The 461,373-nt window shown below is 59.7% G+C and carries 419 protein-coding genes, 7 tRNA genes, 1 other RNA gene, 5 pseudogenes and 2 riboswitches (2 of these 434 cut by a window edge); of the genes and pseudogenes, 191 read left to right on the top strand and 241 right to left on the bottom strand.

The annotated features are described in order from the left end of the window. Positions 1-307 carry the 3' end of an adenosylcobalamin-dependent ribonucleoside-diphosphate reductase gene (locus tag RFER_RS15220; protein WP_011465288.1) on the top strand. The gene continues 1,463 nt to the left of window position 1, outside the view, so 307 of the gene's 1,770 nt are visible here — the last part of the coding sequence; its start codon lies beyond the left edge, outside the window; its stop codon occupies positions 305-307. A gap of 492 nt (positions 308-799) precedes the next feature. On the opposite strand, the gene RFER_RS15215 is transcribed toward RFER_RS15220, so the two are convergent. Next, complete coding sequence (locus RFER_RS15215; protein ID WP_011465287.1) at positions 800-1,258, bottom strand: host attachment protein; 459 nt, start codon at positions 1,256-1,258, stop codon at positions 800-802. 24 nt (positions 1,259-1,282) lie between these two features. Then, on the bottom strand, positions 1,283-2,917 hold the full coding sequence (gene groL, locus RFER_RS15210) for a chaperonin GroEL (RefSeq protein ID WP_011465286.1): 1,635 nt from the start codon (positions 2,915-2,917) through the stop codon (positions 1,283-1,285). A gap of 248 nt (positions 2,918-3,165) precedes the next feature. On the opposite strand from groL, the gene RFER_RS15205 reads away from it, so the two are divergent. Next, entirely contained in the window at positions 3,166-3,405 is a 240-nt protein-coding gene (locus RFER_RS15205; RefSeq protein ID WP_166485736.1) for a BON domain-containing protein, read from the top strand. Positions 3,406-3,498: 93 nt separating this feature from the next. On the opposite strand, the gene RFER_RS15200 is transcribed toward RFER_RS15205, so the two are convergent. The 3 genes from RFER_RS15200 to RFER_RS15190 form a co-directional block, all read right to left on the bottom strand. Further along, the gene (locus tag RFER_RS15200; RefSeq protein WP_041790825.1) at positions 3,499-3,693 is read right to left on the bottom strand and encodes a hypothetical protein; all 195 of its coding nucleotides are present in this window, start codon (positions 3,691-3,693) and stop codon (positions 3,499-3,501) included. Between the two features lie 68 nt (positions 3,694-3,761). Continuing rightward, a complete protein-coding gene (lon, locus tag RFER_RS15195; protein ID WP_011465283.1) occupies positions 3,762-6,155 on the bottom strand; it encodes an endopeptidase La in 2,394 nt (797 codons plus the stop codon). Then, positions 6,152-6,556 carry an Hsp20/alpha crystallin family protein gene (locus RFER_RS15190; RefSeq protein ID WP_011465282.1) on the bottom strand — a complete coding sequence of 135 codons (405 nt, stop codon included), beginning with the start codon at positions 6,554-6,556 and terminating at the stop codon, positions 6,152-6,154. Before RFER_RS15190 ends, lon begins: the two co-directional genes overlap by 4 nt. Positions 6,557-6,822: 266 nt before the next feature. Between RFER_RS15190 and RFER_RS24160 the strand changes: the two genes are divergently transcribed. After that, positions 6,823-6,975: a hypothetical protein gene (locus tag RFER_RS24160; protein WP_011465281.1), complete on the top strand. Its 153-nt coding sequence runs from the start codon at positions 6,823-6,825 to the stop codon at positions 6,973-6,975. A gap of 48 nt (positions 6,976-7,023) precedes the next feature. Here RFER_RS24160 and RFER_RS15185 read toward each other — a convergent pair whose 3' ends face one another. The 5 genes from RFER_RS15185 to RFER_RS15170 form a co-directional block, all read right to left on the bottom strand. Next, entirely contained in the window at positions 7,024-7,599 is a 576-nt protein-coding gene (locus RFER_RS15185) for a peroxidase-related enzyme (protein WP_011465280.1), read from the bottom strand. After that, positions 7,596-7,910 carry a hypothetical protein gene (locus tag RFER_RS24155; RefSeq protein ID WP_166485735.1) on the bottom strand — a complete coding sequence of 105 codons (315 nt, stop codon included), beginning with the start codon at positions 7,908-7,910 and terminating at the stop codon, positions 7,596-7,598. The genes RFER_RS15185 and RFER_RS24155 overlap by 4 nt, the downstream gene beginning before the upstream one ends. Before the next feature lie 218 nt (positions 7,911-8,128). Continuing rightward, complete coding sequence (locus tag RFER_RS15180; protein ID WP_011465279.1) at positions 8,129-9,025, bottom strand: DMT family transporter; 897 nt, start codon at positions 9,023-9,025, stop codon at positions 8,129-8,131. Further along, complete coding sequence (locus tag RFER_RS15175; RefSeq protein WP_011465278.1) at positions 9,022-9,555, bottom strand: methylated-DNA--[protein]-cysteine S-methyltransferase; 534 nt, start codon at positions 9,553-9,555, stop codon at positions 9,022-9,024. The genes RFER_RS15180 and RFER_RS15175 overlap by 4 nt, the downstream gene beginning before the upstream one ends. Before the next feature lie 45 nt (positions 9,556-9,600). Continuing rightward, entirely contained in the window at positions 9,601-11,148 is a 1,548-nt protein-coding gene (locus tag RFER_RS15170; RefSeq protein ID WP_011465277.1) for a DNA-3-methyladenine glycosylase 2 family protein, read from the bottom strand. A 121-nt stretch (positions 11,149-11,269) separates the two neighbouring features. Here RFER_RS15170 and RFER_RS15165 point away from each other — a divergent pair, with 121 nt between their 5' ends. The 3 genes from RFER_RS15165 to RFER_RS15155 are packed head-to-tail and all read left to right on the top strand — an operon-like array spanning position 11,270 to position 15,113. Further along, the gene (locus tag RFER_RS15165) at positions 11,270-12,697 is read left to right on the top strand and encodes a phosphomannomutase/phosphoglucomutase (RefSeq protein ID WP_011465276.1); all 1,428 of its coding nucleotides are present in this window, start codon (positions 11,270-11,272) and stop codon (positions 12,695-12,697) included. Continuing rightward, positions 12,694-13,755: a lipopolysaccharide heptosyltransferase I gene (gene waaC, locus RFER_RS15160; protein ID WP_011465275.1), complete on the top strand. Its 1,062-nt coding sequence runs from the start codon at positions 12,694-12,696 to the stop codon at positions 13,753-13,755. The genes RFER_RS15165 and waaC overlap by 4 nt, the downstream gene beginning before the upstream one ends. Next, positions 13,752-15,113, top strand: a complete 1,362-nt coding sequence (locus RFER_RS15155; protein WP_011465274.1) for a 3-deoxy-D-manno-octulosonic acid transferase — start codon at positions 13,752-13,754, stop codon at positions 15,111-15,113. The genes waaC and RFER_RS15155 overlap by 4 nt, the downstream gene beginning before the upstream one ends. 87 nt (positions 15,114-15,200) lie before the next feature. Here RFER_RS15155 and RFER_RS15150 read toward each other — a convergent pair whose 3' ends face one another. From RFER_RS15150 to lexA, 3 genes are all read right to left on the bottom strand, one after another. Continuing rightward, the gene (locus tag RFER_RS15150) at positions 15,201-16,214 is read right to left on the bottom strand and encodes a D-2-hydroxyacid dehydrogenase family protein (RefSeq protein ID WP_011465273.1); all 1,014 of its coding nucleotides are present in this window, start codon (positions 16,212-16,214) and stop codon (positions 15,201-15,203) included. 93 nt (positions 16,215-16,307) lie between these two features. Continuing rightward, positions 16,308-16,667: a hypothetical protein gene (locus tag RFER_RS15145; protein WP_011465272.1), complete on the bottom strand. Its 360-nt coding sequence runs from the start codon at positions 16,665-16,667 to the stop codon at positions 16,308-16,310. Between the two features lie 33 nt (positions 16,668-16,700). Then, positions 16,701-17,375 carry a transcriptional repressor LexA gene (lexA, locus tag RFER_RS15140; RefSeq protein ID WP_011465271.1) on the bottom strand — a complete coding sequence of 225 codons (675 nt, stop codon included), beginning with the start codon at positions 17,373-17,375 and terminating at the stop codon, positions 16,701-16,703. A 102-nt stretch (positions 17,376-17,477) separates the two neighbouring features. Between lexA and RFER_RS15135 the strand changes: the two genes are divergently transcribed. After that, positions 17,478-18,503 (top strand): asparaginase, encoded by a 1,026-nt coding sequence (locus RFER_RS15135; protein ID WP_011465270.1) that lies wholly within the window; start codon positions 17,478-17,480, stop codon positions 18,501-18,503. A gap of 31 nt (positions 18,504-18,534) precedes the next feature. Here the strand turns inward: RFER_RS15135 and RFER_RS15130 are convergent, their stop codons facing one another. Together RFER_RS15130 and RFER_RS15125 are read right to left on the bottom strand one after the other, a co-directional pair. Then, entirely contained in the window at positions 18,535-21,579 is a 3,045-nt protein-coding gene (locus RFER_RS15130; RefSeq protein ID WP_011465269.1) for a transglycosylase domain-containing protein, read from the bottom strand. A gap of 268 nt (positions 21,580-21,847) precedes the next feature. Continuing rightward, positions 21,848-23,098, bottom strand: a complete 1,251-nt coding sequence (locus RFER_RS15125) for a YihY family inner membrane protein (protein WP_011465268.1) — start codon at positions 23,096-23,098, stop codon at positions 21,848-21,850. 33 nt (positions 23,099-23,131) lie between these two features. Here RFER_RS15125 and RFER_RS15120 point away from each other — a divergent pair, with 33 nt between their 5' ends. From RFER_RS15120 to xth, 8 genes are read left to right on the top strand one after another with little or no spacing between them, the layout of a single operon-like run. Continuing rightward, entirely contained in the window at positions 23,132-23,515 is a 384-nt protein-coding gene (locus RFER_RS15120; RefSeq protein ID WP_041790823.1) for a DUF2069 domain-containing protein, read from the top strand. A gap of 4 nt (positions 23,516-23,519) precedes the next feature. Continuing rightward, entirely contained in the window at positions 23,520-24,953 is a 1,434-nt protein-coding gene (locus RFER_RS15115; protein ID WP_011465266.1) for an FAD-binding oxidoreductase, read from the top strand. 59 nt (positions 24,954-25,012) lie between these two features. Continuing rightward, entirely contained in the window at positions 25,013-25,252 is a 240-nt protein-coding gene (locus tag RFER_RS15110) for a type II toxin-antitoxin system CcdA family antitoxin (protein WP_011465265.1), read from the top strand. Positions 25,253-25,263: 11 nt separating this feature from the next. Continuing rightward, the gene (locus RFER_RS15105; RefSeq protein ID WP_011465264.1) at positions 25,264-25,578 is read left to right on the top strand and encodes a CcdB family protein; all 315 of its coding nucleotides are present in this window, start codon (positions 25,264-25,266) and stop codon (positions 25,576-25,578) included. 1 nt (position 25,579) lies between these two features. Further along, entirely contained in the window at positions 25,580-26,413 is an 834-nt protein-coding gene (locus RFER_RS15100) for a thymidylate synthase (RefSeq protein WP_011465263.1), read from the top strand. Beyond that, the gene (locus tag RFER_RS15095) at positions 26,414-26,908 is read left to right on the top strand and encodes a dihydrofolate reductase (RefSeq protein ID WP_011465262.1); all 495 of its coding nucleotides are present in this window, start codon (positions 26,414-26,416) and stop codon (positions 26,906-26,908) included. After that, entirely contained in the window at positions 26,909-27,505 is a 597-nt protein-coding gene (locus RFER_RS15090; RefSeq protein ID WP_011465261.1) for a DUF4337 domain-containing protein, read from the top strand. 60 nt (positions 27,506-27,565) lie between these two features. Continuing rightward, positions 27,566-28,345, top strand: a complete 780-nt coding sequence (xth, locus tag RFER_RS15085; protein ID WP_041790821.1) for an exodeoxyribonuclease III — start codon at positions 27,566-27,568, stop codon at positions 28,343-28,345. A 55-nt stretch (positions 28,346-28,400) separates the two neighbouring features. Here the strand turns inward: xth and ntrC are convergent, their stop codons facing one another. The 20 genes from ntrC to petA form a co-directional block, all read right to left on the bottom strand. After that, positions 28,401-29,963, bottom strand: coding sequence for a nitrogen regulation protein NR(I) (ntrC, locus tag RFER_RS15080; protein WP_011465259.1), 1,563 nt, complete (start codon positions 29,961-29,963; stop codon positions 28,401-28,403). A gap of 34 nt (positions 29,964-29,997) precedes the next feature. Further along, positions 29,998-31,104 (bottom strand): nitrogen regulation protein NR(II), encoded by a 1,107-nt coding sequence (gene glnL, locus RFER_RS15075; protein WP_011465258.1) that lies wholly within the window; start codon positions 31,102-31,104, stop codon positions 29,998-30,000. A gap of 5 nt (positions 31,105-31,109) precedes the next feature. After that, positions 31,110-31,625 carry a hypothetical protein gene (locus tag RFER_RS15070; RefSeq protein ID WP_041792482.1) on the bottom strand — a complete coding sequence of 172 codons (516 nt, stop codon included), beginning with the start codon at positions 31,623-31,625 and terminating at the stop codon, positions 31,110-31,112. Positions 31,626-31,813: 188 nt separating this feature from the next. Next, positions 31,814-33,229 (bottom strand): type I glutamate--ammonia ligase, encoded by a 1,416-nt coding sequence (gene glnA / locus RFER_RS15065; RefSeq protein WP_011465256.1) that lies wholly within the window; start codon positions 33,227-33,229, stop codon positions 31,814-31,816. Positions 33,230-33,441: 212 nt separating this feature from the next. Then, positions 33,442-34,266 carry a competence/damage-inducible protein A gene (locus RFER_RS15060; protein WP_011465255.1) on the bottom strand — a complete coding sequence of 275 codons (825 nt, stop codon included), beginning with the start codon at positions 34,264-34,266 and terminating at the stop codon, positions 33,442-33,444. Next, on the bottom strand, positions 34,247-35,143 hold the full coding sequence (locus RFER_RS15055; RefSeq protein ID WP_011465254.1) for an EI24 domain-containing protein: 897 nt from the start codon (positions 35,141-35,143) through the stop codon (positions 34,247-34,249). The genes RFER_RS15060 and RFER_RS15055 overlap by 20 nt, the downstream gene beginning before the upstream one ends. A gap of 28 nt (positions 35,144-35,171) precedes the next feature. Continuing rightward, positions 35,172-35,915 (bottom strand): 16S rRNA pseudouridine(516) synthase, encoded by a 744-nt coding sequence (locus RFER_RS15050; RefSeq protein WP_011465253.1) that lies wholly within the window; start codon positions 35,913-35,915, stop codon positions 35,172-35,174. Positions 35,916-35,991: 76 nt separating this feature from the next. Beyond that, entirely contained in the window at positions 35,992-37,167 is a 1,176-nt protein-coding gene (locus RFER_RS15045; protein ID WP_011465252.1) for an acetate/propionate family kinase, read from the bottom strand. 10 nt (positions 37,168-37,177) lie between these two features. Beyond that, positions 37,178-38,599: a bifunctional enoyl-CoA hydratase/phosphate acetyltransferase gene (locus RFER_RS15040; protein WP_011465251.1), complete on the bottom strand. Its 1,422-nt coding sequence runs from the start codon at positions 38,597-38,599 to the stop codon at positions 37,178-37,180. Positions 38,600-38,696: 97 nt separating this feature from the next. Further along, entirely contained in the window at positions 38,697-39,134 is a 438-nt protein-coding gene (locus RFER_RS15035; protein WP_011465250.1) for a hypothetical protein, read from the bottom strand. Further along, complete coding sequence (locus RFER_RS15030; protein WP_011465249.1) at positions 39,124-40,962, bottom strand: PHA/PHB synthase family protein; 1,839 nt, start codon at positions 40,960-40,962, stop codon at positions 39,124-39,126. Before RFER_RS15030 ends, RFER_RS15035 begins: the two co-directional genes overlap by 11 nt. Before the next feature lie 256 nt (positions 40,963-41,218). Then, positions 41,219-41,983, bottom strand: a complete 765-nt coding sequence (locus RFER_RS15025) for an amino acid ABC transporter ATP-binding protein (protein ID WP_011465248.1) — start codon at positions 41,981-41,983, stop codon at positions 41,219-41,221. After that, a complete protein-coding gene (locus RFER_RS15020) occupies positions 41,976-42,629 on the bottom strand; it encodes an amino acid ABC transporter permease (protein WP_011465247.1) in 654 nt (217 codons plus the stop codon). Before RFER_RS15020 ends, RFER_RS15025 begins: the two co-directional genes overlap by 8 nt. 102 nt (positions 42,630-42,731) lie before the next feature. Beyond that, on the bottom strand, positions 42,732-43,520 hold the full coding sequence (locus RFER_RS15015; RefSeq protein WP_011465246.1) for an amino acid ABC transporter substrate-binding protein: 789 nt from the start codon (positions 43,518-43,520) through the stop codon (positions 42,732-42,734). A 221-nt stretch (positions 43,521-43,741) separates the two neighbouring features. Beyond that, positions 43,742-43,817 (bottom strand) — tRNA-Thr (locus RFER_RS15010). A 49-nt stretch (positions 43,818-43,866) separates the two neighbouring features. Continuing rightward, positions 43,867-44,394, bottom strand: coding sequence for a ClpXP protease specificity-enhancing factor (locus RFER_RS15005; protein WP_011465245.1), 528 nt, complete (start codon positions 44,392-44,394; stop codon positions 43,867-43,869). Positions 44,395-44,412: 18 nt separating this feature from the next. Next, complete coding sequence (locus RFER_RS15000; protein WP_011465244.1) at positions 44,413-45,024, bottom strand: glutathione S-transferase N-terminal domain-containing protein; 612 nt, start codon at positions 45,022-45,024, stop codon at positions 44,413-44,415. A gap of 155 nt (positions 45,025-45,179) precedes the next feature. After that, the gene (locus RFER_RS14995; protein ID WP_011465243.1) at positions 45,180-45,953 is read right to left on the bottom strand and encodes a cytochrome c1; all 774 of its coding nucleotides are present in this window, start codon (positions 45,951-45,953) and stop codon (positions 45,180-45,182) included. 15 nt (positions 45,954-45,968) lie between these two features. Continuing rightward, positions 45,969-47,369, bottom strand: coding sequence for a cytochrome b (locus tag RFER_RS14990; protein WP_011465242.1), 1,401 nt, complete (start codon positions 47,367-47,369; stop codon positions 45,969-45,971). Between the two features lie 11 nt (positions 47,370-47,380). Then, positions 47,381-47,995 (bottom strand): ubiquinol-cytochrome c reductase iron-sulfur subunit, encoded by a 615-nt coding sequence (gene petA / locus RFER_RS14985; RefSeq protein WP_011465241.1) that lies wholly within the window; start codon positions 47,993-47,995, stop codon positions 47,381-47,383. A gap of 163 nt (positions 47,996-48,158) precedes the next feature. On the opposite strand from petA, the gene mscL reads away from it, so the two are divergent. Continuing rightward, positions 48,159-48,587 carry a large conductance mechanosensitive channel protein MscL gene (mscL, locus tag RFER_RS14980; protein WP_011465240.1) on the top strand — a complete coding sequence of 143 codons (429 nt, stop codon included), beginning with the start codon at positions 48,159-48,161 and terminating at the stop codon, positions 48,585-48,587. Positions 48,588-48,646: 59 nt separating this feature from the next. Here mscL and pdxA read toward each other — a convergent pair whose 3' ends face one another. From pdxA to RFER_RS14965, 3 genes are read right to left on the bottom strand one after another with little or no spacing between them, the layout of a single operon-like run. Continuing rightward, on the bottom strand, positions 48,647-49,696 hold the full coding sequence (gene pdxA / locus RFER_RS14975) for a 4-hydroxythreonine-4-phosphate dehydrogenase PdxA (protein ID WP_011465239.1): 1,050 nt from the start codon (positions 49,694-49,696) through the stop codon (positions 48,647-48,649). Between the two features lie 14 nt (positions 49,697-49,710). Further along, positions 49,711-50,469 carry a Nif3-like dinuclear metal center hexameric protein gene (locus tag RFER_RS14970; protein ID WP_011465238.1) on the bottom strand — a complete coding sequence of 253 codons (759 nt, stop codon included), beginning with the start codon at positions 50,467-50,469 and terminating at the stop codon, positions 49,711-49,713. Positions 50,470-50,525: 56 nt separating this feature from the next. Beyond that, a complete protein-coding gene (locus tag RFER_RS14965) occupies positions 50,526-51,020 on the bottom strand; it encodes a hypothetical protein (RefSeq protein WP_341799096.1) in 495 nt (164 codons plus the stop codon). Positions 51,021-51,067: 47 nt separating this feature from the next. Here RFER_RS14965 and RFER_RS14960 point away from each other — a divergent pair, with 47 nt between their 5' ends. After that, positions 51,068-52,210 (top strand): S1C family serine protease, encoded by a 1,143-nt coding sequence (locus RFER_RS14960; protein WP_011465236.1) that lies wholly within the window; start codon positions 51,068-51,070, stop codon positions 52,208-52,210. Between the two features lie 7 nt (positions 52,211-52,217). Here RFER_RS14960 and tatC read toward each other — a convergent pair whose 3' ends face one another. The 40 genes from tatC to RFER_RS14765 all read right to left on the bottom strand — a co-directional run bounded on the left by tatC (position 52,218) and on the right by RFER_RS14765 (position 88,778). Beyond that, positions 52,218-53,009: a twin-arginine translocase subunit TatC gene (gene tatC, locus RFER_RS14955; protein ID WP_011465235.1), complete on the bottom strand. Its 792-nt coding sequence runs from the start codon at positions 53,007-53,009 to the stop codon at positions 52,218-52,220. Beyond that, positions 53,009-53,473, bottom strand: coding sequence for a Sec-independent protein translocase protein TatB (tatB, locus tag RFER_RS14950; RefSeq protein WP_011465234.1), 465 nt, complete (start codon positions 53,471-53,473; stop codon positions 53,009-53,011). Before tatB ends, tatC begins: the two co-directional genes overlap by 1 nt. A gap of 43 nt (positions 53,474-53,516) precedes the next feature. Continuing rightward, positions 53,517-53,756, bottom strand: coding sequence for a Sec-independent protein translocase subunit TatA (gene tatA, locus RFER_RS14945; RefSeq protein WP_011465233.1), 240 nt, complete (start codon positions 53,754-53,756; stop codon positions 53,517-53,519). Between the two features lie 68 nt (positions 53,757-53,824). Beyond that, a complete protein-coding gene (locus tag RFER_RS14940; RefSeq protein WP_011465232.1) occupies positions 53,825-54,196 on the bottom strand; it encodes a histidine triad nucleotide-binding protein in 372 nt (123 codons plus the stop codon). Then, the gene (locus tag RFER_RS14935; protein WP_011465231.1) at positions 54,196-54,612 is read right to left on the bottom strand and encodes a DUF4870 family protein; all 417 of its coding nucleotides are present in this window, start codon (positions 54,610-54,612) and stop codon (positions 54,196-54,198) included. Before RFER_RS14935 ends, RFER_RS14940 begins: the two co-directional genes overlap by 1 nt. After that, positions 54,609-55,001: a phosphoribosyl-ATP diphosphatase gene (locus RFER_RS14930; RefSeq protein WP_011465230.1), complete on the bottom strand. Its 393-nt coding sequence runs from the start codon at positions 54,999-55,001 to the stop codon at positions 54,609-54,611. The genes RFER_RS14935 and RFER_RS14930 overlap by 4 nt, the downstream gene beginning before the upstream one ends. 6 nt (positions 55,002-55,007) lie before the next feature. Then, positions 55,008-55,397: a phosphoribosyl-AMP cyclohydrolase gene (gene hisI, locus RFER_RS14925; protein ID WP_011465229.1), complete on the bottom strand. Its 390-nt coding sequence runs from the start codon at positions 55,395-55,397 to the stop codon at positions 55,008-55,010. 84 nt (positions 55,398-55,481) lie between these two features. Then, positions 55,482-56,282 carry an imidazole glycerol phosphate synthase subunit HisF gene (hisF, locus tag RFER_RS14920; RefSeq protein WP_011465228.1) on the bottom strand — a complete coding sequence of 267 codons (801 nt, stop codon included), beginning with the start codon at positions 56,280-56,282 and terminating at the stop codon, positions 55,482-55,484. A gap of 15 nt (positions 56,283-56,297) precedes the next feature. Beyond that, a complete protein-coding gene (hisA, locus tag RFER_RS14915) occupies positions 56,298-57,038 on the bottom strand; it encodes a 1-(5-phosphoribosyl)-5-[(5-phosphoribosylamino)methylideneamino]imidazole-4-carboxamide isomerase (protein WP_011465227.1) in 741 nt (246 codons plus the stop codon). Positions 57,039-57,182: 144 nt separating this feature from the next. After that, the gene (gene hisH, locus RFER_RS14910) at positions 57,183-57,866 is read right to left on the bottom strand and encodes an imidazole glycerol phosphate synthase subunit HisH (protein ID WP_011465226.1); all 684 of its coding nucleotides are present in this window, start codon (positions 57,864-57,866) and stop codon (positions 57,183-57,185) included. A 51-nt stretch (positions 57,867-57,917) separates the two neighbouring features. Then, complete coding sequence (hisB, locus tag RFER_RS14905) at positions 57,918-58,532, bottom strand: imidazoleglycerol-phosphate dehydratase HisB (RefSeq protein ID WP_011465225.1); 615 nt, start codon at positions 58,530-58,532, stop codon at positions 57,918-57,920. A 34-nt stretch (positions 58,533-58,566) separates the two neighbouring features. Continuing rightward, positions 58,567-59,676, bottom strand: coding sequence for a histidinol-phosphate transaminase (gene hisC, locus RFER_RS14900; RefSeq protein ID WP_011465224.1), 1,110 nt, complete (start codon positions 59,674-59,676; stop codon positions 58,567-58,569). Further along, positions 59,673-61,016 carry a histidinol dehydrogenase gene (gene hisD, locus RFER_RS14895; RefSeq protein ID WP_011465223.1) on the bottom strand — a complete coding sequence of 448 codons (1,344 nt, stop codon included), beginning with the start codon at positions 61,014-61,016 and terminating at the stop codon, positions 59,673-59,675. The genes hisC and hisD overlap by 4 nt, the downstream gene beginning before the upstream one ends. A gap of 18 nt (positions 61,017-61,034) precedes the next feature. Beyond that, entirely contained in the window at positions 61,035-61,673 is a 639-nt protein-coding gene (gene hisG, locus RFER_RS14890; protein WP_011465222.1) for an ATP phosphoribosyltransferase, read from the bottom strand. Positions 61,674-61,682: 9 nt separating this feature from the next. After that, positions 61,683-62,948: a UDP-N-acetylglucosamine 1-carboxyvinyltransferase gene (murA, locus tag RFER_RS14885; RefSeq protein ID WP_011465221.1), complete on the bottom strand. Its 1,266-nt coding sequence runs from the start codon at positions 62,946-62,948 to the stop codon at positions 61,683-61,685. 60 nt (positions 62,949-63,008) lie between these two features. Then, positions 63,009-63,251 (bottom strand): BolA family protein, encoded by a 243-nt coding sequence (locus RFER_RS14880; protein WP_011465220.1) that lies wholly within the window; start codon positions 63,249-63,251, stop codon positions 63,009-63,011. A 25-nt stretch (positions 63,252-63,276) separates the two neighbouring features. Next, positions 63,277-64,032 (bottom strand): ABC transporter permease, encoded by a 756-nt coding sequence (locus RFER_RS14875; RefSeq protein ID WP_011465219.1) that lies wholly within the window; start codon positions 64,030-64,032, stop codon positions 63,277-63,279. Continuing rightward, positions 64,029-65,006, bottom strand: a complete 978-nt coding sequence (locus RFER_RS14870) for an ABC transporter ATP-binding protein (protein WP_011465218.1) — start codon at positions 65,004-65,006, stop codon at positions 64,029-64,031. The genes RFER_RS14875 and RFER_RS14870 overlap by 4 nt, the downstream gene beginning before the upstream one ends. Positions 65,007-65,015: 9 nt before the next feature. Then, a complete protein-coding gene (locus tag RFER_RS14865; RefSeq protein WP_041792464.1) occupies positions 65,016-65,312 on the bottom strand; it encodes an STAS domain-containing protein in 297 nt (98 codons plus the stop codon). A 2-nt stretch (positions 65,313-65,314) separates the two neighbouring features. Next, positions 65,315-65,953 carry an MlaC/ttg2D family ABC transporter substrate-binding protein gene (locus RFER_RS14860; RefSeq protein ID WP_041790813.1) on the bottom strand — a complete coding sequence of 213 codons (639 nt, stop codon included), beginning with the start codon at positions 65,951-65,953 and terminating at the stop codon, positions 65,315-65,317. After that, positions 65,950-66,783, bottom strand: a complete 834-nt coding sequence (locus RFER_RS14855) for an MlaA family lipoprotein (RefSeq protein ID WP_011465215.1) — start codon at positions 66,781-66,783, stop codon at positions 65,950-65,952. Before RFER_RS14855 ends, RFER_RS14860 begins: the two co-directional genes overlap by 4 nt. Positions 66,784-66,797: 14 nt before the next feature. Further along, on the bottom strand, positions 66,798-67,286 hold the full coding sequence (mlaD, locus tag RFER_RS14850) for an outer membrane lipid asymmetry maintenance protein MlaD (protein ID WP_011465214.1): 489 nt from the start codon (positions 67,284-67,286) through the stop codon (positions 66,798-66,800). A 27-nt stretch (positions 67,287-67,313) separates the two neighbouring features. Next, positions 67,314-68,096: a lipid asymmetry maintenance ABC transporter permease subunit MlaE gene (gene mlaE, locus RFER_RS14845; RefSeq protein ID WP_011465213.1), complete on the bottom strand. Its 783-nt coding sequence runs from the start codon at positions 68,094-68,096 to the stop codon at positions 67,314-67,316. Then, positions 68,093-68,908 (bottom strand): ABC transporter ATP-binding protein, encoded by an 816-nt coding sequence (locus tag RFER_RS14840; RefSeq protein ID WP_011465212.1) that lies wholly within the window; start codon positions 68,906-68,908, stop codon positions 68,093-68,095. Before RFER_RS14840 ends, mlaE begins: the two co-directional genes overlap by 4 nt. A 119-nt stretch (positions 68,909-69,027) precedes the next feature. Further along, positions 69,028-70,494 (bottom strand): glutamate synthase subunit beta, encoded by a 1,467-nt coding sequence (locus tag RFER_RS14835; RefSeq protein WP_011465211.1) that lies wholly within the window; start codon positions 70,492-70,494, stop codon positions 69,028-69,030. An 11-nt stretch (positions 70,495-70,505) separates the two neighbouring features. After that, positions 70,506-75,239 (bottom strand): glutamate synthase-related protein, encoded by a 4,734-nt coding sequence (locus RFER_RS14830; RefSeq protein ID WP_011465210.1) that lies wholly within the window; start codon positions 75,237-75,239, stop codon positions 70,506-70,508. A gap of 171 nt (positions 75,240-75,410) precedes the next feature. Next, the gene (locus tag RFER_RS14825; protein WP_011465209.1) at positions 75,411-76,115 is read right to left on the bottom strand and encodes an REP-associated tyrosine transposase; all 705 of its coding nucleotides are present in this window, start codon (positions 76,113-76,115) and stop codon (positions 75,411-75,413) included. Positions 76,116-76,264: 149 nt separating this feature from the next. Continuing rightward, positions 76,265-76,717 (bottom strand): glycine zipper 2TM domain-containing protein, encoded by a 453-nt coding sequence (locus tag RFER_RS14820; RefSeq protein ID WP_011465208.1) that lies wholly within the window; start codon positions 76,715-76,717, stop codon positions 76,265-76,267. A 21-nt stretch (positions 76,718-76,738) separates the two neighbouring features. Next, positions 76,739-77,599 carry a class I SAM-dependent methyltransferase gene (locus tag RFER_RS14815; protein WP_011465207.1) on the bottom strand — a complete coding sequence of 287 codons (861 nt, stop codon included), beginning with the start codon at positions 77,597-77,599 and terminating at the stop codon, positions 76,739-76,741. Continuing rightward, on the bottom strand, positions 77,596-78,216 hold the full coding sequence (locus RFER_RS14810) for a DUF1415 domain-containing protein (RefSeq protein WP_011465206.1): 621 nt from the start codon (positions 78,214-78,216) through the stop codon (positions 77,596-77,598). The genes RFER_RS14815 and RFER_RS14810 overlap by 4 nt, the downstream gene beginning before the upstream one ends. A 9-nt stretch (positions 78,217-78,225) precedes the next feature. Continuing rightward, positions 78,226-78,879 (bottom strand): hypothetical protein, encoded by a 654-nt coding sequence (locus RFER_RS14805; RefSeq protein WP_011465205.1) that lies wholly within the window; start codon positions 78,877-78,879, stop codon positions 78,226-78,228. A 38-nt stretch (positions 78,880-78,917) separates the two neighbouring features. After that, entirely contained in the window at positions 78,918-80,090 is a 1,173-nt protein-coding gene (locus RFER_RS14800; RefSeq protein ID WP_011465204.1) for a deoxyguanosinetriphosphate triphosphohydrolase, read from the bottom strand. A gap of 67 nt (positions 80,091-80,157) precedes the next feature. Then, entirely contained in the window at positions 80,158-81,264 is a 1,107-nt protein-coding gene (aroB, locus tag RFER_RS14795) for a 3-dehydroquinate synthase (protein ID WP_011465203.1), read from the bottom strand. Continuing rightward, on the bottom strand, positions 81,261-81,800 hold the full coding sequence (locus RFER_RS14790) for a shikimate kinase (RefSeq protein ID WP_011465202.1): 540 nt from the start codon (positions 81,798-81,800) through the stop codon (positions 81,261-81,263). Before RFER_RS14790 ends, aroB begins: the two co-directional genes overlap by 4 nt. Then, positions 81,797-83,677, bottom strand: coding sequence for a beta strand repeat-containing protein (locus RFER_RS23545; protein ID WP_166485732.1), 1,881 nt, complete (start codon positions 83,675-83,677; stop codon positions 81,797-81,799). The genes RFER_RS14790 and RFER_RS23545 overlap by 4 nt, the downstream gene beginning before the upstream one ends. A gap of 37 nt (positions 83,678-83,714) precedes the next feature. Further along, on the bottom strand, positions 83,715-85,847 hold the full coding sequence (pilQ, locus tag RFER_RS14785) for a type IV pilus secretin PilQ (protein ID WP_011465200.1): 2,133 nt from the start codon (positions 85,845-85,847) through the stop codon (positions 83,715-83,717). Beyond that, entirely contained in the window at positions 85,844-86,386 is a 543-nt protein-coding gene (locus RFER_RS14780) for a pilus assembly protein PilP (protein ID WP_011465199.1), read from the bottom strand. Before RFER_RS14780 ends, pilQ begins: the two co-directional genes overlap by 4 nt. Further along, positions 86,383-87,054, bottom strand: coding sequence for a type 4a pilus biogenesis protein PilO (locus RFER_RS14775; protein ID WP_011465198.1), 672 nt, complete (start codon positions 87,052-87,054; stop codon positions 86,383-86,385). The genes RFER_RS14780 and RFER_RS14775 overlap by 4 nt, the downstream gene beginning before the upstream one ends. Before the next feature lie 12 nt (positions 87,055-87,066). Then, positions 87,067-87,702 carry a PilN domain-containing protein gene (locus tag RFER_RS14770; RefSeq protein WP_011465197.1) on the bottom strand — a complete coding sequence of 212 codons (636 nt, stop codon included), beginning with the start codon at positions 87,700-87,702 and terminating at the stop codon, positions 87,067-87,069. Then, positions 87,699-88,778: a pilus assembly protein PilM gene (locus tag RFER_RS14765; protein WP_041790811.1), complete on the bottom strand. Its 1,080-nt coding sequence runs from the start codon at positions 88,776-88,778 to the stop codon at positions 87,699-87,701. Before RFER_RS14765 ends, RFER_RS14770 begins: the two co-directional genes overlap by 4 nt. 270 nt (positions 88,779-89,048) lie before the next feature. Between RFER_RS14765 and RFER_RS14760 the strand changes: the two genes are divergently transcribed. Further along, positions 89,049-91,442 (top strand): penicillin-binding protein 1A, encoded by a 2,394-nt coding sequence (locus RFER_RS14760; RefSeq protein WP_011465195.1) that lies wholly within the window; start codon positions 89,049-89,051, stop codon positions 91,440-91,442. On the opposite strand, the gene cyaY is transcribed toward RFER_RS14760, so the two are convergent. Then, the gene (gene cyaY, locus RFER_RS14755; RefSeq protein WP_011465194.1) at positions 91,432-91,761 is read right to left on the bottom strand and encodes an iron donor protein CyaY; all 330 of its coding nucleotides are present in this window, start codon (positions 91,759-91,761) and stop codon (positions 91,432-91,434) included. The genes RFER_RS14760 and cyaY overlap by 11 nt on opposite strands. A gap of 12 nt (positions 91,762-91,773) precedes the next feature. On the opposite strand from cyaY, the gene lptM reads away from it, so the two are divergent. Continuing rightward, on the top strand, positions 91,774-91,983 hold the full coding sequence (lptM, locus tag RFER_RS25125; protein ID WP_084795515.1) for an LPS translocon maturation chaperone LptM: 210 nt from the start codon (positions 91,774-91,776) through the stop codon (positions 91,981-91,983). Further along, on the top strand, positions 91,980-93,281 hold the full coding sequence (gene lysA / locus RFER_RS14750; RefSeq protein ID WP_011465193.1) for a diaminopimelate decarboxylase: 1,302 nt from the start codon (positions 91,980-91,982) through the stop codon (positions 93,279-93,281). Before lptM ends, lysA begins: the two co-directional genes overlap by 4 nt. A gap of 27 nt (positions 93,282-93,308) precedes the next feature. Here the strand turns inward: lysA and RFER_RS14745 are convergent, their stop codons facing one another. The 3 genes from RFER_RS14745 to RFER_RS14735 form a co-directional block, all read right to left on the bottom strand. Further along, complete coding sequence (locus RFER_RS14745; RefSeq protein ID WP_011465192.1) at positions 93,309-93,950, bottom strand: sulfite oxidase heme-binding subunit YedZ; 642 nt, start codon at positions 93,948-93,950, stop codon at positions 93,309-93,311. Further along, the gene (msrP, locus tag RFER_RS14740) at positions 93,950-94,957 is read right to left on the bottom strand and encodes a protein-methionine-sulfoxide reductase catalytic subunit MsrP (protein ID WP_011465191.1); all 1,008 of its coding nucleotides are present in this window, start codon (positions 94,955-94,957) and stop codon (positions 93,950-93,952) included. Before msrP ends, RFER_RS14745 begins: the two co-directional genes overlap by 1 nt. 103 nt (positions 94,958-95,060) lie before the next feature. Continuing rightward, entirely contained in the window at positions 95,061-95,372 is a 312-nt protein-coding gene (locus tag RFER_RS14735; RefSeq protein WP_011465190.1) for a hypothetical protein, read from the bottom strand. 26 nt (positions 95,373-95,398) lie between these two features. Here RFER_RS14735 and RFER_RS14730 point away from each other — a divergent pair, with 26 nt between their 5' ends. The 5 genes from RFER_RS14730 to RFER_RS14710 all read left to right on the top strand — a co-directional run bounded on the left by RFER_RS14730 (position 95,399) and on the right by RFER_RS14710 (position 101,976). Beyond that, positions 95,399-96,391, top strand: a complete 993-nt coding sequence (locus tag RFER_RS14730) for a M23 family metallopeptidase (protein WP_011465189.1) — start codon at positions 95,399-95,401, stop codon at positions 96,389-96,391. A gap of 141 nt (positions 96,392-96,532) precedes the next feature. Continuing rightward, complete coding sequence (gene secA, locus RFER_RS14725) at positions 96,533-99,298, top strand: preprotein translocase subunit SecA (protein WP_011465188.1); 2,766 nt, start codon at positions 96,533-96,535, stop codon at positions 99,296-99,298. 97 nt (positions 99,299-99,395) lie between these two features. After that, positions 99,396-100,625, top strand: a complete 1,230-nt coding sequence (gene argJ / locus RFER_RS14720) for a bifunctional glutamate N-acetyltransferase/amino-acid acetyltransferase ArgJ (protein WP_011465187.1) — start codon at positions 99,396-99,398, stop codon at positions 100,623-100,625. Continuing rightward, positions 100,622-101,500 carry an ATP-binding protein gene (locus RFER_RS14715; RefSeq protein ID WP_011465186.1) on the top strand — a complete coding sequence of 293 codons (879 nt, stop codon included), beginning with the start codon at positions 100,622-100,624 and terminating at the stop codon, positions 101,498-101,500. The genes argJ and RFER_RS14715 overlap by 4 nt, the downstream gene beginning before the upstream one ends. Beyond that, the gene (locus RFER_RS14710; protein WP_011465185.1) at positions 101,497-101,976 is read left to right on the top strand and encodes an NUDIX domain-containing protein; all 480 of its coding nucleotides are present in this window, start codon (positions 101,497-101,499) and stop codon (positions 101,974-101,976) included. The genes RFER_RS14715 and RFER_RS14710 overlap by 4 nt, the downstream gene beginning before the upstream one ends. Before the next feature lie 39 nt (positions 101,977-102,015). Here the strand turns inward: RFER_RS14710 and RFER_RS14705 are convergent, their stop codons facing one another. The 10 genes from RFER_RS14705 to trxA form a co-directional block, all read right to left on the bottom strand. Then, positions 102,016-102,234, bottom strand: a complete 219-nt coding sequence (locus tag RFER_RS14705; protein WP_011465184.1) for a DNA gyrase inhibitor YacG — start codon at positions 102,232-102,234, stop codon at positions 102,016-102,018. Continuing rightward, the gene (gene zapD / locus RFER_RS14700; protein WP_011465183.1) at positions 102,231-102,989 is read right to left on the bottom strand and encodes a cell division protein ZapD; all 759 of its coding nucleotides are present in this window, start codon (positions 102,987-102,989) and stop codon (positions 102,231-102,233) included. Before zapD ends, RFER_RS14705 begins: the two co-directional genes overlap by 4 nt. A 5-nt stretch (positions 102,990-102,994) precedes the next feature. After that, complete coding sequence (gene coaE, locus RFER_RS14695; protein ID WP_011465182.1) at positions 102,995-103,633, bottom strand: dephospho-CoA kinase; 639 nt, start codon at positions 103,631-103,633, stop codon at positions 102,995-102,997. 3 nt (positions 103,634-103,636) lie between these two features. Beyond that, on the bottom strand, positions 103,637-104,479 hold the full coding sequence (locus RFER_RS14690) for a prepilin peptidase (RefSeq protein ID WP_011465181.1): 843 nt from the start codon (positions 104,477-104,479) through the stop codon (positions 103,637-103,639). Continuing rightward, positions 104,479-105,696 carry a type II secretion system F family protein gene (locus RFER_RS14685; RefSeq protein ID WP_011465180.1) on the bottom strand — a complete coding sequence of 406 codons (1,218 nt, stop codon included), beginning with the start codon at positions 105,694-105,696 and terminating at the stop codon, positions 104,479-104,481. Before RFER_RS14685 ends, RFER_RS14690 begins: the two co-directional genes overlap by 1 nt. A gap of 20 nt (positions 105,697-105,716) precedes the next feature. Continuing rightward, complete coding sequence (gene pilB, locus RFER_RS14680) at positions 105,717-107,450, bottom strand: type IV-A pilus assembly ATPase PilB (RefSeq protein ID WP_011465179.1); 1,734 nt, start codon at positions 107,448-107,450, stop codon at positions 105,717-105,719. A gap of 123 nt (positions 107,451-107,573) precedes the next feature. After that, positions 107,574-109,292 (bottom strand): hypothetical protein, encoded by a 1,719-nt coding sequence (locus RFER_RS14675; protein ID WP_041790809.1) that lies wholly within the window; start codon positions 109,290-109,292, stop codon positions 107,574-107,576. Positions 109,293-109,359: 67 nt separating this feature from the next. Continuing rightward, a complete protein-coding gene (locus RFER_RS14670) occupies positions 109,360-109,635 on the bottom strand; it encodes a type B 50S ribosomal protein L31 (protein WP_041790807.1) in 276 nt (91 codons plus the stop codon). Positions 109,636-109,734: 99 nt separating this feature from the next. Beyond that, entirely contained in the window at positions 109,735-110,997 is a 1,263-nt protein-coding gene (rho, locus tag RFER_RS14665; protein ID WP_011465176.1) for a transcription termination factor Rho, read from the bottom strand. Positions 110,998-111,306: 309 nt separating this feature from the next. Further along, positions 111,307-111,639, bottom strand: a complete 333-nt coding sequence (trxA, locus tag RFER_RS14660) for a thioredoxin TrxA (RefSeq protein WP_041790805.1) — start codon at positions 111,637-111,639, stop codon at positions 111,307-111,309. 85 nt (positions 111,640-111,724) lie between these two features. On the opposite strand from trxA, the gene RFER_RS14655 reads away from it, so the two are divergent. The 6 genes and pseudogenes from RFER_RS14655 (at position 111,725) to RFER_RS24925 (ending at position 123,831) form a co-directional block, all read left to right on the top strand. Continuing rightward, a complete protein-coding gene (locus RFER_RS14655; protein ID WP_011465174.1) occupies positions 111,725-114,265 on the top strand; it encodes a PD-(D/E)XK nuclease family protein in 2,541 nt (846 codons plus the stop codon). 390 nt (positions 114,266-114,655) lie between these two features. Continuing rightward, positions 114,656-118,153 (top strand): UvrD-helicase domain-containing protein, encoded by a 3,498-nt coding sequence (locus RFER_RS14650; RefSeq protein WP_011465173.1) that lies wholly within the window; start codon positions 114,656-114,658, stop codon positions 118,151-118,153. After that, positions 118,150-119,508 carry a TIGR03862 family flavoprotein gene (locus tag RFER_RS14645; RefSeq protein WP_011465172.1) on the top strand — a complete coding sequence of 453 codons (1,359 nt, stop codon included), beginning with the start codon at positions 118,150-118,152 and terminating at the stop codon, positions 119,506-119,508. The genes RFER_RS14650 and RFER_RS14645 overlap by 4 nt, the downstream gene beginning before the upstream one ends. Before the next feature lie 115 nt (positions 119,509-119,623). Beyond that, positions 119,624-120,304 carry a c-type cytochrome gene (locus tag RFER_RS14640; protein WP_011465171.1) on the top strand — a complete coding sequence of 227 codons (681 nt, stop codon included), beginning with the start codon at positions 119,624-119,626 and terminating at the stop codon, positions 120,302-120,304. 182 nt (positions 120,305-120,486) lie between these two features. Continuing rightward, positions 120,487-121,332, top strand: a pseudogene (locus RFER_RS25045) (PAS domain S-box protein); the annotation flags it as partial. Next, on the top strand, positions 121,330-123,831 hold the full coding sequence (locus RFER_RS24925) for a sensor domain-containing protein (RefSeq protein WP_341799121.1): 2,502 nt from the start codon (positions 121,330-121,332) through the stop codon (positions 123,829-123,831). The pseudogene RFER_RS25045 and the gene RFER_RS24925, both read left to right, overlap by 3 nt. A gap of 28 nt (positions 123,832-123,859) precedes the next feature. Here the strand turns inward: RFER_RS24925 and RFER_RS14630 are convergent, their stop codons facing one another. After that, positions 123,860-124,762 (bottom strand): inositol monophosphatase family protein, encoded by a 903-nt coding sequence (locus RFER_RS14630; protein ID WP_011465169.1) that lies wholly within the window; start codon positions 124,760-124,762, stop codon positions 123,860-123,862. Positions 124,763-124,861: 99 nt separating this feature from the next. On the opposite strand from RFER_RS14630, the gene RFER_RS14625 reads away from it, so the two are divergent. Together RFER_RS14625 and cysE are read left to right on the top strand one after the other, a co-directional pair. Further along, complete coding sequence (locus RFER_RS14625) at positions 124,862-125,722, top strand: RNA methyltransferase (protein ID WP_011465168.1); 861 nt, start codon at positions 124,862-124,864, stop codon at positions 125,720-125,722. Positions 125,723-125,731: 9 nt separating this feature from the next. Next, positions 125,732-126,505, top strand: a complete 774-nt coding sequence (cysE, locus tag RFER_RS14620) for a serine O-acetyltransferase (RefSeq protein WP_011465167.1) — start codon at positions 125,732-125,734, stop codon at positions 126,503-126,505. A gap of 65 nt (positions 126,506-126,570) precedes the next feature. Here the strand turns inward: cysE and mog are convergent, their stop codons facing one another. Together mog and yjgA are read right to left on the bottom strand one after the other, a co-directional pair. Then, positions 126,571-127,176, bottom strand: a complete 606-nt coding sequence (gene mog, locus RFER_RS14615) for a molybdopterin adenylyltransferase (protein ID WP_011465166.1) — start codon at positions 127,174-127,176, stop codon at positions 126,571-126,573. Then, complete coding sequence (yjgA, locus tag RFER_RS14610; RefSeq protein ID WP_011465165.1) at positions 127,173-127,787, bottom strand: ribosome biogenesis factor YjgA; 615 nt, start codon at positions 127,785-127,787, stop codon at positions 127,173-127,175. Before yjgA ends, mog begins: the two co-directional genes overlap by 4 nt. A gap of 23 nt (positions 127,788-127,810) precedes the next feature. Here yjgA and pmbA point away from each other — a divergent pair, with 23 nt between their 5' ends. Beyond that, positions 127,811-129,217 (top strand): metalloprotease PmbA, encoded by a 1,407-nt coding sequence (gene pmbA, locus RFER_RS14605; protein ID WP_011465164.1) that lies wholly within the window; start codon positions 127,811-127,813, stop codon positions 129,215-129,217. A gap of 11 nt (positions 129,218-129,228) precedes the next feature. On the opposite strand, the gene RFER_RS14600 is transcribed toward pmbA, so the two are convergent. From RFER_RS14600 to ybiB, 5 genes are all read right to left on the bottom strand, one after another. Then, positions 129,229-129,675, bottom strand: a complete 447-nt coding sequence (locus RFER_RS14600; protein ID WP_011465163.1) for a GatB/YqeY domain-containing protein — start codon at positions 129,673-129,675, stop codon at positions 129,229-129,231. Positions 129,676-129,855: 180 nt separating this feature from the next. Next, positions 129,856-130,068 carry a 30S ribosomal protein S21 gene (gene rpsU / locus RFER_RS14595; protein ID WP_011465162.1) on the bottom strand — a complete coding sequence of 71 codons (213 nt, stop codon included), beginning with the start codon at positions 130,066-130,068 and terminating at the stop codon, positions 129,856-129,858. A gap of 196 nt (positions 130,069-130,264) precedes the next feature. Continuing rightward, entirely contained in the window at positions 130,265-131,518 is a 1,254-nt protein-coding gene (locus tag RFER_RS14590) for an NAD(P)/FAD-dependent oxidoreductase (RefSeq protein ID WP_279587709.1), read from the bottom strand. 56 nt (positions 131,519-131,574) lie between these two features. Further along, positions 131,575-132,441, bottom strand: coding sequence for a uroporphyrinogen-III C-methyltransferase (gene cobA / locus RFER_RS14585; protein ID WP_011465160.1), 867 nt, complete (start codon positions 132,439-132,441; stop codon positions 131,575-131,577). Continuing rightward, positions 132,438-133,352 carry a DNA-binding protein YbiB gene (gene ybiB, locus RFER_RS14580; RefSeq protein WP_011465159.1) on the bottom strand — a complete coding sequence of 305 codons (915 nt, stop codon included), beginning with the start codon at positions 133,350-133,352 and terminating at the stop codon, positions 132,438-132,440. The genes cobA and ybiB overlap by 4 nt, the downstream gene beginning before the upstream one ends. 355 nt (positions 133,353-133,707) lie before the next feature. Between ybiB and RFER_RS14575 the strand changes: the two genes are divergently transcribed. After that, the gene (locus RFER_RS14575) at positions 133,708-135,444 is read left to right on the top strand and encodes a hypothetical protein (RefSeq protein WP_011465158.1); all 1,737 of its coding nucleotides are present in this window, start codon (positions 133,708-133,710) and stop codon (positions 135,442-135,444) included. Between the two features lie 174 nt (positions 135,445-135,618). On the opposite strand, the gene RFER_RS14570 is transcribed toward RFER_RS14575, so the two are convergent. The 3 genes from RFER_RS14570 to RFER_RS14560 all read right to left on the bottom strand — a co-directional run bounded on the left by RFER_RS14570 (position 135,619) and on the right by RFER_RS14560 (position 138,646). Further along, on the bottom strand, positions 135,619-136,488 hold the full coding sequence (locus RFER_RS14570) for a sulfurtransferase (RefSeq protein WP_011465157.1): 870 nt from the start codon (positions 136,486-136,488) through the stop codon (positions 135,619-135,621). Positions 136,489-136,523: 35 nt separating this feature from the next. Beyond that, a complete protein-coding gene (locus RFER_RS14565) occupies positions 136,524-137,411 on the bottom strand; it encodes a DMT family transporter (protein ID WP_011465156.1) in 888 nt (295 codons plus the stop codon). Positions 137,412-137,488: 77 nt separating this feature from the next. Then, a complete protein-coding gene (locus tag RFER_RS14560; protein WP_011465155.1) occupies positions 137,489-138,646 on the bottom strand; it encodes an aromatic ring-hydroxylating oxygenase subunit alpha in 1,158 nt (385 codons plus the stop codon). A gap of 233 nt (positions 138,647-138,879) precedes the next feature. On the opposite strand from RFER_RS14560, the gene xseB reads away from it, so the two are divergent. The 5 genes from xseB to RFER_RS14535 all read left to right on the top strand — a co-directional run bounded on the left by xseB (position 138,880) and on the right by RFER_RS14535 (position 145,047). After that, positions 138,880-139,116 (top strand): exodeoxyribonuclease VII small subunit, encoded by a 237-nt coding sequence (gene xseB / locus RFER_RS14555; protein ID WP_041790800.1) that lies wholly within the window; start codon positions 138,880-138,882, stop codon positions 139,114-139,116. Beyond that, a complete protein-coding gene (locus RFER_RS14550) occupies positions 139,101-140,057 on the top strand; it encodes a polyprenyl synthetase family protein (protein ID WP_041790794.1) in 957 nt (318 codons plus the stop codon). Before xseB ends, RFER_RS14550 begins: the two co-directional genes overlap by 16 nt. A 72-nt stretch (positions 140,058-140,129) precedes the next feature. Continuing rightward, a complete protein-coding gene (gene dxs / locus RFER_RS14545) occupies positions 140,130-142,028 on the top strand; it encodes a 1-deoxy-D-xylulose-5-phosphate synthase (protein WP_011465152.1) in 1,899 nt (632 codons plus the stop codon). A 184-nt stretch (positions 142,029-142,212) separates the two neighbouring features. Then, on the top strand, positions 142,213-143,298 hold the full coding sequence (locus RFER_RS14540; protein ID WP_011465151.1) for a TRAP transporter substrate-binding protein: 1,086 nt from the start codon (positions 142,213-142,215) through the stop codon (positions 143,296-143,298). 669 nt (positions 143,299-143,967) lie between these two features. Continuing rightward, the gene (locus RFER_RS14535) at positions 143,968-145,047 is read left to right on the top strand and encodes a TRAP transporter substrate-binding protein (RefSeq protein WP_011465150.1); all 1,080 of its coding nucleotides are present in this window, start codon (positions 143,968-143,970) and stop codon (positions 145,045-145,047) included. 198 nt (positions 145,048-145,245) lie between these two features. Here the strand turns inward: RFER_RS14535 and RFER_RS14530 are convergent, their stop codons facing one another. The 3 genes from RFER_RS14530 to RFER_RS14520 form a co-directional block, all read right to left on the bottom strand. Continuing rightward, entirely contained in the window at positions 145,246-147,033 is a 1,788-nt protein-coding gene (locus RFER_RS14530) for a TRAP transporter large permease (protein ID WP_011465149.1), read from the bottom strand. Between the two features lie 14 nt (positions 147,034-147,047). Continuing rightward, on the bottom strand, positions 147,048-147,656 hold the full coding sequence (locus tag RFER_RS14525; RefSeq protein WP_011465148.1) for a TRAP transporter small permease subunit: 609 nt from the start codon (positions 147,654-147,656) through the stop codon (positions 147,048-147,050). Positions 147,657-147,799: 143 nt separating this feature from the next. Next, a complete protein-coding gene (locus tag RFER_RS14520) occupies positions 147,800-148,918 on the bottom strand; it encodes a substrate-binding domain-containing protein (RefSeq protein ID WP_011465147.1) in 1,119 nt (372 codons plus the stop codon). A gap of 50 nt (positions 148,919-148,968) precedes the next feature. Here RFER_RS14520 and RFER_RS14515 point away from each other — a divergent pair, with 50 nt between their 5' ends. Genes RFER_RS14515 through RFER_RS14505 form a run of 3 tightly spaced genes read left to right on the top strand, consistent with a single transcriptional unit; the run spans position 148,969 to position 151,342 of the window. After that, complete coding sequence (locus RFER_RS14515) at positions 148,969-149,751, top strand: ABC transporter permease (protein WP_011465146.1); 783 nt, start codon at positions 148,969-148,971, stop codon at positions 149,749-149,751. After that, complete coding sequence (locus RFER_RS14510) at positions 149,748-150,497, top strand: ATP-binding cassette domain-containing protein (RefSeq protein WP_011465145.1); 750 nt, start codon at positions 149,748-149,750, stop codon at positions 150,495-150,497. The genes RFER_RS14515 and RFER_RS14510 overlap by 4 nt, the downstream gene beginning before the upstream one ends. Continuing rightward, complete coding sequence (locus RFER_RS14505) at positions 150,494-151,342, top strand: extracellular solute-binding protein (protein WP_011465144.1); 849 nt, start codon at positions 150,494-150,496, stop codon at positions 151,340-151,342. Before RFER_RS14510 ends, RFER_RS14505 begins: the two co-directional genes overlap by 4 nt. 120 nt (positions 151,343-151,462) lie before the next feature. On the opposite strand, the gene exaC is transcribed toward RFER_RS14505, so the two are convergent. Next, on the bottom strand, positions 151,463-152,983 hold the full coding sequence (gene exaC, locus RFER_RS14500) for an acetaldehyde dehydrogenase ExaC (protein ID WP_011465143.1): 1,521 nt from the start codon (positions 152,981-152,983) through the stop codon (positions 151,463-151,465). Positions 152,984-153,292: 309 nt separating this feature from the next. Further along, complete coding sequence (gene yiaY, locus RFER_RS14495) at positions 153,293-154,501, bottom strand: L-threonine dehydrogenase (protein WP_011465142.1); 1,209 nt, start codon at positions 154,499-154,501, stop codon at positions 153,293-153,295. A gap of 363 nt (positions 154,502-154,864) precedes the next feature. Here yiaY and RFER_RS14490 point away from each other — a divergent pair, with 363 nt between their 5' ends. Beyond that, positions 154,865-156,820 carry a sigma-54-dependent Fis family transcriptional regulator gene (locus RFER_RS14490; RefSeq protein WP_011465141.1) on the top strand — a complete coding sequence of 652 codons (1,956 nt, stop codon included), beginning with the start codon at positions 154,865-154,867 and terminating at the stop codon, positions 156,818-156,820. A 133-nt stretch (positions 156,821-156,953) separates the two neighbouring features. On the opposite strand, the gene RFER_RS14485 is transcribed toward RFER_RS14490, so the two are convergent. Both RFER_RS14485 and RFER_RS14480 read right to left on the bottom strand, forming a co-directional pair. Next, a complete protein-coding gene (locus RFER_RS14485; protein WP_011465140.1) occupies positions 156,954-157,286 on the bottom strand; it encodes a branched-chain amino acid transporter permease in 333 nt (110 codons plus the stop codon). Next, the gene (locus RFER_RS14480) at positions 157,283-157,990 is read right to left on the bottom strand and encodes an AzlC family ABC transporter permease (protein ID WP_049765673.1); all 708 of its coding nucleotides are present in this window, start codon (positions 157,988-157,990) and stop codon (positions 157,283-157,285) included. Before RFER_RS14480 ends, RFER_RS14485 begins: the two co-directional genes overlap by 4 nt. A gap of 135 nt (positions 157,991-158,125) precedes the next feature. Between RFER_RS14480 and elbB the strand changes: the two genes are divergently transcribed. Next, positions 158,126-158,806: an isoprenoid biosynthesis glyoxalase ElbB gene (gene elbB, locus RFER_RS14475; protein WP_011465138.1), complete on the top strand. Its 681-nt coding sequence runs from the start codon at positions 158,126-158,128 to the stop codon at positions 158,804-158,806. Positions 158,807-158,959: 153 nt separating this feature from the next. On the opposite strand, the gene modC is transcribed toward elbB, so the two are convergent. Genes modC through modA form a run of 3 tightly spaced genes read right to left on the bottom strand, consistent with a single transcriptional unit; the run spans position 158,960 to position 161,531 of the window. Then, a complete protein-coding gene (gene modC / locus RFER_RS14470) occupies positions 158,960-160,069 on the bottom strand; it encodes a molybdenum ABC transporter ATP-binding protein (protein ID WP_011465137.1) in 1,110 nt (369 codons plus the stop codon). Further along, positions 160,066-160,755 (bottom strand): molybdate ABC transporter permease subunit, encoded by a 690-nt coding sequence (modB, locus tag RFER_RS14465; RefSeq protein WP_041790791.1) that lies wholly within the window; start codon positions 160,753-160,755, stop codon positions 160,066-160,068. The genes modC and modB overlap by 4 nt, the downstream gene beginning before the upstream one ends. 20 nt (positions 160,756-160,775) lie before the next feature. Then, the gene (modA, locus tag RFER_RS14460) at positions 160,776-161,531 is read right to left on the bottom strand and encodes a molybdate ABC transporter substrate-binding protein (protein WP_011465135.1); all 756 of its coding nucleotides are present in this window, start codon (positions 161,529-161,531) and stop codon (positions 160,776-160,778) included. Between the two features lie 141 nt (positions 161,532-161,672). Here modA and RFER_RS14455 point away from each other — a divergent pair, with 141 nt between their 5' ends. Then, a complete protein-coding gene (locus RFER_RS14455) occupies positions 161,673-162,440 on the top strand; it encodes a TOBE domain-containing protein (RefSeq protein ID WP_011465134.1) in 768 nt (255 codons plus the stop codon). Between the two features lie 21 nt (positions 162,441-162,461). Here RFER_RS14455 and RFER_RS14450 read toward each other — a convergent pair whose 3' ends face one another. Beyond that, the gene (locus tag RFER_RS14450) at positions 162,462-163,604 is read right to left on the bottom strand and encodes a helix-turn-helix domain-containing protein (protein ID WP_011465133.1); all 1,143 of its coding nucleotides are present in this window, start codon (positions 163,602-163,604) and stop codon (positions 162,462-162,464) included. Positions 163,605-163,693: 89 nt separating this feature from the next. Between RFER_RS14450 and RFER_RS14445 the strand changes: the two genes are divergently transcribed. The 17 genes and pseudogenes from RFER_RS14445 (at position 163,694) to RFER_RS23050 (ending at position 181,742) form a co-directional block, all read left to right on the top strand. Next, positions 163,694-165,493, top strand: a complete 1,800-nt coding sequence (locus tag RFER_RS14445) for an ATP-binding protein (protein ID WP_011465132.1) — start codon at positions 163,694-163,696, stop codon at positions 165,491-165,493. Continuing rightward, positions 165,483-166,856: a sigma-54-dependent transcriptional regulator gene (locus RFER_RS14440; protein WP_011465131.1), complete on the top strand. Its 1,374-nt coding sequence runs from the start codon at positions 165,483-165,485 to the stop codon at positions 166,854-166,856. Before RFER_RS14445 ends, RFER_RS14440 begins: the two co-directional genes overlap by 11 nt. A gap of 226 nt (positions 166,857-167,082) precedes the next feature. Further along, positions 167,083-167,583, top strand: a complete 501-nt coding sequence (locus RFER_RS14435; RefSeq protein WP_011465130.1) for a hypothetical protein — start codon at positions 167,083-167,085, stop codon at positions 167,581-167,583. A gap of 180 nt (positions 167,584-167,763) precedes the next feature. Beyond that, on the top strand, positions 167,764-169,077 hold the full coding sequence (locus RFER_RS14430) for an ethylbenzene dehydrogenase-related protein (RefSeq protein ID WP_011465129.1): 1,314 nt from the start codon (positions 167,764-167,766) through the stop codon (positions 169,075-169,077). Between the two features lie 259 nt (positions 169,078-169,336). Then, positions 169,337-169,813 carry a 4Fe-4S dicluster domain-containing protein gene (locus RFER_RS14425; protein ID WP_041790788.1) on the top strand — a complete coding sequence of 159 codons (477 nt, stop codon included), beginning with the start codon at positions 169,337-169,339 and terminating at the stop codon, positions 169,811-169,813. Positions 169,814-169,825: 12 nt separating this feature from the next. Then, positions 169,826-171,679, top strand: coding sequence for an aldehyde ferredoxin oxidoreductase family protein (locus tag RFER_RS14420; RefSeq protein WP_011465127.1), 1,854 nt, complete (start codon positions 169,826-169,828; stop codon positions 171,677-171,679). A gap of 62 nt (positions 171,680-171,741) precedes the next feature. Next, positions 171,742-173,034: an NAD(P)/FAD-dependent oxidoreductase gene (locus RFER_RS14415; RefSeq protein ID WP_011465126.1), complete on the top strand. Its 1,293-nt coding sequence runs from the start codon at positions 171,742-171,744 to the stop codon at positions 173,032-173,034. A gap of 18 nt (positions 173,035-173,052) precedes the next feature. Beyond that, complete coding sequence (locus tag RFER_RS14410; RefSeq protein WP_011465125.1) at positions 173,053-173,307, top strand: MoaD/ThiS family protein; 255 nt, start codon at positions 173,053-173,055, stop codon at positions 173,305-173,307. A gap of 58 nt (positions 173,308-173,365) precedes the next feature. Continuing rightward, positions 173,366-173,665, top strand: coding sequence for a hypothetical protein (locus tag RFER_RS14405; RefSeq protein WP_011465124.1), 300 nt, complete (start codon positions 173,366-173,368; stop codon positions 173,663-173,665). Positions 173,666-173,806: 141 nt separating this feature from the next. Further along, on the top strand, positions 173,807-174,598 hold the full coding sequence (locus tag RFER_RS14400; protein WP_011465123.1) for an alpha/beta fold hydrolase: 792 nt from the start codon (positions 173,807-173,809) through the stop codon (positions 174,596-174,598). A gap of 16 nt (positions 174,599-174,614) precedes the next feature. Then, positions 174,615-176,237: a long-chain-fatty-acid--CoA ligase gene (locus RFER_RS14395; protein WP_011465122.1), complete on the top strand. Its 1,623-nt coding sequence runs from the start codon at positions 174,615-174,617 to the stop codon at positions 176,235-176,237. A gap of 337 nt (positions 176,238-176,574) precedes the next feature. Beyond that, a complete protein-coding gene (gene selD, locus RFER_RS14390; protein WP_041792418.1) occupies positions 176,575-177,660 on the top strand; it encodes a selenide, water dikinase SelD in 1,086 nt (361 codons plus the stop codon). A gap of 62 nt (positions 177,661-177,722) precedes the next feature. Further along, positions 177,723-178,370, top strand: coding sequence for a dihydrofolate reductase family protein (locus RFER_RS14385; RefSeq protein WP_011465120.1), 648 nt, complete (start codon positions 177,723-177,725; stop codon positions 178,368-178,370). Positions 178,371-178,409: 39 nt separating this feature from the next. Beyond that, the gene (gene thpR / locus RFER_RS14380) at positions 178,410-178,952 is read left to right on the top strand and encodes an RNA 2',3'-cyclic phosphodiesterase (protein WP_011465119.1); all 543 of its coding nucleotides are present in this window, start codon (positions 178,410-178,412) and stop codon (positions 178,950-178,952) included. A 434-nt stretch (positions 178,953-179,386) separates the two neighbouring features. Beyond that, positions 179,387-179,623 (top strand): annotated as a pseudogene (locus tag RFER_RS23535) (tyrosine-type recombinase/integrase); the annotation flags it as partial. 17 nt (positions 179,624-179,640) lie between these two features. Next, on the top strand, positions 179,641-180,237 hold the full coding sequence (locus RFER_RS14375) for a hypothetical protein (protein ID WP_011465118.1): 597 nt from the start codon (positions 179,641-179,643) through the stop codon (positions 180,235-180,237). Between the two features lie 689 nt (positions 180,238-180,926). Further along, entirely contained in the window at positions 180,927-181,742 is an 816-nt protein-coding gene (locus RFER_RS23050) for a DUF4145 domain-containing protein (protein ID WP_011465117.1), read from the top strand. A 316-nt stretch (positions 181,743-182,058) separates the two neighbouring features. Here RFER_RS23050 and RFER_RS14365 read toward each other — a convergent pair whose 3' ends face one another. The 12 genes from RFER_RS14365 to ubiG all read right to left on the bottom strand — a co-directional run bounded on the left by RFER_RS14365 (position 182,059) and on the right by ubiG (position 190,695). Then, positions 182,059-182,340, bottom strand: a complete 282-nt coding sequence (locus RFER_RS14365; RefSeq protein WP_011465116.1) for a hypothetical protein — start codon at positions 182,338-182,340, stop codon at positions 182,059-182,061. A 140-nt stretch (positions 182,341-182,480) separates the two neighbouring features. Continuing rightward, positions 182,481-183,539, bottom strand: a complete 1,059-nt coding sequence (locus RFER_RS14360; RefSeq protein ID WP_011465115.1) for a phage major capsid protein — start codon at positions 183,537-183,539, stop codon at positions 182,481-182,483. 215 nt (positions 183,540-183,754) lie between these two features. Next, positions 183,755-184,012 (bottom strand): hypothetical protein, encoded by a 258-nt coding sequence (locus RFER_RS14355; protein WP_041790785.1) that lies wholly within the window; start codon positions 184,010-184,012, stop codon positions 183,755-183,757. Continuing rightward, the gene (locus RFER_RS24150; RefSeq protein WP_011465113.1) at positions 184,009-184,368 is read right to left on the bottom strand and encodes a hypothetical protein; all 360 of its coding nucleotides are present in this window, start codon (positions 184,366-184,368) and stop codon (positions 184,009-184,011) included. Before RFER_RS24150 ends, RFER_RS14355 begins: the two co-directional genes overlap by 4 nt. Then, on the bottom strand, positions 184,365-185,927 hold the full coding sequence (locus RFER_RS14350; protein ID WP_011465112.1) for a YfjI family protein: 1,563 nt from the start codon (positions 185,925-185,927) through the stop codon (positions 184,365-184,367). Before RFER_RS14350 ends, RFER_RS24150 begins: the two co-directional genes overlap by 4 nt. Continuing rightward, positions 185,924-186,388: a CHC2 zinc finger domain-containing protein gene (locus RFER_RS14345; protein WP_011465111.1), complete on the bottom strand. Its 465-nt coding sequence runs from the start codon at positions 186,386-186,388 to the stop codon at positions 185,924-185,926. Before RFER_RS14345 ends, RFER_RS14350 begins: the two co-directional genes overlap by 4 nt. Further along, positions 186,381-186,746: a helix-turn-helix transcriptional regulator gene (locus tag RFER_RS23530; RefSeq protein ID WP_011465110.1), complete on the bottom strand. Its 366-nt coding sequence runs from the start codon at positions 186,744-186,746 to the stop codon at positions 186,381-186,383. The genes RFER_RS14345 and RFER_RS23530 overlap by 8 nt, the downstream gene beginning before the upstream one ends. Positions 186,747-186,858: 112 nt before the next feature. Next, the gene (locus RFER_RS14335; protein WP_166485729.1) at positions 186,859-187,305 is read right to left on the bottom strand and encodes a hypothetical protein; all 447 of its coding nucleotides are present in this window, start codon (positions 187,303-187,305) and stop codon (positions 186,859-186,861) included. A 120-nt stretch (positions 187,306-187,425) separates the two neighbouring features. Then, entirely contained in the window at positions 187,426-188,664 is a 1,239-nt protein-coding gene (locus tag RFER_RS14330) for a tyrosine-type recombinase/integrase (protein ID WP_011465108.1), read from the bottom strand. Between the two features lie 228 nt (positions 188,665-188,892). Further along, positions 188,893-189,280, bottom strand: a transfer-messenger RNA (tmRNA) gene (gene ssrA, locus RFER_RS23525). Positions 189,281-189,292: 12 nt separating this feature from the next. Further along, on the bottom strand, positions 189,293-189,958 hold the full coding sequence (gene gph / locus RFER_RS14325; protein ID WP_011465107.1) for a phosphoglycolate phosphatase: 666 nt from the start codon (positions 189,956-189,958) through the stop codon (positions 189,293-189,295). Positions 189,959-189,972: 14 nt separating this feature from the next. Beyond that, the gene (gene ubiG, locus RFER_RS14320; protein ID WP_041790781.1) at positions 189,973-190,695 is read right to left on the bottom strand and encodes a bifunctional 2-polyprenyl-6-hydroxyphenol methylase/3-demethylubiquinol 3-O-methyltransferase UbiG; all 723 of its coding nucleotides are present in this window, start codon (positions 190,693-190,695) and stop codon (positions 189,973-189,975) included. Between the two features lie 298 nt (positions 190,696-190,993). Between ubiG and RFER_RS14315 the strand changes: the two genes are divergently transcribed. After that, positions 190,994-191,590, top strand: a complete 597-nt coding sequence (locus RFER_RS14315; protein WP_011465105.1) for a 3'-5' exonuclease — start codon at positions 190,994-190,996, stop codon at positions 191,588-191,590. Between the two features lie 61 nt (positions 191,591-191,651). On the opposite strand, the gene RFER_RS14310 is transcribed toward RFER_RS14315, so the two are convergent. From RFER_RS14310 to RFER_RS14295, 4 genes are all read right to left on the bottom strand, one after another. Continuing rightward, positions 191,652-192,089: a universal stress protein gene (locus RFER_RS14310; protein WP_011465104.1), complete on the bottom strand. Its 438-nt coding sequence runs from the start codon at positions 192,087-192,089 to the stop codon at positions 191,652-191,654. A 29-nt stretch (positions 192,090-192,118) separates the two neighbouring features. Then, positions 192,119-192,325 carry a dodecin gene (locus RFER_RS14305; RefSeq protein ID WP_011465103.1) on the bottom strand — a complete coding sequence of 69 codons (207 nt, stop codon included), beginning with the start codon at positions 192,323-192,325 and terminating at the stop codon, positions 192,119-192,121. 145 nt (positions 192,326-192,470) lie between these two features. After that, positions 192,471-193,724: a chromate efflux transporter gene (chrA, locus tag RFER_RS14300; protein ID WP_011465102.1), complete on the bottom strand. Its 1,254-nt coding sequence runs from the start codon at positions 193,722-193,724 to the stop codon at positions 192,471-192,473. A gap of 357 nt (positions 193,725-194,081) precedes the next feature. Next, the gene (locus tag RFER_RS14295) at positions 194,082-194,573 is read right to left on the bottom strand and encodes a hypothetical protein (protein ID WP_011465101.1); all 492 of its coding nucleotides are present in this window, start codon (positions 194,571-194,573) and stop codon (positions 194,082-194,084) included. A 770-nt stretch (positions 194,574-195,343) separates the two neighbouring features. Here RFER_RS14295 and RFER_RS14285 point away from each other — a divergent pair. The 3 genes from RFER_RS14285 to RFER_RS14275 are packed head-to-tail and all read left to right on the top strand — an operon-like array spanning position 195,344 to position 196,407. Continuing rightward, complete coding sequence (locus RFER_RS14285; RefSeq protein WP_244095728.1) at positions 195,344-195,634, top strand: hypothetical protein; 291 nt, start codon at positions 195,344-195,346, stop codon at positions 195,632-195,634. Positions 195,635-195,674: 40 nt separating this feature from the next. Next, positions 195,675-196,184, top strand: coding sequence for a hypothetical protein (locus RFER_RS14280; RefSeq protein WP_011465099.1), 510 nt, complete (start codon positions 195,675-195,677; stop codon positions 196,182-196,184). A 28-nt stretch (positions 196,185-196,212) separates the two neighbouring features. After that, on the top strand, positions 196,213-196,407 hold the full coding sequence (locus RFER_RS14275; RefSeq protein ID WP_166485728.1) for a hypothetical protein: 195 nt from the start codon (positions 196,213-196,215) through the stop codon (positions 196,405-196,407). A gap of 33 nt (positions 196,408-196,440) precedes the next feature. Here the strand turns inward: RFER_RS14275 and RFER_RS14270 are convergent. The 3 genes from RFER_RS14270 to RFER_RS14260 all read right to left on the bottom strand — a co-directional run bounded on the left by RFER_RS14270 (position 196,441) and on the right by RFER_RS14260 (position 197,507). After that, positions 196,441-196,516, bottom strand: a tRNA-Lys gene (locus tag RFER_RS14270). 140 nt (positions 196,517-196,656) lie between these two features. Further along, complete coding sequence (locus RFER_RS14265; RefSeq protein WP_011465098.1) at positions 196,657-197,187, bottom strand: MerR family transcriptional regulator; 531 nt, start codon at positions 197,185-197,187, stop codon at positions 196,657-196,659. A 23-nt stretch (positions 197,188-197,210) separates the two neighbouring features. Further along, positions 197,211-197,507, bottom strand: a complete 297-nt coding sequence (locus RFER_RS14260) for an SCP2 sterol-binding domain-containing protein (RefSeq protein ID WP_011465097.1) — start codon at positions 197,505-197,507, stop codon at positions 197,211-197,213. Between the two features lie 166 nt (positions 197,508-197,673). Between RFER_RS14260 and RFER_RS14255 the strand changes: the two genes are divergently transcribed. The 13 genes from RFER_RS14255 (at position 197,674) to RFER_RS14195 (ending at position 213,542) form a co-directional block, all read left to right on the top strand. Then, on the top strand, positions 197,674-199,284 hold the full coding sequence (locus tag RFER_RS14255) for an acyl-CoA carboxylase subunit beta (protein WP_011465096.1): 1,611 nt from the start codon (positions 197,674-197,676) through the stop codon (positions 199,282-199,284). A 47-nt stretch (positions 199,285-199,331) separates the two neighbouring features. Next, positions 199,332-200,483: an acyl-CoA dehydrogenase family protein gene (locus RFER_RS14250; protein ID WP_011465095.1), complete on the top strand. Its 1,152-nt coding sequence runs from the start codon at positions 199,332-199,334 to the stop codon at positions 200,481-200,483. 11 nt (positions 200,484-200,494) lie between these two features. Further along, complete coding sequence (locus RFER_RS14245; protein WP_041790771.1) at positions 200,495-201,319, top strand: enoyl-CoA hydratase/isomerase family protein; 825 nt, start codon at positions 200,495-200,497, stop codon at positions 201,317-201,319. Next, entirely contained in the window at positions 201,316-203,280 is a 1,965-nt protein-coding gene (locus RFER_RS14240) for a biotin carboxylase N-terminal domain-containing protein (RefSeq protein ID WP_011465093.1), read from the top strand. Before RFER_RS14245 ends, RFER_RS14240 begins: the two co-directional genes overlap by 4 nt. Beyond that, complete coding sequence (locus RFER_RS14235; RefSeq protein WP_041790768.1) at positions 203,277-204,152, top strand: 3-keto-5-aminohexanoate cleavage protein; 876 nt, start codon at positions 203,277-203,279, stop codon at positions 204,150-204,152. The genes RFER_RS14240 and RFER_RS14235 overlap by 4 nt, the downstream gene beginning before the upstream one ends. 184 nt (positions 204,153-204,336) lie before the next feature. Next, positions 204,337-204,413: transfer RNA gene (locus RFER_RS14230), tRNA-Arg, on the top strand. Positions 204,414-204,650: 237 nt separating this feature from the next. Next, complete coding sequence (locus RFER_RS14225) at positions 204,651-205,031, top strand: antitoxin Xre-like helix-turn-helix domain-containing protein (RefSeq protein WP_011465091.1); 381 nt, start codon at positions 204,651-204,653, stop codon at positions 205,029-205,031. Then, positions 204,991-205,704 (top strand): RES family NAD+ phosphorylase, encoded by a 714-nt coding sequence (locus RFER_RS14220; protein ID WP_011465090.1) that lies wholly within the window; start codon positions 204,991-204,993, stop codon positions 205,702-205,704. The genes RFER_RS14225 and RFER_RS14220 overlap by 41 nt, the downstream gene beginning before the upstream one ends. 131 nt (positions 205,705-205,835) lie before the next feature. Further along, positions 205,836-209,921, top strand: a complete 4,086-nt coding sequence (putA, locus tag RFER_RS14215; RefSeq protein ID WP_011465089.1) for a trifunctional transcriptional regulator/proline dehydrogenase/L-glutamate gamma-semialdehyde dehydrogenase — start codon at positions 205,836-205,838, stop codon at positions 209,919-209,921. Between the two features lie 162 nt (positions 209,922-210,083). Further along, the gene (locus RFER_RS14210) at positions 210,084-211,217 is read left to right on the top strand and encodes a branched-chain amino acid ABC transporter substrate-binding protein (protein ID WP_011465088.1); all 1,134 of its coding nucleotides are present in this window, start codon (positions 210,084-210,086) and stop codon (positions 211,215-211,217) included. A gap of 315 nt (positions 211,218-211,532) precedes the next feature. Then, complete coding sequence (locus RFER_RS14205; protein ID WP_011465087.1) at positions 211,533-211,760, top strand: hypothetical protein; 228 nt, start codon at positions 211,533-211,535, stop codon at positions 211,758-211,760. Continuing rightward, positions 211,760-212,257 carry a DUF2844 domain-containing protein gene (locus tag RFER_RS14200; protein WP_049765671.1) on the top strand — a complete coding sequence of 166 codons (498 nt, stop codon included), beginning with the start codon at positions 211,760-211,762 and terminating at the stop codon, positions 212,255-212,257. The genes RFER_RS14205 and RFER_RS14200 overlap by 1 nt, the downstream gene beginning before the upstream one ends. Before the next feature lie 4 nt (positions 212,258-212,261). Further along, positions 212,262-213,542, top strand: a complete 1,281-nt coding sequence (locus RFER_RS14195; RefSeq protein WP_166485727.1) for a DUF3443 domain-containing protein — start codon at positions 212,262-212,264, stop codon at positions 213,540-213,542. A gap of 8 nt (positions 213,543-213,550) precedes the next feature. Here RFER_RS14195 and RFER_RS14190 read toward each other — a convergent pair whose 3' ends face one another. Continuing rightward, entirely contained in the window at positions 213,551-214,198 is a 648-nt protein-coding gene (locus tag RFER_RS14190) for a GntR family transcriptional regulator (protein ID WP_011465084.1), read from the bottom strand. A 154-nt stretch (positions 214,199-214,352) separates the two neighbouring features. Between RFER_RS14190 and scpA the strand changes: the two genes are divergently transcribed. The 9 genes from scpA (at position 214,353) to RFER_RS14145 (ending at position 227,479) form a co-directional block, all read left to right on the top strand. Next, positions 214,353-216,512, top strand: a complete 2,160-nt coding sequence (scpA, locus tag RFER_RS14185) for a methylmalonyl-CoA mutase (RefSeq protein ID WP_011465083.1) — start codon at positions 214,353-214,355, stop codon at positions 216,510-216,512. Between the two features lie 33 nt (positions 216,513-216,545). Continuing rightward, complete coding sequence (gene meaB / locus RFER_RS14180; protein WP_244095879.1) at positions 216,546-217,595, top strand: methylmalonyl Co-A mutase-associated GTPase MeaB; 1,050 nt, start codon at positions 216,546-216,548, stop codon at positions 217,593-217,595. A 62-nt stretch (positions 217,596-217,657) separates the two neighbouring features. Beyond that, entirely contained in the window at positions 217,658-219,190 is a 1,533-nt protein-coding gene (locus RFER_RS14175) for an acyl-CoA carboxylase subunit beta (RefSeq protein WP_011465081.1), read from the top strand. Positions 219,191-219,549: 359 nt separating this feature from the next. After that, positions 219,550-221,604: an acetyl-CoA carboxylase biotin carboxylase subunit gene (locus tag RFER_RS14170; RefSeq protein WP_011465080.1), complete on the top strand. Its 2,055-nt coding sequence runs from the start codon at positions 219,550-219,552 to the stop codon at positions 221,602-221,604. After that, on the top strand, positions 221,601-222,110 hold the full coding sequence (locus RFER_RS14165) for a VOC family protein (protein WP_011465079.1): 510 nt from the start codon (positions 221,601-221,603) through the stop codon (positions 222,108-222,110). The genes RFER_RS14170 and RFER_RS14165 overlap by 4 nt, the downstream gene beginning before the upstream one ends. A 162-nt stretch (positions 222,111-222,272) precedes the next feature. Next, positions 222,273-224,099 carry an FAD-dependent oxidoreductase gene (locus RFER_RS14160; protein ID WP_011465078.1) on the top strand — a complete coding sequence of 609 codons (1,827 nt, stop codon included), beginning with the start codon at positions 222,273-222,275 and terminating at the stop codon, positions 224,097-224,099. Next, positions 224,096-225,940, top strand: coding sequence for a 2-oxoacid:acceptor oxidoreductase subunit alpha (locus tag RFER_RS14155; RefSeq protein WP_011465077.1), 1,845 nt, complete (start codon positions 224,096-224,098; stop codon positions 225,938-225,940). The genes RFER_RS14160 and RFER_RS14155 overlap by 4 nt, the downstream gene beginning before the upstream one ends. Continuing rightward, a complete protein-coding gene (locus tag RFER_RS14150; protein WP_011465076.1) occupies positions 225,937-226,992 on the top strand; it encodes a 2-oxoacid:ferredoxin oxidoreductase subunit beta in 1,056 nt (351 codons plus the stop codon). The genes RFER_RS14155 and RFER_RS14150 overlap by 4 nt, the downstream gene beginning before the upstream one ends. Before the next feature lie 46 nt (positions 226,993-227,038). Continuing rightward, the gene (locus RFER_RS14145; protein ID WP_011465075.1) at positions 227,039-227,479 is read left to right on the top strand and encodes a CBS domain-containing protein; all 441 of its coding nucleotides are present in this window, start codon (positions 227,039-227,041) and stop codon (positions 227,477-227,479) included. Between the two features lie 25 nt (positions 227,480-227,504). Here the strand turns inward: RFER_RS14145 and RFER_RS14140 are convergent, their stop codons facing one another. The 7 genes from RFER_RS14140 to RFER_RS14110 all read right to left on the bottom strand — a co-directional run bounded on the left by RFER_RS14140 (position 227,505) and on the right by RFER_RS14110 (position 238,122). After that, the gene (locus RFER_RS14140; RefSeq protein ID WP_341799095.1) at positions 227,505-228,284 is read right to left on the bottom strand and encodes a peptidylprolyl isomerase; all 780 of its coding nucleotides are present in this window, start codon (positions 228,282-228,284) and stop codon (positions 227,505-227,507) included. 22 nt (positions 228,285-228,306) lie between these two features. Next, positions 228,307-229,041 carry a respiratory nitrate reductase subunit gamma gene (narI, locus tag RFER_RS14135; protein WP_011465073.1) on the bottom strand — a complete coding sequence of 245 codons (735 nt, stop codon included), beginning with the start codon at positions 229,039-229,041 and terminating at the stop codon, positions 228,307-228,309. Next, a complete protein-coding gene (narJ, locus tag RFER_RS14130; protein WP_011465072.1) occupies positions 229,038-229,745 on the bottom strand; it encodes a nitrate reductase molybdenum cofactor assembly chaperone in 708 nt (235 codons plus the stop codon). Before narJ ends, narI begins: the two co-directional genes overlap by 4 nt. Before the next feature lie 2 nt (positions 229,746-229,747). Further along, entirely contained in the window at positions 229,748-231,271 is a 1,524-nt protein-coding gene (gene narH / locus RFER_RS14125; protein ID WP_011465071.1) for a nitrate reductase subunit beta, read from the bottom strand. A gap of 11 nt (positions 231,272-231,282) precedes the next feature. Next, positions 231,283-235,101 carry a nitrate reductase subunit alpha gene (locus RFER_RS14120; protein ID WP_011465070.1) on the bottom strand — a complete coding sequence of 1,273 codons (3,819 nt, stop codon included), beginning with the start codon at positions 235,099-235,101 and terminating at the stop codon, positions 231,283-231,285. A gap of 111 nt (positions 235,102-235,212) precedes the next feature. Continuing rightward, positions 235,213-236,841, bottom strand: coding sequence for an MFS transporter (locus tag RFER_RS14115; protein ID WP_011465069.1), 1,629 nt, complete (start codon positions 236,839-236,841; stop codon positions 235,213-235,215). Between the two features lie 24 nt (positions 236,842-236,865). Further along, positions 236,866-238,122 carry an MFS transporter gene (locus tag RFER_RS14110; protein ID WP_011465068.1) on the bottom strand — a complete coding sequence of 419 codons (1,257 nt, stop codon included), beginning with the start codon at positions 238,120-238,122 and terminating at the stop codon, positions 236,866-236,868. Positions 238,123-238,404: 282 nt separating this feature from the next. Between RFER_RS14110 and RFER_RS14105 the strand changes: the two genes are divergently transcribed. The 6 genes from RFER_RS14105 (at position 238,405) to mdoH (ending at position 247,436) form a co-directional block, all read left to right on the top strand. Continuing rightward, a complete protein-coding gene (locus RFER_RS14105; RefSeq protein ID WP_011465067.1) occupies positions 238,405-239,994 on the top strand; it encodes a methyl-accepting chemotaxis protein in 1,590 nt (529 codons plus the stop codon). A gap of 192 nt (positions 239,995-240,186) precedes the next feature. Further along, positions 240,187-241,608, top strand: a complete 1,422-nt coding sequence (locus RFER_RS14100; protein ID WP_011465066.1) for a sensor histidine kinase — start codon at positions 240,187-240,189, stop codon at positions 241,606-241,608. Beyond that, positions 241,592-242,254, top strand: coding sequence for a hypothetical protein (locus tag RFER_RS14095; protein ID WP_011465065.1), 663 nt, complete (start codon positions 241,592-241,594; stop codon positions 242,252-242,254). The genes RFER_RS14100 and RFER_RS14095 overlap by 17 nt, the downstream gene beginning before the upstream one ends. Then, on the top strand, positions 242,251-243,684 hold the full coding sequence (locus RFER_RS14090) for a sigma 54-interacting transcriptional regulator (RefSeq protein ID WP_011465064.1): 1,434 nt from the start codon (positions 242,251-242,253) through the stop codon (positions 243,682-243,684). The genes RFER_RS14095 and RFER_RS14090 overlap by 4 nt, the downstream gene beginning before the upstream one ends. 204 nt (positions 243,685-243,888) lie before the next feature. Beyond that, complete coding sequence (locus RFER_RS14085) at positions 243,889-245,457, top strand: glucan biosynthesis protein G (RefSeq protein ID WP_011465063.1); 1,569 nt, start codon at positions 243,889-243,891, stop codon at positions 245,455-245,457. Continuing rightward, positions 245,433-247,436, top strand: a complete 2,004-nt coding sequence (gene mdoH / locus RFER_RS14080) for a glucans biosynthesis glucosyltransferase MdoH (RefSeq protein WP_049765669.1) — start codon at positions 245,433-245,435, stop codon at positions 247,434-247,436. The genes RFER_RS14085 and mdoH overlap by 25 nt, the downstream gene beginning before the upstream one ends. Before the next feature lie 209 nt (positions 247,437-247,645). On the opposite strand, the gene RFER_RS14075 is transcribed toward mdoH, so the two are convergent. Beyond that, positions 247,646-248,620 (bottom strand): NADPH:quinone oxidoreductase family protein, encoded by a 975-nt coding sequence (locus RFER_RS14075; RefSeq protein WP_011465061.1) that lies wholly within the window; start codon positions 248,618-248,620, stop codon positions 247,646-247,648. A 124-nt stretch (positions 248,621-248,744) separates the two neighbouring features. Between RFER_RS14075 and surE the strand changes: the two genes are divergently transcribed. From surE to rlmD, 5 genes are all read left to right on the top strand, one after another. Next, on the top strand, positions 248,745-249,506 hold the full coding sequence (gene surE / locus RFER_RS14070) for a 5'/3'-nucleotidase SurE (protein WP_011465060.1): 762 nt from the start codon (positions 248,745-248,747) through the stop codon (positions 249,504-249,506). A 140-nt stretch (positions 249,507-249,646) separates the two neighbouring features. Beyond that, positions 249,647-250,297 carry a protein-L-isoaspartate(D-aspartate) O-methyltransferase gene (locus RFER_RS14065; protein ID WP_425057062.1) on the top strand — a complete coding sequence of 217 codons (651 nt, stop codon included), beginning with the start codon at positions 249,647-249,649 and terminating at the stop codon, positions 250,295-250,297. 11 nt (positions 250,298-250,308) lie between these two features. After that, positions 250,309-251,172, top strand: coding sequence for a peptidoglycan DD-metalloendopeptidase family protein (locus RFER_RS14060; RefSeq protein WP_041790762.1), 864 nt, complete (start codon positions 250,309-250,311; stop codon positions 251,170-251,172). A gap of 18 nt (positions 251,173-251,190) precedes the next feature. Then, positions 251,191-252,243, top strand: a complete 1,053-nt coding sequence (locus RFER_RS14055) for a sigma-70 family RNA polymerase sigma factor (RefSeq protein WP_011465057.1) — start codon at positions 251,191-251,193, stop codon at positions 252,241-252,243. 67 nt (positions 252,244-252,310) lie between these two features. Further along, a complete protein-coding gene (gene rlmD / locus RFER_RS14050; protein WP_011465056.1) occupies positions 252,311-253,744 on the top strand; it encodes a 23S rRNA (uracil(1939)-C(5))-methyltransferase RlmD in 1,434 nt (477 codons plus the stop codon). Positions 253,745-253,767: 23 nt separating this feature from the next. Here the strand turns inward: rlmD and RFER_RS14045 are convergent, their stop codons facing one another. Further along, on the bottom strand, positions 253,768-254,163 hold the full coding sequence (locus RFER_RS14045; protein ID WP_011465055.1) for a hypothetical protein: 396 nt from the start codon (positions 254,161-254,163) through the stop codon (positions 253,768-253,770). 120 nt (positions 254,164-254,283) lie between these two features. Then, positions 254,284-254,979, bottom strand: coding sequence for a Bax inhibitor-1/YccA family protein (locus tag RFER_RS14040; RefSeq protein ID WP_011465054.1), 696 nt, complete (start codon positions 254,977-254,979; stop codon positions 254,284-254,286). Between the two features lie 185 nt (positions 254,980-255,164). Here RFER_RS14040 and RFER_RS14035 point away from each other — a divergent pair, with 185 nt between their 5' ends. Both RFER_RS14035 and RFER_RS14030 read left to right on the top strand, forming a co-directional pair. Continuing rightward, positions 255,165-255,572 (top strand): GlcG/HbpS family heme-binding protein, encoded by a 408-nt coding sequence (locus RFER_RS14035; RefSeq protein ID WP_011465053.1) that lies wholly within the window; start codon positions 255,165-255,167, stop codon positions 255,570-255,572. A gap of 60 nt (positions 255,573-255,632) precedes the next feature. After that, on the top strand, positions 255,633-256,103 hold the full coding sequence (locus tag RFER_RS14030) for an SRPBCC family protein (RefSeq protein ID WP_011465052.1): 471 nt from the start codon (positions 255,633-255,635) through the stop codon (positions 256,101-256,103). Between the two features lie 48 nt (positions 256,104-256,151). Here RFER_RS14030 and RFER_RS14025 read toward each other — a convergent pair whose 3' ends face one another. Continuing rightward, the gene (locus RFER_RS14025; RefSeq protein WP_049765668.1) at positions 256,152-257,318 is read right to left on the bottom strand and encodes an HD-GYP domain-containing protein; all 1,167 of its coding nucleotides are present in this window, start codon (positions 257,316-257,318) and stop codon (positions 256,152-256,154) included. Between the two features lie 143 nt (positions 257,319-257,461). Next, on the bottom strand, positions 257,462-258,397 hold the full coding sequence (locus RFER_RS14020; protein WP_011465050.1) for a DUF808 domain-containing protein: 936 nt from the start codon (positions 258,395-258,397) through the stop codon (positions 257,462-257,464). A 241-nt stretch (positions 258,398-258,638) separates the two neighbouring features. Here RFER_RS14020 and RFER_RS14015 point away from each other — a divergent pair, with 241 nt between their 5' ends. Further along, complete coding sequence (locus RFER_RS14015; protein ID WP_041790758.1) at positions 258,639-259,184, top strand: class I SAM-dependent methyltransferase; 546 nt, start codon at positions 258,639-258,641, stop codon at positions 259,182-259,184. Between the two features lie 153 nt (positions 259,185-259,337). Further along, entirely contained in the window at positions 259,338-260,456 is a 1,119-nt protein-coding gene (locus RFER_RS14010; protein ID WP_011465048.1) for a beta-ketoacyl-ACP synthase III, read from the top strand. A 12-nt stretch (positions 260,457-260,468) separates the two neighbouring features. Here the strand turns inward: RFER_RS14010 and RFER_RS14005 are convergent, their stop codons facing one another. After that, positions 260,469-260,996 carry a GNAT family N-acetyltransferase gene (locus RFER_RS14005; RefSeq protein WP_011465047.1) on the bottom strand — a complete coding sequence of 176 codons (528 nt, stop codon included), beginning with the start codon at positions 260,994-260,996 and terminating at the stop codon, positions 260,469-260,471. A gap of 165 nt (positions 260,997-261,161) precedes the next feature. Here RFER_RS14005 and RFER_RS14000 point away from each other — a divergent pair, with 165 nt between their 5' ends. The 6 genes from RFER_RS14000 (at position 261,162) to RFER_RS13980 (ending at position 266,461) form a co-directional block, all read left to right on the top strand. Further along, entirely contained in the window at positions 261,162-261,743 is a 582-nt protein-coding gene (locus tag RFER_RS14000; RefSeq protein ID WP_011465046.1) for a DJ-1/PfpI family protein, read from the top strand. 62 nt (positions 261,744-261,805) lie between these two features. Further along, positions 261,806-262,171: a ribbon-helix-helix domain-containing protein gene (locus RFER_RS13995; protein ID WP_011465045.1), complete on the top strand. Its 366-nt coding sequence runs from the start codon at positions 261,806-261,808 to the stop codon at positions 262,169-262,171. A gap of 144 nt (positions 262,172-262,315) precedes the next feature. After that, a complete protein-coding gene (locus RFER_RS24145) occupies positions 262,316-262,468 on the top strand; it encodes a hypothetical protein (RefSeq protein WP_166485726.1) in 153 nt (50 codons plus the stop codon). Between the two features lie 83 nt (positions 262,469-262,551). Beyond that, a complete protein-coding gene (locus RFER_RS13990) occupies positions 262,552-264,681 on the top strand; it encodes a PAS domain-containing sensor histidine kinase (RefSeq protein ID WP_166485725.1) in 2,130 nt (709 codons plus the stop codon). Beyond that, positions 264,671-265,318 (top strand): pseudouridine synthase, encoded by a 648-nt coding sequence (locus RFER_RS13985; RefSeq protein ID WP_011465043.1) that lies wholly within the window; start codon positions 264,671-264,673, stop codon positions 265,316-265,318. The genes RFER_RS13990 and RFER_RS13985 overlap by 11 nt, the downstream gene beginning before the upstream one ends. Before the next feature lie 111 nt (positions 265,319-265,429). Further along, the gene (locus RFER_RS13980) at positions 265,430-266,461 is read left to right on the top strand and encodes an adenosine kinase (RefSeq protein ID WP_049765666.1); all 1,032 of its coding nucleotides are present in this window, start codon (positions 265,430-265,432) and stop codon (positions 266,459-266,461) included. A 19-nt stretch (positions 266,462-266,480) separates the two neighbouring features. On the opposite strand, the gene RFER_RS13975 is transcribed toward RFER_RS13980, so the two are convergent. Together RFER_RS13975 and RFER_RS23520 are read right to left on the bottom strand one after the other, a co-directional pair. Next, positions 266,481-266,933: a DUF192 domain-containing protein gene (locus RFER_RS13975; protein ID WP_011465041.1), complete on the bottom strand. Its 453-nt coding sequence runs from the start codon at positions 266,931-266,933 to the stop codon at positions 266,481-266,483. A gap of 79 nt (positions 266,934-267,012) precedes the next feature. After that, positions 267,013-267,414: a hypothetical protein gene (locus RFER_RS23520; protein WP_011465040.1), complete on the bottom strand. Its 402-nt coding sequence runs from the start codon at positions 267,412-267,414 to the stop codon at positions 267,013-267,015. 219 nt (positions 267,415-267,633) lie between these two features. On the opposite strand from RFER_RS23520, the gene icd reads away from it, so the two are divergent. The 3 genes from icd (at position 267,634) to clpA (ending at position 271,890) form a co-directional block, all read left to right on the top strand. Further along, positions 267,634-268,887, top strand: coding sequence for an NADP-dependent isocitrate dehydrogenase (gene icd, locus RFER_RS13965; protein ID WP_011465039.1), 1,254 nt, complete (start codon positions 267,634-267,636; stop codon positions 268,885-268,887). A gap of 167 nt (positions 268,888-269,054) precedes the next feature. Beyond that, on the top strand, positions 269,055-269,417 hold the full coding sequence (clpS, locus tag RFER_RS13960; RefSeq protein WP_011465038.1) for an ATP-dependent Clp protease adapter ClpS: 363 nt from the start codon (positions 269,055-269,057) through the stop codon (positions 269,415-269,417). A 145-nt stretch (positions 269,418-269,562) separates the two neighbouring features. Continuing rightward, the gene (gene clpA / locus RFER_RS13955) at positions 269,563-271,890 is read left to right on the top strand and encodes an ATP-dependent Clp protease ATP-binding subunit ClpA (RefSeq protein ID WP_011465037.1); all 2,328 of its coding nucleotides are present in this window, start codon (positions 269,563-269,565) and stop codon (positions 271,888-271,890) included. A gap of 10 nt (positions 271,891-271,900) precedes the next feature. On the opposite strand, the gene RFER_RS13950 is transcribed toward clpA, so the two are convergent. The 6 genes from RFER_RS13950 to RFER_RS13925 all read right to left on the bottom strand — a co-directional run bounded on the left by RFER_RS13950 (position 271,901) and on the right by RFER_RS13925 (position 279,250). After that, positions 271,901-272,944 carry a Fe(3+) ABC transporter substrate-binding protein gene (locus RFER_RS13950; protein WP_011465036.1) on the bottom strand — a complete coding sequence of 348 codons (1,044 nt, stop codon included), beginning with the start codon at positions 272,942-272,944 and terminating at the stop codon, positions 271,901-271,903. A 67-nt stretch (positions 272,945-273,011) separates the two neighbouring features. Next, positions 273,012-273,620 (bottom strand): chromate transporter, encoded by a 609-nt coding sequence (locus RFER_RS13945; RefSeq protein ID WP_011465035.1) that lies wholly within the window; start codon positions 273,618-273,620, stop codon positions 273,012-273,014. Then, entirely contained in the window at positions 273,617-274,216 is a 600-nt protein-coding gene (locus RFER_RS13940) for a chromate transporter (RefSeq protein ID WP_011465034.1), read from the bottom strand. Before RFER_RS13940 ends, RFER_RS13945 begins: the two co-directional genes overlap by 4 nt. A gap of 3 nt (positions 274,217-274,219) precedes the next feature. Next, entirely contained in the window at positions 274,220-275,536 is a 1,317-nt protein-coding gene (locus tag RFER_RS13935) for an HD-GYP domain-containing protein (RefSeq protein WP_011465033.1), read from the bottom strand. Between the two features lie 222 nt (positions 275,537-275,758). Next, a complete protein-coding gene (locus RFER_RS13930) occupies positions 275,759-277,918 on the bottom strand; it encodes a 3-hydroxyacyl-CoA dehydrogenase NAD-binding domain-containing protein (protein ID WP_011465032.1) in 2,160 nt (719 codons plus the stop codon). Positions 277,919-278,044: 126 nt separating this feature from the next. Continuing rightward, positions 278,045-279,250 carry an acetyl-CoA C-acetyltransferase gene (locus tag RFER_RS13925; RefSeq protein ID WP_011465031.1) on the bottom strand — a complete coding sequence of 402 codons (1,206 nt, stop codon included), beginning with the start codon at positions 279,248-279,250 and terminating at the stop codon, positions 278,045-278,047. Positions 279,251-279,377: 127 nt separating this feature from the next. On the opposite strand from RFER_RS13925, the gene RFER_RS13920 reads away from it, so the two are divergent. Continuing rightward, positions 279,378-280,541, top strand: a complete 1,164-nt coding sequence (locus RFER_RS13920; protein ID WP_011465030.1) for an acyl-CoA dehydrogenase family protein — start codon at positions 279,378-279,380, stop codon at positions 280,539-280,541. Positions 280,542-280,572: 31 nt separating this feature from the next. Here RFER_RS13920 and RFER_RS13915 read toward each other — a convergent pair whose 3' ends face one another. Then, positions 280,573-281,316 (bottom strand): PEP-CTERM sorting domain-containing protein, encoded by a 744-nt coding sequence (locus RFER_RS13915; RefSeq protein ID WP_011465029.1) that lies wholly within the window; start codon positions 281,314-281,316, stop codon positions 280,573-280,575. 316 nt (positions 281,317-281,632) lie between these two features. Between RFER_RS13915 and RFER_RS13910 the strand changes: the two genes are divergently transcribed. From RFER_RS13910 to RFER_RS13890, 5 genes are all read left to right on the top strand, one after another. Further along, on the top strand, positions 281,633-281,905 hold the full coding sequence (locus RFER_RS13910) for an MOSC domain-containing protein (RefSeq protein WP_049765663.1): 273 nt from the start codon (positions 281,633-281,635) through the stop codon (positions 281,903-281,905). A gap of 166 nt (positions 281,906-282,071) precedes the next feature. After that, entirely contained in the window at positions 282,072-283,658 is a 1,587-nt protein-coding gene (locus RFER_RS24920; RefSeq protein WP_279587674.1) for a methyl-accepting chemotaxis protein, read from the top strand. A 307-nt stretch (positions 283,659-283,965) separates the two neighbouring features. Beyond that, positions 283,966-284,988: an ABC transporter substrate-binding protein gene (locus tag RFER_RS13900; RefSeq protein ID WP_011465027.1), complete on the top strand. Its 1,023-nt coding sequence runs from the start codon at positions 283,966-283,968 to the stop codon at positions 284,986-284,988. Then, a complete protein-coding gene (locus RFER_RS13895) occupies positions 284,985-285,794 on the top strand; it encodes an ABC transporter ATP-binding protein (protein WP_011465026.1) in 810 nt (269 codons plus the stop codon). Before RFER_RS13900 ends, RFER_RS13895 begins: the two co-directional genes overlap by 4 nt. Positions 285,795-285,796: 2 nt before the next feature. After that, the gene (locus RFER_RS13890) at positions 285,797-286,648 is read left to right on the top strand and encodes an ABC transporter permease (protein ID WP_011465025.1); all 852 of its coding nucleotides are present in this window, start codon (positions 285,797-285,799) and stop codon (positions 286,646-286,648) included. A gap of 97 nt (positions 286,649-286,745) precedes the next feature. Here RFER_RS13890 and RFER_RS13885 read toward each other — a convergent pair whose 3' ends face one another. Beyond that, the gene (locus RFER_RS13885; protein ID WP_041790754.1) at positions 286,746-287,969 is read right to left on the bottom strand and encodes a CaiB/BaiF CoA transferase family protein; all 1,224 of its coding nucleotides are present in this window, start codon (positions 287,967-287,969) and stop codon (positions 286,746-286,748) included. Between the two features lie 39 nt (positions 287,970-288,008). Further along, on the bottom strand, positions 288,009-288,926 hold the full coding sequence (locus RFER_RS13880) for an acyltransferase (protein WP_011465023.1): 918 nt from the start codon (positions 288,924-288,926) through the stop codon (positions 288,009-288,011). A gap of 134 nt (positions 288,927-289,060) precedes the next feature. On the opposite strand from RFER_RS13880, the gene RFER_RS13875 reads away from it, so the two are divergent. From RFER_RS13875 to RFER_RS13865, 3 genes are all read left to right on the top strand, one after another. Further along, entirely contained in the window at positions 289,061-290,185 is a 1,125-nt protein-coding gene (locus RFER_RS13875) for an oxidoreductase (protein ID WP_011465022.1), read from the top strand. A gap of 161 nt (positions 290,186-290,346) precedes the next feature. Beyond that, positions 290,347-291,981 (top strand): sensor histidine kinase, encoded by a 1,635-nt coding sequence (locus RFER_RS13870; protein WP_011465021.1) that lies wholly within the window; start codon positions 290,347-290,349, stop codon positions 291,979-291,981. Continuing rightward, positions 291,978-293,402, top strand: coding sequence for a sigma-54-dependent transcriptional regulator (locus RFER_RS13865; RefSeq protein WP_011465020.1), 1,425 nt, complete (start codon positions 291,978-291,980; stop codon positions 293,400-293,402). Before RFER_RS13870 ends, RFER_RS13865 begins: the two co-directional genes overlap by 4 nt. A 44-nt stretch (positions 293,403-293,446) precedes the next feature. Here the strand turns inward: RFER_RS13865 and RFER_RS13860 are convergent, their stop codons facing one another. The 4 genes from RFER_RS13860 to RFER_RS13845 all read right to left on the bottom strand — a co-directional run bounded on the left by RFER_RS13860 (position 293,447) and on the right by RFER_RS13845 (position 296,669). Then, complete coding sequence (locus RFER_RS13860) at positions 293,447-294,091, bottom strand: cytochrome b/b6 domain-containing protein (RefSeq protein ID WP_011465019.1); 645 nt, start codon at positions 294,089-294,091, stop codon at positions 293,447-293,449. A 2-nt stretch (positions 294,092-294,093) separates the two neighbouring features. After that, positions 294,094-295,449 carry a cytochrome c3 family protein gene (locus tag RFER_RS13855; protein WP_166485724.1) on the bottom strand — a complete coding sequence of 452 codons (1,356 nt, stop codon included), beginning with the start codon at positions 295,447-295,449 and terminating at the stop codon, positions 294,094-294,096. A 136-nt stretch (positions 295,450-295,585) separates the two neighbouring features. Beyond that, complete coding sequence (locus tag RFER_RS13850; protein ID WP_011465017.1) at positions 295,586-296,170, bottom strand: response regulator; 585 nt, start codon at positions 296,168-296,170, stop codon at positions 295,586-295,588. A 79-nt stretch (positions 296,171-296,249) separates the two neighbouring features. Next, positions 296,250-296,669 carry a response regulator gene (locus RFER_RS13845; RefSeq protein WP_011465016.1) on the bottom strand — a complete coding sequence of 140 codons (420 nt, stop codon included), beginning with the start codon at positions 296,667-296,669 and terminating at the stop codon, positions 296,250-296,252. A gap of 588 nt (positions 296,670-297,257) precedes the next feature. On the opposite strand from RFER_RS13845, the gene RFER_RS13840 reads away from it, so the two are divergent. The 3 genes from RFER_RS13840 to RFER_RS13830 all read left to right on the top strand — a co-directional run bounded on the left by RFER_RS13840 (position 297,258) and on the right by RFER_RS13830 (position 301,421). Further along, a complete protein-coding gene (locus RFER_RS13840) occupies positions 297,258-297,626 on the top strand; it encodes a c-type cytochrome (protein ID WP_011465015.1) in 369 nt (122 codons plus the stop codon). Between the two features lie 506 nt (positions 297,627-298,132). Then, positions 298,133-298,861 (top strand): response regulator, encoded by a 729-nt coding sequence (locus tag RFER_RS13835; protein ID WP_011465014.1) that lies wholly within the window; start codon positions 298,133-298,135, stop codon positions 298,859-298,861. A 163-nt stretch (positions 298,862-299,024) separates the two neighbouring features. Further along, positions 299,025-301,421 carry a YgiQ family radical SAM protein gene (locus tag RFER_RS13830; RefSeq protein WP_011465013.1) on the top strand — a complete coding sequence of 799 codons (2,397 nt, stop codon included), beginning with the start codon at positions 299,025-299,027 and terminating at the stop codon, positions 301,419-301,421. A gap of 23 nt (positions 301,422-301,444) precedes the next feature. Here the strand turns inward: RFER_RS13830 and RFER_RS13825 are convergent, their stop codons facing one another. Together RFER_RS13825 and ompR are read right to left on the bottom strand one after the other, a co-directional pair. Beyond that, positions 301,445-302,818, bottom strand: coding sequence for a sensor histidine kinase (locus RFER_RS13825; RefSeq protein ID WP_049765750.1), 1,374 nt, complete (start codon positions 302,816-302,818; stop codon positions 301,445-301,447). A gap of 47 nt (positions 302,819-302,865) precedes the next feature. Beyond that, on the bottom strand, positions 302,866-303,597 hold the full coding sequence (ompR, locus tag RFER_RS13820) for an osmolarity response regulator transcription factor OmpR (protein WP_011465011.1): 732 nt from the start codon (positions 303,595-303,597) through the stop codon (positions 302,866-302,868). A gap of 167 nt (positions 303,598-303,764) precedes the next feature. On the opposite strand from ompR, the gene RFER_RS13815 reads away from it, so the two are divergent. After that, positions 303,765-304,076, top strand: coding sequence for a hypothetical protein (locus RFER_RS13815; RefSeq protein ID WP_011465010.1), 312 nt, complete (start codon positions 303,765-303,767; stop codon positions 304,074-304,076). 27 nt (positions 304,077-304,103) lie between these two features. Further along, positions 304,104-304,841, top strand: coding sequence for an SIMPL domain-containing protein (locus RFER_RS13810; RefSeq protein ID WP_011465009.1), 738 nt, complete (start codon positions 304,104-304,106; stop codon positions 304,839-304,841). Positions 304,842-304,884: 43 nt separating this feature from the next. Here the strand turns inward: RFER_RS13810 and RFER_RS13805 are convergent, their stop codons facing one another. Further along, a complete protein-coding gene (locus RFER_RS13805) occupies positions 304,885-306,039 on the bottom strand; it encodes an iron-containing alcohol dehydrogenase (protein ID WP_011465008.1) in 1,155 nt (384 codons plus the stop codon). Positions 306,040-306,396: 357 nt separating this feature from the next. On the opposite strand from RFER_RS13805, the gene RFER_RS13800 reads away from it, so the two are divergent. Then, positions 306,397-308,871 carry a serine/threonine protein kinase gene (locus tag RFER_RS13800; RefSeq protein WP_011465007.1) on the top strand — a complete coding sequence of 825 codons (2,475 nt, stop codon included), beginning with the start codon at positions 306,397-306,399 and terminating at the stop codon, positions 308,869-308,871. Between the two features lie 20 nt (positions 308,872-308,891). On the opposite strand, the gene RFER_RS13795 is transcribed toward RFER_RS13800, so the two are convergent. From RFER_RS13795 to RFER_RS13770, 6 genes and pseudogenes are all read right to left on the bottom strand, one after another. Beyond that, positions 308,892-310,208, bottom strand: a complete 1,317-nt coding sequence (locus RFER_RS13795) for a PQQ-dependent sugar dehydrogenase (protein ID WP_011465006.1) — start codon at positions 310,206-310,208, stop codon at positions 308,892-308,894. 28 nt (positions 310,209-310,236) lie between these two features. Further along, positions 310,237-310,394: pseudogene (locus tag RFER_RS23515) on the bottom strand (DUF3309 family protein). Between the two features lie 240 nt (positions 310,395-310,634). Beyond that, entirely contained in the window at positions 310,635-310,790 is a 156-nt protein-coding gene (locus tag RFER_RS24140) for a hypothetical protein (RefSeq protein WP_166485723.1), read from the bottom strand. A 243-nt stretch (positions 310,791-311,033) separates the two neighbouring features. Then, positions 311,034-311,921, bottom strand: coding sequence for a KPN_02809 family neutral zinc metallopeptidase (gene ypfJ, locus RFER_RS13780; protein ID WP_011465004.1), 888 nt, complete (start codon positions 311,919-311,921; stop codon positions 311,034-311,036). 49 nt (positions 311,922-311,970) lie between these two features. Then, positions 311,971-312,234, bottom strand: a complete 264-nt coding sequence (locus RFER_RS13775) for a DUF3144 domain-containing protein (RefSeq protein WP_011465003.1) — start codon at positions 312,232-312,234, stop codon at positions 311,971-311,973. A gap of 15 nt (positions 312,235-312,249) precedes the next feature. Further along, entirely contained in the window at positions 312,250-312,651 is a 402-nt protein-coding gene (locus RFER_RS13770; RefSeq protein ID WP_011465002.1) for a phage holin family protein, read from the bottom strand. A gap of 397 nt (positions 312,652-313,048) precedes the next feature. Here RFER_RS13770 and RFER_RS13765 point away from each other — a divergent pair, with 397 nt between their 5' ends. From RFER_RS13765 to RFER_RS13725, 9 genes are all read left to right on the top strand, one after another. Further along, positions 313,049-315,208 (top strand): peptidase domain-containing ABC transporter, encoded by a 2,160-nt coding sequence (locus RFER_RS13765; protein ID WP_244095726.1) that lies wholly within the window; start codon positions 313,049-313,051, stop codon positions 315,206-315,208. Beyond that, positions 315,205-316,542, top strand: coding sequence for a glycosyltransferase (locus tag RFER_RS13760; RefSeq protein WP_011465000.1), 1,338 nt, complete (start codon positions 315,205-315,207; stop codon positions 316,540-316,542). Before RFER_RS13765 ends, RFER_RS13760 begins: the two co-directional genes overlap by 4 nt. Before the next feature lie 106 nt (positions 316,543-316,648). After that, on the top strand, positions 316,649-316,954 hold the full coding sequence (locus RFER_RS23035; protein WP_049765661.1) for a hypothetical protein: 306 nt from the start codon (positions 316,649-316,651) through the stop codon (positions 316,952-316,954). 422 nt (positions 316,955-317,376) lie between these two features. After that, a complete protein-coding gene (locus RFER_RS13750; RefSeq protein WP_011464999.1) occupies positions 317,377-319,767 on the top strand; it encodes a lipase family protein in 2,391 nt (796 codons plus the stop codon). Beyond that, positions 319,764-320,381 carry a hypothetical protein gene (locus RFER_RS13745; protein WP_011464998.1) on the top strand — a complete coding sequence of 206 codons (618 nt, stop codon included), beginning with the start codon at positions 319,764-319,766 and terminating at the stop codon, positions 320,379-320,381. Before RFER_RS13750 ends, RFER_RS13745 begins: the two co-directional genes overlap by 4 nt. Then, complete coding sequence (locus RFER_RS13740) at positions 320,378-321,874, top strand: lipase family protein (RefSeq protein WP_011464997.1); 1,497 nt, start codon at positions 320,378-320,380, stop codon at positions 321,872-321,874. The genes RFER_RS13745 and RFER_RS13740 overlap by 4 nt, the downstream gene beginning before the upstream one ends. Then, the gene (locus RFER_RS13735) at positions 321,871-322,659 is read left to right on the top strand and encodes a hypothetical protein (RefSeq protein ID WP_041790742.1); all 789 of its coding nucleotides are present in this window, start codon (positions 321,871-321,873) and stop codon (positions 322,657-322,659) included. The genes RFER_RS13740 and RFER_RS13735 overlap by 4 nt, the downstream gene beginning before the upstream one ends. Before the next feature lie 2 nt (positions 322,660-322,661). Beyond that, a complete protein-coding gene (locus RFER_RS13730) occupies positions 322,662-331,742 on the top strand; it encodes a VCBS domain-containing protein (protein WP_011464995.1) in 9,081 nt (3,026 codons plus the stop codon). A 14-nt stretch (positions 331,743-331,756) separates the two neighbouring features. Beyond that, positions 331,757-333,097: an HlyD family type I secretion periplasmic adaptor subunit gene (locus RFER_RS13725; protein WP_244095725.1), complete on the top strand. Its 1,341-nt coding sequence runs from the start codon at positions 331,757-331,759 to the stop codon at positions 333,095-333,097. 243 nt (positions 333,098-333,340) lie between these two features. Here the strand turns inward: RFER_RS13725 and RFER_RS25120 are convergent. From RFER_RS25120 to RFER_RS13700, 6 genes and pseudogenes are all read right to left on the bottom strand, one after another. Next, positions 333,341-333,409: pseudogene (locus RFER_RS25120) on the bottom strand (hypothetical protein); the annotation flags it as partial. A 583-nt stretch (positions 333,410-333,992) separates the two neighbouring features. Beyond that, the gene (locus RFER_RS13720) at positions 333,993-334,262 is read right to left on the bottom strand and encodes a hypothetical protein (protein WP_166485722.1); all 270 of its coding nucleotides are present in this window, start codon (positions 334,260-334,262) and stop codon (positions 333,993-333,995) included. Next, positions 334,259-335,776: an IS66 family transposase gene (gene tnpC / locus RFER_RS13715; protein WP_425057087.1), complete on the bottom strand. Its 1,518-nt coding sequence runs from the start codon at positions 335,774-335,776 to the stop codon at positions 334,259-334,261. Before tnpC ends, RFER_RS13720 begins: the two co-directional genes overlap by 4 nt. An 84-nt stretch (positions 335,777-335,860) precedes the next feature. Beyond that, entirely contained in the window at positions 335,861-336,196 is a 336-nt protein-coding gene (gene tnpB / locus RFER_RS13710) for an IS66 family insertion sequence element accessory protein TnpB (protein ID WP_011464991.1), read from the bottom strand. An 8-nt stretch (positions 336,197-336,204) separates the two neighbouring features. After that, positions 336,205-336,609 (bottom strand): transposase, encoded by a 405-nt coding sequence (locus RFER_RS13705; RefSeq protein WP_011464990.1) that lies wholly within the window; start codon positions 336,607-336,609, stop codon positions 336,205-336,207. Positions 336,610-336,683: 74 nt separating this feature from the next. Further along, positions 336,684-337,529, bottom strand: a pseudogene (locus RFER_RS13700) (transposase); the annotation flags it as partial. 143 nt (positions 337,530-337,672) lie between these two features. Here RFER_RS13700 and RFER_RS25040 point away from each other — a divergent pair. Beyond that, positions 337,673-337,810: a hypothetical protein gene (locus tag RFER_RS25040; RefSeq protein ID WP_166485721.1), complete on the top strand. Its 138-nt coding sequence runs from the start codon at positions 337,673-337,675 to the stop codon at positions 337,808-337,810. Between the two features lie 203 nt (positions 337,811-338,013). Here RFER_RS25040 and RFER_RS13690 read toward each other — a convergent pair whose 3' ends face one another. The 9 genes from RFER_RS13690 to RFER_RS13650 all read right to left on the bottom strand — a co-directional run bounded on the left by RFER_RS13690 (position 338,014) and on the right by RFER_RS13650 (position 349,257). Next, a complete protein-coding gene (locus RFER_RS13690; protein ID WP_011464987.1) occupies positions 338,014-339,216 on the bottom strand; it encodes an OmpP1/FadL family transporter in 1,203 nt (400 codons plus the stop codon). 39 nt (positions 339,217-339,255) lie between these two features. Continuing rightward, positions 339,256-340,545 (bottom strand): SGNH/GDSL hydrolase family protein, encoded by a 1,290-nt coding sequence (locus RFER_RS13685; RefSeq protein WP_011464986.1) that lies wholly within the window; start codon positions 340,543-340,545, stop codon positions 339,256-339,258. A gap of 584 nt (positions 340,546-341,129) precedes the next feature. Next, positions 341,130-341,205: transfer RNA gene (locus RFER_RS13680), tRNA-Thr, on the bottom strand. A 32-nt stretch (positions 341,206-341,237) separates the two neighbouring features. Further along, positions 341,238-342,242, bottom strand: coding sequence for a class 1 fructose-bisphosphatase (locus tag RFER_RS13675; RefSeq protein WP_011464985.1), 1,005 nt, complete (start codon positions 342,240-342,242; stop codon positions 341,238-341,240). A 45-nt stretch (positions 342,243-342,287) separates the two neighbouring features. Then, complete coding sequence (gene pepN / locus RFER_RS13670) at positions 342,288-345,002, bottom strand: aminopeptidase N (RefSeq protein ID WP_011464984.1); 2,715 nt, start codon at positions 345,000-345,002, stop codon at positions 342,288-342,290. Next, positions 344,986-345,684, bottom strand: a complete 699-nt coding sequence (locus RFER_RS13665; protein WP_011464983.1) for an HAD family hydrolase — start codon at positions 345,682-345,684, stop codon at positions 344,986-344,988. The genes pepN and RFER_RS13665 overlap by 17 nt, the downstream gene beginning before the upstream one ends. Further along, a protein-coding gene (gene prfB / locus RFER_RS13660) for a peptide chain release factor 2 (protein WP_166485856.1) occupies positions 345,684-346,788 on the bottom strand; the annotation gives its coding sequence in 2 pieces (ribosomal slippage) (positions 345,684-346,706 and positions 346,708-346,788; 1,104 coding nt in all). Before prfB ends, RFER_RS13665 begins: the two co-directional genes overlap by 1 nt. A gap of 106 nt (positions 346,789-346,894) precedes the next feature. Then, complete coding sequence (locus RFER_RS13655; protein WP_011464982.1) at positions 346,895-348,250, bottom strand: hypothetical protein; 1,356 nt, start codon at positions 348,248-348,250, stop codon at positions 346,895-346,897. Between the two features lie 107 nt (positions 348,251-348,357). Next, positions 348,358-349,257: an alpha/beta fold hydrolase gene (locus tag RFER_RS13650; RefSeq protein WP_011464981.1), complete on the bottom strand. Its 900-nt coding sequence runs from the start codon at positions 349,255-349,257 to the stop codon at positions 348,358-348,360. 25 nt (positions 349,258-349,282) lie between these two features. On the opposite strand from RFER_RS13650, the gene RFER_RS13645 reads away from it, so the two are divergent. From RFER_RS13645 to RFER_RS13625, 5 genes are all read left to right on the top strand, one after another. Continuing rightward, positions 349,283-351,094 carry an acyl-CoA synthetase gene (locus tag RFER_RS13645; protein WP_011464980.1) on the top strand — a complete coding sequence of 604 codons (1,812 nt, stop codon included), beginning with the start codon at positions 349,283-349,285 and terminating at the stop codon, positions 351,092-351,094. A 62-nt stretch (positions 351,095-351,156) separates the two neighbouring features. Next, positions 351,157-352,221 carry an aldo/keto reductase gene (locus RFER_RS13640; RefSeq protein WP_011464979.1) on the top strand — a complete coding sequence of 355 codons (1,065 nt, stop codon included), beginning with the start codon at positions 351,157-351,159 and terminating at the stop codon, positions 352,219-352,221. Between the two features lie 114 nt (positions 352,222-352,335). Further along, positions 352,336-352,821, top strand: a complete 486-nt coding sequence (locus RFER_RS13635) for an aminoacyl-tRNA deacylase (protein WP_011464978.1) — start codon at positions 352,336-352,338, stop codon at positions 352,819-352,821. A gap of 80 nt (positions 352,822-352,901) precedes the next feature. Further along, positions 352,902-353,546, top strand: a complete 645-nt coding sequence (gene plsY, locus RFER_RS13630; RefSeq protein WP_041790729.1) for a glycerol-3-phosphate 1-O-acyltransferase PlsY — start codon at positions 352,902-352,904, stop codon at positions 353,544-353,546. Beyond that, entirely contained in the window at positions 353,543-354,244 is a 702-nt protein-coding gene (locus RFER_RS13625; RefSeq protein WP_011464976.1) for an amidotransferase, read from the top strand. The genes plsY and RFER_RS13625 overlap by 4 nt, the downstream gene beginning before the upstream one ends. Before the next feature lie 65 nt (positions 354,245-354,309). On the opposite strand, the gene RFER_RS13620 is transcribed toward RFER_RS13625, so the two are convergent. Beyond that, the gene (locus RFER_RS13620) at positions 354,310-355,269 is read right to left on the bottom strand and encodes an HD-GYP domain-containing protein (RefSeq protein WP_011464975.1); all 960 of its coding nucleotides are present in this window, start codon (positions 355,267-355,269) and stop codon (positions 354,310-354,312) included. A 21-nt stretch (positions 355,270-355,290) separates the two neighbouring features. Further along, positions 355,291-355,776, bottom strand: a complete 486-nt coding sequence (locus tag RFER_RS13615) for a YajQ family cyclic di-GMP-binding protein (RefSeq protein WP_011464974.1) — start codon at positions 355,774-355,776, stop codon at positions 355,291-355,293. Between the two features lie 127 nt (positions 355,777-355,903). Between RFER_RS13615 and murB the strand changes: the two genes are divergently transcribed. After that, positions 355,904-357,010: a UDP-N-acetylmuramate dehydrogenase gene (gene murB / locus RFER_RS13610; RefSeq protein ID WP_011464973.1), complete on the top strand. Its 1,107-nt coding sequence runs from the start codon at positions 355,904-355,906 to the stop codon at positions 357,008-357,010. Positions 357,011-357,063: 53 nt separating this feature from the next. Further along, on the top strand, positions 357,064-358,023 hold the full coding sequence (locus RFER_RS13605) for a complex I NDUFA9 subunit family protein (protein ID WP_011464972.1): 960 nt from the start codon (positions 357,064-357,066) through the stop codon (positions 358,021-358,023). A 20-nt stretch (positions 358,024-358,043) separates the two neighbouring features. On the opposite strand, the gene argG is transcribed toward RFER_RS13605, so the two are convergent. The 3 genes from argG to RFER_RS13590 all read right to left on the bottom strand — a co-directional run bounded on the left by argG (position 358,044) and on the right by RFER_RS13590 (position 360,232). Further along, positions 358,044-359,387 (bottom strand): argininosuccinate synthase, encoded by a 1,344-nt coding sequence (gene argG / locus RFER_RS13600; RefSeq protein ID WP_011464971.1) that lies wholly within the window; start codon positions 359,385-359,387, stop codon positions 358,044-358,046. 66 nt (positions 359,388-359,453) lie between these two features. Further along, positions 359,454-359,771 carry a pyrimidine/purine nucleoside phosphorylase gene (locus tag RFER_RS13595; RefSeq protein WP_011464970.1) on the bottom strand — a complete coding sequence of 106 codons (318 nt, stop codon included), beginning with the start codon at positions 359,769-359,771 and terminating at the stop codon, positions 359,454-359,456. A gap of 65 nt (positions 359,772-359,836) precedes the next feature. Beyond that, positions 359,837-360,232, bottom strand: a complete 396-nt coding sequence (locus RFER_RS13590) for an ArsC family reductase (protein WP_011464969.1) — start codon at positions 360,230-360,232, stop codon at positions 359,837-359,839. Positions 360,233-360,272: 40 nt separating this feature from the next. Between RFER_RS13590 and folC the strand changes: the two genes are divergently transcribed. From folC to RFER_RS13540, 10 genes are all read left to right on the top strand, one after another. Next, complete coding sequence (folC, locus tag RFER_RS13585; RefSeq protein WP_011464968.1) at positions 360,273-361,598, top strand: bifunctional tetrahydrofolate synthase/dihydrofolate synthase; 1,326 nt, start codon at positions 360,273-360,275, stop codon at positions 361,596-361,598. Positions 361,599-361,618: 20 nt separating this feature from the next. Further along, positions 361,619-362,392, top strand: coding sequence for an SPOR domain-containing protein (locus RFER_RS13580; protein WP_011464967.1), 774 nt, complete (start codon positions 361,619-361,621; stop codon positions 362,390-362,392). 27 nt (positions 362,393-362,419) lie between these two features. Continuing rightward, positions 362,420-362,908 (top strand): CvpA family protein, encoded by a 489-nt coding sequence (locus RFER_RS13575; protein WP_011464966.1) that lies wholly within the window; start codon positions 362,420-362,422, stop codon positions 362,906-362,908. Between the two features lie 66 nt (positions 362,909-362,974). Further along, positions 362,975-364,480, top strand: a complete 1,506-nt coding sequence (gene purF, locus RFER_RS13570) for an amidophosphoribosyltransferase (RefSeq protein ID WP_011464965.1) — start codon at positions 362,975-362,977, stop codon at positions 364,478-364,480. Next, positions 364,477-365,700, top strand: a complete 1,224-nt coding sequence (locus RFER_RS13565) for an O-succinylhomoserine sulfhydrylase (RefSeq protein ID WP_011464964.1) — start codon at positions 364,477-364,479, stop codon at positions 365,698-365,700. The genes purF and RFER_RS13565 overlap by 4 nt, the downstream gene beginning before the upstream one ends. Beyond that, positions 365,697-367,085 (top strand): glutamate--tRNA ligase, encoded by a 1,389-nt coding sequence (gene gltX / locus RFER_RS13560; RefSeq protein ID WP_011464963.1) that lies wholly within the window; start codon positions 365,697-365,699, stop codon positions 367,083-367,085. Before RFER_RS13565 ends, gltX begins: the two co-directional genes overlap by 4 nt. A 63-nt stretch (positions 367,086-367,148) precedes the next feature. Next, positions 367,149-367,224: transfer RNA gene (locus RFER_RS13555), tRNA-Ala, on the top strand. 58 nt (positions 367,225-367,282) lie between these two features. Then, a tRNA-Glu gene (locus RFER_RS13550) sits at positions 367,283-367,358 on the top strand. A 93-nt stretch (positions 367,359-367,451) separates the two neighbouring features. Further along, positions 367,452-367,528 (top strand) — tRNA-Asp (locus tag RFER_RS13545). Between the two features lie 1,046 nt (positions 367,529-368,574). Continuing rightward, positions 368,575-368,802, top strand: a complete 228-nt coding sequence (locus RFER_RS13540; RefSeq protein ID WP_041790723.1) for a hypothetical protein — start codon at positions 368,575-368,577, stop codon at positions 368,800-368,802. An 80-nt stretch (positions 368,803-368,882) separates the two neighbouring features. On the opposite strand, the gene RFER_RS13535 is transcribed toward RFER_RS13540, so the two are convergent. The 24 genes from RFER_RS13535 to RFER_RS13420 form a co-directional block, all read right to left on the bottom strand. Continuing rightward, the gene (locus RFER_RS13535) at positions 368,883-369,188 is read right to left on the bottom strand and encodes a VanZ family protein (protein ID WP_011464962.1); all 306 of its coding nucleotides are present in this window, start codon (positions 369,186-369,188) and stop codon (positions 368,883-368,885) included. A 79-nt stretch (positions 369,189-369,267) separates the two neighbouring features. Further along, entirely contained in the window at positions 369,268-371,211 is a 1,944-nt protein-coding gene (locus RFER_RS13530) for a polysaccharide biosynthesis protein (protein WP_011464961.1), read from the bottom strand. A 128-nt stretch (positions 371,212-371,339) separates the two neighbouring features. Continuing rightward, positions 371,340-371,891 (bottom strand): dTDP-4-dehydrorhamnose 3,5-epimerase, encoded by a 552-nt coding sequence (rfbC, locus tag RFER_RS13525; RefSeq protein WP_011464960.1) that lies wholly within the window; start codon positions 371,889-371,891, stop codon positions 371,340-371,342. Between the two features lie 7 nt (positions 371,892-371,898). Beyond that, positions 371,899-372,777 (bottom strand): glucose-1-phosphate thymidylyltransferase RfbA, encoded by an 879-nt coding sequence (gene rfbA / locus RFER_RS13520; RefSeq protein ID WP_011464959.1) that lies wholly within the window; start codon positions 372,775-372,777, stop codon positions 371,899-371,901. 141 nt (positions 372,778-372,918) lie between these two features. Continuing rightward, positions 372,919-375,468, bottom strand: coding sequence for a polysaccharide biosynthesis/export family protein (locus RFER_RS13515; RefSeq protein WP_011464958.1), 2,550 nt, complete (start codon positions 375,466-375,468; stop codon positions 372,919-372,921). A gap of 260 nt (positions 375,469-375,728) precedes the next feature. Continuing rightward, on the bottom strand, positions 375,729-376,457 hold the full coding sequence (gene uppS / locus RFER_RS13510) for a polyprenyl diphosphate synthase (protein WP_011464957.1): 729 nt from the start codon (positions 376,455-376,457) through the stop codon (positions 375,729-375,731). Positions 376,458-376,554: 97 nt separating this feature from the next. Continuing rightward, complete coding sequence (gene tolA, locus RFER_RS13505) at positions 376,555-377,508, bottom strand: cell envelope integrity protein TolA (protein ID WP_011464956.1); 954 nt, start codon at positions 377,506-377,508, stop codon at positions 376,555-376,557. A 9-nt stretch (positions 377,509-377,517) separates the two neighbouring features. Beyond that, entirely contained in the window at positions 377,518-377,937 is a 420-nt protein-coding gene (locus RFER_RS13500) for an ExbD/TolR family protein (protein WP_011463463.1), read from the bottom strand. 13 nt (positions 377,938-377,950) lie between these two features. Beyond that, on the bottom strand, positions 377,951-378,643 hold the full coding sequence (gene tolQ / locus RFER_RS13495) for a protein TolQ (protein ID WP_011463462.1): 693 nt from the start codon (positions 378,641-378,643) through the stop codon (positions 377,951-377,953). Further along, positions 378,640-379,833 carry a pyridoxal phosphate-dependent aminotransferase gene (locus tag RFER_RS13490; protein WP_011464955.1) on the bottom strand — a complete coding sequence of 398 codons (1,194 nt, stop codon included), beginning with the start codon at positions 379,831-379,833 and terminating at the stop codon, positions 378,640-378,642. The genes tolQ and RFER_RS13490 overlap by 4 nt, the downstream gene beginning before the upstream one ends. Continuing rightward, complete coding sequence (nusB, locus tag RFER_RS13485; RefSeq protein WP_011464954.1) at positions 379,830-380,363, bottom strand: transcription antitermination factor NusB; 534 nt, start codon at positions 380,361-380,363, stop codon at positions 379,830-379,832. The genes RFER_RS13490 and nusB overlap by 4 nt, the downstream gene beginning before the upstream one ends. Then, on the bottom strand, positions 380,363-380,836 hold the full coding sequence (ribH, locus tag RFER_RS13480) for a 6,7-dimethyl-8-ribityllumazine synthase (RefSeq protein WP_011464953.1): 474 nt from the start codon (positions 380,834-380,836) through the stop codon (positions 380,363-380,365). The genes nusB and ribH overlap by 1 nt, the downstream gene beginning before the upstream one ends. Beyond that, positions 380,829-381,953, bottom strand: a complete 1,125-nt coding sequence (ribBA, locus tag RFER_RS13475; protein ID WP_041792291.1) for a bifunctional 3,4-dihydroxy-2-butanone-4-phosphate synthase/GTP cyclohydrolase II — start codon at positions 381,951-381,953, stop codon at positions 380,829-380,831. The genes ribH and ribBA overlap by 8 nt, the downstream gene beginning before the upstream one ends. A 56-nt stretch (positions 381,954-382,009) precedes the next feature. After that, positions 382,010-382,654, bottom strand: a complete 645-nt coding sequence (locus tag RFER_RS13470; RefSeq protein ID WP_011464951.1) for a riboflavin synthase — start codon at positions 382,652-382,654, stop codon at positions 382,010-382,012. A gap of 222 nt (positions 382,655-382,876) precedes the next feature. Further along, on the bottom strand, positions 382,877-383,986 hold the full coding sequence (ribD, locus tag RFER_RS13465) for a bifunctional diaminohydroxyphosphoribosylaminopyrimidine deaminase/5-amino-6-(5-phosphoribosylamino)uracil reductase RibD (protein WP_041792288.1): 1,110 nt from the start codon (positions 383,984-383,986) through the stop codon (positions 382,877-382,879). Between the two features lie 60 nt (positions 383,987-384,046). Next, positions 384,047-384,613 carry a GspH/FimT family pseudopilin gene (locus RFER_RS13460; RefSeq protein WP_244095724.1) on the bottom strand — a complete coding sequence of 189 codons (567 nt, stop codon included), beginning with the start codon at positions 384,611-384,613 and terminating at the stop codon, positions 384,047-384,049. Between the two features lie 13 nt (positions 384,614-384,626). Further along, positions 384,627-385,109 (bottom strand): type IV pilin protein, encoded by a 483-nt coding sequence (locus RFER_RS13455; protein WP_011464948.1) that lies wholly within the window; start codon positions 385,107-385,109, stop codon positions 384,627-384,629. 14 nt (positions 385,110-385,123) lie between these two features. After that, positions 385,124-389,209 carry a pilus assembly protein gene (locus tag RFER_RS13450; protein ID WP_011464947.1) on the bottom strand — a complete coding sequence of 1,362 codons (4,086 nt, stop codon included), beginning with the start codon at positions 389,207-389,209 and terminating at the stop codon, positions 385,124-385,126. Between the two features lie 5 nt (positions 389,210-389,214). Further along, positions 389,215-389,841 (bottom strand): pilus assembly PilX family protein, encoded by a 627-nt coding sequence (locus tag RFER_RS13445; RefSeq protein ID WP_011464946.1) that lies wholly within the window; start codon positions 389,839-389,841, stop codon positions 389,215-389,217. Beyond that, positions 389,838-390,863, bottom strand: coding sequence for a PilW family protein (locus tag RFER_RS13440; protein ID WP_011464945.1), 1,026 nt, complete (start codon positions 390,861-390,863; stop codon positions 389,838-389,840). The genes RFER_RS13445 and RFER_RS13440 overlap by 4 nt, the downstream gene beginning before the upstream one ends. Beyond that, the gene (gene pilV, locus RFER_RS13435; RefSeq protein ID WP_011464944.1) at positions 390,863-391,480 is read right to left on the bottom strand and encodes a type IV pilus modification protein PilV; all 618 of its coding nucleotides are present in this window, start codon (positions 391,478-391,480) and stop codon (positions 390,863-390,865) included. Before pilV ends, RFER_RS13440 begins: the two co-directional genes overlap by 1 nt. A 151-nt stretch (positions 391,481-391,631) precedes the next feature. Next, on the bottom strand, positions 391,632-392,081 hold the full coding sequence (nrdR, locus tag RFER_RS13430) for a transcriptional regulator NrdR (RefSeq protein WP_011464943.1): 450 nt from the start codon (positions 392,079-392,081) through the stop codon (positions 391,632-391,634). Positions 392,082-392,206: 125 nt separating this feature from the next. Then, the gene (gene glyA, locus RFER_RS13425) at positions 392,207-393,451 is read right to left on the bottom strand and encodes a serine hydroxymethyltransferase (RefSeq protein WP_011464942.1); all 1,245 of its coding nucleotides are present in this window, start codon (positions 393,449-393,451) and stop codon (positions 392,207-392,209) included. Between the two features lie 45 nt (positions 393,452-393,496). After that, a riboswitch (ZMP/ZTP riboswitch) is annotated at positions 393,497-393,628 on the bottom strand. Between the two features lie 46 nt (positions 393,629-393,674). Beyond that, positions 393,675-394,478: a lytic transglycosylase domain-containing protein gene (locus tag RFER_RS13420; RefSeq protein ID WP_011464941.1), complete on the bottom strand. Its 804-nt coding sequence runs from the start codon at positions 394,476-394,478 to the stop codon at positions 393,675-393,677. 445 nt (positions 394,479-394,923) lie between these two features. On the opposite strand from RFER_RS13420, the gene RFER_RS13415 reads away from it, so the two are divergent. Beyond that, positions 394,924-397,746: a DUF349 domain-containing protein gene (locus RFER_RS13415; protein WP_011464940.1), complete on the top strand. Its 2,823-nt coding sequence runs from the start codon at positions 394,924-394,926 to the stop codon at positions 397,744-397,746. A gap of 57 nt (positions 397,747-397,803) precedes the next feature. On the opposite strand, the gene RFER_RS13410 is transcribed toward RFER_RS13415, so the two are convergent. Next, on the bottom strand, positions 397,804-398,715 hold the full coding sequence (locus RFER_RS13410; RefSeq protein ID WP_041790716.1) for an AEC family transporter: 912 nt from the start codon (positions 398,713-398,715) through the stop codon (positions 397,804-397,806). A gap of 134 nt (positions 398,716-398,849) precedes the next feature. Between RFER_RS13410 and xerD the strand changes: the two genes are divergently transcribed. From xerD to RFER_RS13395, 3 genes are all read left to right on the top strand, one after another. Next, a complete protein-coding gene (gene xerD, locus RFER_RS13405; RefSeq protein ID WP_011464938.1) occupies positions 398,850-399,770 on the top strand; it encodes a site-specific tyrosine recombinase XerD in 921 nt (306 codons plus the stop codon). A 58-nt stretch (positions 399,771-399,828) separates the two neighbouring features. Continuing rightward, complete coding sequence (locus RFER_RS13400; RefSeq protein ID WP_011464937.1) at positions 399,829-400,353, top strand: gamma carbonic anhydrase family protein; 525 nt, start codon at positions 399,829-399,831, stop codon at positions 400,351-400,353. 70 nt (positions 400,354-400,423) lie between these two features. Next, positions 400,424-401,413: an Hsp33 family molecular chaperone HslO gene (locus RFER_RS13395; RefSeq protein WP_011464936.1), complete on the top strand. Its 990-nt coding sequence runs from the start codon at positions 400,424-400,426 to the stop codon at positions 401,411-401,413. A 16-nt stretch (positions 401,414-401,429) separates the two neighbouring features. Here RFER_RS13395 and RFER_RS13390 read toward each other — a convergent pair whose 3' ends face one another. The 4 genes from RFER_RS13390 to RFER_RS13375 form a co-directional block, all read right to left on the bottom strand. Continuing rightward, entirely contained in the window at positions 401,430-401,729 is a 300-nt protein-coding gene (locus RFER_RS13390) for a septum formation initiator family protein (protein WP_011464935.1), read from the bottom strand. Positions 401,730-401,744: 15 nt separating this feature from the next. Next, positions 401,745-403,028, bottom strand: a complete 1,284-nt coding sequence (gene eno / locus RFER_RS13385; RefSeq protein ID WP_011464934.1) for a phosphopyruvate hydratase — start codon at positions 403,026-403,028, stop codon at positions 401,745-401,747. A 67-nt stretch (positions 403,029-403,095) separates the two neighbouring features. Continuing rightward, complete coding sequence (gene kdsA / locus RFER_RS13380) at positions 403,096-403,953, bottom strand: 3-deoxy-8-phosphooctulonate synthase (protein WP_011464933.1); 858 nt, start codon at positions 403,951-403,953, stop codon at positions 403,096-403,098. Position 403,954: 1 nt separating this feature from the next. Next, positions 403,955-405,622 carry a CTP synthase gene (locus RFER_RS13375; protein WP_011464932.1) on the bottom strand — a complete coding sequence of 556 codons (1,668 nt, stop codon included), beginning with the start codon at positions 405,620-405,622 and terminating at the stop codon, positions 403,955-403,957. 112 nt (positions 405,623-405,734) lie between these two features. On the opposite strand from RFER_RS13375, the gene coaBC reads away from it, so the two are divergent. Then, positions 405,735-406,970, top strand: coding sequence for a bifunctional phosphopantothenoylcysteine decarboxylase/phosphopantothenate--cysteine ligase CoaBC (gene coaBC / locus RFER_RS13370; RefSeq protein WP_011464931.1), 1,236 nt, complete (start codon positions 405,735-405,737; stop codon positions 406,968-406,970). Then, positions 406,960-407,406: a dUTP diphosphatase gene (gene dut, locus RFER_RS13365; RefSeq protein WP_041792263.1), complete on the top strand. Its 447-nt coding sequence runs from the start codon at positions 406,960-406,962 to the stop codon at positions 407,404-407,406. The genes coaBC and dut overlap by 11 nt, the downstream gene beginning before the upstream one ends. Before the next feature lie 90 nt (positions 407,407-407,496). On the opposite strand, the gene RFER_RS13360 is transcribed toward dut, so the two are convergent. Further along, positions 407,497-408,030 carry an FKBP-type peptidyl-prolyl cis-trans isomerase gene (locus RFER_RS13360; protein ID WP_011464929.1) on the bottom strand — a complete coding sequence of 178 codons (534 nt, stop codon included), beginning with the start codon at positions 408,028-408,030 and terminating at the stop codon, positions 407,497-407,499. Between the two features lie 62 nt (positions 408,031-408,092). On the opposite strand from RFER_RS13360, the gene RFER_RS13355 reads away from it, so the two are divergent. The 4 genes from RFER_RS13355 (at position 408,093) to parC (ending at position 414,278) form a co-directional block, all read left to right on the top strand. Continuing rightward, positions 408,093-409,247 carry a cupin domain-containing protein gene (locus RFER_RS13355; protein ID WP_011464928.1) on the top strand — a complete coding sequence of 385 codons (1,155 nt, stop codon included), beginning with the start codon at positions 408,093-408,095 and terminating at the stop codon, positions 409,245-409,247. Further along, a complete protein-coding gene (locus tag RFER_RS13350) occupies positions 409,237-409,737 on the top strand; it encodes a hypothetical protein (RefSeq protein WP_011464927.1) in 501 nt (166 codons plus the stop codon). The genes RFER_RS13355 and RFER_RS13350 overlap by 11 nt, the downstream gene beginning before the upstream one ends. Positions 409,738-409,812: 75 nt before the next feature. After that, entirely contained in the window at positions 409,813-411,783 is a 1,971-nt protein-coding gene (locus RFER_RS13345; protein ID WP_011464926.1) for a DNA topoisomerase IV subunit B, read from the top strand. Positions 411,784-411,887: 104 nt separating this feature from the next. Next, a complete protein-coding gene (gene parC, locus RFER_RS13340; RefSeq protein WP_011464925.1) occupies positions 411,888-414,278 on the top strand; it encodes a DNA topoisomerase IV subunit A in 2,391 nt (796 codons plus the stop codon). A 44-nt stretch (positions 414,279-414,322) separates the two neighbouring features. Here parC and RFER_RS13335 read toward each other — a convergent pair whose 3' ends face one another. The 3 genes from RFER_RS13335 to RFER_RS13325 form a co-directional block, all read right to left on the bottom strand. Then, on the bottom strand, positions 414,323-414,748 hold the full coding sequence (locus tag RFER_RS13335; RefSeq protein WP_011464924.1) for an RNA-binding S4 domain-containing protein: 426 nt from the start codon (positions 414,746-414,748) through the stop codon (positions 414,323-414,325). 49 nt (positions 414,749-414,797) lie between these two features. Then, on the bottom strand, positions 414,798-415,112 hold the full coding sequence (locus tag RFER_RS13330) for a hypothetical protein (RefSeq protein WP_041790712.1): 315 nt from the start codon (positions 415,110-415,112) through the stop codon (positions 414,798-414,800). A gap of 219 nt (positions 415,113-415,331) precedes the next feature. Next, positions 415,332-416,549, bottom strand: coding sequence for a methyltransferase (locus RFER_RS13325; protein ID WP_049765749.1), 1,218 nt, complete (start codon positions 416,547-416,549; stop codon positions 415,332-415,334). Positions 416,550-416,723: 174 nt separating this feature from the next. On the opposite strand from RFER_RS13325, the gene RFER_RS13320 reads away from it, so the two are divergent. Then, a complete protein-coding gene (locus RFER_RS13320; RefSeq protein WP_011464921.1) occupies positions 416,724-418,760 on the top strand; it encodes a sensor domain-containing protein in 2,037 nt (678 codons plus the stop codon). Positions 418,761-418,877: 117 nt separating this feature from the next. Here the strand turns inward: RFER_RS13320 and RFER_RS13315 are convergent, their stop codons facing one another. Next, complete coding sequence (locus RFER_RS13315) at positions 418,878-419,420, bottom strand: PAS and helix-turn-helix domain-containing protein (protein WP_041790709.1); 543 nt, start codon at positions 419,418-419,420, stop codon at positions 418,878-418,880. A gap of 102 nt (positions 419,421-419,522) precedes the next feature. Here RFER_RS13315 and RFER_RS13310 point away from each other — a divergent pair, with 102 nt between their 5' ends. Then, entirely contained in the window at positions 419,523-420,242 is a 720-nt protein-coding gene (locus RFER_RS13310) for a CoA transferase subunit A (RefSeq protein ID WP_011464919.1), read from the top strand. A 2-nt stretch (positions 420,243-420,244) separates the two neighbouring features. Beyond that, a complete protein-coding gene (locus RFER_RS13305) occupies positions 420,245-420,883 on the top strand; it encodes a 3-oxoacid CoA-transferase subunit B (RefSeq protein WP_011464918.1) in 639 nt (212 codons plus the stop codon). An 8-nt stretch (positions 420,884-420,891) separates the two neighbouring features. On the opposite strand, the gene RFER_RS13300 is transcribed toward RFER_RS13305, so the two are convergent. The 3 genes from RFER_RS13300 to RFER_RS13290 are packed head-to-tail and all read right to left on the bottom strand — an operon-like array spanning position 420,892 to position 423,002. After that, positions 420,892-421,659: a spermidine synthase-like protein gene (locus tag RFER_RS13300; protein ID WP_011464917.1), complete on the bottom strand. Its 768-nt coding sequence runs from the start codon at positions 421,657-421,659 to the stop codon at positions 420,892-420,894. Beyond that, positions 421,659-422,270, bottom strand: coding sequence for a 2-hydroxychromene-2-carboxylate isomerase (locus RFER_RS13295; protein WP_011464916.1), 612 nt, complete (start codon positions 422,268-422,270; stop codon positions 421,659-421,661). Before RFER_RS13295 ends, RFER_RS13300 begins: the two co-directional genes overlap by 1 nt. A 12-nt stretch (positions 422,271-422,282) precedes the next feature. Then, positions 422,283-423,002, bottom strand: a complete 720-nt coding sequence (locus tag RFER_RS13290; RefSeq protein ID WP_011464915.1) for a glutathione binding-like protein — start codon at positions 423,000-423,002, stop codon at positions 422,283-422,285. 134 nt (positions 423,003-423,136) lie between these two features. On the opposite strand from RFER_RS13290, the gene RFER_RS13285 reads away from it, so the two are divergent. Next, positions 423,137-424,444 (top strand): HD-GYP domain-containing protein, encoded by a 1,308-nt coding sequence (locus RFER_RS13285; RefSeq protein WP_011464914.1) that lies wholly within the window; start codon positions 423,137-423,139, stop codon positions 424,442-424,444. Next, positions 424,441-426,849, top strand: coding sequence for a sensor domain-containing protein (locus RFER_RS13280; RefSeq protein WP_011464913.1), 2,409 nt, complete (start codon positions 424,441-424,443; stop codon positions 426,847-426,849). The genes RFER_RS13285 and RFER_RS13280 overlap by 4 nt, the downstream gene beginning before the upstream one ends. A 22-nt stretch (positions 426,850-426,871) precedes the next feature. Here RFER_RS13280 and RFER_RS13275 read toward each other — a convergent pair whose 3' ends face one another. From RFER_RS13275 to RFER_RS23030, 3 genes are all read right to left on the bottom strand, one after another. Next, positions 426,872-427,690, bottom strand: coding sequence for a sulfite exporter TauE/SafE family protein (locus RFER_RS13275; RefSeq protein ID WP_011464912.1), 819 nt, complete (start codon positions 427,688-427,690; stop codon positions 426,872-426,874). A 246-nt stretch (positions 427,691-427,936) separates the two neighbouring features. Continuing rightward, complete coding sequence (locus RFER_RS13270) at positions 427,937-428,290, bottom strand: cell division protein ZapA (RefSeq protein WP_011464911.1); 354 nt, start codon at positions 428,288-428,290, stop codon at positions 427,937-427,939. Continuing rightward, positions 428,287-428,517 carry a cell division protein ZapB gene (locus RFER_RS23030; RefSeq protein WP_011464910.1) on the bottom strand — a complete coding sequence of 77 codons (231 nt, stop codon included), beginning with the start codon at positions 428,515-428,517 and terminating at the stop codon, positions 428,287-428,289. Before RFER_RS23030 ends, RFER_RS13270 begins: the two co-directional genes overlap by 4 nt. Positions 428,518-428,552: 35 nt before the next feature. Then, positions 428,553-428,811: riboswitch (cobalamin riboswitch) on the top strand. A 75-nt stretch (positions 428,812-428,886) separates the two neighbouring features. Here RFER_RS23030 and RFER_RS13265 point away from each other — a divergent pair. The 17 genes from RFER_RS13265 to cobC all read left to right on the top strand — a co-directional run bounded on the left by RFER_RS13265 (position 428,887) and on the right by cobC (position 445,389). Continuing rightward, positions 428,887-430,860, top strand: a complete 1,974-nt coding sequence (locus RFER_RS13265) for a TonB-dependent receptor (protein ID WP_011464909.1) — start codon at positions 428,887-428,889, stop codon at positions 430,858-430,860. A gap of 9 nt (positions 430,861-430,869) precedes the next feature. Further along, positions 430,870-432,261, top strand: a complete 1,392-nt coding sequence (locus tag RFER_RS13260) for a cobyrinate a,c-diamide synthase (protein WP_011464908.1) — start codon at positions 430,870-430,872, stop codon at positions 432,259-432,261. 86 nt (positions 432,262-432,347) lie between these two features. Beyond that, on the top strand, positions 432,348-433,136 hold the full coding sequence (locus tag RFER_RS13255; protein ID WP_049765748.1) for an ABC transporter substrate-binding protein: 789 nt from the start codon (positions 432,348-432,350) through the stop codon (positions 433,134-433,136). After that, positions 433,133-433,765: a bifunctional adenosylcobinamide kinase/adenosylcobinamide-phosphate guanylyltransferase gene (locus RFER_RS13250; protein WP_011464906.1), complete on the top strand. Its 633-nt coding sequence runs from the start codon at positions 433,133-433,135 to the stop codon at positions 433,763-433,765. Before RFER_RS13255 ends, RFER_RS13250 begins: the two co-directional genes overlap by 4 nt. Next, the gene (locus tag RFER_RS13245) at positions 433,762-434,661 is read left to right on the top strand and encodes an ABC transporter substrate-binding protein (RefSeq protein ID WP_011464905.1); all 900 of its coding nucleotides are present in this window, start codon (positions 433,762-433,764) and stop codon (positions 434,659-434,661) included. The genes RFER_RS13250 and RFER_RS13245 overlap by 4 nt, the downstream gene beginning before the upstream one ends. Continuing rightward, positions 434,658-435,734: a FecCD family ABC transporter permease gene (locus tag RFER_RS13240; RefSeq protein ID WP_011464904.1), complete on the top strand. Its 1,077-nt coding sequence runs from the start codon at positions 434,658-434,660 to the stop codon at positions 435,732-435,734. Before RFER_RS13245 ends, RFER_RS13240 begins: the two co-directional genes overlap by 4 nt. Next, positions 435,731-436,495 carry an ABC transporter ATP-binding protein gene (locus RFER_RS13235; RefSeq protein WP_011464903.1) on the top strand — a complete coding sequence of 255 codons (765 nt, stop codon included), beginning with the start codon at positions 435,731-435,733 and terminating at the stop codon, positions 436,493-436,495. The genes RFER_RS13240 and RFER_RS13235 overlap by 4 nt, the downstream gene beginning before the upstream one ends. Before the next feature lie 58 nt (positions 436,496-436,553). Continuing rightward, a complete protein-coding gene (gene cobO, locus RFER_RS13230) occupies positions 436,554-437,123 on the top strand; it encodes a cob(I)yrinic acid a,c-diamide adenosyltransferase (protein WP_011464902.1) in 570 nt (189 codons plus the stop codon). Positions 437,124-437,132: 9 nt separating this feature from the next. Then, positions 437,133-437,846, top strand: a complete 714-nt coding sequence (bluB, locus tag RFER_RS13225) for a 5,6-dimethylbenzimidazole synthase (RefSeq protein WP_011464901.1) — start codon at positions 437,133-437,135, stop codon at positions 437,844-437,846. 13 nt (positions 437,847-437,859) lie between these two features. Beyond that, entirely contained in the window at positions 437,860-438,822 is a 963-nt protein-coding gene (gene cbiB / locus RFER_RS13220; protein ID WP_011464900.1) for an adenosylcobinamide-phosphate synthase CbiB, read from the top strand. After that, entirely contained in the window at positions 438,819-439,880 is a 1,062-nt protein-coding gene (locus RFER_RS13215; protein WP_011464899.1) for an aminotransferase class I/II-fold pyridoxal phosphate-dependent enzyme, read from the top strand. The genes cbiB and RFER_RS13215 overlap by 4 nt, the downstream gene beginning before the upstream one ends. Further along, positions 439,877-440,512, top strand: coding sequence for a 7-carboxy-7-deazaguanine synthase (gene queE, locus RFER_RS13210; RefSeq protein ID WP_011464898.1), 636 nt, complete (start codon positions 439,877-439,879; stop codon positions 440,510-440,512). The genes RFER_RS13215 and queE overlap by 4 nt, the downstream gene beginning before the upstream one ends. Positions 440,513-440,543: 31 nt before the next feature. Beyond that, a complete protein-coding gene (queD, locus tag RFER_RS13205) occupies positions 440,544-440,987 on the top strand; it encodes a 6-carboxytetrahydropterin synthase QueD (protein ID WP_011464897.1) in 444 nt (147 codons plus the stop codon). 25 nt (positions 440,988-441,012) lie between these two features. Continuing rightward, a complete protein-coding gene (locus tag RFER_RS13200) occupies positions 441,013-442,497 on the top strand; it encodes a cobyric acid synthase (protein WP_011464896.1) in 1,485 nt (494 codons plus the stop codon). A 50-nt stretch (positions 442,498-442,547) separates the two neighbouring features. Further along, on the top strand, positions 442,548-443,636 hold the full coding sequence (gene cobT / locus RFER_RS13195; RefSeq protein WP_011464895.1) for a nicotinate-nucleotide--dimethylbenzimidazole phosphoribosyltransferase: 1,089 nt from the start codon (positions 442,548-442,550) through the stop codon (positions 443,634-443,636). A gap of 348 nt (positions 443,637-443,984) precedes the next feature. Beyond that, positions 443,985-444,827: an adenosylcobinamide-GDP ribazoletransferase gene (locus tag RFER_RS13185; protein ID WP_011464894.1), complete on the top strand. Its 843-nt coding sequence runs from the start codon at positions 443,985-443,987 to the stop codon at positions 444,825-444,827. A 16-nt stretch (positions 444,828-444,843) separates the two neighbouring features. Next, complete coding sequence (cobC, locus tag RFER_RS13180) at positions 444,844-445,389, top strand: alpha-ribazole phosphatase (protein WP_011464893.1); 546 nt, start codon at positions 444,844-444,846, stop codon at positions 445,387-445,389. Position 445,390: 1 nt separating this feature from the next. On the opposite strand, the gene RFER_RS13175 is transcribed toward cobC, so the two are convergent. Beyond that, the gene (locus RFER_RS13175; protein WP_011464892.1) at positions 445,391-446,533 is read right to left on the bottom strand and encodes a GGDEF domain-containing protein; all 1,143 of its coding nucleotides are present in this window, start codon (positions 446,531-446,533) and stop codon (positions 445,391-445,393) included. 14 nt (positions 446,534-446,547) lie between these two features. Beyond that, positions 446,548-447,201 carry an endonuclease III gene (gene nth, locus RFER_RS13170; protein WP_011464891.1) on the bottom strand — a complete coding sequence of 218 codons (654 nt, stop codon included), beginning with the start codon at positions 447,199-447,201 and terminating at the stop codon, positions 446,548-446,550. Positions 447,202-447,331: 130 nt separating this feature from the next. On the opposite strand from nth, the gene RFER_RS13165 reads away from it, so the two are divergent. Both RFER_RS13165 and RFER_RS23025 read left to right on the top strand, forming a co-directional pair. Further along, positions 447,332-448,519 (top strand): PLP-dependent aminotransferase family protein, encoded by a 1,188-nt coding sequence (locus RFER_RS13165; RefSeq protein WP_011464890.1) that lies wholly within the window; start codon positions 447,332-447,334, stop codon positions 448,517-448,519. Positions 448,520-448,602: 83 nt separating this feature from the next. Continuing rightward, entirely contained in the window at positions 448,603-449,097 is a 495-nt protein-coding gene (locus RFER_RS23025; RefSeq protein ID WP_011464889.1) for a hypothetical protein, read from the top strand. 25 nt (positions 449,098-449,122) lie between these two features. Here RFER_RS23025 and RFER_RS13155 read toward each other — a convergent pair whose 3' ends face one another. The 6 genes from RFER_RS13155 to RFER_RS13130 all read right to left on the bottom strand — a co-directional run bounded on the left by RFER_RS13155 (position 449,123) and on the right by RFER_RS13130 (position 456,609). Then, positions 449,123-450,451 (bottom strand): TolC family outer membrane protein, encoded by a 1,329-nt coding sequence (locus tag RFER_RS13155; protein ID WP_011464888.1) that lies wholly within the window; start codon positions 450,449-450,451, stop codon positions 449,123-449,125. A gap of 67 nt (positions 450,452-450,518) precedes the next feature. Beyond that, positions 450,519-450,860: a rhodanese-like domain-containing protein gene (locus RFER_RS13150; RefSeq protein WP_011464887.1), complete on the bottom strand. Its 342-nt coding sequence runs from the start codon at positions 450,858-450,860 to the stop codon at positions 450,519-450,521. 12 nt (positions 450,861-450,872) lie between these two features. Then, positions 450,873-451,526 carry a protein-L-isoaspartate O-methyltransferase family protein gene (locus RFER_RS13145; RefSeq protein WP_011464886.1) on the bottom strand — a complete coding sequence of 218 codons (654 nt, stop codon included), beginning with the start codon at positions 451,524-451,526 and terminating at the stop codon, positions 450,873-450,875. A 50-nt stretch (positions 451,527-451,576) separates the two neighbouring features. Further along, positions 451,577-454,777 (bottom strand): efflux RND transporter permease subunit, encoded by a 3,201-nt coding sequence (locus RFER_RS13140; protein WP_011464885.1) that lies wholly within the window; start codon positions 454,775-454,777, stop codon positions 451,577-451,579. Between the two features lie 3 nt (positions 454,778-454,780). Then, positions 454,781-455,911 carry an efflux RND transporter periplasmic adaptor subunit gene (locus RFER_RS13135; RefSeq protein WP_011464884.1) on the bottom strand — a complete coding sequence of 377 codons (1,131 nt, stop codon included), beginning with the start codon at positions 455,909-455,911 and terminating at the stop codon, positions 454,781-454,783. Beyond that, positions 455,908-456,609, bottom strand: coding sequence for a TetR/AcrR family transcriptional regulator (locus tag RFER_RS13130; RefSeq protein WP_011464883.1), 702 nt, complete (start codon positions 456,607-456,609; stop codon positions 455,908-455,910). Before RFER_RS13130 ends, RFER_RS13135 begins: the two co-directional genes overlap by 4 nt. Positions 456,610-456,771: 162 nt before the next feature. On the opposite strand from RFER_RS13130, the gene msrA reads away from it, so the two are divergent. Further along, positions 456,772-457,314, top strand: coding sequence for a peptide-methionine (S)-S-oxide reductase MsrA (gene msrA, locus RFER_RS13125; protein ID WP_011464882.1), 543 nt, complete (start codon positions 456,772-456,774; stop codon positions 457,312-457,314). A 21-nt stretch (positions 457,315-457,335) separates the two neighbouring features. Here the strand turns inward: msrA and murI are convergent, their stop codons facing one another. After that, on the bottom strand, positions 457,336-458,151 hold the full coding sequence (murI, locus tag RFER_RS13120) for a glutamate racemase (protein ID WP_011464881.1): 816 nt from the start codon (positions 458,149-458,151) through the stop codon (positions 457,336-457,338). Between the two features lie 134 nt (positions 458,152-458,285). Then, on the bottom strand, positions 458,286-459,092 hold the full coding sequence (locus RFER_RS13115; RefSeq protein WP_011464880.1) for an IclR family transcriptional regulator: 807 nt from the start codon (positions 459,090-459,092) through the stop codon (positions 458,286-458,288). Between the two features lie 333 nt (positions 459,093-459,425). Here RFER_RS13115 and RFER_RS13110 point away from each other — a divergent pair, with 333 nt between their 5' ends. Beyond that, positions 459,426-461,373 carry the 5' portion of a 3-hydroxyacyl-CoA dehydrogenase NAD-binding domain-containing protein gene (locus RFER_RS13110; protein ID WP_011464879.1) on the top strand. 173 nt of this gene lie beyond the right edge of the window, so only the first 1,948 of its 2,121 coding nucleotides appear in the window; the start codon lies at positions 459,426-459,428; the stop codon falls past the right edge of the window.

Below are 461,373 nucleotides of genomic sequence, written 5' to 3'. Positions count from 1 at the left end.
GGCTGAAGGGCAGGCCGTGTTTTTTGACGTTGAGGACGCCGCCTGCCGCCAGTACCAAGCCCTGCACGGACCGGATGCGCCCTGGCCGAAGCACTTTGTGCAAGCCGCGGATGTGAGCGCCGAAGACCAGTTGCAGCTGATGGCAGCGGTGCAGTCGCACGTGGACAACGCGCTGTCCAAAACCGTGTACCTGCCAGCGAGTGCCAGCGTGCAGGATGTGGGACTGGTGTTGCAACAGGCGTGGGAGCTGGGGCTCAAAGGCTGTTCAGTCGAGCGCCAGGGCCATACACCGACCGCCCTGATTTGATTGGTTAGCTGCAGGGTTTCACTGGCTGGTCCGCTGATCCAACAGTCAAGTCATTGGCGGACGATTTCTTTTCTTCTTGCGTTGTATTCCCCCCCTCTCCCCCAGCCCCTCTCCACCCCCGCCGGGGCGGAAAGGGGAGCCAACCGCCACATTTGGCCGCGTGTTTAAAGGTGGGACGTACACGCGCAGCTTGGCGTTGATCCAGTCATTTGTTTGATCGGTCTGTTCATAGGTTGCTGCCGCTTTGAGGCCAGCGCGCAGTCAAGAACTAATTTCCCACCTTTAAAGATGCGGCCACATGAGGCTCCCCTCTTTCGCCCGGCGGGGCGAGGGGCGGGGGGAGTGAGTGGGGGAAAAATCCCTTGAAGCCAAATCCTCCAAGTACCAAATTGGCTGCAAAAATTCCAATTCATTGATAAATGAAATTCATACAGAATCAGCCCGTAGCCCCCGTGAATAAAGCACGACAAGCTACTTTTTAAATAGCAGATATCAATTCGGCAGTTGCAACGCGCGCTCAACGCGGTCCTGCAACTCGGCATGCTGGTAACGCGTCAGGTCGCCCGCGACGGCGCGCTCGAGCGCACTTGCTGCGGCACTGCTCAGCAAGGGTTTTATCTCCCCGAGCATCGGGCTGCTGGCGATCAGCAGCAAGGCCTCGCAACGCCGTTCGGTCACGCCCTGGTTGAGGTAGTCGGCTAACTGGTGGGCAAAGTTGGCTCGGGCTTTGTCTTTGACCTCGATCTGGGGCTCAAACTGCGTGCCCGCATGGCCGGTGCGGCCGTGGCCCTTGCCCGCCGCACCGGTCAAGTCGCCGCCGGCGGCCTCGTCAATCAGGTTCTTGGCGGGATATACAAAGTCAGCCAACTCAATCAGCGTGTGATCTGCGGCCTGACGCTCAAAGACGCGTGCTCGTGAGGCATTGGCGACCAGGATCCAGGTTTTTTTCATGATGCTTCTCGTGTGTTGTGGTTGTCAAAACATGGGCGTTTCGCCACCGGGGCCGTGCGCGCCTTCTTCTGGCAAGGGTTTGGGTGCGGTGGCAATCAGGCAGGCGGTGCCGAGAATCAGACTGGCAATCGAGGCGGCGTTTTGCAAGGCGAGCCGCGTGACCTTGGCCGGGTCGATGACGCCCATCTGCAACAAGTCACCATAAGTGCGGGTCGCCGCGTTGTAGCCAAAAGCGGGGTCCGGTGATTCATCAACCCGGTTCAGGATCACCGACGGTTCATCACCGGCATTGCTGACGATGCAGCGCAGGGGTTCTTCCAGGGAGCGGGCCACCAGGCGAATGCCCGATGTCTCATCGAGCGTGCTGCCGGTCAAGGTGAGCAGGGCGCGCCGGGCGCGCAAAAGTGCCACTCCGCCGCCAGGCACGATGCCTTCTTCAACCGCCGCGCGGGTGGCGTGCAAGGCGTCTTCGACCCGTATCTTGCGCTCCTTCAACTCGGTTTCAGTGGCGGCGCCGACCTTGATCAAGGCCACACCACCGGCCAGCTTGGCCGCGCGCTCGTCGAGCTTGTCACGGTCATAGTCGCTGCTCGCCAACTCGCGTTCTTTGCGGATGGTGGCGATGCGTTCCTTGATCGCCTTGGGCTGGCCGGCGCCGCCAATCAGCGTGGTGGTTTCCTTGGTGATTTCAGCCCGGGTGGCGCGCCCCAAATCCGACAGCTTGACCTTGCCCAGCGTCAGCCCGACTTCGTCGCTCACGACGCTGCCACCGGTGAGCACCGCAATGTCCTGCACCATCGCCTTGCGCCGGTCGCCAAAGCCCGGCGCCTTGACCGCGCAGGTTTTCAGGGTGCCGCGTATCGTGTTGATCACCAGCGCCGCCAGCGAATCGTTGTCCACCTCCTCGGCGATGACCAACAGGGGCCGACCCTCCTTCACGATCTCTTCGAGCAGGGGCAGCAAGTCTTTGAGCGAGCTCAGGCGACCTTCACACAGCAAAATCGCCACATCTTCCAGCACCGCACTTTGGCGCTCGGCATTGTTGATGAAGTAGGGCGACAGAAAACCACGGTCAAACTGCAGGCCCTCCACCACGTCGAGCACGCTGACCAAGCCGGATCCGTCCTCGATCGAGATTGCCCCTTCACGCCCGACCTTGTCGATCGCGCTGGCCAGCAGGTCGCCAATGGAGCGATCGTTGTTGGCCGAGATCGCCGCCACATGCGCAATCTCCTGCGAGCTGGCACAGGGCCTGGACAGCTGTTTGAGCTCAGCCACCACCGCGTCGATGGCGATCTCGATGCCGCGCTTGAGATCCATCGGATTCATGCCGCCGGCCAGATAGCGCAGGCCCTCCAGAATCATGCTGTGCGCCAGCACGGTGGCGGTGGTGGTGCCGTCGCCCGCCATTTCGCTGGTGCGCGCTGCCACCTCGCGCAGCAGTTGCGCCCCCATGTTCTCGAACCGGTCCTCAAGTTCTATCGACTTGGCTACCAGCACGCCGGAGTTGACGATCTGCGGCGAGCCAAAGTCGCGCTCCAGAATGACAGTGCGCCCACGCGGGCCGAGAGTCACTTTGACCGCTTGCGCCAGCGTGTCCACGCCACGGCGAATTTTGTCGCGGGCGTCGTCATGGAAAATTAGCTGCTTGGGATTCATGATTGGTAGACCTGTGCACCAGACGTTCATGCATCCTAGGAGCGAGGCTCCAGCGCGTGCTTGACAATTCGCAAGCGCGCCCGCTGCTCCATTTTTGGGGCGGCCAAGCCGGGTGGCTGCAAGGCCTGGTTCGATGCCAGGTTTGAGAAATCTCAACTCGGCGGCCAGTGGCTTTATCTAAAGTTAATCGGGCTTCATGGTCGACCGTGAAGCCCGATCAACACAGATTTCTACCGCTGGAGAACATGATGAGAACCGATGCCGAACTGAAAGCCGACGTGATGGAGCGGCTGGACGCGATTCCCGCTGTCAACGCGTCTGATATTGAAATCGACGTTGACAGAGGCGTGGTGACCTTGAGTGGGCACGTCGACACGCACCAGACCAGATTTCAGGTGGAGCGAACGGCCCGGCGTGTTCCCGGCATACGCAGTTTGTCCATCAGCCTCAAACCAGGCCAATTGGCTGGCAAGAAACATTACCACTGAGCATGGGCGCAGGCCGCCGCGTGAGCGCTTCCGATTGACGGCAAGGGCAGGCTTGAGCCGGGGCGGGCAGTCCTGCCTTTGAGCAATTGCCGCTCAGTCCGAAGTCACCTTTTTCAGCAGTTGTTGAACCGACAGTTCGGCCGCGCGACGCCGCTCCATATCGGTTTCAAACTGCCAGTCCCGCATCGACATGGACAACTCTACGAGTGCATCGCGCAACTCGAACAGGGCGGCACCGATTTCCTGGAGCGCGCTTTCCACGTTGGCGCTGGGTGGTGAGTCTTTCATTGAGATTCTCCTCATGGGTGACCTGAATCAACCTGAATGGGATCACGCCTGGCGCAGCTTGCGCATGCTCAAGGGGCGTCACGCGCGACGTCAATGGCGGCAAGCACCGCCTCGTCGATGTCGTCAAGGTAGACGAACTCGAGTTGTTGCCGGGCCGGCAGCGGAACCTCCTCCAGGTCTTTGCGATTGCGCGCTGGCAACATGACTTTTTTGATGCCGGCGGCCAGGGCGGCAAGCATTTTTTCCTTGATGCCGCCGACCGGCAACACCAGGCCGCGCAGGCTGATCTCCCCGGTCATCGCCACGTCGCTGCGCACCGGCCGGTTCATGAACAGGGAGGCTAGCGCAATGAACATGGCGACACCGGCACTGGGGCCATCCTTCGGGATGGCACCGGCCGGCACATGGATGTGTACATCGACTTTTTCCAGTGTGGCCGGGTCGAGCCCAAACGTGGCGGCCCTTGATTTCACCAGCGTCAGCGCGGCCTGGGCTGACTCCTTCATCACGTCGCCCAGTTGCCCGGTCAGGATCAGGCGTCCCGTGCCGGCCGTGCGACTGGCTTCGATGAAGAGAATGTCACCGCCCACCGGCGTCCAAGCCAGCCCGGTCGCCACCCCCGGCATGCCCGCGCGCAAGGCGACTTCGTTTTCAAATTTGGCCGGGCCCAGCACCTCGACCAGATCCGGCGCGTCAACCCGCGCAGTTTGGATCTCTCCCTCGGCGATGCGCACGGCGGTGCGGCGGCAGACGGCACCAATTTGCCGCTCCAGGTTGCGCACGCCCGCCTCGCGCGTGTAGTCCCGGATGATGGCTGCGAGCGCATCGTCGGTGATCGCCAGTTGTTCGGGCTTGAGGCCACTGTCCTCAAGCTGGCGCGTCACCAGGTATCGCCGGGCAATCTCGCGCTTTTCTTCCTGCGTATAACCCGCCAGGTGCAAGACTTCCATGCGGTCGCGCAACGGGCCTGGAACGGGGTCGAGCACATTGGCGGTGGTAATGAAAAGTACCTGTGACAAGTCATAAGGCACGGCCAGGTAGTTGTCGCGAAAGCTGTTGTTTTGCTCCGGGTCAAGCACCTCCAGCAGCGCCGCCGACGGGTCGCCCTGAATGCCGCTGCCGAGCTTGTCAATTTCATCGAGCATCATGACGCAGCCGCGGGTGCCGGCTTTTTTCAGCGCCTGGATGATGTTGCCGGGCAGGGCGCCGACGTAGGTGCGCCGGTGGCCGCGGATCTCGGCCTCGTCGTGTACACCACCGAGCGATACGCGCACAAACTTGCGCCCCAGCGCGCGGGCAATGGATTGACCGAGCGAGGTTTTGCCAACGCCGGGCGGGCCCACCAGGCACAGGATCGGGCCGTGGCCGCTGGGCTTGAGCTTGCGCACCGCCAAGAATTCGAGAATGCGTTTTTTCACTTTTTCCAGATCAAAGTGATCGGCGTCTAACACCCGGCGCGCCTGCCCGACGTCAATCGTGTCCGGCTCCGGCGCTTTCCAGGGCACTTCAATCAGCCAGTCGAGGTAGGTGCGCACCATGGAGTATTCCGCTGAGCCGTCGGCCATGCGCTCCAGTCGTTTGAGCTCCTTGGCCGCCTGCTTGGCAACCTCTTCGGGCATGTGGGCCTCCTCGATCAAATTGCGCAGTTCTTCGATTTCAGCGGCGTTGCCGCTGGCGTCTTCACCGAGCTCTTTTTGAATCGACTTCAATTGCTCGCGCAGCAGGAACTCACGCTCACGCTGCCCGAGACTGGCCTTGGTACGCTTATCAATATCACGCGAGAGGTTCAGGACATCTATCCGGTGCACCAGCATGTCCAGCACGCGGTCCAGGCGCCGGCGCAGATCTATTTCCTCCAGAATTTCCTGCTTCTCGGTCGCCTTGATGTCCACGTAGCCTGCCACCAGATCGGCCAGCGTCGCCGGGGTGTCGATGCCCTGCACGGCATGCACCATCTCTGCCGGCACTTGGGGCAGCATTTGCAGCACCTCGACGGCGCGCTCCTTGAGTCGCATGAAGCGCGCCTCGATTTCCGGGTTGTCCGGCGCGGCGGCTTCGGCAATACGTTCAATTCGCGCCACCGTGAAGGCAAAGCCCTCAAGGTAGCCCGTCACGCGAAAGCGTTGCTGGCCCTGGCACACGATGTGATGGGTGCCGTCCGGGGTCGTGACGTAGCGCAGGATGGAGGCAATGGTGCCAACACTTGACAGATCATCGGCACCGGGGGTCTCCACGTCCGGGTTGCGCTGCATCAGGATACCGACTGCCTGGTCGTTCTTGACCGCATATTGGGCGGCGGCGATCGAGCTTGAACGCCCGATGGAGATCGGCACCACCATGCCGGGAAACAACACCATGTTGCGCACCGGAATGATGACCAGGGCATCGCTTGGCAGCGCGGGCACCGTGTCTTTTTCACCCTGGCTGTCGCTTCTGTCGGGTAAGTGGATGACTTGGTTCATATGCGTTGCTCCAGATGAAGTCGCAGGCAGCCGTTTTCGAACTGCATGTCAGCAATTTCATAGCCAACATCGGGCAAGCCAATGCGGCGCTCGAAGCGGCCATAGGGAATTTCCAGTCGGAGAATGGCGCCCTTGCCCAGGCTCGCGCCAAACGTGCGCTCGCCGCGCACCACAATCGCCTGCGCCTCCAGACTCACTTGAAACCGCTCCGGCGCTACGCCAGGTAGCGCGATCAGCAGGCCGAGCTCATGCTCGTTCTCATACATGTCGACCGGGGGCTCCCAGCACGGCGCGTTGTCGACGTGGCCAATCTGGAAAAACTGGCGTTGCAATTGATCGGCGCTGTAAAGCATCTCAACCGCTTCGGCCAGCATCCAGGCTCGGGGATCACGATATCGCATTGATTGTCCTTTGTCCGCTTTTCATTTTGTGTCTCCGTGTGCTTGTACTTGCGCTGGCACTCAGTAACTCAGAACACAATTCAAGAGTAAGAGCAGCGGGCGGGTGCTTGCTTGAGAAAACGCAAGCCTTCGGACGGTCGGTGCTTTGAGGCGCGCCGACTTGCGCCCCGCAGATCCGCGGCGGGCAGGCCTAAGCGCGATAAAAGGCCTGGAATCAAGTGTTAACCGGTATTTACAGGCTGGGTGCGCCGGGTTATCGTTGCAGGATGAAAAAGCAAAGTATCTGGACTGTCGATCTGATCGAGTTGTTCAAACTCTGGCTCAGCGACCTGGTCGCATTTTTTGAGACCGCTTTGATGTTTCTGGTGCTGTCACTGCCGGTGGTGATTTCGGCGCTGGTCCTGTGGTGGCTGCTGTAGCGGGCTGCCTGGCGGCGGTGATGCGAGAGGCTACTTCAAAAAGAGCACTCACTTGGTCTTCGGGGTACGCCCCATGGCATAGAACTCGGGGTTGGGCAGCATGTTGCTGAACGACGCCATGCGGTTGGAGAGACCAAAGAAAGCAGTGATGGCGGCAATATCCCAGGCATCTTCATCACTGAAGCCGTGCGCCTGCAGGGCGGCAAAATCAGCCTCGCCAAGCTCGTCGGAATGCAGGCAGACCTTCATTGCAAAGTCCAGCATGGCGCGCTGGCGCGGCGTGATGTCGGCCTTGCGGTAGTTCACCGCCACCTGGTCGGCCACCAAGGGCTTTTTCTCGTAGATGCGCAGGATGGCACCGTGCGCGACCACGCAATACAGGCACTTGTTGGCGGCGCTGGTGGTGGTGACGATCATCTCGCGGTCGCCCTTGGTGAGGCCCGAGTCTTTGAGCATCAAGGCGTCGTGGTAGGCAAAAAAGGCGCGCCACTCGGCCGGCCGGCGCGCCAGCGCCAGAAAGACGTTGGGCACAAAGCCGGCTTTTTCCTGCACCTCCAGCACTTTGACGCGAATGTCTTCAGGCAGGTCTTTGAGTTCTGGCATGGGGTAGCGTGGTGTGTTCATGGTGCAGTGATTTTGAGTTGGGGGAAGTAGTTGCCGTGACGGGTTGCCTCGCGCGTCAGCAGTTGCAGATTGTGGACCTGGGCGTGGGCATCCGTCCAGAGGTCGGGGAATTGCGCCGCGTTGGCGGACTTGTCGAAATGACGCAGTCTTTTGGTCGTTGGCTTGAGCGGGTTGGGGCTTGGGCTGGGTTGGTGTTTTTGGCGTTCTTGCCCCCACTCACTCCCCCAACCCCTCTCTCGCCCCGCCGGGCGAAAGAGGGGGGCTTCATTTGGCCTTGTCTTAAAAGGTGGGAAATATGCGCTCGTTTGCATGCTGGCCTCCAAGTGGCGGCAACCCACCGAGAAGCCGTTCAGTCGGTTTGTGGCCAACGTGCCACGGCACGTTTATTTCCCACCTTTTAAGACAAGGCCAAATGTGGCTGTTGGCTCCCCTTTCCGCCCCGGCGGGGGTGGAAAGGGGCGGGGGGGATAGGGGGGGAATACAGCGCTTGAAAAATGAACGGGTCGCCCATAACCAGGCCAATGGATTGTCAGCGGCGCAGCTGGAGCAGGCCCGCCGATAGCGCGGTGCCGCAGACGATGATGGCGGCGCACAAGAGCATCCACAGCGAAACCACCTCGCCCAAGAAGATGACGCCGTAAATCACCGCAAACACCGGTATCGCAAAGGTCACCGTCAGCGAGCGCGCCGGCCCCAGGTTCTCGATCAGCCGGAAGTACAGGATGTAGGCGACACCGGTGCACAGCACGCCGACGGCCAGCAGCGCCAGCCAGGCCGTGGTGCCCGGCGCGCGCGTCGGCCACAGCCACAGGGTGGGCAGCGCCAGGCCCAGGGTGGCCCCAAACTGGCTGCCGGTGGCTGTCACCAGCGAGGGCAGGCCGCTCAGATAACGTTTGGTGTAACTTGCCGAGATGCCGTAGCACAGGCACGCGGTCAAGCAGGCCAGCACGGCCCAGCCGGTCGCCAGGCCCGAGGCGCCGGGTTTGAAGCTGGCTTTGTCCCAGGCCAGCAGCGCCACGCCGGCAAAGCCAATCAACAGACCCAGAATGCGCAGGCCGTGCGGCCGGTCCTTGAGCCAGAGCCAGGCGATCATGGCACCAAACAAGGGCACGGTGGCGTTCAGAATGGCGGACAAACCGGTGCTGATGGACAGGAGCGCAAACGAAAAACAGGCAAACGGGATGGCGGAATTGAGCACGCCGACAACAAAGATTTTTTTCCAATGCCTGGCCAGTTGGGGCCAGAGCCCGCGCCACAGCAACAGCGGTCCCAAAAACAGGGCGGCAATGGACACCCGCAGGCCCGCCGTCGGGATGGCGCCAAACTCTTGGGCTCCCAGGCGCATGAACAGAAAGGATGAACCCCAGATGGCAGCGAGCAGAACAAACTCGGTGCGCCAGGGCTTGGTGGGGGGCAGGGATGTCAAGGTGTGGCTTCTTGGGGCTGGTTTGGTTCGGGTTTGAAGCTTGCGCCTTCGAGTTGCAGCAACGCCGTCTTGCGCGGCAAGCCACCGGCGTAACCGGTGAGCGACGCGCCTGCCCCGAGTACGCGGTGGCAGGGGACGATGATACTCAATGGATTGCGGGCCACCGCGCCGGCCACGGCACGCACGGCTGCGGGCTTGCCGATGCTGGCACTCAGGGCACCGTAGCTCAGGGTGGCTCCGAACGGAATTTGCAGCAGGGCGCGCCAGACGGATTGCTGAAAATCAGTGCCAGCCGATAAATCCAGCGCCAGCTCAAAGGCCTGACGCCGACCGGCAAAGTACGCGCTCAACTGGGTTTTGGCCTGTTGCAGCACCGGCAGATCGCGGTCCACAGGCCAGCGCGCGGTGTCCGGCTGATGGCTTTGGCCGTCAAACCACACGCCTGTCAATCTATCGTGGGCGGCGGCCAGAATGATGCGTCCAAGCGGGCTGTCATAGCTGGCTTGAACGGTGGATGGTGCAAACTTCATATCAATTCTCCTTGTGGCCCCCGTGAAATATGGGTAATAAGCTATCTATTTTGTAGCATCTGCGGCAACCGGTGGGGCGGCCCAGGCTCGGATCACGGCGTAGCTGCGCCACGGTTGCCAGGCCAGTGACGCGGCCTGCGCTTCTTTGGCCGGGTTTTTGGCGTCTTGCACGCCCAGTGCCTTGTGCAGGGCGACGTCGCCGGCCGGAAAGGCGTCCGGCCAGCGCAGTGCGCGCATGGCGATGTACTGGGCGGTCCAGTCGCCAATGCCGGGCAAAGCCTTCAGGGCGGCCAGGGTGGAGGGCACGTCCGCCCCGGCGTGCAGTGGCAGGCGCTGCGCCGCCACGGCGCTGGCGATGGCCTGAATGGCCGCTTGCCGCTGCCGGACGATGCCCAGTTGGCCCAGTGCGTCGCCGCTGGCGGCGGCCAGTGCCGCGGCGCTTGGAAAAAGCCGGTTCAGCCCGGCGATCGGGGTTTCGATCGGTTCACCAAACCGTTGTACCAGTCTTGCCGCCAGGGTGCGCGCCGCAGCCACGGTGATCTGTTGGCCCAGGACGGCGCGCACGGCCAGCTCAAAGCCGTCCAGGGTGCCGGGCACGCGCAAACCGTCGCCCCGTGGGAAGCTGGTGCGCAACAGGCTGCTGATGGCGCGGGGATCCGCATCCAGATCGAGCATGGCCCGCACGCGCGCCATTACCCACGGCAGCACCTCGCGCAGCGAATCACTCAAGCGCAGATCCACACGGTTGCCAGCAGCCTCAAAGCGGGCCACCAGCCAGCCGGTGTAGAGCGTCTGGCCGCATTGCACGGCCACGGTTTTGCCGATGCTCTGGTTGCCGGGCTCCAGCGTGACGCATTCAATCCCCGTGACCTGGCGTTTGCCAAAGAACTGCAGCATGGCGTCCACGTCATAGGGCGGGCGGTAGGCCAGCCGGACCTGAAGGCTCTGGCCGGGTGCATCGTGCCCGTGTTTTGCGCCGTTGCGGCGCAACTGCGTCGGGCTGAGGGCGTAGTGCGCGGCAAACACGGCATTGAAGCGCCGCACACTGGTGAAGCCACTCAAGTGCGCGACCTGCGTGACGGCCAGTGCGGTGTCGGTCAGCAACTGTTTGGCGCTCAGCAAGCGCTGTGTTTGCAGGTACTGCAGGGGCGACACGCCGAACTGCGCTTCAAAAATGCGGCGTAGGTGGCGGTCGCTCACGCCCAGGCGCTGGGCCAGCCGCTGCACGCTCGGTGTGCTCTCGGTCCAGGCTTCCGGTGTGTCCAGCAGGCGGGCCGCCTGAGTGGCCAAGATGCTGGAGGCGTCCTGGATGGACCACGGCTTGGTTTCAAACACGTGGCCGAGGGCAGAGGTGCGCGGTGCGAGTTCCGGGCGGCAGCGCAGGCAGGGCCGAAAACCGGCCTGTTCCGCCTGCGCCGCGTGAACAAAAAACCGGCAGTTTTCACGCTTGGGGGTGCGTACCCGGCACACCGGACGGCAATAAATGCCGGTAGATGTAACGCCGGTGTAAAAGCAGCCGTCAAAACGTGCGTCCTTCGCCCTGAGCGCGAGGTAGCAGGCGTCGTCGTCGGGCTGTGCGTGATGGGGTGTCATGCCGGTGATGATACGCGCGCACCGTTGTAAAACCAGCCGTTTCCGGACATGTCCCCGGGTGTGGCCGCCGCCTACAATTCACGGCACGAACCGAGCTCATCCATTTTCAGGGGACCCAGTCATGCAGTTATCAGCTTCTATTTTTAAAGCCTACGACATACGGGGCATCGTGCCTGTCACCGTTGACGAGGCGGTAGTCGAAGCGCTGGGCCGGGCCTTTGGCACGGTGGCACGCCGTGAGGGCGAAACCGCGGTGGCGGTGGGCCGCGACGGGCGCCTCAGTGGCGCCACGCTGAGCGCAGCGCTGATGCGCGGTCTGGTGGCGGCCGGGCTGGAGGTGATCGATATCGGTACGGTGACCACGCCGATGGTGTACTTTGCGGCCAACACCTTGTGCACCAGCGGCATTCAGGTGACCGGCAGCCACAACCCCAAGGACCACAACGGCTTCAAAATGGTGCTGGCCGGACGCGCCATTTATGGCGAAGAAATTCAGGCACTGCGCCGCATGATGGAAGATGAGTCCTGGGAGTTGCTTGGCGGGGGCAAAGTGCGCAGCGTCGATGTGCTGGCGGCCTACCAGGCGCGCATCGTGGGCGACATCAAGTTGGCGCGCCCGATGAAGATCGTGGTCGATTCAGGCAACGGCATTGCCGGGGCCACGGCGCCGGCCATCTTGCGGGCGATTGGCTGCGAGGTGACGGAGCTGTTCAGCGAGGTCGATGGCAACTTCCCGAACCACCATCCCGACCCGAGCAAGCCGGAGAACCTGCGCGACCTGATGGCCGCGCTGAAAACCAGCGATGCCGAAATCGGCCTGGCCTTTGATGGCGACGGCGACCGCCTGGGCATCGTCACCAAAGAGGGCAACAACATATTTCCGGATCGGCAACTGATGCTGTTTGCGCGGGATGTGCTTCAACGCGTACCGGGTGGCACGATTTTGTTTGACGTCAAGTGCACGCAGCGGCTGGCGCCGGCGATCGAGGCGGCGGGCGGCGTGCCGCTGATGTACAAGACCGGGCACTCGCTGATCAAGGCCAAGATGAAAGAAATCAACTCACCGCTCGGAGGCGAGATGAGCGGCCACATTTTCTTCAAGGAGCGCTGGTACGGCTTTGACGACGGCACCTATGCCGCCTGCCGCCTGCTCGAAATCTTGAGCCGCTCGCCCGACGCCAATGCCGTTCTTGACGCCTTGCCGACCAGCTTTTCCACCCCGGAGTTGAACGTCAAGTGTGCCGAGGGCGAACAGCACACGCTGGTCGCGCAACTGCTGGCCGCAGCAAGCGCGGCCATGAGCGCCGGTGCGGGCAGCGGCCCTTTGACGGACGCGATCAGGGCCGGTGCGAAGGTCTCCACCATCGATGGTCTGCGCGTGGACTGGCCCGATGGCTTTGGCCTGATCCGCGCTTCCAACACCACGCCGGTGCTGGTGCTGCGTTTTGAGGGCCAAACGCCCGAGGCGCTGCACCGCATTGAAGCCACCATGCTGGAACTGCTGCGCGAGGTCAAACCCGGCGCGGTGCTGGACCAGGCAGCGCATTGAAGATCCTGATCGTCAAGCTGTCTTCGCTTGGCGATGTGGTGCACGCCATGCCAGCCGTGCAGGACATCCGGCGCGCCTGGCCGCAGGCGCAGATTGACTGGGTGGTGGAGCGCAGCTTTGCGCCCTTGGTGCAGCGCTGTGAAGGGGTGAACCGGGTCATTGCCTGCGAGCTCAGGCGCTGGCGCCACTCACCCTTTTCCAAGCAGACCCGCCAGGCCTGGCGCACGTTCAAAGTCGAGTTGCAGCGCGAGCGTTATGACGCGGTGATCGACCTGCAGGGCTTGACCAAGTCGGCGTTCATTTCATGGCTGGCGCGGCTGGCGCCTCAGGGCAATCGTTATGGCTTGGCCCACCAGACCGAAGGCTCCAGTTTCGAGGCGCCCGCGCGTTGGGTGGCCCATGTGGCGGTGACGCTGGAGCCGCATTGCCATGCGGTGGCCCGCTCCCGTGCCGTGTGCGCCCAGGCCTTGGGCTATGCGGTGCCCGCTTCCATGTCTTTTGGGCTTCTAGCCTCCGTCAACACTGGACAAACAGCTACTGTAAACATAGCATTTGAGGCGGCTTGTCCGAACGGCTGGGTGGCGCTGGTGCATGGCACCTCGCGCGCCGACAAGCAGTGGCCGCTCGAGCACTGGCGCAGTCTGGGGCAGCGTCTCAATGCCAGTGGCTACGCCGTGGCCTTGCCGCACGGCAGTGATACAGAGCAGAAGACGGCGCAGCAAATCGCCCAGGGCCTGGCCTGCGCCGTTGTCTGGCCCCGGCTCGCCCTGGACGCCCTGACCGACGCGCTGGCCACTTGTGCCGGTGTCGTGGGGGTGGACAGCGGTTTGAGTCATATCGCCGTGGCGCTGGACTTGCCCCATGTGCAGCTCTACAACTTCGACACCGCCTGGCGCACCGGGCCGCTCAACCGGACGCACCAGTGCAGCGTGTTTGCCCAGCCAAGTCCCACGGTGGACGCGGTCTGGCAGGCCTGGCTGGCGGTTGCTGCGTCAGCGGGCGCGACCAGCCGAGGATCGGTGGCCAAGTCGGCCCCCACCGGAGTGATGGCGCTGTGACGCGCTTGCTGTACAGCGTGGTCATGTGGCTGGCGCAGCCATTTTTGCGTTTGAAACTGCGTCGGCGCGGCGTGCAGGAGCCGGGTTACCTGCTGGCCATGGAAGAGCACTTTGGGTATTACGCGTCTGCTGCGCCGCCGGCAGATGGCAACACCATTTGGGTCCACGCGGTGTCGCTGGGTGAAACACGCGCCGCCGCTGTGCTGGTGGCAGGCTTGCGAGAGCGTCTGCCCGGCATGCGTTTGTTGCTCACGCACGGCACCGCCACTGGTCGTTTTGAGGGCGTCCAGTTGCTGCGGCCGGGCGACCTGCAGACCTGGCAGCCTTGGGACTCTGCGGGCGCGGTGCAGCGTTTTCTGGCGCACTTCCAGCCGCGTATGGGCATCCTGATGGAAACCGAAATCTGGCCCAATCTGGTGGCCGGGTGTGCGCAACGCGGCGTGCCGCTGGTGCTGGCCAATGCGCGACTGAGTGAGCAGTCGCAACGCAAGACGCGCAAGCTGGCCTGGTTGGCACGGCCGGCCTACCGCGCCCTGACGGCGGTGTGGGCGCAAACGCAGGCTGATGCGTTACGCCTGCGGGCCCTGGGGGCCCCTGTGCAAGGTGTTTTCGGCAACCTCAAGTTCGACGCCACGCCCAACGCCGACCAGTTGACCATTGGCCAGAGATGGCGTCACCAGAGCGGGCGGCCGCTTGTGATGTTGGCCAGCTCGCGCGAGGGGGAAGAAGCGGCTTTGCTTCAGGCTTTGGCGTCATTCAGGCCTCCAGCCTCCGTTGCTACTGAGACTGATGCTACTATTTCTATAGTAGGTGAAGTTCAGTGGCTGATCGTGCCACGCCATCCGCAGCGCTTTGACACGGTGGCCGCGCTGATCGAGCGCCATGGCTTTGCGGTCTCGCGGCGCAGTGCCTGGCACGACGGACCACCTGCGCCGGGTGCGCTGGATGGCGCTGAGTCAGTGCGTCCCACGGTCTGGCTCGGCGACTCCCTGGGCGAAATGGCGCTGTACTACGGCTTGGCCGATGTCGCCTTGTTGGGCGGCAGCTTCGAGCCGCTGGGGGGGCAAAACCTGATCGAAGCCGCTGCCTGTGGCTGCCCGGTGGTGATGGGTCCACACACCTTCAACTTTGCTGAAGCCGCCGAGCAGGCGCAGACAGCGGGCGCGGCGCAGCGTGTGGCGACCATGATGGAAGGGCTGCAAGCGGCCGCCAAGCTGGCCTGCCAGGCCAGCGCGCTACGCGCAGCACAGCACGCCGCCGATGCCTTTGCCCGCACCCACCGAGGTGCCGGCGCGCGACTGACCGAGGCCGTGGTGCAACTGCTGGCCGCGAACCGGATTGAATCAAGCTCTTTTTGACGCCAGGCCGGGCCAGGTGCCCAAGCGATGGGGCATCAGCACCGAAGGCGAAAATGTGCGCCAAATGCCTGCTGTATCCCGGTAAAACTAGCGCCGCCGCTCAACTTGCAAGGCGCCCGGATTGACGATGTTGGTCGGCGTGCCTTTGATGAAGTTGATCACGTTGTCAAACGCTGCGCCAAAGTACAGCTCATAACTGTCCTGCTCGACATAGCCGATGTGCGGTGTACAAATGCAGTTCTCCAGCCGCAACAGGGCGTGCCCCTGCAAAATCGGCTCGGTCTCGAAAACATCGACCGCCGCCATGCCGGGCCGCCCCCGGTTGAGGGCACTGATCAAGGCATCGGGCTCGATCAACTCGGCGCGGGCTGTGTTGACCAGCAGGGCGGTTGGCTTCATGCGCGTCAGATCATCGAGTGTGACAATGCCGCGCGTTTCATCCACCAGGCGCAGGTGCAGCGACAGGACATCGGATTGGGCAAAAAAATCATCCCGGCTCAGGGCCGCTTCAAACCCGTCCAGAATAGCGCGTTCACGCGCCGGTGCCCGCCCCCAGACCAGCACCTTCATGCCAAAGGCCTGGCCGTAGCCCGCCAGCAGCCGGCCGACTTTGCCGTAACCCCAGATACCCAGCGTCTTGCCTTTCAGAACCATCCCCAAGCCGAAGTTGGGTGGCATCGAGCCCGTTTTCAAACCCGATTGCTGCCACGCACCATGCTTGAGATTGCCAATGTACTGGGGCAGGCGGCGCATGGCCGCCAGGATCAAGGCCCAGGTGAGTTCGGCCGGCGCCACCGGCGACCCGGAACCCTCGGCCACCGCAATCCCGAGCTCGGTGCAGGCGTCCAGGTCGATGTGCGAGCCAACCCGCCCGGTTTGCACAATCAATTTGAGCTTGGGCAGTTTCTCGATCAAGGCGCGCGGCAGCTGCGTGCGTTCACGGATGAGCACGATCACACTGGCATCCTTGAGACGCACCGACAACTGCCCAAGCCCCTTGACTGTGTTGGTGTAAACCTTGGCCGGGTAGGGCGCCAGTTTGGCTGCGCATTCGAGTTTTCGAACCGCGTCCTGGTAATCATCAAGAATTACGATATTCATAGGCCCTGATTGTGCCTTGGCACGGCCCGTGGACTTGGCCGCGGCTATTTTTCAAGCGCACAAAAAAGAGACACGAATGGTGGTGAACTGGTTTCAGTACAGCGCCGCTTCGCACGCTGCCAGACGATCGAGTTCGGCACAGACGTCGGCCATGCGGCCGGAAATCACCATGCGACCGACCTGGGCCGGCGTCTGGCCGGCTTCCATCACGCGCACAACTCGCAACGGGCGCCGGGCTGAATCATGGCCGGGCGCGGGCCGCTTGCCCCCCGTGCCATGCAGCTTGCTGGCCATTGAATGCCTGGCAAGTTCGTAGTGACGCGACGGTTGGCCTGAGAGTGTGGAGCGCCCGCGCGAGCTGCCGGGCAGGTTGGGTAGAGCGGGCATGAGCCAGCGCCACAACGATTGCAGCGGCGCCAGAATGGCGGGAACAGCCAGGAGTGCAGAGCTCATTTGAAACCTTTCAATTCAAAACCTGATCACCGCTCACATCAACATGGTGTTGCGGATCAAGCCAACTGCCAGCCCTTCAATCTCGAAGGGCTCGCCGGGTTCGACGACGATGATCTGGTAGTCGGGGTTTTCCGGGCACAGTTCGATCAGGTCCTTGGTGCGCCGAAAGCGCTTGACGGTGACTTCATCACCCAGGCGTGCCACCACAATCTGGCCGTTTTTGGCGTCCCGCGTGGATTGCACGGCCAGCAGGTCGCCGTCCATGATGCCGGCGTCGCGCATCGACATGCCGCGCACCTTGAGCAGGTAGTCGGGTTTGCGCTGGAACAGGCTGCTTTCGACGTAATAGGTTTGGTCGATATGTTCTTGCGCGAGAATCGGCGAGCCCGCTGCCACGCGGCCAATCAGGGGCAGCATCAGTTGTGACAGGCCGGGCAGCGACAGGGGAAATTGTTTGCTGCGGGATTCGTTGATGGAGCGCAGTGCCTCGCTCTTGAGGCGAATACCGCGCGAGGTGCCGCTGACGAGTTCGATGGCGCCTTTGCGCGCCAGCGCCTGCAAGTGTTCCTCGGCGGCGTTGGCAGACCTGAAACCGAGCTCGGTGGCGATCTCGGCCCGGGTCGGTGGCGAGCCAGTGAGGGTAATGGCGTTCTGGATCAGGTCCAGAATTTGTTGCTGGCGGGCAGTGAGTTTAGGGCTTCCAAGCATGGCGACTCCTTTGCGGTACGGTGGGTCTTGCTGTTACTTTATACACACTGTTGTTGTATTCAGTAACTGTATTTTTAATCAGTTTTTGGAGATTGGCAAGTGATGGCTGCAAAATTTATTGAAAAAGTGCTTGTGTTGGCTACCGGTGGCACGATTGCCGGCAGCGCAGCCAGCGCCGCCGACAACATCGGCTACACCGCGGCCCAGGTCGGTGTGAGTCAATTGCTGGCGGCGGTGCCGGGGCTTGATCAGGTGTTGGCCGGGCGCACGCTGGAGGCCGAGCAAGTGGCCCAGATTGACAGCAAGGACATGAGTTTCGCGGTTTGGCAGCAGTTGGCGCAGCGGGTCAGTCACCATTTGGCGCAAGCCGACGTCACCGGCATCGTCATCACCCACGGCACCGACACCTTGGAAGAAACGGCTTATTTTTTACACGCCGTGCTGCCGGCGCGACAGCTCGCAGCCAAGCCGGTGGTCCTGACCTGTGCCATGCGGCCAGCCTCCAGCGTGGCGCCGGATGGGCCGCAAAATATCAGGGATGCCGTTGTCGTGGCCACCACCACCGGCGCTTGTGGCGTGCTGGCCGTGTGTGCGGGTGCGGTGCATGCGGCGGCCGATGTGCAAAAGGTTCACACCTACCGGCTCGATGCCTTCAGTTCGGGTGACGCCGGGGCTGTGGCGTATGTCGAGGAGGGTGCGGTGCGTTTGGTAAAGAATTGGCCTCTAGCCCCCGTCGACCGGGCTCATGTAGCTATCGAAGAGATAGCGTCTGTGAGCCACTGGCCACGGGTGGAAATTGTGATGAACTACGCGGGCGCCAGTGGTGCGTTGGTGGATGCACTGCTGGCTCCGGTGTCTGCGGCTGGCGCGCAGGGTCAGACTGATGCGCAACTCGCGCAGGTGCCGTTGCGTGGCCTGGTGGTGGCCGGCACCGGCAATGGCACCATTCATCAGGATTTGGAGGCAGCACTGCGCCGCGCGCAAGCACTTGGGGTCAGGGTGGTGCGCTCAACCCGCTGCGCCACTGGCCGTGTGCTGGCGACAGAAAGTTCGGAATTTGCGCATTCCAAGGGCCTGTCACCGGTCAAGGCCAGGATTGCGCTGATGCTGGAACTGATGCAAGCCTGACCGGCCGGGCCTGCGCCATCGCTTGGTGACGCTAGAGATGGTCCGCGCTTTCGCCAGCGTGGCCTGGCGCGCAGCCGGCACCGCCAATGATCAGCGGCATCAGTTTGGGTGCCAGCACTTTGAGCAATTGCACCGGCAGGCCGCTGGTGAAATCGAAGGCGGCGGCCTGCGCGCCCGGCACGTAGGCGATCAGCGTGCCGAAGAATCGCTCGTCGATGTTGAAGACGAAGGTCGCCGAGCGGTTCACCACGCGCGAGGCGATCAGGCGCCCGCCCGCACCAAACGTATCGAAGCGCTGATCGCCGGTGCCGGTCTTGCCGCCGACTGCGACAAAGCTGCCGTCAGGCCGCACAAAGGCATGCTTCACACGTTGCGCGGTGCCTTCCTCCACCACCCGCCGGATGGCGCCGCGCACCGCTTGCGCCACTTCGGGCGCCAGCACCTTTTCCGCCTTGGCCGGCTTGTACTGCAGCAGGGTTTCATAAGGCGTGGCGGCCGCGAAGTGCAGCGACTCGATGCGTGTGTTTGGCTTACGCACACCATCATTGACGAGTATTCCCATCAGTTCGGCCAGCGCGGCAGGGCGGTCGGCCGAGGCCCCCAGCGCGCTTGCATAGGAGGGCACCAGGGATTCGAAGGGATAGCCCATCTGCGCCCACTGACGGTGGATTTCCAGAAAGCCTTCGCCTTCGAGCAGGCCCAGAATCCGCTTGTCCTGTGCCTGCTTGCGATGGGTGGACAACAGCCAGGCATAGACCGTCTGGCGCTCGGCCACACTGGCCTGCATCACCTGCGTCTGGCTCGCGCCCGGATGGTTGCGCAGATAGCCGACCAGCCACAACTCCAGCGGATGCACACCCGCCAGGTAGCCGCGATCGGCCAGCGACATCCGCTCTGGCGCGTACTGCTCGTAGAGCTTGGCCAGCTTGGGCTCGGCCGGATTGACGCCGTCGGGCAAATTGTCCTTCACCCAGGCTGTGAACTGGTCCAGCGGCGCCTCTGGGAAAAGGGTGCGGAAGATGGCGGCCAGCCGCGAGGCGGTGGGGCGCACGTTGCCCAGCAGCAGCTCTTGCGCCTCTTGTGCGGTTTTGCCCTGGTACTTGACCAGGAAACGGCGCATGAAGACCTGGCCCTCGCTGTCGGCAAAGCGCGCCAGATAGGCGGCGCGGCGCGGATCGTCGGCATCGCGCAGCAGCTTGGCCGAGGAGCCCGGGGTCAGGAACATGTAGTGGTGCACGACATCACGCATCAGCCGGATGAACACCAGATTGACTGAGTTGCGCAGTCCATCGCGCACCGACATCACACGGCCATCGTCCTCATGCTTGAAGTTATTGAAGTGGTGCAGCCCGCCGCCGGTCATAAACCCTTCTGCCGGACTGGCGGAATAGTGCCGCTCCAGCGCCGCATCCAGCATCGCGCTCAGGCTCTTGTCCTCAGTCGTGGCAAAGTAGTCGGCGGCCCAGCGCGTCAACACGTCCTGCCGGTCGACTTCCAGCGCATGCAATTGGGCCTTGTCCAGTGTTGATAGCCGCTGATGCAGCTTGTCCATGATGTCGAGATAGGTCACCAGCGTGCGCAGTTTGGCGGTCGAGCCGAGATCGAGCTTGGTGCCTTCGTTGATATTGAGCGGGTGATCAAAGTTGTCGGTTTGCACCCGCAAATAGTTGGCCTCGGCCCCGCGCTCATAGAGCGTGAAGCTGTAGACCACCTTGGACGGATCGCCACGGTCGAGCAACTGTTTGGCCGACAGTCCGGCCGCCCGGGCGTTGGCCGGGTCGCGCAACTCGCGCAACAGGTTGGTCGCGGCTGCCTGCACCGGCGCATCCAGCGTGCTGGCGACGCTGAGATCGAGCCGATCCAGATCGTACAGCCGGTTGCCGCCCAGCAAGCCGGTCAGATGGGTGCGCACCGCATTGGCCGCCTTCTGCGTGACGAAAGATACCGCTGGCGCTGGCACCTTGTCGGCGCGCCGGTTCAGCTTCGCCTGGAGCGCGGCATCGCGCAGTGCCGGCGTGATCACACCGGCACTGCCCAGCAGGCGCAGATGGCTGTCCGTCAGCTGCTCCAGCTCGGCTTCATCGGCGTCGAAATAATAGGAAGGGCGGCGCTGCGAGATCAGCAGACTCAAGGCCTGTTTGTAAATTTGCGCCTGCTCGCCGACATCGCCGGTCTGCGCGGGCACATGGTTCAGAATGCGGTTGACGTCCTTGAAATCACGCCCGTACCAGACCCACAGCCCATCGCCCAGGCCGTGCACTTCGCCAAAGCCGGCTTTGGCGGACAGCGGCATCGTGTTCACGTAGCTCAGCACAATCTGGCGCCGCACCGCGCTGGTATCTTCACCCTGCTGGTAGGCGCGCAAGGCGGCCGACACCATTTGTTGCAATTTTTCCTGGACCGATGAGGTGCGCCCCTCGGACGAATGGCGGTATTTTTCGATCTGGGTCGCCAGCGTGCTGCCGCCAGGTGTTCTGGTGTCGCCGGTGAGGGTGCTCTGGGCCTTGATCAGCACCGCATGGGCCAGCCGGTCCCACTCCACGGCCGGGTTGCGTTTGGGGTGCTCTGGATCGAGCAGCTCACGGTTCTCGATGAACAGCAGGCTTTGCACCAGCAAGGGTGCGATGTCGTCAAAGCGTTCGAACACCCGTTTCGGATAGCGCTCCTGAAACAGACTGTCCTTGTGGCAATCGAGGATGCTCAGACCGCCCTGGATCTTTTCCGGATAGGGGGCGAAATAACCTTTGTCGACAATATCGGCCATGTCCGCTGAAATCCGGGCCTGCTGGATGATCTCGAAATCCCGCGTTCGCAATTTGCCGAAAAACACCGGCAGCAGCGAATAACCGAGACGATCGTCATAGGGTGCGCTCTGCGGGAAACGGATGGACGGACTCGGACCGGCACCGAGCGTGTAACTGGCCTTGCCCGCCAGCCCGGCAAAGAAACGCGCCTGATAGTCCGACGTGCGCAGCTCGTGCGCGACCAGCAGGCCCGCGACGACCAGCACCAGCAGCAGCGATGATGCCAACGTCACCTTGAACCAGAAAAAAAACGAAACCCACTTTCCCCGCATACGCATCACCCTGAATTTCTGGTTGGCTGCCTGGTGGGGCAGGCGACGCCGTCCTCCACCCTTTTGAAACTAACGCGGACACGAAATTCAACCGCAGCAAGTGAAGTATCGCACCTTGGACCAGCGCGAAAGCGCCCGTTTCCCGCCCGTGTAGGGTCGTGGGTGAAAAAATCAGCTATGGCTTTGCGTACCCGATAAGTGTCGAATGTTCGCTGCACCTTCCCGGTCTGGCATGACAAGCGCAGCGGCGTCTAATGTGCTACATAATTTATAGCACGTCACGTACGTTCAACAGGGGCCAGCGTCCTTTTTCCCATAAATTTTGGGTGCTTTCCTCCCGTCGCAACAAGAGTGTGTCAAGCAGCGGCGCCAGCGCGGTCGCATCTGGATTGGCCAGCATCACGTAGCGTGCGGCTTCGCCCTTGAACTCCTCATTGAGCAAGCCGATCCAGTCCAGTTCAGACAAGGTTTCCAGCACCGGCTCCAGTTGCAGGGCATCTACCCGCAGCAACTGGGCCAGTTGTTGCATCGTCAAACCCTTGACTGCGTCTGAGCGCACCCGTTCGAGCTGCTGCAGCGTTTCCAGTGCCAACTGAAACTGCAAGCCATGCGAACGGCCCCGGTGTTGTATGCCGGAGGTCAGACTGGGCAAGTAGGCCGCGATGACGGCGCCCAGCAGCACAATGATCCAGGCGACGTAAATCCAGATCAGCAGGATGGGCACCGTGGCAAAGGCGCCATACAGCACAGAGTAGGTTGGCACCTTGCCCAGGTACAGGGCCAGCAACTTCTTGGCGAGCTCAAGGCCGGCCGAGACAAACATGCCACCGGCCCAGGCATGAGACCACTTCACCCAGGTGTTGGGCACAAAGTGGTACATCGCGGCCATGCCCCAAGCCACCATAAAAAACTGCAACACATCGAGCAGAAATTGCACCCCGCCTGGCATCACGCCCACCACGCCTTTGGACGCCGAAATGGCGTACGAGGTGATGCTCAGGCTGACCCCCAGTACCAGCGGTCCCAAGGTCAGGGCGGCCCAATACACCAGCACACGCTGGCCGAGGGAGCGGCGGGTGCGCACCCGCCAGATGCCATTGAGCGTGTGATCGATGGTCAAAATCAGAGCCACCGCCGTGACCAACAACAGGGCGATCCCGGCGCCTCCCAACTTGCTGGCCTGACCGGCAAACTGGGTCAGGTAGCCCAGTACCTGGCGCGCGATATTGTCGGGAATCAGGCTGGTCACCAACCACTTTTGCAGCACGCTCTGGAGCTTGGCAAACATGGGAAAGGCGGTAAAAATGGCCAGTGCCACCGTGACCAAAGGCACCAGCGCCATGGTGGTGGTGAAGGTCAGGCTGCTCGCCGTGAGGCCCAGGCGATCTTCCGAATAGCGCTCACGCAGGGTGCGTGCGGTGCTCTTCCAGGGAAAGTTGGTCAAGTCCTTGAGCAAGGCTTCAAGGCGCTGCGGCCAGCTCAGGGGCGGCGAGGCGGGCAGGTGAGGGGGCATGTGCATGGCCGCTATGATGCCACTCCAATGATGACGTCAATGAACAAAGAACAAAACAGCGCCTCAGCACAGGTGCGCGGCACGCGCGTGCTGGCCGTGGGCAGTCTGCTGGGGCTGATCGTGCTGGGGCTGGCCTGGGAGTTGTGGCTGGCCCCGATTCGTCCGGGCGGCTCCTGGCTGGCGCTCAAAGTGTTGCCACTGTGCCTGCCTTTGGCCGGGCTGCTGAAAAACCGCATGTACACCTACCGCTGGGTCAGCCTGATGGTGTGGCTGTATTTCACCGAAGGGGCGGTGCGCGCCTACAGCGACAAAGCGCCGGGCAACTGTCTGGCCCTGGTCGAAGTGGCACTCTGTCTGAGCCTGTTCGCCGCCTGCGCACTGCACGTTCGCTGGCGCCTCAAAAACCCGATCAAAGAAGGCTGATGCTATGCAAACCCTGCTGGATGAACTTCGCCACATCGTCGGAAACGCCCACGTCTTCACCGATGGCGACCTGACGGCCTGGGAGCAGGACTGGCGCAAGCGCTCTCACGGCAAAGCACTGGCCGTCGTTCGGCCCGCTTGCACCGAGGAGGTGGCACGGGTGGTCAAAACCTGTGCTGACTATGTGAGCGCGAACCCGGCGAGCGGCGTCAGCATCGTGCCCCAGGGCGGCAACACCAGCCTGGCGGTCGGCAGCACACCCGACGAGTCCGGTCGCCAGATTGTGCTGAGCCTGCAACGCATGAACACGGTGCGCGGTCTGGATGCCGACAACTTGACCATGACCGTCGAGGCGGGCTGCATTCTGCAAAACCTGCAGGAGCGCGCCGAGGAAGCGAATTTGCTGTTTCCGCTGAGCCTGGCTGCCGAAGGCACCTGCACCATTGGCGGCAACCTGGGCACCAACGCGGGTGGCACCCAGGTGGTTCGCTACGGCAACACACGCGACCTGTGTCTGGGGCTGGAAGTTGTCACCGCGCAGGGCGAGGTGTGGCATGGCCTCTCGGGCTTGCGCAAAGACAACACCGGCTACGACCTGCGCGACCTTTTCATAGGGTCGGAGGGCACGCTGGGCATCATCACCGCCGCCACCCTGAAGCTGTATCCGCTGCCCGCCGCCCGGCTCACGGCGTGGGCCGCCGTGCCGTCGCTGGAGGCGGCCGTCACCTTGTTGGGGCTGGCACATCGGCACCTGGGCGCGGGCTTGACGGGCTTTGAGGCGATGGGGCAATTCGCCTTGAGTCTGGTCGCCAAACACTTTGCGCAGTTGCGGGTGCCGCTGCATCTGGATGCGCCGTTTTGCGTGTTGCTGGAGAACTCGGATCAGGAGTCCGAGTTGCACGCGCACACGCAGTTCGAGCACCTGCTGGAAACCGCGCTCGACCAGGGCTGCGTCACGGATGCGGTGGTGAGCGAGACCCTGGCGCAGGCGAAACAACTGTGGCATGTACGTGAAAGCATCCCGCTGGCGCAAGCGCTGGAGGGGCTCAACATCAAGCACGACATCTCGGTGCCGGTCTCCAGCATTCCCGACTTTGTGCGCGCCACTGACGCGCTCTTACAGCAAGCCCTTCCTGGTGTGCGACTGGTCAACTTTGGCCATCTGGGTGACGGCAATCTGCACTACAACGTGCAGGCGCCCGAAGGGGCGGATGCGGCAGATTTTTTGCGTGACCATGAGGCGCGGGTCAATACCCTCGTGTTTGACTCGGTGCAAGCTTTTGGCGGCTCCATCTCGGCCGAACATGGCGTAGGCAGCCTGAAAGTCGATCATCTGGCGCATTACAAGTCCCCCGTCGCCTTGGGCCTGATGCGCGCCATCAAGCGGGCGCTGGACCCGCGGAATCTGATGAACCCGGGGCGGGTGGTGCGTGTTTAAGTCATTTATGCGCATGCTATAGTGCGCATAAATAATGCACATTCAGCAAGGAGAGTTCTATGCGCACTGCTGTTCAGGCTCCCAAACGCCCGGTCAATCTGTCCATCACCGCCGACACGATTGACAAGGCCAAAGCACTTGGCATGAACCTGTCCAAAACCGTGGATGCCTTGCTTGGTGAAGAAGTCAATCGCCGCTACTGGGAAAAATGGAATGAAGACAATCAGGTGGCGATCGATCACTACAACGCCCGCATTGATAGTGAAGGCCTGCCGCTGGCCAAGTACCGGTCCTTTTGAAGAAGCACCAGATGGCACGTTTTGACGTTTATCGCCACCCGGACACTGCGCTGCGAAAGCTCACACCCTATTTGCTGGACGTGCAAAACAACTTCATCGACCGGGTTGCGAGCCGCGTGGTGATTCCACTGCGTCATGCAGCCGCTTTTGGCCCGCGCATGCGCGATTTGAATCCGCTCTTTGATATCGCCGGCGAGGACGTGGTGCTGGATAGCGCAGCATTGGCCGCATTCCCGGCAGCGGGTTTGAAACAACCCGTGGCCAGTCTGTTGACTCACCGCGACGACATCGTCGTCGCACTGGACACCCTTTTTGGTTCTTATTGACATGTCAAGCCACCCCATCCGCTCCCAATACGAGGACTTCCTGCGCCACGTGTCCACCCACGGCGTTTTCAAGGCTGACCGCACCGGCACCGGCACCACCAGCGTGTTTGGTTATCAGATGCGGTTTGACCTGAACGAGGGCTTTCCGCTGGTCACCACCAAAAAAGTGTTCCTCAAGGCCATCGTGCTGGAATTGCTGTGGTTTTTGCGCGGCGACTCGAATGTGAAATGGCTGCAAGAGCGCGGTTGCACCATCTGGGACGAATGGGCCCGCCCTGACGGTGATCTGGGCCCGGTCTATGGCGTGCAGTGGCGCAGTTGGCCGACACCCGACGGTGGCCATATCGACCAGATAGCCGAAGCCATCAAGACGCTCAAAACCAACCCCGATTCGCGTCGCATCATCGTCAGCGCCTGGAACGTGGCCGAGCTCGACAAGATGGCACTCATGCCTTGCCACGCCTTTTTCCAGTTTTACGTCGCGCCGGCGCAGACCCCTGGCGGCAAAGGCAAATTGAGCTGCCAGCTTTACCAGCGCAGCGCCGATATCTTTCTGGGTGTGCCGTTCAACATCGCCAGCTACGCGCTTTTGACCCACATGGTGGCGCAGCAGTGCGACCTGGACGTCGGTGACTTCATCTGGACCGGGGGCGACTGCCATGTCTACAGCAACCACGCCGAGCAGGTGGCGCTGCAACTGAGCCGCACGCCCTTTGCCTATCCGACGCTCAGCATCAAGCGCAAACCGGCGTCGATCTTCGACTACGCGTACGAAGACTTCGAGGTGCTCGGCTACGAGTGCCATCCCGCCATCAAGGCGCCGGTGGCGGTCTAAATGAAACTCCACCTGATTTTTGCCCGTTCTGCGAACGGCGTCATTGGTCTCAATGGCAAGCTGCCCTGGCATTTGCCCGAAGACCTGGCTCACTTCAAGCGCACCACACTGGGTTCGCCGGTCATCATGGGGCGCAAGACCTGGGATTCCTTGCCGCCCAAATTCCGGCCGCTGCCCGGTCGCCTGAACGTCGTGGTAACGCGCCAGCCGCACTGGCAGGCAGCAGGTGCCTTAACGGCGCATTCGCTGGCCGAGGCATGCGCCCTGTGTCCTTCAGACAGCCATGCCTGGGTCATCGGTGGCGCCGAGCTGTACCTGCAGGCGCTGCCCATGGCCAGCACGGCGGTGGTCACTGAAATTGACGCCAATTTTGAAGGCGACGCTTTTGCGCCACAATTCGGCCCCCAGTGGAGAGAGACTGCGCGCGAGCGGCTGGTTTCGAGCACCGGATTGAGTTTCAGTTTTGTCACCTATTGCAGAAATACAGGAGTTTGAATGTCTGGACATGGATTTCACGTGCACGGCCCACACGACCACGAGCTGGAGCACGCCCAAGCGGGCGAGCACGGTGGCGAGCATGGCGAGCACAGCGGCATGATCAACCAGATTGCATTGTTCACCGCCATCATCGCCACGATCGGCGCGATTTTTGGTTACATGGGTGGTGCCACGCAAGCCAATGCCGGCCTGTACAAAAACAACGCCGCCATCAGAAAAACCGAAGCCTCCAACCAGTGGAATTTCTTCCAGGCCAAGAGCACCAAGCAGTCACTGGCCGAGTTGGCGCGTGATTTGGCGCCAGAGGATAAAAAGTCCGGCTACCAGGCCAAGATAGACCGCTATGAGAAGGAAAAGAACGACATCAAGGTTGTGGCTGACAAGATGGAGCTTGACGCCATGCACTGGGAGAAGCAGAGCGACGAGCAGATGCACCAGCACCACCGCTGGGCGCAGTCCACCACGGTGCTGCAGATCTGCATAGCACTGGCGGCAATTTCCCTGTTGACCAAGAAAAAATGGCTGGAGTACGCCATGTTTGCTGCGGGCGGCGTCGGCATCATCGTCGGCGTTTTGGCTGCGCTACATATTTAATAGCCCATTAGGCTTATGGGATGGGGGCTGCAGCCCCGTTTGACTCGGAAGATTCTTACGATGAAATTCGCCACCTGGAACGTGAACTCGCTGACCGTGCGCTTGCCGCAGGTGCTGGACTGGCTCCAGGCCAACCCGGTCGATGTGCTGGCGCTGCAAGAACTCAAGCTGACCGACGACAAGTTTCCTGTCGATGCTTTCAGGCAAGCCGGTTACCACGCTGAATGCTTCGGCCAGAAGACCTACAACGGCGTCGCGTTGCTCAGCCGGGAACCGGCACTCAACGTGGTGCGCAACGTCCCCGGCTTTGCCGACGACATGGCGCGCTCAATCAGTGCCGAGGTCAACGGTGTGCGTGTCATCGGTGCCTATTTCCCCAATGGGCAGGAGCCGGGCTCCGACAAGTTTGAATACAAAATGGCCTGGCTCAAGGGCTTGCGCGACTGGGTCCGCGGCGAATTGCTGACGCACCCCAGACTGGTGCTGATGGGTGACTACAACATCACCTTTGACGATGCCGATGTGTGGGACCCGGTGGGCCTGAAAGACACGATTCATTGCACCGAAGAGGAGCGTTACCACCTGCGCGCCCTGATTGCGCTGGGTCTGCATGACAGTTTCCGCCTGTTCGCGCAGCCCGAGAAAAGCTACTCCTGGTGGGACTACCGCGACTTCGCCTTTCGACGTAATCATGGCTTGCGCATCGACCACATTCTGGTCAGTGATGCACTCAAACCGCTGGTGACGGCTTGTGTGATTGACAAGGCGCCGCGCAAGAATGAACGCCCCAGCGACCACGCGCCGGTGGTGGTGACGCTGGCGGACACCAACAAAGTCTAGTTTTCTATTATTTTAATAGCTGCTAGCTAAGGCTGGTCGGGGGCTAGAGCCTGATTTACTCCAAACCCAACTCCTGAATCTTGCGCGTGATGGTGTTGCGCCCGATGCCCAGCTTTTGGGCTGCCTCAATGCGTCGGCCCCGGGTGACGGCCAGTGCGGCCAGAATCAATCGCGCCTCAAAACGGTGCGTCAGGGCGTCCCACACATCATTGCGACCACTTGCCAGCAAGGCAAGGGCCTCGGCTTCAAGCCCCAACTCCCAGGCCGCCCCGACCACTTCACCGGCGCTGCCAGGCTGCGGTGGCGCCGTGGCAGCCGATCCGTAAGAGGGCATTGACTCTGGGCCTGCGGTGGCGGCTACCACCGATGACTCGGGTGGGTGCGGTTGCGGGGCAGACATCATCAGGGTTGCGGGCGAGGGCATGGCGGCCGGCGTCTCACCGGGGCCAGTTGCCATCACCCCCACTTCCGGCGGCAAGTCCTTGGGTTCGATCACCTGTGCTGGCGCCATCACGGTCAACCAGTGGCAGATGTTTTCCAGCTGCCGCACGTTACCCGGAAAGGCAAAGTTGCCGAGCCACACCAGGGCCGCTTCTGAAATCCTCTTGGGCTCGACACCCAGCTGGGCGGCACTTTGCTGCAAAAAGTGGCGCGTCAGTACGGCAATGTCCTCCTTGCGCTCACGCAAGGGCGGCAGGCGCAGGCGGATGACGTTGAGCCGGTGAAACAGATCCTCCCGGAAGGCGCCCTCCTTGACGCGTTGCTCCAGGTTTTGGTGCGTGGCGGCAATCACGCGCACATTGGTCTTGACGGCGCTGTGGCCCCCCACGCGGTAAAAATGGCCGTCGCTCAAGACGCGCAACAAACGGGTTTGCAGGTCAAACGGCATGTCGCCGATTTCATCCAGAAACAGCGTGCCGCCATCGGCCTGCTCAAAGCGGCCCCGGCGCATGGCTTGCGCGCCGGTGAAGGCGCCGCGCTCGTGCCCGAACAGTTCGGATTCCAGCAAATCTTTGGGGATGGCCGCGGTGTTGATCGCCACAAACGGCCCCTTGGCGCGTGGCGAGTGCTTGTGCAGCGCACGCGCCACCAGCTCTTTGCCCGAGCCAGACTCACCGGTGATCATGACCGTGACGTTGCTCTGGCTCAAACGGCCGATGGCGCGAAACACATCCTGCATGGCCGGCGCCTGTCCCAGCATCTCGGGGGCGTCGGAGGTGAGTTCTTGCGCCACTTCTTCGCGCTGGCTTTCTTCTACCGCGCGGCGAATCAGCTCCACCGCCTTGGACAGGTCAAATGGCTTGGGCAGGTATTCAAACGCGCCGCCCTGAAAGGCCGATACCGCGCTGTCCAGATCGGAATACGCGGTCATGATGATCACCGGCAGCGCAGGGTATTTTTCCTTCACTTTTTCCAGTAGATCCAAACCCGAGCCGCCCGGCATGCGAATGTCACTCACCAACACGCGTGGCGCGTTGTCGTCGTTGCAGTCATTGAGCGCGGCCAGCACCTCGCGCGAACTGGTGAAACTGCGCGTGGGCAAATCTTCTCGCAGCAGCGCCTTCTCCAGCACGAAGCGGATGGACTGGTCATCATCTACGATCCAAATCGGCTTCATATGTGGGCTTACCTCAGGTCAATGGCGAGAACGGTTAAGGGAGTGGAATCAATATCTTGAAATCCGTGCAGCCCGGCACACTGTCGCACTCGATCAAGCCGTGGTGTTGCTGGACAAAGGTTTGCGCCAATGTCAGTCCCAGCCCCGAACCGCCTTCACGCCCTGACACCAGCGGATAGAAAATGCGGTCTTTGATCGAGTCTGGTACACCAGGCCCGTTGTCAATCACATGCAATTCCAGTGCCAACCGGTAGCGTTGTTTACCAAAAGTGATCTGGCGCGCAATTCGCGTGCGAAAAGTCAGGCAGGCGCTGCCTTGCGCTATCTGCGCTGCCAGCGCCTGGCAGGCGTTGTGCGCAATGTTGAGTACGGTCTGAATAAGCTGCTCGCGGTCACCGCGAAACTCGGGAATCGAGGTGTCAAAGTCGCGCACCACCTGCAGGCCCTTGGGGAATTCGGCCGACAGGAGCAGCCGCACATGTTCACAGACCTCGTGGATGTTGACATCCCCCACCAGATGCGGGCGCCGGTGCGGTGCCAGCAGCCGGTCCACCAGTGTTTGCAGACGATCCGCCTCATGGATGATGACCTGCGTGTATTCGGTGAGTTCTGCCGAGTCCATTTCGAGCTCCAGCAACTGCGCCGCGCCGCGAATACCGCCCAGCGGGTTCTTGATCTCGTGCGCCAGATTGCGAATCAACTCTTTGTTGGCCTGCGCCTGCTCAGCCAGGCGTTCCTCCCGGTCCTGACGCGCTTGTTGCTCCAGTGGCAGCAACTCGACCACAATTTCATCTTCTGTTTCAGTCCGGGTCACGATCACGTGCACCGGCAGTGGCTCGTGGTTCAAGCGTTTGAGCCAGGTGTCATAGCGCAAGGCGGCAAATTCATTGTCATCCGCGCTTTGCAGGGCCTGTTGGAGGCGGGCGGGTTCCGTAAAGCTGTCGGACAGGCATGAGCCCACAATCGCGCGCCGTGACATGCCGCGCGCATCCTCCAGCGCGGCATTGGCAAAGAGGACGGTGCCATTGCTGTGCACCACTGCCACCAGCGTGGCCAGCAGGTCAAACGACTGGAAGCGCAGCGTCGCCGCGGCGCTGGACGCGACGTCAGGGGCAGTCGGGGTGTGATCGGGCTTGTCCAAGCGACTTACTTAGCCCCAGGTGCCGCCGCCGGAACGCCGAGTCGCCCGAGTTCACGCCGAATGCCGGCCATGTCGCTCTCGTTGCGGGCCAGACTGGCCTTGAGTTCCGCCACCCGGTCCAGGTATTTCTGGTAATTGCGCGCCTCGCTGCCCTGCTTTTCCGGCTCGCCGTTGTTGTATTCCCGCAGCAACTCTTCCTGGCGCGCCTGGGCTTTCTTCAGCTCCAGTTCGAGAATCTGGCGCGCATCCGAGTCACGCGACTTCTGATCTGCGGCGTCGACCCGCTGCCCGGGCGCAGACGCAGCTTGCGGCGCTGCCGCTGCCGGCTTCTGCTGGGCGGCATGGGGACGGGTGCCCTGCACCACGGTCACGTTGCCGCCTTCCATGAGCTTGCAGCCTTTTGTCTGGGCACTGGGCACGGTGTTGGTGTATTCGTTGCCACAGCGGTAAATTCGCTCCTGGGCAAAGCTGTTGCCCACCAACAAGCAAGCCGCCAGGGAAATCAATAAAGCATGGTTCATAAATTTTCCACGCTGGAAAAAATGCATGGATGAAGTTGTCAGTATGCGTCAGTTACACATGATGTGAAGAAAGTTCAATCCACGCAAATGAAAAAGGACGGCAAATGCCGTCCTTTTTTACCACATTCCTTGTCAGTTGAGGACAGAGCTGGCTCGCTGCGCCCTGTCCCGCAAGGTTCTGTCGTGGTTTACAGCGAATAGTACATGTCGAACTCGATCGGGTGGGTGGCCATGCGCAAGCGCGTGACCTCGCCCATCTTGAGTTCAATGTAGGCATCGAGCAGACTGTCGGTGAAGACGCCGCCCTTGGTCAGGAAGCTGCGGTCAGCGTCCAGGCAGTCCAGCGCCTGGTCCAGGCTGTGGCAGACGGTCGGAATCTTCGCGTTTTCTTCTGGTGGCAGGTGGTACAGGTCTTTGGTGGCGGCTTCGCCCGGATGGATTTTGTTTTCCACGCCGTCCAGACCGGCCATCATCAGGGCCGCAAAACCAAGGTACGGATTCATCAGCGGATCGGGGAACCGAGCCTCGATGCGGCGGCCCTTGGGGTTGGCCACGTACGGAATGCGGATCGAGGCCGAGCGGTTCTTGGCCGAATAAGCCAATTTCACCGGGGCCTCAAAACCGGGCACCAGACGCTTGTAGCTGTTGGTGCCGGGGTTGGTGATGGCGTTCAAGGCGCGGGCGTGCTTGATGATACCGCCCACGTAGTACAGCGCAAAGTCGCTCAAACCAGCATAGCCGTCGCCGGCAAACAGGTTTTTGCCGTCTTTCCAGATCGACTGGTGCACGTGCATGCCCGAGCCGTTGTCGCCGACGATCGGTTTGGGCATGAAGGTGGCGGTTTTGCCATAGGCATTGGCCACGTTTTGCACCACGTATTTCAGGACTTGCGTCCAGTCGGCGCGTTGCACCAGCGTGCTGAACTTGGTGCCCAGTTCATTCTGACCGGCGCCTGCCACTTCGTGGTGGAACACTTCAACCGGAATGCCCAGCGATTCGAGGATCAGGGACATCTCGGCGCGCATGTCTTGCGTGCTGTCCACCGGGGGCACTGGAAAGTAGCCGCCCTTGACGGTATTGCGGTGACCGCGATTGCCGCCTTCGATCTTCTTGCCGGAATTCCAGGGCGCTTCGTACTCGTCGATCTTGAAGAAAGTGCCCGACATGTCGGTGTTCCAGCGCACGTCATCAAAGATGAAAAATTCTGGCTCAGGGCCGAAAAAGGCGGTGTCTCCCATGCCGGAGGCCTTGAGGTAGGCTTCAGCACGCTTGCCGACGGAGCGGGGGTCGCGGTCATAGGCTTTGCCGTCATTGGGCTCAACCACGTCGCAGCTCATGAACAACGTCGTTTCTTCAAAGAACGGATCAATGTTGGCGGTGTTGGGGTCGGGCATGAGCTGCATGTCGGAGGCTTCAATGCCTTTCCAGCCGGCGATCGACGAGCCGTCAAAGGCGTGGCCCGAACTGAACTTGTCTTCATCAAAATGAGAAACCGGCACGGTCACGTGCTGTTCCTTGCCCCGGGTATCGGTGAAACGGAAGTCAACAAACTTGACTTCGCTGTCTTTCACCATCTTCATGACGTCTGCGACGGTCTTGGCCATCAAATACTCCTGGTTGAATCGTTGTTGAAAAGGGTATGGTTAGGTGTCATGCAGTTTTTGTGCCAGTTGCGGCGCTGCGACCTAAGTGTCCAATACAACATTTTGCCCTGACTTTCAGTCGTTGCCGACCTCCGTTGCAGAAACATTACATCGCATCAATGAGTTTTAGCACCAATTAAGTGCGCTCACTTGTAGTTGCTGATTTGTCAGGATTATTTCTGCACCAATTCAGGGCCAAGATTGGCGTTAAGACGGTGCAGACCCGCCAGCAGATCAGCATAGGCCGGGGCGACCCGTGCTGGTTCACCCTTGACCCCCAGTTCAATGTGCCGTCCGTACTCGGGATGATCCACGCTGGGCAGGCTGAACACCTTGATGCCGATGTGCCGCCGCTCAATGTCTTGCATCAGCGGCGTCAGTGTGGCTTCCATGGCGCCAAACACAATGACCGACTGCTCGATCCAGGCGGCAGTTTGATGCAACTGCGGGTAATGCGTGTCGAGCACCCATTCGATCATCGGCCAGGCCATGACCGGAAAACCGGGCACAAAGTGCACCGAGCCCCAGCTGAAGCCCGCAATGCGGTTGTACGGGTTGGGAATGATCTCCGCACCGACCGGAAACACGGCCATGTTGAGCCGGTGCTGGTTGTCAGGGTGATCGGCCTCATAGACGCTGCCCTGTTCTTTGGCGAGGTCTTGCATGCGCTGGCGGATCAGTTCGGCGGCCTGGGGGTGCAGCGCCAGTTCAAGTCCGAGGGCATTTGCGGCGCACTGGCGGGTGTGGTCGTCGGGGGTGGCGCCAATGCCGCCGGTTGAAAACACCACATCGCCCGATGCAAAGGCACGCTTCAGTGTGGCCGTGATGCGCTCGGGCGAGTCGCCCACGTACTCGGCGTAGTCAAGCGACAGGCCGCGCGCTTTGAGCAGTTCGATGACTTTGGGCAGGTGCTTGTCAGCGCGCTTGCCTGACAAAATTTCATCCCCAATGATGATCAGGCCGAAACGGGGTGCTGCGTTAGAGGGAGGTGTTGGCATTGGCAGTTGGTTCATCCGGCAATGTTAGCGCCTGCACGTCAATTATTGTGGCGCCAGGCGTGGGCCCGGCTGCGACCGGGTCCGCCTCGGCGCGCAAGGCTTGCAGGGCGGCCAGACTGTAATGCGCAAACCAGAGTGACGACAACGCAAAGATCAGCGTGTAAAGCCAGATCGCCAGTGGCATCAAAATGACAAACGCCGCCGCAAACAAGACGCCTGAGGCCCACAACATGCTGGGTGCGGCGCCCAGGTAGCCGCAAAAAACGCCGATACCCAACAGCCAGCCGCGATGACGGCGAAAAATCTCGCGTCGCTCCTCGACACTGGCGTGTTCGGCCAGTGCATCAAACGCCATCACGCGATAAGTCAGCCAACCCCAGATCAGCGGCGGCAGCACCAGAATCAAGGGCGGAATCAGCCACAGCGGCAGGGAAACCAGCAAGGCGATCAAGGCCAGCCCGGTCGAGCCCAAAGACCACAGCAGACTGCGCACCAAGGAGCCACCGTGCTTGCGCTCGAGTTGCGGAAAACGCCGCGCAGCCACCAGCCGGGTCAGCAGCGGTGTCATCAACAGCGCCACGGTGAGCAAGGACAGCATCACAAGGATGGGTGTCACGGCAAAAATCACGATCAGAGGCGCCAGCGCCAGCTTGAGGCTGCCCGCGCCCACGCTTTGCAGCCAGTCCCAGACGGTGTTGACGAGGGTGGACGCCTCCAGCGCCCCGCGCACCCACTCCAGCGTGTTGTCCCAAAAGTAGTAGCCCAGGCCCCAAGCGAGCGCCACCGTCAGCAGCAGCGGCAACAGCGACAACACGATCACACGCGGATGCAGGCAATAGGCCACTGCGCGCCAGAAGGCATCGAGAAACAGGTTCATGACGCAAGCATACCGCGCGCTCGCAGCATCAGCCCGCGATGCTGGCCAGATCGGCCGCGCTCAACCAGCGCCACTGGCCTGGTGCCAGATCATCGGGCAGGCGCAAACCTCCGATTTGCGAGCGGTGCAAGGCCTCCACCCGGTTGCTGACGGCGGCCACCATGCGCTTGACCTGGTGGTATTTGCCCTCGGTCAGGGTCAGGCGCAGGTGGTGGCTGGATACCGCCTCGGCGGCAGCGGCGCGCACTGGTTTGGGGTCGTCGTCGAGCACCACGCCGGCCAGCAGCCGGGCCACCTGGGTGTCGTCGAGCGGGTGCTTGACCGTGACCTCATAGACCTTGGGCACGTGGTGACGGGGCGAATTCATGCGGTGGATGAACTGGCCGTCGTCGGTGAGCAGCAGCAGCCCGGTGGTGTCCTGATCCAGGCGGCCAACTGCCTGCACGCCTTGCACCGCGCCCTTTTGCGGGCGCAGGCGCAGGGCAGACGGCAGCAGGGTGTAAACGCTGGGGTAGGTGGAGGGCTTCTGGGAGCACTCGGTGGCGCTGGGTTTGTGCAGCATGACGTAGGCCTTTTCATGGTAAGGCCAGTCCACGCCCTGAACCCGCAAGCGCAAACCTTCCGCTATAAATTCAGTAGCTGCTTGCGTATATATGACGGGGGCTAGAGCCTGATTTGACTCATAAACACCGACCAATCCCTGCTGAATCATGCCGGCGCACACGCGCCGGGTACCAAAGCCCTGGGAATAAAGAATGTCTTGTAACTGCATGGACAGAGTATCGCAAAGCCGGCGTTGAAATGTCCTCAGTGCGGACCCACGGCGGCCTTAGAGCACACCGAAATCATCAAATCAGGCGCGCGGCTTCGCGCGCCGCCACCAGCCCTTCGTCGGTTGGCACCACCCACACCTGTACCCGGCTCTGTGGCGCATGGATGGCCATGATCTCGTTGCCGACAGCCTGTTGGTTCAGCAGTGGGTCGATCACGACACCCAGCCAGGCCAGGCGCTGGCCCAACTGTGCCCGCAGCTCAATGTCATGTTCGCCAATGCCGCCGCTGAAGGCCAACACGTCCAGCCCGCCCAGACAAGCGATCAGCGCGCCCGATTCGCGCACCGCCCGATAGGTGAACAATTCAATCGCCGCAAGCGCTGCCGCACTGCTGTCCGCGCGCAGGCGTCGCATGTCGGCGCTGATGCCGGACACGCCAAGCAAGCCGCTTTGCTTGTAGAGCAGGGTTTCCAGCCGGTCGTGGTCCCAGCCTTGCTCCATCAGGTAGAGCAGCACGCCGGGGTCGATGGAGCCGGTGCGGGTGCCCATCATCAAACCATCGAGCGCCGAAAACCCCATGCTGGTGGAGCAGCTGCGCCCGCCGCGCGCCGCACACAGGCTGGCACCGTTGCCCAGATGCGCCATCAGCACGCGACCCTTGGCCTGTTCGCTGCGCTCCAGCAGCACGCTCATGACGTACTGGTACGAGAGGCCATGAAAGCCATAGCGGCGTACGCCTTGCTCTGTCAGCGCCTGTGGCAAGGCATAGGTGTAATCCACTTCAGGCAGGGTGGCATGAAAGGCGGTGTCAAAGCAGGCCACTTGCGGCAGGCTCGGAAAGGCCTTTTGAAAGGCCCGAATGCCTTGCAGATTTTGCGGCTGGTGCAGCGGCGCCAGCGAAATCAAGTCGGTCAGCTCGTTCAAGATGGGGGCCGTGATCCGCACGCTGGCCGAAAATTTTCGTCCGCCATGCACCACCCGGTGGGCAATCGCCTTGATCGTGGGAACGGCAGGATCGCCTTGCAGCAAGTCGCCCAGGCTGCGCAGGGCCTGATCAAACGGATCGGCCGCGCGCTCAAGCTGGCGATGTTGTGCCCGGCCCTGAAAGGTCCAGTCCAGCACCGGCGCGCCACCGGGCTCCAGGCCCTGAATGCTGCCGGTGAGCACGCTGCGCTGCACGTGGCCGTCATACAAGGGATGGATCGAAAACTTGAGGGTGGAAGAACCCGCGTTGACAGAAAGTATGGCCATGTGATTCTCCTTACCAGACCTGGCGCGGCTGGTTGCGCCGTGCGTTATTGGCAGCTAATTGGGCTAGCAGCGCCGACGCTACCCGGTTCATGGGGCCGTCGGCGCGGCTGGTCAGGGCAATGGGCACGCGCGCGCCCAGCACCAGGCCCGAGCCGGAGGCACCGGCCAGATACTCCAACTGTTTGGCCAGCATATTGCCCGATTCCAGATCGGGCACGGCCATGATGTCGGCCTGCCCCGCAACCGGGGAGTCAATGTTCTTGATCTGCGCGGCGTGGGCTGAAATCGCGTTGTCAAAGGCCAGCGGACCGTCCAGTATGCCGCCGGTGATCTGGCCGCGATCGGCCATCTTGCACAGCGCGGCGGCGTCCAGTGTGGACGGGATGTTGGGGCTGACGGTTTCCACCGCCGACAGAATCGCGACCTTGGGGATTGCCACCCCCATGATGCGGGCGAAGTCGATTGCGTTTTGAATGATGTCCATTTTTTCGGGCAGAGTGGGGCGAATGTTGAGCGCGGCGTCGGTGATCAGCAGCGGCTTGGGGTAAAGCGGTATGTCAAAGCGAAAGACGTGCGACATGCGCCGCCCGGTGCGCAACTCGGGCCGGGCCAGCACGGCGTGAATCAGCTCATCGGTGTGCAAACCACCCTTCATCAACACCTCGACTTCGCCCTTGGCGGCCATTTCTGCGGCCTTGTCGGCGCCGGCATGGCTGTGCGGCACCGAGATGATCTCGACACCACCCAAGTCAATGCCCGCCTGCTCGGCCACGCGGCGGATGCGCAGCTCGGGGCCAATCAGCACCGGCACGATCAAGCCATGGCTGGCCGAGTCCATGGCGCCGCTGAGCGAGCCCTCGTCGCACGGATGCACCACGGCGCAGCGCACGGCGGGCATGCCCTTGCCCAAGGCCAACAACTCATTAAAACGGGCTTGCGGGTCATGCAACTGGATTTGTGGCAGATTGACGCGCGGCAGGCGCACCTTTTTGGTTGGCGCCAGCACCCGCGCCGTGCCGTACAGCACCCGCACGCCTTTCTGATTCAGTACCTGGCAATCGAGTTCGACACTCTTATGGAGGTCACTTTTGCTCACCACCTTGACCATCACCGTGAGCGTGTCGCCGACACGAACCGGTTGAACAAAATGCAGTACCTGCTCTTGGTAAATGGTGCCCGGGCCCGGAAACTGTGTTCCCAGCAGAGCTGAAATCAAGGCGCCGCCCCACATGCCGTGAGCAATCACACCGTGGAACAAGGTGTCATTGGCATATTCGGCATTCAGATGGGCCGGGTTGGTGTCGCCTGATACGGCGGCAAAGGCCTGGATGTCGGCCACCGTCAGGGTGCGCAACAGGCGGGCGCTTTGCCCCAGTGTTATTTCGTCAAAAGTGACGTTTTCAATCAAATCAGTGTGCGGTGAAAAATTCATGGTTGGTTTAACGTGGCGGGGAAAAAAGACTTGGGACCGGGCAATAGAAGGGTTGAGTCACGCGACGGCGTGGCGATTGGCGTGGCGGGCGTAGACCTCAGGACTGGCCAAACAGGCGTGCCAGGTTAATGCCGTCCACACCGGGTTTGAAGCCTCTGCGCTCCAACTGCTGCTCGGCCTGGACCATGATCTGGCGAGTGACCGTGACGCCGGTATCGTCGACATAGCGCTTTTCGACACCGTAGCGCATGACCAGCAGGCCGCGCAACTCTTCGCGTTGGTGCGCCGCGCGGTGCTCCGGGCTGGTGCTGGCGTGTGCTGCCTCGGCGTGCCCGGATGTGACTCGCCGCTCGTGCACGGCCGTCGGCGCGTGGTGTTCGCTCATCAAGCCGGCCACGTCGTTATCGTTTGCCAACGATACCCCCAGGGCGATGGCCAAGCGGGCAATGCGTGCATTGAGCGACTCGATGGATGCCTCCATTTGACGCAGACGCTCAAGTTGTGCTTCGTCCGGAGCGAGGGAGTCAGTCGGCATAGCGCGCCATCACGTAGTCCCCAGGCGCGTCGCCCAACACAGTGGCCGGGTTGATGGCGGGCGGCGGCACCGGCTTGCCGGAGCGCTCCTGCAACCAGCGATGCATGGCCTCCCACCATGAACCCTCGAACAAAGGCGCATGCGCCGCCCAGTCATCAGGTTCGGTCCAGGCGTGACCTTTTTCCATGCAGTCCATCTGGTAACTGCGCCCTCGATGTCCGGGCTCGGACACAATGCCCGCGTTGTGGCCTCCTGCCGCCAGAATGAAAGTGGTCTGGGTGTCGGTGAGCAGATGAATCTTGTAAACCGACTGCCAGGGCGACACGTGGTCGCGCTGGGTGCCCACCACCAGCAGCGGCGCACGGATATCCATCAGGGCGACCCCGACCCCGGCCACGCGGTAGTTGCCAGTGGCCAGCGCGTTATTGAGGAATAGCGAGGACAGGTACTCGTTGTGCATGCGCTCGGGCAGACGTGTGACGTCGGCGTTCCAGCTCATCATGTCGTTGCCCACCTCGTCCTGGCCCAACAGGTAGCGCCGCGTATTGCGGGACCAGACCAGATCGCGCGAATTCAAGAACTGGAACGATCCGGCCATCTGCCTGCCCGAGAGGTAACCGGTGCGCGCCATTGACTCGCGCAGGGTCTTGAGCTGATCGTCGTCAATGAAAACGCCCAGCTCGCCCGGCTCGCTGAAGTCGGTTTGCGCCGCCAGCAGCGTCACGCTGGCCAGCTCGGGCATGGTGTCGAGCGCGACCGCATCTTCCCGTCGACGGTGCTGATTTTTGCCTTGCCCGCGCCGGTGCGACTGCGGCTGGCGAGCACCCAGTGCCGCCGCCACAATAGCCAGAAAAGTCCCGCCCAGGCAATAGCCCAAGGCATGAATACGGGGCGCGCCAGTGAGCGACTTCACCGCCGCCATGGCCTCCATCACACCTAGCTGCAGGTAGTCCTGCATACCCAGTTCGCGGTCGGATGCATCCGGGTTGCGCCACGAGATCATGAACACGGTGTGCCCTTGCCCGACCAGATAACGCACCATCGAATTGCCGGGCGACAAGTCCAGGATGTAGTACTTCATGATGCAGGACGGCACAATCAGCAGTGGCTCGGGGTAGACGCCAGCGGTCGTTGGCGTGTACTGGATCAGCTCAATCAGATGATTGCGAAACACCACCTTGCCCGGCGTGACGGCGACGTCCTGGCCGACCTTGAATGGCAACGGTTTGAGCGCGGTGCGGGACGCGCCACCGGTGTGCTGGCTTCGCTCCAGCAGGTCCAGGGCCAAATGCTGGTAGCCCTTGAGCCAGCTCTGTCCCAGTGATTCCTTGCCCTTCTTGATCGCTTCGGGGTTGGTGACGGGCAGGTTGGAGGGCGACAGCGCATCGAGCCCCTGCCGGTTAAAAAAATCAACCACATGGCGGTGATGGCTCGACACCCCCTCGACCTGGCTTGCCTCGTGCCACCAGGAACTGGTGGCTTTGAAGCTTTCTTTGAGCACATTGAAAGGCCAGTGGCGCCAGCCCGGATCACTGAAGCGCGGGTCATCGACTGGCGCTGGCTGGGACGCGTCATCGGACGCGAGTTGCTCCTGCCAAGGGCTGCTGAGTGCTTGTTGCGACAGTGCCAGCGCCCGCTGTGCCAGCAGCATCTGTTGCCCTGGCGACGTGGCCAGATGCATGGCCCAGTCGGCGTAAGCCAGGGCCAGGGAAATCGGTGACAAACCCAGGTTGACCTTGGCCAGTTGTGAGTGAAACGCTTCATCAAGCGCCTGGGCGGCAGCCAGCTGCCGTTCAGTCGGCGGCGGGAGTGGAATCGATTTTTTCATGACAACACCTGACTTCAGTGAAACCTTGTGTCGGATTATGCAGGGTAAACCCTAATCTTGACGGTGGAGCCGGGGAGCAAATTTAGAGACATCAGTGCCAAAGAATGTTTGTATTTTCCATGTGTGATGGGAGCGTGCTGGCAACCGTCGATCCGTGCGTTTTGAACAATACTCCTGAATAAGGAGCTGTCAAGGTATATTACACGGGGTCTACAGCCTGATTTTGTATAAATCTTCAGACATTCCCGGTGCCTGTCTAGAGCATTTTCTCCAGAAAAGCTCGGGTGCGGGGATGCCTTGGTGCCGCAAACAGCTCGCGCGCCGGGCGCGCTTCGACGATGGTCCCGCCGTCCATGAAGACGACGCGGCCGGCAACTTCACGGGCGAATGCCATTTCATGCGTGACGACAATCATCGTCATGTGCTCCTCGGCCAACGCGCGCATGGTGTTCAGCACTTCACCGGTGAGCTCAGGATCCAGCGCCGAGGTTGGCTCATCGAACAGCATGATGTCGGGCTCCATCGCCAGGGCCCGCGCGATGGCCACGCGCTGCTTCTGGCCGCCAGACAGGCGCGAGGGATAACTGTTGCGCTTGTCGAACAGTCCGACCTTGCGTAAGAGCGCCTCGGCCTTGGGCACGATGTCATCCAGGCGCGCCGTCTTCACCGTCAGCGGCGCCTCGATGAGGTTTTGCAGGACGGTCAAATGGGGAAACAAGTTGAAGTGCTGAAAGACCATGCCCATCTTGCGACAGACGCGGCGGATGTCGGCTTCCGGCACGTATTTGCAGTGGCCCTGGGCATCGGTTGCCACCAGCGACTCGCCCTCGATCTCTATGCTGCCGCGGTGGATGGTCTCCAGATGGATCAAGCAGCGCAGGAAGGTGCTCTTGCCCGATCCCGACGGACCGATGACGGCGAGCACCTCGCCCTTGTCGACGTCCAGCGAAACCCCCTTGAGCACTTCCACCGGGCCGAAACGCTTGTGCACATCGACGGCGCGAATCATCGGACTAGTCATCATAAACAGCGTATTTCTTTTCCAGACGCTGGAAGCCGTAGGTCAGCACCAGGGTCATGAACAGATAAAAGGCGGCCGCCACCACAAACGGCATTGTCGTGAAATCGCGCTGAACAATGCCGCGTGCCGCGCGCAGCAGATCATTCATGGCCAGCACATAGATCAGCGAGGTGTCCTTGACCAGCGTGATGGTCTCGTTGCTCATGGGTGGCAAGATACGTTTGAGCACTTGCGGCAGCACGATGCGGCGCATGGTCTGGGGATAGCTCAGTCCCAGTACCTGGGCGCCTTCGTACTGACCCCGGTCAATCGACTGGATGCCGGCGCGGAAGATCTCCGCAAAATAGGCGGAGTAGTTCAGCACAAAGGCGAGGATCGCCGACGGAAAGTCAGGCAGACGCACACCAACGACCGGAATGAAGGGCAGGGCAAAGTAGATGAACAGCATCTGCAGCATCAGCGGCGTGCCGCGCATCAGCCAGATATAGCCGTTGACCAGGCTACTCAGAAAGCGAAAGCGTGAAATTCTGAGCAAGGCCAGGCCCAGACCGAGCGGCACCGCGAGCACCAGCGTGATCAGGAAGACCTGAAGCGTGATGCCACTGCCCTGCAACAGGGGCGGCAAGATGTCGGCTAGGTAGTTCATGGAAAGGTTTCAGAGCCCGGAAACAAGAATCCGGCCGGGCAGACGCACAGCGCGCCTGCCGGATGGCCGGATGACTGGTGGCAGTCCCGGGACTTGACCGGCTTATTTCTTGACGATGTCCTTGCCAAACCATTGGGTCGAAATCTTGGCGGCGGTGCCATCGGCCTTCATGTCGTCCAGCGCCTTGTTCAACCTGGCCGACAGCTCGGTGTCGCTCTTGCGCGTGCCGACGCCGTAGTCTTCGGTGCCGAAATTGTCCTCCAGCACACGGTACTCGCCCGGTTTCTTGCCGGTGTAATAGCGGCCGACGATTTCATCCACCACCAGCGCATCCAGGCGCCCGGCAGAGAGATCCATCAGCGCCGTGACGTTGTCGCCGAACTTCTTGAGTTCCTTGATCGACTTGGCTGTTGCAGCGTCCTTTTGAATGGCTTCAACGGCGCTGCTGCCATCCTGCACACCAACGACCGCGCCGGCCAGTTGCGCCTTGGTCGCGATCGGCGATTTTTCGGTCACCACGATGATCTGGCGGTTTTCGAGGTAGGGCTTGGTAAACAGGATGTTGGCCTTGCGCTCTTCGGTGATCGTCAGGCCGTTCCACAACACGTCGATGCGGTTGCCATTGAGCTCGGCTTCCTTGGCGTTCCAGTCGATGGGCTTGAAATTCACCGCCACACCGAGGCGCTTGCCCGCCTCTTTGGCCAGATCGATGTCAAAGCCAATCAGCTCATTCTTGTCATCCCGAAAACCCATCGGCGGGAAATTGTCATCCAGACCGATAACAATCGCTTTGGCTGGTGCCGGGGCTGCGGGGGCTTCCTTCTTGCCGCAACCAGTCAACACAATCGCACCCATCAGGCCAGCCATCAACCACAAAACGTGTTTTTTCATTTATTTTCCAATTGTGAAAGGTTTGTGCCTTCTCAAGGTGCATCAAGCAGCAGGCCCTGCAGCCGCCCGTCGAGAGTCCGTGCCTCCCCTTGTTCAAGCCGTCTGATTTTAGCTGGAACCCGGGGCCGCTTTTAGCCGCCGGCAGGCCTGCTCATTCAGGCAAGAAAAAACCCGCTCTTCAGTGGAGAAGGCGGGTTTTAGAAGAGTTTCCACCGGTAAAGTGGTGCCGATTGTCGGATTCGAACTGACGACCTACCGCTTACAAGGCGGTTGCTCTACCAACTGAGCTAAATCGGCATTTTTGTATTTTACTGGACTCATCCTGGATTTCAGGAGCGAGCCACCTTTATTTCACCCGTGTCAGTGCCGGTCTGGCGCCGGGGGTCGGGGGTTGGGGTGGATTCGGATTTTTGCCCGTCTCATCGTTTGGCTGCTCCGACTCGACGCTCGCCAATTGAACCGGCGCAAGTGGCCGCTCGCTTGTGTCATCGCGGGCTGGCACAGAAACCAGGCTTTTTGCGGCCGATGCAGCGGCCTTAACCGGTTGAGGGGTGCTCAATGGGAAAGCCATACCTTGCCCGTTCTCCCGCGCGTAAATGGCGCTGACTTGGTGAACCGGCACGACGATTTCACGTGCCGTTCCGCCAAAGCGCGCTTTGAACTCAATGAAGTCATTGCCGAGTTGCAGCGAACTCGTGGCATCAAGGCTGAGGTTAAGCACAATCTGCCCGTCTTTCACGTACTCGCGCGGAACCCGCACACTGTCGTCCACAGCCACGGCAAGATAGGGCGTGAACCCATTGTCGGTACACCACTCGTACAAAGCCCGAATAAGATAGGGACGAGTGGAGGGGGCGTCAGTGGCGTCAATCATGGGGCTTTGGACAGGCGCTTATTTGCGCATGACTTTCTCGGAAGGCGTCAACGCTTCAATATAGGCTGGGCGTGAAAAAATGCGCTCGGCATATTTGAGCAAGGGCGCTGCATTTTTACTGAGATCAATGCCGTAGTAATCCAGACGCCACAGCAGCGGGGCAATGGCGACGTCGAGCATCGAGAAACCGTCACCCAACATGTATTTGTTTTTCAGGAAAACCGGCGCCAGTTGGGTCAATCGATCACGAATGTGAGCCCGCGCTTTTTCCAACATCTTCTCGTTGCTCTTGGCCGCGCGTGACTCCAGCGTGGACACATGGACAAACAACTCCTTCTCGAAATTGAGCAGGAACAGCCGGACCCGAGCCCGATCCACGGGGTCGCCGGGCATCAGCTGCGGGTGCGGAAAGCGCTCATCAATGTACTCATTGATGATGTTCGATTCGTACAAAATCAAATCACGCTCCACCAGGATCGGCACCTGGCCGTAGGGATTCATCACACTGATGTCTTCGGGCTTGTTGTACAGATCAACGTCGCGAATCTCAAAGTCCATGCCTTTTTCAAACAGGACAAAACGGCAACGGTGGGAAAAAGGGCAGGTAGTTCCTGAATACAACACCATCATGATGGAAGCTCCTAAAAATCAAAACATAGTTTCATTGCACGCTGACTTGGGTACAAGTCATGCTGAAACTAAAAGGAGTGGGATGCTCAATGCAACCCCACTCCGCAAAACTCAAGTCGCGCCTTATCAGGTGCGACCCAAGTGTCAAACCCGCACTACTTGATATCTTTCCAGTAGGCAGCGTTGAGTCGCCAAGTTAACACGGAGAATACGCCGAGGAACAACAAAACCCAGATGCCGACACGAACCCGTGTATTTTGAACGGGCTCCCCCATCCATTGCAAATAGCTCACCAGGTCGCCCACGGTCTGGTCGTACTGTTGGGCGGTCATGCTGCCGGGCTTGAGCTGCTCCCAGCCCTTGAACACTTCCACTGCGTTGCCATGTTCTGTGAGCGTTTCAAAGATGGGGCGACGCTCACCCTGCAACTGCCACAAGACGTGCGGCATGGCCACATTGGGAAACAGCATATTGTTCCAGCCGGTCGGTTTTGTTTCGTCCTTGTAGAACGAGCGCATGTAGGTGTACAGGTAGTCGGCACCACTGCCACCGGCACCCGCGCGGGAGCGGGCGATGACGGTGAGGTCGGGCGGGTTGACGCCAAACCAGGCCTTGGCCTGCTGCGGGTCAATGGCCGCCTTCATCGTGTCGCCGATTTTGGTGTTGGTCACGAGCAGGTTGTCTTTGATCTGCTGCTCGGTCAGGCCGATGTCTGTCAGGCGGTTGTAGCGCATGAACGCCGCTGAATGGCAATTCAGGCAATAGTTGACAAAAATCTTGGCGCCATTTTGCAGCGCTCCCATGTCATTGGTCTTGTTGGGCGCCTTGTCCCAGGCTGGACCGCCGACATTGGCTTGAGCCATTGTGGCCAAGCCAAGTGCCAGCAGCAAGCCGAGAATAATTTTTTGAGTGAAACCCATGGTTTTCATAACTTGTTCTTCCCTTCAATGCGCCGTAAAGGTGACACGATCCGGCACCGGCTTGGGCGTTCCCATACGACTCCACCAAGGCATCAGCATGAAAAAGCCGAAGTAAAACAAGGTTCCGGCTTGAGAGATGCGCCCGCCGATGGCCGATGGCGGTTGTGTGCCCAGGTAACCCAGCACGACAAAATTGATGACGAAAATCAGATACAGGTACTTGTGCCAACTGGGCCGGTAGCGGATCGACTTGACTGCGCAGTTGTCGAGCCAAGGCAGGAAGAACAAAATCACAACCCCGCCGCCCATTGAAACCACGCCCCAGAATTTCGCATCAATGGAGAGCATCATGGCCACGACAACCAACGCCCCGCCAGCAATCAAACCCTTGAACAGAGTGGGCATCTTGCCCTTGACCACAGCGAACACGGCACCAACCACCACACAGGCAATCAGCGCATACATCATCTCGCTGGTGACGGCACGCAGCAAAGTGTAATAGGGTGTGAAGTACCAGACCGGTGCGATGTGCAGAGGCGTCTGGAACGGATTAGCCGGGACGAAGTTGTTGTACTCCAGGAAGTAGCCGCCCATCTCCGGCGCGAAAAAGATGATGGCGGTAAACACCATCAAAAACACGCTGACCGCAAAGATGTCATGCACCGTGTAGTAGGGGTGGAACGGGATGCCGTCCAGCGGGATGCCGTCGGCACCTTTGGTGGCCTTGATCTCGACGCCGTCCGGGTTGTTGGAGCCGACCTCATGCAGGGCAATGATGTGTGCCACCACCAGACCCAGCAAAACCAGCGGCACCGCTATCACGTGAAAGCTGAAGAAGCGGTTCAGCGTGGCGTCTCCCACCACGAAGTCACCGCGAATCAGCAGCGCCAGATCGGGGCCAATGAAGGGGATGGCGGAAAACAAATTGACAATCACCTGGGCGCCCCAGTAGCTCATCTGGCCCCAGGGCAAGAGGTAGCCCATGAAGGCTTCGGCCATCAAGGCCAGGAAAATAGCGCAGCCAAACAGCCAGGTCAGCTCGCGAGGTTTGCGGTAGCTGCCGTAAATCAGGCCGCGGTACATGTGCAGATAGACCACCAGAAAGAACGCTGAGGCCCCGGTGGAATGCATGTAGCGAATCAGCCAGCCCCAGGGCACATCGCGCATGATGTATTCGACCGAGCCGAAGGCCAGGGCTGCATCGGGCTTGTAGTGCATGGTCAGGAAAATACCGGTGACAATTTGAATCACCAGCACCAGCAGCGAGAGCACACCAAAAACGTACCAGATGTTGAAATTCTTCGGCGCGTAATACTCGCTCATATGCTCTTTGAAGAGCTTGGACAGCGGGAACCGGTTGTCGATCCAGTTCAGCAGCTTTTCACCGGCGGCGGCATTGGGGGAAATTTCGTGGAATTCAGCCATGATGTGTACCTTTAGGCCTTCTTGTCGTCGCCAATGAGCAACCGGGTGTCAGAGAGATAGACGTGGGGTGGCACTTCGAGGTTGTCCGGCGCCGGCTTGTTCTTGAAGACCCGGCCGGCCAGATCGAATGTTGAGCCGTGGCAGGGGCAGAAAAATCCGCCTTGCCAGTCGTCCGGTAGCGAGGGCTGTGCACCCGCCTGGAATTTGTCAGAGGGCGAGCAGCCCAGGTGGGTGCAAATGCCCACCGCTACAAAATACTCCGGTTTGATCGAGCGGGTGGCGTTGCGCGCGTAGGCGGGGGCCTGCTCGGCGGGCTTGCGTTCGGATTTGGGGTCGGCCAACTGGGGGTCCAGCGTGGACAGTGCCGCCAGTTGTTCCGGGGTGCGACGCAGGATCCACACCGGCTTACCGCGCCACTCCACGGTCATCTTCTCACCCGGTTTTAGCGCAGAGATGTCTGCCTCTACGGCTGCACCCGCTGCTTTGGCTTTTTCAGACGGCTGAAAACTGCTGACAAAAGGAACGACTGCGGCAATGCCGCCGACGGCGCCGGCGCAACTGGTGGCGATCAGCCAAGTACGCTTGCTGTCGTCAACATTGCCGCTATGGGCAAGGGTTTCACTCATGGGAATCCTCAAGAAAAACAACACTAGGGAGGGGGGTATGCAACTTTGGATTGTAGCTGACGGCTTATTGCCGGCTGAACCGGCGGCGCTTGCGTTTGCAGCTTGCGCAAGCAGCCGATTTGATTCAGGATTTGGACTTTTGGTTATCAACAGGAGTTAAAAAATGGCAATGATGCAAGAGTTCAAGGAGTTTGCCGTCAAAGGCAATGTGATGGATCTCGCCGTCGGCGTGATTATTGGTGGCGCTTTCGGCAAGATTGTCGAATCCGTGGTGGGCGATCTGGTGATGCCGGTGGTCGGTGCGATCATCGGAAAACTGGATTTTTCCAATCTTTTCGTGGCACTTCGGCAGGCGCCGGAAGGCACCGCGATGACCCTGGACGCGCTGAAAAAGGCCGGCGTTCCGGTCCTGGCCTACGGCAACTTCATCACGGTGGCGGTTAACTTTGCCATTTTGGCGTTCATCATCTTCCTGATGGTCAAGCAGATCAACCGGCTTAAGAGAAGTGCACCGCCGCCGCCCGCTCCCGCCCCAGCGCCAGCCGAAGATGTTTTGTTGTTGCGTGAAATCCGGGACAGCCTGAGAAAATAGGCCTGCTATTGTATTAATAGCAAATTACGCTTATTGGGCGGGGGCTAGCGGCCAATTTTCTATAAATTTTGCAGCTGACTCAGACGCCGTGCCATGACGATGGCCGCCAGCAGGCTGGATGCGTCCGCCTGACCGGTACCCGCAATGTCGAACGCCGTGCCGTGGTCCGGGCTGGTGCGCACCAGCGGCAACCCGAGCGTCACATTGACGCCCTGCTCGACGCCCAGGTATTTCACCGGGATCAAGCCCTGGTCGTGGTACATCGCCAGCACCGCATCAAATTCACCCGGCTGGCCCGGTTTGGCGCGCGCGCGCATGAACACGGTATCGGGCGCGAACGGGCCGCTGACCTGCAACCCCAAAGCGCTTGCCGCCGCAATGGCGGGCGCGATGATGTCAATTTCTTCACGGCCAAACAGCCCACCTTCACCGGCATGGGGGTTGAGCCCGGCCACCGCGATACGCGGTGCACGGCCCAAACTGGCGCTCAAGGCCGCATGGGCAATGCGCAGCGTCTGCAACACGTTGTCAAACGTGACGGCCTCAAGCGCGTCGCGCAAGGACACATGAATGCTCACCAGCACCACGCGCAACTCATCATTGGCCAGCATCATGCGAACCGGCATCTCCGCCAGCGCCTTGTGCGTATGCGCCGCCGCCAGCGCTTGCAGCATTTCGGTGTGCCCCGGATAGTGGGTGCCGGGCGTGCCCGCGAGCGCCAGTGCTTCCTTGTTCAATGGCGCCGTGACCAGTGCGGCAATTTCACCACGTAAAGCGGCTTGCGCGGCCCAGGTCACGCACTCGGCGGCCAGTTTTCCCGCCTCGGCGCTCAGGCGGCCAAACGGCACCGGCTCGGCCAGAGCCCCGATCTGCAGCACCGGCAGGCAGCGCGGCGGCACGTTGAGGGCCTCGGCTGGGGACTCGATCAGCGCCACGGGTAGCGGGATGGCGCCGGCGTCGATCAACTTGGTCGCGCGCCGCAGGGTCGCGACATCACCCACCACAAAGCAGCCTCGTGTGAGTTCGGGCGCATCCCGGAACGCCTTGGCAATGATTTCAGGGCCAATGCCGGCGCAATCGCCGAGTGTGATGGCAATGGGTTTTTTCATGGGGCAGGGCGCTTTCAAGCCGGGTTGTCAATGTCAATGAATTCGTGCGCCAGGCCGAACTGGGCCGCCACCTGTGCCGCCACGGCGGGCGCACCATAGCGTTCACTGGCGTGGTGGCCGCAGGCCAGATAGGCCACGCCGCACTCGCGTGCCAAGTGCGCCTGCGGCTCAGAGATCTCGCCGGTGATGAAGGCATCGGCGCCAGCGGCAATGGCAGCTTCAAAATAGTTTTGCCCGCCGCCGCTGCACCACGCAACTTTTTTGATAGCGCTATGTGCAGGTCCGACGAGGGCTACAGGTCGATTCAGTACATATTCAATATGCTGGGCCAGCGTTTCGGCAGAGGCAAAACTGGCAGACGCCATCGGTTCGCCCAGAAACCCCAGTTCCTGTTCGCCAAAGCGCGTCAGCGCGCGCAGACCCAGTTTCAGACCCAGTTGCGCGTTGTTGCCCAGCTCCGCGTGCGCGTCCAGCGGCAGGTGGTAGGCGAACAGGTTGATGTCAGCGGCAAGCAGCAGGGCCAGCCGTGCTTTAAGCCAGCCCGTGATGCGCCCGTCCTGAGCGCGCCAGAATAAACCGTGATGGACAAAAATAGTGTCCGCTTGCGCGGCAATGGCCGCTTCGATCAGGGCCCGACTGGCGGTGACGCCGGAGACGATTTTGCGCACCGTGTCCGTGCCCTCGACCTGCAGGCCGTTTGGGCCGTAGTCGCGAAAGCGCTCGGGTTGTAGCAGGGCGTCAAAGGCTTGCAGTAATTGTGTCCGACGGGTCATGTTGAAAAAGGGTGGCGGGGCTCAAAAGTGCCGGGCTGGCATCAGTCGCTGCATTGTCAATGAATTTTTGCGTCGGCCAGCGGCTGCTCCGCTAAAGCTGAATCAAGGCTGCTGTCGCAGCCCTGGCCGACGGCGATCCAGCGTTGCGCCCAGCGGGCCAGGATCGGTGCCAGTCCAGCAGCCAGCCCGGGCGTCAGGCGCTGCAAGCGCGCCGGCAAAACATGCCGCAAAACAGCGACGGGTTCACACAAGGCGCCACAACGGTATTGACGCACATCGTCTTGCCAGCGTACGGCGATACAGGCGCCGTGACGACGCCCCGACAAAATGACGCCCAGGGGGCAGGGCTCCAGCAGGCAGCATATCCCGCAACCATTGCAGGGCGCGCCCCGCGGCGGCTTGGGCGCTGCGTCGAGGTGAACGAGGATGACCTGGCGATTCTTGAGCATGGAATGGCCGGACTGTACAACGTCCACCATGACAAAGCGCAAGCCTTGATAGTCCTCACAGCTGTTTTGGCGCTGCCTGGAGCCTACAATTTGGCGCTTCATCTCCTGGTTCACCTCATTACTGCAAGGGCGTTCAGCCCGTTTTTCTTATGAAACGTTTCTGGTTGTTGTTTTCGCAAGCGGTCACCGTGGTGCTGGCAGCCTATTTTGTGGTTGGCACACTCAAGCCCGATTGGCTGGCAAGCCGGTCAGCGAGTTCTAGCACCGTGGCCTTGACGGAGGCGCCTGCCAGCAGTCCGGGCGTGGTGCCGCCAGGCAGTTTCAGACTGGCGGCGCAAAAATCTTCTGCGGCGGTGGTCAGCATCAACACCAGCAAGGCAGCCCGGAATGACCCGCGCAACCAGGACCCGTGGTTCAGGTTCTTCTTTGGCGAGCAGGGCAATGAGCCGCAGGTGGGTCTGGGCAGTGGCGTGATTGTGAGTGCCAGTGGCTATATCCTGACCAACAACCATGTGGTCGAGAGTGCCGATGAAATTGAGGTCGTCCTGAACGACAGTCGCCGTGCGCGGGCCAAAGTGGTTGGCACCGACCCGGAGACCGACCTGGCGGTCTTGAAGATAGAACTCGACCGCCTGCCCGCGATTGTGCTGGGCAACTCCGATGCGCTTCAGGTGGGAGACCAGGTGCTGGCGATTGGCAACCCTTTTGGTGTTGGGCAAACCGTCACCAGCGGGATCATCAGTGCGCTCGGGCGCAATCAGTTGGGTATCAACACCTTTGAGAACTTCATCCAGACCGATGCTGCCATCAACCCCGGCAACTCGGGGGGTGCGCTGGTGGATACCAGCGGCAATCTGCTGGGCATCAACACGGCGATCTATTCGCGCTCGGGCGGCAGCATGGGCATTGGTTTCGCCATACCCGTGGCGACCGCCAAACTGGTGCTGGAAGGCATTGTGAAGGATGGGCAGGTCACACGCGGCTGGATTGGCGTGGAGCCCAACGATTTGTCGCCCGAACTGGCTGAAACCTTTGGCGTCAAGGCCAAAGAAGGGGTGATCATCACCGGGGTGCTGCAAGATGGACCAGCGGCGCGAGCCGGCATCAAGCCCGGTGATGTGATTACCCAGGTGGCGGGCAAGCCGGTCGGCAATGTGGCAGATTTACTGAGCAGTGTTGCTGCCTTGAAACCCGGGACAGCGTCCAAATTCAGCGTGCTGCGCCGTGACAGCCAGGTTGAGTTGGCCGTGACGCCCAGTGTGCGGCCCAAACAGCGCCGGCCAGCGCCCTAAATCGGAATCAGACGTTTGCGGCATCGGCCGCGTCGTCTGGTGCTGCCGTGTGCTTGATGAAGACTTTGGCCGAGAAAATGCCGACTTCATACAGCAGGACCATCGGAAGCAGCAAGGCAACCATGGAGACTGGATCGGGCGGTGTGACGAGACCGGCCACCGCTGCCGCACCGACGACAAAGTAAGTACGAAATGACTTCAACTGCGCCACCGTCACGATCCCCATCCGGGCCAGAATCACAACGACGATGGGCACTTCAAAAGCGACACCAAACGCGATGAACATGGTGATGACGAAGTCAAGATAAGCCTCAATGTCAGGACTGACCGCCACCGAGATCGGTGCCATGCGCTGGATCGCTGGAAAGGCTTGCCCGAAGACAAAGAAATAGCAGAACGCCGCACCCATGTAAAAAAGAACGGTGCTTGCCGCCACCAGCGGCAGCACAAGCTTCTTCTCGTGCTTGTAAAGGCCCGGGGCCACAAAGGCCCAGATCTGATAAAGAATCCAGGGCAGGGACAAACCAATGGCCGCCAGCACCGACACCTTGATCGGCACCAAAAACGGCGAGACCACGCCCACCGCGATCATGCGCGAGCCTTCAGGCAGCGCCTTGACCAGCGGCATCGCCAGCAAGTCGTAAAGATGGGAGGGGCCAGGGTAGAAAAGCAGCACCGCCAATACCGCGGCAATGCCATACACCGAGCGCAACAGCCGGTCGCGCAACTCAATCAGATGGGCGACAAACGGTTGTTCAGTGCCGGCGAGTTCATCTGTGTTGTTGACGGGATCAGTCATCAGTTAACTTTATGCGGCCGAAACCGGGCGACGCGAGCGGCACCTGACAGCGCTCGGGTGCGGATGCCGGCGCGGGCTTTGTACCAGTTGGGCGTGGCGCCCTGCTTGACCCGCCATTTTTTGTTCGGGTGCCGGTAGGCCGGGGGTGTGGGAGAAAAATCATTGAACGGTGTGTCGGCGGCCTGCGCGGTGGCGTCGGCCCAGTTTTTCTCGAAATCGGCAGCACTGGTCTGGATGGTGTTGTCCACGTCACGCACCGCGCTTTCAACCGTGTCTTTCATTTTCTTGAGCTCGTCGAGATCCATGGACCGGTTGACTTCGTCCTTGACGTCGGCCACATAGCGCCGCGCCCGTCCCAGCAAGGTGCCGATGGTCTTGGCCAGACCCGGCAGCTTTTCCGGGCCAATCACGATCAGGGCGATGCCACCGATGATGGCCAGCTTGGTGATGCCAATATCAATCACTTACAGATGTCCTGCCGACCTGCCAATGCCAACATCTGGCCCATCAGGCCTTGGTCTTGGCTTCGACATCAATCGTTTCTTTGGCCGCGGTGGCGCTGGAGGCCACCTGCTGCGGCGCAGCGGCCGGTGCGTCGGCGGCTTTGTCCGAGCCCTCTTTCATGCCATCTTTGAAACCCTTGACCGCGCCGCCCAGATCCGAGCCGATGTTGCGGAGCTTTTTGGTACCAAAAATCACAATGATGATGACCAAAAAAATAAGCAGATGTGTTGTCGAAAATCCCATGAGTTTCTCCTGTCGAGTTGAGCCAATTTTAGTCGGCGAAGTACGGCCTGCGCGAAATGCTTTGAATATTAACCCTTGAGCCATGGGCGCGCGCCGCCCATCACGTGGATATGCAGGTGTCGCACCTCCTGGCGCCCCTCGTCGCCAGTGTTGCAGAGGATGCGAAACCCCCCCTGTGGGTAAGGATTACAGCCTTGCTGCAAGGCCAGTTGGGGCGCCAGCGCCAGCATGTGCCCGAGCAGCGCTGCCTGTTCGGATCCGACATGTGCCATGGACGGAATGTGCCGCTTGGGGATCATCAAAAAGTGCACCGGCGCCCACGGATGGATGTCATCGAAGACAAAGATTTCATCGTCCTGATACACCACTTTGGATGGAATCTTGCCCGCCACAATGTTGCAGAACAGGCAGTTGGGGTCACTGTCAACGATGTCATTCATCATGCGGGGAACTCCATGGGTAAGCCCTTGTTCATGCGCACCATGCCGGTGACGATGCGGTACAGAAACCAGGCTGAAATGACCAGCCAGGCGATCCAGCCGGGTATATAAAAGAGCAGCCACAAGGGTGCTGTCACCAGATAAAGCAAGGCGGCAATGATGACGGTGCGGATGCGCCAGGAGAAGTGCGAGGCGTGCCAGGTGCCCTCGGCGTCCGAGCGCTTCACCAGGTCAATCACCAGGGCGACGATCAGCAGCACCGGGCCAAACTGGCCGCCCGGAATCAGGGCGCCAATGGCCACGATCAGGTGCAGGATGTAGCTGATGGTTCCGATGGTGTTGAGCGATTGCAGCTCCAGCAGCTTGGCGCGGTCCAGATCAGGGTTGTTGTCGGGGTTGGAATAGTCCTGGGTCATTGCGCGGCTCCGGGTTGTTCGTCTTCACGCGCGGTCACCTTGCGCATGGCTTTCTCTTCGATGCCGCTGGTTCCCGCGCGCCGGTCCAGCTCAACCACCACATCGGCCGGGCTCAGGCCATAGTGCGCCAGCGCAATCATGCAGTGAAACCACAGATCAGCCACTTCGTAGACGACTTTTGTCTTGTCGCCGCCGTTATCCGCGTCTTTGGCGGCCATCACGACCTCGGTCGCTTCCTCGCCGATTTTTTTCAGGAACGCATTAGGCCCTTTGTGCAGCAGGCGTGCGACATAACTGGTGTCCGGGTCACCGCCGTTTTGCGGCAGCCGGCTCTCGATGACCCGTGCCAGATGGGCCAAGGTGTCAGAAGTTGAAGTGTTGGCTGTCATGAACGCCTATTTGTAGATGGTTTGCGGGTCTTTCAAGACCGGATCGGTAACTTTCCACTCGCCATTTTCATACACCCGGTAGAAACAACTGTGGCGCCCGGTGTGGCAGGCAATGCCGGGTGTGTGGCCGGTCTGCGTGACCTTGAGCAAAATCACGTCCTGGTCGCAGTCGATGCGAATTTCATGCACTATTTGCACGTGGCCGGACTCTTCGCCCTTGAACCACAGTTTATTGCGCGAGCGGCTGAAGTACACGGCCCGGCCCAGCTCAGCCGTTTTTTGCAGGGCCTCGCGGTTCATCCAGGCCAGCATCAGCACGTCGTTGCTGCCTTGTTCTTGCGCAATCGCCGGCATCAGGCCTTGCGAGTCCCATTTGAGTTCATCGAGCCAGTTCATGAGGGCCTTGTCCGAGAGTGATTTTTACTATTAAATGAATAGCTGCTCACGCAGCGCTGACGGGGGCTAAAGGCCAAAATGTCTTTATATTCTGACCGGTATGCCGCGCGCGGCCATGTGCGCCTTGGCTTGCGCCACGGTGAACTCGCCGTAATGGAAGATGCTGGCGGCCAGCACCGCGTCAGCCCCCCCGATCTGGATGCCGTCGGCCAGATGGTCCAGCGTGCCGACACCGCCCGAGGCAATCACCGGCACGCTGACCGCGTCGCTCACGGCGCGTGTCAGGGCCAGGTCAAAACCAGCCTTGGTGCCGTCGCGGTCCATGCTGGTGAGCAAAATTTCACCGGCACCGAGCTCGGCCATCAGGCGTGCCCAGATCACGGCGTCCAGACCGGTGTTCTTGCGCCCACCGTGGCTGTAAACGTCCCAACCCTCACCCACTGCCTGACCGTTGGCATCGAGTCGACCGACATCGGTTGCCAGGCGGCGCTTGGCGTCGATGGCCACCACGATGCACTGGGCGCCGTACTTGCGCGAGGCGTCCCGGATCACCTGCGGGTTCGCTATGGCCGCTGAGTTGAAGCTGGTCTTGTCGGCCCCGGCGTTGAGCAGGCGGCGCACATCGTCCACCGTGCGCACGCCACCACCCACCGTCAAGGGAATGAACACCTGGCTGGCGACCGCCTCAATGATGTGCAGAATCAGGTCGCGCCCGTCACTGGTGGCGGTGATGTCCAGGAACGTCAGTTCATCAGCGCCTTGATCGTTGTAGCGCGCCGCGATTTCCACCGGGTCGCCGGCGTCGCGCAGCTCGACAAAATTGACACCTTTGACGACTCGGCCGCCGGTGACATCGAGGCAGGGGATGATGCGTTTGGCGAGCACTATGTAGTCCGCCGTTTAGCCGTTGAGCTCATTGGCCCGCTCCTGCGCGGCTTCAAAATCGAGGTCGCCGCTGTAAATGGCACGGCCGCAGATCACACCCTCAATACCTTCGTTTTCGACCGCACACAGCGCTTCAATGTCGGCCATGCCAGACAGACCGCCGGAGGCAATCACCGGAATGGTCAGCGCCTGTGCCAGACGAACGGTGGCCTCAATGTTGATGCCGCTGAGCATGCCGTCGCGGCTGATGTCGGTGTAGATGATGGATTCGACGCCGTAGTCTTCAAACTTCTTGGCCAGGTCCACCACGTCGTGGCGGGTCAGTTTGCTCCAGCCGTCGGTGGCGATCTTGCCGTCGCGCGCATCCAGGCCAACGATGATGTGGCCGCCAAAGGCGGTGCAGGCGTCCTGCAAAAAGCCAGGATTTTTGACCGCGGCCGTGCCGATGATCACATAGCGCAGGCCGGCATCCAGATAACGCTCGATGGTGTCAAGGTCGCGAATGCCGCCGCCCAACTGCACATCCACCTCGCTGCCCACGTCTTTCAGAATTTTCCGAATCGCCAGCTCGTTCTTGGGATGCCCGGCAAAAGCACCATTCAAATCAACCAGATGCAGGCGGCGGGCGCCTTTATCGACCCAGTTGCGTGCCATGACGAATGGCTCTTCGCTGAAAGTGGTGGATTGATCCATGTCGCCTTGTTTGAGGCGTACACAGTGGCCGTCTTTTAAGTCAATTGCAGGGATTAAAAGCATGATGCTTCGAGTGGGTGGAGGAAAAGGGCTGTGAAAACGCTAATTCCATCGCTAATTCGATGCGAGACTAGGCGCATCGCCGTCGACAGCGCTTTGGCGCGGCAAGGCGGTGCAACGGCGTATCGCATTGAAGTAGTAATGGAATCAAGGGTTCCAGTGAAGGAAATTGCGGTAGAGGGCTAGACCGTGCTCGGCGCTTTTTTCAGGATGAAATTGGGTGGCAAAAATATTATCGCGCGCAATGGCTGAACTGAAGCGTTGCCCATAGTCGGTCTCGCCCACGCTGTGGCGCGCATCTGACGGTTGGGCGTAGTAACTGTGTACAAAGTAGAAGTAGCTGCCGTCCGGCACGTCGCCCCACACCGGGTGCGGCGGGCCACCGTGGTTGTTGCGCCAGACCTGGTTCCAGCCCATTTGCGGCACCTTGTAACGGCTGCCATCGGGCTGTAACCGGTCGGCTAATTCAAATTTGAGCACCTCGCCGTGGATCAAGCCCAAGCCAGGTGTGTCGCCCTCGGCGCTGTGGTCAAGCAGCATTTGCATGCCGACGCAGACGCCAAACAGGGGCTTATGGGCGGCAGCTTCCAGCACCGAGGCTTGCAAACCCGATTCACGCAGCTCACGCATGCAGTCGGGCATGGCGCCCTGGCCGGGTAACACGACGCGTTCGGCTGCGCGCACTTCATCGGGGTGGGCGGTGATGATCACCTGAAACCCGGTGCCAGCCGCCGCTGCTTGCACCGCTTGGGACACCGAACGCAAATTGCCCATGCCGTAGTCGACCACCGCCACGGTCTTGCCAGACACACTTGTAACTACTGAATTCATAGCTGCTTACGCAATAGGGACGGGGGCTAGAGGCCTATTTGGCTTGTAAAACTACAATGTGCCTTTGGTCGAGGGAATTTGCCCCAAGGCGCGCGGATCGAACTCCAGCGCGGCGCGCAGGGCGCGGGCGAAGGCCTTGAACACGGTCTCGGCCTGGTGGTGCGCGTTCTCGCCCTTCAGGTTGTCAATGTGCAGCGTCACAAACGCGTGGTTGACAAAGCCCTGAAAAAACTCATGCGCCAGTTGGGCATCGAAAGTGCCGATCATGCCGCTCTTGAACGGCACGTCCATCACCAAGCCGGGACGGCCGGAAAAATCGATCACCACGCGACTCAAGGCCTCGTCCAGCGGCACATAAGCATGGCCGTAACGGCGTATGCCTTTTTTGTCGCCAACAGCCTGATGGACCGCTTGCCCGAGCGTGATGCCCACGTCTTCGACCGTGTGGTGGCCGTCGATGTGCAGGTCCCCGGTGGCCTGGATGTCGAGGTCGATCAGGCCGTGGCGCGCGATCTGGTCGAGCATGTGGTCAAAAAAACCGATGCCGGTCGATAGATGCGATTGACCGCTGCCGTCGAGGTTGACCTTGACGGTGATGCGGGTCTCGGCAGTGTTGCGAGTGACTTCGGCGGTGCGCGCGGGCACAAGAGCGATGGGCGTGGACATAAGCGTGAATGTTAACGTGAAAGTTGTGGCGCGTTCAGAGGCAGTTTCGCAGCGCCGCCAGCATCTGCTGGTTTTCATCCTTTGTTCCCACCGTCAAACGCAGGCAGTTGGCCAGCAAGGGGTGCAGGGTGGAGACATTCTTGACCAGCACCTTGCGCAATCGCATGCCTTCAAAGGTCTTTTGCGCGTCAGGTACGCGCACCAGCAACATGTTGGCCTCGCTGGGGTAGGCGTGCACGCCGGGCAACTTGGCCAACTCTTCAAAAAGAAGAGCACGTTGGGCCCGCAGATCAAGGGCTTGCGCTGCAAATACTTCCTGGTGTTCGAGCGCAAACAGGGCGCACTCGCAATTCAAAACGCTCACGTTGTAGGGCGGGCGCACCTTGTCGATCTCGGCGATCAACTCGCGCCGGCCCATCAGGTAACCCAGGCGGATACCGGCCAGCCCAAATTTGGAGAGCGTTCGCAGCAGCAGCACGTGGTGATGCCGCGCCAGCCGGTCGATGTAGCTTTTGCTGGAAAACGGCTGGTAGGCTTCGTCGATGACCACCAGGCCGCCTTGCGCACCCGCTGCTTCGATGACGCTCTCGATCACCGCGTCATTCCACAAATTGGCCGTGGGGTTGTTGGGGTAGGCCAGATAGGTGAGGGTGGGTTGGTGTTCCTTGATGGCTGCCAGCATGGCGCCTTCGTCCAGCTCGAAATCTTCGGTCAGTGCCACACCGTGAAAGTCCAGTCCCTGCAACTGCGCGCTCAGGGCGTACATCACAAAGCCCGGCACCGGGGCCAGCACACTGGCCTTTTTGAAACCGTTGGCGCTGCTGGCCGGCACGGCGCAGGCCAGCGCCAGCAGGCTGATGAGCTCGTCGGAGCCGTTGCCCAGCATCAAGTCAAAGCCCTCGGGCATCGTGGCATAGTGGGCCAGTGCCTGGCGTAAATTATTCACCCGCGCATCCGGGTAGCGGTTGAGTGCCAATGCGCCCAGCCGTTGCCCCAGCGCTTGTTGCAGGGCGGGCGGCAGGCGATGCGGGTTCTCCATGGCATCGAGCTTGACCATGCCGGTTGAATCCTGGATGGCATAGGCGTGCATGGACTGCACGTCGGGGCGGATCACTGGTCGTCTACCCGCGTCCAATGCGCTCATGGGTTCATTCGCATGGGCGGCACAGTGGCGAGCCGTAGCTCCGCCGCACGGGCATGTGCCTGCAGCCCTTCGCCATAGGCCAGTTCAGCCGCAATCAGTCCCAGTGTTTGGGCACCGGCTTCGCTGACCTCGATCAGGCTGCTGCGCTTTTGAAAGTCATAGACACCCAGTGGTGATGAAAAACGCGCTGTGCCGCTGGTGGGCAGCACGTGGTTCGGTCCGGCGCAGTAGTCGCCCAAAGATTCGCTGGTGTAGGCGCCCAGAAAAATGGCGCCGGCGTGCTTGAGCAGCGGCTCCCAGCGCTGCGGGTCACGGCTTGACACTTCCAGATGCTCGGGCGCTATGGCGTTGCTGATCGCGCAGGCTTCGTCCATGTCGCGGGTATGAATCAAGGCGCCACGGCCATTGAGTGACTTGGCGATGATCTCGCGCCTTGGCATGTCAGGCAGCAGACGGTTGATGCTCTGTTGCACCAACTCGATATAAGCCAGGTCGGGACACAGCAAAATGCTTTGCGCCAACTCATCGTGCTCGGCCTGGCTGAACAAATCCATCGCCACCCAGTCGGGTGGCGTGCTGCCGTCAGCCAACACCAAAATTTCGCTCGGGCCGGCAATCATGTCGATGCCGACGGTGCCAAAGACACGCCGTTTGGCGGCCGCCACGTAGGCGTTGCCGGGGCCGGTGATTTTGTCGACCTTGGGGATTGTTTGTGTGCCATAGGCCAGCGCCGCCACGGCTTGGGCGCCACCGACCGTAAAGGCACGGGTCACGCCGGCCACATAGGCCGCGGCCAGCACCAGCGCGTTCTTTTCACCTTTGGGCGTGGGCACCACCATGATGATCTCGCCCACGCCCGCCACGTGGGCCGGGATGGCGTTCATCAACACGCTCGATGGATAGGCCGCCTTGCCGCCGGGCACATAGATGCCGACGCGGTCCAGCGGCGTGACCTTTTGGCCCAGCAGCGTGCCGTCGGCGTCAACGTAGCTCCAGCTCTCGCCACAGGCCTTTTTTTGCGCTTCGTGGTAGCTGCGCACGCGCGCGGCGGCGGCTTGCAGGGCTTCGCGCTGAACAGCGGGAATGGCCTCGAAGGCGGCTTTCAGCTCGGCCTGCGTCAGCTCCAGCTCCGCCAGGGTGACGGCATTCAAGGCGTCAAAGCGCTGGGTGTACTCCAGCACCGCCGCGTCGCCGCGATGCTGCACGTCCAACAGGATGTCGGCCACGCGCTGCTCGATGGCGGCATCGGCCGCCGCCGACCAATGCAGTCGCGCTTTGAAATCAGCCTCAAATGTGCTGCTGGCGGTTGATAGACGGACAGCAGTAGCTGTAATGGGCATGGCAATTTCACCCCTAAATTACTGGCTAATGGCGGATGCAAAAGCGTCGATGATCTTGCGAATCGGGGCCTGCTTGAGTTTGAGCGCCGCCTGATTCACCACCAGCCGCGAGCTGATGTCCATGATGTGCTCGACTTCCACCAGATGATTGGCCTTGAGCGTGTTGCCGGTGGAGACCAGATCCACAATCGCGTCCGACAAGCCCACCAGCGGCGCCAACTCCATGCTGCCGTAGAGCTTGATCAGGTCGACATGGACGCCTTTGGCCGCAAAAAATTCGCGCGAGATGGCCACATATTTGGTCGCCACCCGCAGGCGTGAGCCTTGTTTGACCGCCGAGGCGTAGTCGAAATCGGCGCGCACAGCCACACTGATGCGGCACTTGGCAATCTGCAAATCCAGCGGCTGGTACAAACCGTCGCTGCCATGCTCCAGCAGCGTGTCTTTGCCGGTGATGCCCAGATCGGCGCCGCCGTATTGCACGTAGGTCGGCACATCGGAGGCGCGTACCACCAGCACACGCACGTTGGGCTGGTTGGTGGTCAGGATGAGCTTGCGCGATTTTTCGGGGTCTTCCAGGACCTCAATGCCGGCGGCGCGCAGCAGCGGCAAGGTTTCTTCGAAGATGCGGCCTTTGGAGAGTGCGAGTGTGATCATGGTGTTTTTTTATTTGATTCGCTCAATATCAGCGCCCAGGCCACGCAGCTTGGCCTCCATCTGATCGTAGCCTCGGTCCAGGTGGTAGATGCGCTCCACCACCGTTTCACCGTCGGCGACCAGGCCCGCGATGACCAGGCTGGCAGAGGCGCGCAGGTCGGTTGCCATGACGGTGGCGCCGGAGAGTTTTTCAACCCCTTCCACCACCGCTACCTTGCTGTCGATCTGGATATTGGCGCCCAGGCGAACCATCTCGTTCACGTGCATGAACCGGTTCTCAAAAATGGTCTCGGTGACCACTGCCGTGCCGTGCGAGATGCAGTTCAGCGCCATGAACTGCGCCTGCATGTCGGTGGGAAAGCCCGGGTACTCGGTGGTGCGAAAGCTCTGGCTCTTGAGCCGGCCCTGCGACTGGACTCGAATGCCGCCTTCGACCCGGGCGACGGTAGCGCCCGCATCGCGCAGCTTTTCGACCACAGCCTCCAGATGATCAATGCGGCCATGTTTGAGTAACACGTCGCCGCCGGTTGCCGCCACGGCGCACATGAAAGTGCCCGTCTCAATGCGATCCGCCACGACCTGATGGGTGCAGCCATGCAGCGACTCGACGCCTTGAATGCGGATGCGACTGCTGCCATGGCCTTCAATGTTGGCCCCCATCTTGATCAGCATCTCGGCCAAGTCCGTAATTTCTGGTTCCTGCGCTGCGTTTTCCAGGATGGTGACACCCTCGGCCAGGGTGGCTGCCATCAGAAAGTTTTCGGTTCCGGTGACCGTCACCATGTCCGTGGCAATGCGCGCACCTTTCAGGCGCGTCCAGCCCTTTGGTAATTTGGCGATCATGTAACCGTGTTCCACCACAATCTCGGCGCCCATGGCCGTCAAGCCCTTGATGTGCTGGTCCACCGGACGCGAGCCAATGGCACAACCGCCCGGCAGGGAGACGGTCGCCTCGCCAAAACGGGTCAGGAGCGGGCCCAGTGCCAGCACCGAAGCGCGCATGGTCTTGACCAGTTCATAGGGCGCCTCGGGTGAGCTCAGGGCGCTGGCATCGACTGTCACCCTGCCGTCATCGCTGCGCTCGGCCGCCACGCCCATGTTGCGAATCAGCTTGAGCATGGTGGCCACGTCCTGCAATCGTGGCACGTTGGTCAGCGTCACAGGTGCGCTAGTCAGCAGGCAGGCGCACAACTCGGGCAGGGTGGCGTTTTTGGCGCCCGAAATCAGCACTTCGCCCTTCAGTGAGCGGCCACCGCGAATCAGTAATTTGTCCATCGGATCAGTTCATAAAAATTAGGAGGCGCGCGCTGGTGCTGCCACGCCGGGGGTTGGCCCTCATTGAGGTGATGCCGCCCATTCGGCTGGCGTGAACGCCTTGATCGACAAAGCGTGCACCTCGTTGCTGTGTATTTTTTCACCCAAGGTGGCGTAGACCCGCTGGTGGCGTTTGATGGCGCGCAGGCCTTCAAATTCGGGCGACACGATGGTGGTGTACCAATGCTGGCCGTCGCCCGTGAGTTCGATGTGCTCGCAGAGCAGGTTGGCGGCAATGATGTTCTTGATCTCGTCTGCAGTCATGTCAACACCTCAAAAATTAAAAAAGTCAGGAACGAAGTTTGTAGCCGGTGCGCAGCAGCGTGACAGCCACCGTGCTCACCACGGCCAGCGCAACGCCGACCACCCCCAGGCTCAGCCATGGCGACACATCGCTGACACCAAAACAGCCGTAACGAAAGCCATCAATCATGTAGAAAAATGGATTGAGGTTGCTCACGGTCTGCCAGAACGGTGGCAATGAATGAACGGAATAAAAGACGCCGCTCAAAAAGGTCATGGGCATGACCACAAAGTTCTGAAAGGCCGCCAGCTGATCAAATTTGTCGGCCCACAAACCGGCTATCAGCCCCAGCGTGCCCATCAGCGCGGCGCCCAGCACGGCAAAGGTGAGTAGCCACCCCGGCGATACAAAATAGATGTCCGTGAAAAAGGCCGATACGGCAAACACACCCACACCGACGACCAAGCCCCGCACGACGGCCGCGCCGACGTAGGCCACAAACCAGTTCATGTAGGACAGCGGTGTGAGCAGCAAAAACACCAGGTTGCCCATCATTTTGCTCATGATCAAGGACGACGAACTGTTGGCAAATGCGTTTTGCAGCACACTCATCATGGCCAGACCGGGCACCAGAAAAGCGGTGTATTTGATGGTGTCGTAGACCTTGACGTGCGACTCCAGCGCGTGGCCAAAGATCAACAAGTAGAGCATGGCGGTCAATACCGGCCCGGCCACGGTCTGAAACGCCACGCGCCAGAAGCGCAGCACTTCCTTGTAGAAAAGCATCTTCCATCCGGTCATGTTGCCAGTGCCCCCTTGGCCTGGAGGCTGGCGACTGCGCCAGGGCTGCTTGCCTCGTCGCCATTCGCCGCCATCACCGAGAGAAACACATCTTCCAGATCGGCGCGCCGGATTTCCACGTCCAGCGCGGTCAAGCCGGCTTCACGGACCGCCGCCAGGTATTGCTCAATGGCCTGTGCGTCCTGCGCGGGGAACTGCACCACGCGTCCGGTCACGCGGGCTTGGGCTGCCAGCGTCTGGGGTAGCTCGCCGTCAATCTTGAAGCGCAGCAGGTTGCTGGTGCCTGACTTGAGCAAGGCACTGGTACTGTCCAGCGCCACCACCCGGCCAGATTTGAGCATGGCGATGCGGCCGCACAAGGCTTCGGCTTCTTCCAGATAATGCGTGGTCAACAGCACGGTGTGGCCGAGCTTGTTGAGTTTGCTGATGAATTGCCACAGGGTCTGGCGCAGTTCCACATCCACGCCTGCGGTCGGCTCGTCGAGCACGATCACCGGCGGTTTGTGCACCAGGGCTTGCGCCACCAGCACGCGCCGCTTCATACCACCCGAGAGTTGCCGCATATTGGCGTTGGCTTTGTCGGTCAGGCCCAGACTCTCCAGCAACTCATCAATCCAGGCATCGTTGCGGCGGATGCCAAAGTAACCCGACTGGAAGCGCAGCGCCTCGCGCACGTTGAAAAACGGATCAAACACCAGTTCTTGCGGCACCACGCCCAGTTTGCGCCGCGCTTGCGCGTAATCCAGTTGCACATCGTGCCCCAGCACCGTCACGGTGCCTGAATTAGCGCGGGTCAGACCGGCCAGAATGCTGATCAGCGTGGTCTTGCCCGCGCCGTTAGGCCCCAGCAGGCCAAAAAATTCGCCCTCTTCGACATCCAGGCTGACGCGGTCGAGCGCCAGAAAAGTGCTGCCTTGGGGTCCGCGGGGAGAAGGATAGGCTTTGGAGACTGACTGAAAGGAGATGGCGGGCATGACAGACCGCTAGTTTACCGGGGCCGGCGCTGTGGGCGGCGTGGCCGCCAGCAACTCGACCACACCATACAGCGCTGCCAGATCAGCGAGCCGTTTGGGGAGACCCTGCGTCGAGAAGCGCTTGCCTTGAGCCAATGCAGCGCGCCGGAATTCAAGCAACACGGCCAGCGCCGACGAGTCAAATCGGTTCAAAGGGCTGGCATCCACAACCGCCTCTGGGCCCGGGAGCGAAGCCAGGTCTTGCACCAGAGCCCGCAGGCACACGGTGGCCTGGCGCTGGGTCAATTCTTGCGGCAAGACCAGCATGGTCATCCCTTCTTGGCGTTGGTCTTGTTGCGTTCCACCAGGGTGGCAATCAGGCCGTCAATGCCTTTGGCATTGATTTCCTGCGCAAACTGGCTGCGGTAGGTGTCGACCAGCCACACACCCAGTACATTCAGGTTATAAATTTTCCAGCCTGCACCTTCGCCAGGCGTCCTTTCCAGTCGGTAGTCGAGTTGAACCGGGTCGCCCCGACCCTTGATTTCAGTGCGTACGACCACTTCTTTATCGTCAGCGCCCGAGTGCATGGGTTTGACGCTGAAGGTCACGTCGTTGACCTGGGTCAAGGCACCGGCATAGGTGCGCACCAGCAAAATCTTGAACTCTTCCTGCAAGCGCTGTTGCTGTTCGGGCGTGGCCTGGCGCCACTTGGGCCCCACCGCCGAGGCCGTCATGCGTTTGAAATCAACGTTGGGCATCACCAGGGTGTCCACCAAGGCAACGATCCGGGAAACGTCGCCGCTTTGAACTGATTTGTCGGCCTTGATGCTGTTGAGAACCTCGGTGGACAAACGTTTGATGAAAGCATCGGCTGCTTCATCCGCCGCGTGTACTGGCATCGCCAGTACACCCATGGCGCCCACAACAAGCGCCGCAAAAAGATGACTGAATAAACGACGTTTCATGGTTTGGCTTTCTCGTCGCCGGACGGGCCGGACTCTTTTAAAGTTTGAACCCAGGCCCGGGTGCGCTCGCGGGCCTTCGAAAGATCCTGCTTCACAGGAGACTTTTCAACCTCGCCATCATCGGGCGGGTTGCCATCGTAAATGCTGCTGCGACGACGTTGAAGATAGGCGTCGCGGGTAAAAGTGTATTTGTCCAGCGCCACGGCTTCCAGCATGCTGGAGGCTCCCAGCAAGGAGGCCCGTGTGTCCACCAGGCGCAGCAAAATGACGCTGTTGCGGGTTGGAATGTGCTCGATGCCCGAGACCAAGTCGCCTTGTGCATCGACGGGCAGCGCCGCCGTGTCACGCAGCGTGGACGGTCCCAGCAAGGGCAGTACCAGGTAAGGGCCGGGCGCGACACCCCAATAGCCCAGGGTATGCCCAAAATCCTTGGTGTGACGTTCAATCCTCATCTCGGACGCCACATCCAGAATGCCGCCCAGACCGAGGAAGGTATTGACGCCAAAACGCATGAAACTATTGGCCGCTGGCTCGCCCTTGAACTGCAAGGTATTGTTCACACCCGACCAGGCATCCTGCAAGTTGGCAAAGAAGTTGCGGACACCCCGGCGTACCGGTGCGGGCAAGACGTCCTGATAGGTTGTGGCCACCGGCTTGATGACCGCGACATCGACTGCATCATTGAACTGGTAAACCCCGCGATTAAAAGGCTCCAGCGGATCGTGCGGATTGGCATCGGGCCCACTGGCGCAGCCAGTGAGGGCCATCAAAAGCAAAACAAGGCCTGCCCATGGCGTATGGCGCGGCAGATCAAGAACCCTTTGACGCATTTGGCCACTCCCGGTCATTTTTTGACCCCATCGGCAGCAGGCGTGCTGCTATCGGCAGCCTTGCTGAACAAAAATTGACTGATCAGATTTTCCAGCACCACCGCCGACTGCGTGCTGGAGATGGTGTCACCAGCGGCCAGCGTTTTCTCATCGGCACCGGGCTCCAGCCCCAAATATTGCTCACCGAGCAAGCCGCTGGTGAGAATTTTAAGGGAACTGTCCTTGGGGAATACATACTGCTTTTCCAGTGCCAGGGTCACGCGGGCCTGAAATGATTTGTCATCAAACACTATTTTTTCTACCCGGCCGACCACCACGCCCGCACTGCGGATTGCTGCTTTGGGCTTGAGTCCGCCAATGTTGTCAAATTTGGCGCTCACCTGGTAGGTTTTTTCAAAACTCAGGGTCAACAAATTGGCTGCCTGCAAGGCCAGGAACAGAATGGCCGCCGCCCCGATCAGCACAAACAGGCCAACCCAGACATCATTTTTCGAGCGTTGCATATTTTTTCTCTTCGATTTGTTCGGTCTTCACACCGTAAACATCATGGCGGTCAGAATGAAATCAAGTCCCAGCACGGCCAGCGATGCCACGACCACGGTGCGCGTGGTGGCGCTGGCGACGCCTTCGGGGGTGGGTTGCGCCTCAAAACCCTGCAGCAGCGCGATAAAAGTCACGGTAAAACCAAACACAATGCTTTTGACAATGCCGTTGCCCAGGTCTTGCCAGACATCGACACCCTCCTGTATCTGGCTCCAGAATGAACCACCATCGACCCCAATCATCAGCACGCCCACCACCCAACCACCAATGATGCCCATGGCGCTAAACACGGCGGCCAGCAAGGGCATGGTGATCACACCGGCCCAGAAGCGCGGTGCCAGAATGCGCTGTACCGGGTCCACCGCCATCATCTCCATGACGCTGATTTGTTCGCCCGCTTTCATCAGCCCGATCTCCGCGGTGAGCGAGGTACCGGCCCTGCCGGCAAACAACAAGGCGGTCACCACCGGACCCAGTTCGCGCACCAGCGTGAGGGTCACCAGCAGGCCCAGGGCGGAGGATGAGCCGTAGCGCTGCAGCGTGTAGTAGCCCTGCAAGCCAAATACAAAACCGACAAACAAGCCCGACACCGCGATGATGGCCAGCGAGTAGTTGCCCAGAAAGTGAATCTGGTCGCGGATCAGGCCGAAGCGTTTGAAGCTCGGCCCCAAGGTGGTCAGCAGGCGAATGAACAGGCGCGCGCCCAGGCCCAAGTTGGCCAGTTGACCGCGCGCGGCAAAGCCGATATCAGCGGGTTTGTACCAACTCATGGCGTTGCTCCTGCACTGAAATCTTCTTCAATCGACGGACCGGGGTAATGGAAGCGCACCGGGCCGTCTGATAAGGCATTCACATACTGGTAGACCAGCGGATCGGTGCTCTGGCGCACTTGCTCGGGCGTGCCCTGAGCGGCGATTTTGCCGTTGGCCAGAATGATGACGTGGTCCGAAATGGCGAAGGTCTGCTCCAGCTCGTGCGAGACGAAAACGCTGGTCAGGCCCATGGAGTCATTGAGCTGGCGGATCAAACGCGCCGCAATGGCGAGTGAAATGGGGTCCAGGCCGGAAAACGGCTCGTCGTACATCACCAGTTCCGGGTCCAGTGCAATGGCGCGTGCCAGCGCAACGCGCCGCGCCATGCCGCCCGACAGATCGCTGGGCATCAGGTCGCGCGCGCCGCGCAAGCCGACTGCATTGAGTTTCATCAGGACAATGTGGCGAATCAGAGGGTCTGAGAGGTTGGTGTGTTCGCGCAAGGGAAACGCCACGTTCTCAAACACCGACAAATCGGCGAACAGGGCGCCAAACTGAAACAACATGCCCATGCGTCGGCGCGCCGCGTAGAGCTGGGCCTGGTTCATCGGCGTGACATCCTGCCCGTCGAACAGCATCTCACCCGACTTGGCCCGGTTTTGACCACCGATCAGGCGCAGGATGGTGGTTTTTCCGCCCCCCGATGCGCCCATGAGCGCCGTGACCTTGCCACGCGGTACCGACATGGAAATATTGTCCAAAACCACCTGCTCACCGTAGCCAAAGGTGAGATTTCGCAGTTCAACAAGGGATTCGGGATTGGGGGCCATTTGGGGTGTTGAAAAAACAAGGCCGGGTCTTGCCCGGCCCCTGCATCATAAGGGATTACACGGACTCGGGCCTGCGCCCGCCCGCCCCAAGCCCGGCCTGGAATCCCAGGTGGACGATCTCAGCGTGGCAGATTGCTGAATCCCATCAGGAATTCGTCCACCGCTCGCGCTGCCTGGCGACCTTCGCGAATCGCCCACACCACCAGACTCTGGCCGCGGCGCATGTCGCCCGCCGCAAACACCTTGGCCACATTGGTGGCGTAGCCGCCGCTGAACTCGGTGGTCGCCTTGGCGTTGCCGCGTGCGTCCTTGGCGACGCCAAAAGCCTCCAGCACCGTGGCGACCGGATGGACAAAACCCATGGCCAGCAACACCAAATCGGCCTGGTAGGTTTTCTCGGTACCGGCAATCTCTACCATCTGGCCGTCCTTGAACGCAACATGGACGGTCTTGATGCCTGTGAGTTTGCCTTTTTCACCGATGAATTCCTTGGTGGAAACGGCGAACTCACGGGTGCAACCCTCCTCGTGGCTGGAACTGGTGCGCAGTTTCATGGGCCAATTGGGCCAGGTCAGCGGCCGGTTTTCCTCCGCCGGGGGTTGCGGCATCACCTCAAATTGGGTGACGCTGGCCGCGCCATGGCGGTTGCTGGTGCCGACGCAGTCAGAGCCGGTGTCGCCGCCGCCAATCACGATGACGTGTTTGTCCGTGGCACGCAACTGGCCCTTCAGCTTGTCACCGGCGTTGACCTTGTTTTGCTGGGGCAAAAACTCCATGGCGAAATAAATGCCATCCAGATCGCGCCCCGGCACGGGCAGGTCACGCGACTGCTCGGCGCCGCCGGTCAGCAACACGGCGTCAAAGTCTTGTTGCAACTGAGCGGGAGAAATTGTTTCTTTGGCCCAGTTGGTGACCTTGGAGCCCTTGGGCATGGCGCCGACCAGGACTCCGGTGCGAATCGTCACGCCCTCTTGTTGCAGCTGTTCCACACGGCGGTCGATGTGCGACTTTTCCATCTTGAAATCAGGAATGCCATAACGCAGCAAGCCGCCGACGCGGTCGTTTTTCTCGAACAGGGTGACGTCGTGGCCGACCCGCGCCAGCTGCTGCGCTGCCGCCATGCCGGCCGGGCCGGAGCCCACCACCGCCACTGTTTTTCCGGTTTTGTGTTGGGCCGGGCGCGCGGTGACCCAGCCCTCAGACCAGGCGCGGTCGATGATGGCGTGTTCAATCGACTTGATGCCCACGGCACTGTCGTTCACGTTGAGCACACAAGCCGCCTCGCACGGCGCCGGGCAGATGCGGCCGGTGAACTCGGGGAAGTTGTTGGTGCTGTGCAGCACTTCAATCGCATTTTTCCAGTCGCCCCGGTACACCAGGTCGTTGAAATCCGGAATGATGTTGTTGACCGGGCAGCCGCTGCTGCAAAACGGCGTGCCGCAGTCCATGCAGCGCGCCGCCTGCTTGTTGGCCTGCTTGTCATCCAGGCCGAGCACAAACTCTTTGTAATTCTTCAAGCGCTCAGGCACTGGCTTGTAGCCCTCCTCGATGCGTTCAAACTCCATGAAACCCGTTACTTTTCCCATGATTCTTGTCCTTATTTAGCGGGAACTACTTCTTTTTTAGTAGCTGCCTGAGCACGACTGGTGAGGGCCAGAGCCTCTTTTTGTGCATGAATTGTGGCGAGCGCGCGTTTGTATTCATTGGGGAATACCTTGACGAACTTGAGCCGGGCAAGCTCCCAGTTGTCCAGCAATTCGCGGGCGCGCTTGCTGCCGGTCCAGCGGTTGTGCTCTTCCAGCAGTTTCTTCAGCTGCGCCTCATCGCTTTGGCCGCGGTGCCACAAGCTGACCTCGATCGCCTCGCGCTGCTCCTCGGCTGTCAACACCTTGGTCAGCGACACCATGGCGGTGTTGCAGCGCTTGGCGAACTTGCCGTCCTCGTCATAAACGTAAGCGATGCCGCCGCTCATGCCGGCTGCAAAATTGCGTCCGGTGATACCCAGCACGGCCACGGTGCCGCCAGTCATGTACTCGCAGCCATGGTCACCGGTGCCTTCCACCACCGTCGTCGCGCCCGACAGACGCACCGCAAAGCGCTCGCCAGCGACACCGCTGAAATAGGCTTCGCCACTGGTGGCGCCATACATCACCGTGTTGCCGACGATGGTGTTCTTGACCGCGTCACCCCGGAAGTCGATGCTGGGGCGTACCACGACCCGCCCGCCACTGAGTCCTTTGCCGGTGTAGTCGTTGGCGTCCCCAATCAGATAAAGCGTGATGCCGCGCGCCAGGAATGCACCAAAGGACTGGCCGCCGGTGCCCTCCAACTGGATGCGGATGGTGTTGTCGGGCAAGCCTTCAGGGTGGACTTGCGTCACCGCGCCGGAGAGCATGGCGCCGACGGAGCGATTGACGTTGCGCGCCATTTCCATGAAATGCACTTTCTCGCCCTTGTCGATGGCGGCGCGGCTCTTGGCGATCAGGATGTTGTCCAGCGATTTGGCCAGGCCATGGTCTTGCGTTTCGGTCTGGTAGCGCGGTACCTCGGCCGGGGCATTGGGTTGCGCAAACAAACGGCCGAAGTCCAGGCCGCTGGCTTTCCAGTGTTCGATGCCTTGGCGCATGTCGAGCAGGTCAGAGCGACCAATCAGGTCGTCAAACCTGGCGATGCCCAACTGGGCCATGATGTGGCGCACTTCTTCCGCAACGAAAAAGAAATAATTCACCACATGCTCGGGCTTGCCGGAGAATTTTTGACGCAGCGCCGGGTCTTGCGTGGCGACGCCGACCGGGCAGGTGTTGAGGTGGCATTTGCGCATCATGATGCAGCCTTCGACCACCAGCGGGGCGGTGGCAAAGCCAAATTCGTCAGCGCCCAGCAGGGCACCAATCGCCACGTCGCGCCCGGTTTTGATCTGGCCATCGGTCTGCACCCGGATGCGCGAACGCAAGCGGTTGAGCACCAGGGTTTGCTGGGTTTCAGCCAGACCGATTTCCCAGGGGCTGCCCGCGTGTTTGATGGACGACCAGGGCGAGGCACCGGTGCCGCCATCATGGCCTGCGATCACCACATGGTCGGCCTTGCACTTGGCAACGCCAGCCGCGATGGTGCCGACGCCAATCTCACTCACCAGCTTGACGCTGATGCTGGCGTGCGGCGCCACGTTTTTCAGGTCGTGAATCAGTTGCGCCAGATCCTCGATCGAGTAAATATCATGGTGCGGCGGCGGCGAAATCAGCGGCACGCCGGGTATCGAGTGGCGCAGGCGACCGATGTAGTCCGACACCTTGCCGCCCGGCAATTGACCGCCTTCACCCGGCTTGGCACCTTGCGCCATCTTGATCTGGATCTGGTCTGCGCTGGTGAGGTACTCAGCGGTGACGCCAAAGCGACCGGAGGCCACCTGCTTGATGCGTGAACGTAACGAGTCACCGTCCTGCAAAGGCAGATCGACTTCCACGACATCGGCACCAATCACGCTTTTGAGTGTGTCGCCGAGTTTGATCGGGATGCCTTTGAGTTCGTTGCGGTAACGCGCCGGGTCCTCGCCGCCCTCGCCGGTATTGCTCTTGCCGCCCAGGCGGTTCATGGCCACCGACAGCGTGGCGTGTGCTTCGGTTGAAATCGAGCCGAGCGACATGGCGCCGGTGGCAAAGCGTTTGACAATCTCCGCGGCTGACTCCACTTGCTCCACCGGAATGGCTTTGGCGGGGTCAATCTTGAATTCAAACAAGCCGCGCAGCGTCATGTGGCGTTTGCTCTGGTCGTTGACGATCTGCGCGTATTCCTTGTACGTGTGCCAGCTGTTGGCGCGTGTGCTGTGCTGCAGTTTGGCAATCGCGTCGGGCGTCCACATGTGGTCTTCACCGCGGGTGCGCCAGGCGTATTCGCCACCGGCATCGAGCATGCTGGCCAGCACCGGATCCAAGCCAAAAGCCGCCTTGTGCATGCGGATGACCTCTTCAGCAATGTCGAACACGGTGATGCCCTCGACCCGGCTCGGGGTGCCCGTGAAGTACTTGGCCACCACATCGGTGGACAAGCCAATGGCCTCGAACAACTGCGCGCCGCAGTAGCTCATGTAGGTGCTCACGCCCATCTTGGACATGATCTTGGAGAGTCCCTTGCCGACCGCCTTGACGTAGTTGTAGATGGCTTTTTCGGCGCTGAGTTCACCCGGCAGATCCTTGCAGATATCGGCCAGCGTTTCCATCGCCAGGTACGGGTGCACCGCTTCGGCGCCATAGCCGGCGAGTACACCAAAGTGATGCACTTCACGTGCGGTGCCGGTCTCGACCACCAGACCGGCGGTGGTGCGCAAGCCGGCGCGCACCAGGTGTTGGTGAACGGCGGACAGCGCCAGCAGAGCGGGTATGGCGACCTGCGTCGCGCTGATGCCGCGGTCGCTGATGATCAGGATGTTGTTTCCACCCTTGATCGCGTCCACCGCTTCGGCGCAGAGGGACGCCAATTGCGCTTCCACGCCCTCGTGGCCCCAGGCCAGTGGGTAGGTGATGTCGAGCGTGTGGCTGCGGAACTTGCCGCGCGTGTATTTTTCGATGTCGCGCAGCTTGGCCATGTCAGCAAAGTCCAGCACCGGCTGGCTGACTTCGAGGCGCATCGGCGGGTTGACCTGGTTGATGTCGAGCAGGTTTGGCTTGGGGCCGACAAAGGACACCAGACTCATCACAATCGCTTCGCGAATCGGGTCGATGGGCGGGTTGGTCACCTGGGCAAACAACTGCTTGAAGTAGTTGTAGAGCGGCTTGTTTTTGTCGCTCAGGACGGCCAGCGGGCTGTCGTTGCCCATGGAGCCGATGGCTTCTTCACCGGCGGTGGCCATGGGGGCGATCAGAAACTTGATGTCTTCCTGCGTGAAACCAAAGGCCTGCTGGCGGTCGAGCAGACTGACCGCCACTTCAGACGCCGAGGCGGGCTCGCTGCCACCCTCCACATCATCGAGGCGAATGCGCAGGTTCTCGATCCATTGCTGATACGGCTTGCTGTTGACCAGATTGGCCTTGAGCTCGTCGTCGTCGATCATGCGGCCCTGTTCCAGGTCGATCAGGAACATCTTGCCGGGCTGCAGCCGCCATTTGCGCACGATTTTGTTTTCCGGAACGGGCAACACGCCGGACTCGGATGCCATGATGACCAGATCGTCATCGGTGATGCAGTAGCGCGAAGGGCGCAGGCCGTTGCGGTCGAGCGTGGCGCCAATCTGGCGGCCGTCGGTGAACACGATGCTGGCCGGGCCGTCCCACGGCTCCATCATGGCGGCGTGGTACTCATAAAACGCCTTGCGACGCGCCTCCATGGTGGCGTGTTGTTCCCACGGCTCCGGGATCATCATCATCACGGCCTGTGCCAGCGGGTAGCCGGCCATGGTCAGCAGTTCCAGACAGTTGTCAAAGGTGGCGGTGTCGGACTGGTCGGGGAAGCTGATCGGGTACAGCTTTTGCAGATCGGCCCCCAGCACGGGGGAGGACATCACGCCTTCGCGCGCCTTCATCCAGTTGTAGTTGCCCTTGACGGTGTTGATCTCGCCGTTGTGCGCCACATAGCGGTACGGGTGTGCCAGCGGCCACTCGGGGAAGGTGTTGGTGGAAAAGCGCTGATGCACCAGGCCCAGCGCCGAGACGCAGCGCTCATCCTGCAGATCCAGATAGTAGGTGCTCACCTGATCGGCCAGCAACAAGCCTTTGTAAATCACGGTACGGGTCGACATGCTGGGCACGTAATACTCTTTGCTGTGCTTGAGCTGCAGGTTCTGGATGGCGGCGCTGGCGGTCTTGCGGATCACGTACAGCTTGCGCTCCAGCGCGTCCTGCACGATCACATCGTTGCCGCGGCCAATAAACAGTTGTTTGAGAACCGGCTCTTTCAGACGCACGGTGGGCGACATCGGCATGTCGCGGTTCACCGGCACATCGCGCCAGCCCAGCAACACCTGTCCCTCGGCCTTGATGGCGCGCTCCAACTCCTCCTCGCAGGCGAGCCGGCTGGCGTGCTCCTTGGGCAAAAAGATCATGCCCACGCCGTACTCGCCAAACGGGGGCAGGGTGACGCCCTGTGCGGCCATTTCTTCGCGGTACAGCGCGTCGGGCAACTGAATCAAGATGCCCGCACCGTCGCCCATCAGCTTGTCGGCGCCGACGGCACCCCGATGGTCCAGGTTCTCCAGAATCTTCAAGGCGTTTTGAACGATGTCATGCGACTTGACGCCTTTGATGTGCGCCACAAAACCCACACCACACGCATCGTGCTCCTGGGTGGATGAGTACAAACCGTGTTCCTGGAGATGCTTGATCTCGGCAGCCCTTGTCATGGCGCGCTCCTAAAAATTGTGGGAATGGTGAAGAATACCGCAGCGCAACAAAAGTTCCAAGCACAATAATTGGGGTCAGATTCCAATTATTCATTGAATTTATTGCATATAAAATAATTGGGGACACATTAAAATAATAGCAATATATGAAGTATCCACGAGGGATATGGCCTAATTTTGTGTATTTTTTTGAATGGAAACCGGTCGCCCCGCGCTGATCTTGGCAAGCCGGCGCTGCGTTCTTTTTTGTAACTCGGCGACAAAATCGGGTTCACCCAACGCCCAGCCGCGCAAAACGCTGTCAGTTAACGCCGCTTGTTGCACTGGGTTGAGGCCGCCTTGCACCAACTCCGCATAGGCGGCTTCGCGCGCAAACGGCGTGTTGCCCAGCTCCCACACCAGCGGGTGCGGGGTGATCAGCTTGTCACTGCGCAGGCCGGTGTAGTGGCCGTAGCTTGACCACGGATAGTCACCCGCTTGCCCCACCAGCCCGGCGCGCACCGGATTGAGGTCGATGTAGACCATGCAGGCCAGCAAATAGCGCTCGGTCTGGATCAGGGTGGATTTGTAGCGACCTTCCCACAGGGTGCCGCTGCGCTTTTGGCTGTCGTTGAAATAGCGCACATAACGCCGACCCACCGCTTGCATCATCTGCGGCAGGCCGTCCGCGGTGTGTGGTGTGGCCAGCAGATGGAAGTGGTTGCTCATCAACACATAGGCATGAATGGCAACGTCGAACTTCCTGGCGTTTTCCGCCAGCAGGTCGAGCATGGTCTGATAGTCCGCCTTTGTCGCAAAAATCGCCTGCCGGTTGTTGCCACGCTGGATGATGTGATGCGGATAGCCGGGCAGGGTAAGGCGGGGCAGGCGGGCCATGGTTCTCCAGATGGAAGCGTTAAGTCAGGTTAGCCGCGGCCGCATCGTCGAGACGCTATAAAAGGCATAGCTACCTACCTATATTCGACGGGGGCTGGATGGCAAAAAGGCTTGTAAATTTTCGCAAGGTCCGGCCAATCTGGTTGTTGTCATCTCAGTGCCCGGGTGACGCGCACCTTGCCACCGGTGGTGACCAGAACGACCGCATCACCGGGCAGCAAGGTCTGGTTGCCCTTGGCTTGCACGATGGCACGGCGGCTGCCATTCCTGAGTTGCACCAGGATTTCGACCGCTTCTTCCTGCGTGCCCATGCGCTCGATCGCATTGCCCGCCACCGCGCCGACCACGGCTCCCAAGACGCCCACCACGGCATTTTCACGCCGCCCGCCCACACTGGAGCCGGCAATGCCGCCGACCACGCCGCCCGCCACTGCCCCCGCGCCAGACTGACTGCCATCGACCGTGACCGGGCGAACGCTCAATACAGTGGCATCTATCACTTCGGACATGCGCTGGGCATCACCGCGCTGGATGACATCCGGGCTGCTGGTGGCACAGCCCCCCAGCAGAACAAGCAGACTCACGGTCAACAAAACTTTCATTCCTTACCCCTTGCGTTAAAGTCAATTTGACAGCCGAAAGCGCGTTTCGTTCAACTGCGCCAGACCAAATTCTTGCAGAATTGCCTGCAAGCGCTCCGCCGCCGCGCGCTTTTTCTGACCCGTGTAGCGCGCCAGTATGAGCTCGTTTTTCATGCTGTGCTCCCAGCCCACCAACTCGGTTACCGTGACCTGATAGCCCGATGCCTCCAGGTACAGGCAGCGCAGCACGTTGGTGATCTGGCTGCCCAACTCGCGCGTGTGCAGCGGGTGACGCCACAGCTCGGCCAGCGGCGTGCGCGCCAGCGACAGCGCCTTGTGCTGGTTCAGGCAGCGCGCAATTTCTGCCTGGCAGCAAGGCACCAGCACCATGAAGCGAGCGTGCTTTTGCAGCCCAAAGGCAATGGCATCGTCAGTGGCGGTGTCGCAGGCATGCAAGGCGGTCACCATGTCAATGCGCTCGGGCAATTGGTCAGACTGCGCCGACTCGGCCACGCTCAAATTCAAAAAGGACATGCGATCAAAGCCCAGTCGATCGGCGAGCTCACGCGACTTTTGCACCAGCTCAGGGCGGGTTTCGATGCCGTAGATGTGCCCTGTTTTTTGCGCCTTGAAAAACAGGTCGTACAGGATAAAGCCCAGATACGACTTGCCCGCGCCATGGTCGGCGAGCAGGATGCCGCCCGGTTGATCAGCCAGCTCAAGCAGCAGTTTCTCGATAAAGCCAAACAAGTGGTAGACCTGCTTGAGCTTGCGTCGCGAGTCCTGGTTGAGCTTGCCCTCTCGGGTCAGAATGTGCAGCTCTTTGAGCAGCTCCAGTGACTGTCCCGGCCGGATTTCGTCGACCAGCGCTTGCGGGGCTGGCGTTTTGTTTTGCTTCTTCATGCGTTTTTGCTACCGTGTGGCGCCGTCGCCGGCAACTCAATCTCTGGCGAAGCCACCGGGTCGCCGCCTGAGCGACCGACCCCCAACGCGACCCAGCCTTCGACCCCGAGCCGCTCCATGGTTTGCATGTTCACCTCATAAATGCTTTCGGCATCCGGAAAAGCCGCCACGGCGCGGTCGATGCTGTCTTCGCGCAGCAGGTGCAAGGTGGGGTAGGGCGAACGGTTGGTGTAATTGGTGATGTCATCGTCTGACGTTCCAGCGAACTGGAACAGCGGGTGCAAAGGGGCGATCTGCAAAATCCCGTCAAGCGCCAGATCGACCAAAGCCTGATCGGCTTCGGCCAGAAAATCATTGAAGTCCAGAAAATCGGCCAGGCCCTCAGACAGTATCAAAAGTGTAGTGTCCCGCTCAGACGCATCAAGGGCTAGCAGCTGTTTCAGCTCGAATTCAAGGTCGTGCAGAAGGGCTTGGGAGGTGGTGGCGTGACTCACGGCGTAGTGCACTTGCCCCTTGACGTGCACGCCCTTGGCAAACGGGCACAGGTTCAGGCCGATCACGGCGCGCTCAAGCCAGGCGCGGGTGTCATCGATGGCTACTTGTGACGGGGCAGGCATGTCAATTTCTCAATTAAAAACAAAGCGGCTGGCCTGACCCACAATCATTTTGGCCAGTTCGTCCAGCAGCGGGCTTTGAATCTGCGCAGCCGGGTAGGTGGCGGTCAGCACTTCAAAAGCCTGCAGGTTGGCCAGGCGAAACACCAAGTTGGCAGCTTCGTGATCAGGGGTGATGGTGATGCCAGCGCGCGCCTCGGTGCTGTAGTCAAAGCGAATCGCCTGCAAGGTGTTTTTCTCCGGGTGGCGGACGTGGACACGGTCGTGCGGTACGCTACCCGCCGCCAGGCGTGATTCAATGCGCTGCAAGTCCGGTGGAAAATTGGCACTGACGCTGCCCGCCACCGGCACACCGTCAATCGGCACCAGACGCCAGCCCAGGGCAATGTAGTCAAACACCTCCTGGTCGCGTAGCGTTTTCTTGCGCGCGTCCACCTGAAAATCAACCAGCTTCATGGCCGGCCAGGGCGTTTTGCTGCTCAGACTCAGTGACGGGCCGCCGGGGGCAATCACATTGAGCTGTTTGGCCAGTTCGGCGACATATAACCAGACGGTTGTTGTCGCCGCTTCTGTCAGCCGGGTATTGGCCTCACGCTGGAGGAGGTCCACGCTTTGGACCGATTGCAAAGCGCGGGCCTGCGACTTAAGCTGATTGAGAAAACTCACACGGGCTCCCGGATGCTCTTGATGGTTGGCACCAATTATCACAGCAGCTTCACGCCCGTGAGCCGCTTGTGCTCGCGCGCGGCAAAACGGTCGGTCATGCCGGCGATGTAGTCGGCCACCACGCGCGCGCTGGCACTCAGGGGGTCCGGTGCGCCTGCGGCGGCCTCAGCGCGCGCCAGAAAGCCTTCGCCCATTTCCTGCGGCTGTTCCAGATAGGCCTTGAACAGCTCATGCACGATTGTCTGGGCCTGGTTCATGGTCTGCATGACCTGGGGATGACGGTACAACTGGTGCAGCAAAAATGTTTTGAGCGCCTGTGATTTGAGCCGCATGTCCGGGCCAAACTGAACCAAAGGCGCCTGTTGCCGCACCGCCGCCACGCTGGTTGGTGCGGCTGTCTCCACCGCGGCGGTGGTCGCGGCAATGACGTCGTGCACCTGCGCGGTGAGCATGCGCCGGGTCGCTTCGTAGAGCAAGCGCCGGCCATGCGCTGCATCCTGCAACTGCGGGTACTCGGCCAGCGCTTCGCGCCTGAAATCGTCAAACAGGGCCACCGCTTCAAGCTGCTCCAGCGTGATCAGGCCAGAGCGCACACCGTCGTCGATGTCGTGTGCGTTGTAGGCAATCTCGTCGGCCAGGTTGCACAACTGCGCTTCCAGGCTGGGTTGTGTGCCATCCAGGAAACGCAGGCCGACGCCACCGGGCTCCTTCATTTCAAGCACTTGCGCGTTGCTGCGCGAGCAGTGCTTGAGAATGCCTTCGCGCGTCTCGAACGTCAGGTTCAGGCCGTCAAACTGGGGGTAGCGCTCCTCCAGGTGATCGACCACGCGCAGGCTTTGCAGGTTGTGCTCAAAGCCGCCAAAAGCGGTCATGCAGTCGTTGAGCGCGTCCTGCCCGGCGTGGCCAAACGGCGTGTGTCCGAGGTCGTGCGCCAGCGCAATGGCTTCGACCAGGTCTTCATTCAGCCGCAATGACCGGGCCACCGAACGCCCCAGTTGCGCCACCTCCAGCGAGTGCGTCAGGCGGGTGCGAAACAGGTCGCCTTCGTGGTTGACGAACACCTGCGTCTTGTACACCAGCCGCCTGAAAGCGGTGCTGTGCACGATGCGGTCGCGGTCGCGCTGGTACTCGGTGCGCGTCAGGGCCGGGGCTTGGGGGTAATGGCGACCGCGCGATTGGGCGGGATCGCAGGCGTAGCAGGCGAGCGTCATAAATTTATAATAAACCGGGCTCTAGCCCCCGTCGCATATGCCTTATTAGCTACTATTTTTGTAGTATTCAGGTGCAGCAATCATGGATGACTTCACGCACCAGTGCATCCGGTGCGCTGCGCACGCTGGCGTTGCCTGGGCCATCGATCACGACGAATTTGATCTCGCCGCCTTCGGCCTTCTTGTCCAGGCGCATCAGTTCCAGGTAGCGCCCGGCATTGTCGGAGGCTGACAATTGTGGCCCCTTGACGGGTAAGCCGGCCTTTTGAATCAGCGTGGTCAGACGTTGCACCAGCGCTGCATCAATCAGCCCCAGTCTGAGCGACAGATGGGCCGCCATCACCATGCCGCAACCCACAGCCTCGCCATGCAACCACTCGCCGTAGCCCAGCCCGGCCTCAATCGCGTGACCAAAGGTGTGACCAAAGTTGAGGATGGCACGCAGGCCCGCCTCGCGTTCGTCTTGCCCCACCACCCAGGCCTTGATTTCGCAACTGCGTTTGACGGCGTGCGCCAGTGCCTGCGGCTCGCGCGCCATGAGGGCGTCGATATGGGCCTCAATCCAGGCCAGAAATTCCAGGTCGGCAATCGGCCCGTATTTGATGACTTCGGCCAGCCCGGCACTGAGCTCGCGTGCGGGAAGCGTCTTGAGCGTGTCCAGGTCACACACCACTTTGAGCGGCTGGTAAAACGCGCCAATCATGTTCTTGCCCAGCGGATGGTTGATGCCGGTCTTGCCTCCCACCGACGAATCAACCTGCGCCAGCAGTGTCGTGGGCACCTGCACAAACGGAACACCGCGCATGTAGCTGGCGGCCGCAAAACCGGTCATGTCGCCGACCACGCCGCCACCCAGCGCAAACAGAATGGTTTTGCGGTCGCAACCGTGCGACAGCAAGGCATCAAAAATCAGGTTCAGCGTCTGCCAGGTCTTGAACGCCTCGCCGTCGGGCAGCACGACCGTGTGGATGTGTTTGAACTTGCCCAGCAAAGCGCTCTGCAGGCGCTCGGCATAGAGCGGCCCGACCGTGGTGTTGGTCACGATCAGCGCGCTGCTGGCGGCGGGCAATTCGGTGTAGCTCAGGGGGTTGTCAAACAGCGAGCCGCGAATGGCGATGTGGTAGCTGCGGCTTTGCAGGTCAATGGCAACGGTTTGGAGGTCGGTGGCGTTCATGGGGGTGAGTTTAGGGGCTTGAGAGGCACACCCGCCAACTCCAGCTGCATCACGATCATGTTAACCAGGGTGGCGACCGATGGGCGACCGGTCTCGATGATGAAGTGTGCGGTTTCCCGGTAGAGCGGATCGCGCAGCGTGTGCAGGTCACGCAGACGCGCCAGGGGGTCGGCGACTTGCAACAAAGGTCGGTTCACATCATGGCGCAGGCGCCGGAACAGCTCGTCAGGCGAGGAATTGAGGTACACCACCCGGCAACGCTCGCGCAGATGCTGGCGGTTGGCGGGCCGCAAAATCACGCCGCCACCGGTTGATACAACCCCGGTTTGTTTTTGCGTGAGTTCGTCGATGACCGATTCTTCGACATCGCGGAACCGGTCTTCGCCCTCGCGCTCGAAATACTCGCGGATTGAGCAGCCCAGTTGCTGCTCAATCAGATGGTCGGAGTCAAAGAAGGGAAGCTGCAGCCGCCGGGCGAGTTGACGCCCGACGGTGGATTTGCCGGAACCGGGGAGGCCGATGAGGGAGACGATCAATTCGGATTAGTGCACAGACTAGAGGAACCAAAGGGACTCGTTGCGCCAGCAGGGGGAGTCGTCGCCTCGAAGTCAGAAGCCAATCCTGCTAAACCATACAAAATGGACTGGCGTGATTCAGTACCAGCAACCGTTGCTCGTGCGGTAATAGCAATGGTTGCCCAAGGAGCAAATTGTTCACCATACTGTATGGCGAAAGTTGCCCGACCTGACACGTCTGTTGTAACACTACCTGGCGCGGCTACCACAATATTCCCCGGTGTCAATTGTCCGTTTTTGTTTGTATCTTCACCAGCGTTCAGAATGCCGTCTAGGTTAAGGTCTTCATTGGCGCATGTTGTGGGAGTACCTGAATAAACCCAAGTTCCACATTTTGTTGTTGCGACGCCAGCCACTGTTGTAGTCACGCAGTTTGCCAAAGTACCCTTGTAATATTCGATAGGTATTGCCGAAAGCGAGATGACTTGGTTACCCACCGCTACTCCGTTTGCATCTGTGACGTAAACCGAAAACGTCTTGGTGTATGTCGTTTCATCTAGATTACTCATCGTATTGCCAAAGGCAATTGTTATAAACAGTGCCTTTCCGTTTACCGTCAGAGATGTTGTCCCGGTTATCGCAGTGGAAGCGACTGTAGCTTGAATTGTTACACCATCGGCAGGTGTTGAAGAAGCTCCAGGAATAAACTGAACCTGAGCCCGTCCATTGGCATCCGTTGTGGCAGTCCCAGGAGACAGAATACCGTTGCTAAGGTCTTGCACAGCCGTGAAGTTGACTTGTCGATTTGCCACTGCGTTGCCATTGGAATCTCGCACTATCGCTTCAATAGTGCTTTGATTGGTTGTTCCTGATGAATTGGGCAGCACACTTCCAGGATTCGATTGAACCACGATGGTGGCCGGGGTGGTTGCAACAAACTGAACAGGTAAATTAACCGACCCGACACCGACAATTTGCGCGGCTACGACAGCCGGCCCTGCTGTAGTCGATGAAAGGACTGCGGATGCTTGACCATTGGCGTCCGTGGTGGCGGTTGATGTAACGAAGGTTCCACGGGTCGTGCTAAATGCCACTGTTTGGCCAGCCACCCCCGCACCAGAAAGTTTGTACTGGACAGTTATGGTCTGGGATGCGCCAATGGCAATCGCCGTATCGTTGGAAGGGCTAAGCGCAACAAAATCAATGGCGTTGATGATGACAGTAGAACTTGCATTGGTACCCAGACCTGAAACAGTCAATGTATCAGTTCCAGCTTTGTTCGGCGTATAGAGAAACTTTGCAGTACCAGTCGAATCGGTGGACAAGGAGGACGAGCTAACAGCATTGCCCAAAGCCGAACTTACCGCGACTGTGGCTCCGCCGATTGGGTTGCCTGATGAATCGACAGCGCGGATTGTGTACTGAGCGGCTGCCCCACCGGCTTGCAATGAGCCGCTGCCGGCAATTGAAACGCGGGTTCCAGTCACAGGGACGACGACACTGCCGGAAACCGAACCTGCGGTCACTGCCACTGTGATGTCACGAATGGATTTATCACCGCCAGCGATCAATTTGGCTGTTACAGCACCGGTCGAATCCGTCGTGGAAGTCGTGACCTGAAGAGTGCCAGATGAGGCTGAAAACGTGACCGCCTGATTCGCCAGACCTACATTAGAACCATTCTTTACGAATGCGGTAATGACTGCTTCAGAACCTGACGAAAGTAGTGAATTGGCCGATGTCAGCACTTCAATAGTTGCTGCTGTCGCCCCTACTGCGGGTGCGCTAGCAACCGGCAGTGACCCTCCGCTCACCGTTCCCGGATTGCCCCCGCCCCCACCGCACGCCGTCAGTGCCATCGCAACCGTCAACCCGACAACAAATTTCAATAACTTCATATCCATCTTCCTGCAATTCATTATTTATGGAGAAAACTCAGCGCGCTGCCCGGTCCGCCACCACCTTGGGCGTGATGAAGACCAGCATTTCCTGCTTGTTCGATACCCTGCCGCGGGTCTTGAACAGGTTGCCAACGCCGGGCAAATCGCCCAAGAACGGCACCTTGGTTTCATTGTCACTTTCCGTCAATTCGAAAATACCGCCAATCACCACGGTGCCGCCGTTTTCAACCAGCACCTGGGTCTTGATGTGTTTGGTATTGATGGCGAAGCCAGCTGCGGTGGACTGGCCAACGGTGTCTTTGTTCACATCCAGATCCAGGATGATGTTGCCTTCGGGGGTGATTTGCGGCGTGACTTCCAGTTTCAAATTGGCTTTACGAAAGGCAATGGCGGTTGCGCCACTGGAAGAGGCTACCTGATAGGGCAGCTCCGTGCCTTGTTCAATCAGCGCCTTGATCTGATCCGCGGTGACCACGCGCGGGCTTGAGACCACCTTGCCTTTGCCATCGGCTTCCAGTGCCGATAGTTCCAGATTGAGAAAACGGTTGGCTGCCGAACTGAAGATTGACAGTGCAAAAGTCGCCGGGTTATAGCCACCCTGACCGACGGCAGGCAGATTGACAAAATTACTGGTCAGGTCAACGACGCCGCCCGCGCCGCTGCTGGCCACCGCATTGCCATAGCTGGTGCCAAAGGCGACACGATTGTCGCCAGAGAGTTGATAGCCGCCATCGCCGCCTCTTTGTGCCCGCAAATCATTACCACCCAACTTGACACCGAGCGATTTGCCAAAGGTGTCCGACGCCTCCACAATGCGCGCTTCAATCAGCACCTGGCGAACCGGAATGTCGAGTTTGGCGATCAGCTGCTGCACTTGTTCGAGTTTGCTGGGGATGTCGGTCACAAACAACTGGTTCGTGCGGGCCTCCGAAATGGTGCTGCCGCGTGGGCTCAACATGCGCGAGCTGTTGGCGCCGGTGCCACCGCCGGTGGCGGTCAGCTGGGCGGCAACGTCTGCCGCCTTGGTGTAATTCAGCTGGAAAGACTGTGTACGCAAGGGCTCCAGACTTTGCAGCGAGGCGACCGATTCAAGCTCCAGCTTTTCCTTGGCGTTGATTTCATCTTTGGGTGCAATCCAGAGCACGTTGCCGGTTTTGCGCATGCCCAGACCCTTGGCTTGCAGGATGATATCGAGCGCCTGATCCCAGGGTACGTCTTGTAGACGCAGGGTGACGGAACCGTTGACCGAGTCCGAGGTAATGATATTGAAGTTGGTGAAGTCGGCAATCACCTGCAACAGCGAGCGCACTTCAATGTTCTGGAAATTGAGGGACAGCTTTTGTCCGCTGTAGCCGGGTCCCTGCGTCAATTTGGAGGTATCCGCTTTCACTGGCTTGACTTCGACCACAAACTGGTCGTCAGTTTGGTAGGCACTGTGCACCCATTGTCCTTTGGGCTCAATCACCATGCGCACGCGGTCACCGACTGCGAATGTTGTCACAGTTTGTATCGGGGTACCAAAATCAGTCACATCCAGACGCCGTCGCATGCCCTCGGGCAAGGTGGATTTCATGAACTCGACCACCAGCGTTGCCCCTTGCTGGCGAATGTCGACGCCGACCTGGCTGTTGGGCAGCGACACCACAACGCGGCCCGAGCCTTCTTCACCGCGACGGAAATCCAGGTCTTTCAGCGGCAGGGTGTCGCGGCTGCGGTTTTCTGCAAAAACCGGGGTGGCAGACGCTGCCGGTGCCGCGAGCGCCACGGCATCCAGCACCACCAGCAACGATTTGCCCTGCAACTGGGCCTTGTAGGCGGTGGCTTGTTTCAGATTCAGCACCACGCGGGTTCGATCCCCCGCCTGCACCACACTGACCGACCTCAAATTGCCTTGATTGATCTCGACGGTGGAGCGTCCCATTGCGCTGGTAACACCCGGAAAATCAAGCGCAATTCTGGCGGGGGACTGGATCGAAAAACCGGTTGGGACAGCCGCCAATGGCTGCGTCAGGTCGATTCTGACGACCTCCACACCGCCTTGAATCGATCCCGACACCGACTCAATCGCACTCTGGGCCTGCGCGCCAAGTGCCAGCAACATGAGCCAAGCTGCCAGTAAAACCTGTTGCCACATGCGCTTTGCCATCCAGTAGTTTTGATTGTTCATTTTGATTTCTCTTGCAGCTGCAAAGTAGCGGGGCGTTCAATCCATTCGCCCACTGCGTCTTGCACAATTTCACGTAGCGTGACTTCGGTCTCGGTGATTTTGGTTACGCGTCCATAGTTTTGTCCGAGATGATTGCCCGGTTTTACCTGGTACAGCAAATTGTCGACCCTGACCAGTGCGACCGGCTGGCCCGCTTTGGTCAAGCTGCCCACCAAGGCCATGGCATCCAGGGGAAAGGCTTCCAGGGCTTCGTGGCGGCGCGCCAATTCGGGGGCGATCAAGGCGCCGCTGCTGACCGATTGTGTGGACTCGCGCTTGAGGGCCTGGGTCAGCTTCTGGTTGCTGAAAGGTTCAGTCGCCGTGACCTGGGTGTAGCTTTCCGGCTTGAATTGCTTGGGCTCGGAGATGGGGGCGACTTTGGGGTGGGTCTGGCTTTTTTGATCAGTCATCCATTGACGCAATTCATCCTCGCCAGTGGGACCGCAAGCAGCCAGCGTCAGCAGCACGCTCGTGAGGACCAGTTTATGCACATGCATCATTTCTTGGCTCCTTTCGGAGCTGCCTTGCGCTGCGCCGCCACTTCATCGGCATCCAGATAACGGAAAGTCTTGGCCGTGGCGTCCATCGCCAAAGTTCCTTCTTTGCCCGGCAAGATCGTTAAATTGTTGAGTGTCACGATGCGGGAAAGGTTGGCAATGTCTGACGCAAAAGCGCCGATGTCGTGATAGCGACCGGTGACACGCACGGCAATGGGTAACTCGGCATAGTAATCCTTGACAGTCACTTGCCCGGGGCGAAATAGATCGAACTGGAGGCTGCGCCCCAAGCCGGCCTGATTGATGTCGGACAGCAAAGCGTCCATCTCGGCTTTGCTGGGGAGTTGCTTCTCCAGCTGAGTTACATACTGCAGAACCTGCTCGCGTTGCTTTTTCAGCGCCTCGAGGTTGACCGCCTTACCCAGCTTGACCTTGTACTCTTCGCGCAGCTTGACTTCAGTGGCCTGCTCGGTAGCTAATTCTTCTTCAGAGGTGTTGAGCCACAGAAACCAAAGTATCACCACGACCAGGGCGGCAATGGCGGCAAACATCAGATAGCGCGGAAGCGCGGGCCAGTTGGATGGGTCTTTGGGATCGAGGTTGCGAAATTGACGAAATAGCTTTTCCTGCAGGGCCGGAAAATCGAAATTCAATGCGGGTTTGCTTGCCATGATGCCTTGTGCCTATTTCTTGACAGGAGTTGCGGCAACGGGCACCGGGTTTGCAGTAGCTGCCGCAACGCGTGACTTCTCAGCTTCGCTGGCGCGCATCAAACGAACGCGGATGGTGAAATTGGCAACGCGTCGCTGCTCCCGGGGCGCGAGTGTGACAGTGCCTGCCACGATTTCAACCAACTCCGGCTTGGAAAACCAGGGTGTGTTGTTGCCGAGATTACGCAACAGCTCGGACACGCGCTCATTGGACTGCGCAACACCTTGCAGCGTTACCGTCTGGTTGTCCTGGCGCATGCTCACGATGTAGACCCCATCGGGCAGCTGCTTGACCAGTTCGGTCAGCAGATGGACCGGCAAATTTCGGTCGGCCTGCAAGTCTTCAACAGCCTGCTGGCGCGCCCGCAAGGCGGTAATCTCGGATTCGAGACCGGCGATCTCCTTGATTTGGGCGTCAAAACGTTTGATCTCGGTCTGCAACAGCTGATTTCGGCCTTGCTGATCGGAAATCAGGGACTGGAAGGCAAGAAAAATAATGCCAGCCAGTAAGCCGCCCGCAAGGGCGGCCAACCCCAAACTAACATTGAAAACGTCTTTGCGAAGTTTGCGCGCAGCTTCGCGATGCGGCAGTAGATTGATCAATATCACTGCATGAACCTCCGCAGGGCCAGTCCGCATGACGTGAGATAAGACGGGGCTTCTCGCGTCATTTTTTTCAAACGAACCCCTTCACCAATTTCCATGCCGTCAAACGGATTGACCAACATGCAGGCGAATGTGGTGTGCTGCGTGACCGCCGCCGTCAAGCCCGGCAACGCCGCCGAACCGCCCGCCAGCATCACGTAATCAACCTTGTTGTGCGGCGTGCTGGTAAAGAAAAATTGCAGTGCACGACCGATTTCTTGTACCATGCTTTCAACAAATGGACGCAACACGCTGGCTTCGTAGTCGTCGGGCAGTTCACCGCTTCGTTTTTTGCTCTCAGCTTCTTCCAACGAAAAACCATACTGCCGCACGATCAATTGGGTGAGTTGGGCTCCACCAAACGCTTGATCCCGGTCGTACAGGACTTCATCATCGCGAATGACTTGCATGCTGGTGGTTTGCGCCCCCACTTCAAACAGGGCCACGATGCTGCCAACGCCTTTATGGGGAAGGTTTTCTATCAGCCGACTGGTCGCCAGGCGCGAAGCATAAGATTCCACGTCCACGATCACCGGCTTTAAGCCAGCTGCTTCGGCCAGGCCCTGGATATCCTGCACTTTTTCCCGGCGTGAAGCGGCAATGAGAACCTCCACATCGCCGGCAGAAGTGGCACTGGGCCCAACAATGCAAAAATCAAGGCTCACTTCGTCCAGTGGGAACGGGATGTATTGGTTGGCCTCGGTCTCGACCTGCAATTCCAACTCCTGGTCGGACATACCACCCGGCAGCGTAATTTTTTTGGTGATGACCGCTGAGGGCGGCAAGGCCATGGCGACATTTTTGGTCTTGGTCCCGCTTTTTTTTACCAGACGGCGAACGGCATCAGCCACCTCATCGAACTTTTCGATGTTGCCGTCAGTTATCCAACCGCGCTCAAGCGGCACAATCGCACAACGTTCTAGCACCAGGTTGCCAGCTTTGTCGTGACCCAACTCGACCATTTTTACACTGGAAGAACTGATATCCAAACCCAGCATGGGGGCAGGTTGACGGCTAAACAAGGACCCCAATGAGATCAAAACTATCCCCTGAAACAGGCCAATCGAAAATCGGCGAAACTTAAGACTTCACTTCAATGCTAGCAGCAAGCCTATTGTTCCGCAAAGATTTTTCGCCGTTCTAGGGAATACCAGTGTTGCCAAAAGTAGACGCTTTTGGATTGCTCCAGATTCAAATCGATAGGCCAGCAGGCACCTGGAAGCCCGCCGGCAACAATAGCGGATGCTTGCGCGCCAAAGCCACAAGAACATCACTTTTTATAATGACAACGAATATCCACCAAGTTTTCTATGCCCTCCAAATCACCCGCTAGCGAGACCAGCCCATCCCACCAAGCCAACTCTGGCGCAACTGCCGTGCAGTGGCTGCTGCGCATCGTGCTATGGGCCGGTGGTCTGCTATTGGCCGGCATATTGTCAATTCTGATCATCGTTGCCATTGCGATGGCAGTGGCGTTTCCAAATCTACCCGACATTTCGGATTTGTCTGATTACCGCCCCAAATTGCCGTTGCGTGTGTATTCCGTCGAAGGTGTTTTGATTGGGGAGTTTGGCGAGGAGCGCCGACACCTGACACCGATCAAGGAAATCCCCAAGGTCATGACGGATGCGGTGCTGGCCATTGAGGATGCACGTTTTTACGAACACAGCGGCATCGATTACAAGGGCGTATTGCGCGCGGCGCTGGCCAACCTGGGGCGCATCAAGAGCCAGGGCGCCTCCACCATTACCATGCAGGTGGCACGCAACGTTTATCTGTCAACCGAAAAAACCTATACCCGCAAGATTTATGAGATGTTGCTGACCTTCAAGTTGGAGCATTTATTGACCAAGGATCAGATTCTTGAAATCTACATGAATCAGATTTTTCTGGGTAATCGTGCCTATGGCTTTGCCGCTGCGTCTGAGGCCTATTTTGACAAGCCGCTGAAAGACATCTCCATTGCAGAAGCGGCCATGTTGGCCGGATTACCCAAGGCGCCATCGGCCTACAACCCGATCAGCAACCCCAGGCGAGCCAAGGCGCGGCAGTTGCATATCATTGATCGTATGCTGGAAAACGGCTTCATCACGGAAGAACAGGCGCTGACCGCCAGACAGGAAAAGCTCACCGTGAAGTCCAGTGCAGAGCACGCCAAAGTGCACGCCGAGTACGCGGCCGAGACCGTACGTCAGTTGATGTTCGCGCAGTATGGCAATGAGACTTACACCCGTGGCCTGAACGTGTACACCACTTTGCGCGCGGCCGACCAGGAGGCAGCCTACAAGTCTTTGCGGCGGGGCATCATGGATTTTGAGCGGCGCCAGATTTACCGGGGGCCGGAGGAATTCGTCTCGCTGCCGTCCGATCCGCAGGAACTTGAGGACGCCATTGACGAGGCTTTGGGTGAGCACCCTGATGACGGCGACGTGATGTCGGCCCTGGTGCTGGGTGCAGACGCCAAGAAGATCACTGCGGTACGCCTGAACGGAGAAACCGTTGAAATTACCGGCGAAGGCCTCAAGCCGGCTCAATCAGGCCTGTCGGACAAAGCGCCACCCAACATCAAGATTCGGCGCGGCGCCGTGATTCGGGTGACCAAGACGCCAAAAAATACCTGGGAAATCACGCAATTGCCGGAGGTGGAAGGTGCGTTTGTGGCGCTGGATCCGCGCAATGGCGCCATCAAGGCCTTGGTCGGCGGTTTTGATTTCCAGAAGAATAAATTTAACCATGTGACGCAAGCCTGGCGTCAACCGGGTTCCAGTTTCAAGCCTTTTATCTACTCCGCTGCCCTCGAAAAAGGCTTTACCCCGGCGACCATCATCAACGATGCCCCAATCTTTTTTAGCGCCGGTGTGACCGGAGGGCAGCCTTGGGAGCCCAAAAATTATGATGGCAAATTTGAAGGTCCCATGACGATGCGCCGGGGGCTGGCCAAGTCCAAGAACATGATCTCTATCCGCATCCTGCAAGCGGTGGGTGCACAAAATGCGCAGGACTGGATCACGCGCTTTGGTTTCGAAGCCGACAAGCACCCCGCCTACCTCACCATGGCCTTGGGTGCCGGCTCCGTCACGCCCCTGCAAATGGCTTCGGCCTATTCGGTCTTTGCCAACGGCGGCTACCGCATCAATCCGTGGCTGATCAGCAAAGTGACCGAACAGAAAGGAAAAGTCCTGCTGGAAACCAAGTCACCGGTGCTCGACGAGTCGATGCGTGCCATTGATGCGCGCAACGCTTTCATCATGGACAGTCTGTTGCAGGAAGTGACCCGCACCGGCACGGCGGCCTCCGCCCAGGCGATCTTGAAGCGCCCTGACTTGTACGGCAAAACCGGCACCACCAATGATTCGGTGGATGCCTGGTTTGCGGGATTCCAGCCCACGCTGGCTGCCGTCAGCTGGATTGGCTATGACACGCCGCGCAATCTTGGCGCGCGTGAAACGGGTGGCGGCTTGAGCCTGCCGATCTGGATCCGGTTCATGCAGCAGGCGCTCGCCAATGTCCCTGTGACAGAACCGAGCGTTCCGGAGGGCGTTGTTAATTCAGGTGGCGAATGGTTTTACAACGAGTATGCCAACAAGGCGGGTGTCACCAGTGTCGGGCTCGATGAGCCCTCAGGGATGCAAGGTGGCAACCAGGTGATTGAGTTGCCACCCGCCGATGAACGAAAGAAAATTCTGGATTTGTTCAGGAATTAAGCACCAGCGGGCAGCCCGCCTGCTCGCTGGCACAGCGCGACAAATTGGCAAAAAACTCGCCCTGGCCCTTGGTGTCAAGCCACTGCTTGTTATCAAATTTATAGTGATAGCCGCCCGACTTGGCCGCCAGCCAGATTTCATGCAATGGCTTTTGCAGATTGATGACAATCTGGCTCTTGTTTGAAAAAACCAGTGTGACCATGCTCCCGACGCGCTGGCTGTCGATATCGGCCAGCGTCTGGTCATTGATGCGGTCGCAACTGGTTTCAACCGCTTTGAGCAGATTTTCAGCGCGGTCCATGAATTCAAGGTCGTTCATTACAATTTCACCATGTTGAGATTCTTGCAAATTCTAGTCAGTACGGTGGTCCTTGCCAGCGGCGTGGTAAGCCTGTCGGCTTGCGGTCAGCAAGGCCCGCTGTATTTGCCCACAGAACCAGCCGTTGCAAAACGGACCACCTGGCCCGAAACGCAGACTGCCCCGTCACCTGCCAGCTTGCCTGCCCACGCAGCCTCGGCTGCCACCCCCGCGCCCCAATGACACTCCAAAATCCTCCCGGCCAGCCCCATTTTGCCTACCGGGGCAATGAACTTTTTTGTGAAGAAATTCGCTTGAGTGATCTGGTACGAGCCCACGGTACCCCGCTTTTCGTCTATTCGAAAAGCGCCATGCTGGCGGCACTGGCCGCTTACCAGCGTGGCTTCGCCGGGCGCAACGTGCAGATCTGTTACGCCATGAAAGCCAATCCGGCACTCGGCGTGATTCAGGTTTTTGCCGAAGCGGGCTGCGGTTTTGACATTGTCTCGGGCGGTGACATGGACCGTGTGCTGGCCGCGGGTGGTCGGGCTGAAAAAATAATTTTCTCGGGCGTCGGCAAGACCCGTGCGGAAATGCGGCGTGCGTTACGGGCCGGCATTGGCTGTTTCAACGTCGAGAGTGAAGCGGAGCTTGAAGTTCTGAGCGAGGTGGCTTTGTCCATGGGGGTGGCGGCACCGGTGAGCATCCGCGTCAATCCCAATGTGGACCCCAAGACTCACCCCTACATTTCCACCGGTCTCAAGGACAGCAAGTTCGGCGTGGCGCATGAACGCGTGCTGCCGACTTACCAGCGGGCCGTGAAGCTGGCCGGCGTTCGGGTGGTCGGTATCGATTGCCACATCGGCTCACAGATCACGCAGGAGGGACCTTATCTGGATGCAGTGGACCGTATGCTGGATCTGGTGGAAGCGATTGAGGCGGCGGGCATTCCCCTTCATCACATCGATTTTGGCGGTGGCCTGGGCATTGATTACCACGGCGAGACACCGCCCGATGCCGGGCTTCTCTGGCAAAAGCTGTTGGCTCGTCTCGATGCGCGCGGCTTTGGCCAGCGGCATTTGATGATCGAGCCGGGGCGCTCGCTGGTGGGCAATGCCGGGGTGTGCCTGTCGGAGGTGCTGTATCTCAAACCCGGCGAGCAAAAAAACTTCTGCATCATCGACGCCGCCATGAACGACTTGCCGCGCCCGGCCATGTACCAGGCGTTCCACCAGATCGTGCCGTTGAACCGGCGCCCGGGTGCCCCGGACACTTACGACGTGGTGGGCCCCATCTGTGAGAGCGGCGACTGGATCGGGCATGACCGCTCCCTGGCGGTGCAGCCGGGCGACCTGCTGGCGGTGCTGTCAGCAGGGGCCTACTGCATGAGCATGGCCAGCAACTACAACTCGCGCGGACGTGCTGCAGAAATTCTGGTGGACGGTGCCCAAGCCTACGTTATTCGGCAACGTGAAACGATTGCGGATCAGATGCAAGGTGAAAGTCTGGTCGGTCAGATGCCAACTACGCTATTTATTTGATAGTGGTATACGCATATTCCACGGGGGCTAGCGCCGAGTTTTACTTATAAAATTGACCAATCGCCAGCCCAGCAGCAAGCCCAGAATCAGGGCGTACACCAACACCTCGGCAAAATCATTTTTGCCCGCGCGCATCCAGAAGAAGTGCAGCAGCGCGAGCCCGGCAACGATATAAACCAGCCGGTGCAAAAGCTGCCAGCGTTTGGCGCCAAGGGTTTTGATGGCCCGATTGAAGGATGTCAAAGCCAATGCGGTGAGCAGAACAAAAGCCGAGAAACCCACCAGAATGAACGGGCGCTTGGCAATGTCTCGCCCGATCTCGGTCATGTCAAACCCCATGTCAAACCAGCTGTAGCTCAGCAAATGCATGGCGACGTAGAAATACACGAACAAACCCAGCATGCGTCGAAAACTCGCCAGCGCCGGTGTGTTGGAGATGACCCGCAGTGGCGTGACCGTCAGCACCAGGCACAGGAAGCGCAGCGTCCAGTCCCCGGTGGCCCGAACCAGCGCTTCGGCCGGATTGGCACCCAACTGATCAAAGATCGCCCCATAAAGCAGCCAGCAAAACGGCAGCAGCGACAAGCCAAAGACGAGCGGTTTGGCCAGGCGGTGGCGCAGAAGCGGCCTCAACCACGCTGCTGGCCGCCGCGCGGCGAGCGCCGACATCAGAAAAACTTCTTGAGGTCCATGCCCGCGTAGAGTTGCCCGACCTGTGCCTCATAGCCATTGAACATCAGGGTCTTGCGCTTCTTGGCAAACAAGCCATCCTCACCGATCCGCCGCTCGGTCGCCTGGCTCCAGCGCGGGTGGTCCACGTTGGGGTTCACGTTGGAGTAGAAACCATATTCATTGGCAGCGGCCTTGTTCCAGGCGGTGGCGGGCGGCTTGTCGGTGAAGCGGATTTTGACCAGACTTTTGCCGCTCTTGAAGCCATATTTCCAGGGCACCACCAGGCGCACCGGCGCCCCGTTTTGATTGGGCAGCAGCTCGCCGTACATGCCGAAGCTCAGCAGGGTCAGCGGGTGCATGGCCTCGTCCAGGCGCAAAGCTTCGACATAGGGCCAATCAAGAACCCGGGAGCCGACGCCCGGCATCGTCTTGGGATCGGCCAGCGTGACAAACTCCACGTACTTGGCGCTGCCCAGCGGCTCCACTTTTTTGATCAACTCACTGAGCGAATAACCGATCCACGGAATCACCATGGACCAGCCTTCAACACAGCGCAGCCGATAAACGCGCTCTTGCTGGGCACTGAGTTTCAGCAAATCCTCCAGTGTGTATTGGGCCGGCTTTTTGACCAGTCCTTCGATTTCCACCGTCCAGGGGCTGGTCTTGAGGGTATGGGCATGGCGTGCAGGGTCTGCCTTGTCGGTGCCAAATTCGTAAAAATTGTTGTAGCTGCTGGCGTCCTTGTAAGGTGTCAGCTTTTCCATGGTGATGGCACCCGCCAAGCTCGACTTCACACTGGGTAGCGCAGGCTGCTTGCCGGGTCGGGGCGTCAGGCTGGCTTCTTGTGCATGGGCAGCGCGCGAAGCCCAGGCAGACAGTGCTGCACCTGCCACACCGCTGGCCATCAGCTTGACAAGGGTGCGCCGTTGCTCATAAACGCGCTGGGACGTGATCTCGCTGGCGAGCGGCTGGCAAAAGCCGTCGCGATTGGTTTTGATCAGCATGGTGGTGTCCTCGTTTCAGGGTGGTCGCGGGAAAACGTGCTTATCTATCGTCAAACATTAGCAGATTATTCAAGCTGACGGGCGATGATGCTGGCGTGGGGAATTAGCGCGGGCGAGCCACTTGGACCTTGAGCCGAATTGAGTTAACCTCCCACCCCTTGACCCGCAAGTGAGATTGCAGCGCGGGTAACAACTGGCGAATTTTTGCTGCGGCTGCGTTGTTGTCCAACAGCAGACACCAAACCGGGCCTTCAATGGGGCCGGCTTTGACGGCTGAAAACAAGGCTGCAGGAATGAGCGATTCAACCGCCTTGAGTCGCGCCGCCGAGTCACGTGTGAGTTCGGTCAGTCGCGCCAGCGTTGGCGAGTCCTGGCTGGCTTGCAGCAGCGAGACGGCATGATGGCGGCGGTTCATGGATGGCTTACTGAGGAACTATTGGAATGCAATTGATTATCACGGATGCGTGGCTCGCCAAGAGTCGTGCGATACACCTCAGTGGTACCAAGCTGGTTCTGGCTGCGTTGCTGGCCTCATTGACCTTGATATTGCTGGCGGCGGGTGTCTACCACTATGTGTTTTTGAAGGGTGCCAGGGAGGGGTGGCCCGTGGTCGGCAACTTGCTGCGCGTGGTCGTGAAGGATGAGTTTGCCCAACGGGACCGGTTTATGCGTGAAAACCTGGATGCATTGGCGCGCAAGTTGGGCGAAATGCAGGCAAAACTGAGGCAATTGGAGTCTTTGGGTGAGCGGGTCTCGGGCTTGGCAGGGGTTAACCCGCTCGAGATCAAGGCCCAGACGGGTCAAGGCGGCGCGCTCGTGTCGGGGCATTCATTGTCGATGGACGAGCTGCAGACGACGCTGGACGACCTGGCGCGCCTGACCGATCAACGGACCGATTTGCTGACGGTGCTGGAGTCGCGTTTGTTTGAGCAGAAAATTCGCAACATGATGGTGCCGACACAGCCGCCGGTCATCACAGCGACGGTAGGTTCTGCCTTTGGCTGGCGTCTGGACCCGCTGACCGGCCGTACGGCGCTGCACACCGGGCTGGATTTCCCGGCCATTTCTGGAACACCCATCGTCGCTGCTGCCGGTGGCGTGGTGGTAACGCAGGAGTTTCATCCCGAATACGGCAACATGATTGAAATTGATCACGGCAATGACCTCATCAGCCGTTATGCCCATGCCTCCAAAGTACTGGTCAAGAAGGGCGACTTGATCAGGCGCGGGCAAAAGATTGCCGAGGTGGGTACCACCGGCCGCTCCACGGGCGCGCATTTGCATTTTGAGGTGTTGGTGATGGGCATTCCGCAGGACCCCCAGAAGTTTCTGGCGGCCGGGCAAAACCTGGCAACACCTCAATTGGCCAAGCTGATGGCTGCTGCGCCAGCCCGGCCAAGCCGCCCAGAAAATCGGTTGGCCGGTCAAAGGTAAAATCGCGTCTTGGTTATCTCAGCGCTGCGTATTTCGTTCAAACGCTTGCACTTCGCGACGATGACCCCATTTCATCCAGATTAATAAAAGGATTGCGCTGTTCTGTTGGCCCCGGTGGGCTGGCGGATCGGTCTTGCATTCATGGCCACTAACATTCTCACCAAAATTTTCGGCAGTCGCAATGACCGCCAGCTCAAACAGTACCGCAAGAGTGTGGTGCGCATCAACGCCATGGAAGCCGAGCTTGAGAAGCTCTCTGATGAGGCGTTGCGCGGCAAGACCCAGGAGTTCAAGGATCGCATCGCCAAGGGGGAGTCCCTGGATGCCCTGTTGCCCGAGGCGTTTGCCGTGGTGCGTGAGGGTTCCAAGCGTGTGATGAAGATGCGCCATTTCGACGTGCAGTTGCTCGGCGGCATGTCCCTGCACAACGGCAAGATTTCCGAAATGGGCACCGGCGAAGGCAAGACACTTACCGCCACCATGCCGGTGTACCTCAATGCGTTAACGGGCAAAGGGGTTCACGTCGTCACGGTTAATGATTACCTGGCCAATCGGGATGCGCAGTGGATGGGCAAGCTCTACAACTTTTTGGGTTTGAGCGTCGGCATCAATCTGCCCAACATGGCGCGCGAGGAAAAGCAGGCGGCGTACCGCGCCGATATCACCTACGGCACCAACAACGAATACGGCTTTGATTACCTGCGCGACAACATGGTCTACGAGGGGGCCGACCGGGTGCAACGCGGCCTCAATTACGCCATTGTTGATGAGGTCGATTCAATCCTGATCGACGAGGCACGCACACCGCTCATCATCAGCGGCCAGGCCGAAGACCAGACTGACCTTTACATTGCCATCAATAAAGTGGTGCCCTTGCTGCAACGCCAGGAAGGTGAAGAAGACATTCGCACCGGCGAAGGTGTCACCAAGCCGGGTGACTTCACCGTGGATGAGAAGAGTCATCAGGTTTTCTTGACCGAGCAGGGGCACGAGAGCGCCGAGCGCATTCTCTCCGAGCTGGGGCTGATTCCTGAAGGCGCCACACTGTACGACCCGGCCAATATCACGCTGATGCATCACCTGTATGCCGCGTTGCGCGCCAACCATCTGTATCACCGTGACCAGCACTATGTGGTGCAAAACGGCGAAATTGTGATCGTGGACGAATTCACGGGCCGACTGATGTCGGGGCGGCGCTGGAGCGAGGGCTTGCATCAGGCCGTGGAGGCCAAGGAGGGTGTCGCCATTCAGCCTGAAAACCAGACCATGGCGTCGATCACGTTCCAGAACTACTTCCGCCTGTACGGCAAGCTGGCGGGCATGACAGGCACGGCCGACACCGAAGCCTACGAGTTCCAGGAAATCTACGGTCTTGAAACGCTGGTGATGCCACCGAACCGTCCCAGCCGACGTGACGACCAGTTGGACCGGGTCTACAAGACCACGCGTGAAAAATACGAGGCGGCGATCAAGGATATCCGGGAGTGTTATGAGCGCGGTCAGCCGGTGCTGGTGGGCACGACCTCCATCGAGAACTCGGAAATCATTGCCGCATTGTTGGACAAGGAAAAATTGCCGCATCAGGTGCTCAACGCCAAGCAGCATGCGCGCGAGGCGGAGATCATTGCCCAGGCCGGGCGCTCAAAGGTCATCACCATCGCCACCAATATGGCGGGTCGGGGTACGGACATTGTGTTGGGCGGCAACGTCAGCAAGGAGTTGGAAGCGGTGGAAGCGGATGAAACGCTGACGGCCGAACAGAAACAACAGCAGATTGACGCGATACAAGCGCAGTGGGTGCAGGAGCACGAAAAAGTCAAGGCCTTGGGGGGCTTGCGCATCATTGCAACTGAACGCCACGAGTCGCGCCGTATCGACAACCAGCTGCGTGGCCGCTCCGGTCGCCAAGGCGATCCCGGCTCGTCGCGCTTCTACCTGAGTTTGGACGACTCGCTGATGCGCATTTTTGCCGGGGACCGGGTCAAGGCGATCATGGACCGGCTCAAGATGCCCGATGGCGAGGCGATCGAAGCCGGCATCGTGACGCGCTCAATCGAGAGCGCCCAGCGCAAGGTGGAGTCGCGCAATTTCGACATGCGCAAGCAGTTGTTGGAGTACGACGACGTGGCCAACGACCAGCGCAAGGTGATTTACCAGCAGCGCAATGAAATTCTGGACGCCGGCGACCTGAGCGCCCAGATTGCCTCCTTGCGTGCGGGTTGTTTCGATGATCTGGTGCGTCAATATGTGCCGGTGGAGTCGGTTGAAGAGCAGTGGGATATTGCGACACTGGAAAAGGTTCTGGCTGACGATTGGCAGCTGAATCTGGCATTGCAGCAGCAGGTCAGCGCAGCGAGCGCAATTACCGATCATGATCTGCTGACCAGCGTGCAACAGGAGGCCGATCGGGTCTTTGCCGCCAAGGTGGAGCAGGTGGGCGGTGAAAACTTTACCCAGTTCGAGCGCATGGTGTTGCTGCAAAGCATTGACACCCATTGGCGTGAACACTTAAGTTCGCTGGACTATCTGCGCCAGGGCATTCATTTGCGTGGCTATGCCCAGAAGCAACCGAAACAGGAATACAAGCGCGAAGCATTCGAGCTCTTCAGCCAGTTGCTTGACGCCGTTAAGAATGATGTCACCAAAGTGCTCATGACCGTCAAGGTGCAATCCAGCGAACAACTGGAACAGGCCGCTGAGGACATGGAGAGTCGGGGTGAAAGCATCGCCAATGTGACCTATATGGCACCTACTGAAACCGGCGAGGTTGAAACCATTACCGACGACGAAACTTTCAGGAAAAAATCGACCATTCCGGGCGGAAACGTTCCCCGTGTCGGTCGCAACGAGCTGTGTCCTTGCGGCAGTGGCAAAAAGTACAAACACTGCCACGGCAAGCTGGCCTGAGGCAAATTCGCGCCAAATCGATGGGCCCTGGTTGATTGCCACGGCCCATTTTTTGGGATGAGTTTTGGATCATCTGATCCTGATTTGAAAGAAAAGCATGTCTGTCAATTTGCCTGCCCCCAACCCTGACGAGCTTTACCCGATCGCCGGCGTGCGCATCGGTGTGACTGAAGCCGGCATTCGCAAAGCCCAGCGCAAGGATTTGACCGTGGTGCTGATCGATCCGGGCGCGTCGGTGTCGGGTGTCTTCACGCAGAACCGGTTTTGTGCAGCGCCGGTGCAACTGTGCCGGCAACATCTTGCCAGCGGTGCCGGCATTCGGGCCTTGCTGATCAATACCGGCAATGCCAATGCAGGCACGGGTGAAGATGGGCGCGCCCGAGCCCTGGGCACGTGTCTGACGTTGGCGCGCAAGCTCGGCATCTCCGCGGCGCAAGTGCTGCCCTTTTCCACCGGTGTCATCATGGAAACCCTGCCGGTTGAGCGGATTGAGGCCGGGCTGGACGGCGCGCTGGCAGACGTGCGCGAAGACAATTGGCTGCGCGGCGCCGAGGGCATCATGACCACCGACACCGTGGCCAAAGCATTTGGAACGCAGGTGCTGGTTGGTGGCGCCTTGGTGAGCATCACCGGCATCAGCAAAGGCGCGGGCATGATTCGGCCCAATATGGCCACCATGCTGGGCTTTATGGCGACCGACGCCTGTGTCAGCCAGGCTTTGATGCAGCAGCTGGCGACAGAACTGGCTGAGGCTTCATTCAACCGGGTGACGGTCGATGGTGACACTTCCACCAATGACTCCTTTGTGGTGATCGCCACCAACAAAGCCATGCATGTGCCAATTGAATCGCTGGACAGCCCTGACGGGCGAGCGCTCCGGTCCGCCATGCTGGGCGTGGCAAAAAAACTGGCGCAAGCCATCGTGCGCGATGGCGAAGGCGCGACAAAATTTATCACCCTCAAGGTGGAAGGCGGCAAGACCCCGTTTGAGTGTCGCCAGGTGGCCTATGCCGTTGCCCATTCGCCGCTGGTGAAGACGGCTTTTTTTGCCAGCGATCCCAACCTGGGGCGTATTCTGGCTGCGGTCGGCTACGCGGGGATCAGCGATCTGGATCAGACGCGCATCGACCTGTACCTGGACGAGGTGCATGTGGTCACGCAGGGTGGCCGCCATCCGGCCTACCGGGAAGAAGAGGGCCAGCGCGTCATGAAGCAGAGTGAAATCACCGTGCGGGTGCTGTTGGGGCGAGGCGATGCGGCAGATACGGTCTGGACTTGTGACCTGAGTCACGACTATGTCACGATCAACGCTGACTACCGTTCATGAACGAGCAATTTGAGCACCTGCTGGCGCGTGCCGAGCAGCTGATCGGCCGGATTGAATCGGTGTTGCCACACGCGCTGACGCCGCCCGATTGGACCGCAGGCTTTGCCTATCGCTACCGCAAGCGCAGCGCTGGCCACGGTGTGCTGGAACCCGTGCGGCATGTGGGCGCCATGCGGCTGTCCGACTTGAAAGAAGTTGAGCCGCAAAAGGAAAAGATTCGCCGCAACACCCTGCAGTTCGTCAATGGCCAGCCGGCCAACAATGTGCTCCTGACGGGGGCCCGCGGCACGGGCAAGTCGTCTTTGATCAAAGCCTGTCTGAACGAATATGCGCAGCGCGGCTTGCGCCTGATTGAGGTCGACAAAGCAGATTTGGTTGATCTGCCCGATATCGTGGACGTGGTGTCGGATCGGCCCGAGAAATTCATCGTGTTTTGCGACGATCTCAGTTTTGAAGACGGTGAGCCGGGTTACAAAGCGCTCAAGTCGATCCTGGACGGCTCGGTGGCCGCCACGACCGCCAATATTCTGATTTATGCCACCAGCAATCGGCGCCATCTGTTGCCGGAATACATGCGCGAAAACCTGAGCTACAGCCATACGGATGACGGCGAAGTGCATCCGGGTGAAGGCGTGGAAGAAAAAATTTCGCTCTCCGAGCGGTTTGGCTTGTGGGTCAGCTTCTACCCCTTTAACCAGGATGAGTATCTGGCCATCGTGGCGCAGTGGTTGAGCTCGTTCGGTGTCGCTGCACCGGCGATTGAGGCCGCCCGGCCAGACGCCCTGGTCTGGGCCCTGGAGCGAGGTTCACGCAGCGGCCGGGTGGCCTACCAGTTTGCGCGTGACTATGCAGGCACCCATGTCGCTGATGCATGAGTAGCGCGATGCTGGTCGCTGACGCCGCGCTGCCGCGCGAAGGTGGCGCCAATCGCCCGGTTGTTGATGTCGCGGTTGGTGTTCTGATCCGCCCGGATGGCGGCTTTTTGCTCACTTCCCGGCCAGTGGGCAAAGTCTATGCCGGTTATTGGGAGTTTCCGGGTGGCAAGCTGGAAGCGGGTGAAGGCGTGGCCCAAGCCTTGCACCGCGAGTTGCATGAAGAACTCGGCATCACCATCGGCCCGGTAATGCCTTGGCGCGTTGAAATGGTGGACTACCCCCACGCCCTGGTGCGTTTGAACTTCTGCAAGGTTTTCAACTGGATGGGCGACTTGCAGATGCGCGAAGCGCAATTGTTCGCGTGGCAACAGTTGCCGGTGCAGGTGGCACCCGTACTGCCCGGCACGGTGCCGGTGCTGCAATGGCTGGCCGATGAGCGTGGCTTCAAGAATGCTACTTATTTAGTAGCTACTTAAGTATATTACACGGGGGCTACAGCCCTATTTCTTATAAATCTATTGAAGTGGTTCAGCGCCGTCGGCTTGATCTTCTGGCAGGCCGCTGGCTGGCACCCGAAAGCTTTCACTGGCCCACGCGCCAAAATCAACATTTTTGCAACGCTCGCTGCAAAAAGGCCGGAACGGATTGGACGCGGCATAGACACTCTCACCGCCGCAGCTTGGGCACACGACGATTTTGGGCCGAACTGGCGGCGTTTCATTGGCAGGTTTCATGATGAGCACAAGGCGAGTTCAAAAGTGGCATCTTCGCTGCTTGCATGCAGCCGGTCATCGTCTCCCTGGCGCATTAGCCGGATCGACACCATCAGACGATTGCCACTGATTTCCGGTATCAAACCAAGCGTCGGGTCCAGGGCCAGTCGCAGAAGCTGAAAAGTGCGTCCCTGGGGCAAGCTCTGCTGAAATTGTCCGCCATTGGTGATCACTTTTTGCGGCGTACCCGAGTCACGCAGGAGCTTGAGCAGCAATTGAATCGAGTCGGCCAGCGGCGTTAACGTGGTAATCCACCGCGCCAGATCCTGCTGGCGCTGGCCTCCTGTTTTGTGTTGCCAGGCATAGTAGGCCGGCAGGTCGAACTCACAGGTTCCACCCGGAATCCCGACGCGGCTGCGGATGCTCATGAGCCAGTCGTTGTCGTTGAGCGATTGCCCGCATTTGCCGGGCAGGTTATTTATGGCCTGGAAACTGGTTTCCAACTGCGCAACGATCTCGTTGAGCACATCTTCGGCAATGGCAGGGTTGCCCCGGTAAGCATCGAGCGTGTGTTTTTGTTTGTCCAGGTCTTTGAGCACGTCGGACTTGAGGTCAGCGCGGGCGCCGACATCCATGATCTCGAACAGGGTCGAGAGCGCAAAGTGGTGATCCAGCGCTGACTCGCGCGAGACCAGCTCCCTGAGCCGAAGAAACAGATGTTCGAGCCGTAAATAGGTGCGGATGCGCTCGTTAAATGGGTATTCGTAAAGGATCACGCTGATTATTTTTGGTTAGGGCTTAACGGTTGGCATGATAGCCCGAAGTGACGTGCGACTTCATCAACCTCCAAGGCCAAAGCCCCAAGTGACAGACTGTCATTGAAGATAACCGCATCTGCAGCATTCAGGCGGTGGCGGCGGCTGGCTTGTGAGGCGATGATTTTCTCCACTTCGTCGCGGGTCAAGGCATTGCGGGCCATGACCCGGCTGATCTGGGTGGCAGGCGTGCAATCCACCACCAGCACCCAATCGAGTTTTTCGCGCCAGGTGGTGGATTCAACCAGCAGCGGAACATCAAAGACGATGCAGGGGTGGCCTTGATTTGCCGCCAGCAGCGTTTGTCGCTGTGTCTCCTGTCGAACCAGCGGGTGGATGATGGCTTCGAGGCGTTGCCGCGCCGTGATGTCGGCGTAGGCCAGTGCGCGCATTTTCTCCCGATCCATGGCACCCGTCGAGGTGATGAAATCCGGACCAAAAGTTGCGGCAATCGAGGCGATGGCCGGTCCGTTCGGCGCGGTCAGATGACGTGCAATTGCATCGGCATCCACCACGGCGGCACCCAGTTCAGCCAGCAGGCCGGCCACGGTGCTTTTGCCGCTGCCAATGCCACCGGTCAGCCCGAGCCGGACAAGCCCCCGCATGGTCTAGAGCCCAAACGCGCGAAGAATCGAGCCGGGGCCAAAAATCATCGCAGTCAGGCCGGCGCCGACCAGAAAAGGCCCGAAAGGAATGTAGCCACCTTCACGCAACCCGCTGGAGAATTTCATGGCAATGCCAATCACCGCGCCAATCACCGAAGCCATCAAAATGATGGGCACCAGCGCCTGCCAGCCGAACCAGGCACCCAGTGCAGCAAACAGCTTGAAGTCGCCAAAACCCATGCCTTCCTTGCCGGTCACGAGCTTGAAGGCCCAATAAACCAGCCACAGTGACACATAGCCCGCCACAGCGCCCCAAAGCGCCTCTGGCAGCGCGACGGGTGTCCATTGCAGCGCGGCGGCAATCAAGCCCGCCCAGAGCAGCGGCAGGGTGATGTCATCCGGCAACAGCGTGGTGTCCCAGTCGATGCAGCCCAACGCCAGCATGGTGGCACCGAAACCGCACCAGACCAGAGCAGTGGGTGTGGCGCCCCATTTCCAGCCGCAATAAACAAACAGGGCAGCCGTTGCCAGCTCCACCAAGGGGTAACGCAAGCTGATGGGAGCCTTGCAGTTTGAACATTTTCCCCGTAAAAAGAGATAGCTGAACACCGGAATGTTTTCATACCACTGGATTTGATGGTCGCACTTCAGGCAGCGCGAGCGAGGTACGGCCAGATTGAACTTCTCTGCCGACGTCGTTTCTTTACCGGTCATTTCGGCGCACTCGGCTTTCCACTGCGCTTCCAGCATGACCGGTAACCGGTAAATCACCACGTTGAGAAAGCTGCCAATCAACAAGCCCAGAACGCCCAGCACGGTGGCGTCAAACCATGTTGCCACCAGCATCAGACCACCTGACCCAGTTTGAAAATGGGCAGGTACATGGCCACCACAATGCCGCCAATCACGACACCCAGAATCACAATGATGATGGGCTCCATGAGGCTTGAGATGCCTGCCACCATGTCATCGACCTCGGCCTCGTAAAAATCTGCCGCCTTGCCGAGCATGTGATCAATCGAGCCCGATTCTTCACCAATAGAACACATCTGCAAGACCATGGACGGAAAGAGATTGGTATTGGTCATGGCCACCGTGAGTGCCGTGCCGGTTGAGACTTCTTGCTGGATTTTTTTGGTGGCAATCTCGTACACCGAATTGCCGGCGGCGCCGCCCACGGAATCGAGTGCTTCGACCAGCGGTACACCGGCGGCGAACATGGTCGACAGGGTGCGTGTCCAGCGGGCAATGCATGATTTGTCGACCAGCACGCCAAAAATGGGCATCTTGAGCATGATGCGGTCCATCACGTGTTGCATCTTTTCGTTGCGCCGCCAGGCTTGCATGAAAAAGTAAAAGCCGCCGCCAATGGCACCAAAAATAAGCCACCAATACTTGACGAAAATTTCGCTGATGGCAATCACGACCAGCGTGGGCGCCGGCAGGTCGGCGCCAAAATTCGAGAACACCTCCTTGAAGGCCGGCACGACAAAAATCATGATCACAGCCGTGACCACAAAAGCGACGATCAGGACCGAAATCGGATACATCAAGGCCGACTTGATTTTGGACTTGATGGCTTCGGTCTTCTCCATGTAAACCGCCAGCCGGTCGAGCAGCTGGTCGAGAATACCGGCGGACTCCCCGGCCTCGATCAGATTGCAATAGAGGTTGTCGAAATACAGCGGGAACTTGCGAAAGGCAACACTCAATGAAGTTCCGGTTTCAACATCGGTACGAATATCGTTGAGCAGTTTGGTGACGCTGGGATTGGGGTTGCCGCGCCCGACGATGTCAAACGCTTGCAGCAGCGGCACGCCGGCCTTCATCATGGTGGCGAGTTGGCGCGTGAAGATGGCGAGGTCTTTGGGCTTGATGGATTTCCCGGCGCGCATCCGGCGTTTCTTGATCTTGGTTGACATGACGCCCTGGCGACGCAGCATGGACTGAACCTGGTGCTCGCCAACCGCTCGGGTTTCCCCGCGTACCTGCTTGCCATTGCGGTCCTTGCCTTCCCACTCAAAGACAAATTCCTTGATTTTTTTTGACTTTTCAGTTGCCATAGGTCTTTTCAATTAAGGGATCATTCGTTGGTCACGGCGAGCACTTCTTCGAGTGAAGTCAGGCCCAACTTGGCTTTGTGCAGCCCGGCCTGCCGCAGCGATCGCACACCTTCGCGTTTGGCTTGCTCGGCGATTTCCAGCGCGCTGCCATCACGCAGGATGATGCGTTGAATCTCCTCGCTGACCGGCATCACTTGATAAATACCTACGCGTCCTTTGTAGCCGTTGTTGCACATGGAGCAACCCACCGCTCGGTAGCTGATCCAGGGCGCCTGGAATTCATCGTCCTGGTAGCCGGCATCAATCAAGGCCTTGCGGGGAATCTCGATCGGGGTTTTGCAATTCGGGCACAGGCGCCGCGCGAGCCGCTGCGCCGTAATCAGGATCACGCTGGACGCAATGTTGAAAGGGGCAATACCCATGTTGCGCATGCGCGTCAGCGTGGTGGGTGCGTCGTTGGTGTGGAGTGTGGAGAGCACCAGGTGACCGGTCTGGGCGGCCTTGATCGAGATGTCAGCCGTTTCAAGATCGCGAATTTCGCCGACCATGATGATGTCGGGGTCTTGCCTCAGAAATGATTTGAGCGCGACCGCAAAGGTGAGTCCGGCTTTGTCGTTGACGTTAACCTGGTTAACGCCCGGCAAATTGATTTCGCAAGGGTCTTCGGCCGTCGCGATGTTGACCCCCGGCTTGTTCAGCATGTTCAGGCAGGTGTACAGAGAGACTGTCTTGCCTGAGCCGGTTGGCCCGGTGACCAGGATCATGCCGTACGGTCGCCCAATGGCCTGCAGCAGCCTTTCTTTTTCCTCGGGCTCGTAACCCAGTGCTTCAATGCCCAGCTTGGCGCTGCCGGGGTCCAGTATGCGGATCACAATTTTCTCGCCGAACAGCGTGGGCAAGGTGCTGACCCGGAAGTCGATCACCCTTTCCGGGCCAATCTTGAGCTTCATCTTGCCGTCTTGCGGGACGCGTTTTTCAGAGATGTCCATTCTGGAAATCACTTTGATGCGCGACGCCAGCTTGTCCTTGATGGCAATCGGAGGCGAGGCGATCTCTCTCAGTTCCCCGTCAATACGGAAGCGGACACGGTAGTTGTGCTCATACGGTTCAAAGTGCAGATCGGACGCACGCATGCTGAAGGCGTCCAGCAGCATCTTGTGTAAAAACTTGACAACTGGCGCGTCCTCAACTTCGGAGCTTGACGTGTCCGAGCTTTCCGTCAAGGCCTCTGTCGAAGCCTCATCGAACTCGAAGTCGTCCCCAATGATGTGCTCCATCGTTTCCGACGCGGTGATGGCGTTGGCGGTGACCAGTTGCAGCAGCTTGTCGTATTCGGCAACGACCCAGTCAACGCCCAACTGGGTGGCAAACTTGATTTTTTCGGCCGCCTGGCTGTCGGAGGGGTCAGCGGTCGCAACGATCAGCCTGTTATTTCGTTTGCTCAAGACCACCACGCGGTAGTCATGGCAGATTTTTACATCCAGCAAGCCCTTGGGCAGGCGTTGCGGGTCAATGGCGGCCATGTCCACCAACGGTGCTGCATAGGCTGTCGACATGGTGTGCGCCAGGTCAGAGGCCGACACAGCGCCCGAGCCGGTGAGCTCGGCAATAAAGCTGGTGCGGGCGCTCTGGGCTTTGCGGTAGATTTCTTCTGCTGATTTTTGCCCCAGTTTCCCCGCCAGGATGAGGGCGCGGCCCAAGCCCGGAAGGGCCGTGGCGGGGGATTCTCGAGACGAGGTGTCGACAGCAGTCATAGATCGAGAATGTACTACGACAGGAAGTGATTTATGGAGTCGGTGCCGAATGATTGTTCGATGCAATCAAAAGGCAGCCAAGTCAGACCGCGACTTTGGCGCAGCTTCAGGAATGAATCCTGGCTATGACCCCGGTTCGGCTGCTCGTTTGTAGATGAGCACGTCTTCGTACCGGTCTGCCGGGTGGCGCATGGTGCTGAGAAAGTTCCAGCGTGTCAGGTCAACGACTGAGGACAGAGTCGGCGCGGCATCCTTGTCCACGATCAGCCAGGGGCAGCGGCTGTCCGATCCGGCCGGTCGCAGTGCCAGATGGCCATGAAATTGAAAAGCCGCGATCTGGCTGCGGCTCAGTCCGTAGATTTCAACGCAGCGCGGTTGATGCTGAAAGATGACCAGGGTGCGACGCACCAGCGGGGCGTAGCTGCGGGCAAAGTCGAGCAAGGGCAGCCATAAGGTCATCAGGAGCAGCCAGCACAGCGCCGCGCCACCGGCTGGCAAAACCAGGCTTTTCCAGATGGCAGCCCGGTGCCGGCCAACTCGCCACTTCACCAGCCAGGCCCACGCCAATGTTGCGCTGGCAGCTAGCAGAAAAGGAACAAAGGAAAAGCTGTGTTCAAAGCCGGGCAGAAGTCGCGCGACGTTGGCGGCGGGTTGCCTGGGCACGCCGGTTTGCAGGGCGATCCACACGACCCAGATGGTCAAGGCGCAGCCTGAGAAAAATAACAGGGTGAACCAATCAACCAAGGACGCCACGCTACGGCGCAAGGTGGGCAGGGCAAACGCAGCCAGCGCAGCCAGTGCGGGCAGTGCCAGTAACAAGGACCGATCGGCAGAGCCGGTGGTCAGTGTGGCGCCGATGGCAACGCCTGCAAACCACAGCGGCAGCGCCAGATGGCGGCTGGGCATGCCCATGCGAATCAGTTGATGGCGCCAGCGCCACAAGGTCCACAAGGCCAGCGGCCAGGCGGGCCAGGTGAACCAAAGCAGCAGGCGCCCAAGGTTGCGCCACGTTGTCCAGTTGGCATGGGGCAGCTCAATGCGCCAGCGCCACAAGTCCAGCCCGGTGGCCAGCAGAGCGACCAGCAGCGTGACGATTGCGATCGCCCCGGCGGCCAACATGGCCGCGCGCCGCGTCACGCTTTGTTCATTGGAGCGATCCAGCAGTTGAATCAGGGCGCCGCCGCCGCCCAACAGCACGGCCATGCTGGGAGCCCCCGACAGGGTCAGACCTGCCAGACCGAGCACGCCAGCGATGGCGGGCGTTAACGTGCGGTAGGGGAGCGCCGCCAGCGCGTACAGCGCGAGCGCCGTAAAACAGAGTTGTGCCAGCGCAGGCGTGGTTTCATGGGACAACTGGGCCAGGCCCAGGCAAGCGATGAAAGCCAGCAAGCCGCCGTCGGCCATGGCTCTCGCATAGTCCGTCGGCCTGGCCTCTCCGCCAAATGCAAAAGCAACCGGTTGGGCCTCAGGGTTGCGTGCCAGATAGTAAGTGCCGTACCAAGTGGCGACCAGGGCCAGCGTCAGTAACAAGCCAAACGGGATGCGCGCCGCAAAATCCGGTGCGAACCAGGCTGGCGCGAGTTGCATGGCCCAGGCGCCAAGCCAATAAGGCAGCAGCGCATCGACCTCGGGTGACAGGCCCATCAACTGCGGCGACAGCCATGCGGTGCCGCCGCGTGCCAATTCGGCCATATAGCCAAAGGCGGATATGTCGGCCGTTTTCCAGGGGCCGCGGCCCAGCAAGCCCGGCAATACATAGGCGATGCAAAACAAAAACAAGGCAACGCGCGGCAAACGCTGCACGGCGCCTTGGGCGACGATGGCGGGGGTGGTTTGATTCACGCGGGTTTGATGAAAAAAAGGCAGCGCGGGTAACCCGGGCTGCCTTTTGGACGAAGCGTTTGCCAGTTTATTCGGCGACAGCGGCAACTGCGGTTTTGGTCTTGCCAAAACGGTTGCGGAAGCGCTCGACACGGCCACCCATGTTGTCCACGGATTTTTGTGTGCCGGTGTAGAAAGGATGCGATTCGCTGGATGTGTCGATCTTGTACAGCGGCAGTTCGCGACCGTCTTCCATCTTGATCATCTCTTTGGCGTTAGCGCAAGAGCGGGTGACGAATTTGAAGCCGTTGGACGTGTCCAGGAAACAAATTTCGCGGTAATTCGGGTGAATGTCTGCTTTCATGTTTTCTCCATCAGTTGCGTTAGCCGCGTCAGCCCTTGTGCAAACCATTGCGCAATTAAAAGCCCGTCGTACTTGTCGCGTAGAACCGCAAATTATAGCCTAGCCGCCGCGGCGCATCATGTCAAAAAATTCGCTGTTGTTCTTGGTGGCGCGCATTTGCTTGAGCACCATTTCCATCGACTCGATTTCATCCATGTTGTAGAGAAACTGGCGCAGGATGCGGGTTTTTTGCAAAATCTCGGGGGCCAGCAACAGCTCTTCGCGACGGGTGCCGCTGCGGTTGAGCTGGATCGACGGGAACACGCGTTTTTCGTACAGGCGGCGGTCCAGGTGGATTTCACTGTTGCCGGTGCCCTTGAATTCTTCAAAAATCACTTCGTCCATGCGGCTGCCGGTGTCGATCAGGGCGGTGGCGATGATGGTCAGCGAGCCGCCTTCCTCCACATTGCGCGCCGCGCCCAGGAAGCGCTTGGGGCGTTGCAGTGCGTTGGAGTCGACGCCACCGGTCAATACCTTGCCGGAGGATGGCACGACATTGTTGTAGGCGCGCGCCAGGCGCGTGATGGAATCCAGCAGGATAACGACGTCTTTTTTCAGCTCGACCAGGCGTTTGGCGCGCTCGATCACCATCTCGGCCACGTGCACGTGGCGGGCGGCGGGCTCGTCAAAGGTGGAGGCGATCACCTCGCCCTTGACGGTGCGCTGCATCTCGGTCACTTCTTCGGGCCGCTCGTCGACCAGCAGCACCATCATGTGAATTTCCGGATAGTTGGCGGCAATCGCGTGGGCGATGTGCTGCATCATCACCGTCTTGCCGCTTTTGGGCGGCGCCACCAGCAGGGCGCGCTGCCCTTTGCCAATCGGCGCGATGATGTCGATGATGCGGCCGGTGATGTTTTCGTCGGTCTTGATGTCCTGTTCGAGCCGCATTTGCTTGTTGGGAAACAGCGGCGTCAGGTTCTCAAACATCACCTTGTGTTTGTTTTCTTCAGGCCCGCCGCCGTTGACTTTTTCAAGCTTGTTCAGGGCAAAGTAGCGCTCGCCGTCTTTGGGCGTGCGCACCTCGCCTTCAATCATGTCGCCGGTGTGCAGGTTGAAGCGGCGCACCTGGCTCGGGCTGATGTAAATGTCGTCCGTGGAGGCGGTGTAGCTGGTGTCGGGGCTGCGCAAAAAACCAAAACCATCGGGCAGGATTTCCAGCACGCCATCGGCAAAGATCTGCTCACCGGCGCGGGCGCGCTTCTTGATGATGGCAAACATCAGCTCTTGCTTGCGCATGCGTCCGGTGTTTTCAATCTCAAGCTCTTCAGCTTGCTTGAGGACTTCTGACACGTGCAGTGCCTTGAGTTCGTTTAAGTGCATGGAATGGCCAGGTAGGGGAATTGAACGAAATACAGGGGGGGTTTGGGTGAGGCGGACTGCTATCCTCAGCCTCAATGTTCTAAACCGGGAACTCGAACTGACTCAGGATGGGAGTCAGTGAACTGGCTGTAATTATGACAGGAAAAAAATGAAGTCTTCAAGCCCTGTCAAGGCTGATCTGGAAAAGCTTGAATTGTTACGGACAGAGCTTGTTCACTTCATGTAACTGCGGTCTGTCCCGCAAGGTTTCAGTTCAGTTGAGGACAGAGCTTGCCCACTGCGTGTGGCAATGGTCTGTCCCGCAAAAGCTCAGGCGAGTTGCTGATCAATAAAAGCCGTCATCTGCGACTTGCTCATGGCGCCGACTTTGGTCGCGGCGAGCTGCCCATCCTTGAACAGCATCAGGGTGGGAATGCCGCGAATGCCGAATTTGGCCGGAATATCGCGGTTCTCATCAACGTTCATCTTGGCAATTTGCAGTTTGCCTTCGTAACTGGTCGCTATTTCTTCCAAAATGGGCGCGATCATCTTGCACGGGCCACACCACTCGGCCCAGTAGTCCACCAGCACGGGTTGTGTGGATTGCAGCACATCGGCTTCAAAAGACGCGTCGGACACATGTTTGATAAGTTCGCTGGCCATGAGAATTCCTTGGTAGATAGTCGGTACAGGTAAAGTGGAGAAATTGTGACAGAAACCAAGCCCCTGCATCGTTAACCAAAATCCTATGGCTGAAATAGCAAAAAACCATCCTGTTGATCAGGCGTGGGACCGTGTCATGGGTCAAATCCGCGCCGAAATGGCGGCGCGCGGGGTGCACGCGTCACGCACGGTGGTGCTGTTGCCGTACGCCCAACTGATGCAGCAAGCGCGCAGCGCCTGGCTGCGTGCTCTGGAGGGCGCTACACCCGGCGTCAATTCTCCCGCCCATTTTCTGCCCCGTTTCGAGACCAGCATGAACTGGACCCGCAGCCTGGGTGGCTTTGAGCCCGGCCCGGACGATCTGCAGCTCGATTGCGCGCGCGACGTGCTGACGGCGGCTTCTTTGCTGGCACGCGCGGGATTGGCCCCGTATCAAAACCTGTTGGCGGCGCGCCTGATGGAAGCCGCCTGGAGTCTGGCCCGGCTTGCCGCCTCTGTTGCGCCCACTGCGCGCGCGCAGTGGGGCCTGCGCCTGGACAGTCTGCTGGTGAGCGGCCTGGACGCGCCGGTGCTGGCGTTGGAAGCCGCGCTGGCACGGGTCGCGCTGGCTTGGGTGGCCAGCTCAAGTTATCCGTCCGATCGGCTGTTTGCGGCCCGCCCTGACTTGCTGGTGGTGCTGCAAGGTTTCCAGAGCGAACCGCTGGCGCTGGCTTTGCAGCACGGCCTGGGCGAGCGGGTCGTCGTGCTGGCGCTGCAGCAGGAAGACACCCCAACAGGCGCCGCCGCAGGTGCGGACACGGTGGCGCTGCACGCGGCCCAGGATGCCGAAGACGAAGCGCAGCGCGCGGCTGCCTGCGTGCTGGCGCACCTGGCGGCGGGGCGCTCGCCGGTGGCGCTGGTGGCGCAGGATCGGGTGCTGACGCGCCGGGTCCGCGCCATGCTGGAAGAGCGCGGCGTGGCCGTGCGCGACGAAACCGGCTGGACGCTGTCGACCACCCGCGCCGCCGCCGCACTGATGAGTCTGCTGCGCGCTAGCGCGTGGGACGCCAGCACCGACGGGGTGCTTGACTGGCTGAAGAACGCGCCGGCGTTTGACCCGCAGCTGGTGACGCAGGCCGAGGCCAGTTGGCGCCGCGGCGCGGTGCGCGAGTGGCGCGCGGTGCCGCTCGGTGACGCCTTGCAGCGCCCGGTACAGGCGCTGCGCGACAGTCTGCAATCCGGACGGCCGCTGGCGCGCTGGCTGGTCGATTTGCGCGCCGTGCTGCAAAGCGCGGGCCAATGGACGGGCTTGATGCAAGACGCTGCCGGGCAAGCGGTGCTGCAGGCCCTGCGCTTGCATGAGGGGGCCCATACCGAGTTTGCGGATGTGGCCGTGTCCATGAGTCAGAGCGAGTTCACGGCGTGGGTCAGCCAGTCGTTGGAGGCTGCCAGTTTTTTGCCGGAACATCCGGAGAACTCAGCGCCGGGTCAGGTCGTGATCCTGCCCTTGAGCCAGCTGCTGGGTCGCCCGCTGGCGGCGGTGGTGCTGCCCGGCTGCGACGACGTGCGCCTGCCGATGTCACCCGAACCCACCGGCCCGTGGACCCCTGCCCAACGTGAATTGCTCGGTCTGCCCGCGCGCGCGCAACTGGCCGCAGCCAGCCGCGCGGCCTGGCAGTACGCCTTGCAGTTTCCCCATGTGGATGTGTTGTGGCGCCAGAGCGAAGGCGGCGAGCACCTGATGGCCAGCGGCTTTGTGCAGGAACTGCAGCTCGGCCAGATCGGTGCCATGGCGGCGGATCCGCGGCCGCTGCGCGCGCTCACGGCCAAGCCTGGCGCCATGCCGAGTCCGAGGGGCGATGCGCTGGCTTTGACCCGGCTCTCCAGCACGGCGTATGAAGACCTGCGCCGCTGCCCGTACCGGTTCTTTGCCTTGCGCCAGCTCAAGCTGCAGGAGTCGGATGAACTCGACACCGAGCTTGGCAAACGCGACTTCGGCAACTGGCTGCACACCGTGCTCAAGCTCTTTCATGAAGCATTAAATGAATCTCCAGCCCCCGATTTTGTTGGGCGATTAGCTATGATTAACGCAGCAGCAGAGCAGGCAACGCTGGCGCTGGGTTTGTCCAGCAGCGAATTCTTGCCGTTCGCCGCCGCCTGGCCGCGGGTGCGCGCGGGCTACCTGGAGTGGCTGGCCGGGCACGAGGCCAGCGGCGCCAGCTTTGTTGCCGCCGAGCGCTGGCGGGAAACTGCGCTCGGCCACCTGACCCTGGTTGGCAAGATTGACCGTATCGATCGCCTGCAGGACGGCAGCGCCCTGGTGATCGACTACAAAACCGAGCCGCGTGCCAGCACCGCCCAGCGCATCAAGGATGCGCCGGAAGACACCCAACTCGCGTTTTATGCGGCGTTGCTGGGTGATGACACCTTGGCGGCGGCTTATGTGAATGTGGGTGAAAAAGACGGCACCAAAACGTACGAGCAGTCCGACGTGGTGGCTTTGCGTGACCTGCTGCTGGCGGGGATTGCCACGGACATGGCGCGGATCGCCGATGGTGCGGCTATGGCGGCGATGGGGGAGGGCAAGGCGTGCGAGTTTTGTGCTGCGCGGGGACTGTGTCGGAAAGATTTTTGGGATGTGGCGTGACTGTGTTTTTTTGTGATTTTTCCCCCACTCACTCCCCCAACCCCTCTCTCGCCCCGCCGGGCGAAAGAGGGGGGCTTCATTTGGCCGCGTTTTTAAAGGTGGGAAATATGCGCTCGTTTGCATGCTGGCCTCCAAGTGGCGGCAACCTACCGAGAAGCCGTTCAGCCGGTTTGTGGCCAACGTGCCACGGCACGTTTATTTCCCACCTTTTAAGACAAGGCCAAATGTGGCTGTTGGCTCCCCTTTCCGCCCCGGCGGGGGTGGAAAGGGGCGGGGGGGATAGGGGGGGGATACAACGCCTAAAAAACAAGAACGCCGCCGATAACCGGGTTGACGGATCAAGCCATGCAGACCGAATTGCATCGGAACCATGCAGTAAGGACCCCAAAAATGCCTGACTCTCAACCCGCCCCAGCCTACGAGCACAACGGCCAGCTCATCAGCGCCGAGGCTTTCTACGCCATCGCCTGCGACCCGCGCCGCAGTGTCGCGGTGGAGGCTTGCGCCGGTGCCGGCAAGACCTGGATGCTGGTGTCGCGCATCGTGCGCGCTTTGCTTGATGGGGTGGATGCATCGAGTGGCGAGTTGCGGGTGCAGCCGCACGAGATTCTGGCCATCACCTTCACCAAGCGGGCGGCCAGCGAGATGCGCGAGCGGCTGTATCAATGGCTGGCAGAGTTTGCCGTGGCCGATCGCGCCACCCTGCTCAAGGAGCTGACGCTGCGTGGCGTTTTGGATAAAAATGAGCTCCATCCCCCGTCCGTGCTGCCTGAGCAGCTATCAAAGTTGTATCAGAATATCTTGCGCAGCGGGCGCCAGGTGCAGGTGCGCACTTTCCACAGCTGGTTTGCTGCCTTGCTGCGCAGTGCGCCGCTGGCGGTTTTGCAGCAGATGGAGCTGCCTGCCAACTACCAGTTGCTGGAGGACGATACCCCGGCCAAAGCCCTGGTCTGGCGGCGTTTTTATGCCGCGCTGCTGCGGCCAAAGCCAGCGCAGGTCGGCGGCGCCGAGTTGCGTGGTGACGCGCCTGATGAATCATGTGGTTTCACCCTGCAGTTTGATTACGAGGCGGTGGTGTTTGACTACGGCCGCGCGCAGACCGACAAAGCCCTGCAAACCGCGCTCGACAAGCGCACCGAATTTACCCTGGCCGATGCGCAAGGCGTGGTGCTGCGCTCGGTGTTGCCGTTTGGCACGCAATTCCCCGAGTTTGCCGGCTTGGGCACGCCCGATGATTTTTTGCGCGACCAGCCGCAGCGCTGGCAAATCCTGCTCGACGCCGCCGCCGCCTTGGGCCGTGCCAGTGCCAAGACGTTTGCTGCCAAAGGGGTGGAGCTTGAAATGGCGCTCTCAAGCGGTGACCTGTCGGCCGCGTTTGCCGCCTTGCTGACCGACAAGGACGCGCCGCGCAAGTTCAGCGAGAAGATCGCCGGTATTGAGGCCGTGCGTGAGGCCCAGGACCTGGTGCTGCGCGTGGTGGCGGCCCGCTTGCAACACGCGGCCTGGACTTACCAGCAACGCATGGCGCGCCTGACCCGGGCGCTGCTCAAGGAGTTCGCGGCCCTCAAACGGGAGCACGGCTGGGTTGACATGAACGATGTGGAGCGCGCCGCGCTGGTGATGCTCAGTGACCCGGTGCTCTGCGGCTGGGTGCAGGAGCGGCTCGATGCGCGCATCAAACACCTGCTGATCGACGAGTTTCAGGACACCAACCCGCTGCAGTGGCAGGCGCTCAAGTCCTGGCTCAGTGGCTACGCGGGCACGGGCGGGGGCGCAAGCGGTGGCGCTGGCGCCACGGCGCCCCGAGTGTTCATCGTGGGTGACCCCAAGCAGAGCATTTACCGCTTTCGCCGGGCCGAGCCGCAAGTGTTCAAGGCGGCCAAAGCCTTTGTGCGCGACGGTTTGAACGGCGATCTGCTCAGTTGCGACCACACCCGGCGCAACGCCACCGGGGTCATCGCCGTCGTGAACGCCGTCATGACGCAGGCGGTGCAGGCCGATGGCTACGAGGGGTTCAGAGCGCATACCACCAGCGCCTCCGAGCTGGGACTGGTTTGCAAGCTGCCGCCGATTGCCAGGCCAGAGCGTCTGGCGGGGGCCGCATCCAGCGGCGATGAGACCGAAGGGGGCGGGACGGCCAGCGCCGGCTGGCGCGACAGCCTGGATACGCCGCGCGAGCTGCCGGAGGAAACCCTGCGCACCCTGGAGGCGCGCCAAGCGGCGCACTGGATTGCGCAGCAGTTGGCCAGCGCCGAGACGCCCGATACCGAGGGGCGCGGCCTGCAGGCCGCTGACGTGATGGTGCTGTCACGCAAGCGCGCGGGCTTGCTGCCCTTGCAGTTGGAGTTGCGCAAGTTGCACATCGCGGCCCAGATTGGCGAAAAAACCAATCTCATTGACTGCTGCGAAGTGCAGGACCTGGTGGCCCTGCTGGACGTGCTGGTGTCGCCCCGGCATGACCTGTCGCTGGCGCGGGTGCTCAAGTCGCCTTTGTTTGACATGACCGACGCTGCGCTGGTGCAGCTGGCGCAAGCGGTGCGGGCGCAGTCGCAGCCGCCCGCCGATGGGTCATGGTTTGACGTGCTGCAAAAATCAGAGCTGTCGACGCAGGACGGACGGGGGCTAGCGGCTTGTTTGATGCGATGGAAAGGCTGGCTGGATCAATGGCCGCCGCACGATGCGCTGCAGGCCATTTACTTTGACGGCGACGTGCTGGCCCGCTTTGCGGCGGCAGCACCGGCCAGCCAGCGCGACGCCGTACTGGCCAACCTGACAGCCTTGCTGGGGATGTCGCTGCAGCTCGACGGCGGACGTTTTTCGACCCCTTATGCGTTTGTGCGCGCCCTTAAAGGTGGTGGCGTGCTGGCGCCTGCCGCCGTCAACCCGCAGGCGGTTCGCCTGCTCACTGTGCACGGCGCCAAAGGGCTGGAGGCGCAGGTCGTGCTCTTGCTTGACACCGACACGCCCGAGCGCAACGCCGACACCATGGGTGTGCTGATTGACTGGCCGGGGGAGGCCGCGTGGCCGAGCAAATTTGTGTTTTTGGCCAGTGAGAGCCAACCGCCCGCCTGCGCCGTGCCCACGCTGGAGGCCGAGCGGCTGGAGCGCCAGCGCGAAGAACTTAATGCCCTGTACGTCGCGCTGACGCGGGCGCGCCGCACGCTGGCTATTTCCAGCATCGCACCCTACCGCAGCGCGGAGCGCAGCTGGTGGCAGCGCCTGAGCGACCTGGCCCAGCCGGCGGTGCCCGCAGGTGCAGCCGCCTTGGCGGCGCCGCTTCCCGATGCGGTGACCGTGGCGGATGCTGTGTTTTATATCAAAGAACTGCCTTTAGCCCCCGTAGAATATAGGCAAGTAGCTATAAAAAGTGAAGCAAATTTGGGCGGAAGTCGCGGTGGTGATGACGCTAACGCTGACGCTGACGCGCTCAGCGCCCGCCTGGGCAAGGCCATGCACCGGCTGCTGGAATGGGGCGACGCGACGCCAGCCAATACGGCCGCCTGTGCGCGTGAATTTGCACTCACGCCCGAGCAGGGCGCACAAGCCGCCGCCATGGCCGCGCGTATCCTGCAAGGCGAGGGCGCCTGGGCCTGGGACAATACAAGGCTGGCTTGGCAGGGCAATGAGATTGAGTTGCTGTACCAGGGCCAATGCCTGCGCCTGGATCGCCTGGTGCAGCGCACGGACGCACAGCACGCGGGCCATTGGTGGGTGCTGGACTACAAGTCGGCCCCGGCGCCCCACGAACAAGCGGAGCTGCTGGCGCAGCTGCGCGACTACCGGGCGGCCGTGCAGGCCATTTATCCGGATGCGGTGGTCAAGGCCGCATTTTTGACCGCGCACGGCGCGTTGATCGAAGTGAATGAAGTGAATTGGAACAGTGCATGAAAAAAGTGATTGTGGTCGGGGGCGGCCCCGCCGGTTTGATGGCCGCTGACGTGTTGTCGGCGGCCGGGATTGAGGTGCATGTGTATGACGCCATGCCGTCGGTGGGGCGCAAGTTTTTGCTCGCGGGTAAGGGCGGCTTGAACCTGACACACGCCGAGCCGGCCGCTATTTTTGCCTCCCGCTATGGCGCGCGGCGCACGCAGATTGAGGCCTTGCTGCGGGGTTTTGATGCCACGCAGGTGCGCGCCTGGGCCAAGGGCCTGGGGGTAGACACTTTTGTCGGCAGCTCGGGGATGGTGTTTCCGGTGGACATGAAGGCCGCCCCGCTGCTGCGCGCCTGGCTGCACCGCCTGCGCCATCCGGTGGCCGGGCCGGGCGTGCAGTTTCACATGCGCCAGCGCTGGACCGGCTGGGCCACTGAGCAGGCGAGCACCACACTCAAATTTGACGGCCCTGGCGGACCGAGCCAAGCGCAAGCCGATGCCGTGGTGCTGGCCCTGGGCGGCGGCAGTTGGGCCAGGCTCGGCTCCAACGGCGCCTGGGTGCCGTGGCTGCAGGCCCGCGGCGTGGCGGTGGCGCCGCTGCTGCCCGCCAATTGCGGCTTTGATGTGGCCGCCAGCCCGGCCCGTCAGGCGCAGCCAGCTGGCGGGGATGTCACCACGCCGGGTGAAACCCGCCGCGAATTTCTGCAGGAACTGATCGGCCAAAGCCCAGTAGCGCCACCCGGCTGGAGCACCTATTTCGCCAGCCGATTCGCCGGTCAGCCGTTCAAGTCGGTGGCGATTGAGTTCACGAACTCGCAGGGTGTCAACTTCCGGCGCAAAGGCGAGTTTGTCGCCACCGCCACCGGGGTCGAGGGCAGCCTGATCTACGCGGCGTCCAGCCTGTTGCGTGACGAGATCATCAAGCAGGGCCACGCGACGTTCTATCTTGATTTGCTGCCCGACCGCACGCCCGAGCAGGTGCTGGCCGAGGTGACTCACCCGCGCGGCTCGCGCTCGCTCTCGAGCCACCTGAAAAGCCGCTTGCACATTGACGGGATCAAGGCCGCCTTGCTACACGAGCGCTTGAGCAAGGAGCAGGTCAATGACCCCGCCGCACTGGCTGGCGCCATCAAGGCCCTGCCCATCACGCTGGCGGCGGCGCGCCCGCTCGACGAAGCCATCAGCAGCGCCGGTGGCGTGCTGTTTGAGGTGATGGATCAACACCTGATGCTCAAGCAACTGCCCGGCGTGTTTTGCGCCGGTGAGATGCTGGACTGGGAGGCCCCGACCGGGGGCTACCTGCTGACCGCCTGCTTTGCCAGCGGGCATCAGGCCGGCGCTGGGGTGCTGGCGTATCTGGGAGTCAAATAGTCTTCTCCTTCTTCTTTCATCTCGCCGACGGACCCGCGCATGCTGTCATCACACGTTCTTCACCGACACCCGCGCGATAAAATTTCACTTTTGATGGCTGATTTGCAAGGAACTCATGCGCTGCACATTTCGATCCGGTCTGGTTGGCTCACTGATGGGCTTGCTCGTGTTTTCCCTGTCACCCGCGGCGTTCGCTGCGCCGCCGGTCGCTGCCGCAACGCCGTCCAAAGCCCAGGCGATTGTTGATGCGGCGACGCACGACGCTTACAAAAAGGCGGCTTTTGTGAAGACGGGTCAGCGTGTGGCGGAAGTTTGTGCCAGTTGCCACGGCCTCAAAGGCACCAGCACGACACCGGATGTGCCCAATATGGCGGCGCAAAATGTGAACTATGTCTATGAGCAGTTGCGCAAGTTCAGCACAGGTGAGCGCAGCGAAGGCTCACATTCCAAATTCATGCGCGGCCTGACCCGGGCGATGAGCGAGGATGAAAAGGCGGCGGTGGCTGACTTCTATGCCCAGCAGAGCTCGATTGCATCGCGCGCCCCAGGGGCGGCGGCGGCAACAGGCAAGGCGATCTATAACACGCGCTGCCTGAAATGCCACGGCGACGATGGAGCCGGTGCCGAATCGCTGCCTCTTATTGCCGGTCAACAACCTGGTTACCTCAGTATGTCTCTGGAGCGTTATCGCAAGCAGACCGGTACCCGCCTGTTTGCGGCGATGACCAAAGTCATGCATGGAATGACTGATCAGGACATGGTGGCGCTGGTTGACTATGTTTCCAGCATGCATTGAGCCAGGATGAACCCGTGTTCACCTTAAGCCGTCATCACCGAAGCAACTGAGTCGGGCGGGGACGGCGAAGCCGGCGTCGGTGGCGTCCCGCAGGCTGCCTGCGCCCGGCTCGATCAACGCGATCCAAAATCTCTGGCGGCGATCGCTGGCGCGCGTTCGGTGTGCAGCTCACTTGCTGCACAATGGAACGCCCTGAAGAAAGCTGGATTGAGTTGAGCCTTGATGACCTGCCTGCCGCAAAAATGAATCCGTCCGAGGAAGTCCGTCGCCTGCAAACGGCATTGTTTGACGCGCAACGCCGTTTGCAGGCCGTGGCCGATGTTGCGGGCGGGTTGATCGGCAAACTTGAGTTCGAACTGCGTGAGGGCGACAGTCTGCTGCTGGTCGGCTTTGATGTCCAGGCCGAACAACTGCTGGGCAAGGCCTGTGCGCCGTTTTTGGGTCAGCCTTTGTTGATGCTGTTGCCGGGCTTGTCCGCCACGGAGCTGCCGGCAGCCTTGTTGGAGGTGGCGCTGCACGGCGGTGTGATCGAGCCGCGCAGCCTGCTCGGCGAGGGTTTGTTGTCGGGGAAATCTTTCACGTTCTTTGCGTTCCAGTTGGCGCCTGCGCGGGCCGTCGTGAAGTTCTGGGACAGCGCGGGCGCGCTCGAAACCCAGGCGCTGCGCATGCGCTCGCAGCAGCAACTCGCCGCCGTGTTCAGCCAGAGCCCGGTGGCCATATCGCTGAGCCGTGAACGCGACGGTGCCTATGTCGACGTCAATGAACAATGGACGCTGCTGACCGGTCTGTCCTTGCAGGAGGTGCTGGGGCGGACCTCGGTCGAGTTGGGTCTTTGGCCCGATGGCACTGCGCATGATGACGCGTTGGCGCAGGCTGGCGAAGGCGCTCGCTTGCGCAATCTGGACCTGCCGTTCGTCCGCCAGGACGGGCGCCAACTCGTCCTGCAAATCAATGCTGCCCGCATCGAGATCGGCCACACCGCCTATTTTTTGAGTTATCTCAAAGACGTGACACCCGAGCGCGCCATGCAGGCCGAGTTGCTGGCCAGTGAGCAGCTTTTGAAATCGACCAATGAGCGGTTGAATCAGCAAATTCATCTGTTTGAGTCGATGGAGAATCTGGCTGCGGTGGGCTACTGGACCTCTGGCGCTGACCCGGCTACTCTGCGCTGGTCCAAGGGCATGTACCGTCTGGCCGGGCTGGCGCCCGGCTCGGTGATGCATCGGTCGGTGGGGCGCAGTCGCATCCGGGCCGAGGACCAGGAGAAATTTGCCCAAGCCAGGCGTGCGGTTGATGGCGCGATCGTGGAGTATCAATGGGAGCATCCGGATGGCCGCATGCATTGGCATCGTTCGCGCATGCAACATGGGTCGGGCGAGGGCGGCGAAGCGATCGTTTTCGGCGTGGTGCAGGACGTCACGCACGAACGGGCCGCGGCCCTGGCGTTGCAGGACCGGCTCGGCTTTATTCAAAACATCACCAGCCGGGTGCCCGGTATGGTGTTTCAGTTGCGGCTCAAGACCGATGGCAGATTTCAGTTTGGCTACGTCAGCGACCTGGTGCGAGAGATTTTCCGGGGGGTGTCGCCAGAACAAATCATGCAGGATGCGGCGGGCATCCTGAAGCTGCACCACCCCGATGACGTGTCAGAATTTATTGCCTCCATCAAGGCTTCTGCGCGGGAGCTTAAGCCCTGGCGCCATGAATATCGCCTGCGCTTTGAGGACGGCGAGGTCCGTTGGTTGCTGGGCCAGGCCACGCCTGAGCGCGAGGCGGATGGCACGGTGCTGTGGAATGGCTTGATCACCGATATCACCGCGCGCAAGCAGTCCGAGGAGCGCTTGCGTGAAAGTGAAGCCCGTTTTCGGGCCTTGACCGAACTCTCGTCGGACTGGTATTGGGAGCAGGACGCACAATTTCGTTTTGTTCGACTCGATGGCAGCTCGCAGACCAGCATGCGCTTGCCTGAGGACAACTATCTTGGCGTCACACGCTGGGAAACCGATGCGCAGGGCGTCAGCCAGGCGCAGTGGGCAGCACACCGGGCGGTGTTGCAGGCGCATGAAACCTTTCACGATTTCGAGATGCTGTGCACCGACGCGGTCGGCTGCCTGACTTGGGTGGCCATCAGTGGCACGCCAATTTTTGATGTGCAGGGCCAGTTCAAGGGCTACCGGGGCATTGGGCGCGACATTTCCGAGCGCAAACGGGCCGAAGAAAAGATTGAGCGGCTGGCGTTTTATGACGTGCTGACCGATCTGCCCAATCGCCGTTTGCTGATGGACCGCCTGCAGCAGGCGCTGGTGAGCAGCGCGCGCGAACACGGCGCCGGCGCGCTGCTGTTTATCGATCTGGACAACTTCAAGGACCTCAACGACACACAGGGCCACGATGTGGGCGACGCGCTCTTGCAGCAGGTGGCAAAACGTTTGCTGGCCAGTGTGCGCGAGACCGATACGGTGGCGCGACTCGGTGGCGACGAGTTTGTGGTGATGTTGCAGGGCCTGGAGCGCACCCAGGCTGATGCCATCACGCAAGTCGAGCAGGTGGGACGCAAAATCATGGCTCAGCTCAACCAGCCTTACCGGCTGGGCAGCGCGGAGCACCACAGCACGCCCAGCATCGGCGTCACCTTGTTTGACAACCAGCAGCAGACCCTGGACGACCTGTTGAAACAGGCCGATCTGGCGATGTACGAGGCCAAGTCTGCGGGGCGCAACACGCTGCGCTTTTTCGACCCGACCATGCAGGCGCTGGTGACGCAGCGCACGGCACTGGAGCTGGAACTGCGCCACGGCCTGGCGCGTGACGAACTGGTGTTGTTCTACCAGCCGGTGGTTGATCAGGATGCGCGCGTGGTCGGCGTTGAGGCGCTGGTGCGCTGGCAGCATCCGCAGCGCGGCCTTGTTGCCCCGCTGGCATTCATCCCGATGGCGGAGCAAACCGGGCTGATCCTGCCGCTGGGGCAGTGGGTGTTGCGGGTGGCCTGCCTACAGCTGGTGAGCTGGTCGGCGCAGGCGGCTACCGAACGCCTGACCATGGCGGTGAATGTGAGTGCGCGCCAGTTCCGCCAGCCGGAGTTTGTGCAGCAGGTGCTGACCATGTTGCGCCAGACCGGCGCCAACCCGAAACGTCTGAAAATGGAACTGACCGAGAGCCTGTTGCTCACCGATACCCAGGACGCCATCGCAAAAATGAGCGAGCTGCGCGACGTCGGTGTGCGCTTCTCGCTCGATGACTTTGGCACCGGTTATTCGTCGCTGTCTTACCTCAAGCTGTTGCCGCTGCAACAACTCAAGATTGATCAGTCGTTTGTGCGCGATGTGCTGACCGACCCGAACGATGCCGCCATCGCGCGCACCGTGCTGGCCCTGGGTCAGAGCCTGGGGCTGGGGGTAGTGGCCGAAGGTGTGGAGACGGTTGGCCAGCGTGATTTTTTATTGCAACACGGCTGCACCCGGTTTCAGGGTTATTTGTTTGGCAAGCCGGTGCCCATAGCTCAATTGAGGCTGGGGGGCGCTGATTAGCACCCCAGTGCCGGGCTACAGCGGTGCGTCAGTCGCCGCCGGGCGTGCCATCGGCATCAACGGCGTTACTCGCGGCTGATGTCAGATTGGACTGGCGCAGCGCTGCTTTTTCGCCCGCGCTGGCAAATTTGCTGTATTTCCCCAGAATGCCGACCAACTGACCATAAACACGCGGGTTGCCGGCCATGCACTCTTTGTGCTCCAGAAATTCAGGCTCACCGGTGAAATTGCCGACCAGGCCACCGGCTTCGGTCACCATCAAGGAGCCCGCTGCTACGTCCCAGGGCTGCAGGCCGGCCTCAAAAAAGCCGTCGGTGTAACCGGCCGCCACATAGGCCAGGTCCAGCGCCGCAGCGCCGGGGCGACGCAGACCGGCGGTCTTTGGCATCAGGTCCGTCATCATGCGCAGGTAGTTTGGGAAATCATCACCGGGGCGGAACGGGAAACCGGTGGAGATCAGGCACTCCTGCAGGCGGATGCGCTTGGACACGCGCAGGCGCCGGTCGTTGAGGTAGGCCCCGCGTCCTTTGGTGGCGGTGAACAGGTCGTTGCGGCTGGGGTCATAAATGACGGCCTGCTCAATCTTGCCCTTGACCGCCAGCGCAATGCTGACGCAATAGACCGGAAAACCGTGGATGAAATTGGTGGTGCCGTCCAGCGGGTCAATGATCCAGACAAATTCGGAGTCTTTGGCACCGTGCTCGCGGCCTGATTCTTCCGCCCAGATGCCATGGCCGGGGTAGGCCGTGAGCAGGGTTTCGATGATGGCTGCTTCGGCCGCCTGATCCACGTCGGTGACGAAATCATTCACCTGCTTTTGCGAGATGCGAACCGCCTCGACGTCAAGCGCCGCGCGGTTGATGATGGACCCCGCAGCGCGGGCGGCCTTGACGGCCACATTGATCATGGGATGCAGATTGGGGGAGGCCATATATATTTATTAAGAACGGGGAGGGGAGCTGTCCGGCGATGCGGGCGGCGACAATAGTGCGATTTTATCCGCCCCGGTGATTTCCAGATTTTCCAGTCCATGCAAACACGTTTCATCCTGATCAACACCAGCCACGCCGGCAATGTCGGGGCTGCTGCCCGTGCCATGAAAACCATGGGTTTCACCGACCTGGTGCTGGTGGCCCCGCGCTGGGCCAATGTGCTCAGGCGCGAAGAAACCATTCAGCGCGCCAGTGGCGCCCTGGACGTGCTCAAAAATGCCCGCATCGTGGACACGCTCGATGAGGCGCTGGAGGGAATCACGCATTTGTGCGCCACGGCCATGACGCCGCGCGACTTTGGGCCGCCCACGGCGACGCCGCGTGAGCATTTTGAGTTGCTCTTAAATAAAGAGCGACTGACGCATATTCCACGGGGGCTAGAGGCTGATCTGGCTTATAAAAATGAAATTTTGCCGGAGACGTCTGAACTCGTGCAGGCAGCTGTTGCAGCGCCCGAGCGCGGCATGGGCTTCCTGTTTGGCTGCGAGCGTTTTGGCATGCGCAATGAAGATGTCTACCGTTGTCACGTGGCGCTGAGTATTCCGAGCGACCCCCAATTCGGCTCGCTGAATCTGGGTGCGGCGGTGCAGGTGATTGCCTATGAATGGCGGCTGGCTTTGGGCGCCTTTCCCGTTCAATCCGCGACCCTTGAGCCGGTGCTGGCCGACGCAGCCCAAGTGGCGGGCATGTTGGGGCATCTGGAGCAGTCGCTGCAGGCGATTGGATTTCTGGACCCGCAAGCGCCCAAAAAATTGATGCCCCGGCTCAATCAGCTGTTCAACCGGGCCGGTGTCACGCAGGAAGAGGTTCACATTCTGCGCGGCATTGCCAAGGCGATGTTGCAGAACGTGGCGCGTCCCGAGGCCCTGACGCCCGCTACGGCTTTGGTCAAAGGCTAGACTTCAGCTATGTTTTCCCGAATCCGCTCCGACATTGAATGCATTCTTGAGCGCGACCCGGCCGCTCGCACGCGCTGGGAAGTGTTGACCTGCTACCCCGGTTTGCACGCCGTGGTGTTGCATCGTCTGGCGCACTGGTGCTGGCAACACGGTTTCAAGTGGCTGGGGCGCTTCACCTCCCACATCGCCCGCTTTTTGACCGGCATTGAAATCCACCCCGGCGCCAAGATCGGCGAACGCGTATTTTTTGACCATGCGATGGGCGTGGTGGTGGGCGAGACGGCCGAGATTGGCGATGGTTGCACCATTTACCAGGGCGTCACGCTGGGCGGCACCTCGCTCTACAAAGGCGTCAAGCGCCACCCCACGCTGGGTCGCAATGTGGTGGTGGGGGCGGGTGCGCAAGTGCTGGGCGGCTTCACGGTCGGCGATGGGGCCAAAGTGGGGTCGAACGCGGTGGTGACCAAGCCGGTACCGGCCGGTGCCACGGCGGTCGGCAACCCGGCGCGCATCATTCAGGCCGAGCTTGATGTCAAGCGTGAAGAAGCCGCCTCCAAGATGGGTTTTTCAGCCTACGGTGTGACGCAAAATGACGACCCGCTGAGCCAGGCCATGCGCGGCCTGATCGACAACGCTTCCACGCAGGAACATCAGATTTCAATGCTGTGGAAGGCGATCGAGCAGCTCAGCGTGCAACGGCATGACGCCAGTGTGGTGCCGGGGGATGCCGCGGTCAGCGAACATTTTGAGGCCGAGAAGCTCAATCAGCTGGTCGGCAAGTAGTACCTATTTGCTATTGATTAAATAGCTGTCTACGCAGTGCGTACGGGGGCTGGAACGCGTTTTTATCAAGAAAACGTGCGGATGGCTGCTTTCGGGCGGAACGCTTTGCACACGGCCTCGTCGGTCTCCAGATACGGTCCACCAATCAGGTCGATGCAATACGGCACGGCCGTAAAAATGCCGGCCATCACAAGCGCGCCATCGCCTCCGCGCAGGCCTTCGAGTGTTTCGGCAATCGCCTTGGGCTGACCCGGCAGGTTGATGATCAGGGTCTGGTTGCGAATCACCGCCACCTGGCGCGACAAAATGGCCGTCGGCACAAACTGCAGGCTGATTCTCCGCATTTGCTCGCCAAATCCCGGCATCTCCTTGTGCGCCACGGCCAGCGTGGCCTCGGGCGTGACGTCGCGCAGGGCCGGGCCGGTGCCACCGGTGGTCAGCACCAGGGCACATCCGGCATCCACCAGTTCAATCAGCGTGGCGCTGATGGTGGCTTGCTCGTCCGGGATCAGGCGCGGCTCAAACTGCAGCGGGTTTTTCAGGGCGCGGGTGAGCCAGGCTTGCAGGGCGGGCAGGCCTTTGTCCACATAGATGCCGCCGGAGGCCCGGTCGCTGACGGAAACGATGCCGATCTTGATGGGGTCGAAGGGGGAAGAAGCTGATGCGCTCATGCCGGCTCCTCAGGGCGACCGAGCTGTTCACGCACCAGTTGAAAAATATCGCGGTAGGCGCGGCCATGGCGCGCCGCCTCACCGGGCTTCTCGGGTTTGGCGTCCTTGCGGGCCTGGCGGGTCAGGGCGCGCAGTTGCTGGCTGTCGGTGTCGGGGTACTGGCTGATCCACTCGCCAAAGGCGTCCTCGTCGGCGACCAGGCGATCACGCCAGGTCTCGGCCAGGTGCAGCACCAGATTTTCCTGTGCGGAGCCGTTGTTTTGTTCATGCAAGGTGGTGCGCACCGCCTCCAGCGTGGCCGGATCCAGCAGCCGCATCATCTTGCCGATGTATTGCATCTGGCGGCGCTTGCCCTCGAAGTTGGTGATGCGTTTGGCCTCCAGCACGGCGTCTTTGAGCTTTTCGGACAAGTTCAGCCGGGCCATCAGGTCGGCGCGCAGCGTCAGCAGGTCTTCACCGAGCTTTTGCAGCTCAAGGCTTTCGCGCTTGAGATCGGTACGGCTTTGCTCGTCGGTGCCCTTGAGCTCGCGCTTGAGCTCCAGGTCGCGTTCGCTGCCTTCGGCAACAAACTCACCGCGAACGAAATAGCCTTTTTTTAGTTTACGTGACATAGCCAAGTATCATAGCCGTCCGTATGAAGAAACCCAACACCACCAAGACAGCCACCCCCGCTCAGCGCGACCCTGACAGGGGCTTCAGTTACAGCCGTTCTTTTTTTGAGGGCTTGGTCGACAGCGCCCTGGCGCACGCCAAAAAACTCGGCGCCAGCGACGCCGGGGCCGAAGCGTCCGAGGGCTGCGGGCTGAGCGTATCGGTGCGCAAGGGGGAGCTGGAAAATGTGGAACGTAACCGCGACAAGTCGCTCGTCGTCACGGTCTATTCGGGTCAGCGCCGGGGTAACGCCAGCACCTCTGACTTTTCCCACGTTGCGATCGAGCAGACCGTGCAGGCTGCGTATGACATTGCACGCTTCACGGCCGAAGACCCGTTTGCGGCCTTGCCCGATGTGCAGGACATTGCCCAGCCCTCAGAGCAGCGCACCGACCTGGATTTGTTCTTCCCGTGGGTGATCAACAGCGAGCAGGCGGCGGCAATCGCCATGGCTTGTGAGGCGGCGGCGGTGCAAACCGACAAGCGCATCACCAACAGCGAGGGCGCGGCCGTGTCAGCGCAGCAATCGCATTTTTTCAGCGCGCACACACATGGCTTTCGGGGTGGTTATGCCAGTTCGCGCCACTCCCTGTCGGTGTCGCCGATCGCGGGCAAGGGCAGCGGCATGCAGCGCGATGCCTGGTACAGCTCTCAGCGCAACGCCGATGAGCTGGCCTCGCCCGAAGCCGTGGGCCGCTACGCCGCCGCGCGCGCCTTGAGTCGTCTGAATTCGCGCAAGATTGCCACCACCGAGTGCCCGGTCTTGTTTGAGTCGCCGCTGGCCGCTGGCCTGCTGGGCAGCTTTGTACAAGCCATCAGTGGCGGCTCCCTGTACCGCAAGAGCTCATTTCTGCTCGACTCGCTGGGCCAGCAGGTGCTGGCCAAACACATTGATATTCTGGAAGACCCGTTTGTCAAACGCGGCAAAGGCAGCTCGCCGTTTGATGACGAGGGTGTCCGGGTCAAAGCGCGCCAGGTGGTGCAAGCCGGGCGGGTGCAGGGCTATTTTCTGGGCAGCTACTCGGCCCGCAAGCTTGGCATGAAGACCACCGGCAATGCCGGGGGTTCGCACAACCTCATCTTGACGTCGCGCCTGACGCGCCCCGGTGATGACCTGAACGCGATGCTCGAAAAACTGGGCACCGGCTTGTTCGTGACCGAGTTGATGGGCAGCGGTGTGAACTACGTTACCGGCGACTACTCCCGCGGTGCCAGTGGCTTCTGGGTTGAGAAAGGCCGCATTGCCTATCCGGTACACGAGATCACCATCGCGGGCAACATGAGAGACATGCTCAAGGGGATCACTGCCGTGGGGGCCGACACCTACAACTACGGCGCCAAGACCATCGGTTCGGTGCTGGTGGACCGGATGAAGGTGGCAGGGAGTTGAGGCGCCGTTGGTCAGGCGGCCAGCGCGGCTTTGACCGCAGCTGACACCTGTCCCATATCGGCTTTGCCGGCCAGTTGCGCTTTGACGGCGCCCATGACCTTGCCCATGTCGCCGGGGCCCTTGGCACCCAGCTGGGCCACGATCGCCTGCACCGCAGCAGTCACTTCTTCGGGCGACAGACGCTTGGGCAGGTAGGCCTCCAGCACCTTGATCTCGGCCGATTCCTTGTCGGCCAGATCCATGCGATTGGCCTGGGTAAAAGCGGCGACCGAGTCCTTGCGTTGCTTGATCAGCTTGTCGACGATGGCCACCATGGCAGTGTCATCGAGTACCACGCGCTCATCGACTTCTTTTTGCTTGGCCGCCGCCAGCAGCAGACGGATGGTGCCCAGGCGTTCGCTGTCGTGCGCGCGCATGGCGGTCTTCATGTCTTCAGTGACCTGGTCTTTGAGTGACATGGGGTGAACTCCTTGAGGTGCTTGGTGAATCGGGATTTGCATTATGGGCTCGCTGCGAGCAGACAAAAAAAAGCCCGCCTGAGCGTCCCCGGCGAGCTTTTTTCTCTAATCAGTTGAGGACAGAGCTTGTTCGCTACGCGTAACTACGGTCTGTCCCGCAAGATTTCAGCTTGTATCTACTTAATACATCTTCTTGGGCAACTGCATGGCGCGAATGCGCTTGTAGTTACGCTTGACGGCGGCGGCCTTCTTGCGCTTGCGCTCGGCGGTGGGCTTTTCGTAGAACTCGCGGGCGCGCAAGTCAGTCAAAAGGCCGAGTTTCTCAATGGTGCGCTTGAAGCGACGCAGCGCCACGTCAAAGGGTTCGTTCTCTTTTACACGGATGGTTGTCATTAAATAATGTTGTCCAAAATATGCAGACGTGCGCCAAAGGAAGATCGGGCCATTTGACGGTTATCGTGCGTTTTTCCCCGCTTTAAAGTTGATCAGGCAGCGGGGGTTTGCCAGCAAAGCCATGGATTATAGCGGGCTTGCCACCGAATTCAAGTCCGGTGCCGCCGTCATCAAGCGCCGGTTGCAGACTCCAACGCTATTTTTTGAGCAGTTTCGCTGCCAGGCCCTGCGCGCAGGCGTAGGCGCTGGCCCAGGCCCACTGGAAGTTGTAGCCGCCCAGCCAACCGGTCACGTCCACCACTTCGCCGATGAAATACAGGCCAGGCTGCTTCGATTCCATCGTCTGCGACGACAAATCCCGGGTGTCCACGCCGCCAGCGGTGACCTCGGCTTTTTTATAGGCTTCGGTGCCGGTCGGGGTGAGTTCCCAGCGTGTCAGGCGCTCGGCCAGGGCCGCCAGCGCCTTGTCGCTGGCCTCGTTGATCGGACGTTGCCAGTCGTGGCCGGCGCTGGCGCCCGCTTGCACCCAGGCGTCGGCCAGACGCGAGGGTACCAGCTGGGCCAGCTCATTGGCGATCAGTTTGCGCGAGCTGGCCTTGGCGCGCATGAGCGCCTGCAGCACCTCGGTGCCGGGCGCCAGGTTGATCCGGATCGGCGTGCCAGCCTGCCAGTAGCTCGAAATCTGAAGCACGGCCGGGCCGCTCAGGCCGCGGTGGGTGAACAACAGGTCTTCCAGGAAACTGATTTTTGCTTTCTTGCTGCCAGTTTCTATTTGTACCGGCAGCGACAGGCCGGCCAGAGCGGCGTAGGGGGCCCAGGCTTCACCGTCAAAAGTCAGTGGCACCAAGGCGGGACGCGGCTCGATCAGGCGCAGACCAAACTGGCGGGCGATGCGGTAGCCCAAATCGGTGGCGCCAATTTTGGGAATCGACAGGCCGCCGGTGGCGATGACAACCGCAGCGCACCGGATGGTGCCCCGGTCACTCTCTATTTCATAGCTGCCTATGCCTTCTGCATGCGGGCTAGAGGCTGAAAAAACTATATTCTTTAAACTGCAGGGCTGCCAGCGCGTGACGCCGCCTGCGTCGCACTCGGCCAGCAACATCTGGATGATGTCCTCGGACGAGCGGTCGCAAAACAGCTGTCCCTTGTGCTTTTCATGGAACGCGATGCCATGGCGCTGCAGCAAGTCGGTGAAGTGGCGTGGCGTATAGCTTGAGAGGGCCGAGCGGCAAAAATTCGGGTTGTTGCCCAAAAAATTGGCTGCGCTGGTATCCAGGTTGGTGAAATTGCAGCGTCCACCGCCGGAGATGCGGATTTTTTCGGCTACCTTGTCACTGTGGTCGATCACCAGCACCTTCAGGCCCAACTGGCCCGCCACGCCAGCACAGAACAGGCCCGCGGCGCCAGCGCCCATCACCACGACGTCAAAATTTTGCATGGGCCGCAGTGTAGGCGCCGCGCGGGGCCGGCTGCGGTGAGCCGCCCGCCCTGGCGCGTCTCGGGTCAAGCCCGCAAAGACTGTTGTGACAGCGGCTGCTGCAGTGCCAGCAGCCCTTTCAGCACGTCGCCCACCACAATCACGCTGGGACTTGCCAGATCTTCCCGCTCAAGGGTGCACTGCAGCTCGCCCAGGGTGCAGACGGCCTGGCGCTGGGTGGGCAAACTGGCGTTCTGGATCACGGCCACGGGTGTGTGGGCGGGCAGGCCGCTGAGCAACTCGTCCTGAATGCGCCGGGCACCGCTGACGCCCATGTAAATGACCAGGGTCAGGCGGGCGCTGTGCGCCGTGGCGGCGAGCGCGCGCCAGTCGGTGCCGGTGTCACCCGGCTTGGCATGTCCCGTGATGAATACCACGCCGTGCGCATGTTCGCGGTGGGTCAGCGGCACGCCCAGTGAGGTCGCGGCGGCCAGGCCGGCCGTGATGCCGTTGACGACGTCAACCCGGATGCCTGCGGCCTGCAGGTGCTCCAACTCTTCGCCGCCTCGGCCAAAGACAAACGGGTCGCCGCCTTTGAGGCGCACCACGGTTTCACCCTCTTGTACCGCCATGATCGCGAGTTTTTCAATAAAGGCCTGCGGCGTGGACTGGCAGCCCCCGCGCTTGCCCACATGCACGATGCGGGCGCCGGGTGTGGCCAGCGCCACAATCGCGTCGCTCACCAGGTCATCCACCAGCAGCAAGGTGGCGGCCTGAATCGCCTTCAAAGCCTTGAGGGTCAGCAACTCGGGGTCGCCCGGGCCAGCGCCGACCAGCGTGCAGCGGCCCGCACCCGACAGGCTGCTGAAGTCGGTTGCCGGCAACTGATGGTCGCTGTGGTTTGGCAAGTCGGGCTTGCCAGGGCTGGGTGGCGGCGTTGGGGTGTGTGTCATGCGGTCGTCCTCGTTGGTTTCGCTAGATGCACGATATGTGCCACCTGCAGGGCGATGGGTGCCGGCACCGGTTGTTCACCGTTCAGCACCGCTTGTATCCATGCGGCAGTGCTGGCCACGTCAGGCGTCGGCAGGCCGGGCACGCTGGCCAGCGTGCCGCCTTGCGCTTCCTGCACTCGCGTGACCTGGCCGTGGGCGATGGCGTCCATGGCGGGTGTGCGCCGGGGGTCGGCGACCGGTTCGCCTTCGGTGCCGCGCAGCAGCAGGGCCTGGCCCTGCATCAGTTGAAAGGTCGCGGTCATGGCCGCTGCGTATTCGGGATGGGTGTAGCTGCTGACGATCAACGCCGGGCTGTCGCAGGGGTTGAGCAGCTTGACCAGACTGTGCGCCGGGTTGCGCAGGCCCACGACGCGGCGCACTTCCAGCAGGCGTTGCAGTCCGGGGCACAAGAGCGCGGTCGGAACAAACTGCAATTCGCCTTCTGCTATTGAATAAATAGCATCTTGTGAAGGCACCGCAAGGGCTGCGAGTATATTTTGTGCTGAAACCCGGGCATTCTCGGTGCTGGCGCCGTGCATCACCACGGGCAGGCCTTCGCGGGCCAGTAAGAGCGCCAGCAAGGGTGTGAGCACCGGCAGTTTGCGTGCACCGTTGTAGCTCGGCAGCACCACGACCGTGCGGCCGTGGCTGGGAATGGGCCGCAGCCGGGCAGCGGTAGCGTCCAGAAAGCCAGCCATTTCCTGCGGCGTTTCGCCCTTGATGCGCATGGCCAGGCAAAACGCGCCAATCTCCAGGTCGGTGACCGTGCCGTCGAGCACCTGGCCAAACAAGTCAGCCGCCTGCTCGCGTGTGAGTGCGCGCGCGCCGTCCTTGCCACGCCCGATGATCTTGATGTAGTTGCCAATGCCCATGGGGCGATTGTCCGTTAGCGCTGATTACTTTGGGCAATAAGCATATGCGCCTGATTTTTGGCTCGGCAGCGTCGCCAGTGGCACGTGGACAGGACCGCGTGATTTCTTAAGCCTGTAAGTTTCCAGTGCGCAAACTTGCAATATGTTACTTGATGATTAAGTAATTACATAATTAAGTAAAGATATTATGAATCCGAGTCAAACAAGCCCCCAATCGGGTTCTGATCCTGGATCGTGCCTCCATCAAGCCTTGTCGCCATGCCGACGACCCCAGAGACAGTAGGGCCATGTGACTCAAGTGGCTACAGCGGTCGCTGTGGACCAGCGTGCTTTGTACAACCGATGAGGAAATGTGATGAATCAACGAATAAATCGTGCCATGCGCATAGGTTTGAGTTCAGTGGCGGCCGCGCTGTTGGTGGCCTGCGGCGGGGGTGGCGCAGGCAGTGATGCCGGCAGCGCGAATGTCACTGCTCAAATGGACCAGAGTCGACGTACGTCTTCCGACAGCGGCAGCACGTCATCAACGCCTACGGCAAACGGAAATTTCACCCTGCTGGCCTGGAATGATCTGGGCATGCATTGCGTCGATGGCAAGGACTATTCGGTTTTTTCCATCTTGCCGCCCTATAACAACCTGCATGCGCAACTGGTCAGCACGGCCGGTGGCCTGGTCACCAGTGGCGTGACCTTGACCTACGAAGCGATGGCGGACGCCACCGGCTCCATCAACACGTCCAGCGTGGGCAAGACCAATTTCTGGACCTGGGTCAAGTCCTTGTTTGGCGTGACGCTGGCAGACAACGTGGGCCTCAAGGGCAATGCCACGACTTCCATGACGCCACGTCCGATGACCTTCAACAAGACCAACAAGTGGTTCGAGGCCGAGGGCATTCCGATCACGCCCTATGACGACAAGGGTGTCAAGAATTTCTACCCGATGGTCAAAGTTGTGGCCAAAGACGCGTCCGGCAAGGTGATGGCCACGGCGCGAACCGTGTTGCCGGTGAGCGATGAAATGAGCTGCAAATCGTGTCACGCTTCTTCCACCGTCAGCAGCGATGCCAGACCAACAGCGGGCTGGGTTAATGACGGCGACCCCGAGAAAGACTGGAAGCGAAACGTCTTGCGCCTGCACGATGAGAAGAAAATGACCAATTCAGCGTTCACGGCGGCTCTCAACCAGCTCGGCTACAGCGCCGCTGGCTTGGCGGCTACCGCTCAAGCCGGCAAACCGGTGCTGTGCGCCGCGTGCCACAGTTCCAACGCGCTGCCCGGCACCGGCATCGCTGGTATTTCGCCGCTCACACAAGCCCTGCACACCCTGCATGCCAGCGTGAAGGATCCGATCACACAGCTGACACTCAACAGCAGCAACAACCGTACCTCCTGCTACATGTGCCACCCGGGTTCCGTGACGCAATGCCTGCGGGGGCCGATGGGCAACGCGCTTGATGCCAGCGGCAAACCGGCGATGAATTGCCAGAGTTGCCACGGCAGCATGCTGGCTGTGGGCAGCAAGGCCCGCACCGGTTGGCTCAGCCAGCCCACCTGCCAGTCGTGTCACCATGACGGCAAGCGAGAACTCAGCGGCGTCAACGCAGCAGGCCTGCCCCTTGTCTGGGCGGATCAGCGCTTTGCCTCCAATACCAATGCCCCGGCGGCGGGTTTCAATCTGTACCGCTTCAGCACCGGCCATGGCGGGCTGCAATGTGAATCCTGCCACGGCGCAACACACGCCGAATTTCCGAGTTCGCAGGTCAATGACAACGTCCTGAGCAAAGACCTGCAGGGTCATGCCGGCACGATTGCCGAATGCACGGCTTGCCACGCCACGGTACCCAACACCATCACGGGCGGGCCGCACGGCATGCACACCACCGGCAACGCCTGGATTTCGAGCCATAAGAACGTGGCCGAGAGTGGCGGCGCTACCGCCTGTGCTTATTGCCATGGCGGCGACTACCGTGGCACGGCGCTCAGCCAGGTCAAGATGAGCAAGACCTTCACCCTGGAAAATCGGACCAAGACTTATTCGGCCGGTCAGACCGTGGGTTGCTACGACTGCCACAACGGCCCGAACGGCGAGTGATGAACACGGGGTGAGTTCGCCAGGGGTTCATTGGGGCAAGGCCTGATCAAGCTCTGGCCTTGTCCATGGACTGATCATGCAAAAGCCGCTTCAGGGCGGCTTTTGTTTTGCGTGTTTTTGACTGTGACATGGAGGATCAGCAGGGCGAACCTGAATCGCCATCCACCGTTGCCGCTAGCCCTGGGCCATCGGTCGCGCCGGGTCGCTGCACCATTCGCTCCAGCTGCCCGCATACAGCGCCGTGCGGCCCAAACCCGCGACTTCCATGGCGATGATGTTGGGCACCGCGCTGACGCCGCTGCCGCAGTGGTGCACCACGGTCGCCGGGTCGCGACCGGCGAGCAGGGCTTCAAACTCGGCGCGCAGCTCAGCAGCGGCTTTGAACTTGCCGCTGGCATCCAGGTTGAGGTTGAAGGCCCGGTTCAGGGCACCGGGGATGTGACCGGCGACCGGGTCGAGTGGCTCGACTTCGCCCCGAAAGCGCGGTGCGCCACGGGCGTCAAGCAGGGTCTGCGTCGGCCGTCCCAATTGCTTTGCTACTGTTTCAGTAGTTACCAGCGCAGTGTTGGCGGGGGCTAGAGCGTAATTTGATTTAGATGTTTTGGCCTTGGTGCGCTCGCAGGGGCCGCCCTGCGTGGCGCCGCCGCCGGCCAACCAGGCCTGCCAGCCGCCATCGAGCACCGCCACGTTTTCATGCCCGACCCATTTCAGCAGCCACCACAAGCGCCCGCAGTAATTGACGCTCTGGCGGTCGTACACCACGGCCTGCATGCGGTTGTCAAAGCCGATACTGCCCAGCCAGGCTGCGAAGCTTTCGCGTGAGGGCAGCGGATGGCGCCCGCCCGAGGCGGCCTCTAGCGCACCCTTGGCACTCAGGTGCCGGTCCAGATCAGCGCGTACGGCACCCGGGATGTGCGCCTGGCTGTACTGGGCATCGCCCGCTTCAGGCTGCATCAGTTCAAAGCTGCAGTCAAACACCATGACCGGTTGTCCGCTGGCCAGCAGGCTTTGCAGTTGGGGGACGGAAATCAGCGTGCTGTACATGGTTTCTTCCTTGGTTGGGGGTCAGGTTTTTGGCTTCAATGGACTTCGGCCGGCGTGTCGGGCAGGGCGCGGGTGCGCAGCACGGTGGCGAGCAGGCCGCTTGCCACAATCACGCCCATACCCGCCCAGCCCAGCAGCGGTATCTGGTCACCAAACAGCACCAGGCTGTAGAAGGCGCCAAACACAATGCCGGAATATTGCAGATTGGCCACCAGCAGGGTCGAGCCGCGGCTGTAGGCGCGCGTCATGCACCACTGACCCAGGGCGCCCAGCACACCGATCGGTATCAGCCAGATGGAAGTTTGCCAGCTCACTGCCGTCCACGGGGTCAGGCCCGTGAAGGCGATGCCGACCAGACCCACCACGGCCGATCCGAGCGAAAAATAAAACACCGTGCGCCCTTCCGGTTCCCCCACCTTGCCCAGTGCCGTCACTTGCAGGTAGGCCATCGCGGCCCCCAGCCCGGAGAGCAGGCCGATCAAGCCGGCAAACAACTGGTTTTGATCCAGCGTGGGCCGCAGCATCATCACCACACCGGCAAAGCCCATCAGCACGGTTGCCATCAGCGGCCCCTGGCGCTGCGCCTGGCCGTAAAGCAGTGCGCCGCCCACAATGAATGCTGCCACCCAGACCCCGCTCATGTAGTTCAGCGTCATGGCGGTGGCCAGTGGCAAATGCGCAATGGCATAGAACCAGGCGCCCAGTGACAGCACACCAATCAGGGTGCGCCAGGCATGCATCATCGGCACCGGCGTGCGCAGGGGTGTGCCGCGCGCCCGCAACACCAGCGCCATAAAAATCACGCTCACCACACCACGGTAGAACACCAGTTCAAACAGGTTGAACTCACTTGATGCGATCTTGATGCCCACGGCCATGGTGGCAAAAAAGAACGACCCCCAAACCATCCAGAGTGCTTGCATCGCGTGATGTTTTAATCAAATAGGCCTCTAGCCCCCGTGTAACGGGCGTAAGAAGCTATAAAAATAGTAGTAATTTTCTAGTCGGGCCGATCGCTCATGCGACGCCGGTACCAGTCATGAAACTGCTGCATGCCGTCTTCCATCGGGCTCTGGTAGGGGCCGACCTCGTTGTCGCCACGCTGCAGGAGCGCCCTGCGACCGGCGTCCATACGCTCGCCGATCTCGTCGTCCTCCAGACAGGTTTCCATGTAAGCGGCTTGCTGCGCCTCCACAAACTCACGCTCAAAGGCCTGAATCTCTTCCGGGTAATAAAACTCGACCTTGTTCAGGGTCTTGCCGACACCCATCGGGTGCAGGGTCGAGACCGTCAGCACATGCGGATACCACTCGATCATGATGTGCGGGTAATAGGTGAGCCAGATCGCGCCCTGCTTGGGCAAGGCGTCGTTGCGGTAGCTGTTGAGGGCGTCCTGCCAGCGCTGGTACACCGGGCTGCCGGCTTTGCTGCGGGGGCTGGTTACCCCTGTGCCCAGGCCGACGGTTTGCACCGAGTAGTTTTCCTTGAATTCCCAGCGCAGGTCATCACAAGTGACAAAACCGCCCAGACCGGGATGGAACGGGCCGACGTGGTAGTCCTCCAGATAGACCTCAATGAAGGTCTTCCAGTTGTAGTTGCACTCGTGCAACTCCACTTTGTCCAACACAAAGCCGGCAAAATCGAGCTCGGCGCGCGGCCCCATGGCCGCCAGATCGGCCTCGATGTCGCGGCCGTTGTCTTCAAACAGCAGGCCGTTCCATTCTTTGAGCGGGTAGTTGTGCAGGTTCAGGCACGGGTCGTGCGGGAAGTGCGGCGCGCCCAGCAAGGTGCCGGCCGGCTGCGCACCGCTGGCGCTGTAGGTCCAGCGGTGCAAGGGGCACACAATGTTGCCTGCCGCCGCGCCCGCATGCGTCATGTCCACCGAGCCGCGCCCCTGCAGCATCACGGCCTGGCGATGGCGGCAGACGTTGGAGATCAGCTCTATTCCCTGCGGCGTGTGCACCAGGGCGCGCCCGTGACCTTCGTGCGCCAGCGTGGCGTAATCGCCCACATCGGGCACGCTCAGCCGATGCCCAACATAGCGCGGGCCATGCTGGAACAGGGTTTGCAGTTCGCGCTGGTACAGCGCGTCGTCAAAGTAGCTTGAAACTGGTAGTTGGCCGGTGGCCTGCTGCAGTTGAAGACTTAAATCAGACATCAGTCGGACCTAAAGACTCCCCACAGGGAGATGCGCCAAAGCGCGGTAAAAAGAAACCGGCGAGGGCCGGTTGGGAACGCAAATTGTACCTGCCAGGCTGTTTTTGACGGTCAGGCAGGGATTGCCCGGTCCGGTTCCAGCGTCTTGTATCAGAGGTTTTGTGGGCTTTGGGTGCGCCCGCCGTGACCAAAAGCCTAAAATCGCGCTTTTTTCTACGGAATTTCCCAGACTGCATGGCTTCGACTCCCAAAACCGTTTCTACCACCCCGGCCAGTTTTGAGGCTGCTCAGGAAGAACTGGAGCAACTGGTGGCCCGGCTGGAGTCGGGCGATTTGCCGCTGGACCAGCTTTTGAGTCAGTACCAGCGCGGGGCCGAATTGCTTAAATTCTGCCGTGACCGGCTGGAAGCGGTCGAAAGCCAGATCAAGGTACTCGATCAGGGGACGCTTAAAACATGGACACCCGAGTGACTGGCAGCGCTGCATTCAACCTGAGCGCCTGGAGCGCGCTGCATCTGGCGCACGTCGAGAGTGCGCTGGAGCGCTGGGTCAGGCCCGATGCAGCGACGGATGCCGAGGGTGGCGCCCCGGTTGAACTCATGGCTGCCATGCGTTACGCAGTGCTGGACGGTGGCAAGCGCTTGCGTCCCTTGCTGGTGCTGGCGGCGTCGGAAGCGGCCAGCGGCGAGCGGCCAGCGGCTGCCAATACGCCCGAAATTGCGCTGCGCGCCGCCTGTGCGGTGGAATTGATTCATGCTTATTCGCTGGTGCACGACGACCTGCCGTGTATGGACAACGACGTGCTGCGCCGGGGTAAAGCCACCGTGCATGTGAAATTTGGCGAGGCCAGCGCCATGCTCGCCGGTGACGCCCTGCAGGCGATGGCGTTTGAATTGTTGACGCCGGACGATGATGCCATCCCGGCCCGCCAGCAAGCCGCACTGTGCCGTTTGCTGGCCCGCGCGGCGGGCAGCGCCGGTATGGCCGGTGGGCAAGCGATTGATCTGGCCAGTGTCGGCGTGGCACTCACCGAGCGCCAACTGCGCCAGATGCACCGTCTGAAGACGGGTGCCTTGTTGCAGGCCAGCGTGATGATGGGTGCTGCTTGCGGCGATGTTTCAGCCCAGGCTGAGGCCGCGCTGATGTCGTACGGCGCCGCGATCGGGTTGGCGTTTCAGGTGGTGGACGATATGCTCGATGTCACCGCCGACTCGGCGACACTGGGTAAAACGGCGGGCAAAGACGCCGACCAGGACAAACCAACCTTTGTGTCGCTGCTGGGGCTGGAGCGCGCTGGCGTCTATGCCCAGGAATTGCTGGCCGAAGCGCTGGCGGCGCTGGCCCGCAGTGGCTTGCACGATACGCAGGCGCTGCAGGGTTTGGCCAGGCGGCTGGTCAATCGTACTTGTTGAATGGAACACAGGAGAGAAATTAGCCTCCAGCCCTTATCCAATAAGCGTTAGTAGCTACTAATAATATAGCATATGCCACATAATTCGTATCCCCTGCTGCACACCATCAATGATCCCGCTGACCTGCGGCTCGTGCCGCGCGCGCAGTTGGGCGCGCTGGCCGACGAGTTGCGGGCTTATTTGCTCCACAGTGTGGCCAAAACCGGGGGCCACCTGAGCTCCAACCTGGGCACGGTTGAGTTGACCGTGGCTTTGCACTATGTGTTCAACACCCCGCATGACCGCGTGGTGTGGGACGTGGGGCACCAGACCTACCCGCACAAAATTTTGACCGGTCGGCGCGAGCGCATGGCCACGCTGCGCCAGCTCGGCGGTTTGAGCGGTTTCCCGCAACGGGGCGAGAGTGAATACGACGACTTTGGCACCGCACATTCCAGTACCTCCATTTCAGCCGCTTTGGGGATGGCGCTGGCGGCCAAAATCAGGGGTGAGGAGCGGTATGCGATTGCCGTGATTGGCGACGGTGCCCTGACCGCCGGCATGGCGTTTGAAGCGCTCAACAATGCCGGGGTTGCCGACTGCAACCTGCTGGTGATCCTCAATGACAACGACATGAGCATCAGCCCGCCGGTGGGCGCGCTCAATCGGCATCTGGCCAAGCTCATGAGCGGCCAGTTTTATGCCGCTGCCAAAAACGTTGGCAAGACCGTGCTCAAAGGCGCGCCGCCGCTGTTTGAACTGGCCAAGCGGCTGGAAGAAAGCGCCAAAGGCATGGTGGTGCCAGCGACCCTGTTCGAGAAATTCGGCTTCAATTACATCGGCCCGATTGATGGCCATGACCTTGATGCCTTGATCCCCACGCTGGAGAACATCAAGCACCTCAAGGGTCCGCAGTTTTTGCATGTGGTGACCAAAAAAGGGCAGGGCTACAAACTGGCCGAAGCCGACCCGGTGGCCTACCACGGCCCCGGCAAGTTTGACCCGGCAGTTGGCCTGCAGGCGCCCGCCACCAGCCCGAAGCAAACCTTTACCCAGGTGTTTGGTCAGTGGCTGTGCGACATGGCGGCCGTTGACCCGCGGCTGGTGGGCATCACGCCCGCCATGCGCGAGGGTTCCGGCATGGTGGAGTTTGAGCAGCGTTTTCCGCAGCGTTTCTTTGACGTGGGCATCGCCGAGCAGCATGCGGTGACTTTTGCCGCGGGGCTGGCCTGTGAAGGCCTGAAGCCGGTGGTGGCGATCTATTCCACCTTTTTGCAGCGCGGCTACGACCAGTTGATCCACGACGTGGCAATTCAAAACCTGCCGGTGGTCTTTGCGCTCGATCGTGCGGGTCTGGTGGGTGCCGATGGTGCCACGCATGCCGGGGCTTACGACATTCCATTTTTGCGTTGTATTCCCAACGTCAGCGTGGCTTGCCCGGCCGATGAGAACGAGTGCCGGCAGTTGCTCAGCACCGCTTTTGCGCAGAATCACCCGGTGGCCGTGCGTTATCCGCGTGGTGCCGGGGCCGGCACAGTTGTCCAGGCCGGGTTGGAAGCCTTGCCGTTTGGCCAAGGTGAAATCCGGCGCGCGGGCAGCAGTGTCGCCATTCTGGCCTTTGGCACGCTCCTGCACCCGGCATTGCAGGTGGCTGAAAAACTCAACGTCACGGTGGTCAACATGCGCTGGGTCAAGCCGCTGGATGTGGCGCTGCTGCTACAGGTGGCCGCCGACCATGACGCATTGGTGACAGTGGAAGAGGGCGCCATCATGGGTGGCGCTGGCAGCGCGGTGCTGGAAGCCTTGCAAGCGGCAGGCGTGCTCAAGCCCGTGTTGCAACTGGGCTTGCGCGACGAATTCATTGAACATGGTGACCCGGCCAAATTGCTGGCGCTGCAGGGCTTGGATGCCGCCGGAATTCAAGCCTCGATCACCAAGCGCTTTGCGGCGCTGCTGGTGCCCGGACGCCTGGCGCTCAAAGCCGTCGCCTGAACTGCTGGGGCGAAGCCGCCCTGCCTGAATGTCAGTGACCCTTGCGTAAATTCATCGACGCAAGGGGAAACCCCCTCCATAACTGATCCTGCATGTTTCTACAATGGTGAATGACTGTAATGGGTCATTGCTGTGCATACCCGCATCGCGATAAATTCAATCCACAATTTTAGGAGTGAACCAAATGGATCGTCGTTCCGTAATCAAGCACGCAGGCATTGCCGGCGTGCTGGCCGTTGGTGCTGCACCGGCAGTGCATGCACAAGGGGCCAATGTTCGCTGGCGTCTGGCTTCGAGCTTTCCGAAGTCGCTCGACACAATTTTTGGCAGCGCAGAAATGTTTGCCAAGACCGTCAAGGCTCTGTCTGGTGGCAAGTTTGAAGTGTCGGTGCATGCCGCTGGCGAACTGATGCCGGCATTTGGTGTGGTGGATGCGATTCAGAACGGCACGGTCGAGATGGCCCAGACGGCGTCCTATTACTTCACCGGGAAAGATCCTATCTTTGCCTTTGGCTGTGCCGTGCCTTTTGGCCTGACCGCGCGCCAGATGGATGCCTGGATGGAGCATGGCAACGGCCGCAAACTGATGGACGAGTTTTACGCCAAGTACAACATCAAGAGCCGCAGTGCGGGCAACACCGGCACGCAAATGGGCGGCTGGTACCGCAAGGAAATCAAGACCGTCAAGGACCTGAAAGGCCTGAAAATGCGCATGGGCGGTGGGCTTTTTGGCGAGTCCATGCAAAAGCTGGGCGTTGTGCCGCAGAACATGCCGGCCGGCGATGTGTACCAGGCACTTGAAAAAGGCACGCTGGATGCTGTCGAGTTTGTGGGTCCTTACGACGATCAGAAGCTGGGCTTTAACAAAGTGGCGCCTTACTACTACTATCCCGGTTGGTGGGAAGGCGGCGCGGAGCTGGAGTTTTTCATCAATGCCAAAGCCTATGCGGCACTGTCGCCGGAATATCAAGCCATTGTCGACGCGGCAACCACGGTGGCCGCCAGGGACATGACGGCCAAGTACGATGCGTTCAACCCGATTGCCTTGAAGAAACTGGTGGCCGACAAGACGCAGCTCAAGGCATTTCCAAAGGAAATCATGGATGCCGGCTTCAAGACGGCCATGGAAGTGTTTGCGGAGCACGAGGCCAGCTCTGCCGAGTTCAAGAAGATTCACCAGGACATGCGTGCCTTCCAGCGTGACCAGTTGTTGTGGCTGCGTTTTTCCGAGTACCGTTTCGACAGCTACATGACCACAGTCAAGCTGTAAATCCGGATGGCAGGGTCGCGCACGTCGCGGCCCGCTTGGGTAGTTCTTTTTTTGTCCGGTGAGGTGTGCAATACATTTCATCGGACATTTTTGTTTTCAGGTGTTCTTGATTCAGCGACGACAGCTTGTCGTCAGCGATGAGAGGGCTCTGAACCGCCTGGCGGTCAGCCCCGGTGAACTCCAGGTCGACAGCTTGTTGACAGCAATGAGAGGGCTCTGAACCGCTTGGCGGTCAGCCCCAGTGAACTCCAGGTCGACAGCTTGTTGACAGCAATGAGAGGGTTCTGAACCGCTTGGCGGTCAGCCCCGGTGAACTCCAGGTCGACAGCTTGTTGACAGCAATGAGAGGGTTCTGAACCGCTTGGCGGTCAGCCCCGGTGAACTCCAGGTCGACAGCTTGTTGACAGCAATGAGAGGGTTCTGAACCGCTTGGCGGTCAGCCCCGGTGAACTCCAGGTCGACAGCTTGTTGACAGCAATGAGAGGGTTCTGAACCGCTTGGCGGTCAGCCCCGGTGAACTCCAGGTCGACAGCTTGTTGACAGCAATGAGAGGGAAAACCCCCGTGCCGCTTTTCGAGCATGTTTCTACAATTTTTGCTGACTCTCATCAGTCGTCGCTGTGCTTATCCGCACGCTGATATTTTTCTTGCAACTCCAGGAGTGAACCTTATGGATCGTCGTTCTTTAATTAAACACGCCGGCATTGCCGGTGTACTGGCCGCCGGTGTGGCGCCGGCTGTGCACGCGCAGGCCGCCATTCGATGGCGTCTGGCTTCGAGCTTTCCAAAATCACTGGACACTATTTTTGGTGCGGCCGAAGTGTTTTCCAAGGCTGTCAAGGAAATGTCTGGAGGCAAGTTCGAAGTGTCGGTGCATGCGGCCGGGGAGCTGATGCCGGCGTTTGGCGTGGTCGATGGCGTGCAAAACGGTACGGTGGAAATGGCGCACACTGCGCCGTACTACTTCTTCGGCAAGAACGAGGCCTTCGCCATCGGCGGCGCTATTCCCTTCGGCATGAACTCGCGCCAACTCACGGCATGGATTGTGGACGGCAACGGCGGCAAGCTGATGCGCGAGTTTTATGCCAAGTACAGCATTGTCAACTTCCTGGGCGGCAACACGGGCGCGCAAATGGGGGGCTGGTTCCGCAAGGAGATCAAGTCGCCTGCGGACATCAAGGGTCTGAAATTTCGTATTGGCGGCTTTGCCGGCAAGGTGATCGAGCGCATGGGCGGTGTGCCGCAGAACATTCCTGGCGGCGAGATCTATCAGGCGCTGGAAAAGGGCACCATCGATGCGGCCGAATGGATCGGCCCGTACGATGACCAGAAGCTGGGCTTCAACAAGGTGGCGCCGTTTTATTACTACCCCGGCTGGTGGGAGGGTAGCCTGAACCTTGAGTTCTATGTGAATCAAAAAGCCCTCAATGGCCTGTCGGCCGAAAACAAGGCCATTGTGCAGGCCGCGGCCTACGAGGCCCATGTCACTACGCAGGCCCGCTACGATGCGCGCAACCCCGGTGCGCTCAAGCAGCTCGTCGCCGCCAAAACCAAGGTGCTGCCGTTTCCTCAGTCCGTGCTGGATGCATCGTTCCAGGCGTCCATGGATCTGTACGGAGATCTGGAAAAGAGCAACCCGGACTGGAAGAAAATTTACGACGATTACCGCAACTTCCAGCGCGACGAGATTCTCTGGTTCCGTTTTGCCGAGGGGCGCTTCGACAGCTTCATGTCCTCCAAGAAGCTCTGACCGGATGATGGCGCCGCGCGCGCTGTCAATCGGTTCGGCCCGCCAGGTTCGCCCGGCGGGTTTTTTTTCGCCCGTGACTCGCTGATCGGGCCTCGGCGCTGGCCTGCCCAGCGGTCAAGAAAATGCCGCTGCAAATCAGACGTTTGCAGCGGCATTGGATGCTTGCCATTGGGGGCCTGGGTGAAGGACCCAGGAGTTTCAGTTTTTCTTCTCTGGCTTGTTGAGTGAGTCTTGGAGCGCCTTGAGCGGGTCGGCGGCGGGGTCACTGCTATCGGCAGGTGCTGCGCCACCCGCTGCGTCTGGCATGCCGGCGGTCGGGTCTTGCTGTTCCATCGAGTCCGGCATGGTCGCTTCCATTTCTATCCGGACCTTGTCGAGGTCGTACTCCGCCTTCTTGTCGAGGCCGCTTGAGACGATGCCGGGGAACGCAATAATCAGGCCGACCATGATGATCTGGATAATCACAAACGGTATTGCACCCCAGTAAATTTGCATGGTGGTCACTGGCTGGATCAGCTTCTTGGTCAGCTTGTCGGTATAGGCCGTGGCCGGTGCCACGCTGCGCAAGAAGAACAGGGCGAAACCAAATGGCGGGTGCATGAACGAGGTCTGCATGTTGACGCCCAGCAGCACGCCGAACCAGATCAGGTCGATGCCTATTTTTTCGGCCACGGGTGCCAGCAAGGGAACGACGATAAACGAGAGTTCAAAGAAGTCCAGGAAAAATGCCAGGAAGAAAATCAGCAGATTGACCACAATCAGGAAGCCCACCTGCCCGCCGGGAACCGATGTCAACAAGTGCTCCACCCATTTGGAGCCGTCCACACCCTGGAACACCAGACTGAAGACGGTGGAGCCGATCAGGATGAACACCACAAAACTCGACAGTTTGGCGGTCGAATTCAAGGCCTGTTTCAGCAGCTTCATGCTCAAACGGCCCCGGCTCATGGCCATGATCAAAGCGCCCATGGCGCCCATGGCGCCACCTTCGGTTGGTGTGGCTACACCCAGGAAAATCGTTCCCAGCACCAGAAAGATGAGCAGCAGCGGCGGGATCAACACAAAGGTGACGCGCTCGGCCATGCGTGAGAGCAGACCCAGGTGGGTCGCCTTGTTGACCAGCGCGATGACAAAGGCCAGTATGACGCCGGCGCAAAGCGACACCACAATGGTTTCATCGGTGGCCACGCTCAGTACCGCCTCACCTTTCAACCAGCCCAACACCTGTGCGTAGTTTTGTCCCAGAGACACTGCCGCTACGGTCGAGATGATGGTCAGTATCAGAAGCGAGCGCAGACCGCTGCTGCCGTTGTCTTCCCGGATCGTGCGGGCCTCGAGCGGCAAAGCGGGAACCCAGTGCGGGCGGATGAAGGTCAGGATCACGATATAAAGGAAATAGAGGCCGGTCAGGGCAAAGCCGGGGATGAACGCGCCCTTGTACATTTCACCGACACTGCGGCCCAACTGGTCAGCCAGAATGATCAGCACCAGCGACGGCGGAATGATTTGTGCCAGCGTACCGGATGCTGCAATGACGCCCGAGGCGACTCGGCGGTCATAACCATAGCGCAACATGATGGGCAAGGAGATCAAACCCATTGAAATCACGGAGGCAGCGACAACGCCGGTGGTCGCTGCCAGCAAAGCGCCAACAAAGATCACGGCAAAGGCCAGGCCGCCACGTATCGTCCCAAACAGCTGGCCAATGGTGTCGAGCAAATCCTCGGCCATGCCACTGCGCTCCAGGATCAAACCCATCAAGGTGAAGAATGGAATCGCCAGCAGCGTATCGTTTTGCATGATGCCGAAGATGCGCAAGGGCAGGGCCTGCAGCAGGGCTTCGGGCAGCAGTCCCAGCTCGATGCCCACAAAGCCAAAGAACAGGCCGCAGGCGCCCAGGCTGAACGCTACCGGAAAACCCAGCAGCAGGAAGACGATGAGCCCCGCAAACATGATGGGGGCGATGTTTTGTACTAGAAATTGCATGTGTGTTTCCTGATTCAGGCAGCGTTGGCTTTGGCTGCTTTTTCTTCGGCCAGTTTTTGAATTGCCTCGGCCAATTCCTCTTCTGCCGTCTTTTCGATCTGTTTGTGCGTGGGATCGTCAATCAGACCCATCAGGAACGCCAGGCGTTTGATCAGTTCGGAAACACCCTGCAAAAACAACAGGCCAAAGCCCAGCGGGATCATGGCGTACACCGGCCAGCGTATCAGTCCACCGGCGTTCGACGACACCTCGCCCGAGTAAAAGCCCTTGAGGAAGAAAGGCACGCCGAACCACAGGAAGGCACTGCAAAAGGGCAGCAGGAAACAGGTGAATCCGAACACATCGATCCACATTTGTGCCCGTTTCGACCAGTGGCCGTAAAGCACGTCAATCTTGACGTGCTCACCGTTGAGCAGCGTGTAGGCCGAACACAGCAAGAACGTGGCGGCAAACAGATACCATTGCACCTCGAGATACGCGTTGGAACTGACATTGAATGCCTTGCGCACAATGGCGTTGATGGCACTGACGACGGTGGAGGCCAGAATCAGCCAAATAACATATTTGCCCACCTGACGGTTGAGCCAATCGACCGCTTTGGAAAATTTCAAGAGTGCTTGCATGGGGTCTCCGTGGAAAGGGAAAATGTCAACTGAAAGAGAACCTGGATAAAGTATTTCAGATGAACTAATCTTCAGCCTTTGAGCGTAACTTGCAGTGGCTGAGAAATAGCTGACGGATGCGGTTTTTTTACTTAGGGTAAACGCTAGGTAAGGAGCTTGAATTCACTTTTTTTGCGCGCAAATTCCCACCACGGCAAGACCCGGCGCATCGAGAGTACCTCGCCACTTTGGGTGGCTGCGTAGCCTGGAATATGGGCCATGGCGGCCTGCCAGGCAGGTGTCTGCAGCAGCTTGAGCAGGCTCTGGATGCCGGGTTGCGTCAGAGCCGACTTCAGGCACACCAGGTGGTAGCGCTCGTCGGCCAGTGGCACAAAGTCCAGCCCGGCCTGCTGTGCGGCGGCCGCAATGCCCAGCCCCGCGTCACATTGGCCAGACGCCACTGCCTGTGCGACCGCGGCGTGCGAGGGCTCGGTGTGCTCATAGCCCGCGACTTCCCCGGCCGGCAAGCCGGCTTGCGCCAGCAACTCGTCCAACACCACGCGTGTACCACTGCCCAGCGTGCGGTTGGCAAAGCGGGCATGTCGCTCGGCCAGGTCTTGCAGTGAGTGCAGATTCAGGGGATTGCCCTTGGCCACCATCAGGCCCTGGGTGCGCTGTGCAAAACCGATGATCTTGTGCTGGCCCGGTTGCAGCAAGGGTTTGTAGGTGCGCTCAGTGAGTGTTTTTTTGCCAGTGTCGAGCAGGGTGTGAAACCCCGCCATCACGCAGCGGCCTTCGTTCAACGCGCGAATGGCGTCCACGCTGCCGGTGAAACGAATGTCCAGGTGCAGGCGGCCAGGTTCCTGATGTGAGGCGTACTCGCGCAGCGCAGAGATGGCTTCGTCGTGACTGGCGTAAAGCGTCACGACATGCACGCTGTCGTCGAACGCCAGCGCGTAGCTGCGTTCCAGTTCGGCGCGCAGGGCTTCAATTTGCGGCGCCAGCCGCGCCTGCGCCTGGCGCTCGGCCCACATCAGTTTGTTGCCAAAGTCGGTCAGGCGCGCGCTCTGGCCTTTCTCCCACACCACCAGTTCGTTGCCTAATTCGTTTTCCCATCGTTTGAGTTCGCCCCAGACGTGGCGGTAGCTCAAACCAAGCGCGCGCGCACCGGCTGAGATGGAGCCATGGCTGCTGACTGCCTGCAGCAAATCAATCAAAGGGTTGCGCACCAGCGCCGGACTGCTGTCACGCGAGAGGGTGTAGTGGAATTGGAGCCTATGCACGGTGGTTCATATCGTCAGTGATTGGATCGGTGGCTACGATACCGCAAGTTATGTCCTCTTTCTCCGACAGCGCCTCCTCCGCGCTGCAACTCATCACCTCCCTGGACGCGGGCCTGCTCACCATCGTGGGCCGGTCCCTGTCTGTGAGCGCCGCGGCCTGCGCCATTGCGTGCGGCTTGGGGCTGATTTTGGGGGCTTGGCTCGGTGTGACGCGTTTTCCCGGGCGTGGCGCGGTGCTGACGCTTCTGAACACTTTTCTGGCGGTGCCCTCGGTCGTGGTGGGTCTGGTGATTTATTTATTGTTGTCACGCACCGGGCCGTTGGGCTATTTGGGTTGGCTGTTCAGCTTCAAGGCGATGGTGATGGCGCAAGCCGTGCTGGTGTTGCCGGTGGTGACAGCTTTGACACGCCAGGCGGTGCAAGACGCTGAAAACTTGCACGGCGAACAATTGCAGTCGCTTGGCGCGCGGCCCTTGATGCGCAGTCTGCTGCTGGCCTGGGACGAGCGCTACGCGCTGCTCACGGTGGTGATCGCCTCGTTTGGCCGGGCCGTGTCTGAAGTGGGCGCGGTGATGATTGTGGGCGGCAATATTGATGGCTTCACCCGTGTCATGACGACGGCCATCGCGCTGGAAACCAGTAAAGGGGATTTGCCGCTGGCGCTCGGCCTGGGGCTGATTTTGCTCAGCGTTGTGCTGCTGCTGAACGTGTTGATTGCCTTGCTGCGGCGCTGGCGCGAACGCTCGGAGAATGACGCTGCCAGTGTCCGTCAATTGGCAGCCCCGGTGGCGGTCTGTGAAGCGGTAGCTGTCACCCGCGGAGTCTCGCTGTGAGTGGCCGTGTCGGTGAGGTGCGGAGTTTGCAGCCTGTGTTTGAGCTGTCGGGTGCGAGCGTGCATTTTGGCCGTGCCGCGTCGCCGGTACGCGCTTTGTCCGATGTGACCATGACGGTTGCTCCCGGTGAGCGGGTGGCGTTGGTGGGCGCCAACGGCTGCGGCAAGAGCACGCTGTTGCGGCTGTTGCATGGCTTGGCGCTGCCCACATCGGGGCAGCTTGTGTCTGACCCGGCGTGGCGACAAGCCATGTTGTTTCAAAAGCCACACCTGATGCGCCTGACGGTGCAGGCCAACATCGCTCTGGGCCTGTGGCTGCGCGGCACGCCCTGGGGCGAGGCCAAGGTGTTGGCCTTGGCGGCGTTGGCCCGGGTTGGTTTGACTGAATTGGCCCAGCGCAACGCGCGCCAGCTCTCCGGCGGTCAGCAGCAGCGCGTGGCCATGGCAAGGGCCTGGGCTTTGAGGCCGCAGGTGTTGCTGCTCGACGAGCCTACCGCCAGCCTGGACCCGCACGCCAAGCGCGAGGTCGAGGCGCTGATTGAAGAATTTTCCAGTGGACCGGATGCCATGACGCTGATTTTTGCCAGTCACAACCTCGGCCAGGTCAAACGTCTGGCCAGCCGGGTGATTTACCTGGAGCATGGCCGTGTGCTGGCCGACTTGCCGGTAGCTGACTTTTTTGGCGGGTCAATGTTGCAGCAGCAGTACCCGGCGGCCCATTTGTTTGTCAAAGGAGAACTGGTATGAAAGCTGTGAAGTATTTTAGGTATTTTTGGCCTCTAGCCATTATGAAACAAGCGTTAGTAGCTACTGTTTTGGTAGCGTTCATGGGCTTGCCAGTGAGCGCTCAAACGCCATCCATCGTGGTCGCATCCACCACCTCGACCGAGCAGTCCGGTCTGTTTTCCGTGCTGCTGCCCGAGTTCAAAAAGGCCAGCGGCATCGACGTGAAAGTCGTGGCACTGGGCACTGGCCAGGCCATCGACATGGGCCGCCGGGGCGATGCTGACGTGCTGTTCGTGCATGACAAGGTGGCCGAAGAAAAAGTCGTGGCTGAGGGCTTTGCCGTCAAGCGCCTTGAGGTGATGTACAACGACTTTGTGGTCGTTGGCCCTGCCAGCGATCCCGTCAAAGTCAAAGGTAACGATGTGGTCGAAGCGCTCAAAAAGCTCTCGGCTGCCAATGGCCCGTTCATCTCGCGCGGCGACAAGAGCGGCACCCACGCGGCTGAGCTGCGTTTCTGGAAGATGGCCGACCTGGCCGACAAGCAGGGCAGCGGCTACAAGTCGTGCGGCTGCGGCATGGGTCCGGCACTCAATATGGCTTCCAGCAGCAACGCCTACGCGCTGGCCGACCGTGGTACCTGGCTCAACTTCAAAAACCGGGGCGACCTGAAAGTGCTGGTGGAAGGCGATCAACGTTTGTTTAATCAATACGGCGTGATGCTGGTCAACCCCGCCAAGCACCCGCATGTGAAGGCGGTAGACGGGCAGAAGTTTGTGGATTGGGTCATTTCACCCGCTGGTCAGGGCGTGATTGCCAGCTACAAAATTGGCGGCGAGCAACTGTTCTTTCCGAATGCGGTGAAGTGACTTTAAAAATCAGAGCTGCGTGACTCCGCCCAGCTTTTTTGTCAACCCTGTGAATCTCGAAATTGAAAAAGGGGCGGTTGCCCGCCCCTTTGGATTGATTCACGCGCTGTCGCGATCCGATCAGAAGAAGCCCAACTTGCTTTCGCTGTAGCTCACCAAGAGGTTCTTGGTTTGCTGGTAGTGGTCCAGCATCATCTTGTGGGTTTCGCGGCCGATGCCGGACTCTTTGTAGCCACCAAAGGCCGCGTGGGCGGCGTAGTCGTGGTAGCAGTTGGTCCAGACGCGACCGGCCTTGATGGCGCGGCCCATGCGGTAGGCGACGTTGCCGTTGCGGCTCCAGACGCCCGCGCCCAAACCGTACAGCGTGTCATTGGCCAGCGCCAGCGCATCGGCTTCATCCTTGAAGGTGGTCACAGCCAGCACCGGGCCAAAGATTTCTTCCTGGAACACACGCATTTTGTTGTGGCCCTTGAGCAGCGTGGGCTGCACGTAATAGCCACCGGCCAGGTCGCCGCTCAAGTTCGCTTGCGCACCGCCGGTCAGCACTTGCGCACCTTCCTGTTTGCCGATGTCAAGGTAGGACAAAATCTTGTCCAGTTGCACTTTTGAGGCTTGGGCGCCGATCATGGTGTCGGAATCCAGCGGGTTGCCTTGTTTGATAGCCTTGACGCGCGGCAGCACGCGTTCCATGAATTTGTCGTAAATGCTTTCCTGAATCAGCGCGCGCGACGGGCAGGTGCAGACCTCGCCCTGGTTAAAGGCAAACAGCACCAGGCCTTCGATGGCTTTGTCGAGGAAACCGTCGTCCTTGTCCATCACATCGGCAAAGAACACATTGGGGGATTTTCCACCGAGTTCCAGCGAGGCCGGGATCAGGTTGCTGGCAGCGGCTTGGGCAATCACGCGGCCAGTGTTGGTGGAACCCGTGAATGCGATTTTGGCGATGCGCTTGCTGGTGGCCAGCGGCATGCCGGCTTCACGGCCATAGCCGTTGACGATGTTGAGCACGCCTGGAGGCAGCAAGTCGCCAATGACTTCCATCAAAATCAAAATGCTGACCGGGGTTGATTCCGCGGGTTTGAGTACCACGCAGTTGCCGGCAGCCAGGGCCGGTGCCAGTTTCCAGGCAGCCATCAGAATCGGAAAGTTCCAGGGGATGATTTGCCCGACCACGCCGAGCGGTTCGTGGTAGTGGTAGGCCACGGTGGATTCATTGATGTCGCTCAACGCGCCTTCCTGCGCGCGGATGCAGCCGGCAAAGTAGCGGAAGTGGTCGGACGACAGCGGAATGTCGGCGGCCAGTGTTTCGCGAATCGGCTTGCCGTTGTCAACCGTTTCGGCGTAGGCCAGCAGCTCCAGGTTGGCATCGATGCGGTCGGCAATTTTGAGCAGGATGTTGGAGCGGTCGGTGACCGAGGTTTTGCCCCAGGCATCGGCAGCAGCGTGGGCAGCGTCCAGCGCCAGATCAATGTCCTGGGCACCCGAGCGGGCGGCCTGGGTATAGACCTTGCCGCTGATCGGGGTGATCACGTCAAAGTATTCACCCTTGAGTGGGGCCACGTATTTGCCGCCAATGAAGTTGTCGTAGTGGGCCTTGTAAGCGATTTTTGCGCCGGCTTGACCGGGGGCTGCGTAGATCATGGTGTCTCCTGAATTTTTGCAATAAATTGAATGAAATTTCCCTTGCGGGCCTAGTCAGTATTCAAGTTGCGTGCCAGCGCGGGTGCGGCATGCCAACCGTTGATTTCAAACAAATCTTTTTCTACGCCTGTGCCTGCTGGGTCGGCGTCTGGTGTGGCGATGTGCGACACCTGTCAAATTCTGTGACAAGCGCGGTGATCAAGCTCTATGCAAGCCGTTTCATACCGCCAGACTTTGTCAGCAGGGATTTCAAGTGAGAAGTCGCGTCCGTGGGCCGACACGCGTGACGGTGTCGAGCCCGCTTCAGAGTCAGGCCGGCGCGCTTTCGCGAGTAGCCTTGTGCTGGGCCTGACCAGCAGCAACCGGGGCATGCATGGCGCCCCGGAAGATCGCTTCTATTTCGGCCTGGCTGGCTTTGCGCGGGTTGGTCAGGCCGCAGGCATCCTTGAGCGCGTTTTCAGTCAGCAGGGGAATGTCTTTTTCTTTCACGCCCAGTTCGCTCAGGCTGGCGGGAATGCCGATGTCCATCGACAGTTTGCGGATCGCGCTCAGGCAGGCCTGAGCGCCAGCGGCTGCATCCATGCCATCAACTGACACACCCATGGCGCGCGCGACATCGCGCAGACGTTCGGCCGACGTGGCTGCATTAAACGCTTGCACATGCGGCAGCAGCAGTGCATTGCACACACCGTGCGGGAGGTCGTAAAAACCGCCGAGCTGGTGCGACATGGCGTGGACATAGCCCAGCGAGGCGTTGTTGAAGGCCATGCCGGCCAGGAACTGGGCGTAGGCCATTTGCTCGCGCGCCTGCAGGTTGTCGCCATGCGCCACGGCGGTGCGCAGGTTGCGAGAGATGAGCTCGACCGCCTTCAGCGCGCAGGCGTCCGTGATGGGGGTGGCTGCGGTGGAGACATAGGCTTCCACGGCGTGGGTGAGGGCGTCCATACCGGTGGCAGCCGTGAGACCCTTGGGCTTGGCCAACATCAGGTTGGGGTCGTTGACGGACATGAGGGGTGTGACGTTGCGGTCCACAATGGCCATTTTGATGTGCCGCACTTCATCGGTGATGATGCAAAAACGGGTCATTTCGGCGGCTGTACCCGCCGTGGTGTTGATAGACACCAGTGGCAGCTGCGGCTTGGCCGAGCGGTCCACACCTTCATAGTCGGAAATTTCGCCGCCATTGGATGCGCACAGGGCAATGCCCTTGGCGCAATCGTGCGGTGAGCCGCCGCCCAAAGAAATAACGAAGTCGCACTGGTGCTCCTTCAACTGGGTCAGCCCCGCCTTCACGTTGCCAACGGTCGGGTTGGGCTTGGCGCCATCAAACACCACGGACTCAATCTCCTGCGCGGTCAGCAGCGACTGGATTTGCCCGGCAACTCCGAGCTTGTTGAGGACGGTGTCGGTGACGATCAGCGCCTTGTGAAAGCCGTAGCCGCGAATGGCCAGAATGGCTTCCTGCAAACAGCCTGCACCCATGATGTTGACGGCGGGAATGAAAAAAGTTGTGGACATGTTGAAATCTCCTGAAAATGGTTTTGGTGGTTGTCGAAGTCCGCCTTGCGACTTTGGTTTTTTGCGTCGCCGGGATCTGCGTTGATGATCGTGCCTCCGTTCTCAAAAACAACGCATGAACTTGCCTGGCGGGCCTCTATCACGATCAAGTTGCGTGCCAGTCCTGTAACGACTTGTTGGCGCTTTGATTTCAAATGACTTTGTCCCTGGCCGCCGAAATGCCGGGGCCATGCAATCGTTGTACTATGGAACAGGTGTCAAATCTTGCGACACTTGCGGGGACACTATGTAAGCCCCTTCATATCGCTTGCAGTTGCTTCGCCCGATACCATCAGGTTCACCCCTAACGACAAATCACAGACCATGCGCTGTGCAGGAGACAACGTGCAACCCACACTCCATGACGCGGTTTTGCGGCAAGCCCGCATGCGTTTGATTGAGCATGGCGACTGCCCGGCCGATGGCATTGATGCCCGCCTGGCGCGTTCATGGCAGCGCAGTCTGGCGGCGGGTCTGTCTCCCCTGGACCGCGTGGCGGACTCCGAGCATGCCAACGCCATCGACTTGCGCCGGATACTGACGCGCAACCATGAACTGCTGGCGCATTCACGCCCGGTGATGGATTATTTGTTTGACCAGGTGCGCGGCAGCGAAGGCATGGTAATTTTGGCGGACCAGCGCGGCACTTTGATGCGCACTTTGGGCCATCCTGATTTCTTGAACAAGGCCCAGCGAGTGGCCTTGACCAGCGGTGCGTCGTGGCTGGAGCAGCATCGCGGCACCAACGCCATTGGCACTGCGCTGGCCGAGCTTGAGGGCGTTGAAATCCACGGCGCCGAACATTTTTTTGAGCGCAATGCTTTCCTGAGTTGCACTGCCGCCCCCATCGTGTCGGCGCGCGGTGAATTGCTGGGCATTCTGGATATTTCAGGCGACCAGCGCAGCGATCACCCGCACACGCTGGGGCTGGTCAACATGGCCGCGCGCATGATTGAAAACAGCCTGATGCTCGACGCCAGCCGGTGCCAGACGCGCCTGCACCTGCATCCGCAGCGGGAGGGCATTGGCACGGTGGCCGAGGGCATTGTGACGCTGTCGGACGACGGCTGGATCGTTGGGGCCAACCGCAATGGACTGGCTTTTTTGAAACTCGCAACACGCGCCTTGGGTGCGGTGCAATTGACCCATGCGATGGACGTGCGCCTGAGCGACTTGCTCTCGCGCCCCTTGCGCAGCCCCGATCAGCCCAGGCTGGTTCGCCTGTGTGATGGCACTGAACTGTATGTGCTGGTGCAGGTCGCGCAGGGCGCGCTGCAGATTGCCTTGCCAGCGCTCGTCATGCCGAAACTTGACGATGCGCTCACGCAACTCGACACCGGCGATGTGCGCTGGCGCAGTGTCACCGACAAGGTGCGCCGGGTGCTGGACAAGCCGATCCCTTTGTTGATCCAGGGCGAATCAGGGGTTGGTAAAGAGCTCTTTGCCCGCGCCGTGCATGACAGCGGCCCGCGTCGCAGCAAGCCTTTTGTGGCGATCAATTGCGCGGCCGTGCCTGAGAACCTGATTGAGGCCGAGTTGTTTGGTTATGCGCCAGGCGCGTTTACCGGTGCACGGCGCGAGGGCAGCCCTGGCCGCCTGCGTGAAGCCCATGGCGGCACGCTGTTTCTGGATGAGGTTGGCGACATGCCGCTGGCCATGCAGGCACGCCTGCTGCGTGTGTTGCAAGAACGCGAGGTCAGCCCGCTGGGTGGTGGTTCGGCGGTGGCGGTGGACTTCGGCCTGATTTGCGCCACGCACTGCAAACTGCGCGAAGCCACTGAGCTGGGGCGCTTTCGCAGTGACTTGTATTACCGCCTCAATGGATTGACGGTGCAACTGCCGGCCCTGCGTGAGCGCACGGATTTTGCGGCGCTGACCCAGCGGCTGCTGGCCGGCCTGAACCCACAGCGCAACATTCACGTGGCCCCGGCGTTGCTGGCGCGCCTGAGCGCCTACGCCTGGCCCGGCAACGTGCGCCAATACGCCAATGCTTTGCGCACCGCCAGCGCCATGCTGGAGCCACATGAGCTGTGTATCGACTGGGCGCATTTGTCAGATGATTTGCAGGAAGATTTGGCGGTGCAGGCGGCACCGACTGCACCTCAAACGCGGGCCGCCATGTTGTCCACGGCGGCCGAGCCCTCGCAGAACCTGAGCCAACTCTCGCGCACTGCAATCTGTCAGGCGCTGGACGGCAGTGGCGGCAACATGTCGCAGGCGGCGCGGCGTCTGGGCATCAGCCGCCAGACCCTTTATCGCAAGTTGGCGGCCTTGAAATAACATGAAATTCGAGTATCAATTACGCGAATCTCACAACGTTTTCTGCCCGATTTATTTCTGCCGCGGCGGGCTTTGCACCGGTAGGCTTTGAGGCCCGCCCATGTGAGCTGACTGTCGCCAAAAGCGTAGAAATTTACCCCGCCAGGCCCGGATTGCGCAGCAGCACATACAGCGCCGTGCCCGCCAAAATGCTTAAGAGCGCGTGCCGACGCCACCATTGCAAGAGCACCACGGCAGTCACTGCCGCCAGTTCAGCCCACGGGCCCGATGGGTTTTGGCGGGCGCTGCCCACCAGCGTATGCAACAGCAGCAGCGTCATGATGGCCAGCGGCAAAAAGCGCCCCAGGCGTTGCACCAGTGGGTGGCGTTGCAGAAAGCGCGCCGCCAGAAACGGCAAGGCGCGCAGCCCAAAGGTCACCAAAGCCATGGCAGCCAGCACGCCCAGCGCGTAGGGGGTGTCGATCATGGCGCGGTCTCCCGGGGTGATCTTTGGGGCCAGACCAGCCCGGCCAACACGCTCAGACCAATGGCGATCAGCAGCGCCTGTTGCGGGGCCACGGCCTGTGCCACAGCGTAGCTCAGCACCGCCACCCACAGCGGCGCCGGCGTGTCGGCGCTGCGCCATTGCTCCACCGCCAGCACGGCAAACAGAGCCGCCAGGGCAAAGTCCAGTCCAAGCAGTGGCACCTGGGCTTGGGTGCCGATCAGCGCCCCCAGCAGCGTGCCCAGCACCCACCAGCCCTGGTTCAGCAGCGCCACCGTCACCATCTGGCGCGTGCTGGTGCCGGGCGGCAAGGTGGTCAGCACCGAGTAGGTTTCGTCCGTCAAGGCAAACACCAGATACCAGCGCGCCCAGGGTTGAGCGGGCAGTCTGTCCAGCAGCGACAGGCCGTAGAACACATGGCGCAGGTTCACCACCAAGGTGGCCAGCGCGATGCTCGCCACCGGCAAGCCCAGGCCAAGCATCGGGATCATCATGAATTGCGCGGCACCGGCAAAGACAACGATGCTGGCCAGCAGCGCCAGCCACCAGGAGGCCCCCGCCTGCACAAACAAAAATCCAAACACCATGCCCAGTGGTACATAACCCATGGCGACGGGAATGGAGAGCGACAGCACGGAGATGCGGGGGGGCTGTGGGCCGTGTGATGGGACAGAAGCGGTGGGCATGAAAGAGGAGCAATTGAGATGAGTGGCCGAACCGAACATTGTGCCAGCCTGACTCTTGACGACCCGCCTGGCATCTCCCTCTTGTGAAGTGGGGGTTGTGCGCAGGATAATTCGCTGATACTTCAGGAGACTTTCATGGCAAAAACCCGAAAAATCGCTGTTTTACTCGCCGGCTGCGGCCACCTTGATGGCGCTGAGGTACGCGAGGCGGTGCTCACCCTGCTGGCGCTGGATCAGCATGGCGCGGCGTTTCAGTGCATCGCGCCCAACGCGCCGCAATTCCATGTGATCAACCACATCACCGGTGAGCCGGTGGCAGGTGCGCAGCGTAACATTCTGGAAGAGTCCAGCCGCATCGCCCGCCTGGGTCAGTGTCTGGATCTGGCCAAGGCCAAGGTGGCGGACTACGACGCGCTGGTGATGCCGGGTGGCTACGGTGTGGCCAAAAATAATTGCTCGTTTGCCTTCAAGGGCGCAGATGCCGAGGTGCGCCCTGACGTGGCGGCGTTTGTGCGTGGCTTTTTTGACGCCAAGAAGCCGGTGGGTGCCATCTGTATTGCCCCTGCACTGGTGGCGCTGGCCTTGCATCAGGTGGATGACAGCGCAACATTGACTTTGGGGAACGATGCGGGTGTCGCCGCCGCCATGGGTCAGCTCGGCCAACGGCATCAGAACACGCCCAACGCACGCGAGATCGTGATTGATGAGGCGCATAAACTCGTGACCACCCCGGCCTACATGTTTGACGATGCGCGCCTGAGCGACGTGTTTGTCGGCATTGAGCGCTGCGTGGCCGAGGTGCTCAAGCGCATTTGAGGTCCAGTGCATCATGCTCTTGGTCCCAGAGCCTCTTGCAAGAATGCGCGTTACTCGATTCATTTATGGTAAATCGGCCTCTAGTCCCCGTTAAATAAGCGTGTGTAGCTATTAATTTTATAGCAATTTTCTGTCTGCCTGAAGCCGGCCGGGCTAACCCAAAATCGCCACACCTTTGATCTGGGCGTACACCGCCAAGCCGGGCACGAGCCCCAGCGTGTGCGCCGAACGCGCCGTGATGCGTGCCAGCAGGGCGCTGCCGCCCACTTCCAGCGCCACCATCACCTGGCCTGGGCCGTCAGCAGACAGGGCAAGCACCGAGGCGGGCAGGATGTTCAAAATGCTGGTGTCGGTTTGGCGCTGCAAGGTCAGGCTGGCATCACGCGCAGCCACCCGCACGCGCAAGGTTTGGCCGACGGCGGCGTTTTGACGCGGCACCACCAGATCAATACCGGCAAAACGGGTCAGGGTGAGGTGGTCGGCTTCATCATGGGAGACCACGCTGCAGTGCAGCACGGCCCCGGCGCTGTCGCCGTGCGCCAGTGGCAGGTCCAGCCGCGTCAACAGTTCGGCCGTCGGCCCGTGCGCCGTGACCTGGCCGGCCTCCAGCAGCACCAGCTGGTCGGCCAGACGCGCTACTTCATCGATGGCATGGGTGACGTAAATGACCGGGATCTCCAGCCTGCTTTGCAGCCGCTCCAAGTAGGGCAGTATCTCGGCCTTGCGCGGCGCATCCAACGCGGCCATGGGTTCGTCCAGCAGCAGCAGGCGCGGGCTCGCAGCGAGCGCGCGGGCGATGGCCACCCGTTGACGCTCGCCGCCAGAGAGTTCGTGCGGCCAGCGCTTGAGCAGGTGCGCAATGCCCAGCAGGTCCAGGGTGTGATCCCAGTTTCTGAAACGTTCTGATGCAGGCGTGCGCTTGAAGCCGTACTGCAAGTTCTCTTGCACATTGAGGTGGTCAAAGAGGCTGGCCTCCTGAAACACATAGCCCAGGGCGCGCTGGTGTACCGGTTTGAAGACCCCTTGCGCGCTGTCTTGCCACATGTCACCTTGCACGCAGACGCGGCCTTGCGCCGCGGGCTCCAAACCAGCGAGTACCCGCAAAGCGGTGGTTTTGCCTGAGCCGGACGGACCAAACAGGGCCGTGATGCCGTGACCCGCCAGCTCAAGGTCAATCTCCAGGCGAAAGTCCTGGCGTTGCAGTGCCACTTGCAAGGTCAATCCCGATGTGTCTTTGCTCGCCTGCTCCGGTCTGGTGTTCATGCGCCAGCCCCTTTGCGCTGCGCGCCGTTGTAGACATGTAATGCCAGCAACACAACAAAACTGAAGCCCAGCATGACGGCAGCCAAGCGGTGCGCGTCTGAGTACTCCATGGCCTCGACGTGGTCGTAAATCTGCACCGACACCACGCGCGTCACGCCGGGAATGTTGCCGCCCACCATCAGCACCACGCCAAATTCGCCCACGGTGTGAGCAAAACACATGATGGCGCCGGTCACAAAGCCGGGTTTGCACAGCGGCACCACCACGCTAAAAAAAACATCCAACGGTGAGGCGCGCAGGCTGGCCGCAACTTCCAGCGGGCGCGTGCCCATGTTTGCAAAAGCGTTCTGGATCGGCTGCACCATGAACGGCAGTGAGTAAAAGCTCGATGCCACCACCAGCCCGGCGAAGGTGAACGGCAGCAGACCCAGGCCCAGCGACTGCGTCCACTGCCCCACAGTGCCGTTTGGCCCCATGAACACCAGCAGATAAAAGCCCAGCACCGACGGCGGTAGCACGATCGGCATGGCCACCAGTGCGCCCATGGGTTTTTTCAACCATGACCGTGTGCGCGCCAGCCACCAGGCCAGTGGTGTGCCCAGCAGCAGCAAGATGGCAGTGGTGAACGCAGCCACTTGCAGCGTCAAACCAATCGCTTGCAGGTCAGATGAGGTGAGCAGGGCCATGGCGGAGGGTGCGCTGAATGTCAAATGTCGTACCCGTAAGAGCGAATCAGGTCTTTGATGTTGGGGCTTTGCAGCAGTTTCATCAGCGCTTGCGCCGCCGGGTTGTTGGCGCCGTGCTGCAGCAGCACGGCATCTTGCTGGATCGGACTGTACAGGGCTTGCGGAATCAACCACATGGAGCCGCCCTTGAGCTTGCCGCCTTCGAGCACTTGAGACATCGCAACAAAGCCCAGCTCGGCATTGCCGGTGTGCACAAAGTTGAAGGCCTGGCCAATGCTCTCGCCCTGCACCAGCTTCGGGGTCAGGGTCGAGGTCAAGCCCAGTCTGTCCATGACCTGCACCGCCGCTGCGCCATAGGGCGCGGTTTTGGGGTTGGCGTAAGCCACCTTGCGAAAGTTGCCGCTCTTGAGCACGTCGCCCTTGGCATCCACCTTGTTGGCATCGGCTGACCACAGGACCAGCTTGCCGGTGGCGTAACTGAAGCGGCTCCCGGGCGTGCTCAGACCATCACTTTCCAGCGCGGCGGGGGTGGCGGTGTTGGCTGCCAGCAGCACATCAAACGGCGCGCCGTTTTTGATCTGGGCATAGAGCTTGCCCGTGCTCCCCAGCGTGACCTTGAGGGTGTGTCCGGTGGTCTTTTCCAGCACAGCGGCCACTGCTTTGATGGGCTCGGCAAAGTTGGCAGCTACCGCCACCTGGGCCTGGTCGGCCAGGGTGACGGCTGAAAAGGCCAGCGCAACAGCACCAGGCGTCAGATTTTTGATGCGAAGCTTCATCGGAAAACTCCATGTGAAAACGAAAAAAGGCGCCGAAACCGAAGTCGTCAGACGCTGCAAGTGGCACCGCTATTCTAATTAGGAATAGCGAAAGCGTATAGAAATTGCGCGCCGCGACAGACGCCAGACGCTTGCAGCACAATGCCGGGCATGCGCAAAGACGTTTTTTCTATCGAGGCTCTGGGCCACGAGCCGGCCGACAAACGCATGGACATCCTGCGCTTGATAGGGAGCACCGGGTCCATCTCGGAGGCAGCCCGCCAGGCCGGGGTGAGCTACAAAGCGGCCTGGCAGGCGGTTCATACCTTGACCAATCTGGCCGGCGTGGCACTGGTGGATCGGGCGGTGGGCGGGGCGGGTGGCGGCGGAGCCAAATTGACGGCGGCAGGCGAGCAGTTGCTCGATGCTGCGCGACAGATGGACGCGGCGCGGCGCGACGTGCTGGCGCGTTTTAGCGGCGGCGCCGCGCAAGCGCTGCCAGGTGCGGGCTTGCGTACCAGCATGCGCAACAACCTGCCGTGCCGGGTGATGCAATTGACGATGTCAACACCCGGTGACCCGATGGTGCGCGTTGTTTTGGCTTTGCCGCCAAGCGTGCAAATCACCTCATCCATCACCCGTGAAAGTGCCGAGTTGCTCGGCTTGCAGCCAGGTCTGGCGGTGTTGGCGCTGTGCAAGGCGACGGCAGTGCGAATCATGGCAGGCGCTGCGCCCGCGCGTGAACACGTCAACTTGATCGCAGGCAAAGTGACACGTTTATCGCGCGGCAGCGTGCGCGACGAAGTGGTGATGAGCTTGCCGGGTGAACTGCAACTGGTGGGCTTTTCGGATCACCCCAGCCGCCTGCGCGCTGGCAGCGCGGTGACGGCCAGTGTGGAAGAAAACGCGGTGGTGCTGGCGCGGGTTTAAGGACTCGTCAAGCCCGCCCGGTCAGGTGGATTTTTGTCCCAGCTTGCGGTACACCGTGGCGCGGCTGATGCCCAAAGCGCGGGCGGCTTGCCCGACGCTGCCGCGTGCGTCGACAACCGCCTGGCGAATCATGGCGGCCTCGACGTCGCGCAGCGCCAGGGGTGGCGCGCTGGCGGGGCTCGATTGCAGCGGGTGTGTCTCGTCGGCCCGTGCGATGACTTGCGCCTGCAGGCGCAGTCCGCTCCACAGTGGCAGCTCAAGCGCGCTGCCGGGGCGTTTGGCAGCACCGAAAAGTTGCTCATAGGGAATACCAAACATCTCGCTGATATGCACGGCAACCACCCCCGCTATCGCCAGACCGGGCACCATCTGACGCGCCACCGGGTTGGCCCCAGTCACCCAGCCGTCTGCGTCCAGGCACAGGATGCCATCGGCATCCGTGCCCAGGATGTTGCCCGGCCAGTTCAGTCGCAGCAGCAAGGCGTGGGCTTGCGCGGTGACCAATGCATTTTCAATTTTGCTGGCTGACTGCACGACCAGGTGCTTGAGCTCGGGTCGCTCTTGTGCGTCAATGCCGGTCAGATCCAGCATGCCCACGCATGCGCCGTCCGGTCCAAAAAGTGGCGCACCGGCACAACTGTAGACCGAGGTGGTCTCAAAGAAATGTTCACCCCGGTGCAGCCAGACCGGTTGAAGTTCAGTCAGGGCGGTGCCAATGGCGGTGGTGCCAATGCTGCGTTCGGACAGATCGGTGCCCACCCGTGTGATCAGGTGGGCACGTGGGTCCGAGTGGTCAATAGCGCCGCTTGCATCGACCACCACGCCACAAGCGTTGGTCAGAATGGCGAAGTAGCGGGTATTGACAATGGCACGCGCGAGGTGCTCCAAAACCGGCTTGGCAGTCTGCACCAGTTGCTGGCTGGCCTCCAGCGTCCGGCGCATCTGCGGTGTGGACACCTGGCTGAATGTGGCGGCCTCGTGGTGTTGCAGCCCGAGGTCGATGCAGCGTTGCCAGGAGCGTTCAATCCAGGGCGCAATCCAGCCAGCGGGCAGCGTTGCGTGTTCCAGCAGCGCGGTGCGTCGGGCTTGCTCAATGCCTGCCAGGCGCAGGGCCGGGCTGGTGGTGCGGGGGCTGGCGACAGCAGGGTGTGATGAGTGACTCATGGTTTTCGGCAAGTGGCCAAATCTATCGCATTTTCGCGTTCTTGCGGCCTTGTCCAGAAATTGACCCAGATTCGTGCACACTCTCAGCCGTGAAACCAATCGCTCTCAGCGCCAAACCCCGACGGGTCAAGGCCACCTTCATCTGGCCGTTCGCGATCGTGCTCACCTTTATTCTGGCAGCATTCGTGGCGACCGCCTATTACCTGCAGGTGCAGGTTCGCGACCGGGCGCTGGCTGCCCGCGTGGCGGCTGTGGCGAAATTGGTGGACCAAAAGCTCAGCAAGGATACAAGTCTGATGCAGGCTGTGCTGCGCACGATGATGGGCAATCGCGCCATCGAGGCGGCTTTCGCCAGCCGTGACCGCGACGCGCTGGTGCGCGAAGCGGGACCTCTGTTTGAAACCTTGCGCGCTGACCATCGCATCACGCACCTCTACTTCAACGGTCCTGATCTGGTCAACGTGCTGCGCCTGCATAGCCCTGGCCAGTTTGGTGATCTGATTGACCGGGAAACCTCGATCAAGGCGCGGGACCAGGGTATTGCCGTGCATGGCATTGAGCTGGGGCCGCTCGGGACGCTGACCTTGCGGCTGGTCGTGCCATGGCGCAGCCAGGACCGCCTGCTGGGCTACCTCGAGATTGGCGAAGAGGTTGGCTATCTGGTGGACGAAATCCGCGACAGCCTGTCGGTCGACTTGCTGGTGATGGTGGACAAGGATCTGATCCTGCCCCAACAATGGCAGCATGGCTTGGCATTGTTCAATCGCCAAGGGAGTTGGGACCGGTTTGGCGCCCAGGTGCTGGTGGCACAGACAGCCAGTCAAGTGCCTGCCGCCCTGAACGACGGCGTTCTAGCCAGCCTGCGAGCGGGGCGTACCGCGGTGTTCGAAGACGGCCAGCGGATATTGCACCTGGCCATGTTGCCGATGGCGGATGCCGGCGGGCGCCGCATCAGCGACCTGGTGGTGATGCTCGACATTTCCGGGCTGCAGAAGACCTTTCAGATGTCGATCCTGGCGGCGACCTTGTTGAGCTTGGCGGCCGGTGTTGGTGTGTTGGGATCGTTCTACTTTGCCCTGGACCGGGTCGAGCGTGACTACCAGCGCCAGCACGATCTGGAGCACCAGTTGCTGCGCGTGGGCAGCGAACACCAGCGCATGTTGCAAATTGAAAAGCTATCGGCCTTGGGCACGATGGTGGGCGAGATTGCGCACCAACTCAACAACCCGCTGGTGGGAGTGGTCAACTTGGCGCAACTGGCCAAGCGAGAGGCGGATGACCCCCAGCGCACGCGTGAGCTGCTGACCGAGATTCATCGCGCAGGTGCGGACTGCCATGCGCTGATTCAGTCCATGTTGCGCTTTGCCAAGGTGTCAAGTTGTGAGATCCGCCCCACGTCGATGGCGCAGGTGATCGAGGAGACGGTGCTGCTGTTTCGTCAGACTGAGCGCCGACAGTTGCCGGTGGAACTGCGCTTGCCCGCGCAGGCGGTGGTCCTCACGGTGGATCCGATCCTGATCCGGCACGCGCTTTTCAATCTTCTGCTCAATGCGGCTCAAGCCACCGTCGGAGACGGTGCGATTGTCATTGCGCTTGACCGGGCCGTGCATCCGGACAGTGGCGCGCCGGGATGGCGGCTCTCGGTGACCGACCAAGGCCGGGGTATTGCCCCGGACATCCTGGAGAAGATATTTTTGCCTTTCTTTACGACCCGCCGTGACGGCACCGGCTTGGGTCTGCCGGTCGTCCAACACGTGGCGCTGCTGCACGGCGGGTATGTCAGCGCCAGCGGGCAGCCTGGTGGTGGCACGCAATTTGCAATCTGGTTGCCGGAAGACCATAAGTTATGGAAAGACAACACATCGGATCAGCTTGAACATGCTGCCTAAAATATTGGTCGTTGACGACGACCGCTACACCCGCACGCTGATTGAGCAACTGATGCGCAAGAGCGCTGAAGTGCATCTGGCCGAGAGCGGCGAGCTTGCGCGGGAATTATTTGCCGCGATTGACTTCAATCTGGTGCTGATGGATCAGCGCCTGCCCCAAGTCAAAGGGCTCGACCTGCTGCGCGAATTCCGCTTGCAACGTCCCAAACTGGTGGCCATTCTGATCACGGGCCATGCTGACGTGCGCGACGCGGTGGCCGCCGTGCGCGAAGGTTTGTTTGACTACCTGACCAAGCCGTTCGAGGATCTGGAGGCGCTGGAAGCGGTGATCGGCAAGGCGCTTGAGCTCGATCGCGCCTACCGGGAAATTGACAGCTTGCGCACCCGCCTGGCTGTTGAATCGGGTGCGCCCGACATCATCGGCCAGTCGCCGCCCATGGAGCGGCTGCTGGGTCAGGTTCGTGAGGTTGCCGCACTGGACACCACCGTGCTGCTCGAAGGTGAAAGCGGCACCGGCAAGGACGTTATCGCCAAACTGATCCACGCCTGGAGTCTGCGTTCCTCCAAGCCCTATCTCGAAGTCAACTGCGGCGGCCTGCCGGAGTCCTTGTTGGAAAGCCTGCTCTTTGGCTATGAAAAAGGCGCCTTTACCGGCGCGGCCCAGGCCAATCCCGGTTACTTCGAGAAAGCGCATGGTGGCAATCTGTTCCTCGACGAGATTGCTGACATGAGCCCCAAATTGCAGAGCAGCCTGTTGCGCGTGCTGCAGGACCGCAGCTTCTGCCGCATCGGCAGCACCAACCCGCGCAAGACGGATTTTCGCCTGATCTGCGCCACCAATCGTCCGCTCGCCGGCGAGGTCAAGGCAGGACGCTTCCGCGAGGATCTCTACTACCGCATCAACGTGGTCGCGCTCAACCTGCCGCCGCTGCGTGAGCGTGGCGACGACATCGTCCGCCTGGCGGTGCACTTTCTGGATCGCTACAACACCAAGTTTGGCAAGGATTGCGGCCCCTTCACACCGGCAGCAGTCCGCGCTTTGGAGGCCTGCCGCTGGCCCGGCAACGTGCGCGAATTGCAGCATTGCATTGAACGTGTCGTTGCGCTTCAACCCGGCGGCGTCATTGACGCGAGTCACCTCAGTCCGACCTGCGATTTCCTGCCCGAGCTTGACCCGCAGGACAAGACCACAGCCTTGCCAACACTCGCTTACCAGGAGGCACGGACCGAGTTTGAGCGCGACTATATGCGGCGTCTGCTTGAAGCGGCCGGCGGCAATATGTCGGAGGCGGCCCGTTGCAGCGGCATTCCGCGCCAGAATCTTTATGTGCGGATGAAACGCTGGGGTTTTGTCATTGATTAGTGACAGCTGTCAATATTTGGTGACAGTCTGGGGTCGAGTGTTTCTCTCAGATCCACCAAAATCCCTTGTTTCTCGAATCCAATTCACCTTGGCATGACATATGCGTTTGTGAAACCAACTCTACCAATACCCAGTCATTTGGACTCCTCTGTGAAATGGCTTTTTGTTGTAGCGTTAAACGTCCGTGATGGACGGTATTCATCAACACGTACTCAAAAGGAAATGTATGTCGACGAAGAAAAGCAAACTCTTGCTGGCGGGCGTCATGCTCGCGATCACGGGTGGGGCGTTTGCCGCCACCGATGCTGACACGCAAGCGCAACTCGATGCGATCAAGGGTGCAATACCAAAATTCGCCGTTCCCATGCGCGAAGTCGGTGATCGCTTTCAGAACATGTACTTTGCCGCGAAAGACGGCAACTGGGCGCTCGCCGCCTACATGTCGAAGTACATGAACGGCGCCATGAATCCGGCCAAGTTGACAAAGGCAGAGGAATACAAGACATGGAAGAGTTTTTACGAAGGAAAATTTGCGGCGGTGGACAAGACAATTCAGGCGAAGGACTTGAATGGGTTTGAAGCGGCTTACACCAAGGTGATCGACGATTGCAACAGCTGCCACAAGAAGATGGACTACCCCTTTATCAAGGTCGTCAAGATGAAGGCACCGGCTGATATCGGCATCGACTACACGGTCAAGTCAGAACCGGGTGACGTGCCGAAGTAAACGATCACCGGCCGAAGCCCGATTCAAATCGGGCGCTTCAGGCTGCCGTGTGCAGCGGATTGCCCGGTGTGCCAGATCTGGCACAAAAGGAAGAAAGTCAATACAGAGCAACCCCGTGGTCTGCCGCAGGTTTGCTCTGTATTTTTTTGATGATTTAGAGATAAGCAAAAAGGATTTGGAATGAAAAACCTGAAATTAATACCCGTCGCATTCAGCGCAGCCATGCTGTTGACGGTATCAGTACCGGTATCTGCGGCCGATCCGGCCAACATTGACTGGGCCAAGGTCCCGACGGCCAACATCACGCTGTTTTACCCAGGACAGTCTTCCTATGAATGGTTGCGCAGCAAGGCCCATGGTGGCGCTCGAAAAGTCGCGCTCGGTACCGCTTGCGCCTATTGTCATGACGAAGCTGACGCTGAAAAGGACTTGGGTACCAAGCTGGTCAAGGCCGGTCCCTTGGAGCCCGTGCCGGTTGCCGGGAAAAGTGGCTACAAAGACCTGAGTGTGCAAGCCGCCTATGACGCCAAGAATCTTTACCTGCGCTACGAATGGAAGACAGACCAACCCTTTCCAGGCACCGAGCACCAGTACCTGCGTTTTGACGGCAAGGAGTGGAAGGTTTGGGGTTTCCCGAAACTGGACAAAGTGGTGCAGGACGGCAAACAGCCTGGCATCTACGAAGACCGCATGTCGATCATCATTGACGACGGCAAGGTGGCTGGTTTTGCCCAGCAGGGCTGCTGGTTGACCTGCCATGATGGCCAACGTGACATGCCCAAGCAGTTCACCAAGGAAGAAGTCGCCGCCAATCCGATGTTGACTGCCATCAAGAAGGGCGATGTACGCAAATATCTGCCCGATAGCCGCACCGACCCGCTCGACTGGAAAACCGGCAAAACGGTGGAAGAACTTGCCAAGCTCAAGGGCGAAGGCAAATTTGTCGACCTGATCCAGTGGCGTGCCCACCGCAGCCACGCCGTCGGCATGGCCGACGATGGTTATGTGATGGAGTGGCGCTTGAGCGATGCCGGCAAAGACATGTTTGGCGGCAATGCGGACGCCAAAACCCACGAGCCCAAGTTCATGTGGGACGCAAAGAAAGTCGGTTACAAATCGATCACGGCCGACCAGTTGCGCAAGGGTGATCATTTCCTGATCCGCGAGCAAAATGCCGTGCCGTTTGACCCGACTGCTGGTTGGAAAGAGGGCGACATGATTCCTGACTATGTCGTCAGCCGTGAAGACGCCAAGGGCTCGGCGGCCGACAACAACGCCATTGCCTCCTGGAAGGATGGAAAGTGGACTGTGGTGCTGGTGCGCCCGCTGGGCTTGACCAATGCGGATGACAAGTCTTTGAAGGCTGGCAGCGTGTACAACGTGGGCTTTGCCATTCATGACGACAACATCACCACCCGTGGGCATCAGGTTTCGTTTGTCAAAACCTTGGGTATCGGCGCCAAGGCTGACATTGAGGCTGTGAAACTGCCGTAATTTCTTTTCACGTAACTCAAACGCCACCGCGGGGGTCCTCCTTGCGGTGGCGTTTCTTTTTAATTTTCAAAGGGCCGGTCATCGGGTCGCGCGCCTTCGCCGTCTCCCCTGTTGCAATTTGAGAATTTCGTGATATTCAGCATGACGAGTTAGGGTTTTCCCTAGGTATCAAGTGCCCCGGACGCCTAACAATGGCTATGTATTTCATTTCATAGGCAAGGCATTGCATCAGGCGTGCCGTTACCCCAAGGAGACACACATGCAAAAGGTGTTGCACATCAACGCAGACAAGTGCACCGGTTGTCTGCAGTGCGAAATGGCTTGTGCTTTTGACAATTACGGCACTTTCGCCACCGCCAAATCCCGAATCAAGGTTTTTGACTTTCACCACACCGGCAAGAAAGTGCCCTACACCTGCACGCAATGCGATGAGGCGTGGTGCCTGCATGCCTGCCCGGTCGAGGCCATTACGGTGGACAAGCTGACCGGCGCCAAGGTGGTGAACGAGACCACCTGCGTTGGCTGCAAGGTCTGCACCATTGCCTGCCCGTTTGGCACCATCAACTATGTGCAGGAGACCGGCAAAGTGCAGAAATGCGACTTGTGCGGCGGCGAGCCGGCCTGTGCTGACGCTTGCCCTACCGGCGCCATCACCTTCATTGACGCCAACTGGACCGGCTTGGGCAAGATGGCTCAATGGGCCGACAAGCTTGGCAATCAACCCACCGCCGCTTAAGGAGCACGCATCATGTCATGGGCTGGAAAAATCCTCCGCGTTAACTTGACCGCGGGCACCGTCAAGTCTGAACCCCTCAACATGGAATGGGCACAGGCCTACATCGGTTCACGCGGCCTGGGCACCAAGTACCTGGTCGAGGAAGTGGATGCCACGGTTGACCCACTTTCTGCCGACAACAAGATCATCTGGGCCACCGGCCCGCTGACCGGCACCATGGCCTCCACCGGAGGCCGCTACACGGTGATCACCAAAGGTCCGCTGACTGGCGCCATTGCCTGCTCCAACTCGGGCGGCTACTGGGGTGCCGAATTCAAGATGGCTGGCTGGGACATGGTCATTTTTGAAGGCAAGAGCGCCAAACCCGTCTTTTTGTACGTCAATGACGACCTGGCCGAGCTGCGTGATGCCTCCCACCTGTGGGGCAAGAGCGTCTGGGAAACTGAAGAAATCATCAAGAAGGGCCTGCAAGACCCGCTGACTCGCGTGTCCTCCATTGGCAAGGCCGGAGAAAACGGCGTGCTGTTTGCCGCCGTGGTCAACGACTTGCACCGTGCTGCCGGTCGCTCCGGCGTCGGCGCGGTCATGGGCAGCAAAAACCTCAAGGCGATTGCCGTGCGCGGTACCAAAGGCGTGGGCAACATCCGTGACCCGAAAGCTTTCATGGCAGCGACCAAAGCCGCCAAAAAAATCCTGGCCGAAAACGGCGTCACCGGCACCGGCCTGCCCGCCATGGGCACCCAGGTGCTGATGAGTGTGATCAACGAAATTGGTGCTTTGCCTACCCGCAATCACCAGGAAGTGCAGTTCGAAGGTGCCAAGGACATTGGTGCGGAGGCCATGGCAACACCGCGCAAAACGGATGGCAAAAAGCAGTTGGTGACCAACCAGGCCTGTTTTGGCTGCACCATTGCCTGCGGGCGCATCAGCAAGATGGATGAAGGCCACTTCACCATCGAGAACAAGCCTCAATACCGCGGTGCCAACGGTGGTCTGGAATACGAGGCCGCCTGGGCGCTGGGTGCTGCCAATGGTGTGAATGACCTGGAAGCTCTGCAATACGTCAACTTGCTGTGCAACGAAGAAGGCATTGACCCCATCACCTTTGGCGCAACGATTGGTGCGGTGATGGAGCTCTACGGCATGGGGATACTCACCAAAGAACAGCTCGGCATTGAAGCACCCTTTGGCTCCGCCCGTGCGGTGGCCTTCCTGGCCGAAGAAACGGTCAACGGCCGTGGTTTTGGCAAGGAAATTGCCATGGGTTCCAAACGCCTGACGGCCAAGTATGGTCACCCGGAACTCAGCATGAGCAGCAAGGGTCAGGAGTTCCCGGCCTATGACAGCCGTGCCATCCAGGGTATTGGCCTGGCGTATGCCACCAGCAACCGCGGTGGCTGCCACTTGCGCGGCTACACCATCGCATCAGAAGTTCTGGGGATCCCGGTCAAGACCGATCCGCTCGAATCCAAAGGCAAGCCCGAGCTGGTCAAGGCCTTCCAGGATGCCACCGCTGCGTTTGACTCGGCTGGCGTGTGCATCTTCACCACCTTTGCCTGGGGCCTGCAAGACCTGTCACCGCAAATGCAGGGTGCCTGCGGTGAGCAGTACACCATTGAAGAGCTGGCAAAAATTGGTGAACGCATCTGGAACATGGAGCGCGAGTTCAACAACCGTGCCGGCTTCACCAAAGCCGACGACAGCCTGCCACCGCGTTTGACCAGCGTTGAGGGTGCCTGCAAGACCGGTCCGGCGAAAGGCAAGTTCAATGAGTTGGCCACCATGCTGCCGCTTTACTATGAAGCGCGTGGCTGGGATACTGAGGGGCGCCCAACGGCCGCCACACGGGAACGCCTGAGCTTGTAAACGTCGTCCCTGCCACCTAACATGACGGCTCTGCAAAGAGCCGTTTTTTTCTGGAGAATCTCATGACCCATCACGTCATCCTCGGCGCCGGCCCGGCCGGTGTCATTGCCGCTGAAACCATTCGCAAGCTCAGTGCCCAGGACAGCATCACGGTGATCGGTGATGAGCCGGAGCCGTCTTACTCGCGCATGGCCATTCCCTACCTGTTGATGGGCAATATCGACGAACGTGGCACTTATCTGCGCAAAAGTCCGACACATTTTGAAGACTTGAAGATAAAAGTGCTTCAGGCCCGCGTGCAGTCTGTACAGTCAGCTACAAAAACAATAGCGTTTACGAGTGGTGAAACGCTCAGTTATGACACCTTGTTGATCGCCACCGGCTCGCATCCGGTGAGCCCGCCCATTCCTGGCATCCAGTCCGAAGGGGTTCACACCTGCTGGACGCTGGCTGATGCACGTGCTATTTGCCTGCGGGCCAAGCCGGGTGCGCGCGTGCTGCAACTCGGCGCTGGTTTTATCGGCTGCATCATCATGGAAGCGCTGACGGCGCGCGGTGTACACCTGAGCGTGGTTGAAATGGGCGACCGCATGGTGCCGCGCATGATGGGCCCGACGGCGGGCGGCATGATCCGCGACTGGTGCGAGTCCAAGGGAGTTGAGGTCTTTACCGGCACCCGGGTCGAGTCGATTGAACCCGGCACCCCTTTGAACGTGAAGCTGTCCAATGGCACCACCATGCAGGCCGATCTGGTCATCAGCGCCGCAGGGGTGCGCCCGGCGATTGGTTTTCTGGAACATTCCGGCATTACCTGTCTGCTGGGGGTGTTGACCGATGAACACCTGCAAACCAATGTGCCCGGCGTTTTTGCTGCAGGCGACTGCGCCGAGGCCTTTGACAAGGTCAGCGGCAAGACCATGGTCAGCGCCATCCAGCCCAACGCCGCCGAGCAGGCGCGCATCGCTGCCGCCAACATGGTCGCGTTCGCGCAGGGCAGGCCGGCGCAGGCCGACCTCAGTGGCGTGACGCAAATCAACGTGCTCGACACCCTGGGCCTGATCTCGGCCAGCTTTGGCGACTGGCAGGGTACGCCGGGCTGCGACCATGTGGAGCTGACCGACAAGGCCTCCGGCCGCCACCTGAGCCTGCGTTTTCAGGATGATGTGATGGTGGGCTGCAACGCGGTTGGCTGGACCGAGCACATCGGCGTGATGCGCGGCCTGGTTGAAGGCCAGATCAAGCTGGGGGCCTGGAAAGACAAGCTGATGCAAGACCCCACCCGCCTGGTGGAAGCCTACCAAGCCTCGGCGCTGGGGCAGGGCGACTGGTCGGGTGCCGATGCGCGCAAGCGCTAAGCGGACAGGTGACAGGGCATGAAGATTACCCTCAAGTTGTTTGCGTCGCTGACCGACTATCTGCCTGCAGAGGCCAAGTACACCAACTTCGTGGCGCTGGACATTGCGCGGGAGACCACCATTGGCCAGCTGGTCGACCAGTATCAGCTGCCGGCGAAGCAGGTGCACCTGGTGCTGGTCAATGGCACTTACATCGCGCCAGACAAACGCGCGAACCAAACCCTGGCCGAGGGCGATGTGCTGGCCATCTGGCCACCGATTGCCGGTGGCTGATTTTTATATAGAAAATTGGCCTCTAGCCCCCGAACCATGAGCGCAAGTCGCTATCAAAATGCAATCGTTTTACGCCGAAATATTTGAGCGCGAAATGGGCTGTACCGAGGCCGAGTGGCTGATGTGGCTGCCCCGGGCCATTGGCGACCATCACTGGAAACTGCAGGCCAAATCCGCTGGCGTGCGCATCGGTGACGGCGCGCTGGGTCTGAAATGGCAGGTGGCCGCACCGCGTGTGATCGGCCTGGTCAGCATCCCGGTGTTGCAGGTCAGCTTCCGTTTTGCCGGGCTCGATGAGGCCCGGCGTTACACCTTCATGAAGCGCTTCGACCTGTACATGCAGCGCGGCGGCGGCTAGGTTCTTCAGGGCTGGCCGGCCGAATCAATCATGGCGTTGTCTCCCTTTTGTCGCTGACGTTACCGGACCGGGTTGACCGGAAAATCCGGGCGTCATAGGATGCCCGCGGCACCATCTTTGAACAATAAAACAGGAGACTTCATGCCTTACGCCCAGGTCAATGGCCAGAACCTTTACTTCGAGGACAGCGGCGGCGCTGGCCCGGCCCTCATCTTTTCCCATGGCTTGCTGATGGACAGCAGCATGTTTGCACCGCAGGTGGCCGCGCTCAAGTCCCGCTACCGCTGCATCGTGTGGGATGAGCGCGCACACGGCCAAACCGCCACCGGAGCCTGCGCCCCTTTCAGCTACTACGACTCCGCGAATGACCTGGCCGCTTTGCTGGCACATCTGGGTGTCGGGCAGGCCGTGCTGGTCGGCATGTCACAAGGCGGCTACCTGTCGCTGCGCTGCGCGCTGACGCATCCGGAAATCGTGCGTGCGCTGGTCCTGATCGACACGCAGGCCAAGACGGAAGACCCGGCCAAAATGCCCGCCTACCAAGCCATGCTCCAGGACTGGGCCGTCAACGGCCTCTCGGACCAGACCGCCACGACCATCGAAACCGTCATCCTGGGTGAGCAGTGGCCGGGTGCAGCCGTGTGGCGCGAAAAATGGAAAAAGACCGCACCCGCCGATTTGTTGCAGAGTTTTCAGACGCTGGGCACCCGCGATGACATCAGCGATCAGATCGGGCGCATTGCTGTTCCCACGCTGGTACTCCACGGCGGCAGTGACCGTGCGATCGAGCTCCCGCGCGCCAAGGCCATGGCCGATGCCATGCCCAACGCCCGGCTCATCGTGGTGCCGGGAGCCGGACACGCCTCAAACCTCACCCACCCGCAAGCAGTCAATCCGGCGATCGAGTCGTTTTTGGCCACCCTCAAGCTTTAATCAGGAGATATTGACCATGCTTCAACCCGGCCTCATGATGGACCGCCCCCTTCTTATTTCTGATGTCATCGAACATGGCGCGGCCCAGTTTGGCGACGTCGAGGTTGTCTCGCGTGAAACGCACGGACCGCTGTTTCGCTACACCTATGCCCAGTGCGCCGCGCGTTCGCGCAAACTGGCCCATGCCCTCAAGAGTCTGGGACTGGAAGCCGGCAGCGCGGTCGGCTCCATCGCCTGGAACAACCACCGCCATCTGGAGGCCTACTTTGCGGTCTCCGGCAGCGGCATGGTGATGCACACCTGCAACCCGCGCCTGCAGGCCCAGCAGCTCATCTACATCATCAACCACGCCGAAGACGCGGTGATGTTGTTTGACGCCACTTTTGCGCCCCTGGTCAAAGGGATCGCCGCGCACTGCCCCAAAGTCAAAGCCTGGGTTTGCCTGAGCGACGTGGCCAACATGGCAGCGGTTGAGGGGGTGAGCAATGTGCTGTGCTACGAGGAGCTGATTGCCCCGCACAGCGAGCAGTTTGACTGGCCGCAATTTGACGAGCGCACCGGCGCCGCCCTGTGCTACACCTCGGGCACCACCGGCAACCCCAAGGGCGCGTTGTACTCGCACCGCGCGATTGTGCTCAACGCCATGTCGGGCTGCCTGCCCGGCATTCTGTCGCTCTCGCCCCGAGACACGGTGCTGCCGGTGGTGCCCATGTTTCACATCAATGCCTGGTGCATTCCCTACGCCGCGCCGATCGGCGGCTCGCGGCTGGTCTTGCCCGGCCCGCGTCTGGACGGCGCCAGCCTGTATGAACTGATGGAAACCGAGCGCGTGACGGTGAGCGCCGGTGTGCCCACCATCTGGCTCGGTCTGATGCAGCATGTGGAGCAACACGGCCTGCGCTTTTCCAGCATGCGCCGCACGGCGGTGGGCGGCTCGGCCATGCCCGCGTCCTTGATTGCCAAATTTGCCGACGACTACGGCGTCGAGGTGCGCCACGGCTGGGGCATGACCGAGACCACGGCCGCCACCACCATGAGTTGCCTGACACCCAGGGACCTGGAGCTGAGCCCGGCGCAGCAGCACGCGACAATAGCCCGCCAGGGCAAGTCGGTGTTTGGCGCCGAGATCAAGATCGTGGATGAGGCCGGTGCCACCTTGCCGCGCGACGGCGTGTCGCAAGGCGAACTGATGGTGCGCGGACAGTGGATCGTGACCGGCTATTACAAGGGGGATCGCTCACCGCTGGTCGATGGCTGGTTCCCCACTGGCGACATTGCCACCATCGACGCCCACGGCGTCATGCAGATCCGCGACCGCGCCAAAGACGTGATCAAGACCGGTGGCGAGTGGATCAGTTCGATTGATCTGGAAAGCGCCGCGATGGGCCACCCGGCAGTGGCGATGGCGGCCGTCATCGGCGTCAAACACCCCAAGTGGGATGAACGCCCGTTGCTGTTCATCGTGCGCAAGCCGGGCAAGGCGGTGGAACGCGAAGAAATTCTGGCGTTTCTCACCGAGCGCGTGGCCAAGTGGTGGGTGCCGGATGATGTCGTTTTTCTCGACGCACTGCCGGTCGGCGGTACCGGCAAAGTGCAGAAGGGCGATTTGCGCAAGCAGTACGGCGGCGTGTTCAGTTAAACCGCGTTTGTGCCGGAGGGGGCTGTCGCTGTGCTGGTTTATATAAAACTGGCCTGCAGCCCCCGTCAATCATGCATTTATTGCTATAAATAATATAGCTTAAGTCGCGTTTGATTCGCGGCGCCCGTTAGCGGCGCGGTGGAAGGCTGACTCAAACGCCGACGCCTTGTGGCAGGCGTTCTTTGAAATACCCCCATCACCGACAGTTTTTGGTATTTTCTTATGATGCGGCATGAGCCCACAACCGCAAAATAGAGCCCGCGGACCATGGCGTCGCGCCCGGTCCGGGTTGCTGGACTCTGAAACACATGACTTGAAGCTTCAACAGGAAAAAAACTTGACCACCTCACTCACCCCAAGCCCTGCGACCACCCCACCCAAGCAGCCGCGCCTCACCAGCCTGTCCCATGGCGGCGGCTGCGGCTGCAAGATTGCGCCTGGTGTCCTGTCTGAAATCCTCAAGGGCATCACCGCCATGCCGATCCCGAAGGAGCTGATGGTGGGCATCGAGACCGCCGATGACGCAGCTGTCTACCGGCTTAACGACGAGCAGGCCCTGATCGCCACCACCGACTTCTTCATGCCGATCGTCGACGACCCGTTTGACTTTGGCCGCATCGCCGCCACCAACGCCATCTCCGACGTCTATGCCATGGGCGGCAAGCCGATTCTGGCGCTGGCCCTGGTCGGCATGCCGATCAACGTGCTGTCCACCGAGACCATCGCCAAAATCCTCGAAGGCGGCGCCTCGGTCTGTCGTGCCGCCGGTATCCCGATCGCCGGTGGCCACACCATCGACTCGGTCGAGCCTATTTACGGCTTGGTGGCCCTCGGTCTGGTGCACCCCAGCCGCGTGAAGCGCAATGCCGATGCCCAAGTGGGCGACAGGCTGATTTTGGGCAAGCCGCTGGGCGTGGGCATTTTGTCGGCGGCGCTTAAAAAGGAAAAACTGGATGGACCCGGCTACGCCCAGATGATCGCCGTCACGACCCAGTTGAACACCCCCGGCCCCGAACTGGCCGCGCTCAGCGGCGTGCACGCCATGACCGACGTCACCGGTTTTGGCCTGGCCGGCCACGCGTTGGAACTTGCACGCGGAGCACACTGCACGGTGCAAATCGACTGGGCGCGGGTGCCGCTGCTGGCCGGTGTGCGTGAGCTGGCGTTGCAGGGCATTGTCACCGGCGCTTCCGGGCGCAACTGGACCGCTTATGGGCAGGAGATTGCCTTGCCCACCGGCTTTGCCGAGGTTGACCAAGCGCTCCTGAGCGACCCGCAAACCAGCGGAGGCCTGCTGGTGTCGTGCGCCCCTGCGGCGGTGGACGCGGTGCTGGCCATTTTCAGGCAGCATGGGTTTGATGCGGCCTGCGAGATTGGCGAGATCACGGCCGGGGCGGGGACCCCGAAGCTGCAGTTGCGTTGAGGGGCCTGGGGGCGTGTCGCCCCACAGGGAAAGGCAACCCTATTTCTACCAGGGGAACGACCATGTCAAAGCTGCGTGTAGAGAGTTTCACCATTTCCATCGACGGATTTGGTGCAGGACCGAACCAGAATCTTGAGAATCCTCTCGGAGCTGGGGGGCCGGCACTACACCAGTGGGCATGGCCGACCAAGACGTTTCGGACCCTGTTTGGACATGACGGCGGCACAACCGGCACCGACGAAGAATTTGCTGCCCGTGGTTTTCGGAACATAGGCGCGTGGATCATGGGTCGGAACATGTTCGGACCGATTCGCGGGCCATGGCCTGATATGAATTGGAAAGGTTGGTGGGGAGACAATCCACCGTATCACACCCAGGTGTTTGTATTGACCCACCACCCCCGCGAGTCGATCACCATGGATGGCGGTACTACTTTTCACTTTGTCACCGACGGCATTTTCAGCGCATTGGCGCGTGCCAGACAAGCGGCCAACGGGCTCGATGTTCGGCTTGGCGGGGGCGTGGCGACGATTCAGCAATACCTGCGTGCCGGCTTGGTTGACGAAATGCACATTGCAGTCGCGCCCATCCTGCTCGGCTCCGGCGAGCGCCTGTTCGCCGATCTCAACATGCTGTCGCTTGGGTACCAATGTGCCGAACATGCAGCCTCATCCAATGCCACCCATCTGGTGATCAAGAAGAAGATGTAGCCTGATACTGCAGTTTCCTTGGACTATTGGAACGCAAGCATGGACCGTGGCAAACCCCTGATCACCCGAACCCAGCGCCTCTTTCTGGCGCTTTGGCCCGATGAGGATGTTCAAGGGCAACTGGTCGCACATGCCAGGCAATGGACCTGGCCCGCTGGATGTGTGCAATCCGCGCCAGCAAACTGGCATATCACCCTGCATTTCATCGGCAACGTGGATGCCGATCGTGTGGCAGCCATCCTGGCCAGCGCAGATGTGCCGTTCCAGCCATTCGAGTTGGTTCTGGATCAGCCCAGGCTCTGGCCGCACGGATTGGCGGTACTTGGCACGACAGAGGTGCCCATGCCCTTAAGGGCGCTGTACGAGCGGCTTGGGTACGCGCTGCGCGGGCTTGATCTTGCGGTCGAGACCCGACCCTATCAGCCCCATGTCACATTCGCGCGGCGTGCGGGTGCTGCGATCCCGCCGGCGGCACCTGCGCCCGTGGTGTGGTGGGTACGGGGTTTTGTGCTGGTCGTCTCAACGGGGGATAGGGCGCAACCCTACCGCGCGCTTCGCCAGTACGCTGACGGTACCGAATAGTTCAGCTTAATGACTCTCACCGGCATCGTTGTTGTACTGTCAGTGATTGATTTACCAAAGAAAAAAGCCGCTAACTGTATGTCGTTAGCGGCCTTCGTCAGGGGATATGGTGGGCTGGCGTCAATTGAATGATGGCTTGAAACCCGCATGGATACTGACTTCTTGATTTTTAATAAACGATTTGTTCCCCCGGCTGTTCCCCCGACTTGTTATTGCTATCCAAAAAAGTCGAAAGATAACCGGCCGATCTTTTGATCGTCTTCTGAACTGAAAAAGTGCCGTCTTCGTTCTCTTAGCTTGTTGCAGTTTCGCTACGGTGCCCGTCTCTCGGACGCGCCCATCTCTGTCATGGAGGTCGCCCCCACCAGAACGGCCCCTAAGCGCATTTCCCGATGCAGGGCAGGGCAAGGTGCCAGACGGCGCTCGCTGATGGTCGGGCTGGGATTCAAGATTTTCGGTGGCATGACCTGCGGCACACCTTTGCCACTTGGCATCGTGAGGCTGGCACCCGAACGCATGAGTTACAGCGCCTAGGTGGCTGGAAGACGCAGTCGATGGTGGAGCGCTATGCTCCTGTCGCGCCAGAGGGGCTTCAGGTTGCGGCTTCCCGCCTTGACTGGTTGCTTCGAGGTGACCGTTTGACAGCGCAAGGACATAATGCCAGTCAATAAGATTTAGGGAGTGGTTCGTGGAATTTGTCCAGCTATACGCAAAAGAGATCGTTTCGCTGCTTGTGCCGGTCATCACCTGGGCTCTGAACAGGTCGCAACGTGGTGATGCGAAGCTGATTCGGGGGGTCCGTCACGCGCATACGTTTTTGATCAATCAACCTTTGGTTGACGCGGCCGGTGTTCTTATTGCGCCGTCGCAACTTGCGCGGACTGCGTCAGTGGTTGTGCACAACGTTGGGCGAAAGTCTGCGACAAATTTAGAACTAGTCTTTAACTTCAAACCGATGTGTGTGAACTTTTGGCCTTTGCGTAGCAAAACCGAAAAAGTTCAAGAAGATGGTCGTGTTGCCTACGTTTTCGATAGTCTTGCCCCTGGAGAGTTCGTGGGGTTCGAATTGTTATCAGTCAATCAAGATCTACCGGCGCTGGTAAATGCTCGTTGTGATCAAGGCGTGGCCAATGAAGTGGCACTGGTTCAGAACCCAGCACTGGCACTTTGGAAGCGTCAAATACTGATGGGTCTTGTTTTTGTTGGAATTGCGTCGACCGCGTATCTGCTGCTGCTGATCGTGCAATTCTTGGTCTTGAAGACGCCTGCCGTCCTAGGTTCTTGATTTGGAGGTTTGGTTTTCTAGGTTGATAATCAACCCAAGTTACGCGTTAGTTATATGAAAAAGCCCCTAACCATGACAGCTAGGGGCCTTTGCATTTGGTGCCGGAGAGATGAATCGAACGCCCGACCTTCTCATTACGAAGCCAACGTTCAGTGAACCTTGCCCTCAACGCGCAGGCCCTGACCGACAACGGCATCAAGCGCCAAACCGCGAGTCACTATCAAGCCTTAGTGAACGTGACGCCAGGATGTCGGGGCCATCGCCACCCGCATTTCAAATGCGATTGGGCCAATGGTGCTCATAACCTATTCAATCAACAAAAAAACCCAGCCCATCGCTGTGTCATGGTGATGGGGCGCATCAGAACGGCCCACAGGCGCGTTTTGCGATGCTGGGCAAGGCAAGGGTGCCAGACAGCGCTCGCTGATGGTCAAGACATGTTCTGACTGACGGCTGAAGACTGTCAGCGGCTGTAGAGCATTCCGAATTGGTCGCTCCATTCCTGACGTTGACATCGGCAGGTTGGGTGTCGGCAATGTGGCGCCGATTTCGATGATTTCAGCACTCGCACCCGGCCAAAAGTTAACATTGGCGACGCTGGTCCTCGTAATCGGTAGATGTTGCTGAAAAGATGATCGTAAGAACGCATTCGGGCAGTAACATATGCTGCTTCTCAGGAGGAGAAATCAATGGCTCGCGCAGACAAACTCAATCTTAATAAAGATGTCAACAAGGAAATCAATGTCCAGTGCCCCCGGTGTGTTGGCCCGACAGCGCACAAGATACTCGCGAACGCAAACCTGTCAGGTGGCGATGGACACATGGATTGGCAGACCGACTATCAAATCTTGCAGTGCATGGGCTGCAAGACTATTTCCTACCGCTCCGAATCATCCAACTCTGAGGACTTCGATCACTACACCGACGAAGACGGTGAAGAGGAATTGGTCTACACAACCACAGAGAAGCTCTATCCGCCTCGCATTTACGGGTATTCGGGCCTTGGGGAGGACCGTTGGCTCTTGCCCGATACGCTCCGTCGCATATACGACGAAACATCCTCTGCGCTGATAGCCGATCAACCTGTGCTGACTGGAATTGGAGTTCGGGCCATTCTTGAGACTTTGTGCAAGGACAAAGCAGCGAAGGGGAACAATTTGCTCAAGCAGATTGATGACTTAGTCAGCCTGGGCATACTGACCCCTGGGCGTGCAAGTGTGTTACATCAGATCAGGACCCTTGGTAACCTGTCCGCTCACGAAGCTGCCCCACACACGCCGGCCCAACTTGGCCTGGCGATGGCGGTAGTAGATCACCTCTTGGAAGAGGTCTATATCCTTCCAGAGAAAACGCAAAGACTGTTTTCAGGACTTGCGCCGATCGCGATTTCTTCGCCTTCACCCATTGTGACTTCGTCACCTCTTTCGCCTGCCATACCCAATTCGGTCCCGGTTTTACCGGCAGTTACTGTGTCCTCCGTTCCCCCTGCGCCACCTGCTCCCTGAACGTTAGCGGCGGGTACCCGAACGGCAACTTGGGACCCGTTGTTGATCGTCACGAACGACCGTTGACTAGCAAGTCAATCTACAAAATTCAACATCCAGAAAGCTGTCGTTGGCGAATACCCGCAAACGCTGCCAAGCCGACGATCAGTGAACCTGCCCCGGCCCGCAGGCACTTGATCGCTCCAGATTGTTTGCTTGCGCGAGCGCGCGCCTCACGCGCGTGAAAGGGCTGCCGTTTTTTCGAGTTTTTTCATGCACGAGGGTGGTACAGACCGGTCTAGGCCAAAACCGCTTCGACTTTGGACCCGCCCTCCCGTCAATCGGTTTTGTCATGCGGCTTCCGAAAGTCGGACAGTGCATCCTCGCCCGGTTTGAACAGTTCATTCAAATCAAACGGTTTGAAAAGTGCAGCCAGTTCTACATCGGTCAGCGGGCGCATCCCGCACAGACCGTCATCACCAGCCGCTACGCAATCTTGGGAGGCAATGGCTTGTGCGATCAGTTCGGCCTTGATGCGCCGTTCCTGTACCAGGGCAAGCTCATGCGCCTTGCGGTTGATTGCGCGGCGTACCGAAGGCGGGAGGGTTTGCTTGTTCATTGCCTGGCCTCTTGAAAAGGTGCCGGTCACGACGGGGATGACGCCCACCGGCTCTAAGCTGTTGTGCTGCGCTCAGCGTGCAGTGCCTTTCGGCCAGCCTGCCACTCCCGCACCTAAATTTTCGAGCGGCAGGGTCACGATTACGCTTTGGGAGTTATTAACCGGGCCGAGCCGACAGTCCGGAACACCGGTATCACGCGCATCTCGCCCAAAATCGACACGAGATTTTTCGTGAAGTCGTCGTTCTCATATCCGATTTGCACGCTGAAGTTATCGACAACAAGCAGTTCAGAATGGGCCGAGTCCAGCAGCAGCGCCTTGCCCGCGTCAACCGATGGTGACAACACCACACGCAACCCCCTCATTTCGCTAGGCATTGCACCCAAGTAATTGCCGCTCAGATAGTGGTCATTGGCCGTGCCTTTTGCAACAACAACCGCCAACCAATCGGCGGGGGCCACTGCCACCACGTCAGGGTTAAAACCTGCGGCCTGCATGGTTGCCACGCCTTCGGAAATGGCATCCACCAGCGCGGTGTAAACCAGCGATGTGTAAGCCGTTGCAAGCGATTCAAAGCCACCGGCAAAACCAGTGGCCCCGTTCACCAATGCCACATCAAGCGCGGTGCCGACACTGCGACTCAAGGTTATGTCCACCGACCTCTTCAACTCGGCACTGTCGGTCAGGGCTTGGCGACTCATCTTGGAGTAGCCCGCAATCGTCAGGCCGGTTTGCGTAATCAAACTGTGGGTCGGCTTCACCGCATCTTTGGCGTCGCCTTCAGCGGCTTGCTGGGCAGCAGCGCCTTCTTGGCCCGTGTAGCGGCTGTATTCAACCGCCGTCGTCCCACCGGTGGGGCGAGTGGGTAGCGCGTTTTGCAGGCCCAACACGCCACTGCCAGGGGCACCAACGCCACCGCTGATGATGGTACGGCCTGAACTGGTCGTGATGGCATCGCCTGCGGCTTTGAGTTCCAAACGGACAGAGCGAGTCTTATCAAACAACTCACGGTTAGCGTCAAACGATTTAAGGAACAGGTCGCCCAGGCTGGAGCCGTTTTTTGTAACGCCCTCGCCAGTTAACAGGACACCTTTTTGCTCAAGCTGCGTGAGGCGGTCAGCCAGTACGCGCTGCTCTACGTCACAGGAGGTAAGTTTTGATTCGACGCCTTTGAGCGCCAGGAGGATTTGGTCGGACATGGTAGTGCCCCTTTCAGAAAAGGTTGAACTGGTTTGTTCGCCTCTCGTAGTAACTTACATCCCGCGAGCACTAGCATCGAACCCGGTCTTGCCACACCTTCTGCACCGCGCCAACGTCCCGCTGGGGGTGTGTTCAGGGACTAAACCGCTACGGGCGCGTGCCCGCAAAAGCATCTTACATAGTTTTTTACTATGAAACAAGTAAAAACAATAGGTTAATCGCTTGTTGTTCCCAGACTGGCAAACAACGAACGATTGCCTTCCCTTTCCAAAATGACCCATTCCACCCGCCGACAGTCTGGCAACGGGCCAATCTGGATCAGCAGCTTCGCGCCCGCCTTGGTGCAATGTTCAAGAAAATCAAGTTGGTCTGGGTGCTGCGCAGCCAGCATCTTGGTGCTGAGCGTCAGGGCGGCGGCGTGCAGGGTTTTGAAATCTTCGGTGAAGTCGCTTGTCATGATGCTGTCTTTCAAATGAACTTGTCCGGGCGTTTGCCCAGGAAGTGCTGCAACAGATCAGCCTGAAGGTGCGGCGGTAGCTCAATGCATTGCTGGCGCATCTGGGCGCGCGCAGTTTCACCATCACCGTGGCCGTCGCAGACTTTCATGGCGGCTTCGATCAAGTCGGCAGCAAGTGCGCGATTTTGAAAAACGGCCCACCCCCCTACTGACGAAACTGACGAAACTGACGAAAGTCGATCAGGAAAGTGATAAACGGCCCCCGGCGGTACTGCCAAAACTGACAAAAGGGTGGTTTCGTCAGTTATGTCAGCGCCTCCCTGCGCCATTTTTGAAATTGCAACTTTTGCGCGGTTGGTCCAGTTGGTCATGCTGTAGCCCTCCGAACTTGCGGATTGATGTGATACCGGACGGTCGGACGGCCCATCTGAATTATGTGGTCGGAACTTTGAATGTGGCCGTTTTCCTCCAGGATGCCCAGGGCGGCTTCGGCCTGCATGGCGGTGGTGACGCCGGTCCATTGCTTGCGCACCACATCACGGACGGTGAAACCATCATCGAGCTTGCCCTCTGCCAGTCGGCGGCTGACCATACGTGCCGTGGTGATTTTGGCGGCCTCAACCAGTCCATAGACGCGACGGGCGTGGCCGGTGAGATATTTGCACCACGCGGCGGCCCGCAATGCGTTGCGGGCCTGTACGGGGCCAATCAACCCCTCTGCCAAATGCAAAATCAAAGCGATGGAACAGAACAACTTTTCAAACTTTCCAAAGTGCTGCACCATCATCGGGTTTTGCTCATTGGCGATATGCACGGTGTGCAGCTCGGTGCACCACTCGATAAAGATGTCCTGCGCCGCGTCGTCAAAGCAGAAATGCGGCAGCTTCACAAAGTCGTCATTGGGTGCCGCACCGTCCTGCACGGGGTCAAACACGGCCAGCCGGTCGAACAGATCACGCACCGCCTCGCGTGCGCCCTTGACCGGGTAACGGTCGCGCCATTCCCATGCGACGGCGTTGGGGTACACCATCACCTGAAACCGCTGGATGCGGCCATCGTTATCAAGCGATGTTGATATGCCCGCAAGGTAGTGTTCCAGTAACTCAGGTTGGATGCCGCCGAACACCGACAGGCACAAGTTTTCAATACGCAAACTGCCTCGGGCGATGCGGTCAATATTGAAACTGGCAGTACCGTTCCAGCCCTCCAAATAGAAAGCCTTGTCACCCTCGCGGCCTTCTTTTTCCCAGGACGCCAGCAGACCGATCAACTCATCACGGAACACCAATATGCCCTGCGGGTTGTGCACCAGCAAGTCACCCAACTTTTCTACAGTCGAATCATTTGATTTGTAGCGCCGCTCGTGGGGTTCTTCCGGTGGCTGTAACCCTTGATGGTCAGCCATGGCCGCCATCATCTTTTCCTTGTCACCTTTGCCACCTGCGGCACTTTTCATGCTGGCCTTCACCGCCGCTTGATTCGCCTCAAACGCCGCGATCTCGGATGCAAATATCTTCTTGGCATCCGCCAGCTTTTCGGCCTCCTTGGCCTCCAGGCGATCAAGAAAGCGCGTCACAGCCCCCAGGGCGGGAGACTTCTTGGACGACGGATCACCCACAATGCCGCCAAACAGGTTCGGGGTCACGATCCAGTCGTCGCGGCGCTTGGGCTTGATACCGCAGCGCGCACCAATGACCGAGCCCAGGCAGACGATCAGCGCCGCCGCGATGTAGTCCGGCGAACACGGCATCCGGTCGGCCTCGTCCAACACAAAGTCGGCCAGCGTTGGGGGTAACAAGGTCTTCGCGTCAAAGGCTGGCGCAAGGGGCAGGTCGATTTTGATTTCCTGCGGTGCGGGCCAGATGATTTCTTGTGGCTCGATACCGGCTTCTGCATCCAGCTTTTCATTCCAGTTTGCGCGGTCATTCATGCGAACATCTCCTCAACTTGTGAAATGCGCCGGGCGGCGACATACAGTCGGGCGCGGTCCTGGTCAGTGAAAATGACGCCGTGAGCCAGACTGCCAGCGGCGAAGGCGACGAAGTTCGACTCGAAGGCCAGCAGGTGAAGTGCCGCCGTTGCGGGCAGTGGCTTGGGACGGTGTGGTTTGTTTGGCTTGCCGTCGTCTTGCATTGCACCCAAGGCCGACGCTGCGGTCACGAAGTCAAGGCCATGCGTAGCCATGTGATACGCCAACACATCGCCACCACGAGCACCGCAGGCAGCCATGCAGACGAATGCCCCTGTATGTGTGTTGACGCGCATGGAATCACTGCCGCCGTGGAAACTGCACGCAGTGGTGCGCCATATGCCGCGGCCCTGGAGTTTCAGCCCTTCGGATTCAAAATAGCTGATCGGATCGGGCAGGTTTTCGCGTAGGAATTTACCCATGATTTGCTTCGGTCTTGCAAACCCTGGCTGGGGCGGCACGTTTGGTGCGCTTTGTCCGATGTGCGGCCTGTTGCTTTTGCTCTGCGCTTTTTTCCAGCCACGTCGGCTTGAATGGTTCGCCAGTGTTTGCGCACCGTGCCGCGTGGAGTTGATCTACCAGCGCCCGAATATCGGCATCCGACTTGCCTGCAATCCGCGCCGCATTGATGGCCTGCACTTCATCGGACGGCCAACCCACAGAGCGTTCACCGATCTGCACTGGCATGGTGAAAGTACCCGCGTGGACAGCGCTGTAAATGCTGGCGTGGCTGCGGTGGCCGGTTTCCGCCAGGACAGCGCGTAATCTGAGAATTGACATTGAAAGCCCCTATGCTGCATTGGCAGGTATTGCCAATTGGGGGCAGTCTCAGTCTTCCGGAACGCGATGTGAATCCTGTTTGCTGGCTCGCCGTAGGGTGTACTGGCAGGGGTTACGGTGTGCTGGCAGACCGTAATTTTTTCCACTCAGTCATCCAATCGCGCACTGCGCGAAATTTCTCCGGCACAAATGTCTCGGCAATATCCCACGCCGCATCATCCATGGAATCGTGCAGATGCATATTGTCATCACACCAATAGAACACTTTTGCCTTGTTGGCGCGTGATGCGCTATGCCGTTTTCCCGCTTTTATTGACGCTGTAACTGATGTTCCATGTTTAAGAATGAGATTCATAAAGTGGAAGATGGATTCGTGGTCTAGGTTATCTCTTATGACTTTTTGCTCCACTTCATGGACTTTGAGCATGTATTGAGCAACGCTCATTCCTTCATCAACCGGTATGTCGTATGCGTCGTCTAGAAAGCAATTGAATACATTTTGTGCCCTTTTTTTTTGACCATCGTCATCGGTTTCGGTATAGACAAATTTATCCACCATTGAATGTTTCCCCTGGGTCAAGATTGAGATGACTGATAAGAAAGCCAGCACCGCCGGATCAACGGTGTCCCGGTTTTCACCATCGGGGATCAACCGATAGCTAGGCGTGCCTTAAAACTGTTATGCCGCTTTGAATTGGATCACGTCCGCGCCCGCAGCCAGCTTGTCCAGGTAGTCCGCCCATTGCTGGATCATTTCGAACCGTTGTTTCACATACTGCGTGCGGTTGTAGCTGCGTCCATTGGCATCCTTCACCGCGTGGGCTAGGTTGGCTTCAATGACGTTGAAATCAATGTTCAATTCGTCAACCAGCATGGTGCGTGCGCTTGCCCGGAAACCGTGCCAGCTCTGTTCTTTTCCGAAACCCAGCGCATACAAGGCACTACGCACCGAATTATCAGAAAGGGGCCGGTCGTGGCTGCGTTCACCGGGGAACACATAGCGCCCATGCCCCGTGAGTGGGTGAATGCTGCGCAGTAGGGCCACGGCCTGCGTGGGCAATGGCACAACGTGGGCTTCGCCTTGTTCCTTTTCCAGCTTGGTGCGTTTCATTTTCATGCTGGGGATGGTCCACAGTGCTGCCTCTAAATCAAGCTCTGCCCATTCCATCATGCGGAGGTTGCCCGGTCGTTGATACAGGAAGGGGGTTAGCTGCAAGGCCGTGCGCACAATCGGCCCGCCTTTGTATCCTTTGATTGCCCGCATCAAGCCACCCATGCGCACCGGGTCAAGGATGGCCGCAAAGGTTTTGCCCCGGTACGGTGTCAAACGGCCTTTCAGCCCCTCCGTGATGTTGCGTTGCTGCACGGTCGCAGTGGGTAGCCAGTAGTCCCATACCTGCCGCGCCAGCATCAAAACCCGGTCTGCCGTTTCAATCGCGCCGCGTTCCTCTACTTTTTGCAGGGCTGCCAGTAGCTCCATGGGGTGAATTTCTGCCATGGGCCGGGCACCGATATACGGGAACAGGTCACGCTCGAATTGTCGTAAGGAGCGTTCGGCATGGCTTGTGCTCCATTGGGGGGACTGTTTGCCGTACCACTCCAGTGCCACGGCTTTGAATGTGTCGCCGCCGGGTCGCGCGGCTTTCAGCTTTTCAACCCTGCGTGCCTGTACGGGATCAGCGCCGTCTGATTTTTGCGACTTTGCCGCGTCCCGTGCCTCGCGTGCCTTCTTTGGCCCCACGGTGGGATAACTGCCCAGCGCCATGCGGCCCTCTTTGCCGTGCTTGCGGTACTTATAAAACCACCGTTTCGATCCCGCAGGGCTTATTTCAAGATACAGCCCGCCGGAACAGGCCAGCCGCGCCCGCGCCTTATCTGGTGGGCAGGTAGCGTTTTTGCATTCGGCATCGGTCAGCATGGGGGAACAACTCCAGTCAGCGAGTGGGGGAACAGAGGATTTTCATTGGCAAACGGGGGAACATTTACCCAAAAAAGCCAGTTTACCCCCGCCTATTCCCCCTATTGTTCCCCCGCTTTGGTGTAGCTGTCAATGCCAGCCTTTGTACGCCGCTGCATTATAAGTTGTTGATTTCACAATGAAAAAAGCCGCTAACTGTATGTCGTTAGCGGCCTTCGTCAGGGGATATGGTGGAGCTGGCGGGATTTGAACCCGCGTCCGCAAGCCATCTTCGAGCAGATCTACATGTTTAGTGGTCTGATTTGAGTCTCGCCCTTGTGAACGCGCAGCCACACGCTTTCACAGTCGCCAGTACCCTATTGTCTTGCTCCAAACCAAGGTACCCGGTTCAGCGCCAGCCGATGTGAATGACCTTACAGCCTGGAATCCTTAACTTGCGCTAGAGACCCCTTGCCCAGCCCATCGGCCTGCTGTTGTAAGGCTCACTGGTGTTTAAGCAGCGAGTGCGAAACGTTCGTCGTTTGCAGTTAGTTTTTTTTGAATCTGTTTTACGAGCGCATTCAGCTCGACATGCACCACAGCGATTCCGTACCCACGTCGAAACCAGTGCAGCCCCAGGAACGCTATTTTAGGCCTTTTGCAGCAATTGCAAGAGGTCGGCCGGAAAATCGATGATGGCGTGCGCGCCCCACTGGAGCGGATCGGCTTTTTGGCCAAGATAACCGTAGGTGGCGGCGACCGTTCCCATGCCAGCGGCCCGTCCCGCCACAATATCACGTTCATCATCGCCAACATACAGGCAATGCGCCGGCTCAATGGCAAGTTGCCGGGCCGCTGTGAACAGCGGTTCCGGATGGGGCTTTGCATGGGGCGTGGTGTCGCCACTGATCACAACCCTGGCCGATTCAAACAGCGGCATGCTGCGCATCAGGGGATCGGTGAATCGCTTGGATTTATTGGTGACAATCCCCCACGGCAGACCGCGCGCCAGCAAGCAACTGATCAATTCGTGCACGCCGTCAAAGGCATAGGTCTGCTCCGTCATGCATTGTTCGTAATTGGTGAAAAACTCTTCACGCAAAACGTCAAAATTCGCGTGCTCCGGGGTCAGCCCCAATGCAACCTCAATCATTCCCCTGGCACCGGCGCCAGCCATTGGGCGATAGTGCGCCATCGGCAACGAAGGCAGGCCGCGAACGACACGCATTTTGTCGGCAGCAGCACCCAAATCCGGCGCACTGTCAATCAAAGTGCCATCCAGGTCAAACAGTACCGCCTGTATACCGGCAAACATGTCGGGAGTGCCAGTCACAGGATGGCGGCGTTGGATTTCTGGGTGGCAAAAAGATAGTTCACGCTGGTGTCGTCGCTCATCCAGTAGCGCCGGGTCAGCGGGTTGTATTGCATACCCCGCGTGTGGCGCAGGTCAAGTTCCACCGATCGGCAGTAACTTGCCAACTCGCTGGGTCGAATCATCTTGGCGTATTCGTGGGTTCCGCGCGGCAGAAGGTTGAGCACGTACTCGGCACCCACAATGGCCAGAACAAAGGACTTGGGGCTGCGGTTCAGCGTGGAAAAAAAGACCCAGCCACCGGGCTTGACCAGCGTGGCGCAGGCCCGAACCACCGAGGCCGGATCGGGCACATGTTCCAGCATCTCCATGCAAGTGACGACATCAAAGCTGCCGGGTTGCTGTGCTGCCAAGGCTTCAACGCTGATTTCCTGGTACTGCAAGTTGGGGGTTTGCGCTTCAAGGGCGTGCAACTGCGCCACTCTGAGCGCTTTGCTGGCCAGATCAATCCCGGTCACCTGGGCGCCCAGTCGCGCCATCGAGTCTGCCAGGATGCCGCCGCCGCAGCCCACATCAAGAACCTGTTGGCCCGCGACCGGACAAAGATGGTTAATCCACTCCAGGCGCAGGGGATTGATTTGATGCAAGGGGCGAAACTCACCCTCCAAATCCCACCAGCGGTGGGCAAGATCAGAAAACTTGGCCAGTTCGGCCGGATCAGCGTTTAATGTTGAAGTCATGGGGTGATTATCCGCAAAATAGGGTTGATGGCTCATTCAAGTGTATGCAAGCCAGGATGACGCACTGCCGGTGCAAGGTCCCCAGTGCCTTGTGGAGCATGGCGCCCCTATTGTCTTTGGCCTGCTTGAGTAGTCCTCGTGCCCGCTGGCGTCCACGTTGCCGCCGGCTAACAGATTGTTGGCACAAAATTGGCCTCTAGCCCCCGTCAATACTGGATATATAGCTATAAAAAATGTAGTATATTGGTGCGGAAGCGGCAAGGCGTTAAGCTGGCACCCCCGCGCCTTCACATCCCCCATGCACACCCAACACGCCACCCCCAGCAAAGAGCAGATTGCCTTGCTGCCAGAATTCGACCGCCTGGAGCCCAGCCGCATTGCGCTCGTGACCACCGCCGCACAGGCGCACGAGGCGCATGCGGAACTCAGCGCCGCCACGGTCTGGGGCTTCGATACCGAATCCAAACCCACGTTTTTCAAGGACCAGGTGTCCGATGGCCCGCACATCGTGCAGTTGGCCACGCTGGACCAGGCCTGGGTGTTTCAGTTGCACGACCCGGCGTGCCGCGCCGTGGTGGCACACCTGCTGGCCCTGCCGGGTTTCACCAAGGCCGGCTTTGGCCTGGGCGACGATCGCAAGCGTATCCAGTCCAAGCTGGGCGTGGAGGTGGTGGGCATGCTGGAGCTCAACACCGTGTTTCGCCAGCGCGGCTACCGCAAGGACATGGGTGTCAAAGGGGCAGTGGCGGTGCTGTTCAACCAGCGTTTCATCAAGTCGAAGAAGGCGACCACGTCCAACTGGGCCTTGCCTAGCCTGAGCCAGGCCCAACTGGTGTACGCCGCCAACGATGCCTATGCCGCCGTTCGTGTTTTCCACGCGCTGGGGCTCGCCTGACCGCGCCGACACCACGCGATCCTCCCGACACCAGCAAGGGGCGAATGGTGCCAAGGCGCCTTCAATGCGTGATAACCACCAGCACGCTGCAGGGTGCGTGCTCAATCAGTGCCTTGGAGATGGAACCGCGCCACCAGCGCGCTGCCCAGCCCTCCAGATGCTTGTGACCGACAACGATCAGGTTGGCGTCGATCCGACGGGCGCAACGCGCAATCTCAGTCACCGCATCCCCGATCACCACTTCGCCGCGCGCGGTCATCCCGGCATCGGCCAGCTTGCGCACACCGGTGTCGAGAATCGCCTGATAGCGGCCTTTCTCGCCTGCCTGAAGCGACTCGTCGTAGACGCCGCTCTCGGGACCGATGACGGTCAGGGCCAGCGGCATCACGGCAATCAGTGTTAACTCAGAATGGCTCCACTGCGCGATTTCATTGCAATCGAGCAGGGCCTGCTGCCCCGGGGCAGAGCCGTCATAAGCCAGCAAGATTCGTTTGTACATGGCACATCTCCGAGTTGTTGGGTTGGCGCTTATTCGAGCGTGAATCCGATCTTCAGGGAAACCTGCCAGTGCGCCACCTTGCCATCGACCACATGGCCCCGGGTCTCGGTGATGCTGAACCACTGGATGTTTCGCACCGTCTCATGCGCCTTGGCGATGGCGGCGCTCACAGCATCTTCAATACTGACGCTGGAGGAACCGGTCAGTTCAAGCAGCTTGTAGACATGGTTGCTCATCACAATGCTCCTAAGAGTTAATCAATTTAACTCTGCACATGCTACGCGTTTTGCGTTGGAACTACAAACATGCGCAGGCTGGCGCCTTGTGCTGGCATGGCGGCCACGTGAGCCCGCAGCTGCCATAGGTTTGTCAGAAAATCCGTCAAAGGGCGAGTAGCCAGCCTGCTGCCGCAGCAAAGGCCACGACCAGCACAGGTGATTGACGCCCATAGACCAGCAAGCCGAACGCCGCCAACGCGAGCCCAAAATCTCCTCGGGAGTGAATGGCGCTTGTCCATACCGGGTCGTACAGTGCAGCCCCAAGCACACCGACTACAGCGGCGTTGACGCCGGCCATCGCTCGCTGCACGGCGTCGCGTTGACGCAGCGCCTCCCAGAACGGCAAAGCGCCGACGACCAACAAGAACGCGGGAACGAAGATGGCGATGAGTAGGCCCAAGCCACCCAACCAGCCGCCCAGCGGAGGGGTCATCACGGCCCCGAGATAGGCCGCGAAGGTGAACAGCGGCCCTGGAACAGCCTGTGCAGCTCCGTATCCAGCAAGGAACAAGTCGTTGCTGACCAACCCATTGGGCACAACGCCAGCCTGGAGAAGGGGCAGCACGACATGTCCACCACCGAACACCAGTGCGCCCGCCCGGTAGAAGGTTGAAACCGCTGACGTGATGGGAGACTGGACTGTGCCGGCCAGTGCCGGGAGCAAGATCAGCAAGAGACCGAACAGCAGCAGCAGGACAGCCCCCGTGGTCTTGCTGACGCCATAGTCGCGATGACGAGTTGGAGGAAGGTGCCCAAGCTGCAGCGCCCATCGACCTATAACACCACCGGCGACGATGGCCAGGATTTGTCCGACGGCCGACGGGCTCGCAAGAACCAGCAGTGCTGCTCCAACGGCGACTCCCGCTCTGATGCGGTCTGGGCACAGCGACTTGGCCATGCCCCAAACAGCCTGCGCGACCACCGCGACCGCGACCACTTTCAGGCCATGGACTGCCCCTGACTGGGAAAGGCCGGCCCACTGTGTGACACCGAAGGCAAAAAGAATGAGCGCAATGGCCGACGGCAGCGTGAATCCCGCCCATGCGCCAAGGGCGCCAAGCCACCCAGCACGGCCGAGCCCGAGGGCGATTCCGACCTGGCTGCTGGCGGGTCCCGGAAGAAACTGACACAAGGCCACCAAGTCGGAGTAGCTTTTGTCGTCCAGCCACTTTCGCCGGTCGACAAACTCTGTGCGGAAGTAGCCCAGGTGTGCCACCGGACCTCCGAACGAAGTCAGGCCAAGCTTCAGGAAGGCGAGGAACACCTCACTGGCCGAGCCACGGGCCGGCAACACGCTCCCGGGTTCGGTGGCTGTGTTTGGCTCAGGGTCTTGGTGTTGCTGCTGCGGCTGGTTCATAGGATTGGGTTTCCCAACAGACGGAGCCACCCTTGTTCATGGTGCAAGCTTAACGGACAAAAATTAGACGGGTGGCCACACGGTGGCTACACGCAGCAGATAGAGCACAAACAAAAAAGCCTGCTAACAATTAAGTAGCAGGCTTTTCAATGCCCATGCGGGCTAATTGCTGGGATGTGCGGGGGTCGAACCCACGACAAACGAATTAAAAGGGGGTAACACCCTTATTTATCAATGACTTAGGCTCGTCTTCGCTCGTCACGTTTCGCCAAGATTGTCACATTACAACTACGTGTCGAGCCGTTGGCGGTGTTGCGATTGATGCATAACCGAGCCGTCATTAATTCAAAACTGGATTTACTTATTAATGAAGATTGTCTGAACACCCTCGGCTTCATTGATGTCGAAGCGGATGTAGGCGGTGTCGTCAAGAGCATACAGAAAGGCCTGGTTTGCGCCAAACCCCCATGGTGTCTTAATTGGCTTTCCCATGACGGTTCGTACTGTTTTTTCTGAGTCACCCAGTTTTACTCCAGCAATAGAACCAGCATATGGTGCATCAAATCGGATCGATTCAACGATCTCTTTCTTGTTGAAGAAGGCCCAAATTCCTTTTGTTCGTAGGTGAATAAACGTCTTGCCGCTATTCGGATTGGAAATCGAGGTAGGCAGTGAACTCTCCATCGGTTCTGGATCAAGATTTGTATGCAACCCTGTCTTGACGGTGGTGACGTCGTCACCAATCTTGAAAGTTAAGCCCTCCACCTTGACCTGTTGCGCCCAGCCAGATGCAGCTAGTACGGCAGTGCAAACCAGCATTGAAACTTTTACGATGAACGCGATTTTCATAAATTGATCCTATTTTGATTACTGACAGTGAATTTTGTCCCGGGCGATCATATGGGCTAAGTGAGCCTGCGGGGAACACGGGTTGCAGCGCTGCCGACTGAGGCTTTCTCGATTGGCTGCAATCTTCGCGTACTCGCTTCCAAAACACTGAAGTGCCCGTGTTGGTGCCGACGATGTCCCGCAAGTTTGCGGTGTTCTTGTTGGGGGTGTAGCCACTTCATTGACATTCCTCCATGAACTTCTAGGTATGCCGTGACTGTACGCTGCGCCCAGCCCAGCCCAGCCCAGCCCCGGCCTGTCCATTACATCCAGTTCCAAATCGCCACGAAAACTCGACGTCCCGGCAATGCATATGGAAGACTCCAAGGGTGCTTGAAATCTGGTGTTTGGGAATAGGTGGTGTGCTTCACTGCCGCTCACTCCCGATTGGCACAGGAATGCCTTGGCGCAACCATTCGACCACCGCTGTTTCTGGTTCACTCTGTTGCCACCGCTGGTCACTCCAGAGGTCCTTTGCCACTTCATCGCGCTGATCTTTATGCAGTCTCGGCCATTGCGCGTGCAGGCGGGCAGAGCACCTTGCGATCCACTCACTTGTCTCCATTGCAGCTTCTCCAAAAATCAGTTTACTGTTGTTTTGTACAGTATACGAAATCTAGAAAAGAAGTAAACGGTTGCGTCGCGTTTCTACGAACATTTCGGAATGTTCATTTCAACTGCGAATTTCGCCCTGTCTAAACCCCGATGGCGTAAGTGTGGCAACATGAAACATGAGTCAAACTTTTGGCATGGAATCACCGCGAAAGCACAACCACGAGTCGCATCGACAGCCTGCGCGTTTCCTTGTGGTTATCGACTCTGGCGGGTACATGGTTGCGCGAATGTTTCTGGCAACGCGCGAACAGGTGGCCGAATTCGATGCCGCCGTTGAGGAAGTCTCGGCTATGACAAGTGGTCTGGTTCCGGAAGTTGGGGCGCTCGGCGCCGAGTGGGATAGTGCTCTCTTGGGGCACAGTGCCGCTGAAAGGGCCGGGGCAATGGTCTACAAACTTGAAATCTGATTGAACTGACGCCCACTGCCCGTGGCTATTATTCGCCACCATGCGCCTGCCCAACAACTTTTATTTGATGACTGAGACGCTGGCGTCTGCCGTGCTGATCCTGACATGGTTAGTCGTCATACGTTCGACCCGCTATTCAAAGTGGCAGCTTGCATTGATCAGCCTTCCCGGTACGGCTATGCATGAAGCATTGCATGGGATGGTGGGGCTGGTTCTTTTCGCCAAGCCCAAGGCGTTTTCAATCTTCCCCAAGCGAGAACGGAACACTTGGGTGTTGGGTTCGGTTGGCTTTGGCAATCTGAATATTTGGAACGCTGCACCGGTCGCATTTGCTCCACTGTTGATGCTCGGTATCGGTTGGCTGCTCTACGTGAATTGGATGCTACCAACTTTCCATGCGGCCAATTACTTGATTTGGGTTGTGTCTGGATACGTGACCGCTTGTTCTTTTTTTTCCTGTATTCCGTCAACCACCGATATCAAGGTGGGTGCCGTTTCCGGATTGATGTACGGCGGCATCGGTTTTGGGGTGTGGTACTTCGTACATTGATGTCGAACATCGTTGATCAATGCTAATGATGCAGAACGGTACTGAAGATGCCTTGGAAGCAAGCAAATTTGCCAACAAAATTCTCGTTGGCTCAGCTCTGATGAGAGCCACCACCAGCAACTTTCTGGGATACTGGAAAAATGCCTGTTATTCATCGAATAACAAAGCATCGACCCTCAAACTGTCACCAACACCAGAAACAAAAAAGCCTGCTAACAATTAAGTAGCAGGCTTTTCAATGCCCATGCGGGCTAATTGGTGGGATGTGCGGGGGTCGAACCCACGACAAACGGATTAAAAGTCCGCTGCTCTACCAACTGAGCTAACATCCCTTCTTGCTTTGAATCGAAGTTTTCGATACGCTGCAAAGCCGCAAATTATAGCGTCATTTTTTCGACCGTTCCAAGGTCGAATCCTTGCTTGTTAGTTCGAGAGCTGCGCCACTGCGCAATATCGCCATGAGCACAGGGCTTCAAATGGCGACTTTTCGCTGTTTGCCCTCAACCTGTCGACGGTCCTGCAAATGTTTGCGGCAGGTGGCATTGATGAGTTGCAGTTCGGCGAGCGTTTCGTCGATCTGGGCACGCTTTTGCTCCAGTTCATGGATGGCGGTATCGGTGCGGTCGATGACGTAGGTGAGTTGTTGCGCCCGGCCTTCGCCGTGGTCGCCATATAAATCCAGATAGCGTTTGATCTCCGACAGGGGGGAGCCGATGGCTTTGGCCCGCAGGATGAGCGCCAGTCGGGCGCGGTCGCGCCGGGTGTAGACGCGCGCTCCGTTGATGCGCCTGGGAGCCAGCAGCCCCTTGTCCTCATAAAACCGCAGCGCGCGCAAGGTGATGCCGAACTCCTTGCACAACTCGGTAATACCGAACAACTCGGCCGTTCCCTCGTCACGGTGTGAGTCGACAAAAGCCTGCGCGTCACTCGGCGTGGGCGTGACCGCGCGAACACCCTGGGGGCGTGGTCGCGACGACTTGGGCCGAGAAGTGGTTAACGCCACGCCTGGAGTCCGGACTGAGAGAGTCAGATGACGCGCTGCAGACGCATGGCGACGCCCATGTCGCCTGTCACCTTGAGCTTGCCCATCATGAAGCCGGTGGCGGGCTCCAGATCGCCGGCGAGCATGGCGTTCAGGTTTTCAAGCGTGATGCCGACCGTGCAGTCGGTATCCAGGTTGTTGTTGCTGACGGTGTTGGGCGCGGACTTTCCGTCGATGCAAATGACACCATCCTCGCCGCAGTCAAATTTCAGGGTGGCGTCTAGGCCGCTGTCGGTGCCGACTTTGGTGCGAATGGCTTCGGTGCAGGCTTCGAGGTTCATGGTGTTCCTTGTGAAAAAAGTGGGCATCAAATGCAAAGCATTGATCGCGGCTGGATGCTATCAGGGCCGCATGACGCGAAGTATAGGGGAAATACCTATACGCAATTCGGTTGACGTTAACGTCACCATCACGTCTAATGCGGAGCAATCAAGGGGATTACATCCAATGCCTGTCATTCGTTCAAAGATCGATGCCAAATCCGACGCGTTTGGCGTCAACGCGCGGCGCATGCGTGACTTGCTCTCGGAAGTCCAGCGTCTTGAGCAGATGGTGATTGCCGAGTCCGAATCCAAACGTGACAAGTTCGAGGCACGTGGCCAGTTGCTGCCGCGGGAACGGGTGGCTCGCCTGCTCGATCGTGGTTCGCCGTTTCTGGAGCTCAGCCGATTGGCCGGCCTCAATATGCACGATGACGATGGGAAAAAGTCGGTGCTCGGGGGCGGGTCCATCGTGGGCATTGGTGTGGTGGCGGGCAAGCGCTGCCTGATTTCTGCCAGTGACAGCGCGGTCAAGGGGGGCACGGTGGCACCGATGGGCTTGCGCAAGGCCTTGCGTGCGCAGGAGATCGCGCGCGAGAACAAGTTGCCGGTGATCTATCTGGTTGAGAGCGGTGGTGCGAACCTGATGTACCAGAGCGAGATTTTTATTGAGGGTGGGCGCAGCTTTGCCAACCAGGCGCGCATGTCGGCGCAAGGTCTGCCGCAAATAGCCGTCGTGCACGGCTCTTCCACCGCAGGGGGCGCGTACCTGCCCGGCTTGTCGGACTATGTGATTCTGGTGCGCGGGCGCTCCAATATCTTCCTGGCGGGCCCGCCGCTGGTGAAAGCCGCCATTGGTGAAGATTGCACCGAAGACGAGTTGGGCGGCGCCGAAACCCACGCGCAGGTGACGGGCCTGGGTGAGTATCTGTGTGAGGACGATGCCCATGCCATTGGTATGGCGCGTGAAGTGCTGGACAAGTTGAAGTGGGATCTGGCGCCCGTTGAGACAAGCTGGGCCGAACCCCTGTACGACGAGCAGGACTTGATGGGACTGGTGCCTGCCGATGAGCGCGAACCCTACGATGTGCGCGAGGTGATTGCGCGGCTGGTGGATGGCTCCGATTTTCTGGAGTTCAAGGCCGAGTACGCCAGCGAGATGATGTGCGGCCATGCCCGTGTGCAGGGTCGGCTGGTGGGCATTCTGGGTAACAACGGTCCGATTCAGCCCAGTGGTTCTACCAAGGCCGGGCAATTTATCCAGCTGTGTGATCAAACCGGGACGCCGCTGATTTTTCTGCAAAACACGACCGGCTACATGGTGGGTTCGGTGGCCGAGCGCAATGGCGCCATCAAGCATGGTTCCAAGATGATTCAGGCGGTCGCGAACGCGCGGGTGCCCAAGTTCACGGTGGTGCTGGGCGGCTCCTACGGGGCGGGCAACTATGGCATGTGCGGTCGGGGCTTTGATCCGAATTTCATTTTTTCCTGGCCCACGGCCCGCACCGCCGTGATGGGCGGCGCGCAGGCGGCCAAGGTGATGGATATCGTCAATCGCGCCAAGATGGAACGCACCGGCATGGCCGCCAACGAGGAAGCCCTGAAGGCCATGTCAGATGGCTTGCGCCAGCGTCTGGACAAGGAGTCTGCGGCGCTGTTTGGCACCGCACGGCTGTGGGACGACGGCATCATCGATCCGCGCGATACGCGCCGGCTGCTTGGGCTTTGTCTGGCCTTGGCGGATGAGGCGCAGAGCCGCCAGTTGCACGCCAATACCTTTGGCGTGGCGCGACTGTGAAACAACTATTTTCGATTTCAAGTTAGTTATTCAACCGAGAGGTCTTTATGAAATTCACCCCTGAACACGAACAGATTGCCGACACGGTGCGCAAGTTTGTTGCCAAAGAGATCAATCCGCACCTGCCGCAGTGGGAAGCGGCGGGCCAGTTCCCGGCGCATGAATTGTTCAAGAAGATGGGCGACCTGGGGCTGCTGGGCATCAAGTACCCGGTGGAATACGGCGGCATGGGGCTGGACTTCAGCTACTCCATGGTGATGGCCGAAGCGCTCGGTGAATGCAATGCGGGGGGCGTGCCGATGGCGATTGGCGTGCAAACCGATATGTGTACGCCGGCCTTGGCGCGCTTTGGCTCCGATGAGCTCAAACGCGAGTTTTTGGCCCCCAGCATCGCCGGGGACATGGTGGGTTGTATTGGCGTCAGTGAGGTCGGCGGTGGCTCGGATGTGGCGGCGCTCAAGACCACGGCCAAAAAGGACGGTGATGACTACCTGATCAACGGCTCCAAGATGTGGATCACCAACGGCATGCAGGCAGACTGGTGCTGTCTGCTGGCCAATACCTCGGAAGGCTCGGTGCACAAGAACAAGTCGCTGATCATGGTGCGCCTGGACAGTCCCGGTGTCACGCGGCAGAAGATCCACAAGATCGGCATGGACTCATCCGACACGGCGCAATTGTTTTTTGACAATGTGCGCGTGCCGCAACGCAACCTGATCGGGCAGGAGGGTATGGGTTTCATGTTCCAGATGTTGCAGTTCCAGGAGGAGCGGCTGTATGGGGCCGCCGGCTGCCTGCGTTCGCTGGACCGTTTGATTGATCAAACCATTGACTACACCCGTCAACGCCAGACCTTCGGCAAGCCGATTCTGCACAACCAGGTGGTGCACTTCCGGTTGGCCGAGCTGCGCACCGAAGTCGAGGCCTTGCGCGCCTTGACCTATCGCGCGGTCGAGTCCTATATCTCGGGCAAGGACGTGACCCGGCTGGCTTCCATGGCCAAGCTCAAGGCCGGTCGCCTGAGCCGCGAGGTGGCCGACAGTTGCCTGCAGTACTGGGGCGGCATGGGCTACACCAGGGACAACCCGATTTCGCAGGCTTACCGTGACAGTCGTTTGATCTCGATTGGCGGCGGTGCCGATGAGATCATGCTGGGCATCATCTGCAAGTTAGAGGGCACCCTGCCGGGCAAGGGGTAATGACAGGTGCTATGAATTACGAAGCTATACAGGTAGAGAAGACGGGGGCTGTGGCCCATATTACCTTGAACCGCCCCGCCTTGCGCAATGCCATGTCGCTGCAGATGGTGGCCGAATTGCGCGGCGCACTGGCCGCCCTGGAGGTTGATGGTAGCGTGCGCGTCGTCGTGTTGCGTGGCGCGGGTGGGCATTTCTGCGCGGGTGCCGATTTGCAGGACATGGCCGCGGCGCGCATGCGGGCTAGGCAGAACGCGCCCGAGCCAAGTGAAACTGGCGTGGCGCTGGATGCCGTGGCACAGGCCAACGCGCAGTTCGGGGCGCTCTGTGTTGCCTACGCCAAAACGCCGCTGGCGCTGGTGGTGGTGCTGGAAGGCAGCGTGATGGGCGGTGGACTGGGTCTGGCGTGTGTGGCGGATGTGGCACTGGCTTGTGAATCGGCTGCATTTCGTCTGCCCGAGACGGCTTTGGGTCTGGTACCGGCCCAGATTGCACCCTTCCTGGTCGAGCGGCTGGGTTATTCGCAGGCCAAGCGGCTCGCGGTGACGGGCGGGCGTCTGAGTGCGGCCAACGCCTTGGCGATTGGCTTGGTGCATGCCGTGCACGCGCCCGAGCAGATTGACGCCGCACTGGCAGCCGTCCTGATGGATATTCAAGCCTGCGCCCCAGGAGCCGTCGCCGCCACCAAGGCGCTGATGGCCAAAGCACGCTTGAGCGAGCCTGCCAGCCTGGTGCAGGAGGCGGCCCTCATTTTTTCCCGCGCCGCACAAGGCACCGAGGGGCTGGAAGGCAGCACCGCCTTTCTGCAAAAGCGCAAACCAAGCTGGGCTAGTCAATGAGCTTCTCAAAGATTCTGATTGCCAATCGCGGCGAGATCGCTTGTCGCGTGATTCGAACCGCGCGTAACTTGGGTTATCGAACCGTTGCTGTCTACAGTGATGCTGACCAGGCGGCGCCGCACGTCCGTCTGGCCGATGAAGCGGTCCACATCGGGGGCTCTGCGGCAGCCGATTCCTACCTGCGGGTGGAGGTTTTGCTGCAAGCCGCGCGCAAGACCGGTGCCGATGCCATTCATCCCGGTTACGGATTCCTGAGCGAAAACGCGGGCTTTGCCCAGGCCTGCCTGGATGCTGGACTCGTTTTCATTGGGCCGCCTCCGAGTGCCATTGAGGCGATGGGTGACAAGGCGCTGGCCAAGCGTCGCATGATCGCCGCCGGTGTGCCCTGCGCGCCAGGTTATCTGGGTGAAGAGCAGGACGACGCGCGACTGACTGAGGAAGCGTTGAAACTCGGTTTCCCGCTGCTGGTCAAGGCGGTGGCGGGTGGTGGTGGTCGTGGTATGCGCCTGGTGCGTGAGGCTGGCGAAATTAAACAGGCCATTGTGGCTGCCCGGCGTGAGGCGCAAAGTGCCTTTGGCGATGGCACCTTGATGCTGGAACGCTTGATCGACAACGGTCGGCATATTGAAATCCAGGTGTTTGCCGACGCGCACGGCCATGCCGTGTACCTGGGCGAGCGCGACTGCACAGCCCAGCGCAGAAGGCAGAAAGTGATCGAGGAAGCGCCGTCGCCCGTCGTTAATGCGGCGCTGCGCGAGTCCATGGGCAAGGATGCTGTTGCGGCAGCACTGGCCGTGGGTTACCGCGGGGCGGGCACGGTGGAGTTCATCGTTGATGCCGACCTCAAGCACTATTTCCTGGAAATGAACACCCGTTTGCAGGTCGAGCACCCGGTGACCGAGCTGGTGACGGGGTTTGATCTGGTGGAGTGGCAACTGCTGGTGGCAGCCGGTCAGCCCCTGCCGGCAATTCAGGCCGACATCAAACTGACGGGCCATGCGATGGAAGCGCGCCTGTATGTGGAAGACCCGTATGCCGGCTTTGCGCCACAAACCGGAACGGTGCGCTGGTGGCGTCCCCAGCAAGCCCTGTTGGCCGGGGTGCGCATTGACGACGGCATCGAAGAGGGCAGTGAAATTTCTCCCTATTACGACGCCATGGTGGCCAAGGTCATCGTGCATGGGCGTGACCGCAATGAGGCGATCCGCCGCTTGCGCGCCGCCCTGGAGAACGCGCCCCTGCTCGGGCTGCGCAACAACGGTCGTTTTCTGTCTGATCTGGTGAACCATCCGGCATTCCGTGCCGCGGCGATGACCACCACCCTGATCGACCAGTGGCAGGAGGCGGGTGAGGCGCTGCTGCAGCGTCCGCTGCCGGGCGACGAAGCCTGGTGCGTTGTGGCAGCAAGCTTGGCCATGCAAAACGGCGCCAACTGGCGTGCCGACAGTGTGGCGGCCTTTGATATGCCTTTGCGCTGCGATGAGCTCACGCAAACGCTTCGGGTTCACCCGGACCGGTCGGGGCAGGTGGCGGTCACTTTGGGAGGCCAAAAGCATCTGGTGCGGATCATCGACTTCAAGGATGGCAAGCTGCGCTTCGAGATCGATGGCGTGACGCGAACCGCGGTGGCGGTCAAGCATCAGCAGGAATTGCACATCGCGTTGGGAGGCGCCTCTTTTGTCTTCCATGAAGTTTCGCCATTTCCAGGCAAAGACGCGGCGCTGGACGCCACCCGGGCGCTATCCCCTGTGGCCGGCAAGGTCACGCAAATTCAATTTGCGGTCGGTGAGGGCGTCAAAGAGGGGCAGGCCCTGGTCTGCGTTGAAGCCATGAAGATGGAAATGTGGCTGACGGCACAGGCCGCCGGCACGGTGGTGGCCTTGCACGTGAAAGTTGGCGAGCAGGTCGAATCGGGTGCCTTGCTGATCGAAATTGAACTGGAAGACGAAAAGGAAACATGATGGACAAAGCGATTCTGACTTGCGCCTTGACCGGGGTGCTGACCAACCCCAAGCAACACCCGGTGCCGGTGACCCCGGCGCAGATGGCCGCCGAGGCGCGTGACGCCTTCAATGCGGGCGCTTGCATCATGCACGTCCACGTGCGTAGCCAGGAAGAGGGCATGGGTCACATGCCGTCCTGGGAGCCTGACGTCGTTGAGACCGTGGTCAACGCCATCCGCGCGGCCTGTCCCGGTGTCATCATCAACCTGACGACCGGTGTTGTCGGCAAGGATGTCTCGGGGCCCTTGGCCTGCATCCGGCGCGTCAAGCCTGAAATTGCGGCCTGCAATGCCGGCAGTCTGAACTACCTCAAGATCAAGGACGATGGTCAGTGGGCCTGGCCCCCGATGGTGTTTGACAACCCGGTGGCCAAGGTTCAGCAGTTTCTGGATGTCATGCAAGAGTGCAATGTGCACCCCGAATTCGAATGTTTTGACGTTGGCATCGTGCGCTCGGTCGGTATGTATCTGAAGGCCGGGATGCTCAAACCCGCGATGGGGCGGGCCGAGTACAACCTGGTGATGGGTGTGGCGTCGGGCATGCCGTGTGATGCCGACCTGCTGGCGCTCATCCCCCGCTGGATGGCACCGGACAGCATCTGGCAGACCACGCTGATTGGTCGCAGCGAGATCTGGCCGGTGCATCAGAAAACCGCCGACTTGGGCGGCATGCTGCGCACCGGACTGGAAGACACGTTTTACTTGCCCAATGGGGAACGGGCCAGTGGCAATGGTGAGCTGATCACAGCCTTGGCTGCATGCGCAGGCAAGGCCGGCCGATCCGTGGCCAGCCCGGCAGAAGCGCGGCTCCTGCTCGGACTGGCGCACTGATAAGCGCCACTTCCAGCCAGGCCCCCAGCTTGCTGGGCTTACGCCTTGTACTTTGCGTGCAACATTGAATGGGCGCATTGACGGCAACCATGAAGATCAAGCGCAATGCGGTGCTGGAGCGCCACCGCGACGTGGTCGAGAAAATGTAGGCTGGCTGAGTCCGTCGGGTATAGTCCTCGTGCGGCTGCCCGTAGCTCAGTTGGATAGAGCAACAGCCTTCTAAGCTGTGGGTCGGGGGTTCAATCCCCTCCGGGCAGACCATCATAAAAAAGTGCGGCAGTCCCCGGACTTCGTCACTCAGCACACCACTCCCAGATCACCAGGCCATGGAATTGCCAGCCGAGCACCATAAACAGACCGGTGCCGCCGCTGTTGGGGCGTCTTCTTTGCCGAGCACCCAAGCACCGGCCAAATGACCCGCATCCCCTTGTTTTACTTTCTGCAGGAATAATAGTAATATATTATTTCTGCAGAAAGTAAAAAACAGGAGCGACCCTCATGCCTGCCCTCGATCAACAAGTCATCAAGAAACCAGAAGCCGCAGCCGTTCTTAGCAAGGCGGTTGCTCGCGCCGCTGAGCGTCTGGACGTTTCCAAATCCTTGCTGGCGAAGGTGCTGGGCGTGAGCCCGCCCACGATCACCCGTCTCTACAGCGGCAACTACCTGCTTGACCCCAAGCGCAAAGAGTGGGACTTTGCGCTGCTTTTTGTGCGCGTGTTCCGCTCGCTCGACTCCATCGTGGGTGACGAGTCCACTGCGCGCAAATGGCTCACCAGTGACAACCGGGGGCTCAATGCCAAGCCCATCGAACTCATTCGCAACACTGAAGGATTGGTCCGTGTCGTTCAATACCTGGACGCCAGCCGCGCTCTCGTCTGAGGCGCGCCCTTGGGCGGGGGCCGTGTGGCGCATGGTGGAGGCACAGCACATTGCCTCCACCATGAAGATCGTTGACAACCACGACGAGCAAGACCTGCTGGAGTCCCTGCTGGAAGGCAGCAAACCCGCCCACCCCGCCGGCGCCCTGAAGCTCGACTACTTGCTGGCCACTCCGTTTCGCTACAGCCCCTTGCGTGGCGGCTCCCGTTTCAGGGCGATAACCGACCCCGGCGTGTTTTATGGCGCAGAGTCGGTGCGTACCGCCAGCGCGGAGCTGGGCTACTGGCGCTGGAGGTTTCTCAAAGACGCTGTGGACCTGGAAAAGCTCGAGCCGGTCGCGCACACCGCTTTCCGTGCCGATGTGAAAACCCAGGTGGTCGATTTGCGCCAGGCACCGTTCAGTCTAGACGCACCCCATTGGCTGCATCCCACCGACTACACCGCCACCCAGACCATTGCCCAGGTGGCACGCAAAGCCAATCTTGGCGGAATTCAATATCAGTCGGTGCGCGACCCCAACCCTGCCTGGTGCCTCGCACTTCTCACGCCGCAAGCCTTTGCCAAGCTCAAACCGCATCCCCTGATGCAAATCTGGTGGCTTGCCGTGCACCAGGATTCAGTCACGTGGCGGCGCGACAAGGAGTCCATGATATTTGCCGCCGCTGACTGGTGACGGCACAGGCTTTTTATGGCGTTCAGAGGTTCCGAGGGCAGAGCTTTATTTTTATTAGGGTTAACACTTATTAATAGTGGGTTGCACCTAAATTAAGATAGGTGCAACCAATTCTATTAAAAGGTGCAACCATGGCCACAGTCACGCTCGGAATCAAGGTCGATGAAACCCTGCGATCACGCATCAAGGACGCAGCCACATTGCAGGGCCGAACCTCCCACTGGCTGATCAAACAGGCGGTCTTGCAGTATGTGGAGGGCATCGAGCGCGGCCATCGACCGCAAGTTGCAACTGCAGGTGCAACCAGCTCGGTCGAAGCCGTCGAAATTGACGACGCTGACGACTTGACGCTGCCAGCCAGTCCCGCACTCTTTCCGCCACAGCCCTTCCTTGATTGGGCACAAAACGTGTTGCCACAGACCGAGATGCGTGCAGCCATCACGGCCGCCTGGCACCGGCCTGAGCCTGAATGCCTGCCGATGCTGGTGCAACTGGCCCATGTGACCGACCCGGTACAGCGCGTGGCCATTGCGGAAGTCGGCACCCGCCTGGTAGACGGCCTGCGCAGCAACAAGGACAGCGGCGGCGTGGAAGCGCTGGTGCAGGAGTTTTCGCTCTCCAGCCAGGAAGGCGTGGCGCTGATGTGCATGGCCGAGGCGCTGTTGCGCATCCCCGACAACGCCACCCGCGACGCGCTGATTCGCGACAAGATCAGCCACGGCGACTGGCATTCGCATCTGGGCAACTCGCCCTCGATGTTCGTCAACGCCGCCGTCTGGGGCCTGATGCTGACCGGCAAGCTCACCGCCACCGCCAGCGAGAAGAGCATGGCGAGCGCGCTGACGCGGATGATCGGCAAGGGTGGTGAGCCGCTGATTCGCCAGGGCGTGCACCGCGCCATGAAGCTGATGGGCGAGCAGTTTGTCACCGGGCAAACCATCTCCGAGGCGCTGGCCAACAGCCGCGCGCTGGAGAAAAAGGGATTTCGTTACTCCTACGACATGCTGGGCGAGGCCGCCACCACCGAGCTTGACGCCGAGCGCTACGTGGCCTCCTACGAGCAGTCGATCCGGGCCATCGGCATGGCGTCGAACGGCCGCGGCATTTTTGAAGGCCCGGGCATCTCGGTCAAGCTGTCGGCGCTGCACACGCGCTACAGTCGCGCCCAACGCGACCGCGTCATGGGTGAGCTGCTGCCGCGCCTGACCAAACTGGCCTTGCTGGCACGCCAGTACGACATTGGCATCAACATTGATGCCGAAGAGTCTGACCGGCTGGAACTCTCATTGGACCTGCTGGAAAGCCTGTGTTTCGACCCCAGGCTCAAAGGCTGGAACGGCATCGGCTTCGTGGTGCAGGCCTACCTCAAGCGTTGCCCTTATGTGATCGACCATGTGATCGACCTGGCGCGCCGCAGCGGCCGCCGCTTGATGATCCGCCTGGTGAAAGGCGCCTACTGGGACGCCGAGATCAAACGCGCCCAGCTTGATGGTCTGGACGGCTACCCGGTCTATACGCGCAAGGTGCATACCGACGTTTCTTACCTGGCCTGCGCGCGCAAGCTGCTGGCCGCGCCGGATGCGGTTTACCCCCAGTTCGCCACCCACAACGCCCAGACTGTGGCTTCGATCTACCAGATGGCCGGCAACAATTACTACGCGGGCCAGTATGAATTCCAGTGCCTGCACGGCATGGGCGAGCCGCTCTATGAACAGGTGACCGGCACAGTCGCTGACGGCAAGCTGGGGCGCCCGTGCCGCATTTACGCGCCGGTCGGCACGCACGAGACGCTGCTGGCCTACCTGGTTCGGCGTTTGCTTGAGAACGGTTCCAACTCCTCGTTTGTCAACCGCATCGGCGACCCCAAGGTGCGCGTGGAAGACCTGGTGGCCGACCCAGTGCTGGAGGCGCAGGCGATCGAGCTTGAGGCGGGCCAGCTCGGCGCGCCGCACCCGAAGATTGCGCTGCCGCGCCAGCTGTTTGCGGCCCTTGGCGCGCAGTCGCGCCTGAACTCCTCGGGCTTGAACCTGGCCAACGAACAACAGCTGGCCTCGCTCGCCGCAGGTTTGCTGCGCAGCACACAAGGCAACTACGCGGCCGCTGCAACGGTGGCTGGCATGGCGCACGTCAACCCGCAAACGGCAGCCGCCGATGGCTGGCAAGCGGTGTGCAACCCGGCCGACACGCGCGACCAGGTCGGTTGGGTGCGCCCGGCGACAGTGGCAGAGGTGGAATTGGCCGTCAACCGCGCGGCCCGCGCCACGCAGATCTGGCAGGTCACACCGCCGCAGGAGCGCGCTGCCTGCCTCAAGCGCGCGGCTGACCTGCTGGAGCAGCGCACGCAAAGCATCCTGGGCTTGATCGTGCGCGAGGCGGGCAAGTCGCTGCCCAACGCCATTTCAGAAATCCGCGAGGCGGTGGATTTTCTGCGCTATTACGCGGCGCAGGTGGAAGCCACCTTTGACAACCAGACGCAGCGGCCCTTGGGCGTGGTGCTGTGCATCAGCCCGTGGAATTTCCCGTTGGCGATTTTCGCCGGTCAAGTTGCTGCGGCGCTGGCCAGCGGCAACTGTGTGCTGGCCAAACCGGCGGAACAAACGCCGCTGGTGGCCGACCTGATGGTGAAAATTCTGCACGAAGCCGGTGTGCCCATGGATGCCGTGCAACTGGTTCCCGGCACCGGTGAAGTCGTGGGCGCCGCGCTGGTGGCAAACCGCCAGGTGGCGGGTGTCATGTTTACCGGCTCCACCGAGGTGGCGCGCCTGATCGCGCAGACCTTGTCACAGCGCCTGAGCCGGCAGGGCCGCTGCATCCCGCTGATTGCCGAGACCGGCGGCCAGAATGCCATGGTGGTCGATTCGTCGGCACTGGCCGAGCAGGTGGTGGGCGACGTGCTGTCGTCGGCCTTCGACTCGGCGGGCCAGCGCTGCTCGGCCTTGCGTCTGTTGTGCATTCAGGAAGATGTGGCCGAGCGCGTGATCGGCATGATCAAGGACGCCATGCGCGAGTGGGTCATGGGCAATCCAGACCGCATGCACACCGACGTGGGTCCGGTGATCGACGAGGATGCGCGCGCGCAGATTGAGCAGCATATTGAGCGTATGCGCTCAGACGGTCAGCCGGTCACACGCATGGCACGCGATGAGAGCGGGGCCCAAGGTCATTTTGTGATGCCCACCCTGATTGAAATCGACCGCATTGAGCGCTTGCAGCGCGAAGTGTTCGGCCCGGTGCTGCATGTGCTGCGCTACCGACGTGACGACCTCGACGCCGTGCTGGACGCCATCAATGCCACCGGTTACGGCCTGACCTTCGGTGTGCACAGCCGCATCGATGAAACCATTGCCCAGGTCACCCAGAAGGTGCAGGCTGGCAATATTTATGTCAACCGCAATGTGATCGGGGCCGTGGTCGGTGTGCAGCCTTTTGGCGGCATGGGCTTGTCAGGCACGGGGCCCAAAGCCGGTGGACCGCTCTATGTGTACCGATTGCTGCAGGAGGACGATGCGCAGAGCAACCCGGGGTTGGCCGCGCTGGCGGCCTCGCCCGCCAGTCGCGTGCTTGTGCCTGGCAGCTTTGATCGTCAGCTGGCCGCGCATCCCGCGCTGCAGGCCTTGCAGCGTCTGATGGCGAGCTTGCAAGGGCCAACGCTGGCGGCAGCGCAAGGTGCATTGGGCAGCTTTGACGCCGCTCAAGGCGCAGCCGCGTGCGAAGCCTACCGGGCCTGCAGTGTGCTCGGCCAGGCCTTCATGCTGCCGGGACCCACGGGGGAGTCGAACCGTTACCAACTGCTGCCGCGTGGCGCGGTCTGGGCCGTGCCGCAAACGGCGCTTGGGCTTTTACACCAGCTGGCAGCGGCCCTGGCCAGCGGCAACGCGTGCTGGATCGAAACACCTGCCAGCGACAGTGTTGTGGCGCGCATGCTCAACACGCTGCCCCCCGAGGTGCTGCGCTTTGTGCAGCAGCGCAGCTTTGATCAATTGCGCGGCGAGCCGCATTTGAGCGCCATGTTGTTTGAGGGCGATGGTGATGCCCTGCAGGCCTTGTCGCCCCGCGTGGCGCAGCAGCCCGGCGCCATCGTGCGTATTGAAAGCTTGTCACCGGCGCAGTTGGCAGCCGGTGCGTGCTACGACCTGAGTGCACTGATGCATGAGCAAAGCATCAGCACCAACACCGCAGCCGCAGGCGGCAACGCGCAGCTCATGACGATGGACTGACCCCAACAGCATTCTCAGGTGCCGGACAGGCGCCGTTTCTTGATTCACAACAACCCATAACGAGGAGAGATCGATGAAATTCAAGACGCCGCCATGAGGTGGGGATTGAGCGCAGCGCGGATCAAAACCCAACACTAAACCCTTCACTTTCAGGAAACAAACATGAAACTCAAAACCACATTCCTTCCCCTTTTTGGCGCTCTGGCCGTTGCCTTTGCAAGCCACGCTTATGCGCAGGAACAAAAAGTCGTCATTGGCCTTACCGGCCCCTTGTCTGGCGCCAACGCCTTTGCCGGCAAAGACAATGAAAACGGCGTGCGCCTGGCCATTGAGGACCTCAACAGCAAGAAAATCACAGTCGGCGGCAAGATGCTGAAATTTGAACTGCAATCCGAAGACGACCAATGCGACCCCAGAGCCGGCGTCATGGTGGCGCAAAAGCTGGTCGACAGCGGTGTCAAATTTGTCATGGGCCCGTATTGCTCCGGCGTTGCGGTTCCGGCGTCGCGCCTCTACAGCCAGGGCGGCGCCATGCTGTCAACCGTGGGCACCAACCCCAAAGTCACCCAAGGCGGCTACAAGAACCTGTTTCGCATCATTGCCAGCGACAACCAGATTGGCGCCAGCATGGCGGCTTATGCGGCCAAGGTGTTGAAGGTTAAATCGGTTGCCGTGATCGACGATCGCACCGCCTTTGGCCAGGGCGTGGCCGAAGAATTCACCAAAGAAGCCAAGAATCTGGGGCTCAGTGTGGTGGGCCAGGAATTCACGACCGATAAAGCGACCGACTTCACCGCCATCTTGACCACCTTGAAGGCCAAGAAGCCGGAAGCCATTTTCTTCGGCGGCTATGCACCGCAGGCCGGGCCGCTGGCGCGTCAATTGCAGCAACTGGCGATCAAGACCAAGTTGTTGGGCGGCGACACGCTGTGCAGCCCCGAAATGGGAAAACTGGGTGGTGAAGCGGTCAACGATGTCGTGTTTTGTGCCCAAGGGGGTTCGATTCTGGACAAGGCCGCCAATGGTCCTACCTTCAAGGCGAAATTCAAGAAGCGCTTTGGCCTGGACCCCGATGTCTATGCAGCGCCTTTTTATGACCAGACCATGTTCATTGGCGAGTCCATGCAGAAGGCCAACTCCATCGACCCGAACAAAGTCGGCGCAGAAATCTACAAGTCGACTTACAAGGGAATTGCCGGCAACTATGCTTATGACGACAAAGGCAATATGAAGCAGGCGCCGATCACGGTCTACACCTTCAAGAATGCCTTGCCGGTTCCCTTGGCGAGTTATTGAAGTGCAAGGCGGGCGGCGGAAAAAGTTGTAAACGATTATTTCAAATGGCAACGCCAGTGCGGACGTTGCCCCGCCTGCCCCGACAATGCCCAAAGCCCTTGCAATGACAGGGCTTGTTTGCTTCTGTATTAATAGCAATTTATCAAGTATCCACGGGGGATAGAGCCCTCAAACATATAAATGTCTGGTTGACTCGCGTGATGGATGTTCGACCTTGGTAATAATCGAAGCTCATTGGGTCGCCCAATGGCGTCGCCGCCGCAGGGTGACAAGAGCAAGACCTGTTCAGCGCAGGGCCAGAAAGAGGTGTGAAATATGAGAGCAGGTATGGGTATTTTGGGTCTGTTGTTGGCGCTTGTCGTTGTTGGGCTGCTGGCCAAAAAACAGTTGGGCGTGGTGTCGGGCACAGCACCCGCAACCCAGGCCGGCGTTTCTGCGCCCGTGGGTATGCCGCGGCAACAAAGCCAGCAGTTGCAGAACCAGGTCAAGCGCTCGGTTGAAGAGGCGATGCAACAGAAGCGGCCCGAGTCGCCGGATCAATGATGAACATGAACCACTTGCTCAATCAGCTTCGGCTGTTGCTCGGTTTGTTGCTGGCAATCAGCGCGGGTGCGGCGACCGCCACTTTGGGGCAGTCACCCTCGGTAGCCGGGGCTGCTGCAGCGTCGTCTGCGGTGCCAGCCGCAAAAATGCAGGCTACTACACCCGTGGCCCCAAGCAGTCTCTACACGCTTCACGAGGTTCAGCTTGAAAATGGAACCAGCGTTCGCGAATATGCGACGCCTGCCGGAATTGTTTTTGCGGTGTCGTGGCAGGGTCCGGTGTTGCCGGACTTGAGTGCCCTGCTGGGCACTTATTTCAAGACCTTCAAGCTGGAAACTGAACGGGCTCGCGCTGCGGGACGACGCGGTGGACCGGTGAGCATTGAGCATCCCGACCTCGTCATTCAATCGGGCGGGCGGATGCGAAATTTTTATGGACATGCCTATGCGCCGGCCCTGATCCCGGCCGGTCTGAATATCAAAGATGTACTGCAATAAATTTTTGAATCGCGTCCTCGCGTTGGCGTTGGTTGCGACGCTCGTCACGGCTTGCGGCGGCGGTGGCGGCGGGTCAACACCCGCGCCGAGTGCACCTGCGGTGCCGACTGCGCCTGAGGTGCCCAGTGCACCTGTGGTACCGACCGTGCCCGAGGCGGCCAACGTGAGCAAAGTCACGGTGGATGCTGGCCCGTCCGGCACGGGCTACAACGTCAACCGCCTCTACACCACGGTCACGGTCTGCAGTCCCGGCAGCACCACGCAGTGCCAGACCATTGACCATGTGTTGGTGGACACCGGCTCCTTTGGTGTGCGGCTGTTGTCCAGCGCGATGGATACCACCTTGAACCTGAAGCGGTCGACCGGCGCCAGCGGTTTGCCTCTGCTCAATTGTGCGCAGTTTGTTGACCTCAGCTTTGCCTGGGGCCCGGTGGTGAAGGCCGATGTTGTGCTGGGCGGCAAGACGGCCGCCAGTGTGCCGATTCAAGTCATCGCCGACCCGTCGTTCAACAGCCTGGCGGCGGTGTGTTCGTCCGGCACGGCGATCACCAACGCAACGATACTTGGCGCGAACGGCATCCTTGGGATTGGACTGTTCAAGGAAGACTGTGGGGCACGCTGCAACAACATTGTCAACAACGGTTCTTATTACACCTGCACCACCGCTAGCTGCACCGGTGCGAAGGCAAGTCTGGCCCAACAGGTGAAGAACCCGGTGCCCTTGTTTGCATCCGACAACAACGGCGTGCTGATCGACTTGCCAGGCGCAAGTTCAGCCGGTGCACCCAACCTGAGCGGATCGCTGATTTTCGGCATCGGCACGCAGTCCAATAACCAATGGACCTCTGGCGCGGTTCTGACAACCGATGCTGTGGGCTATGTCACCACCTTGCTGGCAGGGCAAAACCTGCCTAACAACTTCACCAACAGCTTTATCGACTCGGGCTCCAATGGCTTGTTTTTTGATTCCACCACGATCACAAAATGTGGGCCCAGCGGCGCCGGTTTTTATTGCCCAACGCCGCCCGTCAATTTGTCGGCCACGCTGCTGGGGGCCAATGGGGTAATCACTCCCGAGATTTTGTTTTCCATTGACAAAGCGACCGACTTGTTTACCGGTGGAGTCAATCACGTGCTTCCGACCTTGGCGGGCGACATTGGTGACATACCTGGCCATCCGTCCACCTTTGACTGGGGTTTGCCCTTCTTTTACGGTCGACGGGTGTTTTTTGGCATCGAGGGGCAGGCATCAACGCTGGGAACCGGCCCGTTCTACGCCTTCTGAACCACGGTTCAGTTGGCGGCTTCCAGCCCGTTCTTGAAGTGTTCCTGCATCCGCCGCACGGACAGTGCCGCGTCCCGGGCCGCAATGGCCGCCATCAGGGCGCGGTGTTCATTCAATGATTCCTCGATGCGCCCTGATTTCAGCAGCGAGTTGTGGCGGTTGAGCTTCATCACCTTGCGCAGATCGGCCACCATCTGGTCGCGCCAGCGGTTGTTGGCAATCTCCAGCAAGCGCATGTGAAAGCGTTCGTTGATCTCAAAAAAGAGTTCCCGGTCTTGCCGGTCCGGGGCGGCAGCTGCTTCCAGTTCAAGGTGCAGCGCCTGCAGCTCTTCGATCTGGGGTGCCGTGGCCGTTGCTGCCACCACGCCAGCACCATCAGACTCCAGCAGGCTGAGCAGGTGGTACACATCTGACAAGTCGCGCTCGGACACCTCGGTCACATAAGCACCACGGCGCACTTTCATGGTGACCAGGCCTTCGGCCGCCAGCACTTTGAGCGCTTCACGCAGCGGCGTGCGGCTGATGCCATAGGCTTCGGCAATCTTCAGCTCGTCAATCCAGCTCCCGGGCGCCAGTTCACGCGCGAAAATGCGCTGACGCAGGAGCTCAGCCACCTCTTCATAGAGTGCGCGGGGAGAAAGCGAAAGTGCTGACATGGGGCGAATTGTAAGCTTGAAATAATTTTTTGAATCAATAATTATAAATAACGTAAACTCTCATCTCCGTATCGAGACAAGCACGGGCCGAAGCGGTCCGTGATCATCCGGTACCCGATTGATTTTGATCAACCCATTGCGAACGGCCTCTGCCATGACCCAAAACAACCCTGAATTTCAGACTGCCAGCCTTGAGGCCTGGGCCAAAGCGGCCGCCAAATCCGCGCCGGGCGGCCATGTGGAGGCACTCAACTGGCACACACCGGACGGCATCACGGTCAAGCCGCTTTACACCGCTGCCGATACCCAAAACCTGCCTTACGCCAACACCTTGCCGGGCTTTGAGCCTTACCTGCGCGGCCCGCAGGCCACCATGTATGCGGTGCGGCCCTGGACGATTCGGCAATACGCCGGTTTCTCCACCGCCGAAGAATCCAACGCGTTTTACCGCAAGGCGCTGGCTGCGGGCGGGCAGGGCGTGAGCGTGGCGTTCGACCTGGCGACCCACCGGGGCTACGACAGCGACCATCCCCGCGTGACAGGGGACGTGGGCAAGGCGGGCGTGGCGATTGATTCGGTCGAAGACATGAAAGTGCTGTTCGACCAGATTCCGCTGGACAAGGTGAGCGTGTCCATGACCATGAACGGTGCCGTGCTGCCGGTGCTGGCAGGTTACGTGGTGGCGGCAGAAGAGCAGGGCGTGAGCCAGGATAAGTTGAGCGGCACCATTCAGAACGACATTCTGAAAGAGTTCATGGTGCGCAACACCTACATCTACCCGCCTGCACCTTCCATGCGCATCATTGGCGACATCATCGAGTACACGGCCAAGAACATGCCGAAGTTCAACTCGATCTCCATTAGCGGCTACCACATGCAGGAAGCCGGGGCCAATCAGGCGCTGGAGCTGGCCTTCACGCTGGCCGACGGCAAGGAGTATGTAAAGACCGCCATTGCCAAGGGCATGGATGTGGACGAGTTCGCCGGGCGGCTCTCTTTCTTCTGGGCCATCGGCATGAACTTCTATCTGGAAGTGGCCAAGATGCGGGCCGCGCGTCTGCTGTGGTGCCGCATCATGAAAGGCTTCAACGCCAAGTCGCCCAAGTCGCTGATGCTGCGCACCCACTGCCAGACCAGTGGCTGGAGCCTGACCGAGCAGGACCCCTACAACAACGTGGTGCGCACCACCATCGAAGCGATGGCGGCCGTGTTTGGCGGCACGCAAAGTCTGCACACCAACAGCTTTGACGAAGCCATTGCGCTGCCCACCGAATTCAGCTCGCGTATTGCCCGCAACACCCAGCTCATCATCCAGGAAGAAACCCATATTCCGAACGTGATCGACCCCTGGGCCGGCAGCTACATGATGGAAAAGCTGACGCAAGACATGGCAGACGCGGCCTGGGCCATCATTGAAGAAGTCGAGGCCATGGGTGGCATGACCCAGGCCGTTGACAGCGGCTGGGCGAAGCTGAAAATTGAAGCCGCTGCGGCCGAAAAGCAGGCCCGCATTGACAGCGGTAAAGACGTGATCGTCGGTGTCAACAAGTACAAGCTCAAGCTAGAGGATGTGATTGAATCGCGCGATATTGACAACGTGGCGGTGCGCGACGGGCAGATCGAGCGTCTCAAAAGTATCAAGCAAAAACGGGACCCAGCCCTCGTGAATGCTGCGTTGACAGCTATTACTTTTGCAGCGGAAACGGGTGAAGGCAATTTGCTGGATCTGGTGATCAAAGCGATGCGCCTGCGCGCTACCGTGGGTGAGGTGAGTGATGCCATGGAAAAAATTTATGGGCGCCACCGCGCCGACACACAAAAGGTGACCGGCGTGTATGCAGCTGCTTATGACTCCGCCGAAGGCTGGGAAGCCCTCAAGACTGAAATCAACGCATTTGCCGAGGCTCAGGGCCGCCGCCCGCGTGTCATGATTTCCAAACTCGGTCAGGACGGCCACGACCGCGGCGCCAAAGTGGTGGCCACGGCGTTTGCTGACTTGGGTTTTGACGTGGACATGGGCCCGCTGTTCCAGACCCCGGAAGAATGCGCCCGCCAGGCGATTGAAAACGACGTGCATGCCGTCGGCGTGAGCACCTTGGCGGCAGGCCACAAAACCCTGGTGCCCGCCATCATTGCCGAACTCAAGAAGCAGGGCGCTGACGACATCATCGTGTTCGTCGGCGGCGTGATTCCGCGCCAGGATTACGAGATGCTGTATGAGGCTGGCGTCAAGGGAATTTATGGCCCCGGCACGCCGATACCGGCCAGCGCGAAAGATGTGCTGGAGCAGATCAAGAAGGCACAGGCCAAGTAGGAATGCTGGGCCGGATCGCAGTTCATGACAACGATGCCAATGCAGACACATCAACCGCAACGAAACTGGGCACTGACGTCGGTTTCCGCCGACGCTGTCGTTCAGGCCACGGGTGCCCAACAGCGCCGCGCCATCGCCAAGTCCATCACTTTGCTGGAATCGACCCGCGCCGACCATCGGGTGCAGGCTGACGAGCTTTTGACCGCCTTGCTGCCTCACACCGGCAAATCCTTCCGTCTCGGCATCAGCGGCGTGCCGGGCGTTGGCAAATCCACCTTCATCGAGGTGCTGGGCCTGTACCTGATCGGTCAGGGCCACCGCGTGGCGGTGCTCACCATTGACCCGTCTTCCACCGTCTCGGGGGGCTCCATCCTGGGCGACAAGACGCGCATGGAAAAGCTCTCGGTGCATGAGCACGCCTACATCCGCCCCAGCCCCAGCAGCGGCACGCTTGGCGGCGTGGCCGAAAAAACGCGTGAGGCGATGCTGGTGTGTGAGGCCGCGAGTTATGACGTGGTGATTGTCGAAACCGTGGGCGTGGGGCAGTCCGAGACTGCCGTGGCCAACATGACCGACATGTTTGTGCTGATGCAACTGCCCAACGCGGGGGACGATCTGCAGGCGATCAAAAAAGGCGTGATGGAACTGGCCGATCTGGTGGTGATCAACAAGGCTGATATTGACCCCCATGCCGCCACACGGGCGCAAGCGCAGATCACCTCGTCACTGCGCCTGCTGGGCTTGCATGGCAACCCGGAACATGCGCATCACAATGAAGCAATCTGGCATCCGAAAGTGATTCAAATCAGTGCTCTGAAAGGGCAGGGCGTGGAAACCTTCTGGGCTTCGGTGCAGCATTTCAAGGCACTGCAAACACAAAGTGGCAACTTCGCTGCACGCCGCCAGCAGCAATCACTGGCCTGGATGTGGGAGCGTATTGACGCCGGTTTGAAGCAGGCGTTTCGCCAGCACCCGCAAGTGCAGGCGCTGCTGCCCCAGCTGACCCAGGCGGTGCTGGAGGGCCGCATGGCGGCCTCCACTGCAGCACGAAATTTGCTATCTGCCCAGATAAATAGGGCGTAGTTAGCTATAAAAATAGTAGTAGACATCGACCGAGACGATCACACCTTAAGAAAGAGAAAACCATGCACGACATCCTTGAACAACTTGAAGCCAAACGCGAGCTTGCGCGCCTGGGTGGTGGCCAAAAGCGCATTGACGCGCAACACAAGAAAGGCAAGCTGACCGCCCGCGAACGCCTGGAATTGCTGCTCGACGAGGGCACGTTTGAAGAGTGGGATATGTTCGTCGAGCACCGGTGTGTTGATTTCGGCATGCAAGACCAGAAGATTCCGGGCGATGGCGTGGTCACCGGCTACGGCATGATCAACGGTCGCCTGGTGTTTGTGTTCAGCCAGGACTTCACGGTGTTTGGTGGTGCCTTGAGTGAGGCGCACGCGGAAAAAATTTGCAAGGTGATGGACCAGGCCATGAAGGTCGGTGCACCCGTGATCGGCCTGAACGACTCGGGCGGCGCCCGTATTCAGGAGGGCGTGGCGTCTCTGGGCGGTTACGCTGATGTGTTCCAGCGCAACGTGATGGCCAGCGGCGTGGTGCCGCAGATCAGCATGATCATGGGCCCCTGTGCCGGGGGGGCGGTGTACTCACCCGCCATGACCGACTTCATCTTCATGGTCAAGGACAGTTCCTACATGTTCGTCACCGGCCCCGAGGTGGTGAAGACCGTCACGCACGAAGAGGTGACGGCCGAAGAGCTGGGCGGCGCCATCAGCCACACCACCCGGAGCGGCGTGGCCGATCTGGCGTTTGAGAACGATGTGGAAGCGTTGTTGATGTTGCGTCGCCTCTACAACTACCTGCCGCTCAACAACCGCGAGAAAGCACCGGTGCGCCGCAGTGGCGACCCGGCCGACCGCATGGACCTGAGCCTGGACTCGCTGGTGCCCGACAACGCCAACAAGCCCTACGACATGAAGGAGCTGATCGTCAAGACGGTGGACGATGGCGACTTTTTTGAGCTGCAGCCCGAGTACGCCAAGAACATCCTGATTGGCTTTGGCCGCATGGAAGGTCAGACCGTGGGCATCGTGGCCAATCAGCCGCTGGTGTTGGCCGGTTGTCTGGACATCAAGAGCTCGATCAAAGCGGCGCGCTTTGTGCGCTTTTGCGATGCCTTCAACATTCCGGTCATCACCTTTGTCGACGTGCCCGGCTTCATGCCCGGCACGGCGCAGGAGTACGGCGGCATCATCAAGCACGGTGCCAAGTTGCTGTACGCCTTTGCCGAGTGCACGGTGCCCAAGATTACCGTCATTACCCGCAAAGCCTACGGTGGCGCTTACGACGTGATGAGCTCCAAGCACCTGCGCGGCGATGTGAACTTTGCCTGGCCCAACGCTGAAATTGCGGTGATGGGCGCCAAGGGCGCGGTGGAAATCATCTTCCGCGAAGACAAGGGCGACCCCGCCAAGCTGGCCGCCAAAGAGGCGGAGTACAAGGCCCGCTTTGCCAACCCTTTTGTGGCGGGCGCGCGCGGCTTCATCGATGATGTCATCCTGCCGCACGAAACGCGCAAGCGAATCTGCCGCTCGCTGGTGATGCTGCGCGACAAAAAGATTGAAAACCCGTGGCGCAAGCACGGCAATATTCCGCTGTAAGTCCGATTGGAATGCACCATGGATCACTATCGCGCTGGATCGGGTTACCTGGACGTTTTGCTCCGTGTCCCCCGGCCTTCGGCCTCCTCCTTTACCTGCGCAAAACGCCCAGGCAACCCAATCCCGGGGGCTTGGTATTCGAGTGCGAAAGACAAATTCAGCACTTCGCAGCAGCAGGGTGGGGGTGCGCGCCAAAGTGAGGTCAAGGAGGAGGCCGAAGGCCGGGGGACACGAACGGCGGCGCGCGCACCTACCCGGCTGCGGGTTTGGAAGAAGACCTTGGCGCACTGTCAACAAAACAGACCCAATACCACAACGAATTTCAACATTCGCTGACCGAATAACGTTAGGAGAGCACCATGTTTACAAAAATACTGATCGCCAACCGCGGCGAGATCGCTTGCCGGGTCATCAAGACCGCCCAAAAAATGGGTATCAAAACGGTGGCGGTGTATTCCGATGCCGACAAGGACGCACGCCATGTGTTGTTGGCCGACGAGGCTGTCAACATTGGCCCGGCGCCGAGCCGCGACAGCTATTTACAAGCCGACAAGATCATCGCCGCCTGCAAACAGACCGGCGCCCAGGCCTTGCACCCCGGCTATGGTTTTTTGAGCGAGAACGCGGCATTTGCAAAAAAAGTGGAGGAAGAAGGCATTGTCTTCATCGGCCCCAAGCATTACTCGATGGCCGCCATGGGCGACAAGATTGAATCGAAAAAACTCGCTGGCGCCGCGGGCGTCAATTGCATTCCCGGCGTCAACAGCGCGATTGAAACGGCTGAAAAGGCGGTGGAAATTGCCCAAGGCATTGGCTACCCCGTCATGATCAAAGCCAGCGCGGGCGGCGGCGGCAAAGGCCTGCGCGTCGCCTACAACGACAAGGAAGCGTTTGAGGGCTATACCAGTTGCCGTAACGAAGCCCGCAGCAGCTTTGGCGACGACCGCGTGTTCGTCGAGAAGTTTGTCGAGGAGCCGCGCCACATTGAAATTCAGTTGATCGGCGACAGCTTTGGCAATGTGGTGTATTTGAATGAGCGTGAGTGTTCCCTCCAGCGCCGTCATCAAAAAGTGCTGGAAGAAGCTCCTTCATCATTCATCAGCGAAGCCACCCGCAAGGCGATGGGCGAGCAGGCCGTGGCCTTGGCCAAGGCAGTGAACTACCAAAGCGCCGGCACGGTGGAGTTTGTGGTTGGCAAGGACCAGAGCTTTTACTTTCTGGAGATGAATACCCGCTTGCAGGTCGAGCACCCGGTGACCGAGTGCATCACCGGGCTGGACCTGGTGGAGTTGATGATTCGCGTTGCCGCGGGTGAAAAGCTGCCTTTGGGCCAGGCTGATGTGAAGCGAGATGGCTGGGCGATTGAATGCCGCATCAACGCCGAAGATCCGTTTCGCAACTTTTTGCCATCGACCGGGCGACTGGTGCGCTTTCAGCCGCCCATGGAGACCATGTTTGCCGCCGACACTGACCATTGGTACGGCGTGCGGGTGGACACCGGCGTGCAGGACGGCGGCGAAATTCCGATGTATTACGACTCCATGATCGCCAAGCTGATCGTGCATGGCAAGGACCGCCTTGACGCGATTGCCAAGATGCGCGAAGCGCTCAATGGTTTTGTGATCCGTGGCGTCAGTAGCAGCATCCCGTTTCAGGCCGCACTGCTGGCGCATCCCAAAGTTGTTGCCGGGGACTTCAACACCGGTTTTATTGCTGAAAATTATTCAAAAGGTTTCCGCGCCGAAGATGTCCCGCACGACGACGCCGACCTGCTGATTGCCCTGGCGGCATTTGTTAACCGCATGTACCGCAACCGCGCCACATTCATCAGCGGTCAGATGGAGGGCCATGAGGTGGAGGTGGGTGAAGACTTTGTGGTGGTGACCCTGGGTCAGCAAGGGGCCTCCAGACCGACACCGGTTGTCGTCACGGAATTTGAAGGGAAAACAGGCTGTGGTCTTGTCAGGGTGGGCGCCAGCAGCTACAAAATATGCAGTCATTACCACCTAGGTCAAGTGCGCGTGGAGGGTACTTGCAATGGCGAGCCCTTCACGGCGCAGGTCGAGCGCGGCAGTTTGGCTGGCAAAAATCCGCTGGCGATCCGGGTTTCGCACAACGGCACACAGATTGACACGCTGGTACTCTCCAAGCGTGCCGCCGAGCTCTATGCCCTGATGCCCTACAAGGCGCCGCCCGACATGAGCCGTTATGTGCTGTCCCCGATGCCAGGTTTGCTGGTGGACGTGGCGGTGCAAGCGGGTCAAAAAGTGCTGGCTGGTGAGCGCGTGGCGGTGATCGAGGCCATGAAGATGGAAAACGTGCTCTTTGCGGTGGCCGACGGTGTGGTGGCCAAGGTGCTGGCGGCGAAGGGAGAGAGCCTGACCGTGGATCAGCCGATTGTGGAGTTTGCATGAGTAGCGGCTCTTTTCGACCAGCTTCGGACCGGCCTTTCAAAGTGCTGGGCGTCCAGCAGATTGCGATTGGAGGCAGCGACAAAACCCGGCTGCAAAAGCTCTGGATCGACATGCTGGGCCTGGAACTGACGGGCACTTTCAGGAGCGAGCGTGAAAACGTGGATGAAGACATATGCGCCATGGGCAGCGGTCCGTTCAAGGTCGAAGTCGACCTGATGCAGCCGGTGGACCCTGACAAGAAGCCTGCCGTGCACAGCACGCCGCTCAACCACGTCGGGCTCTGGATCGACGACCTGCCATTGGCCGTGCAATGGCTCACGGCCAATGGCGTGCGTTTTGCGCCGGGTGGCATTCGCAAGGGTGCGGCTGGTTTTGATATCTGTTTTTTGCACCCCAAATCGAATGACGAATTTCCGATCAGTGGCGAGGGGGTTTTGATTGAGTTGGTGCAGGCCCCGGCGGAGGTTGTTGTTGCGTTCGGCAAGCTGTCGGCAGGGGCGGCCTGAAGTCTGTGCGGGTCGACGCCAGATATTTGCGTTGGGTCAATAACTAACGCCTTTGTAGCACCTGGCTACGGGATTGACCCGAGAGTGAATTACAGTCCTATGCGTGTACACTTTTTCAAGCACCTTCGCAGCAGCGGTGTATCAAGGGTATAGGAGACAAAATTGCAAGCTACCAACCTGGGCAATCCGGCTTATTTTCACAAAGTCGTTGATTGTCAATGGGCCTGCCCGGCCCACACCCCCGTTCCTGAATATATTCGTCTGATTGGTCAAGGGCGTTACACCGACGCCTACATGATCAACTGGGTGTCCAACGTATTTCCAGGCATTCTCGGTCGCACCTGCGACCGTCCCTGTGAGCCCGCCTGTCGTCGCGGACGCGTCGAGGAAAACAATGGCGAGAAGCCCGAGCCGGTGGCGATTTGTCGCCTCAAACGCGTGGCCGCCGATAACAAGGACTCTGTCTTGGCGCGTATGCCGCAGGTGGCGCCGTCCAATGGCAAGCGCATCGCCTGTGTTGGTGCCGGGCCAGCGTCATTGACGGTGGCACGTGACCTGGTACCTTTGGGTTACGAAGTGACCGTGTTTGAAGGCGAAGCCAAGGCCGGCGGCTTTATGCGCACCCAGATTCCGCATTTCAGGCTACCCGAATCGGTCATTGATGAAGAGACAGGATACATCCTCGATCTGGGGGTGAAGTTCAAGAACAATCAACGCGTTGACTCGATGAAAGAGTTGATGACGCAGGGCTACGACGCTGTGTTTGTTGGCTGTGGCGCTCCTCGGGGACGTGTGCTGGATTTGCCCGGGCATAAACAAGCCGAGGCCGGTATTCACATTGGCATTGACTGGCTGGCGTCCGTCTCCTTTGGCCACGTCACCAGCGTCGGACCGCGTGTCATTGTGCTGGGTGGCGGCAACACAGCGATGGACTGCTGCCGCTCCGCTCGGCGCCTGGGTGGCTCCGATGTCAAAGTGATCGTGCGCAGCGGCTTCGAAGAGATGAAGGCCTCGCCCTGGGAGAAGGAAGACGCGCAACACGAAGGCATTCCAATCATTAACTTTCATGTCCCGAAGAGTTTCAACCATAAGGACGGCAAGCTCACGGGCATGACCTTTGAGGTGGTGAGCGCGGTGTATGACGACAAGGGTCGGCGTACCTTGGTGCCCACGGGCGAGCCCGATGTGGTTTTTGAGTGCGACACCGTGCTGGTGGCCGTCGGTCAGGAAAACGCTTTTCCCTGGATTGAGCGTGACACTGGCATTGAGTTTGACAAGTGGGGCTTGCCGGTGCTGGGTAAAGATACTTTTCAATCGTCTGTTCCCCGGGTGTTCTTTGGCGGCGACGCCGCGTATGGACCCAAAAACATCATTACGGCCGTGGCGCATGGTCATGAGGCCGCGGTGTCGATTGACCGGTTTCTCAATGGCGAAGCGGTGGAGGTTCGCCCGGCACCACGCACTAACCTGATGTCCCAGAAGATGGGTATTCACGAGTGGAGCTACCACAACGATGTATCGGTCGACAAGCGCTTTGTAGTGCCCTGGGCCAAGGCCGAGGTGGCATTGGCGAGCATCCGCGTCGAAGTGGAACTGGGTTTTGATGCCGCCACCGCCTTCAAGGAAGCCAGCCGCTGCCTGAACTGTGACGTGCAGACCGTGTTCAACCGTGACACCTGCATCGAGTGCGACGCCTGTGTCGATATCTGTCCGATGGATTGCATCACCTTCACCAGCAATGGTGAAGAGGCCGATTTGCGCACCCGGCTGAAAGCCCCGGCGCACCACACGGCGCAAGACCTGTATGTTTCGAGCGAACTCAAGACCGGGCGTGTCATGGTCAAGGATGAAGACGTGTGCTTGCACTGCGGTTTGTGTGCCGAGCGTTGCCCGACGGGCGCTTGGGATATGCAGAAATTCTTGCTGAACACGACCCAGGCTGGGCCCGGGTGTCGTGACAGCCGCAAAGTTCAAACGGAGGCCGCATGAAGCGCATTGAAGCCATTAACGATTTCGTCATTAAATTTGCCAATATCAACGGCTCCGGTTCGGCTTCGGCCAATGAACTGTTTGCCAAGGCTGTGATGCGCATGGGGGTGCCGGTGAGTCCGCGCAACATCTTCCCCAGCAACATTCAAGGCATGCCGACCTGGTACGAGGCGCGGGTTTGCGAAAAGGGTTACCACGGACGCCGCGGTGGCGTTGACATGATGGTCGCCATGAATCCCCAGACCTGGGACGCGGACGTGGCCGAAATCGAGCCCGGTGGTTATCTTTTTTACGATAGCACGCGCCCCATCCCTGAATCCAAGTTTCGCAAGGATGTGCAAGTCATCGGCGTGCCACTGACCGAAATCAGCAACGCGGCGTATACCGATCCCCGGCAACGTCAGTTGTTCAAGAACATCATTTACGTCGGCGCGCTGTCTGTGCTGCTCGATGTTGATGCCAGTGTTTTTGAAAAGCTCTTTGCCGAGCAGTTCAAGGGCAAGGAGCGACTGCTTGAGTCCAATGTGCGCGCGATCCATCTGGGGCGTGACTACGTCAAGCAGCATATTGAAGCCCCATTGGGCATCCGGGTGCGTCGATCCGACAAGGTGGGCGACCAGATATTTACGGATGGCAACAGCGCGCTTGCTTTGGGCTGCGTCTATGGTGGTGCCACGGTGGCAGCCTGGTACCCGATTACACCGTCGTCCTCGGTGCCCGAGGCATTTCAGAAGTATTGCGACAAGTTCCGGGTCGATCCTGAAACCGGTCAACTCAATTACGCCATCGTGCAAGCCGAAGACGAATTGGCCTCTATTGGCATGGCCATTGGCGCTGGCTGGAATGGCGCGCGGTCCTTTACCGCCACCTCCGGCGCTGGCATATCGCTGATGACCGAGTTCCTTGGGCTGGCCTACTTTGCCGAAATTCCGGTCACCTTGATCAATGTGCAGCGCGGCGGGCCGTCCACCGGCATGCCCACGCGCACGCAGCAGTCTGATTTGCTGGCTTGCGCCTACGCTTCACATGGCGACACCAAGCATGTGATGCTTTTCCCGCAAGACCCGCATGAGTGTTTTGAGCATGCGGCGGCGGCGCTGGATCTGGCTGATCGTCTGCAAACGCCGATCTTTGTCATGTCCGATCTGGACATTGGCATGAATCAGCGCTTGTGCAAGCCTTTCGTCTGGGACGATGCGCGTGAATACGATCGCGGCAAGGTCATGACGGCCGAGGAACTCGAAGCCGGCAAGGATTTTGGTCGTTACAAAGATGTGGACGGCGATGGCATTCCCTGGCGCACGCTGCCGGGTACGCATCCGAGCAAGGGTGCTTACTTTACGCGCGGCACCTCCAAGGACGCCTATGCCCGCTACTCCGAGCGCGGGCCAGATTACGTCTACAACATGGAACGTCTGCTCAAGAAGTTCAAAACCGCCGCCGATCTCGTGCCGCAACCGCTGCTGCGCAAGGCCCAGCAAGCCACGCGCTTCGGTGTGATCTATTTTGGCTCAACCAGCCCGGCCATGCGCGAAGCCCTGGATGTGCTCGAAGAGCAGGGCGTGCATCTGGATGCGATGCGGCTCCTGGCGTTCCCGTTCCCGGCGTCGGTTGATCGGTTCATCGCGGAGCATGACAAGGTGTTTGTCGTCGAGCAAAACCGTGATGCGCAAATGCGCTCCCTGCTGGTCAATGAACTGGAGGTTGATCCGAAGCGTCTGGTCAAGGTGCTGCACTACGACGGCACCCCCATCACGGCACGCTTCATCACCCAGGCCATCAGCAAGAATTTGAATGCGCTGGTTTCTTCCACCACTTCCCTGCAAAAGGAGGCCGCATGACCTACATTGCCAAACCCCGGATGCATCATCCAGAGCTGACCAGGAACAAGGTCGGCTACACCCGTCGTGACTACGAAGGCCCAGTATCCACGCTGTGTGCCGGTTGCGGCCACGACTCCATTTCAGCGGCCATCATTCAGGCCTGTTTTGAATTGGATATTGCGCCGCACCGTGTTGCCAAGTTGTCGGGCATCGGTTGCAGTTCCAAGACACCTACTTATTTTCTTGGCGCTTCGCATGGCTTCAATACCGTGCATGGACGCATGCCGTCCGTCTTGACCGGTGCGAATCTGGCGAACCGCGATTTGCTGTACCTGGGCGTGTCAGGTGATGGTGATTCGGCTTCCATTGGCCTGGGGCAGTTCGCCAATGCCATGCGCCGGGGCGTGCGCATGGCCTACATTGTTGAAAACAATGGCGTTTATGGTTTGACCAAGGGGCAGTTTTCGCCCACGGCAGACCGAGGCTCCAAGAGCAAGAAGGGGGCCATCAACCGCGACAGTCCCGTTGATCTGGTCGGACTGGCCCTGCAACTGGGCGCTACCTATGTGGCGCGCAGCTTCTCGGGTGACAAGGCGCAGCTGGTGCCCCTGATCAAGGGTGCCATCGAACACGGTGGAGCGGCGTTTATCGACGTCATCAGCCCCTGCGTGACGTTCAACAATCATGGCGGCAGCACCAAGAGCTACGACTATGTGCGTGCGCACAACGAAGCGGTCAGCCGCATTGATTTCATCCCGCAGCACAGCCCGATTACGACCGAGTACGCGCCGGGCGAAGTGGTGGATGTCGAACAACACGACGGCTCCACTCTGCGTTTGCGCAAGCTGCACACCGATTACGATCCGACTGACCGCTACGCAGCGCTCAGCTATATCAACGCGCACCAGGAACGTGGTGAAGTGGTCACTGGTCTGCTCTACCTCGATCCGCTTGCCGTTGATCTGCATGTGTCACTCAACACCAGCGACACCCCCCTGAACAAGTTTGGTGTCAAGCAGCTTTGCCCAGGGTCTCAGGCGCTCGACAAGATCAACGCAGCCCTGCGCTGATCTTGGCCTGCACTTTTTCATTCATTTTTTGAATAGGACGCAAATCATGCCTGAACGCACCGTGTTTCAATCGATACCACAGCGTCATGTGGTGAGCCTTTTACCGCAGGCCAGCGTTTGGGATGCGGCGTGCATCATGACCAAGGCCAACTGCGGCAGTATTCTGGTCATTGATGCTGCAGGGGTGTTGCAGGGCATCCTGACCGAACGTGACTTGATGACCCGCGTGCTGGCCAAGGCGCTCAACCCGCAAACCACGCTAGCGTCGGATGTGATGACACGCAATCCTCAAAGCGTTGGTCCCGATATGAGAGTTGCGGATGCCGTGGTGATCATGATTGAGCGTGGTTTTCGGCATTTGCCGATCATTAATACGGCGGGCAAGATCCTGGGCGTATTTTCGATTCGCGACGCCATGCCTCGCGAGATTGGCAATGCTGTCAGTCTGGCCGAGTTCAACGACCAAGTGAACGACGCCCTCGGTTAGAGCGTCGCTTCCATTGATGGCGCGGTCACTGAACCAGGGCTGTCTCCGACGCCTCCAGGTCGACCCCAGCGATGTCCGCCTGGCCGGCCAACAGCTGCAAATATTGACGCAAGGCGGTCACGTAAGTTTTTTGCCGCAGTGACATCGCGACAGCTCCTCTGACGGCCTCAAACGGCTGTTCAGCCCCGGGCTCGCGCGCCAGCACTTCAACCACATGTAAACCAAAGCGGCTGTGCACCAGACGCGGCAGTACACCGACCTCAGTGTGGCCAAAGAGCTCCTTGGCGAACTCGGGGGCACAGTCCGCGGCGACCAGCCAGCCCAGGTGGCCACCCTGTGCCCCGCTCGGGCAGTTGGACAGGGTGCTGGCTGCTTTGGCAAATCTGTCCTCAGCACCGGTTCCGTCATGGCAGCGCACGTCGAGCAGGGTGGTCTCGGCGCGATTGCGCAAAGCCACCACATCAACGCCTTGTGTCACGGCGAACAGAATGTGCCGTACTTCGATCCGCTCGCCGGTGCTGTAGAGGGCAATGTGCGCGGCGTGGTGGCGCCTGCACGCCTCCTCTGAGGGCTCCGGAATGGCCAAGCTTTGCTCCAGCAAGGCTTCAATCGCGCTGCTGGCGTCTTCGCTCAATACGCCGTCGGTGGACAAGGTGTCGCTGGCGGGGAGCAAGCATTTGGCAATAGCGGCTTGGCGCAACAGTTCGGAACAGGCACGTTGGCGCAGCTCGTCGGCGGACAGTACTTCGTCTGCCGCGTGCAGTGCCAAACCGTTGATGCGCGCAATTTCTGGTTGAGATGGCATGTTGACTTGCATGGGTGATTCCTTACACGCCCGCGCCGGGTTGGCGGGGTTGGTTCTGACCGGCCGGCACGTTCAAGCGACGGGCGCGTACCACCTGGTAGGGACGCATCAAATACGTGACCGTACCAAAACCGCTCCAGACGTGGACCAGCCGGGTAAACGGAAAGATCAGGAAAATGCTCATGCCCAGAAACATGTGCATCTTGAAAATCCAGCCCGCCTCGGCCAGCAAGTCAACTGCGCCCGGCTGGAACGTCACGATGTACTGTGCCCAGGCTGCCAGCCTCATCATCAGACTGCCGTCCAGATGCTGAGCCGACAAGGGCACGGTCGCCAGGCCGAGCGCGAACTGGAGCCAGAGCAGGATGAGCAGCACGATGTCACTGGTTTTGGAGTTGATGCGAATGCGGGGCTCGGCCAGGCGGCGGTGCAGCAGGATGCTGACACCGGCAAACCCTATCAGCCCTGCGATACCGCCACTGATCATGGCCATCAATTGTTTGTCACCCGCACTGACGAAACGCTCATAGACAAAGTGCGGCGTGAGCAGGCCGGCGAAATGGCCGAAAAACAGAAACAACACACCGATATGAAACAGGTTGCTTCCCCATCGCAGCTGTCCGGCTTTGAGCATCTGCGATGAATCGCTCTTCCAGGTGTACTGATCCCGGTCAAAGCGGATCAGGCTGCCCAGCAAAAAAACGACCAGGCAGATGTAGGGGTAGATGCCGAACAAGAAGTGGTTAAGGGTGTTCATCGTGTGGCTCCAGCAGTTGCGGTAGCTCGCGCGGAGGTTTTCGCCGCATCGGGTTTGACAAAGTGAATGGCTTGGGCCTGGCCGGGTTTGGCTTGCCCTTTGGAGGAGCAGCCATCAAACACCACCGGCTCTTCCCAAGCCGCATCGAGTGCCTCGTCAGGGATGACCTTGACCGGTGATGCTTTCTCGCCGCTGAGTTCCAGCAAGGCACCCAAAACACTGGCATAAGCGCTTTGGCGCTCCTGCAAGGCATTGAAGATGGCGTTGAAAATGTGCGCCATCTCACCCAGAAAAGCGCGGGCTTCTTTGGGCGGTTGGGTGGACACAAATTCAAGCACCACCGGCAAGTAGTCCGGCATTTCATCTGGCCCCAGAAACAAACCCGCTTTTTCGTAGGTCTGCACCAGGTCAATCATGGCCGGGCCGCGCTCGCGCGAGTCGCCATGCACATGCTCGAACAGGTGCAGTGAGGTGGCGTGACCCCGGTCAAACAGTTCGACGAACTCGCCCTCAAGTTCCAGCGTGTCACTGTGCGCCAGGTGCTTGGTGAGTGCGTCGATCTCAGCCAGTCGATCCTTGCCCAGGGCCTGCTCGGCGTGAACAGCGCTCTGCATGTCAGCCAGGTCGCTTTTGAGTGCGGCGTTGGGGTAGGACAGCAGGCGTGCCAGCACGCGCAGGGTGATAGAAGCGCTTTTGAGTGCCATGGTCAGACTCCCGCCTTGATTGGAATGGTGCGGCGCTTGGGGCCGCCAAACAGACTCACTTCGCTGGCGCCATCCGAGCAGCCATTGCCAAACGAGAAGCCGCAGCCGCCGCGCACATCGAAGGTGTTCTCTGCATACTCGCGGTGCGTGCTCGGGATCACAAAACGATCCTCGTAATTGGCAATCGCCATCACGTGGTACATCTCTTCGACCTCGGCCTGGGTCATGTGGACCTGATCCAGAGCCGCCGTATTGATGCGGCCATCGACATGTTTTTCACGCTGGTACGCCCGCATGGCGAGCATGCGCTCCAGTGCGCGCTCGACCGGTTGGGTGTCGCCAGCGGTCAGCAGATTGGCCAAATACTTGACCGGGATGCGCAGTTGTTTCACGTCCGGAATTTCACCGTTGGTGCCGATGTGACCGGCATTGGCGGCGGCACTGATGGGTGACAGCGGTGGCACATACCAGACCATCGGCAGCGTGCGGTACTCGGGATGCAGCGGCAGGGCGACTTTCCAGTCAACGGCCATCTTGTACACCGGGCTCTTGCGTGCCGCAATCATCCAATTGTCGGGAATGCCGTCGGCTCTAGCCTGTTCGATCACCTTGGGGTCGTTGGGATCAAGGAAGATGTCCAACTGGGCCTGGTACAGATCGCGATCATGTTCGACGCTGGCGGCTTCCTGAATCCGGTCGGCATCGTACAGCAGCACGCCAAGGTAACGAATACGGCCGACGCAGGTTTCCGAACACACGGTCGGCTGACCGGCTTCAATACGCGGGTAGCAGAAGATGCACTTCTCTGCCTTGCCACTCTTCCAGTTGTAGTAAATCTTCTTGTAGGGGCAGCCCGAGACGCACATGCGCCAGCCACGGCATTTGTCCTGGTCAATCAGCACAATGCCGTCTTCCTCGCGCTTGTAGATCGAGCCTGAGGGGCAGCTCGCCACGCAGGCCGGATTCAGGCAGTGCTCACACAGCCTTGGCAGGTACATCATGAAGGTGTTTTCAAACTGCCCGTAGATGTCCTTCTGGATATCGTCGAAGTTCTTGTCCTTGCTGCGTTTGGAGAATTCGCCGCCCAGAATTTCTTCCCAGTTCGGGCCCCATTCGATTTTCTCCATCCGCTGGCCGGTGATCAGGCTGCGCGGGCGCGCTGTCGGTACCGCCTTGGATTCAGGTGCCGACTGCAAGTGTTCGTAGTCAAAGGTGAAAGGCTCGTAATAGTCATCGATTTCGGGCAGGTTCGGGTTGGCGAAGATGCGCATCAGCAATTTCCACTTGGCTCCCTGGCGCGGCTCGATCTTGCCACTGGCTAATCGATGCCAGCCCCCATTCCATTTGTCCTGGTTTTCCCACTCCTTGGGGTAGCCAATGCCGGGTTTGGTCTCGACGTTGTTGAACCAGGCGTATTCCATGCCAGGGCGGCTGGTCCAGACGTTTTTGCAGGTGACGGAACAGGTGTGGCAACCGATGCACTTGTCCAGGTTCAGCACCATGCCAATTTGTGCGCGTATTTTCATATTCGTTCTCCTTAGGCGTGGGCTGCGGTCGAGTTGTCGGTTGCACCAGAGTCGTCATCCAGCCAATCCACCTTGTTCATCTTGCGCACCACGACAAACTCATCGCGGTTGGTGCCAATGGTTCCGTAGTAGTTGAAGCCGTAACTGAATTGCGCGTAGCCACCAATCATGTGAGTCGGCTTGAGCACAATGCGGGTCACCGAGTTGTGAATGCCGCCCCGGCCACCGGTGATCTCGGAGCCCGGGATGTTGATGATCTTTTCCTGTGCGTGGTACATCATCACCATGCCGGGCTTGACCCGTTGGCTGACCACCGCGCGCGCCGTTAATGCACCGTTGACGTTGAACAGCTCGATCCAGTCGTTGTCCTCAATGCCCGCGCTCTTGGCGTCGTCTTCGCTAATCCAGACGATGGCACCCCCACGGCTGAGCGTGAGCATCATCAGGTTGTCGCTGTAGGTGGAGTGAATACCCCACTTCTGGTGCGGCGTGATGAAGTTCAGCGCAATCTCCGTGTTGCCGTTGGGCTTGATGCCCTGGATTCCGGCGGTGGTCTTGAGGTCAACCGGTGGGCGGTAGCTGGTGAAGCCTTCGCCAAACGCGGCCATCCACGGATGATCCATGTAGAACTGCTGGCGACCGGTGAGGGTGCGCCATGGAATGTACTCATGCACATTGGTGTAGTTGGCGGTGTAGGAAACGGTTTCGGACTCAATGCCGCTCCAGGTCGGCGAGCTGATGATCTTGCGCGGCTGCGCCTGAATATCGCGAAAGCGTATCTTTTCGTCTTCACGGTGTATCGCCAGGTGGGTGTGGTCCCGCCCGGTCTGTTTGCTCAAAGCCTCCCAGGCTTTGACGGCCACGTGCCCGTTGGTTTCCGGTGCGAGCTGCAGGATCACCTCACAGGCGTCGATGTCGGTTTCAATTTTGGGCATGCCGCAGGTCACCCCCTCAGCCGTTTCCAGTCCGTTGAGCTCACCGAGTTGTCTGACCTCGGTCTGTGTGTTCCAAGCGATGCCCTTGCCAGCGTTGCCGACCTTGTTCATCAGCGGGCCCAGGGCCGTGAAGCGCTTGTACACATTCGGATAATCCCGCTCCACCACCGTCATATTGGGTGCGGTCTTGCCGGGGATCAGGTCAATCTCGCCACGTTTCCAGTCTTGCACGCCAAACGGCTGCGCAAGCTCGGCGGGGGAATCGTGCATCAAGGGCGTCAGCACCATTTCACGCTCAACGCCCAGATGGCCGACACACACTTCGCTGAATTTCTTGGCAAAGCCTTTGTAGATTTCCCAGTCGCTGCGGGACTGCCAGGCCGGGTCCACGGCGGTGGACAGCGGGTGAATGAAGGGGTGCATGTCACTGGTGTTGAGGTCGTTCTTCTCGTACCAGGTGGCGGTCGGCAGCACGATGTCGGAGTACAGGCAGGTGGTGCTCATGCGGAAGTCCAGCGTCACAACCAGGTCCAGCTTGCCTTCAGGGGCATTGTCATGCCAGACCACTTCGGTCGGCCGGGCTTCGTCAGCGCCCAGGTCCTTGCCTTGCACGCCATGCGTGGTGCCCAGCAGATGCTTCAAAAAGTACTCGTGTCCCTTGCCGCTGGAGCCCAAGATGTTGGAGCGCCAGATGAACATGTTGCGCGGCCAGTTGTCAGGATGGTCCGGGTCCTCGCAGCTCATCTGCAGCGAGCCGTCTTTCAGGCTCTTGACGGTGTAGTCTTTGGCGTCCATGCCCGCAGCAAAGGCGTCGCGTACCACCTGGAACGGATTGGTCTTGAGTTGGGGTGCCGACGGCAACCAGCCCATGCGCTCGGCGCGCACGTTGTAGTCAATCATGCTGCCGCCAAATTTGGACTTGTCAGCCAGCGGCGACAGGATTTCATCCACACCCAGTTTTTCATAGCGCCACTGATCGGTGTGGGTGTAAAAGAAGCTGGTGCCATTCATTTGCCGCGGCGGGCGCACCCAGTCCAGCGCAAAGGCGAGTGCGGTCCAGCCGGTCTGGGGCCTGAGTTTTTCCTGGCCCACGTAGTGCGCCCAGCCGCCGCCGCTTTGGCCAATGCAGCCGCACATCATCAACATGTTGATGACACCGCGGTAGTTCATGTCGCAGTGGTACCAGTGGGTCATGGCCGCGCCAATGATCACCATCGACTTGCCCTGCGTCTTGTCGGCGTTTTCGGCAAACTGGCGCGCCACCGTGATGAGCTGCTCGCGCGGCGTGCCGGTGATGCGCTCCTGCCAGGCTGGTGTGTAAGGCGTGTCGTCGTTGAAATCCTTCGCCGCCAGCTCGCCCGGCAGGCCCCGTGCCACACCATAGTTGGCCACTTGCAGGTCGAACACGGTAGCGACCAGGGCGTCGCGCTGGTCGCCTTCTTTTCCGAGCGAAATGCGTTGCACCGGCACCGTGCGCACCAGCACATTGTTGGCACCCGCTCCGGTGGCGTTGTTCGGAAAGTGCTCACTGACGATGCCGCCGAAGTAGGGGAAACCGACCTTGGCCGTCTCGCTGCTTGGGTTCTCACCTTCGAGCACCGAGAGCTTGAGCTTGACCTCAGTGCCGTGGCGGGCTTCCTTGGCTTCAAGATTCCATTGGCCTTCATCGGCGCGGCCGTCTGCGCCCCAGCGGAAACCGATAGCCCCGTTGGGCAAAACCACTTTGCCGTTGTCGTCGAAGGCCACCGTTTTCCATTCGGGGTTGTTGGCGGCGCCGAGCTTGCCATTGAAGTCAGAGGCGCGCACATAACGATCCGGCACCATCACCGTGTCGCCATTGGGCAACTGATGTTCTTTCAGCATCACCAGCATGGGCATGTCGGTGTAACGGCGCACGTAGTTGTCAAAGTACGCGCTGCGCGGTTTGCCGCCATCGGGGAAGTAAAACTCCTTCAGGATGACGTGGCCCATGGCCATCGCCACCGCCGCATCGGTCCCTTGCTTGGGCTTCATCCAGATGTCGGACAGCTTGGCCACTTCTGAATAATCGGGCGTCACCGCCACCGTCTTGGCCCCTTTGTAGCGCACCTCGGTGAAGAAATGGGCGTCCGGCGTGCGTGTCTGCGGCACGTTGGAGCCCCAGGCAATGATGAACGTGGAGTTGTACCAGTCGGCCGACTCCGGCACGTCGGTTTGCTCACCCCAGACTTGCGGGCTGGCCGGTGGCAGGTCGCAGTACCAGTCGTAAAAGCTGATCGGCACGCCACCGATCAGGCTCAGGTAGCGGCTGCCGGCAGCGTACGACACCATGGACATGGCGGGAATGGGCGAAAAGCCGATGATGCGATCCGGGCCGTGTTGCTTGATGGTGTAAACGTTGGCTGCCGCCACCATCTCATTGACTTCCTCCCAGCTGGAACGCACAAAGCCGCCCAGGCCGCGCACGCTCTGGTATTCGCGGCGCTTAGGCTCAGACTGGGCAATCGAGGCCCAGGCATCGACCGGATCATGGGACTGACGGGCTTCGCGCCACAATTTAAGCAGGCGGCCACGCACCATCGGGTATTTGACCCGGTTGGCGCTGTACAAATACCAGCTGTAACTGGCGCCGCGTGCGCACCCCCGCGGTTCGTGGTTGGGCATGTCCCAGCGGGTGCGGGGGTAATCGGTCTGCTGGGTTTCCCAGGTCACGATGCCGCCCTTGACATAGATCTTCCACGAGCAGGAGCCAGTGCAGTTCACCCCGTGGGTGGAGCGCACGATCTTGTCGTGCGCCCAGCGGTCGCGGTAGGCGTCTTCCCAGGTGCGGTCTTCACCTGTGGTGACGCCGTGCTCGCCCGAGAAAGGCTCTTTGGGTTGTGAAAAGTAAGTCAGTCGATCCAGAAAGTGGCTCATGGAGTACCTCGGTAGAGTTTATATAAAAACAGGCTCAAGCCCCCGTGTTATCTGCTTAATTTGCTATTAAATAAATAGCATATTAAGCACATGGGCGTTGGAGCAAATGGCTTATGGGTTCTTGATTTCCGAGCCGGCACGCAGGTAGAACCACCAATTCAGCACCAGGCACAGGGCGTAGAACACCGCAAACCCGTACATCGCCATCTGGGGCGTACCAGCCTTGATCTGGGCACCAATAACCACCGGGGCGATGAACGCGCCGTAAGCGGCCACGGCGGAAGTCCAGCCCAGCACCGGGCCGGCCTGTTGGCGATCAAAGATCACGCCAATGGTGCGGAAGGTGGAGCCGTTGCCGATCCCGCTGGCCGTGAACAGCACCACGAACAGCCACATGAAGGTGGAAAAGTACTGCTCGGGCGTGGCCGATGCATAGGCCTGCATCATGACGTAGCCAACGGCGCCCGAGGCCAGCACCATTACCGCCGAGATCACCTGGGTAATGATCGAGCCGCCGACCTTGTCGGATACCCAGCCGCCGATCGGGCGCACCAGCGCGCCGACGAAGGGACCGATCCACGCATAGGCCAGCACCGCCGGCGCGTTCGGGTTGTTCAGCGTGTGCTGCATGACGCCGGCAGCGTCCGGCACATGGCTGACGCCAAAAATCACCTTCATCGACAGCGGCAGCGCCATCGAGAAGCCGATGAACGAGCCGAAGGTCACGATGTAAAGCACCGTCAGGGACCAGGTGTGCTTGTTCCTGAAGATGGCGAACTGCTTGGCAATGTTGTCTTTCATCGTTCCGAACGCCGCCAGCTTCATCAGAAACAGGGTGCCGACGATGATCAAGGGCATGGCAAGCCACATATTCAGCAGCCCCAGGCCGGTGGGTGCGGGCATGTAGAGGTACAAACCGAGCCCGGCCGGGATGAAAGTCAAGGTGTAGATCCAGGTGACCTTGATGAACGCCATCAAGGTACCGCCGATGTCCGGTGAAATGGGAAGCAGGTTGTTCATGCCGAACCAGCACAGGGCGGACAAGGGGACGAGCGACAAGATCCAGGCAAACCCCGCGTTTTGAATCCAGGTCGGGGTTCCGGCGGCAATCTTCCCGAAGATCCAGCCACTGTCCTTGATCAGCGGCATCGGGTCTCCACCCATGGCTCCAAACATGCCGACTGTCATCACCAGCGGGATGATGATCTGCATGCTGGTGACGCCGAAATTGCCCAAGCCGGCATTGAGCCCGAGCGCGGTGCCCTGCAAGCGCTTGGGAAAGAAGGTCGTGATGTTCGACATCGAGCTGGCGAAGTTGCCGCCGCCCACGCCCGACCACAGCGCCAACATCTGGAATACCCAGAGTGGCCAATCCTTGTGCTGCAAGGCGATGCCAGTGCCCAGGGCCGGTGCCAGCAGCATGGCAGTGGTCAGGAAAATGGTGTTGCGCCCGCCGGCCAGGCGGATGTAGAAAGACGAGGGGATGCGCATAGTCGCCCCGGCGAGCCCGGAGATCGCGGTCAGCGTGAACAGCTCGTCCTGGGTGAACGGGAAGCCCAGGTTGAGCATCTGCACCGTGATGATGCCCCACATGCCCCAGACGGCAAAGCCGCACAGCAGGCAGGGGATGGATATCCACAGGTTGCGGTAGGCGATTCTTTTGCCGGTGCTTTCCCAGAACTGCTCGTCTTCGGGGCGCCAGTCGGCAATGTCAACACCGGTTCTTGCTTGCTTGGTCATTGTGGTCTTTCAAAAAAATTGGCTTCAGTTCTGCGCCACGGGCGCCGGGACGCTCTTGCCCAGAAATTCGCTGCGGCGTATCTCGGTCAGGTACATCCAGATCAGCGACACCCAGACCACGCCGTACATCAGCATGAAGGCGCTGGAGCGGATGCCGGTCAGGTCCATCAGGGCACCGAACATGATGGGCAACAAGAAGCCGCCCATGCCGCCGGCCAGACCCACAATGCCGCTGATGGTGCCGATGTTGTGCGGGTAGTCATCGCTGATGTACTTGAACACGCTGGCCTTGCCAAAACCCCAGGCAATGCCCAGGGTGAACATCAAAGTGGTGAAGAGATAAACGTTCAGGCCGAGGTGGAAAGTCATGGGGCCGTTGAGGGTGGCGATGGTGAGATCGGTCTGCGGATAGCTCAACAAGAAGAGACAGATCCAACTGACCCACAGCACCCACCAGGTCATGGAGTGCGCACCGTATTTGTCCGACAGCCAGCCACCCGCCGCACGCAGGATGCCGCCTGGGAGCGAAAAGCACGCGGCCAGCAGAGCGGCGGTGCGAATATCCAGCCCGAACTCCCCCACGTAGTACTGCACCATCCACAGCGACATGGCCACATAGCCGCCAAACACGATGCTGTAGTACTGGCAGTACTTGAAAACTTTGGGGTCTTTCAGTGACTTGAGTTGATCGATAAATTTGACGTGGCTGGGCACCTGGTGCGTTGGATCGCTGTGGCTGAACAACCAGAACAGAATGACGGTGCCGAGCATGATGCCGGCGTAAACCTTGGGCACCATGGTCCAGCCAAAACCCACCACCAGCGCCGGCGCCACAAACTTGTTCAAGGCGGCTCCGGCGTTGCCCATGCCAAAAATACCCATTGCAAAGCCCTGCTGTTTTCTCGGAAACCAGCGTGCCACGTACGGCGTACCGACTGAAAACGCGCCGCCCGCCATACCGACAAAGAGGCCAATGCTCAGGTAGTGCCAATAGGCGGTGGCGTAGGTCATGAGCCAGATGGCGGGCACCGTGGACGCCATCAGGACGGTCATCACAATGCGGCCGCCAAATTTATCCGTCCAGATGCCCAGTGGCACCCGGATCAGCGAGCCGGTCAACACGGGCATCGCCATCAGAATGCCAAATTGGGTTGAATTGAGATCCAGTGTTTTCTTGATCGGGATGCCGATCACGGCAAACATCATCCAGACCATGAAGCACACGGTGAATGCGAATGTGCTGACCATCAGCACCGAGAGGGCTTGCCCTTTCTTGGTCATGTCAAAAACTCCTTTTGGATTGACATGACTTTAGGTTTGTCGACCCTGCGACGCTATCCCTCTGTGGAACAGGTCTTTCTTGAAAAAAGAACTATGCGCGATGCCGCTTTCCTAGTTCCAAAGAACTAGGCGGGCTGATTGGTGGGCTGCGGCTGGTTGCAGCAATTCAGTCATTTCGCCATCGCCCTCACTGGGGACGAGCGGGGTCACCAGAGAACCGAAAGAGGGGGGGGCTGGCCAGGTCACCCCACGATAAAATCATCGGCTTTTTCATTCGATCCCATGAAGACTCATATTTTGCGCGTGGCTAAATATAAAATTTGGGTACAGCTCTTGGCCACCATCGGAGCCGCCCTGATTGTTGTGTGGTCTGGGGTGATCGTCTGGCAAGGCTATGTTTATCGCGAGGCGGCCCTGGATCAGGCGCGCGAATTTTCCCTCAGCATGCACAACGCCACCATGGCGGGACTCACGGGCATGATGGTGACCGGCACCGTGGCACAGCGCAATGTGTTTCTCGATCAGGTCAAACAGCTTGGCTCCATTCGTGACGTGCGCGTGCTGCGCGGCGAGAGCGTCAGCAAGCTCTTTGGGCCCGGCACCGCCAAGGATGACAGCAATCCGGATGCGCTTGAAAAACAGGTGCTGCAGACGGGCAAGGAAGTCATCCAGGTCGAATCCGACGGCAAGGGTGAATATCTGCGGGCGGTGCGTCCCACCATGGCGATGAAGAACTCCCTGGGCAAGGATTGCACGCTCTGTCACCTGGTGCCTGAGAACACCGTGCTGGGTGCGGTCAGCATGAAAGTCTCGCTCGATCAGGTCAACGCGGGCTTGGCTGATCAGCGTCTGAAGTCGATTCTTGCCGCCTTCATCACCTGCATTCCGGTGCTGATGCTGATCTACCCGTTCATTCGCAAAGTCGTCACCCAGCCGCTGGAGTTCGGGGTGAAGGTGGCACGCAACATTGCGGCTGGCGATCTGACGCAGAAAATCTCGGTTAACTCCAACAACGAAATGGGCGAGCTGCAGCAGGCCTTGCAAGACATGAATGAAAGCCTGGTGCGAGTCGTCGGCCAGGTGCGCGAGGGCACCGACACCATCTTCGGCGCCTCCAGTGAGATTGCCCGCGGCAATCTCGATCTGTCCAGACGGACCGAGTCGCAGGCCGGTTCGTTGGAGAAGACCGCGTCGTCCATGCAAGACCTCACGTCCACGGTCAACCAGAATACCGACAATGCGCGGCGTGCCAATCAGCTTGCCATTTCCGCATCCGAGGTCGCGGTCAAAGGCGGGGCCGTGGTGGCGCAAGTGGTCCATACCATGGAGTCCATCAATGCATCGTCGAAAAAAATTGGCGACATTATTGGCGTCATCGACGGCATCGCATTCCAGACCAACATCCTGGCCTTGAATGCGGCCGTGGAAGCGGCGCGCGCCGGTGAACAGGGGCGCGGTTTTGCGGTCGTCGCCGCAGAAGTACGCGGCCTGGCACAGCGCTCAGCTGCCGCGGCCCATGAGATCAAGACGCTGATCGGCGACTCGGTCGGCAAAGTCGATGCGGGCAGCACTCTGGTCCATCAGGCCGGCACCACCATGACTGAAATCGTCGACAGCATTCGCCACGTCACCGACATCATGGGTGACATTGCCGCCGCCAGCGTTGAACAGACCGCGGGCATCGAGCGGGTCAACGATGCGATTGGCGAAATGAACAATGTCACCCATCAAAATGCGGCACTGGTACAAGAGGCTGCCGCCGCCGCGCAATCCATGCAGGATCAGGCGGGCCATCTGGAGCAAGTCGTCGGTGTCTTCAAGCTGGCCGAGGGACCCCTGCTGAGCCTTGGCCATAGCCGGTCCACCAGTTGAAGCACAAAGGCCATCCTGGCGATGGCCTATATTCGTCTTCCGGGGGCAAGATCATTGATCTACAATGAATTTTTGAGTCATGGTGCCAGCTTCCCTGCCACGCCGTGAAGCGCCAACAACACACAGGTGCCGTCTGAAGCGGCCGCGTTGCACTGGCAACACCTTCGCTACCGCACCCCCTAGCCTTTGAAGATGCTGCAGAAATTTTCGTTCCGGCAACTGCTGGTGATCGCTTTTTTGCTGATTGCCGCTTTGCTGGGTGCGGCCTCGTTGCGCGCCTTGTTCACGCTGGAAGAACTCACGCTGCAAAGCCGCGACGGCGCGTCCCAATCGCTTGAACTCAGCCGGCTCGCCCAGTCACTGAGCGAGCTCAGCGTTTCCATGGAGCGCACATCGCGCCAGTCGGTGGTGCTGGACGACCGCGTCTTGCGCGTGCGCTTTTCCGACCAGGCGCGCGAGGCCGCCACCCTCCTGGCCAGCCTGACAGCACAAGGCCTGCCCAGCGGGCTCAAGCAGCAGTGGCAAGCGCACCTGCAAGCTGCTGGCGACCTGTTGACCGGCGCACCCGATACCGCGCTGGAGCGGGAACGCCAGATAGCGCAGGAGTTTCGCTCACTCGATCATGTCAATTCGGCCATCGCGGTGCAGGTGCAAAAGACCATCCAGCAGCGCAACCAGGCGCTGGAAGCCAAGCTCGAAGACAGCCGAAGTCACCTGGCGCAGCAAGTCACCTGGGCCATCGTGCTGGCGGTCGCCATGGCGCTGGCTTTCGGCATCTGGTTCACGGTGCCCCTGAAGCGCCTGGAACATGCCATCGTCGGTCTGGGCGAAAACCGGCTCGATCAGGTGATTGCCATTCGGGGTCCGGCCGACCTGGCCATGGTGGGGCAGCGGCTGAACTGGCTGCGCCTTCGGCTGGTCGAGCTCGACGCCGACAAATCACGTTTTTTGCGCCATATTTCCCATGAACTCAAGACCCCGCTGGCATCGCTGCGTGAAGGCGTCTCCCTGCTGGAGGACGGCGTGGCCGGCGAACTGAGCCCAGAGCAGCGAGAAATCGCGCAAATCCTGCGCCACAACGCCGGTGTCTTGCAGGGCCAGATTGAAGACCTGCTGCGCTTCAATACCGCGGCGTTTGAGGCCCGCCAGTTGCACCGCCGGACGACCAACCTGCTGGAGCTGGTTGAAGCCCAGGTTGACGCGCAGCGTCTGCAATGGCGTGCCCGTGAGCTGTCGGTCATCGTCGTCGGCAAGCCGATCCTGGTGGAGCTGGACCCCGAAAAAATCGGCACGGTGCTGGCCAACCTCTTGTCCAATGCCATCCGCTACTCACCGCTGAAAGGCGACATCCGCCTGGAGCTGAGTAAACTGCCGGGCCTGGTCCGCATCGACATTCACGACCAGGGTGTGGGCGTCGCCCTGGCTGATCGCGAGCGGATTTTCGAGCCGTTTTACCGTGGCGAGCGCCAACCCAGCGACGTGGTGCGGGGCAGCGGCATTGGCCTGTCCATCGTGCACGAATATATTGCAGCACACGGCGGCCGCATCGAGCTGCTGCCGGACCAAGGCGGCGCCCATTTCAGAATCGAGTTTCCCCATGTTTTCAAATCCTGATTTTCCTGTGAGACAGGCTCATCGCCTGGCCCGTCTCGGTCTGCTGGCATCCATCACCATCGCGATGCTGGCGGCCGGCTGCGCTGGCCGTTTCGGCCCTCGCGGTGATGACGCAACCGGCGCGATGGCGACGCCGGCTGCCACTCCCCAGCGCTGCTTGCCGATATTGCCGGTCGGCCCGGTCGCGCCGCAGGCGACTGACGCCGTCACACGCATGCTGGCCTATGCGGACCGCTTGCGCCGGCTGGCGCCGGCAGAATTGAGCCAGGAAGTAATCCGGCTGGGCGACGCGGCCGGCCCGACCCAACAACTGCAACTGTCCCTGGTACTGAGTCAGCTTCATCAGCTGAGCGAGCTCATACGTGCCCAGGAACTGCTGGCACGCGTGCTGGCCAATGCCGACACCGAGGCGCAGACGCTGCATCCGCTGGCCGGCCTGCTGGCCTCGCGTTACGGCGAGCAGCGCCGCCTGGAAGAGCAGCTTGAGAAACAAACGCAGCAGACGCGCGACGTGCAGCGCCGGCTGGATCAGACCAATGAGCGGCTGGAGGCACTCAAGGCGATCGAACGCAGCCTCACGAGCCGTCCGCCCGCAGCCAACGCCCCGGCGCGGGGCAATCGTGGCACCCGCCCGGCAGCGCCATGAGCGATTTGCCTGACGACCCCGTCACGCCGCCCGCAGCGGCGCTTCGTGCACCCGGGCCCCATTTGCTGGTGGTTGACGATGACGCCGACATGCTGCGCCTGCTGACCATCCGGCTCACGGCGGCGGGCTACCGCGTGACGGCGGTCACCTCGGCCGAGGCCGCCATGACCCAGCTGCATATCGAGCGGCCGCAACTGGTGCTCAGTGACGTGCGCCTGCCGGGCCGCGACGGCCTGGCGCTGTTTGACGACATTCGCGCGCAGCATCCCTCGTTGCCGGTTATTTTGCTGACCGCCCATGGCACGATTCCCGATGCGGTCCAGGCCACCGAGCGCGGCGTCTTCTCCTACCTGACCAAGCCCTTTGATGGCAAGAGCCTGCTCGACAAGATTGCGCAGGCGCTGTCGCTGAGCGCCCCGGCCCATTCAGTCAAGCCCGGCAGCCCGCAGGCGTGGCAAAACCAGATCGTCAGCCGCTCCAGCCGCATGGCCGAGGTGCTCGCGGAAGCGCACATGGTGGCGCAATCGGACGCCAGTGTGCTGCTGCGCGGCGAAAGCGGCACCGGCAAGGAACTGCTGGCCCGGGCGATTCACCAGGCCGGCTCGCGCGCCGGTAAACCGTTCATCGCGGTGAACTGCGGCGCCATTCCGGAGCCCTTGCTGGAGTCGGAACTGTTTGGCCATGTCAAGGGAGCCTTCACCGGCGCCGTGGCGAATCACATCGGGCTGTTTCAGGCGGCCGACGGCGGCACCCTGCTGCTCGACGAGATCGGCGACATGCCGCCCGCGCTGCAGGTCAAGCTGCTGCGGGTGCTGCAGGAGCGCATGGTGCGGCCCTTGGGCTCAAGCCAGTCCATTCCCGTGGATGTGCGCATCATCTCAGCCACGCACCGCGACCTCGACCTGGCGATGGCCGAGGGCCAATTCCGTGCCGACCTGTACTACCGGCTCAATGTTGTCACCTTGAGCTTGCCGCCGCTGTCCGAGCGGCGCGAGGACATCGCGCTGCTGGCCAACTATTTTTTGGTCAAATTGGCCGACAAATACAAAAAACGCCTGAGCGGATTTGCGCCCGAGGCCCTGATTGCCTTGACCACGGCCGCCTGGCCGGGCAATGTGCGCCAGCTCTACAACGTCGTGGAGCAGGTCTGCGCCCTGTCGACCTCGCCGCTGGTGCCGCTGGCCCTGGTTCAGCGCGCCCTGCGCTCGCCCAGCGTGGAGGTGCTGACCCTGGCCGAGGCCCGGCAACGCTTTGAGCGCGACTACCTGGTGGGACTGCTCAAGCTCACTGACGGCAATGTGGCCGACGCCGCCCGTCTGGCCGACCGCAACCGGACCGAGTTTTACCGCCTGATGCAAAAGCACGGCCTGACGCCCGGGCTGTTCAAGGCCGACAGCAACGGGCCGGCCTCGCCCCCTGCTGCGAGCTGAGTCGCTCCCAGGCGACAGCCCTAAGCGCTTGATTTAAAAAGGATTTCAACTTTACAAGCGGGATGTTGTCGCTCTTCGGCGACAAAAACACCGGTTGGCACCGGCTTTCCTGTCACTTTCCGGCTTGTAAATTCAGGACAAGCGTCAAGCCGTTGATTTAAATCGGTTTTTCAGGTCTGGCATAGGGTTTGCACTAGTGTTGGCATGCAGACTATTTGCCTCCCATATTTTCACCGTCGCGGACACACCTTTGCGGCCCGCTTTGTTGCCCTGATAGCTGCCAGCCTGCTGGCCCTGGTTGCCGGCCAGGCGCAGGCGTGGACGCTTGAAGATGTCGCCGGGCTCGCCCGCAAGCAAGCCCAGGCGCCCTTCAAACCGGCAAGCCACGCGATTCCGGCGGAACTCGCCAATCTTGACTATGACGGCTACCGTGATATCCGCTTTAATGCAGACAGCACCTTGTGGCGGGCGGACAAGCTGCCTTTTGAGGCCAATTTTCTCCACGTCGGGAAAAGCGGCGACTCGGTTCGCGTCCATGAGATCACCCCGCAGGGTATCAAGCCGATTCCCTACAACCCGGTCGACTTCAACTTCGGGAAAAACAAGCTGTCACCGCAGACCTGGGGCAATCTCGGCCTCGGTGGCCTGCGCGCCTTCAACAACCTGAACTCGGCGACGTACAAGGACGAACTTGTCGTTTTTTCCGGCGCCAGTTACTTCCGGGCGCTGGGCAGCGGCCAGCGCTACGGCCTGTCCGCACGCGGCCTGGCGGTTGATACGGCGGGCAGCGCCAAGGAAGAGTTCCCGCGCTTCACCGAGTTCTGGCTTGAAAAACCGACCGGCGATGCGAAGAAGCTGGTTGTTTATGCGCTGATGGATTCGCCGCGCATGACGGGCTCCTACCGTTTTGACATCACGCCAGGCGAACAGACCGTGACGGAGGTGCATGCCCGCATCTTCATGCGCCCGACCGACACGCCCGTGGCGACGCTGGGGCTGGCGCCGCTGACCAGCATGTTCCTCTTTGGCGAGAACCAGCCCCGACCAAACGACTTTCGCCCGGAGGTGCATGACTCCGACGGCTTGATGATTGCCACCGGCGAAGGTGAATGGCTGTGGCGACCGCTGCAAAACCCGGCCGCCCCCGTCACGACCTCGTTCAGCATGAAGAGCTTGAAGGGCTTTGGCCTGATGCAGCGCGACCGCGCTTTCAACAGTTATGAGGACACCGAGGCCCGCTATGAACTCCGGCCCAGCGCCTGGGTCACGCCCTTGGGCGACTGGGGCGCCGGCCGGGTCGAGCTGCTGCAATTTGCAACGCCCGACGAAACCCACGACAACGTGGCCGCCTATTGGGTGCCGGCCAAAATGCCCGCGCCCGGTCAATCGATGGATTTCGCCTACACCATTCACTGGCAGGGCAAAAACCAGCAATTGCCGCCCAACGGCTGGGTCACGCAATCGCGCCGCGGCACGGGCTACACCAAGCTCGCAGCCGAGGCCCTGGGTCAACAAATTCAGTTTGTGATTGATTTTGCCGGCCCGGCCCTGGACGCCTTGCCCGAAGACGCGCCGGTCAAGGCCATCGCCACCGCCAATGCCAACGGCCGCGTGGTGGAAAGCCTGGCCTACAAAAACCCGGCCACCGGCGCCTGGCGCATGACATTGCGCGTGCAGCGCCTCAATCCGGCCCAGCCGGTCGAGCTGCGCGCCTTCCTCCAACACAACAACCAAACACTGAGCGAAACATGGACCAACCTGATCACACCTTGATTCCCATCGGCGGGCGCAGCGTCTTGCGCGAAGAACGTCACCCCAACGCCGTCACGGCACCGCCGATCAATCGCGGCTCCATGGTGCCGCGCCAGTGGCGAGGTTTCTGGAACAGCCTCGCCAGTGCGGCTCTGCTTCCCGTGCTCAAGCTGACGGGGCGGGTTCCGGCCCAGGCGCTTCCAGCCGCTTTGATCGCGGACAAGCCTGCACCGTGGCAGCAAGCCGCCAGACGCCGGCGCGCCATATTCTTGCTGCTGACAGTGATCAGTACGGTACTGGCCACCAGTCTCTTCACGGACATACAGCCCGACTACGACAACGCCTTTTTGCAGTACGGCCAGGCGACGCTGTTTGCCTTGCTGTCGGCCTGGGTGGTGACGGGCTTCATGACAGCGATGATGGGCTTTTACGTGATGCTGCGGGGCGACAGCCACAGTTTGTCGGCCAAAAAGGTTCAGCACCATACGCTCGATGCCGCCACGCGCACCGCCATCATCATGCCGATCTGCAATGAAGATGTGCGCACGGTGTTTGCCGGCCTGCGCGCCACCTGTGAATCGGTGGCACTAACAAAGCATGTGCAGTCCTTTGACGTCTTTGTGCTGTCTGACAGCAACGACGCCGCGATTCAGAAAGCCGAACGCGCCGCCTGGGAAGAGTTGCGGACCCAACTCGCCAGCCAGCCCGACCAGCCGCAAATCGAGGTCTATTACCGTCTGCGCAAGCGTCGCACCGACCGCAAGTCCGGCAACGTGGCCGACTTCTGCCGTCGCTGGGGCAAGGACTACCACTACATGGTGGTGCTGGACGCCGACAGCGTGATGAGCGGCGACTGCCTGGTCTCCATGGTCAAGCTGATGGAAGCCAACCCCACCGCCGGCATCATCCAGACCGCCACCCAGGCCATCGGCCATGTCACCCTGCACGCCCGGGCGCAGCAGTTTGCCTCGCGCGTGACCGGTCGCCTGTTCACGTTGGGCATGCAGTTCTGGCAAATGGGTGAGTCGCACTACTGGGGCCACAACGCCATCATCCGCATCAAACCCTTTATGGAACATTGCGCGCTGGCGCGCATTGCGGGCAGCGGCGGCATGTCGGGCAGCATCATGTCGCATGACTTTGTGGAAGCCGCACTGATGCGCCGCGCCGGCTACCACGTCTGGCTGGTGGCTGACCTGGTGGGCAGCTACGAGCAGCAGCCGCCCGACCTGCTGGCCGAATTACAACGCGACCGCCGCTGGTGCCAGGGCAACCTGCAAAACTCGCGCCTGATCGCCGAGCCCGACATTCATCCGGTGCACCGCTCCATGTTTGCCACCGGGGCCATGGCGTATTTGTCGGCACCCCTGTGGCTGGGCTTCATGACGCTGGGCACGGCGCTGTGGCTGTCGGGCTCGCCGATGATTTCCAACTGGATGCTGCTGCCCGGCGAATTGGTGGCGCTCTGGGTCTGGACGCTGTGTATGCTGTTTCTGCCGCGTATTCTGGGTCTCGCCGCCGTGCTGCTCAACCGCCAGCAGCAGGCTTATGGCGGCACGGCCAGCCTGCTGCGCAGCGCCCTGCTGGAAACCCTCATTGCCTTGCTGCAGGCGCCCGTTCGCATGCTGGCGCATTCGCTGTTTGTCGTGGTGGCGCTCACCGGTCTCAAGCTCGAATGGAAATCGCCTCCGCGCGAAGCGGCGGCAGTGCCATGGCGTTATGCGCTGGCGCAACTCGCCCCCATGAGTTTGGTGATTGCGGTACTGGCTGGCGGCGTCGCCGTGATCGACCCCCTTGCCCTGGTCTGGTTGCTGCCGGTCGGCTTGCCGCTGCTGCTGTCCATTCCCATGACTGTCGTGACCAGCCGCGTCGGCTTGGGGACGGCGATGCGGGCGCAACACTACCTGCTGATTCCCGAAGAAACCAAGTCGCCGACCGTGTTGCGCCGTGCCTGGCTGCACGCCAGCCAGCGGACCAAGCCACTGCTGCGAGCTGCCTGAGCCTTTCGGTAGCCAAGAGTCTGGAACTCTTTGCTTTTAAATTAATAGCTGCTTAAGCAGTAGGGACGGGGGCTAGAGGCTGAAAATATATATCCAGCCATCAGTCACGCCCCTCTCACCGTGGCGCTCAAGGCATTTTTGTAAAAACGACGGCGCTGGCGCGACCAGGCTCAAAACCGCTGGCGACGTGGCTTGATTCGATGACCCGGTCAGTTCACCATCACCAGTTTGCCCTTGACGCCGCGTGAGCCCATGTGGGCAAAGGCGGCCTTGAGCTCCGCCATCGGCAGGGTGCTGTCGATGACGGGTTTGATTTTGCCCTGGCCATACCATTGGGCCAATTCCTTCATCATGGCGGCATTGGCCTGGGGTTCGCGTTTGGCAAAGTCGCCCCAGAACACGCCGACGATGGAGGCGCCTTTGAGCAGTGCGAGGTTGAACGGCAAGGCGGGAATCGGCCCGGCCGCGAATCCCACCACCAGATAGCGCCCGCGCCAGGCAATGGAGCGGAAGGCGGGCTCGGCGAAGTCGCCGCCCACCGGGTCGTAAATGACATCCGGGCCCTTGCCCGCAGTGAGTGTCTTGACTGCGTCGCGCAGATTCTCGCGGGTGTAATTGATGGTGGCGTCGGCCCCGATGGACTGGCACAGCGCGCATTTTTCATCGTTCGAGGCGGCTGCGATAACCCTGGCCCCACACGCTTTGGCAATCTGGATCGCTGCCGTGCCCACGCCGCCGGCGGCACCCAAGACCAACACGGTCTCACCCGCTTTCAGTTGCGCCCGGTCCACCAGCGCGTGGTACGAGGTGGCGTAGATCATGATGAAGGCGGCGGCATCCACAAATGGAAAACCATCCGGTAGCGGCAGGCACAGTGCTGCGGGTGCCACCGTGTGCGTGCCAAAGCCGCCGGTACCGGACAGGCAGGCCACGTGCTGGCCGACTTTCAGATGGCTCACGCCATCGCCCACGGCCTGCACCACGCCCGCATACTCGGAGCCCGGCACAAAGGGCAGGGGCGGTTTCATCTGGTACTTGTTCTGCACAATCAGCAGATCGGGAAAATTCAGGCTGGCCGCCTTGATCTCAATCAGTACTTCACCCGCCTTCGGGCTCGGGGTGGGCAATTCTTTCCAGGTCAGGGCATCGACGCCCACGGGGTTTTCACAGAGCCAGGCATGCATGAGGGTAAGTCTCCTAATTGGTTGCGCAGATGATAGTTGGTCGCAACTTCGGAAAATGTCGCTCGTGTGACCTGAGCGCCCAAGCTGCTGCGCCACCTACAATGAATATCAACTCAGTTTGACTATGAAAATTCTTATTTGCAATGACGATGGTTATCAGGCGCCGGGCCTTGTGGCACTGTATGACGCCCTGAAGGACGTGGCGGAGGTCGAGGTGGTTGCACCGGAACAAAATAACAGCGCCAAATCGAACGCCTTGACCCTGCATACCCCGATGTATGTCTGCCGTGCCAGCAATGGCTTTCGCTACATCAATGGCACGCCGGCTGACTGTGTGCATATTGCGCTGACAGGCTTGTTGGGCTATCGACCGGACCTGGTGCTGGCAGGCATCAACAACGGTGCCAATATGGGCGACGACACGATTTATTCGGGCACCGTGGGTGCGGCGATGGAAGGTTATCTGTTTGGCATACCGGCTATTGCATTTTCCCAGGTTGAGAAAAATTGGAGTCATCTGGCGTCGGCGGCGCGTAAAGCCCGCGATCTGGTTCTGCAGATGTCGCAGCAAGACCTGATCGGGAGCAGCCCCTGGCTGCTCAATGTGAATATTCCTAATTTGACTTTTGACGAAATCGCCCATGTGAAGCTGTGTCGGCTTGGGCGGCGCCACGCGGCCGAGGCTGTGATTACCCAGGTCAGTCCGCGCGGCGACACCATGTACTGGATCGGTGCTGCGGGCCCGGCCAAGGACGAGGCTGAGGGTACTGATTTTCACGCCACCAGCCTCGGCCATATTGCGATGACACCGCTGAAGGTGGATTTGACCGACCATGACAGTCTCGGGTATTGGGCTCAGACGGCCGCCAAGTTGACGCTCGCATGAAAGAGCGCCCGCCTTTTCCTGTCCGGCTGGATTTCTCGGCGGGTAAACCCACAGACAGGCGGTCCGTCCCGAGGTTTGCAGGACAGGCCCAGAGCCCGGGCGCCAGGCCGTCAGGCCACCCGCTTTCCCAAGGCGTGGGGATGGACTCCAGCGCGGTGCGCATGAACATGGTGCGCAAGCTCGTCCAGCAAGGTGTCAGCGACCCCATGGTGCTGGCGGCCATGCAGGCCATTGAACGCCACCGTTTTGTCGACACGGCGCTGGTTAATCAGGCCTATGAGGACACGAGTCTGCCGATTGGCCTGGGACAGACCATCTCCAAACCTGGTGTGGTGGCCCGTATGCTGGAACTGCTGCGCAACGGCGCGCCGGGCAAATTGGGACGTGTGCTGGAGATCGGAACGGGCTGCGGCTATCAAGCGGCAGTGTTGAGCCGGTTGGCGAGCGAGGTCTACAGCATCGAACGACTGCGCGGTTTGCATGACAAGGCACGTCACAACCTGCGGCATTTGGCGCTGGCCAACCTGCATCTTTTGTTTGGGGATGGTATGGTGGGCTATGTCAAGGGCGCCCCCTACGCGGCCATCATCGCTGCTGCCGGGGGGGAAGCCGTGCCCCAGGCCTGGATCGATCAACTGGCCATGGGCGGGCGATTGGTGGCGCCGGTGTCCGCCGGCGCTGGGGCGCCAGGGCGGCAAGCGCTGGTGGTGATTGATCGTACGCCGCAAGGTCTGCGGCAAATGATGCTTGAGGCGGTTCACTTTGTCCCTTTAAAATCGGGGATCGCATGAAGGGATTTTGTATGTCTGGTTTGAGTGCTCGCCTGAGCTTGGCTTTTGTTGCTGTTGTTATCGTCGGGATGCTGGGGGGGTGTGGCTCCAGAGCGCTCAATCGGGCGCCGGTGGAAGATCGCGGGGTTGGCATGGGCCAGCCTGCACCAGTGGCAGTGGAACCGGCAAGCCCGGACGTCAAGCAGTTGCCTGGTTTCGAGAATGCAGGCAAGCCCGGTTACTACACCGTCAAACCCGGTGACACCCTGATCCGCATTGGCCTGGAGCACGGGCAAGCCGCCAAGGATATTGCGCGCTGGAGCAATGTTGACAATATGAATCTTATTGAAGTCGGCCAAGTGCTGCGGGTGGTGCCGCCTGCAGCAGCCAGTGCGGCCAGCGGGGTGGTCGCCAAGCCTGTTACCTCGGCCAGTGCCACGCCGGTGCCGACTGCGCCGGCGTCGGCGGCCACTGCGGCCGCTTCGGCCAGCTCGACGCCTGGGCCGACTGTTGCCCCGACAGCGGACGATGATATCGACTGGATCTGGCCGACCAACGGTACGGTGCTGGCCGGATTTGATGAGGTCAAGAACAAAGGCCTCGACATTGGCGGCGTCGCGGGCGACCCGGTCGTCGCCGCCGCCGACGGCCGGGTGGTTTATGTTGGGGCTGGTCTGCGCGGCTATGGCAACCTGATCATTCTCAAGCACAACAACACTTACCTGACCGCCTATGCCCACAACAAGACCTTGTTGATCAAAGAAGATCAGTCGGTGCGCAAGGGGCAAAAAATTGCCGAAATGGGCAGTAGCGACAGCGACCGCGTCAAGTTGCATTTTGAAGTTCGCCGGCAAGGCAAACCGGTCGACCCGGCCAGGTATCTGCCAGCTCGGTGATGGGTACGGGAACGGGCCATGAAAAAAAGCCCCGTGCCTGGCCCTGACAACGCTCCCAGACTGCCGACACGCGGCGTGTCGGATTTTGTGACAAATAGCCATCCAGCCCCCGTTGATGGTGGAGAGTATGCTGCTGATTCAGTAGTAAAACACGGGCTGTCGGAACACGCATCGCCGGCGCTGCCGGGTGCGGGCCTTGAGGCACTTGACGCGGCGGGCGAGTCCGGTGACGCGCTGACCGTTTACCTGCGCCAGGTGCGCCGCACCACCCTGTTCACGCCGCAGGAAGAGTTCGAACTTGCCGGCAGGGCCCGCGCTGGCGACTTTGCCGCCCGCCAAAGCATGATTGAACACAATCTGCGCCTGGTGGTGAGTATTGCCAAGGCCTATATGGGCCGTGGCGTGCCCTTGTTGGACCTGATCGAAGAAGGCAACCTGGGTCTGATGCACGCCATTGATAAATTTGAGCCGGAGCGGGGATTTCGCTTTTCCACCTATGCCACTTGGTGGATTCGCCAATCGGTGGATCGTGCCTTGATGTGCCAAGGACGGGTGGTGCGCCTGCCGGTGAACGTGGTCAGGGAGTTGCAGCAGGTCCTGCGGGCACGCCGGGCGCTGGAGAGTGATGCGGCGTTCGTGGTGAGTCGACCCGATGGCATTCGAGTCGAAGATGTGGCCGCCTTGTTGGGCCGCGACCCGGTCCATGTTGCCGATTTGCTGGGCCTGGCGGAGGCGCCCAGGTCCCTGGACGCCGCCCTGGACCGCTCGGGCGAGACTCAGACATTCGGGGATTCACTGGTCGATGAAATCACGGCGGACCCGTCTGGTGTGACGCAGGTCCACGAGGTGGAGCGTTTGCTGGAGGAGTGGGTTGGTACCTTGTCAGAACGCGAAAAAGAGGTGCTGGAGGGGCGCTTTGGCTTGCATGACCGCGAGCCTGAAACGCTGGATGTGCTCAGCGCGCGTCTGGACCTGACGCGTGAGCGCGTGCGACAGGTCCAGAACGAGGCTTTGGCCAAGCTCAAACGCTATCTGGCGCACCGCGGTATCACACGGGACGCCCTGATTTAGGTTTGCTGATCCGTTCTGCGGTGCTCAAATTGTTTTGGGGTGATCCGGTGCCTGAGACAATAGCGCCATGACCGACGACATGCATAAAACCGAGAATTTTCCGCCCGACTGGCTGCTGGTTGAATCACTTGATCTGGAGGCACAGGGTGTAGCTCACCGTGCCGACGGCAAAGTGGTGTTCATCAAGGGTGCGTTACCGTTTGAGCTGGTGAGCGCCAATGTGCACCGCAAGAAAAACAACTGGGAGCAGGGCGTCGTGACCGCGATTCACCGCGAGTCCTCGCAGCGCGTGCAGCCGGGTTGCCCCCATTTTGGTCTGCATGAAGGTGCTTGCGGCGGCTGCAAGATGCAGCATCTGCACGTTGGCGCCCAGGTGGCGGTCAAGCAGCGCGTGCTGGAGGACAACCTGTGGCACCTGGGCAAAGTGAAGGCGGACACCATTTTGCGGCCGATTGAAGGCCCGGCCTGGGGTTACCGCTACCGGGCCCGGTTGTCGGTGCGTTATGTGCGTAAAAAGGGCGAGCTGCTGATCGGTTTTCACGAGCGCAAAAGCGGCTATGTGGCCGACATGAAAGAGTGCCCGGTGTTGCCGCCGCATGTGAGCGACCTGCTGCTGCCGCTGAGGGCATTGATAAGCGCGATGGAGGCGATGGAGACCTGTCCCCAGATCGAACTCGCCTGTGGCGACAGTGTCACAGCGCTGGTGCTGCGCCACATGGAGCCCTTGACTCATGGCGATTTGGCGCTGCTGCGCGGCTTTGCCGCCCAGCATGCCGGGGTGCAGTGGTGGTTGCAACCCAACGGGCCCGAGACAGCACATCTGCTTGATGAGGGCGGCCAGGCGTTGAGCTATGACCTGCCGGAGTTCGGTATTCACATGCCGTTCAAACCGACCGACTTCACGCAGGTCAATCCGCATATCAACCGGGTGTTGGTGTCGCGCGCGCTGCGACTGCTGGATGCAAAAAGGCATGAACGGGTGATTGACTGGTTCTGTGGCCTGGGCAATTTCACATTGCCGATTGCGACGCAGGCGCGTGAGGTGCTGGGGGTGGAGGGCAGTGAGGCACTGGTCGCGCGATCGCGTCAAAATTTTAAGCTAAATCAGGCTCTAGCCCCCGTCAATAAGTCGCTTGCAGCTACTAACTTTGTAGCGAGAAATTTGTTCGAAATGACGCCTGAATTACTGATCCAGGACGGTGCAGCTGACAAATGGCTGGTGGATCCGCCGCGCGAGGGCGCTGTTTCCCTGGTGCAGGCGCTGGCTGAACTGCATCAACAAAAGCTGGACCCCATCGGTCATCCACCCATCGTCGGAGCCGTGGGTTGGATGCCTCCGAAACGCATTGTCTATGTCAGTTGCAACCCGTCTACGCTGGCGCGCGATGCTGATCTGCTGGTGCATCAGGCGGGTTATCGCTGTTCTTTTGCGGGCGTGGTGAACATGTTTCCTCACACGGCGCATGTGGAGAGCATGGCGGTGTTTGACCTGGAAGTTTGAACGCAAGGGCCAATCGGGAAAAATCAGTGAGCTGCTGCGATTGCAGCTGTTGCCGCCGCCGCGGGCTTATGGGTCAATTTTGGCGGCGCTTCTTTATCGGCGATATCGGTCTTTGCGCTCTTGTTGTCCAGAATGACCTCGACCGGTTCCACCTTCGCGACTGCGGCGCGAATGCCCTCAATTTTGTTCTCACGCATGTACTGGTCCATGTCTTTCCAGCCGTCAAAGATGGCCGCTTTGGACGCTTCTTCATTCAGGCTGTAACAGTCTTCAATGCCGCGCAGCCCATATCGGCAGGCGCCGCCAATCGCCTTTGCCTCCGCTTCGCGCTGGGCGATTCTCGGGTCCGGCTCCATGCCAGGGATGACGCAGCCCGCCAGCAGCAGGGTGACCGTTGTGATGAGCAGGCGTACGTTCATGGTGTGTGACAGAAAGATAGTCTCTTTATCGGTCAATTTTGTGTTGCACTGAAGTTATCTGTTGACGCCATCAAGAAAAAAGACCCGGAAAGGGTCTTTTTTTCTGGAAGCAGAGCGGTCTTAATCTCGCTCACCGCCCGCGATACCCAGCAGGGCGAGTAGCGCCTGGAACACATTGATGATGTCCAGGTACAAGGCCAATGTGGCGCTGATGTAGTTGGTTTCGCCGCCGTCGACGATGCGCTTCAAGTCATACAGCATGTAGGCACTGAAAATACCGATGACTGCCACCGAGATCGCCATCATGGCCGCCGTGGATCCGACAAACACGTTGATGATGCCGCCAACCATCACCGCCATGGCACCTACAAAAAGCCACTTGCCCATGCCGGAAAGGTCACGCTTGATGACGCTGGACAGGCTGGCCATGACAAAAAACACGCCCGCCGTGCCACCAAAGGCGGTCATGATCAGCTCCGGGCCATTCTTGAAACCCAGCACCATGCCAATCATGCGCGACAGCATCAAGCCCATGAAGAAGGTGAAACCCAGCAGCACCGGCACCCCGGCGGCCGAATTCTTGGTTTTCTCAATGGCGTACATGAAGCCAAAGGCGCCGCCCAGAAACACAACCATACCCAGGCCGCCGCTCAGCGAGCGCGTGATGCCGGTGGCCACGCCCAACCAGGCACCCAACACCGTGGGCACCAGGCTCAGGGCCAGTAGCCAGTAGGTGTTGCGCAGCACTTTGTTGCGCTGCTCGGCTGAGGCCGCATAGCCATAGCTGCGGTTAATTGATTGAACACTGTCAGTCATCGTCAAGCTCCTTTGTGGTCTGAACCGTACCTAAACAAGTTCATTTTAGGGTCAGTCAGCGCCGCCGCCCCAATTATTTGGGCCGGGCGCCTACAGCCTGTAAGGATACTTGTCGCTTGGACACCTCCACGCGGTAAGGGGCAGCCGCTATGCTTGAGGCCTGTGCAATCAAAATTCTTTAACCCATGAAAACCAAACTCATTCTCGAACTGGCTGATGTCAAGACCATCGCGGCCGCGGCGGAAGCCGAAGCCCTGAAAAATAGCTGGGCCGTGTCCATTGCCATCGTTGACGATGGCGGTCACTTGTTGTGGTTGCAGCGCCTGGATGGTGCCGCTGCCATTTCCGCCCATATTGCACCCGCCAAGGCGCACACGGCGGCCCTGGGCCGGCGCGAAAGCAAAGTCTATGAAGACATTGTGAATGGTGGACGAGCCTCTTTTTTAAGTGCGCCTGAGGTCAAGGGTTTGCTGGAGGGGGGGGTCCCGGTGATGAAAGACGGTCAGTGCCTGGGGGCGGTCGGTGTCAGTGGTGTGAAATCCAGCGAAGATGCTCAGATCGCCCGGGCGGGCATTGCCGCGCTGGGTCTTTGAAGTCGGACTCTACACATTGCGCTGTCCGCAACTCTCCATCAACCATTGAGCGAGTTTTCCATGACCATTAACGTAAATGTCGATCTTGGCTACGAGTTTGAAGTGAAAGCCGGTATCAAAGAGGTCTTTGACGTGTTGTCTGACATCCCTGTCGCAGCCAGCCACTACCCCAAGGTGGACAAACTGGTGGACCTTGGCAAGGATACTTTTCGCTGGGAATTTGAAAAAATTGGCATCGCGCAGTTCCACCTGCAAACCATTTTTGCCTGCAAATACGCGTCCAACCGAGCCAAAGGCACGATCAACTGGACGCCCGTCAAGGGCGAAGGCAACGGTTTGATCGAGGGCGGCTGGAAATTGACCGACAAGAAAAAGTCAACCAAGATTGTCTTGAGTCTCACGGGCGAACTCACGCTGCCCGTGCCGGGCTTGTTGAAAATGGTGATTACACCGCTCGTCAAGTCGGAATTTGAAAAAATGACCGACCAGTGGGTTGCCAACCTGAGCAAACGTTTTGGTGGCGAGGTCTGATCCGGCGGCTTGCATCCATGGCCGCTCTTGCCATCATGAGCACCTGCGCTAATGCACCGGTTTGGGCCGCACCACCGGCGCCTGCGGTGCCAATGAAAACCCGAATAGCCGCTCGGGCGGCAAACGCATCAGCATGACTTTGTCAGACGCGGTGGCTTTGATCGCGAATTCAGGTTGCGCCGTGTCATGGCGCACGGTATGCGGTACCGGGCGACCGGCCGTGTCGGTGATGGAGGCCACAATGGGCGCTCGCGCGTTGGCCGTGCGTTGCACCACGATGCCGAGTTCCCCGGAGGCAAGTTTCACGAAATCACCGGGCGGATAAATGCCCAACTCCTTGATGACTGCCGTTGACAGAGGACCACCTTTGTCCTCTTGATACAGTTGCCGTACTGCCTCCTGAGGCGACAGCGCCGGACGCATGACACGCGGACTTATTCTTGATGTGAAGGTATCTGCCACGCGCAGTGCGACCGCCATCTCGCAGACCTCGGTAGAGCCCAGCGGGTAGCCGGTTCCATCCGCTCGCTCATGATGTTGCGCAATGGCAGTCAGCCAGTCGGCATCTGTGACCCCGGCTTTTTGAAGCCATTCAACGCATTGGGTCGGATGGGTGTGAATGGCAGCCCGTTGTTTGTCTTTCATGGGGACATCCTGTCCCGCCATTTGCCCCTGTAAATCAAGAATGGGCTGGTTCATGGTGAGCGCCGCCTTCACCAGGCTCATCAAACGGGTCTCGGACCATTTCAAATGGCGGGCCATCAAAATGCACAGCATGGCGGTATAAACGGCATGGGTATAGCCAAAATAGAAATGCTGGGCGTTGTCTTGGCGCACGCATCGATAAATGGCGATGTCCGCGTTGCAGTCAACCAGTTCCAGCAGGTGGCGCGCAAACTGCTCGATGCGGCCAGGGAAGTCGTCCTGGTGTGTCACGCTGACCAGCAGTTTTTTTAAATCATCCGTGGTTTTGTCCCATAAGCCAAAAATATTGGGCGGCGGCACAGGCGTCTTGGGCCGCTGCGGGGCGTCCGCCAGCGCGACTGCTCGGGCTTCTTCGGCATCCACGTAGGCACCGCGCAGGAGCAATTGGTCCAGCAGATGCTCGCTCTCAACCAGATGCCCCTTCGAGAGCAACAATGTGCCCTGCTCATCGCGCACACTCCAGGGCAGGGGTGTGCCGATCTGCACTTTAGAGCGAGGCAGTCGCAACATTTTCAAAATCAATGTCCTCCTGTTGACACCCGGCGTACTCATCAGACGCCCGAGCGAAATCATAAACCTCTGGGCTCAGTGTGTACAGAAAATTCAGTATTATTTTTATAGCTGCCAGTGCTTATTCCATAAGGGCTAGAGGCCTAAATCGTTTTAATAAATCGCTGCTTGAGTCGTTTCACCAGGGACACGCTGCCCAGTACCACCGCCCCAGCCAGAACGCCCCCCAGCGCATTCAGCGTCAAAGCGGCCACGGGTTGCAGTGCCGCGCCCGCGACCAGGCTCCAGTGCTCAATCAAGCTGCCAGCCCCTGGCGTGCCGTGGATCAGGATCCCACCCCCCACCAGAAACATGGCGGCGGTGCCCGCTACCGACAGCCCCTTCATCAAATAGGGCGCCGCGCCAAGAATGCTGCGCCCCAGACTGCGCTGCAGGCGCGCGGCTACGCCGGCACCGGTTTGCTGGCTGAGGTAGAGCCCGCCATCATCGAGTTTCACAATGCCCGCCACCAGACCATAGACGCCGATCGTCATCAGCACGGCGATGCCACTCAGCACGCTGATCTGGGTGAGGAGCGGACTCGATTGCACCGTACCAAGCGTGATGACAATGATCTCGGTCGACAAAATGAAATCGGTACGCACTGCACCCTTGATTTTTTCTTTTTCCAGTACCGCCAGATCAAGCGACGGATCTGCCAGCGCCTGCATCAGCTTGGCATGTTGCGCTGCGGTCTCAGCAGGGCTTTGCAAGAACTTGTGGGCCAGTTTTTCAAACCCTTCAAAGCATAAAAAGGCGCCGCCCAGCATCAGTAGCGGTGTCACCGCCCACGGCGCCAGCGCACTCAAGGCCAGGGCTGCGGGCACCAAGATGGTTTTGTTGATCAATGAGCCTTTGAACACCGCCCAGACCACCGGCAGTTCGCGCTCGGCTTTGACACCGGCGACCTGCTGCGCATTCAGGGCCAGATCATCTCCCAGCACCCCGGCTGTTTTCTTGGCAGCCACCTGGGTCAATGCGGATACGTCATCCAGTAGGCCGGCAATGTCATCAAGCAGTGCGAGCAGGCTAGTTGCCATGGGTTTGATCCTTCTCGGGGCGCGTTGTAATTGGGTGCAGGATTATTGTCGCTGTTGATGGCCGTGCGCTGGCCAGCGCACCTGGCCCACCGGTGAATGACTGGCAGTTGACTATAGTCAACGAACTGAAAGACTGGCTAGATGACTATCGGCGATGAGTTTCCGGCGGATGTCTGAGCATGTTTCTGCCGGTGCGTCTGACCCCTGATTGCGACGAATTCAGCCTGCCTCAAGCCTCACAATGCCCTATTCATTTCTCTTTCGAATGCTGAAGGACCCGCGCACAACGGGCGCGCTGGCTCCCTCTTCCGCTCGTCTTGCGCGAGAGCTTGCCAATTTGGCGAAAAACTCAGAGAACGTTCTGGAGCTTGGCGCGGGCACCGGCGCAGTCACGCAAGCCCTTTCCAGGGTGGTCAATGAAGATAAACTTCAAATAGTCGAGCTGCAAAAAAAGTTGGCGGTTTCTTTAAAGAAGCGATATCCAAATCTGAAAGTCTTGCATTCGACGGCACACCGCGCGCTCGATAATTATCGGCAATCCGGGTCAGTGGCGGTCGTCTCCAGCTTGCCATTTCGGTCCTTGCCGCCTGCTATCAAACACTTGACAGTGCAGAGCCTTCTGGCATTCCTGAAATCATCACCTGGCTCACAGCTTATTCAGTACACCTATGGTCTGAGCGCTCCATTCACAGCGCCTGCGGGCTTCAAGTGGCAGCAGATCAAGTGGGTATTCGCAAATTTTCCCCCCGCGTGCATTTGGGTGCTCACCAAATCACCTGACCAGTAGCCCGCTTTCAAGTCTTCGGACTTTGCGACTTTTCCTGGCTGAGGCCAGTCGGCATGGCGGCTGAATATGAGCGGCGGGTAGGCCAAAAGTGACTCCGCAGATAATCACGGTTTTATTGGACTACTCCAGCCTCGTACTTTCAGGACAAACGTTATGCATCGTGTCGCCATCAGTAGCACCGGACTCTATATTCCACCGCACGTCATTACCAACGAAGAGTTGGTGGCCTCCTTCAATTGTTTTGCAGCGCAGGAAAACAAGGAACATGCTGCTGCCATCGCCGCCGGAACCCGCCAGCCAATTCCCCAGTCCAGCATTGAGTTCATTGAGAAAGCGTCTGGCATCAAGCAACGCTATGTGATGGAAAAATCCGGCATTCTTGACCCGCAGCGCATGCGCCCGCGCTTGCAGGTCCGCCCTGATAGCGAGATTTCGTTAATGGCTGAAATTGGTGTGGCCGCAGCGCGCGACGCGCTGGCCCGCGCCGGTAGACAGCCCGAAGATATTGACGGCGTGATTTGTGCTTGCGCCAATATGCAGCGTGCTTACCCGGCCATGGCGGTGGAAATTCAGACTGCGTTGGGCATTCAGGGCTTCGGCTTCGACATGAATGTGGCTTGTTCATCTGCCACTTTTGCCATTGAGATGGCGGTCAACGCAGTCAAAACTGGCTCGGCCCGGGCCATTTTGGTGGTGGACCCGGAGATTACTTCATCGCATCTGGCCTGGAAGGACCGCGACTGCCATTTCATTTTTGGTGACGTCTGCACCGCCATCCTGATCGAGCGGCTGGAGAATGCCCCTGCGGGTGCCTTTGAAGTGCTGGGCACCCGCTTGCTCACCACGTTTTCCAACAATATCCGCAACAATGCCGGCTATATGTGGCGCAGCGAGGACCGCAACCCCGATGACCGTGATCTGCTTTTCTACCAAGAGGGGCGCAAGGTCTTCAAGGAAGTTTGTCCGATGGCGGTGGAGCACATCACCAGCCACCTGGCGGCACTTGGCCTGGCGCCCGATGCGGTGCGTCGTTTTTGGCTGCATCAGGCCAACCTGGCCATGAACCAGTTGATTAGCCGCAGATTGTTGGGGCGCGATGCGACGCCGGATGACGCGCCGGTGATCCTGAATGAATTTGCCAACACCGCCTCAGCCGGTTCGATCATTGCCTTTCACCGGCACCATGACGACATCCAGGCTGGCGATGTAGGGGTGATCTGCTCTTTTGGAGCCGGCTATTCGATTGGCAGTGTGGTGTTACGCCGCACTTGATCAGGCAACGCCTCAGTTCAGATCGCGTTTCAGGCGAATTTCTTCGACCTTGACCGCCCCCACGGGCACGGTTTTGATGCTGGTCATTTCACGTTTGAAGCCGGCCAGGTCATGGAAGTGCAAGGCGCGCTCGTTACCCAGAGGGATCCATACCGTGACCTTGGTACAGCCTTCTTCCAGCAAACCTTCGCGTGCCGCGTCCCACAGCGCCAGCCCAACGCCCTGTCCCCAGTGCGAAGTGGCGGCAAAAATGGCCCAGATTTCACCGGTAGTCGGCGGTGTGCCCTTGTCACGCGAACGGTCGAAACCGACGAAGCCGACGACTTGGCCCGCATCAAGCGCTACAAAGACTTGGGGTTCGCTGAATTCAATGGCGTCACACCAGTAGGCCTGGCTCTTGTCGATGGCCATGGCGGGCGCCTTTTCGCCCGGGAACAGGGCCTTGAAAGCCGCCTGACTGGCACTGACATGAATTTCGGCAATGGCTTTGGCATCGCGCACGGTGGCGGGCCGGACTTCAAAGTTGGAGGTACTGGACATGGAGAGGGCTTGGGTAAGCAAGCGAGTAATAAAAATTGGAGCTAGATTGTCGCCGCAATCAGCCGGGGCTCATGGGGAAAACGCCTAGTGCCGTAGTAGTGCGCTGTTACCCCGCTGGCGCAGCCGGCAGGCAAACTGTCACTTTCAATTTTTCAGGAGACTGTCATGGCCAAGAAGATTTTGATGTTGTGTGGTGACTATGGTGAAGACTACGAAACCATGGTGCCGTTTCAAACCCTGCTCGCTGTTGGCTGCAGCGTGCACGCGGTTTGCCCGGACAAAAAAGCCGGTGACTACGTGATGACCGCGATCCATGATTTTGAAGGTGCGCAAACCTACAGTGAAAAGCCGGGCCACCGTTTTGCTTTGAATACCAATTTTTCCGATGTCAACACCGCCAACTACGATGCGCTACTGATCCCCGGTGGACGCGGACCCGAGTATTTGCGGCTCAACGCCCGCGTGCTGTCCATAACCAAAGAGTTTGCCGACGCTGGAAAGCCGATCGCCGCTGTGTGCCACGGCGCTCAATTGCTGGCCGCCGTGCCCGGCATCATCAGAGGCAAGCGCATCAGCGCCTACCCGGCCTGCAGACCAGAAGTGGAGTTGGCGGGCGCCCTGTTTGCCGAGATTGCCATCGATGCCGCCGTCACCGATGGTCAATATGTCACTGCGCCGGCCTGGCCGGCACACCCCGCCTGGTTGTCGCAGTTTATGGCTCTGTTGGGTATAAAAGTCTCCCACTAGTCACAAAGTGCGTCGGCGCTTATGCTTACGGGCTGTTCTTTTGAAACGCGAAGGAGACCACTATGTGTCAAATTTTCGTCCGCGCCAACCCGCAGAGCTATGAGGCCACGACGCGCAGTATCCGTTTGCACGGCGTGGTCACCAGCGTTCGACTCGAAAACCTGTTTTGGGACACTCTGGAGGAGATTGGCGCCCGCGACGGCATGACGGTGCCGCAGCTCCTCTCCACGCTCTACGACGAATTGTTGACGCACCGCGGTGACATCCCAAATTATTCAAGCTTTTTACGGGTCTGCGCTCTGCGTTACCTGAGCCTGCAGGTGGCTCAGTGCATACCAAGCGACGTGCGGATACCAATCCGGTCGCTCAATGCCCATGCCGTGCTTAGCGGTGCGCGTTCTGGCTTGGCGCAGGTCAGCGCAAGATAGCTTTTTACTGACCCCGTGCCCGATATGCCGGGCAAAAAATAATCCCGGTTTGATTAAGGAGTCCTGAAATAATCGTCAGCAGGAAGATAATCTAGCGCGCCAGCCTCAATTCGAATGGCCGGACATGTAACTCTGGAGCAAAAAATGGCAAAAGGTCAGCAAAGCAACAAAATGGTAAAAAAACCGAAAAAGGATACCTCGCCACCCAAGCCGGTGTCGCCTGACGCTGTCCGCCCAACGGTCACCACGGTGGTGCCGGTGCGCGGCAAGCTGAAAAATGCACCATCACGGACTTAGTTCCGGGGTTTAGGTCTTCGGCAGAAAGGGCAAGGTATGCGCGGGAAAAGACAGCACCCATGAGGATTTTGTCCAGGCCCAGAATGCCCTCCGTGCTCAAGCCAAAACGCCTTCTGCGCGGTCGCGCAACAGGTCAAAAGCAAACAGTTCTGGCCAGGGGCTATTCCCTGGCAAAGATGGTGGAGGATTTACGCAATTACCAGGCTGAGCTGGAAATTCAAAATAAGGCGCTGCGGTATAGCCAAATCGCTGCCGAAGGCGCTTCGGAGCGGTTTCTTACCCTTTTTTCAAACGTACCGTTGGCGCTGCTGGTGGTGGATGAAAATGGTCTGGTGCTCGAGAGCAATGCCATGGCTTTGCGACTTTTTCGCCCCCTGGAGAGTGATCCGCCACTGAATTTCTTACTGCCGCTGGTGAACAGCGAGTATCTTGACAAGGTCGCACAGGCCTTTGTCAGCGCCAAAATGGTCGGAACCAACGAGACAACAGAAGTCGTTTTTTCGAGCGGCTTCAGCGGTGTTTTCACAGGTGACTTGCATATTGCCCGGATCGAGAATTTTCAGGATGATCTGGCGCAATTCATATGCGCGGTTATTGACCAAAGTCCTTTACTGGCTCAGCGTCAAGCCTTGCAGCTTAGTGCAGCAGAACTGCAGCAGCGCAATGAAGAACTTCAATTGAGCAAAAACAGACTGGCCTCGATCATCAATTCGTCACTCGACGCCATTATTTGTATCGATCAGAATTACCTCATTACCATTTTTAATCCTACTGCGGCAGCGTTGTTTCAGTGCCCGTCGTCGCAAGCCCTCGGCAGCCAACTGACACGCTTTCTGCCGGACGCGGTGCAAACACTCAGCTACAACAAGCTCACCACGCATGCGCAATTAGGTGAAATGACGGGCTTGACGGCAAGCGGCAACAGCGTCTCCATTGAAGTCAGTGTGTCGTTTGAGCTGCACCCGGAGGGTGATACCACGACCATCTTCGCGCGCGACCTTACCAGCCGCAAGAAAATCGAGGCGCACCGCAATGCTTTGGAGTCACAACTGCGGGAGTCGCAAAAAATGCAGGCGGTGGGCACCATGGCGGGCGGGATCGCGCATGATTTCAACAACATCATTGGTGCCATTCTGGGCAATGTGGAACTCGCCAAACAAGATGCTGGCGCAAGGTCGCCAGCGCTCGTCAGTCTTTCCGAGATTGACAAGGCAGGGCGGCGAGCCCGCGATCTGGTGCGACAAATCTTGACATTCAGTCGCAATGAATCACCTCAGCGGATTCCAATTCAATTGGCTGACGTGGTGCAGGAAACCGTGCATTTGCTCAAGGTTACTCTTCCGCCCCTGGTCGACATGCAGGTGCGCATTGACCCCAGCACCCCGTTGGTGCTGGCCGATGCGACCCAAGTGGAACAAGCCCTACTCAATCTGTGCACCAATGCCATTCATGCGATCGGCCCCCGGCGCGGGACGCTCAGTATCGAACTTGGGCACAAGCTGACGGCTGACCTGGGTCGGATAGAGCGTCGAGGCGGCGTACGTGGTCAGCACGTCAAATTGGTGGTTCGTGATACGGGCAGCGGTATCGATGCCCAGACGCTGCAGCGCATTTTTGAACCCTTCTTCACCACCAAACCCGTGGGCCAGGGCACTGGTTTGGGACTGGCGGTTGTTCATGGCATCATGCGCACTCACCAGGGCACTGTGGATGTGAAAAGCACGCCTGACACCGGTAGTGTGTTCACGCTTTATTTCCCGGTCGCCGACCTTGCTGCCTTGCCCGAGACCCCGCATGCTGCAAAATTGTCGGAGCCCCAGTCGGTGCGGGGCGGAGGCAAGCGGGTCATGTACGTTGACGACGATGAAGCGCTGGTCTTTTTGGTCCAACGCGTGCTCAAACGCAAAGGATTTGTGGTCAGCACCTTCACAGATCCCCGTTTGGCTGCTGCAGCCTTGCGAGCCCGCCCGCTGGACTTTGATCTGTTGGTGACGGACTACAACATGCCAGGTTACAGCGGCATAGAACTCTTGCGGGAAACCCGTTTGATTCGACCTGATCTCCCTGTTGCCTTGGCATCGGGCTATGTGACCGCAGAGATCGAGCAAAGTGCCCTCAGTGCAGGCGCGCGGGCACTGATCCACAAACCCAATGATGTGGACGAGTTGTGTGAGACCGTCCAGCGACTTCTCCAAAGTGTCGATGCACGCTGATGAGCTGAAGGTCATTTATGCCGATAAGTCCCTGCTGGTGCTGGACAAACCGACTGGTTTGTTGTCTGTGCCCGGACGGGGCGAGGACAAGCAGGATTGCCTCAGTGCGCGTGCCCAGCGCCTGTACCCGGATGCACTGGTGGTACATCGCCTGGATATGGCTACCTCGGGCTTGATGGTGATGGCCCGTGGCGCGGCTGCACAGCGCGCCCTGAGTCTGGCTTTTGCCAGCCGCAGCGTCAGAAAACGCTACGTCGCTATCGTCGACGGGCAACTGGCGCCATCGCTGCAAGACTGGGGTGTGATTGACCTGCCCATCATCGTGGACTGGCCCGAGCGGCCGCGCCGGATCATTGATCACCAGCGCGGCAAGCCCAGCGTGACGTACTGGCGCGTGCTGGCACACAACACATCTGATGAAACGACCCGGGTCGAGCTGGAACCCGTGACCGGCAGGTCGCACCAGTTGCGTGTGCATTTGCTGGCATTGGGGCACGCCATTGTGGGAGATGCGTTGTACGGCAGTCCGCGCGTGCAAGCCATGGCTGATCGACTGCTCTTGCATGCCTGCTTACTTGAACTGCGCCACCCCGTGAGTGGGCAATCCATGTGCTTTGATAGTACGGAAGATTTTTGAATTATTGCGCCATAAGGGCGCACCAACGCCATGGCGTGTCGGTCATGCCGATACACTTCAAGCCTTCAGCGCGTCACCGCACAACACTGCGAAATCAAGAAATACTTCAGCATGAAAACCTACGACCTTTACGCCATCGGCAACGCACTGGTGGACTCTGAATACGAAGTCTCGGACACGCAACTCCAGGCCATGGGCGTGGACAAGCGGCACATGACCTTGATCGACGCCACCCGGCGCCTTGAGTTACTGGGTCATTTGGACGCAGTCACTGCACGGCGCACCGGGGGCGGTTCGGCGGGCAATACCGTGGTGGCGCTGGCGCAACTGGGGGGCAAGGCGTTTTACTCCTGCCGGGTCGCTGATGATGAGCTGGGCGCGTTTTACACCCAGGACCTGATCGCCAACGGCGTGGCGACCAACCTCACCCGCACGCTGCCCGCGCCGGGCCAGACCGGCAGCTGCATGGTGATGGTGACCCCCGATGCTGAGCGCAGCATGAGCACGTTTCTGGGGGCTACGGCTGAACTTGACCACACCGCCCTGCACGAGTGCGACATTGCCAAGTCAAAAATCTATTACATGGAAGGCTACCTCGCCGCATCCCCAACCGGCCTGCAGGCGGCACTGCAGGGGCGCCAAATGGCCCAAGAGGCTGGCGTGGCCCTGGCCACCACCTTGAGCGATGTCAGCATGATCAACTTTTGCCGCCCCGGCCTGGACGCCATCATCGGCCAAGGGCTGGACTACCTGTTCTGCAACGAGGAAGAAGCCCAGGTCTGGTGCGGCACGCAAGACCTGCAGGTGATCTGCCAGCAGTTCAGCCAACTGGCGCGCACCGTCTGCCTCACGCGTGGTCCCCAAGGCTGCGTGGTGCTGGAAGGCACACAACAAACCACCGTACCCGCCGCCAGCGTGAAAGCGTTGGACACCAATGGTGCGGGCGACATGTTTGCCGGTGCTTTCCTCTATGCCGTCACGCACGGTCACAGCCACGCCCAAGCTGCCTGGCTGGCCAACCAGGCTGCAGGGCAGGTCGTCAGTCAATACGGCAACCGGCTCACATCCGAAATATTGGGTGGCATCAAAAGCCGTGCCGAAAAAATGCGGCTTTCGGACGGCGTTTTATGCGACGGGAACTGAACAGCTGGCTGTTTGATCTTCACTTCGTTTCAAACGGTGGGCCGCCGAGCTTGAAACCCGCCTTGATTCCTTTCTTGCCAAACCAACCCTGATTCATCTCCAGAACATAACGAACCGGCTCTTTTGAGCAGTGGGACTCAGTTGTTCTTGGCTTCATGTCTGCCAGATTGACGATGGTGCCGTCGTTGGCAACGAAGGCAGCCGTCAGTGGCATGAGGGTGTTTTTCATCCAGAAACATTGCACGGCGGCTTGCTCAAATACAAACAACATGCCCTCGGACTGTGGCATGTCCCGTCGGAACATCAGCCCGGTTGAGCGTTGTTCAATGGTTGCTGCCACTTGTGCATCGATCAGGTGCATACCCGCTGACAGCTTGACGCGGGGCAAGTCCATCTGCGGTGCGTCTTGAGCTTGGCTTGAGTTGACGAGAGCGGCTGTCAAGCAGAGAAGTGCAATTGCAATGTGTTTCATGTCTCAATTCTGACGCAACTGAAGGACAGGCAGAAAAATGCCCGCGTCAGCGGGCATTTTCAGTTCAAGTTGTCAAGAATTACTTCTTGGCAGCAGCAGCTTTTTCTTCTTTTGCTTTCTTGGCAGCAGCAGCTTTTTCAGCTTTGGCGGCTTTGGCGGCAGCAGCTTTTTCAGCCTTGGCGGCTTTGGCGGCAGCAGCTTTTTCAGCCTTGGCAGCCTTGGCGGCAGCAGCTTTTTCAGCCTTGGCAGCCTTGGCATCTACTTTAGCGGCTGATGCAGCGGCAGCGGGTGCAGCGGCAGCAGCAGCAGCGGGTGCTGCAGCGGCAGCTGCGGCGGGTGCGGCAGCAGCAGCGGCAGCAGGTGCTGCTGCTTTAGCGGCAGCAGGAGCAGCAGCCTTAGCGGCGGCCGTAGCGGGAGCATCAGCGGCGAATGCGCCAGCAGCGAAGAGACCAGCAACCAAAGCAGCGATAAGTTTGTTCATTTTCAATTTCCTTGAGATAACGTTATGTCAAATGATTTCCTCCCAAACTTTGAGAGGCCTGTCCGTAACGGGGTCGACTTGGATCCGGTTGACAGAAGTCAGTAATTTTTTGGGACTAAAATTCACCGACGCCTTCAAGCTAGCCAGGAAAAGGCAATTTCGGGTGGTTTCGGCTTCAATTTGCTCACAAATTCAACCAACTCATGGAGAAGTAGCTACATGTACCAGCACATCAAGGTTCCCTCAGAAGGCCAAAAGATCACTGTCAATGCCGATATGTCGTTAAACGTTCCCGATCAGCCGATCATTCCTTTTATTGAAGGTGACGGCACCGGGTTGGACATCACACCGGTGATGATTAAAGTGGTGGATGCGGCGGTGACCAGGGCGTACGGTAGCAAGAAGAAGATTCACTGGATGGAAGTTTATGCTGGTGAAAAGGCAACCAAGGTCTATGGTCCCGATGTCTGGTTCCCAACTGAAACGCTGGACGCTTTGCGTGACTATGTGGTGTCCATCAAAGGCCCACTGACAACCCCAATCGGTGGCGGTATTCGCTCGCTCAATGTCTTTATGCGTCAGGAGCTTGACCTGTTTGTCTGCCTGCGTCCGATTCAGTATTTTGAAGGCGTACCCAGCCCCGTCAAAGAGCCGGAAAAAACCAATATGGTGATCTTCCGTGAAAACACCGAAGACATCTACTGCGGCATCGAATTTGAAGCCGAATCGCCCAAGGCAAAAAAACTCATCAAGTTCCTGCAGGATGAGCTGGGTGTCACCAAAATCCGCTTTCCCAATACGTCGGGCATCGGCATCAAACCGGTATCACGTGAGGGTACCGAGCGCTTGGTGCGTAAGGCGATCCGGTACGCCATTGACAATGACAAACCTAATGTCACGCTGGTGCATAAGGGCAACATCATGAAATTTACCGAAGGTGCTTTCCGTGACTGGGGTTATGCCTTGGCGCAGAATGAGTTTGGTGCCGAACTTATTGACGGCGGACCCTGGTGCAAATTCAAGAGCCCCAAAACGGGCAAAGAGATCATCGTGAAAGACTGCATTGCGGATGCCTTCCTGCAACAAATTCTGTTGCGCCCGGCTGAATACAGTGTGATAGCGACCTTGAACCTGAATGGGGACTACATTTCTGACGCATTGGCGGCTCAAGTGGGCGGCATCGGCATTGCGGCCGGGGCCAACCTGTCAGACTCGGTCGCTTGCTTTGAAGCCACCCATGGCACAGCCCCCAAATATGCTGGAAAAGATTATGTGAATCCAGGCTCTGAAATTCTGTCGGCTGAAATGATGCTACGCCACATGGGCTGGTTTGAAGCTGCCGATGCCGTCATCAAGTCGATGGAACGCTCTATCAAGAGCAAGAAAGTCACGTACGATTTCGCTCGTCTGATGGACGGTGCGACCCAGGTCAGTTGCTCTGGATTTGGTCAGGTGATGATCGACAATATGTAGGTACAGTCTGTTGTCTGCCGGTGAGGCTTGACCTCTCCGGTATCCAAACCGCTCTGGCTTGTCGGCTGTGAGCGGTTTTTTTTTGTTTCCTCTGCTTGAATCTAGACAGACTGGCACCAATTCACCTTGACAGCGCAGTGCAGCGGTACGCTCGATAGAATGAAAGCATGGCAACCAAATCACCCGTAAATCCAAAAGTGCCGCTGGTTCAGGAACCTGATCGGGACGAAGGCGGCGCCGTTGTACTTGAGCGGCGAACGCAAAAGACCAAGCCTCCCCACATGTACCAGGTTGTCATGCTCAATGATGACTACACACCGATGGAATTTGTGGTGGTGGTGATTCAGGAATTTTTTGGCAAAGATTTGGAAGCGGCAACGCGGATCATGCTCAAGATTCACCTAGACGGAAAAGGCGTTTGCGGGGTTTACTCGAAGGACGTGGCCGCCACCAAAGTGGATCAGGTGCTTGATGCGGCAAACAAAGCAGGGCATCCGTTAAAGTGCATCAGCGAGCCCGTTGGTTTTTAGATGTTTTTGCGGGACCGCCCTTAGCTGGGCGATATCTGGTCCCGCTCAGCCCCTGATCGATAGGGACATCTTGGCATCTCTTCGGAATTAATATTGAAATCGGATTACAGTTAATCATCAAAGTAAAGGCTATAAAGGAAATCACATGATTGCCCAAGAATTGGAAGTCAGCCTTCACATGGCATTTGTTGAGGCGCGCCAGCAGCGTCATGAATTCATCACGGTTGAGCACTTGTTGCTCGCCTTGCTGGACAACCCCAGCGCAGCTGAGGTGCTAAGGGCCTGCTCGGTCAATATTGATGATTTGCGCAAATCCTTGGCGAACTTCATCAAGGACAACACGCCTCAGGTAGCTGGTTCAGATGACGTCGACACACAACCCACCTTGGGGTTCCAGCGTGTAATTCAGCGTGCCATCATGCATGTGCAATCCACGGGCAGCGGCAAGAAGGAAGTCACCGGCGCCAACGTGTTGGTTGCCATCTTCGGTGAGAAAGATTCTCACGCGGTGTACTACCTGCATCAGCAGGGTGTGACCCGACTTGACGTGGTGAACTTCATCGCGCACGGCATCAAGAAAAGCGATCCGCCGGAGCCAGCAAAGTCGGGTGAGAGTCAAGCTGAAAGCGAGGAGGGTGTCTCTGAGAAAAATGAGAAATCGTCTCCACTGGAGCAGTACACGCAAAACCTCAATCAGTTGGCCAAAGACGGCAAGATCGATCCGTTGATAGGTCGCGAGTATGAAGTCGAGCGTGTCATTCAGATTTTATGCCGCCGCCGCAAGAACAATCCTCTGTTGGTAGGCGAGGCCGGTGTTGGGAAAACTGCCATTGCCGAAGGCTTGGCTTGGCGTATCACGCAAAAAGATGTGCCTGAAATTCTGGCTGAGTCCCTTGTTTATTCACTCGACATGGGTGCTTTGTTGGCTGGCACCAAGTACCGGGGCGACTTTGAGCAGCGGCTCAAAGGGGTGTTGAAGTCCTTGAAGGACAAACCGAATGCCATTTTGTTCATTGATGAGATTCACACCTTGATTGGTGCAGGGGCGGCGTCGGGGGGGACTCTGGATGCGTCCAACCTGCTCAAGCCGGGATTGAGTTCCGGTGCGCTCAAATGCATTGGTGCGACCACCTTTACTGAATATCGCGGTATTTTTGAGAAAGACGCCGCACTGTCTCGCCGTTTCCAGAAAATTGACGTGGTTGAGCCGACCGTTGAACAGACGGTGGAGATTCTCAAGGGCCTCAAATCCCGCTTTGAAGAACATCACAACGTCAAGTACGCCGTGGCGGCATTGCAGGCTGCGGCCGAGTTGAGCGCCAAGTACATTAATGACCGACATTTGCCAGACAAAGCCATCGATGTCATCGACGAGGCAGGTGCAGCCCAGCGCATTTTGCCTCCCTCCAGACGCAAGAAAATCATCGGTAAGGCTGAAGTGGAGGAAATTGTGGCCAAGATTGCCCGGATTCCTCCCGCCAATGTGTCCAATGACGATCGCGGCAAGCTCAAGACGCTGGAACGGGATCTCAAGAATGTGGTCTTTGGGCAAGACAAAGCGCTTGACATGCTGGCGTCGGCCGTGAAGATGGCACGTTCCGGCTTGGGCAAGGGCGACAAGCCAATCGGGTCATTCCTGTTTAGCGGTCCCACGGGCGTAGGCAAAACCGAAGCCGCCAAGCAGCTCGCTTACATCATGGGTATTGACTTGATTCGCTTTGACATGAGCGAATACATGGAGCAACACGCTGTGAGTCGCCTCATTGGCGCGCCGCCCGGCTATGTGGGATTTGATCAGGGTGGGCTGTTGACAGAAGCTATCACCAAGAAGCCACATTGCGTGCTGTTGCTTGATGAGATTGAGAAGGCACACCCGGCAATCTTCAACGTGCTGTTGCAAGTGATGGACCATGGCACTTTGACGGACAACAATGGGCGCAAAGCCGACTTCCGCAACGTGATCATCGTCATGACGACCAACGCTGGTGCAGAGACCATGAACAAGACCGTCATGGGGTTTACCAATGTGCGCGAGGCGGGCGATGAGATGGCCGATATCAAACGGCTGTTTACACCGGAATTCCGTAACCGGCTGGATGCGGTCGTGAGCTTCAAGGCACTCGATGAGATTGTCATCCTGCGGGTGGTCGACAAGTTCCTGCTGCAACTGGAAGCCCAGTTGGCCGACAAGAAGGTTGATGTGACCTTTACCGATAAACTGCGCAAACACCTGGCCAAGAAGGGCTTTGATCCACTCATGGGTGCGCGCCCCATGCAGCGTTTGATTCAGGACACTATTCGCCGCGCGCTGGCGGACGAATTGCTTTTTGGCCGCCTGACCGACGGTGGCAGACTGACAGTCGATCTCGATGACAAGGATGAGAGCAAGACCGATGTCTTGCTGGATATTCAACCCTTGTCGAAGAAGGAAGGCAAATCCAAACCTGAGGCGCAGGAAGCGACGATCGGCTAGGACAATAATTTCATCTGAAACCAACCCGGTCAAGCATTTGCTGAACCTTGACCTGGTTCATCCCCACCACACTGATGGGGATGGTTTCGCTCTTGAAGCTGCCACCGGTCATGGTCTGCAGGGCTGGGTTGCTGATCTTGACGCCTTTGGCCACCGGCCATTCGTTATTGCCGTTGGCAAACTGGTCCTGCGCTGGGGCGCTGGCCAGATACTCCAAAAATTTGACAGCGTTGGCCTGGTTCTTGGCATGTTTGGCCACCGCGCCACCCGCGATGTTGACGTGGGTTCCCCACGACGCCTGGTTTGGGAACACAACACCGACCCGTTCAATGATGGCTTTGTCCTCAGGCTTGTCCGAGCGCATGATGCGAGCCAGGTAGTAGGAGTTGGTCACCGCAATGCCACATTCGCCCGAGGCCACGCCTTTGATCTGGTCCGTGTCACCGCCTTTGGGCGTGCGCGCCATGTTGTCGACCATGCCTTTGAGCCAAGCCTGTGTTTTCTCTTCGCCCAAGTGCTCAAGCACGGCGCCAAATAACGACAGGTTGTACGGGTGAGAGCCGGAGCGGATGCACAATTTTCCCTTGTTTTTGGGGTCGCCCAGTTCTTCGTAGGTATCGACATCCTGTTTCTGAACGTTGTCCTTGTTGTACACGATGACACGGGCGCGGGTTGAAAAACCGAACCACTGGGAAGCGCCGTCCGCAGTAGTTTTTCCGTGCAGTTGAGCGGGAATGGCCTCAGTCAATATTTTGGACTTGATGGGTTGGAAGAGCCCTTCAACTTCACCTTTCCATAACCGCGCGGCATCGACCAACAAAATGACGTCGGCAGGCGATGCGGTTCCTTCTGCCTTCAGGCGCGCGAGAATGCCCGCATCGTCGGCGTCAACCCGATTGATCTTGATGCCCGTGGTCTTGGTGAAGGTGCTGTAAAGCGCCTCGTCCGATGGGTAGTGACGGGCGGAGTAGATGTTGAGGACCTGGTCTTGCGCCGATACAGCAGTGCAGGCGAACAAGATGGCGCATGCTGCAGGGATGTGTTTTTTGATCATGTCGCGTGAACTCCAAAAAATGAAGCATCAATATTATCACAAATGCGAATGATTCTCAATAAAACACCTACACCCAACCAAACCATCCCAATAACCCACCAGCCGCCAGCAACCACAGCAAATGCAGCCGGGTGCGCCAAACCAGCAGGGCGCTCGCTCCGGTGAGCAGCCACACAGGCCAGTTATTCAGCGAGCTGCCGTGGCCGGTCGCCAGAATCCAGCCGGTCGCCAGCAGCAGCGCAATCACGATTGGCGCCATCCCTTGCTTGAAGGCGCGCACCCACTGCAGCTCCCTGTTTTGATGACCCCAGCGGGCGGCCACGAAGGTCAGCGTGGTGCTGGGCAGCATGATGCCCAGCATGGTGAGAACGACTCCGAGCAGGGCGTAGACCCACGACAGCGAGCCTGCGCCCATGCCGCCGCCGGCGTTCAAACCCACGTTCCAGCCCAGCAATGCAACAAACAGCACGTTGGGACCCGGTGCGGCCTGCGCCAACGCGATGGAGGAGTTGAACTGGCTGTCGCTCAGCCAGTGCTGTTCGATCACCAGGTAGCGGTGCATGTCGGGTGCGGTGGTGATGGCGCCCCCGATGGCCAGCAGAGACAGCGACAGGAAATGGCTTAGCAAGGCCAGCCAATCGGTGAGCGTCAGATTCAGTGTCAGGCTCGCACTCATTCTCTGCCCCCCCGAGCCTGAACTTTGCCCAGTTGCCGGTAAGCCCAGACACAGGCTAGCGTCCCTGCACCCAGCAGAACCCACACCAGTGGCACATGCAGCAAGGCAATAGCTATAAAAGTAATAGCTAATAGCGACCAGCAGACGGGGGCTCCCATGATATTTTTCTTTAAGGAGCTGATGAGTTTGAGTCCGGTGCCGGCGATCAGACCTGCCGCCACCGCACCCATGCCCCGCAGCGCGCCTTGAATGCCCGGTGAATCAGCAATGCCAGCAAACAGCGCCGCCAGCGCCAGCACAATCAGCAGCGGAAAGGCCAGCATGCCCGCCACCGCCGTCAAAGCGCCACGCCAGCCAAAGTAGCGGTCACCAATCATCATGGACAGGTTGACGACATTGGGCCCCGGCAAAATCTGCGCCACTGCCCAGTCCTCCATAAACTCCTCGGGTGTGAGCCACTGCTTCTCTTCGACCAACTCGCGTTGCACGATCGCCAGCACGCCGCCAAAGCCCTGCAGGGCCAGTCGTGTGAATGACCAGAACAAGTCAGCCAGGGAGCTTGGACGCGGTGAGGCGCCATCTTGATGCGCCGCCACAGACTACTCCGTGTCGTGCAGTTGCGCGGGCGCAATGCCGTTGATACCGGCCACCACTGTGTCCACCCGGTCCAGCCACGCTGTCAGCTGATCCGGAAAACGGGCATCGGCCTCAATGTGCCAGCGCCGCCTGGTCTGGCGCGCAAGCGATCGCAGTTGCCAGGCGGCTTCCTGTGCCAGCAGTGTCAACTCCAACTGAAGAAAATCGTCCAGCGTATCGTCACCCAATTGTGCCAACTGCTGCGGTGCCACGCCGACGCCGGCCAATGTGCGGCGCAGTTGTGCCGACTGCTCCGTCAGTCCAGCCAGGTTTGCCTGGCGCGGCGCACTCAGGTCCGCGCGCTGGGTCAGTTCGGTCGGCCATTCGGACAGGGTTGCGTCGATTTCCACGAGGCGACTCACAGGATCAGTCATCACTGCCAGACCCTTGCTCTGCAGTTCAGTTTGTGGCTCTATGTTTTGCATCACCTGCTCGACCAGTGCCACGTCATAGCGATGCATGTTCATGCGCAACAGCACCCAAAGCCGCAACTCGGATGCCGCCTCGTTGGACGCCAACATGGATGTGACCAGCTCACCGAGCGAGAGAACGCGACCCAAGGGGCTGATCGCTTCGCCAGCGAGATTGCCAGGATAGCCTGATCCGTCGAGGAACTCATGGTGCACTTTGATGGCTTGCAGCAGGTCGCGCGGATATTCGTGGTGGCGCTCGATCAGCACCTCAGAGACCAGTGGGTGTGAGTAGAGCTGTCGCGTTTGATCGTGACCAATGGCGCTCTGCGGCATGAGCAGGAGCGGGTCGAGATGCAGCATACCGAGGTCATGCAGCAATCCCGCGGCGCTCGCCACGCTGACGTCAAAGCGTGACACCATCAGGCCCTGCGTCATCCAGGCGGCAAAGAGCGCCATAAAGATTGAGTGGCGAAACAGCACCGGGCGCACCTCATAGGCCAGCGTCAATTGAAACGCAATAGGGCTGGGCAATGGCAGCTTCGTCAGCGCGTCCAGCATCAGGCTACGCGTCTTCGTGTTGGCGCCGATACGCTCAAAGAAAGGCACTTCGCGCATCACCTGTTCGGCATGCACGCGTAAAAACTGTCCGGTGACGGTGGGCGTGCTGGCCACGGATTGTTCAATCGGCACCGTCAGCTTGTGTGCCATCAGCCGCTCGTACAGCCCGGCATTGACCTGAACGCCTTTTTCAATGATCTTGACGCCGCGATCATTGAAGATCGCTTGTGTCGTCACCACTGGGCGTTTTTCACCGAGTTCGGTGACCGCCTTGGTAAAGTGTTTGGGGTCAGTGGCGATATCAGTCATGGCAGCATTTTTACAGATATCCGGGTAGTGGCCGATCCAGGTCGATGGCTGTGCGCACTCCGCCAGGAAGTGGCGTGCCCATGGTGACGATCCGGCCGGCGCGGGCGCGGGCGCGGGCGCGGCCACTGTCACGCATCCAGGCGTGACAAGGCAGGAAGGCCCCAGACTTTTTTCTACCCGCGACGACACCGCATGAGGCGATGCGTCTGACGGCGCTGTATGTCAATAAACAGGCTGGTAGCGTGTGATTGCTGCCTTGACTTCGTCCGTCAGCGCAAAACCGGCCCCGAACCGGGCTGCCAGCGCGTCTGCCCGCGTCACAAAGGCGTCCATCCCCATGCCATAGATGAACTGCATGGCACCACCGGTCCAGGCCGGGAACCCAATGCCGAAGATGGAGCCGATGTTGGCGTCATGTACGCTGGTGAGCACGTTTTCGCTCAAACAGCGCGCCGTCTCCACCGCCTGACGATAAAGCAGGCGGTCTTTCAGGTCGGTGATGTCCCACTGAACATCGGCTTTTTCAAACAGCGGTTTGAGTTGCGGCCAGAGGAATTTTTTGACGCCTCTCTCAGCGGGGTATTCGTAGAAGCCGGCGCCCCCCGCGCGGCCGGGCCGCTGGTGCTCCTTCACCAGGTTGACCAGCAGCGCCTCGCCTGGGCTGGCCACATAAGTCTTGCCCTCGGCTTCGAAGTCGGCGCGGGTTTGCTCCATCACATGCAGACTCAGCGTCAGTGAGGTTTCATCCAAAACCGCCAGCGGTCCGACCGGCATGCCACACTGAATGCCCGCATTTTCGATGGCTGCCGCCGGAATGCCTTCACCCAGCATGGCCACGCCTTCCATGACAAAGGTGCCAAACACACGGCTGGTAAAGAAGCCACGCGAATCGTTCACCACAATGGGCATTTTGCCGATGGCCTGCACGTAGTCATAAGCCCGCGCCACTGTGTCTTCACTGGTTTGCCGGCCACGAATGATTTCGACCAGCTTCATCTTGTCCACCGGGCTGAAGAAATGAATGCCGATAAATTTGTCTGCAGCCGCACTGGCCTTGGCCAGGCCGCTGATGGGCAGCGTGGAGGTGTTCGACGCAAAGAAGCCACCGGGCGCCAGCATGGGCTCGGCTTCTTGGGTGACCTTGGCCTTGAGCTCCCGGTTTTCAAACACCGCCTCGATGATCAGGTCACAACCCGCCAGATCCGCCACTTGGTCGGTGGCGTGAATGCGCTCAAGAATGGTTTGCTGGTCGGTTGCGCTCATGCGGCCTTTGTCCACGCGCGCCTGGGTGATCCGGGCGCTGTAAGACTTGCCCAGATCGGCTTTTTCTTGACTCACATCCTTGAGCACGGTGGCGATGCCTTTGCTGGCCTGGGCGAAGGCAATGCCCGCACCCATCATCCCGGCACCCAGCAAACCCACCTTGGCCGGTTTGAAGCGCGGGGACTGAGAAGGTCGCGACTGGCCGCTCTTGATGGCGTTCAGGTTGAAGAAAAAGGTATTGATCATGGCGCGGGCGTTGATGCCGGTCATGAGCTTGGCCAAGTAGCGGCTCTCGATGCGCAGTGCGGTCGGGATATCGACTTGCAGCCCTTCCACCATGCACGCCATGATGGCCTCCGGTGCCGGGTACAGGCCGCGCGTTTGCTGCTTGATCATGGCGGGAGCCACCACCAGCATTTGGGCTACAGCCGGGCTGGAGGGCAGGCCGCCGGGCACCTTGTAGCCTTTGGCTTCCCAGGGGTGCTGGGCGCTGGGGTTGGCGGCAATCCAGGCCAGTGCCTTGGTGCGCATCTCGGTGGCGGCTGTGTCGCCCGGTGCGACCAGCTCATGCACCAGTCCCAGACTTTTTGCTTCCTTGGGCGAGAAAGTCTTGCCTTCCACCAAGTAGGGTTGTGCACCCATCAAACCGAGGTGGCGCGTCATCTTGGTGACGCCACTGGCGCCAGGCAACAAGCCCAGCGTCACTTCGGGCAAGCCGAACTGGGTTTTGCGATCGTCAACGGCAATGCGGTAGTGGCCGACCAGGGCCACTTCCCAGCCGCCGCCCAAGGCCGTGCCGTTGAGGCAGCTCACCACCGGTTTGCCCAAGGTCTCCAGGGTGCGGAAATTCTTCTTGACCAGCTCGATCTCGGTGAAGATGGCGCCCGCGTCGGACGGCCGCAGGCGCATCGCGCCCTTCAGGTCAGCCCCGGCAAAAAAAGTGGATTTGGCCGATGTCAGGATGATGCCTTTGATGGCGTCCTGGTCCTTCAGAACCTGCGCAACGAGGGCCGACATGTCTTGCTGCCATTGCAGGCACATGGTGTTGACGGGGGAATTGGGTTCGTTAAAGGTGATGGTGGCAACGCCGTCTTGTAATTCGTATTGGATGGTTTTCATGGTAATTTTGCTATTAAATAAGTAGCGTACTTCGCAATGAATACGGGGGCTACAGGCCGATTCTTTCTAAATTGTTGAGGACAGAGCTGGCTCGCTTCGCGTAGCTGCGGTCTGTCCCGCAAGATCTCACAATCTTTCCACAATCGTGGCAATCCCCATGCCGCCGCCCACGCACAGCGTGACCATGCCATAGCGCAGCTGGCGCCGTTGCAGCTCGTCAATCACGGTGCTGATGAGCATGGCGCCGGTGGCGCCCAGCGGGTGGCCCATGGCAATGGCGCCGCCATTGACGTTGACCTTGTCATGCGGCACCTTCATTTCTTTCATGAAGCGCATCACCACCGCAGCAAAGGCCTCGTTGATTTCAAACAGGTCAATTTGGTCAATCGTCAGACCGGCTTTGGCCAAGGCCTTGCGCGCGGCCGGCATCGGGCCGGTCAGCATGATGGTCGGGTCAGCGCCGCTCAGGGCGGCTGCCACAATGCGCGCACGGGGTGTGAAGCCGTGGGTTTTGCCAGCGGCCTCTGAGCCAATCAACACCGCTGCGGCGCCGTCCACAATGCCGCTTGAGTTGCCGGCGTGGTGCACATGGTGGATGCGCTCCACCTGCGGGTAGCGGGTGAGGGCGACTTGGTCGAAACCCATGCCGCCCATCTGCTCGAACGCGGGCTTGAGCGAGCCCAGGCCTTCGAGTGTGGTTTGTGGCTTGATGAACTCGTCTTGCGCCAGAATGACCTGGCCCAAAAAGTCTTTCACCGGCACCACTGAACGGTCAAAGTAGCCACTGGCACGCGCCTGGGTGGCGCGCTTTTGTGATTCCAATGCAAACGCATCCACGTCCTGGCGCGAAAAGCCTTCCAGCGTGGCAATCAAATCGGCGCCAATGCCCTGCGGCACAAACCCGGTGACCGAATTGGTTTCGGGGTCCATCGCCCAGGCGCCGCCGTCCGAGCCCAGCGCCACGCGGCTCATGCTCTCGACGCCACCAGCCACCACCAGTTCTTCCCAGCCTGAGCGCACTTTTTGCGCTGCCAGGTTCACCGCTTCCAGGCCCGAGGCGCAAAAACGGTTGATCTGCATACCGGCGCAGGTGAAGTCCCAACCGGCCTTGAGGGCTGCCACTTTGGCAATCACCGCACCCTGGTCGCCCACGGGCGACACCACGCCCATGACCACGTCATCCACCTTGGACGTGTCGAAGTCATTGCGGCGCTGCAAGTCGGTCAGCACACCGGCCAGCAGATTGACGGGCTTGACCTCGTACAGGCTGCCGTCTTTTTTGCCTTTGCCACGCGGCGTGCGGATGGCGTCATACACAAATGCTTCAGTCATGGGGTCTCCAATTGAAAATCAATTTCAAGAAAATGGGGTACTGCGGATTGTCGGAATGCAGTATATTGCTTTTCGCAAAGCGATTGCTTTGTATAAATAGTCTAATTCACGTTAACCAGGTGACGCCATGATCCAGAGAACCCTTTTTACGCCCGACCACGAAGCCTTTCGCGACAGCTTTCGCCGTTTCATCGACAAGGAGATTGCCCCCTTTCATGCGGACTGGGAGGAGCAGGGTTATGTGGATCGCGCGGTTTGGCGCAAGGCCGGTGAGAACGGTTTTTTATGCATGACCATGCCGGAAGAATACGGTGGCGCGGCAGCCGACAAGCTGTACTCGGTCGTGCAACTGGAAGAAATTGGGCGTGCCGGGTTCACAGGTATTGGCTACGGCTTGCATAGTGAAATCGTGGCCCCCTATGTGCTGCACTACGGCACGGAAGAACAAAAGAAAAGATACCTGCGCAAACTGGCGAGCGGAGAAATGATTGGCGCCATCGCCATGAGCGAGCCCGCCGCAGGCTCGGATCTGCAGGGCATCAAGGCCACTGCCATTCGGCAAAGTGACGGCAGCTATTTGCTCAACGGCAGCAAGACCTTCATCACCAACGGCTGGCACGCCGATCTGGTGATTGTGGTGGCCAAGACCAACCCGGCCGCAGGCGCCAAGGGCACCAGTTTGCTGCTGGTGGAGCGTGGCATGGCGGGCTTTTCAGTGGGCAAGCGCTTGAAAAAAATGGGCATGAAAGCGCAGGACACGTCCGAGCTCTTCTTTGACAACGTGCGTGTCCCGGCCGACAACCTGCTGGGTGGCCCGGCGCACGAAAACCGGGGCTTTATTTGCCTGATGGAGCAGTTGCCGTGGGAGCGCCTGCAAATCGCCATCGGCGCCATTGCAGCGTCCCAGGCCGCCATTCACTGGACCGTGGACTACGTCAAGGAGCGCAAAGTGTTCGGCCAGCCGGTGGCGGCCTTCCAGAACACGCGTTTTACCCTGGCGGAATTGCAGACCGAGGTCCAGATCGCGCAGGTGTTCATCGATAAATGCACCGAACTCCTGATGACGAATACGCTGGACACCGCCACGGCCAGCATGGCCAAGTACTGGTGCAGCGATTTGCAGTGCAAAGTGATGGACGAGTGCGTTCAGCTGTTTGGCGGCTATGGCTACATGTGGGAATACCCGATCACGCGCGCCTACGTCGACGCGCGTCCGCAACGCATCTACGGCGGCACCAACGAGATCATGAAAGAGGTGATTACGCGGGCGATGGGGCTGGGTGGCAAATAGGCCGCATCGGGTGATAGAAGTCAGACGCGAGCTAAGGGGACACCTTGCGGCGACGCAAGAGGGCCAGACCGGACAGACCCAAGCCCAATAAGGCCAGTGAGCCCGGTTCGGGAATGACATTGCCGTTGCCATTGGTCAGGACACTCACGCGCAGGTTGTCCATGGCCCATGATTCGTCGGCAAGATCCTGGTTGCCTGGACCAAAAATAAAGAACTCGATGGTTGCGGAAGACGCGGAGTGTGCAAAGTTGGAAAAGAGCGGGTCGGCGCCGAGGTTGTAGGCGCTGTCTGTGTAGAACGAGCCGGGCCCGCTGAAGCCGAGGTCAACGTGACGCGCCAGCTCAACGCCAGCGGGAGGAACGTAGCTCTGGATCTGCGATGGCAGCGCGTTGGCAAATGATTCGCTGAACAGGGTTGTGCCGTCAAACACGATTTTGAAAAAATCTCCGGCCGGGAAAGTACCGGTGCCATCGAGTGAGTCAATCGCTGCAAACAGGAACTCCAGGCTGATCGTGTTGTGCGAGGGCAGGTTGTTCAACTGCAGTGTCACCGTGTTACCCGTTGCGCTGCGCAGAAAATTTCCACCAAATTGATTCCCTGTCGGACCTAATCCGGCATAACCCTGTACACCCGTCAGCGTTGCCGTGCCCGGTGAAATTTCGGCTGGAAGCACCCCATTGAAATCCGTTTGAAAAACGACAGTGGGCGCTGCGATGGTGGCCGTGACACTGGCCGTCAATAAAAGCGCAGCGGCGAGGGCGGGGAGTTTCGACATGGGGAATCCTTTGAAGGGATCGGGTGAACTTCAATCTGGCGTGACACAAGCCGTAGTCAGAGCGTAGTAATGACTTGAGGCATCGCGACACCAGCGCATCGGGAACCATATGCATAACTCATGCCAAAAAATCAGATAGAAGTAATCCCTATTTGTTTCAATGGGTTAACTGTCTCTTGGGGAAGGCTTGGCTCGGCACTTCGCTTGTTTTGAGCGGATACTGTAAAAATTATCGACAGTATTCTCTTGGGGAATTAGCGTGACCCTTATGCCGACACTTCTCCGCATCCAGGTGGCACGAGCGCGCCGCGTTTAGATGGCGGACGTGTGGGTGGGCGATGTGCTCAGGTTTCCCCACTGCGAACTACGGGTAACGCAGCCGCGCGAACCTTGCTACAAGTTCAACGCCGTCATGGGCTTCAGTGGCGCCGCCAAGGCCATGGCACAAAATGGTTGCTGCGGGTTTTATCTGGCGGTGGACCCGCCGGGGCACTTGCTTGCCGGCGAGGCCTTCGACTTGCGGCCTGGTCCGCACCACTGGCGTATCACAGAAATGTTCGATGCCAAGATGTTCAAGCATCTGCGCTGAAACGATTCGGAATTGAATGTGGCGAGCATCCGCATCGTCGGTTCATAAATTCCCATCACTCATGATATGGGTCAAAAAGCGCGAAGCAGGCAGTCCGGGGATCAAGCCTGCAGGAGATACATTTGGTTTCTCTTCTGTTGCCGTAACTATTTCGGAAATCTCAACAATGAATAACATCGCCGGCTGGTGGAGCAAAATTGGTCTGCAACGGAAGTTGCAGCTTCTCATACAGGGATTTTTGATTGTTGTTCTTGTCGGTGCACAGCAATGGCTGTCGAACCAGTTCGAGCAGCGAGCCCTGCGAGCCGCCGAAGATCGGACGGTCGCGGTGGCAGATGGCGTCATCAATGGCTTGAACACATTGATGGTCACCAAGTTGGGTGACAAGGATGTCATCAGCGACCCCGTGAGCCGAGCCCTTTTCATCCAGAAGATGGGTGTTTCCGAGAATCTCAAGGAACTCCGGGTTGTCCGTGGCAAAGGAACCAATGACGAGTTCGGTGTCGGCCTTCCCCAGGAGCTGCCCGTCGACGACATGGACCGCAGCGTCCTCGCCAGTGGGAAAACACAGTTCAAGATGATCGCCACTGGCGACGGCGAAGCGTCACTCAGAGCGGTGCTTCCGTTCATTGCAATGAAAGAATTCCGTTCCAGCAAATGCCTTGGATGCCACGGTGTGGATGAGGGTTCCGTCCTCGGGGTGGCCAGCGTCACCATCGACGTGAAAGACGATTTGGCCGCCATCAAGCTGTTCAACACCTGGATTTGGATCGGTCAGGCCGTGGTGCAGATCGTCCTGTTTTTTGTGATTGGCACCATTGTCCGGCGCTTGCTCAATCAACTCGGCGCCGAGCCAGGTGAGGCTGCCAGCCTGGCGCAGAGTGTGGCCCATGGCGATCTCAGCCAGTCGATTGGCTTGAAGACGGGCGATACCCATAGCATGATGGCCCAATTCAGAATCATGCAGGAAAGCCTGTCCGAGGTCGTGGGTAGCGTGCGTCAGGGCGCCGAAAGCGTGGCCACGGCCAGTGTCCAGATTGCCCAGGGTAACCACGATCTTTCTGCCCGCACCGAAAGCCAGGCCAGTGTGCTCGAAGAAACCGCCGCCTCCATGGAACAGCTGGGCTCGCAAGTAAAACAAAATGCCGACAGCGCACGCCAGGCGAATCAACTTGCCCTCAACGCGAGTACGGTGGCGGTCAAAGGTGGCGAAGTTGTAGGCCAGGTGGTGGAAACGATGAAAGGCATCAACGACGCATCGCACAAAATCTCCGACATCATCAGTGTGATCGACGGCATCGCTTTCCAGACCAACATCCTGGCGCTTAACGCAGCGGTAGAAGCGGCGCGTGCCGGTGAGCAAGGCCGTGGTTTTGCGGTGGTCGCCACGGAAGTGCGTTCCCTGGCCGGACGCTCGGCCGAGGCGGCCAAAGAAATCAAGTCGTTGATCAACGCCAGCGTGGAGCGTGTGGAGCAGGGCACAGTGCTGGTGGATCAGGCCGGCAGCACCATGCAGGAGGTCGTGAGCAGCATCAAACGCGTCACCGATATCATGGGCGAAATCAGTACCGCCAGTGCTGAACAAAGTATTGGGGTTGCGCAAGTGGGGGAGGCCATCTCGCAGATGGACCAGGTCACACAGCAGAACGCGTCGCTGGTGGAGGAGATGGCCGCAGCCGCCGACAGCCTGAAATCTCAGGCACAAGAGCTGGTGCAAACGGTGTCGGTGTTCAAGCTTTCTCATCGGGGATAGCCTCCTTTGCGATCCGACCTGGCGTTGGATGACAGCGCTTCAGGGTTCGCATTGAATCCAATCAGTCGGCTGCGACTTTCGACAGCATCAGGCTGGAATATGCTATGCAATTAGTAGCTTAATACGCTTATTGTACGGGGGCTACAGCTCAATTCGATTTGAAAAAAAGTGCCTCGATCCGGGCATCTCTGTCCAGCCACATCCGCTGCCTCCGGGCGAACGCCATGCGCAAGTCTCAGGTGGGCTGGGGTATGATATTCAAGAGATCACGCCATTCAAGCGCGACGGAATCATTTGAGGAGACAACATGAATTTCAAGAAAATCGCGATCGGCATGGTCATGCTGGCCGCTTGCCTTACTACGTCCGCTTTTGCACAGTCGATCGAGAAATCAAAGGTCTCGATCGCGGTCGGCGGGAAAAATCTTTTCTACTATCTGCCGCTGACCATCGCTGAGCAACTCGGCTATTTCAAGGACGAAGGTCTGGAGGTCGAGATCAGCGATTTCGCCGGCGGTTCGAAAGCTCTGCAGGCGCTCATCGGTGGCAGCGCTGATGTCGTCTCAGGCGCCTTCGAGCATACGATCAACATGCAGGCCAAGGGCCAGATGATCACGGCTTTCGTGTTGCAGGGCCGGGCGCCGCAGATCGTGTTCGGCGTCTCGAACAAGACCCTGCCGAACTACAAAAGCATCGCCGACTTGAAAGGCAAGAAGATCGGCGTCTCCGCACCCGGTTCGTCAACCAACATCATGGCCAATTTCGTCCTGTCCAAGGGCGGCCTGAAGCCGACTGATGTGTCCTTCATCGGTGTGGGTACCTCTGCCGGCGCTTTGTCGGCACTGCGTTCCGGGCAAATCGATGCGATCTCGAACCTGGACCCGGTGATCACCATGCTGCAGCAGAAAAACGAGATCAGGGTGATTGCCGATACCCGCAAGCTCTCCGACACCAATGCCTTCTTCGGCGGACCGATGCCAGCCGGTACCCTGTACGCGACGGAGGCTTTCGTCAAGAAATATCCGAACACGACCCAGGCGCTCACAAATGCCATGGTCCGAGCCCTCAAATGGCTGCAAACCGCAGGACCGTCGGATATCGTCAAGGTGGTGCCGGAAAGTTTTCTGCTCGGTGACCGCGCTCTTTATCTTGATGCCTTCATGAACATACGCGGCGCACTCTCACCGGATGGCAGCTTCCCTGATGCAGGCGCTGCAACGGCCTTGCGCACGCTCACTGCGTTTGAGCCCGAGCTGGCGAACAAGAAAATCGACCTGTCAAAGACCTTCACGAACGAGTTCGTCAAAAAAGCCAACGCGAAATATCGATGACACCAGCGCTTTTGCTTGACCAGATCAGTTGCACCTTCGTCTCGAAGGAGGATCGTAGTCAGCGTTATACCGCGGTGAGCGACACCCGAATCGCGATAGCGCCCGGTGAATTCGTCTCGGTGGTCGGGCCGACGGGTTGCGGAAAATCGACGCTGCTGAATGTTGCCGCCGGGCTTCTGCAACCCTCGTCCGGCAGTGTGCAAATATTCGGTGAACCGCTGAGCGGCATCAACCGGCGAGCCGGCTACATGTTCCAGTCGGATGCCCTGATGCCTTGGCGCAGCGCACTGCAAAACGTGATCGCCGGCCTGCAATTTCGCAAGATGGAAGAAGCAGCGGCAGTCGAGCTGGGTGAAGCGTGGCTGGCGCGTGTGGGCTTGCATGGCTTCGGCGATCGCTACCCTCATCAGCTTTCTGGTGGCATGCGTAAACGGGTCGCATTGGCGCAAACCTTGATACTCGATCCCGACATCATCCTGATGGACGAGCCATTTTCTGCGCTTGATATCCAGACCCGGCAACTGATGGAAAACGAAGTGCTCGAACTCTGGAGTGCGAAGAAAAAAGCGGTTCTTTTCATTACCCATGACCTTGATGAGGCGATCAGCATGTCCGACCGTGTGATCGTCCTGTCTGCCGGACCGGCGACCCATCCGATCGGTGACTTCACCATTGATTTGCCGCGCCCGCGTGATGTGGCCGAGGTGCGCAGCAATCCCCGCTTCGTGGAATTGCATACCCAGATTTGGGACGTGCTGCGGGAAGAAGTCCTGCGTGGCTATGCCCAGCAAAAGAGGCGGGCCTGACCATGTGGCGACGAATTCGACCCACTTCGGGCAACGTTCGCATTTGGCAGGTGCTGGTCTTGTTGCTGTTTTTTCTGCTGTGGCACTGGATCTCGCGCGATATTCAGGTGGCCTTCTTCTTCGGCGAGCCTTTGATTGTCCTGGGGCGCGTGTGGGCCTGGTTTACCTCCGGCAGCGGCAATCTCGAAGTCGGATTGGGTGATTCGACCTGGTTCACCCTGCATTTTCCCGGCGAGATCTATTCCCATCTTCTCATTACCTTGACGGAGACCTTGCTGGCCTTCGGCATTGGTACTGTGATGGGCTTGGGGGTCGGCCTGTGGCTGGCCTTGTCGCCGCTGACCTCCGCTATTTTGGATCCCTACATCAAGGCAGCCAACTCCATGCCGCGCGTGATTCTGGCGCCTATCTTCGGGATGTGGTTTGGCCTGGGGATCTGGTCCAAGGTGGCGCTCGCGATCACACTGGTGTTTTTTATCGTGTTCTTTAACGTCTACCAGGGTGTCAAGGAAGTCAGTCCGGTCGTGCTGGCGAATGCCCGCATGTTGGGCGCCAATGCGCGTCAACTGCTGCGCAGCGTTTACCTGCCGTCGGCTACGTCGTGGGTCTTTTCCAGCCTGCATACGTCGGTCGGCTTGGCGTTCGTCGGTGCCATCGTTGGCGAGTACATGGGTTCGGCGCGCGGCGTCGGTTACCTGATCCTGCAGGCAGAAGGCACATTCGATATCAACACCGTGTTTGCCGGCATATTGGTCCTGACCCTGTTTGCGCTGGTGCTGGATGGCGCAGTCGGCTTGGTGGAAAAGCGTCTGATGAAGTGGCAGCCGAAGTCGGGTGAAACGGAAAAGCTCTAAGTGCTTGGTGGCTATTGCCCTCGTCCCCGCTGCCAAATAGCGGTGGACTCGATCTGGAAGGCGTCGCGCGTCGCGACTTCGTTGCCGTAAATCCGGGTTACGAAATCACTCTTTGGGGTCCAGCGGCCACAATGCCCTTGTCTTTCAGCGCCTGAATTTGCGCCGGCGTGAGACCGATCTCGCGCAGCACGGCATCGCTGTCCTGCCCCACTTGAAGCGGCGCGTGACGTCCATGACTGCCGGGTGTGCGCGAGAGCTTGGGGCAGATGCCGGGCACGGCCAGCGTGCTGCCATCATCCAGCCGTATTTCCTCGATCATGCCGCGTGCCCGGTAATGTGGGTCGCGTGCGATGTCGGCCACGGTGTAGATACGCCCGGCCGGCACGCCGGCGGCGTCGAGCGCTGCCAGCACCTCGTCGACGGTGTGTTGCTGCGCCCATTCACCAATCGCCGCATCAAGCTCGCCCACCCGGGCCACGCGGCCGATATTGTCTGCAAACGCCGGATCATGGCCCAAGTCGTCACGGCCAATGATCTTCATCAGACGTCTGAAAATGCTGTCGCCGTTGCCGGCGATCAAGGCGTAGCCACCGTCCCGGCAGGGATAGGCGTTGCTCGGTGCGATGCCGGGCAGCGCGCTGCCGCCAGGGCCGCGGACTTCGCCAAAGGCGCTGTACTCGGGCAGCAGGCTTTCCATGCAGTTGAATACCGCCTCGTACAGCGCCACATCAATCACCTGGCCTTGGCCCGAGCGCTGGCGTTCCTGCAAAGCCAGCAAGATGCCGATCACGCCGTGCAGCGCCGCCAGCGTGTCACCGATGCTCACGCCAACCCGCACCGGGACCCGTCCCGGCTCGGCCGTCAGGTGGCGCAGCCCGCCCATGGCCTCGGCCACCACGCCAAAGCCCGGCTTGTCGCGGTACGGGCCGCTCTGGCCGTAACCACTGATCCGCAGCATGATCAGGCGCGGATTGAGTGCCAGCAGTTCGTCGGGCCCCAAGCCCCAGGACTCCATCGCGCCAGGCCGGAAATTTTCAATCAATACATCGGCCTCCCGGACCAACTTGCGCACGATGTCTTGTGCCTGAGTTTGCCGGAGGTCCAGCGCCAGCGAACGCTTGCTGCGCGATTGCACTTGCCACCAGACCGAGGTACCGTTCTTGAGCAGACGCCACTTGCGCAAGGGGTCACCCGCGCCCGGAGGCTCGATCTTGACGACGTCGGCGCCAAAGTCCGCCAGCGTTTTTGCTGCAAAAGGGCCCGCAATGAGCTGTCCCAGTTCGATGACCTTGAGGCCCTGGAGTACTGCCGTGTAAGTCATGTGTGTCGGTTGTGAATCAGCCTGTTGAAACATGCTGGATTATGGAGGGCCTACACGCTGATTTGACCTGGAAATGAGCGCCTCAATCTGTGCATCCTTGTCGGCCCACATCTGCTGCGCCCATTGCTGGTACGCCTCGCGCACGGCCGGGTCACCGGCGTAATCCCCTTGCACCAGGTGTTGGGGAATTGGCAAGGAACGTACCCGAACAATGACGCGTTTAAGCTTGCCGGTTAGAAATTGCCAGAAAGCGGGGGCACCGTCCGGGTAAACAATGGTCACATCCAGAATGGCTTGAAACTTGTCACCCATGGCGTTCAGGGCCAGCGCCATGCCGCCGACCTTCGGTTTGAGCAGATGCTTGTAGGGTGACTGTTGCCGCTGGTGTTTGGCCGGTGTGAAGCGCGTGCCTTCCAGAAAATTCATCACGCTGGTGGGAATCAGGGCAAATTTCTCGCAGGCCTTGCGAGTGGTGGCCTGGTCTTTGCCACGCATCTCGGGATGTTTTTTCAGGAACTCCTCACTGTGACGGCGCATGAACGGGAACTCCAGCGCCCACCACGCCAGCCCCATCACCGGCACCCAGATCAGTTGCTGTTTGAGAAAAAACTTGAGCAGCGGGATGCGCCGGTTAAACAAGTGCTGCAACACCAGAATGTCGACCCAGGACTGGTGGTTGCAGTTGACCAGGTACCAGCTACGGTAGTTGAGACCCTCAACACCCTGCACATCCCAACTGGTGCGTTGGGTCAGCCGCATCCAGCCGCTGTTGCCGGCAATCCAGGTTTCGGCGATGTGCAAAAGAAGCGGGTCGATCAACAAACGCACGGCTTTGATCGGGAGGAGCAGCTTCACACAAGAAAAAAGCAGCAGGACTGGGACCCAGAACAGCGCGTTGAGCGCCAGCAACAGGCTGGCGATCAGGCCCACCAAGGGTGCGGGTAAGAAATTAAGCATCAGTTGCTTTCAAGCAAGACATAGCTTGACGATAGCTCATTTTGGGTGCCTTCGGAACGTGGGTGTTTCTGCTGAACGCCCGGCTCGAATGACAGTGAAAGTGCCGTGCGTGTGTTTTCGAGGATGATGACGACATGAATGAATCAACAATTGCCACAAATCCTGCCAGCGCCGTCGCCGCACCGCTGCAAGTTGCCTTGATTGGTTATGGTAACGCGGGCCGAATTTTTCATGCGCCGTTGATCTCGGGTGTACCGGGTTTGCATTTGGCCTGCATCTGCTCCAACAAGCCCGAGGCCGTGCACGCTGACTGGCCACTGGTGCGCGTGGTGGCGACACCCGAGGCGGTGTTTGCTGATCCCGGCATTGACGTGGTCGTGGTTGCCACCCCCAACGCCAGCCACCATGCCCTGGCCAAAGCCGCCTTGCAGGCGGGCAAGCATGTGGTGGTGGACAAACCCTGCTGCGTCACGCTGGCCGAGACAGATGATTTGCTGGCCACCGCCCAAGCCGAAAACCGGATGTTGACCGTGTTTCAGAATCGCCGCTTTGACTCTGATTTTCTGGCGCTGCAACAAGTACTGGCCAGCGGCCAACTGGGACGAGTGGTGCAAGTGGAGTCGCACTTTGACCGCTATCGCCCCACTGTGCCAGCGCGCTGGCGCGAGCAAAGTCTGCCCGGCTCGGGTCTGTGGTTTGACCTCGGGCCGCATCTGGTGGATCAGGCGCTGGCCTTGTGGGGCGTGCCTGATGCGCTGTGCTTGGACCTGGCTTGCCTGCGCGATGGTGCCCAAGTGAACGACTGGTTTCATGCCGTCTTGCACTACGACACGCGCCACGGTGGTTTGCGCGTGATTTTGCACGCCAGCACGCTGGTCGCTGAATTGGGCCCACGCTGGGCGGTGCACGGCACTCAGGGCAGTTTCACCAAATTTGGGCTGGATACTCAAGAAGACGCACTTAAGGCCGGGCGTCACCCGCAAATGGACGCGCTGCACGATTGGGGGCAAGACCCGCAGGCGGGCGAAGTCTTGCGGTTTGACATGATCGCCGGGGTGGCATCTCCGGTCTCGGTGCGTCGTGCAGCACCCAACCCGTGCGGCAACTACCTGGCCTATTACGCGCAGTTGCGCGACCACCTGTGCGGCTTGACCCCCGAGCCACCGGTGACCGCCCGAGACGTGCGCGCCGTCATGCAGCTGCTTACCTTGGGTGAGCAAAGCGCGGCGCAAGGGCGGGTTGTCGCGGTGCCGGTTTGAAGTTGACGCGCCCGTTGCTGCACTTGAGCCGGACGGCGAGCGAAGAAATCTCAAAAATCGCCATAACTTGCCATCGCGGATGAAGTGGAACTTGATTCTGATCACTTTGAGGCCATGAAGGCGATGTCATAATGAATTTGCCGCTTATTCAGATATGGTAAATGCGTTCAATAAGTCTCAGGGTCAAAATCAGCCTGTATCTGTTCATCGTTCTTTCAGCGGTGGCGGTCCTGTTCACACTGGTTTTCGTTGAACACCGGGAGGAAGAACTGCAGAGTGAGATTTCCCGGCATGTCACACAAATTTCCGACGTGATTATCGCGAGTACCCGTAGTTCGATGTTGGTGAACGAGCGTGACATTGCTGGCAAGATCATTGAGGACATTGGCAAGCAAAAAGGCATTGAACGTGTCCGGGTGATCGATAAAGATGGCACGATCATTCATTCAAACCGGACATCAGAGGTTGGCTATTCGGTCGAACAACAGGACGAACCTTGTGTTCAATGCCATAAGACCAGTACACCACTGGAGCAAGTCTCAGACGACAAGCGGTGGAAAGTCATTGAGATGCCGGGGGGGCACCGAGTTCTCGGTACCATGCAAGCAATACGCAACGAGCCTTCGTGTTCATCTGCGTCCTGCCACGAACATTCTGCCAGTCAGTCGGTGCTTGGCATAGTGGATGTTGCCTATTCTCTCGATGAGATCGACCAGTCGAGAAAGACGCATACCATTCACATGATTGGCATGGCAGCTGGGTTCATTCTTATTTTCGCTGTCAGCATCGGCGTTTTGCTGCAGCGCTTTATCTATGTGCCTTTGAAAGACATGGATTCCGGCGCCAAGCAGATCGCCGCTGGCCGCCTTGATCAGAATATTCCGGTGCGCAGCGATGACGAATTCGGCCGCGTCGCGGCATCTTTTAATCATATGACTGAAGCACTGAAAGCATCAAGGTCAGAGATGCAGGACATGTTGCATACCCTGGAATCCAAAGTCACAGAACGAACCCGGGAACTGCTGGCTGCCAAGGCCGAGGTTGCGCAGGGGGAAAAGCTGGCCTCTATCGGTGTGCTGGCGTCTGGCATTGCTCATGAATTGAATAATCCGCTCACCGGCGTGCTGACCTTTACCTCCCTGATGCGCAAAAAAGCGGCCGATGGCAGTGAGGATGCTGCGGACTTGGACCTGGTGATCCGCGAGACCAAACGGTGTGCCAGCATCATCAGGCGGCTTCTCGATTTCGCAAGGGAAAAAGTGCCGGTGAAGGGGTTTTTCAACCTGAATCTGGTGATTGAAGACACCGTGCGTTTTGTTGAACGGCCAGCATCCTTGCAGCAGATCGAGATCACAACTGCTCTTGATCCTGCGTTACCCCAGGTATGGGGTGACGCCGATCTGATCAAGCAGGTTATCTTGAATTTGCTTGTCAATGCCCAGCAAGCCATCGAGGGCAAGGGCAACATTAAGGTCGCAAGTCGCCTCTATCCCGGCATGGCCTCTGACAAACCTGGCGTTGATACCCTTCCGATGGTTGAAATAAGCGTGACGGACACCGGTTGCGGTATTCCGCCAGCCAACCTGGAGCGTATTTTCGATCCATTTTTTACCTCGAAAGAGGTGGGCAAGGGAACGGGGCTGGGCTTGTCCGTCAGTTATGGCATTGTCAAAGCCCATGGAGGCAAGATCAATGTCGAGAGCGTGGTTGGAGAAGGAACTACTTTTTACGTCCTTCTGCCTATAACGTCTCCTTTTGATGAAACCGAATCCCAGGCCGCGGAGATTACCCCATGAGTGCCAGAATATTAGTTGTTGACGACGAAGAGATTGTTATAAGAAGTTGCGTGCGCATACTCAACGATGACCTGTATACCGTGGACTCTGCCCCGGGCGGCTTTGAGGCCTTGAAAAAAGTCGATGAGACAGCCTACGATATTCTCATTCTCGACGTCATGATGCCCAAGATGGACGGTCTTGAGGTCTTGCAACACGTGAAGGAAAGGCATCCGGAGATCGACGTCATCATGATGACCGGGTTGTCCGAGATTCAAACGGCTGTCAAGGCCATGAAGCTGGGTGCATTTGACTACCTGTCAAAGCCCTTCGATCCAGATGAACTCAAGCTTGTTGTCAATCGCGCCCTGGAGCGGCGGCAACTGATGCAAGAGAATCGCAAGCTCAAGACCGAAGTCAGCTCAAAATATCGTTTTGAGAACATCATCGGCTCGAGTCCGCCGATGCAGGCAGTCTTTGGCCTGATCGCCAAGTGTGCGCCGACAAACAGCACCGTGCTGATCACCGGAGAAAGTGGCACCGGCAAGGAAATGATTGCGCGCGCTATTCATTACAACAGCTTGCGCAAGGATCAGCCATTTGTCACCGTTGACTGCAACACGCTGAGTGAGAACCTCCTGGAGAGTGAATTGTTCGGGCACACCAAGGGATCCTTTACCGGGGCCGTGGCCAACAAACGCGGCATGTTCGATGTCGCCAACAATGGCACACTGTTCCTCGACGAATTCGGCAATATCCCGCTGTCAACCCAAGCCAAATTGTTGCGGGTGATTCAGGAGCGTGAGTTCAGGCCGGTTGGCACGACCACCAACCAGAAGACCAATGTCCGGCTCATTACCGCGACCAACAAGGATCTCAAGGCGATGGTGGCTGAAGGAACGTTCCGTGAGGATCTTTACTACCGCATCAACGTCTTCCCAATTCACTCGCCAGCCTTGCGCGAGCGCCGTGACGATATCCCCGCGCTGGCCTTTCACTTCCTGAAGATTTTTTGCAGTGAACTGGGAAAGCCCGTGTCAGAGATTTCGGAAGGAGCGATGAGTCTGCTGATGAACTATGGCTGGCCAGGTAATGTGCGCGAACTTGAAAACACCATGCAGCGGGCAGTGATCCTGTCGTCTGACGGCATCATCCGTCAGGCGCATCTGGCTAGCATAATTGACAATTCTCCCCGGCTCGATCTTGACGTGCCTCGTACCAGCGATGAACTCAAGAGAATTAAAAAAATCGCCAGAGAAAAATCGGTTGAGGAAGTTGAGAAGCTGTTCGTCCAGGAAACACTAAAAAGAAACGCGTCGAACGTGACCCGCAGTGCTGAAGAAACCGGTATGCAGCGCACCAATTTTCAGGCCTTGATGAAGAAGTACAACATTCGGGTCCGGGATACCGAATACGACGACGGCGAACCCGAACCCATTTGATTTGATGCGCCGAGGTGAGGCGCGCAAGGCCTGACTGTCGGTCCTCAGGAAGAGGTGCCGTGTTTCGGTTCTTCTTCAATTTCCTCGTAACCGGTGATCATGGCTTTGAAGTGTGCCGACGGCGTGTGGCCAAGGCTCGCCAAATAGACATGCACAATGATAAATCCGCTAAACAGGATGAATAACAGAACGTGCACGGTATCGACTACCCGCACGCCACCAAACATCTCCACCATGGCAGAAAATCGCGACACATCCCAAAGCAGCACGCCGGTAAAAAACTGCAGGGGTACGAGCAACATCATGATGATCTGGTACATCATGCTCTGCAAAGCATTGAATTTTCGATAGGCGCTAGGGTGATGTGGATTGGGGTCACCCTTGAAGATGCCGTAACCATAGAACTGCATTTGCCGGAAGCTGGCGCGAAAATACTTCATCGGACTTAACTCGGGGTGATAGACCTTGATCTTGTCTGTGAAAAGATAAAAGCCTAGCCACACAAAGAAATTGGCGATCAGCACAAAGCCAATCCAGTTGTGAGCGACCACCGCCGTTCTGAATGACACCAGCTGGATCAAGTCGAGGTACCGGATCTGGAGGCCGGTGGCAATCAACAGGACGAAACCGAAGGCATTGGTCCAGTGCCAGATCCTGACCGGTAGCGGATTGATATAAAGCTTTTGCATGGTTAACTCCTGCTATTTTTTGAGGCGTCATCATCGGTGCGACGATGGTGGGTTGAATCTTGACCATCGGTCTCAGATCGTGCGGCAATCCTCTCGGCTGCCAGTTTCTCCCGCACGCTTTTGAATAGTCGCTTGATGGTCATGTGCCCAATCGGCACACTGACAGCGCCCAGCATGACCATGATCAGCAAAGTGTCCAACAACTTGATCCGCGTGCTGCCGATAGCGTAGAAACCACGCACGGACTCGGTGGCCAGCAATGAGGTCAATACCTCTTGCTGGACCACATGGCGAATCGGTCGACCGTCTGGTCCGGCGATCGTCAGTGTGACGCTCTGAAAAGGTTCCGCCCCTTTTTGATGGCAGGTCTTGCAGTCTCTGATGGCCTTTGATTTCTCGCTCAGCTGATGTGCATCAACACCCGATAGCACCTCCAGGCGGCCGCGTAAGACTGTTTTCCCTTCACCGCCGTCCTGGTTGAATTCCTTCAGCAAGCTCCATAGGGCCCGCTCATTCAAACCCAGATCCTTGGTGTCAGCAGCCTGCGTCCGTTTCTCAAACTGCGGCACCCCTGCTTTTTCAGAGATTTGCTTCATGGCAACATTGTCATAAAGCCTGAGATTTACCCTGCGCTGCGCAGTCGGTGCATGACAAACCGGGCACGAGATCGCCTCAAAGTGGCGCGAGGCATTGGGCAACCAGTCTTTATGCTGGTCGACTGCATTTTCATGGCAGGAAAGACAGGCGTCCTTGACACCGCTGCCCAAGGACGCCGCCTGGACATTGTGGGCTTTGTGGCAATCGGCACAAAGAGGGGCAGTTTTGCCATTGGCAATGCGCGCCAGTCCATGCACGTCCTTGGCATAGGCCTTAAAGATATTCTCGTGGCAGTTCGCACAGGGAGTTGCTGTGATCGGCTCGACGGTCTTTGTGGAGCGAACCGTATGCGGATTGTGGCAATCCGAACAAAGCGGCGCCTCTTTGCTGCCATCTTTGATCAGTGCCGCGTGGACACTGTCTTCATACTGCGTGAAGTTCTTTTTGTGGCACGCCCGGCAAGACTCGCGCATGCTGAGGGTGAAGTCCCGCTTGCTCTTGATGGGTGTTATTTTTTTGCCGTGAGTCTTGGCATCAATGTCCGAGTGGCAGTCCTCGCAACTGGTTTCCTTATGCATCGACTCGACATAGGCTTTGGTGGAAATGGCAAGGGAAAGAATTTCTCCGTTTTCAAGCTTCTTCCCCGGCTCAACTTTGTCATGACAACTCAAGCATGCCAGTTCCTCTTTGGCCAATTCACTTCCTTCGGCGCGAGCCTGCGGCCCAGCAAAAGAAAGCACTACCCCGAACAGGCCAAGCAAGATCAAACTCTTTGCGTGTGACAGCAGATGCCTATTGGTCAATGTGCACAGTGCATTCATGGGAATTTTCCTCTTTTTTTTGAAGTCTATCGCCTGCAACTATCGGCGCAGACGGTCTTCCTTGGTGGTGTTCACTTTACTCCGGACGGGACTTCTTCATCAAGGCCTGCGCTCCCATCCAGACCAGCATGCCGGTGCCAACGAGTGGAAGCATGACTGCATAGGCCAAGCCGATGAACGGCGCCGCCAGAAACAGGGCGATGTTCCTGAAGTTGCTCTTTTCCTCCAGCACTTCGATCTGCGACTGTTCGACCGGGCTCGCTTGCAGCGTTGGAACGACGGTCAGCGCGGGTTGGAGCAGCGCATGTGCGGCGCTTTCTTCAATCATCTCCGGTGACAGCGGCTTGCGCATGAAGTCCGACACGCCCGCTGCCTTGGCTCTCACCTCGTTTTCAGCGGTGCCGTAGCCGGTGATGATGACCACGGGTGTCCAGGGCCGACTGGCCTTGACGTGTTCGGCCAACTCGACGCCGTCCATGCCGGGCATCTTGATGTCCGTGAAAACAAGGTCGTACTCTTGCTCGTGCAGTTTTTCCAGCGCTTCGGCGGCATTCTCGGCGGTGATGACCACATATCCTTTGTCCTGAGAAAGCACCCGGTTGAAGCTCTTGCCAACCACAGGATCGTCATCCACAACCAAAATTTTACGCAGTGCACTCATGATATTTCTCCTTTGAAAAACTGGCCTGGACAGCGAAATTGCTACCAGCCCTGAACTTGAATCCTTGCCTTACTGATCTCTACCGCATTGCCGCACATTGCGCAGGCTGGTCGCAACGCAAGGCCCATCTTTTATGCAACATGGCGCCATTGGCAGCGTTGATGACATCGTCCGGACCAACCGGCTTGGCGAGATAGCCATAGGCGCCCAGCGTTACCGCAGCCTTGGCAGATTCAACGGCTGGATACCCCGTGATGATGATCACCTCACTCTCGGGCCATTTTTGTTTGATGGTCTTGAGAACAGTCATGCCATCCATTCCAGGCATACGCAAATCGAGCAAAACAACATCGAATGGCTGTTGGCTCATCATCTGCAATGCATCTTTGCCGTCTGCTACAACGTCCACTTTGCAGTGTTGTCCTGACAAGGTTCTGAGATAACTGAGCCGCACGACTTCTTCGTCGTCCACCACCAGAATTTTGGTTTTTGCAATCATTTCGACCACCTCTCAGTTCTTGCTTCCTTCCACGAAGCAAATCCTGTGCCAGGTTGGTTCTAATTGATATTTATGTTTAATATCAACAAGTTGGGTTTGCATGCACGTGCTGGAGCGGAAGCTTAAAAGCGCCCTGCCGGCACTCCCAAGTACAAATTCGATATACCTTTGAAGAGGAAAAAAATAACAAATGCGCACTGAATCAACAAGATGCGACGTTTAAGTCGCAATATTTATTTTGTACAGCCATAAGAAATTCGACCCTCTCAGGCCGTTTGGCGGGTGGGTCGGCCCGTGGTCAGGGCCGCATCGGGGGCCGAATTCGGTTTTGTAGCTACCGGCTTGACCCAGATCAGAATCGGTTCATATTCTGCGCAAGTGCGCCATGAATCAGCGCAAGATAACAACGTTTCTGTCTATCAGATTGGTTTGACTTACAGACTTTTTACGGGTCAGGTTATGTGTGGACCGTGCAGCGGATTCCGTTTTTGTCAGGGCGGGTCCGGTGAGGTGGAGTTACCCCGACGGACAGATTCTTGACGATTCCAATAGCAATAATCTTCCGTGAACTGACGTGAGCGGAATTACATGGAAAACATCGCAATGAAACTTTCGATTCCCCAAAAACTAGTTACCCTTTCGGTCCTGGGCGTCGCGGCAGCAGCATTTTCCGGCGCGTCCTACGCCGCAGTCGATGCCGATGCGGCCGTGGCATTGGCCAAGAAAAGTGATTGTCTGAAATGCCACGCCATAGACAAGGACAAGAAAGCGTCCTCTTTCAAGAAGATTGCCGAGAAATGGAAAGGCAAGCCTGACGCCGAAGCCAAGTTGACCGACGCCCTGACCAAGGCGCCAAAGGTCAAACAGAAAGACGGAACAGAAGAGGAGCACAAGATCATCGCGACCAAGGACGCGGGTGAGATCAAAAATGTTATCGGCTGGATTCTTTCTCAGTAAGGGAATCGCAGGCTGATTGTTGGCCAGCGAAGCGTCAGGCCGTAGGCGCCATGCCTACGGCCTGACGCGCTTCAAATCAGCCATGAACTTGCGCAGTGCCAGCGAAATCAGCTCGATGGCGGCCGCGTCGTCAGGGAAGATCCTCGTGTTTTGAGTATCTTTCGTCAACTCGCATTCAGACACTCAAGGGCATGGGTCATGCAGCCCATTCAGTTGGTGTCGCCTCAGCCCTGGCATCCGCTGTACAAAAAAATTTGTGCCCTCCAAAACCCAGCAACCCTTTGATTTGAATCGTTTTTTTGTGCCTTGCCAGGATTGCGAGCAAAGCCACTGCATGAAAACGGTGTACTTGGGCGTCCTGCTGCGACGATCAAATTCCCCCATGGCTTCATTAATCAACAGCTAAGTGATTGATAAGTAATGATTTTTTAAAAAATTCAGCAGTTGGCATGACCTATGCTTAGAGAAAGGCAGACCGTTAACAATTTCACTGAAGGAGAAATATCATGGGTGCACTGCGTAAAGTTCTGGTCGTGGATGACGATGCTGTGGTCGGCAAGAGTTTCAAACGGGTTCTGTCCGACAAAGGCTATATCGTTACCACCGCTGAAAATGCTCATGAAGCGCTAAAGCAAATTCGTGAGCAAGAGTTCGATGTCGTTTTCACCGACATCAAGATGCCCGGCATGGACGGCGTCGAGTTGGCCGAACACGTCAAGGCCAGTCGGCCCTGGACACCCGTGGTCATCATCACCGGCTACGGCACCGCTGAAAACGAAGTGAGAGCCAAGGCAGCGGGCGTGTCGGACTTCATGCGCAAGCCGCTGTCACCGGAGATGATTGAAGAAAGCGCCGCACATGCGCTGCTCCAACCCGCGCTGACCATCGTTCCAACGCTGCAAGCGAGCCCGGTCGAACAGTCGCAGGTCGAAGTGCTGGAGGAAAAGAGCAACTTCAGGAACATCGCCCTGTTTCTGGCGGCGCCGTTCATCGGCTTGGCCTATGCAGTATTTCTGCCTTTGGTCGGTCTGGCGATGCTGGCCTGGATAGGGGGCAAGGCGCTGCTTCAAACACAAGCCGCAAAAAAGACGCCGGCCTATCTGAGAAACGTGGCTCTGTTCGCCTTTGCCCCGTTTATTGGTCTGGCCTACGCGATCATGCTGCCCTTCGTCGGAACGGCCATGCTGGTCTGGGTTGGCGCGAAGGCTTTGATGGAAACAAAGCAAACAGCGTAAACGAGCACTCGGACCCGGTAAGGGTCATTCAAAGCGCCCTGCGTCATGGACTTGGGGCGTTTTTTTGGTGTTCGGCAGGGCACCGGTGCCACAAGTACCCATGCCACCCGCTCTGATGGGCGCCAAACCTTACACTCGGTCCCTTCCCATTGTTTGAGTTTTCATGAACGCCCTCGTTGACGTCTCTTTTTTTCCGCGTGCCGCCAAGCCACTGACCAGTTACCGCAAGTTCTGGGCGGCGCGCTTTGGCGTTGCCAAATTTTTGCCGATGAGCCGCGAGGAGATGAACCAACTGGGTTGGGACAGTTGCGACATCATCCTCGTGACGGGCGATGCCTATGTGGATCATCCCAGCTTTGGCATGGCGGTGATTGGCCGCATGTTGGAAGCCCAGGGTTTCAGGGTCGGCATCATCGCACAGCCCGACTGGCAAAGCGCGGAACCGTTCAAGGCTTTGGGCAAGCCCAATCTGTTTTGGGGTGTGACGGCGGGCAACATGGACTCCATGATCAACCGCTACACGGCGGACCGAAAAATCCGCAGTGATGACGCCTACACGCCCGGCGACGTCGGCGGCAAGCGGCCCGACCGCGCCGCGATTGTCTACAGCCAGCGCTGCCGGGAAGCCTTCAAGGAGGTGCCGATTGTGCTCGGCGGCATTGAAGGCAGTCTGCGCCGCATTGCCCACTACGATTATTGGTCGGACAAGGTGCGCCGCTCGATCGTGGTTGATGCCAAGTGCGACCTGCTGCTGTATGGCAACGCCGAGCGCGCACTGGTCGAGATTGCGCACCGCTTGGCCGCACGTGAGCCGGTCGAGAAAATCACTGACGTGCGCGGCACCGCTTTTGTGCGCCGTTCGGATGACGCCTCAAACACCGGCTGGTTTGAGATTGATTCGACCAGCGTGGACGAGCCGGGACGGGTCGAGTCTCAGGTCAACCCCTACCTGACGACTTCGGAGCAGGCGGCGGGGCAGGGCGGCTCCTGCGCCAAAGAGGATGGAAACAAAGATGCTATTAAAACAATAGCCGTTAGCGATTGTTCCACGGGGGCTACAGGCCAATTAGGCTTAAATAATGAAGCAGGTCCCGTGATCCACCCGTTGACTTTTATGCCCAATCCCAGCTTGTCAACCGGCTTGGGCAAGCTCAAGGTGCCTCCGCGGGACCGCTCGGTGATCCGCCTGCCGAGTTACGAGCAGGTTAAAAGCGACCCGGTGCTGTATGCCCACGCCAACCGCGTGCTGCACCTGGAAACCAACCCCGGCAACGCCCGCGCGCTGGTGCAGGCGCATGGTGTGGGCGCCACTGCGCGCGATGTCTGGATCACCCCGCCGCCGATTCCTTTGAGCACCGCCGAGATGGATTTCGTCTTTGACCTGCCTTACGCGCGCAGCCCGCATCCCAGCTACGCCGATGCGCAGGGCAGCCATGACGGCAGCACCAAAATCCCGGCCTGGGAGATGATTCGCTTCAGCATCAACATCATGCGCGGCTGCTTTGGCGGCTGCACCTTCTGCAGCATTACCGAACACGAAGGCCGCATCATCCAGAGCCGATCGGAAGACTCGGTGATCCGCGAGATTGAGGATGTGCGCGACAAGGTGAAGGGCTTTACCGGCACGATCTCAGACCTGGGCGGCCCCACGGCCAATATGTACCGGCTGGGCTGCAAGAGCCCCGAGATTGAAGCGGCATGCCGCAAACCCAGTTGTGTCTATCCTGGCATTTGCCAAAACCTGAGCACCAGCCACGACCCGCTGATCCAGATTTACCGGCGCGGGCGGGCGCTTAAAGGCATCAAGAAAATCCTGATTGGCTCCGGCGTGCGTTACGACCTGGCGGTGCAAAGCCCGGAGTACGTGAAAGAGCTGGTACAGCACCACGTCGGCGGTTACCTCAAGATTGCCCCCGAGCACACTGAGGCAGGTCCGCTGACCAAGATGATGAAGCCCGGCATTGGCACCTATGACAAGTTCAAGACGCTGTTTGACAAGTTCACCCTGGAAGCCGGCAAGAAACAGTTTTTGATACCGTATTTCATCGCTGCCCATCCCGGCACCAGCGATGAAGACATGATGAACCTGGCGCTGTGGCTGAAGAAAAACGGTTTCCGTGCCGATCAGGTGCAGACCTTCTACCCCAGCCCCATGGCAACCGCCACGGCCATGTACCACACCGGCAGGAACCCGCTGCGCAAGATCACCCACGACAGTGAGACGGTGGACATCGTGCGGGGTGAAAAACGCCGCCGTCTGCACAAAGCGTTTTTGCGCTACCACGACGCCAACAACTGGCCGCTGTTACGCGAAGCGCTCAAGGCCATGGGGCGCGCTGACTTGATTGGCAATGGCAAGCATCACCTGATACCGACGTTTCAGCCGCTGCTGGATGGCAGCTATGCCAGCGCACGGCACAAAAATGCGACCGCTACCGGGGGGGCTGCACTGGCCAGCAAGGTGCAGCCTGGGCGATTGCTGACCCAGCACACCGGCTTGCCCCCGCGCGATACGGGTTCTGGGCGCTTGGGTGGCAATGCAGCAAGAAAAGCACGATAGCGATCTTGCCCGAAGGACCGTGCTCAGGCTTTGGGTGCGCGTTGCAACCTGATGTTGGCCGCCAGTCCACCTGAGGATGCATTACTCAATATAAAAGTGCCGCCCATACGCGAAATCGTTTTCTCGACAATTGCCAGCCCCAGCCCCAGCCCGGCGCCGTTGGCGGCAGTGCGGGCAGTCTCGCCTCTGTAAAACGGTGTGGTCAGGGTGGTCAACTGCTCGTTGGAGACCCCGGTTCCGTGATCGCGCAAGCGCAACAGCACCCATTGATCGCGTGCCTTGGCGACAATGTCCACCACCGCCACGCCGGTCGCCACGGACTTGCCATAGCGGGCGGCGTTTTCCAGCAGATTGGTGAACACGCGGCCCAGTTCCACTTCATCAGCGAGCACAGTCAAGTCTTCAGGCACATCCAGGCTGATGCGCATATCGGTGCGGTGGCGGGTGCTGTACAGACAGGTATCGAAGACTTCGCGCAGTGAGACCGGGCTCAGGTCGACGCTGCCAGGCCGGGCGTAATCAAGGAACTTGCCGATGATCGCGTCAAGTTGCGCGATGTCAGCGGACATATTGGCCTGCGCCTCGACGTCAACCACGCTCAATTCAGTTTCCAGTCGCAGACGCGCCAGCGGCGTGCGCAGGTCGTGTGAGATGCCGGCCAGCATGACGGCGCGATCCTGCTCGATTTTGGCCAGCATCTGCGTCATCCGGTTAAAGCCGATGTTGACGGCCCGGATCTCGCTGGTGGCCACGCCTTCATCCAGCGAACTGGCCTCGAAATCACCCTCGCGTACCCGGCTGGCGGCAAACGACAGTTGTTTGAGTGGTCGGTTGATGAAGCGGGCAATCAGGGCCGCTCCGGCCAGCGACAGGGCGCCCGCCGTCATCAACCAAATCAACCAGGTACGCCCGGTGGTGCGGTTGAATCGGGCCCGGTCGGTCAGCATCCAGTAGCGGTCTTCATCAATGGTGAAACCGACCCATAGCCCCTCTTCCTTGTTGACGCTGTTGGCCACCACCGTGCCGGGTCCGAGCTTGGACTGGAGTTCCTCCGCAATGCGCTGGCTCAGCGCATCGGTGTCAAAAGGTTCGAAAACGTCGCCGGGTTCGCGCGGCACAATGCGCACGCCTTCCTGCTCCTTCATGGTTTTGATCAAGGACACGCGGTTGATGGCGTCGGAGTGAATCAGTGCGGCCCGGCTCAAATTGACCAGCGATGCCATCTGCTGCGCCGTCTGGATGGCGCGTGGCTCGAATTCGAGCGCCCGCAGCGTTTGCAGCCAGGCCAGAATGCTGCCTACGAGCAGCAGGGCCAGCAAAAAGAAAGTGCGCCAGAAGAGGCTCAAGGGCACCCGCGAGCGCGTGCGGCGCTCGGTTGGGCCGGCCTCCAGTGGCATCAGGCCACTGTTGTCCTGGGGCGTGACCGGCGCGTCAGCGAAAGTGTTCAAGCCGCACCATCAGGGACGAAAACGTAGCCCACACCCCAGACGGTCTGGATGTAGCGTGGCGCGGCGGCGTCCACCTCAACCAGTTTGCGCAAGCGCGACACCTGCACGTCCAGACTGCGGTCAAAGGGTTCAAACTCGCGGCCACGCGCCAACTGCGCCAGTTTTTCGCGCGACAGCGGCTGGCGCGGATGGCGCACCAGCGCCTTGAGCATGGCGAATTCGCCGGTGGTCAGAGGCTGGTCCTCGTCGTCTTTGCGCAGTGTGCGAGCCCCCAGGTCAAAGGTAAACGGCCCAAAAGTCACGACCGCGCTGTCACTGGCGGGCGAACCGGGCGCCTCCTGGGTCGGGCGTCGTCGCAGCACAGCGTGGATGCGCGCCAGCAGTTCGCGTGGATTGAATGGCTTGCCCAGGTAGTCGTCGGCGCCAACTTCCAGGCCAACAATACGGTCCACATCCTCACCTTTGGCTGTCAGCATGATGATGGGGGTGCGGTCATTGGCGGCACGCAGGCGTCGGCAGATCGACAGGCCGTCCTCGCCGGGCATCATCAGGTCCAATACGATCAGGTCCACCGGTTCACGCACCAGCAGGCGGGTGAGCGACTTGCCGTCTTCGGCCTGCAACACGTCAAACCCCTCTTGTGTCAGATACCGGCGCAGCAGGTCACGGATGCGGACATCGTCATCACAGATTAATATTTTGTCGTTCCGGCTGGGTACTTGGCTCATCTGGGCCTCCTTGAATTTGTAACAAAGCCGATTTTGGCAGGCTAAGCAACGGGAATGACGGAATTTTCGCGCATCATTGACACGATGTTACAAATGTTGCCTCAGCGGGTGTTGCGACTGTCTAACAGTGTATTCGCGAGCAGCCGATTTGGCGTTATGGTTTGTCCATGAAGCATTCTCATTTCTTTTTCCTGTTTCTGTCTGCCGCTGCGGTGGGCGCCTGGGCGCAGTCTGCTGCGCCCAGGCGGGAAGAGGCCTCCATGCAGTTGCAGCCTGATTTGCGACGCTCCGAGTTGCGCGAGGCGCTGAAGCGGTCACAGACACTTCAGGCGCAGGAGAGTAGCCCCTTGGTCGACGCAGAAGCCCTGGAGCCGCGCGGAATCTATGATCGGCGCTTGTCAGCGCAGGAGCGTGCCGATCTGCGCGAGCAGTTGCGTCAGCAGAGCTTCGATGGCCTGCTCAACGTGACCAGCAAATAATACTGAATCATTGTCTGGGACTGCCAAATGGCGTGTCGATGTCTGGAGGGTATTCGTTTGAAAAAAACTATTAAATTAGTAGCAGCTTGCATAGTATTGACGGGGGCCAGCAGCCTATTTGCTCAACAAAACTTGCCGCCTGCGGTGCAGAACGTGGTGCAGCTCTTGGCCACCGGTTCGGTTGAGGTGCCGCAAGATCTGTTGTCGATTGCCATGAGCACCACCCGCGACGGCAGTGATGCCAGTGCGGTACAAAGCCAGCTCAAGAGCGCGCTTGACGCCGCCCTGGTCGAGGCGAAGAAGACGGCACAGCCGGGCCAGCTTGATGCGCGTACCGGCAACTTCAGCCTTTATCCGCGCTACGGGCGGGACGGCAAGCCGATCGGCTGGCAGGGTACTGCCGAGTTGATTCTGGAGGGGCGCGACTTTGCACGCATCAGCAGTGCCGCCGGCAAGATACAGACCTTGACCGTGAGCAATGTCAGTTTCGGCCTGAGCCGCGAGCAGCGCACCCGGGTCGAGTCCGATGCGCAAGGCATTGCCATTGAACATTTCAAAGCCCGCGCCAGCGACATTGCCCGCGGTTTTGGTTTTACCGGCTACACCCTGCGCGAAGTCAACGTCAGCGCAAATGACCAGGGCTATATCCCGCGCCCCCGGATGATGGCCATGGAGGCCAAGGCGGTGGCGGATGCACCGGTTCCGGTGGAAGCCGGCAAGACCGCGGTGCTGGTGACGGTATCGGGGTCGGTGCAGCTGAAATAGGCCGCTTGGCACGCGTCCTGTCCCCCAGCGCACCACATACCGTTCAGTAGGCGGCCTGGTACATGGCCAGCGCGTCATCAAAGCTCACATCGCGCGGGTTGTTCACCAGCAGGCGCTGGACGTTCATGGCGTCGCGCGCCAGCATCGGCAGGTCATCCTGCTTGACGCCTGCATCACGCAGGCTTTGGGCGTAGGGCATGGCCGCCACGCGCGCGCTGATGGCCGCCACGAAGCTGGCTGCCGCTTCGCTGTCGCCAGCAGCAGCCAGTTCCGGCAGGATGGCGCGGCCCAGCTCGGCATAGAGGCCTTGCGCCGCAGCAAGATTGAACCTCAGCACCGCCACGAAGACCAGGGAATTTGTCAAGCCGTGCGGCAGGCCATAGTGACCACCAAGCGGATAGGCCAGCGCGTGCACGGCACCTACGGGTGCGTTGGCGAAGGCCATGCCGGCGAATAAGGAGCCGAGCAACATGTTCTCGCGCACGGTCGGGTCCTTGCCGTCGTTCACTGCCGCTGGCAGGTTGGCATAGAGCAGTTGCAGCGCCTTGATTGCCAGCGCGTCGGAGAGCGGGTTTTTCTTCAAGCGGGTGGAGAAGGATTCGATTGCATGCACCATGGCATCGACGCCGGTCATGGCCGTCACAGTGGGTGGCAGCCCCAGCGTGAGGCGGCTGTCGAGCAGTGCCACGTCCGGGTAGAGCAGCGGCGAGACCACGCCCTTCTTTTCATGGCTGGGGGTGGTGAGGATGGAAATCGGCGTGACTTCGGAACCGGTGCCTGCAGTGGTCGGCACCTGGATCAGTGGCAGGCGCGGGCCGCGCGCCAGGCCGATGCCGTAGATGTCGGGCAGCGCCTGCGGCGTGCATGCCAGTAGGGCGACGAGTTTTGCCGTATCAAGCGAGCTGCCGCCACCGAAGCCAAGGACGCCGTCGGCGCCCGCGGCACGCGCGGCGTCCACTGCAGCCTGCACACTGAGCTCGGGTGGGTCGGCCAGAACGTCGGAAAAGACGGTTGCCGCGACACCAGCGGCGGTCAATGAGGCCAGGGCACCGTCGATGAGTTTGGCCTTGATCAGACCCGCGTCGGTAACCAGAAAGAGTCGGGAAATGCCCATGCCTTTGGCGATCTCGCCCAGACGATTGGCTCCGCCCTGTTCACAAATGATTCTGGGGGCGGTTTCAAAACTGAATTGCGACATGATGAATCCTGTTAAAAAAGTATTGTTGTAAAACCGCCGTCACCTCACTGTGCACATCCCCTTTTTTTGCAGTTGCAAACCCTGCGACTCCAGGGTGGTTGGTCAAGGGTTCCAGCTGATAGCGCCGCGCGTCAAGGCAAGAGCGTCGACGCGAGCACCGACAGGATCAGGTAGCGTCGAACAATGCTCTTTTTAATGACCATGGTTGTTCTGGGAATGTGCTGCAATGCAGCGGGTTTGCACTTTAACGCAAACGCCTGGTTCATTGTTGTGCCGGAGCAAGACCAGCCGATGGCGTCAGTGTCATACTTGCTGCCACGATTTGATTTTTTGCATATTTTTTCTGTTCATTGATCCATGGTTGATTTTTCACCGTTGAAGACCATCCGCAAGCTGGCGCCTGGCCTGTCTGCGCCAGCTCAGCCCGCCATGCTGGGGCGGTTTGAGCTGCGCTGCATCCTGGGCCGGGGGGCGCAGTCGACGGTCTGGCTGGCGTTTGATCCGCGCCTGGAGCGTGACGTCGCGATCAAGCTCATGAAAATCGGCGCCGGCTCGGATGCGTCGGCCCTTGCCCAGTGGCTGCAGGAGGCGCGCAGTGTGAGCCGCCTGACGCACCCCAACATCGTGCCGGTTTTTGAAGCTGACGTACAGGATCAGCAGCCTTATCTGGTGTTCGAGTATGTGCCGGGGCAAACGCTGGCCGACCGGCTGGCCAAACAGGGTGCCATGCTGCCGACTGAGGCCGTGGCCTTGATGCTGGGCGTGCTGGATGCTCTGGTGGTGGCCCATGCCGCCGGTGTGATACACCGCGATTTGAAGCCGTCCAATATTGTGATCGACCCAACCGGGCGCGCGCGGGTGATGGATTTTGGCATTGCCGCACGCATACAGGAGGAGGGTGGCAACAGCGCCGAGGTGCCAACGGGCGGCACGCCGGGCTATATGTCGCCCGAGGCGGCGCAAAACTTGCCGCCCACGCCGTTGATGGATATTTTTTCGGCCGGCATGGTGCTGGCCGAAATGCTATCGGGTCAGCCGCTCAATGCTGAACGCGATCCCTATCGTGCGATTTACCGGGTGCTGCACGAGCAGTTCACGCTGTCGCCCGACTTGAGTGGCGATGTTGACGATCAGCTGCGTGCGGTGGTCATGCGGGCGCTGGCGCGTGATCCTTTGCAACGTTATTCCAGCGCGCAGGTGTTTCGTGACGAGTTGGCCAACTGGTCGGGTGTGGCAGCGGCCAAAGCCGGACAGAACACCGGGGCGGGCGCTGCCAGCAACAACAGCACGCTGGCGTTTTTGTTGCGGCGCATGCGCCACAAGAGCGATTTTCCGGCGCTGTCGGATGCGGTGCTGCGCATCCAGAACATGGCAAGTTCAGAAAAAGAGAGCATCAACAGTGTCACCAATGAAATCCTGAAGGACGTGGCCCTGACCAACAAACTGCTGCGTTTGGTCAACAGCGCGCATTACGCCCGCGGCAGCAGCATCGGCACGGTGTCACGGGCGGTCAGCCTGGTGGGTTTTAACGGCATTCGCAACATGGCGCTTAGCCTGGTGCTGTTGGAACACATGCAGGACAAAGCCCATGCCCATGTGCTGAGAGAAGAATTTTTGCGTTCCCTGATGGCCGGCTCGATCGCCAGCGAGCTTTGCCCGGGGATGCAGGGCACCGAGGAAGCTTTTCTTGGCGCCATGTTTCATAACCTGGGGCGCTTGCTGGCCGCGTTTTACTTTCCGGAAGAAGCGCGCACCATACGCGGCCTTACCGAAACCAGCCACCAGCCGGTCAGCGAAACCACCGCGTCCGTCAGCGTGCTGGGTTTGAGTTTTGAGGCGCTGGGTGTCGGGGTCGCCAAAGCCTGGGGTTTGCCCGAGGACCTGCAGCGCTGCATGCACAAGCCCAGCGGCGAGCCACCCACGCGCACGCTGCTGGACGGGGTGGAACGTCAGCGTTGGCTGGCCCTGGCCGCCAATGACATGGCCGACGTGATGCTGCACGCCGATCCTCAGGCGGTCGACGGGCAACTGGCGCAGCTCGGCAAGCGCTATGCCCGAGCCCTGGGTGTGAGCAGCAGCGAGGTGCAGGTGGCCACAATCGTGGCACGCAAAAAATTGATCGAGATGGCCAGTGTCATGGACATCAAGGTGCTGCCCGGCTCGGCTGCCGCCAAACTGCTGAAGGCGCCCGCAGAGCCTGACGGCCCGCACCCGAATTCAGGCGACGAAGCGTCCGACTCGCTGTATCCGATGGCCTTGCAAGCCACCCAGGCGGTCCTTGCGCAAGCGAACGAAGTTGAGGCGCGCGATACCCAACAAGTAGCGCAAATTCTGGCGGCGGGCATTCAAGACATCACCAACACGCTGGTGGAGGACTTCCAACTGAGTGATGTCTTGCGCATGATCCTGGAAACCATGTTCCGGGCCATGGGCTTTCAGCGCATCATCTTCTGCATGCGTGATCCAAAAACCGAGATACTGTCTGGTCGCTTTGGTTTGGGACAGGGTGTCGAGCACCTGGTCAAACAATTTAACGTGTCGCTCAAAACGACGCCGCCCGATCTGTTTGCAGTGGTGTGCAGCAAGGGCATTGACACCATGATCCGGGACGCAAGCGAAGCGACCATCACCTCTCGTCTGCCCGCCTGGTATCGTGAACTGTTCAACGCGCCGACCTTCTTGCTGTTGCCGGTGAACATCAAGGGCCGACCCTTTGGCTTGATTTACGCTGACAAAGCAGACAAGGGCGGGCTGGTGCTCGATGAGAAAGAGCTGGCCTTGCTCAGAACGCTGCGCAATCAGGCCATCATGGCGTTCCGCCAGTCCACCTGAAATTTGAGCATTTTTGACGGCTAATGCTCTGCGCTCACACGCCAGACCACATTGCCCACATCATCGGCCACCAGCAGTGCGCCCTGCCTGTCAAGCGCCACACCCACGGGGCGGCCGAAGGCAGTGCCTTGCTCACTGAGGAAGCCCGTCAGCACGTCAATCGGTGCACCGACGGGCTGGCCGCTTTCAAAGGGTACAAATATCACCTTGTAGCCGCTGTGGGGCCGGCGGTTCCATGAGCCGTGCTGGCCGATGAACATGCCTTTGGAAAAGGCTGGCGGCAGCGTGGTACCGACCGAGGACGCCAATCCCAAGGGGGCGGTGTGCGGCCCCAAGGCGTAGTCCGGTGCAATCGCCGTGGCGACCAGATCGGGCCGCTGTGGTGTCACCCGCTCATCGAGGTGTTGGCCGAAGTAGCTGTAAGGCCAACCGTAGAAGGCGCCGTCGCGCACCGAGGTCATGTAGTCGGGAACCAGGTCGCTGCCAAGCTCGTCGCGCTCGTTCACCACCGTCCACAACGCGCCGCTGTGAGGCTCCCATGCCAGTCCATTCGGGTTACGCAGGCCGGATGCAAAGATCCGGTGCGCACCACTCTTGATGTCCACCTCCCAGATGGCGGCGCGCTCCGTCTCTACCGCCATGCCTCGCTCAGCCACGTTGCTGTTCGAGCCCACGGTGACGTAGAGCTTGCTGCCGTCCGGGCTGGCGATGAGGTTCTTGGTCCAGTGGTGGTTGATCGGACCCGCAGGCAAGTCGATCAGCTTGTCGCCAGGCACGCTGATGCGTGTGTCGCCGGCTGTGTATGCAAAGCGCAGCACCGCGTCGGAGGTAGCCACGTAAAGCGCGTTGCCCACCAGCGCCATGCCAAAAGGTGAGTTCAGCCCCTCCAGCAGCGCCGAGCGCTGGTCCGCTACCCCGTCGCCATCGGTATCGCGCAGCAGGGTGATGCGGTTGGCGCTGAGCACAGCCGCTCCGGCCCGCTTCATCACCAAGCCGGTCAGCCAAGCCTTGATGCCCTTGGCGTCTTCGGGCTTGGGCGGGGCATTGGTCTCAGCCACCAGCACATCCCCGTTAGGTAGTACAAAAAGCCAGCGCGGGTGATCAAGGCCGCTGGCGAACGCGTTCACGCGCGTACCCGGTGCCGCCTGTGGCTTCCCGCCAGACGGCCAGCCCTTGGCGGGCGCGATGTTCACCGTTGGAATCAGCGTGTGCCGTGGCGGTGGCAACTTGGGCTCTGGCCCGATGCCGGCCGATAGTGGCAGCGTGGCCACCTCACCGCAGGCGGCGAGTGCCAATACCATCGCGCCAATCAGCGCGGAGCTTGAGCGCGTTCGCATCAACCAGTCCGTCAGGCAAGATGACCTGTCACAGACGCCCCATTAACAGCAGCACAATGATGATGACCACCACCAGACCCAGCGCACCGCTGGGTCCGTAGCCCCACTCCTGCTGTGCGGCCAGGTTGGCATAACCCCAACCAGCATCAGGATCAGAATGATGAGAAGTATGGTTCCGAGGCCCATGGCTTTCTCCTTGATGTGTTGTGAAAGCAATCATGACGCGCTGTACCCGCAAACGATGTCAGACGAACAACTGAGCTGATGTAGGGAAAAGCATATTCTGGTGTCGGTAGTTAGCAGTCAATTTGAGAAAGAACTGGCCTTGCTCAGAACACTGCGCAATCAGGCCATCGCGGCGGCCCGCCAGTCCGCCTGAATCATTGGGGGTGGTACGCGTATCCCATTCCGCAGGATAATCTGCTGTCAAATGTCAAATGTCAAATGTAGTGGAGCAAAGTCAAAGAAGTGAGGGGCGCCCATGTTGAATTTTTTCAGGAATTCAAAAGTTGCAGTGAACAGACCAACGCAGACAGAAGCACTCAACAAGACTTCATCGACAGCCAAGGAGAGGCGACTCATACCGCGGCCTCTCCCACTTCCTGAAGTGGTTGAAGGCAACGAGGAGTCTGATTGGTCCTTGTGGCAGGAATCCGTTGCGTTTCATGACAGTCAGATGCAAGCCGCGTGGCCTGCTACGGTGCCCGACCAGCTGCATGAAGCCACGCCCAGCACAGAGTCAACAGCCATTGACCCTTTTGCTTCGGTTCACAAAAATTCCACATAGCTACTGGCCCCCATGGGCCTCAATGAGCCATTTTGTGTTTACAGACTTCGGGCGCTGAAGGTGTCACAGGCCTGAATGCTGCCGTTCTTGAGCCCCGCATCAAACCAGCGCTGGCGCTGGGCGCTGGTGCCGTGGGTAAAGCTCTCGGGCACCACGGCGCCACCGCCGGAACGCTGCAAAGCGTCGTCGCCAATTTTGGCCGCTGCGTTCATGGCTTCTTCCACGTCGCCCTGCTCCAGAATCTGGCGCGCGCTCTGGGCGTGGTTGGCCCACACGCCAGCAAAGCAGTCGGCCTGCAACTCAAGCTTCACGCTCAAGATGTTGTAGTTGGCCGTGCTAACGCGTCCACGCATCTGGTCCATCCTGGCACTGATGCCGAGCAGGTTTTGCACATGGTGGCCCACCTCGTGGGCAATCACATAGGCTTGGGCAAAATCACCGGGTGCACCAAGCCTGTTTTTCAGAGTTTCGTAAAAACCGAGGTCGATGTACACCCTCTGATCGCCAGGGCAGTAGAAAGGCCCCATTGCCGCCTGTCCCTGACCGCAGGCGGTTTGCGTCGCACCGCGAAACAGCACCAGTCGGGGTTCCTGATAGGTGCCGCCGCTCTTGGCAAAAACGTCTTTCCAGACGTCCTCGGTGTCGGCCAGCACCGTGGACACAAAGGCGGCCATGCGGTCATCGGCCGGTGGCTTTTGTGCGGGTGTCTGTTGCTGTACCTGGGCCGACGGTGAGCCGCCACCCCCGCTCAAAAGGCTCAGGACGGTGAGCGGGTTGATGCCAAAAATCCAGCTGGCCAGCAGCGCCACCACGACGGTGCCAATGCCGATGCTGCGCCCGCCCAGCAGGCCGCCCCCAAAACCACTGCCGCCCTCATTGCGCCGGTCTTCGACGTTGTCAGACTCTCGATTGCCTTCCCATTTCATGATGACTCCGATCGCAACTCAGTTTGTGTGCCGACGTTGTTACTGGTCTCTAGCCTTGTGGTTTGACCACAGGTCCGACGACACCCTCCATGTTTGAGACAAGCGCTTTACGGTACTCCGACACATAAAACTCCACCGCCTTCTCGCGATCCTGTTCCGTACCATTGCGGGACACGAAATTGAAGGCGTTATAACGACCAGCGGCGAACAAAATTGCGGCGCTTACCTCTCCGTCGTTTCCGCCCTCGGCCAATCGGTTGGCAAGATGAATGAACTCGTCAACGAGTTTGAGAAATTCTGGAGGGTAGGCCATGGTGATCTTTCTTTGTCAGAGCCACATGCCGCTGTGGGGCATCTGGATATCGTGCGCCGGACTGTCACTGGGCAAGATGGCGCCAATCGCAAAACTGAGCACGGAAATGAAAATACTGGCAAAAAACGCGGTCCAGAAGCCTGAGACCTTGAAACCCGTGACCAGAGACGAAACCAGCAGAATCATCAAGGCGTTGATCACCAACAGGAACAGGCCGAATGTCAAAAAAGTCAACGGCAAGGTCAGGACAATGAGCAGCGGCTTGACAACGGCGTTCGCAAAGCCCAGCAGCAGTGCCGATACGATCAACGCAGAGGTACTGCTGAACCGAATTCCCTGGAACAGGAGGCTGGTGACCCAGAGCGAGATTGCTGTGATGCCCCAATGCAGCAGAAAAGGTGAAAGACTGTTGAGCATGAAAGTTTCTTTGGGTGTTCATGGGTTGGCAAGCGCTTCATCATACTGCCCATCCAATCTGTTGTACTTCTCTCGTTGAGGCTACGGGGCCGCCCAAACCCGCCCAACAATTCCTGATTCGAACCGAATAATTTGGATAAAAAGTATGTCAAAAATTGGATACCCCCCATTTGGGGGATAGTCGCTGACAGAGTAGCCGGTTACCATTCGTTACATCAGCATCTTCGCTGTTGCAACCCTACAGGATTGCCATTGGCTACTTCAATGATCAAATTCATGGCCTTTGGCCTCGCTTTATCAGATGTTGGATGCGCCACAAGACCAGAAAGCATTTCTGCATTTGCAATAGCAACATAGGGACACCTTGCAACCGGGTTGTGAGGGCGAGGAGCGGTTCTTGCAAGAGATTCAGTTGAGGGAGTTGGTCTGGGCACTAGGTTCTTGCTGCGCATTGCATGGCAAACCGTTTGATCCCGAGCTGCTGCTCAAACAGCATGCGCCGCCGTATTCTGCGGCCACCCTGGTCACAGCCTCTCGCGCCTTGGGCTTTCAAGCTCGCTTGCTCGAAGCAAGTTCTGCTGAGTTGGCGCGCCTCTCAACGACCACCATCTTCCTGCTTACGCCTGCCGAAAACCAGCCCGGCCTAGGCCTGCTGGTCAGCGCCAGCGCTGATGCCGTGACCTGGATCCCAGCTGGCTCGAACAAACCCAACACCCAGCCCTTGGCCGAATTCGAAGCCCGCTACAGCGGCCAAATCCTGTTGCTGCAACCACAGGTCGAAGCGTTCAACGACCCCGATCAGCCCCAACAAGGATCAGCCTCGTTTGGCTTTCGCTGGTTTGTGCCAGAACTGCTCAAACATCGCAAGGTCTGGCGTGATGTGCTGTGGGCTTCACTGGTCTTGCAACTGCTGGCCCTGGGCTTGCCGCTTTTCACCCAGGCCATCATCGACAAAGTCATCGTCCACCAGACCCAGAGCACCTTGATTGCCATTGCCGTCGGCATGGCGATTTTCATGGTGGCCACCGCCGTCCTCACCTGGGTACGCCAGTATCTGGTGCTGCACACCGGCAACCGGGTCGATGCGGTACTGGCGGCTGAGGTGTTTGATCATCTCTTCAAATTGCCACCGCGCTATTTTCAGAACCGCCCCACCGGCGTAGTAGCGGCGCGGCTGCATGGTGTGGAGACGATTCGCGAGTTCGTCAGTTCGGCCGCCGTCACCCTAGTTCTTGACCTGCCCTTCATGCTGATTGCAGTGGCCGTGATGTTTTATTACTCGGTGCCGCTGACGCTGATTGCCTTGGGAATTCTGGCGGTCATTGGCATTTTGTCGGTACTGGTCGCCCCGGTATTTCAGGCCCGGCTGAACGAGCAGTTCATGCTGGGCGCGCGCAACCAGGCGTTTTTGACCGAATACATCGCAGGCTTTGAGACCGTCAAGAGCCTGCAGTTCGAGCCGCAACTGAAGGCCAAGTACTCAGGTTACCTGGCTACGTATTTGCAGTCAGGCTTCCAAACCAAGCAGATAGGCAACACCTACAACGTGATCGCCTCCACGCTGGAGCAACTGATGACCTTGCTCATCCTGCTGGTGGGGGCCTGGATCGTGATGAATCCGTCCGCCGAGGCAGCCACCGGCAAAGCAGCGGTCTTCACCATAGGCATGTTGGTGGCCTTCCAGATGTTTGCCGGCAAGCTGAGCCAGCCGATGATGCGCCTGGTCGGGTTGTGGCAGCAGTTCCAACAGGCAAGTCTGGCCGTGGCACGGCTCGGTGACCTGATGAACGCGCCAGTTGAGCCCTACAGTTTGACGCCGGGCCGTCAGGGCGCGGGGCAAGGCCGCATCGAGATCGACCGCATCGCCTTCCGCTATGCCGATGACCTGCCTTATCTGTATGAGAACCTCAGTCTGGACATCGAGCCGGGTCGCACCATCGCGCTGATGGGACCCAGTGGCTCGGGCAAAAGCACACTGGCCAAACTTCTGCAGGGCTTTTATTGGCCAACCAACGGACAGATCAAACTGGATGGCATCGATATTCGCCACCTCAGCGCCAATGAGCTGCGCACCACTTTTGGCGTGGTCCCGCAAGAAACCGTGCTGTTTAGTGGCACGATTTACGACAACCTGGCGCTGGCCAACCCGCACGCCAGCTTCGAGCAGGTGGTGCAGGCCTGCAAGATGGCAGAGATTCATGCCACCGTCGAAGCGCTGCCGCAGGGCTACCAAACGCCGATTGGAGAGCGCGGTGCCGGCCTTTCAGGCGGTCAAAAGCAGCGCCTGGCGATTGCGCGTGCCTTGCTGAAGCGCCCCAAGGTACTGATTTTTGACGAGGCTACCAGTGCGCTCGATGCGGAAACGGCCGAGCATTTTGCCAGGACTATTAATGGCCTCAAAGGCAAGGTCACGATGCTATTTATTACCCATGCCTTACCCAAGGCTTTGCGGGTCGATGAGGTGATTCATCTGGGCAGGGACGGGGCGAGGCAAATGCGCAGCGTCTCCAATCCTCCAACACCTGCCGCAGGGCACCAAGTTTTGGAGGGCGCTTGAAATCTGCTTCCACGCTGTTGAAAGTATTGGTCGTCTGGGAGCTAGGGACTCATCTCGGGCATCTGCTGCGTCTGCTGCCGGTCGTGACGGAACTCAGGGGCAACGGGCATGAGGTCTTGCTGGCGGTTCCCGATCCTGCCTCTGCCCATGAGTTCTTGCGTGACCCGCAAGTCAAATGTGTCAAATGTCCGACGATTCGCTCCCGGGCGGGGAGCGAACAACGGGAAAGCGACGTCGTTTGCTATGCCGACATCCTGGGCAGATATGCCTATGGCGACGAAGAAGGCCTTGCCGACGCGCTGAGCCTCTGGGCAACATTAATCGGAGATTTCAGACCAGATGTACTCCTGATCGAGTTTGCCCCGCTCGCCATGCTGGCTGCAAGGCTGCAAAAATTGCCGGCTGTGCATCTGGCTATCGGCTGGGAAGCACCGCCCAAATCTAGAACGCTGCCGATCATCCGCCCATCGAAAATGGTAGACGAAGCTTCGGTGTTCGAAATGGAAGCGTCGTTGGTAAAGCGTATCAATCGCCACTGTTCCAGCGCGGGGGTGACTGAGCTTCAATGGTTGAGCGATCTCTACAAGAGCGCCACTCAGTTGATTGCCACCTTGCCAGAAACTGACCACTTTGGGCCACGGCTACAGGGCCGATACATCGGCCCCTTGTTTTCTACAGAATTTGGACCGGTGGCACGGTGGTCTGAACCGTCCACAGAGCACACAACACGCCGGGTGTTTGTGTACCTTCAGCCAGACCGGGCGAATCTGGCTCTCCTGAAAGTGTTGAAGAGCCTGGGTGCACGGGTGATCGCAGTGCTGCCGGGGCTTCAGGCAGGTGCGGCAGAGCGCTTGAGTGACGACCGCATTCAACTCTATCCGCATCCAGTCAGACTCGCTGGGCTCCTCGAACAGGCTGACATCACCATCACCAATGCAGGGCATGGACTGATCGCGGCAAGCTTGCTTGCTGGCACTCCCTTGCTACTGATTCCACGCACCGTCGAGCAGGTCATGCTTGCCAAGCGAATCAAATCCACGGGTGCCGCACAGGTGTTGCCGCTGGAACATGTGGCGACCCATGCGCATGAAGCTATAGAGCAAATTCTGAATGATGCAGATGCGCGTGAAGCGGCGAAGGCCATTGCGTGGAAATATGTACGTTGCACTCAGGGCAGCGTGATTGCGCAGGTGGTTAATGCTATCGAAACAGCTTTTTTGAAACACCAGCAGAACGTTGTCGAAAAAATGACAAGTGGTGGCCCTTTGGCGACAACAATTGGCAGTGATTTTTCAAATCTATGGTCCATGCAACAAGACGGAGTTGGCACATGAAAGTACTGAAACGGTTTTCGATCATCTTGGCCCCGGACCCAGGCAACGACACCTTCCATGCATCAAATGGCAACGCTACGAACGATTCGGACTGGAGTGTTGCAGCATGAGAACCAACCAACTATGGCTGAAGCGAATGATGAAATTTGGGTTGTTTTTAGTGATGGGAGTGAGCATGAATACTAGCGCTGGCTTACTCGGTTTCGGTGGAAACAGCTGGAAAGAAGAGGTATTGCTGCACGAAGGCAGCAAGATCATCGTCGAGCGCACAGTTCAGCGCGGCGGGCGTCGTGAGGTCGGGCAGCCGCCGCCCATCAGGGAGCAGAGCCTAGCCTTCAACATGCCCGGCACCAAGCAGCGAGTAATTTGGGAAGACCCTTTTACTGAAGATATCGGTGGGGCCAATTTCTAACCGATGCTGCTCGAAATACATAACGCTGTGGCATACCTTGTTGTGTATCCCATGGGATGTCTGTCTTACAACAAATGGGGCAGGCCCAACCCGCCTTATGTCGTGTTCAGACACGAGGGTAAACAGTGGAGTCGCATTGCTTTGCAAGAGTTACCGCTAGAGCTAAAAACTCCGAATCTGATTTTTTCATCGCCAGACGATGAGGCAAAAAATGCAGGCCAGTCTGTGGTGTCCGCAGAAACAATCAAAAGACTTTATGCCAGTTACCGACAAACCGAATTCCGGAGCATCTTGAGGGAGGCATTGCCGAAGGAACGGTGCCCCCAGTATTCGAGCGGGCCAAAAGCACCTAATCCAATTGCGTCAAGCCCCAAGTAATTTGTGATCTGAAATCTACTCACAACACTTGAAGGAGAGCAATCATGACAACAACGACTGAATACGCACTGATGGCGGGCCATGTTTATCGCACAACGCGCGACGAAATAAATTGGCTTCCAGCTCCGCAAGGGTGGACGCCATATTTCCCGGTTCCCGATTCCACCACGGCTACAGGTTTTCCGGTCACCTCAGGCTTCGAAGCCATCTCATTCCAAAAAGGCTCGGAAATCGTCATCTCCTACGCCGGCACCTACGACAAAGACTATTCCGGCGACATGGTGGCAAACGCCGGTCTGGCGACTGGCGTCGGGTCGACCCAACTGTTGCAGGCTGTCGAGTACTACCTGCAAGTCAAGGCCGCCAATCCCGGCGCAACGATCACCCTCACGGGTCATAGTTTGGGCGGTGGGCTGGCTGCGCTGGTCGGCGTGTTCCTTGGCGTCCAAGCCCAGACATTCGACCAGGCCCCCTTTGCCAAAACCGCCTGGTTCAAGGCGCCCGACGTCATGGCTTATCTGTCCAGCCAGACGGACCCCAGCGGCAACCGCCTGTACAGCGACGCGGCACTCAAACCGCTGGCGAGCTACATCGAGCAAAAGGAAGCGTTCGGCGCGGCCACCACCTTCATACCCAATGCTGCCTTGATCAGCAATATCAATGTCCAGGGAGAGTTTCTGTCCAGCGCGCCCTGGACCGTGTATGACCGTATCGGAACGACCACCCAAACCATTGCCAACAGCGCGCCGGGCGTGTCAGGCTTTGACCTGCATGCTCAGGCGCTGCTTACTGCCTTTTTACAAAGCCAGCAGACCGCCGCGCCCGGCCAAGCTCTCAATGAACTCACGGCCAAGCTGACCGGTGTGTTGCCGCTGATTTTTGACACCAAGCTGTATGCCTACTCGACCTCAATCAGCAACACAACCAACGTCAACTTCCTCGATCACCTGGTTCGTCACGAAACCGGCGGCATAGGCGGCATGCCTGCAGGCGGCGACGCCATGCTCACCCACTTCGCTTCCGACCTCAACAAACTCGGCACCAACATCGCCGGCCTGAACAAGCAGGCCCAAGACGCCATCATCGCCCAGGGCATCGAGTGGTACTACTGGCAAGGCACCGATTACGCAGGCAAGGAATTCATCACCCAGACGGGCGCCCTGCTGCAATACACCAGCGCCATCGGTGATGGCCTGCAAGACGCGCAAAACAAAGCCGCCGCCTACGCCAAGCTCTGGCTCGACCCCAAGGCCGCAGCCCATGGTGCCTATGGCGTTGGCACCACCTACGAGCAGTGGAATGTCAACACAGGCACCAGCGCGGTGACCGCCACGGCGCGCGATGTCGACAAAAGCCAGATATTCCTCGGCCAGGGTGGCGCAGAAACTTTCACCGGTGGCAACAAGAACGACGTCATGCTGGCCGATGATGGCGATGACACCCTGGACGGCGGCAAAGGCGACGACAAGCTCTATGGTGGCAGCGGCACCGACACCTACACCTACACCTTCACCTCCAGCGACTTGGTCGGCTGGGGGACAGACACCATCGGGGATACCGACGGCATCATCAAGATAGACGCCGACACCCTGGGCGGCGGCAAAAGCATCAGCCCCCGGCTCGGGCGCGCCTGGATCAGCGATGACAAGAAATACCAGTTCCAGTTCAAGCCCGATGCGCTCACCCCCAACGGCACAGCGGCTGACAGCAATGGCACTCTTGTGATTCACCGCACCGGGCGGCTGGCAGACAAGGAGGCCATCGTCCTGAACAACTGGAGCCAGGGCAAGTTTGGCATCACCCTCACCACCGACGCAGCCCTGCCGGTGAGCCCGGCACAAGTCCGTGTCGTGAACGGCGATACCGTGCCGCTGAACACCAGCACCAATGCCGACACCGGCGAAGTGACCTACATCGGCAGCGCCACCGTGGCAGCGCCCGGCAACAGCGATGCGATCACGGCTTACAACACCTCCAGCAGCATCAAGCGGGTAGAGGTCTATGGCCTGGACGGCAACGATGCGCTGATTGGCGACGCGTCGCAAAACCTGATCGACGGCGGTGCAGGCGACGACTTGATTGCCGGTGGCCTGGGTCTGAACACGCTCATTGGCGGGGAAGGCAACGACATCATCCTCACCCACTTCACGCCCGGCATTGCTGGGCGACGAGGTCCTGACGACAGCAAGAACCAGATATTCATCGGCGGTGCGGGCGCAGACACGCTCGATGGCCAGGATGCCATCTACAGCCGACTTCAAGTCTGGCAGGACGGTAATGGGGTGAGCGACATGAACAGAAGGAGCCTGATCGTCGATCCTAAATTAATAGCTACTTGCGAACGTTCCATGCGAGCTAGAGGCCGATTTCGTATGAAACATCTAGTTGTTAGTGGGTTGCCGTGCACCCAGGCAAGAGTTGAGGTCTTGCAATGACCCCCCGCAGCCGACAGGTGCTTGGGGCTCTGGCAATAGTGCTGGTACTGGCAGGAGGCTATGTATTGAAGTTCGGTCTGTATCCGCGTTACTTCGACATCGAGTGGGATGAAGAAGTGCAGTTGCATGATGGTCGAATGATCGTGGTACATGTCAAACGAACATTTGAACGACGCTCACGGACAGATCGGTGGTTGGCGCATGACCGAGATACAGAAGTCACCTTTGATGCGGGACCACCGTGGGGCAAGATCAGTCGAAATTTTGAACGCTATGACGTGAAAATGATTGAGCAACACGACGGTAATTGGTTTTTCGCGCTGAGAGTTACAACTGGAATCCCTCCCAAAAAGCTAGTCGACCCAGCGTACACAGTGCTCATTCTGGAGAAAGATGGCACGGAGCGACCCGCTAAATCTTGGGATGACATTCCAGACTTCCCTCGCCAAAACATCATGCCTGTAACACCGAGTCCGGAAGGAATTTTGCCCTTCGCAAATTCACTTTTGACGTGGAAAACCAAGATGGAGCACTGGAAAAATAATCCCCGCGCAGCGGGAGACAACGGCCTAATCATTCAAAGACACACCAATCAACAGGGAGAAACAAAATGACAATTCAATCAGACATGGCACTTATGGCCGCAGGTTCATATTGGGATGTACGCAACGGCGCAATAGATCCACAAAACAATCAGGACACCGACAACGATGCCCCCACCCCCACCGGCTGGAAAGTCCTGACTCAATACGACATGAGCGACTTTGGCCCGAACGCCAGTACCGGCCTCAGCGCCCGCGTCTACCAAAACACCGCCACAGGCGAAGTTGTCATCAGCTATGGCGGCACCGAGTTCAACACTTCGTCCTACGGCCTCGCGGCTGATTTTCTCAATGGCAATATGCCCCTTGCTATCGGTGATGCCAGTGCACAGGCGCTGGAAGCCGCCAAGCTATACCAGCGCGTCAAGGCAGACGCCACTCTCAGCGACAACATTACATTCACTGGTCACAGCCTGGGTGGAGGACTTGCCAGCGTCATGGCGGTATGGTTTGACCGCCCGGCCTATGTATTTGCGGCCGCACCGTTTCAGAAGTCGGCTGATTCAACGCAAGCAACCACACTCGCCGACATTTTCTCCCTCAATCGCGCGTTGCCTAACGTGCGCTTCCAGCTTGGCAGCACTGCTGACCCTGCGTTGCTGAACTACAACCCCACAACAGACTTTGCTGCGCGCGAAGCCAATGTAAAGGCCTATGCCATAAAAGGCGAATTGCTGGAAGCAAATTTTGGCATGTTCAGTTGGATTGAAGGCAGTACCAACCCGCTGTTTACCAATTCCGCTATTACTCTGAGCGCAGGCGATAAGCACAGCATCGACCTGCATGTGGCTGCGCTTTTGAGCGATACGTTTCAAACCGAAGCGGGCAAGCTACCCACCGCACTGGAGCGGCTGATGGATAGAACCCTTTACGGCGGTGACGTGCTGGGCAACAAACAAGTCATCATTACCAAACTCATCCGCAACGAAGTGGGTGTGCGCAGCGATGATGGAACCCAAGTACTGCTCGCTGCTAACGGCATGCTCACCCACTTCGCTTCCGACTTGAATAAGCTAGGCACCAACATCGCCGGCCTGAACAAGGCAGCCCAAGATGCCCTCATCGCCCAAGGCATCGAGTGGTACTACTGGCAAGGCACCGATTACGCAGGCCAGGAATTCTTCACCCAGTCGGGCGCCCTGCTGCAATACACCAGCGCCATCGGTGATGGCCTGCAAGGCGCGCAAAACAAAGCCGCCGCCTACGCCAAGCTCTGGCTCGACCCCATGGCAGCAGCCCATGGTGCCTATGGCGTGGGCACCACCTACGAGCAGTGGAACGTCAACACAGGCACCAGCGCGGTGACCGCCACGGCGCGGGATGCCGACAAAAGCCAGATCTTCGTCGGCCAGGGTGGCGCCGAAACCTTCACTGGCGGTGACCTGGGTGACGTGATCATAGCCGGGGATTGGGCCGACACCTTGAGCGGCGGCGCAAGCAACGACACCATCTATGCATCAAATGGCAACGCTACGAACGATTCGGACTGGAGGGTTGCAGCATGAGAACCAACCAACTATGGATGAAGCGAATGATGAAATTTTGGTTGTTTTTAGTGATGGGAGTGAGCATGAACACTAGTGCTGGGTTACTCGGTTTCGGTGGAAATAGCTGGAAAGAAGAAGTGCTGCTGCACGACGGACAAAAAATCATCGTCGAGCGCTCGCAAAGCTATGGCGGCCGCAGCGAGCCCGGGCAATCCGGGCCGATCAAGGAGCACAGCATCCGCTTTACGCCACCCGGTTCAAGCAAGGCCATCGCCTGGACCAGCGAATACAGCGAGGACGTGGGCCGCGCCAACTTCAACCTGCTGGCCGTGCATGCGTTGAACGGTACGGCCTACATCGTTGCGTCCCCGAATCTCTGCCTTTCCTACAACAAATGGGGAAGGCCAAACCCGCCCTATGTCATCTTCAAACACGACGGCAGCCAATGGCAGCGCATTGCCATGGAATCCCTTCCCATCGAATTCAAAACGATCAACGTCTTTCTGAGCATTCAAAAGGTTCAGGCCGAAGAATTGAGCGCCGTGGGGCTGACGTCGGCCGAGACTATTTCACAAGCGAACCGCAGGTCGGAGAATCCTGAATTCCGGAGCATCTTGAGGGATGCAAGAGTGAATGCAGGCGGCGAAGGATGCGAGGAGATGGTTAGCAACGGAAAAGGCGGCTGGCTGGGCATCGACTGGTTCAAAAGCCAACCGGACGTTGATGCCTGTTTGAAAGTCTGCGCCCAAAAAGGGATTAGTTCGGAATTTTGCCCGTGCAAAAACTTGTTTAAAGGGAAATGAACATGACAACAACTCTTGAATATGCATTGATGGCTGGACGTGCTTATCAATCCACTCGTAACGCAATAAATTTGTTCCCTACCGCTGAAGGATGGACAACATCACGGCACGAAACCCAACCCTCAGGCTTCGAAGCCATCTCGTACCAACGCGGCTCCGAAATCGTCATCTCCTACGCCGGCACTTACGACAAAGACATCACCGGAGACCAACTGGCCAACGCCGGCCTGGCTACGGGCGTCGGCTCCGCGCAGTTGCTGCAAGCCGTCGAGTACTACCTGCAAGTCAAGGCCGCAAATTCCGGCGCCACCATCACCCTCACGGGCCATAGTTTGGGCGGTGGGCTGGCTGCGCTGGTTGGCGTGTTCCTTGGCGTGCCGGCCCAGACCTTCGATCAGGCTCCCTTTGCCAAAACCGCCTGGTTCAAGGCGCCCGACGTCATGGCTTATCTGTCCAGCCAGACGGACCCCAGCGGCAACCGCCTGTACAGCGACGCGGCACTCAAACCGCTGGCGAGCTACATCGAGCAAAAGGAAGCGTTCGGCGCGGCCACCACCTTCATACCCAATGCTGCCTTGATCAGCAATATCAATGTCCAGGGAGAGTTTCTGTCCAGCGCGCCCTGGACCATTTACGACCGTATCGGAACGACCACCCAAATCATTGCCAACAGCGCGCCGGGCGTGTCAGGCTTCGATCTACATACACAGGCTTTGCTGGCGGCTTATCTGCAAAGCGACTTGACAGCGCCAAGCGGGCAAGCTCTCAACGAAGTGACGGCCACGGTGCCGCAACTGTTGGGGATGATTTTTGACAACAAGCTCTATAGCTTTCGAGCCGATGATGCCAGCAACCGCAACTTCGTGGATCACCTCGTTCGCCACGAAACCGGCGGCATAGGCGGCATACCTGTAGGCGGCGACGCCATGCTCACCCACTTCGCTTCCGACCTCAACAAGCTAGGCACCAACATCGCCGGCCTGAACAAGCAGGCGCAAGATGCGCTGATTGCCCAAGGCATCGAGTGGTACTACTGGCAAGGCACCGATTACGCAGGCCAGGAATTCTTCACCCAGTCGGGCGCCCTGCTGCAATACACCAGCGCCATCGGTGATGGCCTGCAAGGCGCGAAAAACAAAGCCGCCGCCTACGCCGAGTTCTGGCTCGACCCCAAAGCCGCAGCCCATGGTGCCTATGGCGTGGGCACCACCTACGAGCAGTGGAACGTCAACACAGGCACCAGCGCGGTGACCGCCACGGCGCGGGATGCCGACAAAAGCCAGATCTTCGTTGGCAACTTTGCGGCTGAAACCTTCACCGGCGGTGACAAGAACGACGTGATGCTGGCCGATGATGGCGATGACACCCTGGATGGTGGCAAAGGCGACGACAAGCTCTATGGTGGCAGCGGCACCGACACCTACACCTTCAGCTCCAGCGACTTGGTCGGCTGGGGGACAGACACCATCGGGGATACCGACGGCATCATCAAGATAGACGCCGACACCCTGGGCGGCGGCAAAAGCATCAGCCCCCGGCTCGGGCGCGCCTGGATCAGCGATGACAAGAAATACCAGTTCCAGTTCAAGCCCGATGCGCTCACCCCCAACGGCACAGCGGCTGACAGCAATGGCACTCTTGTGATTCACCGCACCGGGCGGCTGGCAGACAAGGAGGCCATCGTCTTGAACAACTGGAGCCAGGGCAAGTTTGGCATCACCCTCACCACCGATGCAGCCCTGCCGGTGAGCCCGGCACAAATCCGCATCGTGAACGGCGATACCGTGCCGCTGAACACCAGCACCAATGCCGACACCGGCGAAGTGACCTACATCGGCAGCGCCACCGTGGCAGCGCCCGGCAACAGCGATGCGATCACGGCTTACAACACCTCCAGCAGCATCAAGCGGGTAGAGGTCTATGGCCTGGACGGCAACGATGCGCTGATTGGCGACGCGTCGCAAAACCTGATCGACGGCGGTGCAGGCGACGACTTGATTGCCGGTGGCCTGGGTCTGAACACGCTCATTGGCGGGGAAGGCAACGACATCATCCTCACCCACTTCACGCCCGGCATTGCTGGGCGACGAGGTCCTGACGACAGTTGGGCGGCGCCGACCGAGGCACGCGCCCTACTGGCCCAAGGCGCGACATGGGGGGTGTACAAGGATGCGCAGGGCGTGATGCACGTCAGCACCAACAACACGCTGTACGACCCACAGGCTCAAGCGGGCACGCCAGAGGCCAGCAAGGCCACTGAGGTCGACTATTTCCTGTACCCGGTGCTCACCAATCCGCTGAATGCCATTGAACAGAGTTGGGTGACGGAAACCGATGCGGGCGCTGGCAACGACATCGTGCTGGGCGGCATCGCCACCGACATCATTGACCTGGGTGACGGCGACGACGTGGCCTTTGGCAACCTGGGGCATGACGACATTCGGGGAGGCGCCGGAGCCGACCGGCTCTATGGTGATGTGGGCAAGGCTGGCATCAGCGCCAGTCTTGCGTACTACCCGATCGGTGATGACTTGCTCGACGGTGGGGCCGGGCAAGACATTCTGGTCGGCGGTTTGGGTGCGGACATTTTGTATGGAGGAAGCGAAGATGACCTGCTGTTCGGTGACTACGTCACTCTCGACGTAGCGCAAACGACAGCAGATGATTGGCTCTTGGGAATTGAGCCGCCTGCCGACGCCTCGATACTCTATTACGACTATGCGGATTACCTGGACGGCGGTGCGGGTGCTGACACCCTGATAGCCGGAGGCGGGAACGACACGCTGCTAGGCGGCATCGGCGCTGACATATTGCAGGGCGAGCAGGGGGACGACTTCCTTGACGGTGGGGGCGACAAGGACATGCTCTATGGTGGGGCAGGTAACGACCAGATGGAAGGGGGTGCGGGCGACGACGTATTGATGGCTGGTAGCGGAGACGACAGTTTGTTCGGCGGGGCTGGCAACGACACACTCTATGCCGACTCTGGCAAGGATTTGATGGATGGCGGAGAGGACGACGACACTTACGTGATTGCCTCCGGGCAAGGTGTCAAGGTAGTACGCGACAGCGGCGGCGTGGACACCCTGAGGCTCGCATCGTGGTTTGGGCTTGACGGATTTCGCTTGGGGCTGGGCTCTCTCAAAATCACGAGCCCCGAGGGGGATGAAATCCACATCGAAGGGTTCGATCCCGAAGACCCGTATGGCAGCGGCGCGATCGAGTACTTCGAGCTTGCTTCGGGGCAGATCATCAGCTACAGCGAGTTGTTGGCTGCTCTGCCTATGTTCATTGATGGAACCGAAGGCGACGATGTCCTTCTTGGGACTGCGTTGGATGACACCCTCTATGGCTCCGCCGGCAACGACACCGTCGATGGCCGGGCGGGCAACGACTGGATCGACGGAGGCACCGGCGCCGACCAGATGACGGGAGGCGCCGGGGACGACAACTACGTGATCGACCAAGCCGGCGATCAGGTCGTCGAGTTGGAGGGCGGAGGGCGCGATACCGTGACGGTGTCGTTTGACTACACCCTCAATGTTGCCCACGTTGAAAGCCTGGTCCTCGCGGGTGCCGCCATTACCGGCATCGGCAACAATCTCGACAACGGGCTTTATGGCAATGAGTTGGCCAACACCCTTATGGGTCTGGCCGGCGACGATACCTTGGCGGGTGGGGATGGCGACGACCTTCTAAACGGGGGCGAGGGTGCAGATACCATGTCGGGCGGCCTGGGCAACGACACCTTCCGTGTCGACAACGCGGGCGATAGGGTTGAAGACGTGGCGGCGACGCGCCAGGCAGGGGTACTTGTATCGGGTGGGCAAGACCATGTCTACAGTACGGTGTCTTATACGCTTGGCTCCGGCATCGAGTCGCTCACCCTGGACGGCGAGGGTTCGATCGATGGGCATGGCAATGTGGAGAGCAACCACATCGTTGGTAATGCGGCCGACAATGTCCTCACAGCCTATTCGGCGAATGGCCTTCTCGACTATTTCAATCATGCCCCGTTCAAGATGGACGGCGATGCCGAGTACGCGCCCTATCTGTCAATGGACGGCGAACGAATGCTGGACCATATGTACTACAGCTCATTTGAGCAAGACAGCGGCAGTGCGGCACCCGCGTATGGCGTGTTGCAGATCGACATATCTTCACCGCAGGGCGACGAGTTACTGGGCGGTGAAGGAGACGACCAGCTCTGGGGCGACATCAATGGCGATTCCCTGGTTGGCGGCGGCGGCAACGACTTGCTGGTCGGTTACTGGGGCGGCGACACCTTGCAAGGCGGCACCGGGGATGACACCTACGTGGTCGACTCGTCAACACAGTGGTGGGACCAGTGGGCCTGGAACGGGCGCTTCTGGATCCACTTTGAGTATCAGAACGGTGATACCGACGAAATCCTCGAAGAGACGGACGAAGGTATCGACACGGTCCTTTCGCTCAATGATTTCGTGCTGGGTGCCAACGTTGAGAATCTCACCTTGGTCGACGGCTTTGCCAACGGCCCTCGCGACGGCGACCTGACACAGGATCTGCTGTCCGGCGACAGCTATAGCTACGGTTACGGGCGGCACGGCGTTGGCAACAGTCTGTCGAACGTCATCATCGGCAATAGCCAGAGCAACCATTTGGAAGGCCTTGGAGGCGCCGACACCTTGATCGGCAAGGCGGGCCACGACCGGCTCGACGGTGGAACCGGCGACGACCTGATGCAGGGCGGTGATGGCTACGACACCTATGTGGTGGACTCGGTGGGCGACACCGTCGTCGAAGAAATCGCCGACGAATGGGTGGGTGGCCGGGACGCGGTGGAGACTACGCTGGACGGCTACCGCCTGGGCGCCCATGTGGAAGACCTGTACCTTAAAGGGGATGCGAATATCGGCGGCATCGGCAATGAACTCGCGAACGATCTTTACGGCAACAGTGGCGCCAATGTGCTTGAGGGCCTGGAGGGTGACGATGAACTCTATGGAAACGGCGGGGACGACAGGCTTATAGCCGGTAGCGGCAACGACCAGTTGAATGGTGGGATCGGCTCCGACTTCATGTCGGGCGGTCAAGGCGATGACCGCTACATTGTGGACGATGCCGGCGACGTCGTGTCGGAGCTCGATGGCGAAGGGCACGACAGAGTTTATTCTGAGGTTTCCTACACGCTGGGAGCAGGCGTGGAAGATCTGCGCCTTTACGATTCCTCAGTAACCGTTGGCCTGTACGGTCGTGGCAATCAGCTGGCAAACACGATCTATGGTGGGTACAGCGCAAACCGACTCGAGGGGCTGGAGGGCGACGATACGCTCGATGGTGGCGGCGGAACCGATACGCTGGTAGGTGGCGTTGGAAACGACGTCTACTACACCGACCGCGCGTCAGACGTGGTGATCGAGTTGGCGAATGAGGGGACCGATGAGGTCCGCAGCTCGTCGTCTTATTCCTTGTCAGACCATGTCGAGAACCTGACATTGCTGGGCGATTTCGTCACCGACAGCTCGGTTGCCTACGGTTCCCATCGGATAGAAGGAAATAGCCTGGCCAACCGCGTCATTGGCAACGATGGCCACGATACCGCATTGGGCCACGGTGGAAACGACGTCATGGACGGTCGAGCTGGCAACGACGTCATGGATGGTGGTGATGACGATGACGTGATGTACGGCGGCGCGGACGCCATTTATGCCTATTTTGAAGTGGCAGAGCAGTACTATGGCGGCGTTTCAAGACACGTTGAATTGCTGGCCCAGAATTCCGACGAGCTTCACGGCGGATCCGGCAATGACCAGATGGACGGAGGGTCGGGCAACGACCAGTTATTTGGTGATCAAGGCGATGATGTGTTGCATGGCGGTGCGGATGGCCTGGTTGCCCGCTCAGAGGCTTACATTCAATATGACGTTGAAGTGACGCCGGCCAGCGAGCAGTTTCACACCAATGACGACACATTGGATGGCGGCGGCGGAAATGATGTGCTGGACGGCGGTTCGGGCAACGATCTTTTGTTGGGTGGCGACGGAGATGACTACCTTTACGGCGGCGATGACGGACCGCTGAACACGAGTAACAACGACGTTCTCGATGGCGGTGCCGGCATTGACACGATGCGGGGCGGAACGGGTGACGACATATTCTTTGTGGATGGTATCGTCGCAATCAATCCGGAAGGCAATCTGAACCAAGTCAATCTGTGCGACGAAGAGCACAGATTCGGCGTGGACCGCACAGCAAGCTATAGCTGGACTTCGGATACCGTTATCGAAGAGGCAGGACAAGGTATGGACGCTGTCTATTCAACGGCCAGTGTCGTAGCCGAGAACGTCGAGACGGTCACCCTTCTGTCGACTGGCTCGATACTCGATATTGATGCCACCACAGGAGCGGGCGACCAAGTCCTGACAGGTAATGCCGGAAGAAACCGACTCGATGGTGGGACGGGTGCGGATCGCATGCTCGGAGGATCTGGCGACGACACCTACGTCGTGGACGATGTGCTTGATCAAGTGATCGAGAATCCGGACGAAGGCTTCGACACCGTCCGTACTGCACTCAATGACTTCACGCTTTCGGCCGAACTAGAGGGGCTGGTTCTGGAAGGGGCTGCGCTGAATGGGTTCGGCAACAGTGCCAACAACGTACTGATTGGCAATGCGCAAAACAACATTCTGGAGGGTTTTGCCGGGAACGACACACTGGCCGGCTGGCGCGGGAATGACGAACTCCGCGGTGGCGCAGGCAACGACACTTATGCCTTCTCTCGTGGCGATGGTGTCGATGCCGTGATTGACTCGGAGGGAAGCGGTCGCCTGCATTTCAGCGGCGACGTCTCCATGTCAGATCTGGTTTTCAGCAGCGTAGGCGACGATCTGGTGATTGATGTCCTTGATGCTGGTGTGTCAAATGGGGACCGCGTCATCCTCAAAAACTGGATGATCTCGCCCGAGCGCGTGGACAGCCTTTCCTTCTGTGGAAATGTGTCGCTCCCACTGGATGAATCCGTGCTGAACCATGCGCCAGAGGCTTTGGCGGACCACGATGAGGTTGTCGAAGACATCACGGTGGCTGTTTCGGGCAGCGTGCTGGGCAACGACAGCGATCCGGATCAGGGCCAAATATTGACCGTCAAAAATCCCGGTACCTTTGCGGGCTTGTATGGTGCATTGACCTTGGCGAAAGACGGGAGTTATCAATACGTTTTGGACAGCGCGCGAACCGATATTCAGGCACTTGGCGTCGGCGAGACCCGAGCGGAAAGCTTCAGCTACATAGTGACTGACGATGCCGCAACCAAGCCGTTGACTGCCAACAGCACCCTGACGATCACCATTCTTGGGGCCAACGACGCTCCTATCGTGCAGGCTGACACGGCCGCAGTGGTTGAGGATGGGCCAGTTGAGGCTATGGGCAATGCCCTGGTCAACGACAGTGATGTTGATGTGGGTGATCAGTTAAGGGTGACGGATACTGGGACTCGGATAGGTCAGTATGGCCAGCTGGTTTTAACATCCGACGGTGAGTACCGCTATACCCTTAACAACGCCGACATGAGGGTTCAAAGCCTTGCCGCTGGCCAGAAAGTGACTGAGGCCTTCAGCTATACAGCGCAGGACGATAGCGCAGAGCCAGGTTCAGCAAGTGGTCAGATTGTCGTTACGGTCACCGGCGTCAACGATGCGCCCGTCCTTAACCTGCCGCTGGCAGATCGAGTTGTCGAAGCCGGGCAGGCTATTTCTTTTGTGCTGCCTCTCTCCACCTTCTCGGACATTGACCAAGGCGATTTGTTGACATATGCCGCGCAGGTAGTCGATGCCAGTGGTAATGTGCAAGCTTTGCCAAGCTGGCTGAGTTTCGACGCAGCGACCCGGACTTTCCGTGGCACAGCTGCGGGTGCGACCGATCTCGATATTCGAGTTATCGCTACCGATCTATCGGGCGCCACCGCGTTTGACGAATTCAACCTTCAAGCCACCGTCTCCGGACACTGCGGAAAGGGCAACGAGGGCGTGGGCAACGGCGAAGACCCGCCGCCGCCGGGCCATGACACGAACTGGAATGATGGTCCCGGCACCTCCCCTGGACACCCGGGACGCCGTGGTGGCGGCAAAAAGCCCTCGACATCTACCGACACGGGTGCCCTGGCCAGCGCTGACTATCAGGCGATCGGGGGCTACGAGGACGGTTGGGATACCGTAATTTCCACCATCAATTATGTGTTGCCAGCGCATATGCAAGCGCTACTCTTGGACGGCTCCGGCGCCATCAACGCGACGGGCAATGCGCTTGACAATTGGCTGGTCGGCAATTCAGGAAGCAATGTTTTGAATGCTGGGTCGGGTAGCGGCACAGACATCCTGCAAGGCGGCCAAGGGAGCGATCAATTGACGGATGGCGCCGGCAGCAATCTGCTCGATGGTGGTGCTGGAGTCGATGTGTTGACAGATGGCGAAGGTGCGAGTTGGCTGTTCGGCGGCAAAGGCAATGACACCATCAACCTTGGTCAGGATAGTGATTTGCTGGGTTTCAACCGAGGAGATGGCGCCGATGTCGTGAATCCGGGGCAGGAAGCTCTGGCCAACGATGTCGTGAGTTTGGGCAAGGGCATTCGCTACGCCGACCTCAGGCTAGCCAAAAAGGGCAACGATCTGGTGCTCGACGTGGGTGCGGGGGACAGCATCACTTTCTCCAAATGGTACGTTGGCAGCGTTAACAAGGGCGTCGGCAAACTCCAGATTGTGACTGTCGAGGGCGACTACGACGCCACGTCCACCGACAAGACCCGCGACCAGCAAGTCGAGGTCTTCGACTTTGCCAAGCTGGTGCAAAAGTTCGACGCCGCTCGTGCGGCCAGTGCGATCAACGCCAGAGGTTGGGCCATGATGAACAGCCTGCTCGACGCCCACTTGCAAGGCAGCAATACCGCAGCATTAGGCGGTGATTTGAGCTACCAGTACGCCACCACTGGCAGCCTGGCCGGCATTGGCCTGGGCGCCGCCCAGTCCAGCCTGGCGGCGGGCACCGACTGGCAAAACCTGAAGAATCGCAGCCAGCTCGAACAGGGCAGCGTGCAGTTGATGTGATGAAAGTTCCCCCAATGAGATTGTTCGCCACCGAGGCGGCCGACTTCACGCCCGATCTGCTGACGATCCAGGAGCAACCGCCCTCGCGGCTGCCCCGTACCGTCGGCTATGTCACGGTGGGCTTGTTTGGCCTATTGCTGGTCTGGGCGACCTTCGGCAAGCTGGACATCATTGCCGGCGCCGAAGGTCGGCTGGTGCCGCGCAACTACAGCCGGGTGCTCCAGCCCGCCGAGGCGGGGATTGTGCGCGAGGTGCTGGTGCGCGATGGCGAAGAAGTCAAGGCCGGCCAGGTGCTGATGCGCATGGATGCCACCACCGCCAGTGCCGACATGGGTACGCTCAAGGCCGATGCCGCGCTGAAAGCCTTGGGCCTGCGTCGCATTGACGCAGAACTGCGCGGCCAGCCGCTGCTGATCGACGTCCGCGACCCACCGGAACTGGCCGTCCAAGTGCTGGCGCAATACCGGGCCAGACGCCAGAGTCACCTGGACGCGCTGGCGCAGGAGCAGGCCACGCTGGAGCGTGCCCAGCACGACCTGATGGCCGCGCGCCAGCAACTGGCCAAGCTGCAGGCCACGGTTCCGTTGTATCAGCAGTCTGCAAACTCCTACGAAAAGCTGGTCAAAGAAGGTTTCGTCTCGGAACTTGGTGCCAACGACAAACTCCGCGAGAGGATCGAAAAGGAGCAGGAGCTCAAGACCCAGGAAGCCAACATGGGCTCAATGACCTCTGCGGTGGAACAGTCGCGCAAGAAACTCGCGCAGATCAAGTCGGGCTATGAAAGCCAACTGCTCAACGAGCGGGTTGAGCTGCAGAGCCAGCAGCAACGCACGGATGGTGAGCTACAAAAACAGGTTTATAAGTCTGGCCTGCTGGCGCTCAAGGCGACGGGCGCCGGCACGATAAAAGATATGGCGACTTATAGCCCGGGCGCAGTGGTGCAACCGGGGGCTGCGCTGCTCAACCTGGTTCCCAAGAATGAACCTCTCTTTGCCGAGGTGGCGATTCACAATGAGGATGTGGGGTTTGTGGCGCCGGGTCAAAGCGTCAAGGTCAAGCTGCAGGCCTATCCGTTCCAGAAGTACGGCATGCTGGACGGAACAGTGGAACTGATCAGTGCCGACTCATCGGCAAACGATCCGCAAAAAGCCACGGCCATGGGACAAAGTCCGCAAAGCTACAAGGCCCTCGTCAAGCTGGCGAGCCAGGAACTGCGGGCATCAAATGGCGAGGTGCTGAAACTGACGCCGGGCATGGTGGTTCAGGCAGAAATCCATCAGGGGCAGCGGACGGTGCTGGAATACTTGTTGTCGCCGGTGCAGAAGGTGGCGCAGGAGGCGGGCCGGGAGAGATAGGCGATTTCCTTGAAAAAGTGCTGTTTGCCCTGCCATGTCGAATGGCGGGTTCCAGGCAGCCTCCCACAGGTGATCGTCTTGGTCCTGAAAGTGGCCCGAATAACCGTCCCAGAAAGCAAGCTGCGCCGGCTTGACGATTGTTGCGCCGGCACGCCTGGGCTGCGCCGTGACGGCATCGACCTCCTCCTGAAAGGTCAGTTGGGCGAAGGCCATCGTAAAGAATTGGTCCAGGCACGAGAAGTCCTTTACCTTGTGTTCGCCCCGGTGCTCGGCCACACAACGGCGAAACGTGCTCAGTGGCAGATAGAGCATGAGTTGCGCAAATACGAGCTTGCCTTGGTGCACGACGATTTTCGGCGGAAACCCGCAAAAGACCGACAGTCTGACGTTCGACGTTCAAATCGAGATCAGACTGAAACACCAAATTCAACAAGTAAATCATTAACTTACGACGTCCTGATGTGCAAATGTTGGGACACTACTGTCCCTACAAATCAACTACTTACTCCACCCTCAACAAATTCAGAATCGGATTTCGAGCCAAATCAGCTCCCTCTCCTCTGAAGAATGTTGGGACACTACTGACTTATTTTTATTTTCTCAAACTCGCCAAGGAGTGCAGCTTGAGGAATATGCCCACGAAATGATTGTTCAAGATGAGTTTCATCTTGATGAAGTGAACAAGATGTTGCGCAGGCCTGGTGCAGTGGAGCCTTTTAAAGAATAATGAGCAGCCGTCCACGCACGAAGTGCAGTAGTGTCTGATGTGAATGGCGAAGTCGTAGGGAGCCAGATGGCAGCGTGATTGGGTATCAGTCCCGGCCCTATCCTGCGATCCACGAATGGATCAGGAAGGGCAGAGAGGATGTACACAAGGTGGACCTATATGCCAAAGTCAGGTGCGCCAGCCATGGGCGGGCACTCTGAGCAGAGTACGCACTGCCCGTTCGCGGGCGCTGGGCGGCGCTACTATGATCTTGGGCAGCAATCGTTGAGCGATCTCGCGCCCTTCGCCATGCCGCACATCAACCTCGCGCACCGCCTGGCCGTTTTCGATCACGAAGGCGATGTCGGCCAGGGCCAGAACGTCGTCGATGTCGTGTGTGATGTAAGCGCCCAGCCAACCCATCTTGACCACAGCGCAGTGGCTGTGTCTGGGAATCAAGTGAATTGAATTTGCGGCTGCCAGCGATGCGGCAACAGTTCATGAATCTGACTTGCCCGCTGCGTAGGCAACCGGGTTAGAACATCCTTGAGGTAGGCAAACGGATCATGCCCATTGAGCCTGGCACTCTGGATCAGACTCATCACAGCTGCACCGCGCTTGCCCGCACGCAGTGAACCCGCAAACAGCCAGTTGTTCCTCCCGATGGCAATCGGACGGATCTGGTTTTCGATGTGGTTGTTGTCCACCGGCAGTTGACCGTCGGAGAGGAAGCGCGTCAGCGCAGACCAGCGCCGCAGGCTGTAATCCAACGCTTTGGCCGTGGCTGAACCATCCGTGATCTTCTGGCGGTTCAGGATCATCCACTGGTGCAAGGCATCCAGCAGTGGTTTTGATTTCTCCTGGCGTATTCGTCGTCGCTCATCGGGAAGCAGTTCTTTGACTTCGCGCTCAATGTCGTAAACCCTGGCGATTTGCTCCAGCGCACTGTGCGCAATCTGGCTCTTGTTGCTGGCATGCAGGTCAAAGAACTTGCGCCGGGCATGGGCCAGACAACCGACTTCGGTCACACCCTGGGCCATCAGTTGCTTGTAACCACTGAAGTCGTCACAGACTAGGCTACCGCGCCAGTCACCCAGAAAGGTCTTGGCATTCTCCCCGGCACGTGATTCGCAGAAGTCATAGACCACCGCCCGGGTGTCCTCGAAGGCACCTGCAGCGTAAGCCCACAGGTAAGAGCGGTGGGTTTTGCCACTTCCCGGCTTGAGCATCTGCACCGGGGTCTCATCGGCGTGCACCACGCTGTGCTGGAGGATGTCGGCCTTCAGTGCATCCACCAAAGGTTGCAACTGCACACCACAGCTGCCCACCCAGGCACCCAGTGTGGAGCGGGCAATGGCCAAACCGGCACGACCAAAGAAGGCCTCCTGGCGGTACAGCGGCAGATGATCGGCAAACTTGGCCACCAGCACCTGGGCCAGCAGACCTGTCGTAGGAATGCCTTTGTCGATGATGTGTACGTCTACTGGGGCCTGGATCAGGGTTTGGCACTTGGCGCAAGCCCATTTGCCGCGCACATGGCGCTCGACACTGAAGACGCCGGGCTGGTAGTCCAGCTTCTCGGCGACATCTTCGCCGATGCGCTTCATTTGGCAGCCGCAAGCGCAGGTGGTGGTGTCGGGTTCGTGGGGGATGTCCACGCGTGGCAGATGAGCCGGTAGCGGCTGGCGTTTGGGTTGTTCCTTGACCCGTACAGGCTTGTCGTCTGAGGCGAGCTGTTCGATCTCGTCGCTCACCGCTTGCAGGTCCTCATCAAGCGTTTCGTCGAGCAGGCTTCTTTGCTCGGCGCTAAAGCGCTCGCTTTGGGCGGCAAACTTCAGGCGTTTGAGGTAAGCATTCTCATGCGTGAGCTTGTCGATGGTGGCTTGTTTGAAGGTCAGTGTCTTGAACAGGGACTGCACCGCTTCGCGCAGTTCGTCTGCACTCATGTGGGGGAGTTGCTCAGAAGCGATCACCATGAAACATAGTGTGCTTCTGGTGAATAAAAAGAACCATTAGTGCTTATCCTTATTGACTTGTTTGCTATGTATTTGGATGATTCAGACCATGGTGATGATGCCTGCATCGCCCAAACGCTGCCAGGGCAGTCCCAGCACCAAAGCATCGAGTTGGGCGCGGTTCAGACTCAATTGTTGCGCTGCACTGCCCAATGGCCAGACAAATTTGCCTTGGTGCAGTCGCCGCGCTGCCAGCCAGATGCCAATGCCGTCATGCACCAGCACTTTCAAACGGTTTGCGCGCTTGTTGGCGAAGAGGTAGGCCGTGTGCGGGTGGGCAGCACCAAACACCCCCACCACGCGGGCCAGCGCTGTGTCCGTGCCAGCTCGCATGTCCATGGGGGTGGTGGCCAGCCAGATGGTCTCGATGCGGATCACTTGAAGGACTACTTGAGAATGGCCCGGGTCCAGCGCGCCAAGTCGGCAGCGGCACTGGCGGGCCAGGTGACGATCATGGAGAGCGCACCCTTGCGAAGTTCTACCTTGATGTCGCAGGCAGTGGGCTCAAGCATGCCGGTGGGTAGCTTCAAGGGGATGAATGCGGGGCCAGGTGAAGTGGGGACAGCGACACCCAACGGATCTGGCCCGATAAGTCGGTGGCGCCCGTCACGCTCATGTTCCTTGAGCCAGCGGTGCAGCACGTTGGCGTTCATGCCGTGTTGCAGGGCTATTGCGGCAATGGAGGCGCCAGGTTGTTGGCAGGCCGCCACCAGTTCGGCCTTGAACTGGCGTGTGTAGGTGCGGTGGGTAGGCCGACTCGAATATCTCGCAAGGTCTGATTCTTTGAGCATGGTGTGCACGATGGGTTGCGTGCACACGATCTTGCAAGATAGAAGAACTCAATTCAAGATGGGTTCACCGCGCGCTTACGATTGAGCTCGAAGACATCTGTCATGGCAAGACGCGCATCAGCATACTTGTCAGGGCCTCGTAGACGGGCCTGGTGATAAAAGTAGGAACTGCGAGCAAGGTCAAGTTCAACAATGAGTACAGACAGCTCATAGGTTTGTCTCAGGGCGTCAACCAATAGCGCCTTCTCCCGGTTGGTCAGGAGCTGTAGGTCGACGCCCAAGTCTTTTTTTAACAGTTCATTGGCTTTCTTTAATAGGTCGTGCTCAAGTTGCAATTGCCGGATGTCTCGTCGAAGCGATTCGACTTGCAACTCCAGCTCCGCACGCTCAGGAGCTGGCGGCGGATCATTGTGGCGTTTCATAGATGTGGGCACCTCGCGACCGAGTAGTTGATTTTTCCACTTGTACAACGTTGGCCGAGTCACGCCAAGCTTTTGAGCAATTGTTTGCGCACTTACCTGCCGAGTGCACAGCTCGATGACTGCCGCTTGCTTTGCCTCTCTTGGGAGCAGCACGGCCTGCGCCTTGCCGACAACTTTTCTCCGTGTTTCGGGGAGCAGCTCGTGGACCCAGGCTGCGAGCGTATCGCGGCACGGATATCCCAGTGCTTTTCGAGTTCCAGCAAGAAAGCGATCGTGGTTTAGGTAATGCTCGACGGCAACTCTTTTCTGTTCGGCTGAGTATTTTGATCTTGACCGCACATGGCCCACCCGCAAATTGCCACCTTGCTCGTATTCTCGATGCCAGCTCTTGAGCGCATTCTTTGTCGGGTAACCCAATTGCCGAATGGTCGCACCTGTGCATTTCCCGAGTTTTGTGTAGAGCCTAACTGCTCGAATGCGATCTTCGTATGAGTACATGAACTACCTTCAAGTAGTCCAAGTTTTCGTCCGCACCGCCCCCTGGTCAAATCTGTATCGGCACCAAAAAATTTGCAAAGAGTGGATTTTTGGCAATGTTTTGAACCGAGGCAATTGACCTCGTTCACTACAGGAGCAGAACCATGGAATCGTCAAGTCAAGCCGTCTCGCCGCGACGTCAACGCATGATCGAGGACATGCGCGTGCACAAGCTTTGCGAAAAGACCCAGATCACCTATATCCGCGCTGTGCGCATATTCGCTGTACATCTCAAGCGCTGACCCGACACCGCCAGCGTTGAAGAACTGCGGCGCTTTCAGTTGCACTTGGTTGATCAGGGCACCTCGCCCACCACGCTCACGGGACTGAAGCTCTTCTTCGACATTACTTTTACTTGTGGCGAGTTGATGGCCGAGATGCAACCGGTGCGGGTTCGCCCTGCAATGGGTGTCTCTGTCCCGATTGCCCTTGCTCAGGTCATTTTTTAAAAGCTATAGGTATATTGCACACTGAGGATATCGACCGCGTTCTTGTATGTTCCAACCAGAGCAGGGGCAGGCGTTGGCGAGTTGATCGAGGAATCTCTCAGGAATAAATGTGAATACCCGACATCAATCGCGCTGGTCACCGACGGCTTGTACTGTCCGCCAAATGACAGCCAAGTGCGGCTGTTGTCCGGAATTCGCGCGGTTCGAAATTCATCCGAAACAGGTGCTTGGTCATAAGCCAGGCCGGCACGGGCCAACCAGTGCTGGTTGTAATGATACGTTGCGCCAACCGCTACCCGTACGGTGTCTTTCCAGTTTTCAGGCGTGTTCGAGATGGTCACACCCGTCCCGTCCACAATCTTCACCTGCTTGAACGAACTCCATCCCGTAAACGTGACATCGGCCATGACATCCCATTTATCACTGTATTGATGGAAGCCGCTGATTGACAAGCTGTCAGGCAGTTTTATATTTAGCGACACCGGCCCGTTTGCGAAGGGCAGCGAAGTGGCCACAGAGCCGCTCAAGGTATAGCTCATCGTGGAACGATAGGCCACTCCGATGCGTGTGGTGGAATCCACCTGATACAACGCGCCCAGGTTGTAACCCCAGGTACTGTCGGAGCCATTGATGACCGCAACGCCGATAGCGCCCCCTTGATCTTGGGACAATTCGCCCTTGATGTGCTGGTAATCCAGTCCTCCACCAATGCTCAGCTTGTCATTAACCTGGTAAGACAGTGACGGATTCACGTTCACGGTTTCGAGCTTTGACTTGATCGCCTGCTGTTTGCCGACCCAGTTCGCGTCATATTCGGTCTGCAACCCGAACGGTGCGTTGACACCCAGGCCGAATCTCAGGGCGGGGTTCACTTCCATCACAAAATAGCCATTCGGGACGATCGCGGTGCCGCCCGCATCGCCCCCGCTGGGAACGCCCGCAGCAGAAGTATATTTAGCCGAGGGTGTGATCGCATGCGCAGTGATCGCAATTTGCTTGCCACTCAAACGCGACATCCCAGCAGGATTGAAGAACACCGTCGAGGCATCATCGGCGATCGCCGCTCCGCCCGCAAAAGCATTGCCCATTCCGCTGGCGCTTTGTTCGATCAATGCGAACCCGGATGCTGCGGCGCTTCCGGACATCACCAACAACGCACCAGCCACTGACAGACTTACCATTGTTTGTTTGAATTTCATGATCTCCACTCCCAATTTGTGTAAGAACGACTAAACAAATCAGTACCAACCCTTGGTGGTCATCTGCTGCAACACATAGGTCGCAAACAGCAGGTAACCGTAAGGTGTCGGATGCTGGTCATCGGCAAACAGGTAATGGGAATCCGCCGTTTGTCCAGCAATCAAAGTGCTTGCATTGCAAAGCAGGGCCCGATTCTGAGGGGTCAGAGCAGGGTCACACGCTTGGGCTTTTGTATTAGTCAAGAGATATTTCGCCGGGTTTGTGATTTCGTCTTTGATGGATGTATATGTATCCAGGTAAATGACATTTGCATTGCCAGGCAAGGCAGTCAGGCCTGCTTTCAATGTTGAATTGAAGGTGATCACCATTGCATCTACAAGGCTCTTTTGTGCAGCCGAATATGCTGCGAGTGCTGGTATATCGGCCAGGTCAGGAATACTCGCAACCAGCACATATTTTGCACCCTTGGCAAGAATCAGCGTATTCACATTGTTCACCAGATCGGAAGCTGCCGTTGCCATAGCCGTCACAGCCGCCGCCACAGCGGGACCGGTTGGTGACAGATAGGTATTCGCTGCGGCGGCACCTACAGTTGGTGTCAATTCGGCAACCGCTGTAGAAACACAATTGCTGGCCTGAGGGTTTGCTGGAATACAAGTTCCAGCCAAGATGTCAGCTTGAATTTGCGCAGGAACCGCTGCAGTTACTGCGGCAGTAGCTGCGGCTTTAGCGCCACCAACCAACAGAGTCAGTTGGAGTGTCACTTCATTTGCGCCAACCACCACAGACACCAATTCGTTGCCGCTGAAACTGCCACCATGGTCAGCAAGATAATTGTTGATTTGCGTAACAACTGGATAAGTCAGCTCAGCGCCCCCTAAACCGGATGCGGCGCCGTAGGTTCCGTAATGTGTGTTGTGAACTCCGTACGGATTAGTTACAAGAGCGCCACCTTGGGCATAGCCATTACATCCCGGATGGGATACCACCGGTACAGACAGTGCTTCAGCGCCAGCTGTATCAATCAAACCCGTCACAGCCGCACACGGTGCAGGCAATCCCAAATTCATGGCGACGACTTCAGTCCAATTGACGATATTGTTGCCATTGGCGGCCTTGCCATTTGCACTGGCACCATTGATGCTGAAGTGCCCGCCACCCGCTGCGGCAACAAACCCAACATTGTAAGTTCCAACATCGCTCAAACTGTCGCCGAACGAAACTTGCGCGGCGAATTTCGGCTTGGCGGGCACATCGCTGTCTCCCCCGCCGCAACCCGCCAGAATAGTGGCCATTAGCAAAATCGAACCGAACTTGATTTGACTCATTTGAAATCTCCCTGGATGATTGATATTCCAAACAAACTGCAAGATGTGTACTGAAATGGGGAAAAACAGTGTACTCCGTTACTGCCGACGACGCGTTGAAAAGTTCGGCTCATTTGTGCCGGTGCAGACGTGATCACTCCTACATGCTTGCTCACTTGCGCCGACCCTGAATAGCGCAGGCACGAATTCTCGTCACCGGTGGTGATCGTGAAGAAGCGCCAGGTTGCGGTGATGCATTAGGCGACATCTTCAACAACCAACCGACGGCCGGGCTATTGAATTGAATGTCGTATGAAGCAGGCAGTTCGGATGGGTGGAAGTCGCCAATGTGTCTTCAGTCGTCAGTCAGAAGCATGCCTTGACCATCAACGAGCGCCGTCTGGCATCTTGCCCTGCCCTGCATCGGGAAATGCGCTTAGGGGCTGTTCTGGTGAGGCCACCACCATGACAGTGACGGGCGCGTGCTGAGTTTGGGGTTGGCTACATGGTGGCTACACGGTACAAACCAAAGTACCGCAGTCTGTAAATGCCCCAAAGAGAAAGGGTTTGCTGCTAAGTTAATAGCAACAAACCCTTGAATCTATTGGTGCCGGAGAGATGAATCGAACACCCGACCTTCTCATTACGAATGAGCTGCTCTACCGACTGAGCTACACCGGCTAATCACCAAGTCGGCAATTATAGCGGGCTGCTTACGCTTCGCCGTGGTAGCGGGCAATGCGTTCCACTTCATTTTTGGAGCCCAAAAACACGCTCACGCGCTCGTGCAGTTTGCCGGGCTGAAGGTCCAGAATGCGCTGTTTGCCGGTGCTGGCGGCGCCGCCGGCTTGTTCTATCAGCCAGGCCATGGGGTTGGCTTCGTACATCAGGCGCAGCTTGCCGGGCTTCTCGGGCTCGCGCTTGTCCCAGGGGTACAGGAAGACGCCGCCACGGGTGAGGATGCGGTGCACGTCGGCCACCATGCTGCCGACCCAGCGCATGTTGAAGTCCTTGCCGCGCGGGCCGTCTTTGCCTTGCAGGCACTCGTCAATGTAGCGTTTTACCGGGGTGTCCCAATGGCGCTGGTTGCTCATGTTGACGGCAAATTCCTGGGTGTCGACAGGCACCCGCATGTTTTCTGCGGTCAGGATGAAGGACCCCTGCTCACGGTCCAGGGTAAACATGGCAACGCCGTCGCCGACCGTCAGTACCAGCGTGGTTTGCGGCCCGAACACGCAGTAACCGGCGGCGACCTGCTGGTTGCCGGGTTGCAAAAAGTCCTGCTCCAGCACCCCCTGGCCGTCCGGCTTGACCAGCACGCTGAATATGGTGCCGATGCTCACGTTCACGTCGATGTTGCTGGAGCCGTCCAGCGGGTCAAACATCAGCAGGTATTCGCCTTGCGGGTAACGGTTGGGCACGATGTAGATGCCGTCCATCTCCTCGCTCGCCATGGCGGCCAGATGACCGCCCCATTCGTTGGCCTCGATCAGCACTTCGTTGGCGATGATGTCGAGCTTTTTTTGCATCTCGCCCTGGATGTTCTCGGTCTCGGCGCTGCCCAGTACGCCACCCAGTGCGCCTTTGTTGACGGTCAGGCTGATGCGTTTGCAGGCGCGTGCCACCACTTCAAGCAGCAGGCGCAACTGGGCGGGAATATGGCCTTCCATGCGTTGCTGCTCGACCAGGTAGCGGGTGAGGGAAATTCTTTTATTCATGGGCACTTTTGGGGCAGGTAAATGGGGTGTGGGCTGGCGCAAGGCTCAGTCGGCCAGCGCGCGGCTGACCACTTCGCGCACGTCGTTGCTCAGCTCAAGCTTGTCGGCGACCCGTTCAATCGCCTGGCGGGCCGAGCTGCGATAGGGCTCCGCCAGTTTTTTCCAGCGGTCCAGTGCACGCGCCAGGCGGGCGGCGACTTGCGGGTTGATGCGGTCGAGCTCCAGCACCCGCTCGCTCCAGAACACATAACCGGCCGCGTCCGCGCGGTGGAAGGCGCCCGGGTTGGCGCTGCAATAACTGAAGATGACGCTGCGCGCCCGGTTCGGGTTGCGCAGATTGAAGTCCGGGTGCTTGAGCAGCTGGCGCACCGCCGGCAGCACCTGGCCGCCCCGGTCGCAGCTGCCCGCTTGCAGCGCAAACCATTTGTCCAGCACCAGTTCTTCGTTTTTGAACAGGGTATGAAATTGAGCCAGCGCCGGCGTGGCGAGTGCGTGGCCGCTGTTGACGAGCGCGGTCAAGGCATTGAAGCGGTCGGTCATGTTGTCGGCGTCCTTGAAGCGCTGGTAGGCCTTGCCCGGCCAGACGCTGTCGCCGCTGTCTCGGGCCGCCAGACACAGTTGCGTCAGCGCCAGCCCCGTCAGGGCACGGCGCCCCGAGGACACGGTGTCGGGGCGGTAGGCACCGTTAGGGGCGTGGGCTTCAAACGCCCACTGCCAATCCGCCGCCAGCGCGCTGGCCAGCTGCGCGCGCATGGCTTCGCGCACCGCGTGGATGCGCTGCGGGTCCGCCACCTCAAGCTGTTCGGCGATGTAGATCTCGGAGGGCAGGGTGAGCACCAGTTCCTTGAAGGCCGCATCCAGCGCGGGGTGGCGCAGCACCGAACGCATGGCTTCAATATAGGCGTCATTTAAGGGTGTAGCCCCCGTCAACAGGGCATCATCAGCTATTAATTGAATAGCACTTCGCAGCGCCAGACGTTGCCCGGCTTCCCAGCGGTTGAAGGGATCGGGGTCAAAGGCCAGCAGGGTCAGCAACTGGGCGTCGCTGTAGTCAAAGTCCAGCAGCACGGGCGCGCTAAAACCGCGCAGGATGGAGGGCACCGGTTCCTCGGCCACGTTGACGAAGGTGATGGACTCATCTGCCTGCGTCATGACCAACAGGCGGCTGCCACGCTCTGACGTGCTGCCGTCCTGCAACTGCAGCGGCAGGTCGGCGCCGCTGCTGCCCACCAGGCCCAGGCTGACCGGAATCACAAACGGTTCCTTCGCCTCTTGCCCGGGCGTGGCGGCGCAGCTTTGACTCAAATTGAGCGTGTAGGTTTGCGCCGCCGCGTCATAGCTGCCCTTGGCCTGCAGGCGCGGTGTGCCGGCCTGGCTGTACCAGCGCTTGAATTGCGGCAGCAGTTTGGACAGGGCGGAGTCGGGGTTGGCGTCGGCAATGGCTTGCGCAAAATCGTCGCAGGTGACCGCGCTGCCGTCATGGCGCGCAAAGTACAGGGAGATGCCTTTGGCAAAACCAGCGCGGCCCACCAGCGTTTGCATCATGCGCACCACTTCAGCACCTTTTTCATAGATGGTGACGGTGTAGAAGTTGTTGATCTCGATATAGCTGTCGGGGCGCACCGGGTGTGCCATCGGGCCGGCGTCTTCCGGGAACTGGGCGGTGCGCAGCACGCGCACGTCCTCGATGCGCTTGACCGCGCGGGCCGATGCGTCAGCGCACAGGTCCATGCTGAACTCCTGGTCGCGGAACACCGTCAGGCCTTCTTTCAAGGAGAGCTGAAACCAGTCGCGGCAGGTGATGCGGTTGCCGGTCCAGTTGTGAAAGTATTCGTGGCCGACCACGCTTTCGATGTTCGAAAAATCGGCATCGGTGGCGGTGGCCTGGTTCGCCAGCACGTACTTGGTGTTGAAGATATTGAGGCCCTTGTTTTCCATGGCGCCCATGTTGAAGTCGCTGGTGGCCACGATCATGAAGCGTTCCAGGTCCAGCGCCAGGCCAAAGCGCGCTTCGTCCCAGACCACGGAGGCCATCAGCGAATGCATGGCGTGTTCGGTTTTGTCCATGTCGCCGGGGCGCACATAGACCTGCAACAAATGCTCTTTGCCGGCGCGGGATGTGATGCGCTGCTCGCGGCAGACCAGTTGGCCTGCCACCAGCGCAAACAGGTAGCACGGTTTTTTGTGCGGATCGACCCAGGTTGCAAAGTGGCGGCCCTCATTGCCCGTGCCTTCCAAAGCGCCGGAATCCATCAGGTTGCCGTTGGACAGCAACACCGGGTATTTTTGTTGGTCGGCGCGCAGCGTCACGGTGTAGTTGGCCATCACATCCGGGCGGTCCAGAAAATAGGTGATGCGCCGGAAACCCTCGGCTTCGCACTGGGTGAAGAACGAGTCGTTGCTGACGTACAGGCCCGACAGGCTGGTGTTTTTCAAAGGCTCGCAGGTGGTGAAGATTTCCAGTTCAAACGCGCCTTCCAAAGGCAGGTTTTCCAGCACCAGCTTGCCGCCGTCGAGCTTGAACGAGGCGCCCTGGCCATTGACCAGCACACGCGCCAGATTCAGCGATTCACCGTCAAGCCTCAAAGGCTGCACGCTCACGTCCGGGTTGCGGCGCAGTGTCATCTTGTTGAGCACGCGGGTCTTGGCCGGGTCCAGGTCAAACGTCAGGTGAACGCTGTCGATCCAGAACGCCGGGGCGCTGTAGTCGGCGCGGCGAATCACCGCGGCCGGGCCGTTTGAGTCACGAAGTTGCAACATGCAGGTTCTCCAGAAATTTCGAGTTCATTAATTCGTTGTAGTCACGCACGCTGGCAACGACGTGGGGTCCAGCCAGTTGCGCTGGCGTGTGGGTGCTACAAATGGCCACTGCGCGCATGCCGGCGCGGTGTGCGGCTTCAATGCCGAATGGCGAATCTTCAAAGACAATACAGGCTCTGGCCCCCGTATTCATTCGCTTTGCAGCTTCTAGAAATATAGCGGGCTCGGGCTTGCCGGGCAAGCCTTCGTCGCCGCCCACGATGGCGTGCGGCGAGCTTGGCAACTGGAGGTGCGACAATACAAAGGCAATGTTGTCCTGATCACCGGCGGTGCCGACAGCCACTTTCAAACCCCGGGCCAGCGCCTGCCCGGAGAAGGTCTTGAAGCCGGCCACCTCGGTGAAGATGGGGCCGAAGAGTTCGCGGTAGAGCCGCTCTTTTTCGGCAATCAGGGTCCATGCCTCAGCGTCGGGAATGTCACGTTGAAACAGCTCGCGCATGCATTCGGCGCCGTTGCGCCCGGTGGTGCGGCGCATCAGGTCATCCAGATCGAACTCCAGGTTGTGCCGCCTGGCAAACACCTGCCAGCTTTGCGCGTGGCTGGGCATGGAGTCGATCATGGTGCCGTCCATGTCGAAGATCAGGGCTTCAACCGCGTGCAGCGGTGCGCTTGCATCCGTCATCAAACGCCCATCTTCAACGAGGCTTGAATGAACGGGTCCAGATCGCCGTCCAGCACCTTCTGCGTGGCCGATGTTTCGTAGTTGGTGCGCAGGTCCTTGATGCGGCTGTTGTCCAGCACGTAAGAGCGGATCTGGTGGCCCCAGCCCACATCGGTCTTGGTGTCTTCAAGCTTTTGCTGTTCCTCCTGCTGCTTGCGCATCTCAAAGTCGTAGAGCTTGGAGCGCAGGCGTTTCCAGGCCACTTCCCGGTTGCCGTGCTGGCTGCGCCCGTCCTGGCACTGCACCACGATGTTGGTGGGGATGTGCGTCAGGCGCACGGCAGAGTCGGTTTTGTTGATGTGCTGACCGCCGGCGCCGCTGGCGCGGTAGGTGTCGACCCGCACGTCGGCGGGGTTGATGTTGATCTCGATGGAGTCGTCAATTTCCGGGTACACAAAGACCGACGCGAACGAGGTGTGGCGCCCCCCGGAAGAGTCAAACGGGCTCTTGCGCACCAAACGGTGCACGCCGGTCTCGGTCCTGAGCAGACCAAAGGCGTATTCGCCTTCAATCTTGATGGTGGCGCCCTTGATGCCCGCCGTGTCACCCGGGGTTTCGTCTTCCAGGGTGGTGGTGAAACCCTTGCGCTCGGCGTAGCGCAGGTACTGGCGCAGCAGCATGCTGGCCCAGTCGCAGGCTTCGGTGCCGCCCGCGCCGGCCTGAATGTCCAAAAAGCAATTCAAGGGATCGGCCGGGTTGTTGAACATGCGACGGAACTCCAGCCCTTCAACCAGGGCGGCCAGGCGCGCGGTGTCGGCCTCGATGGTCAGCAGGCCGGCTTCGTCGCCGTCCTCCTTGCTCATCTCGAACAGCTCGCTGTTGTCAGCCAGTTCACGCGCCAGATCCGTCAGCGTGATCACCACGCCATCGAGCGCTTTTTTCTCGCGGCCCAGTTCCTGGGCGCGTTTGGGGTCGTTCCAGACCGTGGGGTCTTCGAGTGAGGCGTTGACGGTCCTCAGGCGTTCCGCTTTGGCATCGTAGTCAAAGATACCCCCGTAAACTGAGCGCGCGTGCGCTCAGGTCGGAGAGTTGGGTGCCGATGGCGTTGATGCGTTCTGCTTCGATCATGGTGGGGCCTGTGAATTCAATTGAAAATAATCGCGTATTTTCTCACGCCACCCCGCGGCCAGGCCGCGCACAGCCTCAACAGCCTTTCAACGCGATTTCAAACTCACCCGCCGAACAGCCCCTTGAGTGCCCGGCCCACATCAGGCAAGCCGGGAATGGCCGGTGTTTTGGGCTTTTCGGGTTCAGCTCCAGGTTGGGGCGCGCCGGGGTTGTCCTGCGGCTGGCTGGCACTACCCGACCTGCTGGCGCGAGGCTGGCCACGCGCGCCATCCTCCCCCAGAGTCGCCATGGCCATGGATTTGACGCGTATCTTGGCGACCCATTCGGGCTCCCAGGCAATGCGTTTGTCGCTCGGGCGCGGCGGATGCGCCAGATTGAGTTCCTGCCCGTAAGCAATGCCGCGCAGCATGGCACCTTGCGCCTTGGCAAAAATGCCGGCCGGAATGGCGCATTGGGTTTGGCTGGCGGGCAACAGCACTTTTTCTTTCAGCCACTTGTCCACATTGGCGTTGCTGGCGTAGTCCATCAAACCCCAACCGGGCTCGGGCAGCTCGGAAGAACTCCAGATCACCATTTCCGCTTCGCCCGCGTTGTCGCTGCCACTCATCGCGTTCAGAAAGTAGGCGCGCGCTGTGGGCAGGCCCGGCCAACTGACGTTGGTGGCGCTGGCGCCGCCGCCCCGGTTGGCCAGTGCCAGCTTGGGCATGAAATCCTGCGCCTGACCGACGGCAAATTTGAGACTGGCGGGCAGGCCCTCGCCGGACAGGGCATGTTCACCCGTCAGAGACGCATTGGCCGGCACCTTCTGGCGCTGCTTTTCATTCGGCCAGATGGCATGGCCCGGCGTCGCCTTGGCACCGGTGTCACGCACCGCCCGGCCCATCATGAATTTGCCATAGTCCTCCATCCCGGTCTTGGCAAAGTCCAGCACCCGGGGCTGGCCGGCGCGCACGGTTTCGCTGCAACCCCAGTAAAACAGGATCCGGCCCTTGGGGCGCTCCGGCATCTCGTCGGCACTTTCGCGCCCTGTTTTGTGGACGCTGGGTTGCGCCTCAACCGGCAGCAACAGCAGGCTGGGGCCCATGTTCTGGCCCGCCGGAATGGTTTGGGTGGCCTCGGTGCCGGCCGGTTTGCGCTGCGTCACAACCGCCAGATCGAGCCAGCGCCCCGGCATCATGCCGCGCGTGGCGCCAAAGCTGACGCCGCTCATGCCCGGCATCCCGGTCATGCCGCCCATCATGCCGCCCAGTGCACCCATGTCCGGCACGTCGGGCATCTCGTCCATGCCGGCCATGGACAGGGTGGCGACATCCATCCAGTACTGCGCGACCGGCGGCTTGACCACCTGGGTCTGCGCCCAGGCGTTGGCACCTGGCACCAGCGCCGCGCAAGCGAGGGCAAAGGTAAGGGGCGACACGCGCGCGCCGCGCGCCGGCAAAGACAAATGCCTTGTTTTCATGGTCAGACTCCGCAAAGTGGTTGGGGCAGGAGGCAGAAAAACCGCCAGCCTACCACCGGGTGTCTGTGGCCGCTATTGATATTTATCGTGCCCGCGGCGCAAGGGTGTCACAAAAAACGCTCGATCAGTTCGGCCAGCTGCTTCGGCTGGTCATGGTGCAGCATGTGGCCGGCGTCCTCGACGCGGACGATTTCCAGTTGCGGCACCACCCGCAGCCGTTCATGGTGCTCGGCCAGCGTGAATTTACCCTTCCACCACTGGCCCATGCTGTCGCTTGATGCCTCGACCATCAACACCGGCATGCTGATGCGCGCATAAATGGCCTGCACTTCTTCCAGCCGGTAGAGCTGGGCGTGCGACACCTTGTGCGCCGGGTCGCCCAGGATCGCCCACTTGCCTTGCGCGTCTTGCTGCGCCCAGTGTTGCGCCAGCCAGTTGGCCTTGTCCAAGCCCAAACGCGGGTTGGTCTTCATCAGGCGGCGCGCCACGCCGTCCACGGTGTCGTAAGCCTTGAGCGCCAGCTCGCCGCGATGCAGCTTCTTCAAATCATCCATCCAGTGGGCATATCGGCCCGGTGCCTCGTCGGGCGTGGTGGCGGGCAGGCCAAAACCCTCCAGATTGACCAGGCGGCGGATGCGCTGCGGGCGCACCCCCGCGTACAGCATGGCCACATTGCCGCCCATGCTGTGACCGACCAGATTGACCTGGCTGTTTGGCGCGTAATGGTCGAGCAGAAAGTCCAGATCGGCCAGGTAGTCGGGAAACCAGAAGTTGTCCACGCCACCGGAGGGCGTCTGGCCATAACCGCGCCAGTCGGGTGCGATCACGTAATGGTCGTGGCTGAGCGCATCCACCACAAACTGGTAGCTGGCGGCCACATCCATCCAGCCATGCACGATCACCAGCGGTGTCTTGTCAGGGGCAGGCTCGCCCCACACCCGTACGTGGTATTGCAGATTGCGGATCGGGACAAACTCGCTATGAGAAATTCTTTTGACTTGGTACATTCAGCTGATCATAAGGAGACTTGCCATGCGCGTCAGTCAAGCCAGCGACAAATCACCGGCCTCACCACCGCAGGCCTATACCCGGCTGCACAGCCACTTCAGGTGGCAGGTGCCCGAGCAGTTCAACATCGCCCAGGTTTGTTGTGCGCGCTGGGCGGCGCAGCCAGACGCTACCAAAAAAGTAGCTATTTGCGCTTACGAGACGGGGGCTAGCGGCCAGTTTTATACTTATTCTGAACTGCAGGCGCAGGCCAACCGCTTGTCCAACGTGCTCACGGCATTGGGGGTAGGGCGGGGCGACCGGGTCGCGATTGTGATGCCGCAGTGCTTCGAGACCGCCGTGGCCTACGTGGCGGTGCTGCAAATGGGCGCGGTGGCGATGCCGTTGTCGATGCTGTTTGGCCCGCAGGCGCTGGAGTTTCGCCTGCATGACGGCGAAGCCGTGGTGGCCATTGGCGCCGCCAGCGCGCTGGAAGGCTTGCAGGCGGTGCGAGCCAACTGCCCGGTGCTGCACTACGTGCTGGGCGTGGGCGATCTGGAGGCCACCGACCAGCGAGCCGACCTCAATTACGCGCTGGCGCTGGCGCAGGAGGACGCGCACTTCACGCCGGTCGCCACGCTGGCCGAGGAGGCCGCCGTGTTGATCTACACCAGCGGCACCACCGGCAACCCCAAGGGGGCGCTGATCCCCCACCGCGCCCTGATCGGGAACCTGACCGGTTTTGTCTGCAGCCAAAACTGGTTTGGTTTTGATCCCGCCGCCAACCCGGCCAGCGCGGGGCTAGGCGATTTGCCCGTGGGCTCGGACGCCGTCTTCTGGAGCCCGGCCGACTGGGCCTGGACCGGCGGCCTGATGGATGCCCTTTTGCCCACGCTTTACTTTGGCCGCACGATCGTGGCGTACAACGGCCGCTTCAGCCCGCAAACGGCGCTGGAGCTGATGCGCGACTGCCATGTGACGCACACGTTTTTGTTTCCGACCGCACTCAAGGCCATGATGAAGGCTTATCCGGGCAGCGCGCGCCACACCGTGCGCCAGCAGTTCAAGCTACAACTGCAAGCCATCATGAGCGCGGGCGAGGCGGTGGGTGACGCGGTATTTGACTATTGCCAGCAGCAATTGGGTGTGACGGTCAACGAGATGTTTGGCCAGACCGAGATCAACTACATCGTCGGCAATTGTTCTGCCCAATGGCCGCCCAAGCCTGGCAGCATGGGCATGGGCTACCCCGGTCATCGGGTGGCGGTGATAGACGATGCGGGCGCCGAGTGCCCGGTGGGTGTGGCCGGTGACGTGGCTTTGAACCGGTTTGACCGGCACGGTGATGCGGACCCGATTTTCTTTTTGGGCTACTGGAAAAACGAGAGTTCAACCCGTGCCAAATTCACCGGCGACTGGTGCCGCACCGGCGATCTGGCGCTGCGTGACGCCGACGGTTACCTGTGGTACCAGGGCCGTGCCGATGACGTGTTCAAGGCCGCCGGTTACCGCATCGGCCCCGGCGAGATCGAGAACTGCCTGGTCAAGCATCCGGCGGTGGCCAACGCCGCCGTGGTGCCCAAGCCGGACCCGGCACGCGGTTCAGTGGTCAAGGCCTATGTCGTGCTGGCTCCTGATTTTATAGCTGCTCGCCCTTTGGATACGGTGGCTAGGGCCGAGTTTGATCTAAAACTCGTGGCACAGCTGCAAGCCCACGTCAAAGGCATGCTGGCGCCGTACGAGTACCCGAAAGAGATTGAATTCATCGATGCCCTGCCCATGACCAGCACCGGCAAGGTGCAGCGGCGGGTGTTGCGGCTGCAGGAGGAGCAGCGCGCCCAACAACGGGCGGGCTGAAGTGCAGCAGCAGGAGAAACCGTAAACTCATGGCTGAATAAATTACGCACCTTCTCCGCACCATGAAAACCATTCAACTTGGGTCTAGCGACCTTTCCGTCACCCCGATCTGCCTGGGCACCATGACCTTTGGCGAGCAAGTCGACGAGGCCACCGCCTTTGCCATCCTGGACCGCTCGCTGGAGCGCGGGGTCAACTTTCTGGACACGGCCGAGATGTACGCCGTGCCGCCGCGCGCCGCCACCTTCAATGCCACTGAAATCATCCTTGGCAACTGGCTGGCCCGGCGCCCCGGTGCGCGGCAAAAGCTGGTGCTGGCCACCAAAGTGGCCGGCCCGGCGCGCAGCATGCCGTGGATTCGCGGCGGCAGCGCCGACCTGACCGGTGCCGACATCCTCGCTGCCTGCGACGGCAGCTTGAAGCGCCTGCAAACCGATGTGATTGACCTGTACCAGATTCACTGGCCGGTGCGCTCGGTGCCTGCGTTTGGCGGCATTTATTACCAGCCAGCACGCGCAGATGAGGGCACGTCCATGCACGCCCAGCTTGAGGCCCTGCACACGCTGGTGCAGGCGGGCAAGGTGCGCGCGGTGGGCCTGTCCAATGAAACGCCTTATGGCGTGCATGAGTTTGTTCGCCTGGCCGACCAGTATGGTTTGCCGCGCGTGGCCACGGTGCAAAACGCGTATTGCCTGCTGAACCGCAGCGTGGAAAACGCACTGGACGAAACCATGCACCACCTCAAGGTGTCGCTGCTTGCATATTCACCGCTGGCTTTTGGCCTGCTGACCGGCAAGTACGACGACTGCGGCTTGACCGGCCCGGATGCGCCAGCACAGGCCCGTATCACCAGATATGAATCGACCCGCAAGCAGCGCTGGGGCCGACCGGAGGCTTTGATGGCGGCACGGCGCTACAGCGCGCTGGCCCGTGCGCACGGCTTGAGCCCGACGCAGTTGGCGCTGGCTTTTTGCTACACCAAATGGCAGGTGGCCAGCACCATCATTGGGGTCACCTCGGTGGCGCAACTCGATGAAGACCTGGATGCCTGGGGCACCACGCTCAGCCCCGAACTGTTGAAACAGATTGACGCCCTGCGTTGGGAACTGCGCGACCCGGCGCAGTAATTCCACTTCTACTTCAATGCGATACGTCGTTGCCCCGCTTTGCCGTGCTAAAGCACTGTCTACAGCGGTGCGCCTAGTCTCACATCGAATTAGAAATGGAATAAGGTAACCAAGATGGCGAAGCACGTCAGCCTGACGCCCGCCACCCAATTGCTCAAGCGCAGCAAGGTGGCGTTTACCGAGCATCCGTATGAGTACCTGGAGCACGGCGGCGCTTTGCACAGTGCCTCCGAGCTCGGCTGGGATCCCTACACGGTGGTTAAAACGCTCATCATGCAAGACCAGGATGCCCGCCCGCTGGTGGTGTTGATGCACGGCAACCGCAAGGTCTCGACCAAAAATCTGGCGCGTCAGATCGGCGTCAAATCGGTGGAACCCTGTGCGCCCGAGGTGGCGAATCGGCACAGCGGTTATCTGGTGGGCGGCACCTCGCCGTTTGGCACACGCCGCGTCATGCCGGTGTTTATGGAGTCCAGCATTCTGGCCCTGCCAAAAATCCTGATCAATGGCGGGCGCCGGGGCTATCTGGTCGGGTTGGACCCGCAGGTGTGTGTGGATTTGTTGGGCGCCAAGCCGGTGCAGTGCGCACTGGTGGACTGAGTGCACGCGCGGGCTGGCAGAATAGACGCCTCGCACACCAGGCCTGGCGAATGCGACAGCAGGAGAATTTTTTGGAATCCATGCAATCTTTCTTTCCCCTGGCAGCAACGCTGCTGGGCTACCTGATCGGCTCGCTGTCGTTTGCCGTCATTGTCAGCCGCGTGATGGGGCTCAATGATCCGCGTACTTTTGGCAGCAAAAACCCGGGCGCGACCAATGTGCTTCGCTCGGGCTCCAAAACGGCAGCCATCGTCACCTTGTTGCTCGATGCGGCCAAGGGCTGGTTGCCGGTCATGCTGGTCAGGTGGTATGGCAAGCCCTACGGGATGGAAGAGGGCACCATGGCGCTGGTCGGGCTGGCTGCTTTTATCGGTCATCTGTACCCGGTGTTTTTCAACTTTGCCGGTGGCAAGGGCGTGGCCACGGCGCTCGGGGTGCTGCTGGGCCTGAGCCCGATTCTGGCGCTGGCCACCGGGGCCACCTGGCTCATCATGGCTTACTTCTTCCGCTACGTGTCGCTGGCCTCGCTCACGGCGGCGGTGTTTGTGCCGGTCTACTACGTCTTTGGCGATGGCATGGCCTGGTATCTGAGCAAGGGCGTCCTGGCGGCGCTGTGCGCCATGTCGCTGCTGCTCATTTATCGCCACGCCGAGAACATCAGTCGTCTGATCAAGGGGACCGAGTCGCGCCTGGGTAAAAAAGCCAGGACCGAACGTAAATCATGAAGCTGTGTGTTCTGGAAAACGATGTGCTCGACCCCGAGCTGGCGGCCCGTTTCAGTGGCTTTGGTGACATGTTCCGGCGCTTGTTTGCGGCCGCCGGCGCCGACTGGTCGGTTGAGATTTTCAACACGGTGCAGGGGCAGTACCCGGCCTCCTACGACGACTTCGACGCGGTGCTGCTCACTGGCAGCCGGGCTGATTCATTCTCGCAAGAGCCCTGGGTGCTGGCGCTGCGCCAGCAGGTTGAACAACTGTTGCAAGCCAAAAAGAAACTGCTCGGCGTTTGTTTTGGTCACCAACTGATTGCCCTGTGCCTGGGCGCCGAGGTGGGGCGTGCGCCGCAGGGTTGGGGCGCCGGGCGCATGCGCTACCAGTGGCACACGCCGCAGTGGGCGCAGGGCCGCACCGACATTGCGCTGTTGGCCAGCCACCAGGACCAGGTCGTTGCGCTGCCTGCGGGCGCCACGCTGCTGGCCAGTAGCGAGTTTTGCCCGGTGGCCGCCTTTACCGTGGATCAGCAGGTGCTGTGTGTGCAACCGCATCCCGAGTTTGTGGAAGATTTGAGCGCCTACCTGCTGAACAAGCGGCGCGCTCTGCTGGGGGAAGCGCAATACAGCGCCGCCACTGATAGCCTGGCCCTGGGCCATGACGGCTTGCACATGGCCCGCATGATGGTCGCGTTTGTCGAAGGAAATTTGTAACAAATAGGGCTCTAGCCCCCGTAGAATAATGGTGTATAGCTATCAAAAAGATAGTAATAGTACGGCTACGGATGTTGCGCGGCATAGGCGCCGAGTTGCAGGATCAAATGGTGGTTCAAGCGGTCGTGCACGCTTGACGTGGGCACGGCGGCCCGGATGCCAGGGCTGCCGTTGGCGCTGCGGTGCAGGCGCGGCGGGTTCAGCCGCATGCCGGCCGGGTTGGTCACGATTGCCAAAATAGGCAGGTTCGGGGTGTCGCTGCGGCGTACCACCACGGCCACCTCCTGGCTGTCCAGGCGCACATAGGTGCCGGGTGGACACACACCCACCAGACGTACCAGCACATGACCCACTTCATCGTTCTGGGCTATGGATTGGGTGATGATGGCGCGCGCCGAATCGGTGGTACTGCGGCCTTCACGCGATTTACGGGGGCTGATCATGGCGGCGTAGCGGTCCACCATGCGCAGGATGCGGGCCAGTCGGCGCTCGGGCGGCAGGGCGCGCAGCTCGCCCTGGTCCGTGCTGTCGTCATGGTGCAGGGCCAGGGTGTCGAGCCACAGCGCGTCAAGCACGCCCAGGTCGGCCAGCATGGCGGCGCCCTGGGTGGCGTGTGTGCGAATGGTTTCCTGTTGAGCCGGGGTGGGCCGCTCCAACTGGCTGGCCAACTGGTCCTGCAGCGCCGTCATTGCCATGTTCATGGTCAGGGCTGCATGCACCAGGCTGTCGCGCTCGCCCTGCGGGAGCTTGAGCTCCACGGCGATCAGGTGGCACAACACCGCGCTGACCAGCGCGTGCGAGGCGCTGTAACCCACCGGTGAGTTGGTCGCCAACTGGAACAGCAGATACAAACCGACGTCGGTGTCGCGCGCCAGCAGGCCCTGCATCCAGCGGTCGTACTGCCAGACGCGTTTTTCAAACTCCTGAATGCTGGCCGGGCGGCCCAGAATAATGCCCAGGCCCGCCTCCAGATCGGACCAGAGGCCAAGCAGGTCTTCGTATTCGTTTTCGGTCTGGACGGTCACGCGCGGGGTCCTCAATTTCCATCAGTCGCGAAAATTATCGAAGCTCAGGGGCACTTCGGTGATGTCTTTTTTGATCAAGGCCATGGCCGCTTGCAGGTCATCGCGTTTGGCGCCGGTGACGCGCAATTTGCTTTCCTGAATGGCGGCCTGCACCTTGATTTTGCTGTCCTTGATCAGGCGCTGGATTTTCTTGGCCAGCTCGGTCTCGATGCCGTTGCGCACCTTGATGACCTGCTTGACCTTGTCACCGCCGATTTTTTGCACCTCGCCCTTGTCCAGGAAACGCACATCGACGCTGCGTTTGGTGAGCTTGTTGCGCAGAATATCTTCGATCTGGCTGAGTTGAAAATCAGCGTCGCCCGTCAGGGTGATTTCCTTGTCCTTGAGTTCAATGGCCGCGGGCGTGCCCTTGAAGTCGAAGCGGGTGGTGATTTCCTTGGTGGTGTTTTCCACCGCGTGTTTGACGTCCACCATGCTGGCTTCGCAAACTGTGTCAAAAGAGGGCATTTGGTCTACTCAATAAAAATTTGCCCGCCCTGAGCCTGTGCAAGAGCGGCGCGTTGGGTTCCAGAAAGAGCTTCAACAGGCTCAGCCCGAACGGGAGTGCGGACACTCCCAATGCGACAATCCCGCCATGTTAGTCGAGAAAAATGTTCCCCTGCAGGCTTTCAATAGCTTTCACATCGTGGCCAAGGCGCATGCGCTGGTGCGCATTGCCAGCGAGGCGGACTTGCACGCGCTGCTGGCTGACCCCGAGCTGCGTGCCAGTCCCAAATTTGTATTGGGCGGCGGCAGCAATATTGTGCTCACCGGCGATGTCAAAGCACTGGTGCTCAAGGTTGAACTCATGGGTCGACGGCTGCTGATGGAGACCGACAAGGCCTTCATCGTCCAGGCCGGTGCGGGCGAGAGCTGGCACGAACTGGTGGCCTGGACGCTGGCACAAGGTTACCCGGGGCTGGAAAACCTGGCTTTGATTCCCGGCACCGTCGGCGCGGCGCCGGTGCAGAACATCGGCGCTTATGGCGTGGAGTTGCAGGATCGCTTTGATTCGCTCGATGCCATCGACCTGCAGACCGGGCAGGTCTTCACGCTCCATGCGGCGCAGTGCGCGTTTGGCTACCGCGACTCGGTATTCAAGCATGGGGCCGGGGCGGCGGCGGTGCCGGACGGCGCGGTGAGCGCGGGTGCTGTGGCCGGTGGGCATCAGGTGCTGGGCCTGAAGGACCGCGCGCTGATACTGCGGGTGCGCTTTGCCTTGCCCAAAAGCTGGAAGCCGGTGCTGGGTTATGCCGACCTGGACAAGAAAATGGCGGAGCATCAATGCGCCCATCCGACCGCGCAGCAAATCTTTGATTGGGTGTGTGAGATCCGCCGTGCCAAATTGCCGGACCCGCAAGTCATCGGCAACGTCGGCAGCTTCTTCAAGAACCCAACGGTGACGCCTGAACAGTGCGTGGACATCATCGCGCGCGACCCCAAGGTGGTGCATTACCACCTGGCCGACGGCGGCGTCAAGCTGGCGGCGGGCTGGCTGATTGACTCCTGCGGCTGGCGCGGCAAATCGGTCGGCCAGGCCGGTGTCTATGAAAAGCAGGCGCTGGTGCTCGTGAACCGCGGCGGCGTCGACAGTCCCTTTGGTGCCACCGGCGGTGAAGTCATGACGCTGGCGCGCGCCATCCAGACCAGCGTCTATGAGCGTTTTGGCATCCGGCTGGAGCCGGAGCCGGTGGTGGTTTAAGCCTGTTAACCATTCATCAGCGTACGATTCGCGTTCAGCGTTGGATTTATCGTATGAAAAAAGTACTCGTTCTCGGTGGCACCGGCTTTGTCGGCACCCAGGTCTGTCAAAAACTGCTCAGCCAGGGCTGGCACGTCACGGTGCCGACCCGCCAACGCGCCCATGCGCAGCATCTTCAGCCTCTGTCCGGGTTGACCTTGCTGGAATTCGATGTGCACGACGAGGCGGCGCTGACCCAAGCGGTGGCGGGCCATGACGCGGTGGTTAATCTGGTGGCGATCCTGCATGGCGATCAAGCGGCATTTGATAGAGTTCACGTCGCCTTGCCGAAAAAGCTGGCCCGGGCTTGCCGGGCAGCCGGTGTCAAGCGCGTTGTGCATATCAGCGCCTTGGGAGCGGACGCGCAACACCCCCAATCAGCGCCGTCCATGTACCTGCGCAGCAAGGGGCAGGGCGAGGCGGTGTGGCTGCAGGCGGCCGGTGTCGGCCCGCAGGCCGCGTTTGACTTGACAATTTTTCGACCCAGTGTGATGTTTGGCGCCCGGGACAAGTTTCTCAATGTTTTTGCCAGGCTGCAAAAAGTGTTGCCCTTCATGCCGCTGGCGTGTGCTGGAGCGCGCTTTCAGCCGGTGTGGGTGGACGACGTGGCCAGCGCCGTGGTCAAAAGTCTGATGCCAGGAGACGCGGGGGTGATGGCACCTGCCGCCAGCCCCAGAACCATTGAAGCCTGCGGCCCGGAGGTCTTCACCTTGAAGCAACTGGTGCAATTGGCAGCACAACTGAGCGGCGTCTGCGGCGGACGCGGTCGGCCCGTGATTGCGCTGCCGCGCTGGCTCGGTCATGTACAGGCCGCGCTGATGGCGCTCGCGCCCGGCGAGCCCGTCATGAGTCGTGACAATCTGGATTCGATGCAAGTCGACAATGTCGCCAGTGGCACCCTGCCAGGCCTGCAGTCTTTGGGCATCACACCTTCAGCACTGCGACCGATTGCGCAAGACTACTTGAATAAATAGGTGGGGCGAACCCCGATCAACTATTTGTTGGCGTCGTTGGCCAGGCTGAGGAAATCACCGTCAACGCCCAGCGAGAGCAAGCCACTCTTGGCGTAGATCGCCAGTTTGGCGCGGGTGTCCACAATGTCCAGATTGCGCATGGTCAGTTGACCAATGCGGTCCAGCGGCGAGAAAGGCGCGTCTTCCACTTTTTCCATGCTCAGACGCTCGGGGGCGTAGGTCAGGTTGGGCGACTCGGTGTTGAGCAGCGAGTAGTCGTTACCGCGACGCAGTTCCAGCGTCACCTCGCCGGTGATGGCGCGCGCCACCCAGCGCTGCGCGGTCTCGCGCAGCATGATGGCTTGCGAGTCAAACCAGCGGCCCTGGTACAGCAGGCGGCCCAGTTTGCGGCCGTTGTCGCGGTACTGTTCAATGGTGTCTTCGTTGTGGATGCCCGTCACCAGGCGCTCATAGGCGATGAACAGCAGCGCCAGGCCAGGGGCTTCATAGATACCGCGGCTCTTGGCTTCGATGATGCGGTTTTCAATCTGGTCGCTCATGCCCAGGCCGTGGCGGCCGCCGATGCGGTTGGCCTCCAACATCAGAGTCACCAGGTCAGGGTATTGCACGCCGTTCAGGGCGACTGGCCGGCCTTCTTCAAAGCGTACCGACACTTCTTCCGCCTTGACCACGCAGTCGTCTTTCCAGAATGGCACGCCCATGATCGGGTTGACGATGCGGATGCCGCAGCTCAATTGTTCCAGGTCTTTGGCCTCGTGCGTGGCGCCCAGCATGTTGGAGTCGGTCGAGTAGGCCTTTTCCGCACTCATTTTGTAGCCAAAACCGTGCTCGGTCATGAAGGCCGACATTTCCGCGCGGCCACCCAGCTCGTCAATGAAGGCCTGATCGAGCCAGGGTTTGTAGATTTTCAGTGCCGGGTTGGTCAGCAGGCCATAGCGGTAAAAACGTTCGATGTCATTGCCCTTGAAGGTGCTGCCGTCACCCCAGATGTTGACGTCGTCCTGTTTCATGGCGGCCACCAGCATGGTGCCGGTCACGGCGCGGCCCAGCGGCGTGGTGTTGAAGTAGGTCACACCGGCGGTGGAGATGTGAAAGGCGCCACTTTGGAGGGCGGCAATACCTTCAGCCGCGAGCTGTTGGCGGCAGTCGATCAGGCGGGCCTTTTCCGCGCCATATTCCATGGCTTTGCGCGGGATGTCGTCGTAGTTGGTCTCGTCGGGCTGTCCCAGGTTGGCGGTGTAGGCATAGGGCAGGGCGCCCTTGAGCTTCATCCAGTGCAAGGCGGCGCTGGTGTCCAGGCCACCCGAGAAGGCGATGCCCACTTTTTGGCCAACGGGAATGTTTTGAAGAATGGTGTTTGACATGTTGTGGCCTCCGGCCCCCGTGAAATATGCGTGAGCAGCTATAAAAATAAGAGTAAAAGAATCAACTCAACCGAAGTGGCAGATGTAGTGATACGGCTCGGTGACACGAATATCGAATGGGGTGTTGCCTGGGATGCTGAATTTGTCACCCGGCTTGGACTTGAGCCACACCTCGCTGCCCGGCAATTTGTAGTCACAGCTACCGGCGACACATTCCATGACCTCTGGGGCGCCGGTGTTGAAGGTCAGGGTGGCAGGCAGGATCACGCCCACGGATTTTTTTGTGCCATCGGCCAGCGTGACGCCGTGGCTGATGCATTTGCCATCGAAATAAACACTGGCCTGGGTGCTGACGGACACCTGGTCGATGTGGGTAGTGGTCATGGTGTGGGGCTGGTGAAGTTAATTGGGTGCTGATGACGGGGTTCATCAGTCGCTAGTCGGCGATTTTAGGGCAGGTGTGCAGAGAAGCTGGCGGCATCAAAGCCGACCGTTACCCGGCCATCGCGCCACACCACGACCGGCCGTTTGATTACGCTGGGGTGAGCCAGCATCAAGGCGCTGGCGCTGACTGCGCCCACCACCGCGGCGCGGCTGTCCTCGTCGAGCTTGCGCCAGGTCGTGCCCTTGCGGTTCAGCAGCGGCTCCCAGCCAATAGCGGCGATCCAACGCGGCAACTGATCTACCGGGACGCCCAGTTTCTTGAAATCATGAAATTCATGACTGACGCCTTGCCCGGTCAGCCAGGCGCGAGCTTTCTTGACCGTGTCGCAGTTGGGAATGCCGAAAACGGTCACGGGTGCGTTGGATGAGGAAGGCGTGGCAAGGGTGTTCATGCCCCGCATCATGCCACCGGTCTGAAGGTGGGCGACAATCGCCAGTCGTATGAAAACCCCAATCGAAACTCAAAAAACATTGTCCGACTGGCTCGCGCATTGCGAGCAACTGCATCCGGTCACGATCGACCTCGGTCTGGAGCGGGTGCGCCTGGTGGCCGAACGCATGCAAATCCGGTTTGACTGCCCGGTGATTACCGTGGCGGGCACCAACGGCAAAGGTTCGACCTGCGTCATGCTGGAATCCATTTTGCTGCAGGCCGGCTACCGCACCGGGGTCTACACCTCGCCGCATCTGGTGCGTTTTGAAGAGCGCTTGCGGCTACTGGGCGAGCCGGTAGATGCTGCGCAATTAATAGCTGCCTTCGAAAGCGTGGAAAGGGCCAGATGTCAAGATGATGTTGAGGTCTCGCTGACCTATTTTGAGTTTTCCACGCTCGCCATCCTGGACGTGATGAGCCGCAGTGGCCTGGACGTGGTGATCCTGGAGGTGGGTCTGGGCGGGCGGCTCGATGCGGTCAACATCATTGAGCCCGATTGCGCCATCATCACCAGCATCGACCTCGATCACATGGCGCTGCTGGGGCCGGACCGTGAGTCCATTGGCTACGAAAAGGCGGGCATCATGCGCACCGGCCGCCCGGTGGTGGTGAGTGATCCCGTGCCGCCGCAGAGCGTGCTGGATCGGGCGCTCGAAGTCGGTGCCGACCTGTGGCAAGTGGGACGCGACTTCAATGTGTCGGGCGACCGGCAGCAGTGGGCCTGGGCCGGGCGCGGCAGGCGTTACAGCGGCATGGCCTACCCGGCGCTGCTGGGGGCCAACCAACTGGTCAATGCCGCTGGCGTGCTGGCGGCATTGATGGCCCTGCGCGAGCGCCTGCCGGTGACGGCGCAGGCGGTGCGCAATGGCTTTGCCTTTGTCGAGTTGCCGGGGCGCTTTCAGATCGTGCCGGGCCAGCCGGCATTGGTGCTGGACGTGGCGCACAACCCGCATGCCGTGGCGGCGCTGACGGCCAACCTGGACGCGATGGGCTACTTCCCGACCACGCACGCCATTTTTGGCGCGATGGCGGATAAAGACGTGGCGCTGATGCTGGCCCGAATCAATCCCTTGGTTGACAAGTGGTATTTCACCGATTTGCCGACCCCCCGGGCCGAATCCGCCAATGCCTTGTTGCTGCAGTGGCAGGCGCAAAACACGCGCAAAGACGCCAGCGCTGCCGTTTACGCCGACCCGCAGCAAGCCCTGCAGGCCGCCATCAGCGCGGCTGACCCCACTGATAGAATTATTGTCTTTGGGTCGTTTTACACCGTGGGCGGTATTTTGAAGGACGGCGTGCCCCGTCTTGACGCCCAACACCTGCCCAGCCGTTGAACATCTGAACCCTCCACACCATGGCCTTTTTCAAGTTACGCAAGGGCGGCGATGACAAGTCTGCCGCGCCAGCGCCGTCAGAGAGCGTTGAGGTGATGCGCAAGCGCGCCAAGTACCGTCTGTTGGGTGCCGCCGTGTTGGTGTTGCTGGGCGTGATTGGTTTCCCGCTTCTGTTTGACAAGCAGCCGCGCCCAATTTCGGTCGACACGCCGATAGAAATACCCGACAAAAACAAGGTCCTGCCCTTGAGTATTCCCGCGCCTGCGGTGTCCCTCTCCGCTGAGACTGCCGTCGTGCCGCCTGCAGCCGCTGTCGCTGCCTCCGCACGAAGTAGTGAGCAAAAAGTGGCAGCAGCCCCCGTGGAATATGAATCAGAAGCTCCTAAAATAGCAGCAAAAGAAGAGCAGAAGCCGGCCAGCCCGGTGCCCGACCCGGCAGCGATCAAGGCGAATGACAAGCCGCTTGCCAAAGCGCTGGTGAAGGCGGATGACGCGGCCAAGGCTCAGTCGCTGCTCGACGGCAAAAGTTCCAACAGCCCTGCTGGCACCAAGCCCGCCGCCAACGATGCCCGCTTTGTGGTGCAGGTGGGTGCCTTTGCCGACGCAACACGGGCGCGTGAAGTGCGATTGAAACTGGAACACGCCGGTCTCAAGACCTACACCCATGTGGCAAAGACCAAAGACGGGGACAGAATTCGCGTTCGGGTCGGCCCCTTTGGCACCAAGGGTGATGCGGCCAAGGCGGTAGAAAAGATCAAAAAGCTTGATTTGCCCGCCGCCATACTGACCTTGTAACCGTACCGCACGGCTGTATCGAGACCCATGCTTGCGCTGGACTGGTTTTTTTTGGGGGTGTTGCTGGCATCGCTGCTCTTGGGCGCTTGGCGTGGCTTGATTTACGAGGTGTTTTCATTGCTGAGCTGGGTGGCCGCCTTCATGGTGGCGCAGTGGTTGGCGCCGGATCTCGCGCCCAGGCTGCCCATGTCCGGCTCGGGCGAGGCGGTGCGTTACGCCGTGGCTTTTATCGTGGTGTTTGTGCTGTCGGTGCTGGTGGGCAGTCTGTTGGCCAGCCTGGTGCAGAAACTTTTTGCCGCCGTCGGCCTGCGGCCTGCGGATCGGGCGCTGGGTGCTGTGTTTGGCCTGGTGCGCGGTGTGCTGTTGTTGTTGTTGGCCACGGTGGTGATAACCATGACACCTTTAAAATCCGACCCCCGGTGGCAGAAATCGGTGGGTGCCGACCTGGCCCTGGTGACGCTCAAAGGCTTGAAGCCCGTGTTGCCGCAAGAATTTGCAAAGTATTTACCGGCATGATGCATCGGCCAAGAAGGTGTGATGCCGCTGCTGTGAGCCTTGTCCTGAACTGATCGGAAAACTACCATGTGTGGAATCGTTGGTGTTGTCAGCAACGCCCCTGTCAATCAACTTATTTATGATGCCCTGCTGCTGTTACAGCACCGCGGGCAAGATGCCGCTGGCATCGTGACGCAGCAGGAGCGCAAGTTCTTCATGCACAAGGCCAAAGGCATGGTGCGTGATGTGTTTCGCACCCGCAACATGCGCTCACTGCCGGGCAATTGCGGACTCGGTCAGGTGCGCTATCCGACCGCGGGCAATGCGTTCAGCGAAGAAGAGGCGCAGCCGTTCTACGTCAATGCGCCGTTTGGCATTGTGCTGGTGCACAACGGCAACCTGACCAATGCGCACGCCCTCAAAGCCGAGCTGTTCAGCAATGACCACCGCCACATCAACACCGACAGCGACTCCGAGGTGCTGCTCAACGTGCTGGCCCATGAGCTGGGAGAAACCACGCGCGGCTTGCCGCTGCTCCCGCGTGATGTGTTTGCCGCCGTGCGCAAAGTGCATCAGCGCATCAAGGGCTCGTACGCCGTGATCGCCATGATCGCCGGCCATGGCGTGCTGGCTTTTCGTGACCCGTTTGGCATTCGCCCGCTTTGCATCGGGCATGGCGAGGGCACCGTGTTGCTGGCCAGCGAGTCAGTGGCGCTGGAAGGCACATCACACAAATTTGAGCGTGACATTGCCCCCGGCGAGGCGGTGTTTATTGACTTGCAGGGCAAGGTGCATGCACAGCAGTGTGCCGAGCATCCGGTGCTCAGCCCCTGCATTTTTGAATATGTTTATCTGGCGCGGCCGGATTCGGTGATGGATGGCATTTCGGTCTACCAGGCGCGCTTGAACCTGGGTGAAACGCTGGCCAAGCGGGTGATCTCTACCGTGCCGCCGAACGAAATTGATGTCGTGATCCCGATCCCGGAATCGAGCCGCCCGAGTGCGGCGCAGCTGGCGCAGTTGCTGGGCTTGCCGTACCGCGAAGGTTTTGTGAAAAACCGCTATGTCGGGCGCACCTTCATCATGCCGGGGCAGTCGGTTCGCAAAAAATCGGTGCGCCAAAAGCTCAATGTGATCGCCAGCGAATTCAAGGGCCGCAATGTGCTGCTGGTGGACGACTCGATCGTGCGCGGCACCACCAGCCGTGAAATCGTGCAGATGGCGCGCGAAGCTGGCGCGCGCAAGGTTTACATGGCCAGTGCCGCGCCGCCGGTGCGCTACCCCAACGTGTACGGTATCGACATGCCCACGTCAGAGGAGTTGGTGGCGCATAACCGCACGGTGGAACAAATCCGTGCAATCATTGGCTGTGACGCGTTGATTTACCAGGACGTCGATGGCATGAAGAAGGCCATTGGTTCCCTCAACCCCAGCATCAAGGACTTCGACGCCTCCTGCTTTGACGGCGTCTATGTCACTGGGGACATCACCCTGGAAGACATTGCCCGGCTGAACGCCAGCCGGGTCGGCGGCGAGGAAGCGGGCGAGGACAATTCCCGCCTGGCGTTGCCCAATCACGAGGATCAAGCATGACGGATAAAAAATTGCCTGCACAGTTGCACCGCGACACGTTGGCGGTGCGTGCAGGCGTTGAGCGAAGCCAATATGGCGAAAACTCCGAAGCCCTGTACCTGACCAGCAGTTTTGTGCAGCCCGATGCTGAGACCGCCCGCAAGCGTTTCGCCATGGAGGAAGATGGTTACACCTACACCCGGGTCAGCAACCCCACCGTCTCGGGCATGGAGCAGCGCCTGGCCGCGCTGGAAGGAACCGAGGCCGCGATTGCCACCAGCAGTGGCATGGCGGCCGTGTTGCTGCTGGGCATGGGACTGTTACGTGCGGGAGACCATGTGGTGTGTTCGCAGTCGGTTTTTGGCTCTACCCTGCGATTGTTTGCTACTGAGTTTGCCAAATTTGGTGTCACGACGACTTTTGTGTCGCAGACCGACGTGGCGCAATGGCAAGCAGCGTTGCAGCCCAATACCCGTTTGCTGTTTGCCGAAACACCGACCAACCCGTTGACCGACATTTGCGACATCTCCGCGCTGGCCCGTGTGGCGCACGCGGGCGGTGCGCTACTGGCGGTGGACAATTGTTTTTGTACCCCGGCATTGCAAAGACCGATCGAGTATGGGGCCGACTTTGTCATTCATTCCGGCACCAAGTATCTGGACGGCCAGGGCAGGGTGGTGGCGGGCGCCATTTGTTGCTCGCAAAAATATGTCAATGATGTGTTTTGGCCGATTAATCGAACCGTGGGCATGGTGCTCTCGCCCTTCAATGCGTGGGTGGTGACCAAGGGGATGGAGACACTGTCGCTACGGATGAAGGCGCAGTGCGACAGCGCGCTGGATTTGGCCAACTGGCTGCAAGACCAGCCGCAAGTTGCGCGGGTCTATTACCCCGGCCTGGCCTCGCATCCGCAGCATGCCTTGGCCATGCGCCAGCAAAGCGGGCTGGGTGGCGCTGTGGTGTCGTTTGATGTGCGAGCACCAGACGCAACGCAGGCGCGCAGCAATGCTTTTCATGTGATCGACAGCACCCAGGTGTGCTCGATCACCACCAACCTGGGCGACACCAAAACCACCATTGCCCACCCCGCCACCACCTCGCACGGTCGTCTCACCGAAGACCAACGCCAGGCCGCTGGCATCGGTCAGGGCTTGATTCGCATGGCAGTGGGCCTGGACCACATTGACGATCTCAAGGCCGACCTGCTGCGCGGCCTGCAGACCTTAAGTGCACTGAAATGACTCAAAAAACCCGTACCCGTTTTGCGCCGTCTCCCACCGGCTTCATCCACCTCGGCAATATTCGCTCGGCCTTGTATCCGTGGGCATTTGCACGCTCAACCGGCGGCGATTTCATCTTGCGCATTGAAGACACCGATCTGGACCGTTCCACCCAGGCCGCTGTCGATGTGATCATTGAGAGCATGTCCTGGCTTGGGCTCGACTACGACGAAGGTCCGTTCTATCAGATGCAGCGCATGGACCGCTACAAGACCGTGTTGGCCGAGCTGCAGGCGGCCGGCCATGTTTATCCCTGCTACATGAGTGTGGCCGAGCTCGATGCCTTGCGTGATGCCCAGATGGCTGCCAAAGAAAAGCCGCGTTACGACGGCACCTGGCGCCCCGCGCCTGGCAAGACCCTGCCACCCATTCCAGAGGGCGTGAAGCCGGTGTTGCGCTTCAAAAATCCGCTGGGTGGCTCGGTGGTGTGGGACGACAAGGTGAAGGGACGCATCGAGATCAGCAATGATGAACTCGATGATCTGGTGATTGCCCGTCCGGACGGCACGCCCACCTACAACTTCTGCGTGGTGGTGGATGACCTTGACATGGCCATCACGCACGTGATTCGTGGCGATGACCATGTCAATAACACGCCGCGGCAGATTAATATCTTCAAGGCCCTGGGTCAAGAGCCGCCGGTTTATGCCCATTTACCCACCGTGCTCAATGAGCAGGGCGAAAAGATGAGCAAGCGCAACGGTGCCAAACCGGTCACTCAGTACCGTGACGAAGGCTATCTGCCTGATGCCATGGTCAATTACCTGGCGCGCCTGGGCTGGAGCCATGGGGACGACGAAATTTTTAGCCGGGCGCAATTTCTGCAGTGGTTCAACCTGGATCATCTGGGTCGCAGTGCAGCTCAGTTTGACGAGGCCAAGCTGCGTTGGGTCAATGCGCAACACCTCAAGATCATGAGTGATGACGCACTGGCACCTTTGGTGCAAGCGCAGCTGCAAAAACGCGGCATTCAGGCCGATGAGCGCTTGCCCCGCATTTGTGCGTTGTTCAAAGACCGGTGTGACACCACCGTGGTATTGGCGGATTGGGCGGCAGCTTTTTATGCAGATATCACGCTCAACCCGGCTGAGGTGAGCCAGCACGTGACGGATGCGATCAAACCGGCATTGAATTTGCTGAGTGAAAAACTGGCGAGCTGTAGCTGGGACAAGCTGTCAATTGCGGCCGCCATCAAGGAAGTACTGGTCGCTTGTGCCATTAAAATGCCACTGCTCGCCATGCCGGTGCGGGTGTTGGTGATGGGCAGTGCCCATACGCCCTCGCTGGATGCCGTGCTGGAACTGTGTGAAAGAGAAAAAGTGCTGACTCGTCTGCGTTCAGAGTGAATATTCAGGCTATAATTTAAGGCTTGGAAATTAAGAATACTTGAAAAAGTAATCTGTGGTTTAGGGGGTATAGCTCAGCTGGGAGAGCGCTTGCATGGCATGCAAGAGGTCAGCAGTTCGATCCTGCTTACCTCCACCAAAATTTCTGAGGTGAGGCTGAAAAGTCTTGCAAGTTGAGACGGAAGTCCAAAGGTTATGACCCCATCGTCTAGAGGCCTAGGACACTACCCTTTCACGGTAGGTACCGGGGTTCGAATCCCCGTGGGGTCGCCAAATTCATCATGAGATGAACGAAGCACAAGTTGGTAACAGTCAGTTCGCAAGAGCAGACGACTTGACTCGAAAGAGTGAATGTTGCCATTACCAGGAGTGGTAGTTCAGTTGGTTAGAATACCGGCCTGTCACGCCGGGGGTCGCGGGTTCGAGTCCCGTCCGCTCCGCCAGTACATAAGGGTTTGCCGCTATGAAAGTAGTGGCAAGCCCTTTTTTTTTATTCCAGTCTTTGGAATTGAAACTGGACCCGCTTCCCTTCGGCGTCACTGCCACTGATGCTCGGCATTGGCCGGGTTGCGGCGCATTGTCGCAAGGAGCTAGGTGTGAATGGTTCGCAGTGGAACACTGAGCCAGGGTCATCGTTCCAAGCCTTGAGAAACGTCAACAACGTACAAATTGGCACATTGAAAATGCAAATTTGTTTGTAAGAATGGACGTCGATCCGACATCGTGTGGACCAGCTTGAAACATCAAAAGTCTGTTCGGCCTGTCACGCTACGGTTGAACGAAAAAAATGTCATAAGAATCGCTATGGGGAGTACATTTGCCGCAAATGCCTGGCTGGTGGGACAAGGTTTACACGACGGGGGCAGCTGAAGCATTTTGTGAGGCGGGCGCTACCTGTTTTATGGTTGACCATCGCCATAGTTTGCATAGCTATTCTGGCGAGGTGGCCGCATCTCCTGGCTCTTGAGTCGTATCATTTTTCAAGTGGCGCGCGCGACAATCCCAACGTCACTGATGCCTCCGAGGACCCTGTCATTCAGCCCTCCAACTAAAAATGGGTCCACACAAACGGCTTCGCCGGTATGAATGTGTTATCGCGCATCCACGACGTTGCCGCTGCAAATGTCTCCCCTGAAGCCGCTGGCACTGCATCCAAATACGCAGTCTGACTCTTGAGAAGTAGTGTTGGGCTTCCAGACATCCGCTTATTCCCTTGCTCTTTAATGCAACAAGGGCTCGTGTCCATTGTGCTGGGCGTTGAGATGTGTCAACAAAGTGAAGCTTGGAAATTGGAGAATATCTTTTTCATTAAAAGGTGTGGAAACCCGCCCACTGTTCGGACCATCCCGATATGTCGAGAATATGTTCAGCCTGTGGCACCGTCGTTGCGCGCGAAGAATGTCACAAGAATCGATACGGTGAGTACATCTGCCGGGAATGCCAGTCCGCTGGAATTAAGTTCGTGCGGCAGAGGCAACCGGGTAACCCGATGAGGTTGGTAATTCAGGTATTTCTATTTGGCTTTGCTGTTGCAAGCCTGCTCTTTCTCGTGACGTGGCAGTTCTTCCTGGACTCAGGTTCTGTTCCTGCTATCGGTGGCGCATACGATGCAATTATCGACACCAGCGGCGGCACTTCGCTTAACCCACCAGTCAACGCTCAGCGCGTCGAGGATCCCGGTCAAGCTGTTCCCGAAGCCAACAGCCAAATACCGTAACCGATGTCTGCACATCCTCATGACGAGGGCGCATGATTTCTACCTGCTACGTGGCTTACTTCAAGCCTATTGGAGTTGTCTCATCTCTTGTCGCTTGTCACCATCCCCCAGCCCCGTACCAAACCCCAGCCCAGTAACAAGCCCAAACTATCAGCAAGCCAATCGGCCCATTCGGCCATGCGGTCGGGGGTGAGCGACTGCAGCAGCTCGATCAGCCCGCCAAAGGCCAGCAAGCCAGTCAACACCGCCATGGTGCGCGTCGGATAGGCCCGCAGCCCGAGCACGGCCAGTACCGTAAATGCCAGTAAATGGTTGCTTTTGTCCCAGCCGGTGCTTGGCATATGCGGCACGGCGGGCATCAGCGCCAGCACGGTCACGGCTGACATGCAGGTCCAAAAGCCCAGCGCCAGGTGACCAAGCTCATGCGCTGGCCCCCCCCCCCCCAACACCTGCTGGGTTGCCACGCTATGCCGCCCGTAAAAGACACGCCGTCTGCGCTAAATGCACCCAGTCCACCACCTCGCCATCGGGCTGGTAGCCAGGCACCAGCTGTTTTAGCAAGCTGCGTATCAGCGGCACATCATTGGCATTCAGCGCCGAAGTCAAACCATCGAGGCAGGTGCTTAGTTCGGGCCACGGCACAAACTGCTCATGCGCCTTCATGATGCGCGGATGCTGGGTGGGCAGGGGGTTGTCGCCAATCAACAGCTCTTCATAGAGCTTTTCACCCGGGCGCAAGCCGGTGATCTTGACCTCGATGTCGCCCTCCGGGTTGGCCACATCACGCACCGTCAGGCCCGACAGTTCCACCATGCTGCGGGCCAGGTCGATAATGCGCACAGGCTCGCCCATGTCCAGCACAAATACATCGCCTCCTTTGGCCATGGCGCCGGCCTGAATGACCAGTTGCGCCGCCTCAGGAATGCTCATGAAATAGCGGGTGATGTCAGCGTGCGTCAGGGTAATCGGCCCGCCGTCCTTGATTTGCTTGCGAAACCGGGGCACCACTGAGCCCGACGACCCCAGCACGTTGCCAAACCGGACCATGCTGAAGCAGGTGCCGCCCGGCTTGGTCTGGCTGGCCAGGGCTTGCAGCACCATTTCGGCCAGGCGTTTGCTGGCACCCATGATGTTGGTCGGGCGCACCGCCTTGTCGGTGCTGATAAGCACAAAATTGCTCACTCTGTGCGTGGCCGCTGCCCGGGCGGTCGTCCAGGTGCCCAGCACGTTGTTTTTAACGCCCTCGGCCGGGTTGTGCTCCACCATGGGCACATGTTTGTATGCCGCTGCGTGGTACACGGTGTGCGGTTGCCAGGTGCGCATGATCTCGGCCATCCGGTCCGCATCACGCACCGAGGCCAGCAGCGGCAGCACCTGCACATGGGGCATATTCTCTTCAGGCAGTATTTCCAGGAGCTTCTGGTGCACGGTATACAAGGCCCACTCGCTCAGCTCCACCAACAATAGTTTGGATGGTGCCAGCCTGATGATCTGATGGCACAACTCGCTGCCAATCGATCCGCCCGCACCCGTGACCATGACCACCTTGCCAGCAATGTTTTTGCCAAACAGCGACGCATCGGGTGGTACGGAATCGCGGCCCAACAGATCTTCAATGTCAATCTCGCGCAGGTCGCTGACCAGTACATGGCCCTGGGCCAGGTCCATCAAACCTGGCAAGGTGCGCACTGCCACACGGGCCTGACGCGTCAATTGCAAAATATCCTTGCGCCGCTGTCGGCTGGCAGATGGCATGGCCAGCAACACGTCGCTCACTTGCAGGCGCGTCACCAACTGGGGCAACTGTGCCGGGTTGTAAATGCGCAGGCCATTGAGCTCACGACCATGCAAATGCGGATCGTCATCCAGAAAGCCCACGGCGTGCATCTCCAGACTGCTCGCCATAGCACCCACCAGTTGCCGCCCGGCCGAGCCTGCCCCATAAATCAATACCTTGGGTAAAGTGCCACGATTGAGACGGCTCACATACTCGCCACTAAGCCAGAAGCGGGCTAGCGTCCGCCAAGCCCCTACCGCCAGCAGCAAAAAGATGGGTTGTATCAGTCCCACCGTGCGCGGTACTTCAGGCAGGGCCAGAACAGCCAGTAACCCAGCATACAACACACCGTAAACCAAAACCGCCTTGGTGACCGCCAGCAAGGCGGTTAACCCGGCATAGCGGAAAATCGCCCGGTACAGGCCAAACATCATGAACACTGGCAACGCCAGCGCCAGCGACAAACCAATCGCCAGCCACTGGTTGCCGTGGATGGCGACCCAGTTCTCGACCCGCAGGCTCAAGGCCAGCCACACGGTTAGCGCACACAGCAACGCGTCCACCCCCAGCGCCAACAAGCGCTTGGCTGGACGGGGCAAGGCCAAAATAGGCTCGGCAAAACGGTTAATCATGACAGCTCCCAGACGGGCAGCCCAGTCTTATGTATCTTTAAGGGGCCAATTATCGCTGAGCCGCAGTCTCATAAACTACGCAACCGAACGGCATCAAGCGTTGGCACCAACAGTCAGCAACCTGTGCTTCAGCCAAAAACTTCTGCCTCAGCCAGCGTCTTTGCCGCCGAATCCTTGGCCGCCAATTGGGGTTCGCCTGTCAGAGGCCAGCGCACGCCCACGGTCGGGTCATTCCAGAGCAGGCTTCTTTCATGCTCGGGGTACCAGTAGTCGGTGGTTTTGTACAAAAATTCGGCCGTGTCACTGGTCACCACAAAGCCGTGGGCAAAGCCAGGGGGAACCCACAACTGACGTTTATTGTCGGCAGATAGCAGCACGCCGTCCCATTTGCCAAAGTTTGGCGAGTCGCGGCGCAAGTCCACCACCACGTCGAACACTTCACCTTGCGTCACACGCACCAGCTTGCCCTGGGGATGTTGAATCTGGTAATGCAGACCCCGCAACACACCCTTGACGGAGCGGCTGTGGTTGTCTTGCACAAACTCTACATCCAGCCCGGTCGCCTGGGCAAAGTCGCGCTGGTTGAAACTCTCAAAAAAGAAACCACGGGCGTCGCCAAATACGCGGGGCTCAAGAATCAGGACTTCGGGCAGGGCGGTGGGGGTAACGGTGTAGGGCATTGGTCAATCAGGCTTGTTTGATGAGATTGAGCAGGTATTGCCCGTAGCCATTCTTGGCCAGTGGCGTTGCAAGTTTTTGAATCTGCGCGGCGTCAATCCATTGCTGGGCAAAGGCAATCTCTTCCGGGCAGCTGACCTGCAGGCCCTGGCGCTTTTGCAGCGTGGCAATGAAGCTGGCGGCTTCCAGCAAGCTGTCGTGGGTGCCGGTGTCCAGCCAGGCATAGCCCCGTCCCATGATTTCCACACTCAACTGGCCTTGCTCAAGATAAACCCGGTTCACGTCGGTAATTTCCAGCTCGCCACGGGCGGAGGGCGCAATGTTGGCGGCAATGTCACACACCTGCTTGTCGTAAAAATACAGGCCTGTCACCGCGTAGTTGCTCTTGGGTTGCCTGGGCTTTTCTTCAATGCTGATGGCACGCTGCTGCTCATCAAACGCCACCACACCATAGCGCTCCGGGTCGTGCACATGGTAGGCAAACACAGTGGCTCCAACGGTGCGGGCACTGGCGTTGGCCAGCTGCTTGACCAAATCGTGTCCATAAAAAATGTTGTCGCCCAGCACCAGGGCGCTGGGCTGGTTGGCCACAAACTCGCGGCCAATGATGAAAGCCTGCGCCAAGCCATCGGGCGAGGGCTGCACCGCATACTGGATGTTCATGCCCCACTGGCTGCCGTCACCCAGCAGTTCGGCAAAGCGCGGCGTGTCTTGCGGGGTGGAAATGACCAGTACATCCCGAATGCCCGCCAGCATCAGCGTGCTCAGGGGGTAGTAAATCATGGGCTTGTCGTACACCGGCATGAGTTGCTTGGAGACCGCTTGCGTGACCGGGTAGAGCCGGGTGCCGGAGCCCCCGGCCAGGATGATGCCTTTGCGTTGTGCCATGTTTGCTCTATTTTGTTGGTTAGATTGCCCTGATGTCACATTATCCCCACGTGGACCGCGCCAAGGCGTAGTCCGCGGAGCCTAATTGGGCGACCTGTTATGAACCTGTTGAAATGACCGCCATAGCGGTGTGGGTCACCTCTAGTTGCGGATAGTCTTCAGGGCGGCCGCGCCCAAGCCAAACTGGTACAGGAGGGTCGTCCAGTCCTTGGCGCCTTCCATGAACTGGGTGTAGGCGGTACGGCGGTCTATCAAGCCGGGCACAAAAATGGAATCGCCGGGGTTGAGCTTCTTGTCCATCACGCCGCTGCTCCAGAACAATGAACGGCGCGAACTGCCTTCGACCGAGCCGTCGGCGCGGATCAGCAGCAGATTGTCGGTGTCGGCGTCGCGGGTGAGGCCGGCTTTGTCAATGTAGTGGCTGACGGTGTAGCCGGGTTTGTAGATGAATGAGCTCTCGGCGAACACTTCGCCAAATACGCCGACAAAGCTGGGCCGGTGCGGAACGATGATTTGGTCACCGTCTTCCAGTGCAATGGCGGGCGGCACGGGATTATCGGGGTCCAACTCCAGCGCAATGCGGCCGTTGGCCTTGAGGCTCTGCAGGCGCCTTAGCAAATTTTTCTGATTTTCAATCTGCACTTGCAGGGTAGTGGCTTTGTCCGCGCTACTGGCGTTCTGCAATGCAGAGGCTGTTTGCGCGTTGATGTCTGACTCCATACGTCGCATCGACTTGTTGATGTTTTCCTGCTGCTGGACGCGGGTGGACTCACGGGTAAAGACGGTGCCATAGACAAAGGCGTTTTGGCTGAAGCCGCCGACTCTTTGGATGAGACCAGGCAGGGTCTCGCCGGGCTGAATCTGGTAAATGCCGGGCACCTTCACCTCACCCCCAACACGCACAAACTGGCTGCGTTTTTCGGCCGGCACCGGCAGGTCATTGACACTAAAAATGGTGACCACATCGCCAGCTTGCAGCGTGAGATCGTTGACAGGGTCTCTGTCTTTGACGGCTTTGCCGAGGTTGAAGGGAATCAGTGTGGTGCGCAGTTCCTTGGCATCGAGCCGCTCAATGGCGGCGTAGTCCCAATTAATTTCGTTAAGCTGATTTTTAACATCGGTGACGATTTGCTCTGCCGAGACTTGTTTATTCGACCCGTTTTGCTCCATGTTGCCATCACGACCATAGTTGCCCCCTTCAGACGTACGGTCTGCCGGGGACTGCCTGTTCGACCCGTTTTGCATTATGTTGCCATCACGACCATAGCTAAACCCTTCAGCCGTACGTTCAGTCAGGGACAGTCTGGGCGACTGGTACTGCACCAGAATGTTTTTGCGGCTGTAGTAGTCGTCCTGAATCAGCGCACTGACCTCGGGGATCAGATCAGACACTTTCATGCCCGGGCGGTAGGCATAGCGCAGAGGTTTAGCCACGTTGCCGCGCAAAGTGACGGCGTTGGCAAACTCGGGGCTGATCTTGAACAGGGTGACAACGTCGCCGTCTCGCACCGTGGAATTGAGGCCGTCGGCGTTGAGGACGCGTTCTTCAATGACGCGGGGGGCTTTGTCCTGCGCCTGGTTGATGCGTTCAACCAGAACCTTGTGCGGAGTGGTCAAAATTTGCTGGCCACCGCCGTAAGACAAGAGCTTGGCCAGGGTCTCTTCTTTGCCCGAGAGCTCGTAGATGGCGGCGCTGTCGAGCGCTCCCAACAGGGCCACGCGTGCTCCAGCGGGGGGGATGACGATGACGTCACCGGGCAGCAGGCGCGCGTCGGCGCTGGTGTCGCCGCTGTGGATGAACTTGTAGAGATCGATGGTGGAGACTGTTTTGCCAGCGCGCGTGAGCTGGATCTGGCGCATGGACCCGGTGGCGGAGGGGCCGCCGCTCTCGAATAAGACGCTGATGAGTGTGGACAGGCTTGACACCGTGTGCACACCGGGTTGGCGCGCCTGGCCGACCACAAACACCTGAATGGAGCGCAGGCGACCCAAGGTGGCGCTGAGCTCAAAGTTGTTGTACACGCGGCCGACGTGGGTCTTGAGCAAAGCCTCCAACTGGTCGGCACGGGTGCCCGCCACGGTGAGCGGACCCACTTTGGGGATGGTGACTTGGCCGTTGCGGTCTATCGGCAGGTTAAGGTTGACGTCAATAGCGCCCCAGATTTTGATGCTGATGTCATCCCCTGGCCCCAGCACATAGTTGGCAGGAACGGGTACGTTGGTGAGGGCGGGAAAGCCGTTGCCGTCAAACAGGTTGTAACCATACAGGGGTAGCGTACGGCCTGTAGTGTCCTGGACAAATTTGGCAAACTGGTTGGTTCCCAGCGGTGGGAGCTTGGCCCGAAAGCTTTCGCTGTTGGTTTTGTCGGTGTTCAGGTCAGCTTTGTCGGTGCCTGGGCCAACCGGGTTGCCTGCGGCGTCAGTGAGACCCGCAGAGCGGGCAGCGGCCATGGCGGCAGGGGAGAGTGTGGTTGATGGGGCCGAGGACGGATAGCCTGCGGCGGCGGGTGCACCGACCGACGGGCCCGATGAGAAGCCAGTTGCGCTACCCGAAGTCCCACCAGGAGGCGCCAGAACCTGCGCCGAGCTCAGGCCAGAGAACAAACTAGCAACGATCAAGACGCAGATCGCGGTTTTGGGTGAATTAAAGGCGTTCTTGTGCGAGCTAATAGCTAATTCATGTAACGTCATTGACTGGATTCTCTGGAAGGTGTTGGCTAGTTGACTCAGCCGCTCGAAGCGGGGCAGTGTAGCCTATTGCATTATTGGCCTGCTTGGCTTTGTGTCTGGTCGATCCTGAATTCAGTCGGCCAATTGGGCTGAAATCCACCCTGCAAGGACAGACAGCCGGCCTATAAACGCTATGTTTTAAATAGCGCATTTCTCTTGTTCAACGGAGGCTGGAGGCTGATTTGATACATAAACCCGAACTGATCGTGGTTTGTGCCCGATCAGGTTTTGGTGCTACCGCCAAAGCGGCGCTCGCGTGTGCCGTACCAGGTAAGGGCGCGGTCAAGTTCGTCGGGGGTGAAGCTGGGCCACAATGCGTCGGTGAAAAAGAGCTCGGTGTAGGCCAGTTGCCACAGCATGAAGTTGCTGATGCGCGACTCGCCGCCGGTGCGAATGAGTAAATCAGGGTCGGGCGCATAGGACAGACCGAGGTGCTCGCTCAGGGCCGCTTCATCGATCCCATTGACAGACTCGCCAGGGTGCGCTGTTTGCCACGACTTGACGGCTTCGACCATGTCCCAGCGGCCGCCGTAGTTAGCGGCGATAGTGAGGGTGATGGTGTCGTTGTGGGCGGTTTTTTCTTGCGCTTGAAGGATCAGCTCTTGAATGCGCGCACTAAAGCCCGAGATGTCGCCCACGATCTTCAGGCGCACGCCTTTGGCGCTCATGTTCTTGACTTCTTTTTGCAGGTAGAGCGTCATCAAGCCCATCAGGCTGGAGACTTCGTCCTGCGGGCGACGCCAGTTTTCGGTGCTGAAGGCAAACAGGGTGAGGTAGCGCACGCCACGCTCGGCGCAGGCTTGCACAATTCTGCGCACTTGGCGGGCGCCATTGGCATGGCCCAGCGCCACGGGTAAACCGTGTTGCTTGGCCCAACGCCGATTGCCATCCATGATGACGGCAATATGTTGCGGTACGGGACTGCTGGCTGATGATGGTTCGATTGACACTAAGCAAGGCCCTGTTGCTGAGGGCGGCGCAATGGGCCGCTCCCTTGACAAGTTTTAACTGATTTTTAGGTTTTGTAAGTGTACTTGACGCTTTGTTTTAGTCTTTTGGGGTGAAGCTGATGGTTAATGGGCTGATGACGCGGCCGTCGACATCACGCGGCAGTACCTCGGTTTTATCGATGGCGCGCAGGACGGCTTCATCCCATGATTTGACGCCGCTGGATTTGGTGAGTTTGCGGCTGATGATGGTGCCGTCCGGTGAGGTACGAACTTCAACTTCCGCAGCTGGGTTGCCGCCGATGTCGTCGGCGAACACGATGTTGGGTTTGATGCGGGCGCGAATGCGTCCGGCGTAGCTGGCGGACGGGCCGCTGGATTGCAGTTGCGTGCCCCTGGCCGTGGGCCCGCCGCTGGCGCCTGCCAGGCCGGTCATGCGTTCGATATTGGCTTTGCGCTGGGCAGCCAGTTTTCTGGCGTCCTCTTGCGCTTGGATAGTTTCCTTGCGCTGGGCCTCTTGGGCTGCTTTTTTCTTGTCTTCAGCGGCTTTTTTGTCGCTTTCGCGTTTGTCTTGCAAGCGCTTTTTCTCAAGCTGCAGCTTTTCTTGCTTGAGTTCTTCCCGCTTCAGTTGGTCAAGGCGCTGCTTTTCCAGGCGCTGTTTGTCCAGTGCTTGTTGTTTTTTGAGTTCCAGTTCCTTTTTTTCCCGCAATTTCTCGCGCTCAAGGGCGATGTTGGGGTCGGGCGGGCTGGGTTGAACCTGCGGCACCGGAGAGGGTGGAGTCGGGGGTGCAGGCGTGACGACTGGTGGTTTCGGTGTGACTGGTGTGGCTGTGGGTTCTATAGGCACTTCGACCAGCTTCGGCGCCGCTGCTTGCGGCACGGCCGACCACAACTCAGCCTCGGCGGTCACGCTGATGGCGTCGCGCTTCCAGTGCACGCCCCAGGTCAGGGCGGCCAGCAAAAACGCGTGCGCCAGCACAGCCAAGGCCAGTGAGCGCAGCAGGCCCGGCGTGGGAGGTGGCGCAAACTCAAGACGATCAGTGGCCGCGTGCACGCCTCTACCTCAACTGGCCAGTTGCACGGACAAGCCCACGCGCTGCACACCGGCGCGTTGCAGGGTGTCCATGACCTTGACGACTGATTCGTATTTGATGCTTTTGTCGGCGCTGATGACCACCGCCGAATTGGTGACCCCGCTTTGCGCTTGTTTGACTGCGCTGGCAAGGTCTTTGAGCCCCAGTGGGCTGGATTTTTCTTGCACTTTCATTTGCAGTGTTTCGTCCTTGCCGATGATGATTTGAATCACCTGGTCGGGCTGACGGGCGGCTTTGCCGACGCTGGGCAGGTCGATCACGCTGGGCGTGATCAGCGGTGCGGTGACCATGAAGATGATCAGCAGCACCAGCATCACGTCGATGAAGGGCACCATGTTGATTTCGCTGATGGTGCGTCGACCGCGCCCGCGACTGATGACTGAGGCCATGCTGGTGCTCCTTTCAGTGGCCGGAGGCCGACTGGGCGCTGACGTTGCGCTGCAGGATGTTGGAGAACTCTTCAATGAAGGTTTCCAGCCGGATCGCGATGCGGTCAATGTCGTGGGCGAAGCGGTTGTAAGCCACCACGGCGGGAATGGCGGCAAACAGGCCAATGGCAGTGGCCACCAGTGCCTCGGCAATGCCCGGGGCCACCGTGGCGAGGGTCACCGTTTGCATGGATGCCAGCCCGGTGAAGGCGTGCATGATGCCCCAGACGGTGCCAAACAAGCCGAGATACGGTGAGACTGAGCCGACCGAGGCCAGGAACGAGAGGTTGGCCTCCACCACATCGAGCTCGCGCTGGTAGCTCGCGCGCATGGCGCGGCGGGCGCCGTCCATCAGGGTGCTGGCGTCGGTGATGTGACGCTCGCGCAGTTTTTGGTATTCACGCATGCCGCTGGCAAAAATGCGTTCCAACGGGCCGGAGTCGCGGGCGTTTTGGGCGGCGGCAGAGAACAGATCATTAAGGCTGGTGCCAGACCAGAACTCGCGCTCGAAGGTGTCGTTGAGCAATTTCACCCGTTTCAGGGCAAACAGCTTGCGAAAAATAGCGGCCCAGCTGGCCATGGAGACCACCACCAGCAGCAGCATCACCAGTTGCACAACGACGCTGGCATTGAGCACCAGGCGCAGGATCGACAGGTCTTGGTTCATTTCAGGGGTTCCAGATAGGCTTTTAATCGTTGGATGGCTTCATGCAGCTGCGGCATCGAACTGGCCGTAGAAAAGCGGATGAAATTGTGGGCGTCAGCCGTACCGAAGTCGCGCCCGGGCGTGACGGCGACATGGGCCTGCTGCATGAGGTCAAACGACAAGTCCCAGCTGTCTTTGAGGCCCTTGGCCCGACAGGCGGCAGAGCAATCGGCCCAGGCGTAAAAGGCGCCATCGGGCATGACCGGCACGGTGAGCCCGAGGGCGTTGAGCTCCGGTATGAAGTAATCACGTCGGGCCTTGAACTCGGCGCGGCGGCGCTCGTACTCAAGCAGACTGCTTGACTCAAAGCAGGCCAGGGCGGCGTATTGGGAGATGGTGCTGGGGCAGATGAACAGGTTTTGCGCCAGACGCTCAATCACCGGCACCAAGGGCTCCGGCACCACCAACCAGCCCAGCCGCCAGCCGGTCATGTTGAAGTATTTGCTGAAACTGTTGATGCTGATGATGTTGTCATCAAGCGCCAGCGCCGTTTGCCCATACTGCGCGTCAAAGCTCAGGCCGAGGTAGATCTCATCGACCAGCGTGATGCCGCCCTTGTTGCTCACTACCTGGTGAATGCGGCGCAGTTCATCCGGCGCAATGGAGGTGCCGGTGGGGTTGGAGGGCGAGGCCAGCAAAACGCCATGTGTTTTTGGTCCCCAGGCGGCTTGCACCTTGTCGGCGCTGAGCTGAAAGCGCTCGGCCGCCGTGGTGGGAAGCAGCACGGCGCTGCCGTCGGCGGCTGACACAAAGTGCCGGTTGCACGGGTAGCTGGGGTCGGGCATGATGATCTCGTCGCCCGATTCGATCAGGGCCAGACAGGCCAGCTGCAAGGCCGCCGAGGCGCCGGCGGTGATCACAATGCGGCTGGCTGGCACCTGGACATTGAAGCGGCTGAGATACCAGTCGCTGATGCGTTCGCGCAACGGACTCATGCCGGTGGCCTGTGTGTAGTGCGTCAAGCCGTCGCGCACGCACCGGCAAGCCGCTTCTTGCACCAAAGGTGGCGCGGTAAAGTCGGGCTCGCCAATGTTCAGAAAGATCATGGGTGAGGCGCTGCGCGCGACGTCGAAGGCCAGTGCTGACGCCGCTTTGGCGACCTCCATCACATAAAAGGGCTCGATGCGCTGCGCGCGATCAGAGATTCTCATGCGCGGGTTTTTCCCCGGTCGGCATTTACTTCGGCCGCACGCAGGCTTGGTGCCAGGCTGTTGAGCACGGCGTTGACATACTTGTGCCCGTCGGTACCGCCAAATTCTTTGGCCAGCTCAACGCATTCATTGAGCACGACGCGCCACGGCACGTCCAGACAGTGCTGGAGCTCAAAAGCCCCAATCCACATGATGCTGTGTTCAATGGGCGAAATCTCCGCAAACTTGCGGTCCAGCAACGGCAACAACAGGGCGTCCAACGCCGCTGCCTGTTCGGTGCAGCCTTGCAGCAGCGTATCGAAGTGCAGCGAGTCGGCTTTGGAAAACCCGGCCAGGTCGCGGGTGAATGCGTCGATGTCGCTCACCGTGTTTTTGCCGACCAGGCTCTGGTACAGCGCCTGCAGGGCAAATTCGCGGGCGCGCGAACGGTCCGACTTGCTGCCGGCCTTGCGTGCGCCGGTACTGGTCAAGCCGGTGCGGGGCTGGCGGGGCGGGCGGCTTCCCGTGGGTTTGGTGGGCTGCTCAGTCATTAGATGTCACTTAGTAGATTGGCCATTTCAACGGCAACGCGGGCGGCGTCGCGCCCCTTTTCTGTTTGGCGGGCGATGGCCTGCGCCAGATTTTCGGTCGTCAGGATGGCGTTGGCGATGGGTATTTGGTAATCAAGTGCAACCCGGCTCACACCGGCGCCGGACTCATTGGCGACCAACTCAAAATGATAGGTTTCGCCGCGAATGATGCAGCCGACGGCCACCAGCGCGTCGTATTCCAATTTTTCGGCCAGCGCCAACAAGGCCACCGGCACCTCCAGCGCGCCGGGAACTTGAACCAGGTCAATGTGTTTCTCAGCCACGCCCAGCGCCAGCAGCTCGGCCTTGCAGGCCTGCGCCAGGGTGTTGGTAATGGGTTCGTTGAAACGCGCTTGAACAATGCCAATGCGCAATTTTTTGCCGTTCAGGCGGCTGTCACTGGCGGCCAGTGTTCCTTGGTTCGCGTCAAGCATTTGTTTTTCCAAGATATCCAACAATCTCCAGGCCATAGCCGGTCATGCTGGGCATGCGGCGCGGGTTGCCCATGAGCTGCATTTTGTGCACGCCGCATTCGCGCAGGATCTGGGCGCCAATGCCGTAGCTGCGCAAATCCATGCGGCCGCGCTCCGGGCCGTGGCTGGCACGGGCGGTGCCGTCAAACTGGGCCATCAGTTGCTTGGCGCTTTCGCCGCAATTGAGCAGCACCACCACGCCACTGCCCTCCGAGGCGATGCGGGCCAGGGCGGCATCGAGACTCCAGGAGTGCATGGCGCGACCGACCTCCAGCGCGTCCAGCACCGACAGCGGCTCATGCACGCGGACCAACACCGTGTCGCCTGCGGCCCACTGACCTTTGACCAGCGCCAGATGGACGGCGTGGGCGGTCTTGTCTTTGAAAGCGTGAAGGGTGAAATCACCGAAAGCGGTGTTGATCGGGCGGGAACCCAATTTTTCAACCAGCGACTCGACCCGGCTGCGGTGCGCGATCAGGTCAGCGATGGTGCCAATCTTGAGGCCATGCTCGGCGGCAAACAGTTGCAGGTCGGGCAGGCGGGCCATGGTGCCGTCGTCCTTCATGATCTCGCAGATCACGGCGGCGGGGGTGCAGCCTGCCATGTCGGCCAAGTCGCAACCGGCTTCGGTGTGGCCGGCGCGCATCAAAACACCGCCTTCAACCGCTTGCAGGGGAAAGATATGGCCGGGTTGCACCAGGTCGTCGGGGTGAGAATTTTTGGCCACCGCCGCTTGCACGGTGCGGGCGCGGTCGGCAGCCGAAATGCCCGTGGTGACGCCTTCAGCGGCTTCAATCGACACGGTAAAGGCGGTGCCTTTTTTGTCGCCGTTGCGCGCGGTCATGGGCGGCAGTTGCAGGCGTTCACACAAGCCCCGGGTGAGGGTCAAGCAAATCAGGCCGCGGCCGAATCGGGCCATGAAGTTGATGGCGTCGGCGCTGACGTGGTCAGCGGCCAGCACCAGGTCGCCTTCGTTTTCGCGGTCTTCTTCATCGACCAGAATCACCATGCGGCCAGCGCGCATGTCGGCCACGATGTCTTCAACCGGGGAAATGGTTACGGGGATGGGGGCGGTCATGCGGCGGTCTTTCATGGGTGGCTAAATGTGAAGGTAGGAGCTGGGTGGCTGACGCGTTAAGGCGCAGCCAGATGGGTGTGCTGCGGGTCCGCGTTGAGCATGCGTTCAACATAACGCGCGATCAAATCAATTTCAAGGTTGACCAGGGAACCGGTTTGCAGCGTATTAAGCGCCGTATTCTGAACTGTGTGCGGTATCAGGTTAATGCTCATCTCGCAGCCGTCTTCAGTATCCTGGACGCGGTTGACGGTGAGGCTGACGCCGTTGACCGTGATCGACCCTTTGTAGGCGAGGTATTTGGCCAGCGCTTTGGGGGCCAAAACCCGCAACTGCCAACTTTCACCCACCTGGGAAAAATGAGTGACGGTCCCGATGCCATCAACATGGCCCGACACCATGTGACCACCCAGGCGGTCGTTGGCACGCAGGGCTTTCTCCAGGTTGATGGTGCCCATCGCGTTCAATCCGGCGGTCTTGTCGAGTGATTCGGCTGAAATGTCGACGCAGAACTGCTGCCCCGCAACATCCAACGCGGTCACCGTCATGCAGGCGCCATTGAGCGCGATGCTGTCGCCCAAACCGACATCGTCGAGGAAAGCGGGCGGGCACTCGATGGAGAGGCGCTTGCCGTGGCTTGAAGAGCTGCCGAGGGCGTGAACGGCGGCGATGCGCCCCACGCCGGTGATGATTCCAGTAAACATAGGCGTATTTTCGCAGGGAAAGAGTTGTATTTCTGAAAGGCGTTCTGTCATTTACGGTGGGTTTGCGGTGGCTTGCGGCTGCCGCGCTGCCTTATTCGTCGTTGCGGCCGTAGCGCGGCAATCCACGCCAAACCCAATGATTTAAGCTTTCTAGGGCTCTAGCCCCCGTCATACCTTCTTATGTAGCTATCTAATTGATAGCTAAAGGGTTCTTTCAGCGATTCAAAACGTTTCGCGGCCGGGCGGTCTGGCAAGAATACGCAGGTCATCACCGACCGGCTCGATGCTGTGAAAGCGCAGGTTCACTGCATCTTCGAGTTGCGTGATGGGGCCAAAGTTGGCCATGCCACTGCCAAGCCCAATCAGCATGGGTGCGAGGTAGACCAAATATTCATCCACCAGACCTTCCCGAATGAATGAGCCGTTGAGCTTGTGGCCGGCCTCCACATGCAACTCATTGATTTCACGCGCCGCCAAGTCACGCAGCATGGCAGCGAGGTCTACCTTGTTCCGCGTTGCGGGTTCGAGTCCGGGCGCGTAGATGACCGTGGCGCCACGCGTTTCCAACGCTGCTTTTTTTGCTTCGTTTTGGACGGCAGCGTAGAGGTAGATGACGCGGCCCGGCGTAAAAAGCGCTGCATCCAGTGGCGTCTCAAGGCGGCTGTCCACGATCACCAGATGAGGTTGGCGTGGCGTGTCGACCAGCCGCACATCCAGGCGCGGGTTGTCCGTGAGCACGGTGCCGATGCCGGTGAGTACGGCGCAGGCGCGGGCGCGCCAGGCATGACCGTCCGTACGCGCAGCCTCCGACGTAATCCACTGGCTGACGCCATTTTCCAGCGCAGATTTGCCATCCAGCGAGGCCGCCATCTTCAGGCGCACCCAGGGTGTCTTGCGGATCATGCGGCTGAAAAAGCCGATGTTGAGTTCACGCGACGCAATCGCCAGCGGGTCGTCAGCAGGCATCACTTCGACCTCCACCCCCGCTGCGCGCAGGCGTTCGAAGCCTTGGCCTGAGACCAGCGGATTAGGGTCGGCGATGGATGCCACTACTTTTTTGATGCCTGCTGCAATGAGCGCGTCGCAGCACGGGCCGGTGCGTCCGTGGTGGGAGCAGGGCTCCAGGGTGACGTAGGCGGTGGCGCCGACAACCGAATTACCCCGAGCCTTTGCGTCGCGCAGGGCCACGATTTCGGCGTGCGCACCACCAGTGCGCTGGGTGTGTCCTTGCCCAAGCGTGTTTTCGCGGCAGTCCGTCATGACGCAGCCTACCCTCGGATTGGGTGGGGCAACGAGCAATGCCGCGCAGGCCAGGTTGAGCGCGTCGCGCATGGGTTGCGGCAGGCTTGTTGTCACGTCAGGAAGGGGGAAGAGTCTGAAAAAAAGTCAGAGTTAGCATAATCCTGGCTTGCAAGACCGCACGCGGCCAGCAGGGTCAATGATGATGGAACTTGAGCGTGGCGAGATGTTGCTCATTGTCATTGTTGCACCACCAAAGGCGCCTGTTTTCAACCGTGGGTAGCCACTGCCGTTGAACATCAGATAGGGGTCTGATCCTGCCAGGCTGCTGCCAGAGGGAATTGTCACGGTGATGTCGGCACTCAATGCCTCATGGCGCAGTATCACTTCTTCCGAGGCTGCGTCATACGCTTCATTCCAGTTGGCATCGGCATACACCATCCAGCCTGAACTCCAGCCCGTTGTTGTGCTATTGGGTACCACGTAGGTGTTAAGCCCCAGCTTCATGGCATTGGCTCGTGCGGCATTGGCGGCGGCAACGAAATTGCTGACGGCATCTGACAGTTGCGCGTTGCGCTGAAACGCGACAAAACTTGGCACGGCGACCATCATCAGCAGGGTGGCAATGGCAATCGTTACCAGTAACTCAATCAAGGTAAAGCCGACCTGACGGCCGCAAAGACCGGCGCTGAGATGCTGCCTGGTTCTGAAATTAAGCATCATGGCTGCCACTTCACTTCCAGCAGCGGTCAATTTGAGTACCCGTGCAGGTTCTCCTGCCCTGGGTGTCGATCGCCATTGAAGTCACCTGTGGGTCGGAAAAAACTCCCGCTTGAGGCACAGCAAACACTTCGATGCAATCCTTTTCGCTCGGGGTGTCACTACCTATTTTTTGACACTTTCTGGCCCCGAGAAGATGACTGCTTTGGGCTGATGTGCCGTCGGACGAGGAGTACGTTTTGAACGCCGTATCCGCCGCGCCTGCCGCGAAGACGACATAGGTATTCATCTGGGTCAAGTAACGCTCCTGTTGTTGCAACAGGTTCATGAGCGCCGCCCGCGCTTCAGCCCGCTTGCCTTTGCGCACCGAGTCGGTATAGGCCGGATAAGCCAAGGCTGCCAATATGCCAATGATCGCAACGGTGATCATGAGCTCAATCAGGGTAAAGCCCGATTGGGTGCGATGTCGAACGGAAGGTTGATAAATAGAGCGCATGATGACCCCCTGGGTTAGTTATTCTTGTTTTCCCGGAAGTTGTTGATCTGGCGCCAGCTCAGTCGTCCTACCTGGTCCTTGTAGGTGAGTCCAGTGGCAGCAACCTTAAGACCCTTGGATCCCTGTGTGATGATAGCCACGTTGCGGGTTGCTGTTCGCTGACCACTGGTGTCACTCAAGGTAAGCCCCGTGCTGCCGACTTCCAAAACCAGGGGTGCGGCCAATATGCCAACCTGCGACAACTCGGACATCCCGTTACCCGTGAGTGAGTTCACAGCATAGAACCGACCCCCGCCCTCGCCGCATGAGCCCTTTGTGGGGAAAAGGGAACCAAAAAACAGCTGACCAAAATCGGCGGTTATATCGCTGATCTGGCGCTCGCCAATGCTCTTGTCAAAATCTATATACCAACCCATTCTCAATGCGGGGGCGGCTGTGGTGGGCTTTCCATAGACAAAACTTGGGATCGTGACAGTGCCAGTGGTCGAAACGCTGCCTTGCTGCAAGACCGAGCGTCCGGTAACGGCTTGCGTGTTGTCTAGCAGCGTATAAAACGAAGCGCCCACGGTCATCGGCACGGTGGTGTCCGGTGTCTCCAGGTATTTCCCGGTACCAAAGGACACCAGCTTGCTGTCGAAAAAAGCGTTGATGACAACGGGCTCGCCGGTGATGGGCTGCAGTGCCCCGTTGCTGTCTTTGGCGACGAAAAATGCAGTGCTGGTTCCGGTTTTGGCGTTGAATGCCGTCAAGTTGGTGGTAGCGTCGGTAGTCAAGCTGCCGGTGCCCCGCAGCGTGAAGTCAAGCTTCCAGACGTTGCCCTGCATATCCCCAGCATACAGACTATCAACCGCGCCAGTCTGGAAGTTCTTCACCGTGGTCAGCCCAAGTAGGCCTTTGGCGATAGTGGTGCTGCTTTGGGGAAGCTCAATGCGCCAGAAGTTGGTGCCCTCGGTCCAAGGCTTCTCGGTCGGATAATCGCTCGGCTTTCTGGACAGGTCGATGATGAAGATCGAAGGATTGCCGGTGGCATGCGCGTAACCGTCTGCCGCGTAGTTGTTAATACCACTGGCGACCACCGCATACCATTTGTAGCCGACGGGGGTAACGCCATTGTTGGTGGTACGAAGCTTGACGATCTGCGGTGTGCCCAGTACATTGCCCATGGCCACATGGTCGCGGTCCGTAAACTCCCAGAGCACATTGTCTTTGGTGAAAGTTGCTGGATTGGTCACATCCAGGGCATACAGGCCCTGGCCCCCGCCGCCAACACCAGAGACCAGAACACTGCGCCACTGACCGCCGATATAAGCCTCTGATACCGCGGGTGTTGCATCGTTGATGCTGATGTGGCTGTAGTCCTGATCGGGCAGTTGGTTGAGTTTGCCAGCAACGAATCCGGGGATGTAAGCGAATGCCTCGGCGCCAGTGCTGTCGTAAAAGGCGTGCAGCATGCCGTCATTCGCGTTGGCAAAAATAACGGGTGAGCGACTTTTGTTGGCCGCGTAGAAAGTGTTGTAGTCGGTCCCTGTGATGCTACCCGACGGCTTGCCCATGTACACCAGGCCGCTGTTGACGATATCGCCCATAACGATGTCACGCGGACGGAATGGGCCCAGTGGTGTGGAGGGTGTGATTTCCTTGCTCCGGTCGCCACGCAGGTAATTAAGCCGGTCCGGGCCCAGCGTGTCAACGACTGGGGCAGGGACGCCATAGGGGCTGATATTGAGGGCGTCCTTGTGGGCCTGGGCCAGATCAGCCCATTTGAACGGGGTAGGCAAGACCGTAGCCTGCAGTCCAATTGGTGCGCCAATGACGATGTTTCTGGCAGCGCCGTGGTCGACCAGGGTTGCAGCGGTCAAGACCTGGCCCGCCTCCCAAGTGGGGGTGTTGCCGATGACCAGACCAGTGCCTGCCGTATCCAGCGTGAGTGGGAATTTGATCAGACGCCCACTCCAGAAGTTGGCAACCGGATTAAACCGGGCCTGGAACACGGCCTCTGCCTGGCCTGCGGTAAGACGCTGAGTCGAAATGGCGCCGCCGGCAATACTGCCGGTTTCTTCCACGACGCGAGCGAATACCTCGGCCAGAGAGTCCAGAAATTTCTTGGCATCGCTGACCAGAAAGTAGTTCTTGGCTTCTCCGTCTGTGCCCTGCCAAAGCACGTTGGTGCCGCCCGTGTAAGGGTTGCCGGTGTTGCCGGTCGCGCTGTCGTCAAAGCCACCATATTTGGCGCCGAGGTACAGCTGCCGCGTCCGGCGGAAATCTACGTTGTCGCTGGCTCGGTTCTCATTCACATCAATGGAATATGTTTTGATCCGTCCTTTGGGTAAATCGGTACGAAAACTCTGGGTATTGGCCCAATAAGCCAAGCCGGCCATGTAGTAAGACCCAGTTCCAGCGCCGGTACTTACGGTGGCGGCGTTGCTCAAATCATAAGATGTGCTGGCATCGTAGAGTTTGTTGGTGGCCAGGTTGCCCGCAGTCTGGGTGAGTCCTTGGCTGTCGCTGTAGGTCACAGTCGCGGTAGAGGTCGTTTTGCTCTCGAAGCTGCCAACCACACTGGTCCAGAACGGAACATCTAGTGCGGGGTTGGTTTCTACACTTCGCACAAAGTCATCAGTCGAGGTGCCCAGCGTGTTACCCGGGAGTGAGCGGTCGCTGTGCGTGAATACATCCGCGATGGTCAGAATGCTGTTTCTCAAACAACCTTTGCCGGTGTCCGTGGTATCAGTGAAGCCTGCGAACGGGTCTGTCCAGGTTTTGTAAACCGGAAAATTTTCTTGAAGCGCTTTGGAAGACGTTGAACCGCTCACGTTTGTTATGGCTTGGGCTGTGGGCTGCTTGCCCTGCAGATAACGAATCGCCTCGTAATACAGCTCGCTGAGTGGATCGTATGTCTTGTATTCGCCGATGCTGTCAGGGTTGAGTGTGCCGAACTTGTTGACATAGTTGATGACCCCACTTTGACCAAAGCCCTGATCGCCATAGGTTGAATCACCACTCTGGGGGTTGGCGACAAACACACCTGTTGTGGCATCCCATTCGCTGCGTGCATTGGCCGCAGTCAGCAAATTGAAGTTGGTGTCATAGTTTTTGGGCCCCAGGTATTTGAGCGGCGCACGCAGCACCCCACCGTAGCGTGATCGATTGTCATCTTGAAGATAACCCAAAACAGAGACCCTCAGGTTGTCTGCATTCATCTGAAATTGTCCCACTGGCTTGTACTTGCCGTTCGGATAGCGATAGCACAGGCCCGTCCATTTTTTGGTATCCGGGTCATAAGTCATCAGGCGGTTGGTGGCACTGTTGGGGTCGCAAACCAGGTTTCTGACTTCGTAGAAGTTTCCCTTGTTGTTGGCGTTTGCCTTGATTAGATGCTCGCTTTGGGCACCGGAAACACCGAAAGGACTGTCGCAGCTTGTGCCACTGTCCTGAGCGTCGGCAAAATACACGCGATTTTTACAGTTGTAAATCCACATGCCGTTGGGAAACGACGTGGGCGAATTTTCGGTCCTGCCAGACAACTGTGCGTTCGGTACAAATTTTTCGGAGAAGTAGCTGGAGTTTTTGTAAAAGTTGTCGGGCAACCAAGCGCGGTCAACCACCGTTGTGTTGCTGTCGTCAATGGTGCGGTTACCGCCGGTCAGGCCGTAACGCATGATATCGATGGCCGACGAGGTGGCCCAGTTCATGAAGTTCCCATCGAACTGACTGCTTGGGCAGGTCGCCGAAAAAGTGCCCTTGTTGGTCTGCCAGTCGAAATAATTGCCGAGAGAACCGCTGCTCAAAACAGCGCGATAACAGGCTTTGGGGTCAAAATAGCCGACGTACTCCTTGGTCGAATCGAAGTCGTCGCGATAAGTCTGCCCTACGGTCGGAAATTCCACCGAAAGCGCCAGCGTCAAGTTGCCTTTGGTCTTGGCGCCGTTCATGTAAAGCGGCTCGGCCGGCAGCACCACCAAGGGCGGCAGGGTGATGGTTTGACTGATCACAACCCCGACCGTGATGGCCGAGAAGGCTGCCAGCAGGGCCAGCCGGACGCCCCACTTTTTTTTCGATGACTTGCTGGATGGGCTTGAAAACAAAATTCGGAAATTCATGACGATCACTCTTTTCTAAATATCATTTGCACCACGGCCTGGGTTTCCTTGCGTGGCCCGAAGCCCATGGCCGTCACACGGAACAGAGTTTTTTGCGCGCTGGCACTGCGGCCAGGCGTCTTGTCGGGCAGTACTTCGATGATGTACCGCGGGGCTATTTCTGGACGAATCCCACTTGTTCCGGTGGCAAAGGTTCGGCCAGTGAAGTCACCAAATTTCACGGTTTTGGCGCTGCTGCTCTCGTCGGTGAAATCCACGGAATACCAGATCGGCTTTTGACCATCGGCCGCGGGCAAACACAAGCCCAGCGAGGCACCGGTGCCGCAACCGTCCATAAAACCAAGCTCGCTGCTGGCTGAAAATGAGGCCACACGCTGGGTGGTCGATGTGTTGGGGCCGCGGATATCGAATTCCGCGTCAATCAGTGCGGCTTCTGCCGCCTGAAAAGCGATTTGCGTGTCGCGGTCAAACCGGGTCGCGCGCTCGGACAGCAACACCATCTGGCTCGCGCCGATACCCAGCACCGTGACCACGATGAGCAGTATCAGCGTGGTGATGAGGGAAAATCCGCGCTGCTTGCTGCGCACACGTACTGTCGCGCTGCGAAAGAATGCTAGAGGTGGGTACTTCATCGGAGCGTCAGGTCGTTGCGTAAATGCACGGTAAAAGTACTTTGCAGCCGCAGGCGGCGGTCCGCCGCCACCGACAGACTGGAGCCTGTGTCATCGGGGCTGGCATACTTTGGGCCCAGCGGCGTGAAAGGGTCTGCATACGCCTGCTCAGCCGAGCCCACAGGCCCCCGTAGCACCAGGCCGACGCGCACCGCCCGCACCCGGCGCCAGTTCTCGCGTGTGGCTGCGGTGTTGCCGGCGACAGTCAACTGGTCGGCGCGCAGCCAGCGATCCGCGACGGTGTCTTGTGTGGCGGCAGCGCTGGCCGCGGTCAAGGGGGTGACGCCGTCGGTGCCAAACAGCACCTGAAAAGACTCAACCCCCTCAATCATGGGTTGGGATGCGACCCAGGCACCGGTCGCAAAATTGTAGTAAGAGCACGAGAGGGACGGTTCGCCATTGGTGCCTCGTGTGACATGGAAAATACTGCTTGCACGATCGTTGAGATCCCCGTTCGTTAAGCCGGCCTCCCCAAGTCCCATGCAATTGATCATGGTGTTGTCGGGCTTGGTGGCATCGGTTGGCGAGTTCACGCCTTGGTAGCGCACCACCAGAACGTCGCTGCCGTTCTTGCAGGAAGTGTCATTGACCGTGCATGCGCCAGGTCTGTTGCCGTTAGTGATCTTGGTGCTGGTACTCAGGACCAGGTCGTCAGGATCTTTGTAAATCGCGTTGTTCCAGCCATAAATATCGGGCTCTGGATCATTGCCAAGAAGTTTGGCTGTTGAGCGCAGGGAAACACTGCCAGCCCCCAGGTCCTGATAACCCGTTTGAATAATGACGCGTGCCAGCAGGTCAGCGGCAAAACGCTCCCGGTCCCGCAGCTGGGTGGTGGTGTCGACGCTGCGGTAGCCTTGCTGGCCCAGCAAAAGAGCCGTTGCGGCAATGACCACGACCAGCAGACCCAGACCGAGGGCGACCAGTAACTCAACCAGCGTCAAGCCGCGCTGCTTGCGGCCTGTAGTGGGAAGGCGGCGTGGCATCATTCGGAGCTTCCTGCGGTCAGTGGCACAACGACGACCGGTATGCCGGTACTTCCGGCAAATTCAAGCGTTCCGGCTGTATTTTTTCTTGTCCAACTCATTTTCAGAACGGCAATATCTCCGTCGTCTGTGCAGTCCCACTGGGGTTTTCCTGCGCTGTCAAAAGGCGTCTGGTCAAAACAGACCTTGACCCTGGGGGTGGGGAGTGTGGCCTGGACGCGTCCCTGCCAGTCCGCAACATCCCAGGTTGCGGCGTCTTTGACGGTTGGGCACCCGTCTAAGAAGCAGTTAACGGTTGGGGTTGGGATGGTGTCGTTGATGTTCAGGGTTGCATCAAAAATATAGGGATTCTCAGCGGAATCAGCCTTGATGGCGACTGTATGGTTGCCCCGCATCTTCTCGGCAAGTTCACGGGCAAAAGTAGTGGCTGCCGCTTGATTGCGGGCTTCCTTGTTGGATTGCATGGCTGTTGCCTGCATGCCGACCGCGCCCAGCATGCCCACGCTCAGAATAATGATGGCAACCAGCACCTCAACAATGGAAAAACCGCCCTGCGCTCGATTGGGTGCAGGGCGGCGAATGGGTGTTGCACAAGGACAGGTGGTTTGGGTATCCATGCCCAAAGTGTAAAAAGCTTTGGTTTGAACTTCAATGTGCGTGCATGCCGCATGTCAGGCAACTTCAACCGGCTGTCGGTTTTGTCGGGTGCCTGGTGCCAGTTGGGCCAGTCTCCCTCCTTTCACCAGGAATCACGTTGGCTGTTTGCGCCTACCGCCGCACTTCATCCACCAGCGTCTTGAACTCGTCAATATCCTCAAAGCTGCGGTACACGCTGGCAAAGCGCACATAGGCCACTTTGTCGAGCTTCTTGAGCTCGCGCATCACGAGTTCGCCCAGGCGGGCTGAGGGCAACTCGCGCACCCCTTGCATGAGAAGCTTTTCTTCAATGCGCTCCACGGCGCCATCCACCTGCTCGGTGCTCACGGGGCGCTTGCGTAGCGCCAGTGTCATGGAGGCGAGTAGTTTGGCACGCTCGTATTCAATGCGCCGGCCATCTTTTTTGACAATGGCCGGAAAGGCAACGTCGGGACGCTCATAAGTGGTAAAGCGTTTTTGACACGAGGCGCATTGGCGCCGGCGCCGAATGGAGTCCCCATCTTCAGAAATCCGGGTTTCCACCACCTGGGTTTCCGAGTGACTGCAGAAGGGGCATTTCATACTTGGTCAGTCGAGGAAGAGACAAGTTCACTGCGTGTAACTGCGGTCTGTCCCGCAATCTGGACATCCATGAAGTGTTGGGGACAGAGCTTGTTCACTGTGTGTAACTGCGGTCTGTCCCGCAATTATCCATAAACAGGGAAGCGTTTGGTTAGTGCGTTGACCTTGGCGCGTACTGCATCAATATTGGCGCTATCCCTCGGATTATCTAGTACATCTGCTATCAAATTTGCAGTAATGCGGGCTTCTTCGTCCTTGAAGCCGCGGGTCGTCATGGCCGGGGTACCGATGCGCACGCCGCTGGTGACCATGGGTTTTTCAGGGTCATTGGGGATGGCATTTTTGTTGATGGTCATGTGGGCGCTGCCCAGTACCGCTTCAGCTTCTTTGCCAGTGATGCTTTTGGAGCGCAGATCGACCAGCATGACGTGGCTTTCAGTGCGGCCACTCACAATGCGCAGGCCGCGCGACACCAGCGTTTCAGCCACGACGCGGGCGTTGGTCAACACTTGTTGCTGATAGACCTTGAACTCGGGCTGTAGCGCTTCTTTGAACGCCACCGCCTTGGCCGCAATCACATGCATCAGCGGGCCACCTTGCAGGCCGGGGAAGATGGCGCTGTTGATGGCTTTCTCGTGCTGCGCTTTCATCAAAATGATGCCGCCTCGCGGGCCGCGCAGGCTTTTGTGGGTGGTGCTGGTCACCACGTCAGCGTGTGGCACGGGGTTGGGGTAGATGCCGGCGGCAATCAGGCCGGCGTAGTGCGCCATGTCCACCATAAAGATGGCGCCCACGTCTTTGGCGACCTTGGCAAAGCGAGCAAAGTCGATGCGCAGGCTGTAGGCGGAGGCACCGGCGATGATCAGTTTGGGTTTGGACTCATGGGCTTTTCGCTCCATGGCGTCGTAGTCAATCTCTTCCTTGTCGTTCAGGCCGTAGCTGACGACGTTGAACCACTTGCCACTCATGTTCAGTGCCATGCCGTGCGTCAGGTGGCCGCCTTCAGCCAGGCTCATGCCCATGATGGTATCGCCGGGTTTCAAAAAGGCCAGAAACACCGCCTCGTTGGCGGACGCGCCGCAATGGGGTTGCACGTTGGCGGCATCGGCGCCAAAGATTTGCTTGACGCGGTCAATGGCCAGTTGCTCGGCAATGTCCACAAACTCGCAACCGCCGTAGTAGCGTTTGCCGGGGTAGCCTTCAGCATACTTATTAGTCAGTTGCGTGCCCTGCGCGGCCATGACGGCGGGTGAGGCGTAGTTTTCGCTGGCGATCAGCTCGATGTGCTGTTCCTGGCGGGCGTTTTCCGCTGCAATAGCGGCAAAAATTTCGGGGTCGGTTTGTTCGATGAGGATGTTACGGTTGTACATGGCAGTCCTTGAAGACGACGGGCCTGGGGGTCATGCATTTGATCCCAGGGCTGCCCAGGCGAACGGCTAAACACAGTTGCCACATTGGCAATGCGGCACGCTCCCCCGTGGTGTTCCCACTTCAGCGTCTCACGCCCTTGCCGGGTTGAGAGCCTATCGCCAGTCGCGTGCCACCCGAGTTTAACTGACGTGACGCATCATCTGGTCAAGCCAGCCACGTGTATCAGGAATTGAACACAGCGGCCACTGTCTCGTTCTCAGCCGCGCGCGGTGCTGGTGCAGGCGCGACCTGGGGTCGGAAAATTGGCACGGTGCGGCCTTTTGCCACCATTTGCAGACGCGTGTGCTCGGCCATGACCTTGCCGGCGTAGCCGCCATCATCTTCTATATTGGCAGCTCCCACGTAATAACGCAGACCACCTTCCATGGAGCCGGCACGCTGGATGCATTCTTGCAGCACCTTGACCCCGACGCGCAGGTTGGTCAGAGGATCAAAGGCGGCAAACTGGCCACCAAAGTTCTCGTACTTGTCTTTGTGGACATGGGTCATGACCTGCATCAGGCCTTGCGCGCCCACCGGGCTTTGGGCAAAGGGGTTAAAGCCGGATTCAACCGCCATGACGGCCAGGATCAGCGTGGGATCGAGATTGCTGTGCTGGCTGATCTTGTAGGCCTCAGCCACCAGGGCACTCAGGGGCTCCGGGGCCACGCGGTATTTTTTACTGAGCCAAAAAGCAACCGCGGCTTGTTGCTTGGGCAAGTCTTGCGGGTTGCTCGCTGTGGCGCGATCAATCGCATCAAGTTGGCTCTCGAAGCCAGTCTCCACGATCTGGCGCGTTTGCAGCCAGCTAAACAATTTGACTTCTCCGAGCTGGCGCAATTCGGGGCGCGCGGTCAAGGTGATGATGCCAAAGATAACAGCCAGCCCAATGAGGGCAAAACTGCTGTGGGTGATTTCAAAAACGCCTTTGGTGATGACGGTAGCAAAAGACCGTAGGCCCAAGGTGAATTTTTCAGACGCTGTCATAGCTTTTCCTTCGTTCGCGGGGGCTTGGGGTTTGCACTGCAGGCAGTTCAGCACCGTGGGCACCTCGTTTAGGTTGGTACGCTATCAATATCCTGCGATGTGTTTCATGGGTGTTGTGCAGAGATTTGACTATGCCGGGTTCGGCAGCGGGTTCGGGTTATCCCTGCATTGATGCGGGGACGGCGGATTCTAGGTGCACTTTATATATCGAGTCAACAATATAAAATTGAGTCTTTATTCAAATTTTAACTTATAAAGTGCTTGAAAGCTGAAATCGAGTCTTGTGGCACGGTAATGCTTTGGTCGATGAAAAGCTTGATTTTTCGCAATTTGTGACTGATTGCCAGACTTTTTGCTGCAGCCGGGAAATAGCGGCGAAAATAGCGGTTCAGCCCCGTTCCGGGAACCGGTGGGGATCCTCCTATATTCTTTGCTTGTGCGATTCATGTTTCCTTTTTCTGCCCTCAACAAAACTGTCCAAGCTCCCGAAGTGACGCCAGCTTCAGTCAAAACAAACGAGCCCCATCCGCTGGACGCGATGACCGGCGGGGCCTTTTCGGCCCACACCTCGGGTGAGCGCACGACGCGCATCCGTGACTGGCTGGCGACAGCGCCCAGTGCAGAGCACATGCAGTCGGTGTTCAAGGAGCTCAGTGGTAAAGACAAAGGCGCGGCCAAGCTGCTGCGTGAAAAACTTGAAGAGATCAAGCGCAGCAAGAGCCAGGAGTCGATTGCGCAGGAATGGGCTGACAAGGCGCAGGCCTTGCTGGACTTGGCCAAACTCAACATTGCCGATGCCATGGCCTGGCAACGTGATGCCGCCAAAGCGGGCGCGCCATTGAGCAAGGAGCCGCTGGCGACCCTCAAAGGACAGCTTAGCGACCGGGTCAAGGTCATTGAAGACCTGCAGCATCGGGTGCAGGTGCAGCGCGAAGCGGCGGTGTTGCTGGCCCAGCGCATTGAGGTCCTGTCCACCAAGCCGTGGCGCGACGCGCAGGCCGTGCTTGAGGCCTTGCATGCTGATGTGGACCATTGGCAAGCGCAGGCTGTGGCCTTGTCCGGTGACGCTAACTGGCCCAGTGTCGAGTCCAAGTTTCCGCCGCTGCTGGATGCTTCGCGCGCGCAACTGCTCCTAGTGTGGGATGCGTTCAAGAGCGCTTTGACGCAAGCCGTGGCTGCCGCCAGTGACCCCGCAGCGGCCTTGCCGCCGGTGCCGGTGTGGGCCGACGAACTGCGCGTGGCGCGCGGCGTACCCCTGGAAGTGGCGGTCAAACCACAAAAAGCCAAAGTTGATCCTGAAATCAAGGCGCAGGCCTTGTCAATAGTGCGTGAGGCGCTACTTAAATTGGAGCAAGAAGTTGCCGAAGGACATGGCAAAGCGAGTGCCGGTGCCGCTGGCGCCTTGCGCAATGCGCTCAAGGAATTCGGCAAAATCATCGACGACAAGCTTGAGAACCAGGCCCATGCGGCGCTGGCGGCAGCGGGTGAGTTGGAGGGCTGGCAGCGTTGGCGTGCTGACCAGCTGCGCGAGGAACTGGTAGCGAAGGCCGAAGGTTTGCTCAAGCGCCCTGAAGGGCAGGCCATCGGTGGGCGCAAGATGCAGGAGAGCCTACGCACGCTGCGTGATCAGTGGAAGCAGACCGACCAGGGGGGTGTGCCCAACCACGGTTTGTGGAAGCGTTTTGACGATGCCTGCAACGAAGCCTACAAAGTGGTCGAAGCCTGGCTGGAAAAAGTCAAGGCCGAGTCGGCCGAGCATCGGGCGCAGCGCCTGGCGCTGATTGAAGAGGTTAATGCCTGGGCTGCTGCCAATCCGGTGGCGCTGGACAACGACTGGAAAGGCTTCAACCGCCTGCTGCACCAGTTTGGTGACCGTTGGCGTGAAGGCGGCCACGTGGGCGAGAAGATGTTTGCCGAACTGCAGCCGCTCTGGAAGGCGGCCATCGACAAGGCGGCGGCGCCGCTGGAGGCGCTGCAAAAGCAGAGTCTGGCCACGCGCCACGCCCTGATTGATGAAGCACGGGCGCTGGGGGCTGAACCCGTGCTGCGCATTGATGCCGTCAAGGCCTTGCAGCAGCGCTGGCAGGCTGAGACCCATGTGGTGCCGCTGGAGCGCCGCCAGGAACAAAAACTGTGGGACGCCTTTCGCAAGCCGATTGATGAAGCCTTTAACCGCAAGACGGCAGAGCGTGAAAAGGCCGACGCGGCGCTGGGGGAACGTGACCGCGTGGTGCTCGATGCCGCCAAAGCGCTGGAAGCGGCCAATGCGGCCGGTGACGCGCAGCTGATTCGCAGTGCCATGAGCGCGCTGGAGGCTGCCCTGCGTGGTCAGGCCCAGGCCAAGGCGGCGCAGGCCGCGCTGCCAACGCCTGAAGAAAATGAATCAAATAAAGCTCTAGCCACCGTAGATACTGCGCAAATAGCTATAAATAAAGTAGCAGAAAATGAGCCCTCGGAGGCACTGTCTGGCCAGGCCGCGCAGGTGACGCCTGAGTCGGCTGAGGCGTCTACCCCTATCGAGTCGGTTGAACCGGCTGCGCCCCTGGAGCCGCCAGCGCCGCCCAAAGCGGCACCCCGTCCGGTGGTGGCGGTGCGTGGTGATGACCGTCCGGGCATGAAAAAGACCGAGCCTGCCCCCATGATGCGTGGCGGCAAGTTCGGCGACCGCAAAGAAGGTGGCCGCGATGCTGCCAGGGATGCCGGCCGTGGCCCGCGTGATGCCAGTTTTGCCGGTCGTCCGGATGATCGGGCGCCACGTCGCGATGCACGTGATGCGCGTCCTTTTGCCGCCGGCCCCTGGCAAGAAGCGCCCCGATTGGGCGACACGGCGTTTCGGGCCCAGCGCGACGCGCTGGAGCATGCCCAGCTGGCCTTGCGCAAACTCGCTGCGCAGGCGCACGGCGAAGCCTTGACGCAACTGCTTGCCGCGTGGGAGCAGCGCTCTGCCGAACAAATGCCCTCGCTCCAGGAACTCGGTAGCCGTGTCACCGCTGCTGGCCGCGGCACTTGGGCCAAGGCGTTGGCGCAGGCACCCGCAGGCGACGCCAGCACAGCCTTGCTGCGACTTGAAATGGCCGCGGAGGTGCCTACCCCCGCTGAACACCTGAGCGCCCGGCGCCTGCTGCAATTGCAACTGCTGACCAAACGCAACGATCCGGCACCAGCGCAAACCTGGGGCCAGGACACGGCTGTCGTGTTGGCCAGTCAGTTTGAGGCTGGCGTGGCGCGCCGACTGCAAAATGTGCTGAAGGTCATGCTCAAACCGTGATCTCATAGGGGGGTGAGGGCGGCATCAAGCGGTCCATATTGCAGACGCCTGCAACGTCTATAAGGCCCGCAACACCCCCAGCGCAAACGACAAACTGAGCACGCCCAGCACGGTCGATACGGTCACCAGTCCTGCCACATAGGCACCGTCGTAGCCCATGCGGGCCGCCAGCACGTAGCAGCTCGATGCGGTGGGCAGCGCAGAAAATGCCAGCAGGATGGTGGTTTGAACCGGGTCGAGTTGGAACAGACGTGCCAAGCCCCAGGCCACCAGCGGCATCAACAGATGCCGAATCGTCAGCACCGCCAGTGCCAGGACTTTGGCCCGGTTGAGGGCGCTCAGTTGCATTCCGGCACCGGCTGCCATCAAGCCCAGTGCCAGGGACGCCGCACCGATGCGGCTGACCGTGGGCTCCAGCCAGACCGGCAGCGACAGACCCAGCAAATTACCCGCCAGCCCCAACGCCGTGCCGATGATGAGCGGGTTGCGTAGCAGTTCGCCCAGCAGCCCGCGTTCGGCATGGCGCACCATCGGCCACACGGCGCCCACATTCATCAGTGGCACCGACACGCCAATCAGCAAGGCGATCAACAGCAAGCCCTGCGCCCCGGCCAGCCGGTCGGCCAGCGCCAGGCCGATGAATGAATTGAAGCGAAAAGCCACCTGGGCGCTGGCGACATGCTGGCGCGCCGGGATATGGCGCCCCAGCCCCGGCCAATAGGGCACTGAATAGGCCAGCGCGATGCCGGCCAGCCCCAAGGCCCAGCCCGCGCCAATGAAGCTGGTGGCAGAACCGATGTTGAGCGGGCTCTTGATGATCGAGTGAAACAGCAGCACCGGAAAGAAGAAAAAATACACCAGGGTTTCAACCTGCGCCCACACGGTGCGGTTGAGCGCGGTGTAGCGGCACACCAGATAGCCGCACAGAATCAGGGAAAAGTCAGGAAATAGAAGTTGGGCGTAATTCACGCGTGGAGAATAACAGTCAAATACAGTCGCCCCGCAGCTCGGCTCGTCGCAGGAGGCGCCAGTTTTGAACAGGGCGGCAGTTACCATGCGCCTTGAGTTTTCACTCCAACCAGTACTTGACGCACCCACTCATCATGCAAGACACAGCTTTGACACCGCTGGGCGACGCCTCCATCGACGCCTTCATTGATGCGCTGTGGCTGGAGGAAGGCTTGTCAAAGAACACGCTGGCGGCCTACCGGCGTGATCTGACGCTGTATGGCGCGTGGCTGCAGCCGCAGCACAAGGCGTTGCCGGCTACGCTTGAACATGATCTGAATGGTTACTTTGCGGCGCAACACAGTGCCACCAAGGCCAGCACCGCCAATCGGCGGCTGACGGTGTTCAAGCGTTATTTCCGCTGGGCGCTGCGCGAGCACCTGATCAGCGCCGACCCGACGCTGAAATTGCAGGCCGCCAAGCAGGCGCTGCGCGTGCCCAAGACTTTGAGCGAGTTCCAGGTTGAAGCGCTGCTGGCAGCGCCCGATGAGCAGACGCCGCTGGGCGTGCGTGACCGCACCATGCTGGAGCTGATGTATGCCAGCGGGCTGCGCGTGAGTGAACTGGTGACGCTCAAGGTCTTCAATGTCAGCTTGTCGGACAATGTGTTGCGTGTTTTTGGCAAAGGCAACAAGGAGCGGCTGGTGCCGTTTGGCGAGGTGGCCAGTCTCTGGATCAAGCGTTATCTGGCGCAGGCCCGCCCGGAGTTGCTGGCGGGCAAGCAGACCGAAGACCTGTTTGTGACGCACCGCGGCGCCACGCCCGGCACGGCCATGAGCCGTGTCATGTTCTGGATGATTGTGAAAAAGTATGCGCTCAGTGCGGGCATCACGGCGCCCCTGTCACCACACACCTTGCGCCATGCTTTTGCCACGCATTTGCTCAACCATGGGGTCGATTTGCGTGCCGTGCAGATGCTGCTCGGGCACGTGGATATCTCAACCACGACCATTTATACCCATGTGGCGCGCGAACGGCTCAAAGTGTTGCATGCCCAGCACCATCCGCGCGGCTAGTCCGCGTAAGGATGCGGCATCCCTACAATTCCCGGTCAATTGAACAACAGGATGAACGATGGCTATTTACGAACTCGACGGTGTTGCCCCCCGCATTGCAGACTCGGCCTGGGTTGCTGACAGTGCCCATGTCATCGGTGACGTGGATTTGGCCGATGACGTCGGCATCTGGTTTGGCGTGGTGATCCGCGGCGATACGGCAAGCATTCGCATTGGCCGGGGCAGCAATATTCAGGACGCGAGCGTTTTGCATGCCGATGTGGGCAAACCCCTGACGGTAGGCGAGGGCGTGACCGTGGGGCACCAGGTGACGCTGCATGGTTGCACCGTGGGCGATGACTCCATGATTGGTATGGGCGCGGTGGTGCTCAACGGGGCAAAAATTGGCAAAGGCTGCCTGGTGGGGGCGGGCGCGCTGGTGACCGAAGGCAAAGAGTTTCCCGATGGCAGCATGATTCTGGGCCGCCCGGCCAAGGTGGTGCGCCAACTCGGGAGCGAAGAGCTGGAAGGTTTGCGCCTGAGTGCGCAGCATTACGTGGCCAATGCGCGTCGTTTTCGGCTTGGGTTGAAAAAAACGGGTTGAGCACAAGCTGAAGGGCCTGTGCGGACCCTTCAGTGGTCGAAATAACTTGAAATGGATCGGGAAGAATTGCGTGTCTGAAATTCATAAATTTTTATTTGAGGGTCTGCCGGTGCGTGGTGTGCTGGTGCGCCTGGACGGCGCCTGGACTGAGATTTTGCGGCGCCGCGCTGCCAACAGTGCAACGGGCAGCTACCCGCTGCCGGTACAAAACATGCTGGGCGAGATGGTGGCCGCGGCCACCTTGATGCAGTCCAACATCAAGTTCAATGGTTCACTCATCTTGCAGGTGCTTGGCGACGGCCCGGTCAAACTGGCGGTGGTCGAGGTGCAAGCTGATTTTGGTTTGCGTGCCACGGCCACGGTCACCGGCGATGTGCCGCTTGAGGCCAGCCTGAGCCAGATGATCAACGTCAACAACCAGGGCAAATGCGCCATCACACTGGACCCTCAAACCCGTTTTCCGGGTCAACAACCCTACCAAGGGGTGGTGCCCTTGGTGGGTGATGCACGGGAGAAACTGGAAAAGCTCAGCGACGTGCTGGAACACTACATGCTGCAAAGTGAACAGCTCGACACCACGCTGGTGCTGGCGGCGGACGACAAAGTCGCCACCGGGCTGTTGATTCAACGCCTGCCGCTTGAAGGCGTGGGCAATCTGGCTGGCAGTCGGGTGAGTCTGGCCCCTGAAGATGAAATCGGCGGCAACGAGCACTACAAGCGCATCGCCCTGCTGGCGGCGACCCTCAAGCGCGAAGAGCTGTTGACGCTGGATGCAGACACCATTCTGCGGCGTCTGTTCTGGGAAGAGAAGCTGTTGCGCTTCGCGCCTTTGGCGGGGGACAGCGCGCCGCATTTTTCCTGCACCTGCAGTCGGGAACGTGTCAGCCGCATGATCCTGGGGCTGGGTGCTGACGAGGCGCAAAGCATCATCAGCGAACGGGGTGAAATTGAGGTCGGATGTGATTTCTGTGGCGCGCACTACCGGTTTGACCCGATTGATGTGGCCCGGCTATTCAGGGTGCCCGGCGATCTGCCGCCTTCGAGCGAGACGGTGCAGTAAAGGCGGTTTTTGGGGTTCAGCGTGCGTTTCGGGGCGCCAAAGGGTTTGCGATCTGCACGTAGATCTCATTGGGCTTGACCATGCCGAGCTCCATGCGGGCTTTTTCTTCGACCATTTCCAGGCCTTCCTGCAGGTCCCGCACCTCGGCGGCGAGTCGGTCGTTGGCAAGCTGTGCCTGCTGGTTCAGCTCTTTTTGTGAACTGAGCTGTTGCGTCAAATGGGCCACGCTGGGCAGGCTGCCGCGGCCCAACCACAGCTGCGCGTGAAGAATCACGAGCAGTGCGATCAGGGCGGCCGGGACAACGCGATGGCCCATGATCCGGCTAGCGCACTAGCGCAGGTTGTAAAAAGCCGCACGCCCTGGGTAGAACGCAATCTCCCCCAAGTCTTCTTCAATGCGCAGCAACTGGTTGTACTTGGCCATGCGGTCGGAACGGCTCAGGCTGCCGGTCTTGATCTGACCGGCGTTGGTGCCCACCGCAATGTCGGCAATGGTGGAGTCTTCGGTCTCGCCCGAGCGATGGCTGATGACGGCGGTGTAGCCCGCGCGCTTGGCCATCTCGATGCAGGCGAAGGTCTCGGTCAAGGTGCCGATCTGGTTGATCTTGATCAGGATCGAGTTGGCAATGCCCTTGTCGATGCCTTCCTTGAAAATTTTGGTGTTGGTGACAAACAAGTCGTCACCCACGATTTGCACTTGTTGGCCCAAACGGTCGGTCAAAATCTTCCAGCCGTCCCAGTCGTTTTCGGCCATGCCGTCTTCGATGCTGATGATGGGGTATTTGTCGACCCAGGTGGCCAGCATGTCGGTCCATTCCTGCGCGTTCAAGCTCAGGCCTTCAGCCCCAAGCTGGTATTTGCCGTCCTTGTAGAACTCGCTGGCAGCGCAGTCCAGGCCGATGGCGATCTGTTCGCCAGCGGTGTAGCCGGCTGAATCGATAGCCTGCAGAATCAACTGAATCGCCTCTTCGTGGCTGGCCACGCTGGGAGTGAAGCCGCCTTCGTCACCCACGGCGGTGCTCATGCCCTTGTCATGGATGATCTTCTTGAGCGCATGAAACACCTCGGCACCGTAACGCAGGGCCTCACGAAAACTGGGGGCGCCCAGCGGGATGATCATGAACTCCTGAATGTCCAGGCTGTTGTTGGCATGCGCGCCACCGTTGACCACGTTCATCATGGGCACCGGCATCTGCACTGCGCCCATGCCGCCAAAATAGCGGTACAGCGGCAGGCCAGACTCTTCAGCGGCGGCACGCGCCACCGCCATGGAGACCGCCAGCATCGCGTTGGCACCCAGACGTGACTTGTTGTCGGTGCCGTCCAGGTCAATCAGGGTTTTGTCCAGAAAAGCTTGCTCGGAGGCATCCAGCCCGAGCACGGCTTCGGAGATTTCAGTGTTGATGTGTTCCACCGCCTTGAGCACGCCTTTGCCCAGGTAACGGGTCTTGTCGCCGTCGCGCAGTTCAATCGCTTCACGGCTGCCGGTGGAGGCACCCGACGGCACGGCGGCGCGGCCCATGGTGCCGGATTCGAGCAACACATCACATTCCACGGTGGGGTTGCCGCGCGAATCCAGAATTTCACGCCCGACGATGTCAACAATTGCACTCATTGAATTCTTTCATTAAATAAAAGGAATATTAAAACCAAAACTTTAGCTTGACTGTCTTGTGGCGCACTCAGGCAGCAAAACTGTTTTCAAGAAAACCATTTTTCTTGGTCACCGCATCGAGTGCCACCAAGGTCTCCAACAGGGCGCGCATGTGTTTGAGTGGCACTGCATTGGGGCCATCACTCAATGCCTTGGACGGGTCGGGATGCGTTTCCATGAACAGTCCGGCCACACCCACGGCCACGGCGGCACGGGCCAGCACCGGCACCATTTCGCGCTGACCGCCGCTGCTGGTGCCCTGGCCGCCTGGCAATTGCACCGAGTGGGTGGCATCGAACACCACCGGCGCGCCTGTGTCACGCATGATGGCCAGCGAACGCATGTCGCTCACCAGGTTGTTGTAACCAAAGCTGACGCCGCGTTCGCAGGCCATGAAGTTGTCTTCGTTCAAACCCTTTTCGCGCGCTGCCGCACGTGCCTTGTCGATCACGTTTTTCATGTCACCCGGCGCCAGAAATTGGCCTTTTTTGATGTTCACCGGCAAACCCGACTGCGCCACGGCGCGAATGAAGTCGGTTTGCCGGCACAAAAATGCGGGTGTCTGCAACACGTCCACCACCGAGGCGACTTGGGCGATCTGGTCTTCTGAATGAATGTCGGTCAGGATGGGTACGCCGAGTTCGCGCTTGACCTTGGCCAGAATTTCCAGCCCGCGCTCGATACCGGGGCCGCGAAAGGTACTGCCGCTGGAGCGGTTGGCCTTGTCAAAACTGCTCTTGAAGATGAATGCAATACCCAGCGAGGCCGTGATTTCCTTCAACGTGCCCGCAGTGTCCATCTGCAGTTGTTCGGATTCAATGACACAGGGGCCAGCGATCAGGAACAGGGGCTGGTTCAGGCCCACCTCAAAGCCACACAGCTTCATATCAGGCCACCGCTTTCAGTGCTTTGCCTGCGGCCTGATGGTCCAGCGCCGCCTTGATGAAGGCAATGAACAGCGGGTGTCCGGCCCACGGTGTCGAGTTGAACTCGGGGTGAAACTGCACGCCCATGAACCAGGGGTGCACGCTCTGCGGCAGTTCCACAATTTCCGTCAAATGCTCGCGCTGGGTGAAAGCGGAAATCACCAGGCCCGCTTTGCGCAGCGTGTCCAGAAAATGCACATTGGCCTCATAGCGGTGGCGATGGCGCTCGGTCACCACGTCGCCATAGATTTTGTGGGCCAGCGTGCCTTTGACCACGTCAGAACTTTGGGCGCCCAGGCGCATGGTGCCGCCCAGGTCCGAGTTTTCATCCCGGGTCTTGATGCTGCCGTCTGCATCCTTCCATTCGGTGATCAGGGCGATCACCGGGTTGGGGCTGCTGGGGTCAAACTCGGTGCTGTTGGCGTCTTTCAAGCCGGCCACGTGGCGCGCGAATTCGATCGTGGCGACCTGCATGCCGAGACAAATGCCCAGATACGGCACCTTGTTTTCACGTGCAAAACGGGCGGCGCAAATTTTGCCCTCCACGCCGCGGATACCAAAGCCGCCCGGCACCAGAATCGCATCAAACTTCGCAAGTTGGGTCACGTTGTCGGGGGTGATGGTCTCCGAGTCGATGTAGTCGATCTTGACGCGCACATGGTTTTTCATGCCGGCGTGGCGAATCGCTTCATTAAGCGATTTGTAGCTGTCACTGAGCTCCACATACTTGCCGACCATGACGATGTTGACGTCGCCTTGCGGGTGCGCGGTTTCATACACCAGGTCGTCCCAGCGTTTCAAGTTGGCGGGGGGCGTGCTCAGGCGCAGTTTGTCGCAAATCAGCCCGTCCAGGCCCTGTTCGTGCAGCATGCGCGGCACTTTGTAGATGGTGTCCACGTCCCACATCGAGATCACAGCCCAGTCCGGCACGTTGGAAAAGAGGGAGATTTTTTCCCGTTCTTCTTTGGGGATCGGCCGGTCGGCCCGGCACAACAGGGCATCGGCCTGGATGCCGATTTCACGCAGCTGCTTGGCCGTGTGCTGCGTCGGCTTGGTTTTGAGTTCGCCGGCTGCTGCGATCCAGGGAACGTAGCTCAAGTGCACAAAGGCGCTGTTGTTGGGCCCCAGCTTCAGGCTCATCTGGCGCACTGCTTCCAGAAACGGCAGCGATTCAATGTCGCCCACGGTGCCGCCGATTTCGACAATGGCGACATCCACCGCGTCGGGGGTTCCCCAGCCGGCACCCCGTTTGACGAAATCCTGGATTTCATTGGTGACGTGGGGAATCACCTGCACTGTCTTGCCCAGATAGTCGCCGCGGCGTTCTTTTTCCAGCACACTTTTGTAGATCTGGCCGGTGGTGAAATTGTTGGCCTTGCGCATGCGGGTTTCCACAAAGCGCTCGTAGTGGCCCAAATCAAGATCGGTTTCTGCGCCGTCGTTGGTGACAAAAACCTCGCCATGCTGAAACGGCGACATCGTGCCGGGATCAACATTGAGGTAGGGATCGAGCTTGATTAAAGTGACTTTGAGGCCTCGCGACTCCAGGATCGCGGCTAAGGAGGCTGAGGCGATTCCCTTACCCAGGGAAGACACCACACCGCCGGTGACGAAGACAAATTTGGTCATGTCAGAGGGAGCTTGATAGCTCGGGGAGGTGGGAAAGGCAGATTATAGATGTCGGGTTGAGGCTTGAGAGCACGCGACGCAACCAACTTGAGGCTCTGTTACATTGCGGCGCATGAATGATCTTGCTGGAAAACACATCGTTTTGGGGCTCACGGGCGGCATTGCCTGCTACAAGGCGGCCGAGTTGTGCCGCGCCTTGATCAAGGAAGGCGCCACCGTGCAGGTGGTGATGACGGCGGCGGCGCAGCAGTTCATCACCCCGGTGACGATGCAGGCGCTGAGCCAGCGCCCGGTCTATGACTCGCAGTGGGATTCACGCGCGCCCAATAACATGGCGCACATCAACCTCAGCCGCGAGGCCGATGCCATTTTGATTGCGCCCTGCAGCGCTGATTTCATGGCCAAACTGTTACATGGTCAGGCCGACGATCTGCTCAGCCTGATGTGCCTGGCGCGCCCGCTTGATCAGGTGCCGCTGCTGCTGGCGCCGGCCATGAACCGCGAGATGTGGGCCCATCCCGCGACCCAACGCAACGTGGTGCAGTTGAAGGCGGACGGGGCCACTGTGTTTGACGTCGGCTGCGGTGATCAAGCCTGTGGCGAAACGGGCGACGGCCGCATGCTGGAGCCGCACGAGTTGCTGGAAGATGTCATTTCCTTCTTCCAGCCCAAATTGCTGTTGGGCCAGCAGGTGCTGGTGACCGCCGGGCCGACTTACGAGGCGATTGATCCGGTGCGGGGCATCACCAATTTGTCCAGCGGGAAAATGGGATTTGCCATTGCCCGTGCCGCCCATGAAGCCGGGGCGGCTGTCACGCTGGTGGCCGGGCCGGTGCACCTGCCAACGCCGCGCGGCGTCCATCGGGTCAATGTGACGTCAGCACAAAATATGCTGGCCGCCGCCGTGGATTATGCGCAGAAAGCTACTATTTTTGTAGCGACAGCGGCAGTGGCCGACTGGCGACCCGCATTGGCTGCCGAGCAAAAAATCAAAAAGGACGGCTCAGGCGTGGTGCCAACCCTGAGCTTTGTGGAAAACCCGGACATTCTGGCCACCCTGGCGCAGTCGCTCCGGGCGCAATCGGGTGACTTGTTTTGCGTCGGCTTTGCGGCTGAGAGCCAGGATTTGCTGGCCAACGCCCAGGCCAAGCGCTTGCGCAAAGGCGTGCCGCTGCTGGTGGGCAACATCGGCCCGGCGACCTTTGGGCAAGATGACAACGCCTTGCTGCTGGTGCAGGCGTCGGGGGTGCAAGAACTGGCGCGCGAGTCAAAAATCAATCTTGCTCGCAAATTAATAGCGCATATATCAATAAAGACGAGGGCTAGAGGCCAGAATGATAAAAATTGACGTCAAAATTATCGACCCCCGCATGGCGGATCAGTTGCCCGCTTACGCCACGCCGGGCAGCGCCGGACTGGATTTGCGCGCCTGCCTGGATGCGCCGCTCACGCTGCTGCCCAATGCCTGGCAGTTGGTGCCGACCGGCATCGCCATTTATCTGAAAGATCCGAAGTTTGCCGCCATGATCCTGCCGCGCTCCGGCCTGGGCCACAAGCATGGCATCGTGCTGGGCAATCTGGTCGGTCTGATCGACAGCGACTACCAGGGTCAACTGATGGTGAGCGCCTGGAACCGCAGCGACGTGGCGTTCACGATCGAGCCGATGGAGCGCATTGCGCAACTGGTGATCGTGCCGGTGCTGCAGGCACAGTTCAATGTGGTGAGCGAATTCCCGGCCAGTGCGCGCGGGGAGGGCGGCTACGGCTCCACCGGCAAGGGGTGAGGCTGGCTCCAGTGGCTGGACGTTATCAGTGTTTTAGGCTTCTAGCCCTTGATGCCACTGCGTAGTCAGCTATTTAATTTGAAGCAAACTTCAATGCAGCGTGTCATTGCCCAAGACGTTGGCATGCACGGCCTGAATCCTGAAAAAGCCGGTACCGGCCGATCCGCGGCCAATTTCCTCTTCAGTCGCTTCCCGCACCGCTTCGACCTTCAGGCTCAAGCGCAAGGCGATGCCGGCCAAGGGGTGGTTGCCATCCAGCACCACATGCTCCGGGTAGATTTCGGTCACGGTGTACCAGGCGTCCTGGGGTGCGTCCGGGTTGCAGCCAGCGGGCAGTGAAGTGCCCTCGAAAGTCATGCCTTCTTCCAGCTCAGGCGGGAACAGTTGGCGCGATTCCAGAAACACCAGTTGGTCGTTGAAGTCGCCAAAGCCCTGCTCGGGTTCGATTTGCAGCTCCAGCCGGGCGCCCGCTGCATGGCCTTGCAGCGCGTCTTCGATGATTTGAAACAGATCGTCGCCCCCGACCAGAAACTCGACCGGCTCGGTCAGCACGTCAAGTTCTTCACCCAGTGTGTCTTTTAAGGTCCAGGTCAGCGCGACCACGCATTGTTGATTGATTTCCATAGGAGAATTGTCGCAGTTTGAAATGTGTCAGTGGTTGAACCCAGAAGTGACCGGAGAAACAAATGGATATCTCGAAGCCCTTGTCTTTGCTGGGTGGTTTAAGCCCGCAATTATTCATGAAACGGCATTGGCAAAAAAAGCCCTTGCTGATCCGCCAGGCTATTCCCGACTTCAAGCCCTTGCTGGACCGGGCGGCGCTGTTTGATCTGGCCGGGCACGAGGACTCTCAAGCCCGCCTGGTGGTGCAGCAGCCCGGCCAGACGCCCGGCTGGCAACTCAAGCTCGGGCCTTTTGCGCGCCGTACCTTGCCAGCTTTGAGCCGCCCGGGCTGGACGGTGCTGGTGCAGGGGGTCGATTTGCAGCATGACGCCGTGCATGCGCTGATGAACCAATTTCGCTTTGTGCCGGACGCCCGGCTGGATGACTTGATGATCAGCTACGCCACCGATGGCGGCGGCGTGGGACCACACTTCGACAGCTACGACGTGTTTCTGCTGCAGGCACAGGGGCGCCGGCGCTGGCGCATCGGGCGCCAGCCCGACCGCACCCTGCAGCCGGACGTGCCCTTGAAAATTCTGGCCCACTTTGAGCCGGAAGAAGAGTTTGTGCTGGAGCCCGGCGACATGCTGTACCTGCCGCTGTTGCATGCCCATGACGGCATTGCCATGGGCGAATGCATGACGTATTCGATTGGTTTCAGGTCACCGAGCCGGGCTGAACTGGCGCGCGAGCTGTTGCAGCGCCTGGCAGAAGATGCAGAAGACGCGGTCGGTGTGTCGGTGTACCGTGACCCCAAGCAAGCGGCGGTGACGCAACCGGGAGAAATCCCGGCGCAATTGGTCGAATTTGCGCGTGACGCCTTGCAGGACGCACTCAAAGACCCGGCCGCGTTGGGGCGCGCCCTGGGGGAATATATGACCGAGCCCAAGGCCAATGTGTGGTTCGATGCCACCGAGCCGGTCACGCATCCGGCGGATCAGGCGTTGGCCGGGCAGGGCGGGCAAATCCAGCTGGATCGGCGCACCAAGATGATGTTTGATGCCAAACACATTTTCATCAATGGCGAGAGCTTTCGCTCCGGTGGGCGCGATGCGACCCTGATGCGGCGCTTGGCTGACCAGCGCTATCTCAGTGCGCAAGACCTGGGCCGTGTCAGTCTTGAGGCCCGGTGTTTGTTGCAGGATTGGCGGGAAGCGGGGTGGTTGCATGAACGCTGAGACGCCTGAACCCTTGCCCAGCGGCCGTTTTTCCGGTCGCATCGCCTTCGCGCAAGGTGTGCGTGATGCACTGGCCTGTGCCGCGCGTGAGGGCTGGCCAGAGATTGTCTTGAGCGATGCCACGTTTGAGGACTGGCCCTTGCGCGAGCGCCCGGTGGTCGAATCCTTGCAGGCCTGGTCCAGGGCGGGGCGACACATGACGCTGCTGGCGACGCGTTTTGATGAGGTGGTGCGCCAGCAGCCGCGTTTCGTGGCCTGGCGCCAGACCTGGGGCCACATCATCGATTGCCGCGTCTGCCGGGATGCGGCAGATGCCGATTGCCCGAGCGCGATCTGGAGCCGGTCCTGGTTCATGCAGCGGCTCGATCCGCTGCGCAGTGTTGGCGTCTGGGGCTTCGATCCCGAGCGCAGCGTGTTGCTGCGCCAGCTGCTGGATGAAAAAATCCGTGACAGCACGCCCGGATTTCCGGCCACCACCCTGGGTCTGTAGCCGCGACTGGGTTCAGGCTGGGACTGTCAGCGTCAAAAGCTGTGCTTTCATACAGCCGATTACAATTCGGCCCCTATGGCACTCAAACCCACCAACGAATACTCTGAAGCCTCGATCCGTGTGCTGAAAGGGCTGGAGCCCGTCAAGCAGCGCCCGGGCATGTACACCACCACCGACACGCCGCTGCATGTGATCCAGGAGGCGCTCGACAACGCCGCTGACGAGGCGCTGGCCGGGCATGGCAAGAAGATCAGGGTGGTACTGCACCTTGACGGCTCGGTCAGCATCGAGGACGACGGCCGCGGTATTCCGTTTGGCCTGCACCCGACGGAAAACGCCCCGGTGATCGAGCTGGTGTTCACACAACTGCACGCCGGTGGCAAGTTTGACAAGGGCAAGGGCGGCGCCTACAGCTTCTCGGGCGGCTTGCATGGCGTGGGGGTGAGCGTCACCAACGCGCTGGCGACGCGGCTGGAGGCCACCACTTACCGGGAGGGCAAGGTCGCCAGTCTGGTGTTTGCCGGCGGTGACGTGATTGAGCCTTTGAGAGTGCGGGAACCCGCACCCGGTGAGCGCAAGTCCGGCACCACGGTGCGGGTCTGGCCGGACGCCAAATATTTTGAAACACTGGCGCTGCCGATGGCGCAACTGGTGCATCTGCTGCGCAGCAAGGCGGTGCTGATGCCGGGCGTCACCGTGACGCTGGTCAACGAGAAAACCAAAGAGACGCAAAACTGGCTGTTCAAGGGCGGTCTGCTGGACTACCTGATGCAAACCCTGGCCGGCGAGCTGGTGATCCCGGTGTTCGAGGGTGATGGGTTTGCCGACGCCCAGCATGACAATTTTGCCGAAGGCGAGGGCGCCTCCTGGTGCGTCGCCTTCACCGAGGACGGCCCTTTGGTGCGTGAAAGCTATGTCAACCTGATCCCCACCACGGCTGGCGGCACGCACGAGGCGGGCTTGCGCGACGGTCTGTTCACGGCGGTCAAGAGCTTTATCGAGCTGCATTCGCTCTTACCCAAAGGTGTGAAGTTGATGCCCGAAGACGTGTTCGCCCGCGCCAGCTACGTGTTGTCGGCCAAGGTGCTGGACCCGCAGTTTCAGGGCCAGATCAAGGAGCGGCTGAACTCGCGCGACGCGGTGCGGCTGGTCTCAAACTATGTGCGCCCGGCGCTGGAGCTGTGGCTGAACCAGCATGTGGAGTACGGCAAGAAGCTGGCGGAGCTGGCGATCAAGGCGGCGCAGACGCGTCAGAAAGCCGGTCAGAAGGTCGAGAAACGCAAGGGCTCGGGTGTGGCCGTGCTGCCGGGCAAGCTGACCGATTGCGAAAGCCGCGACCTGGCCTACAACGAGGTGTTTCTGGTCGAGGGCGACTCGGCCGGCGGCAGCGCCAAGATGGGGCGCGACAAAGAGAGTCAGGCGATTTTGCCGCTGCGTGGCAAGGTGCTCAACACCTGGGAAGTGGAGCGCGACCGCCTGTTTGCCAATAATGAAATCCACGATATTTCGGTGGCGATTGGCATCGATCCGCATGGCCCCAATGACACGCCCGACCTGAGCGGGCTGCGCTACGGCAAGGTCTGCATCTTGTCGGATGCCGATGTGGACGGTTCACACATCCAGGTGTTGCTGCTGACGCTTTTTTTCAAGCATTTCCCGAAGCTGATCGAGACCGGCCGTATTTTTGTGGCCCGGCCGCCTTTATTTCGTGTCGATGCGCCCGCGCGTGGCAAGAAGCAAGCCTCCAAGGCCTACGCGCTCGATGAGGGCGAACTGACTGCCATTCTGGACAAACTGCGCAAGGAAGGCGTGCGCGAAGGCGCCTGGAGCATCAGCCGCTTCAAGGGCCTGGGGGAAATGAATGCCGAGCAGCTGTGGGACACCACCCTCAACCCCGATACCCGGCGCTTGTTGCCGGTGCACCTGGGCAGCATCGACTTTTTGCAAACGCAAGGCCTGTTCACCCAACTGATGGGCAAGGGTGAGGCCGCTGCCCGACGTGAGTTGATGGAATTGCACGGCGATGCGGTGGAGATTGATATCTAAGACTTTTAGGGCTCTAGCCCCCGTCCTGCCTGCCTGATTAGCTACTTTTTATATAGCGATGGCAAGCTCAACCGAGCCCTCCCAACCGAGACTGAATTGTTGTCATGAGTGATCAAACCACCCTGGATTTTCCCGCTGGCCCTGATGCGGGCGCTGGCGCCGACGATGACGCCCTGAATCTGGCCACCTACGCGCAGCGTGCTTATCTTGAATACGCCCTGAGCGTGGTCAAGGGCCGCGCCTTGCCCGATGTCTGCGACGGCCAGAAACCGGTGCAGCGGCGCATTTTGTATTCCATGTCGCGCATGGGGCTGGGCTTTGGCGGTCCCAACGGTAATACTGGGGCCAAGCCGGTCAAATCTGCTCGCATAGTCGGTGACGTGCTGGGGCGCTTTCACCCGCATGGGGACTCATCGGTGTATGACGCTGCGGTGCGCATGGCGCAGGACTTTTCACAGCGCTACCCGCTGATTGATGGGCACGGCAACTTTGGCTCGCGTGACGGCGACGGCGCCGCGGCCATGCGTTACACCGAGGCGCGGCTGGCCAAAATCACCGGCCTGCTGCTCGATGAGATCGACGAGGGCACGGTTGACTTCATGCCCAACTACGACGGCTCGACGCAAGAGCCGAGCCAGTTGCCCGCGCGCTTGCCGTTCAATCTGCTCAATGGCGCCAGCGGCATTGCGGTCGGGCTGGCCACCGAAATCCCGAGCCACAACCTGCGCGAGGTGGCCGATGCCTGCATCGCGCTGATCAAGTCGCCCCAGCTCAGCGAGTCGGATTTGTTTGCCTTGATTCCCGGCCCGGACTACCCCGGCGGTGGCCAGATCATCAGCAGTGCCGAGGACATCGCCGAGGCTTATCGCAGCGGGCGGGGTTCACTCAAATGCCGGGCGCGCTGGAAGATTGAAGACCTGGCGCGCGGCCAGTGGCGTCTGGTGCTGACCGAGTTGCCGCCGGGGGTCAGCACGCAACGGGTGCTGGAAGAGATTGAAGAGCTGAGCAACCCCAAAGTCAAGGCTGGCAAAAAAGCGCTCTCGCTGGAGCAAAACCAGCTCAAGGCGACGCTGCTGTCGGTGCTCGACGGGGTGCGCGACGAATCCAGCAAAGACGCCGCCGTGCGTCTGGTGTGCGAGCCCAAGACCAGTCGCATCAGCCAGCAGGAGTTGATCACCACGCTGCTGGCGCACACCAGCCTGGAGACTTCATCGCCGATCAATCTCACCATGATTGGGCTCGACGGCCGTCCAACGCAAAAGTCCTTGCGCCAGATGCTCACCGAGTGGATAGCATTCCGCCAGAAAACCATCGAGCGGCGCTCACAGCATCGCTTGGGCAAGGTGCTCGATCGCATTCACATTCTGGAAGGGCGCGCGCTGGTGCTGCTCAACATTGACGAAGTGATTGCCATCATTCGCCAGGCCGACGAGCCCAAGGCGGCGCTGATTGCCAGGTTCCATCTGTCGGATCGGCAGGCCGAAGATATTCTGGAAATCCGCTTGCGCCAATTGGCCCGCCTGGAGGCCATCAAGATTGAGCAGGAGTTGGCCGGATTGCGTGGCGAACAGCAGAAGCTGGAGGAAATTCTGGGCAGCCCGAGTGCGTTGCGCCGCCTGATGATCAAGGAGATCGAGGCGGATGCCAAAACCTTTGCCGACCCGCGCCGGACATTGATCCAGGCCGAGAAAAAAGCGGTGCTCGAAGTCAAGGTGGTCGATGAGCCCGTGACCGTGGTGGTGAGTCAAAAAGGCTGGGTGCGTGCCCAAAAGGGCTGGGCCAGCGAGCGTGCTGCCAACGGTGTGCTGCCTGCGGAATACAGCTTCAAGGCCGGCGACGCGCTCTACGACACCTTCGAGTGCCGCACGGTGGACACGCTGCTGGCCTTTGGCAGCAACGGGCGGGTCTATTCAGTGGCGGTGGCCTTGTTGCCAGGCGCCCGCGGTGATGGCCAGCCGATGACCAGCCTGCTGGAACTCGAGGCGGGCACCCAGCTGCTGTACTACTTTGCCGGCCCGGCCCCGGCGACGCTGCTGCTCAGCAGCTCGGGCGGCTACGGTTTTCTGGCTTCGGTGGAAAACATGACATCGCGCCTGAAAGCGGGCAAAGCCTTTGTCACTTGCAATGCAGGTGAAATTTTGTGCCGGCCGTCGCCGGTGGCGGGGGGCTCTGGAGCAACGCCCTGGCCGGCCGCCACGCATGTGGCCTGTGCCTCGGCGGGTGGGCGCATTTTGACCTTCGAGATCAGCCAGCTCAAGACCATGGCCACCGGCGGGCGCGGGCTGATGCTGATTGATCTGGAAGACAAGGACAGGCTGGCCGGTGCTTGCGCCTATACCCGCAGTGTCAAGATTGAAGGTTTGGGCCGAGGCGGCAAGCCGCGTGATGAAACGCTGGAAATCCGCAGCCTCAACAACGCCCGGGCGCTGCGCGGGCGCAAAGGCAAGGTGGCCGATCTGGGCTTCAAGCCAGCCACGATCACACGCGTCGCCTGAGGCTGCTGTCAACGCCTTGCGTGTGTTGATCCTGCTTGGCAGGTTCAGGTGTCGATAGACGCGCTCCAGCGCTGGTCCCATTCGTGGACTTGGCCGCTGCGTGCTTTTTCGGTGTCGCGGCGGTCGCGCTTGGTCGGTCGGCCTTGCGTCAGGCTCAGGGCCGGTTCAGGCGCCAGGCGGCGTTGCTCGGCAGTGGCCGCGCGGCTGGCGATGGAATCGGCGGTTTCCTGGAATAGCAGCGCCGCGACCGGTGCCGGGCCCCGCTTGTCGCTCACGCCTTGCACCACCACGCTGCGGGTGATGGCGCCGCTGCGCAGTTGCACCGTGTCGCCGGCTTTCACTTCGCGCGCGGGCTTGACCGCCACACCGTTGATGAGGACCCGGCCTTTGTCAATTTCGTCGCTGGCCAGGCTGCGCGTTTTGTAGAAACGGGCGGCCCACAGCCATTTGTCGATTCGAAGCCGTTCCATCAGCGGGCCTGTTTGAGAAGTGACAGGGGTGCCTTGACCGGACAATGGGTCAAATTTCCGGCGTGTCGTGCAGCCTGATGAGGTGCAGGAAGGCTGCCAGGACCTCGTGCTTGAATCCAACTCTTGTCTGGCCGACGCCGTCACCGCCACTGAGGATCAGTTGACGCAGGTATTCGACGCAATCCCTGTGACCCCAAAACATGTCGATGGCGCTGGCGATGCGCGCGTGATGTTTGCGGATGACTGCCATCTCGTGGTCAATCTGGAATTGCCGCGGTAGTTCATGCAGCGGCATGGGCCGCGTGGCCTGATCCGCTTCGTTGTGGATGAGTTCTGGAAATCCACTGTGTTTACTGTTGGTCATGTCGTCTGCTACTCAAGGTGTGCCCGCACAGTATGGTTTGCCTGCCCACAAAATGCAATATGTCATGGACGTGAACCAGCAGGGTGAGCCTGAATCTATGCAGCAATTATAGTTTTTGGCTCAGCCTCTTCGATCAAAAGCAATTTCGGGGGCATCTGCTTGAAGAAGGGACTGGCGCCGGCGTCGAGCATGTTGACCCAGGGTTCCTTCATGTGATGGCTAAAGGGTCGCCAAGCGCCAGAGTGAGGTCACTTCACGCGACCTCGCATTTGCCAGCGGATCACTGGCATCCGTCGCCTTGGGATGTTGCGGTTTGGCGTCGATGCGGCTCACCACCCGCAAGCCGTTGTGCTCGAAAGCCTCCAGCAGTTCCGCGCGCGTGCGCAGACCCAGGTGTTCGGCCAGGTTGGACAGGATCAGCCAGCCTTCACCTTTGGGTGCCAGGTGCGCGGTCAAACCCTTCAGAAATCCTGCCAGCATGCGCCCACCCTCGTCATACACCGCGCGTTCAATCGGCGAGCTGGGCCGTGCTGGCAGCCAGGGCGGGTTGCACACCACGAGCGAGGCTTGACCCTCGGGAAACAGATCAGTCTGGACCAGTTGAACTTTGTCTTCTACGTTCAAGCGCGCAATATTGTCCCGCGCGCAGGCCAGCGCGCGCGGATCTTGATCGGTGGCCACGATTCTGTTGACGCCGCGCCGCGCCAGCACGGCTGACAGCACACCGGTGCCGGTGCCGATATCGAAGGCCGTCAGCGTGGTCTGCCCGGTCGGGGGTTTGGGCAAGTGCGCCGTGGCGACCAGATGGATGTATTCACCCCGCACCGGGGAGAACACGCCGTAGTGCGGATGAATACGGTTGTGGGGGGGCTCGCCCAGCGCTGCAATTTCAACGCCTTTTCTGCGCCACTCGTGTGCGCTGGTGATGCCGGACAGTTCACGCAGGGACGCCACGCAAGCGCCTGCCGTCGCATCGGGCGGACCCCAGGCCTCGGTGCACGCCATCGTGACGTCCGGGGCCCGGCGCAAGGGAATGCTGTAGTCGGCATTGAACGGGATCAGCAGCATGCCCAGCATGCGGGCTCGCTGCGACTGGGCCAGGCGGTGGCGGTGAAAGGCGTCCACCACCGGTACTTCCTCGGCGGCTTTTTTGCGCTTGCGTGTTGGAACCTGGTCGGCGCGTCGCGCCAGCGCCTGCAGCAATTGTCGTGCGTTGTGGAAGTCGCCACGCCAGAGCAGGGCCGTGCCTTCGCAGGCCAGTCGGTAGGCGACATCGGCGGTTGTGGTGTCATCGGCCAGAACAACCCGCTTGGGCGGTGGTGCGCCACGTTCTGACCGCCAGCGTGCGGAACACTCCTGGCCCGCTTCAAGCCAGCGGATCACCGGGGGTGGGTTGGTGACAGGTTCGGTCGCGACAGGGTGAGGTGAATTGAGCATCAGCTTGGTCATTCGAAAAAAAATGGATATTTAGTCTTTTAACAGATGGACCGATTCAGTTGGCGCATCCGGATGTGGGCCGGGTGAGCCGGTGCTGTTAACTACAATGATTCTCGATCAAGATCCTTTTCATCACTTTGCGCGGCAAAGAAAATTTCAACACTGAAGGTTTCCGTGACACCCGAATCCAATGACGCTGTCGGCTCAACCGTGGGCGGCAAATCCGACTTCAGACTGTTGCGTTATTTCGCCACTGCCAGCCTGGTCGCCTTTGTGGTGGTTGCGGTCTTGCTGGGCTACGTCTTTCGCACGCTGTCGGTGGATGCCCTGATTGACGGCTACCAGAGTGAACACATCAACCACGCCAGGGTCATTGCCAATGAGATGTGGGAGGAGCACTTTGGCCCCTTGGTCTTGTCGATGGCCGACAAGCCCGCCGCGCAGTTGCCGACGGCGCCACAGATTCCCGTGCTGCACCAAATGGTTCTCAAGCTTCTCAATGGCACCCAGATTTACAAAGTCAAGGTTTATGACTTGCGGGGCAGGACGGTTTATTCAACCGAACTCAATCAGATTGGCGAGGACAAGAGCGATAACGCGGGTGTGATGAACGGCTTGCGCGGTTTGAACAGTTCCGAACTCGTGCATCAAAATCAGATCAGCTCATTTGAGGGCGAACTGCAAGACCGTGACGTCATCGAGAGCTACATTCCGCGCTACGACCCCGTGACGGGTCAAGTCAGCGGCGTGTTCGAAATCTACCGCGATGCCACCTCGGTCCTGGCGGAGGTCGGTCAGCGGCAGTGGATCCTGGTCGCCGCTGTGATCACGCTGCTGACGCTGCTTTACCTGGTGGTGTTCATCATTGTGAAAAGAGCTCAGGATCAAATCATTGAGCAAAATCAGGAACGCAAAAGAGCCCAGCACGCGCTGGCTTTGAGTGAGGAACGCTGGAAGTTTGCGCTTGAAGGCGCTGGCGACGGCGTATGGGACCGCAACTTGCAGACCGGTGAAGTTGTGTTCTCCAAGCGCTACAAGGAAATTTATGGCTTTGCCGCCGATGAGTTGGAGAATCACACCGAGGCTTGGGACGCGCGCGTCCACCCTGATGATCTGGCCCGGATAGAAGCCGACCGGGCGGCTTATTTTGCGGGGGAAAAATCCAGCTACGCCAATGAGCGACGGATGCAATGCAAGGACGGCAGCTGGAAATGGATACTCTCGCGCGGCATGGTGGTGGCACGCGATGCGCAGGGCCAGCCCTTGCGCATGATTGGCACGCACACGGACATCACTGCGCGTCATGAGCGTGAGGAAGCCTTGCGCCTGGCCTCTACCGTCATCCTGACCATGGATGAGGCCGTGACCGTGACCAATATGCGCAATGAAATCATCTCGGTCAATCCGGCGTTCACCGTGATTACGGGCTACTTCGCCAGTGAAGTCATTGGCAGAAACCCCAAACTCATGGCGTCCGGCACTCATTCCGCGACGTTCTACCAGGACATGTGGGCAAAGCTCGCCACCACCGGCAACTGGCATGGCGAAATCTGCAATCGCCGCAAAAGCGGAAAACTCTATGTGGAATGGCTTTCCATCAAGCAAGTGCGCGATGAGCAGGGCGTGCCCTCCCACTATGTGGCGGTGTTCTCTGACATTTCCGAACGCAAGGCGAGCGAGGTGCGCATGCAGCACCTGGCGCATTTCGACGTCCTCACCAATTTGCCCAATCGCGCCCTGTTCTCCGACCGCTTGCGCCAGGCTATCGCCAAGGCCAGGCGCGACAAAACGCAGCTGGCCTTGATGTTCATGGATCTTGACAGATTCAAACCGGTCAATGACCAGCTCGGTCATCAGGTGGGCGACTTGCTGCTCCAAGAAGTGGCACGGCGTTTGCTGGACTGCGTGCGGCGCGAATCCGACACCGTGGCGCGGATCGGTGGTGACGAATTTGTCGTGATGTTGCCAGATCTCGAAACGGTGCAGGCGGCCACGCTGGTCGCTGAAAAAATTCTTGCCGCATTGAACCTGGTCTTTGAAATCGGCGAGCATCGGATCCATATTTCATCGAGCATCGGCATTGCCATTTTTCCCGAGCATGGTCAAGACGAAAATCATTTGCTTAAAAGCGCCGATGCAGCCATGTACCTGGCTAAAGAAAATGGCCGCAACCGGGTCCAGGTGGCGGCAGCTGCGTCGAGCCCGGTCTAGCTGCCGCGCGCTTGAAAAATGCTATAAAATAAATAGCACCATACGTTTATTCTACGGGGACTGCAGGCCGATTTAATGGATATTATGGGTGCTTAGCGGCTGACTTGTGTGGCGACCTCAACCCGCCATCAGCTTGTGCACCAGGTCCCCGGTGTTGGAGGCTGTGTACTTGCGCATCAGACGGGCTCGGTAGATTTCAACCGTGCGGTGGCTGATCGCCAGCGTCTTGCCTATTTCCTTGCTGGTCAATCCGTCCATCAGGTGTGCCGCGACCTCGCGTTCACGTGCCGTCAACTCCGCCTTGACCGGGCGACGCGAACTCAAGTCCTCAAAGGTCCAGATGCCAGTCTCATGCGGCGCGCTCGGGTTCAGCGCGCGGCCGGTCACGTGGCACCAGAAGGTTTCGCCGTTGGCGCGCTTCATGATGCGGTCGTCGGCGTAGGTGCCGTTGCGGTTCAGAATCGGCGCAATGCGCGATCCGGTGCGCTCAAATTCAATGGCGCTGGGGTACAGCACCTGAAATGACTGACCCACCAATAATTCACGTGAGGCACCAAACATCTCGCACAGATGGCGGTTGCAGTCCAGCATGCTGCGGTTGCTTGAGAGGGCGAGGCCGACTGGCGCCAGATCGAAGGCAAGACGGTAATTAATATCCATGCGTTGTGGGTGACCAGGACTTAGGGTTTGTACTTTACGAAAAACTACGTATGAAGTTAAGTAGTATCGTAAGGTCATTATTTCTTTAATGGAGATTGCGCAGTGAACAAAATTTACCCCAACGCGGCCAAAGCACTGGAAGGCATTGTCAAAGATGGCCAGTTACTGGCCGTTGGCGGCTTTGGCCTGTGCGGTATTCCCGAGGCCCTGATTGACGCCCTGTGCGCCAGCGGTGTCAAGGACCTGACCGTCATTTCCAACAACGCAGGCGTCGATGGTTTTGGCCTGGGCAAGCTGCTGGGTACGCGCCAGATCAGCAAAATGATCTCCAGCTATGTCGGCGAGAACAAGGAGTTTGAACGTCAATACCTGGCAGGCGAGTTGCAGTTGGAATTCACGCCCCAGGGCACGCTGGCAGAAAAACTGCGCGCCGGTGGTGCTGGCATTCCGGCTTTTTACGTCCGCACGGGGGTGGGCACACTGGTGGCCGAAGGCAAGGAAACCCGCGAGTTTGACGGTCATGTGTACATCATGGAGCGCGCCCTGCTGCCTGAAGTGTCTTTGGTCAAGGCGTGGAAGGCTGACAAGAGCGGCAATCTGCTGTTCAGGCGCACGGCGCGTAATTTCAATCCGGCGGTGGCGATGGCGGGCAAGATCACGGTGGTTGAGGTCGAGGAAATCGTTGAGGTTGGCACATTCGATCCCGATTCGGTTCACTTGGCGGGAATTTACGTGCACCGGATTGTGCTCAATGCTCACCCCGAGAAGCGGATTGAGCAAAGAACGATCACTGAAACATCGACCAAGAAAGCAGGAGTCTGATCATGGCCTGGACACGCGAACAGATGGCTGCCAAAGCGGCAGAAGAATTACAAGACGGTTTTTACGTCAACCTCGGGATCGGCTTGCCAACCCTGGTGGCGAACTTTGTGTCACCCGATATCGAGGTCTGGCTGCAAAGTGAAAACGGCATGCTGGGCATCGGCCCGTTTCCCACCGAAGATGAAGTGGATGCTGACCTGATCAATGCGGGCAAGCAGACCGTGACCACAATCCCGGGCTCGTCCATCTTCGGCAGCCACGACAGCTTTGCCATGATTCGGGGCGGCAAGATCAATCTGAGCATTTTGGGTGCCATGCAAGTGAGCGAGAAAGGCGATCTGGCCAACTGGATGATCCCCGGCAAGATGGTCAAAGGCATGGGTGGTGCGATGGACCTTGTGGGCGGCGTCAAGAGCGTCGTCGTGCTGATGGAACACGTGGCCAAAAAGAAGGATGGCACCATTGATTTGAAAATCTTGCCCAACTGCACACTGCCACTGACGGGTGTCGGCGTGGTCGATCGCATCATCACCGACCTGGCGGTGCTGGATGTGACGCCGCATGGCCTGAAAGTGGTGGAGTTGGCGCCCGGTGTGACGATCGAAGAGCTGCAGGCCAAGACCGGCGTGCAACTGCATTAAACGGTGCACTAGGCGACCTGCGTCGCCGCCCAGGAAATGCGCGCAAATTCGCGTTGCAGTTGACTGCGTACTTCGGGGTCAAAGTTCTTCAGCGGGTTGCTCTGCCGTATGTCGTCCATTGAAATGGGGCTGCCTTTGCGCGCAAAAAGAATGCTGTTGCTTTTTTCTTGTGAAGCGACTTCAAGCAGATTGCCATCGAAAGCAAGCCGGATGCGTGCTGTGAAGAGGGCGTGTTGGGGGTCGTCATGGTGCAGGTTGGCAACCATGACACCTTGCTGTGAAAGTGCCTGGTAGCAGTCGTTGTAAAAACGTTGTGAACACAGGCTGGGCGCCAGCCCCTCGCTGTCAAAGCCGTCTACCAGCAGCACGTCATAGCCGATGGGGTTGTTGGCCGCCGCGTCACGGACAAAGTCGGCCCCGTCAGCGCAAACAAGCTCGATGCGCTGAGCATCTTCCGGCACCTCAAACTCGTGGCGCAGCGCAATCACCTTGGGGTTGATCTCGACCATCGTGAGCAGTGAGTTGGGCAGGTGGCGGTAGCAAAACTTCAGCAGTGAACCACCTCCGAGCCCAATCATGGCGATGCGTGCCGGGCGGCTGTCAAACAGCAAGAAACCCATCATCGTGCGCGTGTAGTCCACCTCCAGTTGGTCGGGATGCGCGCTGCACATGCGGCTTTGCAGTTGGTCGAGGGTGAAATACAGGGATTTGTGGCCGTCAGCCGAAAAAACGAAGGGCGAATCAAACGCCGATGCATCGACTGGGGTGTCCGCCATTACAACGACGCGGCGCGTTGGCGCAGGATGGCGGCCTTCAGCAGCGGCAAGCGGTCGTTGCCAAAGTACATGTCGTCGCCGAGGTAGAGCGTGGGCGAACCAAAGCCGCCACGTGCAATCACTTCTTCGGTGTTGGCTTTGAGTTGCTGCTTGATGGCAGGCTGCGCGATACCAGCCAAAAACGCGCCACCATCGACGCCGACTTGATCGCATATTTTCAGAAGCACGGCGTCTTGCGAAATGTCTTCCTCGCGCGCCCAGTAGGCCTCAAACACGGCCGTGGCAAAAGGCAGCAGTTTGCCCTGTGGCTCCAGCCAGAGACAGCCGCGCATGGCTTTGACACTGTTGACTGGAAAGACCCTGGGCGGGAAGACAATCTTCAGACCCGCCTCGCGTGCCCAGTCCTGCAGGTCTTTGAGCATGTAAGCCCATTTGGCGGGCACCGGGTTGTCGCGCATGGCGTAGACGCTGGGGTTGACGGCGTTGAAAATACCGCCCACCAGTACAGGTCGCCAGTGCACCGGCTCATTCAATTCGGCGGCCAGGGGCTGCAGGTTGTGAAAAGCCAGATAGGTCCAGGGGCTGGAGCAATCAAAGAAAAATTCAATCATGGGGGGTATGTTTCAAATGAGTTTGTGATCGCCGGTCCGCACGCTTTGCGCCGTTTGTCCAAACAATGCCTTGCGAGCCTCTTCGCTCATCGTGCCGGCGCGCAAGTCTTTGAGCAGATCAAGCCCGCGCAGGACGGCCGGGCGCAGGAACAGCGTGTCGTACCAGCGCTTGATGTGGGGGAACTCGTCGAGAGACACCTGCTGCGCCTGATGGGTTCGGATCCAGGGAAAAATTGCCATGTCGGCAATGGAGTAGTCGGGCCCGGCCACAAACGCGCCGGTTTTCCCCAGTTGGGTGTTGAGCACGCCATACAGTCGGTTCACCTCTTTGCCATAGCGATCGATGGCGTAGGGTACTTTTTCGGGCGCATAGAGCAAGAAATGGCCATTTTGCCCCGCCATCGGGCCGAGCCCTCCCATTTGCCACATCAACCACTGCAAGACCTGGGTCTTGCCGCGTACATCGCCCGGCATGAAGAGCCCGGTCTTCTCAGCGAGGTAAATCAGAATGGCGCCACTCTCAAACACCGCGATCGGTTCACCCCCGCCGGCAGGATCATGGTCCACGATGGCGGGCATGCGGTTGTTGGGACTGATCGCCAAAAATGCGGGTGCAAACTGCTCACCCTTGCCAATGTTCACCGGGATCAACTGGTACGCCAGCTTGCATTCTTCCAGCATGATGGAGATTTTCCAGCCGTTGGGCGTGGGCCAGTAATACAAATCAATCATCGGGATTCCTTTTTCTTTGCTTTTGGCATGATATTCTCGAAAGCATACGGAGGAAGTGTTCATCCGTCAGATGAAAATTTTTGTGTCAAATATTGCCGTGCTCGTGAAAAGCAAGGTCGCCAACTGAAGTACATATGGACGAAGCCCAGTTCGAATTGATTGAAATCCATCAGTTGCGACCCGGCATGTTCATCGAGCTTGAGCTCGGCTGGATGTCCCATCCGTTTCCCACCAGAAGCTTCAAAATTTCCTCTGAGAAACAGCTTGAGGTGATTCGCGGCCTGGGTCTAAAACGTGTTCGTTATTTTCGTGACAAAAGCGATCTGCTGCCAGGATTGGCAAATGCCGGTGGTGCCAAGGTCCTGGCGGGCGATAGCCCTGGCGAACAAGCCAGGCCGGAGAGCACGCTGGCGTCAACTGATGAGAATCGTCTTCGGCGACAACGCAGTGATTTGCTGAGCGCCCAACATAACAGTCTGATCGTCTGTGAACGCCGCTTTGTTGACGCCATTCAACACTACAAGCTGGCGGTAGAGCAAATCAGTGCATTCCCTGGCGCGGCCAAGCAACAGTGTCTTGGCGTGGTCGGCGGGTTTGTTGGCGATATGCTGCAGGAGGGCGAGTTGGCCATTCGCCTGTTGTCTGAGGGTATGGGGGACAAAGCGTCCATGCATCCGGTCAATGTGACCATTCTTTCTCTGCTGCTCGGCCGGTCTCTGGGCCTGTCACAGCCGGACATGCTTGATCTGGGCATGGCGGCGTTCTTGCATGACATCGGCAAATCCCGTTTGCCGGACCGGGTGCGCTGGCCAGACGAAAATTTTTCAAAAGCCGAATACAACTTGTACCAGGAGCATGTTGCCCAAGGTGTCCCTCTGGGTCGGCACATGGACTTGACAGCGGGCGCCTTGCAAGCCATCGCCCAGCATCACGAGGCGATGGATGGAAGCGGTTTCCCAGCCAGGCTCAAGGGTGACAGCTTGTCCGTGGCAAGCAAAATTTTGTCACTGGTGAACCAGTATGACAACTTGTGTAATCCGAGCCGGCCTTCGACTGCCGTCACCCCGCATGAAGCCCTGGCACTCATCTTTGCCCAGCTGAAAGCCCGTTTCGATAGCGTGACACTGGGCGCCTTTATCCGCATGATGGGGGTTTATCCGCCGGGCTCGGTGGTGCAATTGGCTGACGAACGATTTGCCCTCGTGGTATCGGTTAATTCCACCCGGCCACTTAAGCCCCAGGTGATCGTGCATGAGCCTCGTGTTCCCAAGCATGAGGCACTGATTCTGGACTTGGAGCATGCACCCGCCCTGGGCATTCGGCGCAGTCTCAAGCCGGCGAGTTTGCCTCGGGAGGCCATGGATTACCTATTGCCGCGGCAGCGAATTTGTTATTTTTTTGAAAAAGTAATTGAGTCACCGTCAGACGAGGTGGGGCTGTGAATCCGGCGGCCTGGGGCCTCTTGATTGATGGTTTGATCGAGGCCGTCTGGCTGGTTGATCCGGTGAGTTTGCGCATCCTCGCGGTCAATCACGCAGCGGCCGACTTGTTGGGTTTGAAGGCAGAGGATTTGGTGGGCAAGCCCGCTATAGAGTTGACTGTTACGCCAGAAGACCAGTTCTTTTGGGAGGACATCGCCGCTGGTTTGGTTGATGGCATTCACTCGGAAACCCTGTTGCGTGGTGCCGATGGCATGGCCGTTCCGGTGGAACGCCGTGTCAGCCGGGTTTGGCCCGAAACGGGGCGCGCGGTGTATGTGGTGGGCATTCGCGATCTGCGCCAGCAGCGCCGCACCGAAGATGAACTTGAAAGCTTGGTGGCAGAGCTGCGGGCCACACTGGAATCAACTGCCGATGGCATTCTGGTCACCGATCGCAGTGGCGACATCCGCAACTACAACCGGCATTTTGCCGCCATGTGGGATGTGCCCGAAGAGCTGCTTTTGAATCCCAATGACCGGGCCTTGCATGGCCATCTGGCCTCGCGGGTGCTCGACGCTGCGGCATACGAGACGCGCCTGCGGGCGATTGCTGAGAGTCCCTTGCTGGAAACCACTGATGTGTTGATCCTGATCACTGGGCGTCTACTGGAGCGGGTGTCACGGCCGCAATTCAGCAGAGGTCAAGCGACCGGTCGGGTGTTCTCGTTTCGGGACATCACGCAAAGTGTTGATGCCCAGTCCAGACTGCGTCTGGCGGCCAAAGTGTTTGAGTCGAGCGTGGATGCCATCTTCATCACGGATCCGGATCTGACGATCCTGGCTGTCAATCCGGTTTGTGAGCGTTTGACAGACACTTCTCAAGCTCAATTGCTGGGGGAATCCGCCAAGAGTCTATTCCAGGATCCGTGTGACCCTGAACTGATGGTTCGTGTGGAACAGGTGCTGCGCGATGAGGGCTTCTGGCGCGGGCAGGTCTGGCTTGACCGTGCCGGTCGTTCTGCTTGTGCCGTTCATCTGTCATGGGTTTTATTGCGTGACGAGGACGGCGCTGTCTTGCACACCATTTGCTTCTTCAAGGACCTGACCGAAGAATTGGCGGCCCAAAAACGCATTGAGCAACTGGCTTACAGCGACGCCCTGACAGGTCTGCCCAATAAATTGTTGTTGTCACAGCGAGTCGGCTTTGCCTTGCGCATGGCCGAGCGCCACGGCTCGCAGTTTGGTGTTTTCTTTCTGGATCTGGATCACTTCAAGAATATCAATGACTCGATGGGGCATGTGTTTGGCGACCGGGTTCTGGTCGAAGTGGCGGAGCGCATCAAACGTTGTTTGCGCGACGCCGACACCTTGTGTCGGCTCGGTGGCGACGACTTTGTCATTTTTGTGCAGGAAATTGACGCTCGTGGCGCTGAAATGCTGGCACAGCGCATTCTGGACCTGATGGCGCAGGCTTTTCTGATCGAGGAAACCAGTTTTTCGGTTGGGTGCAGTATTGGTATCGCACTGTATCCGGCCGATGGCCGCTCGCTCGATGAGTTGATCAAGTGCGCTGATACGGCGATGTATCTGGTCAAGGAGCGCGGTCGAGGCAGTTTCCGTTTTTATCAACCGCAGATGAATGTTGATTTGCTGTCGCGCATGAAAATGGACCATGCCATGCGCCGGGCCATGGAGCAGGGCATGTTCCGGCTGCACTACCAGCCGCAAATTTCCCTGGCCAACGGCCAGTTGGTGGGCGTGGAGGCGCTGATTCGCTGGTTGGATGGCGAACTGGGCAATGTGTCGCCCGTGTTGTTCATTCCCCTGGCAGAGGAATCGGGCTTCATCATCACGATTGGCACCTGGGTGCTTAAAGAGGCGGTGCGGCAAGCGGTGCTCTGGCAGAACGCTGGCACGCCGGTCACGGTGTCGGTCAACGTATCGGCACTGCAGTTTCAGCAGACCGATTTTGTGGAGATTGTGGCGAACGTGCTGAAGGATTCCGGATTGGCACCGTATCTTCTTGAGCTCGAATTGACAGAGACCATTTTGGTCAGGGATGCCAATGAGACCTTGAACCGTTTGCATGCACTGGCGGCCCTCGGAGTCGCCCTGTCGATCGATGACTTTGGCACCGGTTATTCGAGCTTGGCTTACCTGAAAAAATTTCCCATCTCCAAGCTCAAGATTGATCGCTCTTTTGTCATGGGCCTGCCCGACGACGAAGGTGACCGCGCCATCGTGAGTGCGACTATCGGCATGGCGCGCGGACTCAAATTGAAAGTGGTCGCAGAGGGGGTCGAAACCATCGCGCAACGAGACTACCTGGCCGGGCTCAATTGCGAATCTTTTCAAGGTTTTCTGTGTTCCCCCGGACTGCCTGCCGAGGAGTTTGAGCGACTGATGGCGTCATTTCCGCGCGATTAGCCCGCCGTGCGCGGCGCCGGCGTTACAGGCTGGACAGCCCCCGGTACAGCATATAAGCCGCCAGCAGGTACAGGATGCTGGCAAATACGCGTTTGAGTTGTTTCACTGGCAAAGTGTGGGCGGCCCGTGCACCCAACGGCGCGGTGAGGACACTGCAGGATGCGATCACCCCCATCGCCGGCAACCAGATGTAGCCGAATGAATACGGGGGCAGGTTTTGCACATCCTGGCCGCCGATGACGTAGCCCACCACGTTCGCCAAGGCGATTGGAAAGCCCAATGCCGCAGAAGTAGCCACTGCGTTGTGGATGGCGACATTGCACCAGGTCATGAAGGGCACACTCACAAAGCCGCCACCGGCGCCGACCAGTCCCGACAGAAAGCCGATGACGCCACCGGCGCCAATCAGGCCAGCAGTACCCGGCACTTGTCGTGTGGGTGCGGGTTTTTTGTCCAGAAACATCTGGGTCGCGGAAAAGCTCACAAAGGCGGCAAAAAACAGCGCCAACCAGGAGCCTTTGAGCAGGGCAAAAACGCCCAGGCTGGCCACGGCCCCGCCCAATAGGATGCCCGGTGCCAGGCCCCTGACCAGATCCCAGCGCACGGCGCCGCGTTTGTGGTGGGCGCGCACGCTTGAAACCGAGGTGAAGAGGATGGTGGCCATGGACGTGGCAATCGCCATCTTGACTGCCAGGTTGGGGCTCACCCCGCGCCCGGACAGAATGATGGTGATAAAGGGCACCATCATCATGCCCCCGCCAATGCCCAGCAAGCCCGCCAAAAAACCTGTGCCCAGCCCTAAGAGCGCGAGTTCAATGATCAGGGCTGGTTCAAAGTTCATGCAAGGGGGGAGGAAAGGAGAAAAGGTGTCTGCAGAGTCACCGGACCGGCATCCTGAACCGGGGTTCAGGTGGGCGAGGTCAACTGGTCATTGGGTTCATCTAACGCGAGACGATCACGCTTGACCAGTGATGTTCCAAGCCCGGGCTCTAAGAGCATTGGTTCAAGGAACTATAAAGCCCGGCGAACACTGCAGACGAGATTATTGTAGAGCTTGAATCGCAGTTATGGGTAAAAAATTAAGGGATCAAAGCAGGCGACCATCCGTGCCCAGCGCGACGTCAAGTCGCTCCAGCAGCGAGGCCAACAGCACCCTGTCGTCCGGCGTTTGAACGCCTTGTGCCGGGTGGTCCCCCGTGCCGAATGAAGCCGCGTGGACAGGCGCCTGAACAGTGTCTGAGCTCTTGTCGGCCAGATCAAAGGCCAGGTTGAGCGCGGCCAGCACGGCGATGCGATCACGCGCCCGGACTTTGCCGCCGTCGCGAATCCTGCACATGGCCGTGTCGACCTTTTCCACGGCCTCCAGCAGGCGGGACTCGCCCCCATCGGGACAACCCAGCAGGTACGCTTGCCCCATGATTTGAACTTCGAGCTGTTTCATTCCGTCCCTTTGTGCGCTTGGTTTGGTGTCGCCTCGGGCAAACGTTGCAGCAGCGCGTCGACCCGGGCGCGGGCGGCACTCAGTCGGGATTTCAGGGAGTCGCGCTCCTGGGAAAGAGCATGGACCTGCTCGTTGAGCAAGGCGTTGGTGCGTTGCAGTTCTTCGTAACGGACAAGCAAACGCTCGACACGTTCGGCGACTTGGTCGATTTGAGGGGGGTTCGACATAGACCGTTATTGTAGGGTTTGGAAAAGCCGTCGGCGGTAGAATCCACAGCGTTGGTGCTCGCGGTGTGGTTCACACGCCGCAGTTCAACGGGAAGCAGGAGGTCACGCCGTTCGCACTGAGCTTGTCGAAGTGCCGAATGGTCTGGCTAACCTGCGCTGCCCCCGCAACGGTAAGTGGACGCGTCGCAAGACGCCGCTTCCATCACAGCCACTGAGCGTTCTGAACACGCGCTTGGGAAGGCGATGGAGGTTGATTCCACCAGCCCGGATACCGGCCAACACGGTGGTTGCACGCCTGGCGTGAAACCGTGACGCTCAGGCACCGTCGGGGACGACGGTGAGGGCTTTTGATGGTTCCTTTTCTCGACTATGAAGACTTCTGTATTTTCCAAACGCGGTCGCGCACCCGTGCGCCTGGGCGTGTCTGTTTTGGCTGTTTTTGCGGCTTTTCCTGCTTCTTCGGTGCTGGCGCAGGGCCAGTCCGAGGTGGTGCTTAAAGAGGTGGTGGTGACTGCCACGCGGTTCGATGCTGAGGCTTTCACCTTACCGTTTGGTGTCAGTGTGATTACCAAGGACGATATTGCACGCGCTGGTGTGTCAACTGTGAATGAGGCAGTGATCAAGCTGCTGGGTGTGCCTGGCCGCGTTGATTACTACGGTGGTGGTGATTACGGCCTGGATCTGCGAGGCTTTGGTTCCACAGCAGGCAGTAATCAGGTGGTGATTGTGGATGGGGTCAAGGTCAATGAGGCTGACTTGGGTGGAACCCGGTTGGCGGGCATTGCGATCAACTCGGTTGAGCGCATTGAAGTGTTGCGCGGCAGCGGTTCGGTGTTGTACGGCGAGGGCGCCACTGGCGGCGTGATTGTGATCACGACCAAGGCGGGTCGTGGGTCCGCGCGAAAAAATTCAGCCGATCTCTATGCAGCGACTGGCAGCTACGGGCTCAATGAGGTGCGTGCGAACGGCACCTTGGTGGCCGGTGGTTTCTCGCTGGATGTGGCGGGTAACAAGCGCCAGGCGGATAACCATCGCGACAATTTCAAATCCAACGTGGAAGGTTCTTCAGCCCAGGCGCAATGGAGCAATGATTGGCTGCGCGTGGGCGCCAGCTATGCCAATGACTCGTTGGACAGCGGTTTGCCGGGGTCGTTGACTGCGGCCCAGTACCAAGCGAACCCGAGCCAGACCACCAGTCCCAACACAACAGGCAGCATCAAGAATACGCGCCAAACTTTGTTTGCCAGCGCTGAATTAGGTGCTTGGCAAGTGGGTGTAGACGTGGGTCAACGAACCAAGAATCTTGATAGTCTGAGCAGTGGTGTGTCTACCTACCGGTCCGACGTGGATGCCAGCACGCTGGCGTTGCGTGCCAGAAACGAGGCAAAGCTTGGAAATCTTCGCAATGCGCTGACGCTGGGACATGACCAGTCTGACTGGAAACGCATCGTGCCGGGAGCTTTTGGATCGGTCTCGCAGCAAAAAACAAGTGCTTTTTATGCGCAGGACGAAGTCACCTTGAGCGGCGGCACGCGTGTGACTGCCGGCTATCGGTCGGAGAACATCAAACAAAGCGACACCTTCACTGCAAGCACCAATAACGATCAGACGGCCTGGGAGTTGGGGATCATCCAGCCAATGTCTGATGCCTTGTCGATTTTTGGGCGTGTGGGGAACAGCTTTCGACTGGCCAATATTGACGAACTGGGCTTCACCACACCCGGTGCCGTTTTGCAACCCCAGACTTCTCGTGACCTGGAGCTGGGCAGCCGCTGGAAATATGCTGGAGGCCGGGTTGAACTACGTTTCTACCGGAACAACTTGACCAACGAACTGGGCTATGACCCAACGGTGGCCAACGCCAATTCCTGGAGTGGGCTGGGTGCCAATGTGAACTTTGACCCCACGCGGCGCCAGGGACTAGAGCTTGAAACCCAGCACGACTTAAGCAAAACTCTGGGCGTTCGGGTCAATGTTGGCGTTCGTGAAGCCAAATTTACCGAAGGCGCACACAACGGCAAAAATGTACCGCTGGTGGCAGGCACCACTGTGGCGTTACGCGCCGATTGGCGGCCGGCACCTGCGCATTCCGTGAATGCCGGGGTGGTGTGGGTGGCGTCACAGCATGTGGACTTCAACAACACTTGCACGGTGCCGAGCTACGCCACGGTCGATGCGCGCTATGCCTACCAGTGGCGCAGTGTGGAGCTGTCGCTGGGTTTGACCAATCTGCTCGATGCCAAGTACTACACCCAAGCCTTTAAATGCACAGCGGGGGTCACCAATGGGATTTACCCGGAAGCTGGACGTGCTGTCACTGCGGCTATGCGGGTGGCTTTTTAAGCCACCCGCATGACGGACTCGTCTCATGAACGGCTTCGCATGACCTGCTGCCCCGCCATCCTGATCGCCGCCCCCGCCTCCGGCCAGGGCAAAACCACCGTGGTGTCAGCCCTGGCGCGGCTGCATACCCGCCAAGGCAGACGGGTGCGGGTATTCAAGTGCGGGCCGGACTTTCTGGACCCGCATTGGCACGCACTTGCCTGCGGCGCACCGGTGTACCAGCTGGACTTGTGGATCAATGGCGAGGCCGACTGCCTCGCGCGGCTGGCGGCAGCGGCGCGGGAGGCGGATTTGATCCTCGTCGAGGGTGTTATGGGTTTGTTTGACGGCAACCCCAGCGCCGCCGACCTGGCGCAACGCTTTGGCCTGCCGGTGCTGGCAGTGATTGACGCGAGCGCCATGGCCGGCACCTTTGGCGCGCTGGCGTTTGGCTTGCAGCATTACCGCCCTGACATGCCGTGGGCCGGGGTGCTGGCCAACCGGGTCGCCAGCACCTCGCACGCCGGCATGCTCCAGGCCAGTGTGCGCGAGCCAGAACAGTGGCTGGGGGCGCTGTTGCACAACCCTGCAATGGTTTTGCCCGAGCGGCATTTGGGCTTGACGGTGGCTGGTGAAGTGACTGATGCCCTCGCAAGGCTGGATGCCGCAGCCGATGCCCTGGCGGCCACGCCCTTGGGGCAGATGTCGCTGGCTGACCTGAAGCGCTGGAATGTGACGTTTTCTCCTGCGCCCACCCTTTCAGAAACGCCTGTTTCAATTGGTTTGCCGCTGGCAGGGCGCACCGTGGCGGTGGCGCGTGATGCGGCGTTTTGTTTTATCTACGCCGCCAATCTGGACTGCTTGCGCGATCTGGGCGCTAACGTGGTATTTTTCTCGCCTTTGAATGACGCTGCTTTGCCGCCTTGTGATGCGGTCTGGCTGCCCGGCGGTTATCCTGAATTGCATGCGGCGCAACTGGCCGCGAACAAGACGCTGTGCGACAGTCTGGCCGCGCATGTGGCGCAACACAAACCGGTGTGGGCCGAGTGCGGCGGCATGATGGTGTTGTTTGACACCCTGGTCACGCTGGAGGGGGACATGCAGGCGCAGTGGGGCCTGCTGCCCGGCACCGTGACCATGCAAAAGCGGCTGGCCGCCTTGGGGCCGCAGCAACTGGTGCTGGAAGCTGGCACGCTGCGCGGCCACACTTTTCACTATTCGACCTGTGCGACCCCGCTGCAAGCGCGTTGGCGCACCGCGCGGCCCGGCTGTGAGGCCACGCCCGAAGCAGGCGAGGCGCTGTACCGGGTGGGGTCGATTCAGGCCAGTTATTTTCATGCCTGGTTTGCCTCCTGCCCGGCGGCGGTGGTTGCGCTGTTTTCGCCGCCCGTTGACGTGCCGTCGCCAGGAACTGCGCCATGAATCAGGTCACAAGCTCGTTGGCAAGCGCATCGGCTCAAAAGCCCAGTTGGGCGTGCCGACCCGCAGGCCCGCAGCGCATCGTCTGCATGACCGAAGAAACCACCGAGTGGCTGTACTTGCTGGGGCAAGAGCATCGCATTGTGGGGATTTCGGGCTACACCGTGCGGCCGCGGCGCGCGCGCGACGAGAAACCCCGGGTCAGTGCGTTCACCAGCGCCAAGATGGACAAGATTCTGGCCTTGCAGCCGGACTGCGTGCTGGGTTTTTCCGACATGCAGGCCGACATTGCAAGTAGCCTGATTCGCGCAGGCGTGCCGGTCACCATCTTTAACCAGCGCAGCGTGGTCGAGATTTTTTCGGTGCTCTACCAAGTGGCGGCGATGGTCGGGCAGGGTGAACAGGGCTTGGCTTTGATCGCTGAAATGCAGCGCCAACTGAGCGTCATTGCGGATGCCGCTGCCGCCTTGCCACGCCGCCCAAAAATCTATTTTGAAGAATGGGATGTGCCGCATATCAGCGCCATTCAGTGGGTGTCCGAGCTGATCGGTATTGCGGGTGGGGATGACTGTTTTCCTGAATTGGCCGCCCAGTCCATGGGCAAGAACCGCATCATTGCGGACGGTGCAGAGATCGTCAGGCGTAACCCTGACATCATCATCGGCTCGTGGTGCGGCAAGAAGTTTCGCCCTGAGAACGTGGCGGCGCGTGCGGGTTGGGGCGAGGTGAACGCAGTCAAAACCGGGCAATTGTTTGAGATCAAGTCGGCCGATATCCTGCAGCCCGGCCCAGCGGCGTTGACCGATGGTGTGGCTCAATTGCACCGCATCGTGATGGATTGGAGTCGCCAGTCTGGTGGAGCGGAGAAATTGGCATGACAACTTTAAATATTGCACGCAGTGAGTTGATTCTGGGGGGCCAGAAAAGCGGCAAGTCACGCCGGGCAGAGGCGCTGGCGCAAAGCTGGTTGAAGCAGTCCGACCAACACCACGCGCTGTTGATCGCCACCGCCCAAGCCGGGGACGACGAGATGCGCCAGCGTATTGCGCGCCATCAGGCAGACCGGGCGCAGCGCGTGCCGGGCATGAGCACGGTGGAAGAATCGTTCAAGCTGGCCGAGGCGATTGGCGCGCATAGCCGCCCCGACACCCTGATCGTGGTCGACTGCCTCACCCTGTGGTTGACCAACTGCCTGATGCCCATCGATGCGAGCACGGTGACCGAGGACTCGCGCCAGAGTGACGTTACAGAAAAATTTATAATAAACAGGCCTTTAGCCCCCGTCCATCAAGCGCATGTAGCTATTCTTTTGGAAGCAATTGCGGGCGCCCCCGGCCCGCTTGTGCTGGTCGGCAACGAGATTGGCCTGGGCGTGATTCCGATGGGCCGCGAGGTGCGCGCCTTTGTCGATGCGCTGGGTCTGTTGAACCAGAGCGTGGCCCAGGTTTGCCAACGTGTGACCTTGATGGCAGCGGGTTTGCCCTTGACCTTGAAAGCGATGCCATGAAGAGCGTTTTACTACTGTTAATGCTGCTGGTCTCGCACGCAGCTCAAGCCTTCCAGGTCGTTGATGACAGAGGCATCAAAGTTACCTTTGCACAAGCGCCCCAGCGCATCGTCAGCCTGCTGCCGTCGCTGACTGAAACCGTGTGCGCACTGGGGCAATGCGCCAGGCTGGTCGGTGTGGACCGCTATTCCAATTACCCCGAAAGCGTCAAAAACCTGGCCCAAGTCGGCGGCGGGCTGGACCCCAACATTGAGGCCATTGTGGCGCTCAAGCCGGATCTGGTGCTGATGGCCACCTCGTCGCGTGTGGGTGAGCGGCTGCAGTCGCTGGGCATCAACGTGGTGGCGCTGGAGCCCAAAACCCATGCCGATGTGAAGCGTGTGCTTGAAAAAATCGGCCAGGTGTTGGCGGTGACTGACGCGCAAAGCATCTGGCGCACCATTGACGCCGCCATCTCGGCCGCAGCGCAGTCCTTGCCCAAAAGCGTCGCCTCGACGCGGGTTTATTTTGAGGTGAACCCCGGTCCCTACGGCGCGGGCGAGTCGTCCTTCATCGGCGAGACGCTCATCCGGCTGGGGGTTAAAAACATCATTGGACCCAAGCTGGGGCCGTTCCCCAAGCTCAACCCTGAATTTGTGGTGCGCGCCAACCCGGATGTGATCATGATTGGTCAGCGCAGCGCGGGCAGCATGGCGCAGCGCCCGGGCTGGCAGAGTTTGCGGGCCTTGCGTGAACATCGCTTGTGTGTGTTTACCACCGATCAGTCAGACGTGCTGGTGCGTCCCGGCCCACGCATGGCCGAAGGTGCGCGGCTGATGGCGCAGTGCCTGGCTGACAAAGCGGGGGCTGTCAAAACGACCGCGCCCTGGCTCAAAACCGGGCCCGCCAAACCGTGAACCTGCGCCGCGCCTCATTCATCGGCTGGGCCTTGCTGGGCCTGGCACTGTTGCTGGCCGCATTGGGTGTGTGTGTGGGCAGCGCCGGGTTCGAGAACCTGCTCGGGCCCTTGCTCAACCCTTCGCGCGACCCTGAGCAATATGCCATGGCGCACCAGATTGTGTGGGACATCCGCTTGCCGCGCACCCTGGGCGCCTGGGCCGCCGGTGCCTTGCTGGGCCTGGCGGGCGCCTTGGCACAGGGCTTGTTCCGCAACCCGCTGGCTGATCCGTTTTTGCTCGGCAGCGCTTCGGGTGCCTCATTGGGCGTGGCGCTGGTGCTGGCCGCCATGGGTGGTGGCGCGGGCACCTTGGGTGGCGCGATGATGAGCGACGGCACGGCGTTCTCGGTGTTTGGCACGGGTTGGCTGGTGCGCCTGGGGCTCACCGGTGCGGCTTTTGGCGGCGCGGTGCTGGCGGTGCTGCTCACACTGGCGTTGTCCCGCGGCGTGCAACATACCTTGCGCCTGCTGCTGGCCGGGGTAGTGGTGGGGGTGGTGCTCGGCGCCATGACGCACTTGGTGTTGCTGTGGTCGCCCGAGTCGATGCAGGCCATGCAGGCCTTCATGTTGGGATCAACCGCATTTGTCGGCTGGACGGCGTGTGCGGTGATGGCCGGGGTGTGGCTGCTGGCCAGCGCAGCGGGTGCTCTGCTGGCGCGCCTGCTTGACGGCCTGAGCCTGGGCGAAGCCACCGCGCACAGCCTGGGCTTACCGCTCACCTCCATGCGCTTCGCGCTGGTCGCGGTGCTGGCACTGGCCACTGGCGCGGCGGTGGCGCAAACCGGGCTGATTGCGTTTGTGGGCCTGGCAGCACCGCATCTGGTGCGCTCGGTGGTCAAAACCACGCACGGCCGTTTGATCCTGCTCTCCAGCCTGATGGGTGGTGTGCTGCTGATGGCCGCCGACACGCTGGCCAGGGGGCTGATTGCGCCGCAAGAGCTGCCCGTGGGGGTGCTCACCGCGGTGCTGGGCGGCGGCTACCTGTTGTGGCTGATGCACCGTGGCACACGAGGTGGCGGCATATCGCTATGACTTCAATAGCTGTTCACGCCCGCGCTGTGAGGGCCAGACTCGGAAATGTTGAGATATTGCATGGTGTGTCGCTGGCCCTGCCCAGTGGCCGCTGGACCAGCATCGTGGGTCCGAACGGCGCCGGCAAATCGACCTTGCTCAAGGTGCTGGCCGGACTGTTGCCGCACCAGGGCAGCGTTGAATTGCTGGGCCAGCCCTTGGCCAGTATTCGCCCAAAAAAACGGGCGCAGCGCCTGGCGTGGCTCGGGCAAAACGAATCTACCGCCGATGACTTGACGGTATGGGACGTGGCCATGCTGGGGCGCCTGCCGCATCAGGCCTGGCTGGCTGCTCCCAGTGAAGCAGATCGGGCCGCCGTTGAGCAGGCGCTCAAAGCCACCCAGGCCTGGGACTGGCGCGGCCGCACGCTGGGCCAACTCTCGGGCGGCGAGCGCCAGCGCGTGCTGCTGGCGCGAGCGCTGGCGGTGCAGGCGCAGGTGCTGCTGATGGACGAGCCGCTGGCCAATCTGGACCCGCCACACCAGGCCGACTGGCTGGCCGTGGTGCGCGCGTTGGTCAGCAAGGGCAACACGGTGGTCAGCGTGTTGCATGAACTGTCCATGGCGCTGCATGCGGATGAACTGGTCATCATGGCCGCCGGCTGCATCACCCACCAGGGCACTTGTTCGGATGCCGCCACGCACCGTGCGCTGGAAGCCGTGTTTGATCAGCGCATCACCATTCACCCGCTGGCCAACCAGTGGGTGGCGCTGCCAAATTGATTTCAAATCTTCTTCAAAACAAAACAATTGGAATCTGACCCCAGTTAAAGGCAAACCCATGCAAGTTGAAACACCTCCCACAGACAAACCTTATGACAAACCCGAAGGCGAGCGGCGTGGGCTGGTCATCGTCAACACCGGCGACGGCAAGGGCAAGAGCACGGCGGCTTTTGGGCTGGCGCTGCGCGCCCATGGTCGTGGCAAGGCGGTCAAGATTTTCCAGTTCATGAAAGTGCCCAGCGCCCGTTTTGGCGAGCACCGCATGTTTGAGCAACTGGGCATTCCCATTGAAGGTTTGGGTGACGGCTTCAGCTGGAAGAGCCAGGACCTGGCGCACTCCGCCCAGCTGGCGCGTGAGGGCTGGCAAAAGGCCAAGGCCGCCATTTTGAGCGGCGACTACTTCATGGTGACGCTCGATGAGATCACCTACCCGCTGATCTACGGCTGGCTGCCGCTGAGTGAGGTGCTTGACACCTTGAAAGCCCGCCCCAGCCATGTGCATGTGGTCATCACCGGCAGGCGTTGCCCGAGCGAGATCATTGAGCTGGCCGACACCGTGACCGAGATGCAGATGGTCAAACACGCGTTCCAGGCCGGCATTCCGGCCCAACGCGGCATCGAGGACTGAGCCCCGCCCATGACGACTTTTCCACCAGCCCAAGCAGACGCATCGGCACCGGCAAGCGACATGGCCTTTTCCGCCGCCGAGCGCAGCGCGGTGTACCGGGCCATTTTCGAGCGCCGCGACATGCGGCACTTCGCCGGTGGCACGGTCGCGCCCGACGCCATGCGGCGCCTGCTCACCGCCGCGCACCACGCCCCCAGCGTTGGCTTCATGCAGCCCTGGCGTTTTTTGCGCGTGGCATCAAGCACCCTGCGTACCCGCCTGCATGCGCTGGTGGAGCAGGAGCGGAGGGTGACCGCCCAGGCGCTGGGCGAGCGGGAAGAGGCCTTCATGCGGCTCAAGGTGGAAGGGCTGCGGGAAGCCGCCGAGCTGTGGGTGGTGGCGCTGGCTGAGGGCCGTGAAAAGCATATCTTTGGCCGGCGCACCCTGCCGCAGATGGACCTGGCCTCGGCCGCCTGCGCCATTCAGAACCTGTGGCTGGCCGCGCGTGCCGAAGGGCTGGGCGTGGGCTGGGTGTCGCTGTTCGACCCCATTGCCGTGGCAGACCTGCTGCAGATGCCCGCCGGGGCCGAGCCGATCGCGCTGCTGTGCATCGGGCCGGTGCATGCTTTTTACGAGGAACCGATGCTCCAGAAAGAGCGCTGGGCCAAGCGCTGCACCCTGGATGATTTGCTGTTCGAAGACGCCTGGGGCCAGGCCCTGGGCCAGCCGGTGCCAAAGCCCTGAGGGGTCAAAAAAGATGATGGCACTCGCTCTGGCTTTGCTCGTGGCGCTGGCGGTAGACCGCTACTTCGGCGAGCCACGCGTGCGCCTGCACCCGGTGGTGTGGATGGGCAACTACCTGGGCTGGGCGGGGGCGTGGGTGCAGCGCCGTGCCCAGCAGAACCCGCAGCAGCCGGACTTCAAGGCTTTTTGGCTTGCAGCCCTCGTGTGGTGTTCGGGTGCAGCTATTGTTTTAGGAGTGACTTGGGGTTTGCAGGCGGCGCTTGGCAGCTTGCCCTGGTGGGCCGCTGGCGTGCTGCTGGGCCTGCTGCTCAAGCCGCTGCTGGCCTGGGCCATGCTGAAAAGCGAGGTGCTGGCGGTGGAAGCGGCCCTGGCTGAATCGCTGGAGGCTGGCCGGGAGCGCTTGAGCTGGCTGGTGAGCCGCGATGTGTCAGCGTTGTCTGAAGCCCAGGTTCGTGAAAGCACGATCGAGACGCTGGCCGAAAACCTGAACGACTCGGTCGTCGCGCCCATTTTCTGGTTTGTGCTGCTGGGCCTGCCCGGTGCCGCGTTGTACCGCTTTGCCAACACGGCCGATGCCATGTGGGGCTACCCCGGCATCTACAAGGGCCAGAACTGGGCCTGGGCGGGCAAGTGGGCGGCGCGCGTAGACGATGTGTTGAGCTGGCTGCCCGCGCGCATTACCGCGCTGCTCTTGCTGCTGGCGACAGGGGCGCGAGGCTTGGCGCTGGCAGGCCGTTTGCGCGCCGAGGCTGCCAAAACCCCGTCGCCCAACAGCGGCTGGCCCATGGCGGCGATGGCCTTGGGTCTGGATGTGGGCTTGCGCAAACCCGGTGTGTATGTGCTCAACCCAGCGGGGCGCGCAGCGCTTGCGCAGGATACCGCGCAAGCCCTGGTTTATGCATCAAATACGCTTCTAGCCCTTGTCGTCATTGCGCAAGCAGCTATTATATTTGTAGCTATTGGGGCGCGACCATGAAGCCCTTGGCACGCATCCACGGCGGACCGGACGCACAGGGCGCGCCGCTGTACGACTTTTCCAGCAACAGCAACGCCTGTGGCCCGTGCCCGCAGGCCTTGGCTGTTGTGCAGGCCGCCGATGCCACCCGCTACCCCGACGCTGCGTATGCCGATTTGCGCGCGGCGCTTGCACGCTTTCACGGCGTGGCGCCGTGGCGCGTGGTGCTGGCGGGCAGCGCCAGCGAGTTCATTTTTCGCATCACGGCGTGGGTCAAAGGGCAGGGCACCCGGCAGGCACCGCGCACCGTGTGCCTGCCCCGCCATGGCTATGGCGACTATGCCCATGCCACGCAGGCGTGGGGTTTGCAGTCAACGGCTCAGCCTGATGCAGCGGATTTGGTCTGGGCCTGCGAGCCGTCCAGCCCCTTGGGCCAGGCCCATACCACGTGGCCCGCGTGGCTGCGGCGTGCCGCAGACGGCGCACTGCACCACAGCCCCGCCGCACCCGAGCCGTTGTGCAACACCGTGGTGCTGGACAGCGCCTACGCGCCGCTGCGCCTGGGTGGCACGCCCAGCCTGAGCGACGCGCAGCGTGGGCGTGTCTGGCAGCTTTTCTCGCCCAACAAGGCCCTGGGCCTGACCGGCGTGCGCGCCGCCTATGCCATTGCCCCCTTTGATGCGCAACCAGCCGCCGCGCAACTGGACGCCCTGGTCCCCTCCTGGGTACTGGGCGCACACGGCGTGGCCCTGCTGATGGCATGGACGCAGACGGACACCCAAGCCTGGTTGCACAGCAGCCTGCAGACGCTGCGCGGCTGGAAGCAGCGCCAGGTGCAGGGTCTGCAAGCCCTGGGCTGGACCGTGCAACCCAGCGATACCCCGTTTTTCTGCGCCCAGCCGCCGCAGGGTGTGGATGCTGTCGCGCTGTGCGCACAGCTGCGCACCCAGGGCATCAAGCTGCGCGATGCCACCTCGTTTGGGCTGCCCGGCTGGGTGCGCTTGGGGGTGTTGCCGCCGCAGGCGCAAGATGCGTTGGGGGCGGCGCTTCAAACAACCGTAAACAAAGGCCAAGCATGACCTACAGTGTCAAAGAAATTTTCTACACCTTGCAGGGCGAAGGCCACCATGCCGGGCGCCCTGCCGTTTTCTGTCGCTTTGCCGGCTGCAATTTGTGGAGCGGCGCCGAGGACAGCCGGGCCAGCGCCGTCTGCCAGTTTTGCGACACCGATTTCGTCGGCACCGATGGCGAAGGCGGTGGCAAGTTCAGGGATGCTGAAACCCTGGCCGCCGCCATCAACCAATTGTGGCCCGCGTCTTACCCGGCCAGCAAATACGTGGTGTTCACCGGTGGTGAGCCGCTGCTGCAACTCAATGCCGCGCTCATTGACGCCATGCACGATGCCGGTTTCGAGGTCGCCATTGAAACCAACGGCACCCTGCCGGTTCCCGAAGGCGTGGACTGGGTGTGCGTCAGTCCCAAGATGGGCTCTGCGCTGGTGGTACGCGCCGGTAATGAGATCAAAGTGGTCATACCGCAGGCGGGGCAAGTGCTGGACGACTACGCCTGCCTGGCCTTTGACCATTATTTTGTGCAAGCCATGGACGGCCCGCTTCAAAAAGAGAACCTGCGCATGGCCATTGACTACTGCAAAGCCCATCCCCAGTGGAAGCTCAGCCTGCAGACCCATAAACTTCTTCAAATCCCTTGATTTCGCCGAACACGCTACCTGACGCCACACCATGCTTACCATCACACGAAAAATGGAATTCGATGCCGGTCATCGCATTCCCGACCACAAGAGCCAGTGCCGAAACATGCACGGCCACCGCTACACCCTGCTCATCACCCTGACCGGTGATGTGGTGCAACAAGAGGGCGAATCCGACAACGGCATGATCATGGATTTTGGCGACATCAAGGCGCTGGCCAACCAGCACCTGGTCAAGCTCTGGGACCACGCCTTCATCGTCTACGCGCACGACACCGTGGTGCGTGATTTTCTGGACAGCATGCCGAACCACAAAACGGTGGTCATTGATCGCGTGCCCACGGTCGAAAATCTGGCCAAGATTGCCTTCGATATCTTGAAGGAGGTCTACCACGGCCGCTACGGCAGACATCTGTCGCTGGCCAAGGTCACCCTGTATGAAACGCCCAATTGCTGGGCTGAGATCGACGGCTAGCGCGGCCTGCGATGCGCCTACTCTCATGACCGCCAAATGCATCATGGTGCTGGGCACCACCAGCGGCGCCGGCAAAAGCTGGCTGACGACCGCGCTGTGCCGTTATTACGCCCGCCAAGGCCTTAAGGTGGCGCCCTTCAAGGCGCAGAACATGAGCAACAACGCGCGGGTGGTCGCCAGCGACAAGGGCTCGGGCGAAATCGGAAGTGCCCAATACTTTCAGGCGCTGGCCGCGCGCAGCGTGCCCGACGTGCGTATGAACCCGCTCTTGCTCAAGCCCGAGGCCGACACCCACAGCCAGGTGGTGCTGATGGGGCGGGTCAGTGACGCGCTCACCGCCATGCCCTGGCGCAGTCGCAGCAATCATGTCTGGCCGCACATCGCCGCCGCACTGGACGAACTGCGCTCTGAGAACGACGTGGTGGTGATCGAGGGCGCAGGCTCACCCGCCGAGATCAATTTGTCGGGCAGCGACATTGTCAATATGCGCGTGGCGCGCCACTGCGATGCGGCTTGCCTGCTGGTGACCGACATTGACCGGGGCGGTGCCTTTGCCCATCTGTATGGCACCTGGGCGCTGCTGCCCGAGCGCGAGCGCGTCTTGATCAAAGGTTTCGTTCTAAACAAGTTTCGCGGTGATGCCGCGCTGCTGGCACCGGCGCCCCAGATGCTGCAAGACTTGACCCGTATTGCGACCGTGGCGACTTTGCCGATGTGGTGGCAGCATGGTCTGCCGGAGGAAGACGGCGTGTTTGATGACAGAAGCACGGCATCCGGGGCCGTCAAGCAGACGGTGGCCGTCATCGCCTACCCGCGCATCAGCAATCTGGACGAGTTTCAGCCGCTTAAAAACATTCCCGGACTGCGCCTGATGTGGGTGCGCAGCCCGGCTGAACTGGCTGGCTTGAGTGCCAGCGACTGGGTCATTCTGCCCGGCTCCAAAGCCACCAGCAGCGACCTGGCCTGGTTGCGCGCGCAAGGGCTGGATGCGGCGGTGGCCGCGCACGCAGGCCGCGGCGGGGCCGTGCTGGGTATCTGCGCTGGTCTGCAGATGCTGGGCAAGGCGTTGATTGATCCGCAGGGTGTGGACGGCGACGCGCCGGGCCTCGGGCTGTTACCGCTGGTGACGGTGTTTGAACTGGACAAGACCGTGCGCCACACGCAGGCCACGTTTGCCGATGGCATCGCCGCACCTTGGCATGCCTTGGCCGCGGTGACCGTGTCGGGCTACGAAATCCACCAGGGCATCACCCAGCCGCAGTCCACCCCGGCTACCGCGGGTGAGGTGGCGCGTGCCGTTTTGCCGGGTGGTCTGGCCTGGCAGAACGCCGCAGGCAATGTGTTGGGCTTGTACCTGCACGGTTTGTTTGAAGACCCCGGCGCGCTGCAGGCGCTGTTTGGCGCCCAGTTGAATGGGCCGGTGCCCACGCTGGACGTGGTGTTCGACCGCCTGGCCGACTTTATCGAGCTGCATTTCCAGCCGGGCGTTTTGCCCGGCTTGTTGACCTGACGGACCTGCCAACGGACAGAACCGATTTGATTTATTAACCAAGGATACTTATGACCTTCACGCTTCCAACGCTCACCGACATTCGCAGCCCCGCTTTGACCCTCACGCTGCAGCACAAGATTGACAACAAGACCAAACCGCTGGGTTCGCTCGGGCGGCTGGAGTCCTTGGCTTTGCAACTGGGGGAGATTTTGGGCACGGACGCTCCCGCCTTGCAGGATCCGCAGTTGCTGGTGTTCGCCGGGGATCACGGCCTGGCCGCACGCGGTGTGTCGGCGTTTCCGAGTGACGTGAGCTGGCAAATGGTGGAAAATTTTCTGGCCGGTGGCGCCGCCGTCAGTGTGTTCTCACGCCTCAACAACATCGCACTCACGGTGGTGGACTGTGGTGTCAACCATGACTTCTTGGCCGGTTTGCCCGCCGGCAGCCAGCGCCCGGGTCTGCAGGTGCGCAAGGTGCCGGGTGGTGAACAAGGCACGGCAGACTCCAGCGCGCAAGCCGCCATGACCGCGCTGCAGTGTCAGCAAGCGATTCAAAATGGCATGGCCCTGGTCAAGGCCTTGCCCGGCAACGCGCTGCTGCTGGGCGAAATGGGCATTGGCAACACCTCGGCGGCATCACTCTTGCTGTCGCGCCTGGCCGGCCTGGAGATTGAGGTCTGCACCGGCGCGGGTACCGGGCTGGACGCGAGCGCCGTGCAGCGTAAAACCAAGGTGCTGCGCGAAGTGCTGGCACGCCACCCGGATGCAACCACGCCGCTGGATGCGCTGGCAGCCTTTGGCGGTTTCGAGATTGCGACCATGGTGGGTGCTGTGCTGCAGGCCGCTACCGAGCGCCGCGTGATTGTGGTGGATGGCTTCATTGCCTCCAGCGCCGTGCTGGTCGCCCACGCCTTGCAGCCGCTGGTGCTGCAGGCTTGTGTGTTTGCGCACCGCTCGGGCGAGCGTGGCCATGAGTTCATGCTGCAGTACCTGGGTGTGCAGGCGCTGCTGGATCTGGGCTTGCGCCTGGGTGAAGGCTCGGGCGCGGCACTGGCCTGGCCGCTGTTGCAGTCAGCCTGCGCCATGTTGCGCGAGATGGCCAGTTTTGAGTCGGCCGGGGTGTCCGAGAAGGCCGAGACTCAGACTGCGCAGGTTTGAGCATGCGTTGACTTTGGCCGCATCGATTGCCATCATGGCCAGGTGTGGGTGGGGTAAAGGTTTGGGCCGATTTCAAAAAGCGAAGCGTATGAGGCCCGGGCCTTTACCCCACTCGCACCGTTTTTCACAGTGGATGCCGACGGCTGTCATTGACTTTGCCCCAGGCGTTGTTGGTGGTTGTAACCGGGGCGCGGGCAGGGCGGACGCCGAGGCCTCATGCGCTTCGCTTTTTGAAATCGGCCTCGACATCCGCCCTACCCACACCCCTTTGCACTTTTGGCTTAAGGGGGCTCGTGTGCAATTCAACTCACCAATAATGCAACTCTTTTGCCTGACTGCGATTACCCCATGAGCCAGTTCATCCGCCACTACCTGCTCAGTCTTCAGTTTTTTACCCGCATCCCGGTCACCGGGCGCTTGGCGAACTGGGTGGGTTTCAGTCCGGCCATGCTGCGCGCCAGTGCCGGGCACTTCCCTGGCGTAGGCGTGCTGGTGGGGGCTCTGGTGGCGGCGTTCACGGCCTTGCTGCTTTTCGTCCTGCCGCGCACGGGCTCTACACCGCTGGTGGCGGCTGCGCTGGGTACGGCATTGGGTGTGCTGCTCACCGGTGCGTTTCATGAAGACGGCCTGGCCGATGTGTTTGACGGCCTGGGCGGCAGTGCCGAGCGGGAGCGGGCGCTGGTGATCATGAAAGATTCGCGCGTGGGTGCTTTTGGCGCCATTGCCGTGATGCTGGCGCTGCTGTGCAAGGTGGCGTTGCTGGCGCTGCTGGGCGCTGTCAGTGCGACGCTGATGGTGGCCGCGCTGTTTGTTGCGCATGTGCTGTCGCGCACCTGGCCGCTGCTCACCATTCGGCTGCTGCCGCATGTGGGCGACGCGGCGGGATCCAAGTCGAAGCCGCTGGCCGATCAGATCAGCGTGGCTGCGTTGCTGACTGGTTTTATATGGTGTTTTATGGCGCTAGCCCTCGTCATATCTACACAATCAGCTACTGAATATATAGCAATTAACTTGACGGATACCGCTTTGCTGCAGGCGCTGCTGAGCGCCGTGGTCGCATCCTGCGTGGCCTGGGCTGTGATGGCGCGCTGGTTCTGGCGTCGGCTGCAGGGTTTTACCGGCGACTGCCTGGGGGCCACGCAGCAGGTGTGCGAGCTGGCTTTTTACCTCGGGCTGGCGGTGGGACTTTGATCAAGGAGATGCGGGCATGAAGCTGTGGCTGGTGCGTCATGCGCAACCCCTGATTCCATCGGGGGTTTGCTACGGTGCCGCCGATGTGGCCGCCGATGAGCAGGCGACGCAGCAGGCCGCCGCCGCCTTGGCCGCGCTACTGCCGCAGCGGGTTCGGGTGATGTCATCTACGCTACAAAGATGTGAGCGTCTTGCGCAATGTTTACGGGGGCTACGGCCTGATTTGACCTATAAAGCCGATGCGCGCCTGGTGGAGATGGACTTTGGCTGTTGGGAGGGCCAGCGCTGGGACCGCATCCCGCAAGCCGACTTTGACCGCTGGACCGCGGACTTTGGTGGCCATCGATTTGGCGGCAAGGAGAGCGTGTCCGACGTCATGCAGCGCGTGAGCAGCGCGTGGGACGAGACACAGCGCCTGCGCCTGGATGCGGTGTGGATCACCCATGCCGGGGTGACTCGTGCCGCTACCTTGTTGGCGCAGGGTGTGCGCCATGTGGCGCAGGCTGACCAGTGGCCGCGCGAGACACCGGCCTTTGGCGGCTGGCGTGAACTTCAGGCTTGAATCAGGCCACCTCCACCCGGTTGCGTCCGGCGGCCTTGGCGCGGTACAGCGCAGCGTCGGCGCGCGCCAGCAGCGTGTCTACGCTGTCATTGTCCTTTCGGTTTGTGGTGACGCCAATGCTCACGGTACACGCGGGGGCCTGCCCGGCCAGGGTGCAGGCGCCGCGAATTCGCTCGGCCACAGCAATGGCTTCGTCCAGCGAGGTCTCCGGCAAAAGCGCCACAAACTCTTCGCCGCCAAAGCGTCCCAGTTGGTCAGGCCCACGCAACAAGGCGTTGACTCTGGCCACAAAGTTGATCAGGGCCTGGTCGCCCGCCTGGTGGCCATAAATGTCATTTATCTCTTTGAAATGATCCAGATCCATGATCAGCAAGGCCATGCTGTGGCCATGACGGCGGCAGCGCTCCAACTCGGACCGACAAGCGTCGTCCATGTGCCGGCGGGTCAGGGCGTTGGTGAGTGAATCGTGATTGGCCAAGTGCTCCAGTTCAATACGCAAGCGGTCGGTGGCCATCAGCACCGCGCTGATGGAGAACAGTAGAACGGAAAAAGCGAAGCTGGTGATGTAGGTCAGCTGAAGGGTTGAGGTGTCAAAAAATTCGGCATTGAGCGGAAAGGGCGCGGAGAACGAGGTCACCAGGCGCATGACCTGCGCGCCAAAGAGGAACACCAGCACGCCAACAGCCAGTCCCCGGGAAAATGTGATTGAACCCTGCCTGAATACAAGCCAGGCATGCACCCCGGACAGGCAAGCCGTCGCCACGGTGGTCAGAACCAGGCGCATGTGGTAACTCGGCTCGACCACGGAAAACCACAGCTGGACCAGCGCCAAGCCCGTGATCAGTGCCATCCAGGGCGCTATGCGAGGCTTGACGCCAAAGAAGCGCTGGCTGCCAACGTAAGCCAGATAAAGCCCGGACCAGAGCAAAAAGCTGGAAACTGAGATGGAAACGACGTTCGGCAATTTGCCGCGCCCGGCCACCAGCAGGCCACCCGCAAACAAAAGCAGCAAGGCCGCCGACCAGTCACCCAGGCCCTCGATGGAGGCCGGGTAATTGCGCTTGAGCGAATACAGTACCAGCGACATCAAACCGCCCATGATGCCAGTCAGCAGGAGAACCGTGCGGGGGTCGATGGCGCTCATGGGGGGAGACGATTTCAGCGCGCTCGCGCCTTGTCAGGAGGCGTCTTTGGCTTGAAGTCGCAAAAGGCGCTCACGGCGCACTGCCAACACAGCGGCTTGCGCGCCTGGCACACATAGCGCCCATGCAGAATCAGCCAGTGGTGCGCGTCGACCAGGTACTCGGCTGGAATGCGTTTGAGCAGCTTCATCTCCACCTCATACGGCGTTTTGCCCGGCGCCAGACCGGTGCGATTGGCGACGCGAAAGAGATGAGTGTCCACGGCCATGGTGGGCTCGCCAAACGCGACGTTCAGGATGACGTTGGCGGTTTTGCGCCCCACACCCGGCAGGGTCTGCAGCGCCTCAAGCGTGCGCGGCACCGCGCCGCCGTATTGATCCACCAGCATCCGGCAGGTTTGCATCAGGTGGCGGGCCTTGGCGTGGTACAGGCCAATGGTCTTGATGTGCTCTTCCAGCCCCTCCAGGCCCAGGTCCAGCATCTTCTGCGGCGTGTTGGCCACCAGAAAAAGGCGGCGCGTGACTTTGTTGACGCTGACATCCGTGGCCTGGGCTGACAGCAGCACGGCGACCAGCAGCTCAAACACGCTGGCGTATGCCAGCTCGGTCTGCGGATGGGGGTTGGCCGCCTTCAGGGTGGCAAAAAAGGATTCGATGGCGGCAGGTGTCATGGGTCAACAATAATTTGGGTGTGAAAAATGAATCGGGGCTGGACCGGGGGGCTTTTGGGGAGATGGGGGAGCTTGCACGCTATCGGTCACAATTTACCCCCAATTCAACTCTCCTGAAAGCTGGAATTTCATGCAATTTGCCGACCGTCTGAAAAATGTTGAAACCTCCGCCATTCGTGAGCTCTTCAAACTGCTGGGCAAACCCGGCATCATCAGTTTTGCCGGCGGGTTTCCGGATCCGGCGCTGTTTGATGCAGAAGGTATTGCGCAAGCGTCGCAGGCCGTGCTCACCCACAACCCCGGGCCGGTGCTGCAATACGGCGCCACGGAGGGCTATCAGCCTTTGCGCGAAGGCATCAGCACCTTCATGGAGGGCAAGGGCAGCAGCGTCAGGCCAGAAGGGCTGATCGTCACCACCGGCAGCCAGCAGGCGCTGGACCTGATTGGCAAAACCATGATCTCGCCGGGCGACAAGGTGATTGTGGAAGCGCCCACTTTTTTGGCCACCATCCAGTGTTTTCGGCTCTATGGGGCCCACATCATTGGCGCACCGATCGATGCCGACGGCGTGGATGTGGACAAGCTGGAGGCGCTGATCGAAGAGCACAAACCGAAACTGGTCTACCTGATTCCCACCTTTGGCAACCCGAGCGGCGCCACGCTCAGCCTGGCACGGCGCCAGCGCATTCTTGAAATTGCGGTCCGCACGCAAACGCTGGTGGTGGAAGATGACCCCTACGGCGAGCTGTACTTTGACCAAGCGCCGCCGCCGAGCCTGCTGGCGCTGAGCGACGGCGTGCCGGGCAGCCGCGACTGGCTGGCGCATTGCGGCAGTTTCAGCAAGATATTGAGTCCCGGTTTGCGCGTGGGCTGGCTGGTTGCGCCGCCTGCGCTATTGGCCAACGCCACCATGTGCAAGCAGTTCAGCGACGCCCATACCAGCAACCTCACGCAAGCCATTTGCGCCCATTACCTGACCATGAATCGCCTGGACGCCACGCTGGCCGTGGTGCGTAGAACCTACGCCGAGCGCGCGCGGGTCATGGCCGAATCGCTGCGCCGGGAGTTGGGTGATGCGATTGCATTCAACCAACCGCGGGGCGGCATGTTCTTCTGGGCCAGACTGACCGGGGCGAACGGCAAGGGCAGCCATGCCCCCGACTTTGCCAAGCGCGCCATTGACCAGGGCGTGGCCTTTGTGCCCGGTGCGCCGTTTTTTGCGCATGACCCCGATCTGAGCACGCTGCGCCTGAGCTTTGCCACGGCTGATGTGGCAAAAATTGAAGAGGGCATCGGTCGGCTGGCGCAGGCGCTCTAATTGAATTGATTAAAATTTATGAGAAATCAGCCTGTAGCCCCCATGCAGTCTGACTAAGCAGCTATCAAAAAGTGAATAAAGGAATGATATTCAGCAAGACCGATGCGGGCCGGGCCGAGATGGCGGGACGCAGCCGCAACTTGAGTGCTTTGCAGCGGCGCGTGTTGATCTTGGTGGACGGCCAGAAAACTGTCAATGCACTGGGGGCTTTCGTGCGGGTCGGGGAACTGGATGCGGTGCTCGATCACCTCTTGCATGAAGGATTGATCGAATCGACGGCGATCAGCGCTGGCTTGCAGGAGCCGGCCGCCCCCGGCTTCGCCGCTGCCGAAATGGACGAAGCGCCCCGTCCGGCTACCAGCCCGCAAGAATTCATCAAAGTGCGCCGGTTGGCCTCAGACTTTGTGCAGGATAGGCTGGGCTCTGCCGGGGAGCCCATTTGCGCGGCCATCGATCGGTGCGAGAGCCCGTTCGAGCTGCGCAAAATGCTGCGGGGTGTGGAGATATTTGTCGGCCAAAGACTCAGTGCCGAGACCGCGCAAGTGTTTGCGCGCCATTTTGGCGCGCTGCTGCTGTAGCGATTGCCTGGGTGGCTGCCGGCTGTTACTTGGCCAGTAGCGCGTTGACGCTATTCAAGTCCTCGGCCTGCAGCGTGCCGCTGGCCTGGCGCAGCCTCAATCCGCCCACGAGCACGTCGTAGCGCGCCTTGGCCAGCCGGGCCTTGGTGTCGTACAACTGGCTTTGTGAGTTGAGCACGTCGATGTTGATGCGCACGCCCACTTGGTAACCCAGCTTGTTGGCGTCGAGCGCGCTCTGGCTGGAAGCCTCGGCGGCTTCCAGCGCCTTGACCTGGCCTTGACCCGACTGCACACCGAAGAAGGCGGTGCGTGTGCCTTGGTCGACCGCGCGTTTGGTGCCTTCCAGGTCGCTGCGGGCCTTGTCTTCCAATGCCAGCGTTTCCTTGATCCGGTTCTGGATGGCAAAACCGGCGAACAGGGGCAGATTGAACGCCAGGCCGACGGTGGCGGCATTGGAGCGGTAGTCCATCGAGGTGCTGGCGGTCCCATTGTTTTGCGTGATGTTGTAACCCGCCGTCAAATCAAGTGTTGGCTTATGGCCGGCCCGCGCTTTTTGGGTTTCCAGTTGCGCCACATCCAGCGCGACCTGGGTCTGCCTGATGGCCGGGTGATTGTTTTGAGATTGCGCCACCCAGGCAGTGATGTCGTCGGGCACCAGGGTCGGCAGGGCCAGCGGTTGCGCCAAGGGTTGGGGTTGGGTGTCAACCTTGCCCACCAACTGGTCGAGCGCAAGCTTCTTGACCCGCAGATCGTTGTCGGCCGCGATTTCCTGCGCCGTCCCCAGGTCAAAGCGGGCTTGCGCCTCGCGGGTGTCGGTGATGGTGGCGGTGCCGACTTCGAAGTTGCGCTTGGCCGACGCCAGTTGCTCGCCCACGGCGGCTTTCTGGGCTCTGACGAAGGTCAGGCTGTCCATGGCCGCCAGGACGTCAAAGTAAGCCTGGCTGACACGCACGATCAGGTCCTGGTCGGCCGCAGCGAGTTGCGCCTGGGCCAGATCGACCTGCTTCATTCCCTGCTCGTAACCCGCCCAGTTCGCCGGACGGTACAGGGGCTGTGAAGCGCTGACGGTCGCGCTCTGGGTGTTGTAGTTGGAGGTGGGCTGCAGCGGGGCTGGCAACGTGCTGTCCAAATTGGTCGCCGATGCACCGAGCGAAAGCCCGACGGTGGGCAAAATCAGGGCCTTGGCCTGATCCGCCCGCGCCAGCGTGGCATCAAATTGAGACTTGGCCGATTGGTAAGTCGCGTCATAGCTCCGCGCCGATTGGTACAAATCGACCAGGCTCTGGGCCTGCACCGGCAGCGCCATCGTGGTGCCAATCGCGACTAACAGGGGCAGAAGACGAAACGTTTTCATAAAAGGCCTTGAAAAAATATGCTTGCAAAAACAGGGCTGGCAAAGGGCGGTGTCTAGCCTCCGGCGCTCAATATCTGGGAATACTGGGGTCGACTTCAGCCGACCAGGCGTTGATGCCACCGGCGATGTTGGCCACATGCTTGAAGCCGCGCGCCTTCAGAAAAGCCGCCACCTGCATGCTGCGCGCGCCGTGATGACACAGGCAGGCAATGGGCTGCTCGGGGTCAAGCTCGGACAGGCGCGGCGGAATCACGCCCATGGGGATGGTGATGAGCTCAAAACCGTCGGCCTGGATGCTGGCGGTGCGCAACTCAGAGGGCTCGCGCACATCCAGCACCACGGGCGCGCCGTGGCCGCGCGCAGTGGCTAGCCAAGTGGCCAATTCAGAAGGACGTACCTGATCAATCATGCGGTCAGAAGTTTAAAAGTGGAAATGAGACGGCTCGGGGAAATTGAGCAGGCGAGGCGCCACGGTGTCCCAGGGGGTGCTGGTCTTGAACTCGGCGTCGCTGGTGCGGGTGACAACGTTGACACGCATGGTCGGCTCATCACCCACAATGCCGATCAATCGACCACCGACCTTGAGTTGCGCGAGCAGGGCTTGCGGTACTTCGGCCACCGAGCCGCTGAGCATGATGACGTCAAACGGGCCGTCCGCCGAGACGCCTTTGGCGCCATCAAACTGGCGCACTTCGACGTTGTGAATACCCGCTTTTTGCAGGTTGGCGCGCGCCATTTGGGCCAGCTCAGGGTTGATTTCCAGCGAAATCACGCGCTGCGCGCGGTGCGCCAGCAGGGCTGCCATGTAGCCCGAGCCCGCACCGATTTCCAGCACTTTTTCATGTTTTTGCACGGCGGCGTCCTGCAGCATCCGGGCTTCAACGCGGGGTGCCAGCATCACCTGACCTTGCCCCAAGGGAATTTCCATGTCCATAAACGCCAGCGCCTTGTGCGCCAGTGGCACAAAATCTTCACGTTTGACCACCGCCAGCAGTTCCAATACTTCCGCGTCCAAAACGTTCCATGGACGGATTTGCTGTTCAATCATGTTGAAGCGGGCTTGTTCCAAATTCATTCGGGTACTCCTGGGGGTATGTGAGGGATGTTAACAGATTCTGCAAAATTTTACCCGGCGCCGGCTTCGTCGGTGCTGTTATCAGCACCCCAGCGGCGCCGCAACCATTGCGCCAGATCATCCATGTAGCAATACACCACCGGCACCACCACCAAAGTCAGCAGGGACGATGTGATCACGCCGCCAATAACAGCCTGGCCCATGGGGGCGCGCTGTTCGGAGCCTTCGGTCAGCGCCAGGGCCAGCGGCAGCATGCCGAAGATCATCGCCAGCGTGGTCATCAGAATCGGGCGCAAGCGCACTTTGGCCGCCATCAGCAGCGCCGCACTGCGCTCCAGGCCATCCTCGCGGGCACGGATGGCAAAGTCCACCAGCAAGATGGCATTCTTGGTCACCAGCCCCATCAGCATCACGATCCCGATCACCGAGAATATCGACAGCGTCGAGTGAAACATCAGCAGTGCCAGCACGACGCCAATCAGGGTCAGCGGCAATGCCGTCATCAGGGCCAGCGGCTGGAAGAAGCTTTTGAACTGGCTGGCCAGAATCATGTAAATGAAGACAATGGCCAGCACCAGCGCCGAGATCGCATAGCCAAATGATTCGGCCATGTTTTTGGTGGAGCCACCAAACTGGTAGCGGTAGCCCGGTGGGAAGTTGACGCTCTCCAGCGCGCTCTTGATGTCGTTGGAGACTTCGCCGGCCGAGCGCTGATAGACGTTGGCGTTGACGGCCACTTCACGCGTCATGTCACGCCGGTTGATCTGATTCGAACCGGTTGACTCGTGCACCGTGGCGACCTGGTTCAAGCGCACGATGCGCGCGCTGCCGTCGGCGTTGGCGCCGAGCGTGAACGGCAAGCGCTGCAGATCGTCTGGACTGTTGCGCGCCTCGGGTGCCAGGCGCACGTTGACGTCATAGGTCTGGTCATCGCTGGCACGCCAGTTGCCCACCGTCTGGCCCGCCACCAGCGTGCGCAGGGCGCTGGCGATCTGGCCAATGCTCAAGGCCAGGTCCGACGCCGCGTCGCGCCTGACCGTGACATTAAGTGTTGGTTTGTTAGGCTTGATACTCGAATCCAGGTCCACCAGGCCGGGAATGGGCCGCACCTTGTCAAGCACCAACCGGCTGATGCGTTCAAGCTCTGTCTGATCCGGACCCTGCAAGGAGAACTCCACCTGTTTTTGCCCACCCACCGGGTCCATCAGGCCAACGTGCGTTACCGTGATGCCCGCGACCTGCTTGAGGCGTTGGCGCAGCATGTCTGAGAGCTCATTGACATTGCGGCTGCGATTCTTGCGATCCACCAGGCGCACGTAGACGCTGGCGTAACTCTTGCCCACGGCGGCTCCGGTGTTGATGGTGGCGAGCGTGTAACGCACCTCGGGGTAGGAGCGCACGATGGCTTCCACCTGTTTCGTCCTGGCCTCCGTCACTTCCAGTGATGAGCCCATGGGTGTGTAGAAATTGAGCGTCGTTTCGGAGAAATCGGCCGCTGGCACAAACTCGGTGCCCAGCAGCGGCACCATGAAGATACTGGCAACAAAGATGGCGAGTGCTACAAAGAGAGTCTTGAGCTTGTGCACCAGTGCCCAGCCCAGAATACCCTGGTAACTATCGATCAGCACTTCGGTCGCGTGGTCAAACCAGCCGGTGACCCGGCCAATGGTCTTGTCGTAGAACGTGACCGGCTGGCGCGGCGTGCCGTCCGCGTTGAGACCATGATGGCGGTGCGCCTCAATGCTGGGGTCGTTCCAGATGCTTGAGAGCATCGGGTCGAGCGTGAAACTGACAAACATCGAGATCAGCACCGCCGCCACGATGGTGACGCCAAACTCATGAAAAAACTTGCCAATGATGCCGCCCATGAAACCAATGGGCAGGAACACCGCCACGATTGACATCGTCGTTGCCATGACGGCCATGCCAATTTCTTGCGTGCCGTCCATGGCCGCCGGAAACGCTTTCTTGCCCATTTGCACGTGGCGCACGATGTTTTCGCGCACCACAATGGCGTCGTCAATCAGCAGTCCGACACACAAGCTCAGGGCCATCAAGGTCACCATATTGATGGTGAAACCAAACAGGTTCATGAACAGGAACGTGCCAATCAAGGCAATTGGCAGGGTCAGGCCGGTAATGATGGTGGAGCGCCACGAATTGAGGAACAAAAACACGATCAGGATGGTCAGCAGCGCGCCTTCAAACAAAGTCTCACGCACGTTGGAGACCGACACCCGGATTTGCCGTGAGCCGTCGGTCACCGGCTCCAGCCGCACGCCGGGGGGCAGTTGCGTCTGCATCTCGGCCAGGGTTTGAGTCAGTCCGTCAATCACGCCAATGGTGTTTTCGTCCTGTGATTTCTGCACGCTGAGCAGGAGCGTGCGTTGGCCGTTGTACAGCGCCAGACTGTCGGTTTCCTGGGCGCCGTCAACCACCCGCGCGATCTGATCCACGCGCACCGGCGCACCGTTTTTGCGTGCCACAATGATCTTGCCAAAGTCCTCCGGGCGCTGCATGCGGGCTTCGATTTGCACCACGCGCTCTTGCTCCAGCGAGCGAATCGCTCCCATCGGCAGGTCCTGGTTTTCGTTGCTGACCGCAGCGACGACCTGCTCGCTCGAGATGCCAAATGCTTCCAGTGCTTGCGGCTGGAGGTAAATATTGATTTCACGTTTGGTGCCGCCCACCACCGTCACCGAGCCGACACCACGCACATTCTCCAGGCGTTTTCTCAGTGTCTGGTCTGCCCAGTTGGTCAACTCGACATCGCTGAGGACCTTGGCTGCGCTGTTTGCGCCCGGTTTTGGTGTATCAGGCAACACGGCCACCGACCAGACGGCGCGGCTACTTGGATCAAAGCGCAACACCCGTGGCTCCTTGACCTCGGTGCGCAGGGTCGGGCGCAGCAGGGCGACTTTCTCGCGCACGTCGTCAGCCGCCTTGCGCCCGATGATGTGCAACTGGAATTCGATGATGACCACCGATTGGCCTTCATAACTGCGTGAGGTCAGCGCGTTGATGCCTGCGATCGAGTTAACACCTTCTTCAATTTTCTTGGTGACTTCGCTCTCGACAATTTCAGGTGAAGCGCCGGGATATTCGGTGGTGACCACCACCACTGGAAAGTCAACGTTGGGAAATTGGTCGACTTGCAGACGTTGGTAGGAGAACAGACCCAGCACCACGATAGCCAGCATGACCATGGTGGCAAAGACCGGGTTTTTCAGGCTGACGCGAGTGAACCACATGGTCTATTTGCCGCTCTGGATGATTTTCACGGTACTGCCTTCGCGCAGCGTGCCGATTGAGCCGATGATGACAGTGGCACCCTCGCTCAGTCCCTTGATGGCGACCATGGTTTGGCCGTTGACCTCACCGCGCGCACCGAGTTGGACGTTCTGGTGGCTCACCTTGTTGTTGCTCACCACCTGCACATAGGCTTGCGGTTTGTCGGTGCGCACGGCGCTCAAAGGCAGCGCCAGCGTTTGCAGGTGGCCGGTGCCCAGGGTGCCCTGTGCAAACAAGCCCTGGCGCAGGCCGGGCGTGGCGTCCACGGCCAAATAGACCAGCACGGCGCGACTGCCGGCAACGGCGCTCGGGTTGATGCGCACCACTTGGGCCGTGACCGGCTTGGCTGCGCCTTCGATTTGGAGCACGGCACTTTGGCCAATCCTGACGTCCAGCGATTCGGCGGCGCTCAGACTGGCTTCGAGTTCCAGGTGGTCGAGATCGACAATTTCCACGATGCGGGCTTCGACCGCGATGCGCTCGCCGTTCTGCGCCAGTCGCTGTGAAACCAGTCCGCTGATGGGCGCACGCAGCACGGTGTCTTCGATTGATTTGGCGGCGATCTCGGTGCTCGCTTGGGCCGCCTGGTACGTGGCCTCGGCAGCGGCAAGGCTGGCCATCGAAGTGTCAAGCGCCGTTTTGGAAATAAAACCTTGTTCTACCAGCGAGCGGTTGTTGTCAAAGTTGCGCCGGGCAATGTCGATCTGGGCCTTGGCGGCTGCGGCAAGTTGCTGTGCCTGGAGCACGCGCGACTGGTATTCCCTGGCATCGATGCGTGCGATGACTTGCCCGGCCTTGACGCGCTCACCCTCGCGTACGGTGAGGCCCTGCAATTCACCCGGAACCCGGGCTTTGACGACGGCGCTGTTGACGGCCTTGATCGCGCCCGAAATTGCGAGTCCCTGCGCCAATTCAAGAAGTCTGACTGGGACCAGATCGGCGCTGCCCAGTTCGACCACAGTTTGCGTGCGCTGAGCCGCCTGGGTTGCCACCGTTTCTTGTTGCGTCTTGCGCTGCGACAAGGCACGCCACACGCTGGTGATCAGCAGAACGACCACCAGGGCGGCCAGCGCCCATTTCAACCAGGATTTCATGATGCAGTATTTTTCTGTGACAAAGGAGGAGGGGTCTGGCGAATGCTCAGACCATTGAGAATGGTTTCAGCCTGCAGGGCAATGTAGTCTTCGGGAACCAACTGGGCGCCCGCATCGCAGCAAGCGCCCAGCGAATGTTTCCACATGGCCAGAAACAACATCGGGGCCAACACAATATAGACCCCGTATTTCATGTCGATGGCGCGGAACTCGCCGCGGTCGACGCCGCGCTGCAACACGCGGCCAATCAGCGCGTGGCCTGGTTGAATGACCTCGTGCTCGTAGAACGTCGCCAGTTCCGGAAAGTTGCGCGCCTCGCTCATCATCAGCTTGGTGATGCCCGATGCCTTGGTTGACCCGATATGTTCCCACCAGGCGGTGAGGCAATAACGCAGCATGTCGGCCGAGCTGCCCTGAAAATTTTCGAACTCGGCGTTCCACTCCTCGAAGCGGCCCGAAATGTTTTCCCGCACCACGGCTTTGAACAACTCTTCCTTGCTGGCGAAGTAAATAAACAGCGTGCCTTTGGAGACGCCCGCCAGTTTGGCCACTTCTTCAACCCGGGTCGCAGCAAAGCCTTTTTCTACAAATAATTCCAGCGCGGCAGCCAGCAATTCGCCCGGGCGCGCGTCCTTGCGCCGCTCGTGCTTGGCGTGTACACAGGATTGGGCATCGGAATCGAAGTTTTTGACGGGCATGAAGTTAATGACTAGTTGGTTATTAATGTAATCATTGCGCCGTCGAGTGTCAATGGGTGCGCTTGCATAGGGGCGGTTACGGCCCTGTTCGTGGCATCAATGTCGGCTGCCGGGTAATATGTTCCGGGTTACGCCAGTTCCAAACAAATGAGGAGATAGGCCATGTCAAAGCCCCTGCAAACCATCACTCTGGGCGGTGGTTGTTTTTGGTGTCTCGAATCTGTTTACGTCCATGTCAAAGGCGTCACGGACGTCGAGAGCGGTTACAGCAATGGCCATGTCGTGCAGCCCGACTACGAGCAGGTGTGCAGCGGCGACACCGGCCACGCCGAGGTCGTCAAGCTGGTGTTTGACCCGGCCCAGATCAGCCTGCGCGAGATTCTGGAAATCTTCTTTGTCATCCATGACCCCACCACGCCCAACCGTCAGGGCAACGACAGTGGCACGCAGTACCGCAGCGGCATCTATTTTTCGACGCCGCAGCAGGCGCAGGTGGCGAAAGACCTGATCGCCGAGATGAGGCAAAGCGGCGTTTACCAGCAGCCCATCGTGACTGAAGTTCTTCCGCTCGCGAATTACTGGCCCGCCGAGGAATACCACCAGGATTTCTTTGCCAAGAACCCGCACCAAGGCTACTGCCTGGCCGTGGCCGCGCCCAAAGTGGCCAAGTTCCGCAAGACGTTTGCGCGCCTGGTGGCGGACTGAACGGGGAGCATGGTTGGGCGCTCAGATCGACACCGAAATCACCTGCTCGTCCAGACCCAGCCAGTGGTGGGCGGCATGGCGCAAGGTGCTGGGGTCACCGGTGCTGAGCAGTCGGCACGCGCCGGGCGTGTCAGCGCTGGACGGGCTGGGCAGCAGGCGCCGGGTCTGACGCGCCACCGCCTCACCGGTATCGATCAGTTGCACGCTTGACCCCAGCAACTGGCGCAGGGTGTCGCTGGCAAACGGGTAATGGGTGCAGCCCAGCACCAGCGTGTCGATTTCCCCTTCATTTATGCCAAATCGACCTATAGCCCCCGTGTAATAAGCACATAGCGCTATTGTTTTGGTAGTATCTTGTCGCTCTATGGCGTCTGCCAGACCGTCGCAGGGTTGGCACATGAACTCCGCCTGACCAGCCAGCGATGCCACCAGGGTGCCAAATTTGGCGCTGCCCAGCGTGCTTCGTGTCGCCATGACGCCGATGCGTCGGGTCTTGCTGAGCGCCAGCGCTGGTTTGAGGGCCGGCTCAAGACCAATGATGGGGAGCAGGGGATGCGCCTGGCGCAGCGTGGAAATGGCAGCCGCCGTCGCGGTGTTGCAGGCAACGACCAGCGCCTGGATGTCGTACTGCGCCAGCAGGTGCGTCGTGATGGCGCTGGAGCGGGCGATGACATGAGCCTCATCGCGTTCGCCGTAGGGTGCGTGGCCGCTGTCGGCCATATAGACAAAGTCCTCGCGCGGGAGTTCGGCGCGCAGGGCCTTGAGGATGCTCAAGCCTCCGATGCCGCTGTCAAACACCCCGATTGGGCGTTTTGAATAATTGGGTTCAGTTGGCAATTTCAGATGACCCGGTCAGGTTTGAGAGGATTTGAGACTTCACTGTGAATGATGAGGGTGCCCAAGGACGGCTTGGCCTGTCAGGGGTCGATGTTATGTCCAAAGAGCGGATTTCACACTCATGTGACAGAACACTATGAATGACGCCCCATGCTCACTTCCACGTTGTGGACCAGTTGTACCAAGCGTGGTCCGAGATCATTCATCAACGCATCACGCGGCAATAAGAAGGCCGGGCCGCCGCAATTGAAAGCCATCATTTCTTCGCCATTCGGGTCGATCAATGGCACACCCACTGCATTTATATTGGATTCCCAATCGCCAACTGCGATGCAGAAACCGTGGTCTTGGTAGTCCTTGAATGCTTGTTCCAGACTGGCCTTGATTTGCGGCCATTTTTCTTCATTCTCCAAGCGGATGTGATCCATCAGGAAATCACGCTCGGTCTGCGACAGCGCGCACAGCAGGGCCTTGCCCATCGCCGTCGTGGCGATGGGGATGCGTGAGCCAACATCTCGCCGAAGCGTGACAGCCGAACTGCTTCGGCAGGTTTCGATATACACCATGTCAAGGCGATCGCGTATGCCTATGGCGACACTGGCCTGGGAATGCTCAGCAAGTTCCCTCATCGCGGGACGAGCCAGCTTGCGAACATCGAGATTCGAAAGCAAGGAGTTGCCGAGGGAAAGTACCCCCGAACCAAGGTGATATTGCCCTCGATCGTCTGAAAAACCGAGATAGCCGAGCTTGGTGAGCGTATAGGTGAGCCGCGAAATGGTCGGTTTCGGCATCCCGGTGCGCTTTGCCAACTCCGTGTTGCTCAGGTACTTCTCTCCCGGGAGAAAACAACGCAGTATCTCCAGTCCTCGCGCCAAAGCGTTCACGAATTGCCGATCTTTGACTACCGTGTCATCGCTAAACGTCTGAATCTGATCTTCCATGTACCGGCTCCATTAATTTGTGTCGCAGCAGATCGCGATTTCAGGTAAGCAGGACTGCATATTTGCATACTTGGAACCCTATTGTCAATATTTTGCGGACGGTGATTTCGCAGAGCGGATTAAGTAGCGTCTGAACCAGTTAACAACCACAGCTTTCTCGCCTGGATGGCAACAAGGAACAGACCCGCATTCAAAGCAAAGACAGGCTGCTCTCATCACAAGAACCGAAATTTTTCACATCATCAGCGAAAAATAAGGTATCGTTCGCCTCAAACATGTTTTGCGAACGTGTGTTCCGCTATGCGAACCAATGTTGATTTGGAGACATCTGATATGAGCCAGGACCCGTCCACCGAAGTCGTCGCCCGCGAACTGCGCGGCAACATTCTTCTCGTCATGATCAATAACCCGCCGGTCAACGCGCTGGGTGTGGCCGTACGGTGCGGCATCGTGGCGGCGATCGACGCAGCCGATGCAGACCCAGCCGTCCAAGCGGTGCTCATCATCGGGACAGGACGCAACTTCATCGCAGGCGCAGATATCCGTGAGTTCGGCAAGCCGCCACTGCCGCCGTCATTGCCCGATGTCTGCAACCGGATTGAAGCCTGCAGCAAGCCCGTGGTTGCAGCGATCCATGGCGCTGCTTTGGGTGGTGGACTGGAGATCGCGCTCGCGGCCCACTACCGGTTGGCGGCGACTGATGTCAAGCTCGGACTACCCGAGGTTCAGCTCGGCCTGATGCCGGGTGCGGGCGGCACGCAACGCACACCACGTTTGATCGGTGCAAAAGCCGCCCTGGACCTGATGCTCAGCGGCCGCCACATGGGTGCCGAAGAAGCGCACGCGCTCGGTTTGGTTGACCGGCTGGGACACAGCAATGACATCCTCGCCGATGGACTGGCGTACACGCAGGAATTGCTGGCCACGCACGCCCCGGTGCGCCGCACGCGCGATGCCCAGGCGCTTTCCGACCGGCAGGCGAACCGTGCCAGCATCGAGGCCGTGCGCGCTGAAACAGGCAAGAAGTCACGCGGCCTGTTCTCACCGCTGAAAATTGTCGAGGCGGTTGAGGCGGCGCTCGACAAGTCTTTCGACGAAGGCCTGCGCATTGAGCGCGAGCTGTTCCTGCAATGCCTGGACAGTGCGCAGCGCGCCGGACTGATCCACGCCTTCTTTGCCGAGCGTGAAGTGCTCAAAGCGCCCGAGACTCGCAACACGAAGCCACGCGCCATCGCGCATGTCGGCGTGGTCGGCGGTGGCACGATGGGCGCCGGCATCGCGGTGGCGGTACTCGATGCGGGCCTGTCTGTCACGATGATCGAGCGTGACGAAGCGGCGCTGGCACGCGGGCATGCCCATATTGAAAAGGTCTACAACGGTCTGATCGCCAAGGGGCGCATGACCACTGATGCCAAGGCCGCCAACCTGGCGCGCTTCGTCGGCAGCACCTCGTACGACGCACTCGCGCCAGCCGATATCGTGATCGAGGCAGTGTTCGAGGACATGGCGGTCAAGCAGGCTGTTTTCGCCGAACTCGATCGCGTGTGTAAACCTGGTGCGGTGCTGGCCACCAACACGTCCTATCTCGACATCGACGTCATCGCCGCCAGCATTTCACGTCCAGCGGACGTCGTGGGTCTGCATTTTTTCTCGCCCGCCAACATCATGAAGTTGCTCGAAATCGTGGTCCCGGCCAAGGTCTCGGCGGACGTCGTGGCCACCGCATTTGAACTCGCGAAAAAGCTGCACAAGGTGCCGGTGCGGGCCGGCGTGTGCGACGGCTTCATCGGCAACCGGATCCTCGCGGCTTATCGCATGGCGGCCGACTACATGATGGAAGACGGCGCCTCGCCCTACCAGATCGACCAGGCCGTGCGAGACTTCGGTTACCCGATGGGGCCGTTCCAGGTGTCTGACCTGGCCGGCGGTGACATCGGCTGGGCCACCCGAAAACGCAAGGCGGCCACACGCGATCCGCGGGCACGTTACGTGCAGATTGCCGACCGCATCTGCGAGCGTGGCTGGTTCGGCCAGAAGACTGGCCGCGGCTACTACCTGTACCCCGAAGGCGCGCGCACCGGAACGCCCGACCCCGAGATTGAGGCCATCATCGATGCCGAGCGCGCGCGGGCCGGCATCACGCCGCGCAGCTTCACCAACGAAGAGATCATGCGCCGCTACATGGCCGCGATGATCAACGAAGGCGCCAACGTCGTGCATCAGCGCATCGCGCTGCGCCCGCTCGACGTGGACGTGACCTTCCTGTACGGCTACGGTTTTC

It is taken from the genome of Rhodoferax ferrireducens T118 (genome assembly GCF_000013605.1).
Lineage (GTDB): Bacteria > Pseudomonadota > Gammaproteobacteria > Burkholderiales > Burkholderiaceae_C > Rhodoferax > Rhodoferax ferrireducens.
The sequence above is the reverse complement of the archived record's forward strand: the minus strand, read 5'-3'. Positions and strand labels throughout refer to the sequence as shown.

Bases quoted from the DNA above. Each gene is read 5' to 3' on its own strand.
- RFER_RS15215 (WP_011465287.1), bottom strand. From the start codon at position 1,258: ATGAAAAAAACCTGGATCCTGGTCGCCAATGCCTCACGAGCACGCGTC.
- groL (WP_011465286.1), bottom strand. From the start codon at position 2,917: ATGAATCCCAAGCAGCTAATTTTCCATGACGACGCCCGCGACAAAATT.
- RFER_RS15205 (WP_166485736.1), top strand. From the start codon at position 3,166: ATGAGAACCGATGCCGAACTGAAAGCCGACGTGATGGAGCGGCTGGAC.
- RFER_RS15200 (WP_041790825.1), bottom strand. From the start codon at position 3,693: ATGAAAGACTCACCACCCAGCGCCAACGTGGAAAGCGCGCTCCAGGAA.
- lon (WP_011465283.1), bottom strand. From the start codon at position 6,155: ATGAACCAAGTCATCCACTTACCCGACAGAAGCGACAGCCAGGGTGAA.
- RFER_RS15190 (WP_011465282.1), bottom strand. From the start codon at position 6,556: ATGCGATATCGTGATCCCCGAGCCTGGATGCTGGCCGAAGCGGTTGAG.
- RFER_RS24160 (WP_011465281.1), top strand. From the start codon at position 6,823: ATGAAAAAGCAAAGTATCTGGACTGTCGATCTGATCGAGTTGTTCAAA.
- RFER_RS15185 (WP_011465280.1), bottom strand. From the start codon at position 7,599: ATGAACACACCACGCTACCCCATGCCAGAACTCAAAGACCTGCCTGAA.
- RFER_RS24155 (WP_166485735.1), bottom strand. From the start codon at position 7,910: ATGCAAACGAGCGCATATTTCCCACCTTTTAAGACAAGGCCAAATGAA.
- RFER_RS15175 (WP_011465278.1), bottom strand. From the start codon at position 9,555: ATGAAGTTTGCACCATCCACCGTTCAAGCCAGCTATGACAGCCCGCTT.
- RFER_RS15170 (WP_011465277.1), bottom strand. From the start codon at position 11,148: ATGACACCCCATCACGCACAGCCCGACGACGACGCCTGCTACCTCGCG.
- RFER_RS15165 (WP_011465276.1), top strand. From the start codon at position 11,270: ATGCAGTTATCAGCTTCTATTTTTAAAGCCTACGACATACGGGGCATC.
- RFER_RS15150 (WP_011465273.1), bottom strand. From the start codon at position 16,214: ATGAATATCGTAATTCTTGATGATTACCAGGACGCGGTTCGAAAACTC.
- RFER_RS15145 (WP_011465272.1), bottom strand. From the start codon at position 16,667: ATGAGCTCTGCACTCCTGGCTGTTCCCGCCATTCTGGCGCCGCTGCAA.
- lexA (WP_011465271.1), bottom strand. From the start codon at position 17,375: ATGCTTGGAAGCCCTAAACTCACTGCCCGCCAGCAACAAATTCTGGAC.
- RFER_RS15135 (WP_011465270.1), top strand. From the start codon at position 17,478: ATGGCTGCAAAATTTATTGAAAAAGTGCTTGTGTTGGCTACCGGTGGC.
- RFER_RS15130 (WP_011465269.1), bottom strand. From the start codon at position 21,579: ATGCGGGGAAAGTGGGTTTCGTTTTTTTTCTGGTTCAAGGTGACGTTG.
- RFER_RS15125 (WP_011465268.1), bottom strand. From the start codon at position 23,098: ATGCACATGCCCCCTCACCTGCCCGCCTCGCCGCCCCTGAGCTGGCCG.
- RFER_RS15120 (WP_041790823.1), top strand. From the start codon at position 23,132: ATGAACAAAGAACAAAACAGCGCCTCAGCACAGGTGCGCGGCACGCGC.
- RFER_RS15115 (WP_011465266.1), top strand. From the start codon at position 23,520: ATGCAAACCCTGCTGGATGAACTTCGCCACATCGTCGGAAACGCCCAC.
- RFER_RS15110 (WP_011465265.1), top strand. From the start codon at position 25,013: ATGCGCACTGCTGTTCAGGCTCCCAAACGCCCGGTCAATCTGTCCATC.
- RFER_RS15105 (WP_011465264.1), top strand. From the start codon at position 25,264: ATGGCACGTTTTGACGTTTATCGCCACCCGGACACTGCGCTGCGAAAG.
- RFER_RS15100 (WP_011465263.1), top strand. From the start codon at position 25,580: ATGTCAAGCCACCCCATCCGCTCCCAATACGAGGACTTCCTGCGCCAC.
- RFER_RS15095 (WP_011465262.1), top strand. From the start codon at position 26,414: ATGAAACTCCACCTGATTTTTGCCCGTTCTGCGAACGGCGTCATTGGT.
- RFER_RS15090 (WP_011465261.1), top strand. From the start codon at position 26,909: ATGTCTGGACATGGATTTCACGTGCACGGCCCACACGACCACGAGCTG.
- xth (WP_041790821.1), top strand. From the start codon at position 27,566: ATGAAATTCGCCACCTGGAACGTGAACTCGCTGACCGTGCGCTTGCCG.
- ntrC (WP_011465259.1), bottom strand. From the start codon at position 29,963: ATGAAGCCGATTTGGATCGTAGATGATGACCAGTCCATCCGCTTCGTG.
- RFER_RS15070 (WP_041792482.1), bottom strand. From the start codon at position 31,625: ATGAACCATGCTTTATTGATTTCCCTGGCGGCTTGCTTGTTGGTGGGC.
- glnA (WP_011465256.1), bottom strand. From the start codon at position 33,229: ATGGCCAAGACCGTCGCAGACGTCATGAAGATGGTGAAAGACAGCGAA.
- RFER_RS15060 (WP_011465255.1), bottom strand. From the start codon at position 34,266: ATGCCAACACCTCCCTCTAACGCAGCACCCCGTTTCGGCCTGATCATC.
- RFER_RS15055 (WP_011465254.1), bottom strand. From the start codon at position 35,143: ATGAACCTGTTTCTCGATGCCTTCTGGCGCGCAGTGGCCTATTGCCTG.
- RFER_RS15050 (WP_011465253.1), bottom strand. From the start codon at position 35,915: ATGCAGTTACAAGACATTCTTTATTCCCAGGGCTTTGGTACCCGGCGC.
- RFER_RS15045 (WP_011465252.1), bottom strand. From the start codon at position 37,167: ATGGCCATACTTTCTGTCAACGCGGGTTCTTCCACCCTCAAGTTTTCG.
- RFER_RS15040 (WP_011465251.1), bottom strand. From the start codon at position 38,599: ATGAATTTTTCACCGCACACTGATTTGATTGAAAACGTCACTTTTGAC.
- RFER_RS15035 (WP_011465250.1), bottom strand. From the start codon at position 39,134: ATGCCGACTGACTCCCTCGCTCCGGACGAAGCACAACTTGAGCGTCTG.
- RFER_RS15030 (WP_011465249.1), bottom strand. From the start codon at position 40,962: ATGAAAAAATCGATTCCACTCCCGCCGCCGACTGAACGGCAGCTGGCT.
- RFER_RS15025 (WP_011465248.1), bottom strand. From the start codon at position 41,983: ATGACTAGTCCGATGATTCGCGCCGTCGATGTGCACAAGCGTTTCGGC.
- RFER_RS15020 (WP_011465247.1), bottom strand. From the start codon at position 42,629: ATGAACTACCTAGCCGACATCTTGCCGCCCCTGTTGCAGGGCAGTGGC.
- RFER_RS15015 (WP_011465246.1), bottom strand. From the start codon at position 43,520: ATGAAAAAACACGTTTTGTGGTTGATGGCTGGCCTGATGGGTGCGATT.
- RFER_RS15005 (WP_011465245.1), bottom strand. From the start codon at position 44,394: ATGATTGACGCCACTGACGCCCCCTCCACTCGTCCCTATCTTATTCGG.
- RFER_RS15000 (WP_011465244.1), bottom strand. From the start codon at position 45,024: ATGATGGTGTTGTATTCAGGAACTACCTGCCCTTTTTCCCACCGTTGC.
- RFER_RS14995 (WP_011465243.1), bottom strand. From the start codon at position 45,953: ATGAAAACCATGGGTTTCACTCAAAAAATTATTCTCGGCTTGCTGCTG.
- RFER_RS14990 (WP_011465242.1), bottom strand. From the start codon at position 47,369: ATGGCTGAATTCCACGAAATTTCCCCCAATGCCGCCGCCGGTGAAAAG.
- petA (WP_011465241.1), bottom strand. From the start codon at position 47,995: ATGAGTGAAACCCTTGCCCATAGCGGCAATGTTGACGACAGCAAGCGT.
- mscL (WP_011465240.1), top strand. From the start codon at position 48,159: ATGGCAATGATGCAAGAGTTCAAGGAGTTTGCCGTCAAAGGCAATGTG.
- pdxA (WP_011465239.1), bottom strand. From the start codon at position 49,696: ATGAAAAAACCCATTGCCATCACACTCGGCGATTGCGCCGGCATTGGC.
- RFER_RS14970 (WP_011465238.1), bottom strand. From the start codon at position 50,469: ATGACCCGTCGGACACAATTACTGCAAGCCTTTGACGCCCTGCTACAA.
- RFER_RS14965 (WP_341799096.1), bottom strand. From the start codon at position 51,020: ATGAAGCGCCAAATTGTAGGCTCCAGGCAGCGCCAAAACAGCTGTGAG.
- RFER_RS14960 (WP_011465236.1), top strand. From the start codon at position 51,068: ATGAAACGTTTCTGGTTGTTGTTTTCGCAAGCGGTCACCGTGGTGCTG.
- tatC (WP_011465235.1), bottom strand. From the start codon at position 53,009: ATGACTGATCCCGTCAACAACACAGATGAACTCGCCGGCACTGAACAA.
- tatA (WP_011465233.1), bottom strand. From the start codon at position 53,756: ATGGGATTTTCGACAACACATCTGCTTATTTTTTTGGTCATCATCATT.
- RFER_RS14940 (WP_011465232.1), bottom strand. From the start codon at position 54,196: ATGAATGACATCGTTGACAGTGACCCCAACTGCCTGTTCTGCAACATT.
- RFER_RS14935 (WP_011465231.1), bottom strand. From the start codon at position 54,612: ATGACCCAGGACTATTCCAACCCCGACAACAACCCTGATCTGGACCGC.
- RFER_RS14930 (WP_011465230.1), bottom strand. From the start codon at position 55,001: ATGACAGCCAACACTTCAACTTCTGACACCTTGGCCCATCTGGCACGG.
- hisI (WP_011465229.1), bottom strand. From the start codon at position 55,397: ATGAACTGGCTCGATGAACTCAAATGGGACTCGCAAGGCCTGATGCCG.
- hisA (WP_011465227.1), bottom strand. From the start codon at position 57,038: ATGCTTTTAATCCCTGCAATTGACTTAAAAGACGGCCACTGTGTACGC.
- hisH (WP_011465226.1), bottom strand. From the start codon at position 57,866: ATGAATTCAGTAGTTACAAGTGTGTCTGGCAAGACCGTGGCGGTGGTC.
- hisB (WP_011465225.1), bottom strand. From the start codon at position 58,532: ATGTCCACGCCCATCGCTCTTGTGCCCGCGCGCACCGCCGAAGTCACT.
- hisC (WP_011465224.1), bottom strand. From the start codon at position 59,676: ATGAGCGCATTGGACGCGGGTAGACGACCAGTGATCCGCCCCGACGTG.
- hisD (WP_011465223.1), bottom strand. From the start codon at position 61,016: ATGCCCATTACAGCTACTGCTGTCCGTCTATCAACCGCCAGCAGCACA.
- hisG (WP_011465222.1), bottom strand. From the start codon at position 61,673: ATGATCACACTCGCACTCTCCAAAGGCCGCATCTTCGAAGAAACCTTG.
- murA (WP_011465221.1), bottom strand. From the start codon at position 62,948: ATGGACAAATTACTGATTCGCGGTGGCCGCTCACTGAAGGGCGAAGTG.
- RFER_RS14880 (WP_011465220.1), bottom strand. From the start codon at position 63,251: ATGACTGCAGACGAGATCAAGAACATCATTGCCGCCAACCTGCTCTGC.
- RFER_RS14875 (WP_011465219.1), bottom strand. From the start codon at position 64,032: ATGACCGGATGGAAGATGCTTTTCTACAAGGAAGTGCTGCGCTTCTGG.
- RFER_RS14870 (WP_011465218.1), bottom strand. From the start codon at position 65,006: ATGCCCGCCATCTCCTTTCAGTCAGTCTCCAAAGCCTATCCTTCTCCC.
- RFER_RS14865 (WP_041792464.1), bottom strand. From the start codon at position 65,312: ATGCTGGTCTTGCCGCAAGAATTGACCCAGCGCCAGGCCACCGTGTGC.
- RFER_RS14860 (WP_041790813.1), bottom strand. From the start codon at position 65,953: ATGAAACGTCGTTTATTCAGTCATCTTTTTGCGGCGCTTGTTGTGGGC.
- RFER_RS14855 (WP_011465215.1), bottom strand. From the start codon at position 66,783: ATGCGTCAAAGGGTTCTTGATCTGCCGCGCCATACGCCATGGGCAGGC.
- mlaD (WP_011465214.1), bottom strand. From the start codon at position 67,286: ATGCAACGCTCGAAAAATGATGTCTGGGTTGGCCTGTTTGTGCTGATC.
- mlaE (WP_011465213.1), bottom strand. From the start codon at position 68,096: ATGAGTTGGTACAAACCCGCTGATATCGGCTTTGCCGCGCGCGGTCAA.
- RFER_RS14840 (WP_011465212.1), bottom strand. From the start codon at position 68,908: ATGGCCCCCAATCCCGAATCCCTTGTTGAACTGCGAAATCTCACCTTT.
- RFER_RS14835 (WP_011465211.1), bottom strand. From the start codon at position 70,494: ATGGGAAAAGTAACGGGTTTCATGGAGTTTGAACGCATCGAGGAGGGC.
- RFER_RS14830 (WP_011465210.1), bottom strand. From the start codon at position 75,239: ATGACAAGGGCTGCCGAGATCAAGCATCTCCAGGAACACGGTTTGTAC.
- RFER_RS14825 (WP_011465209.1), bottom strand. From the start codon at position 76,115: ATGGCCCGCCTGCCCCGCCTTACCCTGCCCGGCTATCCGCATCACATC.
- RFER_RS14820 (WP_011465208.1), bottom strand. From the start codon at position 76,717: ATGAAAGTTTTGTTGACCGTGAGTCTGCTTGTTCTGCTGGGGGGCTGT.
- RFER_RS14815 (WP_011465207.1), bottom strand. From the start codon at position 77,599: ATGAAGAAGCAAAACAAAACGCCAGCCCCGCAAGCGCTGGTCGACGAA.
- RFER_RS14810 (WP_011465206.1), bottom strand. From the start codon at position 78,216: ATGCCTGCCCCGTCACAAGTAGCCATCGATGACACCCGCGCCTGGCTT.
- RFER_RS14800 (WP_011465204.1), bottom strand. From the start codon at position 80,090: ATGACGCTCGCCTGCTACGCCTGCGATCCCGCCCAATCGCGCGGTCGC.
- aroB (WP_011465203.1), bottom strand. From the start codon at position 81,264: ATGAACGCCACCGACCTCCAAACCGTTGCCATTGACCTGCAAAGCCGC.
- RFER_RS23545 (WP_166485732.1), bottom strand. From the start codon at position 83,677: ATGAAGTTATTGAAATTTGTTGTCGGGTTGACGGTTGCGATGGCACTG.
- pilQ (WP_011465200.1), bottom strand. From the start codon at position 85,847: ATGAACAATCAAAACTACTGGATGGCAAAGCGCATGTGGCAACAGGTT.
- RFER_RS14780 (WP_011465199.1), bottom strand. From the start codon at position 86,386: ATGATGCATGTGCATAAACTGGTCCTCACGAGCGTGCTGCTGACGCTG.
- RFER_RS14775 (WP_011465198.1), bottom strand. From the start codon at position 87,054: ATGGCAAGCAAACCCGCATTGAATTTCGATTTTCCGGCCCTGCAGGAA.
- RFER_RS14760 (WP_011465195.1), top strand. From the start codon at position 89,049: ATGCCCTCCAAATCACCCGCTAGCGAGACCAGCCCATCCCACCAAGCC.
- cyaY (WP_011465194.1), bottom strand. From the start codon at position 91,761: ATGAACGACCTTGAATTCATGGACCGCGCTGAAAATCTGCTCAAAGCG.
- lptM (WP_084795515.1), top strand. From the start codon at position 91,774: ATGTTGAGATTCTTGCAAATTCTAGTCAGTACGGTGGTCCTTGCCAGC.
- lysA (WP_011465193.1), top strand. From the start codon at position 91,980: ATGACACTCCAAAATCCTCCCGGCCAGCCCCATTTTGCCTACCGGGGC.
- RFER_RS14745 (WP_011465192.1), bottom strand. From the start codon at position 93,950: ATGTCGGCGCTCGCCGCGCGGCGGCCAGCAGCGTGGTTGAGGCCGCTT.
- msrP (WP_011465191.1), bottom strand. From the start codon at position 94,957: ATGCTGATCAAAACCAATCGCGACGGCTTTTGCCAGCCGCTCGCCAGC.
- RFER_RS14735 (WP_011465190.1), bottom strand. From the start codon at position 95,372: ATGAACCGCCGCCATCATGCCGTCTCGCTGCTGCAAGCCAGCCAGGAC.
- RFER_RS14730 (WP_011465189.1), top strand. From the start codon at position 95,399: ATGCAATTGATTATCACGGATGCGTGGCTCGCCAAGAGTCGTGCGATA.
- secA (WP_011465188.1), top strand. From the start codon at position 96,533: ATGGCCACTAACATTCTCACCAAAATTTTCGGCAGTCGCAATGACCGC.
- argJ (WP_011465187.1), top strand. From the start codon at position 99,396: ATGTCTGTCAATTTGCCTGCCCCCAACCCTGACGAGCTTTACCCGATC.
- RFER_RS14715 (WP_011465186.1), top strand. From the start codon at position 100,622: ATGAACGAGCAATTTGAGCACCTGCTGGCGCGTGCCGAGCAGCTGATC.
- RFER_RS14710 (WP_011465185.1), top strand. From the start codon at position 101,497: ATGAGTAGCGCGATGCTGGTCGCTGACGCCGCGCTGCCGCGCGAAGGT.
- RFER_RS14705 (WP_011465184.1), bottom strand. From the start codon at position 102,234: ATGAAACCTGCCAATGAAACGCCGCCAGTTCGGCCCAAAATCGTCGTG.
- coaE (WP_011465182.1), bottom strand. From the start codon at position 103,633: ATGCGGGGGCTTGTCCGGCTCGGGCTGACCGGTGGCATTGGCAGCGGC.
- RFER_RS14690 (WP_011465181.1), bottom strand. From the start codon at position 104,479: ATGCTGGTGGCAACATGGTTTGACGCCACCGTGCTGGGCGTTCTGGGC.
- RFER_RS14685 (WP_011465180.1), bottom strand. From the start codon at position 105,696: ATGGCAACTGAAAAGTCAAAAAAAATCAAGGAATTTGTCTTTGAGTGG.
- pilB (WP_011465179.1), bottom strand. From the start codon at position 107,450: ATGACTGCTGTCGACACCTCGTCTCGAGAATCCCCCGCCACGGCCCTT.
- RFER_RS14670 (WP_041790807.1), bottom strand. From the start codon at position 109,635: ATGAAAGCAGACATTCACCCGAATTACCGCGAAATTTGTTTCCTGGAC.
- rho (WP_011465176.1), bottom strand. From the start codon at position 110,997: ATGCACTTAAACGAACTCAAGGCACTGCACGTGTCAGAAGTCCTCAAG.
- trxA (WP_041790805.1), bottom strand. From the start codon at position 111,639: ATGGCCAGCGAACTTATCAAACATGTGTCCGACGCGTCTTTTGAAGCC.
- RFER_RS14655 (WP_011465174.1), top strand. From the start codon at position 111,725: ATGGCTGAAATAGCAAAAAACCATCCTGTTGATCAGGCGTGGGACCGT.
- RFER_RS14650 (WP_011465173.1), top strand. From the start codon at position 114,656: ATGCCTGACTCTCAACCCGCCCCAGCCTACGAGCACAACGGCCAGCTC.
- RFER_RS14645 (WP_011465172.1), top strand. From the start codon at position 118,150: ATGAAAAAAGTGATTGTGGTCGGGGGCGGCCCCGCCGGTTTGATGGCC.
- RFER_RS14640 (WP_011465171.1), top strand. From the start codon at position 119,624: ATGCGCTGCACATTTCGATCCGGTCTGGTTGGCTCACTGATGGGCTTG.
- RFER_RS24925 (WP_341799121.1), top strand. From the start codon at position 121,330: ATGCAGGCCGAGTTGCTGGCCAGTGAGCAGCTTTTGAAATCGACCAAT.
- RFER_RS14630 (WP_011465169.1), bottom strand. From the start codon at position 124,762: ATGGCCTCCCCCAATCTGCATCCCATGATCAATGTGGCCGTCAAGGCC.
- RFER_RS14625 (WP_011465168.1), top strand. From the start codon at position 124,862: ATGCAAACACGTTTCATCCTGATCAACACCAGCCACGCCGGCAATGTC.
- cysE (WP_011465167.1), top strand. From the start codon at position 125,732: ATGTTTTCCCGAATCCGCTCCGACATTGAATGCATTCTTGAGCGCGAC.
- mog (WP_011465166.1), bottom strand. From the start codon at position 127,176: ATGAGCGCATCAGCTTCTTCCCCCTTCGACCCCATCAAGATCGGCATC.
- yjgA (WP_011465165.1), bottom strand. From the start codon at position 127,787: ATGTCACGTAAACTAAAAAAAGGCTATTTCGTTCGCGGTGAGTTTGTT.
- pmbA (WP_011465164.1), top strand. From the start codon at position 127,811: ATGAAGAAACCCAACACCACCAAGACAGCCACCCCCGCTCAGCGCGAC.
- RFER_RS14600 (WP_011465163.1), bottom strand. From the start codon at position 129,675: ATGTCACTCAAAGACCAGGTCACTGAAGACATGAAGACCGCCATGCGC.
- rpsU (WP_011465162.1), bottom strand. From the start codon at position 130,068: ATGACAACCATCCGTGTAAAAGAGAACGAACCCTTTGACGTGGCGCTG.
- cobA (WP_011465160.1), bottom strand. From the start codon at position 132,441: ATGACACACACCCCAACGCCGCCACCCAGCCCTGGCAAGCCCGACTTG.
- ybiB (WP_011465159.1), bottom strand. From the start codon at position 133,352: ATGGGCATTGGCAACTACATCAAGATCATCGGGCGTGGCAAGGACGGC.
- RFER_RS14575 (WP_011465158.1), top strand. From the start codon at position 133,708: ATGAATCAACGAATAAATCGTGCCATGCGCATAGGTTTGAGTTCAGTG.
- RFER_RS14570 (WP_011465157.1), bottom strand. From the start codon at position 136,488: ATGTACAGCACGCTGATTTCCGTCCCCCAACTGCAAAGCCTGCTGGCC.
- RFER_RS14565 (WP_011465156.1), bottom strand. From the start codon at position 137,411: ATGCAAGCACTCTGGATGGTTTGGGGGTCGTTCTTTTTTGCCACCATG.
- RFER_RS14560 (WP_011465155.1), bottom strand. From the start codon at position 138,646: ATGTCTGATTTAAGTCTTCAACTGCAGCAGGCCACCGGCCAACTACCA.
- xseB (WP_041790800.1), top strand. From the start codon at position 138,880: ATGGCTTCGACTCCCAAAACCGTTTCTACCACCCCGGCCAGTTTTGAG.
- RFER_RS14550 (WP_041790794.1), top strand. From the start codon at position 139,101: ATGGACACCCGAGTGACTGGCAGCGCTGCATTCAACCTGAGCGCCTGG.
- dxs (WP_011465152.1), top strand. From the start codon at position 140,130: ATGCCACATAATTCGTATCCCCTGCTGCACACCATCAATGATCCCGCT.
- RFER_RS14540 (WP_011465151.1), top strand. From the start codon at position 142,213: ATGGATCGTCGTTCCGTAATCAAGCACGCAGGCATTGCCGGCGTGCTG.
- RFER_RS14535 (WP_011465150.1), top strand. From the start codon at position 143,968: ATGGATCGTCGTTCTTTAATTAAACACGCCGGCATTGCCGGTGTACTG.
- RFER_RS14530 (WP_011465149.1), bottom strand. From the start codon at position 147,033: ATGCAATTTCTAGTACAAAACATCGCCCCCATCATGTTTGCGGGGCTC.
- RFER_RS14525 (WP_011465148.1), bottom strand. From the start codon at position 147,656: ATGCAAGCACTCTTGAAATTTTCCAAAGCGGTCGATTGGCTCAACCGT.
- RFER_RS14515 (WP_011465146.1), top strand. From the start codon at position 148,969: ATGTCCTCTTTCTCCGACAGCGCCTCCTCCGCGCTGCAACTCATCACC.
- RFER_RS14505 (WP_011465144.1), top strand. From the start codon at position 150,494: ATGAAAGCTGTGAAGTATTTTAGGTATTTTTGGCCTCTAGCCATTATG.
- exaC (WP_011465143.1), bottom strand. From the start codon at position 152,983: ATGATCTACGCAGCCCCCGGTCAAGCCGGCGCAAAAATCGCTTACAAG.
- yiaY (WP_011465142.1), bottom strand. From the start codon at position 154,501: ATGTCCACAACTTTTTTCATTCCCGCCGTCAACATCATGGGTGCAGGC.
- RFER_RS14490 (WP_011465141.1), top strand. From the start codon at position 154,865: ATGCGCTGTGCAGGAGACAACGTGCAACCCACACTCCATGACGCGGTT.
- RFER_RS14485 (WP_011465140.1), bottom strand. From the start codon at position 157,286: ATGATCGACACCCCCTACGCGCTGGGCGTGCTGGCTGCCATGGCTTTG.
- RFER_RS14480 (WP_049765673.1), bottom strand. From the start codon at position 157,990: ATGCCCACCGCTTCTGTCCCATCACACGGCCCACAGCCCCCCCGCATC.
- elbB (WP_011465138.1), top strand. From the start codon at position 158,126: ATGGCAAAAACCCGAAAAATCGCTGTTTTACTCGCCGGCTGCGGCCAC.
- modC (WP_011465137.1), bottom strand. From the start codon at position 160,069: ATGAACACCAGACCGGAGCAGGCGAGCAAAGACACATCGGGATTGACC.
- modB (WP_041790791.1), bottom strand. From the start codon at position 160,755: ATGGCCCTGCTCACCTCATCTGACCTGCAAGCGATTGGTTTGACGCTG.
- modA (WP_011465135.1), bottom strand. From the start codon at position 161,531: ATGAAGCTTCGCATCAAAAATCTGACGCCTGGTGCTGTTGCGCTGGCC.
- RFER_RS14455 (WP_011465134.1), top strand. From the start codon at position 161,673: ATGCCGGGCATGCGCAAAGACGTTTTTTCTATCGAGGCTCTGGGCCAC.
- RFER_RS14450 (WP_011465133.1), bottom strand. From the start codon at position 163,604: ATGAGTCACTCATCACACCCTGCTGTCGCCAGCCCCCGCACCACCAGC.
- RFER_RS14440 (WP_011465131.1), top strand. From the start codon at position 165,483: ATGCTGCCTAAAATATTGGTCGTTGACGACGACCGCTACACCCGCACG.
- RFER_RS14435 (WP_011465130.1), top strand. From the start codon at position 167,083: ATGTCGACGAAGAAAAGCAAACTCTTGCTGGCGGGCGTCATGCTCGCG.
- RFER_RS14430 (WP_011465129.1), top strand. From the start codon at position 167,764: ATGAAAAACCTGAAATTAATACCCGTCGCATTCAGCGCAGCCATGCTG.
- RFER_RS14425 (WP_041790788.1), top strand. From the start codon at position 169,337: ATGCAAAAGGTGTTGCACATCAACGCAGACAAGTGCACCGGTTGTCTG.
- RFER_RS14420 (WP_011465127.1), top strand. From the start codon at position 169,826: ATGTCATGGGCTGGAAAAATCCTCCGCGTTAACTTGACCGCGGGCACC.
- RFER_RS14415 (WP_011465126.1), top strand. From the start codon at position 171,742: ATGACCCATCACGTCATCCTCGGCGCCGGCCCGGCCGGTGTCATTGCC.
- RFER_RS14410 (WP_011465125.1), top strand. From the start codon at position 173,053: ATGAAGATTACCCTCAAGTTGTTTGCGTCGCTGACCGACTATCTGCCT.
- RFER_RS14405 (WP_011465124.1), top strand. From the start codon at position 173,366: ATGCAATCGTTTTACGCCGAAATATTTGAGCGCGAAATGGGCTGTACC.
- RFER_RS14400 (WP_011465123.1), top strand. From the start codon at position 173,807: ATGCCTTACGCCCAGGTCAATGGCCAGAACCTTTACTTCGAGGACAGC.
- RFER_RS14395 (WP_011465122.1), top strand. From the start codon at position 174,615: ATGCTTCAACCCGGCCTCATGATGGACCGCCCCCTTCTTATTTCTGAT.
- RFER_RS14385 (WP_011465120.1), top strand. From the start codon at position 177,723: ATGTCAAAGCTGCGTGTAGAGAGTTTCACCATTTCCATCGACGGATTT.
- thpR (WP_011465119.1), top strand. From the start codon at position 178,410: ATGGACCGTGGCAAACCCCTGATCACCCGAACCCAGCGCCTCTTTCTG.
- RFER_RS23050 (WP_011465117.1), top strand. From the start codon at position 180,927: ATGGCTCGCGCAGACAAACTCAATCTTAATAAAGATGTCAACAAGGAA.
- RFER_RS14365 (WP_011465116.1), bottom strand. From the start codon at position 182,340: ATGAACAAGCAAACCCTCCCGCCTTCGGTACGCCGCGCAATCAACCGC.
- RFER_RS14360 (WP_011465115.1), bottom strand. From the start codon at position 183,539: ATGTCCGACCAAATCCTCCTGGCGCTCAAAGGCGTCGAATCAAAACTT.
- RFER_RS24150 (WP_011465113.1), bottom strand. From the start codon at position 184,368: ATGACCAACTGGACCAACCGCGCAAAAGTTGCAATTTCAAAAATGGCG.
- RFER_RS14350 (WP_011465112.1), bottom strand. From the start codon at position 185,927: ATGAATGACCGCGCAAACTGGAATGAAAAGCTGGATGCAGAAGCCGGT.
- RFER_RS14345 (WP_011465111.1), bottom strand. From the start codon at position 186,388: ATGGGTAAATTCCTACGCGAAAACCTGCCCGATCCGATCAGCTATTTT.
- RFER_RS23530 (WP_011465110.1), bottom strand. From the start codon at position 186,746: ATGTCAATTCTCAGATTACGCGCTGTCCTGGCGGAAACCGGCCACCGC.
- RFER_RS14335 (WP_166485729.1), bottom strand. From the start codon at position 187,305: ATGGTGGATAAATTTGTCTATACCGAAACCGATGACGATGGTCAAAAA.
- RFER_RS14330 (WP_011465108.1), bottom strand. From the start codon at position 188,664: ATGCTGACCGATGCCGAATGCAAAAACGCTACCTGCCCACCAGATAAG.
- gph (WP_011465107.1), bottom strand. From the start codon at position 189,958: ATGTTTGCCGGTATACAGGCGGTACTGTTTGACCTGGATGGCACTTTG.
- ubiG (WP_041790781.1), bottom strand. From the start codon at position 190,695: ATGACTTCAACATTAAACGCTGATCCGGCCGAACTGGCCAAGTTTTCT.
- RFER_RS14315 (WP_011465105.1), top strand. From the start codon at position 190,994: ATGCACACCCAACACGCCACCCCCAGCAAAGAGCAGATTGCCTTGCTG.
- RFER_RS14310 (WP_011465104.1), bottom strand. From the start codon at position 192,089: ATGTACAAACGAATCTTGCTGGCTTATGACGGCTCTGCCCCGGGGCAG.
- RFER_RS14305 (WP_011465103.1), bottom strand. From the start codon at position 192,325: ATGAGCAACCATGTCTACAAGCTGCTTGAACTGACCGGTTCCTCCAGC.
- chrA (WP_011465102.1), bottom strand. From the start codon at position 193,724: ATGAACCAGCCGCAGCAGCAACACCAAGACCCTGAGCCAAACACAGCC.
- RFER_RS14295 (WP_011465101.1), bottom strand. From the start codon at position 194,573: ATGAAAATCGCGTTCATCGTAAAAGTTTCAATGCTGGTTTGCACTGCC.
- RFER_RS14285 (WP_244095728.1), top strand. From the start codon at position 195,344: ATGAGTCAAACTTTTGGCATGGAATCACCGCGAAAGCACAACCACGAG.
- RFER_RS14280 (WP_011465099.1), top strand. From the start codon at position 195,675: ATGCGCCTGCCCAACAACTTTTATTTGATGACTGAGACGCTGGCGTCT.
- RFER_RS14275 (WP_166485728.1), top strand. From the start codon at position 196,213: ATGCAGAACGGTACTGAAGATGCCTTGGAAGCAAGCAAATTTGCCAAC.
- RFER_RS14260 (WP_011465097.1), bottom strand. From the start codon at position 197,507: ATGAACCTCGAAGCCTGCACCGAAGCCATTCGCACCAAAGTCGGCACC.
- RFER_RS14255 (WP_011465096.1), top strand. From the start codon at position 197,674: ATGCCTGTCATTCGTTCAAAGATCGATGCCAAATCCGACGCGTTTGGC.
- RFER_RS14250 (WP_011465095.1), top strand. From the start codon at position 199,332: ATGAAATTCACCCCTGAACACGAACAGATTGCCGACACGGTGCGCAAG.
- RFER_RS14245 (WP_041790771.1), top strand. From the start codon at position 200,495: ATGAATTACGAAGCTATACAGGTAGAGAAGACGGGGGCTGTGGCCCAT.
- RFER_RS14240 (WP_011465093.1), top strand. From the start codon at position 201,316: ATGAGCTTCTCAAAGATTCTGATTGCCAATCGCGGCGAGATCGCTTGT.
- RFER_RS14235 (WP_041790768.1), top strand. From the start codon at position 203,277: ATGATGGACAAAGCGATTCTGACTTGCGCCTTGACCGGGGTGCTGACC.
- RFER_RS14225 (WP_011465091.1), top strand. From the start codon at position 204,651: ATGCCTGCCCTCGATCAACAAGTCATCAAGAAACCAGAAGCCGCAGCC.
- putA (WP_011465089.1), top strand. From the start codon at position 205,836: ATGGCCACAGTCACGCTCGGAATCAAGGTCGATGAAACCCTGCGATCA.
- RFER_RS14210 (WP_011465088.1), top strand. From the start codon at position 210,084: ATGAAACTCAAAACCACATTCCTTCCCCTTTTTGGCGCTCTGGCCGTT.
- RFER_RS14205 (WP_011465087.1), top strand. From the start codon at position 211,533: ATGAGAGCAGGTATGGGTATTTTGGGTCTGTTGTTGGCGCTTGTCGTT.
- RFER_RS14200 (WP_049765671.1), top strand. From the start codon at position 211,760: ATGAACATGAACCACTTGCTCAATCAGCTTCGGCTGTTGCTCGGTTTG.
- RFER_RS14190 (WP_011465084.1), bottom strand. From the start codon at position 214,198: ATGTCAGCACTTTCGCTTTCTCCCCGCGCACTCTATGAAGAGGTGGCT.
- scpA (WP_011465083.1), top strand. From the start codon at position 214,353: ATGACCCAAAACAACCCTGAATTTCAGACTGCCAGCCTTGAGGCCTGG.
- meaB (WP_244095879.1), top strand. From the start codon at position 216,546: ATGCCAATGCAGACACATCAACCGCAACGAAACTGGGCACTGACGTCG.
- RFER_RS14175 (WP_011465081.1), top strand. From the start codon at position 217,658: ATGCACGACATCCTTGAACAACTTGAAGCCAAACGCGAGCTTGCGCGC.
- RFER_RS14170 (WP_011465080.1), top strand. From the start codon at position 219,550: ATGTTTACAAAAATACTGATCGCCAACCGCGGCGAGATCGCTTGCCGG.
- RFER_RS14165 (WP_011465079.1), top strand. From the start codon at position 221,601: ATGAGTAGCGGCTCTTTTCGACCAGCTTCGGACCGGCCTTTCAAAGTG.
- RFER_RS14155 (WP_011465077.1), top strand. From the start codon at position 224,096: ATGAAGCGCATTGAAGCCATTAACGATTTCGTCATTAAATTTGCCAAT.
- RFER_RS14150 (WP_011465076.1), top strand. From the start codon at position 225,937: ATGACCTACATTGCCAAACCCCGGATGCATCATCCAGAGCTGACCAGG.
- RFER_RS14145 (WP_011465075.1), top strand. From the start codon at position 227,039: ATGCCTGAACGCACCGTGTTTCAATCGATACCACAGCGTCATGTGGTG.
- RFER_RS14140 (WP_341799095.1), bottom strand. From the start codon at position 228,284: ATGCCATCTCAACCAGAAATTGCGCGCATCAACGGTTTGGCACTGCAC.
- narI (WP_011465073.1), bottom strand. From the start codon at position 229,041: ATGAACACCCTTAACCACTTCTTGTTCGGCATCTACCCCTACATCTGC.
- narJ (WP_011465072.1), bottom strand. From the start codon at position 229,745: ATGGCACTCAAAAGCGCTTCTATCACCCTGCGCGTGCTGGCACGCCTG.
- narH (WP_011465071.1), bottom strand. From the start codon at position 231,271: ATGAAAATACGCGCACAAATTGGCATGGTGCTGAACCTGGACAAGTGC.
- RFER_RS14120 (WP_011465070.1), bottom strand. From the start codon at position 235,101: ATGAGCCACTTTCTGGATCGACTGACTTACTTTTCACAACCCAAAGAG.
- RFER_RS14115 (WP_011465069.1), bottom strand. From the start codon at position 236,841: ATGACCAAGCAAGCAAGAACCGGTGTTGACATTGCCGACTGGCGCCCC.
- RFER_RS14110 (WP_011465068.1), bottom strand. From the start codon at position 238,122: ATGACCAAGAAAGGGCAAGCCCTCTCGGTGCTGATGGTCAGCACATTC.
- RFER_RS14105 (WP_011465067.1), top strand. From the start codon at position 238,405: ATGAAGACTCATATTTTGCGCGTGGCTAAATATAAAATTTGGGTACAG.
- RFER_RS14100 (WP_011465066.1), top strand. From the start codon at position 240,187: ATGCTGCAGAAATTTTCGTTCCGGCAACTGCTGGTGATCGCTTTTTTG.
- RFER_RS14095 (WP_011465065.1), top strand. From the start codon at position 241,592: ATGTTTTCAAATCCTGATTTTCCTGTGAGACAGGCTCATCGCCTGGCC.
- RFER_RS14090 (WP_011465064.1), top strand. From the start codon at position 242,251: ATGAGCGATTTGCCTGACGACCCCGTCACGCCGCCCGCAGCGGCGCTT.
- RFER_RS14085 (WP_011465063.1), top strand. From the start codon at position 243,889: ATGCAGACTATTTGCCTCCCATATTTTCACCGTCGCGGACACACCTTT.
- mdoH (WP_049765669.1), top strand. From the start codon at position 245,433: ATGGACCAACCTGATCACACCTTGATTCCCATCGGCGGGCGCAGCGTC.
- RFER_RS14075 (WP_011465061.1), bottom strand. From the start codon at position 248,620: ATGCATGCCTGGCTCTGTGAAAACCCCGTGGGCGTCGATGCCCTGACC.
- surE (WP_011465060.1), top strand. From the start codon at position 248,745: ATGAAAATTCTTATTTGCAATGACGATGGTTATCAGGCGCCGGGCCTT.
- RFER_RS14065 (WP_425057062.1), top strand. From the start codon at position 249,647: ATGGACTCCAGCGCGGTGCGCATGAACATGGTGCGCAAGCTCGTCCAG.
- RFER_RS14060 (WP_041790762.1), top strand. From the start codon at position 250,309: ATGTCTGGTTTGAGTGCTCGCCTGAGCTTGGCTTTTGTTGCTGTTGTT.
- RFER_RS14055 (WP_011465057.1), top strand. From the start codon at position 251,191: ATGAAAAAAAGCCCCGTGCCTGGCCCTGACAACGCTCCCAGACTGCCG.
- rlmD (WP_011465056.1), top strand. From the start codon at position 252,311: ATGACCGACGACATGCATAAAACCGAGAATTTTCCGCCCGACTGGCTG.
- RFER_RS14045 (WP_011465055.1), bottom strand. From the start codon at position 254,163: ATGAACGTACGCCTGCTCATCACAACGGTCACCCTGCTGCTGGCGGGC.
- RFER_RS14040 (WP_011465054.1), bottom strand. From the start codon at position 254,979: ATGACTGACAGTGTTCAATCAATTAACCGCAGCTATGGCTATGCGGCC.
- RFER_RS14035 (WP_011465053.1), top strand. From the start codon at position 255,165: ATGAAAACCAAACTCATTCTCGAACTGGCTGATGTCAAGACCATCGCG.
- RFER_RS14030 (WP_011465052.1), top strand. From the start codon at position 255,633: ATGACCATTAACGTAAATGTCGATCTTGGCTACGAGTTTGAAGTGAAA.
- RFER_RS14025 (WP_049765668.1), bottom strand. From the start codon at position 257,318: ATGTTGCGACTGCCTCGCTCTAAAGTGCAGATCGGCACACCCCTGCCC.
- RFER_RS14020 (WP_011465050.1), bottom strand. From the start codon at position 258,397: ATGGCAACTAGCCTGCTCGCACTGCTTGATGACATTGCCGGCCTACTG.
- RFER_RS14015 (WP_041790758.1), top strand. From the start codon at position 258,639: ATGCCCTATTCATTTCTCTTTCGAATGCTGAAGGACCCGCGCACAACG.
- RFER_RS14010 (WP_011465048.1), top strand. From the start codon at position 259,338: ATGCATCGTGTCGCCATCAGTAGCACCGGACTCTATATTCCACCGCAC.
- RFER_RS14005 (WP_011465047.1), bottom strand. From the start codon at position 260,996: ATGTCCAGTACCTCCAACTTTGAAGTCCGGCCCGCCACCGTGCGCGAT.
- RFER_RS14000 (WP_011465046.1), top strand. From the start codon at position 261,162: ATGGCCAAGAAGATTTTGATGTTGTGTGGTGACTATGGTGAAGACTAC.
- RFER_RS13995 (WP_011465045.1), top strand. From the start codon at position 261,806: ATGTGTCAAATTTTCGTCCGCGCCAACCCGCAGAGCTATGAGGCCACG.
- RFER_RS24145 (WP_166485726.1), top strand. From the start codon at position 262,316: ATGGCAAAAGGTCAGCAAAGCAACAAAATGGTAAAAAAACCGAAAAAG.
- RFER_RS13990 (WP_166485725.1), top strand. From the start codon at position 262,552: ATGCCCTCCGTGCTCAAGCCAAAACGCCTTCTGCGCGGTCGCGCAACA.
- RFER_RS13985 (WP_011465043.1), top strand. From the start codon at position 264,671: ATGCACGCTGATGAGCTGAAGGTCATTTATGCCGATAAGTCCCTGCTG.
- RFER_RS13980 (WP_049765666.1), top strand. From the start codon at position 265,430: ATGAAAACCTACGACCTTTACGCCATCGGCAACGCACTGGTGGACTCT.
- RFER_RS13975 (WP_011465041.1), bottom strand. From the start codon at position 266,933: ATGAAACACATTGCAATTGCACTTCTCTGCTTGACAGCCGCTCTCGTC.
- RFER_RS23520 (WP_011465040.1), bottom strand. From the start codon at position 267,414: ATGAACAAACTTATCGCTGCTTTGGTTGCTGGTCTCTTCGCTGCTGGC.
- icd (WP_011465039.1), top strand. From the start codon at position 267,634: ATGTACCAGCACATCAAGGTTCCCTCAGAAGGCCAAAAGATCACTGTC.
- clpS (WP_011465038.1), top strand. From the start codon at position 269,055: ATGGCAACCAAATCACCCGTAAATCCAAAAGTGCCGCTGGTTCAGGAA.
- clpA (WP_011465037.1), top strand. From the start codon at position 269,563: ATGATTGCCCAAGAATTGGAAGTCAGCCTTCACATGGCATTTGTTGAG.
- RFER_RS13950 (WP_011465036.1), bottom strand. From the start codon at position 272,944: ATGATCAAAAAACACATCCCTGCAGCATGCGCCATCTTGTTCGCCTGC.
- RFER_RS13945 (WP_011465035.1), bottom strand. From the start codon at position 273,620: ATGAGTGCGAGCCTGACACTGAATCTGACGCTCACCGATTGGCTGGCC.
- RFER_RS13935 (WP_011465033.1), bottom strand. From the start codon at position 275,536: ATGACTGATATCGCCACTGACCCCAAACACTTTACCAAGGCGGTCACC.
- RFER_RS13930 (WP_011465032.1), bottom strand. From the start codon at position 277,918: ATGAAAACCATCCAATACGAATTACAAGACGGCGTTGCCACCATCACC.
- RFER_RS13925 (WP_011465031.1), bottom strand. From the start codon at position 279,250: ATGACTGAAGCATTTGTGTATGACGCCATCCGCACGCCGCGTGGCAAA.
- RFER_RS13920 (WP_011465030.1), top strand. From the start codon at position 279,378: ATGATCCAGAGAACCCTTTTTACGCCCGACCACGAAGCCTTTCGCGAC.
- RFER_RS13915 (WP_011465029.1), bottom strand. From the start codon at position 281,316: ATGTCGAAACTCCCCGCCCTCGCCGCTGCGCTTTTATTGACGGCCAGT.
- RFER_RS13910 (WP_049765663.1), top strand. From the start codon at position 281,633: ATGGCGGACGTGTGGGTGGGCGATGTGCTCAGGTTTCCCCACTGCGAA.
- RFER_RS24920 (WP_279587674.1), top strand. From the start codon at position 282,072: ATGAATAACATCGCCGGCTGGTGGAGCAAAATTGGTCTGCAACGGAAG.
- RFER_RS13900 (WP_011465027.1), top strand. From the start codon at position 283,966: ATGAATTTCAAGAAAATCGCGATCGGCATGGTCATGCTGGCCGCTTGC.
- RFER_RS13895 (WP_011465026.1), top strand. From the start codon at position 284,985: ATGACACCAGCGCTTTTGCTTGACCAGATCAGTTGCACCTTCGTCTCG.
- RFER_RS13890 (WP_011465025.1), top strand. From the start codon at position 285,797: ATGTGGCGACGAATTCGACCCACTTCGGGCAACGTTCGCATTTGGCAG.
- RFER_RS13885 (WP_041790754.1), bottom strand. From the start codon at position 287,969: ATGACTTACACGGCAGTACTCCAGGGCCTCAAGGTCATCGAACTGGGA.
- RFER_RS13880 (WP_011465023.1), bottom strand. From the start codon at position 288,926: ATGCTTAATTTCTTACCCGCACCCTTGGTGGGCCTGATCGCCAGCCTG.
- RFER_RS13875 (WP_011465022.1), top strand. From the start codon at position 289,061: ATGAATGAATCAACAATTGCCACAAATCCTGCCAGCGCCGTCGCCGCA.
- RFER_RS13870 (WP_011465021.1), top strand. From the start codon at position 290,347: ATGCGTTCAATAAGTCTCAGGGTCAAAATCAGCCTGTATCTGTTCATC.
- RFER_RS13865 (WP_011465020.1), top strand. From the start codon at position 291,978: ATGAGTGCCAGAATATTAGTTGTTGACGACGAAGAGATTGTTATAAGA.
- RFER_RS13860 (WP_011465019.1), bottom strand. From the start codon at position 294,091: ATGCAAAAGCTTTATATCAATCCGCTACCGGTCAGGATCTGGCACTGG.
- RFER_RS13850 (WP_011465017.1), bottom strand. From the start codon at position 296,170: ATGAGTGCACTGCGTAAAATTTTGGTTGTGGATGACGATCCTGTGGTT.
- RFER_RS13845 (WP_011465016.1), bottom strand. From the start codon at position 296,669: ATGATTGCAAAAACCAAAATTCTGGTGGTGGACGACGAAGAAGTCGTG.
- RFER_RS13840 (WP_011465015.1), top strand. From the start codon at position 297,258: ATGGAAAACATCGCAATGAAACTTTCGATTCCCCAAAAACTAGTTACC.
- RFER_RS13835 (WP_011465014.1), top strand. From the start codon at position 298,133: ATGGGTGCACTGCGTAAAGTTCTGGTCGTGGATGACGATGCTGTGGTC.
- RFER_RS13830 (WP_011465013.1), top strand. From the start codon at position 299,025: ATGAACGCCCTCGTTGACGTCTCTTTTTTTCCGCGTGCCGCCAAGCCA.
- RFER_RS13825 (WP_049765750.1), bottom strand. From the start codon at position 302,818: ATGCCACTGGAGGCCGGCCCAACCGAGCGCCGCACGCGCTCGCGGGTG.
- ompR (WP_011465011.1), bottom strand. From the start codon at position 303,597: ATGAGCCAAGTACCCAGCCGGAACGACAAAATATTAATCTGTGATGAC.
- RFER_RS13815 (WP_011465010.1), top strand. From the start codon at position 303,765: ATGAAGCATTCTCATTTCTTTTTCCTGTTTCTGTCTGCCGCTGCGGTG.
- RFER_RS13810 (WP_011465009.1), top strand. From the start codon at position 304,104: ATGGCGTGTCGATGTCTGGAGGGTATTCGTTTGAAAAAAACTATTAAA.
- RFER_RS13805 (WP_011465008.1), bottom strand. From the start codon at position 306,039: ATGTCGCAATTCAGTTTTGAAACCGCCCCCAGAATCATTTGTGAACAG.
- RFER_RS13800 (WP_011465007.1), top strand. From the start codon at position 306,397: ATGGTTGATTTTTCACCGTTGAAGACCATCCGCAAGCTGGCGCCTGGC.
- RFER_RS13795 (WP_011465006.1), bottom strand. From the start codon at position 310,208: ATGCGAACGCGCTCAAGCTCCGCGCTGATTGGCGCGATGGTATTGGCA.
- RFER_RS24140 (WP_166485723.1), bottom strand. From the start codon at position 310,790: ATGAGTCGCCTCTCCTTGGCTGTCGATGAAGTCTTGTTGAGTGCTTCT.
- ypfJ (WP_011465004.1), bottom strand. From the start codon at position 311,921: ATGAAATGGGAAGGCAATCGAGAGTCTGACAACGTCGAAGACCGGCGC.
- RFER_RS13775 (WP_011465003.1), bottom strand. From the start codon at position 312,234: ATGGCCTACCCTCCAGAATTTCTCAAACTCGTTGACGAGTTCATTCAT.
- RFER_RS13770 (WP_011465002.1), bottom strand. From the start codon at position 312,651: ATGCTCAACAGTCTTTCACCTTTTCTGCTGCATTGGGGCATCACAGCA.
- RFER_RS23035 (WP_049765661.1), top strand. From the start codon at position 316,649: ATGAGAACCAACCAACTATGGCTGAAGCGAATGATGAAATTTGGGTTG.
- RFER_RS13750 (WP_011464999.1), top strand. From the start codon at position 317,377: ATGACAACAACGACTGAATACGCACTGATGGCGGGCCATGTTTATCGC.
- RFER_RS13745 (WP_011464998.1), top strand. From the start codon at position 319,764: ATGACCCCCCGCAGCCGACAGGTGCTTGGGGCTCTGGCAATAGTGCTG.
- RFER_RS13740 (WP_011464997.1), top strand. From the start codon at position 320,378: ATGACAATTCAATCAGACATGGCACTTATGGCCGCAGGTTCATATTGG.
- RFER_RS13735 (WP_041790742.1), top strand. From the start codon at position 321,871: ATGAGAACCAACCAACTATGGATGAAGCGAATGATGAAATTTTGGTTG.
- RFER_RS13730 (WP_011464995.1), top strand. From the start codon at position 322,662: ATGACAACAACTCTTGAATATGCATTGATGGCTGGACGTGCTTATCAA.
- RFER_RS13725 (WP_244095725.1), top strand. From the start codon at position 331,757: ATGAGATTGTTCGCCACCGAGGCGGCCGACTTCACGCCCGATCTGCTG.
- RFER_RS13705 (WP_011464990.1), bottom strand. From the start codon at position 336,609: ATGCTCAAAGAATCAGACCTTGCGAGATATTCGAGTCGGCCTACCCAC.
- RFER_RS25040 (WP_166485721.1), top strand. From the start codon at position 337,673: ATGGAATCGTCAAGTCAAGCCGTCTCGCCGCGACGTCAACGCATGATC.
- RFER_RS13690 (WP_011464987.1), bottom strand. From the start codon at position 339,216: ATGAAATTCAAACAAACAATGGTAAGTCTGTCAGTGGCTGGTGCGTTG.
- RFER_RS13685 (WP_011464986.1), bottom strand. From the start codon at position 340,545: ATGAGTCAAATCAAGTTCGGTTCGATTTTGCTAATGGCCACTATTCTG.
- RFER_RS13675 (WP_011464985.1), bottom strand. From the start codon at position 342,242: ATGAATAAAAGAATTTCCCTCACCCGCTACCTGGTCGAGCAGCAACGC.
- pepN (WP_011464984.1), bottom strand. From the start codon at position 345,002: ATGTTGCAACTTCGTGACTCAAACGGCCCGGCCGCGGTGATTCGCCGC.
- RFER_RS13665 (WP_011464983.1), bottom strand. From the start codon at position 345,684: ATGACGGATGCAAGCGCACCGCTGCACGCGGTTGAAGCCCTGATCTTC.
- RFER_RS13655 (WP_011464982.1), bottom strand. From the start codon at position 348,250: ATGAAAACAAGGCATTTGTCTTTGCCGGCGCGCGGCGCGCGCGTGTCG.
- RFER_RS13650 (WP_011464981.1), bottom strand. From the start codon at position 349,257: ATGTACCAAGTCAAAAGAATTTCTCATAGCGAGTTTGTCCCGATCCGC.
- RFER_RS13645 (WP_011464980.1), top strand. From the start codon at position 349,283: ATGCGCGTCAGTCAAGCCAGCGACAAATCACCGGCCTCACCACCGCAG.
- RFER_RS13640 (WP_011464979.1), top strand. From the start codon at position 351,157: ATGAAAACCATTCAACTTGGGTCTAGCGACCTTTCCGTCACCCCGATC.
- RFER_RS13635 (WP_011464978.1), top strand. From the start codon at position 352,336: ATGGCGAAGCACGTCAGCCTGACGCCCGCCACCCAATTGCTCAAGCGC.
- plsY (WP_041790729.1), top strand. From the start codon at position 352,902: ATGCAATCTTTCTTTCCCCTGGCAGCAACGCTGCTGGGCTACCTGATC.
- RFER_RS13625 (WP_011464976.1), top strand. From the start codon at position 353,543: ATGAAGCTGTGTGTTCTGGAAAACGATGTGCTCGACCCCGAGCTGGCG.
- RFER_RS13615 (WP_011464974.1), bottom strand. From the start codon at position 355,776: ATGCCCTCTTTTGACACAGTTTGCGAAGCCAGCATGGTGGACGTCAAA.
- murB (WP_011464973.1), top strand. From the start codon at position 355,904: ATGTTAGTCGAGAAAAATGTTCCCCTGCAGGCTTTCAATAGCTTTCAC.
- RFER_RS13605 (WP_011464972.1), top strand. From the start codon at position 357,064: ATGAAAAAAGTACTCGTTCTCGGTGGCACCGGCTTTGTCGGCACCCAG.
- argG (WP_011464971.1), bottom strand. From the start codon at position 359,387: ATGTCAAACACCATTCTTCAAAACATTCCCGTTGGCCAAAAAGTGGGC.
- RFER_RS13595 (WP_011464970.1), bottom strand. From the start codon at position 359,771: ATGACCACTACCCACATCGACCAGGTGTCCGTCAGCACCCAGGCCAGT.
- RFER_RS13590 (WP_011464969.1), bottom strand. From the start codon at position 360,232: ATGCGGGGCATGAACACCCTTGCCACGCCTTCCTCATCCAACGCACCC.
- folC (WP_011464968.1), top strand. From the start codon at position 360,273: ATGAAAACCCCAATCGAAACTCAAAAAACATTGTCCGACTGGCTCGCG.
- RFER_RS13580 (WP_011464967.1), top strand. From the start codon at position 361,619: ATGGCCTTTTTCAAGTTACGCAAGGGCGGCGATGACAAGTCTGCCGCG.
- RFER_RS13575 (WP_011464966.1), top strand. From the start codon at position 362,420: ATGCTTGCGCTGGACTGGTTTTTTTTGGGGGTGTTGCTGGCATCGCTG.
- purF (WP_011464965.1), top strand. From the start codon at position 362,975: ATGTGTGGAATCGTTGGTGTTGTCAGCAACGCCCCTGTCAATCAACTT.
- RFER_RS13565 (WP_011464964.1), top strand. From the start codon at position 364,477: ATGACGGATAAAAAATTGCCTGCACAGTTGCACCGCGACACGTTGGCG.
- gltX (WP_011464963.1), top strand. From the start codon at position 365,697: ATGACTCAAAAAACCCGTACCCGTTTTGCGCCGTCTCCCACCGGCTTC.
- RFER_RS13540 (WP_041790723.1), top strand. From the start codon at position 368,575: ATGAGGTTGGTAATTCAGGTATTTCTATTTGGCTTTGCTGTTGCAAGC.
- RFER_RS13535 (WP_011464962.1), bottom strand. From the start codon at position 369,188: ATGTCAGCCGTGACCGTGCTGGCGCTGATGCCCGCCGTGCCGCATATG.
- RFER_RS13530 (WP_011464961.1), bottom strand. From the start codon at position 371,211: ATGATTAACCGTTTTGCCGAGCCTATTTTGGCCTTGCCCCGTCCAGCC.
- rfbC (WP_011464960.1), bottom strand. From the start codon at position 371,891: ATGCCCTACACCGTTACCCCCACCGCCCTGCCCGAAGTCCTGATTCTT.
- rfbA (WP_011464959.1), bottom strand. From the start codon at position 372,777: ATGGCACAACGCAAAGGCATCATCCTGGCCGGGGGCTCCGGCACCCGG.
- RFER_RS13515 (WP_011464958.1), bottom strand. From the start codon at position 375,468: ATGACGTTACATGAATTAGCTATTAGCTCGCACAAGAACGCCTTTAAT.
- RFER_RS13500 (WP_011463463.1), bottom strand. From the start codon at position 377,937: ATGGCCTCAGTCATCAGTCGCGGGCGCGGTCGACGCACCATCAGCGAA.
- tolQ (WP_011463462.1), bottom strand. From the start codon at position 378,643: ATGAACCAAGACCTGTCGATCCTGCGCCTGGTGCTCAATGCCAGCGTC.
- RFER_RS13490 (WP_011464955.1), bottom strand. From the start codon at position 379,833: ATGAGAATCTCTGATCGCGCGCAGCGCATCGAGCCCTTTTATGTGATG.
- nusB (WP_011464954.1), bottom strand. From the start codon at position 380,363: ATGACTGAGCAGCCCACCAAACCCACGGGAAGCCGCCCGCCCCGCCAG.
- ribH (WP_011464953.1), bottom strand. From the start codon at position 380,836: ATGCTTGACGCGAACCAAGGAACACTGGCCGCCAGTGACAGCCGCCTG.
- ribBA (WP_041792291.1), bottom strand. From the start codon at position 381,953: ATGACCGCCCCCATCCCCGTAACCATTTCCCCGGTTGAAGACATCGTG.
- RFER_RS13470 (WP_011464951.1), bottom strand. From the start codon at position 382,654: ATGTTTACTGGAATCATCACCGGCGTGGGGCGCATCGCCGCCGTTCAC.
- ribD (WP_041792288.1), bottom strand. From the start codon at position 383,986: ATGCGCGACGCGCTCAACCTGGCCTGCGCGGCATTGCTCGTTGCCCCA.
- RFER_RS13460 (WP_244095724.1), bottom strand. From the start codon at position 384,613: ATGCTTAATTTCAGAACCAGGCAGCATCTCAGCGCCGGTCTTTGCGGC.
- RFER_RS13455 (WP_011464948.1), bottom strand. From the start codon at position 385,109: ATGCGCTCTATTTATCAACCTTCCGTTCGACATCGCACCCAATCGGGC.
- RFER_RS13450 (WP_011464947.1), bottom strand. From the start codon at position 389,209: ATGAATTTCCGAATTTTGTTTTCAAGCCCATCCAGCAAGTCATCGAAA.
- RFER_RS13445 (WP_011464946.1), bottom strand. From the start codon at position 389,841: ATGAAGTACCCACCTCTAGCATTCTTTCGCAGCGCGACAGTACGTGTG.
- RFER_RS13440 (WP_011464945.1), bottom strand. From the start codon at position 390,863: ATGCCACGCCGCCTTCCCACTACAGGCCGCAAGCAGCGCGGCTTGACG.
- pilV (WP_011464944.1), bottom strand. From the start codon at position 391,480: ATGGATACCCAAACCACCTGTCCTTGTGCAACACCCATTCGCCGCCCT.
- nrdR (WP_011464943.1), bottom strand. From the start codon at position 392,081: ATGAAATGCCCCTTCTGCAGTCACTCGGAAACCCAGGTGGTGGAAACC.
- glyA (WP_011464942.1), bottom strand. From the start codon at position 393,451: ATGTACAACCGTAACATCCTCATCGAACAAACCGACCCCGAAATTTTT.
- RFER_RS13420 (WP_011464941.1), bottom strand. From the start codon at position 394,478: ATGACAGCGTCTGAAAAATTCACCTTGGGCCTACGGTCTTTTGCTACC.
- RFER_RS13415 (WP_011464940.1), top strand. From the start codon at position 394,924: ATGTTTCCTTTTTCTGCCCTCAACAAAACTGTCCAAGCTCCCGAAGTG.
- xerD (WP_011464938.1), top strand. From the start codon at position 398,850: ATGCAAGACACAGCTTTGACACCGCTGGGCGACGCCTCCATCGACGCC.
- RFER_RS13400 (WP_011464937.1), top strand. From the start codon at position 399,829: ATGGCTATTTACGAACTCGACGGTGTTGCCCCCCGCATTGCAGACTCG.
- RFER_RS13390 (WP_011464935.1), bottom strand. From the start codon at position 401,729: ATGGGCCATCGCGTTGTCCCGGCCGCCCTGATCGCACTGCTCGTGATT.
- eno (WP_011464934.1), bottom strand. From the start codon at position 403,028: ATGAGTGCAATTGTTGACATCGTCGGGCGTGAAATTCTGGATTCGCGC.
- kdsA (WP_011464933.1), bottom strand. From the start codon at position 403,953: ATGAAGCTGTGTGGCTTTGAGGTGGGCCTGAACCAGCCCCTGTTCCTG.
- RFER_RS13375 (WP_011464932.1), bottom strand. From the start codon at position 405,622: ATGACCAAATTTGTCTTCGTCACCGGCGGTGTGGTGTCTTCCCTGGGT.
- coaBC (WP_011464931.1), top strand. From the start codon at position 405,735: ATGAATGATCTTGCTGGAAAACACATCGTTTTGGGGCTCACGGGCGGC.
- RFER_RS13360 (WP_011464929.1), bottom strand. From the start codon at position 408,030: ATGGAAATCAATCAACAATGCGTGGTCGCGCTGACCTGGACCTTAAAA.
- RFER_RS13355 (WP_011464928.1), top strand. From the start codon at position 408,093: ATGGATATCTCGAAGCCCTTGTCTTTGCTGGGTGGTTTAAGCCCGCAA.
- RFER_RS13350 (WP_011464927.1), top strand. From the start codon at position 409,237: ATGAACGCTGAGACGCCTGAACCCTTGCCCAGCGGCCGTTTTTCCGGT.
- RFER_RS13345 (WP_011464926.1), top strand. From the start codon at position 409,813: ATGGCACTCAAACCCACCAACGAATACTCTGAAGCCTCGATCCGTGTG.
- parC (WP_011464925.1), top strand. From the start codon at position 411,888: ATGAGTGATCAAACCACCCTGGATTTTCCCGCTGGCCCTGATGCGGGC.
- RFER_RS13335 (WP_011464924.1), bottom strand. From the start codon at position 414,748: ATGGAACGGCTTCGAATCGACAAATGGCTGTGGGCCGCCCGTTTCTAC.
- RFER_RS13330 (WP_041790712.1), bottom strand. From the start codon at position 415,112: ATGACCAACAGTAAACACAGTGGATTTCCAGAACTCATCCACAACGAA.
- RFER_RS13325 (WP_049765749.1), bottom strand. From the start codon at position 416,549: ATGCTCAATTCACCTCACCCTGTCGCGACCGAACCTGTCACCAACCCA.
- RFER_RS13315 (WP_041790709.1), bottom strand. From the start codon at position 419,420: ATGGATATTAATTACCGTCTTGCCTTCGATCTGGCGCCAGTCGGCCTC.
- RFER_RS13305 (WP_011464918.1), top strand. From the start codon at position 420,245: ATGGCCTGGACACGCGAACAGATGGCTGCCAAAGCGGCAGAAGAATTA.
- RFER_RS13300 (WP_011464917.1), bottom strand. From the start codon at position 421,659: ATGGCGGACACCCCAGTCGATGCATCGGCGTTTGATTCGCCCTTCGTT.
- RFER_RS13295 (WP_011464916.1), bottom strand. From the start codon at position 422,270: ATGATTGAATTTTTCTTTGATTGCTCCAGCCCCTGGACCTATCTGGCT.
- RFER_RS13290 (WP_011464915.1), bottom strand. From the start codon at position 423,002: ATGATTGATTTGTATTACTGGCCCACGCCCAACGGCTGGAAAATCTCC.
- RFER_RS13285 (WP_011464914.1), top strand. From the start codon at position 423,137: ATGGACGAAGCCCAGTTCGAATTGATTGAAATCCATCAGTTGCGACCC.
- RFER_RS13275 (WP_011464912.1), bottom strand. From the start codon at position 427,690: ATGAACTTTGAACCAGCCCTGATCATTGAACTCGCGCTCTTAGGGCTG.
- RFER_RS13270 (WP_011464911.1), bottom strand. From the start codon at position 428,290: ATGAAACAGCTCGAAGTTCAAATCATGGGGCAAGCGTACCTGCTGGGT.
- RFER_RS23030 (WP_011464910.1), bottom strand. From the start codon at position 428,517: ATGTCGAACCCCCCTCAAATCGACCAAGTCGCCGAACGTGTCGAGCGT.
- RFER_RS13265 (WP_011464909.1), top strand. From the start codon at position 428,887: ATGAAGACTTCTGTATTTTCCAAACGCGGTCGCGCACCCGTGCGCCTG.
- RFER_RS13260 (WP_011464908.1), top strand. From the start codon at position 430,870: ATGACGGACTCGTCTCATGAACGGCTTCGCATGACCTGCTGCCCCGCC.
- RFER_RS13255 (WP_049765748.1), top strand. From the start codon at position 432,348: ATGACCGAAGAAACCACCGAGTGGCTGTACTTGCTGGGGCAAGAGCAT.
- RFER_RS13250 (WP_011464906.1), top strand. From the start codon at position 433,133: ATGACAACTTTAAATATTGCACGCAGTGAGTTGATTCTGGGGGGCCAG.
- RFER_RS13245 (WP_011464905.1), top strand. From the start codon at position 433,762: ATGAAGAGCGTTTTACTACTGTTAATGCTGCTGGTCTCGCACGCAGCT.
- RFER_RS13235 (WP_011464903.1), top strand. From the start codon at position 435,731: ATGACTTCAATAGCTGTTCACGCCCGCGCTGTGAGGGCCAGACTCGGA.
- cobO (WP_011464902.1), top strand. From the start codon at position 436,554: ATGCAAGTTGAAACACCTCCCACAGACAAACCTTATGACAAACCCGAA.
- bluB (WP_011464901.1), top strand. From the start codon at position 437,133: ATGACGACTTTTCCACCAGCCCAAGCAGACGCATCGGCACCGGCAAGC.
- cbiB (WP_011464900.1), top strand. From the start codon at position 437,860: ATGATGGCACTCGCTCTGGCTTTGCTCGTGGCGCTGGCGGTAGACCGC.
- RFER_RS13215 (WP_011464899.1), top strand. From the start codon at position 438,819: ATGAAGCCCTTGGCACGCATCCACGGCGGACCGGACGCACAGGGCGCG.
- queE (WP_011464898.1), top strand. From the start codon at position 439,877: ATGACCTACAGTGTCAAAGAAATTTTCTACACCTTGCAGGGCGAAGGC.
- queD (WP_011464897.1), top strand. From the start codon at position 440,544: ATGCTTACCATCACACGAAAAATGGAATTCGATGCCGGTCATCGCATT.
- RFER_RS13200 (WP_011464896.1), top strand. From the start codon at position 441,013: ATGACCGCCAAATGCATCATGGTGCTGGGCACCACCAGCGGCGCCGGC.
- cobT (WP_011464895.1), top strand. From the start codon at position 442,548: ATGACCTTCACGCTTCCAACGCTCACCGACATTCGCAGCCCCGCTTTG.
- RFER_RS13185 (WP_011464894.1), top strand. From the start codon at position 443,985: ATGAGCCAGTTCATCCGCCACTACCTGCTCAGTCTTCAGTTTTTTACC.
- cobC (WP_011464893.1), top strand. From the start codon at position 444,844: ATGAAGCTGTGGCTGGTGCGTCATGCGCAACCCCTGATTCCATCGGGG.
- RFER_RS13175 (WP_011464892.1), bottom strand. From the start codon at position 446,533: ATGAGCGCCATCGACCCCCGCACGGTTCTCCTGCTGACTGGCATCATG.
- nth (WP_011464891.1), bottom strand. From the start codon at position 447,201: ATGACACCTGCCGCCATCGAATCCTTTTTTGCCACCCTGAAGGCGGCC.
- RFER_RS13165 (WP_011464890.1), top strand. From the start codon at position 447,332: ATGCAATTTGCCGACCGTCTGAAAAATGTTGAAACCTCCGCCATTCGT.
- RFER_RS23025 (WP_011464889.1), top strand. From the start codon at position 448,603: ATGATATTCAGCAAGACCGATGCGGGCCGGGCCGAGATGGCGGGACGC.
- RFER_RS13155 (WP_011464888.1), bottom strand. From the start codon at position 450,451: ATGAAAACGTTTCGTCTTCTGCCCCTGTTAGTCGCGATTGGCACCACG.
- RFER_RS13150 (WP_011464887.1), bottom strand. From the start codon at position 450,860: ATGATTGATCAGGTACGTCCTTCTGAATTGGCCACTTGGCTAGCCACT.
- RFER_RS13145 (WP_011464886.1), bottom strand. From the start codon at position 451,526: ATGAATTTGGAACAAGCCCGCTTCAACATGATTGAACAGCAAATCCGT.
- RFER_RS13140 (WP_011464885.1), bottom strand. From the start codon at position 454,777: ATGTGGTTCACTCGCGTCAGCCTGAAAAACCCGGTCTTTGCCACCATG.
- RFER_RS13135 (WP_011464884.1), bottom strand. From the start codon at position 455,911: ATGAAATCCTGGTTGAAATGGGCGCTGGCCGCCCTGGTGGTCGTTCTG.
- RFER_RS13130 (WP_011464883.1), bottom strand. From the start codon at position 456,609: ATGCCCGTCAAAAACTTCGATTCCGATGCCCAATCCTGTGTACACGCC.
- msrA (WP_011464882.1), top strand. From the start codon at position 456,772: ATGTCAAAGCCCCTGCAAACCATCACTCTGGGCGGTGGTTGTTTTTGG.
- RFER_RS13115 (WP_011464880.1), bottom strand. From the start codon at position 459,092: ATGGAAGATCAGATTCAGACGTTTAGCGATGACACGGTAGTCAAAGAT.